Here is a 447,721-nt window from a genome sequence, read left to right as displayed (position 1 = left end):
GGCGTCCCAGCGCTTCGATTTCGCGGATTACCGGTATGGCAGAAAACGCCGCACCGTTTTGAGAGTTATCTCCAGTCAACGGGCTACGACCGTACCCGGGAAGATCAACAGCGTGAACACTAAAGCGACCTTCCAGATCCGCCGCCAGTTGGTTCCATTGCCCACTATTGGACGCCGAAGAATGCAACGCAAAAATAGGTGCGTTAATCATTTCAGTAGTTCTAAAAGAAATAGTCATCGTTCTTACCCAATCGCACTTAAGATGGGCAATAACTGACCTTTCTATGTTTCATTGTGATGTCTGGAAGCGGTGCCAAGTGTTTCAGTTGTTGCTCTGTGAAGCAGGTCACACAACTTGCTATCTGGCTCAAAAACAAACAGGTTTATCGGCCTGTACTTGGCTGAGTTGGCACCTATTGAAACAATTGAAACACGCGATGCTGATTTTGAAATGGCATTGAAACAATGGTATCCTAAAAATTCAGGATGACGATGGGCATGGCGAACGAATTTGAAGAAATCGAGAAGGCGCGGGACCTTCTTCGTGATGCGATCGAATCTCTCAAAGAAGGGTTCGCCCTCTATGATGATGATCGCCGCCTTGTCCTGTTCAATCAACGATATGCCGAGATGAACAAGGGGGTTGCCGACCTGCTGCAACCCGGACTGGACTGGGAAATCCTGATGCGCGAGACGGCGCGCCGGGGAATTTACGCCGAAGCCATCGGCAATGAACAGCAGTGGGTTTCGGACCGGTTGGCTAATGGGGTCGAGTTCATCCAAGACTTTGAGCTGATGGAAACGGATGGGCGCACCTATCTGGTTTCTGTTCATCCCACCAAGTTCGGCGGATTTGTCGTCACGCGTGAGGATATCACCGAACGCAAACAAGCCGAGGTCGAAGAGCGCGACGGGGATCTATTGATCCGAAAGGTGCTGGATGCCAGTTCGGCAATCGTAACTATGGCGCGGATTGGTGATGGACAGATCTTGTATCGCACGCCTGCTGCGCTGCAGATGTTCGGACCTTCCAAATCTGCAAAACAGCATTATCAAAAGCCGGAAGAGCGCGCGGATTTTGTAACCCAGCTTTTGGCCGATGGTCGTGTCGATGACTACAAGCTCGACTTGATTAATGCGGCTGGCAAAACCTTCCCTGCGTCGATTTCGTCTCAATTGATCGATTACAAAGGCGAAGAAGTCATCGTGACCAGCGTGATCGATCTAACCGTCCAGAAAGAGGCTGATGCCTTGATCCGTCAGGTCATGGAGGCTTATCCAGCAGCCATCAACATGACGCATGCCGACACCGGCGAGGTGCTGTTTGCTACGCCCGAGATAAAGGCGCTGTTTGGTGATGCAGAAAGTTCGAAATCCTACTATGCGGATCCGAATGAGCGCGAACGGTACCTGAAAGACCTCCGGCAAGCGGGGGCGCTTAAGGATCGGCGTATGGAGTTCGTCGATGCAAGCGGACGAAAGTTCTGGGGGGCGGATTCTTCACGGCTGATCGAGTTCAATGGTGAAGAAGTAATCGTTTCCAATACCCGCGATCTGACCGATGAATTGGCCATTGAGGCTGAGCTTGAAAAGCAACGAGAGCTGCTGTTCCAGAACGAAAAGATGTCTGCGCTTGGCGAACTACTCGCCGGTGTGGCGCATGAGCTTAACAATCCATTGTCGGTTGTTGTGGGTCATTCGTTGATGTTGAAGGAAGAAATTTCCGACCCCGATCTCGGTGTCAGGATTGAAAAAATCGGCAATGCTGCAGAACGCTGCGCGAAGATTGTAAAGACCTTTCTGGCGATGGCGCGTCAGCAGCCCAGCAAGATCGAGCAGGTTGATGTTCCCAGCCTGATCGAAACAGCTGCGGATGTCGCCGGGTACGGTAGCTCATCAGGCGAAATTCGCATTGAGCAAAGTGTGCCAGCAGACCTGCCTGCAGTTGCCGGGGATGCGGACCAGCTTACGCAAGTCGTCTTGAATCTTATCATCAATGCCGAGCAGGCCATGACCGCATCCGGCATCGGCGACCACATCATGCTGTCTGCCGAGGTCAAGCCTGACACGGGAATGGTTGAGATCACGGTTCAGGACAATGGCCCCGGTATCCCTAAAGCCATACGCGCACGTATCTTCGAGCCGTTCTTCACCACAAAAGAAGTGGGTGACGGCACCGGGATTGGGCTTGCTTTCTGTCACCGGATCATTCTGTCCCATGGCGGTCAGATCAGGCTTGATCAGGCCGCAGTGTCCGGCACCTGCTTCCGGATAACTCTGCCCGTCGCAAAGATGCAAAATGATGTGGCTGAAGAAAAACCCGAACCCGCCGCGAATTTTGCCAAGCACCGTGCATTGGTCGTGGATGATGAGGTCGAAGTGGGTGAGATCAATGCCGAGATACTGCGGAAGGACGGCTTTCACGTTGATTTCGTTACCTCAGGAGAAGAGGCGCTCAGGCAACTGCAGTCCGCCAACTACGATGTATTCCTAAGTGATATGAACATGCCCGGTGTTGACGGACGCAAGATTTATGAGGCGCTGGTGGCGCGTTTTCCGAAAATGCTGACCCGGACAGCATACATCACCGGGGACACCATGGGTGAAAGCTCATTGGGACTGCTGAAGGAATCCGGTCTGCCCTATCTGGAAAAACCCGTCTCGCCTTCGGAACTGAGAAGACTTGTCGGAAAGCTGCTCGCCGATCAGAAGGATCAAACGGATGAATGACCAGAAAACCCATATCCTGGTTTGCGATGACGAGATCGACGTGCGCGAGATGCTTCAGGAATATCTGAGCAAACGCGGGTACGAGGTTTCTGCAGCCGCTGGCGGAGAAGAGCTCCGGTCTGTCATCTCCTCTCGTGCTGTTGATGTCATGATCATGGATATCAATATGCCAAAGGAAGACGGTCTTTCGATCCTCAGATCGCTTCGTCCTGAAAACACGACGCCCGTGATCATGTTGACTGCAGCAGGCGATGTAGTGGACCGGATCATCGGGCTTGAGATGGGGGCAGATGACTATCTTGGAAAGCCGGTTGATCTTCGGGAACTGGAAGCGCGGATCAAGGCCCTATTGCGCCGAGGGGCCATCAACGAAAGTCTGCCTGCAGATGCCTCCGAAGGCAATTTGGCCCTTTTTGGCGACTACACGCTGGATAAAGAGGCAGCCAAACTTCTTGCGCCGGATGGATCCGAGGTCCCGCTAACGGCGATGGAGTATAGTCTGCTCAAGGTGTTTGCTGAAAACAAAGGGCGTGTTTTGAACCGTGATCAGTTGCTAGAACAAGCGCATGACCGGTCCTGGGACCCGTTCGATCGCAGCATTGATATCAGAATATCCAGACTGCGCCGGAAGCTTGAAACCAACCCGGAAAAGCCGGAAATCATCAGAACCGTGCGGGGTATAGGTTATGTTTATGATCCCAAATAGGGTTTGCCGTTCCGGACAAGCAAATTGCGAGTAGCACCGTGGAAACCAAGCTCGTCACGACCATAATTGCTGACATTTCTGACAGCACTCCGTTCTACGAAGAAATGGGGGACGATCAGGCGCAGCAGTTGATTCAGTTTGAAATCGATCGATTGCGTGAGGTTCTACTTGGGTTTGGCGGAGTTCCTGTGGGGCAGAAAGGCGATGACGTCTTGTCCTATTTCAAGGAACCCGAGGCCGCCGTAAACGCGGTTGTAGAGATGATTCAGAAACCGCCCGGAACATTACTGTCGGTCCACGCGGGTGTTCATCAAGGTCCCGTTGTTATTGGCGATAATGGGATATTTGGCGAAACAGTAAATCTGACCGCACGTTTGGCGGCCGCGGCCAATCCGGGTGAAGCTTGTGTCAGCGAAAGCGTCGCCAAGGATCTAAGCCCCGAGAGTCTCCAGATGCTCACCCCAATCGGATCGCTTCGCCTGAAAGGTGTGAGTGACCCGGTCAAAGCCTATTCAATCGTGGCCTCAACGGACGGGTTAAGCACCGTGATGCATCTGCCGACGCAGACGGCCAGCGGATCTGAGGGCATGCACCAGAATGAAAGCTTTGCGCTCATTCTTTATCACGACGATCATACCTGGCGGTGTCGGGAAGGCGGGGAGCTAACGATCGGCAGATCCAGTCAATGCGATGTCATCCTGCCTGAGCCGTGGGTTTCGCGACTGCATGCGGTACTCAGCATGAAAGGCGGGAAGCTGATGCTGGCGGATCGCAGTTCGTCGGGAACTTACGTACAATTCGAGAATGCGCGTGAAATCCAGCTTAAGCGCGAGAACATAATGCTGGCCGATAGCGGGCTGATATCGCCTGCACTATCAATTTTGCACTCTGATGCGCGCCCATTAGAGTTTGAGGTCGTCCGCCGATAAACGACGTGGCACGCCTGAATTCTGGCTTCTGTGGTGAAAGTCTCAGAAAGAAACTCGCGATTGTGCTAGAATCGGCGCCAATTGCGTATTTCAACCAAGATTGGGAGGGAATGATGTCATTGAATACTTCAGGAAACCAGCTTCGTCAGGGCGCTCTGATCCTGGGTGCAGCTACACTCTTGTTTGGTGCTGATGCAACTGCCCAGTCAGCGATGCCCAATGCCTGCCCTGTGGATGGGTGTGAGGTGCAGATCGTATCGGTCGCCAAAGAGGGCGACGAACTGCTTGTAAACTATGACGCGAATTTCACTCCGGACGTATCGAAGAACCATTTCCATACATGGTGGGGCGAAAGCTATTCCGTTGAGCAAGTCGGCAGAAATGCCCAAAGCGAATTCAATGCCGTTCAGGGCAGGTGGCATCGGCACGATGACTACCCAAGCTATGTGACGAAGGAGGCGGCCTCGACATCGGCGCGAGAGGGAGGGACGACACTGTGCGTTACTGCTGCCGATAGGGACCACAACATATTGGATGCGACCAAGTATCATTGCGTGGATGTGCAAGAGCATCTCTGAAGCGCCAAGAATATCATGACTTTTCCCGCGTTCATCGGCCGTTACGCTGTTGACCGTGAAATCGCGAGCGGTGGGTTCGCGGCGGTTGTCCTTGCGCGGGATGACGAGTTGGAGGTTCCGGTAACCCTCAAGATTCTGCACGCCAACCTTGCGACAAATGACAAAGTCATCACCCATTTTCTCGAAGAAGCCCGTCTGTTGCGGCGCATTCGATCTCCGCGCGTTGTCTCCGTGCATGACGTTGGGCGTTTGGAGGACGGGCGGCCCTATTTTGTCATGGACTACGCGGATCGCGGCACATTGGCCGACCGACTAAAGCGTCTAAGCCCCGCTGCTTTGGCCAAACGCGAAGGTGTGGAAATACTGATTGATGCAATGGCAGATGGCTTGTCTGCGGTTCACGACGCGAATGTCGTGCATCGGGACGTCAAACCCGCAAATGTCCTTCTGCAACGAGTGAAGCGGTCCAAAGACGATAACAGCACGACGGTTTCTGATGCTTTGGTCGGCCTAGACGAGAGGGTTTTCCTGGCGGATCTCGGTATTGCGAAGGATTTAGCGATCGGTGTGACCGGCGCGACCATGATGGCTGGGACACCGCTCTACCAAGCGCCAGAACAAGCTGAGCACGGGCAACCCGTGACGCCGATGACCGACATCTATTCGGCTAGCGCGCTGATGTGGCATGTCCTGACGGGAAAGGCGCCGCCGCCATTCCATCGCGTTACCGAGTATCTTTCCAGCCTGCCGGAAATGTGGCGCGATTGCATTGAGCACGGGATGGCAATGGACCCGCAGGCGCGTTTTCTGGATATGGTGTCCTGGCGCAGTGCAATGAATGAGGCGTTGGATCGTGACCGGCGAGAGGCCGCATCCGAAGCGGTGACGCAGATATCGGAAAGTAGGGTGGAATGCCCCTACAAAGGGCTCGCCGCGTTCCAGCCAGAGGATTCCGACTATTTCTTTGGACGCGAGGATCTTGTTGAGGAACTTGTGACCCGGCTTCAACAGAGCCGGATATTGGTTCTGGGTGGCTCATCCGGCAGTGGTAAATCATCCGTTCTGCGAGCAGGGCTGCTGCCAGCGATCGCTGCCAACGCGATATCCGGTAGCGAAAACTGGCGCGTTTGTGTTTTTACCCCCGGGCGCGATCCAATGACCGATTTGTACTTTCAACTCATCGGCGACAATTCTCACCTTACGGCTCAGGTCTCGCTCAACGACTTCATCGCCTATCCGAGTGCGGCGCGCCGTTTGGCCACCGCGAATGAAGGAGAGTTGTTGATCTGCATTGATCAGTTCGAAGAACTGTTCACGCTGGTCAAACATGAACGCAGAAGCAAGTTCATCGAAGCCTTGTCAGCTATGACAGACCCCGCAGATAGCCGTGTTCGTATCGTGCTGACAATCCGTGCGGACTTTTATGCATCCTGTGCAGAGATACCGTGGCTTGCGGATCGAATCTCGGAAAACCAGTTTTTGGTTGGGCCGATGACACGGCCCGAGCTGCGCCGCGCAATCAGCGAACCGGCACATGCAGCTGGTTTGCACATGGACAGGTCCCTTATTGATGCGATCGTTGATGAGGCCGGGCGCGAAGCGGGTTCGCTCCCGCTGGTGGCGCATTCTCTGTATGAAACATGGAGCCGACGTAAAGGTGCGGTCATGTCTCTGGACGGCTACCGTCAGTCCGGTGGTGTCACAGGGGCAATCAGCCAGACAGCAGAGACACTTTTTACAGACGTTTTTGACAAAGTTCAGCAAGAGGCAACCCGGCGGCTATTCTTGCGTCTGGTTACGCCCGGCGAGGGGACACCGGACACACGGCGGTTGTTGCCGATCGATGAGATCGAGCGCGACTCGGACCCGGACACAACGCGGCGGGTCGTTGAAGCTTTGACAGATGCGCGGTTGCTGACGCTGGATGACAAAAATGTTCAGATTGCGCATGAGGCGCTGCTGCGTACATGGCCGCGACTTAATTCATGGATCGAAGAAAGCCGCGATGATCTGCGCATGCGTCAGCGTATTCAGCATGATGCTGCAGAGTGGGATGTTGAAAATCGCGAGCCCGATTTACTTTATCGCGGCACAAGGTTGTTGTCGGCTGAAGAATGGTCGGTGAAGAACCAGAATATCCTCGGTGCGTTAGAGCGGGAATTTCTGGGCGCTGCACGAGACGCGCGTGACCAAGCGCAGGCTGCATCCAAGATGCGCCGGCGTCGGCGTCGACGTATCAATCAAGTTGCCGTTGCTGCCCTTGCCTTGCTGGCCATTGGCGCAACGGTTTCGTCTTTCTTGGCTATCCGCGCGTCCAACCTTGCCGAAAGCAACAGACAGATGGCAGTTGCCGCAACAGCTGAAGCCAATGAAAGGTTCGCAAGGGCGCTAGGCGCTGCGGCGAACGGGTTATCGGATACAGATCCCTTGCTTGCCCTGTCACTCAGCGCCGAAGCGATTGTCCGAGCCGAAACTGCCGGTTCGACATCAGAAGCGCGGGCGGCGATGCTGATGGCTCGGCAAAATTTGGGTGAGGGTGGGCTTGTCCCATTGGGCAGCCCGTTTACGGTTGGTGACGCGCAGACGATGGCTATTGATGCATCCGGTACGCGTGTTGCGGTTGGATTGCGTGATGGGCGCATCGTGGTTCATAGGGCTGAATCCGGCGGAGCGGTTATTGCTGAACTGGTGGGGCATTCCGGCGGGATAAGGGATGTTGCATTCTCTCCCGATGGAGAGTTGCTGGTTTCAGCGGCAACGGATGGGGATGTCCGCCTTTGGAATGTTGGTTCGGCCAGATACGGCCCGATCACGACACTGTTTTCTGGCAATGACGTCGCATTTGGCGTGGCCTTTGATTCCACCGGCAAGCGTATCGCGTCGGCGACCGGTGACGGGACCGTTCGCCTCTGGAACGTTTCCAATGGAATGCAAATTGGAGAGCCATTGGCGAAAATGCCGCTGGGCTTCAAAAAGGTCGCGTTTTCGCCCGTTTCAGAAGGACTTGTTGCCGGAAATGTCGATGGTGGCATATTCGGCTGGGTCGACGCAAAGGCTACGCCTGCATTTCCGCCGATACCGGGCGGTCCGCTGGGGCCTGACCCCGATCACCTGTCCTTCAGCCGCGACGGGAGAACATTCGCGGTAGCCCATACGAACGGGAAGGTCACGACGATTGGTTTTCCGGATGGTTCTCCGATTGTTGATCGTTTTTCAGATAGTACCGACATCGTAGCAGCAGCATTTACCGCGCCGGACAATCTGCTGGTAGGGGCAGGGGCAGACGGAACGCTGCGATTGGAAAATTCAAACATGGAACGTGTTGGCGACGTGGTGCAAGCGCACAGTCAGAGGGTTGTGGACCTTGAAGTCGCCCAAAATGCCCCGTTGCTGGCGACTTTGGGCCGGGATCAGCAGGTACGTCTCTGGCGGATTGGAACCGACCCCGGCAGCAAAGACACGCTTGTTTTGCAGAACGGGGCAAAGGCGCTGGGCATCGCTTATACGCCGGATGCAAAGTCTATAGCCATCGGTGACAGTGAGGGGAACATCTGGGTCTGGAAGATGGAGGCTTCCATGAAACCCATGCAGCTGAAGGGGCATGAAAGCCAGGTGTGGGCGATCTCTTTCTCGCTGGATGGCAAAACCATGGTGACTGGTGATCGCGAAGGCGGCTTGAAAATCTGGGACACGGCTGCCATGCGGCTGAAAAATCAACTCGATCTGGGGCAGGCTCCCGTCTGGTCGATCATGCCGGGGTCAGGTCCCGAGGTCTTTGTGGCGACAGGAGATGGAGTGCTGCAAATCGATATCTCAGAGGCTGATTTGGTCAAGAGCTTTGCGCCAGCTGACATTCAGGCAAATCGTGTCGCCGTCTCTGAAGATGGCAGCATGCTGGCAGCGGCCTCGGTGGATGGTAAGGTCTATATTTGGTCGATTGGCGACGGTCAGTTGATCAGAGTGATTGAAGCTGATGACAACACGCTTTGGAGTGTTGCTTTCAGTCGTGATGGCACACAGGCTGCAACTGCTTCCAGCGATGAGGTGGTCAAGGTGTGGGATGTTGAAACCGGCGAAGAGCTTGCCGCTTATGGTGGCCATAAGGGTGGGGCGACAGATGTTGCCTTTTTGGCGGATGAGGCAACCTTGGTGGCAATCGACCGATCTGGGGAACTGCATTGGTGGGATACCGCGACGCACCGTCGGCTCATGCCTGTCGAAAAGATTCATGCAGGCCCGACCTGGCGTATCGCGCTTGCACCTGACGGACATTCTTTTGCGACAACCAGCGAAGCCGGTGATGTTCGGGTTTGGGACAGGTTGAGCTTAGAGATCGCATGTGCGTTGGGCAGTCCAACCTTTGATGAAGGGCGCAGGGTTCAGTATTTGGGAAGCGATGAGCCAACAACGACCTGTGATGCCTTCGCGAATTGATCACATGGCGAGTATTGAAAAGCACGGACGGGCGCTTGGATTTGAAGCGGAACTAAGCAGGCGTGATCAGATTATGGTCGGTTCACAACGAAATCCGGCATGATTTGCGCCTGTGTGATTGCGTCAACGACGTCATGCCCTGCGAAAAAACCGTACCCCGAAATCAAGGCCGAGGCGATTCCGGCAGCATGGGCCCCCAATATGTCGGTATGCAAGCTGTCGCCAACCATAAGCACGCGAGTTTTATCGACCCGGCCAAGTCGCTTGAAAGCCAAGTCAAAAATATTCTCAAATGGTTTGCCGAAGAATTCGGGTACAACGCCGGTTCGGTCGGCAAGACGGTGCGCGAACAGACCGGGTTCGTTTGAAAATCCGTGCTCGCGTGGTGCGACTATGTCCGGATTTCCAACCAATACCGGACGCGGGCGTTTTAGCAGGGCTGCTTCCAAATGGGCCTGACGTGCCTCGGACCAGACGGCTGAGCCGATCATCAGAAACCCCTCAACCGAGTCATAGGGCTCGGGATCGTCATCGAGATAAGTCAGGTTCAAATCTTCCAGGTCGCGAAGGCCGGTGCTGGGTGTTGCCATCAAACCCCAATGCAGCGCGCGTTGACCGCCTAGCTCAGCCAGCAGTGTTGCGCGGCTTGTGATGATATCCTCTGACGCAAAATCATATCCCAGCCGGGCGTATTTCTCGACGAGCGCCGCATGAGGGTGACCAGCTGCATTCGAGACGACCAGAACACGTTTACCCATGGCTTTGAGCTGATCAATCCGCACGGCTGTACCGGGAATCGCAGTCTCGCCGATATTGAGGACACCGAACGCATCCAGAAGGAATACATCGAAGCCTTCAGCAATATCCATCAAAGTGTTCGCATGCTGATAGGATTGAACAGCCGGTTCAGCAGCCGGAAGTCGATGCCGAACGGCCTCGTAGGCGTCGAAAGCCTCTTGGGTCGTGAAGCGGCTCAAATAATTGCCCCTCGTACTTTGGCAGACACCCATTCGCTGATCATGACGGCAATCAGAATGACGATCAGGATAAGGCTGACCTGCGGCCATGCCAGAACGTTCAGCGACGCCGACAACTGCAGCCCGATGCCGCCTGCGCCTACGAGGCCAAGAACCGTAGACTCGCGAATATTGATGTCCCAGCGGAATACGGCGATCCCGGCAAAGGCGGGCAATATTTGCGGGACGATACCATATGCCATGACCTGCCAGCGGGATGCGCCGGTGGCGGTGATGGCTTCGACTTGGGTGTGATCAATTTCCTCGATGGCTTCATAGAGAAGCTTGGCGCAGAAGCCGATCGAACGAATGGCTATGGCGATAACACCTGCGAATACTCCGGGTCCAATGATTGCGATTAACAAAAGCGCCCAGATCAACGAGTTGATCGAGCGGGTTGAGACGATGATCAGTAACGCGATGGGGCGGATGAACACGGCCGATGGCGTGGTGTTGCGGGCGGCCAGAAAGGCGACCGGTACGGCAAGGAACAGCGCAATGATCGTACCAAGTGTGGCGATGTTCAGCGTGTCCCAGATCGGGCGGCCTAACTGCGTGATGTAGTCCCACTTTGGTGGTGTCGCGCGGGTCCAGATATCGTTCGCGATCCGGGGTGCGTCCCACACAAAGAACCATGTCGTCGAGGCCGAGATGATCTGCCAGCAGTAGACAAAGACCGCCACACCCAACAGCCAGCAAAACCAACGCACAAGGCTTTGACCGGTCGTGCGTCTGCGCCAGATTTGCGTACCTTCATGTTCAAGCACTGGCATTACTGGACCCTCGCGCGGATGATACCCGAGAGGTATTCGAGCGCCATGACGATCCCGATGATCAGGATCAGAATGGCTGCCGCAGTGTCATACTCATAGCGGTCAAACGCCGTATTCAGCGTTGCCCCAATGCCGCCGGCCCCCACAAGCCCAAGAATTGCACTTTCGCGAAAGTTGATATCGATCCTGTACATCGACAGCCCGACCAGTCGCGGCATGACCTGTGGCTGCACGCCGTAGTTGATCCATTGCATCCATCGCGCGCCCGAGGCTTTGATCGCCTCGGCCTGCACTTTGTCCATGGCCTCGATGTCTTCAGCCAAGAGCTTGGACAGGAAACCGATAGTGGCGAAGGACAGTGTCAGGAAGCCGGCCAAAGGTCCGAACCCAAAGATGGCAACCAGAAGAATGGCGACGATGATCTCTTGCAGGGCGCGGCTGATCGCAACAATGCCTCGGCAGATCACATAGACCGGGAGAGGCGCAATATTGCGTGCAGCGCCCAGTCCGATCGGGATCGATATCAGGATGCCCACCACCGACGCTGCAACCGTCATCACGATGCTCTCAAGAAGACCGCTCCAGATATCACTCCAGCGCGATATGAAATCCGGGCTTGTGAAAGCAAGGACAAAAGCCCAACCGCGATCCAAGCCTTCATAAACCCGGCCCCAATCCACCTCGATGGTCATAAATGCCGCAATCAGATAGGCGACGAATCCAACGATCAAGGTCCAGCGCAGTAAGGCGTTTTTGACGAAGGCCGGTTTCCGCCAGCCTTTGCCCAGCAGGTCATCAAGTTCGGGATGGCTCATTCCGCGGCCTCGATCTCTTCGTCGTCTTCAACTTTCTCTATGGTCGCTTCCCAGTCTTCTTCGCCATAGATTTCGGTCAACTTGTCAGGCGTAAGCCCAGAGGGGAGGCCGTCAAATACGATTTCACCAAAGCGTAGGCCAACGACGCGCGGTACGAACATTTGCGCAAGGGCCACGTCATGAATGTTGATTATCGCGGCTAATCCGCGTTCCTGACACAGCTCGGTAATCAAGCGCATGATCTGACGGCTGGTTTTTGGGTCCAGTGAGGCGGTCGGTTCATCGACCAGCAGAAGCTTGGGATTTTGGATTAGCGCCCGGCATATTCCAACCCGCTGACGCTGACCACCTGACAGTTCGTCCGCGCGTTTGTCGGCCATATGCAACAGACCCACGCGATCCAGCAGGCGGAATGCTTCATCCACGTCAGACTGGGGGTAACGTCGCAGGAAGCTCCGCCAAAACCCAACATATCCCAGCCGTCCCGACAGTACATTTTCCATGACGGTCAGGCGTTCAACCAGTGCGTATTCCTGAAAGATCATCCCCATTTCACGACGTGCTTTCCGCAGCGCGCCCGAGCCGAGTTTGACCAGGTCCATGTCGTCCAGCAGAACCTCGCCACTTGTGGGTTCAACCAAACGGTTAATGCAGCGGATCATGGTGGATTTGCCAGCACCAGAAGGCCCGATCAGCGCCAGAACCTGGCCCTTTGGCACATCTAGATCGATCGCCTTCAGGGCCTGATCGCCGGTTTTATAAGTTTTTGTAAGCTTTTGAAGCCGCAGCATTTATGCCCCCGGTTCGGGTGGTAACGGGCCCCGCAGGGCCCGTTGGATGTAGTATCGACTACTGGCAGGCGTAGGAAACGCCGTTGGCCGCGTCGATCTTGCGGATGACGTCCCAGAACTCCTGATAGGTCATCTCAAGGAACTGACCTTCATTCGATTTCGAGAACTCAGCCTCAAGCGTCGTTCCCTCCCAGTCGAAGCTGAAGAAGGCATTGCGGATTTTCTCCTGTAGCTCCGGCGTCAGGTTGTACACGGTTCCAAAGCCTGTCGTCGGGAAGGTCTGCGACTTGTAGATCGTGATGACGTCGTCTTCGTTGATAACATCGCGCGAGATCATCCGCGATTTGACCGAATTAGCGATCGAGGCAGCCAGATAGTCCTTGTTTGCGACACCCAGGATCGAGTTGTCGTGTTTGCCCGAATAAACCGGCTCAAAATCGCGTTCGGGAAGCAGATCAAAATCGCTTTTCAGGATCGCCGAGGGCGCTTTGAAGCCCGAGTTCGAAGTAGGAGAAGTAAAGGCCAATTGCTTGCCCTTGATATCCTCAACCTTTTCGATGCCTGAACCGGGATAGGTGATGATCTCCATCTCGTATCCGAAGTTTCCGTCTTTCGACGCCATGATCGTGAAGGGCCTGAATCCGGCGCAGTTCACGGCCAACGGGTTTGAACCGGTATTGAAGCCCGCAATATGCAGACGCCCCGAACGCATGGCCTCAATCTGGGCCGCGTTGTTCTGAACTGGAAAGAAAACAACGTCTTTGCCAGTTTCCGCTTTCAGATGATCAAGAAAGTCTGACCAAGCAGTTTTGTATACGGCAGGGTCTTCAACCGGGGTGTAGGCAAAGATCAGAGTATCAGGATCAATCTGATCGGCAGGATCAGCGGGGATATCCGCGATCAGATCGCCATCGGCATCACAGAACCGCGCATCCAGATCACCGCGCGGGCAGTCTTGCGCCGAAGCCGTGCCCGACAGTGACAAGAGCGCGATTGCGGAAGCTCCGATCAGTAGTTTGATATCAAATTTCATTTCTTCCTCCCAGTCATGCGTGGCTTTTCTGTCCACGGTTTGTCGTTCTTTGTAAGGACTGCTCAGCGACAAGAATCTTCACCCCGGCGTCGTTGATCGCGCCAAGCAAATCCCCTGTTGGTTGGGTATCAGTTACGATTGAATTCAGCCCGTCAAGGTCGCCCACACGGGTCAAACCTTTGCGGTCGAATTTCTCGGACCCGATCAGAAGATGTCGCGTCGCGGCGCGTGCCAGCATCATCCGTTTGACGGTTGCGAAACCGCGCACGGTCTCTGACGGCCCTTCTTCTGACAGGCCGGACGCGCCAATCATGCAGCGATCGACGTTGAAACGAGACAGGAAATCCAGTGTATCTGTCCCGATCGTGGCGGACTCGGCGGTCAGATATTCGCCTGGGCATAGAATGACTTCAACGGGTGCGTGACCAAGGGTCATGGCCACCGGTATCGAATTCGTAATTGCCGTGCAGTGAATGCCCCGATACGCCAACATACGGGCCATCTCGATCGTGGTTGAGCCGGAATCGATCATCACCGTCTCGCCTTCCTGAATCAGGTCAGCTGCGCATTTGCCGATCTTTTCACGCTCATCAAGGCGGGCGTGGGTGCGCTCATCCAGACTTGGATAACGTCCTTGTATCGGGGCAGAGGCACCGCCATGCGCCCGCGAGATCAGCCCATCATCAGCTAGGGCATCAAAATCCCTGCGCACCGTTTCCGCCGAAACATTGAAACGCTGCGCCAATTCGCTGATCCGGACGTGCGGGCGAAGCTTCAATTCCAACAATATCTCACGGCGGCGGTCGGATTTCTTGAACCGACTCTGGCCCTTGTTGGTTTTCTTATCGCGCGTTTCCGCTTTGGGCATCTGGCAATCCGACTCGGTTTCAATCTCACTTTTGTGGCGTTTCAGTCGTTTTGCAACAATTTCTGTTGCAAAGCCCACGATTCATTGTGAGACTTCAAAGAACTGTTTCTATTTCGAGGCGTAGCAATCGAAGTGCACCGGCGTTCTGGATGTAGCCACCTTGTTCAACAGCACGTATGTGTTGCCATTGCCCTTTGCGTAGTGCCAGAGCCAAGAGCGCGCGCATGAGCAAGACCGAATTCACAGATCAGATCGGTGCGCTTCCAGTGCGATGGGACAAGTCCGACAAGCTGCGGGTTCTCATGGTCACTTCGCGTGACCGGGGGCGGTGGGTCATCCCCAAAGGTTGGATGATGGATGGTAAGAAGCCTTGGCATGCCGCTGAAATCGAAGCTTTGGAAGAGGCCGGAGCGGTTGGCTTTATCTCCAAGAAATCGATCGGGTGCTTTCACTATGACAAGCGATACGAGGGTAAAAGCAGCGTGCCTTGCCGCGTAACGCTTTATCCGTTGATTGTGGAACGGCTCAAACGCCGTTGGAAGGAACGCGACGAACGCAAGCGCCACTGGTTCTCACCTGCCAAGGCCGCAAAGCTTGTCGAAGAGAAAGAACTGGCGCGTTTGTTAAAGAGCCTGTCAGATAATCAAGAGACGTTGGCTGTTATCGAAAAATTGCGAAAGGCCGCATGAGGAAGGGCATATAAGAGCCGGGAAATCCGGACGCAGTGAACTTAAAGGGAGAGAAATCAATGAAGAAATTTACATCCACAACGTTGGGATCGCTTATTGCCCTTGCCGCATCGATGTCAGCGGCACAGGCTGACAAGTTGACACTTTATTGTTCTGCGCAAGAGGATTGGTGCCAGCTTATGGCGCGCAGTTTTGAGGACGCGACCGGCATCGACGTTAATATGACCCGTAAATCCTCGGGTGAGACATTTGCTCAGATCCGTGCAGAAAGCTCCAACCCAAAGGGTGACGTTTGGTGGGGCGGAACGGGGGATCCGCATCTGCAGGCCGCAGAAGAGGGCCTGACGATGGAATACATGTCGCCGATGCGTGACCAGCTTCATGATTGGGCGATTTCTCAGGCGGAAAGCGCGGGTAACAAGACCATCGGCATCTATTCAGGTGCGCTTGGTTACGGCTACAATGCCGATCTTGTCGCCGCGAACAACCTTCCCGAACCTGCTTGCTGGAAGGACCTTCTGAAGCCCGAGTACAAGGGGCACGTTCAGATGGCGAACCCGAACTCATCAGGTACGGCCTACACGACCCTGGCCTCGATGGTGCAAATCTTCGGCGAGGACGAAGGATTTGAGTTCATGAAGGGGCTGCATTCGAACATCAACCAATACACCAAGTCGGGCTCGGCACCGATCAAGGCTGCTGGTCGAGGCGAGAATACAATTGGTATCGTTTTCATGCATGACGCAGTAAAGCAGGCGGTATCGGGTTTCCCGATCAAAGTCGTCGCGCCATGTGAAGGTACTGGTTACGAGATCGGTTCGATGTCGATCATCGAAGGCGCGCGCAACGAAGATGAGGCCAAAAAGTTCTATGACTGGGCATTGTCGCCCGAGGCGCAGAACCTCGCCCTTCAGGTAAATGCCTTCCAAGTGCCGTCAAACAAAGGTGCTGAAACTTCGGAAAGCGCGCCTGACATGAGCCAGATCAAGCTGATCGACTATGACTTCAAGAAATACGGCTCGTCGGATGAGCGCAAGCGCTTGCTGCAGAAATGGGACGAAGAGGTTTCGGTACTGCCGCAGTAAATGACTGACGACACGACAAAAACGACCCATCCGGTTCTGATCTTCTGGGTCATCGCCGGGTGGGTCGGATTCTGCCTGCTGCCGTGGTACATGGTTGACGGTGGCCTGTGGTCGTTCGATTGGCTGCTGGACGGCTACCCTTTCGACGAAGATTATGCGCCTGCTGCCTTTCTAATCGGGCAGGGTGAAAAGCTGTGGCTTGCTCCGCTTCTTATTGCACTCCTGCTGCCACTTCTGGTGTTAAGACGCGCCAAATCAGATCCGCTTCATGCGCGCATTCTGATCCTGTCAGGGGCACTGGGCTTCGGCTGGCTGATCGCACAAGGGTTCAGCATCGGAATCCGAGGCTACAATTTCGATTGGCTGGAAGCCTTGTTCGGAGAGCTCGGTGATCGGCAATTCGGCATGGGCTATGGCGCGATGATCTGCGCGTCGAGTTTTCTGTTCCTTCTGACCCAGGGTGTCGCCGCACGTGGGGCGATTAACGGAGACGTCTTCGTGGTCAGCGCCATCGGTGGTGTGATCACCATCGTCACCGCGTTTGTATTCTTTCCTATCGCCAAGATGCTGTTCGCTGCCTTTGTGACGGAAGAGGGCGCGTACTCCATCGCAGTGTTCTTCTCGAAATTCTTTGACGACCGGCTTTGGGGGCTGGGATGTTTCTGGGGCGCACGATGCGGGGCGGCATGGAACTCACTGTTTCTGGCCATCCTCGTCGGCTTCATCACCACTGCGCTCGGCTTGTGCTTTGCGCTTGTCGTGACCCGCTCGGGCTTTCGGTACAAGCGCGCGTTGCGCGCACTGACGGTTCTGCCGATTATCACGCCACCGTTCGTGATCGGCCTAGCGCTGATCCTGCTGTTTGGATTGTCGGGTTCAGTAACGCAGTTCTTTGCCGAATTAATCGGCACCCAACCCACTCGCTGGCTGTATGGCATGCCGGGTGTTCTGATTGCTCAGACTTTGGCATTTACACCCATCGCCTTCCTTGTGCTGATTGGCGTCGTTGAAGGGGTGTCTCCCTCGATGGAAGAAGCGGCCCAGACATTGCGCGCGAATAGATGGCAGACGTTCAAAACCGTGTCCCTACCGTTAATGCGCCCTGGCCTTGCCAATGCTTTCCTTCTGGGCTTCATCGAAAGCATGGCCGATTTCGGCAACCCACTTGTGTTAGGTGGCAATTTCGATGTGCTGTCGACCGAGATTTTCTTTGCAATTGTTGGTGCGCAATATGATCAGGGTCGCGCTGCGGTTCTGGCCATGGTGTTGTTGTTCTTCACGCTTTCTGCCTTTTACGCGCAGCGAGCCTGGCTGGGTAAGAAAAGCTACACCACAGTCACGGGCAAAGGTGACGCTGGCGTACATCCATTGATGCCAACCGGCCTTTCCATCCCGGTGCTAACCGTCGCCCTTGGCTGGGCCGTGTTTACCATCGTCGTCTACGCCATGATCGTCTACGGCAGTGTGGTCGAGCTGTGGGGGGTCAACAATTCCCTGACGTTCAAGCACTACGTAACTGCCTTCTCGGTTCGGTTCGAGGCGGAAGGAATTCGCTGGACAGGGGCCGCATGGGACAGTTTCTGGACCACCATAACAATCGCCGCAATCGCCGCGCCGCTTACGGCTGCAGTTGGGCTCGTGACGGCCTATCTACTAACCCGGCAGAGTTTCGCAGGCAAAGATGCTTTTGAGTTCGGCACCATGCTGTCCTTTGCCATCCCTGGCACGGTGATCGGCGTCAGCTACATTCTCGCCTTCAACGTGCCACCGATCGAGATCACGGGAACCGGTGTCATCCTTGTTGTCAGCTTCATCTTCCGCAATATGCCGGTCGGTGTCCGAGCCGGCATCGCCAGCATGTCGCAACTGGATCGCAGTCTTGACGAGTCATCTCTGACCCTCGGGGCAAATTCGTGGCAGACTTTCCGGCGGATCATCCTACCACTACTGCGCCCGGCAATTCTTGCGGCGCTTGTGTACAGCTTCGTGCGGGCCATGACGGCGATTTCGGCCGTGATCTTTCTGGTCAGCGCGGAATATGACATGGCGACCAGCTATATCATCGGGCGGGTCGAGAATAACGACTATGGTCTCGCCATCGCCTATTCCACCACACTGATCTTTGTGATGCTGTCAGTGGTTGCCCTGATGCAGCTGATCGTGGGTCGGACCAAGATCGGGCGACGAATGACGCAGTCGCGGACCAATGTTTAGGAGAGTTTGACATGAGCCTGCAGTCCAAAGCCGCGCCGGTTCGGTTCGAGTCCGTGACAAAGATGTTCGGCAAGGATGTCGTTGCCGTCGACAATATTGACCTGAATGTCGAAGCAGGAAAACTGGTCACGCTGTTGGGCCCGTCAGGCTGCGGCAAGACGACGACGCTGAGGATGATCGCAGGGCTCGAAATGGCCACCTCAGGAAAGATCACCATCGGGGATCGCGATGTGACCAAACTGCCCGCGACGGACCGCGACGTATCCATGGTGTTCCAGTCTTATGCGCTGTTTCCTCATATGAGCGTGCTTGAGAACGTGATGTATGGCCTCACGTTCTCGGGCTTTGCTAAAGACGAGGCCCGCCGCCGCGCGCTGGACGGTTTGGAGCTGGTTGGCCTGAAAGGTTTTGACAGCCGCCTCCCGTCAGAACTGTCTGGCGGACAGCAGCAGCGCGTCGCTGTAGCGCGGGCCTTGGTGTTGGAACCGCAGGTGTTGCTGTTCGATGAACCGCTATCCAACCTTGATGCGAAGTTGCGCCGTCAGGTGCGCGAGGACATTCGGGCCATTCAGCAAGACCTTGGCCTGACCGTCGTCTACGTGACACACGATCAGGAAGAGGCTCTGGCAGTATCGGACGAAATCGTCGTGATGCGGAATGCCGCGATCGCCCAGATTGGCACGCCACGTCAGCTTTATGATGCACCGAACGATCGCTTCGTTGCGGATTTTATTGGCGAGGCCAACCTGTTGGCTTGCCAGATCATCTCTGTCGACGGCGACATGGCCACCATTGAGATCGAAGGCTATCGCCATACCTTGCCTTCCCGCGGCTTGCCTAAAGGGTCTGCGACCGTTGCCATCCGACCCTCCCGGCTTGTGATCGGTGCCGCGCAGGGGGTTGCGGCGACCGTCTCAAAGGCCACCTATGTGGGCGTCCGCATGGAGTACACTCTGACCGGAGCGTTCGGGCAGGTCTTTGCGGTTCATGACGATGTCGATGCTCCGCTTGAGCCGGGTACAGAAGTACGGATGGCCTTCGCCGAGAAAGGTCCGGTCCTTTTGCCCGAATAGATGCCCAATCTTCTGATCATCACGCACCCTGAGGTCATCATCGACCCGAACATCCCTATTCAGGACTGGGGGCTTAGCGCGATAGGTCGCCATCGGGCTGCGGCCTTTGCAGCCAGCGAGATTTTTGCACATGTCACTCACCTATGGGCTAGCACCGAGCAAAAGGCCCGCGAGACTGCCGACATCCTTGCCGCGCCACGAAACCTGCCGACAAAACAAGATGCCGCACTTGGCGAGAATGATCGAAGCGCCACCGGTTTTCTGCCGCGTGACCGGTTCGAAGCTGCCGCTGACGCATTTTTTGCCCACCCCAACACCAGTTTTCGCGGCTGGGAAACTGCCGTTGCCGCCCAGCGGCGGATAAACCAAGCAGTAACTTCAATTATCGAAACGCATGATGGCAGTGACCTCGCCATCGTTACCCATGGGGCCGTCGGGACCCTTCTGTGGTGCTCCTTGTCGGGCCACCCCATTGATCGGAGGTATGATCAGCCCGGGCAAGGCCATTATTGGCAAGCCGATCTAACGGACCTCAAACCGCTGAGCGGATGGCGCTCAATCGACTAGATTGTCAGGCCTGCCATGCGTTCTCAGAGATTTCACGCAAAGTATCAAACACATCCGGAGTACCAGCGATCACCCGACCGCCGTTGCGGATCATTGCGCCTGCGTCCTGATCTTCGACCACGCCGCCTGCTTCCGCAATCATCAATTGACCAGCCAGACAATCCCAGGCGTTCATATGTTCTTCGACATAGCCAAGCAGCCGGCCCGCTGCGACATAGGCCAGTGACAGCGCGCCACTGGCGTTTCTGTGAAACATGGCCCCACGCTCGATCAGGTTCGCGACGATTGGAACAATGTTACGGTTATCCACCCGGTTCGAATAACCCACTGCCACCGTTCCTTGATGCAGCGCAACACCCGAAGCGACCCTCATTGGCGCATCATTCAGTGTTGCCCCGCCTCCGCGCGAGGCTACGAAGGTCTCATTGATATTTGGGTCATGGATTACACCGATCTCGGTATTTTCCTCAGCGACGCCCGCCAGAACGATGGTCCAGGCCGGAATGCCATTGACGAAATTCGTGGTGCCATCGATTGGATCGATCACCCAGTCAAATCCGCTTGAACCTTGTGTTTCACCATGCTCTTCGCCAAATATGCCATCGTTGGGCCAAGCCTCGGCGATCCTCTGGCGGATGAAGGTTTCGACATTCCGGTCTGCCTCGCTGACCCAATCCTGTGCGCCTTTTTGATCGACGATCAAACCGCCCCGGTCGGAGAAATATCTGAAGGCGATTGTGCCAGCTTCCTTGCAGATCGCGATCGCGAAGTCTTTGCGTTCTTTGAGGTAATCCATTGGGAATCCAAATCATATCTGTTGTTGGCCAAAACTGTGCAGGCTTGGTGATGGAATGGCAAATACCAAATGCTGGTGAACTCGGTCCGGGGCAGCCATTGACAGGCGTGCCTTCAACCGCATTTCGCGTCTTCAAAACGGGGCGTGCAGGTTTCGTGCTAAACACGATGCTGTAAGAATACGTCGCCGGGAACGATTTTAGCATTGAAGAAAATGGTAGCCCGTAGGGGAATCGAACCCCTCTTTCCAGGTTGAAAACCTGGCGTCCTAACCGATAGACGAACGGGCCATTTAGACCAGACAAGCACAAGTGGTAGCCCGTAGGGGAATCGAACCCCTCTTTCCAGGTTGAAAACCTGGCGTCCTAACCGATAGACGAACGGGCCACGCTGGCTTGTGGAGGGCCTTTTACGGTTTACCTTCCCCCCCCGCAAGACGAAAAACGCAAGGCTGTGAAACTTTTTTGGCCGTTCCTGAGCGGCGTTGAAACGGTTGTCAGACAGCTTCTGCCGCGTCTTCCAGCCGCAGCTGCACGCTCTGTCGTCCGCCCCAGGTATTCACCTCAAGCCGACCCGCGAAATGGAACCGCGCACCGCCGTGATTAGACAGGCGATCCCCCAACGGGCCGTCGAATGCGCCAAAGGCGATGGCATCCAGTCCGCCAGACATTCCATCCGAAAGTGACAGCTTCAAATGTGTTTCGCCCACGCGTTTAGCAAAGCGCACTTGCAGATCAGGCAGAGCATAGCGCGGGGCAGGGGCACCGGCCCCGAAAGGACCCGCTTTCTCTACCTGTTCGATCAGATCGACTGTCGCGGCCCCGGGCATCAGCGCCCCGTCCAGTTTCAAGTCGGCGGGACCGCCTTGGCCTGCACCCTGTTTGGCCAGAAGCTCGGACAGGCGCGACATTGCAGGCTCCAACTGATCACGCATCACCGTGAGACCGGCCGCCATCTTGTGGCCACCACCCTTGACCAGCAGCCCTTCGGCAGCCAGTCGCTGGATCGACGCGCCCAGATCAACGCCCGAGATCGACCTGCCTGAACCTTTGCCCTCATCCCCGTCGAACCCGATCACGATAGCGGGCCGGTTTGCCGACTCTTTCAGCCGCGAAGCAACGATACCTACCACCCCGGGATGCCAACCGTCGCCTGCGGCCCAGACCAGCGGCGCATCCAACCCACGGTCCTCGGCTTGCGCCAAAGCCGCCGCGCGGACCGCGTTTTCGATCTCGCGCCGTTCCGAATTCAGGGCATCCAGCCGCTCGGATAAGGCTTCGGCCTCAGTGATCGAGTCCGTGCTCAGCAGCCGCGCGCCAAGATCAGCCTGACCAATGCGACCGCCAGCATTGACGCGCGGCCCCAGCAGAAACCCCAGATGATAGCTGTTGGGCGCGGTATCCATGCGCGCCACGTCTGACAACGCGACCAAACCAGGCCTTTGCCTTTGGGTCATCACTTTCAGGCCCTGTCGAACCAGCGCCCGGTTGGCGTCGATCAACGGCGCAACGTCCGCGACCGTGGCCAGCGCCACCAGATCGAGCATTGCCATCAGATCCGGCCCCTTGGCCCCGGCCTCACGCAACTGACGACCCGCCTCGACCAGCATCAGGAACACCACCGCAGCAGCGCAGAGATAGCCTAGATCGCCGCTTTCGTCCTGTCGGTTCGGGTTCACCACGGCGACGCAATCCGGCAGGGTTTCTGCACCCAAATGGTGATCCAAAACGATCACATCCGCACCCTTCGCCGCCGCGATAGGTTCGTGGCTCAGCGTTCCGCAATCCACGCAGATGATCAGGTCATGGCTAGCCGCCAGTTCCTGCATTGCAGGTACATTTGGCCCATAGCCTTCATCAATCCGGTCGGGCACATAAAGCGTCGCGGCAAGCCCCATCTGGCGCAGCCACACCAACAACAACGCAGCCGAACTGCCCCCGTCCACATCATAGTCAGCAAACACTGCGATCTTTTGGCGCTTGCGCACAGCCTGTAGAAACCGGGCTGCAGCGACGTCCATATCTTTCATCGATCGCGGGTCGGGCAGCAGTTCCTTCAACTTGGGTTCCAGGAAACCGGCGGCCTCCATCACCGGTACACCGCGCCGTGCCAAAACCTGACAGACGGCGCGAGGCAGATCTGTCTGCTGCGCCATCATTTCTGCTGACCGCTCGACCTCAATCCCCGGTCCGATCCAGCGTCGCCCCGTCAGAGATTGCTCTACGCCCAGAAATGCCACATCTCACCTCATGCACTAAGGCCGGACCCCTGGGGATCCGGCCTCTTGGTCTTTTATGAATACTCTTGCTGAAGGCGCTGGCGCAAGCCGCTATGCTTCGTTGTGTGGCCACATCGGCGTGCGGTAGGACATCCGCCGCACCGAGCCCGTTTTTGATCGCATGAGCAGCGTCGTTGTTTCAACCCAACCCGGTTCCCGCTTGATGCGCGGCAGCAGTGAACCTCCGGTGACCCCAGTAGCAGCAAAGATTACATCCGCCGTTACCATCTCGTCGCGCGCATAAACACGGTCCAGATCTGTGATGCCCGCCTTGGCCGCCCGGCCACGTTCGTCGTCATTACGGAACAACAGGCGGCCAAAGATCTGACCGCCCATGCATTTCAGCGCGGCTGCGGCAAGCACACCCTCGGGCGCGCCACCTTGACCCATATACATGTCGATGCCGGTCACTTCGCTTTCGGCGCAATGCATCACACCTGCGACGTCGCCATCTGTGATCAGGCGGATCGACGCACCGGTATCGCGGACTTCAGCAATCATCGCTTCGTGGCGAGGACGCTCCAATATGCATACGGTAATATCCGCAGGCTCGCAGCCTTTGGCCTTGGCCAGCGCTTCAACTCGCTCGCGCGGGCTCATGTCCAAGCTTACGACACCTTCGGGAAAGCCCGGACCAATGGCCAGTTTGTCCATGTATACGTCCGGAGCGTGTAGCATTGAGCCGCGCGGGCCCATGGCAATGACGGTCAGCGCGTTGGGCATGTCCTTGGCGGTCAGGGTTGTGCCTTCAAGCGGGTCCAGCGCAATGTCTACGCCCGGGCCGTTACCAGTGCCAACCTCTTCGCCGATATAGAGCATCGGTGCTTCATCACGCTCGCCCTCACCAATGACAACGACACCCTCAATGTCCAGAAGGTTCAGTTGTTCACGCATAGCGTTGACGGCAGCCTGATCGGCAGCTTTCTCATCACCCCGGCCAACCAGAGAGGCGGACGCCAGCGCGGCCTGTTCTGCCACCCGTGCAAGGCCCAGAGACAGCAGGCGGTCGTTGAAATCGATCTTGGCAGCGTTCATCTTCGCATATCCTTTGGTCAGCTAAGGCGTTTTATCCGGCATAGCCTGCGCGCAGCATAGGCCGCAAGGGGTCAGACTTGTTCGATACGCAGGGCGACGGGTTCTCCGGCCACCACATCGGTGGCGCGCAGGCCATCCAGTGCATGGTCCAGCGTCGCCCGCGTGGTTTTGTGGGTCACGATCAGCACGGGCGCTGTGCTTTCTGTGTGCCCATACTGCCGCATCCGGTCGATCGAGACTCCAGCATCGCCCAGAATCGCCGCGACCTTTGCCAGAGCGCCGGGCTTGTCCAGAAGGCCGAGCCGCAGATAGTAGGGTGCAGGTAAGCCAGTAACGGCGGAGGCTGCGTCTTGCAGGGTCGTCGCGGGGCGGCCAAATGTCGGTATATGCAGGCCTCGCGCCAGATCGCAGACGTCGCCCATCACTGCGCTGGCGGTGGGGCCTTCGCCAGCACCGGGGCCACGCAGAACGATTTGTTCAACTGCGTCCCCATCCAGCACAACCATGTTTGTTCCGCCTTCCAACTGACCTAGCGGAGAATTGCTCGGCACTAGACAGGGTTGCATCCGCTGTTCCAGTCCGCGCGCCGTTCGCTGTGCTACACCCAACAGCTTGATGCGATACCCCATGTCGTGGGCCTGATGGATGTCATCGAGGCTAATATGCTGAATGCCCTCGATCTCGATCCCATCGAAATTCGGCTTGGTGCCAAAGGCAATCGAAGACAGCAGCGCCAGTTTGTGCGCCGCGTCGATGCCGCCAACATCCAGATTGGGATCAGCTTCAAGATAGCCAAGCTGCGCGCATTCCTCGAACAGGGCGTTATAGCCCAACTCCTGCGATTGCATCCGGGTCAGAATATAGTTGCAGGTACCGTTCATGACGCCCATGACACGCGTGATCTCGTTACCCGCCAGTCCTTCGGTCAGAGATTTGATTACCGGGATACCACCCGCGACAGCCGCTTCGAAGCGAATTACACGCCCTGCGGCCTCAGCCAATTCCGCCAATTCCTGCCCGTGAATCGCCAGCAGCGCCTTGTTTGCGGTGACGACATCCTTGCCACTGGTCAGCGCCGCCTCGACCGAAGCTTTCGCGGGGCCGTTCTCGCCGCCCATCAGTTCGACAAAAACATCGATGTCTTCGCGTTTGGCCAATGCAACGGGATCGGTTTCCCATGCATAATCCGACAGGTTTACGCCACGGTCCTTGCTGGCATCACGGGCCGAAACTGCGGTGATCTCGATGCGACGCCCGGTGCGGGCGTGCAACAAATCGGCATGACGACGCACAATTTTGACCACACCCACGCCAACGGTTCCCAATCCGGCAATTCCAAGCCTCAGCGCCTGTGTCATTCCCTTGGGTCCTTTCTGCTCGCAATACCGCCCGCGATGGCGAAGTGTCCTTTGCGGGCTGCCTTAGCGGGTTCGAGGCAGGGGTGCAATCCGTCTAATCTTTTGGAGCTAGTGGCGTGGCCGAAATCCTAGTTAATCTCGGCATTCTGCAGCGCTTCGGCCTTTTCCGCCAACGCTTCGCTGCGTGCTGTCAGGTCTTCTTCTACCTCTTCCGCTTCGCTGATTGGATCGGTCGGAGGACCGAGGGCGGGATCTAAAGCAACAAGCTTGGGGTAGGGTGCCTTGCGCAATGCGGCGGTTTCGCTGCCTTCCAACTCAGGGATATTTGCGCAGCCGGCGGTGGCCAGCACAAAGAGAATGGGCAGCAAAAGCTTCATCGCAGTCCTTCGGGTCGCAGCGTGTATCCCGTGATGCACGTTTTGTCGGAATGGTTCAAGCGGGGTTCTATCTGAACGTCTGTTCAGATACGATCGAAGCATGGCGCGTACACAAGGTTCTCATTCCGATATCACCGGCCCCCGTATTCGCGAGGCCGCACTGGGGCTGTTTGCCCGTCATGGCTATGCTGCGGTTTCAATGCGGCAGATCGCAGGCGAGGTGGGGGTGCAGGCTGGGGCACTCTATAATTACACGCCCGACAAGCAGAGCCTGCTGTTTCGGCTGATGCGCGATCACATGCAGGATCTGATGGCCGCCTATGACGATCTCGACCGGTTTGATAATCCACAAGATGCGTTGCGTCAGTTTGTCGGGTTCCACATCCGTTTTCACCTGCAGCGTCCCGACGAGGTGTTCATCGCTTATATGGAGCTGCGCAATCTGAACCCCGAAAATTTTGCCGAAATCGAGGCCCTGCGCCGCCGCTACGAGGACTCGTTAGAGCATATTCTGCGTAACGGGCAGCAATCGGGTCAATTTTCGGTCTCCGATACCAAGATCGCCACATTAGCGGTGATTGCCATGCTGAATGGTGTGATCACTTGGTATCGCAGCGGTGGCCGCCTGTCGCTGGATGAGGTCGAGCAGGTGTACTGGGACATGGTCCGCAAAGCGGTTACCGCCTGACCAGCCCTTAGTGGGCCGGGCGGATGAACGTTCCGTTCCGCAACTCCCGAAACGCTTGCTGTAATTCTGCCTGCGTATTCATCACGATCGGGCCATGCCACGCCACGGGTTCATCGATCGGAGCGCCCGAGATCAAAAGAAACCGTACACCCTCGGGCCCGGCCTGAACCGTGATTTCGTCTCCGGTCCCGAACCGAACCAACGTCCTGTCTCCTGACATGTCGCGGATGTTGACCTCTTGCCCGGCGACCTCTTTCTCTAGAAGAATTCCAGTTGGCCGAGACGCATCCGCAAAGGCAGCGCTGCCTTCAAAGATATAGGCGAAGGCCCGGCGGTATGTGTCGATCGGAATGGTTTTTTTCACCCCTGCCGGTATGCTGATATCCAGGTATTGCGGATCGGCAGCGATACCGTCCACTGGGCCCGTACGTCCCCAGAATGTACCGACAATCACACGGACCTTTGTCCCATCATCATCGATGATTTCTGGAATATCAGTGCTTTGAACGTCCTGATAGCGCGGGGCGGCCATTTTCTGATCTGATGGCAGATTGCCCCACAGCTGGAACCCATGCATCTGACCGCTGGCCGACCCCTTGGGCATTTCCTGATGTAGGATACCCGACCCGGCGGTCATCCACTGGACATCTCCGGCACCCAGCGTGCCGCTATTGCCCAACGAGTCGCTGTGTTCGACTGTACCGGACAGGACATAAGTGATCGTTTCGATGCCCCGATGCGGATGCCACGGAAAACCGGCCATATAGTCCAATGGGTTGTCATTCCGGAAATCATCGAACAGCAGAAACGGGTCCAGTTCCGACGGGTCCTGAAACCCGAACGCCCGGTGCAGTTTGACGCCCGCGCCTTCCATCGTCGGGACCGCCTTGCGGAATTCCAAAGTTGGTCTGAGTGACATGAAAGCCTCCTGATCCTTTGACCGGAACTTATGCGTCGGCCTGAGGTAGTCAATTTGCGCTGGAACACTGAAGCTGTGCGAAGATGCTCAGACAGGTGACGCGGCGCTGTCCTTTGCGTATCAAAGCGGTTAAAGCGGGCGGACAATCAGGAGAACAATATGCAAGAAGAAGTGCTGGCTACGGTCGCGGCCTCGGCACCGCGGCGCTGGACTGGGGTAGGGATGCTGGTCACGGTCGGGGCGTTGGTCATTTACGTCGCGTTGGCATCGCCGCCTGAGTTAGGCTGGCAGGTCTTCTTACTGGTTTCCGGGGCAGCCGCGTTCTGGTTAGCCCGTCGCATGTGGTACGCGACCGAAGACAGGATCGAGCTGACCCAATCCCAATTGCGCACAGGCTCGGGGCAGGTGATCTGCAATATCGAGGATGTCGAAGGCGTAGACCGGGGCGTGTTCGCATTTAAGCCATCAAATGGCTTCTTGGTAATCACTCATGCACGAAGCTCAAACCAGTGGGCGCCCGGTCTTTGGTGGCGTGTCGGACGAAGGATTGGCATAGGCGGCATGACAGCCGCCGCCGAGACCAAATACATGTCGGAAATGCTGTCGGCGATGCTTGCTGAAAAGAGTTAGACACCCAAGCAAGCAGGGTCGGTATTGACGATCTGGTCGAAAACACGCGGGTGTGTGAAGACCAGATTATCCATTTCAAAGTCAGCAAATTTGAATGCCATCTGGAATGGCGCTTTGTATGTATTGTTGGTTTCGACCAAGATCATTGAGCCGTTATCAGGCATTACCGGAAGCCGTTGTTTGATTTTCACGATCTCTGCGTCGGTCCATTTCTGATATCCGGTGCCCCGCACGCAGGACCATAGAACATCGTGGAGATCGTTATCACCATCATAGGTCAGATAGGTCACACGCATCGAGACCGGTGCTCTGGTATCAACCATGTTTTCCAGAAGGTCGTACATGGTGTTGATATACGCGGCGTTAACATCTTCAGCTTCGCGTGAGAGCACATCCGCAACTGCGTAGGCTCCTTTGATGTTGATCGCGCTTTGGCGATAGCTGTCATAATAGGTGTAAGACGCAAACATTGACCAGAACAGCAGCGGCAATATCAGCATTGCCTCGACCGATAAGGCGCCGTCTTCTCGTTTGAGAAAGCGGTTCAGCAGTGCCTTGGGAAGGTTGCGATTCTCTTTGTTAATTCGAGGCATCGGCCACATCCACTGTTGTGTCAGATGAATCGTCAGGATCAGCTGATGAACCACCAAATGGTTCATGAACAAATACGGTCGTCGCCTGCAGTTCCCATTGGCCGTCGTTGTCCTGCTTCGCAATGCCGCTCAGCATCGAAAGCCCAAAAACAGGTGAAACCTCAAGACAGGCGCGGATAATCATAAGCTCATTTGAAGTCCCTTGTTCAAAAACAACTTCGTCCGGCTTACGAATTGTCTCCGGAGTGTCGACGCAATAGGGGGTTGGATCCAACTGATTGCCGACACGCGGATCAATGGACTTCATCTCGAGCGCAAGGTTTTCCGAGCAATTGGTTATCAGCGCTTCGTCACAGATCATTTTCTTCAGCAGCGCGTGATCCCATTCATCTTCCCCTTCAGGAAGGCGATTAAGCCGAACCTCCCGAATTGTCATATCCAGAGATCGTTCAAGATCGGCATGGTGGAAGGATTGCAATCCCAGATCCATGCCTGAATAAGCGACATACAGGAAGAATGGAAACCAGAAGATAAACTCGATAGACGAGTTTCCATCCTCATTCTTTCGAAATCTCCGAAGCCGATTCCGCAGTGTCTTTGTCATTGGGTCAGCCTCAGGTTTTGAATGGAGGTGCTGATTGAATCGAAGACGCGTTCAATCTGATTGCCGGTCGCTTCATAGTAACGGGCAGGTTTGATCGCGCAGTCTTTCAGCATCTGCTTAACACCGTAGGGTGCCTCAAAAGCGATCGAGAAGATGATGACATTATCTTCTTCAGCTTCTTCGCAGAGATCTACAACATTTGGATTTTTGGTCGAAGGACCAATTTCGGTCGTGGAGTCAGCTGCAAATTCTTCGCCGCGATCCCAGCCATAAGCGTGACGCAACATATTCCGAATTGCGTATTTTTCAGTATGCGCCCAGACATCAGGCCATTCCAGTTCTACTGGATCGGAATCTGTTGAAAGCCCTTCGGAGTCTTCGCGTGTTTGCGATCGATCCATCGAATAGCAGGTGCCGTTGTAGTAATCCGTACAGCGGTAGCGCATATAAGTCCCATTGCCATGGGCATGATCTTGGTATTTGTCGCGGGTCCAGCGCCTGTACGAACTGTCCCGCACAGTTGTGGCGACATTAGGCCAAGCCCAGCGGTCATACTCTTCATCGTAGATAGAATACGTTTCGGCATCTTCATTCCAATAGATGTCCGAGGGGCCGTCATTATAAGGCGGATTCACTTTGTGCTGATAAGTGTTTTCGCCATCCGTCATCAGCACCAGAACCTTGAGGGTGTCCGTGGTCTTGTTAGGGGCTGGCCGAATTGCGAACGAGTCCGGAATTTCTGAACTGTCTGCAATCTGAGCGATCAGCGGTTGGATACTATCGTCAAGCAAAGTTAGACCCCACTTGAGGCCCACATCGATCGAAGTCCAGCCGCTTGCCACAAGATTCTGGATCTGACCTTTCAGAATGTCAGGATCATTCTGGATTACCGTCATCTCTCGCCGATCTGTGGTGGTTTCAAGACGGCACGTATTGCTGGTTACCAACGTGTCGCTGAACCTTTTGTCGCTGGAGCCATTATCCTTGAAATGAAGAGTTTGCGGGACATAATCCCCTTTTGTGATGATGTTTCCTTCGTCGTCCACGATGTCGTAATAGTTGAAATCGGTCGTTGTGTAGTCCGAAGCCTGGAAATCGATGCAATTGGCCCTTTCGTTAGCCCCGATCGTGTTCAAAGCATTCATAAGGTAGTCAGGCACCGACACCTGTTCCGAGTAGGGCACGATTGAGATCGACAATCTACCATCTTCAGATTTCAGGATCATCTCATCGATAAAGTCCTCAGCGGCACTTTTGAGGTTGGTCAGCTTTGTCCCGCGCATCGAACCCGAGACGTCCAGAACCAATGAAATTTCGACGTTACCAATCGATTCTTCGGCGATGCTGGTGGCGGTTGTATCAATGTAATCGACGCCACTCCATTTCATGAAGTGTGTCTCAATGCTCATGTCGGCGCTGGCTTCGACTTTCCGCTTTCCTTCAAGTTCTGCAACCTGAGTCACGGTTCCGTCGTCGTTTGTCGTGCATGTCTCGGGCTCGACCTTGATATTTTTGATGATATTCGTATCGAAACCTTCTTTGCGAATGTAATCATTCACCACGACCCGTGGGCAAAGCTCTTGGTCCAGGTCAGCTGCGGCAAGGACCGCGCGGTCCAGTGCGTATTGTAGCCTTACCCTTTCGCGATCATACCGCATGACGTCGACCGCGAACCCGGCCACGGTGAAGACTATCACGATCAGGAAAAGGGCAAGGATCGTCATCGTGCCTTCTGTCGAAGAAACAAAGTGCCGCAAGTGCCGCGAACAACTGTTTTCGCGGCAGAGACGGTTGAATTGGGCCTTCAAATCAAACTTGCGCATAATTGGTTCCTCGGTCGATCAGACACACTGATGCCAGCACTTCGCAACTTTAATAATTTACCCACGGATCGTGGCGAGATTTGGGCGCAGTGGACACTATGCTGCTCGTTTTTAACGAGATTCAGCTTTATTCCCGGTGTTATTGGTGGTTTTGTTTCGCGCCTTTGGACAATCGCGCGGCTTTCGTTAACGCCCGACTCACCAATGGAGCTGAAAAGTAAAGTTCACAAACTGATGAAAATACGTGCAGTTACTGATTGCGGTATTTGGCAAGCAGTGCGACAAAAAGTCATGACGTATCTCGTCTACCGGCACGGAGGATTTTATGACCGGCATTAAAGAACCCAGCTTTCGTGAGAGTGTTGATTTGATGTTCAACAGAGCGGCGTCTCTGATGGATTTGCCGCCCGGGCTAGAAGAGAAGATACGGGTTTGTAATGCCACCTACACCGTTCGGTTCGGGGTGCGTCTGCGGGGGCAGATCCACACCTTTACCGGATATCGTTCGGTTCATTCGGAACATATGGAGCCGGTAAAGGGTGGCATTCGCTATGCCTTGGCGGTGAACCAGGATGAGGTCGAAGCGCTCGCTGCGCTCATGACTTACAAGTGTGCACTGGTCGAAGCGCCCTTTGGTGGCTCGAAAGGGGGCCTTTGCATTGATCCTCGCCAGTATGAAGAACATGAGATGGAACAGATCACGCGTCGTTTTGCCTATGAGCTGGCAAAGCGCGATCTGATCAACCCCTCACAGAACGTGCCTGCGCCCGATATGGGAACAGGCGAGCGCGAAATGGCGTGGATGGCTGACCAATATGCGCGGATGAATACGACCGATATCAACGCGCGAGCCTGTGTGACAGGTAAACCGCTGAACGCGGGAGGCATCGCGGGCAGGGTCGAAGCAACCGGGCGCGGCATCCAATACGCGTTGCGCGAATTCTTCCGAAACCCGGAAGACGTCAAGAAGGCGAACTTGTCAGGCACGCTGGACGGAAAGCGCGTCGTCGTGCAGGGATTGGGTAACGTGGGCTATCACGCAGCCAAGTTCCTCAGCGAGGAAGACGGGTCGCGTGTGGTCGGCATCATCGAATGGGATGGCGCACTGTACAATCCCGATGGCATCGACGTAGAAGCCGTGCGGCAGTGGATCGTCAAGCATGGCGGCGTGAAGGACTATCCCGACGCCACGCATTCCGCCGAGGGCGGCGCGGTACTTGAAGCCGAGTGTGACATCCTGATTCCGGCGGCGCTGGAGGGGGTAATAAACCTATCCAACGCCGAACGTATTAAGGCACCACTGATCATCGAGGCCGCCAACGGGCCTGTCACGGCGGGTGCTGATGAGATCATGCGCAAGAAAGGCACGGTGATCATTCCTGACATGTATGCAAACGCCGGTGGTGTGACCGTGTCCTATTTTGAATGGGTCAAAAACCTCAGCCACATCCGTTTTGGCCGGATGCAGCGGCGTCAGGAAGAAGCTCGGCATGAGTTGATCGTCAGCGAACTGGAACGGTTGGATCGGTATCTGGGTGACGCTTGGTCGATGTCTCCGGATTTCAAGGCCAAGTACCTAAAGGGCGCTGGCGAGTTGGAGCTGGTGCGTTCTGGTCTCGATGACACGATGCGCATTGCCTATCAGTCGATGAGCGAAGTCTGGCATGATCGCGCAGATGTCGACGATCTGCGCACGGCGGCCTATATCGTTGCGATCGACCGCGTCTCAAAAAGCTATCGCGCCAAGGGCCTCTGAGCGCCCAGACAACAGAAGATTCTTGAGTGGCCAACCATCGGGTTGGCCATTTTTCATTTAGGTCGAAGTCGTCAGAGTGAATGGATTAGTCGCCCAGCGACAAGTTTTCGTCGAAAACAGGAGTGGAACCGGATTCCGGCGTTGTTACTGCTGGGTGAAGTTGGTTTGATGCCGACACACCTGTAGGGAGTTCTGAATGCGTTTCTCCGGCTTACGTGTCCTGAAAGAGGGCCTGACCGGCAACAAAGGCTGGACGCCGCACTGGCGCGAGCCTGAACCGAAATCCGAATATGACGTCGTCATTATCGGCGGCGGAGGTCATGGGTTGAGCACGGCCTATTATCTGGCCAAGGAACATGGTCTGACCAATATCGCTGTTCTGGAAAAGGGCTATATCGGTGGGGGCAATATCGGGCGCAACACCACCATTGTGCGCGCGAACTATTTTTTGCAGGGCAATTCCGAGTTCTACTCGCACTCATTGAAGCTGTGGGAAGGCCTTGAGCAGGATCTGAACTACAATGTCATGCATTCGCAACGCGGGATCATCAACCTGTTCCATTCGGACGGGCAGCGTGATGCCGCTGCGCGCCGGGGCAACATGATGATCAGTCAGGGTGACGATGCTATCCTGCTCAATCGCGATGAATTGAGGCGGATGGTGCCCTATCTGAATTTCGATGACCTTAGGTTCCCTCTGTATGGCGGTCTCTACCACCCGCGCGGAGGTACAGCGCGACACGATGCCGTGGCCTGGGGCTATGCGCGCGGAGCGGACCAGCGCGGCGTGGATCTGATCCAGAACTGCGAAGTGACCGGTATTGATATCGAGAATGGCGTGGTTCGCGGTGTTCAGACCTCGCGCGGGCCGATCCGGGCCAAGAAGGTGGCGATGGTTGCTGCCGGGCGTTCAGGTCAGGTGGCGGCGATGGCTGGAATGAGGCTGCCGATTGAAAGCCATGTCTTGCAGGCCTTCGTGACCGAAGGTCTGAAGCCCTGCATCGATCATGTGGTGACGTTTGGCATGGGGCATTTCTATATCAGCCAGTCAGATAAGGGCGGGCTGGTTTTTGGCGGTGATCTGGATTTTTACGCCTCCTATGCGGCGCGAGGTAACTTGCCCACCGTCGAAAGCGTGATGGAGGCCGGGATGGCGCTGATGCCGATGATCGGCAAGGCGCGGGTGCTGCGATCCTGGGGCGGGATCATGGATATGTCGCCCGATGGCTCTCCGATCATAGACCGAACGGATATTGATGGGCTCTATCTCAATTGCGGCTGGAACTATGGTGGCTTCAAGGCGGTTCCGGGTTCGGGGAATGTGTTTGCGCATCTGATTGCGACGGATCGGTATCACGAGAATGCCACCGGCTTCCGACTGGATCGTTTCCGCACCGGGCGCGGGATTATCGATGAAGAGGGCAAGGGCTCTCAGCACAATCTGCATTGAGGGGCGCGATGTTGGATTTGGGTATTATTGAAAAGATCAAGAAGGGCGCGCGGCTATGAGGATCACCTGTCCATATTGCGGCGAGCGGGATCGGCGCGAATTCTACTATCGCGGGGCGGCAGTGGATCTGGACCGACCGGCCCCGGATGCCGGTGAGGCGGCTTGGGATGATTTTGTCTACCAACGGGAAAACCCGGCAGGGCCGATACGAGAGCTTTGGTATCACGAAGGCGGGTGCGGTGCATGGATCGTGGTCACACGAAACACGGTCACGCATGAGATGATCGACGCGCAGCCGGCATCGGAGGAGCGGGCATGAGGATCGATGGAAAGGGTCTTATCGATCGTACGCAGTCGATTCCGTTTGTTTTCGATGGTGCCAGCTATAGCGGCTATGCAGGCGACACCCTGACCTCAGCGCTTTTGGCGAATGGCGTGCGACTGATGGGGCGTTCGTTCAAGTACCACCGGCCTAGGGGTGTGCTGAGCGCAGGCAGCGAAGAGCCGAATGCGCTGATGACCTTGGGGGCAGGCGCAGGTCAAGAACCAAATATTCGCGCCACGATGCAAGAGATCTATCCGGGACTTGAAGCGCGCAGCCAGAATCGCTGGCCCAGCCTGAGTGTCGATTTGATGGGGATCAACGATCTGGCTTCCCCGTTCTTGGGCGCGGGTTTTTACTACAAAACCTTCATGTGGCCGAAAAGCTTCTGGGAAAAGCTATACGAGCCGATCATTCGACGTGCCGCCGGATTGGGAGCACTGTCGGGCGAAGACAATGCCGACAAGTACGAAAGCGCTTATGCCTTTTGCGATCTGCTGATTATCGGGGCAGGGCCTGCGGGGCTGATGGCCGCTCTGGTCGCGGGTCGTGCCGGCGCGGACGTCATTCTGGCCGACGAAAACAGTCGCGCGGGTGGGCGTCTGCTGGCCGAGACCTATGAGATCGACGGAAAACCGGGTCCCGATTGGGTTGACGAGGTGCTGGCCGAGTTAGCCGCGATGGACAATGTCCGCATCATGACCCGGACCACTATCGCAGGCGCCTATGACCAAGGTACCTTTGCGGCGTTGGAACGCGTTTTTCACCATACGGATCACCGCCCCAACGGGGCGCCGTTGGAAACCTATTGGCGGATCGTGGCCAAGCGGTCAGTTCTGGCGGCAGGCGCGCTGGAGCGCCCGGTCGCATTCCGCAACAATGATCGCCCGGGGATCATGACCGCTGGCGCGGTGCGGGCGTATCTAAACCGATGGGGTGTCAGCCCGGGCCGCAATGTGACGATCTTCGGAAATACTGACGATATCCATCGCACTGCTCGTGATTTGTTGGATGCTGGTGTCCATGTGGCGGCTGTGATCGATAGCCGCCATGACGCGCCCTTGTCTGACGACTACGAGGTTCTACGCGGGGCGCAAGTTTGTAACAGTTCGGGCCGTAAAGGGCTGGAGGCGATTACGGTGCGCCGCGCCAGTGGAGAAGAACGGATACACACGGATTGCCTTGCCATGACAGGGGGCTGGAATCCTTCGGTTCATCTAACGTGTCACATGAATAGCCGCCCGATCTGGAAGCGTGAGATCGAGGCCTTTGTGCCAACGCCGGGGGCCGTGCCGGGCATGGTGACAGCGGGTGCGTGCAACGGATCTTTCTCAACTACAGCCTGCCTTCGTGAAGGGATTGAGGCAGCCAAAGGCGTACTTGGCGATCTTGGCTACAAGGCCACGAAGACTGTGCCACCGCAGGCCGAGGATACGCCATACGAGATCACGCAGCTTTGGGCCGTTCCCGGCAAAGGGCGCGCGTGGCTGGATTTCCAGAACGATGTTACAGTGAAAGACGTCAAACAAGCCGCGACTGAGAATTTCCGGTCAGTCGAGCACATGAAGCGCTATACGACGCAAGGTATGGCGACGGATCAGGGCAAGAATTCGAACGTGGCGGCGTTGGCCATTCTAGCGGACGTCACCGGGCGCGCGATACCCGAAACCGGAACCACGACGTTCCGCCCTCCGTATTCTCCTATCGCCATTGCCGCGCTGGGCGCTGGGGCTGAAGGCAAGGGTTTCAAACCGCAACGCTTTATCACTTCGCACAAAGCGACCGTAGCGCGGAAAGCTCCGTTGGTTGAGGCCGGGCTGTGGTATCGCCCCAGCTATTTCCCAAAGGATGAAGAAACCACGTGGCGGCAATCCTGTGACCGTGAGGTCAACATGGTGCGTCAGGCCGTCGGGGTGTGCGATGTCTCGACGCTTGGCAAGATTGACATACAGGGGCCGGATGCGGGGGCGTTTCTGGACTTCGTTTATACGAACATGTTCTCGACCCTCAAAGTTGGCCGAACGCGATATGGCCTGATGTTGCGTGAGGATGGATTCGTCATGGATGATGGCACCACCGCGCGGCTGGGAGAGACGCATTACCTGATGACCACCACCACAGCAGGTGCTGGCGACGTAATGAAGCATCTGGAGTTCGTTCATCAGGGACTGCGCCCTGATCTGGATGTCTCGTTCATCTCGGTCACCGAACAGTGGGCACAGTTTGCCGTTGCTGGGCCAAAATCGCGTGAATTGTTGAATGGTTTGCTGGGCACACCTCTTGATGAAGAAAGCTGGCCCTTCATGGCTTGTGGGTCGATCTCGGTGCTGGGTGTGCAGGGGCGTTTGTTCCGGATCTCGTTCTCGGGCGAGCATGCATATGAAATCGCCGTGCCTGCGCGCTATGGCGCGACCCTTTTCGATATTTTGACCGAGCGGGCTGAAGCGCTGGGCGGAGGTCTTTATGGGATGGAAGCGCTGAACGTTCTTCGGATCGAAAAGGGCTTTATTACGCATTCCGAGATCCACGGACGGACAACTGCCTATGATATCGGCATGGGCCGAATGGTGTCGCAGAAGAAGGATTGCATCGGCAAAACCATGTCGCAACGTCCGGGGCTTGAAGAGCCGGGGCGCGAGCGGTTGGTCGGGCTCAAACCCATTGGCGAAAGCAAGGAATTGCTGGCGGGCGCGCATCTGTATCGGGAAGAGGCCGAGCCGGTGCGCACCAATGATCAGGGCTATCTGACCTCCGTGTGTTATTCCCCGACGCTGGAAACGATGTTGGGCTTGGGCTTCCTGGCGGACGGGCCTGAGAGGTATGGAGAAATCGTGAAAATGGTCGATCATCTGCGCGGCGTGACAACCCTGTGTGAAGTGGTGAACCCGGTTTTCTTTGACCCCGAAGGAGGGCGCGTCCGTGGATAATCTGACCGCCAAAACACCCTGCGACGGGTTGCTGCCTTTGACCTTCGGCTCTGTAACGCTCAGCGAAGAGGATGCGGGGGCGATCCATTCGATCTCTCCCCTCATGGGTAAGCAAAAGACGCTATCCGAAGCTTTGAAAGCAGCGCATGGGATGGCTTATCCGTCGGCTAACCGCGCGACGGGCAAAGCGGGCGCACGGGCAATCTGGTTCGGCCCGGCGCATGCGATGCTGGTCGGGCCTCTACCAAATGTGGCGCTGGTCGAGAATGCAGCCATCGTGGACCAGTCAGATGCCTGGACTGTGGTCCGGTTAGAGGGCGCCGACGTCGAGGACGTGTTGGCGCGTGTGGTGCCAGTTGATCTGCGTAAGGTGCATTTCAAGCGCGGCCATACCGCCCGTACCCTGCTGTTCCACATGACCGCTTCGATCACGCGCGTTGGTGAGAACGCGTTTCAGATCATGGTCTTCCGTTCCATGGCTGAGACATTGGTTCACGATTTGAAAAGGGCGATGGAAGGCACCGCCGCGCGCGGGTAAGCTGCGCTGAAAGAAACGAATCTTCGGAGATCCCCATGTTGCGTATCGCCATCGTTGCGGCCGTGCTGGCCACGCCAGTGGTTGCACAGGAAACCAAGGAACAGAGCTGCAAGTATCAGGCCGACGTTGTTGCAGCGATACAGAAAGCGCGACTTGACCGGGTCAAGGAACGCGATGTGGCGCAGGCGGTGGCCGACAGTGGTCCTACCTGGCCCGAGAACTACAATGCCGCTGTTCCACTGATCACGCCTTGGGTATATGAGCAAAAGATGCGCGACGTGCGTAAGAAGGATCTCGGAGCTGCGTGGCTGGAGTTGTGTTTACAACAATAATCCACAGTCAGATCATTTCTCTGTGGACAACCGCGCGCCATCCCCTTGGCGCGCGTTTTCATTTCTGGCAGGTTTAACCCATGTCTTTGCCCCCCGGATTTCTGGATGAACTGCGCACGCGCCTCAGCCTGTCTCAGGTTGTTGGGCGTAAGGTCATGTGGGACCAGCGCAAATCCAATCAGGGCAAGGGCGATATGTGGGCGCCTTGCCCCTTTCATCACGAAAAGACCGCCTCGTTCCACGTCGATGACCAAAAGGGATTCTATTATTGCTTTGGCTGCCACGCCAAAGGGGACGCGATCAGTTTTGTGAAAGAGACCGAGAATGTCTCTTTCATAGAAGCCGTGGAAATTCTGGCGCGCGAGGCCGGGATGCCGATGCCCGCACGCGATCCCAGGGCGCAGGAGAAACAGGACCGCCGCTCGCAACTGGCCGAGGTGATGGAGCAGGCGGTGCAGTTTTTCCGCCTGCAACTCAAGACCGGCGCAGGGGCGGGGGCGCGCGACTATCTGGGGCGCCGAGGACTGGATGCGCAGGCAGTGGATCGGTGGGAGATCGGGTTCGCGCCGGACGGCTGGCAGGCGTTGTGGGATCATCTGACCGGTAAGAGTGTCTCCGAGGACCTGATCCTTGGGGCCGGGCTGGCGAAACCTTCGAATAAGGGCAAAAAGCCCTATGACACATTCCGCAACCGCATCATGTACCCGATCCGCGACCCGCGCGGGCGGTGCATTGCGTTTGGTGGCCGGGCGATGGATCCCAATGACAACGCCAAATACCTGAACTCGCCCGAGACCGATCTGTTCGACAAAGGCCGCAGCCTCTACAACCATGGCCCCGCACGACAGGCGGCAGGCAAGGGGCAGCCTTTGGTTGTGGCCGAGGGCTATATGGACGTGATCGCTTTGGCAGAGGCCGGGTTTGGCGCGTCGGTTGCGCCATTGGGGACGGCGATCACCGAGCATCAGTTGCAACTACTTTGGCGCATCTCTGACGAGCCGATCATCGCTTTGGATGGCGATACGGCAGGGCTGCGCGCGGCGATGCGGGCGGTCGACTTGGCATTGCCGTTGCTGGAGGCGGGTAAGTCACTGCGCTTTGCGCTAATGCCTGAAGGCAAGGACCCTGACGATTTGCTGCGCGCCGAAGGCGCAGGGGCAGTTCGGTCAGTTCTGGACGGTGCCATTCCGATGGTGAAGCTGCTGTGGCAGCGCGAGACTGAGGGCAAGGTTTTTGATAGCCCAGAACGCAGATCTGCATTGGACAAAGCGCTTTGGGAGAAGATCAAGTTAATCCGAGATAAGTCGATACGAAATCACTATCGGCAGGAGATCCGGGATCTACTTTTTCATTTTTACCGCTCTCAGAAAAAGTTCCCTGCAAAAAATTGGAAATCCAATCGGGATAGGGATCGCAAAACTGCCGGACCTACACAGGGTGCACGCACTTCTTTCTTGGCTGCTAACGACAACAGCGCTGCTATTCGGCTCCGTGAAAGTGTCATTCTTGCAGTTGCTATATTGACGCCTGCTTTGGTGGTGCAGTTCGAAATTCAGATCGACGAAATGACATGCTTGGATCCCGAACTAAATGCCATGAGAGATGTCTTGTTGCGACATGCGGTTGATGATCCGGACAACATTAAAGATCATATTGTCGCAGCTTTGGGACCGGAACCCCTTGAAAACCTGCTGGCCCTTCGCCATGTCGCAGTGATCCCCTGTGTGTACAAACCGGGCGACGTTGAAAAGGCCGAGATGACGCTGGCCGAGGAACTCGCAAAGATCAAAGCGCTCCGGGGGTTGGATGCTGAGATTGCCGAAGCGGCGGAGGAATTGTCTGATCTGGCCGATGAGGCGCTGACATATCGGCTGGCGCAAGCCGCCGAAGAGCGCAACCGTACAAGCCGCAGCCAGAACGAAGACAGGGCCGTTTTCGACATCGCCGACAATGGTGCGCGAATCAACCGCGATGAGAAAGACGCGTTTGAGGCCATCACGTCTGGCATCAAATTCGAACGGAAACATCGATGAAGTGGTGTTTTCGTAAGGCACTGGAAAAGAAAAACGGGTAAACGGGTGGCCGAATCACTTCTACGCGCTAATGATTCGGTTCAAACGAATCACCCATCCCTGCAGGAGCATTGAATGGCCGCCAAGGATACGAACGAAGACCGCAAATCCGACGAGCAGGAACAGGAAATCTCGCTGGACATGAGCCAGGCCCAGGTCAAGAAGATGATCGCCGAGGCTCGCGAGAAAGGTTACATCACCTACGACCAGCTCAATCAGGTTCTGCCGCCTGATCAGGTCAGCTCGGAACAGATCGAAGATGTTATGTCGATGCTGTCCGAGATGGGCATCAACATCATCGAAGATGAAGAAGCCGAAGAAGAAGAAAACAAAGGTTCGACCGAACTGGTCACCACCGAAGGCCCGCGCGAGGTCGCGCTGGCTGGTGCTGCAACCGAAAAGCTGGATCGCACCGATGACCCCGTACGCATGTATCTGCGCGAGATGGGCTCGGTCGAACTGCTGAGCCGCGAGGGCGAGATTGCCATCGCCAAGCGGATTGAAGCCGGCCGGAACACCATGATCGCTGGTCTGTGCGAAAGCCCGCTGACCTTCCAGGCGATCACCATCTGGCATGACGAACTTTTGTCCGAAGACATTCTGCTGCGGGACGTCATCGATCTGGAAACCACTTTCGGCAACCAGATGGATGAAGACGGCGAGGTTGAAGAGCCGGTTGTCGATACCTCATCGGTGCAGGCGGCCAAGCCTGCCAAGGATGAGGGGCCGGAGCTTGACGCTGACGGCAACCCGATTGCCAATGATGATGACGATGATGACGACGATCAGGCCAACATGTCCCTGGCCGCGATGGAAGCAGCGCTGAAGGATCAGGTGCTGACCACGCTGGAACGCATCTCGACCGACTTCGCTATGCTGTCCGAAATGCAGGACAGCCGGATTTCTGCGACGCTGAATGAGGATGGTACTTTCAGCGCGAAGGACGAAGAAACCTATCAGAAGCTGCGCGCTGAGATTGTTGAACTGGTGAATGGTCTTCACCTGCACAACAACCGGATCGAAGCTCTGATCGACCAGCTTTATGGCATCAATCGCCGGATTATGTCACTGGACAGCTCGATGGTGAAGCTGGCTGACCAGGCTCGCATCAACCGTCGCGAGTTCATTGATGCTTATCGTGGGCGCGAGCTGGATCCGAACTGGTTGGCTGAAATGGCTGAAAAGCCGGGTCGGGGTTGGCAGATGTTCATCGAACGCTCGACCGAGAAGGTCGAGGAACTGCGCAACGACATGGCCCAAGTCGGGCAATATGTCGGTCTGGACATCCCTGAATTCCGCCGCATCGTGCAGCAGGTTCAGAAGGGTGAGAAAGAGGCGCGGCAAGCCAAGAAGGAAATGGTCGAGGCCAACCTGCGTCTGGTGATCTCGATTGCCAAAAAGTACACGAACCGCGGCCTGCAATTCCTTGATCTTATTCAGGAAGGTAACATCGGCCTGATGAAGGCGGTGGACAAGTTCGAATACCGCCGGGGCTATAAGTTCTCGACCTATGCAACCTGGTGGATCCGTCAGGCGATCACGCGTTCGATCGCGGATCAGGCGCGCACGATCCGTATCCCGGTGCATATGATCGAAACGATCAACAAGCTGGTCCGGACAGGTCGTCAGATGCTGCACGAAATCGGCCGCGAGCCAACGCCGGAAGAACTGGCCGAAAAGCTGCAAATGCCGCTTGAGAAGGTGCGCAAGGTGATGAAAATCGCCAAAGAGCCGATCAGCCTTGAGACACCAATCGGTGACGAGGAAGACAGCCAGCTGGGCGATTTCATCGAAGACAAGAATGCCGTGCTGCCACTGGACAGCGCCATTCAGGAAAACCTCAAGGAAACCACCACACGGGTTCTGGCCTCTCTCACCCCGCGTGAAGAGCGGGTTCTGCGGATGCGCTTTGGCATCGGCATGAACACCGACCACACGCTGGAAGAGGTCGGTCAGCAGTTCAGCGTGACGCGCGAACGTATCCGCCAGATCGAGGCGAAGGCGCTGCGTAAGCTGAAACACCCGAGTAGGTCGCGTAAATTGCGGTCCTTCCTAGATCAGTAAATCGAAGGGCGCCTCATCCCGAGGCGCTTTTTTCTTTCGCCCGCTCACAATGACTGAACTTCAAATCAAATTGGCGGGAATTCGCAAGGAGTCCGGCGATGCCATCTTTATATCGCCGCTGTCCACTCATGGACAGGCCGGGGCGAGGTGATTGGGCTGATGACCCCCGGCCACTTTTTAGCTTCATGAAAGCGGATGAGAGACACGTTTGCGAAAAGCAGTCGGGGCCTGACCCGTCCAACGTTTGAAGGCGGTGGAAAACGCAGCCTGATCGGAATAACCGAGCGAATACGAGATTTCGGACAGATGCATACCGTTCTTGATGAAGGTCTGCGCCAGGTCACATCGTAAATCTTCAACAATCTCGCGATATGAAGTGCCTTCGTCAGCCAGGCGGCGAGCCAATGTTCGAGGGCTTAGGCCGAGCTGGGAGGCGGCGTCGTCCACCTGTACGATTCCCCCCGGCATCGCATCTGTGATCAACCCTTCGATCTGTGCTCGGGTTTTCTGTCTTGGCGACTGTCTTTCGGCCAGCAGGCGTTCGCCAAATTCAACCAAATGCGCGCGCAGGCTAGGGTCGTAAGTTGGGATCGGTGTTTCCAGCGAGGGCAGCGACAGGATGATTTCCAAGCGTTCGGCCCCGAAGGTAACTGGGAAACCTCCGATTTTCTGGTAGGTGGCTTGGTGTTGCCCAACTGTGTGCTGAAACCGTATCTCAATCGGATTCAGATTCAACTGAGTCAACGCCCGCATCCGGGCGATCGCGCCAAACAGCAGGAACTCGGTCCGCCGATGATAGCGGGAAAAGCTCGGGTCTTTCCAATCGGCCTCAAGCGAGGCAGCGTTACCTGAAAGGCGCAGATTGAAGGCCAGGGCCGGGTCGATAATGCCATGAAACCGCGCCGTATTCTCGATCACCTGCTTCAGATCACGAGAGTACTTGCTGATATAGGCCGTAATGCTGGAAGAAGAACTGAATTCCAGACCCGCCCGTGCGCCAAAGGTGATATCGCCAAGTGCATCGCAGGCGTGTCGGACAAACAGCGCTTCTTTGTGGGCGCTGTACCTTTTGGCAGGCGGTTCAATATCGCTGCGGGTCAATGCGCAGTCACTCAGGACCTGTTCCACCACGGTCGCGCTTGCGTGATCCTCAAGGGTCCGTGTCAGCAATTGAATGCGTGAAATGTCGACGTCCATCACCCAGCCCAAAAAACGCGTTACTGTAATACCGTTACCCTAGCGGCAAACCGTGGCAATGCGCCAGCCTCGGTGCTGATACCCAGGAATTGACCGCAACTCACAAAGATATGGCAGAAATGGCCATGTCCGTAGCCTTGGCCAATAGCTACATGACCGGTGTTGTCGGGTCAGCGCCTTTTGGGGAAAAGGTCAGAGCCTGAGCGAGCGGTCCACCAAGCCGTTTCAACGGGTTCCCCGGCACGCCCCTCTCATTCTTCTGGTCAGTCATGTCGCATTGCTGCGGCGCATTCGACGTGACAGCATCACGGGGAACCTTTTGTTATTTCTTGATCTCTCGTGGCTGATGATCTTTCCATCGATACAGATTTGATCGTCTTCGACGGTGAATGCGTGCTGTGTTCAGGGTTTTTTCACTTCATGTTGCGCCATGATCGAGATCAGAAATTTCTATTTGCAACTGCGCAGTCACCGCTTGGGCAGCAGCTTTATGCTTTCCTGAACCTGCCGACAGACGAATTTGAAACCAATTTGGTGATCGTCAAAGGAAAGGTGCACCAAAATCTCGACGCATTTGCCGCTGCGGTGCGTGCACTAAATGGTCCGTGGCGGGTATTGTCCTTGTGTCGATACCTGCCGAGGTTTCTGAAGAACCCGCTGTACCGGATGATTGCCCGTAACCGATATGCGCTATTTGGGCGGCGGGATGGGTGCCTGGTTCCTGATCCTTCTCTCAGATCGCGGTTTGCCCAAGATGGATTCTGATCGTGATCCATTCCTGCAGGCGCTGGGTATAGATGAAGCTGTGCCTGGATTGGTCAGGGATTTGCACAGCGGGGAAGGTCGCTACTCTGGTCGATGCAGCATTCAGCGTGGCCGAGGCGTTTTGGTCGCTCTGGCACTTCGCATCGGGCGATTTCCACCTGCGGGCGAAGATTTGCCGGTCACCCTTACGATCCGAAAGTCCGGCGCATATTGGCAATGGGAACGGGATTTCGCAGGCCACAAAACGCGTTCACGGATCACTTTTGATCCGCTGTGTGGCATGGTGCGGGAACAGATCGGCGGGCTGACAATATGGTTGCAGCCGGTGAGAACTGATAAGGGGTTTACCATCGAGATCCGCCGCCTCGCTTTGTTTGGCATTCCGTGTCCGGGGTTTCTTTTGCCACGTTCCGGATCGACCGAGGCTGAGGACGTACAATTGAGGTTTCGCTTTGACATTTCGGCGACAGCACCGGGATTGGGACACCTGATCCGCTATCAGGGATGGTTAGAGCCTGTTCACGAACCACGTGGGTCAAGCTGACATGATCGTTAGTTCGCTGTGCTGACGATGGCGACGCACTAGTCTATATTTCACATGGAAACAGGAAGATGGTCACGATGAAACAGACAATACTTTGCGCATTTGCAGCACTGCTTATGACCAGCTCTGCGGGCGTTGTCGATGCAGCGCCGAACGGTTATCGAACGGAACCGATGAGCGGCACAGACTTCGAGGTCATTCCAAGGACACGTCAGGATACTGATGGATATTGGTGCGCCGCTGCTGATTTTGCCCGCCGGAAATTGGGTGCTGGGTGGCAGCAACAAATCTACGTTCTGCGCGGCTACGGCCCCAGCGTGACAACGGGACGCCGGACGGCGGTACAGTTCACACTGAAACAACCCGCCAATGTCCCGCAGAAAGGCAGCTTTTCGGTCACAGCCGGGTTCCAGCCGGGTGACAGCATGTCGGTACAGGGCGCAAATGCGCGGTGCGGCGTCCGTCCGTTTATCAATTGACCTGCGATGCAGACAGAATTCTCGATCCAGACACAGGGCGTGGGGCTCTATGAGATTACCGCCCCTGTGCGCAGTTGGCTGAGGCCGGTTTCGGACGGTTTGCTGACGCTCTTTGTGCGCCACACTTCTTGTTCGCTGCTTATTCAGGAAAACGCCGACCCCGAGGTGCAGACTGATCTGCGCGCATTCTTTGATCGGCTGGTGCCGCAATCGGATCATCCGTCGATGGCTTATCTGCGCCACACCTATGAGGGGCCGGACGACATGCCAGCCCATATCAAGGCCGCGATGATGCCTGTTTCGCTGTCGATACCGGTATCAGGTGGGGTGCCTGCGCTGGGCACATGGCAGGGGATATATCTGTTTGAGCACCGCAACGTGCCGCATGAAAGAAAGGTCGCTGCGCATTTTGGGTGACGCTTTATATTGGGGTGGAAAATTCCGACTACCCAAACTCTAGAGGCTGTCCTATAGTTGTGGATAAGTAAGCCGCAGCGCTTACAAAAAGTGGCCAGCTAGGGACGAGGAGACGGCGGATGCGCTGCCCGTTTTGCGGAAATATCGATACTCAGGTCAAAGATTCACGCCCGGCAGAGGATCACGTCGCGATCCGCAGACGGCGGTTCTGCCCGGCCTGCGGCGGACGGTTCACCACCTATGAACGCGTGCAACTGCGTGATCTGGTCGTCATCAAAACCAACGGTAAGCGCGAAGACTTCGACCGCGACAAGCTGGAACGCTCGATCCGTATTTCGATGCAGAAGCGGCCCATTGATCCCGATCGGATTGATCAGATGATCTCCGGTATCGTGCGCCGTCTTGAAAGCATGGGGGAAACCGATATCCCTTCGAACAAAATCGGTGAAATTGTAATGGAAGCGCTGGCCCGGATTGATACGGTCGCATATGTTCGCTTTGCGAGTGTGTACAAGAATTTCCAGGCGGCCGATGATTTCGAGGAGTTTGTCCACGAGTTGCGCCCGCCTCAACCTTCGACGGATGAGTGAGCGATACAGATAAGCGATATATGGCGCTGGCCCTATCATTGGGGCGGCGCGGCCAAGGCACCTGCTGGCCGAATCCGTCCGTCGGGTGTGTCGTCGTACGCGATGAACGCATCGTTGGTCGCGGCTGGACGCAGCCCGGGGGTCGTCCGCATGCAGAACCTATGGCTCTGACGCAGGCGGGTAAGGCCGCGCGAGGTGCCACCGCTTATGTCTCGCTTGAACCCTGTTCACACTACGGAAAGACGCCGCCCTGTGCCGAAGCGCTGATTGCGGCCGGTGTTACCCGTGTGGTTTCGGCGATCGAAGACAGCGATCCTCGGGTCGCTGGGCAAGGGTTTGCCATGTTGCGCGAGGCCGGGATTGAGGTCACCACCGGCGTTCTGGCGGAACAGGCAGTACGCGACCACGCAGGGTTTTTCCTGAAAACCGAGCAGGGCCGCCCGTTTGTGACTTTGAAACTGGCCAGTAGCTTTGATGGACGGATTGCAACGGAAACCGGGCACAGTCAGTGGATCACAGGTCCAAATGCTCGCCGCGCGGTGCATGCGATGCGTGCGCGCCACGATGCGGTGATGGTTGGGGCAGGGACAGCGCGCGCCGATGACCCGTCGCTGACGGTTCGTGATCTGGGCGTGCAGCATCAGCCGGTGCGCGTGGTGGTCTCGCGACATCTGGATTTGCCCTTGATGGGGCAACTTGCGCGAACCGCGTCCGATATCCCTGTCTGGCTCTGTCACGGCCCCCATCCAGACCCCGAGCGTGCGCGTGCGTGGGAGGGGTTGGGTGCCCGTCTGATTCCTTGTGCGCTGGATGGTCATCACGTGGATGCGGCTGATCTGTTGCAGCAGCTTGGGCAGGCCGGATTGACGCGTGTCTTTTGCGAAGGCGGATCAGCATTGGCCGCATCTTTGCTAAAGGGCGATCTGGTCGATGAGTTGGTCGGTTTTACAGCGGGGCTGACCATCGGGGCCGAAGGTCTGTCCGCGATCGGCGCACTGAGGCTTGATACTCTGGATACTGCCCCCCGATTTGATCTGATCGAAACACAGGTCGTTGGCGGCGATATCCTACATCGCTGGGCGCGCGTGACGCACTAGCCTTCAGCGCCACCAATGCGCATGCGTCGCCAGTGCGCCCTGAAATTTGGACAAGATGCGATTTACGGGTCCGGTAGGGGATGGCGTACCTTGCGCAAGCCGTTCAACCGCGATTTCTACAGGGCAGGCCTGCCCCGTCTGTGGGTCGAAATAGCGCGGGTAGTCGATCAGGGTTGCGTGCACCAATCCCATCAACGAAGGCCGCGCGCCACGTCGCGCAGGCACTGCCCCCAGATCCGTTGTCAGCCCCCAACCGGCGTAGAACGGTGCGCCGAGTGTGGTGACCCGGACGCCGCGCAGCAAAGCCTCGAACCCCAGCAGAGAGGTCATAGTCCAGACTTCATCCACCTGTCCAAGCAGGGTGGCAGGATCGGTGCCTTCTACAATGACATCGGCCAGATCAGTTTCGATTTTGCCGTCGCGCAGACCAGCTTCGACATCCGGATGAGGTTTATAGATCAACACAGCGTCGGGATTGGCCTCGCGCGCCGCGCGCAGCAGATCGAGATTGGTGCGGATATTGCTTGTTCCCAGCCGGATCGAGGCGTCATCTTCAACCTGACCTGGCACTAGAACGCGACGCCCCTTCGGTAGGTCCGGGGCGGGGTGGCCGATGTTGTACTTGCTTAGGCCCTCGGTCAGCAGCCGGGCTGTCAGCCGCTCGGCGCGGAGCCTCTGATCAGGGCGCAAGGTTTCGCGCGTGGTGATCCATTCCTCCAGGCGGCTGGGATGCGTTGGATCGTAGTAGATGCCGATATCATCGGTCACCAGCGACAGCGGTGGAACCAGCTCCGCGCCCAACCCGCGGGATCGTAAAAAGCCATCCTCAATCCGGGTTGCATTCAGCGTCTCACCGGCTCGGCTGGCCCAGACCATATGGGGTTGTTTGGTGTTCTCTGGCTGCTCGGCCACGAAACGCACCTTATGGTGCTGGCCGAAAATGCGTTGCAGGTGGCGGCGTTTCCATACCCGCATCCCGGAGGCGGTCCAGCCTTTGTGGTCCTGCCGCCAAGCTCGGGTTTGCGCCTCAAGCGTATCGAGCACGCATTCCAATTCGCACAGGCGATCATGGTAGGGATCATACCAACGCGGATACAAGATCATCGCAGCTGCAAAAAGCTGCGCCCGTGTAAGATTCCGTTGGCGACGGAGCAGGGGGGCATCATCCTGCGTTAGCCCCCACCCAGCGTAGAATGGTTGCCCGAACACGCGTGGTTTGTGCCCGGCCAATATCGCCTCAAATCCCATCTGCGAGGACAGCGTGTAAACCCCGATGGCCCCTTCAAGCAGCGACCATGGACTTATGGGGCTGTCGAGGATCGATATTCTGTCACTCAGATCCTGATCGGAAAAGTATCCCTTGCGGTGGCCTGCCGTGGTTTCGGGGTGGCTTTTGATGAGGATGCGTGCGCCGGGGTTTTCCTCTTGCGCGATTACCAGCATCTCGCGGAACCGTGCATAGTCGCCGTTGCTTGCGGTGACGGCAGCATCTCCCTGCGTCTGGTCGATCACTAGAACGTAGCCAGGATCGGGAGGCGTCAGATCAAGGTCAATGGCCGAGTATTTGCTCAGATGCAGCTCTCGGATGCGCGCGATTGCGCCTCGCGCGCGATCCAGCAGGGCGGTGTCATCCAGCGGATGCGTGGCTAACAGAGTTTCCAGATCCGAAGGCACACTCGGATCAAAATGCAGACCCGATCGATCCAACAACAGACCCATGGGTGCCTCACCGCTTCGTCCAGGGTGCAGAGACCGCAGGAACGCGTCTTCGACCCTCAGGACGGGCACATCGCGTTTCTGCGCGATACCCATGCCTCGATGGGCTGTCGGGCTGTTGCCCCAGACCCCGACCAGATCGTCTGGCTGTGGCAGACCAAGCCGGATGTCATACCCGGCCAGAGACAATATACGACGCAGCCGCGACTGTGACAGGAACCCACCGTTGTAAACAAAAAGCCGGGAGCGTTCGCCCCCGGCCGTGTTCTCCGATTCAGAGAGCATTCATCAGTTACCCGTAAGCGTCGCCACATTCGCAAATGGCGTCAGACCTCCAGCAATCAGCGAGACAGATTTGCTCCACTGTGCATATGGGGCCTCGGTGACGTATATCGTGTCATCGTCTCGGATCACGAAATCGCGGGCGATGAACAGGCCATTGGGCGCGGTCAGGTTCAGCAAATAGATCATGCGCTGATCACCCTGTAGCTCGGGACGTCCCATGACATTGCGCGCCACATCCTGCCGTTCCTCACGCAGAACAAAAATACCGGTCGGGTCTGAAGATAGCGGCTGTAGGCCTCCGACCTGTGCCAGCGCCTCAAGGGCAGATAAGTCCTGACTTTCAAAGGCCACGCGGGATTGTCCGCCGGTCGAACCCAGCGCGATGTATGAGCGACTGTCCTGTTCGACCAGAATGCGATCGCCGCCGCGCAGGGCGATATCGGTTTCCGGGTTGCGGAACAGATCGTCGTACCAGATGGTTCCACTTTGCTTGCCCCTGATCACAGTGACCAATGCGATATCGGATGCAACTGCCACCCCGCCTGCTTGCGCGAGCATGGTCGATAACGAGCCAGTTGGTCGCTCAATCGGATAGATTCCCGGCGCGCCGATAGTTCCGGTCAGAGAAACGGTCGACCCATCGCCCGGAGTGCGCGACACTTGGACTTGCGGATCCGGAGTCTGTTCTTCCAGCTTCGAGGAAATCAACGTGCGGAGCTGCTCGGGCGTATTGCCCGCCGCACGCAGCCGCCCGGCATAAGGGACAAATATGTAACCTTCGCTGTCGACCTGCACCTGATCCAGAACGGTTGCGCCACCGGCTGCGGAACTTAGCAACCCATCCTCGACATTTTCCCAGATGCTGAGACTCAGAATATCGCCGGGGCGTACGGTATCGGATGCGACGCTTTGCGCGCTGCGGAAAGATTTCGAAAACCCGTATTGCGGAATCACCGATGTGGCCCGCGCAACACGGTCGTCGACCTCAACTACAAAGGCGTTACCCCCGTTTTCGACCGACCCGGCTAGAATTTCGTTTTTGTTCGGTCCGGATTTGGGAAGCTGGCATGCTGCCAGCAGGCCAAGGGTCGCCACAAGGGAAACCCCCCGGATCCATCGGGTAGGAAAGCGCTGCACTGCCGATTTACCTCAATCGTCTTTGTTTTGGGAAGGTTACCCGCATCGCTTCGAAACATCCAGCAGCAGGTTGCCCGCGATCATTCAACAACGCGCAACTGTGGCGTTGTGGCCTCTTTATCGGAGAGCAACCCTTGATAGGGGTCCTGAGCCGATAGCATCATATCAGCCGCTCGCCGCAGCAATTGACGACGCCCTCGGCGAGAATAGAACCCCCCGGGGACTTGGCAGGTTTCCAGAAGAAATTGGCGATAAGCCCGATAGGCCTTGCCGCCCGGGGCATCTGGCTGGGCAAAGAATGCCTCAATCGATTGCCGAGATACGAATTCGGGCTTGTCATAAACCGACTGCCCAAAAATCCGCAAAGGTATGCCACGCCACAGAACCTGCTGGCCTGCCGTGGAATTCACCGTCACGGCGGATTTTGCATCGTCTAGCAACCTGGCCAGCTTACCACCGGGCACATAGTGAATTCGGTTTGTGATGCCGTGCTGTGCTGCAAGCTGGCGCGCCCGCAGCCGCAGCGGTTCACGGTGGTTCTCAAGCGGGTGTTCCTTGATGACAAGGTGGTGATGCGCAGGGGCGCCTTTGGCGAATCCGGCGATCACTTGTTCGAGAAAATCGGACATACAGGAAAAATCCGAGTGGTATTGGACCGAGCTGTCATGCCCCAATTGAAGCAACACAAGATGGTATGGAAAACCGCTCCACCTGACCTGTGCTGTGGCCCAACCCCGCTGTAGCCTGTGAATGGGCATCAGACTCAGACGTTTGAAGTACAAACGAAACTCTTTCGAAACCGGCAGCTCTCGATGTGGTCGGAATTTCTGATATCTGCGGTTCAGAAACAGCACAAACCAGTGATAGAGCGCACCGTAAAAGATGTGCTGGCGCATATCCCCCCAATGGGAAGGCGGTGGGGGCGCATGCCCTTCGGACTGTTCCAGCGCCGTCTGCATCTGCGCCACATCCAGTTCCATCAGGCGTGAGTTTCCGTTCGACCCGTTTCGTTCATAGGTCACCCACCAAGGGCGCAGGTAGCCTTCTTCAAACACATGAACAGTGGTCCCGCGTGCTTTGGCAATCTCAACTGCGCGTGCATGCACGGGCCGGGTGTCGCCATAGAGCACGATATCGGTCACACCATGGTGGGCGAGCAAATCGCTGAAGGTTTCTGGCCAGTCGTCGGGCGCACCGCGATACGGAATATAGCTGGATTTTTCGCCCCAGAAGGCCTGATCACCCGCGTTGAAGCCAACCCGCCAGACCTGGGCACCCGCAGCACGCAGCATCCGACCAAGCGCGTTAAAGAACGGGCCATGCGGTCCTTGTAGAAACAGGAACACACGCCGGTCGGGGCAAGCGGTCAAGGGTGCCATGCTATCTGCTCGTCTAGTGGCCTTGTGGTGCGTTTGTATAAAATTATGCCTCTTTGTCGTTTTCACGGCAAGGCAGGGCTTGCCGGTGGGGCTGTGTGCCTTTACCTCGGCTGTTGAAGCTAGGTTCAGAGGGTTAATGATATGTTCACAGGGATCGTCACCGATATTGGCACCGTTACCGAACTGGACCAGCAGGGAGACCTGCGGGCACGGATCAAGACAAGCTATGAAACGGCGGGCATTGATATTGGCGCTTCCATCGCAAGCGATGGCGTCTGCCTAACCGTCATCGCGTTGGGCGATGATTGGTATGATGTGCAGATCAGCGCTGAGACGGTTTCGAAAACCAATCTGGACAGTTGGCAGGTGGGCAAACGCGTCAACCTGGAACGTGCCTTGAAAGTCGGGGATGAATTGGGAGGGCACATCGTCTCGGGCCACGTGGATGGCGTGGCAGAGGTGGTCTCTGTGATAGACGAGGGTGACAGCACGCGGGTGACATTGCGGGCGCCTGCCAATCTGGCGCGGTTTATCGCTCCGAAAGGGTCCGTTGCACTGAACGGCACATCGCTGACGGTTAATGATGTGGACGGGTGTGACTTTGGTATCAACTTCATCCCTCACACCAAAGAGGTCACCACATGGGGTGACGTCTCGGTTGGTGATCGCGTGAACCTTGAGATCGATACCCTGGCCCGATACGTCGCGCGACTGGCCGAGATGTCCTGACCTTCAGGTGGAAGGTCCAAATTTGGCCGTCAGCCTCTTGGACAGCCACCAGAAGCATGAAGCCAGCAGGATTGAGACATACCCGTCGATGGCGTAGTGCCAGGCGAGGTGAACCGAGCCTAGTAAGATGATGAAGGCAAACACCGACAGCGCCCAGCCGAGCCAACGCGAATAGGTGAAGCCGTAGAACGCCAGCAGCACGGTAGAGGCTACATGCATGCTGGGCATCGCCGAGATTCCGCCTGCTAGCCCATTATTCCGATAACCATCCAACAGCATTTCATGCACATTCAGCGCCCAGACCGGGCTGATTTCGTGTGATTTGCGTAACAACTCCATCTGCGGAACGAAGTCAGAGCCAAGATTGAAGGGTTCGTAGTAAACGGGACCGACCGAGGCAAAGATGGTTGCAATCACATTGCCGCCTATAAACCAGCACAGTGCAAACGCTACCAGAAAAACGGTGCTGCGGTTCGGGTCACTGCGGTCCAGACAGGCGACGCAAACCGCGACGTAAATCATGGGAAACCAGATGTGATAGGCGCCATTCACCGCTGTGGTTACGATCGGGGATCCCAAAATGGGCCATAGCAAGGTCCACGGATCGACGCCGCCGTGCAGAAACCGGTCCCATTGCACGAATTGCTCATCCCAGAGTGTCGGATTCACAGCATGTATTTCGTTCTTCAGGAAGGTATAGGTCAGGATAAGAGCGACGATGCTGAGAAAGCAGATAACCGCATCGGTCGCTTTTTCAACATCTGCCATATTGGATCGCAGATCTTGCAACATCCATTGAATTGGCTTTTTGGGTCGCACGATGAACATGGCAACGCCAAGTCGCCAAAGAACGAAATTTGCGAACATGAAACCAAGCAGACGAACTGAGATGACAATCAGGGAAGAGGTCGAAAAATCCCAATATGACCGTCCTACATAGATGCTAACGGCAATGGCATAGACCATCTGCAGTGCAATGAGTGATAGCAGCAGCCTGTTTCGCCGAAGGGCGCTTACACGCACGAAATTTGCAGCGGGCAGATCAGCGGTCTTAGACACTGGGCTCAAATTCTCGTCTAGCTAGGACATTATACAATGACTGGTGCCTAGGATATCAGGCGATCCAAGGGCCCAATTGGGGCAATTTGTGGACAAAGTTCACGCAACCGGCCTAAAGGTTCAGCTATTGGCAACAATGCTCAGAAAAGGCCTAAGTCAAAACTGGCGCATAGGATTGGTAAACTGAGTTGGCACCAGATTTCATCGCTGTCCCTATAGCGCTGGGCATTTCAATCTGTCTCGCAGTGCTTACAGGCTGGTCTTTGCGTCCACTCTGGTCTATCCCGCCATTCAAACCCGTTGTGCGAAAGGCTGCCCTATGAGTTTTGAAACCCCCGGACCGGTAGAGGCCCAATTGCGCGAGGCGATCAGTCCGATCGAGGAAATCATCGACGAGGCCCGAAAGGGCCGGATGTACATTCTTGTGGATCATGAGGACCGCGAGAATGAGGGTGATCTGGTGATCGCGGCTGAGTTCGCTGACGCAGAGGCGATCAATTTCATGGCGACCCATGGGCGCGGGTTGATCTGCCTGCCGATGACAGCGGAACGGATCGATAGCCTGGGCCTGCCGATGATGGCGGTGAACAACTCGTCGCGTCATGAGACAGCCTTCACCGTGTCGATAGAAGCCCGCGAGGGAGTTTCGACGGGAATATCGGCCGCTGATCGCGCGCTGACTGTGGCGACGGCAATCAATGAGCAAAACACTATGGCTCACATAGCGACCCCAGGCCATGTCTTCCCCCTGCGCGCCAAAAGGGGCGGTGTATTGGTGCGTGCAGGGCACACCGAGGCCGCCGTTGATATCTCGCGTCTGGCCGGGCTGAACCCCTCGGGCGTGATCTGCGAGATCATGAAGCCCGATGGCACAATGGCGCGCCTGCCTGATCTGGTCGCCTTCGCCAAAGAGCATGAAATGAAGATCGGCACGATCAGTGATCTGATCGCCTATCGCTCGCGTAACGACAATCTGGTGGTTGAAACTTCGCGCGAGACAGTGAATTCCGAATACGGTGGCGAATGGGAGATGCGGATTTTCACCGACCAGACCCACGGTATCGAACACGTTGTCATGATCAAGGGCGACATCACAACGCCCGAGCCGGTCCTGACCAGGACCCACGCCCTGCATGAAGCGCCCGATATTCTGGGTCTTGGCCCGAAATCGTCACGAGAGCTGCCCCGCGCGATGGAAAAGATCGCCGAAGAGGGGCGCGGCGTCGTTTGCCTTTTCCGTCAGCCGCGAAATTCGCTGTATGCCGCAGACGACGAAGGCCCGCGCACGATCAAGCAAACCGGTCTGGGTGCGCAGATCCTGTCCAAGATGGGTATTCAGGAACTGGTGTTGCTGACAGACTCGCCTGAAACCGTGTATCTGGGGCTCGACGCGTTTGGACTGTCAATCGTCGGCACCCGCTCGATCCTCAAGGAAGACTGATAATGGCTGAAAAAGACAAACATGGCATTCTGCCGACTCCCAGCTTCGACAAGCCGGTGAAACTGCTGCTGGTGGTGGCTCCGTTCTACCGTGCCATCGCCGACAACATGGTCGCTGGTGCCAAGGCCGAGATCGAGGCCGCAGGCGGCACCTGCGACGTGGTCGAAGTGCCCGGTGCGCTGGAAATCCCGACCACAATCGCCATGGCCGACCGTCAGTGCAACTACGACGGCTATGTCGCGTTGGGCTGTGTCATTCGGGGCGAGACGACGCATTATGAAACCGTCTGCAACGACTCTAGCCGTGCAATCCAGTTGATGGGCCTGCAGGGCCTGCTGATCGGCAATGGCATCCTGACTGTCGAAAACGACGAACAGGCCGAGGTACGTGCAAACCCCGAAAAGATGAATAAAGGCGGTGGAGCGGCGGCTGCGGCCTTGCATCTGATCGCGCTCAGCCGTAAGTGGGGCTCTTCCAAAAAGGGCGTGGGCTTCAAGCCACCGTCCGAGTCCATCCTTGTGGCGGGCGACAGCAACGGACCCACGACAGTATGACCCAGACAGACGCGCCGAAACCGGCCAACCAGAAACGCCTTATGAAATCCGCCGCCCGGCTTTATGCCGTGCAGGCGCTGTTCCAGATGGAGCAGTCGGGCCAGACGACTGAACAGGTTGTGAATGAGTTTCTGGATCATCGGTTTGGCGCGGTCTACGAGGGGGATGAGATGCTGGATGGCGATATTAGTGTCTTCCGTAAGTTGGTGGATGACGCCGTGAACTATCAGGCCACCATCGACCAGATGACCGATCGTGCATTGGTCGCCAAATGGCCCATTGCGCGCATCGATCCGACCCTGCGCGCTGTGTTTCGCGCGGCCGGGGCTGAGTTGACCCAGAGCGACACGCCGCCAAAGGTCGTGATCACCGAATTCGTCGATGTCGCACGTGCGTTCTTCCCGGAAGGCAAAGAGCCCAAATTCGTGAACGCTGTGTTGGATCACATGGCGCGCGAAGCCCAGCCCGAGGCGTTCTGACGCCTTTACCGCGACCCTGCATGCGCTAGACTCACCATCACAGCGCAAGGAGGTTCGCCATGCCCAAACTGGTCCGTCTCTACATTACGCAAGTCATCTGGGGCTTTGTGATCTCGGCCGTCTTTGTCGGGGTGCTGCTGGCGCTCAACGTGGCCAATCTACGGCATCTGATCACCAGTTCGGAAATTGGTCTGATCGCGTTGGCCATGATCTGGTTCATGAACGGGATCGTCTTTGCGGGTGTGCAGTTCGCCTATGCGATCATGAGCATGGCTGAGAAGCCGAACAAACCACGTGGTGGAACACCGATTGCTCATGGTTTGAAGCCTGCGCCGATCAAACAGGAAGTGCGCGCAGGGCGCTGATTTATTAGGTAAATATGTGGCGGGACCACCAGTCAACCGTGCGGTTTGATTCCCGAGGACCTGTATGTACAGGTGGGCGCCAGGTAATCAGGCCAGGACCTGAACAGAGCCAGCCCCCTCGGAATTGCTTAAGGCCACCAGAATGCTACCAGTCACAAGAAGGGCAGAACCCGCCACGGGCCTAAGTAGGGCCTGAAGTAGGTTCGCACAAGGGGTTAAGCATCAACAGTTTCGTGCAAAGCGGTGCGCATCTTGCCGAAATGTTCATCCCATCCGTCATCCAGCGAAAGGATCAAGCCAAAGGCGTCAGCCCCTTGAGGTAGGCCCTCGTGCAGCAGTCCAAGGCGTGTGCCGCCAGCAACGGGGTCCAGCGTCCACTTGACCACGCTTTCGGCGCCGCCCATCGGTTTGATGGTGAATGTATATTCAAGATACTCAGGACGCCTCGCTTCACGCACTTCACCCCAAATCAGAAGGTCGCCACTGGTCGTCCCGAACATCTCAAGCTTTTGTCCTGCGGCCAGGGGGCGTTCGGGTTTATGAAACCACTCGGCCAGCCGGTCGGGATCGGTCAAATAGTCCCAAACGACCTCCGGTGTGGCGCGGAGAAAGATTGTTTTCTGCAAAACTGCGTCTGTCATTTCTTGTTCCCTTCGATAGCTTTCTTAAGATTGGCGAGGCGATCATCCCAGAACCGGTCAAAGTAGCTGAGCCAGTCCAGAACCGGAGCCATCCCCTGTGGTTCAAGGCGATTGATGCGTTCGCGACCTCTGGCCTCGACCGTGATCAGACCGCCATCTGACAGGACCGTCAGGTGTTTCTTGACCGCCGCGCGGGTCATGTCGAAACGCTCGGTCAGTTGGGCAATCGTCATGTCTTGGGCGGCGAGCATTTGAACAATGTCCCGCCGGGTCGGGTCGGCGAGCGCCCGGAATGCGTTTTGAGTTTGTGAGTTCATGATAAATTTCACCAGATACCATTTGGTATCATATGTATGAGATACCAAATGGTATCATGTCAAGTTGCTTGATTTTTGTTCATGAATTGTTCACATTCTCGGAATGACACTAATTATGCAGCCCGGACAGAAGCTGGCCCGTGGTGTTTCGCGTCACCTGTTGACCCACGGCTATGTTTCGATTGAAGAATTTGTTCCGTCCCGCGGGCTGCGGGTCGATGTGATGGGGCTGGGCCCAAAGGGTGAGATTTGGGTGGTCGAGTGTAAATCCAGCCGCGCCGATTATCAGTCGGATTCCAAATGGCAGGGCTATCTTGACTGGTGTGACCGATTCTTTTGGGCGGTTGATACGGATTTCCCGACCGAGCTGCTGCCTGCGGAAACGGGCCTGATCATCGCCGATGCCTATGACGCCGAAATCATCCGCATGGGGCCAGAAAGCAAGCTGGCCCCGGCGCGGCGCAAAAAGATGGTTCAGAAATTCGCGATGGATTCTGCCCGGCGTCTGCAGGCCTTGCGTGACCCCCGGATTTAACTTTGGACGGCGCGCGCGGCTTGGGCTGCGGCACGAATTTCCTCGGCGATTTCTTCGGCCTCTTCGGGGTCGAAATCCATCGGAATCTCAATGCCGTTACCCTCGATGAACAGGCGCACCATACCGTGATCGGTGGGGCCGATCTGCAGGTTTGCTTCGATGTCGCGTTCGGTGTTAATGCCCATGTTCGCCTCCGGGAAATGCGCCTTGGTGCTAACGTGCGATGGGTTGAGAATCAAGCCGACTATGAGGTCAGATAGGGCATGGGGACGACGACGCTCAGACCTTTCCGCGCCGAGGATGCGCCGTGGCTGGTTGAACAGCATGACGTGCTTTATTCCCGTGACGAAGGGTTTGATGACAGTTTCGGCCCGCTGGTTGCACGTATTCTGGCGGATTTCATCGCGGATCACGATCCAACCTGCGAACAGGGCTGGATCGCCGAGAGCGACGGGGACCGGTTGGGCAGTATTTTCTGCGTCAAATTGGATGATCAAACCGCCAAGCTACGATTGTTTTTGCTGCTGCCCGAGGCGCGCGGGCAGGGGCTGGGCAAGCGGCTACTGACCACGTGCATGGGCTTTGCCCGCGACGCGGGATATCGCCGGATGGCGTTGTGGACCCACGAAAGCCACGCGGCGGCCTGTGGGCTTTATCGCGCCTTTGGGTGGGAGCTGACCGACAGTAAGCCGGTGCATTCTTTCGGATGTGATCTGGTCGAACAAAGCTGGCGAATTCAGCTTTAATCCCCTTGCAATCCCCGCACGCCTTCGCTAAATCGCCCCTCACAAGTGCCGCCTTAGCTCAGTTGGTTAGAGCGCTGGATTGTGGATCCAGAGGTCCCCTGTTCAAGCCAGGGAGGCGGTACCATCTCCCAACACCCAAGAACGGTTTGCCGGTTGCAGGTCTTTCGGTATACCCGGTACGTGGCGAAAACTGCGTCCTGATGACATGAGCAAGATATGCCGAACAAGAAACCCATAGATATCCGCAGAAGTGCACGGCTTTCCGTTGCACCCATGATGGATTGGACCGACAAAAACTGCCGGTTTCTGCATCGTCTGCTCAGCACTGAGACCTTGCTTTACACCGAAATGGTCACAGCGCCTGCTTTGGTGCGCGGCGGCGCACTGCATCTGCTGGACTTTAATCCTCAGGAGCACCCGGTTGCGTTGCAGCTAGGGGGTTCTGACCCGCAGGAATTGGCGCAGGCGGCCAAGCTGGGCGCGGAAGCCGGATATGACGAGATCAACTTGAATTGTGGGTGTCCGTCTGACCGTGTGCAATCAGGGACATTCGGTGCGGTATTGATGCGCGCACCAGAAAAGGTCGCGGAATGCGTTGCGGCGATGCGCGAGGCGGTGAAGCTCGAAGTCACGGTGAAATGCCGTATCGGTGTTGACGAACAGGAACCTTCAGAAGTGCTACCTGCTTTCCTCGACCAGATTCGCAAGGCCGGTTGTCAGCGGGTGACGATCCATGCGCGCAAAGCTTGGTTGCAGGGGTTAAGCCCCAAAGAAAACAGGGATATTCCACCGTTGGACTATGGTCTTGTGCACCGGATGAAGGCTGATTTTTCGGACATGCACATCTCGATCAATGGTGGCATTACGTCGCTTGCTCAGGCGCAACAGCATCTGGAGGATGGGCTTGATGGTGTCATGATCGGTCGTGCCGCCTATCACCAACCGACAGATATTTTGGCGGCTGCGGACCCGTTGATCTTTGGAACGGGCAGCGTCGCGGATCCCATTGAAGTGGTGCAAAATATGCTGCCCTATGTCGAGGCGCATCTTGTCGACGGTGGTCGATTGCACCAGATCACGCGGCATATGCTGGGCCTGTTCGCGGGGCGTCCCGGTGCGCGGGGATGGCGGCGGATGCTCTCCGAAGGTGCTGTGCGCGAGAATGCCGGCCCAGAAGTGATCCTGCAGGCTCTGGACTCTGTTGCTGCGCTATCGCAGGTGGAACAGGTAGGCTAAGACGGCTTCGAGCCGCTATGGGGGAATGATGCCCGAGACGATGTTGCTGGCCCAGATGCTGGGCCTTTTGCTTGTGATCGGCGCTTTGGCCGGGGTGTTGGCTGGACTTTTGGGCGTTGGCGGTGGAATCGTTCTGGTGCCCGCGTTTTTCTATGCGTTTCAGACACTTGGATATGGCGGGCCTCAGCTGATGCAGCTATGCCTCGCAACTTCGCTGGCGACGATCATTGTAACGTCGATCCGATCGGTTCTTAGCCATAACAAGAAAGGCGCGGTGGATTGGGGCATCCTGCGCGGCTGGGGGCCAGGCATAGCGGTGGGTGCGGTGATCGGTGTTCTGGTGGCTTCAGCTCTGAGGACAGAGTTTTTGCAGGCGCTGTTCGGCATGCTTGGTATGGTTATCGGCATCTATCTTGGATTGGGTAAATCCGAGTGGCGGTTGGGGGATGCGATGCCCAAAGGATTGCGCCGCGCCGCGCTTTCCCCTTCGGTAGGGTTTCTGTCGGTACTGATGGGAATTGGCGGGGGCAGTTTCGGCGTTCCATTGATGAGCCTTTATAACACTCCGATCCACCGGGCGGTTGCGACCGCAGCGGGCTTTGGCGTGATCATCGCTGTACCGTCGGTGCTTGGTTTTTTGTTTCTCAACATCGCTCCGGAGCATCGCCCGCCGCTGACCATTGGCGCGGTCAATCTGGTGGCTTTCGGTATCGTCGTTGCGATGACTATGATCACCGCCCCGTGGGGCGTTAAGCTGGCGCATGCGATGGATCCGAAGCCGCTCAGGCGGGTCTTCGCGGTATTCCTTACCCTGGTTGCTCTGAATATGCTGAGAAAGGCGTTGGGGTGGTAGCGTCGTTTTACGAGCTAGGTTGGGTAAAGTTTCCTTATGATGGAGCGTTGGCGGATTGGGTGGCGCACGCTCTTCCCACTGCGCGTGCGTCCGTCAGCGATCCGGCTCATGCAGCTTGGCACGATTGCGATGGCACGTGGTTCATTGGCGTTGATGCACTGGACAATGATGCGCAGGGCAGGGTCGCGGGTTCGCCTGCACTGGCGGGCGCGGCCATCGAACTGGCACACCAGCAGTTTGGATCGATTGATCTGCACAAAGGGCAGGTGTCGGTAATATATCCGGGCTACCCTCAACCCCGGCGTGGCGAAAGCGAGGCTGCGGCGCGGTATCGTGCGCGGCGAGATGCGGCGCATGTGGACGGGCTCAAGCCAGCTGGCCCTGATCGACGACGGCGGGTGGATGAACCTCATGCCTGGATATTGGGTATCCCACTTACCGAGGCCAGTGTGGACGCAGCACCAATGGTGCTGTGGGAGGGAAGCCACAAAATCCTCGGCGATGCTTTTCGGGCCGCGATGAAGAAGGTGCCGCGGCATGAATTGAGCGAGGCCGATATCACAGATGTCTATCAGGCTGCGCGTCGCGAAGTGTTCGAGACCTGTCCGCGCCTCGAGCTACCGGCGCGCCCGGGCGAAGCCTATCTGTTGCACCGCCACTGTCTGCATGGTGTTGCACCATGGGGTCCGAATGCCAGCGCTGGACCGGATGGACGGATGATCGCCTATTTCCGCCCTCAGTTGCCTGGTGGTGTAGCGCAATGGCTCGAATCCCCGTAACCTCCTGCCATTGTTTGGCTTTGGAGAGTTGGTTCGATGATTACGGTTCACACGAATGCAGATGGTGCCCTTATTGAGGTCGAGCTTTCGGGCGAGGTCACTAGCGCAGATTACGCGAGCACGCTTGTTCCCGCTATTGAGGCCGCATTGGAAGAGCACGACGCCATACGTCTGCTGGCGATCGTTGGGTCCGAGTTCAAGGGATATGATCTGGGTGCCGCATGGTCCGATACCAAGTTGGGGCTCAGCCATTGGCGCGGATTCGACCGGATTGGCGTTGTGGCGGACCAGGGATGGGTGCAAACAAGCGTCCGCCTGGCTGCCCCGATCCTGCCTTGCCCGGTGCACGTTTTTGGAATGGATGAGGTGGAGGAAGCGCGTCGCTGGATGCGCGAATCTCTCGGGGCGATCCACGTGACGGATCTGGGCGGACCTTGCGTGCAGATCCGCCTGATGGGCAAACTGGATTCACAGGAATACGGTCAGGCTCAAACCGATCTTGATGCGCTGTTGCGCGAACGTGACGGGTTTCGCCTGTTGATCGATCTGCGCGAGTTCGATGGTTGGCAGGGTCTGACTGCAATGGCAGCCCATTTCAGACTGGCGGCTGGTCATATTGGGATGCTGGATCGTGCAGCGATTGTCGGTGACAAGACATGGCAAAAAATGGCGCAACGCATGGCCAGTCATGTTCTGGGAACGCGGACCCAGTATTTCCCGGCGGAGGAATACGAGAATGCAATAACCTGGCTTGCGACTGGCTAAATGCTCTAAAAACGGTTCAGAAACAATGCCTTGTAATCATAGGCATTGTTCTTTTTTGCGTTGACGTTACGGAATGCAACTTTAAGTTAGCGCTATTATTGACTGGTTGGTCAAATAACTTAAAAAGTCCTTACCTGTCCCGGATTTAGAGGGAGAGGCAACAAGCTGTTTCGCGTCGCTGTGGGCCACCACTCACTCAAACACAGCTTCCGGACTCTTCCCCCCTCGGTGTTCGGAACGGTCCCGCAGTGGCGCGTCGTTTATTACATATTGGAAGAGCAATGATTTTTCGCTCAGTACTAAAACGCATTCTTTCGAAGGACACTCCCGAACAGGTTGAAAGCTACGAGTTGGAAGTTGAGTTGCGCCCGCGACCTGCCAAGACGACAACCCAGAACGAGCTGGTTAAACTGTTCGGTTCTGAATTGCGGGATCACGAATCTCTGAGTGATCTTAAGCCTACGCGGAGACCAAAATACTAGGCTTGCGGATCAGGACCCTTGCAGCCGGGCGGCACGGCCACCACGGCGCTTTGCCAGACGGGGTTTGCGTTCCGGCAGATCCTGCATGATTTCGGCCCGTTCGGTGCTGTCCATCTTTGACCAGCGCGTGATCTCGTCAATGGTGCGGTAGCAGCCGGTGCAGATACGTTCGGTCGGGTGAACGACGCAGATTTGGATGCAAGGGCTTTCGACCTCGTCCCGTTTCCAAACCATATTCGTCATGGGCGTTTTCCGATCCGTCAAAGAAAGCGCAGTCTGTCCAGCGCGCCTTGCAGAATATAGCCTGCTGCGACGTGATCAATAACCTGTCCGCGACGTTTTCGTGTCGTATCCGCCTCAAGCAGTGCTTTTTCTGCCGCAACGGTGCTTAGTCGTTCGTCCCAGAAACCGATGGGCAGATCGGTCAAACGGGTCATGTTTCGTGCGAAGGCGCGGGTTGACTGGCAGCGCGGCCCTTCGCTGCCATCCATGTTGCGCGGCAGTCCGAGGATAATGCCGCCGATCTCACGCTCGGTCACAATCTCGATCAAACGCGCGGAATCCAGTGTGAATTTCTTGCGTCGTACCGTCTCAAGCGGGGTGGCCACGCCGCGCATCCGGTCCGAGACGGAAACGCCGATGGTCTTTTCTCCCAGATCCAGCCCCATCAGGGCTGACATTGGGGGCAGGGATGCTGCGAAGTCTTCGAACGCGTCGTGGATCATTGAGCGATTCCGGCCTGCAGCGCGGCAGCGTCGATCATCTCCAACGCTTCGGCGTTACCCGCAAATACTTCCTTGGCTTCGTTCCTGATTTTGATGGCGCGTTGGCCTTCGCCCAGCACGCCCAAGGCGGCAATCAGGCGAGCCCACTCCTCGGGTGTCCCGCCCTCGGTCGCAAGGCGGTCCGAAAGGCCATCGACCATGCCGCGGATCATTTCTTGTCGTTCCTCTGGCGACATCTCGGCGGCAGCATTTACATCGTCCTGGCTGGGGCCGGATGCAGCAGAAAAGTCGGGTGTGTTAAACACGCCTGCGCGGAATGCCAATTCATCGATCTGTGACCGGATGGCATTCGCCCATGGCGCGCCGGCGGGGGCGTCATTCAGAGTTTCGACCCAAACGCGATAAGCCATATCAGGCCGCCCGGTCTGTGCCAGCATCTGCCCCCAATAATACCGGGCAGGACCCAAGCGCTGATTGCGCTCAAGCGCCTGTCGCAAGGCGGCTTCCGCTTCCGGTGAGACGTAGCCGCCAGCGGCCAAAATCATCATCTCTGCCTGATCCGAATAGGCCTGAGCCGACGCGTTGTCACCCGACAGTTCGATCACACGGGTTTGTGCCTCATACGCTGCTTTGAAGTTCCCCGCGTTGGTTTCATGCTGTGCCAGCAGGGTATGGCCTTGCAGATCATCGGGGCGTTCGGCCACAGTTTCGCGCAGCCGGTTCAGCAAAGTTGCATAGCTTTCGTCCAGCGGAGGCGTCTGGAGCGGTGTGGCAATGCCCTCGGCCTCAGCCTGGCTGGGTCGATTTTCGCGCAGGTCTTCTGCCATTTCCAGACGAACTGAAAGGGGCATGTCAGGGAAACCGGCAGCACCCAACTGACGATACATCGCCAACCCGCCACCAACCAGAACGGCGGCCATGGCGAGGAACGCTATTATGGTAACCAAGCGTGATGGCCCGGTGCCTTTGTCTTCATTGCGCATCTGCGCGTCTGCGGCCAGGATACGGCGCGAGATTTCCGTGCGTACACGCTCGGCATCAGCTTTCGCGATCACGCCGCGCGCCAAGTCTTTGTCAACGCCTGCTAGCTGTTCACGATAGACTCGTAGATCATAAGCAGCTGTCGGGCCGGTGCCGCGACGACCGCGCAGCATCGTGTAACCCAGGAAAACCGCGATCAGCAGCGCGATCAAGAAGATGAGAACCCAGAACGGCATGGTCCCTCCAAAATGGTTGCCCTGACTTAGACCTGTCGGCGCATGGAAAAAAGGGACAAATAGCCGCGAAGGGCGCTCATGTCGCAATAGTGCATTATTGCGGCGTTGCGCGGCAGGGTTAAAATGTATGGGCACGGCATACCTGCGCCCAATCATCGAAGACCGGACGGATTCGCACATGAAACACTACTCAGCCTTTGCTGTAGCGCGCGAAGCGCTGCGCTATCACACCGGATGGGAGCGCGCATGGCGTTCGCCGGAGCCTAAGAAGCGCTATGACGTCATTATCGTCGGGGCCGGCGGTCACGGCCTGGCAACAGCCTACTATCTTGGCAAGAACTACGGCATCCAGAACGTTGCCGTAATAGAAAAAGGCTGGTTGGGCGGTGGCAACACCGGTCGGAACACGACCATCATCCGATCGAACTATCTGCAGGATCCGTCAGCGGCGATTTACGAAAAGGCGCGCGGTCTCTACGAAGATCTGAGCCAGGAACTGAACTATAACATCATGTTCAGCCCGCGTGGCGTAATCATGCTGGCGCAGACCCAGCACGAGATTCGCGGCTATCAGCGTACTGCGCATGCGAATGCGCTGCAGGGTGTTCAGACCGAATGGATTGGGCCCGAACGCGTGAAAGAGCTGGTGCCGATCATTAATCTGGAAGGCCCGCGCTATCCGGTTCTGGGCGGGCTTTGGCAGGAACGTGGTGGGACCGCGCGCCATGATGCGGTGGCATGGGGCTATGCCCGTGCATGCTCGGCCATGGGTATGGACATTATCCAGAGATGCGAAGTCACCGGCGTCCGGTCCGAAAACGGTCGTGTTGTCGGGGTCGATACCACAAAAGGGGCCATCGATTGTGACAAGCTGGGGATCGTGGTTGCGGGGCATTCCGGCCAGTTGGCTGAGATGGCGGGTTTCCGACTGCCACTGGAAGCCGTCGCGCTGCAGGCGCTGGTATCCGAGCCGATCAAACCCTGCATGGATGTCGTTGTGATGGCGAACACCGTACACGGCTACATGTCTCAGTCCGACAAGGGCGAGATGGTGATTGGTGGTGGCACGGACGGGTTCAACAACTATACCCAGCGCGGCAGCTTCCACCATATCGAGGAAACGGTACGCGCATTGGTCGAAACTTTCCCGATGATCTCGCGCCTGAAAATGCTGCGCCAGTGGGGCGGTATTGTGGATATGACCGGCGACCGTTCACCCATCCTGTCGAAAACACCGCTTAATGGCTGCTTTATCAACGCAGGCTGGGGCACCGGCGGCTTCAAGGCCATTCCGGGATCAGGCTGGGGCATGGCACAGCTGATGGCCACGGGGCATTCACCACTGACCGAAGCCTTCTCGCTGGATCGTTTCAAAGAAGGCCGCTTCATCGACGAAAGCGTCGCGGCCGGGGTGGCGCACTGATGAAGATTTTTCGTCGAAAAATCTCGCACGCCCGTCACGCAGAATCTGCAGGCAGATACGTCTCGCCTGCTGCCAAGAGGATGATCACATGCTGATCTTGAAATGCCCCTATTGCGGCGTCGAAGCCGAAGAAACTGAACTGGCTGCAGGTGGCGAGGCGCATTTGAAGCGTTATGGCCCGGGCTCGTCAGATGATGAGTTCCACGACTACCTGTTCATGCGCGAAAACCCCAAGGGCGTTCATTTCGAACGCTGGCGCCATGCCAATGGGTGCGGCAAGTGGTTCCACGCCGCGCGCTGTACGAACACGCTTGAGGTCTTTGGCACCTATCCGGCGCAGACAACCGAGCCGCCGCAAGAGATCAAGGATGCCATCACCGCCAAGCGTCCCGGCTGGACGTGGAGAGAGTACAAATGATCCGTACAGCCATCCAAAATACCGCCTGCGAAAGGTCCGCATCATGAGCACCCGTCTCGCAAAACATGGCCGTTTGATTGATCGGTCGAAAAAGGTCAACTTCACCTTCAACGGCACCTCGATGCAGGGCTACGAGGGCGATACGCTCGCGTCTGCCTTGCTGGCAAATGATCAGATGATGATGGGCCGGTCGTTCAAGTATCACCGCCCGCGCGGCGTGGTCGCCAGTGGCGCGGAAGAGCCAAACGCTCTGGTCGGTCTGGGTGAGGGCAACCGGTTTGAGCCGAACCAGCGCGCCACCACGACAGAGCTGTTCAATGGTCTGACATCCGCGTCACAGAACCACTGGCCGAACCTCGAGTTCGACATCGGCGCGATCAATACGCATCTGTCGCGGTTTCTGCCAGCCGGATTCTATTACAAGATGTTCATCCATCCGAAACCGTTCTGGAAACATGTTTACGAGCCGTTTATTCGCCAGTCGGCGGGTTTGGGCAAAGCGCCCGACAAGGACAACCGTGACGCGGACACATACGAGCATTTTTACGCCTTCACTGATGTCTTGGTGATTGGTGGTGGTATCGCGGGTTTGCAGGCCGCCAAGGTGGCAGCCCAAACCGGTGCCAAGGTGATGCTGATCGAGCAGACTGCGCACTGGGGTGGTCGTGCTCCGGTTGATGGCGGAACCATCAATGGTGAGCCTGTGGATAAGTTCGTGGAACAATTGGTTTCCGAAATCGAAACAATGGACAACGTCACCATGCGCAATCGCTGCATGGGTGCGGGGGTCTATGACCATGGTTATGTACTGGGTTATGAGCGTCTGACAGACCACAAACCGGGTGTTCAGGGGCCGCGTCACCGCCTGTGGCGCATTCGTGCGAAGCAGGTCGTGACCGCGACCGGTGCCATCGAGCGTCCGCTGTCATTCGCAGGCAATGATGTGCCTGGCGTTATGCTGGCCTCTGCCATGCGCGACTATGTGGTCAACTGGGGCGTGACGCCGGGCGAGCGTGTGATTGTCGCCACCAACAATGATGACGCCTACCGGACTGCAATTACCTTGAAACAGGCCGGTGTCGATGTCCTGCGCGTGGTTGATGCGCGCGACACCGCCGGACCTCTGGCCGAAGAGGCGCGTCAGCTGGGTATCCGCGTCGATCCGGGCAAGGCGATCGCAAAGGTCAAAGGCGGCAAGCGGGTCAAGAAAGTTGCGATCTGCAATCAAGAGGGGATCGGAGGCGCCCGGGAAGAGGTCGAATGCGATGCGATTGCCATGTCAGGTGGCTGGTCTCCGGTCGTGCATATGTGGTCGCATTGCGGCGGTAAGCTGATCTGGGACGAGGCGAACGCGCATTTCCGCCCCGATCCTTCACGTCCTCCGCTGGGGGCAGACGGTGAAGGTTTTGTTCTGGCGGCAGGGGCTTCGAACGGCCCGCTGGCCCTGGGGGATGTCCTGAAGGATGCAGATACTGCCGGCAAAGCGGCAGCGAAGGCGGCCGGGTTCTCCGCGAAGCGCACCAAAGCGCCAGTTGGTGAGACTACGGCCGAGGCCCCAATGGCCGCTGTCTGGCTCATGCCTTCTAATGCCGAGATTGATCTGCGCATGAAATCGTGGCTGGACTTCCAGAACGACGTCAAGGTCTCGGACGTGCAACTGGCTGCGCGCGAGGGCTATGAAAGTGTCGAGCATACCAAGCGTTACACCACGCTGGGCATGGCAACGGATCAGGGTAAGTTGAGTAATATCAACGGTCTGGCAATCCTTGCTGATGCGCTGGATTCGGAGATCCCGAAGGTCGGTACCACCACCTTCCGCCCGCCATATACTCCAATCTCGATGGCTTCGATTGGTGGTGAAGCGCGTGGTGAGGTGTTCCAGCCGATCCGTCAAACGCCGATGCATAACTGGCACGATAAGAACGGGGCCGATTGGGAGCCGGTCGGCCATTGGCGTCGAACCTATGCCTATGTGCGACCCGGAGAATCCGTGCATGATGCGGTGAATCGCGAGGTTAAAAACACCCGCGAAAACCTCGGGCTGTTGGACGCTTCGACGCTCGGCAAGCTGATCGTCAAAGGTCCCGACGCAGGCAAGTTCCTGGACATGATGTACACCAACATGATGTCCACGCTGAAGGTCGGCAAATGCCGCTATGGCCTGATGTGTTCCGAGAATGGCTTCCTGATCGACGACGGCGTTGTTGCCCGCATCGATGAGGACACGTGGCTGTGCCACACCACCACCGGCGGGGCCGAGCGTATCCATGGCCACATGGAAGAATGGCTGCAGACCGAATGGTGGGACTGGAAAGTCTACGTCGCGAACGTCACCGAGCAATATGCGCAGGTCGCCGTGGTAGGTCCGAACGCCCGCAAGGTACTTGAGAAGCTGGGCGGCATGGATCTGTCGAAAGAGGCGCTGCCCTTCATGGAATGGCGCGATGGCAAGATCGGCGCGTTCGACGCGCGGGCCTACCGTATCTCGTTCTCGGGTGAGCTGTCCTATGAGATCGCGGTCCCTGCAAGCCAAGGTCAGGCGTTCTGGGACGCTCTGATCGAGGCAGGGCAGGAGTTCGGAGTGATGCCATACGGCACCGAATGTCTGCATATTCTGCGTGCCGAGAAAGGCTTTATCATGATCGGCGATGAGACCGACGGCACCGTGATCCCGCAGGATCTGGGGCTGCACTGGGCGCTGTCCAAAAAGAAAGAGGATTACCTCGGAAAACGCGCCCATTCGCGGACCCATATGGCCGATCCTGAGCGCTGGAAACTGGTTGGTCTTGAGACTGTGGATGGATCGGTTCTGCCGGACGGTGCCTATGCGGTGGGCGAGGGCGTGAATGCGAACGGTCAGCGCAACATGATCGGTCGCGTAACTTCGACCTACTACTCGGCCAATCTGGGCAAAGGCATCGCCATGGGCCTGATCAAACACGGCCCCGACCGGATGGGCGAAGTGGTCGAGTTCCCGGGCACTGACGGCAAAACCTACAAGGCCAAGATCGTGGACCCGATCTTCTATGACAAGGACGGGGAGAAGCAGAATGTCTGAACCCATCAGCGCACTGAACCACGCCTCATATGATGGCATCGCCAAGATCGAGGAATGCGGCCTACAGGGCATGATCACACTGCGCGGTGATCTGTCGGATAAGGTACTGGCTAAGGCTGTCAAAGACGCCACCGGGCAGAAAGTGCCCGGTCAGCGTGAAGCGTTTGTGAATGGCGACACCGGTGTTTGCTGGATGTCCACCGACGAATTGCTGGTGCTTGTGCCTTATGCCGAGGTCGAGGCCAAACTGGCCGCGATGACCAACGCGCTAAGTGGTACGCACGCACTGGCGGTCAACCTCTCCGACGCGCGGGCCGTATTCCGCGTTTCGGGCGCGAACGCGCGCGAGGTATTGGGCAAGCTGGCTCCGGTTGAGCTGTCGGCCGAGGCATTCCAACCCGGCCAGATCCGCCGTTCGCGTTTGGCGCAGGTGGCAGGTGCCTTCTGGATGGACGACGCTGAGACTTTCCGCATCGTCTGCTTCCGCTCTGCGGCGGACTATGCGTTCAAATTGCTGAAGGTTGCGGCGCAGCCCGGCAGCGAGGTCGGGGTTTATTAAGCCCTGATCGCCTGATGATATGTGGGTGAGGGGGCTTTGCCCCCTCGGCCTGCGGCCTCACTCCCAAGGTATTTCTGTCGAGATGAAGGCCGGATCTCTGGTTCGGGTGTCAGGGGTTCGCGCTGAACAGGAATGTCGGGAATTGAGTGAGTGCACGCTTGCCCGTGAGGGCTGACTTGCCGGTTTCGCCTGTGTGTGGGTCGTGGCAATGGCTATAGAAAGCCAGGTCTTCTGATAGTTTTTTCATGGCCGCGCTGCGGTTGTCTGCGCTCAGATAAGGTGCGTGCGTTGAGAGAAACAGCGCAGGGTTATCTTTTTCTAACCAAGGCAGCATAGAAGGCAGGACCGAAAATTCAGCGCCTTCGATATCCATTTTGACCAAAGAGACATCAGTCAGGTCGACGGATTCAGAAAATTGATCCCAACCGATGGTAAGTGCGTCGGTGCCATGGCTTCCTTCGTGGAGCAATGATGACGTTGAATCGCCTGCCTCTCCGTGCGCTGAAGCCATTCGTGTCACTCCAAATCCATCTGACAAGGCGATGCTGAAGGCTGATACGTTTCGGATGTCGTTCAGCTCTAGGTTCCAGACCAAATGGCGGTAAGCCACTGGGTCAGGCTCAAAACACCACACATGGCGAGCGCGGCGCGCGGCATAGAGGACCGTGGGGCCGATCCATGCACCGATATCAAGATAGTCCTTTTCGGGCGACAGATAGTGGTCCAGCACCGAAAATGTCTCAGGTTCCCACTCCCCGGCTGATACCTTGCGCCAGAATTTCGAGTGGTAGGGGTCCAGGCGAAAGGGTTCACCGTTCAAGGTGCCCGCATAGTATCCGCGGGCGCGATAGAACATTTTGCGCACCTGTGTCAGCATCGCGGACCTCCGGGTTTTTGTGTTGCGGCCCTTGACCTGCGGCGGCTGTCAAAGCATTTAACCTTTGGAACCGCAACATTCATTTTCAACAGGGGGCCGAGATGGCTTTTGAACTTCCTGATCTTCCTTATGCACATGACGCGCTGGCAGCCAAGGGTATGTCCGCGGAAACGCTGGAATATCACCATGACCTGCACCACAAGGCCTATGTCGACAACGGCAACAAGCTGATCGCCGGCACCGAGTGGGACGGCAAGTCACTGGAAGAGATCATCGTTGGCACATACGACGCAAATGCTGTCGCGCAGAACGGTATCTTCAACAACATCAGCCAGCTGTGGAACCACAACCAGTTCTGGGAGATGATGGGCCCCGGTGGCAACGCGATGCCCGGTGAGCTGGAGAAGGCTCTGACCGAGAGCTTTGGTTCGGTTGACGAATTCAAGTCGCAGTTCAGCGCTGCCGGTGCCGGTCAGTTTGGTTCCGGCTGGGCGTGGCTGGTCAAGAATGCCGACGGTTCGTTGGCAGTGACGAAAACTGAAAACGGCGTGAACCCGCTGTGCTTCGGTCAAACCGCACTGCTTGGTTGTGATGTGTGGGAGCACTCGTATTACATCGATTTCCGCAACAAGCGTCCGGCCTACCTGTCGAACTTCCTCGACAACCTGGTGAACTGGGAAAACGTTGCCTCGCGGATGTGATTTCCACTTGGTAGAACTTAATGAATGGCCCGCTGGCAGTGATGCTGGCGGGCTTTTTGTTATGAATTGATGGGTGGCCGGTAAAAACCTGCCGGTACGTCAACTTTCATTATCCCACCTATTGTGCACGGCCTTTCAGCACCTACGTAAAGTAGGCGGAGGGAGAGTACCGCCAATCAACCATAAACCTATCAAAATGCGAGCGAAACACCAACGCCGCATCGTTAAACAGGTGTGTCTAAGGGACAGGCGAAGGCCAACCTAAGCGATACAGGAGATCACGAATGGCTGCACTTGAACAGGGAACATGGGTTATCATCGCCGATGGGGAAAAAGCGCTGGTGATGGAGAATATCACGGACGCACAGGACCCCAACTTGGTCGTCGTGTCGGTCGAAGAACAGGACGCAGCACCGACAAAGCCAAGTGACAGGGCAGGGCGGCGACCCGATACGGGACCGAACCAGAAATCTGCAGTTGAAGAGGAGACATGGAAGTCCCACGCAAAATCTCTGTTCGTTCAGGATGTGGCGAACCTTCTGAATCGCAAGGGGCTGAAAGGGGCCTATAAACGATTGGTGTTGGTTGCCAGTCCGCATGTTCTGGGCCTGTTGCGCCGTCGGCTGCACAGTGAAGTGTTGGCAAAGGTGGTGGCCGAGGTTGACAAAACACTCACAAACCACCCTTTGCACAAGGTCGAACGGATACTGAAGACCCGATTGGCAAAACCTGCCTAAACGAATGCCGACAATCGGGCGGCTTGCGCCGCCCGATTGCCAGTTTTTTAGTTCAGTAATTTGCGAAGCGCGGACATGGTCGCATCCGGTGTGTCGACCCAGGTGATGAATTCTGCCAGAGAACCATCTGCAAACCCCTGACCGATCAGTTGATCCAGCAGCGTGTGCAGCGTGTCCCAGTACCCGTCAACATTCATCACCAGAATGGGTTTGTCATGAAGCCCCAGTTGCCGCCATGTCAGTGCTTCGAAAAGTTCGTCCAATGATCCGGGGCCGCCGGGCAGGACAACTACGGCATCCGCGTTCATGATCATCACTTTTTTACGCTCGTGCATCGTCTCGGTCACGATGAACCGGGTAAGGTCGGTCTTGCCGACCTCGCGCTGAAGCAAGTGCACCGGGATCACCCCAAATGTATCGCCGCCGGACGATTGCGCTGCACGCGCGACCTCGCCCATAAGACCCACATCTCCGGCCCCGTAGACCAGCCGCCAGCCTTCGTTGGCCAACAAAGTTCCAAAGCTGTGGGCAGCGGCGGAGTAGGCAGGATTCATACCATTGCGTGACCCGCAATACACACAGACGGATTTCTGGGACATAGGTAGGGCTTTCTGCTCTTGTGTTAGGGGTTTTGACCCCTGATAGCGGGATTGATAGGTTGGCTCAACCGCTCCATGAAATGCGCGCCAAACTGAGCATTTCCTGGGCGGAGTGAAAGGAAAAGAATGAACGCCAAATCGGGAAGCGGAGGTTCTGGTACCTTCATATGGGGGCTGGTTGCCGGGATCGTTGTGGTGCTCGTTGCGGGCGGGTTGTACCTGTCCGGTCTGTTCGGCGGGCCGGAACAGCAGGCTGAGCAGGAAGCGACCGAAACATCCGAGCCGATTGCGGAGGTCGCCGAGCCGGAAACCCAGCCAGCGGAGGCGCAGCCCGAAAGCCAGGCGGCGGAAGCCGGCGAATCTGTTGCTGAAGACACACCGCCCGAGATTTCCGATCAAACTCCGGATAGCGAAGAAGCGGATGTTCCGGTTGTGGCCGCGCCGGTTCTGGATCAGATATTCGTTGAGTCCGATGGAAACGCGGTACTGTCCGGCAATGCCGAACCGGGGTCCGAGGTCAGTGTTCTGCTGGACGGTGAGACCGTTCACAGCTTTACCGTCGATGACAGCGGCCAGTTCGCCGAATTTGTATCGATCCCGTTTGCAGACGACGCTCGCGGGCTTGTTCTTGAGACCCGGAAAGGCGAAGACACCAGCCGTTCAGATGATTATCTGATCGCGGCGCTGCCTGAACCGGTCCTGCCGACCGTGTCAGAGCCCGCTGCCGATGAGCCGGTCGAAGAGGTTGCCGAGGCACAGACGACCGAATCTGAATCAAGCGATCAGCAAGCAGCCAACCAAGCTGAAACCGAAGAGAATGAACCAGAAGTTGCAGGTGCCGCTACGCCACCTGTAAATGAGACCGCGCCCGCGACTGAAACTCAGCCGGAATCAGGCGACGCGCCTGACCAGCAGGTTGCGATCCTGCGCTCGGGCGAAGAAGGGGTTGAACTTTTGCAGGCACCCACTGTTCAGGATACGCCGCCAGAGCAGATTGCCCTGGACACGATTGGCTATTCGGACGCGGGTGATGTGGAATTGACCGGGCGGGCACAGGATGGATCGGCCGTACGCTTGTATCTGGACAACCAGCTTGTGGCCGACATTGCGCCAGCGACTGACGGGCAATGGCGCGGCGAGGTCGAGGGCATTGACCCCGGAGTGTACACTCTGAGGGTGGATGAGGTTGCCCCTGATGGCACTGTGGTCAGCAGGCTTGAGACACCGTTCAAACGCGAACCTGTTGAGGTCCTGCGCGCGACCGAAGCCACGGAACCGGGTGAGAATTCAACCGATGCCCCGGCCATCCGCTCGGTCACGGTTCAAAAAGGCGATACGCTTTGGGCGATCTCGCGCGACCGGTTTGGTGACGGTGTGCTGTATGTCAAACTTTTCGAGGCTAACAAAGATTCGATCCGTGATCCTGACCTGATCTATCCAGGGCAGATTTTCACCATTCCTGAATAAACATGACCACTGGCCCAACCCGGGCCAGGGCTTTTCTCTGACCGCAGTTAAGGTACGTGATGAGACAACCATCCGCGATCAAAACCGACACGGACGAGCATCGTTCGGGCTGGCGAACCATCCGCAAGGTTTCGCCCTATCTTTGGCCCGAGGACGAGCCATGGGTGAAACGGCGTGTCATTTTGGCGATGGCGATGCTGGTGCTGGCCAAGTTGATCGCTGTGTATACTCCCATCCTGTACAAAGGTGCCGTGGATGGTTTGGCGGGCGAAGGTGTACCGCCGCTTGCGTTGGGTGCAATCGGATTGACCGTTGCCTATGGTGTGGCCCGCATGATGACTGTTGGCTTCCAGCAATTGCGGGATGCGTTCTTTGCGCCGGTTGGGCAACGCGCGCTGCGCGCGCTGGCGCTTGAGACGTTCCAGCACATTCACCAGCTCTCGATGCGCTATCACGTGACCCGGCGCACGGGTGGTCTCAGCCGGATAATCGAGCGGGGCGTGAAAGGCGTAGAGTTTCTGTTGCGGTTTCTGCTGTTTTCAATCGGGCCGCTGATCCTGGAATTGCTTCTGGTGTCGATCATCCTGCTATGGTTATTCGACGTCTGGTATCTGGTCGTCGTTGCGGTGACGATTGCGCTTTATATATGGTTCACCTTTGCGGTGACCGAGTGGCGCGTGAAGCTGCGGCGCGAGATGAACGATCAGGATACCGAGGCCAACCAGCGCGCCATCGACAGCCTGCTGAACTTCGAAACAGTCAAGTATTTCAATGCCGAAACCCGCGAAGCCGAACGGTATGATGTTTCGATGAAAGGTTACGCCAAGGCCGCGCTGAAGACGGCCTATTCGCTGGCATTCCTGAATTTTGGCCAGTCGTTCCTGATCACATGCGGCCTGATTGGCGTGATGGTTCTGGCTGCAATGGGCGTGCAGAAGGGCGCGCTGACCGTCGGCGATTTCGTGATGGTTAATGCTTATATGATCCAGATAACCGTACCGCTGAATTTTCTTGGCACGGTGTACCGCGAAATTCGTCAGTCACTGGTGGATATGGGGCAGATGTTTGATCTGTTGGAACAGCCAGCAGAAGTGATGGACAAACCCTGCGCCCCGAACCTGAAGGTAAATGGTGGGGAGGTCACGCTTGAAGATGTCCGCTTTGGATACGAGCCTGATCGCGAAATCCTCAAGGGCGTTTCCTTGGCCGTACCAGCCGGTCAGACCGTTGCGATTGTCGGCGCCACCGGGTCTGGGAAATCCACAATCGGGCGGCTCCTGTTTCGGTTCTACGATGTCACCGGCGGGTCGCTGAAAATCGACGGGCAGGATGTGCGCGATGTTAGCCAGTCAAGCCTGCATGCCTCGATCGGCGTCGTTCCGCAGGATACGGTCCTGTTCAATGACACGATCCGATACAATATCGCTTATGGGCGTGAAGGCGCGACCCAGCAGGATGTAGAGGCCGCCGCCAAATCCGCGCAGATTCATGATTTCATCGTCAGCCTGCCAGAAGGGTACGATACCAAGGTCGGCGAACGCGGCCTGAAACTATCAGGCGGTGAAAAGCAACGTGTCGGCATCGCCCGAACCTTGCTAAAAAACCCGCCGATCCTGTTGTTGGACGAGGCGACCTCGGCCTTGGATACGGATACCGAGCAGGACATCAAAGATGCTTTGGCCCGAGCGGGTGAGGGGCGGACGGTGATCACCATCGCACACCGCCTTAGCACCATTGCCGAGGCCGATCGGATCGTCGTTCTGGAACGTGGTGAGATCATTGAGCAGGGCACGCATGATGAGCTGCTCAGCCGCGAAGGGCGATATGCCCAGCTATGGAACCGTCAACAGGCCGACAGCGAAGCGGCCTAGGCCCGACAGCCTTGACTGCCAATGTTTGTGCGAATCGGTTTGAAAAGAAAATCGGCTGCTGTGGTACGGTTTCCGTTTGACGCGGACCCGCCACCGCGACACTTTGCAGACCGAAACACAGACAAGGAAAAACTTCATGAAAATGCGAGCAGCAGCAGCGTTGACTGCAACACTGTTGATGGCCACTTCGGCGGCAGCCGAGGATCTGGAATTCTTGATTATCAACGAAACCAGCTATGACCTGGTTGAGTTCAACGTGTCTCCGGCCTCGTCCGGTAGCTGGGAAGGCAACCTGCTTGAGAGTGGTTATCTGGGCGCGGATTACGAAGTAGACGTCCTTATTGCGGACGGGCTGACCACCTGTGTCTATGACATCCGTGGTATTTTCAGCGACGGAGAATCGATTGAAGATTATGGTCTGAACCTGTGCGATCTGGGCGAATACGCGTTCGTCGAGTAACGGCCATGCCAGAAACGAAAAGGCGAGCCCGAAGGCTCGCCTTTTTTTATTCCGCCGCCTTCAACGGTGTTGTTGGAGGATGATCAGGGCGGTCGTCCTGAGCGCTCTGATCAGGGGCAGCTTTGTCCTGTTCATCGGTCCAGATCATTTCGGCTGCTTGCACATCTCTCGCGCTTTGGCCGATTGCCATGTCCTGCGCGATTTGGCTGGATCGGCCCGCCGTGGCGCGTGCCAGCGCCTTACCCAGCCATACCGCGTAAGTTGTGACCCACACCCGTAGCGCCAGGAATGAAGGCGTGACGATCAGCGTCAACACCGTGGCGGTACCCAAGCCAAAGACCACCGCCGTGGCCAGCTGTTTCCACCACAGTGCCGTGGGGCTGTCGATCGAATACCCTCCGCCGATGAAATCCAGCGACAGGCCGAACATCATCGGGGTCAGACCCGCCATTGTTGTCAGCGTAGTCAGCAGAACCGGACGGATGCGCGCCTCAGCCGTGCGGACAATTGCATCAATGCGAGACATGTAGCCGCTATATTCCTGATAGGTGTCGATCAGAACAATGTTGTTGTTCACCACGATACCGGCCAACGCCACGATCCCGGTCCCGGTCATGATGATTGAGAACGGTTGTTGCATTACCATCATGCCCAGCAACACGCCGGTCGTAGACAGAACCACGGCCAGCAGCACCAGCACCGAATTGTAGAACGAGTTGAACTGCGCCAGCAGGATCACAAACATCAGACCCAGTGCTGCCAGGAATGCGCTGGACAGGAACGCCTGGCTTTCAGCCTGATCCTCCTGATCGCCGGTCCATTCCCAAGTGATGGTGCGACCAAAAGGATCGGTTTCCAGCCACTCGGTCAGCACGGCAATTCGTTCGTTCGGATTGATCAGGGCAAACCGAGCGTCACCGCTTTCGATGGCGGACCGCACTTCACCCACGTTCTCGGCACCCGTTAGTTGAACGAGTTCGAACTCTGCCCCGTCCGCGCTGGTAATCGTGCTGCCAGTTGGTGTGGCACCTTCACCAATCGCGCGCACGGTTGCCAAACGCAGCTCTGCACCGTCAGGACCGGTGGTCACGATCTTGCTCAGCCCAGGCTCGACATCCGCTTTAACGTCATAGTAGCGCTGTTGATCCGCGCGATTGATCTCGGCGAGCTTAGCCACGGGTTTGCGGGTGACGAAGTTCGACAGGGGGACCAACCCGTCCGGTGTGCGAACTTTCAGCGTATCCAGCGTTGACAGGACGCGATCCTGATCAGGTAGGCGGACGCGGATTTCTACCTCTTCATCGGTTGAATCCGGTCGCATTTCACCCAGCAAGATGCCACGCGTCACAAGCTGTACCATCGCGCCAACGGTTGCGACGTCCGCGCCGAATCGACCCGCCTTGGCCACGTCCACGTCGATCTGCCAGTCGATGCCGGGCAGGGGCAGGGTGTCCTCGATCTTGATCAAGCCGGGTGTGGTGTCAAAGGCTTCTCGTGCTGTGACGGTCGCGGCCGTCAGATCCTCCCAGCTATCGCCTTTTATGCGCAGATGAACGGGCTTGGCGGAAGCGGGACCTTGTTCCAGCGCCTGAAGATCAACGATAAAGCCAGGAAGGGTTGCCAGCTCTGCGGTTAGTTCGTCCAGAACAAAATTGCCGTCATATTCCGCCGCGACTTCTTCCTTTGCAAAGCCAAGTAGACCTGCAATCGGTCCCCAGAACCAACCGGTAATCTGTTCAGAGCTGATTGGGCGATCTTCCCAAGGAATGAGCTCGAACTGGACGCGACCAATTGTGTCGGCGGGGGCTTCTGCACCGCCATTGTTCTGATTGAGCCCGCCTTCGCCCGCAAAGGCAAATACGTTGATCACCGCCGGGTGTTCGCTGATCACGCGCTCGGCCTCAAGAACCATTTCGTCCTTTTCAGCCAGAGACAGGTTGCCGCGTGCCCGGACATAGGCCGTGGCCTGTTCCGGTTCGCTTTCCACGAAGAATTCAACACCGCGAGAGTTTTGCGGGAATATGATGAATGCGACCCAGAACACCGCCGCAAAGACGACTGCGATGGACACCACCGGCATGACCGGATTGCCGACCAAGAACTTGATCACATAACCGAAGGGCGTGTGCTCTTTAGCGGTATGAACATGTTCATCCGGGGCGCGTTCGATCTTGGCAGCACTCAGCGTGACCGACCCAGCAAAGGCGCCGAACAGAAACAGCAGCACGCCAGCAATTGAACCGCCGGGCAGCAGATAGTTGGGGTTCAAAACCTGCATCGCGCCGAGGAAGATCATATATAGTGAAGGCGGTACCAGAAGCACTCGCAGCCACCAAGGCGTGCGGGCTCGCAGCCAGTTCGAGCTGCGCTCGAAACTGCGGCTCATACGGCCCGAGACACCGCCCACGACCGGCAGGTAGATCAGTGCCACAATCAGCGAGGCCGACAGAACGAAGATCAGCGTGATGGGCAGCATCTTCATGAACTCGCCGGGGATACCGGGCCAGAACAACATCGGAAGAAATGCACACAGTGTAGTGGCCGTCGATGAAACAATCGGCCAGAACATCCGTTGCGCCGCCTCGACATAGGCGTGCATCGGACCAACGCCTTCTTTAATGCGCTTGTCGGCATATTCCACAACAACGATGGCGCCATCGACCAGCATGCCCACGGCAAGGATCAGGCCAAACATCACCATATTCGAGATGGTGACCCCGATCATCGCGAGGAAGGCGAAGCACAACAGAAACGAGGTTGGAATGGCAAAACCCACCAACAACGCGGCGCGTGTTCCCAACGAAGCCAGCACCACGATCATCACGAGCGCGACGGCGGTCAGAACCGATCCTTCAAGCTGGCGCACCATTGAATCGACGATGCGGCTTTGGTCGTTCGAGGTGCCCACATCAACAGCGGCCTGCAGCTCGGCTGGCCACTTGATCTGTTCTTCGGCGACAGTGGCTTTGATCAGCGCAACGGTGTCGATCAGATTGAAGCCTTTGCGCTTGACCACCTGCAGCGCGACGGTGGGTTCGCCGTTGAACCGGGCCGTGCCCGCGCGGTCTTCAAACGTATAGTTGATTTCGGCCAGTTCGCCTAAGGTGACTACGCGGTCTCCGTTGACCTTTACGGGCAGGCCATAGACGTCCTGAGCAGTCTTAAATGACGACGGGATCTTGACCGAGAACGTGCCCTGTTCGGTCTCGACCTCACCTGCAGCGATCAGTTGGTTGTTGTTTTGCACAACGTTGATCAGTTCGGCGGCCGTGACGTTGTAGGCCTCAAGCCGCAGCGGGTCGATCACGACCTCAAGCATTTCATCGCGGTTTCCGGCAATGCCAGCTTCCAGCACTGCGTCCAACGCCTCAAGTTCGTCCTGCAGATCTTTGGCAACGCGCGCCATTGTACGCTCTGGTACCGGGCCGGTCAGGTTAACGATGACGATGGGAAACTCAGAGAAGTTGACCTCGGTAATCGTGTATTGCTCAGCCCCATCAGGGAAATCAGCTTGCGCGGTGTTCATGGCATCGCGAACATCCGCGATGGTGGCGGATTTGTCCCAACCGAACTCGAACTCCAGCAGAATACCTGCGTAGCCCTCGGCGGCGGTGGCCGTCATCGTGTCCAACCCGTCGAGATCGGCCATCTCGGTTTCCATCGGCCTGATCAGCAGGCTTTCGCTGTCCTCGGCTGAAATCCCTGGAAACTGCACCGACACGAAGAGCATCGGGATATCGATGTCGGGTTCACCCTCTTTTGGGAGCCCGACATAAGCATACCCGCCGATAACCAGCGAAATCGCGATGAAAGCCAGCACCATTCTGGCACGGCTTGCGGCCCAACTGACGATACCCGTCATTGCGATACTTCCCTGTATGTCGGCGCGACCGTCACACCACGTGTGACGAATTCCTGCCCGATCACGATGATATCAGCAGTTTCCGGCAGGCCACCAACCCATACACCATCAGCGGTGTCACGCAGAAGGCGGATCGGAACAAAATCAACGACATTGTCGGCTACCACGGTGCGAACACCAAGCTCACCTTCATTGTTCAAGGTCAGTGCGGATTGGGGCAGCAGATGTGCCTTGACCCCTTCGGCCGCGATCTGAATGTTGGCGGTTTGGCCGTCACGGATCAGCAGTTCCGGGTTTGGCACTGTGATCTCGACCTCGAATGTCCGCGTGGTTTCATCGGCCGAACGGCTGAGGAAGGTCACGCGCCCCTCGACCTGCAGACCCGTAACCAACTGCGCAGTTGCCATCGATCCGACAATGATCCGATTCACTTCTGATTCAGGCACAAAACCCACCAGCTTGATCGGGTCGAGCTGGATGACGGTTGCGCAGAGCGAGCCGGGCTGCATCAGGCTGCCCAATTCCGCAGTATCACTTTCAAGCAGACCCTTGAACGGTGCGCTGATGGTCAGGCGATCAATCTCGCGCTGGGCGGCTGCTACTGCTGCGGTGGCGGCTTCAATCCCGGCTTGCGTAGCTTCCAGACCGGCCTCGGCGGATTTGATTCCGGCCTCGGCAGTGCTCATTTCGGCTTCGCTTGAGATACGGCGCGTTTCTGATCCAAACCCGGTTTCCGACAGCTTGCGGGCTGCTTTCAGATTGATTTCGGCTTCAGCCAAACGGGCGTGAGCTTCTTCCAGGCGCGCTTCGGCCTCGGGAACGCGGCTTTCGGCCTCAAGCTTGGCTGCCATGGCTTCGGCCAGGCTCGCGGGCCGGGTTCCGGGGTCAAGCTCGCACAGCAGATCTCCTGCTTCGACAAAAGCTCCTTTGCGCTTGGGCTCGGACAGGACTGTCGAAATGGTTTCGGCAAGGACCTCGACCTGGCGGTTTGCCTTGGTCTGACCCCGTAATTGAACGGCGCTGCCGATCTCGCGCGCAGTCGAGCGCAGCACGACAACGCCGATCGAGTCCGGTGATTGCACCGATTCCGAGGCCTCGGTCGCGGTCTCGGATGGCTCGTCTCCGCGACCTGCAAACGCAAACAGCGCGTCGCGCTCGAAAACAAGAAAATACAACGCAACAATAACCAAAATGGCGTTAACGAATGAAATCAATCGCATGCGGTAGAATCTCCAGATCTGTTCGCGCGGTCGGCTTTAGCCGCTATCCCTTAAAATGGGGCTGTGGCCATGTCTTTTCCATACTGAACTGAATAGTTCGGTTTAGTTTTTTACGCAAGGGTCACCCACATGGTGGCAAATGTATGAATTCGGGCACTTGGCTTGGCCTGATCGCCGGGGTATGACATGGCGCTAGAAAACCGGACACTTAAGCCTGGGGGCAGGGATGAGCGACGCCGACAGTTTTATTGAAGAGGTCACCGAAGAGGTGCGCCGCGATCGCATGTACCTTCTTTTGCGCCGTTGGGGCTGGGTCGGTGTGCTGGCTGTCGTGGCCATTGTCGGGGGCGCTGCGTTCAACGAATACCGAAAAGCACGTGATACCAACCAGGCCGAGGCTCTGGGTGATGCGATTCTGTCGGCGCTGGCTGAAAACGGATCGGCCGAACGGGCACAAAGCCTGCAGGCGATCGATGCTGCGTCTGTCGGCGGTGACGCGGTTTTGAACATGTTGCTGTCCGCCTCTCAGGCCGAGGCCGGATCGGCGCAAGATGCGGTGAACAGTCTGAACGCGATCGCCACGCAGGGGGATTTGCCTGAAATCTATCGCGCGATTGCAAGTTTCAAGGCATTGCTACTGCAAACTGACACGATGCCAGTGGCGGATCGTCGTCAACAGTTCGAAGCGCTGGCCATACCTGGTGCTCCTTTGCGTCTGCTCGCCGAAGAACAATTGGCCCTGATCGATGTGGCCGAGGGCAATACGCAAGCCGCTTTGGACCGTTTGCAGGCGTTGCGCCAGGACGCCGAGGCCAGCGTCGATCTGCAACAGCGCGCGGCTCAACTGATCGTCGCGCTTGGGGGCGAACCCGAGCCCGTGGCGAACCAGCAGGGTTAACCGGCAGCGAAACGGAACATCACAGGCGAGTTTGTAGATTATGCTATCACGTTATTTCTCAGGCTTCGGATTGCCGGTTGCGGCAGCCGCGCTCACCGTTCTCAGCGCCTGTCAGGAACCCGAAGTCATTCTGCCGGGTGAGCGTGAGGATATTCGTGCCTCCATCGACAACGAAACCGTTGAAACCCGTGGCGCCAAACCGATCAGTATTCCGGCTCAAAGCCGCAACGCCAACTGGTCGCAAAGCGCGGGAACACCCGCCTTCCGCACTACAAACGCAGCGCTGAGTGCCACACCGCAGCGTATTTGGTCTGCTAACATTGGGTCCGGCGATAGCCGAAAACAGCGGATCACCGCAGACCCTGTTGTTGCTGGTGGCCTGATATATACGCTCGATTCCGGGGCAATTGTCTCGGCTGTTACGCCCCAAGGGCAGGTCGCCTGGAGCACAAACCTTATCCCGCCGAATGAAAAGGACGGGGATGCCACAGGCGGAGGGCTCGCCTATGCCGACGGTGTGCTTTATGTCTCGTCGGGTTTCGGTAGGTTGACCGCGCTCGATGCGAAATCCGGGGCGCAAAGGTGGCAGAAACGTCTGAATGCAACTGGCAGCGGTGCTCCTTTGGTTAGCGGCGGCATACTCTATCTGGTGGCCGGGGACGAAACCGGTTGGGCGGTGAATACCAAGGATGGGCGGATCATCTGGCAAATCGAAGGCACGCCGAGCGTCGGCAACGTTCTGGGTGCACCTGCTCCCGTGATTGCCTCGGACCTGTCAGTCTTTGCCTTTGGATCGGGTGATGTCGCGGCAACATTCCGCCGGGGCGGTATTTTACGCTGGAACGCGTCCGTTGCAGGCGGGCGTCGGGGCCGAGCGGCAGCTCAGATCGTGGATGTGACCGCCGGGCCCATGGTGTCGGGTAGTTCGGTCATAATCGGCAACCATTCGGGGCGCACGGTCTCGTTCGACGGGAATTCGGGTGAGCGGAACTGGACAGCACCGGAGGGGGCCGTTGACACAGTCTGGCCGGCGGGGAACAGTGTTTTCCTGATCAGTGATCGCAGCCAGTTGGTACGGTTGGATGCAGCCGATGGCTCGACTGTCTGGGCCATCGATCTGCCGGGCTTTGTCAAGAACAAGCCGGGCCGCCGGGGTCCGATCTTTGCCCATTACGGCCCGATCATGGCCGGTGGACGCCTTGTCGTGGCTTCGAACGACGGCTATCTGCGCTTCTTCAATCCCGTCGACGGAGCGCTGGTGCATCAGGTCGAAGTGCCGGGTGGCGCGACCACGGCACCGGTTGTGGCGGGTCAGACGCTGTATGTTGTGTCGACCAAGGGCGAACTGCACGCTTTCCGTTGACGACAAGATGCGTTAAAGGGCGCATCTTGAGTCTTGAAAGTTGAATATCATGTCGCTGACCCTCGCCATCGTGGGGCGCCCGAATGTGGGCAAATCCACTCTGTTCAATCGCCTTGTGGGCAAACGCCTGGCTTTGGTCGACGACCAGCCCGGCGTGACGCGTGACCTGCGCGAAGGTGAAGGGCGGCTGGGCGATCTGCGTTTTACCGTGATCGACACGGCGGGTCTTGAGGACGCAACCGATGACAGCTTGCAAGGTCGGATGCGCCGCCTTACCGAGCGTGCAGTGGACATGGCCGATGTCTGCCTGTTCATGATTGACGCGCGGGTGGGCTTGACGCCCACGGACGAAATGTTCGCCGAGATTCTGCGTAAGCGCTCCAAACACGTGATCTTGGCAGCGAACAAGGCCGAAGGGAACGCGGCTGATGCGGGCGTGCTTGAAGCATACAACCTAGGCCTTGGCGAGCCGGTGCGTCTGTCGGGCGAACATGGCGAGGGGATGACGGACCTCTATGCGCAATTGATGCCACTGGCTGACGCGGCTGAAGAGGCGCGCATAGAAGAGACGCCGCAAACCGATATCGAGCTGGACGAAGACGGGGAAGGCGAAGCCCCGCTGATCACCGCTGACAAACCCCTGCAAGTCGCTGTAGTTGGTCGTCCGAATGCCGGTAAATCCACCCTGATCAACAAGATCATCGGCGAGGATCGACTGCTGACCGGCCCCGAGGCCGGGATCACGCGCGACGCGATCAGCTTGCGGATCGACTGGGCCGACCCTGATGGGGACAGCACCCCGATGCGGATTTTTGATACCGCCGGGATGCGGAAGAAGGCCAAGGTGCAGGAGAAGCTTGAGAAACTCTCGGTTTCCGACGGGCTGCGCGCAGTCAAGTTTGCCGAGGTCGTCGTCGTGTTGCTGGATGCGGCTATCCCATTCGAGCAACAGGACCTGCGCATTGCCGATCTGGCCGAACGTGAGGGTCGTGCTGTGGTCGTCGCCGTCAACAAATGGGACATCGAAGAAGACAAACAGGAAAAGCTGCGCGATCTGAAAGAATCCTTCGAACGTCTGCTGCCGCAGTTGCGTGGAGCGCCGCTGATCACAGTCTCCGCTAAAACAGGCCGCGGTTTGGAACGTTTGCGCGCCGCGATATTGCGTGCCCATGACGTGTGGAACCGCCGCGTGCCGACCGCTGCGCTGAACCGTTGGCTGACCGCCATGCTGGAACAGCACCCGCCGCCAGCCCCGCAGGGGCGCCGGATCAAGCTGCGGTATATGACGCAGGCCAAGACCCGCCCGCCCGGGTTTGTGGTCATGTGCTCGCACCCTGACAAGATGCCTGACAGCTATTCGCGTTATCTGGTCAACGGCCTGCGCGAGGATTTTGATATGCCGGGCACCCCTATCCGCCTGACTTTGCGCGGGCAAGGGGACAAGAACCCCTACAAAGGGCGGCGCAAGAAAAACGCAGGCGCACTGGCCAAGCATCTCAAGGGACGGGCGTAACTGCGCTAATTTCCAGCATTTTCAGAGAGGGGGCGTGACAGCCCCGTTTCTGCGCGCTAGCATTCAAGCGCGTGCATTTGTTTTGCACGTGCTGCTTGTTTGCGGGATTTCCGCACTTAATTTCGAATTTGTGATTGGTCGACCTCCGTGGGGAGCGGGCGTGATGGATCTGAGAGAATATACAAGACAATACGCGGTGCAGGACAACAAGCTTGCCGCGCTCAGTTATTTCGGAACATTCGCGGTGTATTTCGCATCGCTTACATTGGCGATCACCTATGTCGACCGCTGGTACATCATGATCCCGGCGGGGATCGTTTTTGCCTTCTCTGCCGTGCGTCTCTATGTCCTGCAGCATGATTGCGGGCACCATTCGTTGTTCGAGACGCGCGAGCAGAACGAATGGGCTGGCCATGGGTTATCGCCCTTCACATTTGCCCCGTTCGAGGTGATGAAGCAGAACCACAATCTGCATCACGCCGGAATCGGCAACCTCGAGCATCGCGAGACCGGTGAAATCCACACCATGACGCTGCGCGAATGGAACGAGGCGGATTGGAAAAAGCGTTTGTTTTACCGACTGTATCGGAATCCCTTCATTCTAGTGCCGGTTGGCGCGCTGTTCACATACTTCATCCGCTATCGCTGGCCAAAGAACACCGTGCGGTTCGGTGTGATGGGCGTGGTGCTGCACAACCTCTCGATTGTTGTGTTTTTGGGACTGCTGTATTTGATCGCCGGTGCCACCGGCATTCTGGTCTGGCTGGTGTTTTCGCTGCTGGGCGGGATGCTTGGGGTGTTCCTGGTGTATTTGCAGCACAATTTCGAAGATACCTACTGGGATCGCCGCCCCGAGCTGGATCCAAAGCTGGCTGCGTTGGAGGGGTCCTCGGCGCTGGATTTCGGCTGGTGGTTCGATAATGCGGTGGCCTGCATCACATTGCATGACATCCACCATTTCAATGCCCGCATCCCATCTTACCGGCTGCGCGCGTGCCACTATAACCTGCCGCCAGAATATACACCGCGACGGATCAAGTTTCCCGAGGCAGTGGCAGCGCTGAATCTGAAACTATGGGATGAAGACGCCAAAAGACTTGTCCCATTTCCCAGCCGAACTGCAGGCCATCGCCTGGCCGAAAGCGGGTAACCTCCTATCTAATTCTTGAATTGGCGCTCTCTCAGGAACGTATGTGCTGTGCATTTACAATCTGGGGGAGTTAACGAAAGGAAACGAAATGACCGCAGTTACTGAGGTGCGTGGCGTAGGGCCAGCGCTTGCTAAGGCATTGAATGCAAAGGGCTACAAAACAGCAGAAGCCATTGCCAAGGCCAAACCGGAAGATCTGTCCGGCACCCCGCGCGTCGGTTCCACCCGCGCAGCTAAGCTGATCGCGGCTGCGAAAGAAGTCGTCGGTGCCAAGCCCAAGCCCGCGCGTCGCGCTGCTACCCGCAAGCCTGCAGAGCGGAAATCGGCTGTGCAGCGCGCGACAGCCAAAAGCAATGCGGCTGCGAACAAGGCCGAGGCCGAGCGTAAGGCGGCAAAGGAGCGCGCGGCGGCAGAACAGGCCGCTGCCGAGGCCAAGGCAAAGAAAAAGGCGAAAGCCAAGGCCAAGGCTGAAAAGGCGGCCAAGAAGAAGTCTGAAATGGAGGCGGTGTTTTCCAAAGCCAAGGAAAAGGTCAAGGAAAAGGCCAAGAAGGGTAAGAAAAACAAGAAGCCCAAAAAAGACGTTAAGAAAAAGGACGCCAAAAAGAAGGACGATAAGAAGAAGTCCGACAAGAAGCCCGGAAAGAAGAAAGATAAGAAAAAGGCGAAGAAGTGATACTTCTCCGCCTTATCCGATCGGGAACCGGCGCCTGAATGCGCCGGTTTTTTTTAAGTCAGCGTGCCGTTGGTTTGAAGGGTTAGCTTGCCGCCCAGATAGGGTGCCAGAACCTCGGGCAGGGTGACCGTCCCATCCGTGTTCTGACCATTTTCCAACACAGCTATCAGGCAGCGCCCCACGGCCAGGCCCGAACCATTCAGGGTATGGACATATTCTGGCTTTCCCCCGGCCTCGGGCCGGAAGCGCGCATTCATGCGGCGCGCCTGAAAATCCCCGCATGTCGAGACCGAGCTGATCTCGCGATAAGTGTTCTGGCCCGGCAGCCACGCCTCGATGTCGTAAGTGCGTCGTGCACCAAAGCCCATGTCGCCGGTGCACAAGATCACGGTGCGATAGGGGATGCCCAGCTTTTCGAGAATGCCTTCGGCGCAGCGCAGCATACGTTTCTGTTCATCATCCGACTTGTCCGGATGGGTGACCGAGACCATCTCGACCTTTTCGAACTGGTGCTGCCGCAGCATCCCGCGTGTGTCCTTGCCCGCCGATCCAGCCTCGGACCGGAAGCACAGGGAATGGGCGGTATAGCGGCGGGGAAGATAGCTTTCCTCGATCATCGTGTCGTTGACGATGTTGGTCAGTGAAACCTCGGAAGTCGGGATCAGCCACCAGCCTTCGCGGGTTTGATAGCTGTCCTCGCCAAACTTCGGCAACTGGCCGGTGCCCTGCATCATTTCCGAGAGAACCAGAACCGGGCCGTTGACCTCGGTCAGCCCGTTCTCATTGATATGCGTGTCCAGCATGAACTGCGCCAAAGCGCGGTGGATGCGAGCGACGCCGCCCGACAGCAGCACAAAGCGCGAGCCGGAGAGTTTGGCAGCCGTCTCAAAATCCATGCCATTCTGAACGGCATCGATTTCAAAATGCTCTTTCGGCGCGAAATCCAATTCGCGTGGTGTGCCCCAGCGGTTGATTTCGACATTGTCGTTCTCATCCGCGCCTTCGGGCACATCCTCGGCGGGCAGGTTCGCGATGCGGATCAGCTGGTCGGCCAGCAGAGCGTCCAGATCCTTGGCCTCGGTCTGCATCCGGGCCACTTCGGCCTTTTTCTCGGCGACCAGAGCGCGCAGGCGTTCGAATTCAGCTTCATCCCCGCGCCCTTTGGCAGCGCCAACCTCTTTGGAGGCCTTGTTCTGCTCGGCCTGCGCTGTCTCAGCAGCCAGAATCTTGGCGCGGCGGCTTTCGTCCAGCCTCAGCAAGTCTGACGACACCGGCGCGTCCCCACGGCGCGCAAGGGCGGCGTCGAAGGCGGCTGGGTTTTCGCGTATGGCGCGGATGTCGTGCATGGTTCAGATCCTTAACTGCGTGAATCACTGAATCCGCTTATGCACCATCTGAATGGCAGGGTGTAGCACCGGTTACGACTTATCCGCGTCCTCATGTGTTTCATGTGCCAGATGGCCATCCCACTCTTCGGCTGGGATCTTCGGCTCGGGCGGGTCGGCCATGTACGAAGGTGTCATGATCTGCACGTTATTCTCATTGAACACGGCCACGATGTTGCGATGTAAGTCCGAGCGGATTTTCGGGATGATACTGCCCCGAGTGGTATAACCATTGATCTGATAGTTGATCGCGTAATCGGCCAATGCGGTCCATAAAACAAAGGGTTCGGGCTTGGCCTTGATTCCCTTGGTGCGATGGGCTGCCTCGATCAGCATCGCTTCGATCTTTTCGGGCGGCTCTTCATAGCCAATCCCGACGGTCGTATGCAGCAGCAACCCGCTACCGTCTGTTCTTTTTGAGAAATTCACCACGTCCGAATTCATCAATTGGGCGTTCGGGATCGAGATCAGTTCATTCTTGATGGACTTCAGATGCGTCTCCATCAACTTGATCTGCACCACATCGCCAATATGGTCCCCGATCTGGATCCGATCCCCAATCGAGGTTGAGCGGCGATAGATCACGAAGAGCCCCGCCAGCATGTTCGACACGACCGAGTTTGCGCCCAGCGACAGCATGGCACCAACCAGAATCGTCAGCCCCTGAAACGCCGCCGAATCTGATCCGGGGATGTAAGGGACAGCAAAGACCAGAGCGATCAGGATAACGACGACGCGGGCGATGTTGAAGGTCGGGTTCACCCAGTGGCTTTCAAAATCGCCCATGTCAAAGGTTCCCGCCTCGACGGCGTCAAAGAACACACGCATGCCCCGGATAATATACAGCGTTATCCATGCGATCAGTATCAACATGATCAGGTTTGGGATGTAGCTGAGGATTCCTTTGAAGATCAGCAGGACCGGCTCGGTCAAGTAGGTCAGCAGGAGTTGCGCGAAATAGCGCGTCTCGGCAAAGGCAAGCAGAACGAAGGAGAGGTAGTAGTAGAAGCCGAGGAAAAAGATCACCAGCAGGACAAAATTCAGAGCATACCGGATCAACGCGGCGATGGCCTCGGCCTGAACACTTTTGGCGGTCGCGGTTTCGACATCCTTGAGGTAACGCTTGACCAGTTTCAGCGTACGGCGGCGAATGCGCCGGTGCAGCCACAGGATAACGACGACAAAAAGCGCGAATCCAGCTGTCCATGCTAAGGCTTCGATGGCACCCGAAACACGCGCCTGTTCGGTGCGGTTTGCGCGATAGCTTTCAATGGATTGTTTAATAGCGTCGCCGTGCAACAAACTGAGAACGTTCAAGTCCATCTGCTCAAGCTCGGAATCGGCATCGGTCACGATCGAAACTTGAACACCATCGGCAAAGATTCGAATGCCGAACTCTGAGTCCTCGAAGGTTATAGAGACCTGCTCGGCGTCTGAGGCCTCGGCGATTTCGATTATCTTGTTCTGTACACCCGCGGCCCGTTCCGGTGCGGGCAGTGCGCTGGAGCCGCGCAGGTGAAACAAGGTGTCGCCGTCAACGATAACCGGAGCCTGAAAAATCTCTGACTCAGTGTCTTCTATAGCAGGCTCTTCGCTAGTGGCGTTCTGTGCCCATACGGGCGACGCCAGAAGACCTAAACAGGCTGTCACGAGCATCAGGCGAACAAACGCGCCAAGGGTCTGGATTGATTGAATCATTAGGCCTCCTGCCACAGGACTATATCTGACTGGAAGGGTCTGCCTAGAACATATCTGCAACGTCCGGCAGCAAACCTTTGAACCCGATGGTCGAAATGGGGCCAGGTTTGCTTGCAAACCCATGTTTCAAAGCATAGGTTCCCGCAAACTTTGCAGAGAGCTCTCTGCATCATCAGAACAAAGGAATATCCCATGGAAGGTGGCGCAATCGCCCAGTTTCTCCCGCTGATCCTGATCTTCGCGATTATGTATTTTCTGCTGATCCGTCCGCAGCAGAAAAAGATGAAGGAACATCAGGCCATGGTCGAAGCCGTGCGCCGGGGCGATCAGGTTGTCACCCAAGGCGGGCTGATCGGCAAGGTGTCGAAGGTCAAGGAAGGCGATAACGAGATCGAAGTCGAGATCGCCGAGGGCGTTAAGGTTCGCGTGGTGAAATCGACCATCGCTCAGGTTCTGAACAAGACCGAACCTGCGAAGTAACTTCGCGCGACAATTCCTTGAAAAGGCAGGGTAATGCTGCAAATTGATTCCTGGAAGCGGGTTCTGATCTGGTCGGTCTGTGTGATCGGTCTGTTCCTTGCCCTGCCGAATGCGTTTTATACGCGCGTAGAACAATCTAACGATGCCAAGGCTGCGATTGAGCTGGGCATTGATACACCTGAAATGCAGGCCGAGGCCGCGCAATGGCCGAACTGGCTGCCGTCGTCTCTGGTCAATCTCGGGCTCGACTTGCGCGGCGGCGCGCATTTGCTTGCCGAGGTCAAGGTTGATGATGTCTACGAATCCCGGATGGAGGCGATGTGGCCCGAAATCCGCGACGCGCTGCGTGATGAACGCGCGACGGTCGGCACGATCCGCCGTCAGGATTCGGCGCCTGACGAGATTCGCGTGCGCATCAGCCAACCCGAGGGCATGTCCCGCGCATTAGAGGTTGTGCGCGGTCTAGCCCGACAGGTGCAGACGCTGACCGGGGCAGGGGCAACAGATATAGAGGCCCGCGCTGAGGGGGACACTATCGTTGTCCAACTGTCCGAGGCCGAAAAGCTTGCTTCGGATGACCGCACCGTGCGCCAGTCCCTTGAGATCATCCGCCGTCGGATCGACGAGGTTGGCACACGCGAACCAACGATCCAGCGTCAGGGCGCTGATCGTATCCTGATACAGGTGCCCGGCATCGGCAGCGCCGGGGAGCTCAAAGAGATTATCGGCACGACGGCACAGTTGACGTTCAATCCTGTCGTTGGGCGCGGGACTGACCCGGATGCCATTCCGGGCGTTGGTGAGAAGCTTGTGCCATCGATCGATGAAGATGGTGTGTACTACACTCTGGACGCCGCACCCGTCGTGACCGGTGAAGAATTGGTCGACGCGCAGCCATCCTTCGACCAGAACGGCCGCCCTGCGGTCAGCTTCCGGTTCAACACCTCTGGCGCGCGCAAATTCGGCGATTACACGCTAGAAAACATTGGCGCACCCTTTGCTATCGTCCTGGATGACGAGGTGATCTCGGCCCCTGTAATCCAAAGCCATATCCCAGGTGGTTCGGGCATCATCACTGGCAACTTCACAGTTGAAGAAAGCACCAATTTGGCCGTTCTGCTGCGCGCAGGTGCCTTGCCTGCAGGTCTGGACTTCCTCGAAGAGCGCACCATCGGCCCTGAGCTGGGTCAGGACAGTATCGACGCAGGCAAAGTCGCGACAATCGTGGCCTTTGTCGCCGTGTTGGTATTCATGGCTCTAAGCTACGGCCTGTTCGGCATCTTCGCCAATATTGCGCTGATCCTGAACGTGGGGCTTTTGTTTGGCCTGCTCTCACTGATCGGCGCCACGCTGACCTTGCCCGGGATCGCGGGTATCGTGCTGACCGTCGGCATGGCAGTTGACGCCAACGTGCTGATCTTCGAGCGTATCCGCGAGGAACTGAAATCTGCCAAAGGTCCGGCGCGTGCCATCGAGCTGGGATACGAAAAAGCGCTTTCGGCCATTCTGGACGCAAACGTGACCACATTCATTACCGCAACCATCCTGTTTGCCATGGGCAGTGGTCCCGTGCGCGGCTTCTCCATTACGCTTGGTCTGGGTATTCTGACCTCGGTCTTCACCGCGATCTTTGTGACGCGTCTGATGATCGTGATGTGGTTCGAACGCCGCCGTCCGAAAACGATCGAGGTTTGACATGAGACTGAAACTCGTACCCCAAAACACCTCGTTCGATTTCTTTAGCCGTTGGAAGGTCTGGCTGGGCATCTCGGGTTTGATGATGGTGATCGCATTCACGTCATTCCTGCTGCAAGGGCTGAACTTCGGCATCGACTTTCGCGGCGGCACCACGATCCGGACCCAAAGCGCGCAAGAGATCGACGTCGGCGCCTATCGCGACGCCATCGCGCCGCTAGAGCTTGGCGATGTGACTATCACCGAGATTTTTGATCCCACCTTTGGCGAGGATGAAAACGTCGCGATGATCCGCATTCAGGCACAGGACGGGGCCGAAGCGGTGGCGGCCGCAACCGTCACAGCCGTCGAAGAAGCGCTGACCGTTGCCGCGCCGGATATCCAGTTCGTCTCGGTAGAATCGGTTGGCCCCAAGGTTTCGGGTGAGTTGATCCAGACCGCGGTCATTGCGGTCGCCTTGGCGATTGGCGCAGTGCTTGTCTATATCTGGCTCAGGTTCGAATGGCAGTTCGCACTCGGGGCGGTCGCCGCGTTGGTGCATGACGTGATCCTGACAATCGGCATCTTCTCGGAACTACAAATCCGTTTTGACCTGGCGATCATCGCCGCTCTACTGACTATCGTCGGCTATTCGCTGAACGACACCGTGGTCGTCTTCGACCGGGTTCGCGAAAACCTGCGGAAGTACAAGAAGAAAGACCTCAAAGAGGTGCTGAACATCTCGATCAACGAAACGCTCAGCCGGACGGTGATGACCTCTGTGACCACGCTGCTGGCGCTGATCTCGCTCTATGTACTGGGCGGAGACGTGATCCGAGGCTTTGTCTTCGCGATGATCTGGGGCGTGATCGTCGGGACCTATTCGTCGGTCTTCGTGGCCTCGACCATCCTGCTGTGGCTGGGGGTCAAGCGCGACTGGTCGAAGCCGTCGAATACGGCGGGCAACCAGTTTGCCAACATTGATGCCTGAGTATTTCGGCCAGACCCCAACCGGTCTGGCCGTTATTATTTTCGCCGCCTTTGTTGGGGGCATCGTGCGCGGGTTCTCCGGCTTTGGGACTGCCCTGATCTTCCTGCCCATCGCCAGCCCGTATCTTGGCCCCTTCGGTGCCATCATCGCGCTGACGGTCATGGACATATTTGGCCCGATCCCGAACCTGCGCCGCGCAGGGACGGTTGTTGACAAGGCAGATCTGATGCGCCTTTTGGTCGGGTGCGCGCTACTTCTACCGGTTGGCTTATGGCTGCTAACCCGGACCGATCCCGAAGTGTTTCGCTATATCGTCAGCCTGATTTCATTGTCGATGCTGGCCGTTCTGGTTTTTGGTCTGCGCTACCGGGGAGCGGTATCGCGTGGCATGGTTGCTGCGATCGGCGGGGCTGCAGGGCTACTGGGCGGGGTAGCCGGGATACCGGGGCCTGCTGTCATCCTGTTTTATATGTCACGGCCCTTACCGGTTGAGATCATCCGCGCGACGATCCTACTGTTCCTGTTTGCTTTCGATTTGCTGATCCTTGGATATCTCGGTGGGATGGGGCGTCTTTCGATCGCGAGCATCGGATTGGGCCTTGCGCTTGCGGTTCCCAACATCGCGGGCAACTGGCTGGGGGGCTGGATGTTCCGACCCGAGTACGAGAACCTCTACCGCGCCGCAGCCTATCTGGTGATTGCAACAGCGGCCTTGTCCGGCCTGCCGCTTTGGGGCTAGAACCCTGCACATGCGCCTGAACGAGATCACATATACAAATGCTCAGCCGGTTGATGGCTATGGCCCCGGGTTCTTTCGGATAGGCGGGGAGGTTCATGATGGGGCAGTCCTGACCGGCCCCACCGGTACATCGGCTTGGGCGGGTTACCCCGACGCCCAGACCCTGCTGGCCTTGTCCGAACATGTCGATGTTCTGTTCATCGGTACGGGCAAAGAACTGACCCACATCCCAGCCGACTTGCGCACCACATTGGAAGAGGCAGGTCTGGGTGTCGAAATCATGAACTCTCCGGCGGCCTGCCGCACCTACAACGTGCTGCTTTCCGAAGGCCGCCGCGTTGCGCTTGCGCTGATCCCGGTCTGAGGATCTGTTCTTGCTCTGGCTAAAAATATCCTGGGGAGTGTGAGGGGCTGGCCCCTCACTGCGACCCGACCAGCCGCTCTGCGGCAATTCCGACCTTTTGCCCACACGCACAATCCGCTAAGCGGGCTTCATGACTTTAAAGGTAACCGATCTGGCCATCGCACGCGGCGGAGTTCCCGTGCTCGAAGGGCTGAGCTTCTCGCTTGAGGCAGGAAGGGCGCTGATCCTGCGGGGGCCGAATGGAATCGGAAAGACAACATTACTGCGTACGCTTGCGGGCCTGCAACCGCCGCTGGCAGGGCAAATCGACGGGGCAGAAGAACAGATCGCATACGCGTCCCATTCCGACGGGTTAAAACCGACCCTGACCGTTGTCGAAAACCTCAACTTCTGGGCGTCGGTCTTTGGCACCCGTGATATCCAGCACGCCCTTGATGCGTTTGAGCTGAACGAGTTGGCTGACCGCCATGCGGGCAACCTTTCGGCGGGGCAGAAACGGCGTCTGGGATTGGCGCGTATGTTGGTTACTGGCCGCCCGATCTGGATGCTGGACGAGCCGACGGTCTCGCTGGATCGTCACGCCGTGCAGATGTTTGCGGATGCGGTGCGCGCGCATCTGGGGCAGGGTGGTTCGGCCCTGATCGCGACCCATATTGATCTTGGCTTGGACGGAGAGGTTCTGGACGTTGGCCCCAACAAGGCCAAGCCCAAGCCCATCGACGATTTCGACGGAGGTTTCTTGTGATCGCCTTATTGCTGCGTGATCTGAAATTGGCCTTCCGTGCGGGGGGTGGCTTTGGTCTCGGTCTTGCTTTCTTCCTGATCGTCACCGTTCTGGTGCCATTCTCGGTTGGCCCGCAATCTTCGCTGCTTTCGACCATCGCTCCGGGCGTTCTTTGGCTTGGCGCGCTTTTGGCGTGTCTGCTGTCACTTGATCGCCTTCTGGCGCTGGATTGGGAAGACGGCTCGCTTGATCTGCTCGCGACCGCGCCGCTTCCGTTGGAATCGGTTGTTACCGTCAAAGCGCTAGCCCATTGGCTAACCACCGGATTGCCGCTGGTTCTGGCCGCGCCGTTCCTAGGCGTGTTGCTAAACCTGCCTGTACCCGGGTTTTCGTGGCTAGTGATCTCACTGCTCCTCGGTACTCCGGCGATGAGCGTTATCGGCACCTTTGGCGCGGCCCTTACTGTTGGTCTAAAACGGGGCGGTCTGCTACTGTCGCTTCTGGTTTTGCCGCTCTACGTGCCGACTTTGATCTTCGGAGCCGAGGTCGCCCGACGCGGTGCGACAGGCATGGAGACGCAAACGCCCCTGCTAATGCTGGCAGGGATTACCGCCGCAACGGTCGCACTTTTACCCTTTGCCAGCGCAGCGGTACTGCGCATCAATCTTAGGTGATGGCCACAAAGCTTGACTGAGGTCAATTGAGAACCACGCCGACTCGGACTAGATAGAGCCCATGACAATCGCAGCCAAAGCCAATGCCCTTTGGGAATACGCCAACCCGCGTAAGTTCCTCGCGACCAGCGAACGGGTCCTTCCGTTCTTCTGGATCAGCTCAGGTCTTTGTCTGGTCGTCGGATTGATCTGGGGCTTTTTCTTCACCCCGGATGACTACAAGCAAGGCTCGACCGTAAAGATCATCTATTTGCATGTGCCCGCCGCGTTGATGGCGATCAATTGCTGGCTGATGATGCTGGCAACTTCGCTGGTCTGGTTGGTGCGTCGCCACCATGTCAGTGCGCTGGCTGCCCGTGCCGCTGCGCCCATTGGCATCGTGATGACGCTGATCGCATTGGCCACCGGAGCGATCTGGGGGCAGCCCATGTGGGGGACATGGTGGGCCTGGGACCCGCGCCTGACATCGTTCCTGATCCTGTTCCTGTTCTATCTAGGTTATGTCGCGCTTTGGGAAGCGATCGAAGATCCGGATACAGCGGCGGACCTGACCTCGGTCCTTTGCCTTGTGGGTTCTGTCTTTGCGTTCCTCAGCCGGTATGCGGTGAACTTCTGGAATCAGGGGCTGCATCAGGGGGCTTCGGTGATGCGCGCCGGGGCGATCACAGGCACGGATACTGAGGAGAAGGTAAGCAATATCTACTTCTATCCACTGCTGCTCTGCATCATCGGCTTTGTACTGCTGTTCATTGCGCTGGTCTTCTATCGTACGGGCACAGAAATTCGCGCCCGCCGGACCAAGGCGCTTATGGCGCGTGAAAGGGTGAGCGGATGATCCCTGATCTTGGAAAATATGCCGATACCGTCTTGTGGTCCTATGTCGTATCAATCGGACTTCTGATCGCATTGGTGGGTTTCAGCGTGATCCGGGGCCGTAAGGTACGGGCCGAGATGGAGAAGGTTGAACAAAGGATGTCACGCAATGGCTAAGATTTCGCCCCTGATGATCGCGCCTCCGCTGATTTTCGGCGCCTTCGCTGTGCTCGCGGGCATCGGCATGTTCCGTGACGACCCCAACGCCTTGCCCTCAGCGCGCGAGGGTCAGCCAGCGCCGCCGGTTGTACTGACCGAGTTCGCGGGCAAACCGGGCTTCGATGATGCCACATTGCGTGATGGCGAGGTCAAGCTGGTCAACTACTGGGCCAGTTGGTGTGCACCATGCCGCGTCGAACACCCCAATCTGCAGGCTCTGTCTGACGAGGGTATCCCCGTCTATGGTATCAACTACAAAGATCAACTGGACAACGCCGAAGGATTTCTTGCTGAACTGGGCGATCCCTATGCCGGTATCGGTCGGGATGAACAGGGCCGAATGGGGCTGGACTGGGGCGTCTACGGTGTGCCCGAAACCTATGTGATCGACGGTGAGGGCACGATCATCCTGCGCTGGGCTGGTCCGGTCACTCAGCGGGTGATCGAAAGCACGATCCGCCCAGCGCTTGAGAAAGCCGCAGGTGGCTCATAAGCGATAGCCACCGGTGACGCCCAGAACCTCACCAGTGATGAAGGATGCGGCATCGGACGCCAGAAACCTGACGACTTTGGCGATATCCTCGGGCTTTCCCGCGCGACCTAAAGCGGTTTCTTTGATAAACAGCGCGGTCAACTCCTCAGACCGGGGCGCTTCGGGGATGTTGATCGCACCCGGCGCGACTGCATTAACGCGTATCCCCTTTGGCCCAAGCTCCTTTGCCATGGCATGGGTCCATAGATTCAGGGCGGCCTTGCTTGCCCCATAGGTCACCGCATCTCGAGGCGGTAAGACCGCGTTCATGGATGAGATACTGACGATTGAGGCGTCGCGTTTCAGATGTGGTAGCGCAGCAGCCAACAATGCGGCGGGGGCCAGCAGGTTCAAATCCAGAATGGCGCGGTGGTCCTCGGCCCGAAATTCCTCTTTGGGGGTAGATTTCACAAGGCCGGCATTGTTGACGATCACATCCAGCCGTCCAAACCTCTCGATCACCTGCGAAATCACGCTAGCCGGCTGGTCGGGCGCAGATAGATCAGAGCGTATGGCCAGAACATCCCCACCCAGTAGCTCGGGCGTGGGTTTACTCGACAACCAAGTAAACGCGACGCGGTGATCACGGCTGAGGTCTTCGACGATTGCACGCCCAATTCCGCGTGCACCGCCGGTTATCAATGCGACTTTGTCCATAATCGTAGGAAATCGGTAAAACGGCTGGGATTCAAGCCGTTACTTACGGACCAAAATCCAGATCAGCGCGCCGATGAATGCAAAAGTGGTCAGATTCATAAGCGTATCCGTCAGATCACCGATCAGCATGGCTCAGCCCCTCTTCTCGTAGCCCTCGGAACAGGCAGACCATCAGCAGAACCGAGATGAACACAAAGGGCAGCGCCCCGAGTGAGATCAGGACTTTGACCGATTCCACCGAACCCGACAGGATCATCGCGACACTCAACAAGCCCAGCAATGCACCCCAGATCAGCCGCACGCGCGGGGGCGGGTTTTCATCCCCCTGGGACGAGAATGTACCCAGCACAAAGGCCGCGCTTACAACGCTGGTTACGATGAACAGAAACGCCGCCGCTACGGTTGCAAGTATTGTGATCTGCGATAAGGGCAAACGGTCGAGCAGGGCGAAGGTCACACGCTCGATGTTTGTTTGCGTATAGGCCAGCAGTTCTCCGGCACCGTTGAGCGCCTCGAACAGACCGATGCCGCCGAAGGCACCGAACCAAAGGATCGAGAACAGTGTGGGCGCAAAGAGTACTCCGATCACGAATTCCCGGATCGTGCGACCGCGAGAGATACGCGCGACAAACACACCAACAAAAGGTCCCCAGGCGATCCACCAGACCATATAGGTGAGGGTCCAGTCGCTGAACCATTTGGTGACGTCATCGCCGAAGAAGGTGAAGGTCTGAAAGCCCCGAGGGATGACATTGGTGACGTAATCGCCGAACCCTTGAACCACGGTATTCAATAGATACTCGGTGGGGCCGAGGACCACTGTATAGGCCACAAGGCAGATCGCGATCAGCATTGCCGCATTTGACAAGCGCGCCATGCCTTGGCCAAGGTCGATCAACAGAGCAGGGATGTAGGCTGCGACCATCGCCAGGAAAACAACGCCGATCAGAAGGGCACCAACCGTTTCCCGGCCACCCAGAACCGCAATCCCGTCCGCAACCTGGAACACGCCCATGGCCATTGAACCGCCAACACCGATAGAGATTGCAACAATGGCCATGAAATCCGACAGCCACCCGACCCGCTCGGCCCAGCGTTCTCCTGGGAATAGGCTTTTGATCGGTGCACTGACCATCATGCCTGTCCCGCGCCGAAAGCTGAAATAAGCAATGGTCAGCGCGGTCGAACCGTAAATCGCCCATGCGTGCAGGCCCCAATGGAAGTTTGTTGCCAGCATGGCCTGCTGCGCGGCGACATAGTCGGGTGCCATGCCCGAGATGAAGTTGAAATGGGTCAAGGGCTCGGCGACCGCCCAGAACAGCAGTCCAACGCCCATTCCTGCGGAGAACAGCATTGAGATCCAGGTGGCGGTCGAGAACTCGGGCTCTTCATCATCCCGGCCCAGACGGATTTTGCCATATGGCGAAAAGGCCAGAACTAAACACCCGATCAACATGCCTGAGGCCGCGAGCATCACGAACCAACCGCGACTGTGGAAGGTTTGTTGCACGATGATATTGGCCCAAGTCACCAAGCTTTCGATATCGACGACGCCCCAGATCCCGATCACGGCGATGACGCTAAGCGAGCAAACCAATAGGGCGTTGGGCTTTTTCATGGTGATGAAATTCCGAAGACTGTCTTGCTCAACAGTTTCAGATTTTTGAATAAATGGCCAGAAAACAAAACCCCCGGCGCAGGGCCGGGGGCTGAGGTTGGATATCAACCTGCTGATTTATGACGCTTTTGCGAGATTGCGCAGCACGTATTGCAGCACACCGCCGTTTTCGATGTATTCGATCTCGGGCGCGGTATCGATGCGGCACTTCAGGGTGATCGTCTTTTCGGTACCATCTCCGTAAATGATGGTGCAGGGCACTTCCTGCAAGGGCTCAACTGAATCCAACCCGTGGATCGATACGGTCTCATCACCTTTCAGACCCAGTGTCTTGCGGGTATCACCATCGGTGAATTCGAACGGTATGACGCCCATGCCCACCAAGTTTGAACGGTGGATGCGCTCAAAACTCTCGGCGATCACTGCCTTGACGCCAAGCAGAGCTGTGCCCTTGGCCGCCCAGTCACGTGACGAACCTGCACCGTACTGTTCGCCGCCAAAGACGACCAGCGGGGTGCCTTGCTCCTGATAGGCCATCGATGCTTCGTAGACCGAGGTTTGTTCACCATCCGGGCCTTTTGTATAACCGCCTTCGACGCCATCCAGCATCTCGTTCTTGACGCGGATATTGGCGAAGGTGCCGCGCATCATGATCTCGTGGTTGCCACGGCGTGAGCCATACGAGTTGAATTCGCGCGGCTGAACCTGACGATCGGTCAGATACTTCCCGGCAGGTGTCGTTGTCGCAAACGAACCGGCGGGCGAGATATGGTCGGTGGTGATCATGTCACCCAGGATCAGCAGAACCTTTGCACCATCGATATTCGAGATTGTGCCCGGCTCAGGCCCCATGCCTTGGAAATAGGGAGGGTTTTGAATGTAGGTTGACGTCGGTGGCCAATCATAGGTTTCCTGTTGTGGAACCTCGACCTCCTGCCATTTCTCGTCGCCTTTGAAGACATCGGCATATTTCGACTGGAACGCCTCGCGGGTCACGGTTGCCTCAACCAATTCGGCGATTTCGCTTTGGGTCGGCCAGATGTCTTTCATGTAGACATCGTTGCCGGCCTGATCCTGTCCAATCGGTTCCGAGGTCAGGTCGATGTCCAACGTACCAGCCAAAGCATAAACCACCACCAGCGGCGGTGAAGCCAGATAGTTGGCGCGCACGTCGGGCGAGATGCGGCCTTCAAAGTTGCGGTTGCCTGACAGCACCGAAGTGGCAACAAGATCGCCTTCGGCAATCGCTTCGCTGATTTCCCTTTGGATCGGACCCGAGTTGCCAATACAGGTGGTGCAGCCATAGCCAACTAGGTTGAAGCCGATCTTGTCCAGATCTTCCTGCAGACCCGCAGCCTCCAAGTAGGCGGACACAACCTGCGAGCCGGGCGCCAATGAGGTCTTTACCCACGGTTTGCGATCCAATCCCAGCGCGGCGGCTTTACGTGCAACGAGGCCCGCGCCGATCATCACATACGGGTTCGACGTGTTGGTGCAGGAGGTGATCGAAGCGATCACGACTTTGCCCGATTCCATGCCGTAGTTTTCGCCTTTGACCTCTATTTGTTTGCCCATCGGGCGTTTGAAGGTCTCGGCCATTTCCTTGGTGAATGCGGCCTTGGCGTCGGTTAGTGCGACATAATCCTGCGGCCGTTTCGGGCCCGAGATCGCAGGAACAATTGTGCCCATATCCAGCGACAGAGTGTCGGTGTAGATCGGCGCGTAATCGGCATCGCGCCAGAAGCCGTTTTCCTTGGCGTAGGCCTCGACCAATGCGATGCGGTCTTCGTCGCGTCCAGTATTGCGCATATAGCGCAAGGTCTCGCCGTCAATCGGGAAGAAACCACAGGTCGCGCCGTATTCGGGGGCCATGTTGGCGATGGTTGCGCGATCGGCCAAGGGCAAGCGGTCCAGACCTTCGCCGAAGAACTCAACGAATTTACCAACCACGCCTTTCTCGCGCAGCATCTCGACGACTTTCAGGACAAGGTCAGTTCCCGTTGTGCCTTCGACCATCGAACCGGTCAGTTCAAAACCCACAACCTCGGGGATCAGCATCGAGATCGGTTGACCCAGCATCGCGGCTTCGGCCTCGATTCCGCCAACGCCCCAACCCAGAACGGCCATGCCGTTGACCATGGTGGTGTGGCTGTCAGTACCAACAAGTGTATCGGGATAAGCGACTTCTTCGCCGCTTTGGTCCGTGTCTGTCCAGACGGTCTGCGCCAGGTATTCCAGGTTTACTTGGTGGCAGATTCCGGTGCCGGGAGGCACGACGCGGAAATTGTTGAACGCGTTCTGACCCCATTTCAGGAACTGATAGCGTTCCATGTTGCGCTCATATTCGCGGTCCACGTTCATCTGAAACGCGCGTGGGTTGCCGAACTCATCAATCATGACCGAGTGGTCGATGACCAGATCGACCGGGTTCAGCGGGTTGATCTTTTGCGCGTCCCCACCAAGGCCCTTGATGCCGTCGCGCATCGCTGCCAGATCCACCACGGCCGGAACTCCGGTAAAGTCTTGCATCAGAACCCGGGCAGGGCGATAGGCAATCTCACGTGGGTTCTTGCCACCGTTGGCACCCCATTCGGCAAAGGCTTTGATGTCATCGACGGAAACCGAGAACCCGTCATCTTCGAACCGCAGCATGTTTTCCAGAACCACTTTCAACGCGGCAGGCAGATTCGAAAAATCGCCTAAGCCTGCTTCTTGCGCGGCTGGAATCGAATAATAGGAAATGGATTTGCCATTCACGTTCAGGCTGCGGCGTGTCTTGGCGGTGTCCTGTCCGACCTTGATGGGCATCTGTGGCCTCCCTCTCAAATGACTTGGAATACGGGCTTCGCTAAGGGTTATCTGCATTACCACACCAGTTGTTTCAAGGTGAAACGGGCAGTTTGGGTGGTTTTTTGTATACCATTGCACACATTTTGTCGAAAGCTTGTGTCTGAGGTCTCAAGAAACCTTGATTGGCAGTTTATTCGGTTCCGACTTAAACCTTTCAGGCAATCATCCTCTATCGAGAGAAAACATGCTCAGATCAGTCGCTGCGACCGCGTTTGTTTCACTCTTTCTTGCTGCCCCGGCTCAGGCGCAGGATGACCCGGTGGTGGTCGAACTGTTCACCTCGCAGGGGTGCTCGTCCTGCCCGCCAGCAGACCGGATCATGCATGAATTGGCCAAGCGGGATGATGTAATCGGTCTGGCGTTGCATGTGGATTATTGGGACTACATTGGCTGGAAAGATGAATACGCCAATCCCGACCACACCGATCGTCAGCGCGCCTATGCACGTGAAGGCGGGAGGACGATGATCTACACGCCGCAGATGGTTGTGAATGGGCAGCAGGATGTGGTTGGGGCCAAGTCAATTGAACTGAACCGGCTAGTCGATGCACACCTGACTGCGCCGCCGGAGGCCGAGGTCAGTGCCACGCGTACCGCGAACGAAGTATCCATGAATGTCGTTCCGATCGAGTTACCAGACGACGAAACCTATGATGTTCGGATTGTGCAGTATTCGCCGATGCGTCGCACCTCGATCCGGCGTGGCGAATTGGCCGGACATGATCTGGATTATGCAAACGTGGTCGAGAATTGGCAGATTGCCGGTCGCTGGGATGGCCAAACACCGCAGAGTTTCACCGCAACATTGTCATCGGAATTGCCTGCCGTTGTTCTGATCCAGCGCAGTGGCCATGGTCCGATCGTGGCCGCAGCGCGGGTTAAGTGATCAGGGCATATCCTTTGGCTGGACCCCCAGTCCCCTCCAGGACTTCCAGCGCCGATGAATCCAGAACCATTGTCCCATGTGCTGACGCACCATCGCTTCCAGGTCGTCATTGGTGAACTGGGTCATGGTTTTGGCATCAGTATGCGGGACCGGGTCGTGCAGGACGATCTCAAAATCGATCCCGTTGGGTTGGCGCACTGCATAGCAGGGGATCAGCACAGCCTTGTATTTGATCGCAAGTTCCGCGTTCAGCACCGAGGTGACGGCGGGTTTGCCGAAAAAGGTCAGCTCCTCACCACCATGCGCATGCAGGTCGGATACAATGGCAATGATGCCTCCGCTTTTCAGTGAACGGACCATTTCGACCATACCTCGGCGGCCCTGTTCGAACATGGGCGACCCGGTCTGATAGAATGCCTCGACATACATGTCGTTGAAATATGGATTTGCCATGCGGCGATAGAGGCTGCCGATGGGTTTACCGCTACGCGCCTGCAGCGCGACCCGCGCGGCCAGATAGTGCCCGAAATGCGCAGTGATCATCATCACTGGACGCCCTTCCGCCACGGCGGCATCAAATGCTTCGACACCCGAGCCCGATACTTTGGCCTTGCTTTGTCGCTCGATGAAACCGTCGGCTGAAAAATGCTCCATGATCGCGCGCCCGGCATTGTCAGGCACGGCGCGGCAGATGCGTTTGACCTCGGCCTCGGGCAGGTCTGGGCAGGTGAGTTTCAGGTTGCGGCGCACGCGGGTTCGAAAGCCGACAATGGGGGCAAGCCAGCGCACAATCGCGCCCATCGCTCCGATGCGGCGCTCATATGGCAGCAGGCGCATGCCGCGGATTACGCCGGTCAGAAACAGGTTGGCGACGTAGTATTTTCCAAGCTCAAATCGGCTTAGTTCCGACTTTTCGACGGGCATGGGGAGAGACACCTGAGCGTTGTGAACTGCGCGACGAGACATACAGGCCCCATCGTGCGATCACAAGTGGTCGCGCCTTGCCGGACTATTCTGCATTCTCCTCAGCCTCGACCAGTGCGATCGCGCCCTCGTCCAAAAGCGCGCGGATGGCTGCAACGATCTGCGACATCGCTTCTTCACTGTCGGATTGTTTGACCTTGCCACGTTCGGCCATTTCTTCCCGTAAGTTGTCCGCCATGCGAGAGGACATGTTGGCTAGGAAGAACTCGACCGTGGCAAGGTCTTCGTCGCTATTGGCTCCGGCCAACGCCGTGATGAGAACGGGTTGATCCACACCGCGCAGAATCGCTGGAACATCGCGGGGTTGGATGCGCGAGGGCACATGCGAAAAGATGAAGATCGATTGCCGGACGGTATCCGCAAAATCGGCGTCTTCTTCGTCCAACGCAGTCAGCAAACCATTACGCGTCGCCGCGGCTGACTGGTTGAGGATCGCGCCCACACGCTCACCCGGCCCATCCCGAAAGGCGGGCTCGGGGCGTTGATCCAGCTGAGCGGCCAAGGACCATCCGATCCGCTCAACCGCCTCGGGCGTCACGTTGGCCGTTTTCGAGACTGCATAAGTTATCCGTCGCGCTGTGGGGCCGGGCAGGTGGCCCAACAACTGGGCAGCCTTGGCGGTTTCGAGTTTCGAAAGCATAACGGCGGCGACTTCTGTGCTTTCAGCTTTGGCCATTTCGGCCAGATCTTCTGAGGGTACTTCGCGCAAACGCTGCCATGGGTCACCGATCTGCCTCACGCCAGCTACCTTGCGCAGCCGGGCGGCGGTGGCTGGGGCGATCTTGCCGTTCACCGCGTCCAGAGCACCGGCTAGCCCATGGGGAAATGCAAGCCCTACGCCATCCAGCGCATCGGCAAATTCCTGTGCGACGGCGGCCAACGTTACCCGGTCAACCAACCCCATCTGTCCAAGTTGGTGGGTAAGTTGTTCCTGCAGTGAATCGGGAAGCTCTTCCAACGGGATATCCGCCCCCTCGTTCAGCAGCAGCCGAACCACAACCGCGGCTTTCTCTCGGTTGCTGAGGGCGCGCGGCACAACACGTGGCGCATCATCGTCTTGTTCAACGACCGGGGTTTGCGTGCCCGGCGTCATCTGCACCATTAGGTTCGTGTCCTGCATCTGCCTGCAATGCCTCATTCGCGTTGCAGGCAGAATATAGAGAGTCGGGTAAAGAAACCCTGAAACTCAGTAGCTATATGTCAGCCCTGTTCTGATCGCTTCGCGCAGCGATGTCTCAGCCCATGTGCCTTCGCCACCACGCGCCTTGATCTCGCGCCATTGTGCGATGGCCAACTCGGTCTTGCCCTGGGTAACAAATCCCTGACCCATGTAGCTGCGGGCGAGGATGTTGTCGGGGTTGGATTCAATTGCTTTCTGGTAAAATGCGTCAGCCAGTTTCAGCTCACCCATCTTGCGATAGGTGAACCCCCAATAGGTCTGCACCCGATCATCATCTTGATCCATGATACGCAGAATGCCCTGAGCATTTTCGTACTGCCCGTTGTAAGCCAACTCGCGCACGGCATCATACAGTTGGTCTTCGGTGAAATTTGTCTTGTTGGGTTTGACGCAGCGCCCGGCTGCCTCGTCATAAACGCGGCCAAACAGGCATTTCTTGGTGGTGTTGGTGGGCTTGGGCGGGCTGCTGTCCCCACCACCCGCAGCAATGGCCATGGGCGCGAAGGTAAAGGCCTGAAGAGCGATGGCCGAGGCTAGTACAAGACGCATTTTCCTACTCCGTTGTCAAAGAGACTTGTTACAATCATAGCTTGATCTTCAAAAAAGCTAACGATTGACTGATCGCTTTTATTCACAAGCAGGAAATAAAAATGTCAGCTATTGACGATTTTCATGCAGCTTTGGCTTTCGCTGTCCCAAATTGTGCCTTCAGCACAGGATTGGGTTTGCTTGGTGTTACCGTTACAGGCAAATCCGGCGGTGCCCGCACAGATAAGAGCAATTGCGCATAGAGCAGTTCGTAGCATCGAGTTTTCCTTTCGCGGAAACTGTGCCAACAGATTAACCGATTTTTGCCAATCTGGCAAAGACACAAGGCCCGGCTGCATTGAGCAAGCCGGGCCAAGTTTTTAGCACTGTTTGAGTTTGAATTATTCGCCGAATACGCGGGCGAAAATCGTATCTACATGTTTGGTATGGTAGCCGAGATCGAATTTCTCTTCGATTTCTTTCGGGCTCAGCGCGGCGGTGACATCGGCGTCGGCCAACAGTTCCTCTTTGAAGTCGGTGCGATGCTCCCAGACTTTCAGCGCGTTGCGCTGAACCATGGCATAGGCATCCTCGCGGCTTACACCGGCTTGGGTCAACGCCAACAGCACTCGTTGGCTCATGACAAGACCAGGGAACTTGTTCATGTTCTCGATCATGTTCTCGGGGAAGATCAGCATCTTGTCGATTACACCGGTCAATCGCGCGAGTGCAAAGTCCAGCGTGATAGTGGCATCCGGCCCGATCATGCGTTCGACCGAGGAATGCGAGATATCGCGCTCGTGCCACAGCGCCACGTTCTCCATCGCCGGGATCACGGCAGCACGCACCATGCGCGCAAGACCGGTCAGGTTCTCGGTCAGCACCGGGTTCTTCTTGTGCGGCATCGCGGATGAGCCTTTCTGCCCCATCGAGAAGAACTCGGCCCCCTCCAGCACTTCGGTACGCTGCATGTGGCGGATTTCGATAGCGATGTTTTCGATGCTGCTGGCGATAACACCCAGTGTGGCGAAGAATGCTGCGTGACGGTCGCGGGGAATGACCTGTGTGCTGATCGGTTCAGGCACCAGACCCAGCTTGTCGCAGACATGCTCTTCAACCTGCGGGTCGATATTCGCAAACGTCCCGACCGCGCCGCTGATCGCTCCGGTGGCGATTTCCGCGCGGGCATCGCGCATCCGGGACAAGTTGCGGTCCATCTCGGCATAGAAGCGGGCAAAGGTCAGGCCCATCGTGGTGGGTTCGGCATGGATACCGTGGCTGCGACCGATGCGAACGGTGTCTTTGTGCTCGATCGCGCGGCGTTTCAGGGCAGCCAACAGACCTTCGAGGTCTGCAATCAGCAGGTCGGCGGCGCGGGTCAGTTGCACATTGAAGCAAGTGTCCAGCACGTCCGAGGAGGTCATGCCCTGATGCACGAAGCGGGCTTCCTCGCTACCCACATGTTCGGCCAGATGGGTCAGGAAGGCGATGACGTCGTGTTTGGTGACGGCTTCGATCTCGTCGATACGGGCGACATCAAACTCCACATCCTTGGCTTTCCACACGGCCTCGGCGTTTTCACGCGGGATCACGCCTAGATCGGCCATGGCGTCGCAGGCGTGCGCCTCGATCTCGTACCAAATGCGGAACTTGCTCTCGGGTGACCAGATGGCGACCATGTCGGGGCGTGAATAGCGGGGAATCATTGGCGGCAGCACCTTTTTATGATTGGGATGAGGCGTTGGCGCGGGGTTTAGCCGCGCATTGACCAAGGAACAAGGCGCGAGTGCTGGGATGAGACGGTTTGCCCTGATTTTATTGCTTTGGCCCGGATTTGTGGCCGCCGACGAGTTTCAGCAACTGACGAGTGATGAGATTCTGATGGCGCTTGCTGGCAAGAAGCTCGACTATGGCGAGGGGATCACCCAGACCTTCGATAGCAATATGCAAACGCAGTACTTTTCAGGCCGCCCAAGTTCGGGACGATGGGCCGTTCGTGATGATCGCTATTGCTCGGTCTGGCCGCCTTCGGATTTCTGGGCTTGTTATGATGTTGAGCAAAGCGGTGAAACCATCCGGTTTGTGGATGATTCAGGTAATACAACTGACGGAATCTATTTGAAGTGAGCCTGCCCAGAAATATTTATGATTTCCAGGGGGTTTGGGACCTGAGCCGCCTCATCCGGGACGAGCGTGCAGGCCAGATCATTCAGGCCGAGGGTAAGGCAGAGCTACGGCAAGATACCCAAGGGTTGGTCTATGATGAGACGGTCACGCTGCGTGTTCCGGGGCAGCCTGCAATGACGGGAACGCGTCGATACCTTTGGCGCGACGCCGGTGATCGGATCGCCATTCACTTTGATGATGATCGGTTTTTTCACGCACTTAAACTTGGCCAAACCCGCGTCAAGGATCATCACGATTGCCCGCCGGACAGCTATGATGCAGACTATGATTTCTCGGGATGGCCGCGCTGGACAGTCCGCTGGACTGTATCAGGACCGCGAAAATCCTATGAAATGGAGACCAAATACGCGCTGCGATAGCGTAATCATCTTGCAGCAACGGCCCGGAACGGGCATTGCTGCATGTGCAAATAAGTCCGAATGTGGAGAAATGAGATGAACGCAAACGTACTGGCCAATGCTTTTGGCCCGCGTGAGGGGACGGCGCTGCGCGTCAAGCAGGTGGCTCTGGTTGCCCTGGGTATCGTTGCTCTGGCTGTTGCAGCCAAAATCAAAGTGCCGATGTGGCCGGTTCCGATCACCATGGGCACATTCGCCGTTCTGACCATCGGCACCGCCTATGGCGCGCGCCTTGGCCTGATCACGATGCTGGGTTACCTGCTGGTTGGTGCTCTGGGCTTTGACGTGTTTGCGGGTTCCTCGGCCGAAAAATTCGGCCTGACCTACATGATGGGTGGCACCGGTGGCTATCTGGTCGGTTACCTGATGGCGACCATTCTGCTGGGCGCACTAGCCGCGCGCGGCTGGGATCGTTCGGTCGGCAAGCTGGCGCTGGCGCTGGTGCTGGCCAATGTCCTGATCTATGTGCCGGGCCTGCTGTGGCTGGGTCAGCTGTATGGCTGGGACAAGCCGATCCTGGAATGGGGTCTGACACCGTTCCTGCTGGGTGACGCAATCAAGCTGGCGCTGGCCGCTCTGCTGATCCCTGGCCTGTGGAAGCTGCTGGGCGACGCACGCACCTGATAGCGCGCTCTTGCGCAAGACACACCCGCGTTCGGAGCTTTCCGGACGCGGGTTTTTTATTGTCTGCAGAACAGGATACTGGACAAAGTCAAACTGCATGGGCAACCTGACATCAGAAAACTGATCAGGTTATTGAGATATGCGTATTTTGTTAAGCTTGGCGCTTGCTGCAAGTGCCGTGACTTGGTTGGCTGTAACGCCTGTGCAAGCTGACACACCGGTGACCTACACCGATGAAGGGCGCGCCCTGTTCCGCTTTGAGGTTCCCGACTTTTGGGCATTGCGTACCGGTGGCCCGCGTGAAATCGAGGATACCAATCTGGGCGATGCCCGTGCGGTTTCGCGCGTCATGGGGATCAGACCGGTGACCGACGATAATGTCTGGATGGGCTTCGTCTCACCATCACGGGTTTCCAGCATTCAGGGCGGGCTGAGCTATCTTGAGGATATCGACAAATTCCTCGTCAAAGACCCGACCGTGACCAGCACCAGCAATACAAGGATTGGTGGGCGGCCAGCCCACGTTATTCGAGGCACCGGCAATCGGGATGGGCGAGGCGTAAACTTTACCGCCACTGTGATCGACCTGCCGCGAGACCGTGTTGCGATTGGGGTTGCGATCCTGCGTGACGGGGCCGACCCGTCTTATGTTGATGCCTTGAACGCCGTTTTCGCGTCGTTCCGGTCTTTGCAGTAAGGAGGCTCGGATGACTCGCAAACTGTTAAAACGGTCTGTTCTGGCGCTGGGGTTGGGTACTGCAACGTTTACATTGTCCGCCTGCGATGGCGTGTCCGTCGGGGTAGGGTATGGCGTTGGGTATGACCCGTTCTACGACTCGATGCTGTGGAATGATTACTACCACGACCGTAACGTGAATGTAGATGTTGACATAAACCGCCCAGACCGGCCCGACCGCCCCGATCGACCGGTTCGTCCAAACCCTCCACCGCGGCCAAAGCCACCGATCGCCAAACCGCCGTCGCGTCCGCATCCCCCGGTGGCGCGTCCTCCGACGGCACGGCCACCAATTCACCGACCCTCACCGAGGCGCCGCTAGAAAAAGGGGGCAAAAGCCCCCTTCAATCATTATCATAAGCTGACAAAGGTGGTTTTCAGTCCAGCAGCTCAGTCGTGATATGGGCCGAGCCTTCAAGGGTTCGGTGCACGGGGCATTTATCTGCGATCTCCAATAGCTTAGCACGTTGCGCGGCATCCAGCGGCCCTTGTAGCCGTATCTTGCGGCGGAACTGATCGACCTTGCCATCGCTGGCCAGTCCGGCGTCCTGCGCGTGTACCTTGTCGTGGCAGACATCGACGGTGATACCCGTCAGAGGCCATTTCTTGCGCCGCGCATACATGCGAATGGTCATCGAGGTACAGGCGCCCAATCCCGAGGACACAAATCCATAAGGGGACATGCCTCGGTCCGTTCCTCCGTACGAAGCGGGCTCGTCAGCGACCGCATGGTGGCGCGGGCCGGACTGGATGTCTTGCAGGAACCCTGCCGGGTCTGCCTCGGTCACGCGAACAACACCTTCCGGGGCACCGGGTGGTGGGGCGGGCGGGCACAGTTTGACGTATCTCGACACCCAAGCCGCAATGACATCCGCCGCGTAATCCGCATCAGCGGCGCGCGTGATCAGATGGTCGGCATCGTCCAGCGTGACAAAACTTTTTGGATGCTTCGCAGCCAGAAAGATGGTGCTGGCGTTGTCAATGCTGACCGTGTCATCGCGCGGTGCGTGCAGGATCAGAAGCGCTGCTTTCAAATCTGAAACGGCAGGGTTAAGCGCGGCCTCTGAAATGTCATCGACAAAAGCTTTGCCAATGCGGAACGGGCGACCGCCAAGCGAAACCTCTGCGCTGCCTTGCGCCTGAATCTCGGGCAGGGCGGCCTCGAAATGGTGTGATACGTGGCCCGGGTCAGCAGGCGCACCCAATGTGACGACCGCCTTGACCGACGGTATGCCAGCGCGTGCGCGCAGTACCGCAGCGCCGCCAAGTGAATGGCCAATAAGCAGGGCGGGGGCCATGTTGCGGCCGGACAGGAAGTGCGCTGCAGCGATCAGATCTTCGACATTTGAGGTGAATGTGGTATTCGCAAACTCTCCATCCGAGTGGCCAAGGCCTGTAAAATCAAACCTGAGCACGGCGATGCCCATCGCCGCCAAACGCGCCGAAATGCGCCGTGCGGCAGGTATGTCCTTAGAGCAGGTAAAGCAATGCGCAAACAAAGCCGTTGCCAGTACCGGCCCGTCCGGCAGATCAAGGCGCGCGGCCAATTGGCTGCCGTCGTGACCGGCGAAAGTAATGCGTTCGGTGGGCATGATGAATCCTTGGTGGTCCGGGTTTCGACAATACTGTGTGCTGTGTGCGGTTCTCTCAACCCCTGTGTCAGTGGCGTAACAGGAAGGTGAGGGGGTGGGACCACGTAGCCCTTGGCGCGTCGCATCAATGCATTGTTGGGGTTGGTATTTGAACAATCAAAAAATGTGATGATAATTCGGATAAACATTCATTTTACTTATTTATACTTGGACCCCAACTTGCAATCATCCTTCTTATCCAAAGCAGAGGTCAAAATGGCACATACAACATCTGCACCGCTAAGCCCGACACTCCACGCCGGAGTTCTGTTGGCAATTCTCGTGACTGGCGCAATTGGTTTTGCACTGGGACAAAGCTGGCCGCTGACCAATACGTCTGAGGACACGCCAACTCTCACCGCGCCTGAAGATTGGCACGGTAATGTCAGACGGTCCCACTGGTCGAACTAGGCCATAGCGCTTAGCCAGACCCCATCAACTGTGCGTCGAACGGATACTTCGTGAGGTTTTCATAGCCGTCTTCGGTGATCAGTACCTGATCTTCCAGCTTGATCGAGAAATCGCCGCCAACCTCGCCAACTGCCGCTTCGACGCACAACACCATTCCGGGTTCAAGTGGATAATCATAGGATCCCTCGACCGCCTTGTCGGGATAGGCCACCAAGGGCCATTCATCGCACAATCCAACTCCATGCATCAGGCAGCCGTATTTCTGTGCCTGAAACTTGTCATCCAGCCGATGGGCATTCGCGGTTAGTTCCGGGATCATGACGCCTGGTTTCAGCATTTCCATGTTGGTCATGATGTGCTCATGCGCGTGCTGCATGGCATAAATCATATCCGCACGTGGCTTTTGATCGCCGATCCACCAGGTTCGTGAGATGTCGACGCAAATGCCGTAAGACCCGATCAGGTCGGTATCGAACGCGATGATTTCATTTTGCCGCGTGATGCGCGGGCCGCATTCCTGAAACCAGGGATTGGTGCGCTGGCCCGAGGCAAGCAAGCGGGTCTCGATCCATTCACCACCGCGCCGGATGTTTTCAGCATGTAGCACTGCCCAAATGTCATCCTCGGATGTCTTCCCGTCTCCGACATTGACACGTGCGAAGCGCTCCATTTCGGCCACAGCGGTCTCGCAGGCGTGGCTGGCGCAGCGCATGGCGAGGATTTCGTCTGGGCCTTTGATAGCACGGGTTTTCTCGGTAAGCTCTTCGCCCTCCATCACCTCGAACCCCTGAGCCTCAAGCGCGCGCAGGCCGTGCAGCATGATCTTGTCGACACCCAGCCGCATGTTGCCGCCGCCGTGTTCTTCGATCAGGGCGCGCACCTCGTTTGAAAACACATCTGCGGCAACGTCAATCTTGTCGCCCCGGTCGAAATAGAACAGATCGGCGCCCGAGCGCTGCTCGCGCACCAGCGGGTTGAATTTCGACAAGAACGGAGAGTTCTTGTAGTCCCAGATCACCATATATCCGTCAGCGCAAACTAGAACGGCCCGGAACGGGTTATGGGTATTCCAGAGCTGCATGTTGGTGCTGTCAGTCGCATAGCGGATATTCAGGGGGTCAAACAGCAGGATCCCGCCCCAATCGCGCTGCACGATGGCCTGAGTGAGGCGTTTCCAGCGGTATTTACGCATCTGTTCTAGATTGGGCAGGCTAAGCCCGGCAGCGGCCCATTCGTCGAAGGCAAGCTGTGTCGGTCCGATCTCGATCCTTTCATTGTCGTTCGGTGTCCCGTCCCCGAGGGTGGCGCCCCGGGTCGGGTCAATCTTACGGGTGTCACGATATGGTGTGTTCACGGTTGGACCTTTCTGCTTGCCTGCCCAACCTGCAAATCCAGATGCGCTGCGTCTTCTAGGTTTGCGACCGTCTTCTGGTCGCTTTTTGACCGACAGCACCAGAGCAGGGTGCTATGCCTCGACTATGACCGTGATATTACAGCAAGCCATTCCCTATGATCCACTCGCCCAAAACCCGCTGCCTGGCATTAAGCCTGCGGACCCCAGGGCCTGGTTGCATCGCGACGATGCGTTTTCTGCCCAGATGCAACGACGCGCCGCGCTGTTGGCGCAGCAAAAACCGGACGTCTTGGCGCAAAGCCCCGAGGCGTTGGCACCCGCGCAGGAGTTGCTGGAACTGGTCATTCAGCAAGTTTATCCGAATGTCTCCGATAACGTTGTGCGGCCCGACGGTGTACGGGTTGAGGTTGACCGGGAACGCCCGTTGGAAACGCTATGCCATTTGGTGCAAGAGGATTTCTGCATTCTGCAGAAACACGATGACGAGCATGTTTTGACTGGCGCGATCCTGTGCTTTCCCGCAAGCTGGATGCTGTCAGAAAAGTTCATGCGCCCTTTGATTGGGATCCATGAACCGGTTGATGCCTACGACGCCAATATTGCCCGCAGAGTTCAACGTTTGTTTGACGGCATTCAGCCCAACCGGCCACTTTGGCGGTTCAATGCGCTTTGGTACAATGATGCCGAATTGTTCCAACCGCGTAGTCTCATGCAGCGACGCACGCCGCAGGACGAAAATTCGGCCCGATATCTGCGTAGTGAACGTCAGACTCTCTTGCGTTTACCTGAGACAAACGCAGTGGTGTTCGCGATCCACACTTATGTAATGGCCGCTGATCAGGTCCTTAAAATGGAAAACCCCGCCTGACGGCGGGGCCTCCAAGGAGGGTCTTGGGTAATTTGATTACATGCCAATCGCGCTGGCGACCTCGGCAAAAGCATTCGTAGCGTTCAGGCCAAAAATCGCTGTGGTAAAAGCCAGAACCTGAGTGTTGAGGCGGAAATCCTCACCCCGGATCAGATTGACTGCTGCCAGGGATATGGCAATCGGTGTCGATATGCTTGCCACAGCACCAGTCATGCCCCAGCTGGTCAGTCGCAGAATATCGCTTGGGCGTTCCGTTTCGTCCTCGGACTGGTGAATGTTGCCGGCGGGCAGGGGAGCATCAGCCTCGGTCCGGAAGGCGATACTGAGCAGTTGGTCGTCACTTAGCTTGATCGGACGCGGCTTGGCGTGTTTGGTCTGTGCATCTTCCGCATCAGGATCAGGCAGATCGAGCCCCGCAAATGGGCCGCTGACTGCTTCGAATATCTGCTTTCGGTTCCGGGCGTTGCGCGGCGCAATTGAATCAAAGGCACTCATGAATTGTTCGATGGTCAGAACGGTTTTGGGCGACAACCATTCGACACGACGGGTCGTGCAGATGTCGACCATTCGGTACAGGATCACCACAAGCATCAACTCGGATATTTCACTGTCATCGAGCAGTTTTGACACCGGACAAATCGAGATCGTCAGCCGGTTTCCCGGCAGGGTTACCGCAGCACGCGGCATAGTTTTGAGACCAGCGGTTCGATCCATCCGCTCATGGTGGTTGTGATCTACTTGGGTTGGTTCCGAGTCCAATGTCAGACGCACGAGATATTGGCTGCTGACGATACTGGCCTCTGATGCGCTAAGAAGCGTCTTGCGCTCGACCAGATGGCCATAGTCACCCAGCGTCGTCGAGACGACCTCGCACAGACGCTCAAGCGCGCCATCTGCCGACCCGTCAAACTGGAGGCCACCGTGGTAACTATGCTTTGCAGTCACAGCATGTTCCTTTGCTGTCATAATCTTCACAACAAATTAACAGGCGAAATGGCGCAAATTTTGACCAAAATGGAAAAAAGTCGAAATATTCCAAGATTGATTACGCTTTGGAAACCAAGAAAATCGGGGTTTCCTTAAATCTATGTGGCAACAATGTGGCCGAATTCAGGTGCTCTGACGTCAAGCCTATGACCGCCCTAGTTGTCGATTCGCGCCGCCATGATTGCAATGGATTGCTGGTAGACCGAGGCCGCATTCCATTGCTGTATGACCGCAAAATTCGGCTCTCCGGGTTGATAGCCGCGACCGGGCTTCCACCCTTTCTTACGTAGAAAATTCGCGGTCGAGGCGAGCGCGTCGGTCATGTTATAAAAATCGACCCGACCGTCACCGGTGGCGTCCACACCATAGGTCAGGGCGTTGCCGGGCAGGAACTGTGTATGCCCCAGCTCGCCATGTTTTGCCCCTTTTGTCGCCATCGTAAGGGTACCTTGGTCAACCAGTTTTAAGGCGCCGATAGCGTGCGGGATGAAGAATTCGGATCGGCGACAATCATAGGCTAATGTCGTGATTGCGGAAACAACCTGACTATCTCCCATGAAACCTCCAAAGCCGGTTTCCATGCCGTGAATGGCAATTAGCACACCCGCCGGTACGCCATATTGACGCTCGAGCGCGGCGTAAAACTGCGGATTGCGAGCTTTGCGCTTGCGCCCTTGCGCAACGATGGTGTTTGCCCCGCGCACCTGCATGAATTTGTCTAATGAGTATTTAAAGCTCTTCTGATTGCGATCCGCGGCAATCGTACGTGTTGCATATTGCGTTTGTGCGAGCGCTTGCAGACCCTTCTTTTTCACACCCGCCCGTTTGGCGGTTTTGGCAAAGTCGGCTTTCCAGGCCTCAAACCCGCTGCTGGTATTCCCACAAGGGGCGGACAGTGCCACTGAGGGCAGAAGGAACGCGAGTGCAGCGTAAAGGCGAAGACGAGGCATAGAGGAAATCCGAGTGCAAAAAAAACCATGCTCAGCCTAAGCCGAGTTCGACCTACCGCAAAGTGGTTTAATAGAGATCAAGCTCGTCTGTGCCTTTCAGGGATTCGAACCATTCATCCGGGGTTTTGTCGATCTTGGCATGTTTGACCATCATCGCGTTCATATTTGGCAGACTGGATGAGTCCGGCCATTCATCGGGTTGCCACAGGTTTGATCGAATGATGCATTTGGGACAGTGCGCAAAGACGGTTTCGACATGGATCAACAGGGCCAGCTTGGGCACGCGTCCACCAACGGCCATGTTTGAAAGAAGTTCGGGATCTGCGCTAATTCTCGCGGATCCCCGCAGGCGCAGAGTTTCCAATTTTCCGGGGACAAAGAATATCACGCTGACGCGCTGATCTTTCAGCACATTATGAAACGTATCCACGCGCTTGTTCCCAGGCCGGTCCGGGATCGCAATCATCGAGTTCGAGAGCACCTGCACAAACCCCGCAGGATCGCCACGAGGCGAAATATCGAGATGCCCATCGGGATTGGCCGAAGCGATCAGGCAGAACGAGGACATGCCAATGAAGTCTCGACACATCTCATCAAGTGCAGGCAATTCCTTTGCAATGATCTGCGGCAAGGGTTGCCCGCAAATGCGTTCCAGATCTTTTTCCGAGGTTACAAGTCCTGAATACTCAGAAAAGGGTTTGTCGCTTGCGGGCATGTGCTCTCTCCGCCTGATGTTGAGCTTAAATTTTGAAAGATCATCATCGATCCGTCAAATCTCGCGGAGATACAGAAAAAGGGGCGCCCGATGGGCGCCCCCTGAGAATTTTCGTCGAAAATTCTTAATCAGCAGCTGTAGTACATGCCGTACTCAACCGGGTGAGGTGTGTGCTCGTAGGTTTCTACCTCTTCCATCTTCAGCGCGATGTAGCCGTCGATCTGGTCTTTGGTGAACACATCGCCTTGCAGCAGGAAGTCGTGATCAGATGCCAGCGCTTCCAGAGCTTCGCGCAGCGAGCCGCATACGGTCGGGATGTCGGCCAGTTCTTCGGCAGGAAGATCGTACAGGTTCTTGTCCATGGCTTCGCCCGGATCGATCTTGTTCTTGATGCCGTCCAGACCGGCCATCAGCAGCGCGGCGAACGCCAGATAGGGGTTTGCGGCCGGATCGGGGAAGCGGGCCTCGACGCGCTTGGCTTTCGGGCTTTCGGTCCACGGAATACGCACGCAGCCTGAACGGTTGCGGGCCGAATAGGCGCGCAAGACGGGGGCTTCGAAACCTGGGATCAGACGCTTGTAGCTGTTGGTCGCCGGGTTGGTGAAGGCGTTCAGCGTTTTGGCGTGCTTCAGGATGCCGCCGATGAAGTACAGCGCCTCATCAGACAGGTCGGCGTATTTGTCGCCCGCGAACAGCGGCTTGCCGTCTTTCCAGATCGACATGTTCACGTGCATGCCGGTGCCGTTGTCACCTGCGATTGGCTTCGGCATAAAGGTCGCCGATTTGCCATAGGCATGTGCAACGTTGTGGATCACGTACTTGTATTTCTGAAGCTCGTCGGCCTGCTTGGTCAGGCTGTCGAAGATCAGGCCCAGTTCGTGCTGACACGATGCAACCTCATGGTGGTGCTTGTCGACCTTCATGCCCAGACGCTTCATGGTCGACAGCATTTCCGAGCGCAGGTCCTGCGCTTCGTCAACGGGGTTTACGGGGAAGTAACCACCTTTGACGCCCGGACGATGGCCCATGTTGCCCATCTCGTATTCGGTGTCGGTGTTCCACGATGCATCAGTCGCATCAACTTCGTAGGATACCTTGTTGATACTGTTCGAGAAACGAACGTCATCAAAGAGGAAAAATTCGGCCTCAGGACCCATGTAGGCCACATCACCAATACCGGAAGCCTTCAGGTACGCTTCGGCTTTCTGAGCGGTGCCTCGCGGGTCACGTTCATAGGCTTCACCAGTGTCAGGCTCCACAACCGAGCAGTGCAGGCAGATGGTCTTTTCCGCATAGAACGGATCGACATAGGCGCTGTCGGTGTCGGGCATCAGTTTCATGTCGGAAGCTTCAATCGACTTCCAGCCCGCGATGGACGAACCGTCGAACATAAAGCCCTCTTCCAGGAAGTCCTCATCGACCTGATCGGACATGATGGTGACGTGCTGAAGTTTGCCACGCGGGTCGGTAAAGCGGATGTCGACGTATTCGGCGTCTTCATCACGGATCAGCTGAAGAACTGCGTCCTTGCTCATACTATTTGTTCCTCTGATTTGAAGATTGCTGTGTTACAGGGCTTCCGAACCGGTTTCGCCGGTGCGGATACGAATGGCTTGTTCGATAGGTGAGACAAAGATTTTTCCGTCCCCGATCTTGTCGGTCTTAGCGGCGCTAACGATGGCTTCGATCGCTGCGTCAACCTGATCATCATCCAGCACGACCTCGACCTTTACCTTGGGTAGAAAGTCGACAACATATTCTGCGCCGCGATAAAGTTCGGTGTGACCTTTCTGGCGACCAAAGCCTTTTACCTCGACCACGCTGAGGCCCTGGACTCCCACGTCTTGCAGCGCCTCTTTCACTTCGTCCAGTTTGAACGGCTTGATGATCGCTTCGATCTTTTTCATTCCGGCTCACCTTGTATGGTTGTCTTGATGGCAATGATCACGTCTAAGATCGGGCAGCAATGGAACTGCGAATTTGGTCGCCTTGTGGTGCTGCGAAATCGTGCAACGGGTTAAATTTTGATCGATATGCACAAAATGTAATCAGAATTGAATCGCGTGAGGGCGCAATATGGCAGAGTTGCTGACAGCGGCACAGATGCGGGCGATCGAAAAGTCCGCGATTGAGTCCGGTGACGTGAGCGGACTGGAGCTGATGGAGCGGGCGGGGCGCGGTGTTCTTCAAGCCGTATTTGAAGAATGGCCAGAGCTGCAGCGGGGGCCAGCCCCCGCACCCTCGAGGTATTTGGGGCCAGATGAAGAGGATCCGCTGCGTGCGGTAATTCTTTGCGGGCCAGGAAATAACGGGGGGGATGGATTTGTTGTTGCACGCTTGCTGCGGGAGCGCGGCTGGGAGGTGGCGGCATTTCTTCTTGGTGATCCGGCGAAGCTGCCACCAGATGCGCGTGTGAATCATGACAGGTGGGGCGAATTGGGGGAGGTTCACCCATTTTCCGAAGTGTTTGCCGCGCATCAAGGGGCTGACCTTTATGTCGATGCGTTATTCGGGACGGGCTTACAGCGACCGCTTGAGGGTGATGTTCTAAAATGGGCAGAAATGCCTGCCTCGGATCCAGCCATCGCCGAAAAGACAGTATCCGTTGATATGCCATCTGGCCTGTGTTCCGATAGTGGGCGTGAGCTGGCCCCAGGGACCGCGACGGTTCAGGCCAGGCTCACGGTATCGTTTCATACTGCAAAGCTGGGGCATTATCTGGGGCTGGGGCCGGTCAGAAGTGGCCGATTGGTCGTCAAGGACATTGGTTTGGAGGAGGGAGTTCAGGGTGCGGTCAAACTGGTGACCACCCCGGATGCTGATTTTTCGAAGGCAACTGCCTTACACAAATATGCGCATGGGCATGCCTTGATTATTAGCGGAGGTGCGGGGGCAACCGGCGCAGCAAGGCTGGCGGCACGTGGTGCATTACGCATCGGGGCCGGATTGGTGACGCTGGGTGTTCCACCCTCGGCTCAGATGGAGGTTGCCAGTCACATCACTGCGCTGATGCTGCAGCGGGTCCAGAGCGGCGATGATCTGTTGGAAGTCCTGATGGATGCGCGGTTGAATGCACTATGCCTCGGTCCTGGTTTGGGGCTGGCGCGTGCGCAGGAGCTGGTTCCTGTGGCGCTGGCCTCGGGGCGTCCCGCGTTGCTGGACGCGGATGCTTTGACGGCTTTTGCTGATGCGCCAGAGGTGCTGTTGGACATGCTCCATGACAGATGTGTTCTGACACCGCACGGGGGCGAGTTTGCGCGATTGTTCCCGGAGATCTCCGAAAAGCTTTCGATCAAGCCGGGCAGAGGGCCGGCTTATTCCAAAGTGGATGCCGTGCGTGAGGCGGCCAAGCAGGCTGGCTGTGTGGTACTATACAAGGGCCCTGACACGGTGATTGCTGCACCGGATGGGCAATGTGCGATCAATGCGGCGCTGTTTGACCGGGCGGCGCCCTGGCTGGCGACAGCAGGGTCGGGCGATGTGCTTGCCGGGTTCATAACGGGACTACTGGCGCGGAGCTTCAACCCGATGGCTGCAGCCAAGACCGCAGCTTGGTTACATGTGGAATGCGCCAGGCAATTTGGGCCGGGGTTGATTGCTGAAGATCTGCCGGAACAAGTGCCAGCGGTATTCGCGCGGCTCGAAATCAATGGGTCATAGGCAAATATTGGCCGATCGCGGGTCAAAGCGGCAATGTTTCGCCTTATGATTTACCTGTGCGCATAACGGGTGTTTGCAAGCTGCAACACGCAGCGCAAGAATTGTCTTGCAGGTTAGCTGGGTGCTGCTTTCGAACTAGGTCAAAATATTGATTATAAAACGCTTTCCCTGAAGTTCCCCGCCTCCGCCTGTGGCAGAAATGCAATGCCGGGCTAATAAGCTTTAGCAATCATTGGAACCGTTAATCCAGGTGCGCATATCGGCAATATCAAAAAAACTGACCCATCTATGGTGAATGACATGACAGTGAATTTTAAGCTGACTTCGATAGCAGCGGCGCTTGTCGCAACAACGGCAATCCCCGCCGCCGCCGAACTGAAATACGAAAACAACACGGGCGGTTATGTCCTGCTTTATGGTCAGTTGCACCCGGCCTTAATCTCGGTTGACGACGGTGAAGAGACCGAAACGCGCGTTCTGGACAATGACCTGTCAAACAGCCGCGTCGGTTTGGAACTGTTGCAGCCCTTCGGCAACAACGATTTCACCTTCCGTTTTGAAACCGGGCTTGGTCTGCCGAGCTCGAGCGAGTGGAACCAGCTGGGCACAGATTTCAGCGGCTGGACGCGTGAAGATATCCGTCACGTGGATTTCGCACTTGCCGGTGACTGGGGTAAATTCTCGGCCGGTCAGGGCAGCATGGTGGCCGATGGCGCTGCCGAAGTGGATCTGTCTTACGTCGGAACCGCGCTGTATTCCTTTACCAACGATGAAAATGGCGGGTTCTTCTATCGCGGTACTGACGGTTTTCTGAGCGACATCACCGTTGGCGATTCCAGCAGCAACTTTGACGGTGCGCGCCGTGGCCGCGTTCGGTATGACACGCCGGAGTTCAGCGGTTTTAAGGCCGGCATCGCCTATGGTCAGAACATTCTGTCCAGCAGCGATGACGATGACTATTACGATATCGGCCTTCGCTATAACAACACCTTCGGCGGCGGGGTTGAATTTGCAGCGGCGGTTGCATACTCGGTGCGTTCGGCTGACGATGGATCGGGGGACCGCAAGGATACGATCGGGTCGGCCTCGGTTATGCTGCAAAACGGCCTGAGTTTCACCGTAGCCGCCGGTACGCGGGACAATGACGCGGATGGTGCGTCTGACCCGAACTACTTCTACGGCAAGATTGCCTATGAGGATCAGTGGGTATCCTGGGGTAAAACCGGTATCGGGATCGACTATTACTCGGGTTCGGACTTCGTAAATGACGGCTCCAGCACTGATGCTTGGGGCATCGCTGTTGTTCAGCGTATCGACAGCATCAATACAGATGCATATCTGAAATACCGCAATCACGATTTCGAAGATGGCGCTTCGTTCGACAACAACGAGGCGTGGGTGCTGGGGGCCCGCTGGAGGTTCTGATTTCTCAGCTTTCGATGATCGAACGCTCCGGCCTGTGCCGGGGCGTTTTTTCGTCTGTAATAGGGGTAAAACCAGCCTGAAAGGGCCTTTGCCTCTTGCACGCAGGCGGCTGTGCAAATAGAAGGCGTCAAATTTGCCCGGCGCGCCCGTTTTGCGCGCCCCGAATCCTATGGGGACTACCAAAATGCAGGTTACCGAGACGCTGAACGAAGGTCTGAAGCGCGGCTACAACATCGTTGTGACCGCAGCCGAGCTGGACGACAAGGTCAACGAGAAACTGACCGAAGCGCAGCCCGAGGTTGAAATGAAGGGTTTCCGCAAAGGCAAGGTGCCGATGGCTCTGCTGAAAAAGCAGTTCGGCCAGCGCCTGCTTGGCGAAGCGATGCAAGAAACCATCGACGGTGCGATGAACAAGCACTTTGAGGACAGCGGCGAACGTCCTGCTTTGCAGCCCGAGGTCAAGATGACCAACGAGGACTGGAAAGAAGGCGACGACGTAGAAGTTGCGATGTCCTACGAAGCGCTGCCCGAGATTCCAGAAGTTGACCTGAAATCGGTTGAACTGGAGAAGCTGGTTGTCAAAGCGGACGACGCAGCCGTGGAAGAAGCGCTGAACAACCTGGCCGAGACCGCGCAGAACTTCAAAGCGCGTCGTAAGGGTTCGAAAGCCAAGGACGGTGACCAGATCGTGTTCGACTTTGTTGGTAAAGTTGACGGCGAAGAGTTCGAAGGCGGTTCGGCTGAAGATTACCCGCTGGTTCTGGGCTCGAACAGCTTCATCCCCGGCTTTGAAGAGCAGTTGGTCGGTGTGAAGGCCGAGGAAGAAAAAGACGTCAACGTCACCTTCCCCGAAGAATACGGTGCTGAGCATCTGGCCGGCAAAGACGCCGTTTTCACCTGCACCATCAAAGAGGTGAAAGAGCCGGTCGCGGCTGAGGTCGACGACGAGTTGGCCAAGAAATTTGGTGCCGAAGATCTGGCTGGGTTGAAGGCACAGATCGCCGAGCGTCTGGAAGCCGAATATGCTGGTGCGTCCCGTGCAGTAATGAAGCGCGCTTTGTTGGACGTGCTGGACGAGAAAGTCTCGTTCGACCTGCCGCCGTCACTGGTAGAAGCCGAAGCCAAGCAGATCGCGCATCAGCTGTGGCACGAGGAAAACCCTGACGTCGAAGGTCACGATCACGATCCGATCGAACCAACCGACGAGCATAACAAGCTTGCCGAACGCCGAGTGCGTCTGGGCCTGCTGCTTGCCGAACTGGGCCAGAAGGCCGAGGTTGAAGTGACCGACTCGGAAATGACACAAGCGATCATGAACCAGGCGCGTCAGTACCCGGGCCAGGAGCGCCAGTTCTTTGAATTTGTGCAGCAGAACGCCCAAATGCAGCAGCAGCTGCGTGCGCCTATCTTTGAAGACAAGGTTGTCGACTACGTCTTCGAACTGGCTCAGGTTGCGGACAAAGAAGTCAGCAAGGACGATCTGCAAAAAGCCGTTGAGGCACTGGAAGAGGAATAATCCTCTTCCTTCCCCCATTAGGGGTCAAAAAAAAGCGGAGCCGTCTCGAATTAGACGGCTCCGCATGGGTGGCTTTGTACTATGAGGTGAGGGGGTCAGGCCTCATGAGCAAAAGCACGGGGGGTCTGTAACAGAGCGGTCTTCTGCTCTGGGGTGAATGTGTCGGACAGCGCTTCGATCAGTTTCAGCACTGCCTGCCTTTCTTCTTCCGTCTTGGCCGCACTCATCTGTTCGACAAAGTACTTCTCAAGATCGGTGAGCGGCTTGTGGTCACGATTTGCCGGGCTGAGTTTGGCGGCCTTTTTGGCCTCGAAGAACTCCAACGCCTTTTCTTCTTCGATAAAGACATCGTGGTGAATGTCTGCGAATTCGCGAAGACCCGAAATCCTTTCTTCTGTGCAATCCAGCAACGCCGCCATTGCCGGTACCTTGCCCATCGGAACGGTTTCGCCCACATAGTCGTAAGGCGCACAGTTCGAGCGTTTGAGAACGCGGTTCATAACCGGGTCAATCACGGTGATGATGTCCTGGATACCCGCACTACGGCAGTATTCCAGAGATCCGATCATCAGCTCACAGGTCGCGTAAGAAACCGAGTTCTTCTCTTTTCCTCGGGTCAGTCGCTGCGTGTCGACGCAGAAGCGGGTGGATTCCCACATGGTCGCGCTGCGCATTGGCGCTTCGCCGCATAAGATATCCGAGAACACATCTGAAAGCATGTGCGGGCCGGTTGTCTGGAGTGCACGTACTGCGGCTACGACGTTCCCCTCATCGTCGAGACCAATTACGTATGCAGGATCCAGGTGATCGAACTGATCGATTTCTTTGCCGTCTTCGATGTGGACATCCCATCCAAGTCGTCCACCAAAAACCCGAGCGCGCAGTTCGAACATATCGTCAAGAACTTCGGTGAACAGATGTCTGTTCAGCCCATCAACTACCAAAATCATGTTAACCCCCTTCGAGTGATCTGTCTGTGGATAAGACGTTACCCGGTTTCCACAGCGAATCTATTGGGGGTTTCCCGTAATATTGGCTTTTTTTGGCCCAATTTCGGCAAAATTTGGCTTTATCCTGGGTAGATTAAGCCGATTCCGATGGCCCGACCGACAGCCTGCGGAGTCGTCAGTGCATTAAGCTTTTCGCGAGAAGAGCGCAAGTGCACCTCAACCGTGCGGTGCGAAATCGACAGGATATCGCCGATATCTTGTTGCGATTTACCCGCTGCGGCCCATTGCAAAATCTCCAATTCTCGGCTGGAGAGGGTCGGGTGGTACAGCATCCGGCTGATCGTATCCGATGTCATGACATTGTCATGGATGTGTACGGCCAATGATTGCAGGTCACTTATCACGTTGGGCACCAGTTTCTTCCACTCATCCCGGCTGCACTCGCGCACTGCGCTAAGCAAGCCGATATCTCCGTACGGCCCGCGAACCGGAATCGTAATGCCTTGATCTGGAATGCCAAAATCATGTGCATCGCGAAAAACGCGCTGGAAATCTTTACCGCGTTCCAGACGGCTCCAGTCGACCGGAGCGATACTGCGCTGGCTCATGTGCAGCGTCGGATCGATCAGGTGCAGGCCTTGCTCTTGATAGTGGGTTTTCCAGTCGTCCCCATAAGTCACATGGCCGTGAATCGTACCTGCAGCAGGATTCATACCCGCATAGGCTGCGTGGTCCATTTCATATTTGTCACAGACCTGACGCAGGAACTCGTCATACCGAGTATCCTGTTCGGGAAGAGTGCTGAGATCAACAATATCCATACGGTAACGACCAGTTAGACCCGAGTGAGCGGGCGGATCCCCTTGGCCAGGAAAATGATACTGTCTTCCCTGACGTCAAGCAGGACACCACATTTCGCTTGTCAAGACAAGAAGATGTGGGAAATGTCTGCCTTTTATAGGTAAATGTGCCTTTCGGGCACACAATTACGCACCTTTAAAAGATTTAACGTCAGAGTTGTGCAGTAGGTCATGGGATTCGCCGTGGCATTTCGAAGGTTATGTATGTGCATTACAATCGAAATGCGAATAAAACATGCCTATTCTGTGGCAGAAACCAGACCCGTCTCGACGAGCATGCCCCTGGCCTTTGCTTCGGGCCAATATCCTTTGGCATAAAGAAAGATGGCACGTTGTTGATCTCCATCAGACAAAAGCCAGGCGCCTCGCAGGTATTTTCCGGCAAACTCCAGATTGGTATCGGCGTCCAGCAGGCCTTTGGCATTTCCAGTGTAACCCATTGATCGCGCAGTGGCCGGGAGGATTTGCAGAAGCCCATAATAGGGCCGGTTCACCGCCCACGGTCGATGTGTGCTTTCACGGATGGCCAGCTTGTGCACCAGCTCCCGCGGGAGCTCGTAGTGGTCAGCCCATTTATTGATCGAGGCGCGAAGCTCGGGTGTTTCATTGGGGTAGAGGGGGGGATCGAAGGTATCGCCGGAACCCGAGCTGCCAGGACTGCCACAAGCTGCAAGCGGCGCCATAAGCAACAAGGTTAAGACGCGGCGACGAAGGAGGGGGGTCATCAAAATACTCCTGATTGCGAATGGCGATGATATGAAACCTTCGCCGGTCTGCAAGGCCAGGCGAACAATCGGGCTGAATTTTGCTTGCGATGTAACAAAAAGAAAAAGGGCCGCGTAAAAGCGCGGCCCTTTGAAATTGGATATGCAGCCAGATCAGGCTTTTGCTTCGTCTTCTTCGACCGGAGCTTCTTCGGCAACCAGATCTTCGTCTTCCGAAGCGGCAGAGCCTATGTCGTCGAAAAGTTCGGCGATTTCGAATTCGGCAGCGGCTTCTTCTTCAGCAGCCAGTTCCTGGATCGATTTGCCCGATGCCTGCAGTTCGGCTTCTTCTTCCGAACGTGCGACGTTCATCTTGATCTCGACTTCTACCTCGGGGTGCAGGTTGACTGCGACCGAGTGCAGACCCAGTTCCTTAATCGGAGCGATCAGGGCAATCTGTTTCTTGTCGACGGTGAAGCCAGCTTCGGTTGCGGCGTCTGCGGCATCACGCGGGGTGACCGAACCGTACAGTGCGCCGGCATCCGATGCCGAACGAATCACGATGAACTGCTGACCGTCCAGCTTTTCAGCCAGCGCTTCAGCTTCTTTCTTGGTTTCCAGGTTGCGTGCCTCAAGCTGGGCTTTCTGGGCTTCGAACGACGCGATGTTGGCGTTCGATGCGCTCAGCGCTTTGCCTTGGGGCAGCAGGAAGTTGCGGGCGTAGCCGGGCTTGACGTCAACGACGTCGCCCATCTGACCCAGTTTCGCAACGCGTTCCAGAAGGATAACTTGCATGTCAGTCTCTCCTTACTTCACGGCGTAGGGCAGCAGGGCGAGGAAGCGGGCGCGCTTGATAGCACGGGCCAGTTCACGCTGCTTTTTCGCCGAAACGGCGGTGATGCGCGAAGGTACGATCTTGCCACGCTCAGAGATGTAGCGCTGCAGCAGACGGGTGTCTTTATAGTCGATTTTCGGCGCGTTCTCACCCGAGAACGGGCAGACCTTGCGGCGGCGGAAAAATGGTTTTGCGGCCATGGTTTATGTCCTTTCGTCAGGCGTTGATCAGCGGCGCTCGCGGCGGCCTTCGCGCTCATCGCGCTTCTGCATCTGGACCGAAGGGCCCTCGGCATGCTCGTCGACCTTGATGGTCAGAACTCGCATCACGTCATCATGCAGGCGCATCAGGCGTTCCATTTCCTGAACCGCACCCGAAGGGGCATCGGTTTTCAGGAAGGCATAGTGGCCTTTGCGGTTCTTGTTGATCTTGTAAGCCATCGTCTTGACGCCCCAGTACTCGCTTTCGACGACGTTGCCGCCGTTGTCAGCCAGAACGGTGCCGAAATGTTCGACAAGGCTTTCTGCCTGCGCGTTGGACAAATCCTGACGCGCGATCATTACATGCTCATACAGTGGCATGTGCACTCCTGTTTATATCAAGGCGCATTTCAAAGGCGGGGCCATATGGTCCTTCGCGACCCTGCCACGAGAGGCTGCGCGATTCATAACTCCTGCGAAGGATGGCCCCGTATACACGTTTGAGCGGGCGGGGCAAGCCCTGCCACATATGCCTTTGTGAAGTCGCCCTATTTCCACTGGTGCGCCCAATTCCTGACGCTTTTCGCCCCGAGGTTGTTCATGAAGCCGGGAGAACCCGGTAGATTGGAAAACATAGACAGGGCAAGACAATGGCCGTCATGAACACAAACACTTTTGAACAATCGGCACCTGCCGCGGTATTTGATAAATCCGTCCCCGTGCTGATTACGTTTGCGCCGAATTGGCGGGCTCGGATGTTTCTTCTGCGTGCCGTTGGTGTCTTTCTGATTGTGTCGGCCTTTTCGATGTGGTTGATGCCGGGTTCGGTTATGGGGGCCGAGGTTTGGCCTATCAAGTTAGTCGCTTCGCTGATGTTCTTGATTGTTGGCGTCAGCCTGCTGACCATCGAGGTGATGGATGCGCGCCCAGACGCCTACTTTGACCCAATCCGCCGCGAGGTTCGCATTCTTCAGAAAAACGAAAACGGTCGGCCGCAAACGGTATTGCGCCGCAGCTACGACTCGCTGGGTGGCGCGCGTTTCGCTGACGACCAGGTCGAACTGTACGATGTAGACGGAAGCCTGCTGATGAAGCTGCCACTGGAATCGGCGGATGTTGGCTCAGCGCTCAAAGGTCAACTCAGCCAAAACGTAACAATTTTCGCCTGACTTTTATTCTGTTCAAAAAGGAACAGAAGTTGTGAATCAAAAAAACTTGTGTGCTGCCCTTGGGCAGCACATTTTTGTTATCGAGCAACCCATTCGGTTTGCATTCACAAATTTGCGGAGATTGTCATGAAATCCACCCTTCTTGCTGCTGCTTTGGCCGTATCAGCGACCTCGGCGTTTGCCAGCGCCGAGAAATACGTTCTGGACCCCAGCCACAGCCAGGTCATCTTCAGCTATAACCACCTTGGCTTTTCGACCACCACGGGCATGTTTTCGGGCTTTGAGGGCGAAATCATGTTTGATCAGGAAGACCCGGCAGCATCGAGCGTGACTGTTTCGATGCCGGTCGTTGAGATGATCACCGGTTGGAAACCGCGCGAAGATCACTTCATGACCGAAGATTTCTTTGGCGCAGCCGAAGGTGATCTGGTGACCTTCACTTCAACTGGTATTGAGGTCACTGGCGAAAACACAGCCAACATCACCGGTGATCTGACCATGAATGGTGTCACCAAATCCGTGGTTCTGGATGCCAAGCTTAACCAGGTGGGTGAGCACCCGATGGCGGGCAAGCCATGGGCCGGATTTGACGCCACCACAACGCTGGTGCGCAGCGATTTTGATTTGGGCCAATTCGCTCCATTCGTGGGTGACGAGGTCGAGGTCAATATTTCGATCGAGGCGCAGAAGGCCGACTAATCCCTTCATGATCCCAAAAAAAGAAACCGTCGGGGTTATGCGCCCCGGCGGTTTTTCATTTGTCGTCGCGTTCTGCCGTCAATTCAACTGCAACGATAACCGTGAACCCCAACGAATCTTCGGTGGGTTGCGATGTTCCAACGTCGAAATCCATTCGGTTGAGTTCCAGATTCCCCGACATCGTCGCTGCATCGTCGGCCAGTTCCAACGTAAATGGCAGGACGACATCGATAGATTTGTCCCGGATTGTCAGAGGTCCTCGCGCCTCATAACCCGCATCCGTTTTGAACAGGTCGGCCTTAAATTGAGCCGTAGGAAACTGCGCACTGTCAAAAAAATCCGCACCCATCGCTTGGTCGGTGACTGTGCCGATGCTGAGTGAACCAATGGCAATCGTTACATCGACGGAACCGGCCAACCCCGGCTCGGCGGGATCCTCAAACGCTATCGCTGCAGTCCAGTCTGCAAACTCGCCGCTTACGGGACTGCCCAGTTGCGAGATAGTAATCGACAGGGATCCGTCTTCGACCTCCCATTCCGATTGAACTTGCGCAAGTTCGGCCGTGTCTTCGGATGCTTTGGACTGGTCGTCAAAGACACCGTTGGACCAACCTCCAACCAGCACCGCGCCCCAGATTGCCAAGGCGGCGAAGGCGGGAACAATGGAATGGTGCTGTGCCGGGGGTTCCGGCGCGTCCGATTGGCCGGGCAGCATACGGCGCAGGGTGCTGTCTTTGTCCACGACATGGTGTTTCAGCGCGCCCGCTATGTGCAGCACGAGTGCCACACCCAGGGCCCAGACGAAAAGCCAATGCAGGCTGGCGCTGATGTCGGCAAGGAAAGCTGACTTCGGAATAAGCGGCAGGTTCTGACCAAGGGGCCATAGGATCGGCGCGAAGCCGTCGGTGGCGGCGTGGTGGATCCAGCCGCTGAGTGGAGCCAGTACAAGCGAGCCGTACAGCAGCCAGTGCACAGTTTCGGCGGCGAAGGCCTCGGGTTTGTTTTCAGCGTTCAGCAAGCCCGGCTTCGTCTGGGTAACAGCCCAAAGGATTCGGGCCAGTGCGACGAAGAACACGGTAACACCAATGGTTTTGTGCAGTGAAAACAGCTGGGCGGCGCGGGCGATGTCATCCTCGGTCGTGGGAATGCTCGGATCGTAAATCGCATGGGCCAATTGGTTCGCGAACCAGCCCAGCGGCAGAGCCGTCAGGATCAGTAGCGCGGTCAGCCAGTGAAATGCTTTGGTTACACCACCATAGCTGGACCGGGTGTTGGTAAGGGGCATCGATTGGCTCTCCGAGTTTCTGAATTGAGGGTAAGTTAAATGGATGCCGTGTGGACACAAGACAGAGAAATGCACAGTAAAGGTGTCCTGATGCAGAACGCAGGCAATGCTTGTGCCGCGCCGATTGTCAGTTTAAACCCCGCCGAAATCTGACGTCACGCAAGAGGCACCAATGACACGCGCGTTTGTTTTCCCCGGGCAGGGCGCCCAGACCATCGGAATGGGCAAGGCCTTGGCTGAGGCATATCCAGCCGCCCGCGCCGTTTTCGATGAGGTCGATGAGGCCTTGGGCGAAAAACTGAGCGATCTGATCTGGGACGGCGATATCGCAGAGCTGACCCTGACTCAGAATGCACAGCCCGCGCTGATGGCAACCTCGATGGCCGCAATGCGCGCACTTGAGGCCGAAGGCGTTTCGATTTCAATGGCATCTTATGTGGCGGGTCACTCGCTGGGTGAATACTCGGCGCTGGCTGCGGCCGGAGCCTTGACGGTTGCCGATACTGCCCGCCTGCTGCGGACGCGCGGGCAGGCGATGCAAAGTGCAGTGCCGGTGGGCGAGGGCGCAATGGCCGCCATTCTGGGGCTCGATCTTGAAGCGGTGCGCGCCGTTGCGGAAGAGGCCGCGCAAGATGAGGTCTGTCAGGCTGCCAATGACAATGACCCAACCCAGGTAGTCGTTTCTGGTTCAAAAGCCGCTGTTGAGCGCGCAGCCGAGATCGCCAAGGAAAAAGGTGCCAAGCGTGCAATTATGTTGCCGGTAAGTGCTCCATTTCACTGTGCGCTGATGCAGCCTGCGGCAGATGTAATGGCAGAGGCTTTGGCCTCGGTTGAAATCAAAGCGCCTGCCGTGCCTTTGGTTGCGAATGTTCGCGCCGAAGCTGTGGCTGATCCAGATATGATCCGTCAGTTGCTGGTGGAACAGGTCACCGGCTCGGTTCGGTGGCGAGAGAGCGTACAGTACATGGTCGCGCAGGGTGTGACCGAAGCGTGGGAGATCGGCGCGGGCAAAGCTTTGTCGGGCATGATCCGCAAGATCGATCGAGCATTGGCGTGCACAGCGGTCGGGACGCCTGAAGATGTACAAAAAGCCGTTAACCCCGGCGCATGAACAAGGGACAGCCGCCGGATTCGGCGGCCAGAGAGGAAACATAGATGTTTGATTTGACAGGTAAGAATGCGCTAATCACCGGTGCTTCGGGTGGTATTGGCGGCGATATCGCCCGCGCGCTTTACGACGCTGGTGCAACTGTTGGCCTTTCCGGAACGCGCGTGGAGCCTCTGCAAGCTCTGGCCGACAGCCTTGGCGATCGTGCGCATGTCTTGCCGTGTAACCTGAGCGATCCCGAAGCCGTCGAGGCCCTGCCGAAACAAGCGGCTGAGGCGATGGGCTCGGTTGATATTCTGGTGAACAACGCAGGCATCACACGCGACAACCTGTTCATGCGCATGTCGGATGAAGAATGGCAGAGCGTGATCGACGTGAACATGACCGCAACGATGAAGCTGTGCAAAGGCGTGATCCGGGGCATGATGAAGGCGCGCTGGGGTCGGATCGTCAATGTCTCGTCCGTTGTGGCTGCGATCGGAAACCCAGGGCAGGCGAACTATGCTGCTTCCAAAGCGGGTATGATCGGCTTTTCCAAGGCGCTGGCGCATGAGGTTGCGACCCGTGGCATTACCGTTAATGCGGTTGCGCCGGGCTTTATCACAACCGCGATGACCGAGAAGCTGACGGTTGAGCAAAAGAAGGGTCTGATGCTCAAGGTTCCGGCCGGTCGTATGGGTGATCCGCAGGAAATCGCAGCCGCTGTGCTGTATCTGGCAAGCCCTGAAGCAGGTTATGTTACCGGAAGCACCTTGCATGTGAATGGCGGTATGGCCATGTTGTAATCGCAATTCAGGGTGGGCGCGAAAGCGTTTGCCTTGTGCGTTGTCTGTGCTATAGGCGGCGCATATGCGCAGGAACCGGTCCAAGGGCCGGTTCTCTGATTTCCCGGGGACCCGGGACCCAAACCGCCCGGAAAGGGCAAAACCAGTCCATCCCGAACGGGCAAGGGCAGAACCGGGCGGACAGCCCTGAAATGAAATGAGGAATAGACATGAGCGACGTCGCAGATCGCGTAAAGAAGATCGTTGTTGAGCACCTGGGTGTTGAAGAGGACAAGGTTGCTGAAAACGCCTCGTTCATCGACGATCTGGGCGCAGACAGCCTGGACACCGTTGAGCTGGTAATGGCGTTCGAAGAAGAGTTCGGCATCGAGATTCCGGACGACGCAGCCGAGACCATCCAGACCTTTGGCGACGCGGTCAAATTCATCAGCGAAGCTTCCTAAGCTGACCTGACTGAGACAAAAACGGCGCTTCCGGGCAACGGAAGCGCCGTTTTTTTATGCTCTGCCACATTTCGCGCTTGCTTTGAGGCGTTGAGGCTCCGCACTCTGACACCTGAGGCAAGTTTCTGAGCGGGCAAGGGCATGATAAGATCCACCCCGATGATCAATACGGCGCGTCTGACCTTGTGTGCTATGCGCCCCGAGGATTTCAACCGGTTCGCCGAAATCTGGCGCGACCCCGAAGTTGTACGCCATATCGGAGGCACCCCGAAAACGCGCGGCGAGGCGTGGGATTCTTTCCTGCGCAACGCTGGACATTGGCAGATGACCGGGTTCGGTCAATGGGGTGTGATGCTGCAGTCGAATCGTACTCTGATCGGGCAAGCCGGGTTCTTCTATGGCAACCGGTCTCTGGGCGATGATTTCGATGGTTTTCCCGAAGCCGGCTGGGTTCTGGCCCCGGACATGCAGGGGCAAGGATACGGGTGTGAGGCCGCGCAGGCGGCGCACGACTGGTTCGACCGGATCATTCCGGGCCCGTTGGTTGCGCTGATCGACGCGGACCATGCAGCCTCACAGCGATTGGCTGAAAAGCTGGGCTACAAGCTGTTGCGCGAAGCTGAATACCGCGACACCCCCGTTCATCTGTTTCGCCGTGACGGACCTCCTACACGGGTGTGAAACGCATTAGGCAGTGCGATGCCGCAAAATGGACGAGCTTTGCCGATCTTGTGAAACAAAGCGGCAAACTGAGACTCTATGCTATCGTGGAATTACGGAATGATTCAGCGGAGGATATGAATCATGATGATTTACCCCACGATGGAGTTGCAGAACGGTCGGTGCGTTACGCTGGACAAGGGGCGTCTGAATGAAGCGATGATCTGGCATGTCGATCCGGTCGAGACCGCGCGCGGCTGGTCTGCGGCTGGAGCGGAATGGATGCAGCTTACGGATTTTGACGCGATCGAAGGCCGGGATACCAATTCAGTACTGATCGAAGAAATTATTCGCTCCTCTGAAATGTCAGTGCAGTTGGCAGGGGGGATGCGGACCCGCGAGCATGTTGAACATTGGATCAACAAAGGGGCTGGCCGAATCGTGATTGGCACACTTGCGGCTTGGGACCCACAGTTGGTTAAGGAATTGGCTAAGCTTTATCCCGATCAGATCGTGTTGGCGGTCGATGTTTGGCAAGGGCAAGTGATGACCGAAGGTTGGCGTAGCCAAAGTGCGTTTACCCCGGAAGCCTTCATCGAAGCTTTCGCGGATACGCCTCTTGCAGCAATTTTGGTGACCGATATCGATAGTGATATGGAAGATGTCGAGGCGCAGCTGGGTCTGATTTCAGGACTGGCCGAAAAATCGCGTACACCGATCATAGCCAGCGGTGTCGTGCGTACCAGCGACGATATCTCTCGTCTCGCCTATATCTCGAATATTTCGGGTGCGATCGTTGGCCGGGCACTGTTCCGCAAGTCCGTCGATCTGTCCGAAGCACTGGAAGTCGCCCAATCGGCACACGAGCCAGTCGCCGAGTTCCAGTAAACTTCAGTACCAGACGACCCGCCTTTCCCGTTGAAGGAAGGGCGGGCTTTTGCTTTTCAGGCATCGTTCAACTCAATTGACAGAGGATTTGAACAGGTTACGGCACAAGGATGCCGGTTCAGAATATGCCGTTGCTCTTGCCCCCGCACCCCGGGCCGGGGTATGAGCGGTTCTCATAACAGGAAGCAGGCAAGAGGCACTTCATGCGCAGAGTCGTTGTAACCGGTCTTGGATTGGTCACTCCTTTGGCCAGTGGGGTTGAGGAAACATGGTCACGGCTGCTGGATGGAGAATCCGGCGCAGGACCAATCACGCAGTTTGATGCCGAGGCAAGCGGGGTCACCACGACCTATGCCTGCGAAGTGCCGCGCGGAGATGGCACCAACGGGACGTTTAATCCTGACGATTGGATGCCGCCGAAAGAACAGCGCAAGATTGAAGATTTCATCCTATATTCCATCGCTGCAGCCGAGATGGCTTGCAAGGATGCCAATTGGCTGCCCGAAGACGAAGAAGACCGCCTGCGCACGGGCGTTCTGATTGGGTCCGGTATCGGTGGGCTGGGATCAATTGCCAACACGGCCAACCTGATCCGCGACAAAGGTCCGCGCAGGGTTTCTCCGTTCTTTATCCCGGGCGCGCTGATCAATCTGGCCTCGGGGCAGGTTTCGATCCGTCATGGGTTCAAGGGGCCGAACCACTCGGTCGTGACTGCTTGCTCGACCGGTGCTCATGCGATCGGTGATGCCAGCCGCATCATCCGCGCCGGGGATGCAGACGTGATGATCGCAGGTGGAGGCGAGGGCTGTATTTGCGAAATCGGTATCGCCGGCTTCAACGCCTGCAAGGCGCTGTCGACCAAATACGCCGATGATCCAAAGAAAGCGAGCCGCCCCTATGACATCGACCGCGACGGTTTCGTCATGGGCGAAGGTGCAGGCATTGTAGTTCTTGAGGATTACGAACACGCCAAAGCGCGCGGTGCCAAGATTTATGCCGAGGTTCTGGGCTATGGGATGTCGGGTGACGCTTATCACATAACCGCGCCGTCCGAGGATGGCGACGGGGCCGAACGCTCGATGAAAGCAGCGCTGCGTAGTGCGGGGCTTGAGCCGAAGGATCTGGATTATATTAACGCGCATGGGACCTCGACCATGGCGGATACGATTGAGCTGGGCGCGGTAGAACGCCTGCTGGGGGATCACGCCAGCAACGCGACGATGACTTCGACCAAATCAGCCACTGGTCACCTGCTGGGCGCCGCTGGCGCGATTGAGGCGATCTTTTCGATCCTTGCGATCCGCGATCAGGTTGCACCGCCGACCATCAACCTGGACAACCCTGCGGTGGAGACTCCGATCGACTTGGCACCGAATGCAAAACGAGAGCGTGAGATCAACGTGGCTTTGTCGAACTCGTTCGGGTTTGGCGGCACCAATGCAAGTGTGATCTTCGGAAAGGTCAGCTAAATGTGGCGAGCGCTCGCTTCGAACGCGTTGACAATACTGATCGTTGGGCTGTTCCTGATGGGCGGTGTCGTCCTGTGGGGGCAGTCGCAATACAAGTCCGAAGGACCGCTGGAAACCGCGATCTGCCTGCAGGTAAAGCCAGGCTCCAACATGACACGGGTCAGCCGTGACCTCGAGGACCAAGGTGCGATCAGCAGCGGGTTGATTTTCCGCTTAGCTGCTGATTACACAGACAAATCTCAGCAGCTGAAAGCGGGTAGCTTTCTGGTTCGCGAAGGCGCGTCGATGGAGCAAATCGTCGACGACATAACTCATAGCGGCGCCAGCACTTGCGGTACCGAGATCGAATACCGCATTGGCGTGACCCGTATGCAGACCCGCGTGCGGGAACTGAACCCGGCGACTCTGGATTTTGATGAGGTGGCTTCCTTTGTGATCGGCGAAGAGGACGCCCCGGAAGTTTATGCAGAAAAACGCGGTGAGGCGGATACGCGTTATCGCATCTCGTTAGCTGAAGGCGTCACCAGTTGGCAGATTGTCGAGTCGCTGAAGGCGATGGATTTGCTAACCGGCGAAGTAGCCGAATTGCCCGCTGAAGGGATGTTGGCCCCTGACAGTTATGAGGTCAGACCCGGTGAAGATCGGAATGCAATTCTTGCTGAAATGCAGGAAAAACAGCAGCTTAGAATCAACGCGGCGTGGGAGGGGCGTCAGGATGATTTACCTCTGAACAGCCCCGAAGAGATGCTGATTTTGGCTTCGATCATCGAAAAAGAAACAGGTCAGCCGGAAGAGCGTGGCCAGGTAGCCAGCGTTTTCGTTAACCGTCTGAACCAAGGTATGAGGCTGCAGACAGACCCGACGGTGATCTATGGTGTAACCAAAGGGCAGGGTACTTTGGGTCGCGGTTTGCGGCAAAGCGAACTGCGCCGTGCGACGCCTTGGAACACCTATGTCATCGAAGGGCTGCCACCCACCCCGATTGCCAATCCGGGTCTTGCGAGCCTTGAGGCTGCGGTGGCACCTGACAACACGGATTTCATCTTCTTTGTTGCGGACGGAACCGGTGGTCATGCCTTTGCCGAGACCCTGCAAGAGCACAATCGCAACGTCGCAAAGTGGCGTGAGATCGAGGCTGAGCGGAATTCCGGGAACTGATTCAATCGTCCGTGTTGTACAGGTTTGAAACGGCACTTTGTCCGACTTGTACAACACGAATCTCTGACCCCGATAAAGCAACGGCTCGGTCAATCGACCGGGCCGTTTCTTATTCAGGCCGCTTTCGCGCGACGCGTTCGGCGGCGTTTCTGACCGCCCGGTTTGGGCGCACCAGAGTGCTGAGGTTTCGGGCTGCGACGGCGGTTGCTTGGGCGGCGCGGGGTTTTCTTTGGTGAGATTGCTTCAGGCATCTCACCGCTGGCGACCGGGATTTCGATCTTCATCAGTTTCTGAATCTGACGCAGCAGGTCGACCTCTTCCGCCGAGCAGAAGGCAATGGCCTCGCCCTCGCGGCCTGCACGAGCGGTGCGGCCGATGCGGTGGACATAGTTGTCCGGTACCTCGGGCAGGTCGTAGTTGATCACATAGGCCACGCCCGGAATATCGATGCCGCGCGCGGCGACGTCGGTAGCGACCAGAACATTGACCTCACCGGCGCGGAACGCCTTGATGGCGCGGTCGCGTTGGCCCTGACTTTTGTTGCCGTGGATCGAGGCTGCATTGTAGCCATCGGCGACAAGCCCCTTCATCAGCTTTTCGGCCCCGTGTTTGGTGCGGGAGAAGACCAACGTCAGCGCGTCCATGTCAGCCGAGAGGATCTCGCGCAGTTTGGCGGGTTTTGCAGGCTTTTCAACAAAGTGGATCGACTGCATGATCTTGTCGGCTGCTTTGCCGGGGGGCGAGACCTGCACCCGTTGCGGGTTGGTCAGGTAAGCGCGGCTGAGCTCTTCCATTTGCTTCGGCATGGTGGCTGAGAACAGCATGGTTTGGCGCGGCGTGCCCAGTTCCGGCGCGATCCGACGCAGGGCATGGATGAAGCCCATATCGAGCATCTGGTCAGCCTCGTCCAGTACGAGGCGCTTGACTGAACCCAGATTAACCGCACCGCGATCCATCAGGTCGATCAGGCGACCGGGGGTGGCGACAAGAATGTCGGTGCCGCGCGCCAGAAACATGATCTGCTTGTTGATCGACTGACCGCCAACCACGGTCGCGACGCGGATCTTGGTTTTCTTGGTCAAGTTGCGAAGGCTGTCGGCGATCTGGTTGACCAACTCGCGGGTGGGCGCAAGGATCAGCGCCTTGGCGGTTTTGGGATCGGGCTTGCCGGGCTGGGCCAGCAGATGGTCGATCAGCGGCAGGCCAAAGGCCAATGTCTTGCCTGTACCGGTCTGGGCGAGGCCAAGGATATCGTGACCATTCAGGGCCAGCGGGATCGCCTGGTTCTGGATCGGGGTCGGTTGAGTGAAGTTGGCGCGCTTGAGCGCATCATTTAGAGCGGGCGCAAGGCCCAGCATATCGAAGTCGAACAAATAACTATCCTTTGCAGCCCGAGGCAATGGCCCACGGGCAAGTCGTGATGGGCCGCATCCGCGACCGGCAGGGGTTGTGCGAAACCTCAGGACGTGCAGGCGTTCCCTGCAGCATCTGGTTGTCGCGTCAAGAACCCTGCGTGATGGGGAACTATGGGTGAATCGGGCGCTGTTGGGGGCGGTGTCGCCCACGTGCTCACGCGGTAGCGCTGTTTGAGGGGCACATGCGCCTTGCGGTCGCGATTGTCAAGCGCCGTGTCGGCCATAAGCTTGCGCGGGTTGCGCGTTTGCCAGATACGGTTCGGAAGGTTTTATGAGTCGGGTCATGACATTCAGAGCTTTACACGGAGCGGATTTGAGGACCGCCAGCGTCGCCCTTGTCATCGGCGGGATGATGTGGGGGCTGTACTGGATTCCGGTTCGCTACTTTGTCGACCAAGGACTGGATGGCCCATGGCCCGGTATTGTGATGTACACCTCGGCGTTGATCGTACTGACGCCTTTCCTGATGCGCGAACGGCAAGCGCTTTTGAAAGATTGGCGCGGGCTGATCTTCAGCGGGATGTTCACCGGTGCTGCGTTCAGCTTGTTTACCATCAGTCTGGTTTACACAGATGTCGTCCGGTCAATCCTGCTGTTCTATCTGACACCGGTCTGGGGAACGATCCTTGGAATGGTGTTTCTGGGTGAGCGTCTTGGCCCGGCGCGCGTGCTGGGCTTACTCTGCGGTCTGGGTGGCATGTTCATCGTGCTTGGCGGAGAACAGGGGTTTCCCTGGCCGCGCAATGCTGGAGACTGGCTGGCCCTGATCTCGGGGATCACTTGGGCGATGGGATCGCTGGGGCTTTATCGGACGTCCGGTATCTCTGTTCCGGGGCAGGTTTTTGCCTTTGTTTCAGGCGCTTTGGTGTTGTCTCTGCTGAGCGTTCCATTCGGCGGCGGTTTGGCGTCATCAGAGGCAGTCGGCGAGATGGTTATACGTATCGGCCCGGTCGCGTTGCTGTCGGTCCTGTACACCTTGCCGATGTTTTTTCTGACGATTTGGCCCGCAACCAAGCTGACCCCGGCACGCGTTGGTCTACTGCTGATGAGCGAAGTTGTGGTGGGCCTGATCTCGGCGGCGGTCTTCTCGGGCGAGCCGTTTGGGATGAGAGAAGCATTGGGTGCGGCTTTGATCGTAAGCGCTGCGTTTCTTGAGGTCATGCGGGGCTGATCGTTAATGGATCGGACGCCGGGTGTTGCGTCCGCGTTGCGTAACGCATTGACTTTGCGCACTTTTCTTGGTAGGAATTATGTCATGCTAGAAGAGGTGGGCAACGGCCCCGGGGCGACCCGGCGGTCGTTTTTCGTTTCTCTCGTGCGGAAAAACTCACGCATGAGGTCACAGGCAAACATGACTTTGATTACCCCGGAAGAGCGGATTTCTCAGACGGCTGATTTGTTGCAGTCGCTCGAAAGATCCATTCGCGATCTGCGCCAAGCAGCGGAAGAACTGCGAAAACAGATCGGTGCCGGGGAGGATGCAAACCTTGCCGGAACAGGCAAGCAACTGGGTCAGCTAGAGGGGCTGATCCGCAGTTGCCAGAAAGTGGAGACAAGCTTTGTCGAACAACATCACAGACAAGCCGGAATTGCCCAAGGGGGCTATGCGCTCGACCTTGATCGGGCACGATCTGAGATCGGGTGCAGGCTGGCTCGCCTCCGCGCCTGCTGCGGTGCAGGACAGATTTCTGAGTGAGATCGGGGAGGGGGGGCTGTGTGCCCTCCCTTTCCTATTCGAGTTCTGGGCGCTGCCGCATCAGTTGCCGCCCGAGGGCGACTGGCGGTCGTGGGTGATCATGGGCGGGCGCGGGGCCGGTAAGACGCGGGCGGGGGCCGAGTGGGTGCGGTCGGTGGTCGAGGGGTCATTGCCTCTGGATCGGGGGCAGGCGTGTCGTGTGGCTCTGGTCGGTGAGACATTTGATCAGGTGCGCGATGTGATGATCTTTGGGGATAGCGGGATATTGCAGTGTTCACCGCCGGATCGGCGGCCTGTTTGGAAGGCGTCTGAACGCAAGCTGGTTTGGCCTAACGGGTCCGAGGCGCAGGCGTTTTCGGCGCATGATCCCGAGGGGCTGCGGGGGCCGCAGTTTGATGCGGCCTGGGTGGATGAGCTGGCCAAGTGGAAGAAGGCGGGCGAGACCTGGGATATGTTGCAATTTGCGCTGCGGCTGGGGGAACGGCCGCGGGTCTGTGTGACCACGACGCCGCGCAATGTGAAGGTTTTGAAGGATTTGCTGGCGTCTCCGTCCACGGTACAGACCCACGCGCCGACCGAGGCGAACCGGGCCAATCTGGCGGGTTCCTTTTTGGAAGAGGTACGCGCGCGCTATGCCGGCACGCGGCTGGGGCGGCAGGAATTAGACGGGGTGTTGCTGTCGGATGTTGAGGGCGCGTTGTGGACGGGTTCGATGCTGGAGGCGGCGCGCTGTGCGCAGGTGCCCGCATTGGACCGGGTTGTCGTGGCGCTGGACCCGGCGGTGACGGCGGGGTCGGATGCGGATGCTTGCGGGATCGTGGTCGTGGGTGCTCAGTTGCAGGGGCCGCCCGAGGACTGGCGGGCCTATGTGCTGGCTGACCGGACGGTGCAGGGCGTTGGCCCGGCGGGCTGGGCGCAGGCGGCGATTGACGCGATGGATGAGTTCGGGGCCGAACGGTTGGTGGCCGAGGTCAATCAGGGCGGGCAACTGGTGGAAGAGGTCGTGCGGCAGGTGGACCCTCTGGTGCCTTATCGCGCAGTGCGAGCGTCTCGCGGCAAGGTCGCGCGGGCCGAGCCTGTAGCGGCGCTATACGATCAGGGGCGTGTGGCCCATTTGGCCGGGTTGGACTCGCTGGAGGAGCAGATGTGCCAGATGACCGCGCGCGGGTTCGAAGGGCAGGGCTCACCCGACCGGGTCGACGCGCTGGTCTGGGCGCTGCATGAGTTAGTTGTGGGGCCTGCGGGGGCGTTTAGAAGGCCGAGGGTGCGGAGTTTGTGAGCACTCTGAGGGGTGCTCTACAAACAATCATATTTCTCCTAAAGGGCTGATCTTTCGCTGGGCGCATTCAGGTTCAGGGCGTTGGGTATTCTTGATTCCAACTGTCCTCGTATTCGCCGAGCAACCGGGACAACGTCAGCAGCGAAGAAAACAGCCTTGCGTGGACATCCGGCGACATCATTGTTTTGTAGTCATCAAGTAGCTGCACAAGAACGACTACGTTGGAGGCAAACACCTCATAGACGTGTTTGTCGGCAGCAGTAGGTTCATTGGTCCAGTATTTGTGCGTATCGGAGTGTCCAGACGGCACAGGTTCGTTTTCAGTCATCGGGTGGCCTCTTCAATTTGAAGCACACGTGGGGGCATGTGAAACGCAGACAATTGCCGTGGCATGAAATCACAAAAACTTGGCGGTGATTGCAAAGGATTTAGGCTATCGGTTGAACAAACTTCTGAATCTTGCAATCAGCCAAGCTAGAGTCTGGGTCAGGGCTCGCCCGACCCGGTCGACCCGTTAGTCTCTGCGTTGCATGAGTTGGTTGTGGAGCCTGCGGGGGTCTATCGGCGGCCTTGGGTGCGGGCGCTATAGCAGTTTCACTGCCCAGTTTAAGTGCTGTTAAGTAGCAAAATGTGGCACTAGCGAGCAGGTACAGACAGTATTGTCCAGTGTCGCGCGTGAGCTATCACTTGCGCGCCTTCGCTTTGCCTGTCGCTGATTGCGCCGCGTTCGTGCTTTGGGCAAGCAATCAAAAAAGATCCATCGTTGACGGGTTCGCGGATCTCTCGATTTTCACTGATGATTTGGCAAACGTCTTCGGGTGTCGGGTAGGGTCTGACTGGATTTAAGCCTGAGGTTCCGGCTTCGGTATACTTGAAGGTCGTTGGTTCTGCGCTGTAATCCAAATTTGGTCCGAAACATCCCGACACTGCTAAAAGCAAGACCGGTACGATTGCTTTGGTTAAATTCATGAAACCTCACTACATTCTTGAAAACCATAAAGTTATATTTCAGGAGTATTCGAACAGAATCTTCGCGTCTAGATTGAATGCGTGCGAGCAGTGGTTTTACTGTGAACTCTCTGAATTCGCTCTAGTTCTATTTCACGTCATGTATCCGTTGCCCAACCCCCGTACGCCCCATTCCCGAGACTTAAACTTCTTTCCGTCATAACTCCTTTCAACAAGCCGGGCAGAGCGGCGGCAGAAAGGAGCACAGATGGTATTCGATTTCTTGCGTCGTGGATCGGCTGGGGAAGCGCCCGAGGCGAAGGCGAGCGCAGCGGGGCCTGTGGTGGCGTGGCAGACGGGCGGGCGCGTGGCGTGGAGCCCTCGGGACGCGGTGTCGCTGACGCGGACGGGGTTTTCGGGGAACCCGGTGGGGTTTCGCTCGGTAAAGCTGATTGCCGAGGCGGCGGCGGCTTTGCCTCTGGTGCTGCAGGATCAGGCGCAGCGGTTTGATGTGCATCCGATCCTGAGCCTCATGCGCCGTCCGAATGCGGCGCAGGGGCGGGCGGAATTGATGGAAGCGCTGTTTGGACAGTTGCTGCTGTCGGGCAATGCTTATGTTGAGGCGGTTCAGGCCGATGAAGGTTTGCCGATAGAGCTGCATGTCTTGCGCTCGGACCGGATGAGCGTGGTGCCGGGGGCGGATGGGTGGCCCAAGGCGTATGACTACGCTGTGGGCGGCAAGAAGCACCGGTTTGCGGCGGAAAACATCTGTCATATCAAGTCATTCCATCCGCAGGATGATCATTACGGGTTCTCGCCGATGCAGGCGGCCGCGATGGCGATAGATGTGCATAACAGCGCGTCTCGGTGGTCGAAATCGCTGCTGGATAATGCGGCGCGGCCTTCGGGGGCGCTGGTGTGGAAGGGTGATGGCCACGGGGTGATGGCCGAAGATCAGTTTCGGCGTCTGTCGGACGAGATCGAGCAGAACTATCGCGGGGCGCGGAATGCTGGGCGTCCGATGGTTCTGGAAGGGGGGCTGGATTGGAAGCCGATGGGCTTCTCGCCCTCGGACATGGAGTTTCAAAAGACCAAGGAAGCCGCCGCCCGTGAGATCGCGCTGGCCTTTGGGGTCCCGCCGATGCTGCTGGGGATCCAAGGCGATGCGACCTATTCGAACTATCAGGAGGCCAACCGGGCGTTTTATCGCCTGACCGTGCTGCCCCTGGTGACGCGGGTGGCGGCGGCGGTGTCGGAGTGGCTGGCGGGGATCTCGGGTGAGGATTTGGTGCTGAAGCCGGATCTGGATCAGGTGCCCGCGCTGTCTGCGGAACGCGATGCGCAATGGGCGCGGGTTAGCGGGGCCGAATTCCTGAGCGATGCCGAGAAACGCGCGTTGCTGGGGCTGCCGGAGCGTGGGGATGGGTGATGGGTATCCTCCGTTCGACTGCGCGCCGGGCCTGCGCCTGGCCGCGCATGAACGGGTGGCCGAGATCCAGCACGCCCACCTGTGTCGGCGGTTGGATCAGATCGAAGAGATGATGGAGCGGCTGGAGAAGCGGTTGTGGCTGACGGTTTACGGCGTGGCGGCGGTGATTTTGGCGCAGGCGTTTCAGTCATTCCTTGTGGTAACGCCATAATGTCAGTGGGTTACATGGAGAAGTTCATGGATTTGGAGCATAAATTCGCACAGTTCGGAGACAGCTTGTCGGTGACCGACGATGCGGTGATCGAAGGGTATGCCAGCCTGTTTGGGCAGGTCGATCAGGGCAGCGATGTGGTGCAGCGCGGGGCGTATAGGGGCTCGCTTGACGGGCTGTCCAAGGCGGGTCAGCGGGTCAAGATGCTGTGGCAACACGATCCCGCGCAGCCTATCGGTGTCTGGGATGAGGTACGCGAGGATGACAAGGGCCTGTGGGTCAAGGGACGTCTGCTGGAGTCCACACAAAAGGGCCGTGAGGCGGCCGAATTGATCCGGGCGGGGGCAATGGACGGCCTGTCGATTGGCTATCGCACTAAACGGGCCGTGAAAAATGACAAGGGCCAGCGGGTCCTGACCGAACTGGAGCTGTGGGAGGTGTCTTTGGTGACGTTCCCGATGCTGCCCAGTGCGCGGGTGGCGGCGAAAGGCGTGGAGCCTGACGTTGAAAACACCTGGCGCAGTATTGCTGAGGTGTTCAACGACGCCCGGCAGGAGCTGGCGCGAATCTAGCGCCTCTAACCCCCCAATAAGGAAGTGCTGATGAGCAAGACCGAGACCCCGGCCTTGACCGGAGAGGGTGCGCCCCTGGTTCAGGAGGTGAAGCAGGCGATGGCTGGCTTCGTGAATGAATTCAACGGCCTCAAGGCCGAAGTTAAAACCCAACTGCAACAGACAGAAGAGCGACTGACCATGCTGGATCGTAAATCAACCATCGCGGCGCGTCCGCACCTTGCGGCATCGATCGAAGAAGGCGCCCCGCATCAGAAGGCTTTTGACGCCTATGTGCGTTCGGGCGAGGATGACGGGCTGCGCGGGCTGGAGATTGAGGCCAAGTCGCTTTCGACGGCGGTGAACAGCGACGGTGGCTATCTGGTCGATCCGCAGACGGCTGAGATGATCAAGTCGGTGTTGAATTCAACCGCTTCGATCCGTTCGATTGCGTCAGTTGTGAATGTCGAGGCGAACTCGTTCGACGTGCTGATCGACCACACCGATGTGGGCGCGGGTTGGGCGGATGAAAACTCGGCTACGGCTGAGACCTCGACCCCATCGATTGATCGGATTTCGATCCCGCTGCACGAGCTGAGCGCGCTGCCCAAAGCGTCGCAGCGTCTGTTGGATGACAGTGCGTTTGATGTCGAAGGCTGGCTGGCCGGTCGCATCGCCGACAAGTTTGCACGGGCCGAGGCGGCGGCGTTCATCAATGGTGATGGTGTGGATAAGCCCAAGGGTATCCTGACCCACCGCACGATGGAAAACGGCAGCTGGGGCTGGGACAGCCTGGGTTATGTCGCGTCGGGCATTGATGGCGGCGTTGATGCGGATGCCATTGTGGACGTGGTCTACGCGCTGGGCGCGCAGTACCGGGTGAACGGCACATTCGTGATGAACTCGAAAACCGCGGGTCTGATCCGCAAGCTGAAGGACAGCGATGGCCGCTTCCTGTGGTCGGATGGTCTGGCGGCGGGTGAGCCTGCGCGTCTGATGGGCTATCCGGTGCTGATTGCCGAGGACATGCCGGATGCGGCGACAGACAGCTACTCGATCGCCTTTGGTGACTTCCAGTCGGGCTACACCATAGCCGAACGTCCCGATCTGCGCGTGCTGCGCGACCCGTTCAGCGCTAAGCCGCATGTCCTGTTCTACGCGACCAAGCGCGTGGGCGGCGACATAAGCGATTTTGCTGCAATCAAACTGCTGAAATTCGGCATCGCCTAAGCGGTGACGGATCCGGGGGGCTGCAAGCCCCTCGGGCGGCGGGCGCGGGCCGGGGTGAGATCCCCCGCGTTGTCTAGCTGCTCCCCTCCGTCCGAGCAACGTGGGGCGGCGCGTGCCCGTCATTTTCCAAGGATACGGCCCCGGAGGGGTCCGAGATTGCGGAGTAAATGGATGATGTTGATCGAAGAAACCGCCATCGCGGATGCGGCGCTGCCGGTGGATCAGTTCAAGGCGCATCTGCGGCTGGGCACGGGGTTTGCCGAGGGCAATGTGCAGGACGAGGTGTTGAATGGCTTTCTGCGTGCGGCCATTGCGGCGATTGAGGCGCGCACCGGTAAGGTGCTGATCGAACGGGATTTCTCGTGGAGCCTGAACGGTTGGCGCGATCCAGCAGGTGAAGTGCTGCCGGTGGCCCCGGTGGTCTCGGTTGCTGCGATCACGCTGACGGATGCGGCGGGGACCGACATGGTTGTGGATGCCGAAGCTTACCGTTTGGAGCGCGACATGCAGCGCCCTCGGTTGCGTCCGGTTGGCACTTGCTTGCCAAGGGTGCAGACCGGCGGCTCGGTGAAGATTGCCTTCACTGTCGGGATGGCCACGGATTGGGGCGGGCTGCCCGCTGACCTTGGGCAGGCGGTGCTGCTGCTGGCGGCGCATTACTACGAATACCGCGATGAGACGGCGCTGGGCGCGGGGTGCATGCCCTTTGGCGTGACAAGTTTGATCCAGCGCTATCGCACGGTGCGCTTCAGTGCAGGGGTGACTCAATGAGCGCGCCGCGATTGAACCGCAAGCTGGTGCTGGAGGCTCCGGTGCGCAGCGCGGACGGCGCGGGGGGGTATACCGAGACCTGGACTGCGCTGGGTTCGCTTTGGGCCGAGGTGACGGCACGTAGCGGGGCGGAACGCGCGGTCGGTGGCGCCTCGGTGTCGCGGGTTGGCTATCGGATCGTAGTCCGGGGCGCACCTGAGGGGTCCTCGATGCGGCCTACGCCTGATCAGCGATTTGTTGAGGGGGCGCGCCGGTTTGTCATTCGTGCAGTGGCCGAGCGCGATCCACGCGGCCAGTACCTGACTTGTTTCGCGGATGAAGAGGTGGCCGCATGAGCTATGGCGTTGCAGCCGCTTTGCAGGCGGCGGTGTTTCAACAATTGGCGGGGGATGCGCAGGTCAGCACCCTTTCGGGTGGTGCGATCTATGACGCGGTGCCGTCGGGAGTGTTGCCGCAAACTTACGTGACACTTGGCCCGGAAGAGGTGCGCGACGCGTCGGACCGGACGGGCGCAGGCGCGGTGCATCGGTTCACGGTCTCAGTGGTGTCCGAAGCGGCGGGCTTTGGCGCGGCCAAGACATTGGCGGGCGCAGTGTGTGACGCACTGGAAGGCGCGGCGTTGACATTCGACCGGGGCCATCTGGTGGGGCTGTGGTTCGAACGCGCTAGCGCCCGACGCACGGGAACTGGCGGCGCGATCCGCCAGATCGATCTGAGATTCCGCGCCCGCGTGGAAGACGACTAAGCAATCAACGGAGTGAGCATATGGCTGCCCAGAACGGAAAAGACCTGTTGGTCAAAGTGGATATGAACGGCACCGGCCTGTTCGAGACCATCGCGGGGCTGCGCGCCACGCGGATCAGTTTCAACGCGGAAAGTGTGGATGTGACCAGTCTGGAAAGCCAAGGCGGGTGGCGCGAGCTGCTGTCGGGGGCCGGGGTCAAATCGGCCGCGATCTCGGGCTCGGGCGTGTTCAAGGATGCGGGCACAGATGAGCGTGCGCGCCAGCTGTTCTTTGACGGTGAGACGCCCGGCTTTCAGGTGATCATCCCCGATTTCGGTATTGTCGAAGGCCCGTTTCAGGTCAGCAGCATCGAATATGCGGGCTCGCACAACGGTGAGGCGACCTATGAGATGAGCATGGCAAGCGCCGGTGCGCTGAGCTTTACGGCGCTCTGATGGCCAATCCGTGGACGGGCGAGGTGGCGCTGACCATCGATGGGGAGCAGCGGGTACTCAAGCTGACATTGGGTGCTTTGGCGGAATTGGAACAAGAGCTGCAGGCCGGGTCTCTGGTCGAACTGGTGCAGCGGTTTGAAGGCGGGGCTTACTCCAGCGGTGATGTGCTGGCGCTGCTAGTTGCCGGGTTGCGGGGCGGCGGAGCGCAGGTCACGCGCGATGATCTGCTGCATGCCGAGATTGCGGGTGGGCCGATGGCGGGGGCCAAGGCGGCGGCCGAGCTGCTGGCGCACGCCTTCATGGTGCCCGAGTGAGCGGGTTCGACTGGCCCGTCCTGATGCGGGCCGGATTTCTCGGCCTGCGTCTGACGCCGGATCAGTTCTGGTGTCTGACCCCGGCCGAGCTGCGGCTGATGCTGGGGCAGTGCGCGGGGATGCCGGCGATGAACCGGTCAGGGCTGGATGCGCTGCTCGCGGCCTATCCGGACAAGACACAAGGAGAGCGTGATGACGGATCGTGATGGTTTTGACGACCTGCAGGAGCGGGGAGATGCGCTGGGTGATGCGTTGGGCGACGCCGCGACAATGGCATCAGCGTTTGATGGTCAGATGCGGCGGATCAAGGCTGCGTTTGAAGAGACTGGAAAAGATGTGGCCACGCTGGAGCGTGGCATGTCGGGCGGGTTGCGCAAGGCTTTTGATGGCGTGGTGCTGGATGGGATGAACCTGTCGGGGGCGCTGGATGTGCTGAAGAACTCGATGATCCGCACGGCCTATTCGGCGGCCATCAAACCTGTGACGGATCATTTTGGCGGCATGCTGGCCAACGGGGTTGGTGGCTTGGTGCAGGGGATACTGCCCTTTGCGGATGGAGGCAGTTTTTCTCAGGGCCGTGTGATGCCGTTTGCCAATGGTGGGGTCGTTAGCAGCCCGACGATGTTTCCGATGCGAGGCGGCACCGGGTTGATGGGTGAGGCGGGTCCCGAGGCGATCATGCCACTGGCGCGCGGGGCCGATGGCAAGCTGGGTGTGCGGTCACAGGGTGGCGGGCGAGCGGTCAACGTGGTGATGAATATCTCAACACCGGACGTGCAGGGGTTCCGCCGCTCTCAGGGGCAGATTGCGGCGCAGATGAGCCGCGCATTGGGCCGCGGCAATCGCAACAGATAAGGGGAGCAGGCGATGAATTTCCACGAGGTGAGATTTCCCGCCAGCCTGAGCTTTGGCTCGGTCGGTGGGCCGGAACGGCGCACGGATATCGTGACGCTGGCCAACGGGTTCGAAGAACGCAACACGCCCTGGGCGCATTCGCGCAGGCGCTATGATGCCGGGCTGGGGATGCGGTCGCTAGACGATATCGAGACATTGATTTCCTTCTTCGAGGCGCGGCAAGGCCAGATGTTTGGATTCCGCTGGAAGGACTGGTCGGATTTCAAATCGGGCGCGGCGACGGCTGAGGTCGACAAGGGCGATCAGGTGATTGCGCGCGGAGATGGCGAGACGGTTTCGTTTCAACTGGTCAAGACTTACAGCTCGGGCGGGTTCAGCTATGTGCGGCCAATCCTGAAGCCGGTACTGGGGACCGTGACGCTGGGGCTGGATCAGGACGCGCAACGCGAAGGCGTGGACTTTGAGGTCGATCTGGCGACCGGGCGCGTGATGTTCTCGGCCCCGCCGCCTGAGCAGGTCGAGATTACAGCCGGGTTTGAGTTCGACGTTCCGGTACGGTTCGACACCGACAAGATCCAGACCAGCGTTGCCAGCTTTCAGGCCGGTGACGTCCCGAACGTACCGGTGGTCGAGGTGCGGGTCTGATGAGCGGGGACAAACAGGCGCTGCAGGCGCATTTGCAAAGCGGGCTGACCACCACCTGTCGTTGCTGGGCAATCACGCGCAGCGACGGGCAGGTCTATGGTTTCACGGATCACGATATGGAGTTGCGCTTTGACGGGCTGGTGTTCAAAGCCAGCACCGGTCTGACCGCTGCGGCGATCGAGCAGGCAACCGGCCTGTCGATCGATAATACCGAGGCGATGGGCGCGCTGTCTGATGCCTCGGTCCGGGAAGAGGATATCGAGGCGGGGCGCTTTGATGGGGCCGAGGTGCGGGCCTGGCTGGTCAATTGGGCCGATCCTGAGCAGCGGATGCTGCAGTTTCGTGGTTCGATTGGTGAGTTGCGTCGCGCTGGCGGGGCGTTTCATGCGGAATTGCGCGGGTTGACCGATCTGCTGAACCGGCCTTTAGGGCGGATTTATCAGAAGCCCTGTACGGCAGTGTTGGGGGATAAGGCGTGCCGCTTTGCCCTGGAGACGCCGGGTTATCGCGCTGAGGCTGAAATTGTCGCGCTGGACGGCGCGGCTTTGCGTTTGCAGGGCGCGGAGAGTTCTGATGCGGGTTGGTTTGAACGCGGCAGGCTGGATGTGCTGGACGGGGCTGCGCAGGGCCTGTGGGCCTCGATCAAGCTGGATGAACAGGTCAGAGATGGCCGCGATGTCACGCTGTGGTCGGCGATTGGCGGCGGACTGGCGGTTGGGGACCGGGTCCAGCTGATCGCCGGGTGTGACAAGCGCACGACCACTTGCCGACTGAAGTTCAACAACATGCTGAATTTTCAGGGCTTCCCTGACCTGCCGCACGAGGATTGGGTCATGGCCGTACCCAAGCGCAGTAGTCAACACAAAGGGGGAAGCAGGCGATGATGCGGACAAAACAAGATATCGTGGACGAAGCGCGCGGATGGCTGGGCACACCTTATGTTCATCAGGCCTCTGTTCGGGGTGCAGGCGCCGATTGTCTGGGCTTACTGCGGGGCGTTTGGCGGGCGGTGATGGGGCATGAGCCTGAGGCGGTGCCGGTCTACAGCATGGATTGGTCCGAGCCACAGGGTGAGGAGCGCATGTGGGCCGCAGCCCGTCGCCATCTAGTCGAGAAATCGGCCGATGATTTGGCCCCCGGGGATGTATTGCTGTTTCGGATGCGGGATGCGGCAGTGGCAAAGCATCTGGGCATCGTCAGCGCCCAAGACCCGATGCGATTCATCCACGCCTATACCGGGCATGGGGTTGTTGAAAACACGCTGAGCGAGCCTTGGCGTCGCCGCGTGGTCGCTTGTTTCGAGTTCCCGCTGGAGGATTTCTGATGGCCACAATAGTTCTGTCTGCTGCAGGTGCGGCAATAGGTGGTTCGATCGGGGGCTCGGTTGCGGGTCTGTCCACGGCGGTGATTGGCCGCGCGGTCGGAGCGACGCTGGGGCGGGTGATCGACAACCGGTTGATGGCCAGCCAATCCGTAATGGGCGGCGGCAGCGAGGTGGTCGAGACCGGGCGTCTGGATCGTTTCCGTCTCACCGAAACCGGCGAGGGTGCGACCGTCGCGACGGTCTACGGCCGGATGCGGGTTGGAGGGCAGGTCATCTGGGCCTCGGACTTTCTGGAAACCCGATCGACCTCGACAACGACCCAAACCTCGGGCGGTGGCGGTGGCGGCAAAGGCAAGCCGAAGCCCGTCGAAGTGACGACGACCACGACGACGCATAGCTATAGCTATTCGGTATCTCTGGCGATTGCCGTGGGCGCAGGCAAAGTTGCGGATATCACACGCATCTGGGCCGATGGTGAAGAGGTCGAGCGCCGAACGCTGAACATGCGGATATATCGTGGCGATCACGAGCAACTGCCCGATCCTCTGATGGAAGCGGTTGAAGGCACAGGTACGGTGCCTGCTTATCGCGGCACGGCTTATGTGGTGATCGAAGATCTGGCGCTGGGCCCCTTTGGCAACCGCGTGCCGCAATTCTCGTTCGAGGTGGTGCGGCAGGAACAAGAAGAGATGCCGGATGCGGCGGACGCGCTGTCACGGATCATCAAGGGGGTGGCCTTGATGCCGGGTACGGGTGAATACGCGCTGGCTTCATCTCAGGTTAATTACACCAAGGGCCGGGGGCGCAGTTGGGCGGCGAATGTCAATTCACCATCGGGCAAGTCCGATCTGGTGACCTCGACGCGGGCGCTCGACCAGGAATTGCCGGGCTGCGAGGCGGCTTCGTTGATCGTGTCGTGGTTCGGCGATGATTTGCGCTGCGGAGAATGCCAGATCCGCCCCAAGGTTGAACGCAAGAATATCGAGGGCGCAAACATGCCCTGGAGTGTTTCAGGTCTGTCCCGAACTGCGGCGGGGCAGGTGAAATGGCAGGATGGGCGTCCGGTTTATGGCGGCACACCGGCTGATGCGGCCGTAGTGCAGGCGATCCGGCACCTGAAGAACTCGGGCAAACGGGTTATGTTTTATCCGTTTATTTTGATGGAGCAATCAGAGGGCAACGGCCTGCCTGATCCGTGGTCCGATGCGCCGGATCAGCCACATTTGCCTTGGCGTGGGCGGATCACTTTGGATGTTGCTCCGGGGCGGCCAGGCTCGCCGGATCAAACTGCCGATGCGGATGCGCAGGTGGCGGCGTTCTTTGGTACGGCGCGCGCGTCACATTTCTCGACCAGCGGCAGCAAAGTGACCTATCGCGGCCCTAGCGAATGGGGATTACGGCGGTTCATTCTGCACTATGCGGCCCTTTGCAAGGCGGCGGGCGGCGTGGAGTCCTTCTGCATCGGGTCCGAGATGCGCGGGCTAACGCAAATCCGCGGCGCGTCTGGCTTCACTGCAGTTGCGGAGCTGCGGTCTCTGGCCGCGGAAGTGCGCGCGATATTGGGGCCGGAAACTAAGGTCGGCTATGCCGCAGACTGGACCGAGTATTTCGGGTATCAGCCGCAAGACGGCACCGGAGACCGGTATTTCCACCTCGACCCGCTTTGGGCCGATGAGAACATAGATTTTGTCGGCATCGACAACTATATGCCGCTGTCCGACTGGCGGGATAGGGCCTCGCATCTGGACGCTGAGGTGTCGAATGGGTCGATCTACGATCTGGACTATCTGCGCGGCAATATCGAAGGCGGCGAGGGGTATGATTGGTACTATGCGTCACCCGAGGAAGCCGAAGCGCAGATCCGAAGCCCGATCACTGATGACGATCATGGCGAGCCGTGGGTCTGGCGGTACAAGGACCTGCGCAACTGGTGGGCGAACCGACATCATGAGCGGATCGGGGGCGTGCGGCATCAAACACCCACGGGTTGGGTTCCGGGGTCCAAGCCAATCTGGTTCACCGAACTGGGCTGCGCGGCCATCGACAAGGGCACGAACCAGCCGAACAAATTCTTGGACCCAAAGTCGTCTGAATCGAATTTGCCGCGCTATTCCAACGGGGTACGGGATGATTTTATCATGGTTCAGTACCTTCGGGCCGTCCTTGGCTATTGGGGTGATGCTGAGATCAACCCGGTTTCAGATATCTATGACGGTCCGATGGTGGACCTGTCGAACGCCTTTGTCTGGGCTTGGGATGCGCGTCCGTTCCCGACTTTCCCGAACCTGCGGTCGCAGTGGTCGGACGGCGATAACTATGCACGTGGGCATTGGCTGAACGGGCGATCCGGGTCGCGGACTCTGGCCTCGGTCGTGACAGAAATCTGCCTTGAGGCAGGGGTGACGGCGATTGATGTGTCCGAGCTCTACGGCGTGGTACGCGGTTACGCGGTTGAGGACGTAATGAATGCTCGGCAGGCCTTGCAGCCGCTGATGCTGCGCTATGGGTTCGACGCGATCGAGCGGGACGGGGTGCTGAAGTTCAGAACCCGCGACGGGCGTCGGGCCGTTGACATTGACCCCGAGCAGATCGCCATCAGCGCGGATATCGACGGGCCAGTGGAACATCGCCGCGAGGCAGACGCCGAGATGACCGGGCGTGTGCGTCTGCGGTTTGTCCAATCGGATGCGGACTATGATGTTGTCGCGGAAGAGGCCGTCTTGCCTGATGACAGAACCCATTCGGTCGCCGTCAACGAAATGCCATTGTCGATGACTCGCGCCGAAGGGCGTCAGACGGTCGAGCGCTGGCTAAGCGAATCCCGCATCTCGCGCGAGACTGTACGATTTGCTCTGCCGCCCTCGCTGCTGCATGTCGGAGCCGGCGATGTGGTGCGTTTGCCGGATGGCGGGGACGGAACGCTATATCGGATCGACCGGCTGGAACAGGCCGAGATGCAATTGGCGGATGCAGTGCGGATTGAACCCGGAGTTTATACCCCGTCCGATGTTTTGGATGATGTAGCGACAGCCAAGCCATTCATTGCTCCGGTGCCAGTTCTGCCGGTGTTCATGGATCTGCCGCTGATCACTGGATCCGAAGCGCCCCATGCGCCGTATCTGGCGATATCGGCCGAGCCCTGGCCCGGTAACGTGGCTGTCTATTCGGCTGCACAGGATGAGGACTATACCTTGCATCAAGTGATCGCGGGGCAGGCGGTGATTGGCTTCACCGAAACACCCCTGCGACGCGCAGGCGCTGGGATCTGGGACGAAGGGGCCGCGTTGCGTGTCAACCTGATCGATGGCGTTTTGGAGTCGCGTCCACGCTCGGCGTTGCTGAGTGGTGCCAATCTGGCTGCCATCGGTGACGGAACACCGGGCAATTGGGAAGTGTTTCAGTTCTCGGATGCGGTCTTGCAGGAGACTGGCGTTTACAATTTGTCAGGCCGCTTGCGTGGTCAGTTGGGTACGGATGCCCTGATGCCGGATGTATGGCCTGAAGCGTCTACCTTTGTCCTACTGGATGAACGTGTTTATCAGACCGGGTTGCTGCGCACCGAACGCCGCGTGGCCAAGCATTACCGTATCGGCCCTGCAACGCGCGGCTACGAGGACCCGGCATATGTGCATCTGGTTGAAGCGTTCGATGGCAATGGGCTGAGACCTTATGCGCCAGTGCATTTGCAGGCTTCTGCGTCGGCTACCGGGGACAAGATCTCGTGGGTGCGCCGCACCCGGATTGATGGCGATGACTGGAGCGCATTGGATGTGCCTCTGGGCGAAGAAAGCGAATCCTATCTGATCCGCGTCTTCATTGAGGGTGCTTTGTTGCGCGAAACTGTCACCAGTGATCCGGTTTGGCAGTATTCTGCCGCGATGAAAGCCGATGACGGGCTGGCCGGACCCTACGATATCGCAGTCGCGCAGGTTTCGGCTACCTACGGACCCGGGGCGTTTGCGCGCCTTTCGGTCGGCTAGCCGTGCGGCCAGTCCTGCACGGAGATCTCAGCGCGGCGGCGCGGGCTTTGCTGGCCGCGCCGCGAACCGACCGCGATAGGATAAGCACCCTCCTGATTGCTGAGGCCGAACTGGCGGATCGACATGTCGCCAGAACAGGGCGGTTGCATCCTGTTTATGGAAATGGCTCGTTGATGGCAGCCGCGCGCTGCCGGCCCTTGGCAGACGAGCCAAATTTCGACGATCTGCAATATTGCCAATGTTTCGAGATGGTTCTGCGAAAACTGATCCGGTTCCAAATCAGCCAGATGCGCAGCTGACACATTTTGAGGCGGCAAGGTCCAGCTCTAGCCTTCCGTGCGCTATTTCCTCGCCGCAATCTTCGCAATAGCCGAATTCGTCTTCGTCCATCCGGTTCAGCGCGGCCCGAAGCCGATGCGTTTCGGTGTCGCGCCGGGCCTGTTGCGCCTTGGCCATTGCTTGATTTTGCAACGCATCCATCCGGCTGAGCCGACCCACTGCCTGTTGATCCAGCTCCACAACTGATTGCGCATCCTGACCGGCGGCGGATTGCGCGGCGAGATCGCGAAGGCGCTGGTGAATAAGCTTCCGAAAATGGTCCAGATCGGCTGAGTTCATTTTTTGTTGTAGTGCATATCAAGGGTTTGCGTTTGGTAATTTTACGACTAGATGGCTATTCTAAGCGCAGCAAAGGATGAAAAGCCATGTTCGAAACGCGCAGCCAAGTGACACCCGTGGACCCGGTTTGGGACCGCATCACCTCGGAAGCCCATGCAGCCGTCGAGAAAGAGCCGCTGATGGGCGGGTTGGTACACGCCTGTATCTTACATCACCGCAGTCTTGAGAGGGCATTGTCCTATCGCATCTCGGCCAAGCTATGCTCGAATGAGATGTCGATGATGGTACTGCGTGAGATCGTGGATGAGGCCTATGCTGACGACAAAGCGTTGATTGAAGCCGCGCGCGCGGACCTGATGGCTGTTTATGAACGCGATCCGGCCTGCCACCGCCTGCTGCAACCGATCCTTTATTTCAAGGGGTATCAGGCGACGCAGGCTTATCGCGTAGCCCACTGGCTTTGGAACAAGGGGCGCCATGATCTGGCGTATTTCTTCCAGATGCGATCTTCCGAGATATTCGGCATTGATATCCATCCAGCTGCCCGCATCGGTAAAGGCATCATGATCGACCATGCCCATTCTATCGTGATCGGTGAAACCGCTGTGGTTGGGGACAATGTTTCGATGCTGCATTCGGTGACGCTGGGCGGAACCGGTAAGGAAGAAGAACAGCGCCATCCAACCATCGGTGACGGCGTTCTGATCGGCGCGGGTGCCAAGGTTCTGGGCAATATTGAGGTTGGCCATTGCAGCCGTATCGCCGCCGGATCAGTGGTGCTGCAGGAAGTGCCACCGTGCACGACGGTCGCTGGCATTCCCGCCAAGATCGTGGGCGAGGCCGGGTGCGATCAGCCGTCAATCTCGATGGATCATATGCTGGGGAAAGACCAGTAATTCGGAGTGAATAGACGAAAAAGGCCGCCTCGGGGTTCGAGGCGGCCTTTTTTGTGCATGATCTTCTGGGCTTAGGCCAACATGACCATCGGATTTTCCAGGTTGTCGACGATGGCTTGCAGCAGCTGAGCGCCAAGCGCGCCGTCGATGACCCGGTGATCGACCGACATGGTGACGGACATGACGGTTGCGACCGTCAGTTCTCCGTCATCGCCCACGATGGGTTTCTTGAGGCCGGTACCAACTGCGAGGATACCTGCATGCGGCGGGTTCACGATGGCATCGAAATTGTCGATGCCGAACATGCCGAGGTTCGAGACTGCGAAAGTACCGCCTTGGTACTCGTGCGGGGCCAGCTTGCGCTCGCGGGCGCGTCCGGCGAGGTCTTTCATCTCGGTCGACAGCGCCGACAGCGATTTGGTGTCGGCATCTTGCAGGACCGGAGTGAACAGACCGCCCTCGATGGCGACGGCAACAGCTACATCCGAAGGTTTCAGTTGCAGAACCCGGTCACCCGCCCAGACTGCATTGCACTCGGGCACCTGCTGCAGCGCGTTGGCGACGGCCTTGATGATGAAGTCGTTGACGCTGAGCTTCACACCCCGGCCTTCGAGCTGCTTGTTCAACTGGCTGCGGAACTTGAGTAGCGCATCCAGCTTAATGTCGCGACGCAGGTAGAAATGCGGGATGGTCTGTTTGGCCTCAGACAGACGCGCGGCGATGGTCTTGCGCATGCCATCGAGTTTGATCTCTTCGTATTCGCGGCCTCCGTACATCTTGGCCACGGCGTCCGCCGATGGACCTGCGGGAGCGGCGGCGGTTGGGGCGGCTGCAGCAGCAGGCGCAGGTGCCGCTGCAGGTGTGGCTGTGGCGCTTTCCACATCGGCTTTGACGATACGGCCATGAGGGCCAGAACCTGAGATTTGAGCCAGATCTAGACCCTTTTGCGCGGCAATCCGACGAGCAAGGGGGGAGGCAAAAATACGACCGCCATCCGCTTTGGCCGGTGCCGCTGGGGCAGGGGCGGGCGCCTCGGGTGCCGCCGGTGCGGCAGCCTCGTTGCCCGCTGCGGCAGCTGGCGCAGCCGCGGGAGCAGCGGTTGGCGTTGCACCGATATCATCAGCGCTTTCCCCATCTTCCAGCAGGACTGCGATGGCGGTGTTGACTTTAACGCCTTCGGTTCCCTCAGCAATAAGGATCTTGCCGACGGTGCCTTCGTCAACGGCCTCGAACTCCATTGTTGCCTTGTCGGTTTCAATTTCGGCCAGCAGATCGCCCGAGGAGACGGTGTCGCCTTCCTTGACGAGCCATTTTGCAAGTGTGCCTTCCTCCATCGTCGGGGACAGGGCAGGCATCAGGATTTCGGTGGGCATTTCAGCGCTCCTCAATCAGAGTAATTTGGTCAAAGGGCGCCTTGGGGCGCCCGGTGCCGCGTGCGAGTGTCGCAATCGCAGCCTCGATTTTGTCTTTGTTCTCCGCCATCCAGAGATAGGCGGTCTGGTGTGAGGGGCGCGCGCCGATCAACCGCATATCCGCCGCCAATCGCTCGGGTACAAGCGCCCGCACGATGCGGTTGTCGATGTCAATCTCGACACGGTAGCATTCGGTTGCTGGATCGCGGCCCCTGATCTCCATTACCGGTAGGTCACCTGTTTCACCGCAGCGATCACCTCATCAGTGGTGATCAGCGCCAGCTTTTCGAGGTTCGCCGCATATGGCATCGGAACATCTTTGCCGGTGAGGGTGATGACCGGGGCGTCGAGATAATCGAACGCTTCCTGCATGACGACCGAGCTGATGTAGCTACCAACGGAACCTTGCGGCCAGCCTTCTTCGACGGTCACAAGACGGTTGGTTTTCATCACCGAGTTGATGATCGCGCCAGTATCCATCGGACGGATAGTACGCAGGTCGATCACTTCGGCGCTGATGCCGTCTTCGGCCAGTTTGTCTGCGGCTTCCAGCGCATATTGCATGCCGATGCCGAAGCTGACGACGGTCACATCCGAGCCTTCGCGCCAGATGCGGGCCTTGCCCAGCGGGATGGTCAGGTCATCCACTTGCGGCACGTCGAAGGACCGGCCGTAGAGGATTTCGTTTTCCAGGAAGACCACCGGGTTCGGGTCGCGGATGGCTGATTTCAGCAGACCTTTGGCATCGGCTGCGGAATAGGGCATCACCACTTTGAGACCGGGCACCTGCATGTACCATGCGGCGTAGTCCTGCGAGTGTTGCGCGGCCACGCGGGCAGCGGCACCGTTAGGGCCACGGAATACGATCGGACAGCCCATCTGACCGCCAGACATATAAAGCGTTTTGGCGGCAGAGTTGATGATCTGGTCAATCGCCTGCATGGCGAAGTTGAAGGTCATGAACTCGACAATCGGTTTCAGCCCGCCAAAGGCCGAGCCGACGGCAATGCCGGTGAAGCCGTGTTCAGTGATCGGGGTGTCGATGACACGTTTGGCACCGAATTCATCGAGCAGGCCTTGAGAGATTTTATAGGCGCCCTGATATTCAGCGACTTCTTCGCCCATCAGATAGACATCTTCGTCGCCGCGCATTTCTTCGGCCATCGCGTCGCGCAAGGCTTCGCGGACGGTTTGCTGCGCCATCTCGGCGTCGGCAGGCCAATCGGGCGACAGGTCCACAACCGGAGCAGCGGGGGCTGCTGCGGCAGGAGCGGGGGCCTCAACCGCCGCAGGGGCGGCTTCGGCCTCCGCTGCGGCTGCGGGCGCAGCCACGGGCAGGGCGGAGGCGTCTTCACCATCTTCGACCAGGATCGCGATAGGGGTGTTTACTTTGACCCCTTCGGTGCCCTCGCTGATCAGAATCTTACCGACGATGCCTTCATCGACGGCTTCGAACTCCATCGTCGCCTTGTCGGTTTCGATCTCGGCCATGATGTCGCCCGAGGATACGGTGTCGCCTTCCTTGACCAGCCACTTGGCCAATGTGCCCTCTTCCATCGTGGGCGAAAGGGCGGGCATGAGAATTTCGGTTGCCATGTCTTATTCGTCCTCTCAGGCGTAGATATCAGTCCAGAGCTCGTCCAGCGACGGCTCGGGGCTTTCTTTCGAGAATTCGGCGGCCTGATTGACGACCTCTTTGATCTCTTTGTCGATCGCCTTCAGGTCATCCTCGGTCGCGTGTTTGCCGGTCAGCAGCAGCTCGCGCACGTGCTCGATCGGGTCGCTTTGTTCGCGGACCTTTTGAACCTCTTCGCGTGTACGGTACTTGGCCGGGTCAGACATCGAGTGGCCGCGATAGCGGTAGGTTTTTACCTCGAGGATGTAGGGACCTTTGCCCGCACGGCAGTGGGCGACCGCTTTTTCACCTGCGGCTTTGACGGCCAGAACGTCCATGCCGTTCACCATTTCGCCCGGTATTCCGAAGGCTTGACCGCGGTGGTAGATGTCGGCCGAAGAGGTCGAGCGTGCTTGCGCGGTGCCCATGGCATACTGGTTGTTTTCGATCACGAATACCACCGGAAGCTCCCAAAGAGCAGCCATATTGAAGGTCTCGTAGACCTGACCCTGATTGGCCGCGCCATCACCGAAATAGGTGAAGGTGACGCCGCCGTTTTCTTTGTACTTGTCAGCAAAGGCCAGACCCGCACCCAGCGGAACCTGTGCGCCAACGATGCCATGGCCGCCATAGAAATTCTTCTCTTTCGAGAACATGTGCATCGAGCCGCCTTTGCCTTTGGACAGCCCGCCTTCGCGACCGGTCAATTCAGCCATTACGCCGCCCGGGTCCATACCACAGGCCAGCATGTGGCCGTGATCGCGATAGGACGTGATGCGCTTGTCGCCTTCCTTGGCCGCGGCCTCAAGGCCGACAACAACCGCTTCCTGACCGATGTAGAGGTGGCAGAAACCCCCGATCAGACCCATGCCGTAGAGTTGACCTGCCTTTTCCTCGAATCGGCGGATCAGCAGCATCTCGCGGTAATATGTGGTCAGTTCTTCCGCAGAAACATTTGGTTTCTTTGTGGTTTTTCGCGCAGCCATAGTGGCGATCTCCCCCTTTCGGCAAGATAGTTTAGCGTTAAACTATCTCATAGAGCATTTCACACGTTCTGGCGAGTACTAATGTTACGCGAGGGCAGGATACGCGAGTTGCGGCCTGCCACAGCTTATCTTCCGGGCGTTAAGGTGCAGAGATTCTTAGTCAAAAATTTCGTTAGCGGATGACGATCTCATCCGCGCGGATCATGCCGAGCACTGAGCGGGCCTGTTGATCCAGCAGATCGAGATCCAGATAGGTGTCTGACAGTCGGCGAGTCAGGTTCTCCATCTGCTCGATCTCGGCGTTCAGCTGCGCCAGATCGCGAGACAAAACATCGCGCTCGGCGGCAATCTCGACCCGGCGAAACAGACCGTAATCCCCTTGAACGGCGGCAAAGGTGAAATACACCCCCAGCATGAAGGCGATCGTGAAGAAAATGAAGGCCCCTAAACCGGGCCGATTGGAACGGGACACTGTGTTAACCGCCGTGTGAAATACTGCCTCAGAAACGCACCCTTTTTGGATGTCTCGACGCACTATGTCACAGGTGATTCGGCTTGTGAATCCCCTGAGTAGAAAAAGCTGAGACCTGAGGTTTGAGCGCTTACGGGTCCAGCGCGGCCACACCCGGCAAGGTCTTGCCTTCCATCCATTCAAGGAAGGCACCACCAGCAGTAGAGATATATGAGAAATCCGTTGCCGCGCCCGAGGCGTTCAGCGCGGCCACCGTGTCGCCCCCGCCCGCGACCGAGGTCAGCTTGCCATCGCGGGTTAGTGCTGCGGCCTTCAGCGCCGCCGCATTGGTTGCGGCATCGAACGGGGTCAGCTCAAACGCCCCCAGTGGGCCGTTCCAAATCAGGGTCTGGCTTTTTTCCAGCACTTCGGACACGGCTGCGACGCTTTCGGGACCGGCGTCTAGGATCATCGAGTCAGAAGGGCACTGATCAGCGGGCAGCACCTGATGCGGCGCGTTGGCCTCGAACACTTCGGCCACGACGATGTCGCGCGGCAGGACGATCGTACAGCCAGCGGCTTCGGCCTTGCCGAGGATTTCGGCGGCGGTATCGGTCATGGCGTGCTCGGCCAGTGATTTGCCGACATCGATCCCCTGCGCCAGTAGGAATGTATTCGCCATGCCGCCACCGATGACCAGATAGTCAACCTTCTCGATCAGGTTGCCCAGCAGGTCCAGCTTGGTCGACACTTTGGCGCCCCCGACAACCGCTGTGACAGGCCGCTTGGGCGCGCCCAGGGCGGCCTCAAGTGCGCTCAGTTCCTGCTGCATCAGGCGTCCGGCACAGGCGGGCAGCAGACGGGCCAGCGCCTCGGTCGAGCTGTGGGCGCGGTGCGCTGCCGAGAAGGCATCGTTGCAATAGATGTCGCCCAGCTTTGCCATGCCTTGGGCAAGTGGGACGCTGTTCTTGGTCTCCTCGGCATGGAAGCGGGTGTTTTCCAGCAGCAGAACCTCACCTTCCGTCAGGGCGGAGGCGGCGGTTTCAGCCTCATAGCCCACGCAATCATCGGCAAAGCGCACGGGAGCCCCAAAAGCGGATTCAAGTGCTGGCACAAGCTGCTTCAATGACAGCTCGGGTACATGCTGACCACCGGGGCGTCCGAAATGGGCCAGCAGGATGGGTTTACCGCCTGCGGCGAGGATATCGCGCACGGTTGGCACGATCCGTTGAATGCGGGTGTCGTCGGTCACCACGCCATCCGCGACCGGTACGTTGATATCCACGCGCACCAGAACCCGCTTACCGCCAAGATCCATATCGTCCAGAGATTTCCAGCCCATCGCGCTCATCCTTGCCCATTGCATCCAGTTTCAGCGGTTCTTTTCCTGCATTTTGCGTTCAGGTCAATGCGTCACTTGGCATTCGCGCGCCCGCGTCATAGGTATTTGCGCAAGTTTCAAAGACAGGAGGGCCAGATGGCCGAGATCAAAGACCCCGAAAACACGATCATCATTGAGCTGAAAGACGGCAATGTCGTTATCGAACTGCTGCCCGACGTGGCCCCTCAGCACTCGGCCCGCATGAAAGAGCTGGCGCGTGGTGGTGAATATGACAACGTCGCCTTCCACCGTGTGATCGACGGGTTCATGGCGCAAACCGGCGATGTGCAGCATGGCGACATGGAAGACGGGTTCAACATTCGTATGGCGGGCACCGGTGGATCGTCGCTGCCGAACGTTCCGGCAGAGTTTTCGAAACTGCCCCATGATCGCGGAACATTGGGTGCGGCACGCTCGGCCAACCCGGATTCGGCCAACTCTCAGTTCTTCATCAACTTCAAGGACAACCATTTCCTGAACGGCCAGTACACCGTGTATGGCCGCGTCATCGACGGGATGGAGCATGTAGACGCGATTGTGCGTGGTGAGCCGCCAGCGAGCCCCGACCGCATGATCAGCGTTAAGGTGGCTGCTGATGCATAAGCTGGCCGCAGTTTTTACCTTGCTGGCCAGCCCTGCGCTGGCAACCGGGCTTGAGATTGAGATCGAGGGCGAGGGCGCCAATGGCACCGTCACCGTCGACCTGTTCGAAGATATTGCGCCCAAGCATGTGGAGCAGATCACCGCTCTGGCCGCTGCTGGTCAGTACGATGGGGTTGTGTTCCATCGTGTGATCGATGGGTTCATGGCGCAGACCGGCGATGTTGAGTTTGGCCGTGTCGGTGGCGACATGCGTCGTGCGGGTACGGGTGGATCGGATCGCCCTGATCTGCCTGCTGAATTCTCGGATTTCAATTATGACCGGGGCGTCGTGGGTATGGCGCGGGCGCAGGACCCAGACAGCGCGAACTCGCAATTCTTCATTATGTTCGAGCCCGGCCCGTTCCTGAATGGTCAGTACACGGTTGTCGGTCAGGTGACAGAAGGGATGGACGTGGTCGATGCGATCAAGCGGGGCGATGGCCCTAATGGCGCAGTGATCGGACAACCGGATGCGATGAAAAAGGTCACTGTGACCGAATAAAAGAAAGCCCCGGCGCGCTTCTGCGGGCCGGGGGTTCTTGATGCGGCCGGGTCAATCGTCGTCCGACATCGCCCGCCAGATCAGTGCGCCAATCGCACCGCCGATCAAAGGTGCCACCCAGAACAGCCACAGCTGCGCCAGTGCCGGACCATCAGCAAACAACGCCACGCCGGTTGACCGGGCAGGATTTACGGAGGTGTTCGTCACCGGGATCGAAATCAGGTGGATCAGCGTCAATCCCAAACCAATCGCGATCGGGGCGAACCCGGCAGGCGCGCCGCTGGAGGTCGCACCGAGAATGATCACGATGAAGAACGCCGTCATGACGATTTCGATCACCAAGGCCGACATCATCGAATAGCCTTCGGGTGACGCCTCGCCATACCCGTTCGAAGCAAATCCTCCGACACCTTCGAATCCGGGCGCGCCACTGACGATCAGGTACAGCACCGCTGCTGCGGCGATCGCTCCGATCACCTGCGCGATCCAGTAGGGGATCAGATCCTTGGCATCGAACCGCCCGCCGATCATCAGCCCAAGGCTGACCGCCGGGTTGAAATGCCCGCCCGAGATATGACCGACCGCGTAGGCCATGGTCAGTACCGTTAGGCCGAAAGCGAACGAAACGCCCAGCCAGCCGATACCCACATCGGCCACACCTGCAGCCAGTACCGCGCTGCCGCAGCCGCCGAGTACCAGCCAGAATGTACCGAAGAATTCGGCCATGAGTTTTGATGACATGAAAAGCCCTCCAGAAATCAATGACTTTAAGGTTAATTCAAAAAACGCTTTTTGTGAAACTGTGAGAATGCGGGGAATTTTCCTTCAAGACACGTCAGATAGGGGGGCTGTTAGGGAATATGCTTATTCCGGTGTGTTGGCGATTAAGAACGACACACTCGGCCCAACTTGCGTTTTTCTCCTTTGCGCCCCAATGTCCGGTATCGGTTTTGGGCTTGTGATGTGGCGGGGGTATCAAAGTGAAGTTCAAAAAACTGTATTCGGATGCTCAAGGCGAAAGCCATTGGAAAGACATCGAAGTCGAACTTGAAGAGCAAAGCTTTGCACCACCTGCGAAAGCAATCGAGATTTCAAAGCCAGAAGCTGTCAAGCAAACCATGTTCTTGAGACTCAAGAAGGGTTGGGATGAGCCAATTCATCCCACACCTGTCGCTCAAAAGCTCATTTGTCTTTCTGGCTCAGTGCGCGTGACCGCGAGCGACGGGGAATTCAGAGATATTGGTCCGGGTGACGTCTGGCATATGGAAGACAAACACGGCAAAGGCCACCACACAGTTGTAACAAGCGATGATGATTTTCTTTCGATGATCGTGCAGTACGAGTAGCGGGGGCAACGCAGACCAAGCCCTCCTGATCAACCAAGCGCATTGCGGCACTTGCGCGGTGTAAGGCCGCTTCGTCCCGCATTGAGGTCATTGTTAGATTTAGACGAACACCCCAAAACAAAAAAAACGCCGCAGGGTATCCTGCGGCGTTGCTGATTTGTCTTGCCGATAAGTGTTTACTGCTTCACTTCCGCCGCCGGGTTGGCACCCGATTTGCCGCTGCGGCCCGGGTTCAGCGGGTCGTCCTGACGCTGCACCGAACCTTCGAAATGCGCACCGCTTTCAATGGCGATGGTCTTGTGGATGATGTCACCTTCGACGCGGGCGGTCGAGGTCAGGCGGACCTTCAGGCCGCGGACGCGGCCCACGATACGGCCGTTGACCACTACGTCATCTGCAGTGACTTCGCCCTTGATGGTGGCAGTCTCGCCGATGGTCAGCAGATGGGCGCGGATGTCTCCTTCGACGGTGCCCTCGACCTGGATATCGCCCGAGGTCTTGATGTTACCGGTGATGTGCAAATCCGAGGACAGCACCGATGCGGGTGGCTTGGGCTTGGGAGGGGTGCTGGCCTTTGTTTCAGCCGGTGCAGGTGTTGCCGGAGTGGCCGGAGCGGCTGGTTTTGCTGCCTCAGTCTCTTTCGATCCGGGTTCGTTGATTTTGCTCTTAGAAAACATTTCTCGCAGCCTTGATGTAAGTCATTGGGTTAACAGGTTTTCCGTTCACACGGACCTCGTAGTGCAGGTGTGTGCCGGTCGACCGTCCGGTGCTACCCATATCAGCTATATGATCCCCGCGCGAGACCCTTTGACCAACCTTTACGCGTACCTTGGTGTTATGAGCGTAAAGTGTCTCAATCCCAAAGGCGTGCTTGATCTTTACCAGCCGTCCGAAACCCGATTGCCAGCCTGCATGAGTGACAACACCATCAGCAGTCGCGAAGATATCGGTGCCCGAGGGGCCGGCGAAATCGGCGCCATTATGCATGCGGCGCCCGCCGGTTTTAGGGTCGCGGCGGGTTCCGTAGCCACTGGTATAACGGACAGCGGCGCGCACCGGGCTGGCGAAGGGGGCCTTTTCCGCAGCGATGCGATAGAGGTTCAGCTGGTCCATCTGTTCCAGCAGGATATTGGCGCGGATCTGGTCGGGGCTCAGCTCCTCACCGCGGGTGCTGAAGGATAAAGGGGTCAGCGGACCGCCCATACCGCTATATCCGCGCCGAACTTCGTCGAGGATACGATCTGTTGGCATGCCCGCGCTGCGGAACATCTTGTCGAGAGGTTCGACTGAGATCAGCATCGCCTCTTCCAACTGGCGGAAAATCTCGTCGCTGCGCTCCTGCATCAGGCGGATTTCAAGCTCGAGCTCGTCACGCTGGTCCAACGCGCCTTGCGCATCGGCGGCGATCTGGTCGCGCTGCGCCGCGGTCCGGGCCAGGGCATCGGTCATAAATGCCATATGTTCCGGGTTTGCCGATGCCATCGCATAAGCCGCGTCCGCATCATTGCTGGGTTGCAGTTCGGCCAGTTTGGTCCGCGCGTCTTCGCGTTGCTTCATAGTGGCACGCAGCGTGGTTTGGATCACCTCGATGCCGGTTTCCAACTCGCGCCGGCGGTTTTCGGATTCCAGCAATTCGGACTGCATGACCGAAATCTGTTCCAGAGCTGCGTTAAACCTGTCATGTGCAGCCAGCGCTTCGGCCGCACGCGCATCGCGCTCTTCCGACAGGATGTTCAGACGTTCTTGATACGTAGCCTGATCGCGCTTGGCCTGTTCCCGGAAATTGCCCGATCCGATGCTGTCCATCAACAGAACTGACGTGGCAATCGCGGTCCAGGCGACCATCACCGACACACCGGCGACTGCAGCGATCTGAGTTTCAGAACTCAGTCGGATGAACCGTGTGTCGTTGTCAGATTTCAGAAAAACACGGCGCTCTGGAAAGTGCCGCTCGAGCAGTGAGTGTAGTTTAATTGCCAGACGTGTCCGCACGCGTCCTACCTCAATTGTCCCCATATCTCGGAGCCGGTCGTGAGTGAGTAGCCGCTCCTTGACGCGATTGCATAAAGCGGTCGAGGCATTCGGGCAAGTTTGTTAACCAATCAAGAGCTATGAACGGAGAATTACCGCACGTGATCGGCGAGAACTTGCCGATAGCGAGCATTTGCTGTCAGTCCGACACAACTCCGGGTGGTGGCAGGTCTTCGGTCAGGGGCCAATAGAAATCTGGCGGCAGTCCGGCCTCGGCCCGTTTCTCTTCGTTAAATGGTGGTTTCAGCGCGCCGTGGAAATAGCGGCGGACGAGGGCGTGGAATACATCCTTGGGGTCGGCATTCTCGCGCCCGCACAAGAAGTGGAACCATTTCGAGCCATAGGCGACGTGACCAACTTCCTCGGCATAAATCACTTCCAGTGCAGCGACTGCGTCGTCAGCCTTGGCCTTGCGGAAAATGTCGACCATTCCGGGGGTCACGTCCAACCCACGTGCCTCAAGCACCATTGGGACGACGGCAAGACGACCCATAAGATCCTGTGCGGTGTCCTCGGCGGCGCGCCACATGCCTGCATGGGCGGGCAGGGCGCCATAGTGGCTGCCCATCTGTTCGAGGCAGTCGCAGACCATCTCAAAATGGCGCGATTCTTCTTCGGCGCATTTCACCCAATCGTCATAGAAGCCGATGGGCATGGGCACATGGCCAAAGCGCGCGATGATATCCCAATGCAGATCAACGGCGTTCAACTCTATATGAGCGACAGCGTGCAACAGTGCGATGCGGCCGGCCTCGGACCCAGCCCTTCGGCGCGGTACATCACGAGGCGACAACAGTTCGGGCTTTTCAGGTCGCGCAGGGTATAGCGGTGGCTTTGCGGTGCCCACTTCGATCTTGGGCGCGTCGCCCTGCCGGGCTGCGAACCAGGCAGCGGCGTATCGTTTGGACAGGGCGGTTTTCTCGCGACCGACTGATGTGGTCAAAACCTCGGTCGCCATTTCGGTCAGTGTTTTTGACACGCTTGCCCCCTTACGCTGCACTCCGCGCGGGTCATACCCTTGATGCCCGCGCGGGTCGAGAGGGCTAGAGCGCGCGTGCGGCCTCCAACACTTCGTCCACATGACCCGGCACTTTCACCTTGCGCCAGACACGGGCGATTTTTCCATCCGCATCAATCAGAAAGGTCGAGCGTTCGATCCCCATGGATTTGCGTCCGTACATGTTCTTTTCGACCCAGACGCCATAATCTTCGCACACGCTCTGACCCTCATCGGACAAAAGCGGCGTCGTAAGGCCGTGCTTGGCGACAAATTTGTCATGCTTTGCCACGGTATCGCGCGAGATGCCGAAAACGTTAGCACCCGCATCCGCAAAGGCTTGTAGTTGTTCCGAGAAACCGATGGATTCCTTGGTGCAGCCCGGCGTATCATCGCGGGGATAGAAAAACAGAACGACCGCGCGGCCACGCTGTTCCGACAGGGTCACCTCGCCGCCGCCGTCGCGAGGCAGTGTAAAGTCGGGTGCGATGTCTGAGACTTCGGGCATATTCAAACTCCGGCTGAGAAATTAACGGTTGCCGCATATCATAGGGCTCCGTTGACAGGTTGAAAGGCGTGAGACGCAAATTGGTCCAGCAAGAACAGCAGGATGACACGAAGGCGGATAAGAAACCCCGCCGTCGGTCGCGGCGTCGGACCGCAGGGCTGTGGACATTGCGCGGTGTCTTCATCCTTGGATTTCTGGCACTGGTCACCGGCTTTATGGTTGTCGGCCAGCGCATGCACGCGCCGGATTGGTTGCGCGACCGGGTCGAGGCGCGCCTTGATCAGACATTGGGTGGCGTCAAAGTTCGGTTCGGCGATGTCAGTTTCATCATTCATGAAGGCTGGCGTCCGCGATTGCGACTGACCGATGTTCGTATCAGCGATGCGGACGGACGGCAGATTGCCGAAGTGTCCGACCTGCGGGCCAGCCTGTCGATGCGCCCGCTGTTGCGCGGGCATTTGCGCCCGAAGCGGATCATATTGCAAGGCGCGCAGATTGCACTGACACGGGGTGTCGATGGAGCGCTGTCGCTGACGGTCGGTGCCGGAAGTGCGCCGGTCGGTCAGGCCCGGAACCTGGCGCAGCTGATTGAATCATCGGACGAGGTGTTCCAGGCACCTATTTTGTCAGCCCTGACCTCGGTCGAACTGGATGCAATTACGCTGGACTATCAGGACCTGCGGTTGGGCCGGTCCTGGGTGCTGGACGGCGGGCGTATTCAGGCCAACCGCAGCGCGGGTGAGGTTCGTCTGGCCACCAATTTCTCGGTGCTGGCCGGTCGCGATTATGTCAGCACGATCGAGGCCAACTATACCAGTTTGCTGGGCAGTCCCGCTGCGCAGTTCGGCATCTCGATCACCGATCTTCCCGCCGAGGATATCGCAGGCCACAGCCCGGCGCTGGCATGGATGCAGGTACTTCGCACACCGATCTCAGGTGCTTTGAGGGGTGGCATTGATACTGAGGGCGCGCTGGGGCCGGTCTTTGCCACGTTGAATCTGGGTGCAGGCGCCGTGCAGCCCACGCCTGAAACAACACCGATCAAATTCGACGCGGCGCGGACGTATTTTACCTACGACCCAAAACAACAGGCGCTGGATTTCAATGAAGTCTCGATCCAGTCTGCCTGGGGTACGGTGCAGGCAGATGGCAAGGCCTTTCTACATGGGGTCAAAGCTGGCGGGTTGGACAGTATGTCGGGGCAGTTCCGCCTCAGCGGGATTGAGATCAACCCGGCCAATCTGTTCCCCGAAGCACTGAATCTGACGCGGGCCGATGTTGATTTCCAGATGAAACTTGCGCCGTTCCGTATACAGCTGGGGCAAATGACGGTTGAAGACGGTGCACATCGCGCACGGCTCAGCGGGTCTCTGGCTGGTTTGACCGACGGCTGGGTCGCAGCCATTGATGCACAGATTGATCGGATGAGCTCTGATCAGCTGTTGAACTACTGGCCCGAACGACTTGCCCCGAAACCGCGCCTTTGGGTCACCGATAACCTCTATCACGGAGAAATGTCCGATCTGGATTTCGCCCTGCGTTTGCGGCCCGGAGAAAAGCCGGACATCTATGCGGATTTCGAATTCGACAAGACCGAGATACGGTTCGCCAAGACGTTGCCAACCATCCAAGACGCGCAGGGACAGGCCAGCCTGCTCAACCGGCGCTTTACCGTCTCGGCGCAAAAGGGGATTGTGATCGCGGATGAAGGAGGTACCGTTGATGCCTCGGGCACCTCGTTCATCATCCCCGATACCGGCATCAAAAAAACCACCCCGGCCATTGCGCGGATTAAGGCCAGCGGCAGTGTAACCGCAGCCATGTCATTGCTGGACCGCCCGCCGCTGCAACTGTTGACCAAGGCCAATCTGCCGGTGGATCTGGCCGACGGTCAGGTCAGTCTGAGTGGAACGCTTTCCTTGCCGCTGATCAAGGGCCTGAAGCTGGAAGATACCAGGTTCCATTTCATTGGCGAGTTGTCGAATTTGGACAGCAGCAAGCTGGTACCCGGATTTGAAGTCAGCGCAGACCGATTGGACCTGAACGGCGACCAGACGCAAGTGGCCATCCAGGGCGAGGGGCTGTTTGGTGTCGTACCGGTTGAAGCGCTTTGGCGGCAGCCGATCGGAGGCGAAACCCCGCAGCAAAGCGAACTGACAGGTCAAATCGAACTCTCCCCGCGTCTGATGGAACAAATCAATGCCGGACTGCCGCGCGGCATGTTGACCGGAGAGGGGATCGCCGATTTCAGCCTGAGTCTTGGTGCGGGTGAGCCCCCGCGCTTATCGGCACAGTCCGATTTGGTTGGCGTCGCGTTGGCGATCCCTGAGCTTGGATGGCGCAAATCAGCCAGCACTGGCGGCTCTCTGACTGCCGAGGCCACGCTGGGCGCTCAGCTAAGTGTCGATTCCCTTCGGATCAACGCTGCTGGTCTACGGACAACTGCAGCGATCTCGTTCCGGGATGGCGGGTTCGAAAGGGTACGGTTCAGCACGTTCGAACTGGGCGACTGGCTTGCAGTTCCGGCGGAATTGATTGGGCGTGGCGCCGCGCTGCCGGATATCCGTGTGTTGGGCGGCGTCCTTGATCTGGGAAAATCCACCATCGGCGAGGGAGGCAGCAGCAGTGGTGCTGCCGGGCCCGGGCCAAAGCTGGATGTGAAGCTGGACCGACTACAAGTCACTGAATCCGTTGCGTTGACCGGGTTGACTGGCTCGTTTCAAACCACTGGCGGACTGACCGGCAACTTTGCGTCGCAAGTCAATGGCGGTGCAGCGATCCGCGGACAGGTCACCCCGCGCGCGTCCCGATCTGCGGTTGGTCTAACCTCGGACGATGCGGGGGCAGTTCTGCGATCAGCGGGGGTTCTGACGCAGGCACGCGGTGGAACAATGCAATTGCAGCTGGATCCGATCGCGGAGCCTGGAAACTATGACGTCGACCTGAAAATCAAAAATACGCGGATCACGGACGCCCCGGCCATGGCAGCGATATTGAACGCGATCAGTCTGGTGGGGTTGCTGGATGAAATGGCGGGGCAAGGTATTTTCTTCGCAGCCATCGACAGCAAAATGCGTATCACTCCGACCGAGGTGAAGGTGCTGAGCGGTAGTGCCGTGGGGCCATCAATGGGGCTGTCCTTTGATGGTACGGTCGACACTGTAGCCGGGATGCTGAACCTGCGCGGCGCGATTTCACCGATCTATCTGGTCAATGCAATTGGCAGCGTTCTGACCAAAAAGGGGGAAGGTATCTTTGCCTTCAACTACACTTTATCCGGACCGCTGTCCGACCCGCAAGTTTCGGTCAATCCTCTGTCTGGTCTCGCACCTCTGTTTCTGCGCAACCTGTTGCGCGAGCCTGCGCCAACGGTCTCGGATGGCCCGAATGCCACACCGGATCGATCTGGCGAACCCAATCCCGCCTTCCAGACACGTGGCGAGGATCGCTGATCTGAGCTGTGGCCGAATCTGTCGGGCCGATGTATGGCGCGGCCATGAAACTCAGCGACTTTGACTTCCACCTGCCCGAACACCTGATTGCCATGCGTCCCGCCAGCCCGCGCTCGTCCGCGCGACTGCTGCTTGCGCAGGGTGATGCTGTTCAGGACCGGCGCGTGTTCGATCTGCCGGACATATTGCAGCCCGGGGACCGTCTGGTGCTGAACGACACCCGCGTCATTCCCGCTCGCCTCAGCGGTCGCCGCCACCGTGACAGCGCGCAAGGGCCGGTATCTGCCGCGATTGAGGCGACATTGCTGGACCCGCAATCTGATGGTTGTTGGGCCGCGCTGATCAAGCCGCTTAAGAAGATCAAACCGGGCGAAGAGATCGTATTCTCAGACGATCTGAGCGCAACCCTGGACCGAGTTGCCGATGGCCAAGCCTATCTGCGCTTTAACCTGACCGGAGAGGATTTCGATCAAGCGTTGGAGCAGGCCGGCGCGATGCCGTTGCCTCCCTACATCGCAGCGAAACGTGCAGCGGATGAACAGGACAAGACCGACTACCAAACTGTGTGGGCGCGAAACTCCGGAGCCGTAGCGGCCCCAACCGCGTCCTTGCATTTTGATGATGCGCTTTTGCAGGCGCTATCGGAGCGCGGTGTCGAGTTCACGCATGTCACGCTGCATGTGGGGGCAGGCACATTTCTGCCGGTCAAAGTGGAAGACGTGACCTCCCACAAGATGCACGCCGAATGGGGACGGGTCAGCGCGCAGGCCGCTGCCGAGATTGCGGCGACCAAAGAAGCGGGCGGGCGCGTTATCCCGGTGGGCACAACCGCCCTTCGACTGATCGAAAGCGCGGCACGCTGCGGCCGGATCGCGCCGTGGGAAGGCGAGACCGATATCTTCATATACCCAGGTTTTGAATTTCACGTCACTGATGCGCTGATGACCAACTTCCACCTGCCGAAATCCACATTGCTGATGCTGGTTTCGGCGTTGATTGGGCAGGATCGGATCAAGTCGGTCTATGACCACGCTATCGCAGAAGAATATCGCTTTTTCTCATACGGCGACGCGTCTCTGCTGATACCATAGTCGTATCTTGGCCATCTGCGCCCTTACAATGTCGTAGACAAGCGCGACGTGCTTCGTCATTGACGGCAAAGCGGACAAAACACACCGGCAATTTTGGATAGGCAGAATGCTTCAGGTTCTTTCCAGCGCTTGGGCGCTTCTTCTGGGAATGGGGTTGCTGATGGTCGGCAACGGCCTGCAGGGCACGTTGCTGGGGGTGCGTGGAGAAATCGAGGGATTCTCGACTCTAGAGATGTCCTTTGTGATGTCGGCCTATTTCCTTGGGTTCCTTGGCGGCTCGCGTCTGGCACCTGAAATGATCCGCCGCGTCGGGCACGTGCGCGTGTTTGCGGCGCTGGCCTCGTTTATCTCGGCGGTCATGATCATGTATCCGATGCTGACCGATCCAATTGCATGGTCGATTGGCCGCGTGATTATCGGGTTCTGTTTTTCGGGCGTGTATGTGACCGCGGAAAGCTGGCTGAACAATGCCGCAAACAACGAGAACCGAGGGCAGGCGCTGTCGCTTTATATGATGGTGCAGATGACAGGTGTGGTGAGTGCCCAGGCCTTGTTGCTGGTCGGCGACCCGGCAGGATATGAGACCTTTGTCATCGCTTCTATACTGGTTTCGATCTCATTTGCGCCTATCCTGCTGTCCATTTCTCCGACCCCGGCGTTCGATACCACCAAACCGATGACATTGCGCCAGCTGATGGAAACATCGCCGCTGGGCTGCGTCGGCATGTTCTTGCTTGGCGGGATATTTTCAGCGCAATTCGGGATGAGCGCCGTTTATGGCGCCCAGGTTGGATTGAGTCTGGTCGAGATTTCGACCTTCGTAGCGGTGTTTTATATCGGCGCCGTAGTCCTGCAATATCCGTTGGGCTGGATGTCCGACAGAATGGACCGCCGTCTGCTGATCATGCTGGTGGCCGCTGTTGGTGGGGTAGGCGCCGTGATAGGCATGATACTGGGCGTCACTTTCACCATGCTTCTCGTAGCTGCCTTTATCATCGGCGGCATGACAAGCCCGCTCTATTCTCTGTTGATCGCGTATACCAATGACTACTTGGAGTATGACGATATGTCGGCGGCTTCGGGCGGCCTGGTTTTTATTAACGGCTTGGGCGCTATCGCAGGTCCAATTATCACCGGTTGGCTAATGGGGGCTGGCGTGCTCGGCCCACAAGGCTTTTTCCTGTTCATCGCGGCGCTGATGTTCATCATGGCCGCCTATGCGGCCTATCGTATGACCCAGCGCGTCTACAAACCCGTGGATGAAACCGGATCGATTGCCCCGATTTACCCGACATCTTCGCCCGTTGCTCTGGAAGTTGCGCAAGAGGTCGCCATTGAGGCAGCCCAGGACGAGCAGGATACGCAAGAACCCGCCTGAGCGCCGGAAATGTGACTTTTGTGTTGCAATATGTTACTGTCACAAATCTGTAAAAGTGATTTTAATGACGTTACGTCCTGGGGAGGGCAATTACGGAGTCTAGGGCAATGGTAGGTCCTGAAGAAGTATTGAGTTTTTGGTTAGATGAGGTTGGCCCCGAGGGGTGGTACCTGCAGGATGAAGCGCTGGATGCGCGGATCCGGGATAAATTTCTTTCAACATGGGAAGCCGCGTGTGAGGGTAAATTCTCGCTTTGGCTGACCTATCCTAGCGGTTCGCTGGCCTATATTATTCTTATGGATCAGTTGCCTCGCAACATGTTCCGAGGAAGCAAACAGGCCTTTGCATCGGATCGGGCAGCACTGGCTGCAGCGAAATGCGCGGTCGACAAAGGCTGGGATCTTAAGATCGACGAACCGGCGCGGCAGTTCTTTTATTTGCCGATGATGCATTCGGAAAATCTGTGCGATCAGGAGCGCTGTGTGCGCCTTATGATCGAACGGATGCCGGAAGGCGGCGAGAGCAATCTGCTTCATGCGCGCGCTCATCGTGAAGTGATCCGCAAGTTCGGTCGTTTCCCGTATCGAAACGATGCGCTGGAACGCGCGACCACTGAACACGAAGCCGCATATGTCAGTAATGGCGGATATGGTTCGACTGTGCGCGAGTTGCAGGCCGCGACCTAGGTCGTGGGCTCACAGCCTTTTAGGATCAGAAGGCGGTCGGTGACAGTGTCGGCGGATGTCGTGATGGCATACTCGATCAAGTCTTCTGGTTTTTCGACCAGGCCCGCCAATCGGGTCTGAGTGTCTTCCAGCTTCCCCTCCAGATCACCCAAACGTCGCAATGCCGCATTCAGCTGTTGGCGCGTGACCGCATCGAGTTGCGTGCCCTGACTGCTAAGGGTTGCAAGATCGCTGCGCAACGCGGCCAGTTCCCCACGAATTCCCTGCGCCTGATCTCGTAGCGGCGCCACGACCTGCAGGTTCTCAGCAAACCCGACCCGGATCTGATCGACAGACTGCGCAAGTTTCCACCCCAGAAACAGGCATAAAGCCAACAATATCAATGTCGCGTTCAAAAGAGCGAGCAGTAAATCTTTGAGCGTTTTAGCCATGATACGCCTTTCGAAAATCGGGAAGGTCAAAAACTGGTAGTGCATATTCGTCAGTTCTAGCCTTTGCGGTAACGTGGGTATAGGCTGAATTCAGCCCCAAATACCTGATTTGACCCCGCGTCACATATGTCGCGGGCTCTGATGTTGATGCGTTGTAAAAAATAGTTTAACGGTAAACTAGTTTTTGAACTGACCTGTGCCGAGAGGGAAACATGGCTGCACAATCTTATGATCTGATCGTAATCGGGGCTGGCCCCGGTGGCTATGTAGCCGCTATTCGCGCGGCGCAACTGGGCCTGAAGACCGCTGTTGTCGAGCGCGAGCATCTGGGTGGTATCTGCCTGAACTGGGGTTGTATCCCGACAAAGGCACTACTGCGGTCATCGGAAGTGTTTCACCTGATGGAGCGTGCCAAGGATTTTGGCTTGAAAGCCGACAAGGTCGGCTACGATCTGGATGCGGTTGTGAAGCGCTCGCGCGGTGTTGCCGCGCAGTTGTCCGGCGGTATAGGTCATCTGCTGAAAAAGAACAAAGTCGCTGTTGTCATGGGCGAGGCATCGATCCCCGCCAAGGGCAAGGTCAGCGTCAAAACAGACAAAGGCACGGAAGACCTAACCGCGAAGAATATCGTTCTGGCCACCGGTGCCCGGGCGCGCGAACTGCCGGGCCTTGAAGCGGATGGCGATCTGGTCTGGACGTACAAACACGCGCTGCAACCGCCGCGGATGCCCAAGAAACTGCTGGTCATCGGCTCGGGTGCGATCGGGATCGAATTCGCCAGCTTCTATAACACGTTGGGCGCGGACACGACCGTGGTCGAGGTGATGGATCGAGTGCTGCCTGTAGAAGATGCCGAGATCAGTGCATTTGCCAAGAAAGCTTTCACCAAGCAGGGCATGACCATCATGGAAAAGGCGATGGTTAAACAATTGGACCGCGCCAAGGGCAAGGTGACTGCGCATATCGAGGTGAAAGGCAAGGTTGAGAAACACGATTTTGACACGGTGATCTCGGCCGTGGGCATCGTCGGCAATGTGGAAAACCTCGGGCTTGAAGCCTTGGGTGTGAAGATCGACCGCACGCACGTGGTCACCGATGAATACTGCCGCACTGGGGTAGACGGGCTTTACGCAATAGGTGATATCGCCGGGGCGCCCTGGCTGGCACACAAAGCCAGCCACGAAGGCGTGATGGTAGCTGAGCTGATCGCGGGCAAACACGCACATCCGGTCAAGCCTGAAAGCATCGCGGGCTGCACTTATTGCCAGCCTCAGGTCGCTTCGGTTGGGTATAGCGAAGCCAAGGCCAAAGAGCTGGGCTATGAGATCAAGGTCGGACGCTTCCCGTTCATCGGCAACGGCAAGGCCATCGCGCTTGGTGAGCCCGAGGGACTGATCAAGACCGTCTTCGATGCCAAGACTGGGGAACTGCTAGGTGCACACATGATCGGTGCCGAAGTCACAGAGCTTATTCAGGGCTATGTGGTCGGTCGCCAGTTGGAAACCACTGAAGAAGACCTGATGAACACCGTCTTCCCGCATCCGACGCTGTCTGAAATGATGCATGAAAGCGTGCTGGATGCCTATGGACGCGTGATCCACATGTAAGGACAGGGGGCTCTGCCCCCGCCGCGGCAAGCCGCGACTCCCCCGAGATATTTATAGCCAGATGAAGCAGGGGATCCGTACTTCATCTGGCCGAAAATACCTCGGAGCGCGAGGCAGAGCCTCGCAAAGGATCCTCATTTATTTATTGCTTCCAATATACGGGCCCACGAGCGGATGCCTTTGTGGAAGCTTTTGACGTCGTATTTCTCGTTCGGCGAGTGGATGGCATCATCGTCATTGGCATACCCAACCAGCATCGAATCCAGCCCCAACACTGTATTGAAATATCCAACCACCGGGATTGATCCGCCCATCCCGGTGAAAACGGCCTCGCGATTCCACTCGTCCGAAAGTGCTCTGCGGGCCGCTTCGAATTCTGGGCGGCTAAGGTTCATCACCGAAGCAGGAGAGCCTTCGAGATCACTGTCCCAGACCACTTTTGCATCCGTAGACAGGCGCTCTTCGACATGTTTGCGGATCCTTTTGCGGAGCGCGTCCGGGTCCATGTCGCCGACCAGGCGGCAGGTGATCTTGCAATGTGCCTCGGACGGGATAACGGTTTTGGATCCCGCGCCGTTGTAACCTCCCCAAAGGCCATTCACTTCGAGCGTGGGTCGCGCCCATTGTTGTTCCAGCGTGGAATAGCCTGTTTCACCGTGCGGCTCGGTATAGCCAACCGAATTCAGGTATTCCGCTTCATCGAACCCGCAATTCTCCCATTGGCGCAACTGCTCGGCCGGGACTTCGTGTACGCCTTCGTAAAAACCTTCGACTGCGACGCGGCCGGTTTCTTCATCATAGAAGGATGCGACGATGCGCGACAGTTCCCGCAGCGGGTTCAGACCCGGCCCGCCATAGTGGCCCGAATGCAGGTCGATGCGGGGACCGATGATTGTGAATTCATCCTTGAGCATGCCGCGCAATTGCGACGCTATCGAAGGCACCCCCCGCGACACCATCGAAGTATCACAGACCAGCGCGAGATCCGCCTGAAGCTCGGATTTGTTTGCTTTGAGAAATGGCACGAGCGAGGGCGACCCGGATTCTTCCTCACCTTCGAAGAAAAACGTGATGCGGCAGGGCAGGGTGCCATGCACTGCTTTCCAGGCGCGGCAGGCCTCGACGAAGGTCATCAGTTGGCCTTTGTCGTCAGAAGCGCCGCGCCCGCGTATCACCTGTCCGTGTGGAGTGTCTTCCAAAGCCGGATCGAAAGGATCGCGTGTCCACAGCTCCAGCGGATCGACAGGTTGCACATCATAGTGCCCATAGAACAGAACATGCGGCCCACCGCTGTCCTCACCGACATGGCCAACGACCATGGGATGTCCCGGAGTTTCGCGCTTTTCGGCTGCAATACCGATACTTTTCAGATCCGCCACCAGCCAATCGGCAGCCAGGTCGACTTGGTCCTTGAAGGCCGGGTCAGTCGAGATGGAGGGAATGCGCAGAAACTCCATCAGGCGGTCGATGGAGGTGGTCAGATCGGCGTCGATCCGGCTCAGTACAGCGTCAAGCGACATAGGGGTCTCCTGGGAAGGTCTTGAAATTGGGCAGAGCCTATCAGCATGGGCGGTACCGTCCAGCAGGTTTCTGTGCTGGATCTGGGGGAAAGGCCTGCGGCGTTTCCTCGCGTCTTGTGGTCGTAACTTTGCTTGTCGGTTTAGGCGTTTGGCGTTATTTGATGCAAATCAAAGTTGGGTTCGGCTGTTCGGCTGTAGGCCAGTTGGACAGATGAACGCGACGCCATACTTCCAGCCCGGCTTGTGAAGTGGCGAAAAAAGTCGCCCGGGGCTACAATAACCGGGCATCCAAGGAGGGTCCGTTGGACTATACTGCTCAGCTCGATACAGCGATTGCCAGGCTGCATGACGAAGGACGTTATCGAACCTTTATCGATATTGAACGTCGGAACGGTCATTTTCCGTATGCGGTACGGACTTGTCCCGATGGTTCGCAGCAGAACATCACCGTGTGGTGTGGCAATGATTATTTGGGCATGGGTCAGAATCCTGTTGTTTTGGAGGCCATGCACGAGGCGGTGGAGGCCGCAGGCGCAGGCTCGGGCGGGACGCGCAACATTTCAGGCACGACAGTCTATCACAAACGGCTGGAAGCTGAATTGGCGGACTTGCACGGCAAAGAAGCCGCACTGCTATTCACGAGTGCCTATATCGCCAATGACGCGACACTCAGCACTCTGCCAAAACTGTTCCCCGGCCTGATTATATATTCCGATGCACTGAACCATGCGTCGATGATCGAAGGCGTGCGCCGCAACGGGGGTGCCAAACGCATCTTCCGCCACAATGACGTGGCACATCTGCGTGAGTTGCTGGAGGCTGATGACCCTGCAGCCCCCAAGCTGATCGCGTTTGAGTCGGTCTATTCGATGGATGGCGATTTCGGACCCATTGAAGAGATTTGCGATCTGGCCGATGAATTCGGTGCTTTGACCTATATTGATGAGGTTCACGCGGTTGGCATGTACGGCCCCCGCGGCGGGGGTGTAACCGAGCGTGATCGGTTGGCGCATCGCATTGACATCATCAACGGAACGCTTGCCAAAGCCTATGGTGTCATGGGCGGCTACATCGCGGCTAGTGCCAAGATGTGTGACGCCATCCGGTCCTATGCGCCGGGCTTCATCTTCACTACCTCGCTGCCACCTGCGGTTGCGGCAGGGGCGGCAGCCTCGGTGGCCTATCTCAAGCGCGCGCCTGAACTGCGCGAGCAGCACCAGACCCAGGCCAGCATTCTTAAGCTGAGGCTGAAAGGGCTTGGCATGCCTCTGATTGATCACGGCAGCCACATTGTGCCGGTGATCGTTGGCAACCCAGTCCACACCAAGAAGTTGAGCGATATGCTGCTGGATGACTATGGTATCTATGTGCAGCCAATCAATTTCCCGACCGTTCCGCGCGGCACCGAACGTCTGCGGTTTACGCCATCTCCGGTGCATGGACCCGACGAAATGAACCGTCTGGTGCAGGCGATGGACGAACTTTGGTCACATTGTGCGCTAAATCGCGCCGAACTTGCTGGATAACCTCACGCTAAAGTGTGCAACGAGTTTGCTGCGTGTTAAGCTTACGCTAACAAAAGAAGCGGACGAATCGTTATAGGGGCGATTCGACGTTTGCGCGTAACACGCGACAGGCAAAGATGGGGCAGCAGGAATGATTGGGCGCAGATCACAGCGCGATTCCGAAGAAGACATGGACGTCAGACCCAAGGGTTTTGATGACTATGAGGTACGGCTTGGCGATGTCATGCGCGGCGAACGTGCAACGATGGGCAAGTCGCTTCTGGATGTGCAGCGTGAACTGCGAATCAAAGCCAACTACATCGCCGCCATCGAAAATGCAGATCCCGATGCCTTTGACACACCCGGCTTCATCGCCGGGTATGTGCGTTCATATGCCCGCTATCTGGGCATGAACCCCGATGAGACTTTTGCGACCTTCTGTCAGGAAAGCGGTTTCGAGGTTGCGCATGGCATGTCGGCTGAGGCGTCGGTGGTCAAAAAGGCGCAAGGTGGAGTGCCCTCACGCGGGCCGATGGGACGTGATCCGTTTGTCTCGCCCAGTACGCCTTATATACCGGGCCGCGAATCCGTAGTCAGCCAGATTGAACCGCGTGCTATTGGATCGACGCTGGTGCTGTTGGCCGTCATTGGCGGCATCGGTTATGGGGGCTGGTCGGTTTTGAACCGCATTCAGCAGGTGCAGGTCAGCCCGGTTGAGCAGGCCCCCGTCGTGCTTACAGACCTTGACCCGCTGGATGCCGCACAGGCCCGGCCCGAGGGAACCGAACTGGCCAGCGCCGAGGTGCCAAGCTCTGAAGCGCTGGATCGTCTGTATCGTCCGCAGGCGCTTGATGTGCCGGTGCTGGTGGCGCGGGATGCGCCGATTTCCACCCTTGATCCGCGCAATGTCGGAACGTTCCGCGCGCCTGAACCTCCGCAAATCAAAGTGACCGAAGTTCATACGGTTGAACGCCCGGCCTTGCCTCAAGTGGTTGAAAAGCTGGAAACGACGCTGAAGATCGTGGCCGTGAACCCTGCTTGGATGCGTGTCACGGCAGCCGATGGCAGCGTGATTTTCGAAGGAACTCTGGGCACCGTTGAGCAGGGCAGCACGTTTGAAGTGCCGCTCACCGAGGAACCCCCGCAACTGCGAGCAGGAGCTGCGGGGTCGGTCTATTTCTCGATGAATGGCGAACATTTTGGTCCTGTGGGCGCGCCGGGTACGGTGGCCAAAGGTGTTGTTCTGTCAAAAGATGCCGTTGCAGAAACCTTCGCAGTTGCCGATCTTGAGGCCGATCAGAACAGCGCACTCAAGCAACTGGTGGCCGAGTTGCAGACCGAGGCGGCAGAAGCGCCCGCCGAGTGATCTTGGCATTGCTCCCCAAGGGATGGCGAACTATCTAAGGGTCAATTCAGGCTGATCCGGATCGATCCTCATGTCGCTCAATCACGTGCGCCCCTGGCGCAATATCTATCGCCGCAAATCCCGCCAGATCATGGTTGGCAATGTGCCCGTCGGAGGTGACGCACCGATTGCCGTGCAGACCATGACCAACACGCTGACCACCGACGTGGCTGCGACCGTGGCACAGGTGCAGGCGGCAGCAGAGGCGGGGGCGGATATCGTGCGGGTCTCGGTCCCGGATGAGGCCTCGTCAAAAGCGCTGAAAGAGATCGTGCGCGAAAGCCCTGTTCCTATCGTGGCTGATATTCATTTCCACTACCGTCGCGGAATCGAATCCGCCGAGGCCGGTGCGGCCTGTCTACGGATCAATCCGGGCAATATCGGCGATGAAAAACGGGTGAAAGAGGTCATCAAAGCCGCGCGAGACCACAATTGCTCGATCCGGATCGGGGTGAACGCAGGGAGCCTGGAAAAGCACCTGCTTGAGAAATACGGCGAGCCGTGCCCCGAAGCGATGGTCGAGAGCGGGTTGGAGCATATCCGTATTCTCGAAGACAACGACTTTCACAATTTCAAGATCAGTGTGAAGGCCAGCGACGTATTCCTGTCAGCGGCGGCTTATCAGGGCATTGCCGAGGCGACGGATGCGCCCATCCATCTGGGCATCACCGAGGCCGGAGGGCTGGTCAGCGGCACCATCAAATCGGCCATCGGTCTGGGCAATCTGCTGTGGATGGGCATTGGCGACACGATCCGCGTCAGCCTGTCTGCTGATCCGGTGGAAGAGGTCAAGGTCGGCTATGAGATCCTGAAATCTCTGGGCCTGCGCCATCGCGGCGTGAACATCATCTCATGCCCCTCCTGCGCGCGACAGGGTTTTGACGTAATTAAAACGGTTGAGGCGTTGGAGCATCGCTTGGAACACATCAAGACACCCATGAGCCTGTCGATCATCGGCTGTGTCGTGAACGGTCCGGGTGAGGCGCTGATGACCGATGTCGGTTTCACCGGTGGCGGGGCAGGCTCGGGCATGGTCTATCTGGCAGGCAAAGCCAGCCACAAGATGTCAAACGACCAGATGATTGATCACATCGTTGAAGAGGTCGAAAAGAAGGCAGCAGAGCTGGATGCGGCAGCTGAAGCTGCTGAGTAACAAGGCCTATGCAACAGGCATTTGCTGTGTTGCGCAGTGAATGCCGCCGCCCAGCTCGCCTAATACGTCGACATTCAATGCAATGATCTCGCGCCCGGGGTAGTGACGAGCTAGGGCCATCTGTGCAATCTCATCGGTTTCGCGGTCTCCGAACTGGGCCATCACGATGCCGCCATTACAAACATAGTAATTAGCATAAGACGCCACGAATTCGGGATCGTTAACTCGGCGCCTATTGGGTTCAGAGATCACCACAACCTGCAATCCTTCGGCGACGAGACGGTCATGAGTATCAAGGGCCGCGACATGAAACGGATCATCCATATCCGGCTCGTCTGGCAGGTTGATCAAAACGCGCCCAGGGCCGGTGAAGCGCGCCAGACTGTCGATGTGGTAATCGGTGATATCCTCGCCCCAGACCCCATCAGACCAGACCATGCGGTCAGCCCCATAGGCTGCCAGTAATCGGGATTCAATTTCGTTGCGTGACAGGTCTGGATTGCGGTTCTCATTCACCCACGAGCTTTCATGGGCCATGATCAACCCATGCCCGTCTTGTTCTACACCACCGGCCTCGCCCCTCAAGCCGGACGGAAGCAGGGGTAGGCCGAGGTGATCGGCAACCTTACTGGCGATTTGCGCATCGTGTTTGTGCACCTGTTTCCGGCCCCAGCCGTTGAACTGGATATGACTGACCGCAATCCCGCCTCGATTGTCGATCACGAAGATTGGACCTGCGTCGCGGCACCACAAATCTTCGGTTGGAACATCCCAGAGCTCGACTGATGAGGAGAGTTTTTGACGCGCATCCGCATGGTGCTTTCCCGCCGCAAGCATCGTCACGGGTTCAAAGGCGGAAATGGCGTTCGCGATTTCCGCGATGGTTTGTTGCACCATATCCAGAAAGATCTGGTCACGGTAAACTTTGCGGCTGACCGGCCATTGCATAAATGTGCGTTCGTGGGGCGCTTCTTCCGCCGGTACAAAGAAGTTTGAGGTGCGCTGAGCGAGGGTTTGCTTAGACAGGCCCATAAAACTCAGCGCACCTCCAGTGAGTAAGAGGTTCCGTCGATCCATGCTGGAAACCCACAGTGATGACTTAACCCTGTTCTGCCCGAACACCATTTGCGATCTGGAGCATTTGGTCTGCGGGCAGGTACCCGCGCATCATTTCGGTGCCCAGAACAAAGGACGGTGTGCCTGAAATCCGCAGCTTTTGCGCCAGATCGCGGGTTTTTGCGATTTCTTCGGTGACCTCATCGCTGTTCATTGCTGCGATGATCGCGTCGCTGTCCAGACCCAGCCCATCTGAAATCCGGCGCAGGGTCACCTCGGAGGGCTCGCCGCTGAATTCCAGCAGAGCGTCATGGACCTGCTTATAGGCATCGTCTCCCGCCACCTGTTTTGTTGCGATGGCAAAGCGGGATGACGCGACAGAGGCATCGCCCAGGATCGGCAGTTCCTTAATCACAAGACGGATATTGCCGTCCTCGGCCAGCAGGGTGGCCACTTCGGGCACGGCGCGCCGGCAGTAACCGCAACGGTAGTCCATGAACTCGACCAGAGTAATATCGCCGTCCGGATTGCCACCGACCCAGCTGTAACCGTCATTAAAAAGCTCGTCAGCGTTGGCCGCGACAAGCTCCTTGTCAGCCTGAGCCTCGGCAACGGCATTGCGTTCCTCAAGGATGTTGATCGCCTCGAGGATCACTTCGGGGTTTTCCAGAAGGTATTCGCGCACTTGTGCGCCAAACTCGGCCTTCTCGGCGTCGCTCATCGCGTTCAGTTCCAGCGCCTGCGCAGGACCAGTGATCAGGGAAAGACCCAATAGGGCCGGTGCAGCATGTCTCAGGATCATTTCCGTTTCCTCTTTTTCTTCTTCTTTGCGCGCTCCGAGGCAATCAACACATCCTGTGCCCTTTGCCAACCCGGAGAGCCTTCGGGGAGCTGTGCAACAGCCCGTTTAGCATGTATGCCCGCATCATCAAGTCGGCCCTGCAGCGCATAGCGTTCTGCAGTCACCGCAGACGCCATTCCGTTGTTGCCCACCTGCGAATAGGCAGAACCCAGATCCCGCATCAGCCGGGCATTGCGGTAGTCGCGTGCGCGCGCCTTTTCAAGCACTTGCAGGGCTTTCTTCGTCTTGCCATCCGCCAGCAAAGCACGTCCGTAACCGGCGAGGATCAGGGCATTGTTGGGCGCCATATCAACGGCTGCACCGTAGGCATCCACAGCTTCGGGCACGCGCCGGTTCTCCAATAGAATCTGGCCCTTCAATTCATAAAAAAACGGATCGTCAGGGCGAATCTCCAGCGCACCATCGATTGCGGCGCGGGCACGGGCGAGATCGCGATTTTGATGATGGGCCGATGCCTCGCGCATCAGGCGTATGTCACGATCTTTTTCTTCGCCCGCGCGACGCATGGTCCAGGTCGGGGATCGAAGAAAGGCTGACAACTTACCTTTGATCCGCGCGAACCAGTAATCGGCATTTGCGTTTTGCTCTGCCTTGTCGCCGAATTCGTTCAGAAAGGCCTCGGCGGCGCGCAAACGTTCGCGGCTGGTAGGGTGTGAGCGCATGTAGGGGTCTTGATTGACGGGGTTCAACAGCTCTTGCCCCGCGAACTTACGGTGCAGGTTGACCATCCCGCGCGGAGATACTCCCGCCCAACGCAAATAGCTGGCAGCACTTCGATCCGCCGAGGCTTCTTCAGCCCGCGTATGGCCCAGAAAGCTGCGCAGCGCCGAGGCTTGTGTGCCCGCTGCAATTCCTGCTGCAGCTTCTCCGCCACCTGCGGCCGCGGCTGCAAGTGCTAAAAGCGTCCCAAGCTGCGCGTTACGTTGCGCCGCGCGCAGGTTCTCTGAGCGTCTGGCCAAGTGGCCGTTGGCGATGTGCGCGGCCTCGTGTGCGATCACCGCTTGCAGCATCTCGGGCGTATCGACGCTTAGGATCAAGCCATAGTTGATATAGATCGTGTTGTAATCGATCACGAAGGCATTGAACGTACCATCATTGACGATCAGTACGCGCACCCGGTTGGTGTTCAGGCCAGCGGCCCGCAGGATCGGAAAGGCGAGCTCTTGCAGCCCGTGTTCAATGTCGGGATCGCGGATAAGGCTTTGCGCGCTGGCCTGCATGGCGCTGATCGACCATGTCACTGCCAGCAGCAACACGGCCGGGATTGACGCCAGCCGGGATAAGCGTTCAAAAGCCATGGCTGCAACATGGGAGATGGCCATGAGAAACTCAACCCGTTCCGGGGTCGATCCCTTCATCGTGATGGACGTGATGGAGGCCGCGCGCAAGGCGGAAGAAGCCGGGCGGCATGTCGTTCACATGGAAGTAGGTCAACCGGGGACCGGCGCACCCAAAGGGGCAACCGAAGCATTGGCGAAGGCCATGGAACAAGGGCCGCTTGGGTATACGGTGGCTTTGGGTTTGCCCGCTCTTCGTCAGCGGATCGCGCAGATGTATGGTGAATGGTATGGCGTTGATCTCAATCCAGAACGGGTGGTCATCACACCGGGATCATCGGGCGGGTTTTTGCTCGCCTTTACCGCTCTGTTCGACAGCGGTGATCGGGTGGGGATTGGTGCCCCGGGATATCCCTCATATAGGCAAATCCTGAAAGCATTGGGTTTGGTGCCGGTAGACTTGCCGACAGCACCGGAAAACCGGCTGCAGCCCATGCCCGCCGATTTCACGGGGCTTGATTTGCAGGGATTGATGGTTGCCTCGCCTGCCAACCCGACTGGGACAATGCTGGATCATGCGGCGATGCAGGCGCTGATCGATGCGGCGCACGCGCAGGGTGCATCGTTCATCAGTGACGAGATTTATCACGGGCTGGAATACGAGGCCAAAGCCGTCACTGCGCTCGAGCTGACGGATGAGTGCTATGTGATAAACTCATTCTCCAAATATTTTTCGATGACCGGCTGGCGCGTTGGCTGGATGGTTGTGCCCGAGGATCAGGTACGGGTGGTTGAGCGGATTGCCCAGAACATGTTCATCTGCGCGCCTCACGCCAGTCAGGTGGCCGCATTGGCAGCTATGGATTGTGACGACGAATTGCAGGCAAATCTGGATGTATACCGCCGCAATCGTCTGTTGATGTTGGACGGGTTGCCCAAGGCCGGTTTTACCAGTATCGCACCGCCGGATGGGGCGTTTTATGTTTACGCGGATGTCTCAGACTTGACCGATGACAGCCGGGCATTTGCAGCCGAGATTCTCGACAAAGCCGGGGTTGCCGTGACGCCGGGGCTGGATTTCGATCCGGTGCGCGGGCATACGACGCTGCGATTTTCCTATGCGCGATCGACCGAAGACATTCAGGATGGGCTGGATCGGCTACAACTTTTTATGGCCAAGCGGGGTGCGATCCCGCAATCGGCCTAAAGCGTTCACAAAGGCGGCGTCATGCGATAGGCTCTGCCTCAAACGATCTCGGGATAACTTGAGGCCATGAGCAGGATTTTCTACGCAATCGCCCTGATTTGGGCGCTGACTGGTGCTGCTGTCGCGCAGGACTTCAGCGCGCTTGCACGCGTCCTTCCGGACCAGAGCGGAATCGTCGATGATGGCAATACCGGCGTAAGGGTCGAACTTGGGCTGACTCAAGGCGTGCCATACCGCGTGTTCACACTGCGCGATCCATACCGCGTGGTGCTGGATTTTCAAGAGGTCGACTGGTCTGGCCTGAACCGCGAGACCTTCCTGCAAACCAGCCGGATCAGCGGTGTACAATTCGGGGCGTACGTGCCCGGTTGGTCGCGTCTGGTGTTGGAGCTGGGCGCTCCGCTGGCGGTGGAAACAGCTGATCTGCGGGTTGATCAGGCGACGGGCACTGCTCAACTATCGCTGCACCTGAAAGGCACTGATTTTGACAGTTTTGCAGCCAGCGCAGGTGCCCCCCGTCAGCCCGGCTGGGATTTGCCGGAACCCGCAGTGACACCGGCACTGCCGCGGCGCGACGGTGTGCGGGCGGTTCGGGTCATGCTGGATCCCGGGCATGGCGGCATTGATCCCGGGGCAGAATTCGCTGATACCAATGAGAAAACACTGATGCTGACCTTCGCGCGAGAGCTGCGAGAGGCGCTGCTGCGTACCGGCGGTTTCGAAGTGGTGATGACGCGTGTTGACGATCAATTCGTCTCGCTCGAACGCCGTATCTCGCTGGCACATCAGGCCGGGGCCGACGTGTTTATCTCACTGCACGCGGATTCGCTTTCCGAAGGGCTGGCGCATGGGTCGGTCGTCTACACTCTTTCAGAGGAAGCTTCAGACGTTGCCAGTCAAAAGCTGGCCGAACGGCATGACCGGAGTGATTTGATCGCAGGTATTGATCTCAGCGGTGCAGACGATCAGGTCGCTGATGTGTTGCTGGATCTGGCTCGGCAAGAGACTGTGCCACGCAGTAGCGCACTGGCGCGCTCGCTGGTGGATGGAATGACGCAGCAGGGAGGCCCGATGAATCGTCGCCCGCTACGTTCTTCGTCGTTTTCGGTGTTGAAGGCAGCAGATATCCCGTCGGTTCTGGTTGAGCTGGGTTTTTTGTCCAGCCCGCGCGATTTCAAGAACATCTCTGATCCAAACTGGCGCGCCTCCATGGCGCATGGGCTTGTGCAGGGGCTTGAGAACTGGCGTCGGGACGATCTGGTGAAGCGATCTCTGATCGGACAATGACGCAGCGGCGCAAAACAGCCATTGTAGCCTTTCGTGTTTTGACCCTGCGCGGGGGCGACACTATATAGGCGTCATCGCGAGTAAAAGGCAGTAACGTGATCCGGTTCATTCTTTCGTTCTTCGGGGCAATTTTCAGTCTCGTGACATTAGGTATTTTTATGGCCGCGCTGGTCGTTGGCGCGGTGTTCTGGATGTATGGCCGAGACCTGCCCAGTCATGAATCATTGGCACAATACAAACCACCGACGATCAGCCGGATTTACTCGGGTGAGGGCCAGCTGATCGACGAATTTGCGCAGGAGCGCCGCCTGTTCACGCCGTCCGAGGAAATTCCCGATCTGGTGAAACAGGCGTTTATCTCGGCGGAAGACAAGAATTTCTATACCCATCAGGGCTATGACCCGCGGGGTATCATTGCTGCCGGGGTCGAGGCCGTGCGCACCAAGGGCGAAACCGTACGTGGTGCATCAACGATTACACAGCAGGTGATGAAGAACTTCCTGCTGTCCGGTGACCGCCGGGCCGAGCGCAAGATTAAGGAAATCATCCTCGCCACCCGGCTTGAGGATACGCTCGACAAAGAACAGATCCTCGAACTCTATATGAACGAGATATTTCTGGGCCAGAACTCTTATGGTGTGACCGCTGCTGCGCAGACCTATTTCAACAAAACTCTGCAGGAACTGGCCCCGCATGAAGCCGCGATGCTGGCGGCGATGCCCAAGGCACCATCGGACTACCATCCTGTGCGGCAGAAAGAACGTTTGCTGAACCGCCGCAACTATGTGCTGCGCGAGATGCAGCAGAACGGCTATATCGATCAGGCCACCTATGAGACCGAAGTCGAGATGCCTTTGCGTTCGGTTCAGAACGGCGATTTTGAAAGCTTCCGCACTGCACTGCCGCCGCGTGACTATTTCACCGACGAAATCCGTCGCCAGTTGAGTGAGGATTTTGGCGAGGGTGAGTTCTTCACTGGCGGTTTCACCGTACGCGCCTCGGTGGATGAGGAAATGCAGGTCGAAGCGGCGAAAGCCCTGCGCACGGCGCTGCAGAAATACGACCGCTCTCGTGGGCGGTGGCGCGGCACAGGCGAGGTCATCGCCGAGGAGAAGCTGGCGGATGAAGCACAGTGGCGCGAGGCGCTGGCGATCATGGAAATCCCCCGCGACGTGGTGCTGCCGACGCAGTGGTATCCTGCCGTTGTTCTGAACGTGGCCGACCAATCCCTGACCGTCGGGATCGAAGATGGTCCAGCAGATGGCACCATCCCGCGCGAAGACATCAAGTGGATGCAGGGCAATTTCCAGGACAATTTCAAACGCGGCGATGTCATTCTGGTAATGGCTGGCGAAGAGGGGCAGTGGTCTGCCCGTCAGGTGCCAGAAGTGCAGGGCGGCTTTGTCGCGATGGACGTGAATTCGGGCCGTGTTCTGGCGATGCAGGGCGGGTTCTCGTATCAGGATACCGTGTTTAACCGCGCCACTCAGGCACAGCGCCAACCCGGGTCGAGCTTCAAACCGTTCGTTTATGCAGCGGCGCTAGACAGCGGATACAGCCCCGCAACGATCGTTGTGGATGCGCCGATTGAAGTGAATACACCGCAGGGACTGTGGCGACCCAAGAACTCGACGAACAAGTTTTACGGTCCAACGCCCTTGCGTACCGGGATCGAACAGTCGCGGAACCTGATGACCATCCGTCTGGCGCAAGAAGTCACAATGCCCGTGGTCGCAGGCTATGCCGAGCGGTTTGGCGTTTATGACCGGATGGGTGCGTTCCTTGCGAACTCGCTAGGGTCTGAAGAGACTACGCTGTACAAAATGGTCGCTGCCTATGCGATGTTCGCCAATGGTGGCGAGCGGGTTGAACCCACACTGGTTGACCGTATTCAGGACCGGTTTGGCAAGACCATCTATCGCCATGACGATCGCCAGTGCGTCGATTGTAACTCTAGCTGGCTAGAGCCTGATGAGTCGCCCACGATCCTCACCGATCGCAGCCAGGTCATGGATGCCATCACCGCCTACCAGTTGACGTCGATGATGAAGGGCGTGGTTGATCGCGGCACTGCATCACGTGTTGTGAACCTGCCCGTGCCCACAGCGGGCAAGACCGGCACCACGAACGAATCCAAGGATGCGTGGTTCATCGGTTTCACCTCAAATATCGTGGCCGGTTGCTACATCGGTTATGACCGCCCGCGCCCGATGGGCCGGGGGGCCTACGGCGGCACCTTGTGCGGTCCTGTGTTCCAAAGCTTTATGGAAAAAGCAGTCGAGAAATACGGCGGTGGCCCGTTCGAGGTGCCTCCGGGTGGCCATTTCATCAAGATTGACCGTTTCAGCGGCGCGCGCCTGCCAGAAGACGCGAGTGGAGAATATGTGGTCGCCGAGTATTTCCGTGATGGCGTGGATGGTTTTATCGATCGCGTATATGACGGTGGCTTCGCGATGGGATCTGACCTGCCGTTGTTTGAAGAGGCAAGTTCGGGCCGTCAGGTGACCACCTCAACCGGGGATACGATCACGGTTGGCCCCAATGCCAGCCAGGGCGATCTGCAGGGCGGCGGGCTTTACTGATCCGTCCAAGTTTCCCGGCTCAGTCGTCTTGTGGTGCCTCGCACCTCTTGCTATCACGCACACCTGATTGAGCAAGTTGGGACCTGACCATGCGCGCCGAAACCCAGAATATTGTGGCGGAAATCGAAAAGTCGCTGGAGCTGCTGGCGCAGCGCATGGACTATGAAACAGCGCCGCACCGGTTGGAGGAATTCAACGCGCGTGTTGAAGATCCGAACCTGTGGGACAATCCTGAGAACGCGCAGAAATTGATGCGCGAACGGCAGTTGCTGGTCGATGCCATCGAGACCTACGAATCCATCAAGACCGATCTCAGCGACAATATCGAGCTGATCGAACTGGGCGAGATGGAAGAGGACGAAGAGGTCGTAACCGACGCCGAAGAAGCGATCAAAAAGCTGCAGACCAAGGCCGCAAAGAAAGAGCTTGAGGCGCTGCTTGATGGCGAAGCGGACGGCAATGATACCTTCCTTGAGATCAACTCGGGCGCGGGCGGTACGGAAAGCTGCGACTGGGCCTCGATGCTGGCGCGGATGTATGTCCGCTGGGCCGAGAAAAAGGGCTATACGGTCGAACTGCAATCCGAGACAGCGGGGGAAGAGGCGGGGATCAAGTCCGCCGCCTACAAGATCACTGGCCACAACGCCTATGGCTGGTTGAAATCGGAAAGTGGCGTGCACCGTCTGGTGCGTATCTCTCCGTTCGACTCGGCGGCCAAGCGTCATACCTCGTTCAGTTCGGTCTGGGTTTATCCTGTGGTGGATGACAATATTGAGATTGAGGTGAACCCGGCCGATATCCGCGTAGATACCTATCGGTCGTCCGGTGCCGGTGGTCAGCACGTGAACACCACCGACTCGGCGGTTCGGATTACGCATATTCCAACCGGAATTGTGGTGACCAGTTCCGAGAAATCGCAGCACCAGAACCGAGATATTGCCATGAAGGCGCTCAAGTCCCGGCTGTACCAGCAAGAGCTGGATCGCAGAAACGCCGAGATCAACGCCGCCCACGAAGCCAAGGGCGATGCGGGTTGGGGCAACCAGATCCGGTCTTACGTGCTGCAGCCCTATCAGATGGTCAAAGACTTGCGGACCAATCATGAAACATCCGACACCAAAGGTGTGCTGGATGGCGATCTGGATGGTTTCATGGCGGCGACACTGGCCCTGAATGTCTCGGGCAAAAGCCGGTCCGAGGCGCAGGGCGAGGGCTAATTGCGGCAGTCCCTGACCTCGGCTGTGAACCTGATCAAGGGCCACTGGCAATTGATCGCAATTGTCGCGTTGGTGTTTGTGTTCTGGAACACGATGCTGGTGCTTCCGTTGAAAATCCTGGTTGTGTTCCTGCATGAGCTTTCACATGCCGGTGCCATTATCCTGACCGGTGGTTCGGTTGAAAGTTTCTCGGTCTCTCCACAACAAGGTGGTCTGGTTATTGGCCGAGGAGGCAATCGGTTTGTCAGTCTGTCAGCGGGATATCTTGGGTCCTTGATGCTTGGGATGGGCCTGCTGATGATCGCCCTGCGCACCAATGCCGATCGGGCTGCGCTTGGTCTCTTTGGGGGAGTCATGCTGATTATTGCGCTCCTGTATATCCGGGAACCGTTTGCCATGGCGTTCAGCGCGGGCTGTGGAGCGGTGATGCTGGCCACCGCGTGGTTCCTGAACCGCAACCTGTGTGATCTGATTCTACGGGTCATCGGGCTGACCAGCATGATCTACGTTCCGTTTGACATTTTCGATGACACGATCCGACGCGCGGGATTGCGATCAGATGCATATATGCTGGCTGAAGAATTCGGCGGAACCACCATGATGTGGGGCGGGTTGTGGCTGGTGCTTAGTCTGGTGATGATCGTCTTTGGTCTGAAGAATGTGCTGGGCCGCGATAGCAATGTGCGGATCGACCTCAGTATCAGATGATGCGCGCTCTTGCGCCGCTCTTCTTCGCGAAATTCTAAAAAGATACATTTAAACAGTGGCTTTAAATGGTCCGAGCACGTCGCTAGGCTGATGACGAGCAGCCAAAGGACCAACCCGCATGGATTTGACCAGAGCATCCGCGACGGACATCCTTGACGCCTTGTCCCGCCGACAGCTTTCAGCTGCAGAACTGATGCGCGCGACGCTGGATCGGATCGCCCAGGTGAACGGTGAGGTAAACGCGATTGTCGCGCTGCGGGATGAAGACGCTTTGATGGCCGAGGCGCGGGCGGCGGATGCCGCGTCATCTCGCGGCGCGCTGCACGGGTTGCCGATAGCGGTGAAAGATCTGGTAAATGTGGCAGGGATCACTTCGACACAGGGTTCGCCATTGTTCAAGGATCATGTGCCGCAAACTGACGATCTGCTGGCCGCCCGGCTAAGGGCTGCTGGGGCAATTCTGATCGGTAAGACCAACACGCCGGAATTCGGACTGGGTTCGCATACGTTCAATCCTGTCTATGGTGCAACCCGCAACCCTTATGATCCCACGAAAACCTGTGGAGGTTCGTCGGGCGGTGCAGCAGTGGCGTTGGCGACTGGAATGCTGGCGCTGGCAGACGGCTCGGACATGATGGGCAGCCTGCGCAACCCGGCCGCATGGAACAACGTCTACGGGTTCAGGCCAAGTTGGGGGCGCGTTCCGTCTGAGCCAGTTGGGGACAGTTATCTGCATCAGCTTTCAACACTGGGGCCCATGGCGCGCAGCCCCGAAGACATCGGGCTATTGCTTGACGTCATATCCGGCCCCGATCCAAGGATGCCATTAAGCACAGAGGTCGAGCGCGTGTCGCCCGTTCAAGCGGCTGATCTGACAGGGATGCGCATAGGCTGGTTGGGCGACTGGGGCGGGGCGTTTCCATGCGAAGAGGGTATCCTCGCGCTATGCCGCGATGCGTTGCACGTTTTCGAAGAACGCGGTGCGCGAGTTGAGGCGCTTGCACCCCCGTTTGACGCGGACCTGATCTGGGACAGTTGGATTACTCTGCGCTCCTGGTCAGTGGCCGCAGGGTTGGAGCCTTTGGCGAAGAAGAAATCATCACTCAAAGACACCGCTCAATGGGAATTGGAGCGAGGCCTGGCGCTCAGCGCGATGGATGTGCACCGGGCCAGTGTGAACCGGTCTGACTGGCACAAGCGGGCGGTGGAGCTTTTCGAAGACTATGACGCTTTGGTGTTGCCCGCAGCGCAGGTCTGGCCGTTCGAGCTTGAAACGCCGTACCCAACCGAAATCAAGGGGCAGGGGATGGATACCTACCATCGCTGGATGCAGGTCGTGACACCCGTCAGCCTTTTAGGGTTGCCCTGTCTGGGTGCGCCTGTCGGTTTCGGACCACAAGGGCTGCCGATGGGAATGCAGCTGTTCGGTCCGCGTGGTGCAGATGCGCGGATCTTGTCGATTGGGGCGGCATATCATTCTGCAACGCTTTGGCCTCAGAAACGACCCGCCATTTAGAACAACCGCCCGGGAGGAGAAAACAAGAATGGATAAACCCTTTGGTGTGCCGACGCTGAAACCCGTCGATTCCGCGATACTGAAAGAGGCACTGCGCCGAGCGTGGCAGGATTATCGCCGCGCGCCGCTTTTTGGGCTTCTGTTTGCGGGCTTCTACGTGCTGGCCGGGTGGCTGATGGCGTGGGTCACGCTGCAGACGGGAACGTCGTTCTGGCTGGTTTTGGCCGCGATCGGCTTTCCCCTGATCGGGCCGTTTGCTGCCGTGGGATTGTATGAGGTCTCGCACCGGCTGGAACAGGGCGAGCCGTTGAATCCCGGTGCGATATTCGGCGTGGTCATACAGCAAAGCCGAAGGCAACTGCCGTCGATCTGCGCCATTATCGTGGTGATCTTTCTGTTCTGGTTCTTTCTGGGCCACATGATCTTTGCGCTGTTCATGGGGCTGTCGACGATGACCAATATTTCAACATCATTTGAGGTGTTCCTGACTCCCAATGGGCTGAGCATGTTGGTACTGGGCACACTGGTCGGGGCCGTATTTGCAATCATTCTGTACATGATCACCGTGCTGTCGATTCCTATGCTGCTGGATCGTGAGCTGGATTTTGTGACCGCGATGATCACCAGCTTTGCCTATGTAAAAGCGAACATGGGTGTGATGCTGGCGTGGGGGGCCTTCATCGCGATCATCACTTTTTTGGCGATGATCCCTTGGTTCCTGGGCCTGTTTATCGTCCTGCCTTTGCTGGGGCATGCCAGCTGGCATCTTTATCGCTTGATCTTGGAAAACGATGCGTCCGGGGCTGCTCAGCCGAAACCCTCTTAAATCTGTCCGTTTAAGTCAGGCCCTGATGAATTGTGCGCCTTTCGGGCCGATTGAAGTGCTGCGGACAAATCATGCCCAAGGTGATGCAGCGTAAGCCGTCTTATATCGGATCCACTGCCAACGGCCAACCGATACACATAACCCGACCATTCCTGAGGTGCCCATTCAGGCGGAACGTTTAGAACCATCATTCTGCAATCCTGTGCGCCGGGCCGGGACATCAATGCGCAGACTTGTCTGCCGATGTGAGAAACGATGCCCTGAACCTCACGCGTGGGGGCGGAGCATCCGGGCATCTGCGACAAGGGCTCATAGCTGCGTAACAAGGTGCAATGCCGAATGCGGCGGATAAACAGCAGCCGGTGCAGTGTTGGTTCGCGTCGGTTTGGCGGGGCCTCAGCGGCGTGATAAAATCCGGTCGCCATAGTTTTTTCTGACCCGGTGACGAGAAATCGATCGATGATTTCTGATGCGGGATGAGCGGCGACCGGTTCTATTTCATCCAAAGGTTTCAGCAGGATACGCGCGTCGATATCGAAGAATCGACACATCCGGTCCAGCACATCCGGCCTGGGAAAACTTTCACCTGACAGATAGCGATTAAACTGAGTTCGATTGATACCCAATTGGCGGCAAAGCTCTGAAACCGACCGATAACTGTTTGCGAGCTGCCTGAGGTTGGCTCCGAACATGCTGCGCAATTCTGCGGGGCTGCGATTGATGTCGGTCACTTCTGTCCCAGATTTCCGTTTGTATCTTCAGCAAAAACAGGTTTGCGGCGGCACAGCGGCCGCGCAGTATTCAGAAATCGTAAAGTTGACCCCAACGGGCGCTGCAAAGCGCCTCGCTACGCGTCACAGGCTAGTCTGATGATAAGCAAAATCAATAGGCTTTCAGCCTATTTGCATGATCTTTTTCATGCTGTTGCTCATATTTGATGAACGCATAAAGCCTTTTTGAGGTTAGCAGGGCACCATGGCCAAGCAGGCCGCCGCCCCGAGAATGAATTCAGTCCCGGGGCGGAAATGGGGGCTTAGTCACCGCGCAACAGGGCTGCAACTCCGGTACGGGCGATTTCAATCAAGCCAAGAGGGCGCATCAGATCGGCAAAGGCATCGATCTTGTCCGGTGCACCGGTGATCTCGAAGATGAACGAATTCAGCGTACTATCGACGACATTGGCCCGGAAAATGTCGGCCAGTCGCAGGGCTTCGACCCGTTTATCGCCTTCACCCACAACCTTTATGATCGCCAGCTCGCGCTCGACCGAAGCACCTTCGACGGTCAGATCATGCACGTCACGGACTGACACGATGCGTCCAAGCTGCGCCTTGATCTGCTCGATCACTTGCGGGGTGCCGGTGGTGACGATGGTAATTCGGCTGAGATGCCCGGTATGGTCAACCTCAGCAACCGTTAGACTTTCAATATTATAGCCACGACCCGAGAACAGACCAATTACGCGCGCCAGAACCCCCGGTTCGTTTTCAACCAGCACCGCGATCGTGTGTTGTTCCTGCACGTCCGAGAATGTCGGGCGTAGGTTATATGCAGAATGGCGGGTGGAGCCTTTGACGATGTTTAGCGGAGTCATTGATAGACCTCATCTTGGACATAAGTTTCTTCGGGCTTTCGTAGCGCAGAGATCAGCGCTTGGAGGCAAACTACGCAAGCCAGTATTAGGATCGGGGCAAACACGAGGCGCAAAGACAATATCTCGGTCATCTTGAAAAGCACCATATGTGTTGCTGGTCCGATACCGATCCACATTGCGGCGGCCAGTACCAGACGCCATGGAGAAGTTGTCAGGACGCCAGCTCGAAGCAGGAACAGTGCAACGATTGCAAGCAGCCCAGATTCATAGAACCAGAAGTACGGTGTAGACATGGAAATACCTAGAAAGAGCACCGCTACCCGCAAGTCAAAACCTACTCTTGGGCTGCGCCATGCAACGAAGACTGCAATTCCAGACAACACTGTCAGAGTCCATTGCATCGCAAGCGCGAGCGTTTCTGGCACACCGATGCTGGCCAACAAGGAATAAGGGCTAAGCATCAGTGTATTGAGATGGATGGATTCTCGTATCTCTTCAAAGTGGACGCCCATCATGTTGCGCATTTCGGTCCAATATTCGACGCCAACGACCAGGGTGGCCAGAACGGACAAGACCACCGTCGTGACCGTTGCTGATATGATCGTTTTCCACGCACCGCTTGCCAAAAGCGCAAGCGGTATGAGCAGGCCGAGTTGGGGTTTAAGCGTCAGCAATCCAATAAAGAACCCTGCCAGCACGAAGCGGTCGTTCTTTAGCGCCGCTAGTGCGGCCAGAAGGCCTGCTGCCCAAAGGGTTGTGGTCTGCCCCATATACAAGTTTGGCAACATGGCGGGGGAGAGTGCAAAAGCAAACCAAACCGGTACAATTCCGCAGGAAAACGGTCGCACAGCAAGAAGCATTGCGACAATTGAGATCGCCGTGAAAATTGCCCAAGCCGGAGAAAACGACAATGCCCCGAGTGGTTGGAGTGCGACAAGGAACGAGGGAGGATAAGACCAAGGCATCCAATCGTCTTCCTTGGACGCTTCGTGTATTTCCGACAATCTGTCGATATCAAATGCCGCAAGCGGTTCGCCTAAATGCGCGAGGTGACCTGCAGCCCAGAACACCTTGAAATCAACGGATAACGCCATTTTTCCTTGATCAACAACGGCATACCAGCCTGTGCCGACCCAGAACAATATCAACGCTAGAACGAAGAGTGGAACCATGAGCCCCACTTGCCAACCGCGACGGCCGGCGAATATCGACAAATTCTCTTCCGGGCTCGAAGCTCTGGCTGAGAACTGACTGCTGAGATCACGCATGATCTAACCCTTTTTCATGTCACGTGCGGTGACCTTAGCTCCGGCATTTGACCTAGATGTGGCAAAGCGGTGCTCAAACAAGCACAGCTCCACCAGCTTGGATAACACCTTGCGTTTCGGCTTCGCCCAGCAGCATCTCATTGTGGGCCTTGCCCGATGGGATCATCGGGAAGCAATTCTCGTGCTTTTCGACCACGCAGTCGAAGATGACCGGACCGTCGTAATTGATCATCTCCATGATCGCGTCGTCCAGATCAGCTGGGTCGGAACAAAGAATACCCTTTGCGCCGAAAGCTTCTGCGAGTTTAACGAAATCGGGCAGGGCCTCTGACCACGAATGCGAATAGCGTTCGCCGTGCAGCAGCTCTTGCCATTGGCGCACCATTCCCAGCCGCTCGTTATTTAGGATGAACTGCTTCACGGGCAGGCGGTACTGCGCGGCCGTGCCCATTTCCTGCATGTTCATCAGCCACGAGGCCTCACCGGCCACGTTGATGACCAGCGCATCGGGATGTGCCATTTGCACACCGATCGAGGCGGGGAAACCATAGCCCATGGTGCCCAGACCGCCCGAGGTCATCCAGCGGTTGGGGTCTTCAAAACCCAGGTATTGCGCCGCCCACATCTGGTGCTGTCCAACCTCGGTTGTGACATAGCGGTCGTATTTCTTCGTCAGCTCTTCAAGCCGTTGCAGCGCGTATTGCGGCTTGATGGTCTTCTCGCTGTTTGTGAAGGCAAGGCAGTTGACCTTACGCCATTCATTGATCTGGTCCTGCCACTGTTTGATGTTAGCTGCGTCGGTCTTGCGGCCACGGGCTTTCCAGACTTTCAGAATATCCTCAAGCACATGGGCAACGTCGCCAACGATAGGGATATCTACGCGGATGACCTTGTTGATCGACGACGGGTCGATATCCACATGGGCCTTGATCGAATTTGGCGAGAACGCATCGATACGGCCGGTGATACGGTCGTCAAATCGCGCGCCGATGTTGATCATCAGGTCGCAATCATGCATCGCCATGTTGGCCTCGTAGAGTCCATGCATCCCCAGCATACCGATCCAGTTTTCACCCGAGGCCGGATAAGCCCCAAGCCCCATCAGGGTCGAGGTGATCGGGAAGCCGGTTGCGTCCACAAGCTCGCGCAACAGCTGGCTGGCAGCTGGGCCGGAGTTGATGACGCCGCCGCCGGTGTAGAACACTGGCTTTTTCGCGGTCTCGATTGCCGCGACGAGTTCCGTGATTTCTTCCAGATCGCCCTTCAATACCGGCTGATAGTGAGAGGTCGACGGTTTTGGCGTCGTATACTCACCCGAAGCGAACTGAACGTCCTTCGGAATGTCGACCAGCACGGGGCCGGGGCGGCCGGAAGTGGCCACGTGGAAGGCTTCGTGCATCGTTGCGGCCAACGAGTCCGTATCCTTCACCAGCCAGTTGTGCTTGGTGCAGGGGCGGGTGATGCCTACGGTGTCGGCTTCCTGAAAGGCGTCAGATCCAATCATGAAGGTCGGAACCTGCCCGGTCAGAACGACAATCGGGATCGAGTCCAACAACGCATCGGTCAAGCCGGTCACGGCATTGGTCGCGCCAGGACCGGATGTGACCAAAGCAACGCCCGGCTTGCCGGTCGAGCGGGCATAGCCTTCGGCAGCATGTACCGCACCTTGCTCATGCCGTACCAGAATGTGACGGATGTCATTTTGCAGAAAGATCTCGTCATAGATCGGTAGGACGGCGCCACCTGGGTATCCGAATACCGTGTCCACGCCCTGATCCTTGAGGGCCTGAACAACCATCTTTGCGCCGGTCATCTCACGTGTCATCTGCTTTGCTCCGTTCGCGACATGTGTCTTGCGTGTTGCCAAAAAAAAGCCCCCGAGATTTTCGGAGGCGCATGGGTTCGATTATGGTTTACCGTTACCGGCCCATGCGCGTGTTTCCTACGATTACGACTAGCGCTTTCATCGCCAGAGGCTCCTTCTTTGCGTGCAGGGACATTATGGTTGAGGGGAAGGGGCGTCAACAGGCAAATACAAAAATATTGTAAGTCTGGGCTTGTGGGATTTGATATTTTGTTGCGCAAAATGACGCAGGTCGAGAAATATCCGCGAAAATTCGCCGTAAATTGGTGGGCAATCGGGTGATCAACAGTGGTCTGATTGCGTCAGGCCCATGTCTGAAACAGACCAGAGCAGAGCCCGATGCTGAGGCAGGCTGGTGAAAACAGCGCTAAATCGGGAGGTCAGACATGCTGCACGATCTTGTGGATCTGGGGCGCTATCCGATCGATCGGCCTGATTCATACGGGTACAGGCAGCTGATCGCGGACCTGAGGCGGGACCTGGAAGCTGATGGATGCGCGGTCCTCCCCGGCTTTGTGCACGAAGATGGCCTTGGGAAACTGATCGCTGAGGCCGATCACGTCGCTCCCAAAGCCCATCGATCGTTCAATCGCACGAATGCCTATTTTACGCAGGATGATCCCAGTTACGGGATCGGTCATCCAATCCGACGGTTTTATGACCGATCCAACGCCTTTGTTCCGGCTGACAACTTCCCTGTCACAAGCCCGCTGCGGCGTATTTATGAGTATGAAGGTTTCATGCCTTTCATCCGCACGGCTTTGAACGAGCCGGAGGATCGGTTCTTCCGATATGATGACCCGTTGGCGGATGTGATCATCAATGTGGTCGAGAAGGGAGGCGGCTTTCCGTGGCATTTTGACACCAATAATTACACCGTGACGCTGGCAATCCAGAATGGCGAGGAGGGCGGTGCATTCGAATACGCACCCAATCTGCGGACCAGTGAAGACGAGAATTTCAAAGGCGTCGCTGCGATTTTGGATGGCAGCAGGAGGGGCGTACACCAACTGGAACTGCAACCGGGCGACCTGCAGATTTTCAAGGGGCGCTATGCCTTGCACCGGGTAGCGCCGGTCGAAGGACAACGGAAACGCTATGTTGGTATCTTTTCGTTTGTCGAAACCGAAGGCATGTGTGGTGGGGTGGAGCGGACCCGTCAACTCTATGGCCGTGTGCTGCCGCATCATTATGAGCGTGAAGGGTTGCGGGGTGATCAACTGCTTGACTGATATGTGCTAGTCTCGGACCCGAGGTTGGAAGAGGGCTGTTTTGATGCAGATATTACAACTTACACCATTTGTCCTTTGTTCTTCTTTGGACGCGCAGATTGAGTTCTACACTCAGCGGCTTGGGTTTTCCTGCACATTCAGGCAGAACAATTATGCCTTCTTGCGCCGTGATCCTGTGGCGATCCGATTATTGGAATGTCCACCGCGTCAGGATGGGCGCGCATTGGGGGATGAGCAGTCGTTTTATGTTGACGTCAAAGGAATCGACAGCCTGTTCGAAAGCCTGCGCCCCGGGTTGGAGGAGCTGCCTGAAGGGCGGGTGCGCCCGCCATTCGATCAGCCGTATCAGCAGCGCGAATTTCATGTCCTCGATGAAGACGGGACTTTGGTGTTCTTTGGTGAAGATATCAGTGAACGCGGCAGCGGGTAGTGCTCCCGCCCGACTTCAATGTGCCGTTGGCACATCTCCTTCGGTTGGGCCGGGCAGCGCGTTTCGCGCTGCGGTCATAGCCCGGGGCTGGTGCCCTGCAGGACGCCATGCTCCAGGGCATAGCGGGTCAAGCCGGCGGTGGAGGAGATGCCAAGTTTGCGCTTGATGTTCTTGCGATGCGTCTCAACCGTGCGCACCGAAATGTCCAGCGCCAGTGCCACCTCTTTGTTGGATTTACCCTGCGCCAATTCCAGCAGGATTGTCTGTTCCCGGCCGGTCAGCGCCTCGCGCGTGTTGCCGTCCTTGGGCTCCAGCGAGCCGCTGGCCCCGGTACAAAGATACCGCTCGCCCCGCATCACGGCATCGATGGCTTGCTTGATCTCTTCGGTGGGAACGTCCTTGAGGATATAGCCTTTGGCGCCGTGGCTGAGCGCGGTTGAGATGTATTCGGGACTGTCATGCATCGACAGGATCAGAACGCGGGTTTTGGGCAGGCGCTCTAAAATGATCTCGGTGGCGTTCAACCCGCTCAGGCCGGGCATGTTGAGATCCATCAGGATCACGTCCGGCTGCAGGTGGGTTGCTCGATCGACAGCTTCTTGTCCGTTGGAAAGTGTGCCGACAACTTCGATCTCATCATAGCTTTCCAGCAGAGACTGAATGCCTTCGGCGACCATGGGATGATCGTCGACAATAAGGACCCGGATGATTGAGTCGGACATCAGATACCGGCCTTTCGTTTTGGCGTTGGGTCTTCCTGTGGTGGCAGCATATGACTGAGCGGCAAGCTGACCTCAATCACGGTGCCGCTACGCCCGCCGCGCGATGAGAGGATGCGTAAAGTGCCGTCAAGCTGTTCGATCCGTTCCTGCATGTTGCGTAGCCCGATTCCGGTGCTGACATGGCCTGGTTCGTTCCGCAACCCGCGACCATTGTCCGTAATCCGCATCGTGGCGCCTTTCTTATGACCCCGCAGGTCAATGGTAACACGGGTTGCTCCCGAGTGGCGCTCGATATTGGTCAGGGCTTCCTGCGCAATACGGTAGAGGGCAATCTTGCTGTCTTGATCCAATCGGTTTCGGAACACCACGGTTGAGAAATCGGTTTCAATACCCGTGCGTTCACTGAAATCGTCGGTCAAAGCCTTGAGCGCTGGCCCAAGCCCCAGATCATCCAGAACACCCGGACGCAGGTCGCGGCTGATGCGGCGAACCTCGGTGATGGCGGTTGCCAGATTGTCGATACCTGTTTGCAATGGTTCCTGCGCCGACACGTCGTCCCCGCGGATCAGACGTCGTCGGGCGTTGTCCAGTGCATAGCGTACGCCAACCAGAATCTGGCTGATGCCGTCATGCAATTCGCGGGCGACGCGCCCGCGCTCTTCTTCCTGAGCGTCCAGTACCCGCTGTGTCAGTTCCTTAAGCTTGGCATCAGCCAGCCGCCGTTCGCGGAAGTTCAGCAACATGCCCGAGGCAAAGACGATCAGAACAGCGGCCAGAACAATGCCTCCGATATAAAGGAAGGTTCGCTGCACGCGCGCCTCAACCTCAGCCCGGGCATTGGCGACGGTGGCGACGATGTCATCGATGAACACACCCGTGCCCACCACCCAGCGCCAGTCCTGCAGGCCAACAACATAGGCGATCATCTGAGCCTCTTCACCGGTCGATGGTTTTTGCCACATAAAGCTGTGCCAGCCTGCACCCTGTCGGGCGAGCGTGATAAACTCATCCACAATCGGGGTGCCATCGCTGTCGGTCAGATCGGCCCAGTTGCGATTGATGAATTCGGTCTGGCGCGGGCTGACGAGGTTGTTGCCGTCATAGTCATAGACAAAGAAGAACCCGTCCTTGCCGTAAATCATCGCCGACAGAATCTGGGTCACGAGGTTTTTTGCGATTTCGTCATCCGGGGAGGCGCGACCGTAAATATAGGCAAACCCGTTCCGCGCCTGGGTCACGTAATTACGCAGCTCTTCTTTTTTGGCTTCGATCAGGCGGCGCTCGAGGGCCTGTATCTCACTCTCGGCGGTCGCGCGCGATTCATAAGCGACCACCATTGCAATGGCCGCAACCGCTGCGATCAGCGGGATTGCGGCAACCAGCGACAGTTTTTGCGCATAGGTTAGCGAGATTAGGTTCCGGATTCCTCCCATGTTCGAATCGATACGCAAGCTGCCGGGAAATTGCAAAAAATTTGGAAGAACACAGCGTTCGGCCACAGCGATTTGGGCGTGAGCGGGTAAAATCAACCGGATTTGTGCTTTTGAATGTGGAAAAACCCGACTGGCTACGTAGTAGTAGGTATTCACATTCATGTGTGTGGAACTAGGCTAACGCGCACTAGAAACGATCGACCCGGCATCACCCGGGGAATGAATATGAAGGGGAGGATCACTCATATGGATCGTCGTAAGTTTCTGAAAACATCAGCACTGGGCGGCTCGGCCGCTGCAGCCACCACGCTGGCAGCGCCCGCCTATGCGCAAGGCAAGCGCACGCTGACTATGGTCACCTCGTGGGGCCGTGGCCTTGCGGGTGTGTTCGACAGCGCGCAGCGCTGCGCCGACAGCATCACCACCATGTCGGATGGCGACCTGAACGTTGAAATCAAAGCAGCTGGTGAACTGGTTGGTGCCTTTGAGGTGTTTGACGCGGTATCGTCCGGACAGGCCGATATGTACCACGCGGCAGACTACTACTTTGTGGGTCAGCACCCGGGCTATGCGTTCTTCACCGCTGTTCCGTTCGGCATGACCGCGCAGGAACTGGTGAACTGGTACTACCATGCCGGCGGCATGGAGCTGCATGATGAGCTGGGCGAAATCTTCGGCCTGAAATCCTTCCTGGCCGGTAACACTGGCGCGCAGGCAGGTGGCTGGTACTCGAAAGAGATCAACAGCCCCGAAGACTTTAACGGCCTGAAATTCCGCATGCCGGGTCTGGGTGGCAAGGCGCTGGGCAAACTGGGCGCATCCGTTCAGAACATTCCGGGTTCGGAAGTGTATCAGGCGCTGTCGTCCGGTGCTATTGACGGAACCGAGTGGATCGGTCCCTGGGCTGATGAAAAAGCGGGCTTCCAGGAAATCACCAAAACCTACTACACCGCGGGCTTCCATGAGCCGGGTGCGGGTCTGTCGCTGGCCACCAACCGCGAGGTTTATGACAGCCTGTCCGCCGCGCAGCAGAAGATCATCGAGATCGCAGCTGCCGAGTGCCACCAGTGGAACCTGGCACAATTCCTGGCCAACAACGGTGCAGCGCTGCAGCGTCTGCAGGCCGGTGGTGTCAAGGTCATGGAATTCCCGGACAGCGTTTGGGACGCGTTTGGCGCAGCCAGCCAAGAAGTTCTGGATGAAAACATGGGTGATGAGCTGTTCAAGCGCATTCACGACAGCGCCATGGAGTCGATGGCAGCATCGTCGGCATGGAACAACCTGTCGTCGGGTGTCTACACCTCGCAGCGTGACCGCGTACGCGGCTAAGCAATCCGCTCAATGCAATCGGTTCCCCCGTCAGCGGGGGAGCCTTTCCTGTTGCACATAAGCGGCCCGGACATGCCGTCATAACCAAACGTGCAACCGATGCGACCTGGGGACAACATGCAGGACGAAAACGGTATCTCGTTCTTCGGCGCCCTGTGGAATGGACTGGTCTGGTTCATTCAGAACATTGCCGAAGCCTTCTATAATTTCGGATACGCCATCACGCATCCGCAGCTCTGGCTGGACTGGTCGAACAAAGAAGCAATCATGCGCTTTGTTTATTATGGCGGGTCTGTCGAGTTCTTCTTCGTGATCTTCGCGCTGTTTCTGGTGCTGACGGCCATTGGTCTTTACTATCGGAACTTCATGTGGGGAATGGTACGCGGGCTCGAAGGCTTCGCCAATACCACTGGCCGCTTCTTTGCGTGGGCGGGATTGCTGATGGTAATTCAGCAGATCGTTATAGTATTCATGCAGCGGGTGTTCACACGGCCGGATATGTCCTTTGGGCTGGGTATCCCTTTTCAAATGGATATCAGTTGGTTCGCCGAAGAACTTAAACTCTACAACGCCATGGTTGTGTGCCTTTGCTGCACCTACACATTCGTGCAGGGCGGCCATGTGCGCGTTGACCTGATTTATGCGGGCATCAGTCACAAGGCCAAACGCGTCGTTGATATGTGCGGGGCGGTTCTGTTCATGATGCCCATGGCCGTTCTGACCTGGATGTATGGATGGTACTTCATGTGGCGGCACCTGATCGTGCCGAAACCCTCGGCCAGTGACACGCTGGATAGGCTTGTGGCCAAGTCCCGAGCGCTGCGTTGGAACGTGGAAACCATCGGATTTAGTCCTAACGGGTTCAACGCCTACTTCCTGTTCAAAATCCTGCTGGTGGCCTTTGCCGCCATGGTGTTCCTGCACGCGATTGCGTTCCTGTATCGCTCGTATCTGGAATACGTGGAAGGGCCGGAAAGTGAAGGAAAATACCTCGACAAGGACAGCCTTGGCGAGGGTGAAGAAGCCTACGAAGGCGCGCATTAGGGACGGAGAACCAGACAATGCTATTCGGACTTGATGGCGTCGAGATAGGCCTCATTATCGTATTTTTCTGCCTCTTCGGAGGCATTCTTTCGGGTTTCCCCGTGGCCTTTGCCATCGGTGGGGCCGGGGTGATTTCGTTCGGGATTATCGCTGCATTGGATAGTGCCGGACTGTTGATCCACCAGGCGATCGACACCGGCTCGCAAGCCTACCGCGACGTGGTGAATTCTGGCGTCAAACCTGACGTGATATCCGTGTTCCGACACCCGGATTTGCCAAGGATCGCCGAGCCGGTCTTTGTACAAGGCTGGGAAACAGCGCTGGACCGGAATGTTTCCTTCATCGTGAACCGCATGAACGAACGTGTTCTGGCCGGGCAGTCGATCGAGACGCTGCTGGCGGTGCTGATGTTCGTTCTGATGGGCATCACGCTGGAGCGTTCAAAAATTGCAAACGACCTGCTGACCACGATGGCGCGCGTCTTTGGCCCGCTGCCCGGTGGCCTTGCGGTCTCGATTGTGGTCGTGGGCGCGTTCCTTGCTGCTTCGACCGGAATCGTCGGCGCGACCGTTGTTACCATGGGATTGTTGGCCCTGCCGACCATGCTGCGGAACAACTATTCGCCGGAATTGGCGACAGGCGTGATCGCGGCCTCGGGTACGTTGGGGCAGATCATTCCACCCTCCATCGTGATCGTTCTGCTGGGTACACTGGCTGGTGACCTCTATTCGACCGCGCAGGAAACGCGCGCGGTTGAGGCCGGGTGCACCGACGCGCTGACCTATCTGGGCGAGCCTGCAGTTGTTTCGGTGGGTACACTGTTCCAGGCAGCGCTGCTGCCAGGGATCATGTTGGCGCTGCTCTATGCGCTCTATGCCTTTGGCTATGCGCTGTTGAACCCGGAAAAGGCCCCGGCTGTTGAATTGTCGGGAGGCTCGGGTGAAGCCATCACGCGCTCGGAAGGGCTGACCTGGCTGCTGGGCGCTCCGGTTGCTCTGATTGTTGGCGCGGTGCTTCTGGGAAGCGCGGGAGTGATTGGCAGCCAGAACATCTCGGTCTCGGCATTTACGGATATCGGGCAGGGCGCCTCGCTGCGCACGAACGTGTCCGAAGAGTGTAAGGCTTCGATGATCGAACTGCATGGGCAATCAGCCTGGGATCAGGCCGTGGCCGAGCAGGAAGCGATTGACGAAGCAGGTGGTTCGTCCGAAGCGCAGCGTCTGAGCGAAGAGGAACTGGCTGCTGCGCAAGAGGCCAAGATCGCCGCTGCAGCGCCAATTGGCAACGGTGTCGCCGTGATTGTGGTACTGCTGGGTCTGACACTGGTACTGGGTCGCGGAATCGCACCGTCGCAAGCGCCGCAGCCTCTGATCGTCGGAGCGATTGGCCTGTTGCTGATGCTGTTGGTCGACGTGTTGCTGATCGCGCCAACGACTTCGTCCGGGGCTACGTTCCTGATACTCGCCATACCTTTTGCGCTCGCAATGCATGGGTGCAAAGAAGCTGCCGCCCGTTGCGCGACCAATGATCTGATCCGTGTGGTCTTCCCACCGCTGGTGCTGATCATCGCGGTGTTGGGTTCGATCCTTGGCGGTGTCACCAACCCTACGCCGGCTGCGGCACTGGGGGCGGGTGGAGCGATCATGCTAGCGGCCTATCGGAAACTTCAGGATCAGAACCGGTCGGGCAAAGTGATCATCTGGTCAACCTTCGCAGTGATCATCGCACTGGTGATGGGAGTGAACTTTGATCTGCGCATCAATCAGGGCAATGTTTCGGTTGAAAGCTGGATCGCGTTCATCATCGCCTATTCGGCCTACCTCTATGCGCTGTTCGGCTTGATCTACGGCTGCTGGGTGCTGTTCTCAAGCGGGGTTCTGACACCGGTGGTGCGTGAGACAGCGAAGGTGACGTCGATGGTCTTCACCATCCTGATCGGATCGCAACTGCTGAACCTGGTGGTGATTTCCTTTGGTGGAGAGCACTATATACAGCAGTTCCTGCGCAGCTTTGATAATGAATTCACGGTCTTCCTGATCGTGATGCTGGTGCTGTTCATTCTTGGCTTTGTGCTGGATTTCCTTGAGATCATCTACATCGTGATCCCGATCGTTGGGCCGGTGATCTATGGCGGATCGTTTGATCCGAAATGGGTGACGATCATGGTGGCGGTGAACCTGCAGACCTCGTTCCTGACGCCGCCGTTCGGGTTTGCGCTGTTCTACCTCAGGGGCGTTGCACCGAAAGAGGTCACCACTGGCCACATCTATCGCGGCATCATACCGTTCGTGATCATTCAGGTTGTGGGCATCGCAATCCTGTGGTTCTTCCCGTCGATTGTAACCATCGTTCCTGACCTGATCCCGAACTGATCTGTCGCTTAGACTGACGAATACGGAGGCCCATTAGGGCCTCCGTTTGTTTTTCAGGAATTCGGCTGTGGGTGTGTCAGCCTTTCGAACTCCGCTTCAGTGGCATGATCGATTGCAAGGTCTGTGGTCTCGACAAGTCCGGCATTGGGATTGTCGAACGTGGCCTTGTCCAGCTTGCCGACCTTTTGCCCGACAATGGTGGTCACCACCGCATCGCCAGTGACATTCACAACCGTCCGCATCATATCGAGGATCCGGTCGACGGCCAGAATGATGCCGATGCCTTCCAGCGGCATACCCAACTGGTTCAGAACCATCGCCAGCATCACTATCCCCACACCGGGCACACCTGCCGTGCCGATTGAGGCCAGAACCGAGATTGAAATCACGGTCAGATAACCGCTTAGCCCCAGATCAATGCCATAGGCATTAGCCAGAAAAACGGTCGCCACTCCATGCATGATTGCGGTGCCATCCATGTTGATCGTCGCCCCTAGGGGAATACCGAATGACGCCACGGAACGGTCAACGCCGACTCTCTGAGTCACGCATTGTAAGCTGGCCGGAATTGTCGCGTTCGAGCTTGAGGTCGAGAACGCAAACACCTGCGCCGAGCGCATCTTGCGCAGGAATACCCGAGGGCTCAGCCCGGTCGTAAAATACAGCAGCGCCATCAACGTGACACACAGATGGAATACCAGCGTCAGGCTGATCGTGGTCAGATAGCCGATCACCGGTCCGAACAGGCCAAAGCCCTCCATCGCAAAGGTTTTGGCAATCAGGCTGAAGACGCCGATGGGGGCGAAGGCCATGACGATATTGACGATCTTCATCGCCAGTTCATTCATGAACTCGCAGCCTTCCACAAAGGCCTTGGCGCGGCTGCCCATCATTAGCACTGCAATACCAACGACCATCACGTAGAAGATGATCTGCAGCATCTCACCATTGGCCAGAGCGTTGATCGGGTTCTTTGGGATGATGTTCGCCAGTATTTCCCAAGTGGTCTGTGGGTCGGCGACGCTTACGCTATCACCGGCCAGATGCAGGCTCGTGAATCCGGTGCCCGGCCCAATGAGGCCCGCAAAGATCAAGGCAGTTGTCACGGCCAAGGCGGTGGTGGCCAGATAGGTAACGAAGGTCAGCCCTCCGACACGGCCCAGCAATTTGACATCGCCAATGCCGACAACGCCGCACAGCAGTGAGAACACAACCAGCGGCACAACAAGCATCTGAAGTGCATTAAGGAACATTTGCCCAAACATGGACAGCACACCCTGCACAAGTGTTGCGTCGAGCGCAGCGATATCGAGATAGTTCAAGACCAGACCAAAGATCGAGCCCAAGGCGAGCGCGACCAGAATCTGGGTCGTCAGCGTGGCCGAAACCAGTCGGCGTGCGGCATATGTCATTTTCCCCCTCCTTCAGAACCTCTGCGACAGGGTGGGAGGCCTGCCGTAGCGACAATAAAGCCAGCCCGGTCAGCGTCTGATTGAGCTGCGGGTTTCAGGTTTGGGCTGGACGTTTAGAAGTGCGGCTAATTTGGTGACCTCGCGTCAACTTTCAATCGCACGGGCGGGGGAAGGTCGATTAAGATTGCTTAACAATTGGGCGCAGCATGGCGGAAGGTAGTTTAAAGCGATGAAAAAAATGTATTTATTTTGTCGATACAGGTGCTGAAAATTCGATCAAATCCCAACGATTTCCGAAAGGATCCCGCCAGACGGCGACAATTCCATAGGGTTCATGGCGCGGGCGCTCTTCAAACCCTACGCCTGCTTCCAGCATCGCTGCGTGATCGCGGTAGAAATCATTTGTTTCGAGGAAAAAGCCAACGCGCCCACCGGTTTGATTGCCGACCGATGCGATCTGTTCCGCGCCCACCGCCTTGGCCAGCAACAACGAAGCACCATCCGAGCCCGGAGGCGTGATCCGCACCCAGCGTTTACCATCGCCCAGATCAATATCCTGCGTCAGAGTAAAGCACAGCACTTTGGTGTAGAACGCGATCGCTGCGTCATAATCCGGGACGACCAGCGTCACCGCATGAAGGCTCTGACGCATGATAGATTAACCTTTGGTGGGGTGGCGGTCAGGCAGTTGGATGTTGGCCACCTGCTCGGCAATCGGGGCCGACGAAAGGGGGTGGTGGGCCGTATGGTCACACTGCTCGGGATTTTTAATTCGCTGCCATTCACCCTGCATATAGACCTGCAAGCCCGCGAATTTGGCCTTGTATCCCATCTTGGGGCTGCCGGGCACCCAATAGCCCAGATAAATATAGGGCAACCCAGCCTCGCGCGCGATCTCGATATGGTCGAGAATCATGTAAGTGCCCAGCGAGCTTTGCTGGAACTCTGGATCGTAGAATGAGTAAACCATGCTCAGCCCGTCATCCAGTACATCGGTCAAACTGACGGCGATCAGCTCGCCGGTTTCGGGATCGGCATATTCTACGACTCGGCTGCGGATCGGGGTTTCCTCGATCATCGCGGCGAATTCGAAGACATCCATATCGGCCATGCCGCCATCCGCATGGCGCGCGTCCAGATACCGACGGAACAGGTCGAACTGTTCATCCGTTGCCCAGGGCGATGTTGCACGTCGGATCAAGTAGGAATTGCGCTTGTGGGCCCGTTTTTGGCTTTTGCTTGGCTGAAAGGCTGACACATCGATACGGGCAGACAGACAGGCGGCGCAGTCGGTGCAGGACGGGCGATACAGAACGTTCTGCGAGCGGCGAAATCCTTGTTGCGAAAGGCAATTGTTCAATTGATCCGCACCTTCCCCCTGTAGGGCGGTGAACAGTTTGCGCTCCATCCTGCCCTCAAGGTAAGGGCAGGGCTGGGGTGCCGTCACATAGAATTGTGGCGCAATTGGCAGCGTGTGTCGCATGAAGGTCCCGCATTTCCTCGGAACCGATGATAGCAACGGTTTTTGGCGCAGCCAAGTGTTTCACTCAGGTGTTTTTAGGCGCGCTGGTTGATCATCACGGTGCCGAGGAAGGCATCGGTCAGGCCCTGACAGCGGGCGCTGGTCATCATCATGATGACCGAAATGATCTGCAGTACCGGGATCGCCATGCTGACAAAGTAACCTGCCGTATGTGCAATGGCTTTGCCCGTATCCATCCGGGCGCCAAACGCGTCACGCAGCTCAATCCCCATGAACCGCATCCCCAGTGTGGCCGAGCCGTTGGCGATGGTGACGACGCGATAGACAAAGCTGATGACGGCGTAGATCAGCGCCAGAATGAAGAAGCCCATGCCAAAGGTCAGCAGGATCGCAACCGTGCAGAGCAATGAGATAAAGGCGATATCGAACAGCCACGCAAAAAAGCGCTTGGTCGCTACGGACTGATAGAATTCGGGTTGGCTGTCAGGGTCAGGCAGATGAGACATATACTGTGGTCCGGGTCTTGTACGGTAACACCCTGTCCCGATGGCCGGGACAGGGCAAGTTGCGATCAGGCAGTTTGTTCGCCATTTTCGCTGTCGTCACGGTTGTCGCGGGCGCGTTCATCCATGAACTCGTCGAATTCGGCCTTGTCCTTGGCTTCGCGCAGGCGGTGCAAGAAGGCCTCAAAGTCTTTCTGTTCGCGCTCCAACCGGGCCAGAGTGTCGGCCTTGTAGGCGTCAAACGCGCTGTTGCCCGAAGGTTTCATGGCGCTCATGTGGCTGTTCCACGACGAACGGCGGCTGCAGGATTTGCTGAACATGCGTTTGCTCCAGATCATATAGGCAAGAAAGGCCAGGCCGATGGGCCAGAAGAAGATAAAGCCAAGGACCATTGCGGCGATCCAGGCGCCTTTTCCCTTGCTATCAAGCCAGGCTTCGCTTCGGTGCAGCCATCCCGGATTTTGGGGAACGGCGTGGTCGGACAATGCGGTCATGTGCTCTCTCCAGTTAGGATGTAAATGCTTTTCACATTACCAAGATGGGAGGGGGGATAGGTGGTTGCAAGGGGGTATGTGAAAAAGATTTACATTTTTCCGAATCCAGCGTCTGACCGGGCGGATCAATCAGCGGGGTAAGGCGGATTTGCGTCTCAGTAATTCAGGCCAAGCGACGCAGCCCATCGGTTAAACGTTTCATTAAGAACGCTTAATAATCAAACCCTTCCATAGGGTTTGCGCAATGGCTGCATACATAGTTTTCCGAGGAGCAATCAAGGGAGGTCGCTGAAATGAATGTTGTGAACACAACTCATTGGCCGTTCGGGTCAGAGGAGAGTTTCATCTTGTCGACCGAACCAGGCCTAGCTTCGCAAGGCGGCGTATCTAGTTCGATTGATCAAGTCGATTTGCCTTTTTTGAACCTCGATCCCCATGATCTCGAAGGGAAAGAAGATCTGCCGGATATCGAATTGCGCGGGTTTTGGGACGGGGTGATCGACAGCACGGTCAGCGCGTATCAAGGTGCTGGGTCTCACGAGGTTGAGTTCAATCTTTCGATGGTGAACCACGAGATCGCGACACGCGGAAGCGCCACGCTCATTTCCGAGCTGTACCATACACAGCAAGTCGCGCTTGAAACCATAAGCATGCATGGAACGGACATACCTGTTTCTTATGAGGCCCGGTCCGCCTTTGGATTTGAGGGCGTTCACATTGGTCAGGCAGCACAGTTTCAGCATCTGTCTATAGCCAGCGAACAGGGGGAGATGTTCGATGTGCATGGGTTCGATACAAATGGCGATCTGGTTTTGGCGTCATACGGCTATTACGAGGTCGTCGAGATCGCAGGCAAGCTTCACCAAAACGGAATTTCTGATTTTGCACTTAGTTTCGAGGTGTCGTTCGAGCTCGAAATGAATGAGACCGGTCTTTATGAAGTATTTGCTGCGGTCTCGTTCGATGGCCAAATTGACTTTAACGACGGAATGTCGCGCTACTTTGAGTTTGAAGAGGATATGTATTTCCCAGCTCGCGATCTGGGGAGTGTGGAATTTGGCCCTTTGCCAGATGGTTTGTTCCAACAACTGGCGATGTTTCAGGCTCATATGGGTGACGCCTGGGACGAGTTGGTGAGTTTGAACGATCAGCTTGAGGCGGTGTTTCTGCGGCTTCGTGAAGACGAGCACTATGATGAGTGGGATTTGGCCGGGCAGGGGATTGAAAATCCGTTCACTTTCGATTTGCCGCCAGTGGATCAGTGGCTATAACGATTTGGACATTCGGCCCTTTCTGCTGTTCAATCGGACAGGGCTAAGCCAACTCTGTCCGATCATGTGCGCTGGCCGCATCTGATTTTCGGCCGTCACAAGTCATAGGCAAATGGAAGATATTGAAAACACCAGCCCACCGTCACTGGATCAGATCCTCTCGCTGGAAAAACAGGTATGGACTGCGCTGGTCGAAGGCAATGCACAGGCCGACCGGGCGCTGCTGAGCCCCGATTTTCTGGGCGTGTATCCAACGGGTTTTGCCAATCGCGACGATCATGTTGGCCAGTTCGCCGATGCGCCTACGATGGCGCAATATGAACTCAGCGATACCAGGTTGCGCGTTTTATCGGCGGATTTGGTTTTACTCTCATACAGGGCAGATTATCTGCGACCCGAAGCACAGGAATGGGAGGCGATGCTGATCTCATCCCTGTGGGAGCGGCGTCACGATGTCTGGATCAACAGTTTCAGCCAGGACACACCACTGGAACGGTCATGAGCCAGTCTCTTGTTATCAACCGCTTGCCGCGCGCTTTTCATACCGATCTGGGTGACGAAACACGCGCGGCGCTGCCCGATTTGACTGCCGAGCAGGGGGAGTTGATCGCGGGAACTGCGGGCTCTAGCCCCTACCTGAAAGGGTTGATTGACCAAGAAAGGGACTGGTTGCCACAAGCGTTGCAGCAACCGGACCAGGCATTGTCGGAAGTGATGGACGCGGCGCGCGCGCTGCCGTCGGATCAGTTGAAACCCGGTTTGCGGCAAGCGAAGAGGCGCATGGCCTTGCTGACGGCGCTGGCCGATCTGGCAGGTGCGTGGCCGTTGGAAAAGGTAACCGCCGCGCTGACCGACTTTGGCGCTTTGGCCGCAGATGTGGCAGCGAAGGCCGAAATTGCTGCGCTGATCCGGCGCGGCAAGCTGCCGGGTATGACCGAAGATGATGTCGATACCGCTGCCGGAATGGTCATTCTGGCGATGGGCAAAATGGGCGCGTATGAGCTGAATTATAGCTCAGATATCGATCTGATCGTGCTGTTCGACGAAACCCGCTTTGATCCCGATGATTTCTACGAAGCGCGACAGGGCATGGTGCGCGCCACGCGGAATTTCTGTGCCACGCTTAGCGACAAGACGGCGGATGGCTATGTGTTCCGCACCGATCTGCGATTGCGCCCCGACCCGGCGGTGACGCCTGTGTGTCTGGCGATGGAAGCGGCTGAGCGCTACTATGAAAGCCTTGGGCGCACGTGGGAACGCGCGGCCTATATCAAGGCACGCCCCTGCGCCGGGGACATCGCGGCAGGTCAAAGATTCCTCGATGCATTGCGCCCGTTCGTCTGGCGGCGGCATCTGGATTTTGCCGCCATTCAAGACGCCCATGACATGCGCTTGCGCATTCGCGAGAACAAGGGAACGGGCGGAAGTCTCTCGATTCCCGGCCACGATATGAAGCTGGGGCAGGGCGGTATTCGAGAGATCGAGTTTTTTACTCAGACCCGTCAATTGATCGCGGGCGGACGTGATCCAGACCTTCGCGTCCGGGGCACCGTTCCCGGTCTGGCGGCGCTGGCCTCAAAAGGCTGGGTGCCCGAAGATGTCGCCGAGAAGCTGACCGATCATTACCGTGCCCACCGCGAGGTCGAGCATCGAATCCAGATGGTGCATGACGCGCAGACCCATAAGGTGCCAAATTCAGAGGACGGTTTCGAACGGGTCGCGTGCTTGATGGGGATCAGCAGCGCCGAATTGACCGCCGAACTGACCCGCCGCCTGACCGAAGTGCACGAACTGACCGAAGGGTTCTTCGCCCCTGGACCAGGCGCGGCACCCGTGCCGCTTCAGGAGGTTGAGTTTGACAAGGGTGTGCTGGCCCGTTGGCCGACTTACCCGGCGCTTCGATCGCAGCGTGGTGCACGGATATTCGAGCGGCTCAGACCGGAACTTTTAGCGCGATTGGCGAAAACTGCGAAACCCGACGAAGCATTGCTGGCGCTGGATGGGTTTTTGGCAGGATTACCCGCTGGGGTGCAGCTGTTTTCCCTGTTCGAAGCGAACCCGCATCTGATTGATCTGCTGGTCGATATCGTTGGGACGTCACATGCGCTCGCCACCCATCTGTCGCGCAACGCCTCGGTTTTTGATGCGGTGATTGGTGGCAGTTTCTTCAGCGATTGGCCCGGGCAGGCGACCTTGCAGTTGGACTTGACGCAGGCCTTGGCAGAGGAAAGCGACTATGAAACACAGCTCGATTTCGCACGTCGCTGGTGCAAGGAGTGGCACTTTCGCATCGGTGTGCATCATCTGCGCGGACTGATCGATGGGGCGCAGGCCGGGCAGCAATATGCCGAACTGGCGCAGGCCGTGATTGCGGCGGTTCTGCCCTGCGTTGTCGACCAGTTCTCCAAAAAGCATGGACCGGTGCCGGGGCGCGGCGCTGCGGTTTTGGGCATGGGGTCACTTGGGGCAGGGCGCATCAACTCGCAATCCGATCTGGACATGATTGTCATCTACGATCCTCAGGATCAGGACATGTCCGATGGCCCTCGCCCGCTGGCAACGCGGACATACTACGCTCGTTTCACCCAGGCTCTGATCACGGCGCTCAGCGCGCCAATGTCGCAGGGACGGCTTTATGAGGTCGACATGCGTCTGCGCCCGTCGGGCAATCAGGGGCCGGTGGCTACAAGCTGGGTCAGCTTCACCAACTATCAGCAGAATGAGGCCTGGGTGTGGGAACACCTTGCTTTGACCCGCGCCCATGTGGTCGCAGGCGACGCCGGTCTGGCCGAGGATATCGAAAGCTTCCGCGCCGATTTCCTGTCGCAAACGCGCGACCGCCAGAAGGTGCTGAAAGAAGTCGCCGAGATGCGCGAAAGACTGGCCGCAGCCAAAGCACCAGCGGGCGTTTGGGACGCAAAGAATGGGCCGGGCCGCATGATGGATATCGAGCTGATGGCAGAGACGGGCGCATTGCTGGCCGGATTCCCCCAGCGCGATGTCCATTCGGGTCTGGACGGGGCGGTCGCTGTCGGGCTGCTGGATGTCGCACAGGCGCAAACCCTGAAGGGTTGTTACGATTTATGCTGGTCGGTGCAATGTGCGGCGCGTCTGCTGTCGGGAAAGGTGATCGAGGCCGACAAGATCGGTGAAGGCGGTACGGCCTTTCTGTGTCGGGCGACCGGGTTCGATCAGGTCGAACAGCTGCAATCCGCGTTGCAAGACAATTACAGCACTGCGGCCTCGTTGATTGGCGCAGTTGTCGGAAGGGTTGAAGATGGCACGCAGTGATGATCCGAATGACCACAAAGGCCTGATCCGCGAGGCGTATCGCATTGAAGGCATCACCTTGCCCGAGTGTCGCAGCATCTTTCTGGATTGGGCGCTGAGCCTGCCCGGAGAGCTTGATCAAAATCAGGCCTTGACCAACCTGCACGCAGTCTATTCGGAACAGGCTGCTGATCATCCGATGACGCAGGTCCTGACCGAGGGTTTGCAGGCGGCCCAAGCCCCCAAGCGTCGTGGCGGCTGGCGCAAGCGCAATCGTTAACGGGGCTTTCACCCCCGTGCATTCACGATTATGAGGGCGCCATGACACCCGTAGCTGACCGCCCCCGTATCCGTTTGAAACCCAAGGCCAATGCGCGTGGCCTGCGCCACGGGTTTCCCTGGGTCTATGCCAATGACATCGTCACCGACCGCCGGACCCGCAAAATCGGGCCGGGGTCCTTGGCTGTGCTGGAAGACGAGAAGCGCGCGCCAATCGCTCTGGTCGCGGTGAATCCGGTCTCGAAGATCATGTGCCGGGTACTTGATCGCGATATCGGCGCGCAGTTGGATGCGGACTGGTTTGAAACCCGTCTGCGCCGCGCGCTTGAGATGCGCGAGCGACTGTTCGATGCGCCGTACTACCGCCTGATCCATGCCGAGGCGGATGGGTTTCCTGGGGTGATCATCGACCGGTTCGGCGACGCCTGCGTGATCCAACCCAACGCAGTCTGGGCTGAGGCACATCTTGAATCTCTGACCGACGCGCTAGTCAAGGTGACCGGGGTCGACACAGTGCTGAAGAACGCCTCAGGGCGCACGCGTGTGCTCGAGGGGTTGGACGACACCAATCTGACCTTGCGCGGCACCGCGCCCGATAAGCCTCTGCCGGTGCCAATGAATGGCGCAACCTACATGGCCGACCTGACCGGGGGACAGAAAACTGGCCTGTTCTATGACCAACGCCCCAACCACGCCTTTGCCGCCAAGTTGGTTCACCCCGAGGCGCAGGTGCTGGATGTATTCAGCCACGTCGGAGGCTTTGGTCTGGCCATGCTGGCGGGCGGCGCAGCACAGGCATTGTCCGTTGACGGCTCGGCAGCGGCGCTCGAACTGGCGGCGAAGGGCGCAGAAGTCTCAGGATTTTCTGCCCGTTTCCAGACCCGACAAGGCGACGCCTTTGATGTACTGACCAAACTCGGCGAAGAGGGCGCGTTGTTCGACGTCGTCATCTGTGATCCCCCGGCTTTTGCACCTTCGAAACAGGCGTTGGATGCAGGTTTGCGTGCCTATGAGAGTACCGCACGTCTGGCGGCTCCGCTGGTCAAACCGGGCGGGTATCTTGGCCTCTGCTCCTGTTCTCATGCCGCTGATCTGGGCCGCTTCCGCGATGCCTCATCCCGTGGGATCGGACGGGCAGGACGACAGGCCCAACTGATCCGAACTGGCTTTGCCGGGCCGGACCATCCACAACTGCCGCAGCTGGCAGAAAGCGGCTACCTCAAAGCCGTGTTTTACCGTCTGTGAAGGCCGTTCTGGATACCTGCGTCATCTATCCCACGGTGATGCGAGAGATGCTGTTGGGCGCTGCGAGGCTTGGTTATTTCACGCCCGTCTGGTCTGCACGTATCCTCGAAGAATGGGCCCGTGCCGCCCGCAAACTCGGCCCCGAGGGCGAGGCGCAGGCGCGCGCCGAAATCGCGCTGGTTCAGGCCCATTGGCCAAATGCCGTGCAACCCGCCAACCTCGGTGTTGAACAGCGCCTATGGTTGCCGGATGCCGCCGACATCCACGTTCTCGCAACGGCGGTCACAAGCTCGGCAGATGTCATTGTCACCGTCAATGCCAAGGATTTTCCCAAGAATATGTTGGCCGACGAAGGGCTTGAGCGGCGCGATCCGGACGGACTGCTACATGAACTCTGGCTGTCCGACCCCGAAGGCATGACGCAGGTTTCCAAAGCGGTCCTTGCTGAAGCCAACCGGCTATCCGGTGCTCAATGGACCTTGCGCAGCTTAATGAAAAAAGCCCGCCTGCCGCGCCTTGGCAAAGCCCTGAGTACTTAATTCGGGATCCCATTCATCTGGCCAAAAATATCTCGGGGAGCGCGAGGGGCTGGCCCCTCGCTCCTATCCTAAACTCCCACGCCCCACTTTTGTTCAAGTACTTCCAGAGCTGCGATCCGCTCATCCGTCTTTGGATGACTCATCAACCAAGCGGGCACAACGCCCGCACGCTGCTGTGTCAGATCCTCAAGCTTGTGGAACAAAGACTTCTGTGGACCAATCCCGATCCCGGCTTTTGTCAAAAGCGCAGCCGCATATTCATCCGCCTCATATTCATCACTCCGCGACAGGCGGGAGGCCAGCAAATGAGTCAGCATATTTGCAATCCAGGCTCCAATGAACGGGATGAAGCGGTTCAATAGCATCATCAGCGCAGCACGCAGGGCGTTTTGACCCGAGAAATCAATCATCCGCCGCCGGGCGTGGCCAAGGGCGACATGGCCCAATTCATGCGCGATTACGCTTGCCATTTCTTCCGCTGATACTTCGCCGTTGCCAAATTTGCGATAAAAACCGCGAGTGATGAAAATACGCCCATCCGGCGCTGCCAGCCCGTTCACCGGATCGATCTCGTAGATGTAGACTGGGACCCGATCAATCTCCAAGGCTGCAGCCAGCCGGTCCGTCATGCGTTTTAGCGCAGGATCGGCCAGTTCGGTGGACCTCGCATCCAACTCACGATGCGTGCGCCAGACGGATATCCGGTACATCACAACGGCATAGGCTATGGCCAGCAGGATGGGTGTTAAGCGAAGCATGAGTTAGATATGGGCGGCCCACCCCGAGGAGGCAAGCGGTAACTCGCCCTTCACGCCCGATCAGTTATGCGGCTCAATCCAGCCTTACCTGCCTGGCGAGGGCAGGTGCAGGTTCGAATGAAACTCGGCAAGGGACTGCTTGGTTAAGACCTCGCCCTTCGAAGCCTCAAAAAATGCGCGTTCAGCTTCCTTTTCTGCGACCAGAGCATCAACTCTCAGGTCCCTCACATCCGCGCGCAGAGCGTCGCGCGCCTCCTCGTAGGTTTCAGCATCGCGCAGCTCATCCTCAAGCGCACTCAGCTTGTCATCATAGTCCGGGTCCGCAGGATCAAGTGCGGCGATATCATCGGCGATGTCTTCGCTGCTGCGGCCATCGTAGTCTTCGTTCAGATCACGCAGTTCACGGCGCGCCTCATAGAGGTCACCGCGTAAGTCGTAATAGGTTTCCGCCGCCGCTTGGTAGGTCGCGATTTTGCCGACATTGCTGTTGGGTGAAGCATTGCGGAACGCCGGGGCCGCTGCCTTAGACGCATTCAGGTTACGCAGCTTGTCCGAGCCATAGGGATCGGTGATCGCTGCAACAAGCGGGTCGCGGTAATAGCGGTAGCGGTCCTTCTTGCGATCGGAATATGGCTTGTCGTATCGCAGTCGATAGTCGGTTTCATCATAGAACTTCTTATCATCCGAATAGCGGTAGCCGTCAGGATCGTAAGGCACCGGCTGGATCGTTGCCCAGTCCTTGTGCCGGTGGTTTGGCTGTGGCAGATCGAGATTGCCGTGGAACTCGCCCAGCGTCGCCTTGGTCAATGTACGCCCTCTCGAAGCGTCATAAAAGGCAGCCTCCGCATCTTGCAACGCGTCGCGGGTTTCGTATTTCAGATCCCTCAGATCCGCGCGCAGATCGTCGCGCGCCTCCTCGTAGGTTTCAGCGTCTCGCAGCTCATCCTCAAGCGCACTCAGCTTGTCATCATAGTTCGGGTCTGCAGGATCAAGCGCGGCGATATCATCGGCGATATCTTCGCTGCTGCGGCCATCGTAGTCTTCGTTCAGATCACGCAGTTCACGGCGCGCCTCATAGAGGTCACCGCGTAGATCGTAATAGGTTTCCGCCGCCGCCTGATAGGTCGCGATCTTGCCGACATTGCTGTTGGGTGAAGCATTGCGGAACGCCGGGGCCGCTGCCTTAGACGCATTCAGGTTACGCAGCTTGTCCGAGCCATCGGGATCGGTGATTGCTGCAACAAGCGGGTCGCGATAGCGACGCTTGCCGGGCTTCTTATTGTCATAGTGCTTGGATTTATAATCTGTGCGAGCAACAGGTCGCGGGGAATACTCAACAGGAGCAACCGAGGCCTTGCGGTACGATTTCTTTACCCGGTTCGCGCTTGACTTGGTTTTTACCGGCGAACGCTTGCCAAATAGTTGCTCGACATCGCGTTTAAACTCTCTTCCAAAGCCCGCCAGTGTGGTCTTTTGTACCTTGCCGTTCCGTCCCTTAGCTTTAGCAGAGGTTTTGGCTGACCGGTGGTGTTTTGCCTTTTGCTTCTTGTTGAACCCGAAAGCCTTTTTAACGCGGTGCGTTTTGGACTTGGCCTTGCCGGGATCTTTACCCGCGCTTTTGGCACCCTTAGTCTTGCCGGATTTTCCCTTTTCGCCACCTTTGTTGCCGTCGTTGCCTTTTCCGGACTTTCCCTTGCCTTTGTTGCCGTCGTTGCTTTTTCCAGAACTACCTTTGCCGCCGCCGCGGCCCTTTCCCTTGCCATTATCATTCTTGGCATAAGCGGCGTCAGGGGAAAGTACCAATGTCGCGGTCGCACCCGATGCAATTGCGAACGCTGTAATGGTCAAAACAGATGTCAGGATATTTCGTAGTTTTGAAATGGTCATCTCAGCCCCCCAGCTTCAATCCCTTTGTCGTATATCACGAATTCGAGAGAGGCAGGGAATTTTGCCGAGATTGTTTCTTTGGTGGTGCTTTTGACGCGAATATCTCTGAAAACTAGGCCTATTGTTTCCGGTTTCTGAGTCAACCAGGACTCCGACGGTGACTAGCGCGTCAGTTCCCGCATACCTTGTTCCAAACCCGCCAGCGTCATGGGTGCCATGCGATCTTCGAATATCTCACGGATCATGCCGATCGAATGGGTATATTCCCAATACTTCTCTGGCACTGGATTGATCCACAGGTTCGATGTCCACTGTTCGCGTGCACGGCCCAGCCAGACTTGGCCAGATTCCTGATTCCAATGCTCATTTGCACCACCGGGATAAGCGATCTCGTAAGGACTCATCGAGGCATCGCCGACAAAGATGCATTTGTAGTCCGGCCCGTATGTACGCAAGACCTCGTGCGTCGGAGTTTGCTGATCCCAGCGGCGGCGATTGTCGCGCCAGACGCCTTCATAGAGGCAATTGTGGAAGTAGTAGTATTCCAGATGTTTGAACTCGGTCCGGGCCGCCGAGAACAGTTCTTCCACAACCTTGATATGCGGGTCCATCGATCCGCCCACGTCCAGAAACAAAAGCACTTTGACGGCGTTGTGACGTTCGGGTCGGGTTTTGACATCCAGATATCCGTGTTCAGCCGTAGCCCTGATCGTTCCATCCAGATCAAGCTCTTCCGCTGCACCTTCACGCGCCCAGCGGCGCAGGCGTTTCAAGGCAACCTTGATGTTCCGGGTGCCAAGTTCAACAGTGTCATCTAAGTTCTTGAATTCGCGCTTGTCCCAGACCTTTACGGCACGCTGATGGCGGCTTTCTTTCTGGCCGATGCGCACGCCTTCGGGGTTGTAGCCATAGGCGCCGAAAGGTGAGGTGCCCGCGGTGCCGATCCACTTGTTACCGCCCTGATGGCGACCCTGTTGGTCCTTGAGGCGCTCGCGTAGCGTCTCCATCAGTTTATCAAAGCCACCAAGCGCCTCGATCTCGGCTTTTTCTTCATCCGACAGGTGCTTTTCGGCCATCTTTGCAAGCCACTCGGCAGGAATATCGACCGCCTCGAGTACTTGATCGAAACTGATTTCACCCAACCCTTCGAAACTGGCGGCAAAGGCACGGTCGAACTTGTCGATGTTGCGCTCGTCTTTCACCATCGAAACGCGGGCGAGATAGTAAAACGCCTCGACATCGTATGTCGCCAAGCCCTTTTTCATCCCTTCCAGAAACGTCAGGTACTCGCGCAGAGATACGGGAATGCCAGCGTTTCGGAGGTTTTCGAAGAAGGGCAGGAACATCGTTCTATACCAGGCGGACAATGACCAGTGAAATCACCAGCCCGACCAACGCAAAGGCAATGCCGTAACCTGCGGCGTATTGAACCATATCAGCACCGCTTCCGTTACGTTTGCGTGCTGTCAACGCGCCCAGAATCGCGCCCAGAATAGCCATGCCCAGAACCACTATCATGTGACGTTATCCACCCGTGCTTGTGGCGGCTGACTGCGCGATGTCTTGTGTGACCGAGCGCACCACCAAATCCGAGCCGAAGCCGTAACGTGCCCATCCGATACTGTCCAGCCGAACACGACGTGCCTGATCTAGTTGACCGGACTGCCGCAGTGCCTCGGATTTGAGCAGCAGCAGGGTGGCCAGAAGGGCGGCGTTCTCGGCCTTGGTCATGACATTGATTGCTTTGTTCAATTCGGGCAGGGCCTCGGTGCCCTGACCCTGTGCCAAAGCAAATGCTGCGGTTTGTGCCGTGATATGAGCGCGCTGAATTTCCGTTCCCGGGGTGGCGTTCAGGTATTTCAGGGCAATTTCATATTGCTGCTGCGCCGCCTCGGGGTCGTCGAATTGCCCCATGCGCCCCAGCAGATAATGCGGATAGGCGCGGCGGTGGTCGGTCCAGCCTTGCTGTTGACCAATTCGCGCTGCCTCGTTCGCAGCGTTGACGCGTTTGGCCGTACCAGCGCCAGCCCCCAAAGCGCGTTGAACTGCGTTAATCCACGCCCGAGGCGTCTCAGTAACCTGTTGTGGCGCAACCCGATCCCCTCTGGGGTTCAGCCGGCTGAGTACGCCGGGCAGAACCGCCGCCGCCTGTTCGCGTGTCATGCCATTTTGCAACTCAGGCGCATAGGCTGCGCGCAGGATCAACATGTCGAATCCGGTCAGAACCGTGTGGAAATTGTCGTCGTTGAATACTGAATCGGTTAGGCGATAGAGGTCGTTCAGAGGTCCAAGTGCCTGAGCCAATTCTTCATGCAGGCAGTCCCGAATTTCCTGTGGGCTGGCATCGTAGGGGATGAATATCCCGATCCGTTCACGTTTTCGCAGTTCGGTCCAGTTGCTTTTGCTTTTGCGCCTGTCACGGCGGTATTCTTCCAGACTTGAAGAGTTGGGCACGACGAAACAGGCGGCCTGCGGCAGGATGCGGCGGATCTGTTTCTGGCTTACAGCCTCGATCGTGATGTTCGCCTGACCCTCTGGAATCTGCCGGATGTCGATCTTCGCCTCACGTTGCAACCGGGTCAGTAGCCGGCTCAGGTCGGTCTGCATCGTTGGTGGCGGTGTCCCAGTCAGACGCACCGTGATGGGTCCATCAAACCGGGTGAAAACGGGCAACTCTGCGCCGCTCTCAAGTGCGAAATGCAGCGATAGGAAATCTGCGGCGATGTTCTTGTTTGAACGGGCAGGCGGGCTTGGACGAGCAGCGCCGAAGGATTTAGACGGCGGCAGCGAAGCTTCAATCACCTGGGTACGAGTCGGCGTCTCGATCCGGTCGACCGTGGTGCAGGCAGACAGCGCCGCCAGAAGGAGGGTTGCGCCCAAAAGCCTCATGGTCGCTGATACTTCAGGAACGGCGACAACTTGCCGATGCGGTCATAGAGTTTGCGTGCGGTATGGTTGTTTTCCTGCGTCAGCCAATAGACTGAGGGGGCTTTCTGCCTGTCCGCTTCTTCATAGACGGCCTCAATCAGGGCGCGTCCAACTCCGGTGCCTCGCGCTTCTGGGCGGGCATAGAGATCCTGCAGATAGCAGACACTTTCTTCCTTCCAGGCGTGGCGATGAAACAGGTAGTGGGTCAGTCCAAGCAATTGCCCATCCAAATCCGCGACAAAACAGGAAAAGTCATTCGGATCATCACCTAAGAGCCGTGCAAAGGTGCTTTGGAAAGTCGAATCCGGCACTTCGGTTTCATAAAATGCCAGGTAGTCACGCCACATTTCGGCCCATTGATCCCGGTCTTCTGGTCGCAAGGGGCGAATTGTGAGGGCGTTAGACATTTTATTATTTCCTGCTCTGGAGGCCCGATTGGCGCGGGGTCTTTCGTTGATGTAATGCTGACACCCGACCGTACCGATGACAAGCTGTGATCACCGCTTGCTACGCGCCATAAAGGCCAGCCGTTCAAACAGGTGTACGTCCTGCTCATTTTTTAGAAGCGCACCATGTAGCTTGGGCAGTGCATTCACACCGTCGCGTTTAAGGTCCTCAGCGCTCAAGTCCTCAGCCAAGAGCAGTTTCAGCCAGTCCAGCACTTCCGAGGTCGAGGGCTTTTTCTTCAAACCTTGCGTTTCGCGGATTTCGTAGAACTGGGTCAGCGCGGTGGTCAGCAGCGCATCTTTGATGCCGGGGTGATGGACTTCGACGATACGGCGCATCGTGGCTTCGTCTGGAAAGCGGATGTAGTGAAAGAAGCAGCGGCGCAGGAATGCGTCAGGTAGTTCCTTTTCGTTGTTCGACGTGATTATGACGATAGGGCGGTTCTTGGCACGGATCGTCTCGCCAGTCTCGTAGACGTGGAACTCCATCTTATCGAGTTCTTGCAATAGATCGTTGGGGAATTCGATATCAGCCTTGTCGATCTCGTCGATCAGTAGCACGACCTTTTCATCCGCATCGAATGCCTGCCACAGCTTGCCCTTGCGAATATAGTTCGAGACATCATGCACGCGCTCTTCGCCAAGCTGGCTATCGCGCAAACGGCTGACCGCATCGTATTCATACAACCCCTGTTGCGCTCGGGTGGTGGATTTCACGTTCCACTCAATCATCGTCAGCCCCAGCGCGCCTGCGACCTGTTTCGCCAGCTCGGTCTTGCCAGTTCCGGGCTCGCCCTTGACCAACAAGGGGCGTTCCAGCGTGACGGCAGCGTTCACGGCAATGTTCAGATCGTCGGTGGCAACATATTCTGCGGTGCCTTGAAAACGTGCGGTCATGGGACCCCTCATGTGGTTTCCGCGGAATGCGGGCTGGGTTTGCTCTGCTCGGGTTACAGAGAGGCAAGGTTATTTACAAGCCGGGCCGCAGCGTCGCGAGAGGATGGGATGGGCTGTAAGTCCAATCTGTTTTGGGCGATTCGTTCGGGGCGGGGTATCGCAGGGGTTGAAGCTGCCTGAAAAACGCCTTGCGAGAACCACAGAAAAACAAGGTTTTGTTGTTACAAGTCTCAATATTAGAGCAGTCGGAGTGACGCGGCGGCGAGGCATACGTTTGTGTAGTGACAATCTCTGCCCCGTCGGTTACACGCTCCGCAGAAGGGGGTGCCGAATGTCAGGTAATACAATCGCAACCGACGTTTCAGGCCATACCGAGGGAGCAAATATGAAGCAGGAAGTTTTTCTGCCGGAAGATTATCGTCCGGCCGAAGATGAGCCTTTCATGAATGACCGCCAGCTTGAGTATTTTCGCCGCAAGCTGATGGATTGGAAGACAGAACTACTCGCAGGCAGCCGTGATACGATCGAAGGTCTGCAGGACAACACCCGAAACATACCCGATGTCGCTGACCGCGCAAGCGAAGAGACCGACCGTGCGCTGGAACTGCGCACCCGGGATCGTCAGCGTAAGCTGGTGGCCAAAATCGACTCGGCCCTGCGTCGGATCGAAGAAGGGGAGTATGGATATTGCGAGAAGACCGGTGATCCGATCTCGCTCAAGCGCCTGGATGCGCGTCCTATCGCGACTATGACGCTTGAGGCGCAAGAGCGTCACGAGCGCCGCGAAAAGGTCCACCGCGACGATTGATCGCTGGGAAATTGCAACAAAACAACTGCGCCGGGGCCTGTCGCCTCGGCGTTTTTGCGTTATGGCAGGTCCATGAATATCAATGGTCTGAATTTCTGCGTCATTGGCGGCGGCATTGGGGGCATGGCGGCGGCACTCGCACTGCGAAGTCAGGGTGCTCAGGTGACGGTTCTGGAGCAGGCCCCAGAACTGACCGAAGTTGGTGCTGGATTGCAAATCAGTGCGAACGGGATGGCGGTACTGCGTGCGCTAGGCGTTGCTGGTAAGGTCCCGGAAGCTGGACAAATCTCGGGTGGGACCGTTCTGCGCGATTACCGTAATGGGCGCGTGATCAGTCGGGTCCCGGTCCCTGCCGCTGGGTCGACTTACTATTATCACCGGGCAGATCTGCTGGACCTGTTACACAAAGCCGCCTTGCGCTCTGGGGTGGATATTCGGCTGGATGCACCTGTCGCGACGGTTCATAAACACCCAAGCGAAGCCGAGATCGTTCTGGAAAGCGGCGAAAGGCTGCGTGCGGAATGCGCGATCGCCGCAGACGGTGGGCGCAGCGCTATCCGCCCGATCTTGAATGGCCCCGAGGTCCCGGTGTTCACCCATCAGGTTGCCTGGCGAGCAACGATCCCCTGGACCCAGCCAGAAGAACTGCCATGCGCGTCCTTGACGATGGGGCCAGGCCGGCACGTGGTAACCTACCCGCTGCGCGATCAACGCCTCGTGAACATCGTGGCCATAGAAGAGCGTTCCGACTGGCAAGAGGAAGGCTGGCGACGTCAGGGTGATCCCGACGACCTGCGAACCCGGTTCGCCGATTTTGGCGGACCGGTTGGTGACATATTGTCAAAGATTGACGAGGTTCACCTTTGGGCGCTGTTTCTGCGCCCCGTGGCGCAAATCTGGCAGAATGGGCGATTGGCCTTACTTGGGGATGCGGCGCACCCGACGTTGCCTTTTATGGCCCAAGGAGCTTGCCTGGCACTGGAAGATGCCTGGGTCCTGACACGCGCGTTCCAGGACAACTCAGGCGTCGCCCGCGCATTGGCTACCTATGAAGCCACTCGACGACCGCGTGCCAGGCAAGTGGTTGGCGCTGCAGGCGCAAATGCGCGTAATTTCCACCTTCGTGGGCCAATGAGGCTGGCCGCGCAGGCCGCCTTAATGGCGGTTGGTCCACGCTTGGCACGGCGCTACGAGTGGATCTATAGCTACGACGCGACCGCGTAAGCGTTCACAGGTCGAGATCAACCCAGACCGGCACATGGTCCGAAGGTTTTTCGTGCCCCCTCACTTCGGCATCGATCCTGCAATCACGCATCAAATCTGCAGCTTGCGGCGTCAGAAGAAAGTGATCGATGCGAATCCCGTCGTTTCTGTTCCACGCGCCGGCTTGATAATCCCAGAATGAGTAATGACCGGGGCCTTGCGTTCGTGCGCGAAAGGCTTCGGTGAAGCCCAGATTCAATACCTTACGGAATGCAGCGCGACTTTCGGGTCGAAATAGCGCATCCTCGCGCCAGGCGTCGGGGCGCTTGGCATCTTCGGCCTGCGGGATGATATTGTAATCCCCGGCCATCAACGCGGGTTCCTCTGATGCCATCAAATCGCGGGCACGATCATAGAGGCGCTCCATCCACTCAAGCTTGTAGTCATATTTCGGCCCCGGCACCGGATTGCCATTTGGCAGATACAATCCGCAGATGCGCAGTGCTCTCTTTCCTGTGACAGTAGCTTCGATCCAGCGCGCCTGCTCATCACTTTCATCACCGGGCAACCCACGGGAGACATCCTCAAGCGGCAATTTCGAAAGGATTGCAACGCCGTTGAAGCTCTTTTGACCGTGGGTTTCAACGTTATATCCGCGCTCCTCGAAAATCTCGCGGGGGAAATTCTCATCAATAGATTTGATTTCCTGCAGCAACACGACATCGGGCTGCGCCTCATCCAACCAGCGAGGTAACGCCTCGGCCCTTGCCTTGATACCGTTGATGTTGAATGTGGCGATTTTCATGCGTGATCCTCCGGTGCCATTGGCAACCTATCGCGCAGAATACACGCAACGGCAAGTTGCCGAATAAGTAAGCGAGGCTCTGCCTCGCGCTCCGAGGTATTTTGGGCCAGATGAAGAAACGGATTCTTAACCATATTCGTCAAAACTGAGTATGCGGTACAGGCGGAGGCGCCGATGACCGCGCCAGGTGAAGCTCTCTGACTTTGACTATCAGAGAGTGGATCTCTCTTCATCTGGCTAAAAATACCTTGGGGGTGTGGGGGCAAAGCCCCCACTGACGCTACATCGAGAACGATGTGCCGCAGCCGCAGGAAGACGTGGCGTTGGGGTTCTCAATCACGAAGCGCGCGCCGATGAGTTCCTGTGTGAAATCAATTACCGCGTTCTCCAGAAACGGCAGAGAGATCGAGTCGACGATGACCTTTTGGCCTTTGCCCTCTAGCACCAAATCGTCCTCTTTCGGCACATCCAGGGCGATCTCGTATTGAAAACCGGAACATCCGCCACCCTCCACAGCGACACGCAGGGCCTGGCCCTGATCTGCGGCACCGATTTCGGCCAGGCGTTCAAAGGCGCGTTCTGTGACTGTTGGGGGCAGATTCATGCCGGTCTCCAAAGGTTTATTTCCTTAGCATCGTACAATATATGGAACCTGACGACAGGCGACAAGGACAAGACCTTTGGACAGAGCGGGTTTTGCCTCGGACCCAGGCCGCGCGAGGGGGCGGCTTGTACCTGAGGAGGAAAGCAGTTTTCGGTCATGCTTTCAGCGCGACCGTGACAGGATTATTCATGCCAGCGCGTTTAGGCGCCTCAAACACAAAACTCAGGTGTTTGTTGAGCATGAGGGCGACAGTTATCGAACCCGCCTGACGCATTCCATAGAAGTGGCTCAGGTGGCTCGAACGATTGCCGGGGCCTTAGGCTTGAACGGCGAATTGACCGAAGCGGTCGCGTTGGCGCACGACCTCGGGCATACGCCGTTTGGCCACACGGGCGAGGATGCTCTGCATGCGTTGATGGAGCCATATGGTGGCTTTGACCACAACGCACAGGCCATTCGGATCGTGACCAAACTCGAGCGTCACTACGCCGAGTTCGATGGGTGCAACCTGACCTGGGAATGTCTGGAAGGGATAGCCAAGCACAACGGGCCGGTCACTGGTGCATTGCCTTGGGCATTGGCCGAATGCAACCAGGGCTTTGACCTCGAACTCCATACTCATGCGAGCGCTGAGGCGCAGGTCGCGGCGTTGTCGGACGACATTGCCTACAACAACCACGATCTGTTTGACGGATTACGGGCGGGATTGTTCAGAGATGAAGACATTCAGCAGCTTCCCATAATTGATGCCTGTTTCGCCGAAGTGGATGCCAAATTTCCGGGTCTTGACCCTTATCGCCGTCGGCACGAGGCGCTCAGACGGGTATTTGGCGTCATGGTTTCGGATGTTATCGACACCTCACGCGCGTTGATAGCGGCCTCGGGGGCGCGGTCGGTCGAGGATATCCGCCATCTGGGTTATCCGGTCATTCAATTCTCGGATGATCTTTGGGCGAAGCTCAAACAGATCCGCGCCTTCCTGTTTTCGCGCATGTATCGCGCACCGAGCGTGATGGAAGTGCGCGCCAGTGTCAGCAAGGTGGTTGAGGAACTGTTTCCGATTTACCTGTCCGACCCGAAACAGATGCCCAGGCACTGGCATGTCGATATCGAGACGGCAAAGGATGAGACCGCGCTGGCCCGCATCGTCTCGGATTATATCGCGGGTATGACCGACAGGTTTGCGCTGCAAGACCATGCCCGGCTGACCGGAGATCACTCGATCGCAATATAGGCGATGGCCCAGACCTGTTGGCTGGCTTGTGTTTGAGCCAGTTCAGCATCATTCGTGGGCGGGAAAACGATCATCGTGGGGCCGTAACTACCAATGCCCATCGGCACGCCATCCGCGTGGGTGGCCACGATGGGTTGATGTGTCTCGATGCTTTCCCATGGGATTTCAGCCTGATAGCCATCCATAGCCATGGGCAGGGCGGATTTGCCCCTGGCACCTGCCATCGTCATCACGTCGGATAACAGTGGGCCGGAAAAGGTATAGTCGCGCTGGTTCTCTGGCGGGCCGTAGGGGATGGTGATCTCGACCTGATCCAACCCGTCCAGCATGGCAGCGTCAAAGCCTGCTGCACCGTCATGTGTGACTTCGAGAAAACCCAACAGCCCACCGTCGTTCTCAGCGCGCGCGGGCAGATTGGTTTCGGTGATGGCGCCACCGAGCGTCAGCAGTACGTGGCCTTGAGGTGAGGGCATCTCGGCCCATGTGGGCAGGGCGGTGGTCAGCAACAGGGCAAAGGGCAAGGTAAGGCGCATTCAGGGGCTCCGGTCACGGTTTTCCCCGACCTTAGCCCTGATAGCGGTTAATCCAAGCGCAAAATTTAGGCGTCCATTGACCTTGGCGCTTTGCGTGGTAAACCCCGCGGCAAGCAAAAGGACATCCGAAATGAACCTGTTTTCCGAGATCCGCGGCCTGGTACTGGACGCGCTGGCGCAGATGCAGTCCGAAGGCGCGCTGCCTGAGGGGCTGAGCTTTGACAACGTGGCGGTTGAGCCTCCGCGCGATGCGGCGCATGGCGATATGGCGACCAATGCGGCGATGGTACTGGCGAAACCGGCGAAGATGAAGCCGCGGGACATTGCGGATGTGCTTGCGGGCAAGCTGTCTGCAGACGGCCGGATCACCAGCGCCGAGGTGGCGGGCCCGGGCTTTCTAAACCTGCGGCTTGCGTCTTCGGTTTGGCAGGGAGTGTTGGCTGCGGTGCTGGAAAAGGGCACCGATTATGGCCGTTCGACCATGGGACATGGTCAGAAGGTGAACGTGGAATATGTCTCGGCCAACCCGACCGGCCCGCTGCATGTGGGCCACACGCGGGGGGCTGTGTTCGGTGATGCGCTGGCAAGCTTGCTAGCCTATTCGGGCCATGAGGTGACCCGCGAATACTACATCAACGATGGCGGCGCGCAGGTGGATGTGCTGGCGCGGTCGGCATATGAACGGTATCGCGAGGCCAACGGGCTCAGTCCCGAGATCGCCGAAGGTCTCTATCCCGGCGATTACCTGATCCCGATCGGTCAGGCGCTGAAAGAGAAATACGGCGACAGCCTGATCGACAAGCCAGAAAGCGTATGGCTGGAAGAGCTGCGCGAATTCTCAACCGACGCTATGATGGACCTGATCCGCGCCGACCTGAAGGCGCTGGGTGTTGAGATGGATGTGTTCTTCTCAGAGAAGTCGCTCTACGGCACAGGGCGGATCGAGGCTGCGCTTCAGTCGCTAACCGACAAGGGCCTGATCTACGAAGGCGTTCTTGAGCCGCCCAAGGGTAAGAAACCCGAGGATTGGGAACCGCGCGAGCAGACCTTGTTCAAGTCGACCGAACACGGGGATGACGTCGACCGCCCGGTCAAGAAATCGGACGGCAGCTGGACCTATTTCGCCCCGGATATCGCTTATCATTATGACAAGGTGAGCCGTGGGTTTGACGCGCTAATCGATGTGTTCGGTGCGGACCATGGCGGCTATGTCAAACGGATGAAGGCGGCCGTTTCGGCCCTTTCCGATGGTAAGGTGCCGCTGGATATCAAGCTTACCCAATTGGTGAAGCTGTGGAAGAATGGCGAGCCATTCAAGATGTCCAAGCGGGCAGGGAACTTTGTCACGTTGCGCGATGTAGTCGATCAGGTCGGGCCTGATGTAACCCGTTTCGTGATGCTGACCCGCAAGAACGACGCACCGCTGGATTTCGATTTCGACAAGGTGTTGGAACAAAGCCGCGAAAACCCGGTGTTCTACGTCCAATACGCCCATGCCCGCGTCATGAGTGTGCTGCGCCGCGCCGCTGAGGCCGGGATTTCTGCCGATGATGCTACGCTATCTGGGGCAGATCTGGGAAAGATCGACCACGCCCCTGAGCTGACCGTTGCCAAGAAGCTGGCAGAATGGCCACGTCTGGTTGAAATCGCCGCTCGCACAAATGAACCGCACCGGGTTGCCTTCTATCTCTATGAATTAGCAGGAGATTTTCACGCGCTGTGGAACAAGGGCAATGACGAAACCCAGTTGCGCTTCATTCAGGATGGCGATGTTGCCACAAGCCAATCGAAAATCGCACTGGCCCGGGCTGTTTCTGTTGTGATTTCAGCGGGCTTGGGTATTCTTGGCGTTACCCCGGCGCAGGAGATGCGATAACAAATATCGCCCGAACCGCCGGTCTGAAGCAGACAAGAAATGACCCGCGCGCCACTTTTTACGGCGCAATCGGGCGGTGAGGCGGAAATGGCACGTTACGATTACTCGGGGCAGCATAGCCCCGAGCAGATGCATTACTCGAATCAATCGCATCCTGAAGATGCGTATGATTATCCTGATGAAAGCTATAGCTATGATGACGCCCCGCGCGCAGGCGCTGGGCTGGGCCGTATTGTCAACGTGCTTGGGGCGGTTGCGTCTTTGGCGCTGGTCGCCGGAGTCGGCGTTTGGGGCTACCAACTGATCATGCGCGACGTCAGCGGGGTACCGGTCGTGCGCGCCGCCGAAGGACCCATGCGCGTGCAGCCCGAAAATCCCGGCGGGACGCCTGCTGATAATCAGGGCCTAGCGGTGAATGCAGTTGCCGCTGTCGGGACTGCTGCACCGCCGGCAGATCGTCTGATCCTCGCACCGCGCCCCGTGTCTCTGACTGATGAAGACACGCCCATGACCGCGCTTGAGGCCACAAATGCAGTGCAAGTGATTGAGGAACCCGCCACTGATCAGGCGATCGTGAACGCTCTGGCCGAAGGGCTCGCCGCCGAACCTCTGCCTGAACAGACGCCTGAGCAGGGCGTGCAATTGGCTTCCCTGGTCACGCCCGAAGACGAGCCCGCGATTGATCCGGCTGATTACGCCGCGCAACAGCCCGACCCTAAGATTGCTGCACTGCCTGGTGTGCGCCGGTCGCTGCGTCCGCATGTGCGTCCAGCCCGCGCTACGCCAAGTTCTATTTCGTCCAACAGCGCTACGGAAGCTGCGATCAATGCTGCAGTAAAGGCTGCTGTTGGTCTGGATGTTGATCCCGATACATTGACCAAAGGCACGCGATTGGCTCAGCTTGGGGCATACGAAAGCGCCGATGTGGCGCAGGCCGAATGGGCACGTTTGAATGGCCGATTTGGAGAATATATGGATGGAAAACAGCGTGTTATTCAGAAGACCTCAAGCGGAGGGCGAACCTTCTATCGCCTGCGTGTCATGGGGTTTGATGATCTGAGCGACTCGCGCCAGTTTTGCGCGGCCCTAGTCGCGCAGGGTGCAGACTGTATCCCGGTCGCCGTCCGGTGAGATTTGGCGCGGTTATCACCGATGCCGAAGGGCTGCGCCTGACGCCGGATGAAAAAGCTTTGTTCAAAGAGATGAATCCGTTCGGGTTCATTCTGTTTGCCCGCAACATCGAATCCGCTGACCAGACCCGCGCCTTGTGCGAGGACTTCCGCGAGGCGGTTGGCCGAAATTGCCTAATCACAGTCGATCAGGAAGGTGGCCGCGTACAACGTCTGCGCGCACCTTTAGCCCGTGAATGGTTGCCCCCTTTGGATCATGTCGCGCATGCCGGAGATCAGGCCGAGCGCGCGATGTATCTGCGCTATCGTCTGATCGCGCATGAACTGCTGGGATTGGGCATCGACAGCAATTGTGCGCCGATGGTCGATCTGGCCCGCGAGGGTACTCATGCGTTCCTGAAGAACCGCTGCTATGGGTCTGATCCCGAAAAGGTTTCCGCGATTGGTCGAGCCGTTGCCAACGGACACTTTGATGGCGGAGTGTTGCCGGTAGTAAAGCACATGCCCGGCCACGGTCTGTCGACGCTCGACAGTCATCACGAGTTGCCGCATGTGGATCTTTCTCTAAGTGCACTGGAAGCGGCAGATTTTGCACCATTCCGCGCGCTGAACGACTTGCCGATGGGGATGACGGCGCATTTGGTTTATGACCAGATCGATCCAAGGCCCGCAACGATTTCTGCTGGAATGATGACGATGATTAGGGAGCGCATCGGTTTCGACGGTCTGATTATGACCGACGATATCACGATGAAAGCCCTGAACGGCGCGCCCGCCGACTTGGCCCGACAGGCACTGGACGCCGGATGCGATGCGGCCTTGCACTGCAACGGGGCCTTTGAAGAACGCGCGCAGGTGCTCGAAGCCGCTGGTGAGATGTCGGATGCGGCACAAGCCCGCGCAGATCGGGCGCTGGCCCGGAGACAACCGCCACAGGAACTTGACATCCAAGCCGCCGAGGCGGAACTATCTGCCCTAATGGGCGGGCAGGTATATGCAGGATAACCTTTTCAGCGAAGACCCGGTCTCGGTTGCCGATCGGCTGGCCGCCGAGGCTTTGATTGTGGACGTCGACGGGTTTGAGGGTCCGCTCGATGTGCTTTTGACACTTTCGCGTACGCAAAAAGTGGACTTGCGCAAAATCTCGGTTCTTGCGCTGGCTCAACAGTATCTGACATTTGTCGAAAAAGCGCGTCAGTTGAGGATCGAACTGGCCGCCGACTATCTGGTGATGGCCGCTTGGCTAGCTTTCCTCAAATCCCGCTTGCTGCTGCCCCCGGACCCGGATGATGAAGGCCCCTCGGGCGAGGAACTCGCCGCGCACCTCGCATTCCAATTGGAGCGTCTGCAGGCCATGCGCGATGCCGCTGCGCGCCTGATGGCGCGTGATCAATTGGGCCGCGATTTTTTCAAACGCGGGCAGGGTGAGGATGTTACGCGAATCCGCACCGTGACCTATTCCGCCACATTGCTGGACCTGATGCAGGGCTATGCGCGTATCCGCACGCGCGACGAGTTCCGCCCCTTCGTCATGGACCGCGACGCCGTTTTCACCATGGAACAAGCGCTTGAGCGGATGCGACCCCTGATAGGCTTTGCCGGTGCGTGGACGGATATGGAGACCTACCTGCCCGAAGGCTGGGATGCTGATCCGGTGCGGCGACGCTCGGCCACGGCTGCAACCTTCGCAGCCTCGCTTGAGCTGGTGAAAGAAGGACATATGGAGATCAAGCAAAGCGAGACCTTTGCGCCGATCCATCTGCGTAAGAGGACTGAGACACGTGACTGACGCCAACGAAGAGACAGGCACACTGTTCGAAGCGCCGCCCTTGGCGGAACAGGAACGTATGGTCGAGGCCGTGCTGTTTGCCAGCGCCGAGCCAGTGACGATTGGTGATCTTGAAGCGCGGATGCCCCATGGAAGCAATGCCGCGCAAGCTGTTGAATCGCTTCAGAAACGATACGAAGGGCGCGGGGTGCGTGTGGTGCGCGTTGGTGAGGCTTGGGCGATCCGCACAGCCCCCGATCTTGGCTTCCTGATGCAGAAGGAAACGGTTGAGACCCGCAAGCTTAGCCGGGCGGCCATCGAAACGCTGGCGATCGTGGCTTATCACCAGCCCTGCACGCGTGCGGAGATCGAGGAAATCCGGGGCGTGTCCGTTTCGCGCGGCACCATTGACCAACTGCTTGAGATGGAGTGGATCCGACTGGGCCGCCGTCGCATGACACCAGGCCGTCCGGTGACATTCGTCGTAACGCCTGAGTTTCTGGATCATTTCGGGCTGGAAAACGCCCGTGACCTGCCGGGCCTGAAGGAGTTGCGCGCAGCCGGATTGTTGGAGAATCGCCCACCCCCTGGTGCTGTGCCGCTGGGCGAAGGGCAGGGTGATGACGAGGACGAAGATCAAACCGAACTGTTCGAAGAAGAGTGATCGGACAGCCCTTTTATTGCCGCAGATCCCGCCTATCATAGGGTGCAGGAAACGGAGTTGAGCCAATGAATGCCAATCGGATCATCGATATGATCGTGCGCCGGGTGATGCGTCGCCTGGTGAACCACGGTGTGGACAAGGGTATTGATATGGCCAGCAAGGTGGGCCGCAAACCGGGTCAGTCTGATGTTGAGAATGGCCCCGAGGCGGATCGCCAGATGCGCGATGCGACCAAGCGCCAAAATCAAAGCGCAAAGCAGATGCGGCAGGTGTCGCGTCAGATGCGTCGGTTCATGAAGTTCTGAAACTCAGCCCACAGCTTTGAAATGCTTGGACAGTTTCAGGCCTTGACCCTGATAGTTCGAGGCAATCCCAGCACCATATAGCTGTGTCGGCATTTCTGCCATCTTCTCATAAACCAGGCGCCCGACGACTTGTCCGTGTTCCAACACAAATGGCGCTTCGTGGCAGCGCACTTCCAGCACCCCGCGTGATCCAGCGCCGCCTGCTTCGGCATGTCCAAAGCCCGGGTCAAAGAATCCGGCGTAATGTACCCGGAACTCGCCGACCATAGCCAGATAAGGGGCCATTTCAGCAGCATACATTGGCGGGATATGCACCGCTTCGCGGCTGACGAGAATGTAGAACGCGCCGGGGTCGAGGATGATGCGACCATCCTTGGTATGCACCTCTTCCCAGTATTCCTGCGGGTCGTATTCGCCGATCCGATCCAGATCGATCACCCCGGTATGGGGCTTGGCACGATAGCCGACCAGATCGGTATCGGGCAGTTGCAGATCGACCGAAAACCCCAACCCGTCCTGAATGACGGCTGGCCCATCAACCAACGGCGTTTGACCATGCAACGCGGTCAGCTCGGCGTCGCTGAGTACCGCCTGACCTTTGCGGAAACGGATCTGATTCAGACGCATTCCGGGGCGCACCAGAACCGAGAACGATCGCGGGCAGATCTCGGCATAAAGCGGACCTGTGTAGCCTGCGGGAACCCGATCAAACTCGGTTCCGCCATCGGTGATCGTGCGCGTGAGCAAGTCGAGCCGCCCGGTCGAGCTTTTGGCATTGGCCACCGCACTGACGTCATCGGGCAGGGCGAGTGATTCCATCAGCGGCACCAGATAGACACAGCCCTTTTCCAGAACAGCGCCTTCAGTGATGTCGATGCGGTGCATCTCAAACTCGGCCAGCCGGTCTGCGACAGACCGTCCTTCGCCTGCCAGAAACGACGCGCGCACCCGGTAAGCCACTGTTCCCAAACGTAGATCAAGGCTTGCCGGCTGCACCTGTGCAGGGATGATGTCTGGGCTTGCGGCGATCTCACCGCGTGCAATCATCGCCTCAAGCTGTTGATTTGGGCAAACACCTGTCATCTCGATCCCCTCTGCTGCCAGAGCGGGATCTGGCCTATGTGCCATAAACGTCGGTGTGATTTGGTCGGGCTAGCAGGACTCGAACCTGCGACCTTCCGTCCCCCAGACGGACGCGCTACCAGGCTGCGCCATAGCCCGACGTTGAGGTGTTCATAAAGACTTTCCCGGCGGGGGCAAGAGGAAATCATCGCCTTTTTTGCTATCCCGCCGTGTGGTGTTCGACGCGATCCAGCCACCTGCGCAGGTCCTTGGCGATGGGTGCAATCTGGTGCAACAGCTCATCGTCATACTCGTCACGATTCCATGCCAGCGAGGCAATACCACCCATCAGCGGCGCTGCATCCAGCTCAGCCGGTATCGGTTTGGGTTCGGGGGTTGCGACGGGTTTCGGAGCCTCTGGGGCAGGGGAATGGGCGGTTTCGCCCAAATCCATGTCGATCTGGTTTGCGGATGGTTCCGGCGCTGAAGCGAACGGAACCACAGTATCGTCGATGCTGGGTGCGGGCGCGTTTTCATCCAAATTGGGCGAAAGCGATGCAACATGCGCAACGCCCTGTTCCCGAAGGATACGCTGAACACCTTTGATGGTAATCCCGTCCTCGTGCAGCAGTTTCTTGATACCGCCCAGCAGACGCATATCATTGGGGCGATAATATCGCCGCCCACCGGCGCGTTTGACGGGTTTGACTTGGGTAAACCGGCTTTCCCAGAAACGCAGCACATGAGCCTGAACTCCGAGCCAGTCCGCAACTTCACTTATGGTGCGAAAGGCATCGGGGGACTTACTCATAACCTGGATGTCCTGAACTTACTTGCGGTTCCCTGCGGCGACGCGATCCTTCATCAGGTGCGACGGACGGAATGTCAGTACACGACGGGGCTGGATCGGAACCTCTTCACCGGTTTTAGGGTTGCGACCGATACGGGCGGTTTTGTCCCGAACGCTGAAGGTGCCGAATGACGAAATCTTAACCTGTTCGCCACGCACCAGCGCGTCAGACATGTGGTTCAGAACGCTTTCGACCAGCTGTGCGCTTTCATTGCGTGACAAGCCAACCTCACGAAAGACGGCCTCGCTCAGATCCATTCGGGTCAGTGTTTTGTCGCCCATGCTTTTTCCCCTGTTGATGTCTGAGCATATGGCTATGCAAAATTCGCTGTCAATATCAATGAATTGCAGGAGGCTCTGTAAGCCGGATTGTGCCGGTTACCAACGCAGTGCGACCGCCCCCCAGGCCAGACCGCCACCAATCGCCTCTGTAACGATCAGATCGCCGGTTTTGATCTGGCCGTTTTGCTTGCCCACCGACAGGGCCAGAGGGATGGAGGCTGCCGATGTGTTGCCATGGTCCTGAACGGTGACGACGACGTTATCCATCGGCAGGCCCATCTTCTTGGCGGTGCCCTGAATAATGCGGATATTGGCCTGATGCGGCACGATCCAGTCGACATCATCGCTGGACAAACCGGCTCGTTCCAGCGCGACTTCGGCAGTTCGGGCCAGTTTCTCGACCGCATGACGGAAGACCTGATTGCCCTGCATCCGCAAGTGGCCGGTGGATTGGGTCGAAACCCCGCCATCAACATAGAGAAGGTCTTTGTAGCGTCCGTCCGAATTCAAGTCGGTCGCAAGAATACCGCGATCATCCGAAGTGCCCTGACCCTCTTGCTCTTCCAGAACCAGTGCGCCCGCGCCATCGCCAAACAGCACGCAGGTCGACCGGTCGGTCCAGTCCATGATTCGTGAAAAGGTCTCGGCGCCGATCACCAGTACGCGCTTGGCCTGACCGGACAGGATCAGGGCGTTGGCGTTGCTGAGCGCAAAGACAAACCCTGCGCAGACCGCCTGTACATCGAAGGCAAAACCTTTGGTCATGCCCAACCGGGCCTGTACCATGGTTGCCGCCGAAGGAAAGGTCAGATCAGCTGTGGAGGTTGCCAGTACAATCGCGTCGATATCATCCGCCGTCAGTCCGGCATCAGCCAGTGCGGCTTCGGCCGCTTTGGTGGCCAGATCGGAAGTGGTTTCTTCCTCGGCCGCGAAGTGTCGCCGCTCGATCCCGGACCGGGTGCGAATCCATTCGTCCGTCGTATCCAGCGTTTTCTCGAACTCAGAGTTCGGTACAACGCGCTCTGGCAAATAATGCCCGACACCTACAACAACTGAGCGGCCTGCCATGCTGGGGTACTGCCTTTTTTGTTATTATTCCGATTGAGTCACGGAATGGGCCGCATCTTGTGCAAGTGCGGCTGTTGATGCAACCCGTGCCGCCAATTTTTCGGCGAAACCGGATTCAGCCAGAGTGAAGGCCAGCTTAACCGCTGCGGAAACGCCGGTTGCGTCCGCTCCGCCGTGGGATTTCACCACGGTTCCGTTGAGTCCCAAGAACACGCCGCCATTGACGCGGCGCGGGTCTATCCGCTTTTTCAGACGATTCAACGAGGTGATTGCCAGGATCGAGGCCAGCCGGGATAGGGGCGAGTATTTGAACGCTTCACGAAGCAAATCACCGATAAGGTTCGCGGTGCCTTCGCCGGTTTTAATGGCGACATTTCCAGTGAAGCCGTCGGTCACGATCACGTCAGCTTTGTCGCCGGGGATATCGCTGCCTTCGACAAAGCCCACGAATTCGAAATTCGCCTGATCGGCAAAGTCCGAGATCATCGCGTGGGCTTCTTTCAGTTCGGCGCGGCCCTTGTGTTCTTCGGTGCCGACATTCAGCAACCCGATCCGAGGGCGGCTGAGCGCCATACCGTTGCGCGCGTATGAAGCCCCCATCAGCGCGTATTGCAACAGGTCCTTGGCATCAGCGCGCACATCTGCGCCGACGTCCAGCATCACGTTGAACCCATGCGGATTGCGCGAGGGCCACAGGATCGCGATGGCAGGGCGGTTCACGCCGGGCAGCTTGCGCAGCCGCAACATGGACATGGCCATCAGCGCTCCCGTGTTGCCGCAGGACACCGCGCCGTGCGCTTCACCTGCACGCACCGCTTCCAGAGCGGACCACATCGACGTGCTCTTGCCGCTGCGGACAACCTGGCTTGGTTTGTCTTCCATCGTGACCACGTCCGGGCAATCACGAAAAACGACGCGCCCATCAAGGACACGCCGTTTGGCAACCAGCTTGCGTAGTTCCTGTTCCTGACCGTGCAGGATGAACCCGATCTTCGGGTTCTTGTCCGCAGATTTTGCAATGCCCGCCACAACGACGGCAGGGCCCGAATCTCCGCCCATAGCGTCAACCGAGATGATGATCCGTCCGGTCTGCGTGGGCTGATCCGTCATGCCTTGGCCTGCGTCCAATCAGGCTTAGGCCGCGTCTTCGTCCAGGTCGATTTCGTCGGCCTGAGCGACGACTTCACGATCGTCATAGTGGCCGCAAGATGCGCAAACGTGGTGCGGGCGCTTCAGCTCGCCGCAGTTCGGGCATTCGTTCGGGTTTGCAGCAACCAGAGCGTCGTGTGCGCGGCGGTTGTTGCGACGCGACTTGGAAACTTTGTTCTGTTGGACGGCCATGGTCTCAACCTTTGTCTGATATGGGCTGACAGATTCGCTGTCAGCCGGGTTACGTACTTTGTTTTCTCGTGGTTTGACGCGCGTTTAAGGGGCTTGCCCCGCAATGTCCAACCCAAATTCCAATGAGCGCGCGAAAATACTGCGATTCTCGTCATGTTCAAGCGGTTTTTCTGACGGCCTGCTATGACAGGAAATCCCTCGCCTGTCACTCGTCTTTTTTCATCGCATCCCGCAGCCCCGCCAAACCAGCGAAGGGTTTTACATCCTCATCTGTGAGGGCCTGTTTGCCCGGTTCGGTATAGCCTATCTGGCCCAGCTCGACTCCATCCTTCCGTGGATATTGGGGCAGGGCCAGCGACAGCGCTTCAACCATGATCAGCGCAGGATCGATCTCGGGCCCAAGCGGTTCGGTCTCGTCATCCTCGGGGATTTCGAACTCGGGCTCTTCCGGATCGCTCCAATCGGCCAGAAAGACGCGACTCACCGGGGTGTCGATGCGTGTGGTCACTGGTTCCAACGTCACGACACAAGGTTGGATCACCGTTGCGCCCAGCTTGCCAGAAAGCATCCAATCCCGTTTGCCCTGCGCGCGCAATTCGCCGACAAAGCTGAGCTTGCGCAGGCCAAGCAGGCCGAGCTCTTGTTTTATGACCTCCAGCGCGTCGCCGGTCGGGCGCAACTCAAACGGGGTCGGAGCGTTTTGCGGCAGGTCTGCGACGCGTAAAGATGTCTGGTTGCTCATTCGTGAGGTTTTCCTGTGTTGAACCGGAGCCTTGGTTTCTGTAATCGGATAGGGTCCGCAAGGGGCCATGGCAAGAGGATGTGCATGTTGAAGGGTTTGAACAGGTTGAAACCAGCGTCGAAAACGCTTGTCTTTGCGGCCTGTCTGGCGGTCGCGGGCGCATGTTCACCAATCTTCAAGAATCACGGCTACGTGCCTCCGCCAGAGGATCTGGCCAAAATCAAGGTCGGCGTCGATACCCGCGATAGTGTTGAAGAAACCATCGGCGCGCCCAGCTCGGCGGGCGTGGTGCGGGATTCGGGCTATTACTATGTCGCCTCGCGCGTCCGTCATTATGGGCCCAAACGACCCGAGGTCGTTTCACGTGAACTGGTCGCGATCAGCTTTGATCAGCGCGGCGTCGTTCGCAATATCGAGCGGTTCGGCCTGGAAGACGGCTATGTCATCGTGCTGGATCGTCGCGTGACCGATTCCAACGTGGAAGACAAAGGCTTCCTGCGTCAGCTTCTGGGTAACATCGGCAACTTCAACCCGGCAAATATTCCTGGCGCAAACAACTAAAGCGACCAATTCTCTTGCAGTGGTCACAGGACAGTCACACATTCTGTAGTAAGGACCAGACAGATGTGACCGGTCAGCAACCGCAGGAGGATGCGACCATGGCGGTTTTGTTGGACAAGGGCCGATATCGCGCCCGCTTGGCGCAAACCGAGCAAGACGTGGCGGCGGCGCAGACGCTGAGGATGCTGACCTTTGCTACTGATGGTCAGGATTGTGATGCTTTTGACGAACGCTGCGCCCATGTTCTGGTCGAAGATCTGCAGGCCGGTGGGGCGTTGGTGTGCTGTTTCCGTATGCTGACAATGCAGGGCGGCTTTGAAGTCGGACTCAGCTACTCGGCACAGTTCTATGATCTGTCGGCGCTACGCGATTTTACGGGACCGATGGTTGAGATGGGCCGGTTCTGTATCCACCCGGACTACAATGATCCGGATATCTTGCGTGTCGCGTGGGGCGCAATGACGGCGTATGTCGATCAGAACGGGATCGAAATGCTGTTTGGTTGTTCGTCATTCGCTGGAACCGAAACAGCCGAATATCTTGACGCTTTTGCGATGCTCAAACACCGGCATCTGGCACCAAGGCGTTGGTTGCCACGAGTCAAGGCGCCGGATGTGTTTCGCTTTGCGGCGCGTTTGCGCCGACGCCCCGATGTAAAACAGGCGATGCTTCGGATGCCGCCCTTGTTGCGCACCTATCTGATGATGGGGGGGTGGGTCAGCGATCATGCGGTGGTAGACAGGCACATGAACACCCTGCATGTGTTCACCGGCCTTGAAATCGGAGCAATTCCCCCAGCTCGTAAACGGTTGCTGCGCGCGGTGGCTGGGTGATTTGAGTATCTGGGAAAAGGTGAAGTTGGGGCGTTGACGCCTTGCTTTGGCCGGTTTAGCTGGCGGGTATGGCGAGAATTCCTTTATTGCAGATGTCCGGTATCTCTCTGACGTTCGGGGGTGATCCGGTGTTTTCCGATCTGGACCTTGTGGTTCAACCCGGTGATCGCGTGGCGCTGGTCGGGCGGAACGGGTCTGGCAAATCCACTTTGATGAAAGTGATGGCCGGGCTGGTCGAGGCCGATCAGGGTGAAATCGTCATCCCTCCTGGTAAATCAGTGGGTTACATGGAGCAGGATCCCGGAATGCAGGGATTCGCGACGCTTGGAGACTACGCCTCAAGCGGGTTGGAGCCGGGTGAGCTGTATAAGGTCGAACGCGCGGGCGAAGGGCTGAAATTCGACCCTGAGCGTGCGGTCGAAACCGCTTCGGGTGGGGAAAGGCGACGCGCGGCTTTGGCCAAGCTGATGGCCGAGGCGCCGGACCTGATGTTGCTGGACGAACCGACGAACCACCTGGATATCGAGGCGATTGCGTGGTTGGAGCGTGAGTTGGGCTCGACCCGCGCCGCCTATGTTTTGATCTCGCATGATCGCGCATTCCTGCGTGCGTTGACCCGTGCGACGCTGTGGATCGATCGCGGAGTTGTACGGCGGCAGGAACAGGGCTTTGCGGCCTTTGAAAGCTGGAGGGACAAGGTCTGGGAAGAGGAGGATCAGCAGCGCCACAAGCTGAACCGCTTGATCAAGTCCGAGGCGCGATGGGCCGTCGAGGGTATCAGCGCCCGCCGCAAGCGCAATCAGGGTCGTGTTCGGGCGCTACAAGCCTTGCGCGCCGAGCGTGCAGCGCAGATCAAACGTCAGGGATCGGCTGCCATGACGTTGGAATCCGGTCCGAAATCAGGCCGCAAGGTCATCGAGGCCAATGGCGTTTCAAAGGCATTTGACTCTCAGCAGATCGTGCGCAATTTCGATCTTCTGGTTCAGCGCGGTGACCGTGTGGCCTTTGTTGGGCCGAACGGTGTGGGCAAGACCACGTTGCTGAAAATGCTGCTAGGTCAGGTCGAACCGGACAAGGGTTCGGTGGTGCTGGGTACTAACCTTGAGATCGCCGTGTTCGATCAGGCGAGGGCACAGCTGGACCCGGAAATGAGCCTGTGGGACAGCTTGACCGGCGATCCCGAGATGCGGGTCTCGGGCAAGGCCGATCAGGTGATGGTCGGCGGGCAGCCCAAGCATGTGGTGGGCTATCTCAAAGAGTTTCTGTTTGATGATGCGCAGGCAAGAGCGGCTGTTAAGTCATTGTCCGGAGGGGAAAAAGCCCGGTTACTGTTGGCGAAACTGATGGCAAAAACCTCTAACCTGCTGGTGCTGGACGAACCGACCAACGATCTGGATGTCGAAACGCTGGATCTGCTGCAGGAATTGCTGGACGACTATGATGGCACGGTGCTGCTCGTTAGCCACGATCGGGATTTTCTGGATCGTGTTGCGACCACAACCATCGCCATGGAGGGCAACGGGCGCGCGACCGTCTATGCTGGTGGTTGGTCCGATTACATCGCTCAGCGAGGTGATGTAGTTGCGAAAAAGGAAGAAAAAGCAAGGCCTTTAAAACCGAAAGTGAAGCAAGAAGCGAAGGCAAAAGCAGGGCTGTCGTTCTCGGAGAAACACCGACTTGAGAAGCTACCAGCAGAGATCGCGCGCCTTGAAGCCGAGATCGCCAAGCTCGAAGAACTGATGTCTGATCCTGAGCTGTTCACACGCGAACCGATCAAGTTCCAGAAGGCAACCGATGCCCTGGTCGAACGGCAGGAAAAACTGTCAGCGGCTGAGGAAGAGTGGCTGATGCTTGAAGAGAAGGCCGAAGCCGGTTGAGTCCGAGTTGTACAACCTCAATCGACTAGATTGTCTGAGTTGTACAAACCTATGCACCGGTTTGCGCGTGCTCAAATGGGGCGGGCGGGGTTACCGACAACAGTTGCTCGGGCGGGGACGTCCTTCGTGACGACGCTGCCTGCACCGACGATGGCGCGGTCTCCGATAGTAACGCCGGGCATGATGATCGCGCCACCGCCGATCCAGACGTTTTCGCCGATTGTCACCGGGTGGTCGATTTCCAGACCCTGTGCGCGCAGGGCTGGGTCTTTGGCGTGTTGGGCGCAATAGATCTGCACCGTGGGGCCGAGCATCGAGTCACTGCCGATGCGAACAGGCGCGGTGTCGAGAATGACACAGCCCGCATTCAGATAAACCCGGTCGCCCAGCGACAGGTTCATTCCATAAGCGCAGTGGAACGGAGCCTCAAAATAGCAATCTTGCCCGATCCCCGCAAAGAGCGCCGCCAATTCGGGAGCTATAGCCCCTCGGTCATCGGGCGGGCAGGTGTTGTGGGCATGGACCGCGCGGCGTGCTTTCATACGAAGCACTTCCAGTTCGGGGTCGAGGCAGCAATACCACTCGCCTGCCGCCATTTTCTGCCGCTCGGTCATGAAACCCGTCTTAGCGCATCCGCAGGGCACCGTCGATGCGGATGACCTCTCCGTTCAGGTAGCCCATCTCGACGATGAACCCGGCCAGACGACCGTATTCGCGCGGGTCGCCGAGGCGAGCAGGGTTGGGGACGTCCGCCGCAAGCTGTTGCTGCACCTCTTCAGGCAGGCCGGCCAGCATCGGGGTCATGAAGATGCCCGGTGCGATGGCCATCACACGGATACCAGTCGAGGCCAGATCGCGCGCCATGGGTAGCGTCATGCCGACCACGCCGCCTTTCGAGGCTGCATAGGCCGCCTGACCCTTTTGCCCGTCAAAGGCCGCGATCGAGGCGGTGTTGATAATCACGCCGCGCGCGCCATCCGGTTCGGGGTCATTCTTTGCCATCTCTGCGGCAGCAAGACGCGAGACGTTGAAGGAACCGACCAGATTGATGTCGATGGTACGCTGGAACGCCCCCAGAGGGTGGGGGCCGTCTTTGCCCACAGTCTTAGCTCCAATCGCGATTCCGGCGCAGTTCACTGCGGCGGTGATGCGACCCATCTTGTCCATCGCATGTGCAATCGCTGAAGCGACCGAGGCCTCATCCGTCACATCGGTTTGTGCGAAATGTCCGCCGATTTCAGCCGCGACTTGCGGGCCACGCTCGGCGTCGCGGTCAAGGATTGTGACCTGCGCGCCGTTCTCGGCAAAGTGACGGGCTGTGGCCTCACCCAGGCCGGAGGCTCCGCCGGTGATCACCGCAGCTGTGGTTGAGAGTTGCATGGCGGGTTCCTTCCTGATCTGAACACTTGTTCAGATAATCCCAACCATGGCCCTCTGTCCAGTCACAGCTTTGATCAATCAAGCCTGCTGCGCTGCTGCATCGGCGTGACGCCAAACGCAGCCCGGTACACACGCGAGAAATGGCCGGCGCTTTCGAAACCGCAGGCAAAGGCGACCTCGGTCACCGAAGATTCGGTCTGCAACAGCAGATTGCGGGCGCGGTCCAGCCGCAATTCCATGAAGTATTTCTTAGGCGAGGTGTTCAGGAATTTCCCAAACAGGCGCTCCAGTTGCCGGGTTGAGATGCCGATGTTGCTGGCGATGACCGAGGGGGACAACGGGCTTTGGATATTGTCGGTCATGATGTGGATTGCCTTGGCCAGATGCGCGTTCCGCATCCCGTTGCGCGATTGCAGCGAGACGCGCTGATCGGCGGTGGCGTTGCGCACGGCGTTATAGACCATCTGATCGGCCACTGCGACTGATAGATCGTGACTGTGGTCGCGTTCGATCAGGTGCAGCATCAGATCGGCGGTCGCGGTGCCGCCCGAGGCGGTCATGTGTTTTTCGTCGGCGACAAAGACGCTGCGAACAAGGTTTATCTCGGGGAAGGCCTCCATGAAAGCATCATGGTATTCCCAATGGATCGCCGCCTGCATCCCATCCAAAAATCCGGCCTCGGCCAGCAGCCATGCACCGGAACACAAGGCGCTGATATTGGTGCCCCGTGCCCTCTCTCGGCGCAGGGTTGCGAGCAGCGGGCGCGAGACGTGATTGCGCATGTTTATTCCTGACAGAACAAACAGTTGGTCACATTTTGGGATAGATCCCAATCCGCCATGCACCAAAGTGACCGATCCGTTTGAACAGACCGCATGCTCAGCGTGTTCGGACAGGAAGGACCATCGATAAAGATCTTCCTCGGCCAGCAAATTTGCGATCCGCAATGGCTCGACCGCGCAGGAGAAGGCGAGATGCGAGAATTCCTCGACCAGTATGAAGGCGTAGTGCTGTGTTTGGCTCATCGATAGGACCGGAATCAGGGCGTTCTGACAGTTTTCTGCATGCTGCACGAAAACTAACTGTATACAACATGTATTTTTATACGATACCAGAGGGCAAGCTATCGATTCGCGGGATCGTGATGAAGGGGATCGGATGAGGGACGAAGGGAAATCACCGAAAGAGGCGTTGGCTGAGCATCTGAAGATGTCGGTTCTGACCCTGCGTTTGCGTCCCGGAGAAGATTTGGACGAGGCGCAGCTGTCGCAGGCCTTTGGCCTGTCGCGCACGCCTTTGCGCGAAGTGTTCCGGCAGTTGGCCGGTGAGGGGTATCTGGACCTGCGCACCCATCGCGGGGCGCGGGTGTCAGAGATGTCTCATACCACGCTACGCGATTTCTTTCTGGTTGCGCCGATGGTCTATGGCGCGGTGCTGCGTCTGGCCGCGGCGAATGCGACGCACGATCAGATCGATCAGTTGAAAGAGGCGCAAGAGACGTTTCGGCAAGCCTTGCGTACAGGCTCGGCTGAGGAGCGGACGCTGGCCAATACCCGGTTTCACGAGGTGACCGGAGAGATGGCGGGGAATGTCTATTTATCCCCTTCGTTCAACCGGTTGCTGATCGATCACGCGCGGATCGGGATGACATTTTATCGCCCGCAGACCGCACGAATGGCTGAGAACCTTTCAGAGGCGAGCGACCAGCATGACGCCATCATCGCCGCCATCGAGGCGGGCGATGAGGCGGCTGCTGCGCAGCTGGCCGACGACCACTGGACCCTGTCACGCGATCAGATCGAGCTGTTCGTGATGCCCGAGGGGTTGGATTTTCCGCTGGGGCAGGTCCCCGGCATGACATCTGCATGAGGGACACATGACTCCGATCTTCAGATTTGAGGGTATTTATACGCCGGTGGTGACACCCTACGCGGCGGATGGTGGCGTGAACTGGGACGCGTTGGCCGAGGTGATCGAGTACCTGATCGAGAATGGTGTGCACGGGCTGATCTCGGGCGGGTCCACCGGCGAAAACTATGCGCAGACCGTCGATGAGCGGCTGGAACTGGCGCGCTTTACGCATGAACAACTGAAGGGGCGTGTGCCTCTGGTTGTGGGAACGGGGGCGATGCTGACCGGGGACTCCGTCGCTTTGGCCTCAGGTGCGCGAGACCTAGGCGCAGATGCGATCTTGTTGGCCAGCCCGCCCTATTCGGTGCCCACCGACCGCGAGAATGCGCTGAACGCGCTGGCAATCGACAAGGCGGCTGACCTGCCGGTGATGCTGTACAACTATCCGCACCGGACCGGCACGATGATGGGGGAAGAGTTCCTGGACCGCGTAGGCCGCAGCCGGAACTTCTGTGGCATCAAGGAAAGCTCGGGCGATATCAACCGGGTTCATCTGCTGGCGCGGGATTATCCGCATATTCAGCTGGGCTGCGGCATGGATGATCAGGCGCTGGAGTTCTTCGCCTGGGGAGCGCCGTTCTGGGTCTGTGGCGGGTCGAACTTTCTGCCTGCCGAACACGTGGCGCTGTATCAGGCTTGTGTGATCGAGGGCAACTTTGCCAAGGGCCGTCGCATCATGAGCGCGCTGATGCCGCTGATGCGGGTGCTGGAGCAGGGCGGCAAATTCATCCAGACGATCAAGTATGGGGTGACCATGAACGGGATCGATGCTGGGATGGTGAGACCTCCGCTCAAAGGGCTGAACAAGGATGACAAACGCGCGCTGGAGCAGGTGACGCGCGTTCTGAAACGCAAAATCGCAGATATCGTGGCGGAGGGTTAAGGCATGGGCTTGCTGACGAAAGACGAATACGAATCCATCGCTGCGCATCTGGATCTGCCGACGGGCGCTTTCATCGACGGCGGTTATCGCCCGGCGACCTCAGGGCAGGTGTTCGACACTATCAATCCAGCCACCGGGGCTGTGCTGACCAGCATTGCTGCCTGCGGATCGGAGGATGTGGATTTTGCGGTCGAAAAGGCGCGAGAAGCCTTTGACGACGGGCGTTGGTCAAAGATGCACCCCTCGGATCGCAAGGACATTCTGATCCGCCTGTGCAAGCTGCTTACCCGCAACGCGCGGGAACTGGCGGTGATGGAGAGCATCGATAGCGGCAAGACCATCTTTGATTGCGAAACCGTTGATGTTCCCGAGACGATCCACTGCCTGAAATGGCATGCCGAGGCGATCGACAAGATCTATGATCAGGTCAGCCCGGCCAGTGATGACCACATCGCCATGGTCGTGCGTGAGCCCATCGGCGTGGTTGGGCTGGTCCTGCCGTGGAACTTCCCCTTGCTGATGCTGGCGTGGAAGATCGGGCCGGCGCTGGCGGCGGGCTGTTCGGTGGTGGTGAAACCGGCGGCCGAGACTTCTCTGACTGCATTAAAGGTGGCGGAGCTGGCGTCTGAGGCCGGGTTGCCGCGCGGTGTGCTGAATGTGGTGCCCGGCGGTGGCGCCGAGGTGGGCGAACCCATCGGGCGGCATTTGGATATCGACATGGTGTCCTTCACGGGCTCGACCGTGACGGGAAAGAAGTTCCTGAGCTATTCCGCTGAAAGCAATGCCAAGGAGGTGGTGCTTGAGATGGGTGGTAAGAACCCGGCCATCGTCTTGGACGATGCGGAAAATCTGGACCGGGTGGCAGCGCATGTCGTCAATGGTGCGTTCTGGAACATGGGCGAGAATTGCTCGGCCTCGTCGCGGTTGATCGTGCATAAGGACGTGAAGGCAGAACTGCTGGAACGGATCGCGCATCATGCCAAGCACTGGAATGTCGGCGACCCGTTGGACCCAGAGACCCGCATGGGCGCGCTTGTCAGCGAGGGGCATTATTCCAAGGTGTGCGGCTATCTGGAACAGGCCGAAAACGTGCTGATAGGCGGCAAGGCCGACAAGGGTTTTGTTGAAGCCACGGTGGTCGAAGTGCCCGGAAACGATGCCACGCTGGCGCGCGAGGAAATCTTTGGCCCGGTTCTGTCGGTGATCGAAGTCTCTGGCTTTGACGAGGCGATCAGCATTGCCAATGACACCGAGTATGGGCTGTGCGCCTCGATCTTCACGGCCAACGCCAAACGCGCGATCCGTGGCGCGCGGGCGATCCGGGCGGGGACTGTCACGATCAACAGCTTTGGCGAAGGGGATATCACCACACCCTTTGGTGGCTACAAGCAGTCAGGGTTTGGTGGCCGGGACAACTCGGTTCACGCCCATGATCAGTATACCCAGCTGAAAACCATCTGGATTGATCTGGCCGATGACGAAGATGAGGCGGTAGATTGACGATCTACACCGCCAAACGTTTACCCCGGCAAACCGGCGTGGCAGGATGGAATGCCATCCTGCCTCTGCAGCAAGACCTGCCTCGGCTTGAGCAAGACCAGACCGCAGATGTGACCATCATCGGCGGTGGTTTTGCCGGGCTGTCCGCAGCGCTGAGGCTGCATCAGCTTGATCCGACGCTGAAGGTTGTGGTGCTTGAGGCTGGGCGCTTTGCGGAAGGCTCTGCCGGGCGCAACTCAGGGTTCATGATCGATCTGCCGCATGACTTGGCCTCGGACAATTACGCCAGCGATGGGCTGGAGGCAGATCGGGCCACAATCGCGCTGAATCGTCAGGCGATTTCCTTTGCGACCCGGGTAGCCGCTGAGTGCGACCTGTCGCCGGAGATGTTCGACCCGTGCGGCAAGATCAACGCTGCTGCGACCGCAGCGGGTGATCGGCACAACGCAGACTACGCAGTGCATCTGGCGCGATTGGGAGAGCCCCACGAGCTTTATGATGCACAGCAGATGCAGGCGCTGACAGGCAGCCCGCATTACACATCTGGTCTGTTTGCGCCCGGGACGGTGATGATCCAGCCTGCAGCCTATGTGCGGGCTCTCTCAACGCATCTGGCTGGGCGGATCGGTGTTTATGAAAACTCTGCCGTGACCGGGTTTCGCAAACAAGGCGGTGGCTGGGCGGTCGAGACCGAACAGGCGCGGGTTTCGACGGGGCGGATCGTGATGGCAACGAATGGTCACCTGGAGAGCTTTGGGTTTTACCAGCGGCGTCTGATGCACATCTGCCTCTACGCGTCGATAACGGAACCGCTGACGCCAGATCAGATCGCCACGCTGGGCGGACAGCCACGCTGGTCAGTAACGCCAGCGGATCCGATGGGCACTTCGGTCCGGCGGGTTTCGGGCAGTTATGGGGATCGCATTCTGATCCGGACCTGTTCAAGCTTTCATCCTGAAATCCACAGCAGCGATAGCCAGTTGAATCGGGCAGGCGCGGTGCACGATCGTAAGTTTCAGGAGCGATTTCCCAACTTGCCGAATGTACAGATGCAGCACCGTTGGGCTGGGATGCTGTGCCTCAGCCGCAATGGTTCGGCCGCGTTCGGTGAGATCGAGCAGGGTGTATATGCCGCCTGCTGTCAAAACGGATTGGGTATAGCGCGAGGAACACTGCAGGGAATGGGCGTGGCAGAGCTTGTACTGGGGAAAGACTCCCAGATTGCAGATCATTTTCTGGCGCAACCGATGCCACCGCGTTTGCCACCCGAGCCCTTCGCATCGGTTGGGGCCAATACGTATCTGCGCTGGAAAGAGTGGCGATCAGGGTCGGAATAGCCTGCAGGCTGGTCAGGGCAGGCTGAGCTTTGCCATCCGTCCGCCATCGATCGTGTAAATTTGACCGGTGACAAAACCCGCTTCCTCGGCTGCCAAGAACGCGACCAGTGCGGCGACTTCTTTCGGGTCGCCGGTGCGGCCAACGGGATGAATGCGGGCGATATCCCGGCGGAATGCGCCGGGGTCGTTCATGCTCTCGATGAAATCGATGTTGAGGTTTGTGTCGATCCAGCCCGGTGCCACTGCATTGCAGCGAATGCCTTCTGCTCCGTGGTCCACGGCAACCGCGCGGGTCAGCCCATGCAGCCCGGCCTTAGAGGCGCAGTAGGCGGCGTGGCCGGGGTTGCTGCCCAACCCCTCGACCGAGCCGATATTGACGATGCTGCCTTTGGATTTGCGCAGATGTGGCAGTGCAGCCTGGATCAGCAGGAACGGGGCGGTCAGGTTGACCATGAGGTTGCGTTGCCAATCTTCAAGCGGCATGTCGTTGACGGAGGCCTCCTGCATCATGCCTGCATTGTTGATCAGTACGTCCAGCTGGCCCGCGCTGTCCACAACCTGCTTGATGATCTGCGCCGGGCTTTCCGGGTTGGCAAAATCCGCCGGGATAGAGGGGAACTCATCATCCTTACCGCGCTGCGCAGTGTAGACATTAGCCCCTTCTTCGCGCAGCCGCCGGGCGATGGCTTGTCCGATGCCACTGCGGCCACCGGTCACGAGCGCTGTTTTTCCTGCAAATCTTTTCATTGCACCGGCTTGCCCCCATTCACTTCGACCAGAGCACCACACATGTAGCGCGCCGAATCCGAGGCGAGAAAAAGGATCACTTCGGCTATATCTTCGGGTTCGGCGATACGCCCTAAAGGCACCGACTTCCCAAGCTCGGCAATCGCCGTATCAGGATCGAACCCACGTTTGGCAAAGCCCGAACGCAGCATCGGTGTGTTCACCTCGTTCGGGCAAACGGCGTTGATGCGGATGCCCTGATGGGCGTGATCGTGCCCCATGCATTGGGTGAGGCTGGCAATGGCCGCTTTGGTCATGCAGTACACCGCATGATCCGGGCCAGGTCGAAGGCCCCAGCACGAGGCAGTGTTCACAATAGCACCGCCACCCGCCGCCGCCATGATTGGAATCGCAGCGCGGCAGATACGGAAAGGGGCCTCGACATTCACTCCGACGGACAGGGCCCAGTCCTCATCGGATGTTTCAGTCACCGGGCCGCGGGTGATCACGCCTGCATTGTTGATCACGATATCAAGACCACCCAGCGCCTGATGCGCGGCCAAGGCCAGCCCGTCGCAATAGTCGGGATCGCGCAGATCGCCGGGCAGATGCGCCTCGGCTTCAAGGCTGCTCACATCGCGGTCAGCAACAGCCACACGCGCGCCTTCGGCCCGCAGCTGGCTGACGATGGCGGCCCCGATCCCGCCCGACGCCCCTGTGACGAGTGCGGTTTTTTCAGCGAACCTCATTCGTGTACCTCCCCGGGATTTAGTAGGACTGGTTCAGCTCATCCGCAGCCGGTATTTCACGCTCGCGCCGGGCGATGTAATCCAGCAGCTCTTCGTTCTTGGCGATATCGAGCGTTGGTTCCTGATACTCGGCCAGCAGCTTGCGGGCGTGTTTGAGCGCGCGTTCGGTGATTTCAACACAACCCTCAGCCTGCCATTGTTCGATCGAGTTGTTGTCGAACATATCCGGCATGAAGAATGCGCTCTGGAAATTGTCCTGCGTATGCGGATGCCCAAGGTAATGCCCGCCCGGACCGATATCACCGACTGCCGAAACGGCCTGATCGAAATCGCCCCATTTCGGGCCCTCGGCCATGCGATAGGCCATGGCGCATTGTTCCGCGTCAACGATAAACTTGGCGGTCGAGCAGTGCATCCCGGCCTCGTTCCAGCCCGCCGAGTGCCAGATGTAGTTCGCACCAGCATGGATGACCGCCTGCAAGGTGGTGGCAGATTCATAGCCTGCCTGCGCGTCGAACGTCTTGGCTCCGCCCAGAGTGTTTGAGGTACGCCAAGGCACTTCGTAGTGCCGCGCCATCTGGCCGATCATAAAATTCATCAGGCTGATCTCGGGCGTGCCTGCCATCGGCGCGCCGGATTTCATCGAGACGGTCGACAGGTAGTGCCCGTAGATCGCGGGCGCGCCCTTGCGGATCACCTGCGTATAGGCCAGCGCGCTGAGCGCCTCGGCATTCAGTTGCGCCACGGTCGCCGGAACGCTGGCGGGCGTATTGGCCCCGCCCAGAACGAAGGGCGAGCACAACACCGGCTGCTTTCGGCGACAGAAGGCACGCATCGCGCCCAGCATGGTTTCATCCCAAACCAGCGGCGAATTGCCGTTGCAATTACCAGTGGTGACCGGGTGATCTTCAAGGAAATCCTCGCCGAACAGGATGGCACACATCTCCATGACATCTTCGGCATTCTTGGGGCTGGTGGTCATGCCCATGAAGGTTTTGTCAGAGTGCTTCATTGACGAATAGGTAATCCGCAGATGCCGCTGACTGATCGGGTGATCATAGGGCTCCACGATGTGATGGGCCGAGGAATGCAGCGCGGGCAACATATGGCTGAGCTTGTGGAACATCGCCAGATCGTCCAGCGTAGGGTTGCGGCGCACATCTTCCAGATCGCGCAGGAACGGCGCGCCGGTCATTGGCACGAAGATCGAGTGTTTGCCGCCCAGCCGCACGTTCTTTTTCGGATCGCGCGCGTGGTAGGCGAAATCTGACGGAATGGTCGCGATCAGCTCACGCACCAGACCGCGATCCAGATAGACGAGCTCGCCTTCTACCTTGGCACCAGCCTTCTTCCAGTCTTCCAGAGCGATGGGGTCACGGAACTGAACGCCTACGTTTTCCAGAATATCCATCGAGGCCGCATCAATGCGTTCTACCTGGGCGCCGTCCATAACCTCGCATAACGGAATGCCGCGGGTCAGGCCCGGCAGCATCTCGAAGTTTGGAGCGGTGCGCATGGCGCGCCGGGCAGAGCGCCCTCCGGTACGTGTGGCTGTGGCAGTTCTGGTCATATGGTGCCTCCTTCCGGTTCAGAGTGGAACGGAAAGGGTGAGGTCCACATGCAGGAATGCGAAAGACTGTTGCGAAATGCGACGTTGAGTTGGCACACGGAAAAACCGCCACAGGAGGGCGCCCCTTGAGAGAAGTACTATTGATCTCTCAGCCACTTGGGCTTTGGTACGTCCAGACAAAGACAATACGGAAAACGCCTCGGTGAGGGTTTTTGCGTTTGATTTTGTTCAATGGCAGGTAAGCGGGGCGAAAGTGAACTTTCGCTGCATCTGCGCCAAGGTCTGTTTTCAAGAGCGCCGTAAATCGGTTAGCTAAGACTAGCATCAACAAGAGCAATGGAGATTGAGGCCGTTGAAGTACAAAGCAGCTCGAAGGGCAAAATTGGTTGACCTCGAGCCGGTGTTGCGACTGCCTAAAAAGCCGGGGCACAATTCTGTAGGCAAGAGAAGCTTGGCTTTCTGCCATCCAAATCACAGTAGAGAAACGCTAGAGACTTATTTTGGAACTTTCCTACAAGCGATGTTTGTGAGCGAGGAGGAAGACCAAATCATCAGTTTTGCATGTGCGATCCGAACATCTGGCAAGCCAATACAAGAGCCAATAGTTTGGTCGGATGCAACAGGTGATGGAGCGACTTTAAATCACGACAAAAATGGAGCGTGGTTATATGTCAGTCGCCTTGCATATACAGCAGGACCTGGACATGCTCACGTATCGAAGGAAATAGGTCCGCTCCTTGTGTCCCTGCAAGAATTAGCCGTGAGGCTAAAATTACAAGGCGTTGCTTTCCCTACACGCTTCTCTGGGTTCCGCGAACGGTCGGGGACGACCGAGTTTCAAAGGACGACAATTGACGACAAGGGTTCGTTGGAGCGGTCGGGGCTACGGCCTCTCGGCATCGCCTTCCAAGCGGGCTTTGAACATGTAATAGCCTTGCCGAACTACCTGGGTGACGGGAAGCACTTCGCAATGATGGTTTGGCGAAACGAGCAGTGACAAAAAACGCGAACCTGAAAGCTGACGTTCTTTTCAATCACAACATTCAACACTTTGGGCTCAAGGCAGACCTTCGCCAGGTTCGCCAAGTATGCACCAAAAAAGTGTTGCAGTTCGAGTTACTCGATCTGCAAGATTTACCATGGAGCGCGGCCACCCGAAGGCAGCCCTTTGATTGGCTCAGCCCAACTGAACCAGCGCGTGGCGTTTCTTGCCCGCGCTGAGTTTGATGGGCGAGGACAGTGCGCCTGCGTCGATCATCAGGCCCGCGTCGGTCAGCGGAGCATCGTCTAGCTTGGCACCGTTTTCGGCGATCAGGCGTTTGGCCTCTTTGCCGGATTTGGCGAGGCCGGATTTGACGATCAGCTGGACGATGGACATGCCGTCACCCAGCTCTGATGCGCTGAGGGTCAGGGTCGGGAGGTCTCCGCCAACGCCGCCCTTTTCGAACACCTCGCGCGCGGTCGCCTCGGCGGTTGCAGCGGCTTCTGCACCGTGCAGCAGAGTTGTGACTTCGTTGGCGAGGCGGATTTTGGCCTCGTTGATTTCGGACCCTTGCAGCGCGGCCATGCGATCGCATTCGTCTACCGGAAGCTCGGTGAAGATTTTCAGGAACCGTCCCACATCGGCGTCGGTCGTGTTGCGCCAGAACTGCCAGAACTCATAGGCGCTCAGCATGTCGCCGTTCAGCCAGACGGCTCCACCTTGCGATTTGCCCATTTTGCGACCATCGCTGGTGGTCAGCAGGGGTGTGGTCAGACCGTAGATTTCGTGATCCAGTACGCGGCGGGTCAGGTCGATGCCGTTGACGATGTTGCCCCACTGGTCCGAGCCGCCCATCTGCAGAACGCAGTTATACCGGCGGTTCAGTTCGAGGAAGTCATAGGCCTGCAGGATCATGTAGTTGAATTCGAGGAACGACAGCGATTGCTCGCGGTCCAGCCGCGATTTCACCGATTCAAAGCTCAGCATCCGGTTAACCGAGAAATGCCGCCCAATATCGCGCAGGAAATCGAGGTAGTTCAGGCTATCCAGCCATTCGGCATTGTTCAGCATCAGCGCGCCGGTGTCGCTGTCATCGTAAGACAGGTATTTCGAGAACACCTGTTTCATGCCTGCGATATTGGCGTCGATCTGTTCAGGGCCCAGCAGGGGGCGTTCGTCTGAACGGAACGAGGGGTCGCCTACCTTGGTGGTGCCGCCGCCCATCAGGGTAATTGGCTTGTGGCCGGTTTTCTGCAACCAGCGCAGCACCATAATGTTCATCAGGTGACCTACATGCAGCGACTGTGCGGTGGCGTCATAGCCGATATAAGCCGTCTGCACCCCAGAGATCAGCGCGTCGTCAAGGCCCTGATAATCGGTGCAGTCGGCGAGAAAGCCGCGCTCGATCATCGTGGCGATGAAATCCGATTTGGGGTGGTAGGTCATGACGCTCAACAGGCCTTGTGTTCTGGCCCTCTCTGCAAGGGCTGGTGTAAGTCATAGGTCAGTAATTTCAAAACCAGACCCGCTTGGTCGCACGGCGGAAGGTACATTCATGCGACTGGCCTTCTAATTCCCTAAGTCTCGCGGAATGTCCAGACATTGGCGAGCAAGTGCAGTCCGCACTGAAAGAATCTTGCGGATAAGCTTTCTGAGGGAAACGCGAAGAAATAACGCATAGCGAAACACAGAATATCGCGTCAGTCTTTGAAGCGTACCAAGTCCTGCCGGATAACCTCTGGTTCTAGCGTGCAGTGTGTCTGGACAGAAGCGGCTTTTCATTCTTGATGTGGCGTTCAATCAGTTGCTTTTGCAGCTTCCCGGATGGGATCGGGCAGGCGGGCTTGGGGGCAAATTCCAGTTCTGCTATCTCGGGGAATATGCTCAGGATTTCTGTTCGTGCTTCTGGACTGATGGCCTTGAGCACTTCCGGTCCGGTAAACAGGCTTTCCGATGGTGCGCCTTCGGCATAGACTACCTCGTGCTGTCCAAAAAGAAGGTGAAAATACTCGACGCTCTGGGCATCCTGGTCGATGAAAATACCGGGCAGCGAAGTCAGATTGACGGCGGGTACCAGAACTTCGGAAGTCCTGAACATCCGCTCGACAATCTTCGAAGACACCAGCATCCGGTGCTGCCGGGACACCACAAGATCACGCTGAGGCAAGCCCAGACCTAACGCTCCGGCGCTGATACGAACCGGGCGCAGTTTGGGGTTTGCGGCCAGTTCCGGGGCAGATATCGTACGGCGAAACACCCGCAGCAGGGTGGCAAATCCGGGCCCATCACCTGTGGGATCAAACACTTCGATCTCATCGCTGGCTTTCAGATCCTCGACCGCCTTATGACCACCCCTTACCCGAATATTCGTGCCACTGGTGAAACAGGGAACAAAGTCGTCAACGGGCAGATTTACGACTGGACTGGCGAAGGCACCGTCACCCAGCGCCGTGATCGTCAGTGTTGTGTTGAGCGGGGGGACATCCCCCAAAAAGCCGATGAAGAATCCTTGCTCGGCTCCGCCGCCAAACGCGCCGTTGCCGCTGGAATCATAGTCGAAAACGCCAATCGTATAGGTATTGGTGCCATCCGTGACTATGTAATTGTAATCCCAGGCAATTGCATTCCCCAGATAGGTTTGCGTGGGGTCGTCTGGGAATTCGTTGTTTACACCGTCTCCCTCGATGGTGTTGGGGTCAACACCATCAGTAATTTCGATCGTATTGTACGCGGAGATCTGAAATGTCGTTCCAACGCCGCCGAATTGGGCCTGGTTCGTAGTCAGAGTCGTGTCCGTCCGAAATGCACCGTATATGTTTGGCATAAACCCTGTTCAGGCCAATTCACTGCCGCTTTTTACTAAGCGGTATGAACCTACTCACCCGTCCTCAATTTGTTGTCTGTGCTTCGCTGCATATTAATATCTCATCTATAAGCATTGGCGCAACATTTGCGAATATCCTGGGTTTTGAGCCTGCGCTTTTATTGCACTCAACATCCCAAAATACCTGCCATTATTCAGTCGCCTTGTTTCAATGCAAATCTGACGAAGCTGAGCTATATGGAATGATCGTAGGTGCTTCAGATCAAGTGGAACACTGAAACCGGCGATGGGCATTCTTGGGAGAGCTTGGCACCTGCTGTAGCGATCTGCGAACATGTGGTAATGGACTTTGTACAGCTCTTTCATGAGCACTCGGAACTGCGCTGCGTTTGAGAACGCCCTGTTGCCTTCATTCGCGGTCTCATGCCTTTCGGTACACTGTATAGGCGGGGGCAGGGGCAAGAAAAAGGCACATTTCCAAGAAAAGTGCCGCTCACGCCTGATGTGCCTTGCCTTGGCTTCTCATTACCGTGCAGGTTGTGCCCAGAACCCGGCGAAACGGGTGGAGAGACGCAATACGAGGTCGGCGTGGGCAGGGTCATCAGCAAATCGGGGGCTATCAGAGCGTTGGGGGCCATGTCGGGCACATCGCTGGACGGTGTGGACGCTGCGGTCGTTGAAACTGATGGGCAGCAGTTATTCGGCTTTGGTCCCAGCGGGTATCGCGCTTATTCCGAGGAAGAGCGTGCCACACTGCGCGCGGCGCTGGGGCTTTGGCATGGACCAAAGGTTGATATCTCGGCTGAATTGGTGACCCGGGCACATGCCGAGGTTCTTTCAGAGTTCGAAGAGGTCGACCTGATCGGCTTCCACGGTCAAACATTGGCACATGAGCCGCGTGGGCGTGGCACGTTGCAGGTGGGTGACGGGCTGGGTCTGTCGCAGGCTTTGGGGCTGCCGGTGGTCTGGGATTTTCGCAGCGATGATGTGGCGCTGGGCGGAGAGGGTGCGCCTCTGGCCCCGTTCTTTCATTTCGCCTGCGCCAAATGGATCGGGGCGGAAGAGCCGCTGTGTTTCCTCAATCTGGGCGGTGTTGGGAACCTGACCTATGTTGACCCGTCTTTTGACGGGCCTGAAGCGCCAGGGGCGTTGCTGGCTTTCGACACCGGACCTGCCAACGCGCCGGTTGACGATCTGATGCAGGCGCGGTTGGGGTTGCCGATGGATCGGGACGGCGCGCTGGCCCGAGAGGGTACGGTCGAGACCGGCGCACTGGAGCTGTTTCTGGCCGAGCCCTATTTCAACCGAATGCCGCCCAAATCGCTGGACCGGAATGATTTCTCGGAAATGATCGGTCTGGTGACGGAGCTGAGCGATGCGGATGCGGTGGCTACGTTGACAGGGATGAGCGCTGCGGGTGTGCTGCAGGGGATGGAGCATTGTCCCAAGCCGCCTGTGCGCATGCTGGTTACCGGTGGCGGACGTCACAACCCAGTGCTGATGGAAATGCTGCGCGTGTCGCTGGATTGCCCGGTCGAGCCGGTTGAGGCGGTTGGGCTGGACGGAGACATGCTGGAAGCGCAGGCCTTTGCCTACCTTGCCGTGCGTGTGGCGCGGGGATTGCCGACCTCTTGCCCGGGTACCACCGGGGTAAGTGCGCTAGTCGGGGGCGGTGTCGTGTCGTCTCCGGCGAGGGGTGTCGCGGTGAGCGGGTAGGGGGCTCTGCCCCCGTCGCTGCGCGACTCCCCCGAGGTATTTTTGGCCAGATGAAGAGGCGGATCTAGCGATTTAGGGCGCGGGCGTAATCTAGAGTGAATTCGGTGTAGCCGTCCGAGTTGGATTGCAGGTGTGCTTGGGTCCAGCGGTGGAAGGCTGGAAGGTGGTGGAAAGGCACGTTTGGAAAGGCGTGGTGTTCCGCGTGGTAGGGCATGTTCCAGGCCAGAAATCGGATCATTCGATTGGTAAAGGTGGTACGGGAGTTTTCGAGCATATTTGCCACCGGCGGGCAGAGGCCGTGTTCGGCGAGCAGGTATAGGCGCAGGAAAGGCTGGCCGATAAGGGCGGGCAGAAGCCAGAGCCAGAACAACAAGGGGCTGAAGAACAGGCTGAGTGCGCCCAGGGCATATAGTGTGGACAATATTCGGGCTTCGGTTCGTATGGCGCGGTGCTGGCGGGTTGGCAGGTAAGCGGCGTCAATCCTGCCGCGCGCGTTGTCGGTCAACACACGGGCCATACCCGTCCAATATGGCCAGCCGCTGAGATAGATCGCAAGGCTGCGCCAGTTTTCGGGGCGGGGTTTGCCGCCAAGTTCCGGGTCTTTGGTTGGGTGGTTTGTCCATTTGTGATGGGCAAGGTGAAAGTAGCGAAACCATGTGAACGGCAGGCAGATAGGAATTGAGACAAGGTGCCCAACCGCTTCGTTGATCCAAGGGGTTTTGAACGGCGTCTTGTGGGTGCATTCGTGGCTGAGCGTAAAGAGGAAAACCAGCAATAGGCCTTGCGGCAGGAGCAGTAGTGGCCAGAGGGGAACCTGTAGGATGATACCGGTGCTGGTTGCTGTCAAAGCGCCGAAATAGATCGCTAGATGTCTGAGACCTGCCATGTCCGACCGCTGTTGCAGCCTGTCCTTGGTCTCGGGCGGGATCGCGGCGATCAGGGCGCGGTGGTCCATGGAATTACACTCCTGGAATATCAAAGCCGGGTGGCGCGAGTTCAAACCCGTCAAATTCAAATCCCGGTGAAACAGTGCAACTGACCAGCGTGTAGTCTCCACTGCTGCGCGCCGCCTGCCAATGGCCCTTGGGTACAATAAGCTGCGGTGCGCCTTGAGTCAGATCAGGTGTCAGGATGTGGTCTTTGGCAGGGCCTGTATCGGAGGCGCTGAGCGAGAGGATCAGCGGAGCGCCGGAATGGTAGAGCCAGATCTCGGTCGCATCTACCTTGTGCCAGTGGCTGCGCTCACCCTCTGCCAGTAGGAAGTAGATGCAAGTGCCGGTGGCACGTCCGGGATTGTCGGCGCGCCAGGTCTCTTTGAACCAGCCGCCTTCGGGGTGCTGCTGCAGGTTCAGGTGTTGGATGATGTCTTGCGCGGTCATGGGAGCCTCGGGTCTGTTTGTGGGATTATGCACGCACGCGCACGATCTGCTATGGCAATTGTGTATGCAGAGCATATGTTTGCCGCATGACTTTGACGATCCCGTTTGACAACAGCTATGTTCGCCTGCCGGACACCTTCTTTGCGCGGCAGGGGCCTGTGCCTGTGCGTGCACCGAAGCTTGTTGCCTTCAACAGTGATCTGGCGCGACTGTTGCGGATTGCGCCGGGCGACGTTGAAGAGATGGCGCAGGCTTTTGCGGGCAATACTGTGCCCGAGGGGGCCGAGCCGCTGGCGCAGTTATATTCCGGGCATCAGTTTGGCACCTATAACCCTCAGCTAGGAGATGGGCGCGCGGTTTTGTTAGGTGAGACGGTCGGAGTCGACGGGATTCGGCGGGATATTCAATTGAAGGGCTCAGGGCAGACACCTTTCTCGCGCCAGGGAGATGGACGTGCCTGGCTGGGGCCGGTTTTGCGCGAATATGTGGTTTCCGAGGCGATGCATGCGCTGGGCGTTCCCACCACGCGCGCCTTGGCAGCGGTTGAAACCGGAGAGATCGTGCTGCGCGAGGGTCCGATGCCCGGGGCGGTATTGACACGTGTGGCGCAAAGCCATTTGCGGGTGGGTACGTTTCAGGTGTTTGCAGCGCGAGGGCAGATAGAGAGCCTGCAACGGCTGACTGAATATGCCATTCAGCGCCACTATCCTGAGGCGGACGGGGCTATGGGTTTGTTGCGCGCGGTTCGGGATGCGCAGGCCGGGTTGATCGCCCGATGGATGAGCGTGGGTTTCATTCACGGGGTCATGAATACTGACAACAGCTCGATCGCCGGTGAGACGATCGACTATGGCCCATGTGCGTTCATGGACAGCTATCACCCGAATACAGTCTATAGCTCGATCGACCGGATGGGGCGGTATGCCTACTCGAACCAGCCTGAGATTGCGGTTTGGAATCTGGCGCAGCTGGCAACGGCCCTAATTCAGCAGTTTGAGGACAAGGACGCAGCTGTCGAAGAGGCCACCGAAATTGTCCATGCCATGCCTGCGTTGATGCAGGCACATTGGCTGGAACGTTTCAGGGCCAAGATCGGATTGGTTCGGGCAGAGGAGAGGGATCTTGAAATGATCTCGGACCTGTTGACGCGGATGGCGCAGAATCTGGCGGATTTCACAAACACGTTCCGCGCGCTGGGCAGCGACCGCGCGCGAGACCAGTTTGCCGACCCGGCGGCTTTTGACGAATGGGCAAAGGGGTGGCAGGAACGCTTGGCGCGTGAGGATGCGCCTTCGGACGTGATGGCTGCGGCCAATCCGGCCTTCATTCCACGCAATCATCGGGTGGAGCAGATGATTCAGGCTGCGGTGCAGGGCGATTACGCACCGTTCAATCGACTGAATGAAGTGCTGTCAAGGCCGTATGAGGATCAACCAGAATCAGCTGACCTGATGCGCCCTCCGGCGAAGAACGAGGTCGTACACGCGACATTCTGCGGTACGTAACAAAGAGACGGTTTCTTATGAAGAAACTGAGCCTGAAACTTTTGAAGTTTCAGGTTTCGAGGCTATCGGGGCGTGTCTGCAAAGGGCTCGGCGATCACCTGACACGCATCTTCATAGACAATGTAGCCGATCCGGTCTGATCGCAGAGTATCGATCTGGTATCCGTTTTCTTTGAGCAGTGCGACCATCTCATACGACTTGCCCAAAACCTCATTGGCTTCGGGTTTGAACCAGCTGAGGCCTTTGGTATTGCGCTGAAAGGCGCCTTTAGATTTTGTCCTGTTGAAACGATAGGGGATTTCAAGGTTTTCCCGGAACCAAGCCAGCAGCGCCTCAATTCGATCGAATGTGTATTTATCCAGCGCGGCAGTGTCGCGCAGGTGGTAGGCCGCGCAGAAGAACCCCTGACGCGCGTCCATATCTTCCATCTTGATCGGATGGACAAACCTTATGAACATGATCGTGAAGGTGGCCGAGGGGCTGCGCGGGCTCAAGGCCGTTTTGCACAAATGTTAGCGGAGCAAGCGGCGCGTTGCCATTCAGCGCTGGGTTCGGCTTGCACTTGTCCGACCAGTTGGCGATCTTGGGTTAAATCAGTTTAAGTGTGCCGATGACCTACCGCTCGACCTTGCGCCTTGCCAGTTACAACATTCAGAAATGCGTGGGACTCGATTTCCGGCGGCAGCCGCAGCGGATATTGCAGGTCATCGAAAGCATGCAGGCCGATATCGTTGTTCTGCAGGAGGCGGACAAACGATTGCCGCCCCGTCCTGCCGCTTTGCCACATTTCATGTTGGATGAGGCCGGGTGGCAGATCGTGGACCTGGGCGGTGCCGGTAGTCTTGGTTGGCATGGCAACGCGGTGATCTGGCGTGGGGACGCCATTCAGGTGCGTCAGGCAGGTCATCATGATTTGCCGGGTCTGGAGCCCCGCGGCGCCGTGCGGGTCGAGTTTGATACGCAGATCGGGCCTTTGCGGGTGATGGGGATGCATCTTGGGCTTTTGCCGGCGTCGCGACGCCAACAGATCAGTCATATCCGTCGATGTGATTCTGATCTGGAACACATGCCCACCGTCTGGGCCGGGGATTTCAACGAATGGTCACGCCAGCCGGTTCTTGATCATTTGGCCCCGGACATGCGGTTTCTTCCTCCGGTTCCAAGCTTCCCGGCCGCGCAGCCATTGGGGGCGCTGGACAGAATCGCGGTGGGTCAGGGGCTTGAGGCTGCACTGCACGGGGTGCATGATGCGCGGCCCGCGCATATCGCCTCGGATCATTTGCCGGTCTGGGCCGATCTGCGGCGCATCGCCTGACCGCAAAATCGTCTGTGGCGCAGGGCGCGTAGACATATTAAGACAGAACACCGAACAGTCCCGGGGGTCACCATGTCCGACACGATTATCGCCCGTTGCGAAGCCAAGGGCCTGCGCATGACCGGCCAGCGGCGGACCATTGCACAGGTCTTGCAGCAAAGCGAAGATCACCCGGATGTAGAAGAGCTTTATGCCCGTGCTTCAGCCGAAGATGCGGGAATTTCGATCGCGACAGTCTATCGTACCGTGAAGTTGTTCGAAGAGGCCGGGATACTTGAGCGGCTGGAGTTCGGCGACGGGCGCGCGCGATACGAAGATGCAGAGCGTGATCACCACGACCACCTGATCGACATGCAGTCAGGCGAGGTGATCGAGTTTGTCGACCCTGAGATAGAAGCGCTGCAAGAAAAGATTGCGGCCAAGCTTGGCTACAGGCTGAAAGGCCATCGCCTTGAATTGTACGGCGTACCGTTAGAAAAAGACTGACACATCACGAAAATCGATCGGTCGGTGAACGCGATTTCATCGAACATGTCGTAATACTGCTTGCGACGTCGCAAAGGTTGCGGTTTTGCTGCCGGAAAGGTCCGCCTGTCAGCGGCCTGTTCCAATGGAAACGCGCATGAACAACGTAAACGGCATTTTGCTGATCATCGGCTCGATGGCGGCCTTCGCGCTTGAGGACATGTTCATCAAGCATCTCTCGGTCAGTGTGTCGACCGGGCAGATCATGATCGCATTGGGTCTGATCTGCGGGGCTGTGTTCACGCTTATGTCTATGGCAACACGCAAACGCATCTTCGACCCGGTCGCGTGGCAACCTTTGCCGCTGATCCGTGCCGGGACCGAAGCCTTTGGTGCACTCAGCTTCGTGACCGCGCTGTCACTTGTTGATCTGTCGACTGTGGCGGCGGTTTTTCAGGCGATGCCACTATTCGTCACGATGGGGGCAGCACTGTTTCTGGGTGAGCAGGTCGGTTGGCGCCGTTGGAGCGCCATCGGGATCGGCTTTGTCGGCGTCTTGATGATCATCCGCCCCGGGTTCGAGGGATTCCAGCCGGAATCATTGTTTGTTTTGGTATCGGTCGTTGCAATTGCCGCGCGCGATCTGATCACACGCAGGTTGGATGTTCGTGTGGCCTCGTCGGTCGTCGCATTGCAGGCCTATATCGGAGTGGCGCTGGCTGGTGCGGCCCTTATGGTGTTCACAGCACAGCCCGTTGTGCCGCTGCAAGCTGCGCAGATCGGGCCTTATCTGGGTGCCATCGGGTTCGGCGTATTGGGCTATTACGGCATCGTAACCGCGATGCGGATTGGCGAAGCTTCAGCGCTGACGCCATTTCGGTATACCCGGTTGGTGTTCTCGATCACGGCCGGAATGCTGATGTTTGGCGAACGCCCCGACAGCATGACGTTGGCTGGTGCCGGTCTGATTATCGGATCAGGTCTGTATACTTTCATTCGAGAACGCCAGCTGGCGCGGGCATTGGCAGTGGCCTAAGCGCCCGCGACCTGTTGGCGCAAACAGCAAACTGTTAGCCCTAAAGGCTGAAAAATATAAGTGTTAGCGATAACGGAAACGGTTTACTTTTCGCCGCGTGCTGGTATGAGGCATGCAACCGTTGGCATCATTGGGACCCGTATCATGAGCACGATCATCGACATCCACGCACGCGAAATACTGGACAGCCGGGGCAACCCGACGGTCGAAGTAGACGTGATTCTGGAAGACGGCACCATGGGCCGCGCCGCTGTGCCTTCAGGGGCGTCGACCGGCGCCTACGAGGCGGTGGAAAAGCGCGATGGTGACAAATCTCGTTACATGGGCAAGGGCGTGCTGGAAGCGGTTGCTGCCGTTAACGGTGAGATCGCCGAAGAACTGGTGGGCTTTGACGCGACCGAGCAGGTGGCCATCGATCAGGCGATGATCGAACTCGACGGGACCGAGAACAAGAGCCGTCTGGGCGCGAACGCTATCCTGGGTGTCTCGCTGGCGACGGCCAAGGCGGCGGCGGATTTCACCACGCAGCCTCTGTATCGCTATGTTGGCGGTACTTCGGCGCGCGTTCTTCCGGTTCCGATGATGAACATCATCAACGGGGGTGAGCACGCCGATAATCCGATCGACATTCAGGAATTCATGATCATGCCGACCTCGGCCGCGAATATCCGCGAAGCCGTGCGCATGGGGTCGGAGGTGTTCCATACGCTCAAGCGCGAACTGTCGGCTGCCGGACTGGCCACCGGAGTGGGGGACGAAGGTGGTTTTGCACCTAACATCGCTTCGACCCGTGAGGCACTGGATTTCATCCTGCAGGCGGTGGAAAAAGCGGGCTACAAACCCGGCGAGGAGATCCATCTGGCGCTGGACTGCGCCGCCACGGAATACTACCGCGACGGAAAATATGTTCTTTCGGGTGAAAACATCTCGCTGACCTCAGAGGAAAACGCTGAGTATCTGGCGACCTTGGTCAAAGATTACCCAATTATCTCGATCGAAGACGGTATGTCCGAGGACGATTGGGATGGCTGGAAAGCGCTGACTGATGCCATCGGCAACGAAGTACAACTGGTCGGCGACGACCTGTTCGTAACCAACCCAGAGCGTTTGGCCGAGGGGATCGATCGTGGCTGTGCCAACTCGATGCTGGTCAAGGTGAACCAGATTGGATCACTGACCGAAACTCTGCGCGCCGTCGATATGGCCCACCGTGCACGGTATACCAACGTGATGTCGCATCGCTCGGGCGAGACCGAAGATGCCACCATTGCCGATTTGGCTGTGGCGACCAACTGCGGGCAGATCAAAACCGGCTCGTTGGCGCGGTCGGACCGGTTGGCCAAATACAACCAGCTGATCCGCATCGAGGAATCGCTGGGTGAGGTCGCAGAATACGCCGGCGCGTCGATCCTGAAGCGCTGAGTTTGGCGTACTTGGTAAAACCAGATCAGGCCCCGGCAGAACGCCGGGGCCATTTTTTTCTTTGCGTCATTACCGATCCGTCTAAGCTGGGCATCGAAGGCCAACATGGGAGAGGGCGATTTATGACAACATTCAAACGCATCGTTGGCGCTGGGGCGCTATTGATCCTGCCTCAGCTTGCAGGGGCTGATCGTCCGCCTCAGGCAGTGTGCCAGAAAATGGTGGAAGGCGATCCCAGCGGGCAGGTCACGATGGAGGAATGCCTGTGCACCTATAACGTCGCCAACACGGTTTTGGACGATGACATCAAAGAACTATTGTTCGAGTCCTGGTACACCGGTGAGAACATAACTGAACAGTTGAATGTGCTGCCCAAACCCAAACGCGTGCCCCGGCAGTTCAAGACCATGGAGCAGACGTTCAATAAGAACTGCCGCTGATCGTTAAGCTAAACAAACTTAAATGTCGTTATGTGTGAACTTGTTCCTATTGCGGCGCTGTGACTCCCGATAGTCTGCAAGCATTGCAGAAAGGGGGACGATATGTCTGCTTCAAAGGTCTTTCTCGTAATTTCAATGCTTTGCGCGGGGATGCTGGCCGCATGTTCAGAGCCTGGGACCTATCCGATCACAGGGATGCAGGTTTCGCAGGATGATCCGGTGCAGGAAATGGCAAATCCGGCGGTAATCTTCCGGGGGGAATCGCGCTAAAGCGATTTGCTCATCAGCATGTAGCGATCGCGCGGTTTAAAACCTGACCGCAGGTATAGTTTCTGCGCGGTTTCGTTGGTTCGGTCGACCTCAAGATGCAGGGCGGTCAGACCGGCCTCGGCCAGCGCCTTGGGGAGATCATGCAGCACTTCGGTGGCGATACCGCGTCCGCGAACGGCGGGGCGGATGTAAATCTCATCTACAAAGGCATCCATGCCACCAAACTCGACCGACCAGCCGAAGGTGAGGATGACATAGCCCAGCGGCGCGCGGCCCGGACCGATCAGATATATGCACCCATGGGGTATTCCATCCAGCAGAGGGGCCAGCGCGTTGCGACGTTTCTCGTCATCCTGCGCGATGCCGGATTCCGAGTGAAACGCTGCGACCAGCGCCATCAGTCGGTCCAGATCGTCGGGGCGGGCAAGGCGGAGTGCGGCGGTCATAGGCGGGCAAGTCTTTCTGTGAGCAGGTCGAAGAAACCTTGGGCATCCACGTCACCCATGAACATGGCGTTTGGTGCGCGATCAGTGACCCGCCACCAGTCGGCCACTGTCATGCCCAACGTCAATTCTGATTGGGTTTCGATCTCAACATTGATGTGGCGGCCCGAGAACAACTCGGGTCGGATCAGATAGGCGGTGACGCAGGGGTCGTGCAGCGGTGCGCCCTCCGATCCGTATTTTTCCTTGTCGAAACGTTCGAAGAAATCGGTCATCTCTGCCACTGCATGGCCCACCTTGCTGTCCAATGCCCGGAATGCATCATTGCGATGGGGTGTGACCAGCGCATCATGTGTGACATCCAATGGCATTACGACGACATGAATGCCGGATTTAAACACAATATCAGCAGCTTCCGGGTCGACATAAATGTTGAATTCAGCTGCTGGTGTGATGTTTCCAACCTCAAAATACGCACCACCCATCAGAACGATTTCCTGCACCCGGTCGATGATGTCGGGCGCTTTTTGGAAGGCAGTGGCGATGTTCGTCAGCGGCCCCAGAGGGCAGAGCGTCACTGTACCGGGCTCATGCGCGCGTAGGGTATCAATGATAAAATCGACCGCGTGACCCTCGGCCAAAGTCATTTCAGGATCTGGCAAAACAGGGCCGTCGAGCCCTGTTTTACCATGCACATGCTCGGCGGTGATGAGCGGGCGTTTCAGGGGGCGATCGCATCCGGCGTAGACGGGGATTTCGGTGTGCCCCGCCAACTCGCACACGATGCGGGCGTTTTTGGCGGTCAGCTCCAAAGGCACGTTTCCAGCGACGGCGGTGATGCCCAGAACCTCGATCTCTTCGGGGCTGGCAAGCGCCAGAAGAATGGCGACGGCGTCGTCCTGTCCGGGATCGGTGTCGATTATGATCTTGCGGGGCATGGGGGTCTCCGGGGGCGGTGAAGGTCGGACACTCGCAAGTGTCGCGGGACTTGTCTAGCCGAATTACGTGCCTGCCGGAGCATCCACCGGCGGGAGTTTGCCGTTGGCGCGGTGTTCCTCGATTTTCACCTGGTCCCACAGTGCGTCCATTTCGGCCAGATCACTTTGGGTGGGCGTTTTTCCGCGTTCGGCCAGCCGGGCTTCGACCTTCTCAAAACGACGAGTAAACTTGGCGTTTGTGCGGCGCAGGGCGGCCTCGGGTTCGATGCCTAAGTGGCGGCCGAGGTTGACAATCACGAACAGCAGATCGCCGAATTCATCCTCAAGCGCGTCGGCATCCATGCTGTCGCACGCCTCTTCCAGCTCAGCGGCTTCCTCGGTGATCTTGGCGAGCACATGGCTGGCGTCAGGCCAGTCGAACCCTACGCGCGCGGCACGTTTCTGCAGCTTATGTGCGCGTAGCAGGGCGGGCAGGTTGGCGGCGACACCGTCTAGTGCACCTTTTTGTTCTTTGCCCGCACGTTCGGCGGCTTTGATGGTTTCCCAGTCCTTTGTCTGTTGATCCGCCGACTTGTCTCGGGACTCATCACCGAAAACATGTGGGTGACGGGTAACCATCTTGTCCGACATGGTGCGCACCACGTCCTGAAAGGTAAAATGCCCAGCCTCTTCAGCCATTTGCGCGTGGAAGACGGATTGGAACAGCAGGTCGCCCAGCTCTCCCTTCAATTCGTCATAAGCCTCGCGTTCGATGGCATCGGCGACTTCATAGGCTTCTTCGATCGTATAGGGCGCGATGGTCGAAAAATCCTGTTCGATATCCCACGGGCAACCGGATTGAGGGTCGCGCAGGCGGCGCATGATTTCCAGCAAACGCTCGATACCTGCGTCCGTGTTGTGGATCAGAGGATTTTCGGCCATTGCGAACCCTTTCGTTCCGGTGTCAGATGCATCCATCCCGCAGTCAGGATCAGGAGTCCACCCCAGATGCCCGTCGTCAACCGAATTGCCGATTACGCCGCTGATATGACCAAGTGGCGCCAGCACCTTCACACCATCCCCGAATTGGAGTTCGAATGCTATGAGACCGCCGCCTTTGTGGCCGAGCGTCTGCGCGAGTTTGGGGTGGATGAACTGCATGAGGGAATCGCCAAAACCGGCATGGTCGCGATCATCAACGGGCAGGGCGAGGGACCGACTATTGGTCTGCGCGCTGACATGGATGCATTGCCGATTACCGAGGAAACGGGCGTGGATTACGCCTCGAAGAACCCCGGTAAGATGCATGCCTGCGGTCATGACGGGCACACAACCATGCTGCTGGGTGCTGCGCGCTATCTGGCCGAAACGCGGAATTTCGCGGGCCGCGTTGCGCTGATCTTTCAGCCTGCCGAGGAAGAGGGCGGCGGCGCGGGCGTGATGGTTGAAGAAGGCATCATGGATCGGTTCAATATCTCTGAGGTTTACGGCATCCATAACACTCCGGGTCGGCCCGAGGGGCTGTTCGAAACCACGCCGGGGCCGCTGATGGCCGCAGTAGATACGTTTGAGATCCATATTCAGGGCGTGGGCGGCCACGGGGCCATGCCGCATGAGACGCGCGACCCGGTGATGGCGGCTTGCGGAATGGCGCAGGCGATCCAAACCATCGTCAGCCGCAACCACTATGCGCTGGACGATCTGGTGGTGTCGGTGACGCAGATACACACCGGAACAGTGAATAACGTGATCCCTGACACCGCTTATCTGAACGGCACCGTTCGCACCTTTGATCCGGCCGTGCAAAGGATGGTCAAAGAGAGAATGGCGCAGATCGTGGCAGGGCAGGCGGCCTCGTACGGTGTTGAGGCCAAGCTGGACTATCAGGAGGGTTATCCTGCCACCATCAATGACGCCGACAAGGCGGCATTCGCGGCTGAAGTGGCGCGGGATGTATCCGGCACGGAACGCGTGAAAGATGATGCTGGGCGTGAGATGGGGGCAGAAGATTTTTCCTACATGCTGCAGGCCCGACCTGGTGCTTACTTGTTCATGGGGCAAGGAGATGGCGCGGGGCTGCACCATCCGAAATACAACTTCAATGACGACGTCGCGCCGATCGGAGCGTCCTTCTTCGCACGGATCGTCGAAAAGGCACAGCCGTTGGGCTGACAGGGAAAAGACATGGCACTGGAAGATGCAAAGAACCAGGTGGATGAGGCATTCACCAACCCCGATCTTAAGGGGCTGTCCTATGAAAACACCTTTGGCGGCGCGACTTCATTCCTGCGGCGGCTTTATACCAAAGACCTGACGGGTGCGGATATCGCGGTAACCGGCGTGCCTTTCGATCAGGCGGTGACAAATCGCCCCGGAACCCGTCTGGGGCCGCGCGCAATCCGTGAGGCGAGCGCGTTGCAATCCCCGGATGCACCCTATGGCTGGCCCTTTGACGCGCTCAGCGAGTTGGCGATCGTGGATTATGGAGATATGGCCTATGACTATGCCAATATCCCGGCCTTTCCCGACACGCTGACCGATCATATCCGTACCATTTTGGCGGCGGATGTGGCTTCGGTCACGCTGGGAGGGGATCACTATATCAGCTTCCCGATCCTTAAGGCCTATGCCGAGAAATATGGGCCAATGTCACTGCTGCAATTCGATGCGCATACCGACACCTGGGCAGATGACGACATGTCCCGCGTGGACCACGGAACGATGTTCTACAAGGCGGTAAAATCGGGGTTGGTTGATCCGAAACGCTCGGTTCAGGTGGGCATTCGCACCACCAACGAAGACACGTTGGGCGTCAACATCATCGACGCGCGCGAGGTTTACGAATCCGGCCCAGCCGCGGTGGCGCAGAAGATCAGGGGTATTCTGGGCGACAGCCCCGTGTACCTGAGCTTCGACATCGACGGTCTGGACCCTGCTTTTGCGCCCGGTACTGGTACGCCGGTCTGGGGTGGGCTGAGCTCCATCCAGGCGCAAATCATCCTGCGCGACATTGCCGGGATCAACATCAAGGGCGGCGATGTGGTTGAGGTATCTCCGCCATACGATACCTCTGGTGCGACGGCGATTGCGGGGGCTCATGTGGCAACACAGATCATTTGCCTTTTGGGGTGGAACAAGCTGGTGAAGCCTTAACCTTTGGTTAGGCATAATCCCGGTATCTGCTTGGTTAAGGCACCGGATCGGAGACATCACATGACCCAATACAACCAACCGATTGGCGGCAATGATCTGGCACGGTTTTCGGGGCCGAACACGTTTATGCGGTTGCCACAGGCGTCGTCGCTGGACGGGCTGGATGTGGCGATCCTCGGGGTTCCGATGGATATCGGCACTTCGTGGCGGTCGGGCACACGGTTCGGACCCAAGCAGATTCGCAGTGAAAGTGCGATGATCCGGCCCTATAACATGTCCAATGGCGCGGCACCGTTCGACCATTTGCAGATCGCAGATATCGGCGATCTGGCGATCAACACTTTCTCGCTCGCCGATAGTCTTAGGATCATCAAGGAAAGCTATGACGGCATTTTGGCGCAAGGTGTTGTACCAGTGGCGATAGGTGGGGATCACTCGATCACTTTGCCGATCCTGCGGGCGATGGCAGCCAAGCACGGGCCTGTGGCTCTGGTGCACGTGGACGCTCATGCTGACGTGAATGATGAGATGTTCGGTGAAATGGAAACCCACGGCACTGTCTTCCGGCGCGCCTATGAGGAAGGGCTGATTGTCCCTGACAAGACCTTTCAGATCGGCATTCGAGGCTCGGGTTACGCCGCCAGCGACTTTACCGAGGCACAGGGTTGGGGGTTCCGTCAGTACCCGGCGTGGGAGCTGTGGCAACAGAACCTGACCGAAATCGGCTCTTTGATCCGTAAAACTGTTGACGATCACCCGGTCTATATCACCTACGATATCGACAGCCTCGATCCGGCCTATGCACCCGGAACAGGCACGCCCGAGATCGCAGGTCTGACCACTCCGCAGGCGCTGCAGTTGATCCATGCGCTGGCGGGCATGAACGTGGTGGGCTGCGATCTGGTCGAAGTATCTCCACCCTATGATCCGTCGGGCAATACGGCACTGACCGCAGCCAATCTACTGTTCGAGATGCTGTGCATTCTGCCCGGAGTGACGTCACGATAGGGGTGCGACGCCATCCTCTGACCGAGTAAGCAGGGCATAGCGGGAATGAATGGGCAGATGAAAATGGTGCTGTGGCTGTTGATTGCGGTGGGCCTTGCAATGGGTGCCTATATCAGACTTGCGCCTTCAGATCCTGTGCGCTGGCATGTGGCCCCTGAAGACGCGGAACGAGACCTGAAGGGTGGTGTCGTTCGAGTCGTCGAAACCGGTCCTGATGGGCTGGCGCGTCTCGATAAAATTGCGCGCGCAACACCACGCACCAGTGTTCTGGCCGGATCTCTAGAAGAGGGCATGATCACCTATATCACCCGTACCAAGGTATTCGGGTTTCCCGACTACACCACCGTGCAGCAAGACGGTGATACGCTGCGTATCTATGCCAGATTAAGATTTGGCCGGAAAGATTTCGGCGTTAATCGGGACCGGGTCACCCAATGGCTTGCTTTGCTGCAACCCTGACGACAAACAGCCCTCTTGCACCTCGCGCCACATGGGCACGTTCAGCGACATCTGGCATTGGGCCATGAACATGCGGCCGTCGACCTGCAGGCATATCATCTCTCCCAACTCGATGCGGGTGCCGGATTTGTCGGTGCAATAGCAATCTTGCACCTTGCCTCCGGGGCCAACAACATCGGCCATTCCGGGCGTCGCAATGAGTGTCAGGGCTAAGATCAGTCGCTTCATGGCCCAAGCCTAGCACAAGGCAGGGCCTTGACCAAAGCCTCTGGATGATAGACACCGCGCGGATGATCCCCGAAGAACGCCTTGAACAGATAACTCAGCGATTCCAATACCTCGAAGCGGCCATGGCGGATGGTGCCTCGGGCGGGGATATTGCAGTTTTGGCAAAGGAATATTCCGACCTCAAGCCGGTGGTCGATCAGATCATGGCGTGGCGTCAGCTGGTTTCAGATCTGGCCGAGGCCGAGGCAATGCTGTCCGACCCGGACATGAAAGAGCTAGCCGAAGAGGAAATTCCAGAACTGCAGGCGCGTATCCCCGAGGCGGAGCATGCCTTGCAGCTGGCGCTGTTGCCCAAAGATGCGGCTGATGCGCGCCCGGCAATGCTGGAAATTCGCCCCGGCACCGGCGGGGATGAGGCCGCGCTGTTCGCCGGAGACCTGTTGCGCATGTATCAACGCTATGCCGAAGCGCGGGGCTGGCAGTTCGAGATCATCGAGGAACAAGCGTCTGATCTTGGTGGGGTCAAAGAGGTGGTGGCACATATCAAGGGCGACAATGTCTTTGCGCGGATGAAGTACGAATCCGGCGTGCATCGCGTGCAACGCGTGCCCGAAACCGAAAGCGGTGGGCGCATTCATACCTCGGCGGCGACGGTGGCGGTTTTGCCAGAGGCCGAGGATGTGGACATTCAGATCGATGCCAATGACATCCGTATTGACACGATGCGCAGCTCGGGCGCTGGGGGGCAGCACGTGAACACGACGGATTCTGCTGTGCGGATTACCCACTTGCCCAGCGGTATCGTGGTGACCAGTTCCGAGAAATCCCAGCACCGAAACCGTGAGATAGCGATGCAGGTGCTGAAAACGCGCCTTTATGATCTTGAACGGCAGCGGATCGACAGCGAACGCTCGGCGGATCGCGCCAGTCAGGTCGGTTCAGGTGACCGGTCGGAACGGATTAGGACGTATAACTTCCCGCAAGGCCGCATGACGGATCACCGCATCAACCTGACGCTTTATAAGCTGGATCAGGTGATGCAGGGCGATCTTGATGAGGTGATCGACGCGCTGACCGCAGATGATCAGGCTCGGCTTCTGGCCGAAATGGCGCAATGATTGCGGCGCTGACAGCCGCGCAGGCCATGGTCGCTGCAACCGCACGTTTGCGCGCAGCCGGTGTGCCTGATCCAGCGCGGGATGCGCGGGTGCTGCTGGCGCATGCGGCGCGGATCGAGGCCAGCCGGGTGACTCTGATCGCGCCCGAAGAACTGCCTGTCGATATTGCGGAACGCTATGACCAGCTAATTTCGCTGCGGGCCATCCGTGTGCCGGTGTCGCATCTGTTGGGCGAGCGGGAATTCTATGGCCGCCGGTTCCGGGTCAGCCGCGATGTGCTTGATCCACGCCCCGAAACCGAGGCTTTGATCGAGGCGGCGCTGAGTGAGCCGTTTGACCATGTACTCGATTTGGGTGTGGGCTCGGGCTGTATCCTGATCACCTTGCTGGCCGAGCGGGCGAGTGCCTCGGGCGTCGGCGCCGACCTCAGCGAAGCTGCCTGTCTGCAGGCCAGCGCCAATGCGGTTCAGCATAAGGTACAGGCGCGCGCCGAGATTCGGCAATCTGACTGGTTCGAAAACATTGAGGGTCAGTTCGATCTGATTGTTTCGAATCCGCCCTATATTTCAGCGGACGAGATGCATGCGCTTTCCCCTGAAGTGCGCGAACATGAGCCGCGCATGGCGCTGACGGATGAGGGCGACGGTTTGGATGCCTATCGCCGTATTGCGGCGTCGGCCCCGGATTATCTGATGCCCGGCGGGCGTATCCTGGTTGAAATTGGCCCGACACAGGGCGCTTATGTTTCTGCCCTTTTTGATGCCGCTGGTTTGACCGGCGTAAAGGTGATCCCAGATCTGGACGGGCGTGATCGTGTTGTGGGGGCCAGAATGCCGCCTTCTAAGCGAAACTGAGGCCGAAAAATGCCGATTGATGTAAAAAAGCTGCGACATTTTCGAGAATCCCCTTGTCTGAACGCTCAGGACATGTTTACTCAGGATTAGTCGGCGAGGTTGACGCTGTTTCAGCGCACCCCTGACGCCAAGCCCAAAAAGTCGATAGCGCGTAACGGCACAAGCCACTGAGCAGCGTTAGATACGGGTTGATCGACAGTGAATTGATAAGGCTGACGTAAAGTAAGATGAGATCTTCCAAATCCCGCTCGCGGGCCAAGAACAACCGCAATCGTCCTTCTGGCGGAAACGTCGTAAACCGGGTTTTTGACAGCTCGGGCCCCGAAGGCAAGGTGCGTGGCACACCGCAGCAGATCATTGACAAATACAACCAATTGGCGCGCGACGCCCAGTTGTCGAATGACCGCGTGGCGGCTGAGAACTTTCAGCAACACGCCGAGCACTATCTGCGCATGCTAAGCGAAGCGCAGCGCGAGATCGAAGCGCGCCGCGAAGAACAAGAGCGCCAGAACCGCGAACGACAGGCTGAGCGTGATCGTGAACGCGCCGAGCGTCAGGAACGCGAAGCAGCCCGTCAGGCCGATCCGGCCGAGGCTCCGCAGCCGGACGTTGTGGATTTCGGGAATGAGGCGGCTGCGCCCGATACAGGGCTGGTCGAGACGCCGGAAAGCAAGGATGCCGAGCAACCCGAAGCGACCGAGCGTAAGGAAAAGCCGCGCCGCCCGCGCACCCGGAAGCCAAAGGCTGCCACCCCTGCGGCTGAGGATGCACCCGCTGACAAGGGCGACGCACCCGAGGCAGCTGAATAAGCGCTTTTTGATCATGAATTGAATGAAAACCCCGGGCAAAGGCCTGGGGTTTTTTCGTTCAGGGTTTGCGAATTTCGCGCGCGAGCGCGCAGAAGGCTTCGAGCGGGATCTGCTCGGCACGGTCGGTGGGTTTGATACCGGCTGCGATCAGGCGGTCCTCGATATCTGGCGCTGCCCCTTTCAGTGAGGCCCGCAGCATTTTGCGGCGCTGATTGAAGGCTGTGGCAACCACGCGCGACAGGGTTGCGGCGTCAGCGGGATAGCGGGGTTCGGGCAGGGCAGTCAGGTGAACCACGGCGCTTGAGACCTTGGGCGGTGGAGTGAAGGCTCCGGGTGGCAGGGACATTGCAATGCGCGCTTCGGCCCGCCATTGGGCAAGGATGGCGAGGCGGCCATAGGCCTTGCTGCCGGGTTGGGCGACGATCCGCTCGGCCACTTCACGTTGAAACATAAGGGTCAGGCTCTGCCAGAAGGGCGGCCATTCGGGCGGGGTGAGCCAGCGGACCAGAAGCTCGGTCCCGACATTGTAGGGCAGGTTGGCGGCCACCCGGATCGGAGGCGTCAGATGGGCCAGCGGGTCGATTTCCAGCGCGTCGCCGTTGATCACTTCCAGCTGGCCCGGATAGGCGGTGGCGATGTCGTTCAGGGCGGCGATGCAGCGGGTGTCCTTTTCCACGGCCACGACCTTGCGCGCGCCTTCGGACAGAAGCCCGCGAGTCAGACCTCCGGGGCCTGGGCCGATTTCAAGGACATCGCATTGAGTCAGGTCACCCGCCTGCCGCGCGATCTTGGCTGTCAGGTTGAGGTCGAGCAGGAAGTTTTGGCCCAGCGACTTGCGGGCCGAAAGCTGGTGAGTTGCGATAACCTCGCGCAGCGGGGGAAGGGAGTCGATGGCGCTCATGACTTTACCGTCGCGCGGGTTGCGGGGAGAGCGCCAGAGATTTTTTTGCCTCCGGCGGAGGTATTTGGGGCCAGATGAAGCATTAGCGGGACTGCGCCATTCGCTGGGCGAGTTTCAGGGCCTCGATCAGGCTGGTGGCGGTCGCGCGGCTTTGGCCCGCGATGTCCAGAGCGGTGCCGTGATCCGGCGAGGTCCGGACGAAGGGCAGGCCCAAGGTTACGTTCACACCGCGGTCGAAATCCAGTGTCTTGATCGGGATCAGGGCCTGGTCGTGATACATCGCGATCGCGGCATCATATCGCGTGCGCGCCGCGGCGTGGAACATAGTGTCTGCCGGGTGGGGTCCGGTCACGGTGCAATCGACTGGATTGAGGTCTGCGATCAGTGGCGCGATCCAGTCAAGCTCTTCCGTACCCATTTTCCCGCCTTCGCCAGCATGGGGGTTCAGCCCCGCGATGGCGATGCGAGGGTGGGGGATGCCGAATTGGGTGCGCAGGCCTTGGGCGGTGATCTCGATGGTTTCTTGCAGCACTTCTGGGGTGAGTGCGCTTGGGACCTGGGAGAGCGGGATGTGGATGGTGGCCGGAACCACGCGGAGCTGTTCGCTGGCAAGCATCATTACCACGCGCGACCGGCCTGCCAACGCCGCAAGAAATTCGGTATGGCCAGGGAAGGCAAAGCCCGCACCGTCGATCAGCGCCTTTTTGTGGATCGGCGCGGTACAAAGTGCAGAAGCTGCACCGGAACTCACCAACTCAACACCCTTTTCAATAGAATCGATGACCGAAAGTGCGTTAGCCGGATCAGGGTGGCCGGGCGTGTTCGGGGCGGGGAAGTCGAAATGCAGAACCGGGAGGGCCGAGGCGCTGGCCGATATTGCCTCAGACGGGTCGGCGATCCGGGTAATGGGTGTTCCATCGGGCAAATGTGATGCGTCGCCGATGTAGAAGAACGGACAGGTATCGCGCAGGGCTGCCCAAGCTTTGGCTGCGATTTCGGGTCCGATCCCGGCGGGCTCACCACAGCTTAGCGCGATTGGGGCGATCATTGTTCGATGATGACAGCGTCGGCCCTCAGCTGTTCCAGCAGGCTGTTTGCAAGGGCCTGTAACCGTTGCTGGGTCAGTGCGTTTGCCACGTCCACACGGGTGGTATCTTCGCCCAGGTTGCGGGTGCGATTGCACAGCATCAGGAACATCAGCGTCTGCCCGTTGTTGCGCGTCAGCGTGGCCGATGCCTCATTTGGATCAAGCTTGGCCAGCTCAAACACTACGTCGCGTGGAATCGCCGAGGGGCTTTGGGTAAGGCGTTCCAGCACGTCGGGCGATTGATCTTTGGCGATGCCGTAGAGGTCATCGCAGGTGTCGATCTCTTCCTTGAGCTTTTCGGCTTTTGCAAGCGTTTCGGCGCTGCGGCCGCCGGGAAGGTAGTAGATCGCGTAGTCGATCTCGGAATAGGTTGGGGCACCTGCGGCAACTTCGCGGATGCCGCGCATCTGGAACAGAGCCACGGCGTTCGGGAGCGAAAGTGGGTCAGTGATCTCACCGTTTTTCAAGCCCAGAATGACGGGTTGCAGGGCCGGAGGCAGGTTGTTGAGCGACAGCCAATCCAGTCGCCCGCCATTCTCGCGTGTGGCAGCGGCAGAGTATTGCGTAGCAGCCGAAGAAAAGCTGTCTTGATCGGGAAGCTGTGAGATTTCATCGGCCAGGGCTTCAGCCTGCGCCAGGGTCTGCGGTGTTACCGGAATGATAATTTCGGACAACAGAACCTGCAGGCCGCCGCCGCCACCCTGACCCAAAGCACGGTTGATCTCATCTTCCGAGGGGCGAGCCTGCGACAGAAAGCGGGTACTGACAAAGTCGCGCCAGGACAATTGATCGGCGACAAAATCCCGTACGGTTTCCTTTGATACGCCCGCATCGTTGAGCAGTTGCAGAAACTCTTCGCTGCTGAGGTTGCCACGCGAGGCGAATTCATCAATCCCGGTCTGGATATCTTCGGGCGCGGCTTCGATGCCGGCATCGCGCATCGCCTGTTTGCGCAAACGATCCTCGATCAAGGCTTCGCGGACTTCGCGCTCGGAACTGCCCGGAACGCCGAGCAGTTCGAGAAACTGCTGACGTTGTTGAAGCTCATACCAGGTGACAATGTCCTGATTGACCCGGATTGCAGGCGAGAACAGGCTTTGAGCCTGGACCTGTGGTGTGGCCATTGCAACAAGCGCGGCAGCCAGCACCGGCAGCACCGATCTACGGCAGCCAGAGCGGAGAGATTTTGTGAAACCTGAGATCAACTGCATCTTCTCTTAAACTTCTGTCCATCGCCTTCGACGGAATACCCTGTCAGGGCAACGGTAAAGCCGAATTCTGTCGAAGGCTCAATACTTGATGTGGAGGTAAAGCGTCTGTTGACGTTCACATTTACCTGCACACACTCATTTTCGTAGGTCACGCCGAACCCAAGGCGGAGTGGTTCAGATTCGCTGAAATCATAGCGTGCGTTGGCTCGGGTCAACCAATTCTGATCTACGCGGTAGCGACCGCTCACCCGTAATTCCGAGATTTCATCATTATTCGCTTCAGCAGGATCAGGTTCGAGCCAGATGTAACCGCCGGAGATTGCCGTATCTCCACTAGACCAGCCTGCACGAATTTCAGCTTTGGTAAAACTGAAATCGCTGTTTAAAAGCCCACGCGCGGCCAATGTCAGCCCCTTGCCGTTATTCAATTGCCCGGCAAGCAGAATGTCGGACTTGGTACCCTGCAGCCCCGATGTGAGCGTGAAATCCGGATCCGCATCGGACCGGAAGACCTGTCCGATTGTCGCCAGCGCCCGCCAGCCGTCAGCGTTGTACCGAGACCAGTTCAGGCCCACAACGGCTGTTGCACCGTCTTCGCGGCGGTCGGGGGCCGGAAAGCGCGAAAGGGACAAAAGATTGCCCTGATCGAGTTCCTGAAAGGTACTTTCATCGTTGGGAACGTCATTGTTCGAAACATGCGTCCAACCAATTTGCGCGATTGGCTCAAGGATTTGTGTTGCACCGGACTGCTCGCGGCGCAGCATGGGGTAGCGCAGGGTAAAAGCTGCACGCGGGGTCGAGCGGGTTACATTGTTCGGAAACTCGCTGTCATTGCGGATATTGAACGTATCCACTGACGCGCCCACCAATGCTTCTGCACGTAATCCGGTCGCAAAGGTCCAGTTGCGCAGCCATTCCGCATCGAATGTTGCCCTGGCGACGTCGCGACCAATAATATCTTCGTCACTGGTTCGCGTGTGGGTGTGACCATCGAGGCTTAGTTCAACTTCACCTCCTAAGGTGCTGGGGAAGAGTCGCTTTCGATAGTTGATGTCGAAGACACGCGATGGGATTTCATCCTGATTTTCGCTATCCCGAAGGGACTTGTAGTGGATGAAGCTGGTTCTGAACGCCGTATCACGCTTGATCCGCTCAAGTGCAATTTCGCTACGAAGGCGGTCAAAATCGGGCAAGCCGTAATCTGCCAGATACGAGTCATCCGAAGTTGTTTTGATGTCGAATGTCAGCCGGTAGTCATTTCCAAGACCGAACCGGCCATCGGCGAAGAAATACCCCCGATCCTGACCGGGCTGCAGGTCGTCGCGTGTATAAGAGCCCCGCAGCCGAATGCGCCCGCGTTTGAATGCCTGTCGGTAACGAAACCCAAGTGTGCGGGTCTTGGACGACAGATACGGCGTCAGAGTCAGGTCCTTGTGATCTCCGATCTTGAAGAAATACGGCACCTGAACGCCAGTGCCCAGTTGCGAAGTGGTGCGGATCGACGGCACGAGAAAGCCGGTCGCCCGCTCAAGTGTCGGGTCGGGTAGGCGCAGCGTGGGAAAGTAGAAGACCGGGACATCAAGTATTCGGAACTGTGCGCCTTCGAAATAGAGCTGCCGTTCAAGCTGGTCATGGGTCACTTTACGGGCGCGAATTTGCCAGATCGGGGGTCTGCCATTCGCGCAGACATGACATGAGGTTGCGGCGACCTTGCTGAATTGCGTGTAGCGACCTGCCGCACGGGTGGCCTGGACTGAGGCGATCTGCACTTGCTGGTCAAAGACCATGCGCGCACCCATCAAAAGGCCATTTTGTATCCCGCTGTCCAACTGCGCGGAATCGGCCAGCAATGTGCTGTTTCCGCCCTGATCGATCCGGATTGGGCCGGTCAGGGTCAACTCGCCGGTTTCGCGATCATAGGTGACGCTTTGCGCTGTCAGTTTGACGTCGCCTTGGAAGGCCTCGACATTCCCCTCTGCGACCAGTTTGCGATCCGGGGTAATGAATATCTCATCGGCCACCAGTAGGGCGGGTTGATTCTGTTCAGTCGCGTCAGCCTCGCTGGCGGCACCTTCTGGTTCGGACTGTGCGGCAACTGCTGCTGGCAGCGAGAGGATCAGTGCGCTCGACAGCAACAAAGACAGGACGGAGCGCATCAGCCATCCTCCGCATGGAGCAACAGGCCCAGAGACAGTAGAATGCCCGCAAAGGGTGGGGCCCAGGCCGAGACCAGAATAGGTAATTGCCCGTTTTCGCCAAGAATTTGGGCGAAATTCCGGATGAAGTAGATACCGAACCCCAGCAATACAGCGGTCAGCACGGCAACTCCGGTGCCGCCGAACCGGACATGGCGCATTGTGAAGGCGGCCCCGATCAGAACCATCGAAACCAGAAACAGGGGTCGCGCAAGTTGTACTTGCAGCCAGACCTCATATTGCTTGGTTGAAAATCCCGCCTCGCCCAGATCACGAATCAACTGCGGCAGATCATAGACCGAAACTGAATCCTTTTGCCCGAGAGTGTCCAGAATCCGGTCTCTGGTCAGCGTTGTGGGTAGGTTCAGGATCTCATGGCTGGTGGCATTTGCTTCGGGATTGAGGTCGTCCTGAATGGGCCAGATTTTGGCCTGATGCAAGGTCCAGAATCCATCCTCCAGATCAGCTTTCTGGGCCGAGATTTGCTGGTTCGGCTTGCCGTCGGATGAGAACGTTGTGATGGTCACGTTCCGCAGGGCGAACCGGTCGCCATTGACAGTGCCGGTTGCGTGAATCACCGACTGACCGTTGGCTGAGCTCTGGCGCAACCACAACCCCTCGCGGCTGATGGACAGGGCTGAACCACCCTGGTTGCGATAGCCATCGGACAAACGTTGGAACTCTTCCGACGTCGCGGCCGCGATGGGATTCAGCAAAGTCACAGCAAGTGCGCCGATGGTCAGCGCAAGCAACACGGGCGCTAGCAGGGCTCGGATACCGGATCGCCCGATTGCGCGGGTCACCACCAGTTCGGAGCTGCGGGCGAGGCCGACAAACAGCGCGATGGTGGCCAGGATCATCAGCAGGGGTAACATCTCGCTGATCGCGGCCGGTGTGTTCAGCAACGTCAGTTGCAGCAACTGGCCAAAGGATAGGTCAACACCATCGAACCGCCGCACCTGTTCGATCAGATCGATCAGGATCATCAAGGTCAGAAAAATACCGCCGATAACAAGAAAGCTTTGAATAAAGCGGCGGGCAAAATAGCGGTCGAGGATCACGTGGGCATCCCCGTCAGACCCCGGCATCCAAGAATCACGATCGGGCATGGAATCATGCGCGACGGCCTGTAACTGCCGATTGGTGTCACGTTCTCTCCCCCGAGCCTGCCGTTATTTTCGCGAGACCATAATGCAATTGCCCGGCGGGGAAAACTGCTATCTGGTCAACGGTGGCTGCGCGGGCTAGGTCTTGGGCAACGCATTTTTCAGGAGAATGATATGAGCAGTCTTGTGCCCGTCCGATTCACCCCCTTTGACCTAGATGCGATAGCGCAGACCGAAGGGCGCGTGGCCATTCTCATTCCCGCCGACGGCAAGATGAGCCCCGCCGCGCGTCGGGCCAATCGCCTGACCAAGGGCGCCGTTGCACGGCTGGTTGAAAGCGAGCGGTTCGGCAAGGTCAAATCGGGTGATGTGATCTCGCTGGCCTGGCCTGCCGGGATGGTGGCCGAGGCGCTGGATATTCTGGTGCTGCCGCGCCGCCCCGATTCTGACGAGGCGCGCAAAGCCGGGGCCAATCTGGCGAAAGCTGCAGCGGGCAAACCCATTCTGGTCATGGCCGCCAATCACGCGCGGATCGAAGAACTGGCCTTGGGCATGGTGCTGCGGGCCTATGATTTCGATGTCCACAAGACCAAGGATTCCGATCCGGCGGGTGAGATTGTCATCGGTCATTCCAAGCCGGAAGAGGCCGAGGCCGAATTTGCGCCGCTCTATGCCGTCGCAGATGGCGTGCGCATGACACGGGATCTGACAAATGAACCCGCGAATGTGCTGACGACAACCGAGTTTGCGGACCGGTTGGTCGAGATGGAATCGCTGGGCCTGAAGGTTGAGGTTCTGGAAGAGGACAAGCTGGCCGAACTGGGCATGCGCACGTTGCTGAGCGTCGGGCAGGGCTCGGTCAGCCCCTCGAAAGTTGTGGTGATGCAATGGGACGGCGGCGACAAGGGTGACGCGCCGCTGGCCTTGGTCGGCAAGGGCGTCGTGTTCGATACCGGCGGTATCTCGCTGAAGCCGGCCGGAGGCATGGAAGACATGACCATGGACATGGGCGGCGCGGGTGTTGTTGCCGGAAGCATGCGAGCGTTGGCCAAGCGCAACGCCAAAGCCAATGTCGTGGGGCTGGTCGGGTTGGTCGAGAACATGCCGTCGGGCAATGCGACCCGTCCGGGCGATGTCGTCACCTCGATGAAAGGCGACACTGTCGAGATCATCAACACCGATGCCGAGGGTCGTTTGGTTCTGTGTGACGTCATGTGGTACGCGCAGGATCGGTTCCAGCCAGTGGGCATGATCGATCTGGCCACACTGACGGGCGCGGTGATCATTGGTCTTGGGCATGAGAATGCGGGTGTGTTTTCGAACAATGACACCTTCTGCGACGCCTTCCTGAAGTCGGCCAAAGCCGAGGACGAGGGCGCATGGCGGCTACCCTTGGGGGACGGCTACGACAAACAACTTAAATCGCGCATTGCGGATATGAAGAACGTGGGCGGGCGGCCCGCAGGTTCGATCACCGCAGCGCAGTTCCTGCAGCGTTTCGTCAAGGAAGAGACGCCGTGGATTCACTTGGATATCGCAGGTGTGGCCTCTGTCTCTTCCGAGACCTCTTATGCGCCGAAAGGGGCCACGGGCTGGGGCGTCCGCGCGCTAAGCCGGTTCGTGCAGGACAATTTCGAGTAAGCGCATGGGTGCCGTCTATTTCTACCACCTGACCCGTCAGCCGTTGGAGCACACATTGCCTGTGCTGCTCGACAAGGCACGGCAGGCCGGATGGCGGATTGCCGTGCGGGGTGTCGACCCTGCGCGGATGGACTGGCTGGATGAGAAGTTGTGGCTGGGACCTGAGGACGGGTTCCTGCCGCATGGCCGCGAAGGTGGCCCGCACGACGCGGCACAGCCCGTTCTGCTGACGACCGGCCAAGGGGCAGCAAATGGCGCGACCTGTGTAATGGCTGTCGATGGGGCAACGGTTGAGGCGGAGGAAGTTTCGACCATGGAGCGTGTCTGCATTCTGTTCGACGGGAATGATCCGGAGGCGGTTCAACATGCGCGCGGGCAGTGGAAGGCTCTGACCGGGGCAGGGTGTTCGGCACAGTATTGGTCCGAGGAATCCGGACGATGGGAGAAAAAGGCCGAGGCTTGATCGGCCACAAATATATTTTAGGAGATTTCAAATGGATATGAAGCCTTTGGGCCGCACCGGGATCATGGTGTCGGATTTATGTCTTGGGACAATGACCTTTGGTACTCAGACCTCGGAAACTGAGGCGCACCGCCAGATGGACATGGCGCTTGCGGGTGGGATCAACTTTGTCGACGCGGCTGAGATGTATCCGGTGAACCCGATCTCGGCAGAGACGGTCGGGCGGACCGAAGAGATTCTTGGCAATTGGAATGCCGCCAATCCTTCGCGGCGCGGGGACTATGTGCTGGCCACGAAACACTCTGGTGAAGGGTTCGTGCATGCGCGCAATGGCGCCCCAATCTCGAAAGAGACCATACCTGAGGCGATAGAGGGTTCACTGCGTCGTCTACAGACTGACTGTATAGATCTCTATCAGTTCCACTGGCCAAATCGTGGCAGCTACATGTTCCGACAGAACTGGGACTATGCACCCTCGGGTCACAACCGGGACGAGATTATGGACGAGATGCGCGAAAGCCTGATCGCTCTGCAGGCGCAGGTGGACAAGGGCAATATCCGCGCCTTTGGTCTGTCGAATGAAAGCGCTTGGGGTACCGCTCAGTGGTTGCGGGCATCGGATGAGGTTAGTGGACCTCGGGTCGCGTCGATCCAGAACGAATATTCTTTGCTCTGCCGGTTATTCGATACCGACCTGGCTGAATTGTGTCTTCTGGAAGATGTCGGGTTACTATCATTCTCACCGTTGGCGGCAGGTTTCCTGACTGGGAAATATCAAGGTGGTGCTGTTCCAGAAGGATCACGCATGGCGCTGGTGCCGAATATGGGCGGGCGCAAAACAGATCGCGTTTTTGATGCAGTGGCGGCTTATCTGGATGTCGCCGCGCGGCATGGGCTGGACCCGATCCACATGTCACTGGCGTGGTGTTGCAGCCGTCCGTTCATGGCCTCAACCATCTTTGGCGCGACAAATGTAGCGCAGCTAGAACATATTCTGGCGGGTAAGGATTTGAAGCTGTCGTCCGAAGTGATGGCCGAGATCAGTGCGGCGCATCGGGCGTTTCCGATGCCATATTGAAGGGATGGGGGCTCTGCCCCCGTCGCCTTTGGCGACTCCCCCGAGGTATTTTATGCCAGATGAAGTTGGATCGTGTCAGTGATGGGTTGGTTGCGTACGGTCTTGCCTGAGGTCGCGAGCCGTGAGGCCGTGGGCGGTTCGGAACGCGCGGGCGAAGCTGGATTGCGAGGCGAAGCCGGTGGCCAGCGCCACGTCCATCAGCGGCAGGTCGGTATCGGTAACCAGACGGCGGGCCTCGGCCAGTCTGAGTTGCAGGTAATGATCCTGTGGAGTTGTATTCAGGCGCAGGCGGAACTGCTGCTGCAGGGTGCGCGTACTAGTGCCGAGTCTATCGGCGATGTGCGCAAGGGACAGGGGGTCGTCCAGTGAGGATTCCATCAATGAGTTGGCTTTGGCAGTGAGCGCGGTGTGACGGTGCGGCGCACCGGTGCGGCTTTGTGGTTTTGAGGGCTGAGACGTACCTTCATAGAGGAATAGCCCGGACACGCGGGCGGCAAAGCCCGCGCCATGACGTGCAGCAATAATATGGAGCATCATATCGATCGCCGGGACGGCGCCGCCGGAGGTTAGGCGTGTATCGGAGACGGTAAATCGGTCAGGGCGCACATCGACATTGGGAAAGCGCGCAGCGAAGTTCTCCAAATCCTCCCAATGGGTCGTCGCCGCGTGACCGTCGAGCAATCCAGCCTCAGCCAGTAACCAGGGGCCGCCATCTATCCCGGCGATTGTTGCACCGGTGGCCGCGATCCTGCGGAGCCCGGCGAGCAGGCTGGGCGTCGCATGACGGGCCAATTGGAATCCGGCAACTACGATCAAGAGATCGCAGCCCTGCAACCGGGCCAGGGGAATGCCCTGCACATTCAGAGCGCTGGTCAGCAACGCGGGTTCTGCGGTTGCCGTGACGTAGTCCCAATCAAAAGCGGGCCGATCCGCCAGTCGGTTGGCAGCACGCATCGGATCGACGGCGGCCGCGAAGCTGAGTGTGTTGCATTCGTCCAGCACCAGCACCGCCGTTTTCAGGGCGCGATGTTCGGGCTGCAGTATGTTTTTTGCGGATTTCATCAAGTCTGATTCGCATTTTGCTAAGTGGTTCCCTCAAGGCTGCGTCAGAGTTGGCGTTGACGCAAATCGGAATCCGGGGAGAAGCCTGGGGAAAACCCACGGTAAAACCGGGTATAAGCTGGGGATAACGCCATGCCTTTGGAAATGAACCGCGAAGTCTTTATCACCTGTGCCGTCACCGGCTCGGGCGGGACACAGGATCGCAGCCCACATGTGCCGCGTTCGCCGAAGCAGATTGCCGATAGTGCAATTGCTGCAGCGAAAGCCGGTGCGGCCGTGGTGCACTGCCATGTGCGCGACCCCGAGAGCGGTGCGCCTTCACGTGATCTGGCGCTGTACCGTGAAGTCACGGACCGCATTCGCGACGCCGAAGTAGACGCGGTTCTGAACCTGACGGCGGGCATGGGCGGAGACATGGTGTTCGGCGGGATCGAAAATCCGCTGCCTTTGGCAGAGGCCGGAACAGATTTGGTCGGCGCGACTGAACGTGTTGCACATGTAGCGGAGTGCTTGCCTGAAATCTGTACTCTGGATTGTGGCACGATGAACTTTGCCGAGGCCGATTATGTGATGACCAATACGCCCGGCGCCTTACGGGCGATGGGGCAGATGATGACCGATCTGGGCGTGAAGCCCGAGATCGAGGCCTTCGACACCGGCCATCTGTGGTTCGCCAAGCAGCTGGTGAAAGAGGGGGTTCTGGAACCGAACGCTCTGGTCCAGCTATGTATGGGGGTGCCGTGGGGGGCTCCGGATGATCTCAACACCTTTATGGCGATGGTGAACAATGTGCCGGAGGACTGGACGTTCAGCGCGTTTTCGCTGGGGCGCAATGAGATGGCGTATGTCGCGGCCTCGGTTCTGGCGGGCGGTAATGTGCGCGTCGGGCTGGAGGACAACCTGTGGCTGGAAAAGGGTGTTCTGGCCGAAAACTGGCAGTTGGTCGAGCGTGCAGGCAGCATCATCGAAAACATGGGCGCGCGGGTGATCGGGCCGCAGGAAGTACGTGAAAAGCTGGGGCTTACTAAGCGGGCTCCGGTTGCGAAGTAGTCGCGGATTGGGGGCCAGCCCCCAAACCCCCGAGATATTTTTGGCCAGATGAAGAGGCGGATCGTGGGCAAAGAACAGCAAGCAAAAGCAGCAGCAATCATCGGAGGCGGAGTGATCGGTGGCGGGTGGGCTGCCCGGTTCCTGCTGAACGGATGGGATGTTCGGGTATACGATCCCGACCCTGAAGCCGAGAGGAAGATCGGTGAGGTGTTAGATAACGCGCGTCGTTCTTTGCCGGGGTTGAGCGATGTACCTCTGCCTCTCGAAGGGACGCTGAGCTTTCATGACGATCTCAGTGAGGCAGTTCAGGGTGCGATCTGGATTCAGGAGAGCGTACCGGAAAGGCTCGATCTGAAGCTGAAGGTTTACAAGAGCTTGCAGGGGGCTTGTGATCCAGATGCGATCATCGGGTCCTCGACCAGCGGGTTCAAGCCCTCGGAGTTACAGGAAGGCGCGTTGCGACCCGAGCAGATCGTGGTGACCCACCCGTTCAACCCGGTCTACCTGCTACCACTGATCGAACTGGTTCCGACCGACAAGAATTCACCTGACTTGATCGCGCGGGCCAAAGATCTTTTGACTTCGGTGGGGTTCTTCCCGCTGCACATCAAGAAGGAAATCGACGCGCATATTGCTGACCGGTTCCTCGAGGCGGTGTGGCGCGAGGCGCTTTGGCTGGTGAAAGACGGCATCGCAACGACCGAAGAGATCGATGAATCCATCCGCATGGGTTTTGGTATCCGTTGGGCCCAGATGGGACTGTTCGAAACCTATCGCGTGGCCGGTGGAGAGGCCGGGATGCGGCATTTCATGGCTCAGTTCGGCCCGGCGCTGAAATGGCCCTGGACCAAGCTCATGGACGTGCCTGAGTTCACCGACGAACTGGTCGACTTGATTGCGGATCAGTCGGATGCGCAGTCTGGCAAGCACTCGATCCGCGAGTTGGAGCGTATCCGGGACAATAACCTCGTTGGTATGATGCGGGCGCTGAAGGCCCAGAACTATGGTGCAGGGGCAGTATTGAACCAGCATGATGCGGCCTTGAAGCCAGGAGCGCTGCCGACGCTGGACGAGGCGGATCTGAGCCAGCCGATCCTCACGCTGTCGCGCGCCGTTCCGCTGGATTGGACCGACTACAATGGCCACATGAATGAAGCTAAATATCTGGAGGCCTTTGCAGCAGCCACGGATCGTTTCATGGAAATCATTGGCTGCGATATGGAGTATATCGCGACAGGCGGCAGCTATTTCACTGCCGAAAATCACATCCGTTACATGCAGGAGTCCCATGCGGGGTCGCGGATCGAATGCCGTACGCAGATGCTGTTAGGGCAGGGCAAGAAGCTGCATGTCTTCCACAGCATGTACGAGGGTGAAACGCTGTTGGCCACAGGCGAAAGCTTTCTTTTGCATGTCAGCCTTGAGACCCGACGCCCCAGCCCACCTTCACCAGAGATCGAGGCCGCGATGGCACGGGTTGCCGAGGCGCAGGCCGGGTTGCCTTATCCCGAAGGCGCGGGCGCGGCGATCCGCAAGCCCGCATGAGCAGCCGGGTCTTGATTACCGCAGGCGCCTCTGGCGTCGGCAGGGCCATGGCTGAAGCGTTTGATGCTGCCGGGGCTCAGGTCTGGGTTGCGGATGTTGATGCGGATGCGTTGGCGGATTGCCCGGCGCATTGGAAGCAAAGCCAGCTTGATGTGTCGGATGAGGATGCTGTCGCGGCTGCGTTTACTGACCTTGAGACCGAATGGGACGGGCTTGATGTGCTCTGTGCGAATGCAGGGATAGCGGGTCCCACCGCAGCGGTTGAGGACGTTTCCCTGACGGATTGGAGGTCATGCCTTTCCATCAATCTAGAGGGGTCATTTTTGTGCTCTAAATACGCCGCACCTCTGATGAAACAGCAACGCAGCGGCGCGATCTTGATCACTTCATCGACTGCAGGCCAGTACGGATACCCCAACCGCGCGCCGTATGCGGCGGCCAAGTGGGGCATGGTGGGATTAGGCAAAACGCTGGCGATGGAGCTTGGGCCGCACGGTATCCGCTGCAATGTGATCTGCCCGGGTTCGGTTGAAGGACCACGCATGGAGGGCGTGTTGCAGCGCGAGGCCGATGCCAAGGGCATGACTCGGGATCAGGTTTACGACGGCTATGCCTCGGGCACGTCCATGGGCCGCTTTGTAGAGGCGCAGGACATTGCGAACATGGCTGTATTCCTGGCTTCAGATGCAGCGAGGCTGGTGTCGGGTCAGGTAATCGCGGTGGATGGTCATACGGTCAATCCTGACCCGAAACTGTGAATCAGCCCTGATTTGGCCCCCGAATCTGGCGGATGGCGCTGCGGACGGCTTGCCAGTCCTGCGCCTCCTGCTGGTTTCCGGCGGCTTCACATTCGCGCATTTTCTGCGCAGCTTCGGCTTCGGCCCGATCGCCATGGGCCGTATAAAGGGCACGTGCGTATTCAGCGGTTTTGAGTGCGTCCATTCCCGTCATCCTCCATCTCAGATCGGAATGTCTGTAGTTTCGCGCCAAGTGACTATACTACAGCTTTCAGCCCAGGTCATGTCTGAGAGATTTCTGAGCGCAATTGCTGCAGATGGTCCGGAAAATCACGCGCGGTCATATCCGCCTCTCGAACCAGCCGGTCGAAATGGAGCGTAAAGACCTCAATCCGGTCGCGGTCTCGGAAAGCCATGTAGTGGCTTCCGGCATAGAACACGCAAAGAAGTGGGCCGAATATCGTGACGGGGGCAGAGTAAAGACGTTTTGCATCAAATAGATAGATGCGCAGACGTGGATAAAGCTGCTCGCACACCGACAGCAGGTGATCGATCTGATCCAATCGGACCTGAAGCGGTAGTCCCTCGTAGTAACCGGTGGCATAGGCAAAGCTGTGAAGCTCGTACAACGGCATGGCAATCTCATAATCGGACTGGGCGCTGCGCATCCATGCCAGCCGGTCTGCCGAGGCGCCAATGGCTTGATCTGCAGTACGGCCGAGATGCGGAGCGTATTCCCATTCAAGCACGGCGCGGGTCTTGAGCATGTCGGGCAGGGTAGCCGGAACGTAGCGTATCTTGTAGCCGGCGGCCTCTTGATGCCATTCAAAAATGCGCTCATCAACCAATGCCCGGGCGGCCTCGGTTAGGGTGAGGGAACTGGCCAATAGTTCTGCCGCGCTTTCGGGTCGGTTGGAAAGCCCAAGAAGCCAATCGGCGGAAACCCCAAGCGCCGAGGCGCAGCTGCCGACGACATGAGCATTCGGAAGGCGTGCCCCCGCCCCGGTCAGCAATTGCGAAACGGTAGATCGGTCAACCCCGATGCTGCGTGCCAGGGCGCTTTGGCTGACATTGCGCTCTTGCATCGCTCGGGCCAGGCGCTGGCGAAAATGCAGGGCGCGATCCCGTTTGTCGATTTTATCAATCATGTGATGATTAATATCACCTTTGGTGAGAATTGTTAATCATATTCAGAATTCACGACCCTTGGCTCTGTCTGTAACGCTGGTGTTACAAAAATAAGAATGGGGTCTGGAATGGAAACGCGACGCAGGTCGGTCGTGAAGGCGCTGGTGTGGAATGCGATGGGGCTGGCGATGATGACGCTGGTTGGTTTGATCGCCACGGGTTCAGCAGCACTTGGAGGGATGGTTGCACTGGTCAATACGGCCATTGGTTTGACCATGTATGTGATTTACGAGCGTATCTGGGCCGGAATTTCGTGGGGCCGCAATGGCTGAGCCGGTCACACCCAAATCGCCCGAATGGGCGACATTTGCCCTAATTATCGCGTGTTATTCCGCTTGGCTTGCTGCGATTTTCTGGCTGGCAGGCATATTATTGTGGCTGGCGATCCTCTTCATGGGGCTGGTAGCCGCTCTGCATTCCTCGCTGACGCATGAGGCGCTGCACGGGCACCCCTTTCGCCAGAAATGGCTGAATGAGGCACTGATGGCGCTGCCGCTGACTTTGTTCATTCCTTACAATCGGTTTCGGGACCTGCATCTGGCGCATCACTGTGACGCGAACCTAACCGATCCCTATGATGACCCTGAGACCAACTATCTCGACCCGCAGGTCTGGGCGTCTCTGGCTCGATGGCAAAGACGGATGTATCAAGTGAACAATACTTTGCTGGGGCGGATGGTTCTGGGGCCTGCGATCGGGCAGGTTGCGTTCTTGCGGGATGAACTGCGTGGTGCACTTCGCGGAGATCGGGCGATTTTGTTGGCATGGGCGCTTCATATGCCAGGCGTTGTCGCGACTCTTTGGATCGTCGCGCTTTCGCAAATGCCGATCTGGGCCTTCGCCCTTTCAGCATATATCGGGCTGGGACTGGTCAAGATCCGCACATTCCTGGAACACCGCGCGCATGAGAAATCGCGCGCGCGCACAGTGATCGTAGAAGACCGTGGCATCCTTGCATTTCTGTTTTTGAACAATAACTTGCACGTCGTTCATCATATGAACCCATCAGCACCTTGGTACCGATTGCCTGCACTCTACCGCACGGGCAAGGAAAGATACTTGGCCTGTAACGAGGCTTATGTCTACCGTTCGTACGGGCAGATATTCCGAGAGTACTTCTGGCGCGCCAAGGATCCGGTGGCGCATCCGCTCTGGCCAAAGCCTTGATTTAACGACAGAAGGGAAGCCATGAGTTTATGGATTCCCGTCACCATCGCGGCCGCATCGTTCCAGACGGTGCGGTTCATGCTGCAGAAATCCCTGAGCAGCGTGAAGCTTTCGGCTGCCGGGGCGACATTTGCACGATTCGCCTATTCCATGCCATTGGCCTTGCTGGGGCTTTTCATTGCTTTGGCCGCGACGGGGTACGAACTGCCAGCGCTGACGGCGAAGTTCTGGATATTTGCTGTCATCGGCGGGACCACACAGATATTGGCCACGATCTGCGTTGTGGCATTGTTCAAGCAGCGCAACTTTGCGGTAGGGATTACGTTTAAGAAAACTGAGGTGATTCAAACCGCTATTGTGGGGTTCCTTGTCCTCGGCGATCAGGTCTCTACCGGGGCGCTGGGGGCAATACTGCTTGGGTTGCTGGCCGTCCTGTTGTTGTCAAAAACGCCCGGAGGCAGCGGCGCTTGGTGGCAACATCTGACAAACAAAGCCTCGCGTCTTGGACTGGGGTCAGGCGTGTTATTCGCATTCTCCTCGGTCAGCTATCGCGGTGCCTCTTTGCAATTGGGCGACATCGATGCGTGGTTCCGAGCACTTGTGACGCTGGCCGTCGTGGTAACGTTCCAATTTCTCAGTATGTGGCTGTGGCTGCTTTGGCGAGACAGGGCCGAGCTGCGCGCGGTGTGGGAGACTCGCCGGACCGGTGTTTTTGTCGGCCTGACCAGCCTCTGTGGTTCGTTTTGCTGGTTCTTCGCCTTCACGTTGCAGAACGCAGCCTATGTAAAGGCCTTGGGTCAGATCGAACTGATCCTCAGCCTGATCGCATCGCTGCTGTTTTTCCGTGAAACCATCACCCGTCGCGAGATCGCCGGGATGACGTTGCTTGGCTTGTCGATATTGGCGCTTGTGCTGACAATCTAGCCAGCGCGACGCTCATCAAAGCTGAGAGCGATAAAGCTGGGGAGGTGATCCCCCATGCCTACAACTGCTGGCCCGCCATCGTCGCGACGCCCACGACCACGGGTTTTGGGCTCTCGCTCTTTGCGGCTCTCGCTCTTTTTGTTGTCCGACGCTTTGGCCTTCTTCTCTGGCTTTGGCGCCTCGGGCTTGGGCTCATCGGCCTTGACCGGATTGTCGATGCGCGGAATGTCCTTCTGGATCAGGCTCTCGATCGCGGCCAGCGCCTTTTCATCGCGGCCCGAGCAGATCGTGATTGCCTTGCCTTCGCGCCCGGCACGGCCCGTGCGGCCGATGCGGTGGACATAATCTTCGGCATGGCCGGGAACATCGAAGTTGAACACGTGGCTGACCGAGGGGATATCCAGACCCCGCGCAGCAACGTCCGAAGCCACCAGCAGCCGCAGTGATCCATCGCGGAATCCGTCCAGTGTTTTCATCCGCTGCGACTGATCCAGATCGCCATGGATCGCGGCGGCGTTATAGCCGTATTTCTTCAGCGACTTGGCGCAGATATCTACATCGGTCTTGCGGTTGCAGAAGATGATCGCGTTGGTGCATTTGTCGCCCTCGGCATCGATCAATGCGCGCAGGGTCTTGCGTTTCTGGCTGGCCTCACGATCCCGGCGACCACCTTTGAACATCACTACGCCTTGTTCGATGGTTTCCGAAGCGGTGGCCTGACGCGCAACTTCGACCCGGGTGGGGGCCGACAGGAAAGTATCGGTGATCCGTTCGATCTCGGGCGCCATGGTGGCTGAGAAGAACAGCGTCTGGCGGGTGAATGGCGTCAGCGAGAAGATGCGCTCGATATCAGGAATGAAGCCCATGTCGAGCATCCGGTCAGCTTCGTCCACCACCATGATCTGAACGCCTGTCAGAAGAAGCTTCCCGCGTTCGAAATGATCCAGCAGACGGCCCGGAGTGGCAATCAGCACGTCAACACCGCGGTCAATCAGAGCATCCTGTTCCTTGAAGGAAACGCCGCCGATCAACAGTGCTTTGGTCAGCTTGAGGTGCTTGGCGTAGGTGTCGAAATTCTCGGCCACCTGCGCTGCCAGTTCCCGCGTCGGGCACAAGACCAGCGAGCGTGGCATGCGTGCGCGGGCGCGCCCACGGGCCAGCAATGTGATCATCGGCAGGGTGAAGCTGGCAGTTTTGCCGGTGCCGGTTTGGGCGATCCCCAGAACATCGCGCCCTTCCAGCGCGGCTGGAATTGCGCCTTCCTGGATCGGGGTCGGAGTTTCGTATCCGGCTTCCTCAACTGCTTTGAGGACCTTCGGGTTCAGGTTCAGTTCGTTAAACTTTGTCATGTATGTCCGGTTCAAGCGGACACTAGACCTGGCCCGCGCGTCTGAAAATGCCGGGCCCGGATGGCCATGCGCCCCATGCGCGTTTCGGCTGTGGCGCGGGCATAACAAAAACGTGGGGCAGGGTCAAATGAAGTCGGTTTAATCCGTGGCAAATCTGCCGGTAACAAGGATTTCCGCAACAATTCAGATGGTTCCGGGAAAGTGTTTCGCGACTTTTTGGTCCAGATCAAGCGGCCGGTGACGGATCATGTCGTTATCCTCAAGCCGTTCCAGCACTTCCGGGTCAGCAGCGCTGATTTCATCGTAAAATTCCCGCAGGCCATCGAGCCCGTATTCGGTTTCCAGAAGGGTGATCAATTCGTACCTGTCTAGCGCACCGATCTTTCGCGGGCGATCCGGGCTGGCCTGGTACGAGCCGCGTTCGAGGCGGAAACGATAATGCGCCAGCCAATGCTCCCAATCCGGGGCGTGGCGATGACACAGATCGATCTGAGGAAGCTCGGTTCTGACTGGCAGAAACTCACCGTGCTGATAGAGGTTGTGGATACGGTCGCTCAGTTTTTTCAAACCGCCGCGTACGAACAGTTTGCCCTGAATGTGGCTCATGAAACCGGCCAGAACGTAAGTGCCGAAATTGGGATAGAGCGCTTCGACCTGCGCTTGTCGATTCTGACCTTCGGGAATGAAAGCTTTGTAGAGGTCCTGGCCACCCGCCAGCGCCTCAATCGGGCGGACGCGCACGGCGGGGATGTCATCGGGAATGTCGCGCAGCAGGTCGGGGATCGGGGACATTGGCCACAAAAACTCATCGACATCGATATGTGCGACCCAGTCCAGATCAGTCCTGTTGTAGATCAAATTCGCATTCGAGGATTGTCGAACCTGATGTTTGTCCGGCCTCTCACGCCTGCGGCGCTTCCAGAACGCCGCATCGCAGGTACGCACCCGGATCCGGGGATGGTCGCGCAGGGCTGAGATGTCCCCCTGGACCGGCTCGTCCAGAAAGATGTGAATCCGGTCCGCGCCGATATCGAGGTGGTGGGCGGCAAAGCGTAAAATATCCTCACGCGGGGCGCGGATCGTGGACACAATCCCCCATGTGGTCACTTCTGGATTGCCCGCAGAGTCCGTCAGGTCATCATTTCCTTCGTCGCGGTCAGGCTCAGCTCGGGATAATCGCGGACGACCCGGTCGATGTCCCATTGCAGCCGCGTCAGATAGACGATATCTCCATCGTGATCATGGGCAATATGCTGCTTGTTGGCGTTGACGAATTTGTCGATCTCAACCTTGTTGCCACTGACCCAACGGGCCGAGGTGAACTGAGACGCCTCAAACCGCACAGGCAGGCCGTATTCCATCTCAATCCGGCTGGCGAGCACCTCGAATTGCAGCGCACCGACGACTCCGACGATGAAGCCCGACCCAATCGAAGGTTTGAATACCTTCGCGGCACCTTCCTCGGCAAACTGCATCAGCGCTTTTTCCAGATGTTTGGCTTTCATCGGATCGCCTGCACGCACGGTTTGCAGCAGTTCCGGCGCGAAGGACGGGATGCCGGTCACCCGGATCGCCTCACCTTCGGTCAGCGTGTCGCCGATGCGCAGCTGACCGTGGTTGGGAATGCCGATGATGTCTCCGGCCCAGGCTTCCTCGGCCAGTTCCCGGTCAGAGGCGAGGAACAGCACGGGGTTCGATATTGCCATCGGTTTCTTCGATCGCACATGCGTTAGCTTCATGCCACGTTTGAAATGGCCCGAGGCCATGCGGACAAACGCCACCCGGTCGCGGTGTTTGGGATCCATATTGGCCTGCACCTTGAACACGAAACCGGCGACCTTCTTTTCATCGGGCGCGATCTGACGGGGCTCAGCCGACTGAACCTGCGGCTGCGGGCCATAGGCACCGATGCCTTCCATCAGTTCCTTGACGCCAAATGAGTTGATGGCCGAACCAAACCAGATCGGCGTCATGTGGCCTTCCAACACCGCCTGCGGGTCGAGCTTGGGCAGCAATTCGCGCGCCATCTCAACCTCTTCCAGCAGCTTATCCAGCAGTTCGGCAGGCACGTGCTCGGCCAGTTTGGGGTCGTCCAGCCCGTCGATCTGAATGCTCTCGGCCACCTTGTTGCGGTCGGCGCGGTCCATCAGTTCCAGTCGGTCGCGCAGCATGTCGTAGCAGCCGATGAAATCGCGACCCACGCCGATAGGCCACGCGGCAGGTGTGACGTCGATCGCCAGCATTTCCTGAATTTCGTCGATGATCTCGAACGTATCCCGGCTTTCGCGGTCCATCTTGTTACAGAAGGTCAGGATCGGCAGATCGCGCAGGCGGCAGACCTCGAACAGTTTCTGCGTCTGGCTTTCCACACCTTTCGCACCGTCAATGACCATGACGGCGGCGTCAACGGCCGTCAGGGTGCGATAGGTGTCTTCGGAGAAATCCGAGTGGCCGGGTGTGTCCACAAGATTGAACCGGAAGTTCCCGTAGTCGAATGACATGGCCGAGGCTGAGACCGAGATACCGCGATCTTTCTCCATCTGCATGAAGTCCGACCGCGTCCGCCGTGCCTCACCCTTGGCGCGTACCTGTCCAGCCATCTGGATCGCGCCGCCGTATAGCAGAAACTTTTCCGTCAGCGTCGTCTTGCCCGCATCCGGGTGCGAGATGATAGCGAATGTCCGGCGACGAGCGATCTCGGGCGGCAGGGTGGGTTGGTTCGAAGTATCAAGCATAAGCGCGCGTATAGGCGGGGAATCCAACTGAGGCAAGACAAAGGGGGTGGTTCGAATCATGTGGCTGTGGCAATAAGAACATATAGTGAACAAAATATGGAGTGGACCAATGAATTTGAAAGAAATCGCAGACGAACTGGTTGCTGGATGCCGCGAGAACCGGGCCAAGGAAAACCTCGAGAAGCTTTATGCCTCGGATGCTGTTTCTGTTGAGGGACAGGATTTTGCGGGCATGGGGCGCGAGACGCACGGATTGGAAGCCATTCGTGGCAAGCACGAATGGTGGGAAGGCGCACATGAAGTATCGGGCGCGTCCGTCAGTGGCCCGTACCCGCATGGTGACGACCGCTTTGCCGTGATCTTTGAAGTGCAGGGCAAGGTGAAAGAAACCGGTGAGAGCTTTGATATGCGTGAGGTCGGTGTCTATCACGTCGCCGATGGCAAGATCGTGCGTGAAGAGTTCTTTTATTAATCCGCAAGATCCCATTCTGGTCTTCATTGCCGGGCCGATGTTAGATGTGTGCCGAAGATAGGGAGGGTCAGAATGGACTTGGGAATTCGCGGAAAACGCGCGCTGGTTTGTGCCAGCAGCAAAGGCTTGGGATTGGGCTGTGCCGAGGCGTTGGCCGAAGCCGGCGTCGATCTTGTGATGAACGCGCGCGGAGCCGAAACGTTGGAGGCCGAAGCCACGCGTTTGCGATCATCATATGGCATTGCCGTGCAGACAGTGGCTTGTGATGTTACCACACCAGAGGGTCAGGCCGAGGTGATAAGTGCTGCGCAGGGTGCTGATATCCTTGTCACAAACGCGGGTGGCCCTCCGCCCGGCATGTGGTCGGACTGGGAGCGTGATGATTTCATCAAAGCACTGGATGCCAATATGCTGACACCCATAGCTTTCATGAAGGCTCTGCTGCCGGGCATGATGGATAAGGGCTGGGGTCGCGTGGTGAATATCACCTCGCAGTCGGTACGCGCGCCGATTGCGGTGCTGGGCCTGTCAAATGCGGCGCGAACTGGATTAACCGGCTATGTTGCGGGCACATCGCGCCAGGTGGCACCACATGGCGTGACGATCAATAATCTGCTGCCAGGTATCCACGCCACCGACCGCGCGAACGCGCTGGATGGCGGGGTGTCAGAGCAGAAAGGTATTTCGATGGCCGAGGCACGGGCTGAACGCGCTGCAACCATCCCAGCGAGACGCTATGGCACGAGGGAAGAGTTTGGGGCGACCTGCGCGTTTCTATGCTCGCAACACGCCGGGTTCATTGTCGGGCAGAACATTTTGCTGGACGGTGGTGGCACCAATCTGACGATGTAGGTATGGCACAGAACTTTTCTCTGAAAGATCAGTTGTTCAACGCGGAAAAGGTGAGCTTTCTTGCGGGCTTGTTCGCCAATGCTGTTTCCGATTTCAAAGAAGAAGCATTCGCGGCGAAAGTGATGTCGCGTTTGCCCGAGCTTGAACTGAAAGAGCGTATGGCGTGGATTGCAGAGTGTCTGCAAGAATCGGTGCCTGGCGATTTGCCGGCAGTGGCACCGATCATTCTGCGGGCGCTGCCGCCTCCGCTGGACCCCGCCAAAAGTGATGATGACTTCGGAGACTTTATCTTTGCGCCCTTGGGCGATTGGGTTTGTGCAATCGGCCTGGATCATCCCGCTTTGGCGCTGGATGTATTCGAAGAGCTGACCCAGAGATTTTCGATGGAATGGGCGATCCGCCCGTTCCTTAATCACCACTCCGAACTGGTCATGGCGCGGATGCAGGGCTGGTGCACCCATCCCAGCTATCACGTGCGTCGTCTGGTCAGCGAGGGCACGCGGCCGCGTTTACCGTGGGGGCAGGCCGTTGGCTTGGCAATGTCAGACCCATTGCCGTTATTGGACCGGTTGCACGGGGATCGGACGCGCTATGTGACGCGCTCGGTCGCCAATCATCTGAATGATATCACCAAGAAAGACCCCGATCTGGTGCTGGAACGTCTGCGGGATTGGGGCAAGGCAGCGCGGCAGGACAAGGACGAACTGAACTGGATGACATCTCATGCATTACGAGGCCTTGTGAAATCTGGGCATCCCAAGGCGATGAAGATGCTTGGATACGATCCCGATGCAGATATTGCGGTTGAGATTCAGGTAAACGGTCCGGCCCGGATTGGTGAAGCGCTGGAGTTTGAAACCCGCCTAAGCGGCGCAGAAGATCAGCCAGTCTTGGTCGACTATATCGTTCATTTCCAACGGCCTGGCGGAAAGATCTCACCCAAGGTTCACAAGTTGAAACAGGCCGAGCTTACAGGTGGTCAGTTGACACTTAGAAAGCGGCACAAGCTGAAGGGCAATGCAACAACATTCAAGTTGGTTCCTGGGCCGCATCGGTTGGAGATTCAAGTGAACGGCCGCGTGCACGCAGGCGTCGATTTCGACCTGCTCGCCTGAGCCCAGTCACGGTTTCGTCAGATCGGGCGCTGGTGGATTGCGTGGTGTGGATTGCTGCACTAGCTGCAAAAGACCAGTGACAAAAGGATTGCCCCGATGAAGCACGAGGCTGTGCAGAACTACTATGGTGAGGTGTTGCAAGGCAGCGCGGATTTGCAAACAAATGCCTGCTGTACTCCGGATGATATGCCGGATCACTTCAAGAAAATTCTGTCGCAAATTCATGATGATGTGCTGACACGTTACTATGGATGCGGGCTGATTGCTCCGTTGGATCTGGAGGGAATGCGTATCCTGGATCTGGGCTGTGGTGCGGGGCGCGATGTGTATGCTTTATCCGCGATGGTCGGTGAAAAGGGCCGTGTCGTCGGCGTTGACATGACGCCTGAGCAGCTCGACGTGGCGCGTGCGCATAAGGACTATCACGCGATGGCATTCGGACATTCGGCCAGCAATGTCGAGTTTCACCACGGCTATATCGAAAAGCTGGATGAGCTGGACCTCGAACCGGGATCGTTCGATATCATCGTCTCAAACTGCGTGATCAATCTGGCGACCGACAAGGCTGCTGTGCTGCGCGGTGCGCATCGGCTGCTGAAAGAGGGTGGCGAGATGTATTTCTCGGACGTCTATGCCGACCGCCGGGTGCCCAAGGCGATGGCCGAGGATGAGATCCTGTATGGCGAATGCCTGTCGGGTGCGCTCTATTGGAACGATTTTCTGTCGATGTCGCGTGCTGCCGGATTTGGCGATCCCCGTCGGGTGACGCATCGGCCTTTGACCATCGAGAACCCAATTCTGGAAGAACGGATCGCACCGCTGAGCTTTATTTCGGCCACCTACCGTCTGTTCAAGCTGCCGGAGTTGGAACCTGCATGCGAGGATTACGGTCAGGCTGTGATCTACAAGGGCACAGTGCCGCATGCGCCGCATGAATTTGTGCTGGATGACCACCATACGATCGAGGCCGGCAAAGTATTCCCGGTCTGTGGCAACACGTGGATGATGCTGCAAGACACCCGTTTTGAACGACATTTCGAGTTTATCGGCGATTTCTCGACACATTACGGGATTTTCGAAGGCTGCGGCGGGGATAGCCCGTTTGTTGTACAGGGCGAAGCTGCCTCGACCGGGTGCTGCTGATCCCTTGCGCCTGATGGGCGGGGTTGTTATCCCCGCCTAAGCCCGATGGATTTGATCGGGAAAGGCAATGGGGTCCATCGGTGACAGTGACGACAACTCCTCCTCGATTGGAAATCCGCAATCTGATTGCGCGCTTTGGCGGGCGGACGGTCGTGGATGATGTATCGTTGACCGTACACGCGGGGCAGGTGACTTGCCTGCTGGGGCCTTCGGGCTGCGGAAAGTCGACCACATTGCGGATGATCGCGGGGGTCGAAATGCAGACCTCGGGCGAGATTTACGTCGATGGCAAGCTGATCTGTGACACGGTATTCCGCGTACCGCCCGAACGGCGCGAGATTGGGCTGATGTTTCAGGATTTTGCGCTGTTTCCACATCTCAGCGTAGCGGATAACGTCGCGTTCGGCCTGAAAGGCAGCAAAGAGCAGAAACGCGCGCGGGTCGAGGAACTGCTGACCAAGGTCGATCTGATGCGGTTCATCGATGGATTTCCGCATCAGTTATCTGGGGGTGAGCAGCAGCGGGTTGCTCTGGCCCGTGCTTTGGCCCCACGTCCGCGGATCATGCTGATGGATGAGCCGTTCTCGGGCCTCGATAACCGTCTGCGCGACGGCATTCGGGACGAAACGCTCGCAGTCCTCAAAGAAGAGGACGCTGCTGTTCTGTTGGTCACGCATGAGCCGGACGAGGCGATGCGAATGGCTGATGAAATCGCGCTGATGCGGCGCGGCAAGATTGTGCAGCAGGGGGCGCCATACAATGTCTATACCCGGCCTGCAGACAAGGCAGCAGTTTCGTTTTTTAGTGATATCAATGTGTTGAAGGCTCAAGTTAATGGTGCGTTGGCGCATACTCCGTTTGGCCGTTTTCTTGCGCCCGGTGTGCCGGACGCGACCGATGTTGAAATCGTGTTTCGACCCCAGCACGTCAAGCTGGACTTCGACCGCAATGGCAAAGGGCCTGCGCCGACGCCGACAGACGGCATTGCCGCCCGAGGCGTGGTTGAGCGTGCTCGGTTTTTGGGAAATGAAAGCCTTGTCGAGTTTCGCATGGACTATGATGGCTCGATCCTGAAGGCGACGGTCCCGAACGTCTTTGTGCCCAAAGAGGGCCGTGTCATGTGGCTGACCATTCGCCGCGACCGGTGTTTTGTATTCCCGGCCTGACGCTCAAATCCTGCATTTTCATCCAAGTGGTGCGTGAAAGCCTCAGATTGCGCATGTGCATTGCTTGTCGCAGCGCTGAGGCGGGTCTATCAAGGGCAAAACGAGGGGTGGACCGGGCATGCGAATTCTTCTGACCAATGATGACGGCATCAATGCGCCGGGACTGATTGTACTTGAAGCGATCGCGGCTGAACTGGCCGGTCCCGATGGCGAGGTCTGGGTCGTCGCGCCTGCATTTGAACAGTCGGGCGTGGGCCATTGCATCAGCTATACCCACCCGATGATGGTCGCCAAACTGGGCGAGCGTCGCTATGCCGCCGAAGGGTCTCCGGCGGATTGCGTGTTGGCCGGTTTGCACGACGTTATGAAGGACGCGCCGCCCGATCTGGTGTTGTCAGGGGTGAACCGGGGCAACAATTCGGCTGAGAACACGCTGTATTCGGGTACTATCGGCGGCGCGATGGAGGCGGCGTTGCAGGGTGTGCCCGCGATTGCCTTGTCTCAGTATTTCGGGCCGCGCAATCTGGGGCTGGACGATCCGTTTGAGGCGGCTGCCAAATTTGGGGCCGATCTGGTGCGCCGCATTCTTGATGCGACACCCGAGCAGCAGGGCGACTATCGTCTGTTCTATAATGTGAATTTCCCTCCGGTTCCCGCAGGTGAGGTGCTGGGTACGCGCGTGGCCCCGCAGGGGTACCGACGCGATACACATTTCTCTGTCGAGCCGCACAGCTCGCCCTCGGGTCGCCGGTTCCTTTGGATTAAGGGCGGGTATCAACATAACCCGACTGCTCCGGGCACGGATGCGGCGGTCAATCTGGAAGGATATATCTCGGTCACTCCGATGCGCGCTGATCTGACAGCATATGACACGCTCGAGGCGCTAAAGGTCATCGAATGACTGGACCAAGCGCAGAAACCATAATGCAGTTCCTGTTTGCCTTGCGCTCGCGCGGGGTGACGGATGCACGTGTGCTGGCGGCGATGGAACAGGTTGACCGGGGGCAGTTTGTCAAAGGCCTGTTCGCGGACCGGGCCTATGAGGACACTCCACTGCCTATTGCCTGTGGCCAGACCATCAGCCAGCCTTCGGTTGTGGGGCTGATGACGCAGGCGCTGCAGGTGCGTCCGCGTGATACGGTTCTAGAGGTCGGCACCGGCTCGGGCTATCAGGCGGCGATCCTGTCCAAGCTGGCGCGCCGGGTCTACACGGTTGAGCGGCACAAGAGGCTGGTGCGCGAAACGGGAGAACTGTTCCGTGAGCTGGGGCTGACGAATGTGACCGCGATGCTGTCGGATGGATCGTTTGGCCTGTCCGAACAGGCCCCGTTTGACCGTATCATTGTGACCGCGGCCGCCGAAGATCCTCCGGGGCCGCTCTTGGCGCAGTTGAAAATCGGCGGTATCATGGTGTTACCCGTGGGCCAGTCGGACGCGGTGCAGACCCTAATCCGGGTCACGCGCACTGAAACCGGTCTGGACTATGACGAATTGTTGCCGGTCCGTTTTGTGCCCTTGCTTGAGGGGCTGGGAAAAGACGGAGCGTAAAGGTATATTAGAGGCGCCAGAACCCCGGAGAACAGGGGCAGGTGTTGAGGACAGTAAAATGAGAGCAGTTTCCAAATCAGCAATGCGCCGCTATGCGACAGGTGTTGCCGCGCTGGCAATTCTGGCCGGGTGTGAAGGGCCATATGACTATGACCTTCGCGGCAATGTCGGCGGGTTCTCCACTGCAGATGCCGCCCTTGCAGCGACCGCCAACCGCCCGACGCCGGATGCGCGTGGCGTGATCACCTATCCGAACTATCAGGTCGCGGTAGCCCGCCGTGGGGATACAGTTGGCGATGTCGCCACCCGGATCGGCATGCCGGTGGCCGAATTGGCCCGGTTTAACGGATTGCAGCCAAATGACAGCCTGCGTGACGGTGAAGTTCTGGCCTTGCCGCGCTCGGTCGGTGGGACGAGCAATGTTGATATTGCGACCATTGCCGGAACCGCGATTGACGAGGCACCGGACACAGGATCTGTACAGACATCGACATTGGAGCCCGCGCAACCTGCTGCGGCTCCGGCACCGGTTGCTACGGGGCCTGAGCCGATCCGGCACAAGGTCAAGCGGGGTGAGACAGCCTATACAATTTCGCGCCTCTATCAGGTGCCTGTGGAGTCTCTGGCAGAATGGAACGGTTTGGGACCAGACTTTATGGTGCGCGAAGACCAGTACCTGTTGATCCCGGTCAAGAATCAACCGGCACCTCGGGCAGCAGCGCCGGCCGCCACGGTAACTGCGGTAACCCAACCGGGGGAAGGCTCACCAACTCCTACGCCGCCGAGCGCGACGCAGCCATTGCCGGATGAGAAAGTTGCCGCGGCAACGCCTGCGCCGGATATCACAGCCGAGGCCCCGACCAATTCGGGAAGCTCGGCGCTGGCAAGCCCGGTGAGCGGCACCATCATTCGGACCTACAAGAAGGGTAAGAATGAGGGGATAGATATCGCCGCAGCGCCAGGCGCGTCGGTCAGTGCGGCCGAGGCAGGCACGGTCGCCGCGATCACCGCGGATGCGGATCAGGTTCCGATCATCGTTGTGAAACACAACAATGACTTGCTGACTGTTTATGCCAATGTCGACAATATCACCATCAAGAAAGGTGATCGGGTGCGACGGGGACAAAAGATCGCCTCGCTTCGCGGGGGCGACAATGCATATGTGCACTTCGAAGTGCGCAAAGGGTTCGAGTCGGTTGATCCCGAGCCTTACCTGAAGTGACCGAAATGGCCCGTTCCGGGCCATGCCTCCGGCGGAGGTATTTGGGGCCAGATGAAGGACGGATCACGCATTGGGATCGTAGTCGCTGAGCCGTTTACCTGGTTCGTCGATAAAGAGTTCCGGCAGAGGCGTGACGTTTTCTATCAGGTCGATGCGGAAGACCCGGAAGTCATCGCGCAGTTCGCACCAGGCGGTCAGTGTCCAGACACGGCCCCAGTATTCCATATGTAGCGGTCGGATGGTGCGTTCGGTCAGCGCGCCGTCAATGCGACGGTAGCTGAGCTGCAATTTCTGGCGCGATTTGATCGCGGCGCGGATCGGGGCCATATGTGCCATTCCGCGTACGACATCAGCGAAGGGATAGACCGCGAATTTCCAGCTGTCGGCCTCGGCAATGACCTGCGTGGGCAAGACGGCGTCGATTTTCTCGGCCAGAGATTCCGCGGCGGATTTAAGATCGGGATCGGCGGCCTCGGCAACGATCGCCATGCCGAGGTTCAGAGCCTCAAGCTCGGCGGGTGTCAGGTTTAGCGGGGGCAGCGTGATCTGTTCACGCACCATGTAACCTACGCCGCGTTCGCCTTCTACAGGAACGCCCGAGGCCACCAACGTGTCCATATCGCGATAGATCGTACGGACCGACACCTCAAGTCGGTCCGCGATGTCCTGCGCGCGGTGCAAGTTACCATCGCGCAGGATCTGTATGATGTCGAACAGGCGGTCAGTGCGGCGCATGACACGCCGTCTGAGCCGCCCTTAGGCGGTCATGTTCCATAGCACGGTCTCGTGACGCATCTGGGCGCTGTCGGGGTTGATTGCCGCCATCAGAGCGGGTGCAAAATCCTGTTGCATGAATGCAGCAGCGGCGTCCTTTGCGGATTTCATATCGGTCCAGACGACATAGTCGGTCCAGCGGCCATCTTCGCCATGGCTTAGCTGGCGGTGGGTAAAGCCGGGAGCCGCGCGGACGAAGGCTTCGGAGGCTTGGCTTAGCCTGACGAACTGTTCGGGCTTTGTGCCGTCGGCAAGGGTAAAGGTGACGATTTCTGCGACATGGGTCATGTGGTTCTCCGTAGACCAGGTTTCGATATCGTCCTTCTAGGTGATATCAACTGACATAAACCTGTCAGTTGAGAAATGCGAGTCCGCAAAAAACGCATGATCCGTTCAATTTTGCGCGCGGATTTGATCTGTCGCACTTTTGCTGATGCCCGTACGGGCGTAGACACGGGGCCAGACATATTCACGGCGCGCTGCGCCGACGTAGAAGGAGACAAGTCATGCTCAACAATATTGGCCTTCCGGGTATCCTGTTGATTGCTGTTGTGGTTCTCGTCCTGTTTGGACGCGGCAAGATCAGCTCGCTGATGGGTGAAGTGGGTAAAGGCATTACCTCGTTCAAAAAAGGCATCAAGGAAGGTTCGGAAGAGCTGGAACAAGACGCGTCCGAGCTGGCCAAAGACGTCACGCCTGAGACTGACAAAGACAAGGTCTGAGCCTAGATGTTTGATCTGGGCTGGACCGAGCTTCTGGTCATCGGCATCGTCGCGTTGATCGTGGTGGGGCCAAAGGACCTGCCTGTGCTGTTCCGCAATGTCGGACGGTTCGTCGGAAAGGCGCGCGGCATGGCGCGCGAATTCAGCACTGCAATGAACGAGGCTGCGGACGAAGCAGGCGTCAATGAGATCAAGAAGGGCCTGAACGCGGCGACCAACCCGGTTAGTACAGCGATGGACGGGATCAACGAAGCCGCGCGCGACGTGGCCAAATCCATCGACCCAACCAAGTTCGACCCTGACAGCGAGACCGGCAAGCTGGCCACCGAGCGAGCAGAGCAAGCCAAGAAGATCCAAGCCACAACGGCGCGCGCTGCCGCTGAACGCAAGGCCAAGGAAGCCGCGGATGCGCTGGCCAAGGCGGAAGAGGCCGAAGCAGCGCTGAAAACCGAAAGCAAGACATGACCAAGACCGACGAGATCGAGGACAGCTCGGCACCCCTGATCGAGCACCTGGCCGAGCTACGTACGCGGCTGATCCACTGCGTTGTGGCGTTTCTGATCGGTATGATCATCTGTTTCACCGTGGCCACGCCACTGTTCAATTTCCTCACGCAACCGCTATGTGAGGTGCTGACCGAGCGTGGACAGGATTGCGGGCTGATCTTCATCTCGCCGCAGGAAGGGTTCTTTGTAGCGATCAAGGTTTCGCTGCTGGGCGGGTTCATTCTGGCCTTTCCCTATATCGGGATGCAGATGTGGAGGTTCGTGGCGCCGGGCCTGTATAAATCGGAAAAGAACGCGTTTCTGCCGTTCATGCTGGCCTCTCCCTTCATGTTCCTGCTGGGCGCAAGCTTCGCTTTTTATGTGGTCACGCCACTGGCCTATGACTTCTTCCTCGGTTTCCAGCAGTTTGGAGCGGAAGGGGAAGCTGTAGCAGAAGGCGCAACCGCACCTTTGAGCGTGGTGTTTCAGGGTTCGGCGCAGGAATATCTCAACCTGACCATCAAGTTCATCGTTGCCTTTGGCCTGTGCTTTCAATTGCCCGTATTACTGACACTGATGGGTAAGGCCGGACTTGTCAGTGCCGAAGGTCTGGGGGCAGTGCGTAAATATGCGGTGGTAGGCATTCTGGTGTTGGCTGCGATTGTCACACCGCCGGACGTGATCACCCAGATCATCCTCTTTGTCGTAGTTTACGGGCTCTATGAAATTTCAATATTCCTGGTCGCCCGTGTCGAGAAGAAGCGCGAAGAACAGTTGCGCGCCGATGGATACTACGACGATGAAGAGGCCGAAGCCGACGCAGACGTGATGCAGGATTACGAAGAGAACAAGTAACCTGTTCCAATAGCTTTAAAGGCGCGCCTAAGGTAGGCGCGCCTTTTTCAATTGCTACTCTTGTTGTGTTGATCGGAACATGGTTGAACTCCGCCAGAACATCCCGGAGGAGCCGATGGACGACCAAGCCCTGAATCGCATTGCGGACGCGTTGGAACGCATGGCGCCCGCGCCGCTGGCGACACCTGATTTCAACGCGGCCCCGGCTTTCGTCTGGCATGTCGAGCCTGACCGGCTGGAACCCGTCACACAGGTCAATCGGGTCGACCTTGATCTATTGGTGGGGATCAACCGCTCCCGCGATACGTTGCTGGACAACACGCGCCGCTTTGCTGCGGGTTACAAGGCTAATAACGCGCTCTTGTGGGGCGCGCGCGGAATGGGGAAATCCAGCCTCGTCAAAGCGGTGCACGGTACGTTGCAGGATGAGCATCCTGACCTGAAACTGGTCGAATTGCAGCGCGAGGATATGGGCTCGGTCGCGCGTTTGCTGAACCACCTGCGTGCCGCGCCGCACAGGTTCATCCTGTTTTGCGATGATTTGTCGTTCAGCCACGATGACCAGCATTACAAATCGCTCAAGGCCGTGCTGGATGGCGGTATCGAAGGTCGCCCGGAAAACGTTGTGTTCTACGCCACATCAAACCGCCGCCACCTGATGCCGCGCGACATGATCGAAAACGAACGCTCCAGCGCCATTAATCCGTCCGAGGCGGTCGAGGAGAAGGTCTCACTCTCTGACCGTTTCGGCCTGTGGCTGGGGTTCCACCCCTGCGATCAGGACGAATACCTAGCGATGATCGATCGTTACTGCGCCGCTCATGGCGTCAAGGTTGATCCAAAAACTCTGCGCGCGGAAGCCATCGAGTGGCAAGCCACCCGGGGGGCACGCTCGGGCCGCGTCGCCTGGCAATTCTTCGTCGACCTCGCCGGGCGAAACGGCGTCCATATCGGTTAGTCCGCCCGCTTCATCTGGCCAGAAATACCTCCGCCGGAGGCATGGCCCGTCAGGGCCATTCTCACAACAGTGCTATAATCCGCGCCGCCTCATCCGCAGTGCTGGTTAATACATCCCGATCCTCACCGGGATGGAAACGTGCACGGACAGCGGTCGGCATCGGTGCAGGCTCAACAATCGATACGCGCGGTCCCGTCCGTGCGGTCTCGGTCGCCCAACTGCGAGCCAGCGCCATCTGTGCCGCTTTGGTGGCGCCGTAGATGCCATAGAACTTCTCGCCTGCCTTCGGGTCATCGAAGAACACGGCATGGCCAGTTTCGCCCAACAAAGGCGAGACATACGGGATCAGAACCGAGGTGGCGTTTGCATTGATGCTGACTGCCTTGTTCCATTCCTTCGGATCAACGAAATGCATTGGCGTCAGGGCTGAGGTATGGATTGCAGTATGCAACCACAAATCGATCTTGCCCCAGCGATCGTGAATGCCCCGGCACAGGGTCGCCATCGCATTGGGATCGGTGATGTCCATGGGGGCCAGAGTGGCCGAGCCACCCTTTGCCTGGATGCGGTCATCCAGCTCTTCCAGCCCGCCCTGAGTGCGAGCGACAGCGACGATGTGATAGTCGGGGGCCAGCGCTTCGGCCAGCGCCGCGCCCAACCCGCGAGAAGCCCCGGTGATAAGGGCGATTTTGGTCTGATCGGTCATGAGGGGGGTTTGAACCTGCACGCGCAGGGCGTCAAGTCAGGATCAGCTGCCGGGGATGTCGATCCGGCGGTTCTGGCCGCTTTGTCGCAGCACAACGCCATTTTCATCAATGGCGACCACCTTACCCGGGCCGACACGACTGCCGGGTTTCACTTTCTTAATGCGCCCCGACGACATGCGGACTAGGGCTTGTAGGTCCGCCTTGGGTCCAAAAATGCCCAATACCGAGACCGCGTTCTTCTTGAGCGCCCCCGCCTGTGTGGCGGCGCTTTTCACCGTTGCGTTTGCCATGATCTGTGGCCGAGCTGCGCGCCCGGACCCCGTTTTGTGAGTGGTTTTCGGCATTCGGGTAACACGGGATTTGCCGGACCAAAAGGCCGGCAGCACTCGGTTCGGAGCGGTTCGTATGCCGCATACCGAACCCTTTGCAAATGCAGCCTGTTCAGCAATAGGTTGTCGGCGGATTCTGACCTATGGCGGCTAGCGCAAGTCTCTAGGCCGACGCCTCAGGACAAAGCGATTCGCCCGATCACCCCGAGGCAAGTTTCGCCGCGTTCCACGAACTGCCGACCACCTGCATATCTTCACGCTTCTTGCTGACCCGACTGCTGTTTTCCAGACTGCCCAGATATTCCTCGTCGACGCCGGTGACGTAGTTGCCGTCAAAGCAGGAACAGTCAAAAGCTTCGATCTCGGGGTTGCCTTCCTTGGCAGCCCAGATCAGATCGTCGAGATGTTGGTAGAACAGCGCATCCGCACCCAGTTCTTCGCGAATCTCCTCGATCTCTTTGCCATTCGCGACAAGCTCGTGTCGGGTGGGCATATCGATGCCATAGACATTGGGGTATTTCACCGGGGGCGAGGCGCTGGCGATATAGACCTTTTTTGCCCCGGCCTCACGGCACATCTGGACGATCTTTTTGATTGTATTGCCGCGCACGATCGAATCGTCGATCAGCAGTACGTTATGACCGTCAAACTCCAAAGGCACCGCGTTCAGTTTGCGACGCACGGATTTCTGCCGTTCTTCCTGGCCTGGCATGATGAAGGTGCGGCCAACATAACGGTTCTTAACAAGCCCCTCGCGATAGGGAATGCCTGTGATCTTTGCGGCCTCAAGCGCGACAGGGCGGGCGCTATCTGGCACAGGGATGATCCGGTCGATCTCAAGTCCCGAGTCCTGAATTTGTTTGGCCAGCGTCTGCCCCATTCGCATCTGGGTTTTGTAAACCGACACCCCATCCAGCAGCGAATCCGGTCGGGCTAGATAGACATACTCGAAGATGCAGGGTGTCAGTTTACCTTCAACGGCCTGGAACTCGTGCATATTGCCGTCGAGGTCGATAAGGATCGCCTCGCCGGGACCTAGGTCGCGCAGCTTGTCAAAACCGTTGATGCCAAATGCCACATCTTCGGAAGCAAAGGCATAATCATCGCCGTCACCAGTTGCAGCACGCTTGGCAACAGACAAAGGTCGGATGCCGTAAGGATCGCGGAAGGCCAGCATCCCGACGCCCGCGACGAGGCAGATCACCGAATACGCCCCCTGAACCCGCTCCATCGTCATTTTGACACCGGCAAACAGGTTGCGGATCGGATCAGCATTACCATTGACCTTGATCGCATCCGCAACCTTGTCGGCCAGTACGTTCAGAAGGACCTCGGAATCCGAGGTGGTGCGCAGGTGACGGCTGTATTTCGCGGTAACCTTTTCGCGCTGTTCTTCGGTATTGGTGATGTTGCCGTTATGGACCAGATAGATGCCATAAGGCGCGTTCACGAAAAATGGTTGCGCCTCGGCCGCGCTGAGCGAGCCAGCGGTTGGATAGCGGACATGGCCCATGCCGACCTTTCCCAACAGGGTTTCGGCGTCACTGGCATTGAACACGTCTTTGACGAGACCATTTGCTTTCTTCTCACGGAAGAACTCGCCGTTATAGGTGACGATCCCCGAGGCGTCCTGACCTCGGTGCTGAAGCATCAGCAAGCCGTCATAGATTTCCGCAAAGACATCATGTGTCCGGCTTGCGATCCCCAAAATCCCACACATACACGGGCTCCAATTTCTATGACTTGCTTAGGATGGCGTTCAGGTCGGATCGGGTGCGCACGGGTATCTGAATGGTGTGTTTTGCTCCGTTTGCACGGGACTGAGGCACAAGCACGAAAGCGGCTAGCGCATAAGAAAACAGATACAGCAAGGTCGGCAGCTCCGATTCCATGTCGGTATGGCCACCACATAATGCCAAACGATGCGTGTGTCATCAAAGGATCACATTCGCGATTTGACGCAGGTGCGAATTGTACACGCCGCGGGTTTAGGATGACAAATGTACAGACCTATGCTGTCATATCATTACGAAGGTTTTTTGCATGCAGTCCGGCAATACCTGGTGGAGCAGACGCCATGTGGCAACACAAGCAAAACACACCGAAGGACAAACCTGTCAAGCGGCGTTGCCACCGATGTCGTGGGGCAGGGCGCGCACCCTGCGAGATCTGCAAGGGAACCGGTGAAGTGATCAAGAGCCGAGACCAGTATGGCAAGCCGATCTCAAGCCGATGTGACGGATGCTTTGGCCTGAAGACCATCCGGTGCAATATTTGTGGTGGCGAAGGGTTTATCTGATTTTTCCGAACTAAACGCAAAAAAGCCCGGCTGAAACCGGGCTTTTCTTTGGAATTTGGTTTGATTAACCCTCAGAGGCGTTGTCGGCGGTGCAGCTTGCGACCAGCTCTTCGTACTGGGCGGTAACCCAACCCAGCGCCGCCTCGGGGTTTTGTTCCTCGATCTTGCTGCTGAACTGTTCGAACACCTTGGCCGAGCGGCTTTCATCGACCATCGTGTAGGATTGACCGGTAATCACGGTGTCGTAGACGAAGAACGCAATCGCAACCAGCAATATGCCGCGTGCGATTCCAAAGAAGAAGCCAAGCGCCTGATCCAGGCCGCCAAGCGCAGAACGCTGCACCAGTGAAGAGAATAGCGGCGTGAAGATGCTGACCACGATCAGTGCAATGGCGAAGACGGCGGCAAAGCCGGTAATCACCGAAAGCTCACAACTGTCGCGCAGGAATTCACCGACCACTGGCACTTCTTTGACCAGCGGCACAGCCTGCGGCGCAAAGATGAATGCTAGAACTGCCGCGGCGACCCAACCTGCGATGGCCAAAACCTCGCGCATGAAACCGCGCGAATAGGCCAGCAAGCCCGACAGCACGATGATCAGGGCCACAACCCCGTCAATTATTGTAAAACCTTCCATGGCCCTCGCCTGTTCGTTTTCTGCCCCTCAAGGCGCGACTTTACCCTGCTCCGAAGGTTTCGCCAACAAACCCCACCAAATCAGAGGGTCGGGTGAGTGTCAGACCTGCCACAGTGCCAGTTTTGCCACCTGCGGGAGCAATTGCCGCTGTGAAACCAAGTTTTTGCGCTTCTTTCAACCTGTTTTCGGTCTGCGGGGCTGGTCTAAGTGCCCCGGATAGCGAGATTTCTCCGAAAACGACCGTATCGGCAGGCAGGGCGGTGTCTTCACGAGCGCTGAGCAGTGCAGCAGCAACGGCAAGGTCGGCAGCAGGTTCGCTGACTTTCAGCCCTCCGGCGACGTTCAGGTAGACATCGAGCCCGGCAAAGGGGATGCCGCAGCGTGCTTCGAGCACTGCAAGGATCATGGCGAGCCGCCCGCTGTCCCAGCCAACGACCGTGCGTCGGGGCTGCGAATGGGGCGAGGGCGCAACCAGTGCCTGCAGTTCGACCAACACGGGGCGGGTGCCTTCGATACCTGCGAATACGGCGGAACCTGGGCTGGGCTTACCGCGTTCCGATAGGAACAGGGCCGAGGGGTTGGTGACTTGCGCCAGCCCTTTGCCGGTCATTTCGAAGACGCCAATCTCATCCGCTGGGCCAAAGCGGTTCTTAACGGCGCGCAGGATGCGGAACTGGTGCCCGCGTTCGCCTTCGAAGTAAAGCACGGTGTCGACCATATGTTCGACTACACGGGGGCCAGCGATCTGGCCTTCTTTGGTGACGTGGCCAACCATGATGATCGATACGCCGTGGCGTTTTGCAAATGTCGTCAGCTCATGCGCTGCGGCGCGCACCTGCGACACCGAGCCCGGCGCGCTGTCAACATTATCGGCCCACATCGTCTGGATCGAGTCGATGATGGCGAGGCCGGGTTTTTCTGCCTCTAGCGTCGTGAGGATGTCCCGAAGGTTGGTTTCAGCGGCCAATTGCACCGGCGACTCTTCCAGACCTAACCGGCGCGCGCGCATCCTAACCTGCGCGCTGGCCTCTTCGCCCGAGACGTAGATGGTTTTGATTCCATTGCGCGCGAAACGTGCGGCAGCCTGAAGCAGAAGGGTCGATTTGCCGATGCCGGGGTCACCGCCCACCAGCAGCGCCGATGCAGGGACAAGGCCGCCGCCGAGGACACGGTCCAATTCTTCAACACCGCAGAGGGTGCGGGGCGGGGGTGTTTCTTCGGTCGAGAGGTCGGTGAGCGCGATTGACTGGCCGCGTTTGCCGCCGAGGGATTTCTTGGCTGGTCCAGCCGAGAGCGGGGCTTCCTGAACGATGGTGTTCCACTCGCCGCAGCCGTCGCAGCGGCCTGACCATCGTGTATGTGAGGCACCGCAGGCGGAGCAGGTGAAGGATTGTGTCTTTGCCATGTCGCCCTTGGTGCCCGAGGAAAGGCGGTTCTTCAAGCCCTTGCGGGCTTTCCTCACCGCCGGTGGCGCGCCGCGTCGTCAGGCCCTGTGGGCCATCCTTCAAGGCGGGCGCTAACCGCGCCTATTCTGCAGCCCGCGGCGGGGTCATGGCGACCACGCTGGCAGCTGTTTTGTCATCCGGGGAAGACTGCAGTTGCGCCGAGAGTTCGGGCAGTAGATCGAAAAGCTCATCCCTTAGGCGCGCGAGTTGGGATTTGGCGATCGATTCCTCGATCTCGATATCGCGGGTCCATTGGCGCAGCTCGTGCTGGATGATCTGGGCTTCTTCGATGCGCTGCTGGAATTGTTCGATCTCTTCCTGCCGTTGCTGCAGGAAGGTGCGGGCGCGGGCGACCTTTGTGTCCCCATAGGTCTCGGCCAGTTCCTGGCTGATCTGGCTCATCTGAGCAGCCAGTTCCAGCACCTGCGGTTCGAGCCCCTGCAAATCGGGGTGATCGCGCAGGAAGGCCATGCGCTCTTTCACCGCGTCGAATTCGGAGGCCAGCGCAAAGGCTCCGCTGCGGTCGGCGGCATGGGCGACCTGATAGGCCCCGGCCACGTCCTGCATATTCATTGTGAACTTACGATGGGTGTTTTCAAGCGCCATCATGCGGGCGTTCGATGGCAGATAGAAGACCAGCATCAGGATCAGGGCAGTCAATCCGGCCTGAACATATAGACCTGCGTCAATCGTTGCACCGTTGCTGAGACCAGCCTGCAATGAGAGCCAGGGCAGGATGCCAAACGCGGATAGAATGGTGGTCGTCACCGCGAACAATGCTGCGGCGCAGATCAGGAAAAAAGTGAACCTTAATAAGGTATTCTGAAATTGCAATGTTATTGTGTGGAGGGCGGCCATGATCGTCGTTCTCCTTCTTCAACCGGTACAAAAACCGGGCCGAAGCGGAAGGTTAAACAGACGCGAAGTGATCCGCTACGGACCCATAAACTACAAAATTTACTGCTCGAAATATAAAGATGATACTCAGAAATCTGTTTTCAATCAATTAGGTCTGAGGTTTTCGTGATCCAAATGTCATCTCTGTAATATGGCCCAGTGCAAGTGAGGCCAGAATGCAGCCGGTAAACAGGTAGAGACCCCATGCGGTTTCGATGGTGGCGTATGAGATGCCTTTGGCCAGCGTGATGTAGAGCGCGATGAGGAAGATATCGGCCATCGCCAGCTTGCCGAGGATGTTGAGCGCGGGCTGGACGCGCGGGTCCAGCAGGTTCCATTGGATCAGCGCGGTGCCGATGGTTTTGACGTAGGGCGCGAAGAGGGCGAAGACGGTAACGATCAACGCGAGGAAGATGTCGGACTTCCACAAGGACTGGATCCCGGTGATGACGCTGATTTCACTGAGGCCGAAGATCGGGAGGAGACCGGCGCGCATCAGCGGGGCGAACCACGCGATGGGGTAGAGGATCAGGAGGGATAGGGTGGCGAGGCGGAGGGTCATGAACAAGAATTTTGATAAGGCAGTTGAATACTTAATGAGTGGAGGTATCTGCGGCAAGTTCTGAGTTGCGGTCGCTTGAGTTGAGTGTAAGTTTAAGTAAGTCCTAAATTAATCAGCTTTAGATTGCAGTGCCTGACCCAATAATAAAGATCGTAAACGGCCCATCCGCATTTAGTAAAGGAACCGTTGCTGCGGGAACTGACGGCTTAAATGCTGTCTTTTCAGCTGCGAGTGCGGCAGCAGACAGGTTGCCGTTTGACCGAGAGCAGCTCTTTGGTGTTTTGCATTTCCGACTTTACGAAACGGATCGCGCACGAAGAAGAGCGGTATGGTTTGGTGGCCGTCTATTCAACAGGTTTTCTGGTGAAGATCCCAGCTACATCCCGGTTTCCGGAACACATCTTCGCCAAGTGTTTGATGCAATACGCATTCAAACCCCCGACTTTGTGATAAGCGCAGGGCAATATCTATTGCGCTATGACTACGCTAAGCGCGCGTATGATCAGTTAAAGCAGGAACGTGAGGCGGAGAGAGCTTAACGCACCGCCTCAATCGGCCCCTCGGCACTCCCGCTGATGAACTGCTCCACATAGGGATCACCTGAGGCGTCCATCTGGCTGACCGGGCCGGTCCACTGGATCACGCCTCCGTGCAGCATGGCGACGTTGTCGGCAATCGCGCGGACCGAGCTCATGTCGTGGGTGATGGTCATCGCGGTGGCGCCCATCTCGGTCACGATTTCGCGGATCAGGTCGTTGATGACGCCGGACATGATGGGGTCGAGGCCGGTGGTAGGCTCATCGAAAAAGATGATCTCGGGCTCGGCGGCGATGGCGCGGGCGAGGCCGACGCGTTTTTGCATGCCGCCCGACAGCTCGGCCGGGAACCGGTCAGCAACGTTGGATTTCAGGCCCACGCGGCGCAGTTTCTCGATGGCGATTTCGCGGGCTTCATCAGCGGGGCGTTTCAACGAGCCGCGCAGCAGGCGGAAGGCGACGTTTTGCCAGACGGGCAGCGAGTCGAACAGCGCCGCGCCCTGAAACAGCATTCCAAAGCGGGCCAGAAACGCATCGCGGTCGCCTTTCGCGGCGTCTTTGCCGTCGACGTAGATCATGCCGCCGTCGGGTTTGATCAGGCCGAGGATACATTTCAACGCCACGGATTTGCCAGTTCCAGAACCGCCGATGATGACCATCGAGGTGCCCTTGGGGATCTCAAGGTTCATGCCTTGCAGGACGTGGTTGTCGTCAAAGGCCTTATGTACGTTCTCCATCCGGATCATAGCGAGAAGAAAACCCCTGTAAGAACGAAATTGGCGGCGAGGATCAGCACAGCAGCAGCCTCGACCGAGCCCTTGGTGGCGCGGCCCACGCCCTGCGCGCCGCGGCCCGATGACATGCCGTAATAGCAGCCCATGATGGCGGCGATCACACCGAAGGCGGCACCTTTGACGAGTGACGAAACGATATCCCGCGCTTCAAGGAAATCGACGGTGTTTTTCAGATAGGCTGCCGGGTTGAAGCCCAGATTTTGCGTCGCGACGGTGTAGCCGCCTGCAATGCCGATGATATCTCCGACCCCGACCAGCGCTGGAACCGTGATCAGGGCGGCCAGCACGCGTGGGGCGGTGAGGTATTTCATCGGATGGGTGGACAATGTGACCAGAGCGTCGATCTGCTCGGTCACTTTCATCGTCGCAATCTCGGCGGCGATCGAAGACGTCACGCGGGCGGCGATCATCAGGCCGACCAGCACCGGGCCAAGCTCTCGCACCATGCCTATGGCGACGATCTGGGGCACAACGGCTTCGGCGTTGAAACGCGCGCCGCCTGCGTAGATCTGCAGCGCCAACGCGCCGCCGGTGAAGATGGCGGTCAGGCCGACCACGGGCAGGGACAACCAGCCGATATTCAGCAGGGCGATGCCGAACTCGCGCGGATAAAACGGTGGTCGAAAAATGTGCGAAACCGCGTCGAGCGCGAACAGCGCGACGCGGCCAAACGCGGCGAGCATGGTCAGGATAGAACGCCCCAGCTCACCCAGCAATGAAACGGGATTCATTCCACGTAGCCCCGCGAAAAGCGACTGCCGAGCGAGGTCAGAATTTCATAGCCGATGGTGCCAGCGGCTTCGGCCAGATCATCGACGGTTTGGTGCCCGTTCAGGATACGCAGGCGATCAGGTTTATACGGCAAGTCAGTCACATCCACGGTGATCAGGTCCATCGAGATACGTCCTACCACCGGGCAGGGCTGATCACCAGCGAATGTATCGATGCCGCCCCCAATGGCGCGATGCAGCCCATCGGCATAACCGGCCGCAACGGTCGCAATCTTCGACGGGCGGCGCGCGCTCCAGCTGTTGCCGTAGCCGACGGTCTCGCCCACGGCGACGTCGCGCACTTGAATCACCGGCATATCGACGGTGACGACCGGCTTGGCCCCGGCAAAGGGCATCCCGCCGTACAGGCCAATCCCTGGGCGGCAAAAGTCAAAGTGGAATTCCGGCCCCATCAGAGTACCACCCGTCGCCGCAAGCGAGCGCGGCGCGTCGACGCCATCGGTCATCTGTTTGAACGTGTTCAACTGTTGGCGGTTCATAGGGTGTTCAGGCTCATCCCCGCAGGCCAAATGCGACATCACGACCAGCGGGTCCAGGGCAAGAGCTTCGTGCCGCAGTTCGGCCCAGTCCGCAGGCTCAAGCCCAAGGCGATTCATACCGCTGTCGAGCTGGATACCAAAGCCATGATCGGGCAGGGCCTGACGATGACGCTTGAATTGTTCGGGCGAGTTGATCAACGGCGTCAGATCATGCTGGCGCAGCAGATCCGTGTCACCCTCCATATGTCCGGAAAACACCGCAACCAGCGGGCCGGGGCCCACAGCCTCACGCACGGCCACGCCTTCCTCGGCAACGGCGACGAAGAATTTTGCAACGCCTTCCTCAGCCAGCGCAGAGGCGACTGGACCGGCACCTAACCCGTAAGCGTCAGCTTTGACCACTGCGCCGGTCTCAACCTGGGTCTTTGCGTCAAGCGCCTGCCAGTTCTGGGCGAGCGCGTGCAGATTTATCGTCAGATGTGCGGTACTCATAAACGCCGTTCATCACATAGGATTGGCTCAGGTCAAGGGGGAGCACCTTAATTCTTGGCGGGTTTATGCGCCTCATAGGCCGCTTCCAGCTCGGAACGCAGGAAATCCGCAAATAATAAGGGGCTAAACTGAGGTTGGCCGGTCCCGGGTAGAGGTTCGATGATTGTGCTGACATGAGGATCAAAGAAGAACGGAACGCTATATCGTTCACGGCCAGAATGGTTGATGACCCGATGCGGCGTCGAAAGCAGGCGGCCGTTCGACATCCGGTGCAGCATATCCCCGACATTGACGACAAAGGCGTCGGGACGGGACGGAACGTCAACCCAATGCCCTGACGATGTTTTGACCTGCAAGCCGCCCACCTGATCTTGAGCAAGCAGCGTTAGGCATCCGAAATCAGTGTGCGGGGCCGAGCCGAACAGATCATCGGGGCTGGTCTTTGCTTGCGGAGGATAGTGAAGCAGACGCAGCCAGAATGTAGGCTCGTCAAACGCGGAAAGGACCGAGAAATCCTGCGCCTCGCAAGCGATCAGAGCGATATGCATCAATCTACGTCCAAGGGCCGACATAGCCTTAACGTAGGTTTCCAGGGTGTCGCGAAAATCCGGTAGATCAGGCCATCGGTTTGGACCCGAGAGGTAGATATCGGGATCAACGCCAGCATCCTCGCGCATCATCATGAAGCTGGCGGATTGGTTGGGTTTTTTTACATCGGCCAGTGTTGAGTTCACATCTGTCGATGTGTTGATGGCGATGTATCCGCGATGCGTGTGGTCGACTGCGATTGCCAGCTTTTGATCCAGCGGCAGCGCGTGAAACTGTTTTGAGGCTTCGAACACATCGCGCATCAGCTGCGGGTCTATTCCGTGATCTTCGATATAGCCGAAACCAGTCGTGCCGTAGGCCGAACGAAACTCGGCCGCGATTTCCTCATCAGGGCGTGCACCCAGACGAATAACGGGGATCTCTGTGAATTCAGTCATGTCTCTCTCGCTTATATTGGGAAGATTGCAGGGGCAAAAATGCCCCCGGTCTATCCCGCAAAGCGTTTGCGGCGATGCCCGAAATGACGCGCCAGAATCACGCGCCGGGGTAGGGGATTGAGACAAGCTTGCATAGCCCGATCCGTACACATCGGACCGGGCTGGTCAAGGGATCAATAGCCCTCGATCTGGCTGTCCTGTTGCCAAGGTTTGACCAGATTGCCAAATCGGGTGAACTGAGCTTCGAACGACAGCTCGACCGTGCCGATGGGGCCGTGGCGCTGCTTGCCGACGATGACCTCGGCCTTGCCATGCAGGCGCTCCATGGCCTGTTTCCACTCTTCCATCTTTTCCAACTCGTGATCGCCGGGTTTTTCGCGTTCCTTATAGTATTCCTCGCGGAACACGAACATCACAACGTCGGCATCCTGTTCGATCGAGCCCGATTCCCGCAGGTCAGACAGCTGCGGGCGTTTGTCGTCACGGCTTTCTACCTGTCGGCTGAGCTGTGACAGTGCGATGACCGGGATGTTGAGTTCCTTGGCGATGGCTTTCATGCCCATCGAAATCTCGGCGATTTCGTTGACGCGGTTGTCGGCCATTCCGCGGCAGAGCTGAAGGTAGTCGATCACCAGCAAATCCAGCCCGTGCGTCCGCTTCAGCCGCCGTGCACGGGCAGCGAGTTGCGAGATCGGCAGGGCGGGGGTGTCATCGATGAATAGCGGGCAGGCTTCCAGTTCTTTCGCGGCGTCAACGAAGCGGCGGAACTCGGACTCGGTCATGTCGCCCTGGCGGATTTTGTGACTGGAGATCTCGGAAGCCTCGGCCAGAACCCGGCCCGCAAGCTGTTCGGCGCTCATTTCGAGTGAAAAGAACCCAACCACACCGCCGTCGATCGCACCTTCAGAGCCGTCCGGCTTGGTGCCGCGCTTGTAGGCCTTGGCCACGTTAAATGCGACGTTTGTTGCCAGCGATGTCTTACCCATCGACGGACGCCCGGCCAAAATGATCAGGTCGGACGGGTGCAGGCCACCCAATTGCTTGTCGAGATCGGCCAGACCGGTGGAAATCCCCGCCATGCCGCCACCGCGTTGGTACGCCTCGTTGGTGACGTTGACGGCTTCTGTGACCGCCTTGAGGAAGGATTGAAAACCCTGTTCGGTCTGGCCCTGCTCGGATAACTGATAAAGCTGTTGCTCGGCCTCGACGATTTGTTCTTTGGGCTCGCTGCTGACATCGACCCTCGCAGCCTTGTCTGAAATGTCCCGGCCCAGCCGGATCAGCTCGCGCCGAATGGCGAGGTCATAGATCATTTGGGCGTAGTCATGCACCGCAAAGGCACTGATCGATGCACCGGCAAGCTTGACCAGATAGGCCGGACCACCCAGTTCCTTCAGGCCCTCATCCTCGGCCATGAAAGACTTCAGCGTGACGGGTGAAGCCAGCGCATTTTTAGCGATACGGGTCGACGCGACTTCGTAGATGCGCGCATGAACCGGATCATAGAAATGCTCGGCCCCAATAATCGATGCGACCCGATCATACAGATCGTTATTCGTCAGAATAGCACCCAGAAGCTGCTGCTCGGCCTCGATGGAGTGCGGCATTGTTTCTGGGTTCTGAATCTGTGCGGCGGCCTGCTCGATACTGCTGATCTCGTTCATTGCTGTTCTCTTTGTCCCCTGGACAGAGGCCATAGCGCGGCCCTGTGAGTCGGCGCAAATTGTATGTTTTCTGGGGATATGCTGTGCATATCTCTCTGCCCCATCATATTGAAGGATGAGGCAGGGTTGCGTCAACATCTTGTGGATGAAGCGATCGACGCAGCGGTCAGTGTTTCCATTCTGAAAACAGTTTGCGCAACGTCAGCTTTTATGTGCGTCCTGCCAACCGCGCGGGTCGTTCAGGAAGGCCTCGACGCCATCAAGCGTCTCTTCGTCAAAGGCCTTTTGCGCTTTGGCTTCCGCCAAAACATCCCACCAAGTACAAAGCGAGTGCAATTTTACGCCGTGATCGCCCAGCGTTTTCTCGGTTTCGGGGAAAATACCATAATAGAAGATCACAGCCGTATGCCCACAGGTCGCACCGGTTTCGCGGATCGCGTCGACAAAGGACAGTTTTGAGCCTCCATCGGTGGTCAGGTCTTCAACCAGCAGTACCCGCTCACCCTCGCTCATCGCGCCTTCGATGCGGGCGTTCCGGCCGTAGCCTTTGGGTTTCTTCCGCACATAGGTCATTGGCAGTGCCATGCGCTCGGCGACCATTGCAGCGAAGGGAATACCCGCTGTTTCGCCACCGGCGATATTGTCAAACGCTTCGAACCCCGCGTCGCGCATCACGGTAACCGTCAGGAAGTCCATCAGAGTTGAGCGGATGCGCGGGTACGAGATCAGCTTGCGGCAATCGATATAGGTCGGGCTTGGTAGACCGCTGGCCAGCGTGAAAGGTTCGCGGGAATTAAAGTGTACGGCTTTGATCTCCAGCAGCATCCGCGCGGTCAGGCGGGCGATTTCGGTGCTGTCGGGGAAGGAACTGGGGATCATGGCGCAAACCTCTGGGCTGAAAGGGTGTCGCAGGCTGATAGCCTGACCCCCGGCCCAGAGTCGAGAGGGCACGCCAAAAGAAAAGCGGACCCCCAAGAGGTCCGCTTGATGCCCTTGCGGGCAGAGCAGCCAAGGTGGGCTTGACTGCTCATTTCTCGGGCTCGCTTTCCGCAATCGGCAAGACCGTGCCTTCAATCTCGGTTTCGACGTGTATGCGAGGCGAGGTAAGAAGCGCAACCACCATTGCCGTCACAAATGTGTAGGCTGCCGCGCAGTAACTGTATTCAGCGCCCAGTATTCGAATTGATGCGCTGTAGGTTGCACGTTTTCTTAGGTCTGAGCCAGATCAGCAAGAGCGTCGCTCAAAAGGGTCAAAGCGTGGTCCCGTGCAGCGCGACGTACGTTATCCCGTCCCTGGGCTCCGAATTCCACGGTCTCGGTTCGGGTCGGTTGACCCTGTGCAGCGAGGCCAAAGCAAACGCGGCCTTCGGGTTTGTGTTCGGACCCGCCGGGGCCCGCGATGCCGGTGATCGAGACCGCCAGCTGCGCCCGCGAATTCAGCAGGGCGCCATTGGCCATTTCTTGGGCGACTTCTTCTGAAACTGCGCCATACGTCTCAAGCGTATCGGCGCGCACGCCCAGCATCTCTTGCTTTGCGGTGTTGGTGTAGGTGACAAAGCCGCGCTCAACCACGGCAGAGCTGCCGGGGATGTCAGTCAGTGCAGCGGCGACCATACCACCGGTACAGCTTTCAGCAGTGGCGATCATCATGCCCTGCGCCTTGGCGCGATCCAGCAGGTCGACAACGATCATTGACCCATGACTCCATGTGAGATACCGGCGAGGACGACCACACCGATGGCCGCAAAGACGCCAGCGATCACATCATCCAGCATGACACCCATCGGATCTCCACGCCGGTCGGCCCAGCCAATGGGACCGGGTTTGGTAATGTCGAAGAGGCGGAACAAGAGAAAACCCGCGATCCAGCCGGGCCAGAGCGCTGTGATGTCGATCCCATGCGCCCAAGACGGGTAGGAAATCGCCCATATCGCGATGAATTGGCCCGCGACTTCATCAATGACAATTTCGGACGGGTCGTGGTCATCTTGTCCAGCTGTCATCACTTGCGTAGCCCACAGGCCCCCGAAGAAAACCGCGAGTGTTGAGATGACCAGCAAGGGGAAGCCACCCAGCGTATGCAGAACCCACGCCAGCGGCAAAGCAGCCAGCGATCCCCAGGTGCCGGGGGCAGGGCGGAGGTAACCGACGCCGCAGACGGTTCCGATTAGACGAGCCGCTGTCATGACTTCACCAGACAGGCAGTTGCGAGCGAGGCAATGCCTTCGCTGCGACCGGTAAAGCCCAGCCGTTCGGATGTGGTGGCCTTGACCGAGACCTGATCGGTGCGCAAGCCCATGATCCGTGCCATTTCGGCACGCATGGTATCGGCATGAGGGCCGATCTTGGGAAATTCGCAGACCAGTGTGCAGTCGACATTCGAGATCTCATAGCCCAACTGCCCAGCCAATTCGACTGCGTGGCGCAGGAAAATTTCACTTGCTGCACCTTTCCACTGCGGATCGGAGGGCGGAAAATGCTGTCCGATATCACCCCGCGCCAGGGCGCCATAGATCGCGTCGGTGACCGCGTGCATCCCCACATCTGCATCGGAGTGACCTTGGAGCCCACGATTGTGCGGCACCTTCACACCGCAGAGGATCACGTGATCTCCGTCACCAAAGCGGTGCACGTCGTAGCCGTTGCCCAGCCTTACATCCATATTCATACCCATTGTACGTTCGGCCCGTGCGAAATCCTCGGGCCGTGTGATTTTCAGGTTATCCGCATCGCCCGGAATAATCGCGACTTCGATTCCCGCAGCGCGCGCGACTTCTACATCATCCGCTGCACCTCCGGGATGGGCTGAATGGGCGGCGGTGATTGTGCCATAATGAAATCCCTGCGGTGTCTGCGCAGCGTAAAGGCCGGATCGATCCTGCGTTCCTGTGACCACTGAACCGTCGCCTGTCCAGAGCGCATCCGTGACGGCCAAGCCCGGAGCAGCTGCCGCATGCGTGTCGAGTGCTTTCAGAACATCGCCGATTATCCGAGCGCTGACGCAGGGTCGGGCGACATCATGTATCAAAACCTTTTCAACGCTGTACGCTTCCAAAGCCTGCAACCCGTTGCGCACTGATCTGGCGCGGTCTGCACCGCCGGGTGCAAGGATCAGGTTTGTCGCGCTGAATTCTTCCCAAACGGCTGTGTCCTCTTCGGCCAGCACCAAAACGACGTGATCAACCAACCCTTCGAAGCGGTCAATCGCCCAATCGGCCACGCGCCGCCCAGCCAAGGCACGCCACTGTTTGGGCACTCCGCCTCCGGCGCGCTGGCCGCGCCCGGCGGCGACGATGATGGCGGCTGTGGTCATCTGAAAGGTCTCCTGATTGGGGCATTGTTTAGGGGGCGGTGAATGCAGAGGCAATCACCCGCGTCAATTTGCTTAAAAAATAAGCATATGATGATTTTGCGGGCTTGAACGCTCCCGTTTTATTGTTCATATGCCGCAATTTCGATATCAAATGCGCAACTGCTCAAGGATTAAGCACATTGGCCCTGCGTCTTGCTGAAAAGGATCTGACCCCTCCGGTGCTGTTGGCGCCAATGGCCGGAATCACCGACCGGCCTTTTAGGGACCTTGTGATGCGCTTCGGCGCGGGGATGGTTGTCAGCGAAATGGTCGCCAGCCAAGAGATGGTACAGGCCAAACCAGGCGTACGTGAACGGGCCGAGCTGTCGGCGGATGTGGAAAACACCGCTGTGCAACTGGCCGGACGCGAGGCGCATTGGATGGCCGAGGCCGCCCGGCAAGTCGCTGACCGGGGCGCGCGCGTGATCGATATCAATATGGGTTGCCCAGCAAAGAAGGTAACCAATGGCTATTCCGGTTCGGCTTTGTTGAAAACTCCGGACCATGCACTGACGCTGATCGAGGCCGTTGTGGGTGCAGTTGATGTGCCTGTTACGCTGAAAACGCGGCTAGGCTGGGATGACAATCTGTTGAACGCACCGGATGTGGCGCGGCGGGCGCAGGACGCAGGCATCCGGATGGTGACCATCCATGGGCGTACGCGCTGTCAATTCTATAAAGGCCGGGCAGATTGGCGGGCGATCCGGGCGGTGAAAGAAGCCGTCTCGATCCCTGTCATCGCAAACGGTGACATCGTCGATACCGAGGCCGCGCAAATCGCGCTGAATCAGTCCGGGGCCGATGGCGTCATGATAGGTCGTGGGGCGCAGGGCAAGCCCTGGCTGCTGGCGCAGATTTGCCATGATCTCTATGGCGCTGCTTCGCCAACCATTCCCACGGGCACTGAACTGATCGAGATGGTGCGTGGCCACTATCTGGCGATGCTGGAGTTCTACGGTACCGATCTGGGCCTGCGCGTCGCACGCAAACATCTCGGTTGGTACATGGATGAGGCCGGAACACCCGCCACCTTGCGGCGGGCTGTCCTGACATCCCGCGACACCAATGAGGTGTTACGGCTTTTGGCAGATGCGCTTAGTGGCACGGCGGAGGCAGCAGCATGACCTCTGACCAGAGCATCTGGACCTCGCTTCCGGTTCCGGCGTTCATTATCGATGCCGAAGATCGGATATCGGACGTCAACTCCTCGGGTGAGGGGTTTCTGAACGCCTCCCGCAAGGCAGTGATTGGACTCCCGGTCTGGGATCAACTCGCGGTTGACGCGCCGTTGGAAGAGGCGTTTCTGCGCGCGCGTCAACAAGGTACACCGCTGTTCGTGAACGATGTGGACGTTGGGTCGGGAAATCGCGCGCCGCTACAATGTGCGCTGCAAATCGCACCGCTGATGGGGCATCCCGGTTCAATGATCATGATCATCTCGCCGCGCGAACTGGCCGGTCGGATGACCCGTGGCAACACTGTGAAATCGGCAGCGCAGTCTGCGATTGGTATGGCCGAGATGCTGGCGCATGAGATCAAGAACCCTTTGGCAGGGATCACCGGTGCGGCGCAATTGCTCAGCATGAATATTTCGCAGCAAGATCTTGAGCTCACTGACCTTATCGTTGAGGAAAGCCGCCGCATTGTGAAGTTGTTGGAGCAAGTAGAACAGTTCGGCAACCTGTCTCAACCCGATTTCAAACCGGTCAATATCCACGATGTACTGGATCGCGCGCGCCGGTCAGCGCTGTTGGGTTTTGGCGCGCATATGACGATTATCGAGGATTACGACCCCTCGCTGCCCTTGGCCTACGGGGACCCGGATCAGTTCCTGCAGGTGGTTCTGAACTTGCTCAAAAACGCTTCGGAAGCTGCTGATGGCAACGGTACAATCCGGCTGCGTACCTATTTTGAGCATTCATTCCGACTGCGGCGCAGTGACGGTTCGGGTCATTCGCTGCCTCTGCAGATCGAGATTATTGATGATGGGCCGGGCCTGCCGGAAAATATTCGCAGTGATATTTTCGACCCCTTCGTGTCGGGCAAGGAGAACGGCACCGGGCTTGGGCTGGCGCTGGTCAGCAAGATCGTTTCCGACCACGACGGCTGGATTTCGGCTGAATCTGTGCCCGGTCGCACTAGTTTTCGACTGTCCCTGCGGCGTGCACCGAACGACGCGTATGAAAAGGAGAGCATCTGATGGATGGCACAGTACTGGTTGCCGATGACGACCGCACGATCCGCACGGTTCTGACACAGGCCCTGACGCGGGCGGGGTGCAAGGTTCACGCGACATCTTCGCTGACCACGCTGATGCGCTGGGTAGCCGAAGGCAAGGGCGACGTTGTGATCTCGGATGTGGTAATGCCGGATGGAAACGGGTTGGAGATGCTGCCAAAGATCGCGCAGGACCGTCCCGGTTTGCCGGTCATCGTGATCTCGGCCCAGAACACCATCATGACAGCCATTCAGGCGGCTGAGGCGGAAGCTTACGATTATCTGCCAAAGCCTTTCGATTTGCCCGATCTGATGAAGCGCACCGCGAGGGCGCTGGATCAAAAGCAGCGGGTACAGGCTGAGCCGGTGATGGCCAGCGAAGACCGACCTGATGAACTGCCGCTTGTCGGGCGCACCCCGGTGATGCAGGCGCTTTATCGTCTGGTCGCTCGGGTGATGAACACGGATCTGTCTGTGATGATTTCTGGTGAAAGTGGGACGGGTAAATCTCTGATAGCACGCGCTATTCACGATTTCTCTGACCGAAGGACACTGCCCTTTGTCACCGTGACAGCTGCCGATCTGAGCGATTTGGAAGGCCCGGCACGGGTTATGGCGCGCGTACGTGGTGGTACGCTGCTGATCGATGAAATTGCCGATATTGATGATGAGATCCAGGCCCGTATCGTGCGCATGATGGACACGCCGGGCGATCACGTGCCGCGTTTCATGGCCACAAGTCAATCAGATCTGACCGACGCGATGGAAAACGGTCGCGTGCGGCAAGATCTCTATTACCGTCTCTGCGGTGCGACGATCCACGTGCCTGCGTTGCGCGAACGGGTTGATGATATCACCTTGCTGACCGATCACTTTCTGGCGCGGGAGGAGCGGGAAAGCGGCGCGCAGCGTCGCCTCAGCCCCGAAGCGGTCGAGTTGGTGCGCCGGTATTCCTGGCCCGGCAATGTCCGACAGCTTGAAAATGCGATCCGGCGTCTTGGTCTAACCAGCCGTTCTGATGAAATCTCGCGCACCGAAGTTGAGATGGTGCTGGGTAGCCAGCCCGAGGCCGAACCAGTTCTGGGTGATGGCGAGCGTGAGAAGCTGTCATCTTCTGTTGGTCGTCACCTGCGCCGGTATTTTGATCTGCACGGAAACATCCTGCCGCCTCCCGGCCTCTATCAACGTATTCTACGCGAGGTCGAGGCACCGTTGATCGAAATCGCGCTGGATGCGACTGGTGGAAATCAGGCAAAATGTGCTGATCTCCTGGGGATTAACCGGAATACGCTGCGGAAAAAGATTACTGACCTCGATATTCAGGTGACACGCCGTCGCAAACTGATGTAATATCGCCACACAAACAGTGGCATTCGGGTTCGACCCCGGGAACGACCACGATATATGGCGGTAAGCCGCGCAAGCGGCACATCAGAATGAGGGCAGACGGTGGCAACCCGGGCACAGAACGGGCCGATCCTATCGATCAACCGGTGGCGCAAGTCCCGGAGGATGCGCAATTTCAGTACCTTGGGATTGGTTATGCTGGGCCCGGTTCTGGCGCTTGCAACCTATCTCGTCATTGGCCCTTTTGATCTTGGCGCGGCGGCACCGACACTGCGGCTGATTTTGTTGGCTGATCTGGTCTACGTGCTGGTCGTAGCTGCGCTGGTGTTGGGCCAATTGTTCAGTCTGATCGCCGCACGTCGCGCGAAATCTGCGGGCTCCCGTCTTCACCTGCGCCTGATCGGCGCTTTCACGCTGTTGGCTCTGGTGCCGACGGTCACCGTGGCGATTTTCGCCGGGCTGACGGTGAATATCGGCCTTGAAGGTTGGTTCTCGGACCGTGTGCGGCAGGTGGTTGGGTCGTCACTAACTGCAGCCGAAGCTTACGAACAGGAACACCGCGAGGGCCTGACGCAGGATGCGGTTGTTCTGGCGCGTTTCCTCGATAACGCGCGATCGTTGGATTATTTTGTCTCAGACGCCGAATTGCGAGAGGTTCTGGCCCAGGGTCAGGCCCAGATACAACGCGGCTTGCGCGAGGCCTATGTGATCGATGGCAGCGCCGAAATCCGATCGCGCGGTGATCGGTCCTACCTGTTCGACTACGAGGCACCAACTCCCGAAGAGATGATCGAGGCCAATGATCAGGGCGTGGCCATCATTGCCGATTGGGAGAACAGCGAATTCCGCGCGCTTGTTCCTTTGCATGCCTATCTTGACCGGTATCTTTATGTCAGTCGCGAGGTTGATGGGCAGCTTCTGACCCTGCTTGATGAAACCAAAGAGACAGCACAGTTCTACAGCCAACTGGAAAGCGAGCGGGGCAGGGTCCTGTTCGAATTCGGCCTTCTGTATCTCGGCTTTGCTGTGATCCTGATTCTGGCCGCGATGTCGCTGGGCATGTGGTTCGCCGAACGCCTTTCTCGCCCTGTCGGACGGCTGACAACGGCGGCGCAACGCGTTGGTGCTGGTGATCTTAGTGTTCAGGTCATCGAAGAGGCCAGCGACGACGAAATCGCGATGCTGGGCCGCTACTTCAACCAGATGACTCGTCAGTTGAAGGGGCAGCGCGACACGCTGTTGGAAAACACGCGCCATATCGAACGTCGAAGGCGGCTATTTGATTCAGTTCTAAGCTCGGTGACATCCGGTGTCGTTGGCGTTGATTCAGAGGGCTGTGTGACCTTCGTGAATCGGTCCGCCGAACGTCTTCTGGGCTGGTCTGGTGGAGAGCAGAACCTGGCAATCGGCATCGCTGTTCCCGAATTTTTGCCTTTGTTCGAAGCCCTTAAGGACAGCGGGCAAGAGGCGGTCCAGGGGGAGATCAAGGTAACCCGCAAAGGCCGGTTGGAGAACTTACTGGTACGCATGGCGACACGGCGTGGCGAGGATGGAAGGCTGGAAGGCTACGTTGTAGCCTTTGATGACGTGACCGATCTGGTAAGCGCGCAGCGCATGGCGGCGTGGGGTGATGTGGCCCGTCGCATTGCGCATGAGATCAAGAATCCGCTGACACCGATCCAACTGAGCGCCGAGCGGATCAAACGCAAATTCTCGCGCAAGCTGGATGAGGACGATTGCGATAGCCTGGAATCGATGACCGACGTGATCGTGCGGCAGACCAATGATCTGCGGCGGATTGTTGACGAGTTCTCGAAATTCGCACGCATGCCCGAACCGGAACGGCGCGAAGAGAATATCGTGACGCTAGTGCGTGAGGCGGTTCTGTTGCAGCAGGCGGGTCAGCCTGATGTTCAGATCGATGCGGACTTACCTGAACAGCCCATTTTGGCGGATGTGGATTCGACCATGTTGAGCCAAGCGTTGACGAACCTGATCAAGAACGCGGGCGAGGCTATTGAAACGCTGAAAGAAAAAGGCGCACCGGACAATCTGAAACCTCAGATCAAAGTCGTAGTCTCCACTGACGATGCAGGAACGCAGATCACCATTGCGGACAATGGCATCGGTCTGCCCGAGGACAGGGCACGGCTGTTCGAACCTTATGTGACCACGCGTGACGAAGGCACCGGCCTTGGCCTGCCCATCGTAAAGAAGATCATCGAAGAACATGGCGGAGCGCTGACATTGGAAGACGCGCCCACATTCGACGGACAGGACCATTTCGGCGCAATGGCTGTCATTCGTCTACCCGGGGCCTCAGGCGGCCCGACAAATGCGCCGGAAAAACAGGCGATTAAAACAAACAAACTGAAAGCAGGCCAAAGATGAGCGACATTCTGATCGTAGATGACGAACGCGATATTCGCGAATTGGTGTCCGACATTCTGGAGGACGAAGGCTATTCCACCCGGCTGGCTGCAAACTCGGATGAGTGCATGTCGTCGATCAATGCCGAACCTCCGGGGCTGTTGATCTTGGATATCTGGCTGAAAGATAGCCGGATGGACGGGATCGACATCCTGAAAGCTGTAAAACGGGACAACCCGGATGTTCCGGTGGTGATCATTTCCGGACATGGCAATATCGAGATTGCGGTGGCGGCTATCAAGCAGGGGGCTTACGACTTTATCGAAAAGCCCTTTAACATTGACCAGTTGATGGTGGTGATCCGCCGTGCGATGGAAACCTCGCGCCTGCGTCGCGAGAATGCCTCGCTGAAGCGGCAGGAAGTCAGCTGTTCAGACATGATTGGCAATTCTGCGTCGTTCCGAGCGATGCAGGGGCAGTTGGACAAGGTAACAAAGTCGAATGGCCGGGTTATGCTCAGCGGGCCGGCTGGGTCGGGCAAGGAAATTGCCGCGCGCTATATCCATGCCCATTCCAACCGGGCGAATGCCCCATTTGTGACGGTCAATTGTGCGGGGATTGAACCTGAGAGGGTTGAAGAGGTTCTGTTCGGACGAGAATCGTCTGAGCGCGGAATCGAGTCAGGCCTGTTGGAAGAGGCGCATGGCGGCGTTGTCTACTTCGACGAAGTCGCTGACATGCCGCTGGGGACGCAGTCCAAGATTCTTCGCGTGTTGGTTGATCAGCAATTCCAGCGTGTTGGTGGCTCTGACAAGGTGCGGGTTGATCTGCGGGTCATCTCCTCGACCAACCGCGATCTGGAAGAAGAGATCGCCGCCGAACGATTCCGCGAAGAACTGTATCACCGGCTGAATGTGGTGCCGATTGCGGTTCCCTCGCTGGAGGAACGGCGAGAGGACATCCCGGTTCTGGCGCAACATTTCATCGAGATGTGCAACGATACACAGGGTCTGCCGATGCGCGAGCTGTCGGATGAGGCTATTGCTTTGCTACAAACGATGACATGGCCGGGCAATGTGCGTCAGCTGAAGAACCTGATCGAGCGGGTGCTGATCCTAGGCGACAGCACTGGCCCGATCGAGGCCCGCGAGTTGCCCAACGAAGAAGAGAAATCCGACGAGTCCGGGCGCGTGGTACTGTCTGGCGCACTGGCGACGCTGCCGCTGCGTGAGGCGCGCGAAGCGTTCGAGCGTGAATATTTGCTGACCCAGATCAATCGGTTTGGTGGCAACATAAGCCGCACGGCCAGTTTTGTCGGCATGGAGCGCAGCGCCTTGCACCGCAAGCTCAAGTCGCTGGGCGTCGTGACCTCGAACAAATCCGGTGCGCGGGTGGCTCAAATTGACGAGCCCGAACCAGCCGAGTGATTGCCGCGCCGAATAAGAAGACCGCAGCCGTTTCCATCGGTTTTCCCGCCTTTGGTAAACGGTTGAAGCGGTTGCGGCGGTCGGTTGGACTTAAGCAATCCGCCCTCGCAGATCTGATTGAAGTCGACCAAACCACGATTTCCCGGTGGGAAAACGGGGGTCAAACGCCATCGCCGCATATTCAACAGTCCGTTTTTGCAGCGTTGGGGCCGGTTCGGGTGCAGGATTCTGCGCTGAAACGTCTGGTCGTTCATTCGGCAGAGTGCTTGCACCTTGTCGAAGAGGCCAGCCATATCTGCCTTGCTTATTCGGGCAGCCGGGCGCGGGATTGGAAGACCTCACAGCGCGCCTTGCTGGGCGTGTCGCTTTGGCAATTTGCAACGGATGAGATCCGACAAGCCGAAGCAGAACTGCAGAAAGATGGCTGGTGGGATTTGCATTCGCCTTCACCCAAAGCGTTTCTGACTTCCGAGGCTGTGCATGATCAAATCAGGATCAGCGCCGGGCAAATCGTGTGGGAGCGGTTGTATCTGGGTGATGGCACTCCGGTCCGTCTGGTCAGCGGGCGGCGCGAAGTCACCGCATAATTTATGCGTTCCGCTGTCAGGTTAGGCGCGATAGACCGGCTGCATGAGTGACTCTTTTCGCACATTCTTGCAGGTCATGCTGATCTGGTTTGCTGGCCTCGGTGCGGCAACCCAATTTGCAAAGATTGCCGTACCATTTTCTGATGTGGGGCTGTTGTACCCGGACAATGCTGCCGTGATCGGCTGGTTGCTGTCCATTATCAGTCTAATGGGGGCTGCTTTGGGCGCGATATCCGGAGCGATCACAGCGCGTATTGGGCCAAATCGTCTATTGCTATCAGGGCTTGTGCTCGGCGGCGCGTTATCTTTGCTGCAAGCAAGCTTGCCGGTTTTTCAACTGATGCTGCTCAGCCGGGTGATCGAGGGGCTGTCCCATCTTGCGATTGTGGTGGCGGCACCGACGCTGATTGCTCAGATCACATCCGGTCGGGCGCGGTATAATTCCATGGTGCTGTGGAGTACATTCTTTGGCGTTGCATTCGCATTAAACGCTTGGGTTGGGCTGCCCATCGTCGATCGTTTCGGACTGCCCACATACTTTGCCATGCACGGGGGTCTGATGCTGCTGATCGCCGCGCTGATCGCGCTTAGCAATCTGAAAACCGACATGGGCCAGACGGAGGGTACCGGGTGGGGGCTCTCCGCCTTCCTTGATGTGCATATCAGGACCTACCGCTCACCCTTTATTTCGGCCCCGGCAATTGGCTGGTTCTTTTACACGCTGACATTTGTTTCTCTGTTAGCGATCCTGCCGGGTCGTTTACCCGAAGGGCAGGGTGCATCGATTGCAGCACTTATGCCCTTGGCAGGGATTGTACTGTCATGGCTGCTGGTGCCCTTGCTGTTGACCGTCCTGTCCTGCGTCAGCGTCGTCAATCTGGGCTTTGTGCTGGGGATCGCGACGATCATCGCATTGTTTCTGGGGGCGCCCCTTACGTTCGGATGTATCGCCTTGTTTGCCGTGCTCGGGCTTGTACAGGGCGGCAGCTTCGCCGCAGTGCCAGAGTTAAACGATACCACCGAAGCCCAAGCCCTGAGTTATGGTGCGATGGCGCAGATGGGCAATGCCGGAAACCTGCTTGGAACCCCGGTATTGCTGGCGATATTGCTGGGCGTCGATGAGGCTGGCATGTTTGTAGCCGTCGCCGCGTTCTATAGCATCGCGATCATAGCGCATCTGCTGCTGGCGCGGCGTCGCAAATCAGCTGGCTTGTCCCGGAGTGATGATCTGAAATGACCCGTCGTCGAATTTCACGAAACAGGACGCGCTGTTCAGCGGCGGGAGCGTCGTGGTGCGCGTGGGCGTGACCCGCGATTTGACACCTTGTTTGCAAGGCGGAAGGCTGACCGGGCGATAGCCCTTTTGGGCCATGCACTGCGCCTCGACCTTGTTTCTCAGCCCCTGATTCACGTCGACGGTATAGACCCGCCCAGGCTCCCACCATCCGGGGTTGCGATAACAGCGTCCTCGGCCATCGCAATAGGTGCGCCCGGGCCAATAGACTGGCGGGCTCTGCCGGACCTGATTGGCGACAGGGGCGTCCTTGAGCGCCTGCACCTGGCAGTTCGTGGTCTCGGTCTGCATCCGCGAGACGCTCTCACCTTCGCGATAATACAAAGAAAGCGGACCACAGGCGGACAGCGTCAGCAGGCAAATCAGAGCAGGCAGAATGGTTTTCATATGCTTACTTTGGCGCAGCTTAGGAGGCATGACAATTCAATTGACCGCTTTGGGGGCATCTGTCATTCAAAGATTTCAGGCAGAAAGGCCAAGAGCATGAAGGTCATCATATGCGGTGCCGGTCAAGTCGGCTGGCAGATTGCGCGTCACCTTTCGGGCGAACTGAACGATGTGACGGTGGTCGACAACAATCCCGATCTGGTACGTCGCGCGACCGAGACGCTGGACGTGCAGGGGATCGCGGGGTTCGCCAGTTATCCGGATGTGCTGGATCGTGCAGGGGCCCGCGACGCCGATATGATCATCGCCGCGACCCATTCGGATGAGGTGAATATGGTCACCTGCCAGATGGCGCATTCGGTTTTTTCGATCCAGCGCAAGATCGCGCGTTTGCGGTCGAAATCCTATCTTGAAGCAATCCATTCCGATCTCTACCGCCGCGATCATCTGCCCATTGATGTAGTGATCAGCCCGGAACGCGAAGTTGCCGCCGCAGCGATGCGCCGTCTTTCGGCACCTTCTGCTTTCGATACCGAGATATTCATGGATGGAAAGGCGCAGCTGCTGGGCATTCGGGTCGAGGAAGACTGCCCAATCGTCAACACACCGCTGCGACAATTGACCGACCTGTTTTCCACGCTCAGCTCGATTGTGGTTGGTGTGCGCCGCGAAGGGACGCTGTTTGCGCCGGAATCCGAGGATCAGCTGTTTGTAGGCGACGAATGCTACGTCTTCACTAGCGTAAAAGACGTTGAACGTACGATGGAGGTGTTCGGCAAGGCTCAGCGTAAGCAAGATCGTGTGGTGATCGTCGGCGGCGGTAATGTCGGGTTGGAAGTGGCCCGCACACTGGAAGAGCGCGAAAGCCGGGTGCGTGCCAAGATTATCGAGCGTGACCGCAAATGCGCCGAAATCGCTGCCGAAGCATTGGAGCGGACGATTGTTCTGAACGGCGACGGCCTAGATTCATCTTTGCTGAGCGAAGCAGGGATTGAGCGCGCCGACGCGATGTTGGCGGTCACGGATGACGATCGCACCAACATGCTGGCCGCGGTACGCGCCAAGGGAGAGGGTTGTCCACTGGCCATCGCCCTGATCAACGATCCCAGCATGGTCGCTTTGATGGGACCGCTGGGGATTGACGCATATATCAACCCGCGCGCCACCACTGTCAGTTCGATCCTGCGTCACATTCGGCACGGGCGCGTGCGTCAGGTGTATTCCATTGGTGATGCCGAGGCCGAGGTAATCGAGGCCGAAGTGCTATCAACCTCGCCCATGGCCGGACAAAAGCTGCGCGACATCGATTTCCCAGAAGGCGTTCTGGTCGGCGCAGTACGCAAAGGTGACGAGGTTCTGCGCCCGACCGGCAGCCTGCGCATCGACGAGAAAGACGTGGTGGCGATCTTTGCAATGGCCAAAGACGTGCCCGAGGTTGAGCGTCTGATGCAGGTTTCAATCGATTTCTTCTGATGTTGCAGGCACGCGGACAGCAACGGATCGGAGTATTGCGGCGATTGCCGCTGCTGCTGATGATCTGGGGTATCGTGTCGCTGGCAATGTGGATACCCGCAGTTTATGCGCTGGCGCTGGATGATCACGCCACCTCACGGTCATTCTTCTATTCCGGATTGCTGGGTGTTTTTGCGGTGTCGATCATAGCTCTGGCCATGTCGAACCGACGACCACGGCGGGGAACGCTTGGCCAATTGGCGGTTCTGCTGGCCGCCTTTACCGTACTGCCGATATTTCTTGCTATTCCGTTTCATGATGCGCTGGGGACAACCAGCTTCCTGAACGCCTATTTCGATATGGTCAGCGCGCTGACCACAACCGGCGCTGATCTGTTCCCCGATCCTGCACGCCTTTCGGCGCCGTTGCACTTATGGCGCGCGTTGGTCGGTTGGATGGGCGGATTGCTGATGTGGATCTCGGCGGCCGCGATTCTGGCACCCTTGTCGTTGGGCGGTTTCGAAGTCACAGCCCGGGGGCAACCAGGGCGTCCCGTCTCGGGCGTGGCACAGAGCGAGAAGTCCGATCCACGCGGCCATCTGATCCGCGTGTCGCGCACATTGGCACCCGTTTATGCGGGTTTGACAGCTGTGATCTGGATCCTGCTGTTGATCGCAGGTGAGCAAGGGCTTACTGCCGTGAGCCACGCGATGTCAGTGATTGCGACTTCCGGCATATCACCCGTCGGTGGATTGGAAGGATCGACCGCAGGAATCACTGGCGAGGCGATCCTGTTCCTGTTCCTGTTCTTTGCCCTGTCGCGGCTGACCTTTTCGACCGATACAGCGACCTCAGGGTATTCGCGGCTGGACAAAGACCCAGAATTTAGGATTGGCATCTTCATCGTGCTGGCGGTCGCTGTGCTGCTGTTCATCCGGTTTTTGGCTGGAACGGCCGAACTGAACATTGCCGTCGAAGTGCGGCAAGCACTTGGCGTTTTTTGGGGGTTCATGTTTACGGCGATGTCGTTTCTGACCACGGCCGGATTTGAAAGCGCCAACTGGAACGACGCGCAGCAATTGTCGGGCTTGAGCACACCGGGCCTGATTCTGATGGGGCTAGCCCTGGTCGGAGGAGGCGTGGCGACGACTGCGGGTGGGGTAAAGCTGTTGCGGGTTTTTGCGCTCTATCTGAATGGCAAGCGCGAGATTGACCGACTGATCTATCCTTCTTCGGTCAGCGGAGAGGGTGGCGGCAACCGCCGCATTCAAAGCGACGGTGCCTTCATCGCCTGGATCTTCCTGATGATGTTCGCCCTGACGTTGGCCTTGTTCGATTTGTTGCTGGCCGTCATGGGCGTAGGTTTTGAACAGGCCATGTTGCTCAGCGTTGCCGCTCTCAGCACCACGGGGCCGTTGATAGAATTGGCAACGGATGTGCCCATACGTCTGATTGATCTTTCCAGCGGGGCCAAGTTGACGGTCTGCGCGGCGATGGTGATCGGGCGGTTGGAAACTCTGGCGATCGTGGCACTGATTACGCCAACGCTGTGGCGCGATTGACCCTGCGTCAGGCACCTGGTGTTACTGCCTGATTTTTCATCTGGAATATCTGTGCGCGGCACTCCATACTCTGCCGGAGGGAGCGCGTTGGTCCGCAGCGCGTAGCAAGAACAATGGCGAGATAACAAAATATGGCTTCGGACAGACAGAATCTGCAGGACGCGTTCCTGAACAATGTACGGAAAGCAAAGGTCCCGGTCACAATATTCCTGATCAACGGTGTGAAATTGCAGGGTGTAATCACCTGGTTCGATAACTTCTGCGTGCTGCTGCGCCGCGACGGACAGTCGCAGTTGGTGTACAAGCATGCGATTTCGACCATCATGCCGTCACAGCCGATCAACCTTTATGAGGGCGAAGACGCCTCTTGATGGAACATGAGAGGGCGCGCACCCGGGCTTGGGTGCTGCATCCCGAAATCAAATCAGATGAACAGCGCCGCGTCCCCGAACCGGCGCTGGAAGAGGCGGTGGCATTGGCTGCCGCTTTGCCCGATCTGGATGTGGTCGGGTCTGAAATCGTGCGCCTGCCGCGCGCGCAGGCTGGTTTTCTGTTCGGCAGCGGCAAGATCGAGGAACTGGCCGAACGCCTCCACGACAATGAGATCGAGCTGGTTCTGATCGACGGGCCAGTGACTCCGGTTCAGCAGCGCAATCTGGAAAAAGCGTGGAAGGTCAAAATCCTCGACCGGACCGGTTTGATTCTGGAAATATTCAGCGACCGTGCGCGTACCCGTGAAGGTGTGCTGCAAGTTGAGATGGCCGCGCTTAGCTATCAGCGTACGCGACTGGTTCGGGCCTGGACCCACCTGGAACGTCAGCGCGGTGGCCTTGGGTTTGTGGGTGGTCCCGGTGAAACTCAGATCGAGGCCGACCGGCGTGCCATTGATGAACAACTGGTCCGCCTGCGCCGCCAATTGCAAAAAGTGGTGAAGACCCGCACCTTACACCGCGCAGCACGCGCGAAGGTTCCATACCCGATTGTTGCACTTGTTGGCTATACAAACGCCGGGAAATCCACGCTGTTCAACAGCCTAACCGGGGCCGAGGTGATGGCAAAAGACATGCTGTTCGCCACGTTGGACCCAACCATGCGACGGGTTGAGCTGCCGGATGGCCCCGAGGTGATCCTGTCCGATACCGTGGGTTTCATCTCGAACCTGCCCACGGAACTGGTTGCGGCCTTCCGCGCCACGCTGGAAGAGGTTCTGGGGGCTGATCTGGTCGTGCATGTCCGCGATATCAGCCACGAAGAAACCGAGGCACAGGCACGGGATGTTGAGGCGATCCTGAACTCTTTGGGTGTTGAGGACAGTCGCCCCCGGTTGGAGGTTTGGAACAAGATCGATCTGCTGAGCCCGGAAGACCGCGAAGCCGCGCTTGCCCGGGCCGAGCGTGATCCGGCGATCTTTGCCATATCGGCCGTAACGGGCGAAGGTGTTGATCCGCTGCTGTCTGAAATCGCCACGATCCTGCAGAGCGCGCGGCATGAGACTATCCTGAAACTGGGCTTTGCCGATGGTGACAAACGCGCGTGGCTCTATCGTCAGGATGTGGTCAGGTCTGAAGATCAGACCGAAGAGGGGTTCGAGATCACGGTGCTCTGGACTGACAAGCAGGCGTCCCGCTTCGCGGCGTTCTAGGTACCGTCTATCTGGCGCTGGTAATCCTCTGCATCGAACCACCCAAGCGACGATAGCACCTTGTTGTCCTTTGAAAGCTCCCACTCTTCCCAGCCGCGTGTAACGACACGGTTGCCGGTCTCGGCGTGATGGCCTTCGAGGGTCCAGACAAAAATGGCATGCCCTCCGGCCCAACGCATCATATCGCAACGCACCTCAAGATCGGGGAATTCTGCATAGAACCCGCGGGCCATTTCAGCGATTTCGGCATGGCCGCGCAGGGGCTCACCGCGATTAATGCTGATCTGACCTTCGGGGGCGAAAAAACTGGCGACCAAGTCGGGATCGCCCGAGCTCCAGGCGATCGCATAATCGCGTGCGAGATTGTTTAAGGTGTCTCGAAAGCTGCCCATGCATTTTCCCCCTTCGTGCAATGCGACGGCCAGACGAGTTTAGGCGATAACGAAGGGGTGCGCCACGCGAGGTTCAAAAAGGGGCGGGGATTTGCCGATCAGATCAGCGCGGGTTCAGGACGGTGACACCAACCGCCGCTGCACGGGCAAGCCCGATATCCAGCGACATGGGGATGTATTCTCCGCGCCGCCATAGTTGGGCCTGATCGTCATAATAGCGGGATAGGAAATGGCCTGACTGGCCAGTCGCGGTGATGAAAACCGAACTATCGGGGTCCGCAAAATCGTAGACGCCACGATAACCTGCGCCATGCACATTCTGGAACGGGTCTGGTCCTTCGCCTGACGTGCGCCCGCGCAGCAGGGTGTTATCGCCGCCGCTGGTGGATTGGCGGATGTTGACGAAAAACCGCAGCACCGGAACCTGGCCCAGCGCAGGGTGGTCCTGGGTGGCCTGATGCGCATCGCCCCAGCGTAAAGATTCGAGTGCGGGGCCATAGCGCTCGGAAATCCAAATGATCGCGTCATCCAGGGCCAGTCGTGCCATGTCGGTGCAGTTTTCAACGGGCGCGCTCTGAAGAACGTCGCACCAGACCGAGGCACCGTCGATATCGCGATACACCCGTTCGATAAACAGCGGCTCGACATGCTTGTATTCGGCAGCCAGCGGGCCAAGTTCGTCCGAGATCAGGCGGATTTGCAGCGCGCGCAACCATGCGGCGTAGATCAGGGGTTCCGGCAGATGCTCGTTCATCTCACCGTTCCAGTTGGCCAGCAGATCCAGCGCGATCTGACGCTGCCGTTCGGGCGTGCCATCGGGTGCCGACTCACCGGTAAACCAGAGGTCGGCGCCGATCAGAGGAAGCAGTGATCGCGCTGTAAAGCTAACCGTGTCCAACTGCGCTTCGATAAAACTGTCACGCGTATGTACCTCGCGCGATTGCATCAGGCGTTCCCAGCGATTGACCCGCTGGGTGTCGCCCCACTCGTACGACACATGGCGCGGGAAGGGCCGGTCGATAATCTTGTTGTTGGTGTTACCCAGAACTCCGCCGACCGGGGCCACGAATTCAGGATTGTCTGAATAGGGCAGGCGGCCCTGCCAACGGTTCCGTTCCAGCCAGCCGGGGGTGGGAATGCGGCCTCGGCTTTGATTGTTCAGATCGCGCCGGGGCATTGCGCCGACCAGTTTCATGCCGATCGTGTCTTTATCGACAAGCGACAAGTTTTGCGAAGGGGCAATATAGTCCTCGGCCGCGTCGATGGCGTCTCGAACTGAATCGGCATTCATCAGCGCCAAAGAGGCGCTCATGGATGTATCGCGGGGGCTTAGCGCGCTCCACGACAGAGACGCGACATGGCCCGGTGGTGTGATGGTTTCCAGATCATAATGCGTGCCCGGCAGAACCGGGCCATTCTCGGTCCAGCGCAGGGTCAGGGTAATTGGGGCGGCGTCTTTGATCTCGATAATCGAAGGGCGGGTCTGAAAGCGTTTGTAGCCGTCTGGGGTAAGGTATTCTTCGGGATTGTCGGGGTTCAGTTGTTCGATGTGAACGTCCTGATCGTCCAGATAGGAGGAGGTAAGGCCCCAGCCCAGGCGCTCACTCCGTCCGGCTGAGATTGCCGGTACGCCTGGAATCGTTGCACCGATAACGCCGCCTTTGGCCAGTTCCAGCCGCGCCAGATACCAGATACCCGGGGCGGTGAGGCCCAGATGCGGATCGTTTGCCAGCAACGTGCCACCGCTGGCCGAGCGGGACGGCGCGGCGGTCCACGCGTTTGACGCACCTGCCAGCCCGCGCTGCGGGAAAGGCGACAGCGGCGTGTCGGGCATCGGGGTGCCTTGGGCATAGCGCGGAAGGTCTGGAAACAGATCAGCATACTCGGGCAGCGCGGCAATACCGGGACCGGGGACGTCGGGCAGAATGTCGGCCAGCCGTGCGGGATTATCCAGCATCAGCGATGTGCGTGCGCGCAACACTTCATCAGCAAGATGGCCGGAAAGCTGCAGGCTCATCAGCTTGATAATCGCTACGCTGTCGCCCGGCTGCCATGGGGGAACGGGGGCGTTGAACAGGAACATCTCGGGGGCGCCACGTCCAAGCGCCTGTTCGTTGATCTCGGTAAGCCGGGCGTTGATCCCTGCGGAATAAGCGCGAAGCGCGGCCTTGGTATAGTCGTCCTGAAACTCGACTGAGCGATGGGCGAGTCCGTAAAGATCGAAACGACGCAGTAATTTGTCGATGGCTACCGTGCGCTGGCCGAACACTTCGGACAAGCGGCCCTGTGCGGTCCGACGCAGAATGGTCATCTGCCACAGCCTGTCTTGTGCATGGGCATAGCCCAGACCAAAGAACACGTCCGGGTCGGACTGGCCCAGTATATGCGGCACATTTGCAGTGTCGCGAACGATCTCGACAGGGGCAGTTATTCCTTCAACTTCAAGCGTTTGATTGTATTCAGGCAGGGATTGGCTGGCCAGAAAGTAGACCAACCCCACAGCAGCGATTGCCAGCAGGATCAGGCCTGTCGTAAGTCTCACCAGCCAGCGAAAAACCAGACCCATCTGTCCCCCGAGAATTCTATGCGGTCATTTGCGCCAAGGTTACTGGAACCTCCGCCCGACCGAAAGAGGAATGCCACTGGAATTTGTGGAAATCCGCGAAAACTCGGAGCCCCGCCACAAGATGTAGCGGGGCTCGTCAGAGGGGGGAGGGTGGTATCTTGGGTCTTAGGGGATGATGCGCGTATATTTGGTGCCTTCGACCGTCGCGCCGAACTTCAGACCCGCTTGTCCAAAGACTGCGGCCAGCACGGGTTTGCGCAACTGAGTGGTGTCGGTCGACAAGGATTCTCCGGTCGCGTCGACGACGTATCCGATATCTGCACCGGCCGTCCAACCGCTGGAGCGGCGGAAATCGTTCAAGGCCTCTTCGGTCATAAAGAACAGAACATGCGCATATTGCTGTGCGCCGATCTGCAGGCCCGCAGTACCGGAGATGGCGGAATAATAGTCGACCGTCGCGCCCTGAATACGCAGTGCACCCTGACCATAGGCGCCACCAAAGATAAATCCGGCATCTGTAATCAGTGGCATGACCAACATTCCGTTGGCCTTGTTGGCAATCTCAACGGTGTTGGGATACTTGCTGTACATCTCGTTCAGCGTCGCGTCGACGCGCGCGTCGAGTGTGACTGCGTTGGAGTTGCCAACGCCGTTGCCGCAGGCGGCGGTCAGCGTCAGTCCGGCCATGCCAAAAGCAAAACCGCGACGGCTAAGTCGGGGGGAGTTTGAACTGCTCATGTTTCTCTGTCTCTGTGTATGTGCCTGAAATGTCGGGTGTTCCCGATCTTGTCTGCAAGAATACGCCGATTGCACCGGCCTGTCACGGGAAAGCTGTGCTGCGCACGCAGCAAATCGGCGAAAAATTGCGACAATCTGAGGTGTTAGCCCTGCAGGATGCGCGCGGCTTCGGGTGCAAAATAGGTCAGGATGCCGTCACACCCTGCGCGCTTGAAGGCCAGTAGGCTTTCCAGCATCACCCTTTCGCCGTCGATCCAACCGTTTTGTGCAGCGGCTTGGATCATCGCATATTCGCCAGACACCTGATAGGCATAGGTCGGCGCACCGAAGCTGTCTTTGACCCGTCGGCAGATGTCCAAGTATGGCATCCCCGGTTTGATCATGACCATATCTGCACCCTCGGTCAGATCGCGCTCGATCAGACGCAGGGCCTCGTCCGAGTTGGCAGGATCCATCTGATAGGTCTTCTTGTCACCGGTCAGCGCGCCTGATGCCCCAACGGCGTCGCGGAAAGGGCCGTAGAAAGCGCTGGCATATTTGGCGGCATAACTCAGGATCATGACATTGTGGTGACCCGCCGACTCAAGTGCGCTGCGCATGGCGCCGATACGGCCATCCATCATGTCGGACGGGCCGATGATGTCAGCTCCGGCTTCGGCCTGCGCCAGCGTCATTTTCACCAGCGCCTCAACAGTCTGGTCATTCACAATCTCGCCATCGACCACATAGCCGTCATGGCCGTTGATGTTGTAGGGGTCCAGGGCCACATCCGTCATCACCGCGATTTCGGGCGCAGCAGTCTTAATTGCACGAATGGCGCGGTTGGACAGGTTGTCGGGGTTCCAGGCCTCGGCACAATCTTCGGTTTTCAGGCTCGGATCGGTGTACGGGAAAATACATATTGCAGGAATACCAAGGGCTTGCGCTTCCACCGCGGCTTTGGTGATCAGGTCGACCGAGCGTCGCACGACCCCGGGCATCGACGGCACGGGTTCTTCGATATTTTCACCGTCGCGAACAAAAACAGGCCAGATAAAGTCATTCACGGTCAAGGTGTTCTCGCGCACCAGACCCCGGATCGCCTCGGATTGGCGGGCCCGGCGGAAACGGGTCCGGGGATATGGGGCGATGGTCGGTTTCATGGCGCACTCTCCTTGAACAATTGCGCATTGGGTGGCATGAATTCCCGGTGGTCTCAAGGGTAACAATGGACGCATCGCTGCGATGACGGTCCCTGCGGACGTTGAACAAAGGGCAGACGCTTGGACATATACTCTTCGATTTTCGAACTCATCGACATGCGGAGCTTTTCGAATCTGTGGTACTGGATCGGTCTGGCCGTTCTTTGGTCATCTGCCAGCCACTGGACGATGGGGGTGCCCTATGATCTGGTGATGCGCGCCCGTCGTGTGGGTGGTCAATCAGAACAAGACCTTCTGGATGTCGCGCGGATCAACTCGAACAGAGTGTTGTACATCGTCGAAACCTCGGGTCTGGTATTGATGGCAATTTGCTGTTTTGTTTTGACTGGCCTTGCGACGTTGGGGTTCTTCTACGACGTGGAATTTGCACAGGCCGTATTCCTTCTTCTGCTCCCGATGTGTTTTGTCATGATGATCAGTATTGCGGCAGCGCGTCGATTGCAGACTCAAGAAGCGACCGTAGAAAATGTTTCCAAAACGCTGACGCGCAGTCGGACCTTTACTCAGATTATCGGTATGTTCTCGATCTTGATCACTGCGTTCTGGGGAATGTATCAGAACATTTCGATTGGTGTCCTGGGTTAGTAGTCCCTGAAAGGCAAGGTAATGACGGCTCCGAACCACGTAACAGTCGGCGGCGGCCCCGAGGGGTTTGATGCACAGCTTGTGCTGAAAGAGATCGCGCGCTCGGGCGGTCCAGTCTGTCATATCGCCCGCGATGACAAACGGATGGAGGCGATGCGGGCAGCGTTGGCATTCTTTGCCCCGGACATGCCCGTATTTGTATTCCCCGGATGGGACTGCTTGCCCTATGATCGGGTGTCGCCCAACGCCGACATTTCTGCTGCCCGCGTGGCAACATTGGCTGCTTTGGTGCATCAGATGCCGCAGCGGTTCGTGCTGCTTACCACGCTCAATGCCGCGACCCAACGGGTACCCGCGCGTGCAGTGTTGCGAGAGGCCGCATTCACCGCTCGCGTAGATCAGCGCATCGACGAAGATGCCCTACGCAACTTTCTGGTGCGCATGGGCTTTACCCAAAGCCCCACGGTGATGGAGCCCGGAGACTACGCTATCCGAGGCGGTATCATCGACATCTTCCCACCCGGTGAGAGCGGTCCCGTGCGGCTGGACTTGTTCGGGGATGTTCTGGATGGTGCACGCCGGTTTGATCCTGTCTCGCAGCGAACGACTGAAAAACTTGATGTGGTCGAGCTTGCCCCGGTGTCCGAGGTCATACTGGACGAAGCCGCCATCACCCGATTCCGTCAGAACTATCGCATCGAATTCGGCGCGGCGGGTACGGATGATCCCTTATACGAAGCTGTCAGCGCAGGTCGCAAGCACCAGGGGATTGAGCATTGGCTGCCGTTTTTCCATGAAAAACTGGAAACGCTGTTCGATTATCTTCCAGGGGCCTCAATCTCGCTTGACGATCAGGTCACGCCTGCTCGGCTGGCGCGCTGGGATACGATTGCGGATCAGTATGAGACGCGAAAGCTCGCTTTGGAAAACCGCTCGCGCATGGATACGGTTTATAAACCGACGCCTCCCGGTCTGCTCTATATGGACGATGCTGCATGGGAAGATGCAGTGGGCGATCGTCGCGTTTTGCAGTTCAGCCCGCTGCCGCAGGCGAGTGGTCCGGGCGTGATCGATGCAGGCGGACGGATCGGGCGCAACTTTGCACCCGAACGTCAGCAGGAAAGCATCAGCCTGTTTGGCGCTCTGGCGGCGCATATCACCGAAAAGATGGACAAGGGGCCGGTCCTCATTGCCTCTTACTCCGAAGGCGCTCGTGAACGACTGACCGGCTTAATCGAAGATGAAGGCCTGGCCGAGGCAATCCCGGTGACCGACGGAACCCGGGTTGGAAAGCGCGGCCTGCATCTTGCGGTTTGGGCGTTGGAACACGGGTTTGAAGCGCCCAATCTGACCGTGATCTCGGAACAGGACGTTCTGGGCGACCGTCTGATCCGCCAACCCAAAAAACGCCGCAAGGCCGAGAACTTCCTGACTGAAACGCAGTCGCTGTCGCCCGGTGATCTGGTGGTGCATGTTGACCACGGGATCGGGCGGTATCAGGGGATGGAGGTCGTTACGGCTGCGGGGGCCGCGCATGAATGCCTGCTGCTGGAATATGCTGAACAGTCCAAACTCTACTTGCCGGTCGAAAACATCGAACTGCTTTCGAAATATGGCCATGACGAAGGGCTGCTTGATCGCTTGGGTGGTGGCGCTTGGCAGGCAAAGAAGGCCAAGCTGAAAGAGCGCATCCGCGAAATGGCGGACAAGCTGATCCGCATCGCCGCCGAACGAGCCCTGCGGAAAGCTCCTGTCATGGACCCACCGCCACATGCATGGGAAGAGTTCAGCGCGCGTTTCCCATATCAGGAGACCGACGATCAGTTGCGTGCCATCTCTGAGGTGATGGAGGATATGCATTCCGGTGCGCCGATGGATCGTCTGATCTGTGGCGATGTAGGCTTTGGCAAGACCGAGGTCGCCATGCGCGCAGCCTTTGTCGCCGCGATGTCGGGCGTACAGGTTGCCATTGTGGCACCGACCACGTTGCTCGCGCGGCAACACGCGGCGTCCTTCAAGGATCGCTTCCGGGGTTTCCCACTTGAAGTCCGACAACTGTCGCGCTTTGTCTCGGCCAAAGAGGCGCAGCAAACCCGCGATGGGTTGGCGCGAGGCACGGTGGATATCGTGATCGGCACCCATGCGCTGTTGGCCAAAGGGATACGGTTCAATAATCTGGGTCTGCTGATCATCGACGAGGAACAGCATTTCGGCGTGGGCCACAAGGAACGGCTGAAACAGCTGCGCTCGGACGTGCACGTCCTGACCCTGACAGCGACACCGATCCCACGAACTCTGCAACTGTCCCTAACAGGCGTGCGTGATCTGTCGATCATAGGCACGCCCCCCATCGACCGGCTTGCGATCCGCACCTATGTTAGCGAATTCGACGCGGTAACAATCCGTGAGGCGCTGCTGCGCGAGCATTATCGTGGCGGGCAGAGCTTCTATGTGGTGCCGCGCATCTCTGACCTGCCTGAGATCGAGGAATTCCTGAAAGAGCAGTTGCCTGAATTATCCTACGTGGTCGCACACGGGCAGATGGCTGCGGGTGAGCTTGATGACCGGATGAACGCGTTCTACGACGGTAAATACGACGTTCTGCTGGCCACGACGATCGTAGAAAGCGGGCTGGATATCCCGACTGCCAACACGATGGTCGTGCATCGGGCGGATATGTTTGGCCTAGCGCAGCTCTATCAGATCCGGGGGCGGGTGGGGCGCTCAAAAACCCGCGCCTATGCCTATCTGACCACCAAACCGCGCCAGCGCCTGACGGCGACGGCTGAGAAACGGCTGCGGGTTCTGGGCTCGCTGGATACGCTCGGGGCCGGGTTCACACTGGCATCGCAAGATCTCGACATTCGTGGTGCGGGCAACCTGCTGGGTGAGGAACAGTCCGGCCAGATGCGTGATGTGGGCTACGAACTCTACCAATCGATGCTGGAAGAGGCGATTGCCAAGATCAAAGCCGGCGAGATGGAGGGGCTATCGGATGCCGATGACCAATGGGCGCCACAGATCAATCTGGGTGTCCCGGTTCTGATCCCCGAGGATTATGTGCCTGATCTGGACGTGCGTCTGGGCCTCTACCGCCGCCTGTCGTCACTGTCGACGAAAGTGGAACTGGAAGGATTCGCTGCCGAGTTGATCGACCGCTTCGGCAGCCTGCCGAAAGAGGTGAATACCCTGATGCTTGTCGTGCGCATCAAGGCGATGTGCAAACGCGCCGGGATCGCCAAGCTGGACGGCGGGCCAAAGGGCGCAACGATACAGTTCCACAATGACAAGTTCGCCTCACCCGAGGGGTTGGTCGAGTTCATCCAGAACCAACGCGGGCTGGCCAAGGTCAAGGACAACAAGATCGTTGTGCGGCGCGACTGGAAGAAGGACAGCGACAAGATCAAAGGTGCGTTTGCCATCGCCCGTGATCTGGCCGAAAAGGTCGTGGCTGTGAAGAAAAAGGCGAAAGCCTAGTCCCCTGTCACAAAAGTGCAGAGCTGCCAGTCACCCGCTTCGGATCTTACAAGCGCAGCGCGGTAACCGACCATTGATGCCAGAAAATCGCTGAGTAAGTAGCCCGATGTCCCATCGGTCAGTCTGATTTTCTGGTACTCCTCATCAGGTTGATAGTCAGGGACGATCACGATTTCATGACTGATCAGCGCAAGGATGGGCGCGCCACGAGACGGTGCCTGACGCAGTGTGATGCTTTCGCCCGAAACATAGAAGGCGGTGAAAGGGTCTACTGTAGCGGGAAGAATGATCCGCCAATAGTGCGGCATCCAGAATTCACCCTGATCGTCAAAATATCCCGGTTGGGAAACCGTTTGCTGCAATTGCGACCAGTAAAAATCACGTAGCTCCGCAGCCTCGTCCTTAAACTCTTCACCAAGCGTTTCCGGAGGCACAGTCAAGTTGGTGCGAAACTCTTCCGGTCCACCTGCTGTGCCGTGACTGAGATAGATGTCGGGACAAGCGGCGGCGACAACTGCATTGGTATCGCGTGCCTCGATTTTCGCCAGCAAGTCAGCTCGGAATGCGACCAGTGATGGATTTTGACCTGCCTCGTCGATAGGTGGAAAGGTCTGGCGCTGTGCCAGCGCTGGACTGGCAAGCAGCAGGCCTGCCACCAAAAGGAATAGCTTCATTCCGCAGCCCTCATGGCGGCTTGGGCACAGAAGCACGACGCGCCGACGGTGCGGTCCGCGCGCGCCAAGGCAAGATCAAGGCGTTGCTTGATTTGGCGGATTTCTACTGTCTCGCCGCGTGCTTTCAGGCAATCATGCAAACCCTTCAAACTCCAGACATTGTCAGGGTGGATCGAGGCGCGGCTGAGCATGCCACCCAAGCCTAGATCTTCACGATAGACTGCCTCGGCCTCGTTCACATGCCCTTGTTCGAACAACAACGCACCAAGCGCATGGCGTGTTGGTTGCATCCAACCCCATGGCTCGTCATAGGGCAGCGTGTCATCCAACTCGACCGAGCGGCGTAGATGTGCATAGGCAATCTCGTAGTTGCCTTTGCGATACTCGATTTCTCCGCGCAGCATTTCCGCTGCGATCTCCAGAAGGTCGATGACCCGATTGTTGTGCAGGCGGCGCGTCTCGGGCACGCAGGTTTTTGCGGCAAGGAACAACTGCTCTTCGGCCTCGGCCTGCGCCACCTCATCAGTGGCTGCATGGGCGATGGCGCGAGCATAATGTGTTGTTGCTGTCAAAGTGCGATAGAGGTCAGGGTCGTCTGGCAAATTCAGTGCCTTGGCCTCTTCCCAGCGGCCAAAGCGGATCAGTATATGCGGGCCCATGGACATGTAGCTTTCAAAGTAATCCGCCATCGGCGGGCTTTCGATCCGAAGCATATCTTCGGGGGTGGTATCCCATAGGCCCTGATTGGCACGCAGGGCTGGTTCCATCTGACCGAGAAACAGAGCGCCATAGATGGTGAAGTGATAGTTGTGCTGACGATAGCCGGTATAAATGTTGAACGCGCCTTCACGCTCATAATATTTCAGATCGGCCTCGGTAGCCTTTTCGTTCCAGTAGGCAACATTGTGGTAATGGCCGCACAGCACATCGATATGGGTTGGCATATGCACCAGATGCCCGGCATCGGGCACAAGTGTGCGCAGGATGTCTCCGGCCTGCAGCGCCTTTTCTGGCGTCGGCGACATCTCCATCAGGTGCACATATAGGTGAAGTAGACCGGGATGAGACATCGACGCCGGGTCATTGACCATAGCGCTCTCCAAAGCGTCTTGCGCTTCAAGGGTCGCGGCACCCTCGGCCGGTTGACCCGTTTTCAGGTCCCACATCTGCCACGGGGTGAGGTTCATCAGCGCCTCAACATGGATCGTGCGCAGGTCCAGATCATCAGGCTGTTCGGCAAATGCGGCGCGCATCGCATCCGCATAGTCATAGTCCCACTGGTGCATGTTTTCGATGGGGTCACGCTGAGGGTATCGGGAGGGTAGGGCGCGGATCAACGCTTGCTCAACCGCTGTGCACCCGTTGAGCAGCGACAGCGCCTTCTGTGTTGCATCATAGGCGATGGCCAGTGATTTGGCCTGGCCCTGATCGTCCCGCAATTCCCACGGCAGGTTATAGTTTGGGCCTGCTGCATAGGCGACGCCCCAATGGGCCATGGCGCAATCCGGGTCAATTTCGGCAGCTTTCTGAAAGCACGTGACCGCTTCGTCGTGGTTGTAGCCATACGTCCAGACCAATCCGCGATCGAACCAAAGCTGTGCTTCGGGAGATGCTGTGGTGACGGCACAGGAATACGTGCCCAGATCATAATAGTCGCTCATGGCGCCCCCTCCCCACGATTTGCGGGAAGGTTAGCGTGTTTCAGCGGCTCTGCACAGATCAGGCGGGCAGTCTGTTTTCAATCCGGCCCATATGTAGCATCAGGCCGAAGCCAAGGATGCACATCGTCAGCACGCCGGTCGTCAGCGGTGTGATCGACCCGTCAAATAACAGCCCAATAGGGGCCGCGATGGCAGCCGCCAGAATTGTGGCGATCGAGCCGATGACCGAGGCAGCCATTCCCGCGATATGACCCATAGGTTCCATGGCAATGGCGTTCAGGTTGCCCATGGTTACACCGGCCATAAAGAAGATCGAGGTCTGCCATGCCACGAACACAGCAAAGGATGCGCCCGGTGAAAGCGGTGTCATGTTCAGGATGATGACGGCGCTTGTGATCAGAATCTGCGCGCCCAAGGCCCAGGTCACCATACGGCGCATGCCGACGCGTACGACCACGGCGGCGTTCAAAAGGCTGGCCGAACCCGAGATCAGCGCCACGAAGGCGAACCAGAAGGGAAAGCTGTCTGCCCGATCATGGATGACGTCAAAAACCGGCTGAACCATCGTTAGCATGGTGAACAGCAACCCCATGCAAAGGGTCTGCACCAGGATCGAGAGGCGCACAGTGGGGTGTGCGAACATCTCATGCACTGCCGCAATCATCAGGGGCAGGCGGAAGGGGCGTCGGTTTTCGGGCGCCAGAGATTCAGGCAGGCGCGTGGCCATCCAGATCACGATGATCGTGGCGAATATGATGAAGGACACAAAGATGCCGCGCCAGCCGACCAGTGCAATAACGCCTGCGCCTAGCAGCGGTGCCACGGCGGGGACCAGAGTAAAGATCATCATCGCAATCGAGATGATGCGCGCCATCTCGCGCCCTGAAAACAAGTCGCGAATGATCGCCATAGCCACAACGCGCGGCCCGGCCGCCCCGAGGCCCTGCGCGATGCGCGCAGCCAGCACCAGTTCAAGCGATGAGCTGGACCACGCAACAGCGCAGGCCAGTATATAGAGAGCGGCACCACCATAAATCACCGGCTTGCGCCCGACCGCATCGGAAATTGGCCCAGTAAAGAATGTGCCGATCCCCATGCCCAGCACAAAAGAGGTCAGGATCAACTGTGCTTTGTTCAGATCGTAGGGGCTGAGCTCTGCGCCGATCTCGGGCAGGGCTGGCAGCATTGAATCGATCGAAAAGGCTATCGTGGCGAACATCATCGCGATCAACGCAATGAATTCGCCCCGGGACATGCGGTCGGCCATGGGGAACTCCTTCCCGAATGCGCTATCACGGCGTTTCGGGTTGGACTAGATCAGAAATGCACAGGGGTATGTGCTATTCTGCAGGGGAAGCCTCAATCTGAGACATGATCTCAGCGATCACTTTTGCCCACAATTCAGGAGGTTGCGCGCCCGGAACAGCGTGCTGGTTTGCAACGATATATGTGGGAACCGAATTTACGCCCATTTCGCGTGAATGGCTGTCGCGGTTACGGATATCCTCGCGGTCGGCGTCTGACTGCAGCAGTTTCAGTACGACCGCTGCGTCCATGCCGACGCTGTCGGCGACATCAGCCAACACCTCATGATCACCAATATCACGCGCCTCGACGAAGTAAGCATTAAAGAGTGCATCGACCACGGATTCCTGCTTGCCCTCAATCCCCGCCCAGTGGATCAGGCGGTGGGCATCCAGCGTGTTGGGCGTGCGTTTCATGCCTTCGAAATCGATATTCAAACCTGCGTTTTCGGCATGTTCGACAACGGGAGCGTATGCGCGAACTGCTCCGTCCTTGCCGCCGAACTTCCGTTCAAGGTATTCGCGCCGATCCATGCCCTCGTCGGGCATATCGGGGTTCAGCTGAAAGGGGTGCCACTCGATCACAAAGGGGTGGTCTGGCACTTCGGCCAGCGCCTTGTCCAGATGGGTCTTGCCGATATAGCACCAGGGGCAAATCGGATCGGACATGATGTCGAGCTTTACAGTGTGTGTCATTCGGACGTCGCCTTGAAATAGGCCGGCAGGGCGCGGCGCAGAAGTTTGCCGTTGCCTCCGGTGGGTAAGGCGGGCAGATGGACAAAGGCACGCGGCTGTTTGTAGCGCGCCAACTTGTCAGACACATAGGCGTGCAGGTCCGCCGCGTCCAGTTCTTCGGGGCCAGTGTAGAAGGCAACGATGATCGAACTGTCCTGTTTTACCTCAACCGTAGCCGCCCCGACCTGGGTGATCTCGGGATGGGTGGATAAGGCCGCCTCGACTTCGACCGGGGAAACGCGATATCCGCCCGCATTCATCATGTCGTCATCTCGACCCAGATAGGTGATTTGCCCATCAACCGCCATCGCGCCTTGATCACCGGTCAGGAACCAATCCCCCTGCATCCGAGCAGCGGCCTCGTCGGGGGCATTCAGATAGGTCAGCATCAGGCCCGGATCTTCGCGATGTACGGCTATTGTACCTTCCTGACCTTGTGGCACAGGGCCATCCGGCCCGAGGATGGCAATCCGACGCCCGGGCTGCGGCTGCCCCAACGCTGTGCCGCGTGCCGGGTGGCTTGGGCTGGATGAGATGAAGGTCGAGCATTCGGACATGCCGTAAGCCTCATAAAGCTCGGTGCCGGTGAACTGCACCCATTTTTCATGCAGGTGTCGCGACAGCTTTTCCCCGGCGCAAAGGCCGTGGCGCAGATCGGGAAGGCCGGGCTGCGTGTCACTTTGCATCATCTTCCGAAAGACCCCCGGTGCGGCTGCAAAGATGGTGGCACGATGTTGTTTCAACAGGGCAGGCAGATCGCGTATGTCTGTCCCGGGTTCAGGGATCAGAGCCGTTGCACCAATGGCCCAAGGGTCCATCAAGCCGGTGCCCAGCGTGTAGGTCCAATTGAATGCCCCCGCATGGCACAGCCGGTCCGAGGATTTCAGGCCATACCAGCCGTCGACCATCATCTGCCGAGCCCAGATGGCGCGGTGTGCATGCGCAACCGCACGGGGTTTGCCCGAAGTACCCGAAGTGTAGACCACGTAGGCAAGCCGCTCGGGATCACCCATGGCAAAACTTGCAGGCGGCAGTGATCGCATCCGGGCCAGTTCAGGCAGCATGATCTGATCCGGGTGCGCCGCGCAGGCGACCTGGGGATCTCGCAAAATGGCGGCGGGTTTCAGATCGTCGACGATCTTTGCGGTCTCTTGCTCGGTCAGTTGTGATGAGGTGGGCACGGGGACCAGCCCCACGGCGATTGCGCCCAGATAGGCGATCGGAAAATCGACGGTATTGCCCAATCGCATGAGAACAATGTCTTGGGCGCGAAGGCCGCTCTGCAGCAATCCTGAACCGGTGCCCATTATCGCCGAATGCAGATCGCCATAGGTCCAGTCTGTTGCACCATCCGATCCCAGCACCGAAAGTGCGGTCTTCTCAGCTGAACTTTTCGCATGGCGCAGCACATGCGCGGCAAGATTGAATGGGCGCGGGCAGGGCGTAGGCGGCCCCTGATCAAAGATCGACAACATGAGAACTGGCTATCCCCGTGCGAGGCGCGTTGCAAGCAGGGCATGCTCGCCCTATAGAAAGACCCATGGCCACCAATGATCATAAATCTATCGTCAGAATTGCCCGCGACAATGGTGTCAACACCGAGTTGGAGCCGGTCGATCTGGGCGCGCGCGTGCGCGAACTGCGTAAAGCCCGCAACTGGACGCTGGAACAGGCGGCGAGTCAGGCGGGTCTGGCTCGGTCGACACTCAGCAAGATCGAAAATGGTCAGATGTCTCCGACCTATGATGCTTTGAAAAAGCTGGCGACCGGATTGGAGATTTCGGTGCCTCAGCTTTTTACGCCGCCACAACGCGATCAGGTGATCGGTCGAATGGCAGTGACCAAGATGGGCGGGGGTGCGGCCCATGCGACCACCACCTACGAACATGAGTTGCTGGCAGAAACGCTGACCAAAAAGCAGATGCTGCCCTATCGCGCCCGTGTACGTGCACGCTCGATGGAAGAATTTGACGGCTGGGTGCGTCACGATGGTGAGGAATTTCTGTATGTTCTGACCGGAGTGGTGCGGTTGTTTACCGAGTTCTATGAGCCGGTCGAAATGCGCCGCGGCGACAGCGCTTATTACGACGGCAGCATGGGGCATAACGTCATTTCGGTCAGTGATGAGGATGCGACGATCCTGTGGGTGACGTCACTTGCTTAGGGCTTGGGCCGCTTCGCGGTTCAATGCTTCGGTGAACAGGAAATCCTCAAGCTCTTCGCGCGCCTCGTTTACGGTCAGGTGGTGACGCTCGGCCAGGTAAGCTTCGAACTGTTTGCGATCTTCGCCAACGCGCGCCATATCCCTATCGCGCAGGTTCGGAAACCTACGTTTTGCACGCGCATATGACGCGTCCCAGTCTTGCGTCAGATCAGCCCAGTTTAGCATCTGCGAGCCTTCCTTAGTTGGTGTTTCAGGATTGCTCTCCCCCAAGACAGCCTACGGAGCGCCGTGCGTTGCTGCAGACATGACAAAATGTCGCAGCCGGAGTCGGGAGATAAGATGCAAAAAACCCGCTGCGGAGATACCGCAACGGGCCCACGGACCTGCTGTAAAGTGAGTGGCGGCCGGTCCGTTATTCTGCTGGTTCGAATAACCAGTTCAGTATTTTGTGTCCGATAAATACAGCAATTAACTGCATAATTATGAACATCGGAATGTGCGCAGGGTATATCCCTGCAAAGGTATCCGTAAAGCCCCTTGCGATTGTAACGGCCGGATTAGCAAAACTTGTGGAAGACGTATACCAGTAGGCGCCGGTAATATAGAGGCCCACAAGGGCTGGTACCGTGTCCGGCTTGTGCCGAATTCCGCCGAAAATCACAAACAGCAAACCCAAAGTGGCGACAATTTCCGAAAACCACTGATGTGCCCCGGTACGATGCATCGTTTCCGAAGTTTGCAGAATCGGCAGGTCAAACATGTAATGGCTGGCCCAGACCCCCGCGATACCTCCGGCAATCTGAACAAGCATGTAAGGGGTGACCGCACGCCAGGGATGTTCACCGCGCAGCGCAAAGGCCAATGTCACTGCAGGGTTGAAGTGAGCGCCCGAGACAGGGCCGAGCGTAGTGATGATAGCGTAAAGGATGCAGCCGGTCGCAATTGCATTGGCCAGCAACGCCAGCGCGATGTTCCCCTCGGACAAGGTTTGCGCCATGATGCCTGATCCGACAACGCCGATCAGCAGGAAGGCGGTTCCGAGGAATTCGGCAAAGTATTGGCGGGCGCTCACAGCAGGGCTCCTATACGTTTGAGATGGGCCGAGAGTTCAACGCTGTCCATGGTTTCAATGGGCAGCTCCAGAAGTGCTTCGGCGCGGCGCCCAAGAATGTCATATGCGGTCCTAAAGGCGGTTTCCCAGTCTGACTGAGACGCGGCGGCTGGGTCCTCGACACCCCAATGCGCGCGTACGGGCGCGCCGGGCCAGACGGGGCATGTCTCTTCGGCGGCTGAGCCGCAAACCGTGATCACTATGTCCATTTCAGGAGCATCTTCTGCTGCAAACTCATCCCAGCTTTTAGAGCGGGCATCGCGGACGTCATGGCCTTCGGCACCAAGCAGCGTCAAGGATTGCGGATGCACCTTCCCGGTCGGGTTGGAGCCTGCTGAATAGGCGCGTACACGCCCTTCGCCGGTGTGATTGAAGAGCGACTCCAGCAGAATCGACCGAGCCGAGTTGCCGGTGCATAGAACCAGTATGTTCATGGGGGTATCCTTGGATTGATCGAGGACTATTCGGCCATTCGACCGATATCATCCACCTTGTGCTGTAGTGAGATGCGGTCGAGCGTTTCGAACGGGAGGCTTGCAAAGGCGGTGATACGGTTGCGCAGCAATCCGTAGGCCTGCTGGAATGCCAGCTGCTTTTGCGCGTCGGTTCCTTCAACTTTGACCGGATCGGGCAGACCCCAATGCGCGCTTATCGGTTGTCCTGGCCAAGCGGGGCAGGCCTCGTTCGCTGCGTGGTCGCAGACGGTAAAGACAAAATCCATCTTTGGGGCATCAGCAGCGGCAAATTCTTCCAGTGATTTTGAGCGGAGTGAGGTCGTGTCGTAGTCTTTTTGCTTCAAGAGTTCCAAAACGATTGAATTTGGTCCGTCCGATGGTGCCGTTCCTGCCGAATAAGCACGAAACAAGCCGTTACCTTCATTGTTCAGGATGGCTTCCGCCATGATCGAACGGGCCGAGTTTCCGGTGCAGAGGAAAAGCGCATTCATAACGCGGCCAGGGGACGCCATAACGGGGTCATCCGAGGGTTGCATGCACAGATCAGGACGATTTTGACAGCAACCGCCCAGCAACTCATCAAACAGCCCGCGCACCGCTGGTAAGTTGGCGGCATATTGCAATGATGTCCCGCTGCGCGACTGCTGGATCAGCCCGGCGGATTTCAATGCATTCAGGTAGGTTGACGCAGTATTGGATTTCAGCGCTAAAGCCTCGGCAATCTGACCCGCAGCTACGGAATCTGGATAGCGACGCATCAACAGCCGGAACAGATCCAGCCGCTTGGGATGTGCGAGTGCGTTCAGCCTGTCATGAATCTCTATTTCCATAATTCATGAAATATGGAAATAGAAAGGACTCGTCAATCCTGAAACCACCAGACCTGTGGCATATATTCTGGCCCATCGCCATAAATTGGCAGAGTGTCGGGTTGTTTCAGCTCTTTGACATGGGCGATACGGCCGACATCAAAGCTCCAGATAGGAATAACATAGCGACCCGCTGTCAGAACACGATCCAGCGCGCGCGTTGCCGCAACAAAATCCTCGTGGCTTTCCGAGGCCAGCATCGCGTCGATCAGCCCGTCCACGGCGGGCGAGGTCAGACCCATGACATTCCGCGTCCCGGGAGCGTTGGCGTTTTCGCTGCCCCAATACAGGCGTTGTTCGTTGCCTGGCGAGAGCGACAGCGCACGACGGAACGGGGTCATGTCAAAATCTTGCGCATCGATGCGTGAAGTATATTGCGCGTCATCTACTTTCTCGACTGTCAACTGGATACCCAGGCGTTCGAGGGCGCGGGCGTAGATTTCCGCGATCACGCCGACATCCTGGACCACGTTCAGGCTGCCCTGGCTGATGACCAGATCAATCACAAACGGCTCACCGCTGGCGTTGCGAAGCTGGCCGTCCTGAATGATCCATCCGGCCTCTTCCAGCAGTTTAAGCGCTTTGCGGATATTTCGGCGGTTGCGTTCGGTTCCATCGCTTTGAGGCAATTCATATCCATCCAGTGTGCCCGGTGCCAACTCGGCGGCATAAGGTTGAAGCAATTCCTCGACACGACCAGTGGCCGGTCCGGGTTGCATCCCCAATTCCGAACCCGAGAAATATGAGATGATCCTGGGCTGCGCCCCGCCTGTAATGGTGTCGTTGATGAACTCGAAGTTGAAGGCCAGCGTTAGTGCCTCGCGTACGCGCCAGTCATCGAATGGGGCCTTGCGTGTGTTCATGACAAAGCCGGTCATGCCTGACGGCTTTTGATGGGGAATTTCCGTCTTCACAACATCACCGCGCTGAACCGCTGGGAAGTTGTACTGCGTGTTCCATTTATCCGCGTTGAATTCACGAACGGCCGAAAGCTCGCCAGCTTTGAACGCTTCAAACGCGACTGTGCCGTCTCCGTAGAACTCAATCCGCATGTCATCCAGATTCATCGTGCCCTTGCGGTAGGGGATGTCGGCACCCCAATAGTCAGGATTGCGACGCAGGTTCACATAGCGGCCAGCCTCATAGTCATCGATTACGTATGGTCCGGAACCGATGGGTATATCGTGTAGTTGAGCGTCAGCGAACGACTTTCCCTCCCACTGCGCTCTTTGCAGGATCGGGCGCATTCCGGCGATCAGGGCCAGTTCGCGATCCGGTTCGTTAAAGGTGATCCGAACGCTGCGCGGTCCAGTCTGTTCAATGCTATCAATCTTGCCCCACAGCCCGCGATATCGCAGGTGGCCTTCGGTGCCCAGTGTCTCATACGACCAGATCACGTCATCGACAGTGACCGGCGATCCATCCGAGAATTCAGCATTTTCGCGCAGCGTGAATTCGACCCAAGTTCGGTCCGAATCTGTCTCAACTGATTCGGCTAACAACCCGTAAAGAGTGAAAGGTTCGTCCCAGGAGCGGCCCATCAGGCTTTCATGAGTCCAAAATCGCAACTGCCACGGCGCGGTGCCTTTTTGCACAAACGGGTTCAGACTGTTATAGCCGCCGGTATTGCCAAATACGACCTTGCCGCCCTTGGGCGCGTCAGGATTTGCGTAGGGTAGCGACACAAAATCCGGTGGTAGGGCCGGGTCACCATACATAGCTATGCCATGGGCCGATTCTGCTGACGCCATTGAGGCGGCGAAAATACAGGTGATTCCCACAATCGCGGGACGAAGGGGGCGGAGATAATCGGGGCTCATTTTGGAAACAATCCTGCTCTGGCCTTATTTTGTTTGGGATTCACCGTAGCCATGATTTTTCTTATTATCAAACTTTTAGCTTGGACGAGGGCGTGGAATTGCTTATAAAGGTTCTACTGCTCGATAGGTTTCTTGCCTGTATGAAACCTGCCTCAATAACTTAACGCCCGCTTCGTGCGGGCGTTTTTTTTTGGCAAAACTCGTGCGGGCGCGCGGATCAGATCATTCCCCGTTTTCTTTGCAGGTGCAGCATGGCACTGTGTTTGAGAAACAAAAACTCATAAGGAGAGTGCCATGAGTCTGTCGGGCAAAACAGCCGTCGTCACGGGGTCGAATTCGGGGATTGGGCTGGGCATCGCGCGTGAGCTGGCGAAGGCCGGGGCGGATGTGGTGCTGAATTCGTTCACCGACCGGGATGAAGATCATGCGCTGGCCACCGAGATTGGCAAAGAGACGGGAACCAACGCGCGCTACATCAAGGCAGATATGTCCAAGGGCGATGAATGCCGTGCACTGATCGAACAGGCAGGTGCTTGTGACATTCTGGTGAACAACGCCGGCATTCAGCATGTGGCTCCGATCGATCAGTTTCCGTCGGACAAATGGGATGCGATCATCGCGATCAACATGAATTCGGTCTTTCATACGATGGCGGCAGCGCTTCCGAAGATGCGCGCGGCGGGTTGGGGGCGGATCGTGAATATTGCCTCGGCTCACGGTCTGACGGCCTCGCCCTACAAGGCGGCTTACATCGCGGCAAAGCATGGTGTCGTCGGGATGAGCAAGACCGTGGCGCTGGAGACTGCGCAGGAGCCGATCACCTGCAATGCTATTTGTCCGGGATACGTACTGACTCCATTGGTTGAGGCGCAAATTCCCAACACGATGAAAGAGTACAATATGAGCCGCGAGGATGTGGTGAAGAACATCCTGCTGGAGCGGCAGCCATCGAAGGAGTTTGCCACGGTCGAGCAGCTGGGCGGAACTACGATCTTCTTGTGCTCGGATGCAGCGGCACAGATCACAGGAACGACGATATCCGTGGATGGGGGATGGACGGCATTGTGAGGGACCATGGGGGCTCTGCCCCCATACCCCCGAGGTATTTCTGGCCAGATGAAGAGGCGGAACCATGAAACGGATCAATCTGGCATTGCAGGGCGGTGGGGCGCATGGCGCGTTTACCTGGGGTGTACTGGATCGATTGCTGGATGAAGAGGATATCGAGGTTGCCGCGATCACTGGGACTTCGGCCGGCGCTTTGAACGGGGCAGCGTTCAAATCAGGGATGGTGCATGCAGGGCGCGACGGGGCGCGGGCGTGTCTGGATGGGCTTTGGAAACGCATGGGTGCCGTCGGCGATATGCGAATTGCCCATTGGATGCGGGGCATTGAGCCTGCTCATGTTGCACAAGCGTTAGAGTACTCCGTTCCGTTCTCGATGGCCGAAGCATGGTCGCGGCTGGTATCGCCTTACGCCTATGGGCCGTTTTATCGCAATCCGCTCACCCCGGTTGTGGATCGGTTCAACTTTGATGAGATTTGTGCAGACGAAGGGCCCGCGCTGTTTGTCTGCGCCACCTGTGTGCGCAGCGGCAAGATTCGCGTTTTCACAGGCGAGGAGATTTCGACCGATGCGATTCTGGCCTCGGCCTGCTTGCCGAACCTGTTTCAGGCGGTTGACATCTATGACCCGAAATCCGAGCGGACCGAAGCGTATTGGGATGGCGGCTATACCGGAAACCCGGCGCTTTATCCGTTGTTCGGTGGGGATTTGCCAGATGATGTGGTGATTGTGAACATCAACCCGCTGGAACGCGATGAGGTGCCTAAAACGCCGCAGCAGATTCAGAACCGGATCAATGAGATCAGCTTTAACTCATCGTTGTTTCGCGAGCTGCGTGCGATCAATTTCGTTCAACGGCTTCTGGCCGAAGGCAAGCTGAAGGCTGGTGAGATGAGCCGGGTGCTGGTGCATATGATCGCTGATGACGCCTTGATGAACGACCTTTCAGCGGCCACCAAGATCGTGCCAAACCCGGTTGTGCTGAACCGGCTGAAACAGTCCGGGCGCGATGCGGCGGATCAGTTTCTGAGCGTGCATAAGGACGATCTGGGTCAGCGGAGCACGGTCGATTTGCCCGCAATGTTTGGTTGATTATTCAGGCGGCTGGGTTGGGTCTTTGTCATTCGGGTAAACCAGACCTGCTGAGATCACCAGCTTGGCTGCATCCTCGATGGACATATCCAGCAGGATCACATCCTCTGCGGGGAAAAACAACAGGAACCCGGATGTGGGGTTTGGGGTTGTCGGGACAAACACGCTTAGCAACTCGCCCCCGGTTTCGGCGCGATCGCTCACTTCACCGCGCGCTGTTGTCGAGACGAAGCCGATTGCCCAGATGCCCCGGCGCGGATATTGGATCAGGCAGGCTTTTTCGAAAGACCGCTCGGTCTGGGCGAACACAGTTTCCGAGATTTGCTTGATCCCGGAATAAACCGAACGGACCACGGGCATGCGGTCGACGACACTTTCGGCGAAATGGATCAGCGAACGGCCCAGGATGCCCTTTGCGATCCAGCCGACGATAATCGTGAACAGCAGGAATATGACCACGCCAACGCCGCGCAGGTTGATGCCGACATATTCCGAGGGTTGGAACCGTTGCGGGATCAGTGGCAGGACGGCACTGTCGATCCAGCCAACCACAGACCAGATCAACCAGATGGTCAGCCACACCGGAGCAATGACGACGATACCAGTCAGAAAGGACGCGCGTAGCCGGGAGAACAGGCCGGGGCGTCGGTGGGGTTCTTCGTCAAACGGAGTGTTCATTGCGGTCCTGAGTGGTTTGCGGAATTAGGTAAGCAGTCCGGGCGCTTGGTGCAATAGCTGGGGTCAGTGGGCTGATTCCGTTAGCGCACGCGCGATGACCGCTGCCAGTCGGGCGTTGTTGCGTACCAAAGCGATGTTGGCGGTAAGCGAACGGCCTTCGGTCTGTTCATAGATACGCTGTAGCAGATAAGGTGTGACGCCTTTGCCAGTGATCCGGTGAGTTTCTGCATCGGCCTGTGCGGACGCGATGATCGGGGCCAGCTCCTCGGACGGGATCTGGTCGGCTTGCGGGATCGGGTTAGCGACCAACTGACCACCCGGCAGCCCCAACGCACGCCGTGCTGCGTGGGCTTTTGCTATGTCAGCGGCATCATCCATGCGCAGCGGGGCTGCCAAGGGTGATTTTGCGGACCAGAAGGCTGGGAACTCGTCCTGTCCGTGGGCGATGACGGGGACGCCGAGCGTTTCCAGAACTTCAAGCGTTTTGGCGAGGTCGAGGATGGCTTTGGCCCCGGCCGCGACCACAGTCACCGGGGTCTGCGCGAGCTCGTGCAGGTCAGCGGAGATGTCGAAGGAGGTTTCGGCCCCCTGATGCACCCCACCGATGCCTCCGGTGGCGAAGACCTCAATGCCTGCATAATGTGCGGCGATCATTGTTGCGGCGACGGTGGTGGCCCCGGTGCCGCCTGTAGCGAGGCAGGCGGCCATGTCAGCGCGTGACAGTTTGGCGACGCCTTGCGCCTGACCCAGTGCGCTCAGCTGGTCGGCTTCGAGGCCGACGTGCAAAACTCCGTCAATAACGGCAATCGTTGCTGGAACGGCGCCCGCATCGCGGATGTCTTGTTCAACCTGTGCCGCGACCTCGATGTTCTGGGGGTAGGGCATGCCATGGGTGATGATGGTGCTTTCCAATGCCACGATTGGTTGGCCCGCATCCTTGGCGGCGCGGACCTCTGCGGAATAGTGAATGGTGATCACAGTGGGGTTTCTCCGGAAACATAGGTTGCAGCGGCGCGCAGCGCGCGGCTGAGTGCCGCGTCGCTGTCGGCACCATTCGCCTCGGCGGCGATATGGGCGGCCATGAAAGTGTCACCCGCGCCGGTCACGCGGGTGACCAGAACGGACGGGGGTGTTTGGGTCAAGACAGCATCAGCATCCCCGACGGTGGCCGAGTTGCCGCCATCGGTCACAAGAACCCGCAACGCGCCACGGTCCAGCAGGCCTTTGGCGGCGCTCTCGGAATCGGTGAACTCGCGTTGGCAAAGCAGTCCGGCCTCTTCGAGATTCACATAGAGCGTTGCACGGGCGTGTTTGAGGAAGGGCAGCAGCCGTTCTGCCTTGCCGGGCGACGCCGGGGCGACGCGCAGGTCGGCTTTGGCGAAGGCGGGGCTTTGGGCGATCTCTTCAAGCAAGGTAAGCGTCAGGTTACCGTCCAGCGCGATGGGCCCTTCGAATGGCGTATTTTCATAGCCCAGCGGACCATGCATCAAGGGACGCAGGATTTTGGCTCCGGCAGCTTCAAGCGAATGGGCGTCGGCAATGGCGGCGATCAGCCCGTTGGCTCCTTCAACCGCCATATATCTGTCGGTTGGCAGGTCTTGCGAGCGATAGATGTGATCGGTGACCATCCCCAAACGCGCGCAGGACCGGACCAATTCGTCGCCTTCAGCGTCGCGGCCAATTGCGGTCAGCAAAGTCGGGGTCATTCCGAACCGCACCAGCGTCATGGCGATGTTCATGGCGACGCCACCCGGCAGGCGAGTAATGCGGCCGGGTACATCCGAGCCCTGTCGCATGGCGCTGGCCGAGCGTCCGATCACGTCCCAAAGGACCGAGCCGATGCACAAAATTTCGCTGTTCTTGTTCATGCCTTGTGTCATGCCGCAGCCCCGACGCGGGTGCAAGGATTAACGCTCGCATCCCTCAGCGCATTGCGGCAATAAGAGAGTTCAGCGCCTCCAACGGGTTATCTTGCGACCAGATTTCCTCTCCGATGCCGAAGAAATCGGTGCAGGGGGTGAGGTCTCGGATCAGATCGGACGTCAGGCCGCCCTCGGCCACGACGGGAACCTCGATCATTTCGGACCACCATTGGAACAGGTCCTTTTCGGCCTGAGTACCATCGCCCAGCGTGGCTGAACCAACCGGGCCAAAGGCCACGTAATCCGCGCCACTTTCACCAGCAGTCATCCCGTCATGACTGGAAGACCCGCAAAAACTGCCGACAATCGCATCCGTGCCCAGCTCCTTGCGGGCTGCCCTGACAGACCGCGCGCCGTCATCCAGATGCACCCCGTCCAGACCCAACCGCTGCGCCAGCAATACATGGTTGGAAATCACGATGGCTACATCGCGCGCATGCGCAACTTCGCGGCAAGCATCGGCGGCGCGCGCGATGGTATCTTCGTCGCTTCCAGCCAAGGCGAGGCGGATACATGCAATTTCAGACCCGTCCAATACGTGGCCCAATTGATCAGGGAATGTACTCAGCGCGATGGTAGGAGGCGTGATCAGGTAAATCTGCGGCTGCTCGGGGGTGTCCATGGCGCGTCCTTCGGGTTTGTCATCTTTCGCGCGGTTTAGCGGATTGCGCGGGGGAAGCAAACTTTTATGCCGGCTACGTACCCTTTTGCGAACAGAAGACGCCGGGCCGACTTGCCCTCGACCCATGCGGCCATTAGAGCAAGCGGAGTTTTTCGGAGTTAGCCATGCCCAGCGATATATCACAGCCGTCTTTTGTTCTGGTGCGCCCTCAGATGGGTGAGAACATCGGTGCTGCCGCACGGGCGATGTGGAACTTTGGGCTGGATCGGATGCGGATCGTGGCACCGCGCGACGGCTGGCCCAACCCCAAGGCGGTGGCGATGTCCAGCGGGGCCGGGCGGCTTTTGGATGAGGCGCAGTTATTTGACGATCTGGCGGGCGCGCTGGCGGACACCACCTTTGTCTTTGCCACCACAGCGCGGCAACGTGGGTTGACCAAGCCTGTCTATAGCCCGGAGCGCGCAATGCAGCTTGCATCGCAGAAAGTGGCGGCGGGCGAAAAGGTCGCTGTTCTGTTTGGCCCGGAACGGGCAGGGCTTGAGAATGAGGATATCGCCAAGGCCAATGCGATTATCTCGGTGCCAGTGAATCCGGAATATGCGTCGTTGAACCTCGGGCAGTGCGTTCTGCTGACCGCCTATGAATGGATGCGCCAGACCGGGGATGTCGTGCATGAGGCAACTGATCTGGGCAAGGGCGATTGGGCGACCGGGATCGAAGTTGAAAAGTTGGTCGAGCATTATGAGGACCGTCTGGAACAGGCCGGGTTCTTCTATCCGCCGGAAAAAGCTGAAGGAATGAAGGTGAACCTGCGCAATCTGTGGTCGCGGATGCGGATGACACGGGCCGATGTGCAGATGCTTCACGGGATCATGCGGCAGATGGTCCGCTGGAAAGACAAAAGCTGAGGCTGGACCTATCTTCCGCCAAACCATAGCTTGCGACGAAAACAGGACATGAGGACAGCATGAGCGGTAAGCGCAGCATCTTCGAAGAGGTCTCGGACAGCGAAAAACAACAGGCCGTCCAACCCGGTATGATCGACCGGGGGCGTGGCGGTGCGCGGGCCGCGATCCGGGTTTGGCTGATGATCCTGTTCGCGCTGGTCGTGATCATGATTGCCGTGGGCGGGCTCACGCGGCTGACCGACAGTGGTCTATCGATCACCGAATGGCGACCTATTACGGGTGCGATCCCGCCGATGAACGCTGCCGACTGGCAAGCCGAATTCGATAAATACAAGCAGATTGACCAGTGGCGCATTCAGAACCAATGGATGAAGCTGGATGATTTCAAAACCATCTATTGGTGGGAATGGGGCCATCGCCAGTTGGGCCGCGTGATAGGATTGGTTTGGGCCGTTGGATTTATCGGTTTCCTTGTGGCTCGCAAAATTCCGACAGGATGGGCTGGTAAGCTGCTGATCCCCGGCCTGCTTGGCGGTGTTCAGGGTGCTGTAGGCTGGTGGATGGTCGCCTCGGGCGTCACACAGGGTGAAGGCATGACCGCCGTTGCCAGCTATCGTCTGGCAACGCATCTTGGCTTGGCCTTCGTGATCCTCGGCTTTCTTGCCTGGTACATCTTAGAACTTGGCCGTGACGAACGTGACCTGATGCAGGCCCGCCGCGCGAAAGAGGCTAAGCTTTTCTCGATATCGACCGGACTGCTGCACTTCACCTTCCTGCAAATCCTCATCGGTGCGCTGGTGGCCGGGATCGACGCGGGGAGGTCCTACACTGACTGGCCCCTGATTGGCGGTCAGTTGCTGCCGCCCGATGCGGCCATGCTGGAACCGATGTGGCGTAACTTCTTTGAAAGTCCCGGTCTGGTGCAGTTTATCCACCGTTGCGTCGGCTATCTGCTGTTTATTTTCGCCATCATAGTCTGGCGGCGCGGTGGCAGCAGCGCGCACCCACAGACCCGCTTTGCCTTCAACGCCATGTTCGCGGCTTTGTCACTGCAAGTGGTCGTGGGCATCATCACAGTCGTCTATGCGGCACCTTGGCAGATTGCCATTTTCCACCAGTTCATGGCCGTGGTCGTCTGGACACTGATCCTGCGCGCCCGCTTCCTGACAGCTTACCCTATCGCAACATCTGTGCGCGGAGCATGATCCCATGACAGCATACAATGACCTGATGTCCTTTCAGCGCGAAACCTCGGCCCTGGGCCAGATTGCCGGTAGGCTCGGCTGGGACCAGGAAACGGTGATGCCGCGCGGTGCCGCGCCGCAACGGGCCGAGGAAATGGCAGCGATCGAGGCTGTATTGCATGCTCGCCGCTCTGACCCTCGCGTTGCCGAATGGTTGGAGCAGGCCGCACCGCAAGATGAGATCGGCAAGGCACAACTGCGTGAGATACGCCGCGCCTATGACCGCGCGGTGAAGGTGCCCGCCGATCTGGCGACGGCGATTGCCCGCGTGACATCCGCCGCGCAGGGCACATGGGCCCAGGCGCGAGCGGACGAAGATGTCTCAGCCTTCCTGCCGGTGCTGGAAGAAGTTGTCTCGCTGAAACGGCAAGAAGGTGAAGCGCTGGCACAGGGTGGCGACGTTTATGACGCGATGGTCGAGGATTACGAGCCCTACACAACCGGCACTCAGATCGCTGCGATCTTTGACGAAATGCGCCCACGTCTGGTGGCTCTTCGCGCCGCCGTTCTGGATCGCCCGGAACCTGTCGCGCTGACCGGCAGCTTTGACGAACTGACCCAGATGCGCCTGACGCAGAAACTGGCCACGACATTCGGCTATGACCTCAACAATGGCCGCGTCGACAAAGCGGTGCATCCGTTCAGCTCGGGCAGTGGGCTGGACGTTCGGATCACCACCCGCACCAGCGAGACCGATCCGTTCAACTGCTTTTACTCGACCATTCACGAGGTTGGACACGCCGCCTATGAGCAGGGCATCGACCGCGATTACCTGCTGACCCCGCTGGGACGTGGTGTGTCGATGGGTGTGCATGAAAGCCAAAGCCGGATTTACGAAAACCAGCTGGGCCGCTCGCGCGCCTTTACCGGATGGCTGTTTGACCAGATGAAAGAGGCGTTCGGTGATTTTGGCATCGCCGATGCAGATGCGTTCTATGCCACCGTCAACCGCGTCCACAACGGCTATATCCGGACCGAGGCGGATGAGGTGCAGTACAATCTGCACATCATGCTGCGGTTTGATTTGGAACGCGCACTGATGGCCGGTGACTTGCAGGTCGGCGACCTTGAAGCCGCCTGGAACAACCGCTTCAAAGCAGATTTTGGTTATGCGGTCGACAAGCCCTCGAATGGATGCTTGCAGGACGTACACTGGTCGGTTGGCCTGTTTGGCTATTTCCCGACCTATTCGCTGGGTAATGTCTATGCGGGATGCCTGTATCAAACACTGCGCGCGGCAATTCCCGGACTTGAGGGGCAGTTGGCAGCTGGTGATACTTCCGGGGCGACCGGTTGGCTTCGAGAGCATGTGCAGCAGCATGGCGGCCTGTACGCGCCCCGCGAAATCATTCAGCGCGCCAGTGGGGTGGAACCAGGGCCGGAGCCGCTGTTGGCTTATCTGGAGCAGAAGTTCAGGGCGTTGTACGGGCTTTGAGGCGTGTTCGTGGCGCTCCGGCGTTACACTGGCCCTGACGGTACCATTTCGATACGCAAGGCAACAGCGGCGAAGAAAAGGCCGCTTCCTGCCAATACAAATACGTGCCAGATGGTGTTGTGGTAGGGCAGCCAGTCCAGAAGGTAGAATACCACGCCTGCGGTATAGATGAGGCCTCCGGCGATCATCAAAGTAAGGGTAAGGGGTGAAAGTTCGGCCAACATGGATTGTCCGGCCCAAACCGCGGCCCATCCCATCAGAAGATACAGCGCCAGCCCGAACCAGCGGAAGCGGTTCGGGTCGATCATCTTCAGAACAGAGCCCAGCGTCGCAGAAGACCACAGCCCCAGCAAAAGCCCCGGAGGTTGCGAAGCCGAGAGCAGCAGGAACGGCGTATAAGTTCCTGCGATCTTCACGTAGATACCCGAGTGATCAAGGCGGCGCAGAAACTCTGCCCACTCATCATGCTCGATCATGTTGTAGAGCGCCGAGAACGTCAGCATCAAAACCAGAGTTATTCCATAGATCGAGGCGCCCAAAACCGCCGCCGGGTCTGACCGATAGAAGACTGTCATGATGATCAGCATAGGCGCTGCGATCACCGCCGAAGAAACACCCAGCACATGAACAACACCGTCACTTATTCGCTCAGCACGGCTATAGGCAGGTCGGATATGGGCGAATGACCACATATCGAAATGCTAGGCGCGCCGGGTCTGCTGGGGCAAGCCCACCCTCGTGCCGTTGGCAGGAACGTGACCCTGAGTAACAAAAACGCCCGCAATACGAGCGTTTTGTTACACTTCTGTAGTGCTTTGTTATTCCTCGGCTTCTTCGTCACCCTGGTCGGCGATCCAGGCCACACTAACGACTTCTTCGCCTTTACCGGTGTTGAATACCCGCACACCACCCGCGCTGCGGGAGCGGAACGAGATGCCCTCGACCGGCACCCGGATTGATTGGCCTTTCGAGGTAGCCAGCATGATCTGATCGTCGATTTCTACGGGGAAGGAGGCAACCAGCTCGCCGCCGCGCATGGCTTTGTCCATCGCCGCCACACCCATGCCGCCGCGACCGCGGACCGGGTAATCATGACTGGAGCTCAGCTTGCCCGCACCGCCCGACGTGATGGTCAAGATCAGGTTCTCGGCTGCCGACATCTCGGCATAGCGTTCCTGCGTGATACTGCCAGGCGCGGCTTCGTCCTCGTCCATTTCGCCGTCATCCGCAATGCCCGCGACTGCGCGGCGCATCTTGAGGTAGGCGGCGCGCTCGTCCGGGTCGGCCTCGAAATGGCGAATTACGGACATCGAGACGACACGGTCGCCATTGCTCAGCCTGATGCCGCGCACACCGGTAGATTCGCGTGAGTTGAAGACACGTACATCAGTGGTGCGGAATCGGATCGCACGGCCCGAATTGGTGACCAGCATCACGTCTTCATCTTCTGAACAGATGCGGGCGTTTACCAGTTCCACATCCTCGGGCAGTTTCATCGCGATCTTGCCATTGCGGCGGACGTTCGTGAAATCTGACAGACGATTGCGACGCACGTCACCCGCGCTGGTGGCGAAGACGATTTGCAGGTTCTCCCACTCTTCATCCGGCACATCCACGGGCATGATCGCCGCGATCGAGACACCGGTCGGGATCGGCAGGATGTTGACGATCGCCTTGCCCTTACCGGTCCGGCTGGATTGCGGCAGACGCCAGGTCTTGAGCTTGTACACCATGCCTTCGGTGGTGAAGAACAGCAGTTGCGTATGCGTGTTCGCCACGAAGAGATTGGTGACAACATCCTCTTCCTTGGTCTGCATACCCGACAGGCCTTTGCCGCCACGCTTTTGCGCCCGGAAATCGGCCAGCGGGGTGCGTTTGATGTAGCCGCCTGAGGTGACAGTCACGACCATATCTTCGCGTTCGATCAGGTCTTCGTCTTCCATATCACCGGACCAGTCAACGATCTCGGTGCGGCGGTCGACGGCGAACTGCTCGCGCACGCTGCGTAGCTCATCGGCGATGATGCCCATGATGCGCTCACGCGAAGACAGAATATCCAAGTATTCCTTGATCTTGTCGGCCAGTTCTTCCAGTTCGTCCGTGACTTCCTTGACACCCAGTTGGGTCAGACGCTGCAGCCGCAGCTCGAGAATGGCACGGGCCTGTACCTCGGTCAGGTTATAGGTGCCGTCGTCATTCATCTTGGACAGCGGATCGTCGATCAGGCGCAGATAGCCTTCGATCTCGGATGCAGGCCAGCGGCGGGTCATTAGTTTCTCGCGCGCTTCAGCAGCGTCTGCCGACGAGCGGATCGTGGCAACCACTTCGTCAACATTCGAAACGGCCACGGCCAGACCACACAGGATGTGACTGCGCTCACGCGCCTTGCGCAAGTCATAGGCTGTGCGGCGGGCAACAACATCTTCGCGGAAGTCGATGAACGAGGTTAGGAAGCGGCGCAGGGTCAGCTGTTCAGGCCGACCGCCGTTCAACGCCAGCATGTTGCAACCAAATGAGGTCTGCATCGGCGAGAAGCGGTAGAGCTGGTTCAGCACCACTTCGGGCGTTGCATCGCGTTTCAGTTCGACCACGACACGCACACCATTGCGGTCGGATTCGTCCTGTACGTGGCTGACGCCTTCGATGCGTTTTTCACGCACGGCTTCGGCGATCTTTTCGATCATCGAGGCTTTGTTCACCTGATAGGGGATCTCGTCGACAACGATCGCGTACCGATCCTTGCGCAGCTCTTCTACGCGGGTCTTGGCGCGGATGATGACGCTGCCACGGCCTTCAAGGTAGGCTTTGCGCGCACCTGAGCGGCCCAGCATCACACCGCCAGTCGGGAAGTCGGGGCCGGGCACATACTCGATCAGTTGTTCTGATGTCAGATCCGGGTCGTCAATCAGCGCCAGCGTGGCATCGACCACTTCGCCTAAGTTATGCGGTGGGATGTTGGTTGCCATACCCACGGCGATTCCACCGGCACCGTTAACCAGCATGTTCGGGAAACGGGCGGGCAGGACGGTCGGCTCTTTGTCTTTGCCGTCATAGTTGTCCTGAAAATCGACAGTCTCTTTTTCGATATCGGCCAGCAGGGACGCGGCGGGTTTGTCCATCCGTACTTCGGTGTAACGCATCGCCGCCGGGTTATCGCCGTCCATCGAGCCAAAGTTGCCCTGACCATCAAGCAGCGGCAGCGACATCGAGAAATCCTGCGCCATCCGCACCAGCGCGTCATAGATCGCACTATCACCATGCGGGTGGTACTTACCCATCACGTCGCCAACCGGACGGGCCGACTTGCGATAAGACTTGTCATGAGTGTTCCCGGTCTCATGCATCGCGTAGAGAATACGCCGATGCACCGGTTTCAGCCCATCGCGCAGATCGGGGATCGCACGGCTGACAATGACCGACATCGCATAGTCCAGATAGGACGTGCGCATTTCGGATTCGATGGATACCGTCGGGCCGTCATAAACGGGGCGCTCGGGCGGGGTTTCGTCCATGTTTTCAGGGATTTCTGGCGTATCGCTCACGTAGGCTGCCCGTGTCTTGTTCTTGATCTATATCTTGTGGATACACTTTATCAGACCCGGCATATAAGGTGCAAGCAAGCAACCGTTCCCCGGCCAAATTAGGTCGGTAACACCTGAGTAACATATTGTTATCTAAGTATTAGGACAGTTCCGTGTTACTCTGAGTAGACCTTGTAACAAGATTGGAGGTCTGCATGGCGCAAAGTGAAACTGAACTCATGCTTAAGGGGTACGGGCTGACCACTGCGGAATTTTTCTACCACATGCCCGACTATATTCACGTACTGAACACGTTTATTTGGCAGGATTACGACCTTGCTCCGGACCATCCGAAGCTGTTCGAATTCGTAGAATTCTGGCAGAAAGAGATTGAAGGTCCGCTGCACTCGGTCAGGTTCACGCACCGTAAAATGATCGCGCCTGGGGAATGGCGCAACATGGTGGGTGAGTTTCGGGTGAACTAGCCCTCAGGCCGAACAACTCGCGCCGCCCAATACACAGAATTTGGCGCAGTGCGGGTGGTTCAGATGCACGTCGGCCTCGGCCTCTTCAAGGGTTTCGCCCAATTCAAACTCCGGTGAATAAGGCAGCAGCGTACAGGCCAGCACTACCGGGCGCTCGGCGCCTTTGCGTTTGACGACCATACGCGAGCTGGCGCACATCACCGCATCGGGGGATTTGTCCAGGATGCCCCAGCAAGCGGCTGTAATTTCAGGAACTTCAACTGTTTCGTCCATCTCGGGAAACAAAACTGTTTGGCCCGGATTTTGCGCATCAATGTCAAAGCCGTGCTTGGCAAAGAATGCTGCATACCCCGCGCGGCTTTCTGCGTCGCTATCTCCCCAGACTGTGCGCCCGGCAATGGCCATCCTAAAGCCGTTATCCCGCAACCACTCCATCCCCGTCAGAGTTTTGGCAAAACTGCCTTTGCCGCGTTCTTCGTCATGCAGATCGGGGCAGTAGTGGTCGACGGAGACACGCAACGTCAGTTTTTCTGCGTAGTCGTGCTGTAATTCCAGCAAACCCTCGCGCATTTTGCGGCGCATCATCGGCCGCATTGCATTGGTCAGGATCAAAACTTCGTACCCGCGCTCTAGCGCGACGCGCGTCATCTCGATCATCTCGGGGTTCATGAAGGGCTCACCACCTGTAAAGCCTATCTCGCGGACCGGCCATTGGCGCTGTTCGATCTGATCCAGATAGTCGCGGACTTCGTCGGCGGTGATGTAAACCAGAGCATCGTTGGTTGGGCTGCTGGCGATATAGCAGTTTACGCACTCGATGTTGCACAGCGTTCCGGTGTTGAACCAAAGGGTTTCGGGATGAGTCAGCGCGACGGACGCGCGCGTTTGCCCGTCTGCTGTCACTAAACTGTTCTGAAACTTCCCGATATTCGCAGCCTGTAGGGCGTTGTCTTTCATTCCGGCATCCGGTTCTGTGCTTGTGCCAAACCGACTTAACCGTTTGTGCCGGTTTAGTTAAGAGTATCTACCCCTCGCTGACAGAGTTTTGATGTGGGAAGAAAGTTGCTGATTGGTTGCGCTAACATTGGACATGCCCCAAGCGGCAAGGTAAGGAAAAGCCATGGTTTCTCGTGTCATACCTGTTGACCCATTTGATCTGGTCATATTCGGCGGAACCGGCGATCTGGCACAGCGCAAGATCGTTCCGGCCCTGTTTCGGCGTTACTGCGCCGGGCAGTGGCCCGAGGCCACCCGGATCATCGGCGCAGCGCGGGGCGCTCTGACCGTTGATGGCTTTCGCGAGATGGTGGCCGAATCGTTGCGCCAGCACGCACCGAAGCGGGCAAAAGATCAGGAGGCTGTGAACGGTTTTCTTCAGCGCGTGGAGTATGTCCCGCTTGACGCTTTGTCCGAAGATGGTTGGGCCCAGTTGGCCGAAATGCTGAATGCGGATCGTATCAGGGCCTTCTATTTCTCGGTAGGCCCCCGTTTGTTTGGCCCGCTGGCAGAACAAATCAGGACGCACAATCTCGCCACCCCGCAAACCCGTATCGTCGTCGAAAAGCCTTTTGGGCACGATCTGGAAAGTGCACGCGCGTTGAATGCGACACTGGCGGCGCATTTTGACGAAGGGCAAATCTATCGGATCGATCATTATCTGGGTAAGGAAACCGTTCAGAATCTGATGGCCGTTCGGTTCGGCAACATGCTGTTCGAACCGCTTTGGAACAGCCAGTATGTCGATCACATTCAGATCACTGTGGCCGAGACCGTCGGCATTGACGGTCGTGAAGAGTATTACGAGCGCGCCGGCGCCATGCGCGACATGATGCAGAACCATCTGATGCAGCTTTTGTGTCTGATCGCGATGGAACCACCCGCAAAATTTGATCCGGACGCGGTGCGCGATGAGAAACTCAAGGTCATACGCGCGTTGGATTCGGTTGAGCCGCACCATATCGTACGAGGTCAGTTTGCAGGCGGTGCCGATGGCCGGGGGTATCGTGAAGTTGTCGGCAATCAAAGGTCGACGACGGAAAGCTACATCGCATTGCGCGCGCATATCAGCAATTGGCGTTGGGCGGGCACACCGTTCTATCTGCGCACGGGCAAAGAGCTGGTGGCGCGGTCCTCGGTCATCAATGTGATGTTCAAGGATGCTCCGCATTCGATTTTTGGCGAAGAGGCCGGGCGTCATGCGAATGCCCTGTCGATCCGGTTGCAACCCAATGAAGGCATCACTTTGAAAGTGACAATTAAAGAGCCGGGGCAGGGAGGCATGCGTCTGGTTGACGTTCCGCTGGACATGAGCTTTGCCGAAGCGCTTGGGCCTGAAAACCAGGATCCACCCGACGCTTATGAGCGGCTGGTGATGGATGTCATTCGCGGCAACCAAACCCTGTTCATGCGCGGCGATGAAGTAGAAGCCGCATGGGCCTGGACCGATCCGATTATCGCGGGCTGGGAGGCACGCGGTGATGTTCCCAAACCCTATGAAAACGGCAGCACCGGCCCGGGCGACGCCGAGCTGCTGATGAAACGAGACCACCGCCGCTGGCAAGGAATAAATCCATGAATATCAAAGAATACGCCGATCGCGACATGCTGGCGATTGATGTCGCGAATGCATTGGCCGGAGACCTTGAGGCTTCATTGCTGCATCATGATACTGTCTCGTTGGCCGTTCCGGGCGGAACCACACCGGGGCCGATCTTTGATGGATTGTGCGCTGCTGATCTGGAATGGGATCGTGTGCACATACTGCCGACCGATGAAAGATGCGTGCCGGGTGATCACGAGCGTTCGAACGAGAGGTTGATCCGGGAACGGTTGCTGACCAGTCGCGCATCCATTGCACAATACATGCCGCTCTATGTTGCGGAACATGAGCCTGAGGCGGTTTTGCCCGAGATCGAAAGCCTGATTAACCCGCATCTGCCGCTATCGGTTCTGGTGCTAGGTATGGGTGAGGACATGCATACCGCCTCGCTCTTTCCGGGGATGCAGGGCTTGTCTGCTGCTCTGAACAACAACGCCCCGACACTGGCGGTAGCGCGGACCGACGTGCAGCCCGAAGCGCGTATCACGCTGACGGGTCCGGTTCTGGACGGCGCTCTGTCCAAGCATCTCGTCATATTCGGAGAAACTAAACGGAATGCCCTGGATCGTGCCATGTCACTGCCACCCGAGGAAGCTCCGATCGCGGCCGTGCTCAGCGGCATGACCGTACATTGGGCGGAGTAATCACGATGCAGCTGGATCAATTGAACTCACTCGCAGCCACACAGATGGGCCGTCGGATACTCGATCTGTTTGACGCCGATCCAAACCGGGCGCAGGGTTTCTCTGCTTCGGCCGGAGATCTGCTGTTTGACTATTCGAAGACACAAATCGACGAAGATATCCGCGCGGCACTGATCCAGCTTTGCGATCAAGTCGAATTGGCAGAGCGTCGGGCCGCGATGTTCTCCGGAGAAAAGATCAACGAAACCGAAGGCCGGGCTGTATTGCATACCGCGCTACGCAATCTCGACGGAGGCCCGGTCGAGGTCGATGGTCAGGATGTAATGCCGGACGTACTGGGCACTTTGCAGCGAATGCGCGTCTTTGCAGAAGAAGTGCGTGGCGGGGCGATCAAAGGGGCAGGGGGCGGCTTTACGGATGTGGTCAATATTGGCATCGGCGGCTCGGACCTTGGGCCGGTGATGGCGACGCATGCCTTGGCACCTTATCACGACGGGCCAAGGCTGCATTATGTCTCAAACGTGGATGGTGCGCATATTGCGGATACGCTGCGCCCGCTTGATCCGACACGGACTCTGGTGATTGTCGCTTCGAAGACCTTTACGACCATCGAGACGATGACCAATGCACGCACGGCGCGGGCTTGGATGGTCGATGGTGGTGGTGATCCGGCGCGGCAATTCGCAGCGGTCTCCAGCGCTGTTGACAAAACTCAGGCCTTCGGGATTCCCGAGTCGCGGGTGTTTGGCTTCGCGGATTGGGTCGGCGGGCGGTACTCGGTCTGGGGGCCGGTCGGACTGCCGGTAATGATCGCCGTTGGCTCGAACGCGTTTGACGCGTTTCTACGGGGCGGTCAGGCGATGGATCTGCACTTTCAATCCGCCGAATGGGCAGAAAACCTGCCAGCTATGCTGGCGCTTGTGGGGGTCTGGCATCGTCAGGTGCTTGGGCATGCCAGCCGCGCAGTTCTGCCATATGATCAGCGTCTGCTGCGCCTGCCTGCCTATTTCCAACAGCTTGAGATGGAATCGAACGGTAAATCCGTCGCGATGGATGGCAGCGCGCTGACCATACCTTCAGGTCCGGTTGTCTGGGGCGAACCCGGCACAAATGGGCAGCATGCGTTTTATCAGTTGATCCATCAGGGCACCGATGTGATTCCTTGCGAATTCATGGTTGCAGCAAACGGGCATGAGCCGGAACTGGCCCATCATCATCGCCTTCTATTGGCTAATTGCTTGGCCCAGTCCGAAGCGCTAATGCGGGGTCGGTCGCTGGATGTTGCACGCGCACGCATGGCCGAAAAGGGCCTGACAGGCGACGAGTTGGAGCGTCAGGCACGCCATCGTGTGTTTTCGGGCGACCGCCCGTCAACCACGCTGATCTATCCGCAGCTTACCCCGTTTGTGCTGGGTCAAATCATTGCGCTTTATGAACACCGTGTGTTTGTCGAAGGCGTGCTGCTTGGAATCAACTCGTTCGATCAGTGGGGTGTTGAGCTGGGCAAGGAATTGGCAACGTCACTTGGGCCGATCGTGGACGGTGAGGTCAGCGCCGAAGGCAAAGATGGCTCGACCTCGGCGCTGGTTGGATACGCCTTGCGACATCGCGGTTGACGCGGCACCCTGCCGCACTCTCTTATTGTCAGACAATTGAATTCTTGGCAGGGTTGTTGCCAAGACATAACGGCGCGGCCAAGCGCTGACGATGGGAGGAATGTCCATGCTGGGACAGATGATGACGCAGCCTTTGCTGATTTCGTCGCTTATTGAACATGCTGAACGTTATCACGGGCAGACCGAGATTATCTCGGTCGAGACGGACGGAACCGTTACCGAGACCAATTGGTCCGGGATCGCGCAGAACGCCCGACGGATGGCTTCGGCGTTGGAAAAGCTGGGGCTGCAACCGCAGGATCGCGTGGGCACGCTGGCCTGGAATAACCGCCGCCACCTTGAGATCTACTATGCGGTGTCCGGCGCGGGCTTTGTCTGCCACACGATCAACCCGCGTCTGTTTCCCGAACAACTAACCTATATCATCAACCACGCGCAGGACCGGGTCCTGTTTTTCGATGCGACCTTCCTGCCTTTGGTCGCCGCGCTGCAAGAGCATCTGACTGAGGTGCAGTACTATGTGCTGATGGGTGCGCGGGACGAGGCTGCGCTGTCTCAGGTGCCGGGGTTGGTTTTTTATGACGAGATGATTGAAACCGGTGATACAGACTACGCGTGGCCCAGCTTTGATGAAAACACTGCCTCCAGCCTCTGTTATACTTCGGGTACCACTGGGAACCCCAAAGGCGTTCTCTATTCCCACCGCTCTACAGTTCTGCATAGCTTCGCGTCGAACACGCGCGACGTAATCGGCTATTCCGCCATGGATGTGGTGATGCCGGTGGTGCCAATGTTCCACGTCAACGCTTGGGGCTCGCCCTATGCCAGCGCTATGTCTGGTTCGCGAATGGTGATGCCGGGGCCGGGATTGCATGGCGAGGCATTGGTCAATCTGATCGACACATATGGTGTCACGCTGGCGATGGGCGTACCGACCATTTGGCAAGGTCTGCTGGCCCATGCCGCGACATGCGGGACCAAGTTGAAAAGCCTCAATCGTACTGTAATCGGTGGTGCGGCATGCCCGCCCTCAATGATTGAAACGTTCCGCGAAACTTATGGCGTCGATACCGTCCACGCCTGGGGCATGAGCGAAATGAGCCCGCTGGGCACGACGAACTATCCGATGGCCAAACATCTGGACATGCCCATGGAGGCACAGCACAAGCTGCGCGAAAACCAAGGCCGCCCGCCCTTTGGGGTTGAACTAAAAATCGTCGATGATGATGGCAGAGATCTTCCCCATGACGGTGAAACGCAGGGCGATCTGATGGTGCGCGGCCATTGGGTGCTGGACAGCTACTTCCACATGCAGGATGAGGCCTTGTTGCAGGATGGCTGGTTCGCGACTGGCGACGTTGCCACACTGGACCCGGATGGGTACATGACCATCCGCGACCGATCGAAGGACATCATCAAATCGGGGGGTGAATGGATCAGCTCTGTCGAGTTGGAGAATATCGCGGTCGCACACCCTCAACTAGCGACGGCTGCCGTTGTGGGCGTGCCGCATCCGAAATGGGACGAACGCCCGCTTTTGGTAGCAGTGAAGGCCGAGGGCGAAGAACCGACCGAGCAGGATTTGTTGGCATTCTTCGACGGCAAAATCGCAAAATGGCAGGTACCCGACAAGGTCGTGTTCGTTGATGCCTTGCCCCTTAACGCGACCGGAAAGGTCCTGAAACGCACGTTGCGCTCGGATTTCAGTGATGCGCTGATGGGATAAGTGCCAGTCTGGGAAGAATGGCTCCGGCGGTAGGGATCGAACCTACGACCAATTGATTAACAGTCAACTGCTCTACCGCTGAGCTACGCCGGAACGGTCCGCGCCGTATAGCAACCTCAAATTGCGGCGTCCAGTGGGGTAGTGGAGTTTTTTCTGCGAAAAAACTTCGCCGTGGCTCACGTAGCTAATTATGAAGAATTTGGTGTGATTTGGCTCCGGCGGTAGGGATCGAACCTACGACCAATTGATTAACAGTCAACTGCTCTACCGCTGAGCTACGCCGGAACTGAGGGGCGTATAACAACCCGTATTTTCGGCGTCCAGAGGGGAAGCGCACGGGCCGTCAATTTTTTCCGATTCACGCGATGCGCTTGAAACGAGACGCAACTGACAGATCCCCCAAGGGCGCTACACGGGATCTGCCGGTCAGATCAACCAGATGGGCGAAGACATTACGCTCGGCCGCGGGAAGCAGCGCGGCGGGGGTTTCGATATAGATTCGCTGGGCAAGCTGTTGGGCCGTTTCTGGGCCATTTTCCAGGGCGTCGAGTATCTGTGATTCCCGCTGCAATCGGTGGTCTATCAGCCAATCCAGGTGCTTGGCAGGATTCGTGATAGGGGCACCATGGCCCGGATGAAAAACCGACCACTCGCGCGCACGCAGGCGGCGACAGGCTGCCATGAAATCCGTCAGGTCTCCGTCCGGGGGCGAGACCAGAGAGCTGGCCCAGCCCATGACGTGATCAGCCGTAAAGCAGACATCCCCCCAGGCCAACGCGATATGGTTGCCCAGATGGCCGGGTGTGTGGATCACTTCGAGTTGCCAGCCTTCTGCCGCGACGCGTTCACCGTCTTCAAGCTCGATATCAGGGCGGAAATCGGCATCGATTCCCTCACCACCTCCGGCAAGCCCGTTCTGGGCCAACTCGGTCATGACTTCGCTGCGTCCAGCTTGCGGACCACCAAAAGCCAGAACCGGAGCGCCGGTGCGGGATGCGAGCGGGGCGGCCAAAGGCGAGTGATCCAGATGGGTGTGCGTAACAAATATGTGGCTGATCCGCTGCCCGGGTTCCAGCGCATCAACTATGGCTTGCATATGGGTATCACTCAATGGCCCAGGGTCGATGACAGCAATGTCCTCATCGCCCAGAAGGTAGGTATTCGTACCACGATAAGTCATTGGCGAGGGATTGGGCGCAAGAATGCGCCTAAGTCCCGGGGTGAGCACGGCAACCTGTCCAGGGAGAGGGTTGAAATCGTCGGGGGCTTGCATTCTGACCTCTTCCTCTTGCCCGGGCAGCCCGCTAGGTTTAGCGCATGTCGACCCAATGGCTCAAACCCTATATGCCGCGTAGCCTATATGCGCGTGCCGCACTCATTCTGGTACTGCCGGTCATTGTCGTGCTTTTGGTGGTGGCGATTGCCTTTTTGCAAAAACATCTTGAAGAAGTGACCGCCCAGATGACCCGCACGGCGGCGCGCGAGGTGACACTGGTGCTGGACGTGATGGAGGGTGCGGAAACCCAGCAGCAGGCATTGGCAGCTGCGCGGCAGGACTTGTCGGTCTTGAACATGACCGCCCGCTTTCTGCCGCCGAATGAAGAGCCGAAAAACAGTCCGCGTCGATGGTACGATTTCATTGCCCCGCAGGTGGATGCGGAAATGCGCAGCTTGTTGCCTGAAACCCAGTATGTGGCTCTGCCAAATGGACAGGAAGTGAGTCTTTTTCTGGCAACCAATCTGGGCATGCTTGAGCTAGAGTTTGATCGCCGACGCCTGTCGCCGACTGCACCGCATCAGCTGATTGTGACGATGGTGTTCTTTGCGGCTCTGATGACAACGATCTCGTTTCTCTACATGCGCAATCAGTTGCGCCCGATCACGCGCCTTGCGGACGCGGCGCAGGCCTTTGGTCGCGGGCGGGTCGTGCCTTATTCACCCGGTGGTGCAATTGAGGTACGCGCTGCGGGCAATGCCTTCGTTGACATGCGCGCCCGAATCGAGCGGCAGATTGAGCAGCGCACGCTCATGTTGTCGGGGGTCAGCCACGATCTGCGCACACCTCTGACGCGTCTGAAACTTGGATTAGCTATGTTGCCCGAGGACGAGGCCGCACCGTTGTTGCAAGACGTGGACGAGATGCAATCGCTGCTGGATGCATTCTTGGACTTCTCGCGTGGCGCTGCAGAGAGCGCACCCGAAGAGATTGAACCCGAAAACTGGCTGAGCCAAATCGTTGACGATGCACAGCGCGCGGGCCAGCACGTTGAACTAATCTCGGTCGAGGGGCGTGGAACGGCAATGCTGCGCCCATCGGCCATGCGCAGGGCAGTAGAGAATCTGATTGGAAACGCGAATCGCTATGGTTCACGCGCCGAGGTCAGCCTTTCGATGACGCCAAAGTCACTACGCATTCGGGTTGAAGATGACGGCCCCGGTATCCCGATCGAACAACGCACCGAGGCCGTCAAACCCTTCACGCGACTTGATCCGGCGCGAAACCAGAATCAGGGCACCGGCGTGGGTTTGGGCCTTGCGATTGTTGCCGATATCGCCCGCGTACATGGTGGTATTCTGCGACTGGGCAGCAGCGAAAGGCTGGGCGGATTATGCGCGGATATCGTGATTGGACGGTGAATTGGTAGGCCCGGAGGGACTCGAACCCCCAACCAAAGCGTTATGAGCGCTCTGCTCTAACCAATTGAGCTACAGGCCCACCGTGCCGCCTTGGGTATCACGATGGCAGCCCGCGTCAAGCCTGACCGTTGCAACATGGCCCACAATCGAATAACCCGCGCGCAAAGCACTCATGAGGGATTGGCCATGACAGCGGGCAAGAACGGAATCACCTACGCAGACGCAGGTGTGGATATCGATGCAGGCAACGCTCTGGTCGATCGGATCAAGCCTGCGGCCAAGCGCACCAACCGTTCGGGCGTGATGAGTGGGCTAGGCGGATTTGGCGCTCTGTTCGACCTGAAAGCGGCTGGCTATCAAGACCCGGTTCTGGTGGGCGCAACCGATGGTGTGGGCACCAAGCTGCGGATCGCAATTGATACCGGCGTTGTCGATGGCGTGGGAATCGATCTGGTGGCGATGTGCGTCAACGATCTGATCTGCCAAGGTGCTGAGCCGCTGTTTTTCCTGGATTATTTTGCCACCGGTAAGCTGGACACCGATACTGCCGCGCGGATTATCGAAGGAATTGCCGAGGGGTGTGTCCAATCTGGCTGCGCCCTGATTGGTGGTGAAACCGCCGAGATGCCGGGTATGTACCCTGACGGCGATTTCGATCTGGCCGGTTTCTCGGTTGGCGCCATGGAACGCGGGACCGCATTGCCCGAGGGCGTTGAACAGGGTGATGTCCTGCTGGGGCTGGCTTCGAACGGGGTGCATTCCAACGGCTATTCGCTGGTGCGCAAGCTGGTCGAGATCTCGGGCTTGGGCTGGGAGGAAGAGTCGCCTTTCGGTGGCGGAACCTTGGGTGAGGCTCTACTGACCCCCACGCGGCTGTATGTGAAACCAGCGCTGCAGGCGATCCGGGCTGGCGGCGTTCGCGCGCTTGCCCATATAACCGGCGGCGGCCTCACCGAAAATCTGCCGCGCGTATTGCCCGAAGGGCTCGGGGCCGAGATTGATTTGAGTGCTTGGGACTTGCCGCCTGTGTTCAAATGGATGGCCGAGACCGGTGGCATCGCCGAGTCCGAGATGTTGAAGACCTTCAACTGCGGCATCGGCATGATTGTTGTCTGCGCTGCAGATCAGGCAGATGATCTTACAACACTGCTTGCAGAGGCAGGCGAATCCGTTGCGCGCATCGGAACGGTCACCGCAGCGCCGGGTGTGGCCTATTCAGGCAAATTGCTGTGAGCCACAAGCGCGTCGCGATCCTGATCTCTGGGGGCGGATCGAACATGCTGTCGCTGGTCGACAGCATGAATGGCGATCATCCCGGTCGGCCATGTCTGGTATTGTCGAACGATGCAAATGCCGGAGGGCTGAAGAAAGCTGCACAGCGCGGAATTCCGACCGCAGCCGTCGACCACAAGCCCTTTGGCAAAGATCGCGCTGCGTTTGAGGCAGAACTGCTTAAACCGCTTATGGCAGCCCAGCCGGATGTTGTCTGTCTGGCCGGTTTCATGCGTGTATTGACGGGTGAATTTGTATCGCGTTTCCAGGGCCGGATGCTGAACATCCACCCATCGCTTTTGCCTAAGTACAAGGGTTTGAACACCCATGCCCGCGCCATTGAAGCAGGCGACGCCGAACATGGCTGCACCGTTCACGAAGTTACTGCCGCGTTGGATGACGGACCGATTCTGGGTCAGGCGCGCGTGGGTGTACGGGTAGGGGACACGCCTGAGGAGCTCGCCGCCCGCGTGTTGACCTGGGAGCACAAACTCTACCCTGCCGTGCTTCGCCGTTATTGTATGGGCAACAAAGACCCAGTTCTTCTGCCCTAACGCGGCGGGGTGATTTACACGCAAAGGTTATTCGTCTTATGGTCGCATATCGCTCGGGACGAGGACGGCACGGGCAGTCACAATAACCAAAAGCAAGAACAGCACCGCGCATGAAAACCCTGACGACGACGCAAGAGCTGGCCGCATTCTGCTCGGCTGCTGCACAATATCCTTATGTCACTGTAGATACCGAATTTCTGCGCGAACGGACCTATTATTCGAAACTCTGTCTGGTGCAGCTTGCGGTGCCATCGGAAGATGAAGACAGCGCCGTTCTGGTTGATCCATTGGCTGACGGCATGTCGCTGGAGCCTTTGTACCAGCTGTTCAGCGACGAAAGCGTGGTCAAGGTTTTCCACGCCGCGCGGCAGGATCTTGAAATTTTTTGGGTCGACGCGGGCGTCTTTCCGACTCCGTTGTTTGATACTCAGGTCGCTGCGATGGTCTGCGGTTTTGGTGAACAGGTTGGCTATGAGACTCTGGTCCGGAAGATTTGCAAGGAAGGGGTCGATAAAACTTCTCGCTTCACCGATTGGTCACGGCGCCCTCTGACGGATGCGCAGAAAACATACGCACTGGCAGATGTAACCCATCTTCGGAAAATCTATGAGCAACTGGCTGCAGAACTTAAGAAGTCGCGCCGGGATCACTGGGTCGCAGAAGAGCTTCGCATACTGACCCGACCCGAGACATATGACATTCGCCCGGAAGAGGCGTGGCGGCGGGTCAAAACGCGGACCAACTCTGCCAAGTTTCTGGCCGTGGTTCGAGAGCTGGCGCAGTTCCGTGAGGCCTATGCGCAAGAGAACAATGTGCCACGAAGCCGTGTGTTCAAAGACGATGCGTTGATCGAGATGGCCTCGACCAAGCCCAAGACGCCCTCTGATCTGGGCGGATCGCGCTTGTTGCTGCGCGAAGCGCGCAAAGGGGCGATCGCAGAAGGCATTCTGGAGGCGGTAAAACGGGGCGTAGGTTGCCCGCAAGACCGATTGCCGAAAATTGACAACAGCCGCGACAAGCTGAAGGTCAACCCTGCACTTGCAGATTTGCTGCGCGTTCTTTTGAAATCAAAGACCGAAAGCGCAGGCGTTGCCGCAAAATTGATCGCCTCCAGCGCGGAATTGGATCAGATCGCTGCAGGCGAACGAGAAGTTCCCGCCATGTCCGGTTGGCGGTTCGAGGTTTTTGGCGAGGACGCGCTGAAGCTTTGCGAAGGCAAGATTGCTTTGGCCGCCAAGGGACAGGCAGTGCAGGTTGTCTCGCTTTAACGGCGACGAGATTCCAACGCGTTCTGCTGACCTTTGACCCGAACTAAACGAATACCTTCCAGTTCTTTTCGGCTTACATTGACGGCTTCTGAAACCATCCGCGACCGTTCGGTGCCCTGCGCAGTGGCGTAGTCCGGGTAATCCACGCGGAAGGTGAACTCCATAACGCCATTTTTGCTGAGTTCTTCAGATCTTACGCGCGCGAGCTGTGCGTTGAACGCACCCTGTCGAATGGCTGTGCCAGCCGCATAGATGATTGCGCCCGTCGAGGTTGGGTCGATCCGCAATTCGTTGATCACGGCGATTGGAACGCTGTTATCCTCGGCGTCCGGACGCTCGAACAGGCCTTTTTTGTCGGCATTTTCGGGAACCAAGGCATTAGCGTCATCGGCTGATACTTCGGATGGGCTGGGTGTGCTGCTGCCAAACCAGTTCGATGGATTCGCGCTTGAGTTGCTCCAGTTGCTACAAGCGGACAGAGCCATTGTGGAGATCATCAGAACAGGCAGAGTTTTGTGCATGGACCCAGTACTTTGTGCAACTTTACCTGCATCGGGTTAACGCAAATTCGATCGTTTGAAAAGCCACGCTGGGGACTGGACAGTTGGTAGCGCTGAGCATAGTTCACAATTGTGAATGCGTAATGCAAGGACGGACCCGATATGGCAACGCCAGCCTTCGAAGAGATAGTCGAGGATTTCGAGTTCCTGGAGGACTGGGAAGACCGCTATCGCCATGTGATCGAGCAGGGCAAAGCGATGGAGCCTCTGGATGATGCATTCAAAGTCCCTGCGACCAAGGTGAATGGTTGCGCCAGTCAGGTCTGGCTGCATCCAACCATTGAGGGCGGTCAATTCCGCTTTGACGGTGACAGCGATGCCCTGATTGTTCGGGGCCTGATTGCGGTTCTTCGTAGCCTGTATAACGGCTTGCCGGTGGCCGAGGTGCCCAGTGTTGATGCCGGTGGAGAACTCGCGCGACTGGGGTTGCAGGATCATTTGTCTGCCCAACGTTCGAACGGGTTGCGCGCAATGATAGAACGTATTCGCGAAGTGGCATTGGCCAGCGCCTGACTTTTAGGTGGATTTGCGCGCTGCCCAATCTGTAAGCGTGGTTTCCAAATCGCCATAGCCGGTTTGCCGACGTTCGAATTCCAGCCCCATCCGTTCGGCACACTCCTGCGCGCGGCGAGTGAGGTTGGGATCATCAGTTTGTGCTTGATAGACGAGCTTGGTGTAATTGCCGAAATACATCTCTCGCAATTCAGGATGCCGGTCCAGACCCAGCGGTTTCCAGACAAACGCATCAAATTGCCGCGCAAGGAAATCTGTCAGATAAAAAGCGGTGGTTTCATCGTCGCCATGCGCGGCAAAGGCCAAATTGCCCTCGAAGAAAGAATAGCAATGGGGCCCTTGGATCATCTCGACCCCCAGTCGCTCGCACGCTGCTTGTAGCAACCCACCGGTTCCGCAATCAGCATAGACAACGTAGATGCGATGGTAGGAGTCCCGATGCTTGGCAACCGCATCCTCGACCGCCTGTGTAATCTTTTCCGGGTGCACATGCAAAATGGCGGGCAGGCAAGTCAGGGCCATGTGATCCCAGCCGTTCCGTTCTTTCAGGTCCAGAATCTCGCGGGCCAGTGCACCGCATGCGATCAGAAGAATCGACTCGGTGCTGTGCGCTGCGACGTAGCCCTGACGGGTCAGGCTGTCATCATCTGGCATGTTTGAGTCGGTCATCTGATCTCTCTGACTGGTCTTTAGCTAAATATGTGCCCGAGGTTCTGACAAAAAAGGCCGCCCCAAAAAGGACGGCCTGTCTCACGATATGATCTCGCGTCTTAGCCGGCCAGTTGGTTGTGCTTGCGCGACATAAAGTCCTTTGCCATTTCCACCGCCACGGCTGCGTCGCGGCAATAGCCGTCAGCGCCGATCGCCTTGCCGAACTCTTCGTTCAGCGGAGCGCCGCCAACCAGAACGGTGTACTCATCACGCAGGCCTTGTTCGACCAACGTGTCGATTACGACCTTCATATAAGGCATCGTCGTCGTCAGCAGGGCGGACATGCCCAGAATGTCGGGCTGTTCGTTTTCCAGCGCTTCGAGGTAGTTCTCGACCGGGTTGTTGATGCCGATATCAACAACTTCGAAACCGGCGCCTTCCATCATCATCGCAACAAGGTTCTTGCCGATGTCATGGATGTCGCCCTTTACGGTGCCGATCACCATCTTGCCAACGCGCGGAGCACCAGTTTCAGCCAGCAGAGGCTTCAGGATCGCCATACCGCCTTTCATGGCGTTGGCCGCCAGCAGCACCTCAGGCACGAACAGGATGCCGTCGCGGAAGTCATGGCCGACAATTGTCATGCCGCCAACCAGCGCTTTGGTTAGGATGTCATAGGGTTGCCATCCGCGCTCGAGCAGGATGTTCACACCTTCTTCGATCTCTTCCTTCAGGCCGTCATAAAGGTCATCGAACATCTGTTCGACGAGTTCGTCGTCATTCAGTTCGGACAGGACGATGTCTTCTTCATCAGACATGGGTATTTCCCTGAGCTGTGCGGGCCTGCGGCCCGTGGTGGCATTTTCACCGTTTTGGCCATTTCGTCGCAGGTCTACTGTGACGATTGCGACCTAGGTCGTTCTGAGACCGACCTATAGGCCGAATATTCGCACTCAGCGACATCGAATTTTGCAAGATCATCCTGCATTGGTTTCATTAGCCACGGTAAATTCACCTGCAGTCTAATGCGTCGCCTGTTTCGAGCATCTGATGATTTTTGGGAAACGAAACATGAATATTGCCAGTGAAACTGGTTTTAATTACATCTAGTGATAGGAACAAAAGGCGAACAAATGACTACTGCTATCAAAAGCCCTGGGCGCGGAGCAACCTCAAACGAAGCAGGTCGATTCGAGAGGTTTACAACCGAGTTGACCGAAGATGGCTGGGATTTGCCAGACGAACTGCCCCCGTTTCGGACCGAAGTTCGGGAAGAAATGGCGCGCAATCTGATTACCTATAACAAGTCGCCGGACCTACCTTTTGACAGATCCATAAACCCATATCGGGGCTGCGAGCATGGATGCGTGTATTGCTTTGCTCGGCCAACGCATGCGTATCTGGGGCTGTCTCCGGGTTTGGATTTCGAAACCCGCCTTGTTGCGCGACCCAATGCGGCTGAGCTATTGCGTCGCGAACTCTCGGCACGTTCTTACAAGGTGGCCACGATTGCACTGGGCACCAACACCGATCCTTATCAACCGATCGAAAAAAACCGCAAGATAACAAGAAGCTGTCTAAAGGTTCTGAGAGATTTTCAGCATCCGGTCGGTATTGTGACCAAGGGGGCTCTGATCGAGCGTGATCTTGATATTCTGGCTCCGTTGGCCCGCAATGGCCTTGTCCGGGTTGGCATTTCGCTGACCACATTGGACCGGGATCTTTCCCGGCGGATGGAACCCCGGGCGCCTTCACCACAGCGCAGGCTCGGAATGATCCGCAACCTGACCGAGGCTGGCGTGCCAGTGCGCGTTATGACGTCTCCGGTGCTTCCCGGTTTAACCGATCATGAATTGGAAAACCTGTTGGAGGCCGGAAAGCAGGCTGGCGCCGATGCTGCAAGCTGGATCATGCTGCGGCTTCCCCGTGAAGTATCCGCGCTCTGGCGCGAGTGGTTGATCGAACATCAGCCGGGCAGGGCTGAGAAGGTGATGGCACGGCTGCGCGAAATGCATGGGGGTAGGGAATATGACCCCCGGTGGGGCCACCGCATGCGGGGCGAGGGGACCTATGCCGAGATGATTGCGCAACGGTTCAAGGCCGCAGTCAAACGTCTCGGGCTGTCGACAGACATGCCGCCTCTGAACTGTGCGGCGTTTGCACCTCCACCCCAGCCCGGTGATCAACTGGCTTTGTTTTGAAGCCTTGGTTCAGAAACTAATGCCAATACCGGCCGAGAAGCCGTTGACGGTATCGCTGCCGTAGTAGCGGACCATAAACCGTGTCGTTGATACCCAAGGCACCCATGTGTCAGACAGATCGACCTCGATCCCACCACCTACGCGGGCCAGCCAGTCGGTGCCCAATACAAGTGACTGATCCCCGATCAGATAGGACAGGGACAGATCGCCCACCCAGCGGACCGGGCGACCGAACATGCGTTTTCCAGTTGGAAAGCGGTAGCGTGACCACAGAACTGCATTTGCGGCAGTTGATTCAACCAACAAGTCCTCGTTGTCTCCGATAGGCCAGTATTCGATATGGGTATAGCGCAGGCTCGCCTCGAATTCCCGATCGTTGGACAGAGCTTTTTCGTACGAGACCGTCATCGATCCGCCTGCGCCACCAGCCCAGATGCCGCCGCTTTCGAGAAAGTCTCGATCAAGCCCCAGGCGGTTGGCGATGGCTTGCGCACCGACAGATGCGTCGGATTGCGTACGTCCGACCGAGATATGGGCCATCGGGGTCATTTTCCAATACTCGCCGATGTCGAACTGATAGCCGACACCGCCGGTCAGGGCGAGGCTGGTCCATTTCAGTGGAATACGCGTGGTATCTCCGGTGCCGCTGAAGGTCAGAACGGGGTCATAGCGCGCGTAGCCTATATACCCCTCAAGATAGATCGGCACGCCCTCAGCAAGGCGAAACCCGCCGCCCAGCTGGGCGGATTTGAAATCGTAATCGCGATTGTCAGTATTTGATTGCAGTGAGATTGCGCTGGCAGAATCGTCCGGGATGCCTGCCAACCCCAAGATTGCCAACGACCCGGCGGCGTTTTCCTGCTGCTGCTTCTCAAAAGCACGCTCCAGCACGCTTTGAGCGGATGCCGATTGCGCAAGTAGCAACATAATGAACAAGAAGATGAAACGCATGAGAACCAAACACTATTCGCCGGACGCGGCAACATTAGGCGGACTAACGCAGTGCGGAAAGATGCATCGAAACAGTCATTTACGTTTGGTTTCGAACGGTCTCATTTTGGTGACGCTACGGAAAAAAGACCCCGGATAACTGGGGTCTTAACATCGATATTGTGTGTGGATCAGCGGTTTTCGATGTCCACGTAATCGCGGTTGGTCGCGCCCAGATATAGCTGACGTGGGCGTCCGATCTTATTCTGTGGATCGGCAATCATTTCTTTCCACTGGCTAACCCAGCCAACGGTACGTGACAACGCGAAGATTGGCGTGAACATCGAGGTCGGGAAGCCCATCGCTTCCATCACGATGCCCGAATAGAAGTCGACATTCGGGAACAGTTTCTTCTCGATGAAATACGGATCTTCCAGAGCCTGTTTTTCCAGCGCCTTCGCGACCTGTAGTTTGGGATTGTTTTCCACGCCCAGCAGGTCAAGCACTTCGTCTGCCGATTGCTTCATCACTTTCGCGCGTGGATCGAAGTTCTTGTAGACGCGGTGGCCAAAGCCCATCAGACGGAACGGGTCATCTTTGTCTTTGGCGCGCTCGATAAACTCGGGGATGCGGTCGACGCTGCCGATCTCTTCCAGCATTTCAAGGCAAGCCTGGTTCGCACCACCATGGGCCGGACCCCATAGACAGGCGATACCGGCCGCGATACAGGCGAATGGGTTTGCACCCGAAGAAGATGCCAGACGCACCGTCGAAGTCGAGGCGTTCTGTTCGTGATCCGCCTGCAGCATGAAGATACGATCCATGGCGCGTGCCAGAATCGGGTTCACCTCGTAATCTTCGGCAGGAACGGCAAAACACATGCGCAGGAAGTTTGACGCATAGTCCAGGTCGTTGCGCGGATACACGAAGGGCTGACCAATATGGTATTTGTAGGCCCAGGCCGCGATGGTCGGCATTTTTGCGATCAAACGGTGCGAAGCTACTTCACGCTGACGCGGGTCCGCGATGTCGGTCGAATCGTGATAGAACGCGGACATGGCACCAACCACACCCACCATGATGGCCATCGGATGCGCATCCCGGCGGAATCCGCGATAGAAATACTGCATCTGCTCGTGCAGCATCGTGTGGCGGGTGATTGTGGTCTCGAAGTTCTCCAGATCCTTCGCCGAAGGCAGCTCGCCATACAGCAGCAGATAGCTGAGTTCGAGGAAATGCGACTTCGAGGCGATCTGTTCGATCGGATAACCGCGATGCAGCAACTCGCCCTTGTCACCGTCGATGAATGTAATGGTGCTGTCACAGCTTGCGGTGGACGTGAAACCCGGATCATAAGTAAAGACGCCAGCCTGACCATAGAGCTTGCGGATATCGATCACATCGGGCCCAGCGGTCGGAGAAAACACCGGCAGATCATAGCTTTCGCCGTGGACAGTCAGTTTGGCTGATTTTTTGCTCTCGGTCATGTTTGTCCCTTCTTCATTCGTGCGCATGCCGGATCGCTGTCCGACAAAGCAGGCAACGACTGCGTTCCGTCGCGCAGTCCGTTCTTAACGGAGCAGCGTTACCCTTATGTGAAATCAGGCCGGGTTCGCTGCATCAGAAAGCCGCGCCAGGGTTTCATCGCGCCCAAGCACAAGCATCATGTCAAATACCGAAGGTGTAACTGCCCGGCCCGCTAGTGCCGCCCGCAGCGGACCAGCCAATTTGCCGAACTTAACCCCATTCGCCTCTGCGAACGAATTCAGGGTCTCCTCCAGTTCGTTCCGGGACCAGCTAGCATTTTGCAGCTGCGGCGTCAATTCTTTCAGTATACCGTCGGATACAGATGCCAGCGCCTTTGCGGCCTTTTCATCTGGCTGGATAGGTCGTGACGTAAGCACAAAATGAGCTTTTTCAATGAGTTCCGGGAACGTGCGTGCGCGGTCCTTGAGGCAATACATCGCACGGACCAAATCACTTGATTGTGTTTCGGAAAGCGGCGGCAAACCAGCTGACTTCAGATATCCCTGAATTTCATGCTGCAGCGCGGCATCTTCCCCGACGGCAATATGTTGTCCACAAAGGTTTTCAAGCTTCTTCACATCAAACCGCGCCGGGCTTTTGCCGATGCCATCCAGATCGAACCACTCTTTAGCTTGGGCATCGGTAAAGAACTCATCATCCCCATGGCTCCAGCCCAGCCGAGCCAGATAGTTGCGCATTCCGGATGCCGGATATCCCATGGCCTGATATTCTTGCGCCCCCAACGCACCGTGACGTTTGCTGAGCTTTTTCCCATCGGGTCCATGGATCAAAGGGATATGCGCCCAGACTGGTACATCCCAACCCATCGCCTCGTAGATCATCATCTGACGGGCGGCGTTGTTGAGGTGATCGTCGCCCCGGATCACATGAGTCACGCCCATATCATGATCGTCAACCACAACGGCCAGCATATAGACCGGAGTCCCATCCGAACGCAGCAGGATCATGTCATCCAACTGATCGTTGCGAATGGTGACATCGCCCTGCACCTGATCGCGGATCACAGTGGCACCGTCTTGCGGAGCCTTGATGCGGATCACGTAAGGTGCGTCCGGATGGGTGGCCGGGTCGGCCTCGCGCCATGCGCTGCGAAACAGGGTCGACTGCCCCTCGGCCCGCGCCTGTTCACGGAATGCAGCGATTTCTTCCTGCGTCGAAAAGCACTTGTATGCCTTGCCGTCGGACAGCAATTGATGCGCGACCTCTGCATGTCGAGGGGCACCCTCGAATTGGCTGACGACCTCACCGTCATGATCAAGCCCTAGCCAGTCCATGCCTTGCAGTATGGCCGCTGTTGCTTCCGGCGTGGAACGTTCCCGATCGGTATCCTCGATCCGCAACAGGAACTTGCCGCCGCGACCCCGCGCATAAAGCCAGTTGAACAGAGCAGTGCGGGCGCCACCGATATGCAGAAATCCGGTGGGAGAGGGGGCAAAACGGGTGACGACCTGATCGGACATGGTGTGGATTAACCTTTTGGTAACCTTAGCGGGCATAGTTTGGCGACTATCTACCCAGCCCGAAGGACGGGGGCAACCATGCGTGTTCTGACACGGGTCGAGACCGCGCTGCTGACCCAGCGGGGACACTTGTTTCCGTGGTCCCCGATCTGCCTAGCGGTCGGGATTGGTTGGTATTTCAGCCTCAGGTTCGAACCCGAGGTTGAGCTCTATGTCGGCGTTCTGGCGCTTGCCTTGCTGGCGCTTGCCTCCACCCGTTGGATGGGGGCCGCGTGGTCACCGCTGGCCACTGGCTTAGCCCTGATCGCGATGGGGTTCGCTCTGGCCGGGACGCGGGCACATATGGTTGCGGAGCCGGTCCTGCAATGGCGTTACTATGGCCCGGTCGAGGGGAGGGTCGTAGCGCTGGACCGCTCTGCGTCGGATGCGCTGAGGGTGACATTGGATCAGGTGCGGATCGGGGACGTTCCTGCTGATCAAAGACCCCGGCGCATCCGGCTTTCTATTCACGGGGAGTCAGTTGCGCTGTCCCCGGGTCAGCGGATTATGACCACAGCACATCTTTCGCCGCCGCAAGGGCCAGTTGAACCCGGAGGTTTTGATTTTCGCCGCCACGCCTGGTTCCAGCAACTCGGCGCTGTTGGATATACTCGGGTTCCGATCCTGACGTCGGCTGCGGCGCAAGATGGTTTGGACGGAGTGCGTATCACGGCCTTGCGCATGGAGATCTCGGATTGGGTGCGCACGATCCTGCCGGGCGAAGTCGGGGGCTTTGCCGCCGCCGTAACTACCGGTGATCGCAGCGGGATGGGGCAGGCCTCGTTAGAGGCGTTGCGCGCGTCCAACCTTGCTCATCTTCTGGCGATTTCGGGCCTTCACATGGGTTTGTTGACCGGTTTCGTTTTTGTGGCGTGCCGCATGGGGTTCTCAATGGTACCTGTCATCGCGCTTCGCATGCCCGTACGCAAGGTGGCCGCGCTCTGCGCGTTATTCGCGTCGACAATCTATCTGCTTCTGTCTGGTGGGAACGTCGCGACTGAGCGCGCCTTTGTGATGGTCTGCGTTATGCTGGGGGCCGTATTGCTGGACCGGCGCGCGATTTCATTGCGGGCGGTGGCCGTGGCTGCGCTGATTGTTCTTACCTTTCGTCCAGAAACTCTTTTGAGCCCCGGATTTCAGATGTCTTTTGCAGCCACAACCGCCTTGGTCGCAGGGTTTGGCGCGTTGCGGGACTATGGCCCAATGCCAGGCCCAAAATGGCTGCGGCCTGTGCTGGCCTTGTTGACATCCTCGGCGATCGCGGGGATCGCGACAGCTCCGATCGGGGCGGCGCATTTTAACGCTATTTCGCACTATGGGTTGTTGGCAAATCTCGTCTCCGTGCCCGTCATGGGAACGCTGGTCGTTCCAAGTGCGGTGGTCGCCGCCCTTCTTGCACCTTTTGGGCTTGAAGCGATTGCATTGCACGTAATGGGTCTTGGGCTGAGATGGATCCTTACCGTTGCCAATTGGATCGCGGGACTGGAGGGCGCGCGCGGATACGTAGTAAGCCCAGAGTATTTCGTATTGCCTGTTCTGGCTCTGTCTCTTCTGTGGCTAATGCTGTGGCAAGGGCACGCACGGTGGCTCGGCATCGCCCCGGCAGCATTGGCGATAGCGCTGTGGGGCCAGGGAAGCCGCCCAGACGTGCTGATCGCCGATACCGGCGGGCTGGTCGGAGTGATGACTGAACACGGGCGCGCGCTGAGCAAACCGAAAGGCAGCGGATTTGTCGCGTCGGTGTGGCTGGAAAATGACGGGGACGGGGCAGATCAACCAAAGGCCGCTTTGCGATGGCCAGAGGCATCAGCGGGAATTCAACGTTTTCTTCTGGGAGACAAAGAGCTTGTCCACTTGACTGGCAAGCGGGCTGCGAGCGCCTTTCAGGAATGCAGGAAAGATCAGATCATTGTCGCCCCGGTGTCGTTGACTTTGACCGGTGAATGCAGCGTTTACGATACGGAATTTCTGCGGAAGACAGGCAGTCTTGCGTTATCCAAGGGGCGTTTGTTCGCGAGTTCTGGTATCTCAGGCCGCCGCCTATGGTCCCCCAAGTTGCCTCAGTAGCTTCGGATCAAGCCTACCAGGCGGCCCTGAACTTTCACCTTGTCCTCTGGCAGCACGCGGGTCTCATAGGCCGGATTTGCCGCTTCCAGCGCAATGGCCTGACCTCGGCGGAAAAACCGTTTCAGCGTGGCTTCCTGATCTTCCACCAATGCCACCACGATGTCACCGTTGTCAGCGGCCGTTGTTTCGCGGATCACCACGACATCGCCATCGTTGATACCGGCGTCGATCATCGAGTCGCCACGAACCTCAAGCGCATAATGCTCGCCACGACCTGACACCATCGAGCCCGGTACAGCGACACGGTGCGAAACATGGCTGATCGCTTCGATCGGTACACCGGCAGCAATCCGGCCCATAACAGGCAATTCCATCGCATCAACTGTGACGGGTTCAAAGTTCGCGGGGCGTGGACCTTCAGGGCGATCGCCTTCAATCACACGGGGTTTGAAACCTGCCGTGGGCTCTCCCCCAAGGCTTTCTGGCAGCTTGACAATTTCGATGGCACGAGCCCGATGGGCAAGGCGGCGGATAAAGCCACGTTCTTCCAGCGCGGTGATCAGTCGATGAATCCCGGATTTTGACCGTAGATCCAACGCGGCCTTCATCTCATCAAAACTGGGCGGAACACCGTCCGCTTGCACGCGTTTGTGGATGAATTCCAGCAAATCCAATTGCTTCTTGGTCAGCATTGCTCATACCTCGTCGCTCATGCGTTTTCTTTTGTTCTACGCATGTTCACGTTTTGTGTCAACGGATTTGCTAGATCGGCAGGTAAAGGACCTCATCCCCGGCCTCGCGCGCGGGATCGTGGGGTTGGCGTACCAATAGTGCATTGGCTTGCGCCAAAACACTTAGCAGCGAGCTGTCCTGATCATCACAGGCGCGGATGCCGCCGTTGTCCAACACCGCCCGCATATAATGCTCACGCGGGCCATTTTTTCCGAGCGGGGCAGAAAGGCGGGCGCGTTGGAATGGCTGTAGGGCCTGTTCAATCCCCAACATGCGGCGCACCATTGGGATGAGGAACAGGTAACCGCACACCATGGCACTGACCGGGTTTCCGGGTAGACCGACCATCGCAGCATCCCCAAGCCGCCCGGCCATCAGTGGTTTACCCGGTCGCATGCGAATCTTGTAGAACGATTGCTTCAGCCCAAGACCTTCCGAGACATCCGCAACCAGGTCGTACTCGCCAACCGACGCCCCTCCGATGGTCACCACGAGGTCAGCGCCCTGTGCCAAGCCAAAAGCTGTTTCTAATGACGCTAAGGTATCTTGTGCGATAGGAAGTACACGAACTTGTGCGCCAGCATCTTCCAGTAACGCCTTAAGACCAAAGGTATTTGAGGCGATGATCTGATCGGGGCCGGGTGTTTCTCCGGGCATCACCAGTTCGTCACCGGTTGAGATTAGTGCAACCACGGGTTTGCGGGTCACAGGGACCGAAGCGATGTTCATCGCTGCCATTAATGCGACATCTTCGGGTCTGAGCTGGCGCGGGGCCGTGATCTGCGTACCGATGCTGAAATCGATCCCCGCAGGGCGGATATTGGTCTTTTCACCGGGGGCGTCGATTATGGTGATCAGATCACCGCGTCGGTCGACATCTTCCTGTATGACGACGAAATCTGCACCATCCGGCACAGGCGCACCAGTGAATATCCGCACAGCTTGGCCGGGTCCGACGCTTCCAGCAAAGCGACGTCCGGCCGCTGCTTCGCCAACCACTTTGAACATTGCATGCAGTTCGACTTCGGCCGCCTTGACGGCGTACCCATCCATCGATGACGCAGCAAAGGGCGGCTGATCACGCGTTGCTGCAACGTTTTCTGCCAGGATACGACCGGCAGCCTCGGCAAGGGCAACCGTTTCTGCGGGCAGCGGTGAGACCAGATCGAACAGCAGAGCCCGCGCTTCTTCAACCGAGATCATGATGCCTCGTAACGCCCTGATTTTCCGCCGTCTTTCAGTAGAACACGAATGCCGCCGATCTCCATCGTTTTGTCCACGGCCTTCGCCATATCGTAAACCGTCAGTGCGGCTGTCGAGACTGCTGTCAGCGCTTCCATCTCTACGCCGGTCTGGCCGGAAGTCTTTACAGTCGCTTCAATCTGAACGCCGGGAAGGTCCGTGTCTAAGCTCAGTTCAATGGCGACTTTGGTCACGGGTAGCGGATGACACAGAGGTATCAGGTCAGGCGTTTTCTTGGCGCCCATTATGCCCGCAAGTCGGGCAACACCAAGAACATCGCCTTTCTTAGCGCGTCCTTCTGAAATGATATCAAAGGTTTCCTTCGCCATCTTGATGTATCCAGATGCAACCGCAACCCGGTCGGTGACAGCCTTGTCGGACACGTCCACCATATGGGCCTCACCTTTGGCATCAAAATGGGTCAGCGGCATCACATCACTCCGGGAATGAGCGGGTTGGCGAGCAGTGCTCGAGTTGCCGAAGCTACATCATCCTGACGCATCAGGCTTTCACCAATAAGGAAACAGCGCGCACCGTAGCGGGCGATATCTGCGAGGTCCGCCGGAGTGCTAAGGCCGCTCTCGCAGACGATCGTGCGATCCGCTGGAACCAGCTTTGACAGATGACGAGTTGTATCAAGAGTCGTCTCGAAGGTCTTGAGATTGCGGTTGTTTATCCCGATCAGCGGGCTTTTCAGCTGCGATGCGCGCGCAAGCTCGTCTGCGTCGTGAACTTCGATCAGAACATCCATGCCCCAGTCAAACGCGGTTTGCTCAAGCTCGGCGGCCTGCGCATCGCTGACCGAGGCCATGATGATGAGGATACAATCTGCGCCCAATGCGCGGGCTTCGACCACCTGATAGGGGTCATACATGAAGTCCTTCCGCAAAGCGGGCAACGAACAGGCCGCGCGCGCTTCGGTCAGAAAGGATTTGTCACCCTGAAAGCTGGGCGTGTCCGTCAGAACAGACAAGCAAGCCGCGCCGCCCTCTTCATACGCTTGGGCAAGCGCGGGCGGATCGAAATCAGCGCGGATCAGGCCCTTGGACGGGCTTGCCTTCTTGACCTCGGCGATCAAGCCATACCCTTTGCGCATCGCTGTATGCAGCGCCTCGGCAAAGCCCCGGACCTCGGGCGCGTTCCGAGCCTCGGATTCCAGTGTTTCCAGAGATTTATGCTCTTTGTCCGAAGCGATCTCTTCCAGCTTGTACGCTTTGATCTTGTCCAGAACGGTCTCGGTCATGCGGCTTCCTGTGTAATGCGCGCCAGCGCGGTGATCTTTTCACGGGCCTTGCCGCTGTCGATGCTTTCTGTGGCCATTGCTACGCCTTCACGCAAATCGCTTGCCGCATCTGCAACGACCAGCGCCGCGGCAGAGTTCAGCAGCACCGCGTCGCGGTAGGCTGAAGGTGCCCCATCCAGCAGGGCGCGGAAGGCAACCGCGTTCTCTTCGGGGGTGCCGCCGATGATATCTTCGAACGGATGCACCGGAAGGCCCGCGTCTTCAGGGTGAAGCTCGACCTCTTTGACAACGCCGTCCTCAACCGACGCGACCCAGCTGACCCCGGTGATCGTAAGCTCATCCGTACCGTCTGAGCCGTGGACTAGCCAGGCATGTTCAGCCCCAAGCAGACCCAGAGTTTCGGCCATCGGGCGAATCAGGTCGCGGCTGAACGCACCGGTCAGTTGGCGCTTCACTCCGGCGGGGTTGGTCAGGGGGCCCAGAATGTTGAAAATCGTGCGCGTCCCCAGTTCTTGCCGCGAAGGCATGACATGAGCGATCGCCGGGTGGTGCATTGGGGCCATCATAAAGCCGATACCGACCTCTTTCAGCGCTTTTTCAACGACTTCCGGGCCGACCATTACGTTGATACCTAGCTGCCCAAGAGCATCTGCTGCGCCGGATTTCGAGCTCAGATTCCGATTACCGTGTTTTGCAACGGTGACACCGGCGCCAGCCGTCACAAAAGCCGTGGCTGTCGAGATATTGAGTGTTCCTTTGCCGTCGCCCCCCGTGCCAACGATGTCCATCGCGCCAGCGGGAGCTTTCACTGCATTGCATTTCGCGCGCATTACGGCAGCGGCGGCGGCGTATTCCTCGACCGTCTCGCCGCGCGTGCGCATTGCCATCAGCAACCCGCCGATCTGGCTGGGCGTGGCGGCCCCATCAAAGAGTATGCCAAAGGCCTGTTCAGCCTCGGCACGGGTCAAAGGTCGATCGGCCGCAGCACCGATCAGCGGTTTCAGAGCGTCGCTCATGCGGGGACTTTCATTTCGTTCAGGAAGTTCTTGAGCAGGGCGTGACCATGCTCGGACGCGATGGATTCCGGGTGAAACTGGACGCCGTGGATCGGCAGTTCTTTGTGCTGCAGACCCATAATCGTGCCATCCTCAAGCTCGGCCGTGATCTCAAGGCAATCGGGCAGGCTTTCGCGTTCTACGACAAGCGAATGATACCGGGTGGCCTCGAAGGGCGAGGGCAGGCCAGCGAATACACCTTTGCCGGTGTGTTTCATCGTGCCCATTTTCCCGTGCACGATCTCATGACAGCGCACAACCTTGCCGCCAAATGCCTGACCGATGGTTTGATGCCCCAGACAGACCCCCATCAGCGGTGTTTGCGTCTCGGCCGCGGCTTCGGTCAAGGCCAGACAGATGCCCGCCTGATCGGGATCACAAGGGCCGGGGCTGAGCAGAATACCAGCCGGGTTCATCGCCATTGCTTCCTGCACATCCAGCGCGTCATTCCGGCGCACGACCATCTCAGCCCCGAGCTCACCCAGATAATGAACGAGGTTGTAGGTAAACGAGTCATAGTTGTCGATCAGCAGCAGCATTTGGGCACTTATCTTCCTATGGGCATTTCGGGCTGGCGATGCAGTCCCTGAGCGCGGTATAATGTCGGGACATACATGCTCAGGCTTGTGCGGCAGCGTCAAGAGGACATACCCAACTTGACACCGTACAGGTGAGCGTCGCGGAAGATGGCGTCTGGGCAGATGAGGCACGAAACAACGCGAGAGGCGAGATTTCGATGAGCGGATTTTACGGTGGAGTGATCGCCGGGGCGGTCTCGGTATTGGCACTGGGCGCGGTTCTTTCGCTGACAACTCCTTTGTCACGTAAACCAGATGTGACGGCAACAGCGCCCGAAGTGGCTGATACTCCGCAGCCCCTGGAGGCTGCGAAAGTTGAAGAAAGCAATGCAGATGCTGATCTGGTTGAGTTGCCACCATCCGGCCCTGAAACCCCCGATCTATCATCAGATTCGCTGGATGGCTTGGCAGGTATCGAGCTTGAGCCCGGTGCCCGTCCTGAGGCGGGTGGAGCACCGACCGTAGCCGAGGCACCTGCAGCGATCTCATCTTCTGACGTGACCGTTCAAACCGAAGCGCCCGCGGCACCGCCAAATCCACTTGCCGAACCAACCTCGCCACAACAGGAAGCCGAACCGGCAGCGCTCGCGGATGCTCCAGCAGCGCCTGCGCCCGAGGAAGCCCCGGAACCGCAGGTTGCGGAAGAAACGCCCAAGGAGGCCCCTCAGGTCGCTGCCTTGCAGCCTGAGATCGCGGATGTGCCGGATGCAGCTCCAGAGGCTCAGGAAGCGGAACCCGTGCCTGATGAAAATCCAATCGCGGTTGAGGGTGAAGAAGATACCCGCCCTGTACGTCAGCCGCGCGTATTGACCCTGCCGCAAATTGGCGGAGAGGGGGCCACAGGTTCCGGTTCGTTGATCGGCAAGCGTGTCGTGCCCCTAACCGAAAGGGATGACCCGCCCGTCGAACAAGCCGTGATTACTCCAGAAGTGGTGGCTAAGCCCATCGAAGCACATGCTGCCACCTTCGAAAATCCAGAATCCAAGCCATTGATGTCGATCATTCTGATCGATGATGAAGGGGCTTTTGGGGCCGAGGCGTTGCAGGATTTCCCATACCCGCTAAGTTTTGCCGTCAGCCCGTCTGACCCGAATGCAGCGGAAAAAATGGCCCGTCATCGCGAGGCTGGATTTGAAGTATTGGCCTTGGTTGACATGCACGAAGCCGCCAGTGCTCAGGACGCTGAGGTGTCGTTGTCGGTGTGGTTGGATCAATTGCCTCAAACCGTTGGCATTCTGGAAGGTGTCGGAAGCGGCATTCAGGGCAATCGAAAGCTGGCTGATCAGGTTGCGGCGATTGCCGGAGATACCGGGCGCGGGCTGGTGACGCAGGACAATGGTCTAAACACTGCGCAAAAGCTTGCAGCGCGCAACGGCATTCCATCCAGCGTAGTGTTCCGCGATTTCGATGGTGCCAAACAGGACCCCAAGATCATGCGGCGTTTTCTGGATCAGGCAGCCTTCCGCGCCGGACAGGAAGGTGCTGTGGTGATGCTGGGTCGTCTGCGTCCCGAGACGATCTCAGCCCTGTTGCTGTGGGGGCTTGAGGATCGCGGCAGCCGCGTGGCGATGGCCCCAATTTCTGCCGTGATGATGAAAGAAGTCCAGCAGGACGTTGCGGGATCGCTGACGGACGGGTGACGGCAGCGACCATCCGCCGCCCTACTAGATGTTTCCGCTGCCTGTAAACCGCGCCGCATCCGCAGCCGCGCGGCGAATGGCGTTCGATTTATGGACGGTCTCCATGTATTCCGCTTCGGGGTCGCTGTCATAGACAACGCCGCCTCCAGCTTGGATATACAGTTTGTGGTCCTTCACAATGGCCGTCCGCAGCGCGATGCACATATCCATGTCGCCGCCTGCGCTGAAATACCCGACACCGCCACCGTAGATGCCGCGCTTTTCAGGCTCCAACTCGTCGATGATCTCCATCGCGCGCACTTTGGGCGCGCCTGATACCGTGCCTGCAGGCATCCCGGCAAAGAACGCGTCCAATGCGTCCTTGTCTTCGGCCAGTTCACCGACCACGTTTGATACGATGTGCATCACGTGGCTGTAGCGCTCGATGATGAACTCTTCGGTAGGACGCACGGTTCCAATCTTAGAAACACGCCCGGTGTCATTGCGGCCCAGGTCCAGCAACATGAGGTGCTCGGCGAGTTCTTTTTTGTCGGCCAGCAGGTCGATTTCGTTGGCCTTGTCTTCTTCGGGCGTCGCGCCACGCGGGCGGGTACCCGCGATAGGGCGGATCGTGACCTCATTGCCGAAGACACGCACCAGAATTTCTGGGCTTGCACCTACGACCTGAAAGCCGCCGAAGTTGAAATAGAACATGAATGGCGACGGGTTGGTGCGCCGCAGCGAGCGGTAGAGGGCAAATGGCGGTTGCGGAAAATCCTGTGTCCAGCGTTGGGCCGGGACGACCTGAAAGATATCACCCGCACGGATATATTCCTTGGCCTTTTCAACGGCTTCCATATAGCCCGATTTGGTGAAGTTAGAGACAGGAGCCCCAACTTCAATTGCGTCACCCAGATCGCGCGTCTCGGCCGGCATGGCACGCTCAAGATCACGCACGGCATCCATCACACGCTCAGCGGCCTGCGCATAGGCGGCTTTGGCGCTTTGGCCCTCGCTGGCCCATGCGGGCGACACTACGGTAACCTCGCCTTTGACGCCGTCCAACACAGCAATGACCGAGGGGCGCAGCATGATCGCATCGGGCAGGCCCAACGGGTCAGGGTTCACATCCGGCAGGTATTCCACCAACCGGACCATGTCGTAGCCCAGATAGCCAAACAGGCCAGCGGCGGCCTGCGGCAGGTCATCGGGAAGCGCGATGCGGCTTTCAGCCAACAAGGCGCGCAAGTTGTCCATCGGGTTGCCATCCTGTGGCTCGAACGCCTCGGCATCGAAGCGGGCTGATCGGTTCAAGGCCGATGTCTCGCCCTGACAGCGCCAAATCAGATCGGGCTTCATTCCGATGATCGAATAGCGCCCACGCACTTCACCCCCGGTTACCGACTCGAGCATGAAGGCGTCTTTCTGAGCGCCTGTCAGTTTCAGCATCAGTGAAACCGGCGTATCCAGATCAGCGGCGAGGCGGGTATAGACGACCTGATTTTCGCCCGCATCATAAGCGAGCGCGAAACTTTCGAAATCCGGGGTCAGGGCCATGTTCTGTCTCTTTTAGTAACTGGCCCGTACCGCGTTCAGCGCTTGCTGATCCAGCACAGGGCGTGCGCGTGTCTGGGCATTGCGCACATAGATGTCAAAGATGTTCTGCGCCAGCGCCTGGCTCAATTGCGCAGCCAGTGCATCCTGCATCTGGCGTTGCTCATCGGTTTCCGCCGGAGGCAGCTCTTCATCCAGACGCACGATCAGGGCGTTACCGTTTCCGGGAATGACACGCAGCTCGCCAGGGTCCATTTCAAACACCTGAGTCATGAAGTCCACGGGAACATCCTCGAGGAATGCGGTACGTGTCAGCGCATTTTCGACGCGGAAGGGCAGGCCTGTGGCGGTAAAGTCGCCATCTGTTGCCAGTTGGGTCAGAACCGTGTTGCCCTGATTTTGCAGCGCTTTCGCAGTTTCTACCTGCAGCCATGCCTCGGCGACACGGTCACGGGCGCTTTCCAGAGGTTCCGGGCGCGGTTCCAGCACTTCATTCAAACGCAACGCAAAGATCGAACCATCTTCAAGGAACGCGACCTCTGGGAAATCACCTTCTTGCACAGCCTCAGCGACTGAGCGGAAGCCGTCATACGCGGCAACGCCATCGTCGCTTTGCTGGGTCCAGTCGATCTGACCCAGTTCCATCTCGGTCTCACCGGCCAGTTCTTCCAGTGTTGCGCCGCCTGCAAGCAGATCGTTGATGTCTTCGGCCTGTGCTTCGATCTGACGGCGCGCTCGGTCGGCGGCGAGTTCTGCACGAAGTTCGGGTTCGGCGTCTTCGAAACTGACATTGTTCTCGGCCAGCGATCCATTGATCCGGAACAGGGCAGGGCCGAACACCGTGGGAAGCGGGCCGACCACATCGTCGATCTCGGCGGCAAACACGGCGTCGGCTGCATCGCCCAGATCTTCACGGGTGACATCGCCCAGATCAACATCGCTCAGCTCAAGCTGACGTTCGCGGACCAACTGTTCGAAATCGGCCCCGCCAACTTCAAGTTGTGCCAGCGCCTCGGTTGCGGATTCTTCGCTGGGATAGGGCAGACGCTCGACCAAGCGGCGCTCGGGTTGGAAATATTCGTCAGCGCGTTGGTCGTATAGACGGCGCAGAGAATCTTCGTCCACTTCGATCGTATCGAGCAGCATGTCGGGCGACAGAATGGCGTAGGTCAGTTGCTTGGTGCGGGGCAGGGTGAACTGATCGGTATTCTCGTCGTAATATGTCTGAATCTGCGCGTCTGTGGGTTGGGCCACGGGCGTTTCGAGAAGGTCGGCAGACAGCGTCGCCACGGTAAAGCTGCGGCGGGCCAGCACATAGTTCGACAAAGCCTCGGTCAGCGTACGGGGCATTTCAACACCGCTCATGACCGCGCCCTGAACGATGGTGCGTGAAGATTCTTTGCGCAGATCCGATTCGAATTCGGAATCGGTCATTCCGACCTGTTCCAGCTGAAAGCGATAGGCTTCGCGGTCGAATGTACCGTTTACACCTTGGAACGCCGGTATCTGTACAATCTCGTCCTGCAGGTTCTCGTCACCGATCGAAATGCCAAGCTGTCCGACCTCGTTATCGATTGCGGCCAGTGCGATCAGGCGCGAAAGGGCAAGTTGATCGAGGCCAAGATCATGTGCCTGCGAAATCTGCATTGCCTGTCCGGTTTGCGCTTCGACGGCCCGGATCTCGCGCTGAAGCTCACGAAAATACGCGTCGACCGAAACGCTTTCATCACCGACCTGCGCAACCGTACGAACGGTTCCGGTCAGGCTGGTGGCGCCAAAGCCAGCAAGGCCCAGCATCAAAAGACCCATGAGAATCCAGACAAAGGTTTTGGATAGGTTTTTCATGCCTGCGGCCATGGTGCCCTCTTGGTTTTGTCGGCAAATGTCTGCCCAGTCGGTTGCGGCCCTGAATACGATGCGTGCAGCCGGGGGGCAAGCTTAGAAGGACAAGCCCTGCAATCGGTCGAACAATTGCGCGATACCGGCGCGGTCGAGGTTGGCAAATGCTACGCGAACCTGCCGCTTTCCCGCGGAATTGCCCTCTGGCATGAACATGGTACCCGGCAACAGCAGTATACCTGCCTCGGGTACCAGCCGTCGGGCCAATTCGTCGGAAGCGATGCCAAAGGGATGTTCGAGGTAGGCAAAGTAAGCGCCAAGTCCCAAAAGACGCCAGCCTTTGTCTTCAAGGCGTGGCATTCCTTCCGCGATGGCCGCTCTTCGGTCGAGAATTTCATCTCGTTCACCTGCAACCCATTGGGTCAAGTTCCGCATGCCCCAAAGCGCGGCAAACTGGCCGATCTGGCCGGGGCAGATTGCGACCGTGTCCAGAAATTTCTCGATCTCCGCCAACAGGGCGGGGCTGGTTGAAATCGCGCCGACACGGTGACCGGTCAGGCGGTAGACTTTTGAGAACGAGTAGAGATGGACAAACGTATCGTCCCAACCCGATTGCTGGAACAGGTCATGAGGCGCGCCTGATCGACTGTCGAAATCGCGATAGGTTTCGTCAACCAAAAGACGAAGCCCCGTTTCCCGCGCAAGATCATAGAAGCGGCGCACCAAGTCCGCAGGGTATTCGACACCACCGGGATTGTTCGGCGTCACCAACGAAATCGCCCGTGTCTTTTCGGTGATAAGGGCGCGGGCGCGTTCCGGATCGGGAAGCAAATCATCGTCTGTGGGCAAATCAACGGTTTTTACCCCAGCCATATCCAGCCACATCTTGTGATTGAAATACCAAGGAGTCGGAAGGATCACCTCATCCCCCTGATCGGTAATTGCCGAAATCACGGCTGAAAAGGCCTGATTGCAGCCCGAGGTGATTGCGATCTGATTCGCCGTTACCTCAGCCACATAATGTACGCTGATCTGAGCCGCGAGCTCGGACCGCAGGTCATCGTTGCCCAGAACCGGGCCGTAAAGATGTGCGCTGTCCTGCTCGACTGCGAATTCGGCCATTGCTTGCCGCAGCGCTAACGGGGGCGGATCGACCGGGGCCGCCTGACTGACATTGATCAACGGACGGTCAACCGCGAACTCGACCCCGTCCAGCCAACGGCGTGCCTCCATCACCGGAGGGGCAAAGGTGGCGGCAGTGCGGGTCATTGTCATGGTGAGTCCGTGATTTCAGCGCTTATGAAAAACGCTTGATTAATCGGTGCCCCGATAGGGTTCGACATATTGCAGCGCCATGTCCCATGGGAAGAAAATCCATGTGTCCTGACTGACCTCGGTAATGAAGGTGTCTACCATCGGACGGCCCTTGGGCTTGGCGTATACGGTCGCGAAATGCGCTTTGGGGAACATCTCGCGCACCAGTTCCAGCGTTTTGCCGCTATCGACCAGATCGTCGATGATCAGAATACCGGTGCCATCCCCCATCAGATCAGCATTGGGCGCTTTGAGAATTTCTGCTTCGCCCTGCGCCTGATGATGATAGGATTTCACGCTGACAGTATCGACCGTACGGATATCCAGTTCGCGGCTGACGATCATCGCGGGGGCCATGCCGCCACGTGTAATTGCCACGACTGCACGCCAAGCGCCGTCATCTGGTCCTTGCCCATCCAGACGCCACGCAAGAGCGCGCGAGTCGCGATGAATTTGATCCCAGCTGATGTGGAAGCCTTTTTCGTGTGGCAGGCGGTCCTTGGCGCTCATGGTCTGTTATCCTTTTTCAACGTCCGGCGCGTCGACGGCCTTCATGCCGACGATGTGATAGCCTGAATCCACGTGCAGATTCTCACCTGTCACTCCGCTGCTGAGATCAGACAGCAGATACAGGGCCGATTTACCAACATCATCGATGGTCACATTCCGGCGCAGGGGCGAGTTATACTCGTTCCACTTCATGATGTAACGGAAATCGCCGATGCCGCTGGCCGCGAGCGTTTTGATCGGGCCTGCCGAGATTGAATTCACGCGAATGCCGTCTTTGCCCAAATCCTCGGCCAGATACTTTACGGACGCCTCAAGGGCGGCTTTGGCAACACCCATTACATTGTAGTGTGGCATGACCTGTTCAGCGCCGTAATAGGTGAGGGTGATCGCACTGCCGCCTTCGTTCATCATTTTCTCCGCGCGCTGCATAACGGCGGTGAAAGAGTAGACCGAAACATCCATCGTCAGGTTAAAGTTCGCGCGCGATGTGTCGACGTAGCGCCCGCGCAATTCGTTCTTGTCAGAAAAGCCAATGGCGTGGACGACGAAATCCAGTTTACCCCATTTCTTTTCCAGCGCGCTGAAGAGTTCATTAATTGATTCTTCGTCGCTGACGTCACAGGGCAAAACGATCTCGCTGCCCAACTGCGCCGCCAATGGATCGACGCGTTTTTTCAGGGCGTCCCCCTGATAGGAAAAGGCCAGCTCGGCCCCGGCGTCGGACAAGGCGCGGGCGATACCCCATGCGATTGATTTGTCATTGGCCAGTCCCATGATGAGGCCGCGTTTTCCGGCCATCAACTGATTTGACATCTTCGGTTCTCCGCCTGTCGTCGCATTGTGTTCGGTTGGTTTATGCCATTGATTGTCCTGCTTCAAGGCCATGCGCTCTTGCCCGCAGCGGGTTCTCGCCTTAGGGTCATGTTAATTGTTTCCTGGGGATGGAAATGAACGAGCATAATGGCATCTTCGCCGGGGCTGATCCGTTTGAAATCGCGGATCGGTGGCTGGCCGAGGCAGAAAAGACCGAACCGAATGATCCTAATGCGATTGCTTTGGCAACCGTGGACCCGGAAGGTTTGCCGAATGCCCGTATGGTTCTGCTGAAGGAAATCGAGAAGGACGCGTTTGTTTTCTATACGAACTATCACAGCGCCAAGGCTCAGGAGTTGGACAGCGCCCACAAAGCGGCTTTTGTGATGCATTGGAAATCTTTGCGGCGACAAATCCGTGTTCGTGGTACAATCACCAAGGAAGATGGGCCGCAGGCGGACGCGTACTACGCCTCGCGCTCGCTCAAAAGCCGCTTGGGTGCTTGGGCGTCACACCAGTCGCAACCGCTGGAAAGTCGTGCATCCCTGATGGCCGAAGTGGCTAAAGTGACCGCAAAGTTGGGTACCAACCCGCCTCGCCCTGAATTTTGGGGGGGATACCGTGTAACACCTGTCGAAGTCGAGTTCTGGGCCGATGGTGCCTTCAGGTTGCATGACAGGTTTCAGTGGAAGCGACAAAATGTCGATTCCGACTGGCAAGTGCTGAGGTTAAATCCATGACGTTCGCGTTGCGTGAAATGCAACTGTTTGCAGACAATAGCTTTTTTCAGCTTGAATTTGCGAGCCAAAACATAAACAAGAAACCCTTAACGACTTGCCTATCGTAATGGGAAAACAGTGCCAGAAGATCTGAACAGCATGTACCGCGTCCGTGGACACGTAAAATGGTTCGATCCCGCCAAGGGATACGGATTTGTTGTGTCTGACGAAGGCGGCCCGGACATTCTGTTGCACGTCAACGTGCTGCGAAACTTCGGGCAAAGCTCGGTCGCGGATGGCGCCGGCATCGAGATCATGACCCACAAAACTGATCGCGGTGTTCAAGCGGTCGAAGTGATCAGTGTTGACCCGCCTGTTCGCGCGGAAACCATGATGTTGGCCGATTTTGCCGAGCTTGATCCAACCGTGATCGGCAGCGCTCCGCTTGAGGCTGCGCGCGTCAAATGGTTCGACAAGGGCAAAGGGTTTGGCTTTGCCAATGTTTTCGGCAGCAGTGAAGACGTATTCCTGCATATCGAGGTGCTACGTCGTTCTGGGTTGGCAGATCTGCAACCGGGCGAAGCGCTGGCCATGCGGGTCATTGATGGCAAGCGCGGAAGAATGGCCGCGCAGGTTCTGGCCTGGGAAGCGGCCCTGAACGACTAGGTTCTGAATGATGAGAACGGCTTTCGTACTGGCGCTCCTGAGTTTTTTGATTGGCGGGATCGCGCGGGCTGAATGCCGTCCGGATCGTGTCGAGCTTCGAAATGATCTGGCAGAGGTTCGCTTCGACGTTGAGCTGGCCATCACACCGAAAGAGCGATCGCGCGGATTGATGTTTCGCGAAAGCATGCCGAACAGATCTGGAATGTTGTTTGTTTTTGATCCGCCGCAACCTGTTGCGTTCTGGATGAAGAATACCCTGATTCCGCTTGATATGATCTTTGTTGATCGCGCGGGCACGGTGACGCGTGTGCACGAAGGTGCAATTCCGGGGGATCTGAGCCCAATCGAAGGCGGCGATTCGGTTTATGCGGTCCTGGAAATCAACGCTGGCCTAGCCGAGCGTTACGCCATTCGGCCTGGATCGCAGATGCGCCACGAAGTTTTTTCGCAAGGTCCTGCAATTTGGCCCTGTTAGGGCTTTTCAAATCAGATCGGCACGTTTAGGAAGGCGCACGGTCCGGGGCGTGGCGCAGTCTGGTAGCGCACCTGTTTTGGGTACAGGGGGTCGTAGGTTCGAATCCTGCCGCCCCGACCATTTTTCCTCTACACTGGCGTTCCGCCATAATCGGTGTAGAGCTTGGAAAAATCCCTGTCCAAATCTTTGCTTTCAATAGGTATTCTAAGAGTTGAACCATCTTTCTGCGGAACCAGAAAGTACAACTCTGCGTCCACGCGATACCCGGCCTGATTCTTGGTCGAGCTCAGCCGCGTTACGATCTGCGGCAAGTTCTGCGGATAACCGTTGAAGCTGAGAATCAAATACGCCGTTGCCTCGGGCGGCAAGGTCTCGCGGCATTCAAAGATGCTTGCGGTGGTCTTGATATACTTGTCGCCCGGCCCCGCGCAGTCGGTCCTGAAGGAATTGAAAAGGTTCTGCGGATAACCGTCGAATTGCGCGCTGCGAGATGCAGGTGGTGCTTCCTGTGATGTGCAGGACACGATTAGCGCCACAATAGTTAACAATGAAATCAAACGCATGTAGAGTAGATTTCCCATCCAGAAATGTCGTGTGATTTCAAGTATGGCACGCGCTGCGATGTCGTGACGATGATTCTCTGAACATGTCCTTAACGCGGGATCGGTTGATCAATGACCTCTAACTGTGGCGGAAAACACGAGAAATCACTCTGACACATCAAGGCGGAATGGGCTGGTCGTCCGGGACATGTCTGTGGAGGAATCGCGATGCGGCGAAATTCCGCCGGTTCAGCAAAACAGGTCAAGCTAAAAGATTCCAAAAATGACCGAAAAAGCCCGTTGACCAACTATGGGAATATACGTCAGATTGTATGGGCCGAAAGACGAGCCACTAAATCTGGTAGGCAATGACCAGAAAAGGCATCGGGCGAGGGACGGAAAGCAAACCACTATGACGTAGACCGGATTCGCGGTTCTGCGCTGTTCTAGGCAGCGTCCGGTCCCTTGCGTCTCAAATTCGTCGGTAGTGCGGGCGGCACCCCGCAGCATCAAGATTTAGTGCCGGGACTTGAAATTTGGACAGATCGAAGCTGGGGCAGCGGACATGAAGATTGAAAGAAAATTCACCAAACCGGGACAGGATGCATATGCCGATCTGGATTTTGTGTCCGCAACATCCGAGATTCGCAATCCGGATGGCACAATCGTGTTCCGTCTGGACGAGATTGAAGTGCCTGCAAAATGGAGCCAGGTGGCCAGCGATGTCATCGCACAGAAGTACTTCCGCAAGGCCGGCGTTCCTTCCAAGCTGAAGAAGGTTAAGGAAAAGGACGTTCCCGAATTCCTGTGGCGATCGGTTGCTGCGGAAGATGCTGAATTTGATGGCGAAACCTCATCGAAACAGGTTTTTGATCGTCTGGCCGGCGCGTGGGCTTATTGGGGCTGGAAGGGCGGCTATTTCTCGACTGAAGAGGACGCGAGCGCCTATTTTGACGAGATGCGCTATATGCTGGCGACCCAGCGTGCAGCTCCGAACTCGCCGCAGTGGTTCAACACCGGTCTGCACTGGGCATATGGGATCGATGGCCCGGCGCAGGGGCACCACTATGTTGACTACAAAACCGGCAAGCTAACCAAATCGAAATCCGCTTATGAGCATCCGCAACCGCATGCGTGCTTCATCCAGTCGGTCGACGATGATCTGGTCAACGAAGGCGGCATCATGGACTTGTGGGTGCGTGAGGCGCGCCTGTTTAAGTATGGCTCGGGCACCGGAACCAACTTCAGCCATCTGCGTGCAGAGGGTGAAGCGCTTTCGGGTGGCGGCAAGTCTTCGGGCCTCATGGGATTTCTCAAGATCGGCGACCGCGCCGCTGGCGCGATCAAATCAGGCGGTACAACCCGTCGAGCAGCAAAGATGGTAATCGTCGATGCAGATCACCCGGACATCGAGCAATTCATCGAATGGAAAGTGATCGAAGAGCAGAAGGTGGCCTCGATCGTTGCCGGATCGAAGATGCACGAGAAGATGCTGAACGGCATTTTCGAGGCCATCCGGTCTTGGGACGGCTCTGCCGATGATGCCTATAATCCAAACGCAAACGACGCCCTGAAAAATGCGGTTCGCGAAGCGAAAAAGGTCGCGATCCCAGAAACTTACATCAAGCGCGTTCTGGACTACGCCAAGCAGGGCCACGACAGCATTGAATTCCCGACCTACGATACGGACTGGGATTCAGAGGCTTATAGCTCGGTCTCGGGCCAAAACTCGAACAACTCGATCCGGGTGACCAATGCGTTCCTGACCGCAGTTGAAAAAGACGCGGATTGGGAACTGATCAACCGCACCGACGGCAAGGTTGCTCGTACAGTCAAAGCTCGTGATTTGTGGGAAAAGGTCGGCCACGCCGCATGGGCCTGTGCCGATCCTGGCATCCAGTTCCATGATACTGTCAACGAATGGCACACTTGCCCCGAAGACGGTGAAATCCGCGGTTCGAACCCGTGTTCGGAATACATGTTCCTCGATGACACTGCCTGTAACCTGGCGTCGATGAACTTGCTGACCTTTTTCAAGGACGGTGAGTTCCAGGCGGCGGACTATATGCACGCCTCGCGGCTTTGGACGCTGACGCTGGAAATCTCGGTGACCATGGCGCAGTTCCCGTCTAAGGAAATTGCGAAACTCTCTTACGACTTCCGCACCTTGGGTCTGGGATACGCCAACATCGGCGGCCTGTTGATGAACATGGGTTACAGCTACGACTCGGATGAGGGACGTTCGATCTGTGGCGCGCTGACCGCGATCATGACCGGTGTGGCTTATGCGACCTCGGCAGAGATTGCAGGCGAGCTTGGCCCGTTCAAAGGATATGAGCGCAACGCAGACCATATGCTGCGCGTCATCCGCAACCACCGTCGTGCGTCGCAAGGAGTGACCGAAGGGTATGAAAAACTGGCTGTTAAGCCGGTGCCTCTGGATCACGACAATTGCCCGGACAAACGTCTGATCGATCTGGCCATGTCAGCCTGGGATGAAGCGCTGAGCCTCGGCGAAAAGAACGGTTATCGCAACGCGCAGGCCACAGTTATCGCACCAACCGGCACCATCGGTCTGGTGATGGATTGCGACACGACCGGGATCGAACCGGATTTTGCGCTGGTTAAGTTCAAGAAGCTTGCGGGAGGTGGTTACTTCAAGATCATCAACCGCTCGGTGCCCTCGGCGCTGGAGAAGCTGGGCTATTCCTCGGCTCAGATCGAAGAGATCGTGGGTTATGCGGTTGGTCATGGCACCATCGGCAACGCGCCGGGGATCAACCACACCTCGCTGACCGGTCATGGTTTTGGCCCGAACGAGTTGGCAAAAGTAGATGCCGCACTGGAAAGCGCGTTCGACATCCGGTTCGTCTTCAACCAGTGGACGCTGGGCGAGGACTTCTGCACCGGTGTTCTGGGCATCCCGGCGACCAAGCTGAATGACCCGACCTTCGATCTGCTGCGCCATCTGGGCTTTACCAAGGCGGATATCGACGCGGCAAACGACCATGTTTGCGGAACCATGACGCTGGAAGGTGCGCCGCATCTGAAGGAAGAGCACTATTCGATCTTCGACTGCGCCAACCCGTGCGGCAAGAAAGGCAAGCGTTTCCTTGGGGTTGATAGCCACATTACCATGATGGCTGCAGCGCAAAGCTTTATCTCGGGCGCGATCTCAAAGACGATCAACATGCCCAATGACGCGACCATCGAGGACTGCCAGAAGGCATACGAACTCAGCTGGTCGCTGGGTGTGAAGGCGAACGCGCTGTACCGCGACGGCTCGAAACTGTCGCAGCCTTTGGCGGCGGCGCTGGTCGAAGATGACGATGAGGCAGCCGAAGTGCTGGAAAGCGGTTCGACGCAAGAAAAAGCCGTCGTTCTGGCCGAGAAGGTGATCGAGAAGGTTGTGGTCAAGGAAATGATCCGCAGCCATCGCGAGAAACTGCCGCATCGCCGCAAAGGTTATACCCAAAAGGCAATCGTGGGCGGCCACAAGGTTTACCTGCGGACCGGTGAGTTCGAAGACGGCAAGCTGGGCGAGATTTTCATCGACATGCACAAGGAAGGCGCTGGCTTCCGAGCGATGATGAACAACTTTGCCATCGCCGTGTCGGTTGGTCTGCAATATGGCGTGCCGCTGGAAGAGTTCGTCGACGCCTTCACCTTCACCAAGTTTGAACCAGCCGGGATGGTTCAGGGCAACGACTCGATCAAGAACGCGACGTCGATCCTGGATTATATCTTCCGTGAACTGGCCGTGTCTTATCTGGACCGCACCGATCTGGCTCATGTGAAGCCCGAAGGCGCAACCTTCGACGATCTGGGTCGCGGCGAAGAGGATGGTCTGTCCAACGTATCGGAAATCAGTGAAAGCGCGGCAACCAAATCTCTGGAAGTGCTGAAACAAATCAGCTCGACTGGGTATCTGCGCAAGCGGCTACCGCAGGATCTGATGGTCTTCAATGGTGGTCAAGCCGACGTGTCCGGTATGGCCGAAACCGCAGCGACATTCGAAGCACCCGCTGAGACGGCGGTTGCGACCGGAATGGACGCCCGTACCAAAGCCAAGATGCAAGGGTACGAGGGCGATCCATGCGGCGAATGCGGAAACTACACGCTGGTGCGCAACGGCACCTGCATGAAATGCAACACCTGCGGCGCAACTAGCGGGTGTAGCTGAGTTTAGCGCCCCGGCAACCCGGGGTGCAGGGGTCGGATGCTGCCACAGTAACCGGCCCCGACGAATACGAAGCAAGGCGCTGAGACTTACCATCGATGCCTTGTTTCACTCGGCCGACATGCCCGTGTCGGCCGGGAACAGGGTGGGGCGGAATATTTGCTCCCTCCCACTCTCTCACGGGACGGGTGCGCTCGTCCCATGCGCAGTCCAGGCCGCAGGCAAAAAAACACCGGGCGGTCAACGAAATGAGCCTGGAAGGCGAAACTGACAGGGGGCTTCGGCCCCCTTTCTTTTTTCAACCCCGAGTCGCGGATCTGAGCAGGGCTTCGCCGGATCATCCTGTTTGGATCGGGCAAGAGTTGCCGAAGCCACGACTGGCCATTTCGTCCGGCAATCGTCCGCAAATGCGACTCAGTCAAACACGCAGAGATTGGCTTGAATGCGACCATATCAATCTGAGCGGGTGACATGCCTTCAGGATGGGCTTTTTTTGGCGCTTGTCCGGACGCAAACACTCAAGAAAACGCAATCAGGAGGCATAACATGAAACCGCAAATTCTGGCCCTTATCTCAACCTTCGCACTTGGCCTGCCGACATTGGCCGTCGGCCAAAGCGCCGCCGATACCAACGGCGACGGAGTACTGACGATCGATGAAGTTCAGGCCGTCGTGCCTGATGTTGATGCCGAAGGCTTTGCGCAGATGGACGCAAACGGCGACGGTGCGCTAGATCAGGATGAGATCACCATCGCTGAACAAGCGGGCCTGCTGCCGCCGTCCAACGGCTGATAAAGCAGGAGTACTGGCGGCCCGGAAGCTCCGGGCCGCTTATTTTTCAGTGTCTTACGCGGGTAAGTAAATGTTGAATTTGCCGCGAATTTCCGCGTCCAGAAGCCGGTCGAATCTGGCCGGGGAAGGCACGGCAAGGATTTCTTCCTTCCGCTTCACTGCCTTTTCGATCAGATCTGGTTTGCCAAGCTCAACCCATTCCTTCGGAGATGATCGGTCACCAAAGGTAGGATAGACGTAATCTGCCTGCATACGGCCTAGCGTCGCATCGGTGCCAAGATAATGCCCAGGACCACCCATGCAGACTTCGGCCATCTGATCCAGTGCCAGTGTCTCGTCCGTCACCTCGATCCCGCGCACACAGCGCTGTGCCTGTCCGATCAGGTCATCGCTCAGGATCAGGCTCTCGTGGCAGAAGCCCAGCAACGAGGCATGCATGCCTGCCGCTTCATACACCATGTTCAGGCCCGACAGCCCAGCCATGACGTTCGAACACATTTGTTCCCAACCGGCCTGCATGTCGGGCAATTTCGCGTCCGATGCACCAGCTGCGGCACCACCGGGCAGATCGTAGAACTGGTGCATTTGCGCGCAGCCAGCGGTTAGCAGAGCTTGTTCACCCGAGCCGATGGACATTGCACCCGTGCGCAGGTCCAGACCAAAAGGCCAAGTGCCAAAAATCGCGGGTGCACCGGGCTTTACGGCGTTTACATAAACCAAACCCGCCAGACATTCGGCGGTGGCTTGTGTGATCGCTCCGGCAACGGTCGAGGGTGCGGTAGCTCCTGCCATGCCCGCAGAAAGCAACAAAACCGGCATTCCGGCCTTGATGCATTCTTCCATCACCTCGCAGCTTTCGGTGGCGAATTTCATCGGGGGCACAACGAAGCAGTTGGAGTTGGACATGAAGGGCCGCTCGCGCCACTTGTCCTCTCCGCCCGCGATCATGTGCAGCATCTCGATGGCGGGGGCCACATGGCTGGGCTCCGTGAACGACGTACCGATATGTTTGAACGTGCCTGAGGTGGTGGCGTAGACCGTGTTCAGATCCATCTCAAGGTTGTCGGCGATATCTCGGCACACCATGGGGCGTTGAACAAAGTGAATGTTTTCAAGCTGTTCACAGATGCGAGTCGCGTCATGCAGGTCCTGCAGGGTCGAGTCGCGATATTCCTGTCCATGCACGTCGACCATGCTGACCGCTGCGCCTGCGGTGCCATAATGGACACGCGTTCCCGACAGCTCCAGATCCGATTTGCCGTCCCGGCTGTGCAGAGTGATCGAGCGATTGGCCTTGGCGATTGTGTCCTCGACCAATGCGCGCGGAAAGCGGATGCGGCCATCGTCGCCCAAGGTGCATCCCGCAGCCACGAGATAGTCGATCCCACTTTGTGGCGCATCAGCAAGGCCGATGGTTTCCAGTGCGGTCAGAGCGGCCTCGTGGATGCGTTCGATCTGTGCTTGGGTCAGAACCTTCAGGGTTCCGCCCTCCATACCAGGCCGAATCGGGCGAAGATGTTCCGGAAGAGCTGACGCACGGGCGGCACGACGCGCGGCGCGGCCACCGCTGCGGGATGAGTTTCGGGTTTGTTCGTTCATGTGTGTGTCCGGTCAAAAAAGTACGATGTGGGTGAGTGTACCTAGACCAGTGCTGGCCGTCCTCGTGCCGCACGACCGCGATCCGCACCAATGGTGCGGCTGACCAGCTGAATTTTCCAAACTTCGTTATGCATCAACTTCCTCAGTCTGATGCGCCCATTGTTTCAATGCACTTTTGGACAATCTGTTCTGTTTGCGACTTTGGACTAATTTTATTGGGCCATCAGTCAAAATGAACTGGGCGCAAATCCTCGTGACTAAATGTTTTTTTCCAATTGCGGTAAGAATCTGTTAATCTGCACGTAGTTATTTGGATTTGTACCTTAGGTTTAAGTAAATACTGGGGTTGGCTGATCAGCAGATCACTGCCTCGGGGATGCGCCCAAACCGGCAACGGATGTTTGGAGGTCTGCATGAAGTCATTACTGGCCGCACTCGCCGCAGCACTGATAACAGGTGCAGGGCAGGTTGTGGCAGAAGACTGGACAGGCGCGTACGCTGGTTTCAGCTTTGGTTATGCAGATGTTGATGGGTCCGGAGGGGCAGGCGGAAGCGGGGGCAGTTTTGGCCCGCTGATCGGATACGACTATGATTTTGGAAATTTCGTGCTTGGCGGTGAGCTGGAATATAACCGCCTGAATCTTGATCTGGGACAATCCGAAGGAAGCCTTGATAGTATGTCGCGATTGAAGTTGCGCGGCGGCTACGATTTTGGATCAGCCCTTGGCTATGTTGTCTTGGGAACCGCGCGGGCCAGTACGTCGGGTGACAGTGATACGGCAGCCGTTTACGGGATCGGTGTTGCCTATCCGCTTGGCGAACGGTTTGTAATCAGTGGCGAAGCGCTGCGGCAGAACTTCGATGATATACCGGAGTCTGGTCGAAGCCTCGACGCAAATGTGTTCAACTTGCGCACCACATTCCGCTTCTGAAACTCGGTGGTCGATTGTCATCCATCTGCCAATTGAGCGGCAAATTCGCATAGGGTCTGTAGCGATGTGACGAATTTCTCGTCATCGATTGTCATGGCCACGCGGATGTGACCTGCGGCGGCAGAACCAAAGCTCTCACCGGGCATCACAGCGATGGCATGCGTGTCCAGCAGCGCATTTGCGAACACATCGCCGCTAAGACCCGTAGCCCGGATATCCAGCATCAGATACATCGCGCCTTGCGCCGGTATTAAGGTGACGACCTGCTGCGCAGCCAGCACTTCAATCGCCAGAGCGCGGCGGCGGCGAAACGGCGCGGCGATTTTGTCTTCGAGAGGTTGTCCCACGCTCAGCGCATAGTTGGCCGCATCCTGTATAAAGCCGGGCACACCATAGGTTGTATGTGTTGCCAAGTTGATCAGGTGGTCGATCACGCCTTCCGGAGCAACGATCCACCCACAACGCGAGCCAGTCATGGCATGAGATTTCGACATTGAACCCACGACCAGAGTGCGCTCAGCCATGCCGGGTAGGGCGCGCGGTGACAGGTGTTCACCCTCCCAAACCTGCGTATCGTAGACTTCATCGGAAATCAGCCATAGATCGCGGCGCTGACAAACCTCGGCGATGGCAGAAAGTGTTTCGGCGGAATAGACCACACCAGTTGGATTGTTTGGGGAGTTTATCAGCAGCGACACCGCCCCGCCTGCCGCGCCATCGATATCGGAAGCGCGAGGTTGGAACAAATCTTCGGCGCGTGTTTCTATGCGTTTGGCTACCGCTCCAACGCCACGGATCGTGCCGGGGTAGGTGGCATAATACGGATCCAGGTAGAGCGCGATATCGCCCGGATCGCAAAGCGCGGTGTGCGCCGCAAACAACGCGGCCTGACCGCCGGGGGTTATGATGACATTGTTGCGAGTGGTCGCTACACCTGTTCGCATTTGGACACGGGCGGCCACAGTATCACGCAGCAGATCAGTGCCCGGAACCATCGCGTATCCTGTGTGCCCGCTGCGGGCCGAACTTTCCATGGCCGACAATATTGACTGATCGGTCCGAATGTCATGCTCGCCGATCGTCAACTCGGTAACGGCATGGCCTTCGGCAATCATCCGACGCGCGCGGATGAACACCTCCCAGCCGTCTGATCCACCCTCGGTCAGATGCGTAATGCGATGCGATAGTTTCAAGGGATTCTCCCGACCGGCTATGACGCCGAATGGGGCAAAGCACAGCAATTTTGTCAATCAGCTTCGCGGCGGCAAACTCGCCTGTATCTTCTTGGTCAGCGATGCACGGACGATATCGTATGAGGTGATCAGGCGATGTTGCATCTCGTCGGCGGCGGTTTCCCACGGCAGTCGAACCCAGCTGCGTTGAAAATACGGGGCCTTGGTGCCAATCCCTGCGTCGATCAACATCTGCGCGGTCTCAATGTCGGGTGTCTTGACCGATACACCATCCCCGACCGAACCGACGCAGGCGAACATCTTGCCGCCAACTTTCCATGCGTCGTGGCCGCCACCCCAAGGGTCCGAAAGTTCGGCACCGGGCAGGTCTGCGCATACGGAATTGACGTAATCACGGGTCATGGTGGGCAGACTGCCTCTGTGGAGGTTGAAACTCAAGGCTTGGCTCAGCATCAATCCCGTGCTAGGCAAAGCGCATGAACCGGAAAACTTGCATCATTATCTGCTGCATTACCTGCTGATTTCTCAAGCGGGCCGGTTTCTTTCGTTTTCATCTCTGAGACAAGTTGCTAAGCCCGCGCCAACGCGTGACGTATATGCTGTTTCAGGAGCACGACCCGATGACGACGATCAAACTGCACAATACAAGGACTCGGACGAAAGAGGATTTCGTGCCGATCGATCCCGATAATGTGCGGATGTATGTCTGTGGTCCGACGGTCTATGATCGGGCGCATCTGGGGAACGCACGGCCTGTGGTTGTGTTCGACGTGCTCTATCGTTTGTTGCGGCATGTATACGGTGCTGATCACGTGACCTATGTGCGCAATTTCACCGACGTGGATGACAAGATCAACGCCACCGCACTGTCGCGCAAGAAGGCTGGGGCTGACGGGTCTTTGGAACAGTTGGTGCAGGAACGTTCGGACGAAACCATCGGCTGGTATCTGCACGACATGGGCGCGCTGGGGGCGTTGGAACCCAACGCGATGCCGCGCGCCACAGAGTATATCGCGCAGATGATTGCGATGATCGAAGACCTGATGGCCAAGGGGCACGCTTATGCTGCCGAGGGTCACGTGTTGTTCGCGGTGGACAGCTGGAAGGAACACTATGGTGCGCTGTCGGGGCGGTCGGTTGATGACATGATCGCCGGGGCGCGGGTCGAGGTCGCGCCTTACAAGAAGAACCCGATGGATTTTGTGCTGTGGAAGCCGTCGACCGATGAGTTGCCCGGCTGGGACAGCCCATGGGGCCGGGGGCGTCCGGGGTGGCATATCGAATGCTCGGCCATGAGCTATGAATTGCTGGGCGAGAGCTTTGATATTCACGGTGGCGGCAACGATCTGATGTTCCCGCACCACGAGAACGAGATTGCTCAGAGCAAATGTGCCCACCCGCATGGCGAATTCGCGCGTGTCTGGATGCATAATGAAATGCTACAGGTCGAGGGCAAGAAAATGTCCAAATCGCTGGGCAATTTCTTCACCGTTCATGATCTGCTTGAGCAGGGTGTGCCGGGTGAAGTGATCCGGTTTGTGTTCTTGCAGACCCATTATCGCAAGCCGATGGACTGGACCGAGAAGAAGGCGCGCGAAGCCGAGGCAACGTTGCGCAAGTGGCGGGCGCTGACAGCGGGCATCGAGCCCGCTGCCGCCGCGGCACCTGCGGTCATTGATGCGCTTGCCGATGACATGAACACGGCAGGTGCCATCGCTGAACTTCATCGTTTGGCTGCTGACGGCAACGCTGCTTTATTGCTGGCGAGTTCACAGGTGGTCGGGCTGTTGACGGATGAAATGGCAGCTTGGGCGCAAACCGCCGTGGCTGATCTGTCATCCCACGCAGAAAAACTGGCCGATGCCCGCGCTCTTGCGATGCAGAACAAGGATTTCTCTGAGGTCGATCGCCTGAAGGCGGCCTATGTCGCCGCAGGGCTGGAGGTTCGGATGAGCAAGGACGGTGTGGAGTTGGTGCCAGGTGCTGGCTTTGATGCCGCGAAGTTGGAGGCGGTCGAATGACCAAAGAGCGCCTTTACCTCTATGACACCACCCTGCGCGACGGGCAGCAAACTCAGGGTGTGCAGTTCTCGACAGCCGAGAAGGTGCAGATCGCGCAGGCGTTGGATTCGCTGGGGATTGATTACATCGAAGGGGGTTGGCCCGGAGCGAACCCGACCGACAGTGCGTTTTTTGAGAGCGCGCCTGAGACGTCGGCCTGTATGACGGCGTTTGGAATGACCAAACGCTCGGGCAGGTCGGCTGAGAATGATGACGTTCTGGCGGCTGTAATGAACGCGGGAACACCAGCCGTTTGTCTGGTTGGGAAATCGCACGATTACCACGTGACCCACGCACTTGGTATCACGCTGGAGGAAAACACCGAGAACGTTCGCGCCTCGGTCGCGCATATCGTGGCGCAGGGGCAGGAGGCTCTGTTTGATGCCGAGCATTTTTTTGATGGCTACAAGGACAACCCGGAATATGCGGTTGAAGTCTGCCGCGCTGCGCTCGATGCAGGGGCACGGTGGGTGGTTCTGTGTGACACCAATGGCGGAGCATTGCCGGCAGAGGTCGGGCGGATCGTATCCGAGGTGATTGCGGCCGGTCTGCCGGGGGATCGGCTGGGCATTCATACGCATAACGACACCGAGAACGCAGTGGCGTGCTCGCTGGCTGCAGTCGATGCGGGGGCGCGGCAGATTCAAGGTACGTTGAATGGGTTGGGAGAGCGCTGTGGCAATGCCAACCTGACCGCTTTGATCCCAACGCTGATGCTGAAAGAACCCTATGCCTCGCGCTATGAGATCGGAGTGATGCCCGAGGCGCTGGCCGGGCTGACGCGCATCAGTCGGATGCTGGATGATATCCTGAACCGAGTGCCCAGCAAGCAGAGCGCCTATGTGGGCGCGTCGGCTTTTGCGCATAAGGCCGGGCTGCATGCCAGCGCGATCCTCAAGGACCCGACAACCTATGAGCATATCAATCCGGCAAGTGTTGGAAATGCGCGCATCATTCCGATGTCGAACCAGGCTGGGCAATCGAACCTGCGTAAACGTCTGACCGATGCGGGATTGGCCGTAGAAGCGGGCGATCCGGCGTTGGGACGTATCCTTGAGCGGATAAAACTGCGCGAGGCCGAGGGGTATTCCTACGACACCGCGCAGGCTAGTTTTGAGCTGCTGGCGCGGGATGAATTGGGGCAGTTACCCGAGTTCTTTGAGGTCAAGCGCTATAAGGTGACCGTTGAACGCCGGAAAAATAAATACAACAAGATGGTCAGCCTGTCCGAAGCGGTTGTTGTTGTGAAAGTGGATGGCGAGAAGAAGCTGTCGGTAAGTGAGTCGCTGGATGAAAGCGGTAGCGATCGCGGTCCGGTGAACGCGCTCGCCAAAGCTCTGGCCAAGGATTTGGGGCAGTATTCGCAGATACTGTCGGATATGCGGCTGGTCGACTTCAAGGTGCGCATCACTCAGGGCGGGACCGAGGCGGTCACGCGCGTGATCATCGACAGCGAAGACGGGCAAGGGCGGCGCTGGTCTACGGTTGGGGTGAGTGCGAACATAATTGATGCCTCGTTCGAAGCGCTGCTGGATGCGATTCAGTGGAAACTGGTGAGCGATTGCGCCCCGCAGTCAGCGGCCGCCGAATAAGGTGGAGTTCGACGACGACATCAAGGCTTGTGCTGCGCTGGTTCATCGGGCCGATCCCGATCGCTTTATGGCTGCCATGGCCGCGCCAGTTGAGGCACGGGCAGTTTTGTTCCCGATTTATGCGCTGAACGTCGAGGTGGCCCGTGCCCCGTGGGTGACGCAAGAGAGCATGATCGCCGAGATGCGGCTGCAATGGTGGCGCGATGCCTTGCAAGAGATTGCCGAAGGTCCATCTGTTCGTCGGCACGAGGTTGTTACGCCATTGTCGCGCGTGATTTATCCGCATCTGGCAGCGCTGTTGGATGAATATGTGGCCGTAAGGCTTTGGGATATCTATCGTGATCCGTTCGAGGATGAGGCGCATTTTGACGCCTATATTGCCCATAGCGCTGGAACATTAATGGTGGTGTCGGCGCAGGCTTTGGGTTCGGCGGATGAAACTGTTCTGCGTGATTTCGGATATGCAGCGGGGATCGCGAATTGGCTGCGCGCAATTCCCGAGCTTGAGGCACGTGGGCGCATTCCTTTGCTGGACGGAACCCATGACGGGGTTCGGGCGCTGGCGCAGAAGGCTTTGGACCGATTGGCGCAGGCGCGGTCCGCCCGCAACGAGGTCTCGGCACAAGCACGGCCTGCGCTCAATGCGGGGTGGCAGACGGAATGGGTGTTGCGGACTGCATTGGCCAGACCGGACCGGGTGGCCGCAGGTGCGTTGGCTCAGGGTGAAATCCGACGTCGGTTTACCCTGATGAAAACCGCAGCGACCGGGCGCTGGTAACGTCAGACGGTTTGTGGGTCCGAAGGCCTCAGAACCAGCCACAGCAGCGCGCCACCTGCAAGGGTCAGCAGCGGGATCATGGCGAGGTTTACGGCCGTCCAACCCTCGACCGCTGAACCGCCCGAGCAGTTCATCAATCCGCCAGAGGCAAGCGAAGCAAAGGTCACGCCGCCAAACACCAGCAAGTCATTCAGGCCCTGCATTCGCCCGCGTTCGTGCACTTCATGCGAGTCTGCCAACATGCTGGTGGCGCCAATGAAGCCAAAGTTCCATCCGATGCCAAGCAGGATCAGGGCGACGAAAAAGTTACCTAGATCAATACCTTGCAAGGCGACAATGCCTGCGCCGCCAAGGATTGCCAAACCGAGAGCTACGATCTTTTCGACCCCAAACCGCGCGATCAGGTGGCCGGTGAAGAAGCTGGGAATGTACATCGCCAGTACGTGGCTGGTGACGATATCCGCGGCATCACCTTCGGTATATCCGCACCCGACGACGGCCAAAGGTGTAGACGTCATTACAAGGTTCATCAGCGCATAGGAAACCATTGCGCAGATGATCGCTACTGCGATGCGTGGGGTTTTCAGCAACTCCAGCCGTGTGCGACCTTTGGGTTCATCTTCGGTCGGTTTCGGCGGAGTAGGGATGTCGAGAAAGAAGAACAGGGCTGAGCCGATTACGTTGATCGCGATCACCGCCAGATAAGTGCCCAAAAACGGGACCACATACGCCTGCGAGGTCAGCTTGACGATCTGAGGGCCGATGATCGCCGCCGCAAGCCCTCCGGCCATGACGTATGAGATCGCCTTGGGCCGAAATGCATCGGAGGCGGTGTCGGCAGCAGCAAAGCGATAAAAGCCATGTGCGCTCATGTATATGCCGGTCAGGAAGCTGCCGATCAGGAAGATCGGGAACGAGCCGAGATAAAGGCCGTAAGCCCCGATAACGCCCCCTGCGGCACCTGCGGTTGATCCCACAAGAAACCCGGCACGGCGTCCCCAGCGTTGCATGATGGCTGAAATCGGCGTGGCCGCCAGCATTGAACCCAGAACGATTAGTGAAATCGGCAGCGTCGCAAGGCAAGCGTTGCTGGCCAGCGATTGGCCTGCCAGCCCGCCGACGATGAACATCATCGGCATCTGTGCACCCAGGATTGCCTGTGCTGCCACCAAAACGGCGACGTTGCGTTTGGCCTGACTGTCGTCAGGGGTGGCAGCGATCATTGTCATGGGCGAATGGTTATCTACGATTGAGACTTGGCACAAGCGGGTTGCATATGCGGCACATCCGCCTAACGTGCGGACAAGGATCACTTATTGGAGAGCGCATGTCCGTCGGACGCATCATCGAAACATCGGACTGCGTTACCGAAGGGGCCGAGTGGCTGGCTGAGGCCTGCCCCCGGATGGCTTATGCGATAGAGCAAACCGGACCCCTGCCACTCAGGCGCAAGCCTGACGGGTTCGCCCAGTTGCTCAGCGCGATTGTCAGTCAGCAGGTCAGCGTGGCCTCGGCAAACGCAATCTGGAAGAGGCTGCAGGACGCAAAACTGACCGGTCCGCGCAAGATTATGTGGGCCACTGATGATGATCTGCGCGCTGTGGGTCTCAGCCGTCAGAAAATTCGCTATGCCCGCGCCTTGGCCGAGGCGCGGATCGATTACAAAGCACTGCGCGATGCCCCGGATGACGAGGTGGTCGCGATTCTGACCGAGGTGCCGGGAATCGGTGTCTGGACCGCCGAGATTTATGCGATGTTTTCGCTGGGTCGCGCCGATGTGATTGCACCGGGCGATCTGGCCTTACAGGAAGCTGCACGCATCCTCTATGAATTGCCAGAACGACCAAAAGACAAAGAGTTACGCCAGATGGCTGAAGCATGGTCGCCGTGGCGATCGGTTGCGGCGCGGGTGCTGTGGGCCTATTACCGGGTCGCAAAAGACAGAGAAGGGATCAGATGACACGGGTTTTGAACGCGCTCAGGAAAGAGCCGGTTTCAGGCGACACACGCTCGGTCGTGGTGTTTGTGCATGGTTATGGTGCAAACGGGGCCGATCTTTTGGGGCTGGCTGATCCGTTGGGCGAGCATCTCCCGGATACGTTGTTTGTAGCTCCGGACGCGCCTGAACAGATCATCGGTATGCCCAACGGTTTCCAGTGGTTCCCGATCCCGTGGATTGATGGCTCATCCGAGGAGGAAGCCCGACGGGGTATGGAAATGGCGGTTGAGGATTTCAACGCGTTCCTTGATGCGCTGATGGTGGATGAGGATGTCCTGCCAGAGCAGGTAGTGCTGTTCGGTTTCAGCCAGGGCACGATGATGAGCTTACATGTAGCCCCGCGCCGCGAGGACCCAGTGGCCGGGATCGTAGCGTTCTCGGGCCGTTTGCTGGAACCTGATTTGCTGCCAGACGAAACCGTAAGTCGCATGCCGATCCTGCTGGTGCATGGCGATGCTGATGACGTTGTACCGCCGCAATCGTTGCCAGAAGCAGCTGAGGCACTTCAGGCGGCCGGGTTCAAAGAGGTTTATGCCCATATAATGAAGGGCACTGGCCACGGGATTGCTCCGGATGGCTTGAGTGTTGCGCTGGCCTTCATGCGGGATAAGCTGAGCCTCTGACTTGCGGGACGATCTAAGGAGAGCATGATGCTGATCGTGACAGGAGTGGTCGAAGTTTCAGATGCAGCGGTCGAGAAAGCCATTGCTGCTGCGCAGGAAATGGTTGCGGAAACTCTGAAAGAACCCGGATGCCTGATCTATGAATTCAGTCAAATCCTGGGTCAGGCGACCCGCTTTCGGGTCTATGAGGAATGGCAGGATCAGGCCGCGCTTGAGGCCCATTTCGCGACCCCTCATATGGCTGCTTTTCAGGCGGCGCTTGGCGAGGTCGGCGTTGTCTCTAGCGAAATCTACCGTGTGATCGGGGGCGAGAAGCAGCCGCTTCGCTGATCGATCACTCCCAAAGCTTTCCTTCCGAGAATTCGACCGAATTGCCTGCAGGGTCTCGTACATAGAGCGACCGGGCTCCGTTGGGCCAGTCGAACTCGGCATCGACAGGGATGTTCCAGTCCAACAGATGCTTGCGCATCACGGTGATTTCATCGCGGCTCAGGACAAGGCAAACATGGCTGGGACCGCGCGCCCCATGCGGTGGGACCGGCAGATCGGGGTTTCCTGGCGGTTTCTCGGTTTCGCTGGCATTGAACAGCAACAGGACGGACCCGCCGATCCGATAGAACACATGGCGATCGGTGACACGCTGGATTTTATCTAGTCCCAATATCTGACCATAGAAATCCTCGGCCGCATCCAGGTCGTCGACATACAGCGCGGCTTCCAGGATGGCAGACGGGGCAGGGATATCCGGTGTGACCTTCATGCCCTAAGCCTATCACATCACGCAGTTTTTGTCACCGGCGCGGGCGGCGGTCCCGCTTGCGCGACGGTGCTGAGTCAACAGCTGGCATCGGCAGGCTTTCCCACTGACCGGGGTCAAGGCCGTCCAAAGACCAATCTCCAACACGGGCTCGGATCAGGCGCAGAGTTGGGTGCCCGACTGCGGCTGTCATCCGGCGAACCTGACGGTTGCGGCCCTCTTTAATCGTCAGTTCAACCCAACTGTCGGGCACCGTTTGGCGAACCCGGATCGGCGGGGTGCGTGGCCACAGCCATTCGGGTTCGTCAATCAGACGCGCCTTGGCGAGGCGCGTCAAACCATCCTTAAGTTCAACACCTTCCCGCAACGCCTTTAGTGCCGCTGTATCGGGAATGCCTTCGACCTGAACCCAGTATGTCTTAGGCATCTTGTGCTTGGGGTCTGATATCTGCGCCTGCAATCGCCCATTATCAGTCAGCAGCATCAAACCCTCGCTATCCCGGTCCAAGCGTCCCGCAGGATAGACACCGGGCAGGTCGATGAATTCCGAGAGCGTGCTGCGGGGCGAGTCAGAATTGGCGCGGTCGGTGAACTGCGGCAATACATCGTAAGGTTTGTTGAAACGGATGAACCAGGACATGCCCCGCCATAGCTTGCAGACCACATCTGCGCAACCTGTGGATAAGTGTCACTTATCTGTTACGTATTCGGCCTAACCAATACCCGAGATGTTGTGTGAACTCGGCACTTGTCAGAGATTTAACACGATATATAGTTAACTTAAGGCCGGGGCGGGTGTTCCCCGCTCTGATGTCACAAACGGGCAGTACAGAGCGAGGAGCGATTCTGTTATGGACGGAGACTTCAGGACCGAATTTGTCAGGGAAACCGGTGCTCTCAAGCATCATCCGGCATTGGTTTTGAACGCCGATTACAGACCTCTTTCCTACTACCCGTTGTCTTTATGGCCGTGGCAGGAGGCGATCAAAGCTGCCTGGCTGGACAGGGTGGATATTGTTGCGGAATATGACGAGGTTGTCCGCAGTCCCAGTACCGAGATCCGAATACCCTCGGTCGTTGTCCTGAAAGACTATGTAAAACCCAGAAAGCGCGTGGCCTTCACGCGCTTTAATTTATTCTTGCGGGATGAATTCAAATGCCAGTACTGCGGCAGCCGTGAAAACCTGACCTTTGATCATGTTGTACCGCGCGCTGCGGGCGGGGTCACAAGTTGGCAGAATGTCGTTGCAGCGTGCAGCCCGTGCAATCTGCGCAAAGGCTCAAAATCCCTGCGACAAGCCAGAATGTCTCTGAATAAACCGCCGCGTCAGCCGGATGCTGAGGCTTTGCGCAATATCGGTCGGAAGTTCCCCCCGAACCATCTGCACGAAAGCTGGATCGACTTCCTCTACTGGGATGCCGAACTGGATCAGCTATAAACCCTAGCGCGCGTGCCAGGCTGCGATCCAGATCAGGACCAGACCCGTCGAAATCAATCCATTCCAGCCCGCCATGGAAATCCCGAACATCTCCCACGGGATGTCATCGCAACGCACGAGCGGGGCGGACATGATCTGATCCATTAACTCTTCTGCACTCAGGCCGCCGATATCACCAGATGTGCAGGTCGATGGGCCCTCCCACCAGCCTTGCTCGACCCCAGCATGGTAAAACCCTATTCCCGCCGTTGTGGCCGCGGCCAGAGCGCCTAGTAGGGGCAGGGGGCGGACGCCCGGGAAGGCAAAGGCTAGAGCACCAAGAATCACTGCGACACCATGAGGATACCGCTGCCAGATGCACATTTTGCACGGCGCGAGCCCACCGATGTACTGAAAGCCCCAAGCCCCAAGTAGCAACGCGGCCGAGCCGGATGCGGCAACCAGAACCAGAAGTCTTTTGCGCGTCATAAGTATTTCACCACAAGAAAGCCGCCAAACAGCAGGATTATGAATAGGGTAAACATCAAACCCAACCGTTTTTCGATGAAGTCACGGATTGGTTCCCCAAATTTCCACAGCAGCCCGGCCACAAGAAAGAAGCGCAAGGCGCGCGCCAGGATCGAGGTGGCTATGAACGTCCCAATCGGCATCCCGGTCCAGCCCGACATGATGGTGATGACCTTATAGGGGAAAGGCGTCACACCAGCCGCCAGCACGGCCCAGAAGCCGAAATCATTGAAGCGGGTATTGAATTCTTCCATTGCGTGGGCTTTGCCCATGGCTTCCAGAACAGGCTGCCCAAGGCTTTCGTAAAAGAATGCCCCAATTGCATAACCCAATATCCCACCCAGCACCGAGGCAACCAAGGCGACTGTCGCGATCAGCCAGGCCCTCGACGGACGTGCAAGGATCATGGGAATCATCAAAACATCGGGTGGGATCGGAAAAAACGAACTTTCAACAAAAGCCACAACAGCCAGCGCCCAGAGCGCATGAGGATGTTCGGCCAGACGAATGGTCCAGTCATAAAGGGATCGCAACATGAAGAATAAGTATCCTGGTAACCGCTGCGGCAAGCCAAACCATGCACCCGACTGACCGTCAACCTCCTTCGATGAAACATTCAGAGCAGTGGTTGTTTTTTGCCTCTGGACCTTCTCTCGGTAGGGCGCTAATCCAGTGTTCGTGGCCCAAGTGGCGGAATGGTAGACGCAGGGGATTCAAAATCCCCCGCCTTCACGGGCGTGAGAGTTCGAGTCTCTCCTTGGGCACCACAGCGACTCTGAATATATTGCTGAAGTTCGGCTTCAATACCCCGTCATCTCAAGATATCCGCGCCCTGTGTGGCTGCCTGTGATGGTGATTGGGCCTTCCCAGTATTCGAACCGGGTTCCCATCCAGGCTTTCGGGCTTATGGCATCGACTTCAACATCGATCCCGCGATCCGGCAACGACACCTGCCATTTGATCGGAACGTCACGTTGTGCCACGCGGGCGGTTTCAAGGGGTTCTAGCAGGACTGAGCCGTCAGGTAGGGGGGTCGTTTGCCCATCGGCCTCAATCCACGTAGCGGCCGTGAAATCCCCTCGATCCCCGCGCAGGCGGAAGGCCATCAGCTTGTCACCGTCGTCAAAGCTGAGCGAGAACCAGTCCCAGCCGCTTTGATCTTCGGCCAAGGGTTGCGAAGACCATTCGCGATCCAGCCAACCCTGGCCGGCGACTTCGACATCTTCGTTGGGCAGGTGGAGCGTGCCCTCGACCGAGTAGAAGGGTTGTGAATAGTAGTAGCTTGCCTGACCATCGGCGGATTTCACCGAATACCCCTCGGCCCCGTGAAACACCAATGGGCCTTGGGCCTTCAGAGTCAGATCATACCCAAAGTCTGATCCGTTTGCTGTCAGGCTGAGGGTTTCCAAATCATCGCCGCGCATGTGCCATTCATCGATCCATGCCTCAAACGGATGGGCCGTTACGCCAGCCTGTCCGACACCGCCGCGAGAGAGTCGTTCGGCGAAATAGTGTGTTTCTGGCGTTGTGAGCGCGGCATGGCCCATCCAGATCTGCGGGCTTTGCCAGCCGTCAGCCTCGGACGGTTTCAGGGCCGATCGGAACAGGGTCCATTGTATGCCATAGTCGCGACCCTCTGCGTCTTTGAGGTTTGCCGTCAGATACCACCATTCAATCCGATAATCCGGATGGGCGCCGTGATCTTGCGGAAACTGAAAGCTGTAGCCCGGTTCAGGACGCGTAAAGCCATCCGCATTGCCGCCCAACCCGGCATAACCCTGCGCCCAACCGGGAATTGGAAGGAGGATGAACAGAATGAAGGCTTTAACGTTCATTGGCAAAAACCCTCAACAGCGCAGCAGGTGGTAGGCGGAGCAATCGTAATGCGGGTAGGGCCGCTGCGAGCACGGCGGCAACCAGAGTCAGCAGGAATAAGCTCAGCCAATCAGTTGGGAACAAATACATGGGCAAGCGCCATCCGAAGGCCTGCACGTTGATCACGGCCAGCAGCACCCATGCCAAAACAAGGCCCAATGGAAGGGCAAGACAAGCGGTCATCACCGCAAGCAGGACACTGCGCAGAAGCTCTAGCTTGGCCAGTTGCGCGCGCGTAAGGCCCAGCGCCCAGACCGGTGCGACCTGAGGCAGGCGCTGGGTCCACAATGTCAGCAAGCTGGTGAGGATCGCGAACCCCGCAACGCCCAGTGTCAGCACATTCAGCGCTGAGGTGACGACGAAAGTTTTCTCAAAAACAGCCATCGATTGCGCTTTCATAGCGGCCTGCTGCACAACTGCCGATGGGGGTAGGTCAAATTGGTCACGCAACGCCTGTGCCAGCTCCGAGGCTTGATCCGGTGCGATGCGAATGCCGAAGCGGCGTGTATCCGTATCCGGGGCAATCTGATCTAGCATCGGCGTAGCGACTATGGCCTGACCTGTCGGGTTCCCGTAATCGGAATAGACACCTGCAATCGGCAAGCTGTGCTCGGGTGTGATCGAGATGGTATCTCCAGGCCATAGATCCGCGCGTCGTGCGAGTTGCTCGTTGATGAGTACGGCGCCGCGATACAGGACGTTGTCCCAGACGTCGGGATCCTTGGCGATCAGTGGCCAGTTGTTGCGATAGCTATCGTGATCAACAATCCCGTACAGAAACAACGGCCCGGTCTCGTGCGGCAATTCGGTGCTGCGAATGGGTAGGACAGCTGACGCCCTTGGGGCGAGCCAATCGATAAGGGCTGCGCCTTGTGCATTGTCGGCTGCGGTCACGTAGAGTTCGGAGGTCAACCGTTGATCGAGCCAGCCAGTAAAGGTGAGGCGGAAGCTTGAAACCATTGTGCCCACGCCGATATTCGCGGCGAGCGCTAGCAGCAAGGCCATCAGCGCAAGTGACAGACCGGGCAATTGCGCCCGCATGTCCGCGAGCACCCATTGACCAACAGGCGTGCGGGCCCGGCGCAGGCACAAGGTCAATATCCCTGACAGTGCGAGCGGCAGCAACAAGGCCGCTCCGGTCAGCATCCCGGCAAGCAAGGCAAATCCTGCGATAAGTCCGCCGATTGTGAAATATGCGATAAAGCCCACTGCTAGCAGGGCTAGGCCACATGCGCCTGTAATCTGGGCCGAGGCTTTACTGCCACGCCAAGCTTGTAAGCCCGGCCCTGCGAGGATGGGCATGCGCGAAAGTCGCCAAAGAGCGTGGCCACTGGCCGCCAACGTGCCGCCTATTGCCATCGCAAGACCTGCGGCGACCCATTGGGGGCGTAATGACATCTGCCCGTCGATTGTTGCCCCGTAGAGGCCGCGCAACGTGGCGGCGACATCAGGCAACAAGGCTCCAGCCAGAAAATACCCCAGGATTAACCCGAACAGGCCACCGATCAGGGCCAAGAGAAGCAATTCACCCAGAACGATCCAGATCAGGTCCCGCATGGGAAGGCCCAACGCCCTTAATGTACGGATAGTGCCACGCCTCTGCGCGAAGGCGAGGCCGACCGTTCCGTGAACGATGAACAGGCCGACGGCGAAAGACAGCAAGCCGAAGGCTGAGAGGTTCAGGTGAAAGCTGTCGGTAAGCTGCGCGGTATCCAACTGGGCCGAGGGGCTAATGCGTTGAAGTTCAGGCGCAAGTTCTGACAGAGATGGGACCCCACGGGGCTGATTGGGCAAGATCACCAGACGGGAAATCTGACCGGGACGGTTCAGAAGACGCTCGGCCACTCCAATATCGGTGAGCACCAGATCAGCTGGCAGCGCGGTGCTGAAAAGTACCGGTGGGAAGTCGTCACTAGATTGAAACAGCGGGGCCAGGGCGGGTGACATCAGCAGCCGCCCCGGAGCTGTCAGCATATCAGCTGGGTCGGGGGCATCCGCGCCTTGCTCGATCTGGGTGATCGCGGGCAGGACAGGGTAGGCCACCAAATCCACCCCCATCAGACGTACGGAACGGCCCTTGATGCGCAGCGTGCCTTCTAAGACGGCCGCCACTTGCCAACCTGCGCGCCTGAGCTCGGCGTAGCGGGAAAGAGGGATCGTGGAACCGGAGGCGCGCAATTCGTCGAATTGTCCGATGGCAAGCTGGGTGCTGGCGCGTTCATAGCTCGCGCGCGCTTCGGCATTAATGGCTTGCACGGCCGACCACAGACAAGTTGCCAGCGCGATACCCGTCAGAAGCGTCATCAATTGCAATGGGTGCATCCGCCAATGGGACACCAGCGCCAGGACCGCAGCGCGTGTCATGCGATATGCCCGCCCGTCAGGTGGGCACGTCGGTCGAGACGGCTGGCGATGTCATTCGAGTGAGTGACCAGCAGGAGCGCAGCGCCGGTATCGGCAACCAATGAAAGCATCAGGTCCAGCACCACCGCACTTGCTGTTTCGTCCAGATTGCCCGTCGGCTCATCCGCTAGCAGCAATCGTGGTCGGATCGCCATGGCGCGTCCGATGGCAACCCGCTGCTGCTGTCCGCCCGAAAGGTTCTCGGGGTAGCGGTCTTGCAGTTCTCTCAGGCCAAGGCGTTCGGTCAGGTGGACAACCCAATCCGGGTCGTTCCGACCCGCAAGTCGCGCATGGATCGAGAGGTTCTGGGCAACGGTCAGCGACGGGATCAGGTTGAACTGCTGAAAGACCAGAGACAGGGTGCCGCGACGCAATTCGGCGCGTTCCGCATCATTCAGGGCCGACATGGCGCGCCCGTCCAGAGTAATCTCTCCGCCATCAAACCCATCCAGCGCCGCCACCAGATGCAACAATGTGCTTTTGCCACTGCCACTTTCTCCGGTCAGCGCCAAGGTCTGTCCCTGTTCCAGCGTCAATGAAACATCAGTCAGGACAGGTCTCCCACCGGGATAGGATTTTCGAACGTGATTAATTGATAGCAACATGCAAACTCTCATCTGGTCCCGTCACAATGTGCAACGCGGCGCGCCAGTGTCCAGAGCCGAGATCGGTTCTATTCGCCGCAGCCTTACGCATCGCATGGGGTTGTCGGCAACGCGCGAAACCCCCATGCTTGCACAGTTTTCAGCGATCAGAACAAAGGCCGTTTACATGACATTGTCGCAACAAATCATTTGGGGCAGCTTCTATCTGGGTATTTGTTTTCTGATCGAAATCATGCTGCTGACATGGTGCGTTCTGGTCATCCGAAAACTGGTTGCGAAATGGGAGACGCGCAGCACTATCCTCGCAACCGCAGGCCCGATCAGCGTGGCGCTGGTGTTTATCGTGCTGACCCATACGGTTCAGGTCTGGATCTGGGCGATTGTCTGGGTGTGGGGTGATGTGCTGCCGGATTGGAATTCGGCCCTCTATTTCTCATTGGTGACGTTCACAACGCTGGGTTACGGCGACATCGTCTTGGGCGAAGGGCTGCGCATCTTCGGAGCATTTGCATCGGTCACGGGCCTACTGGCCTTTGGGCTGTCGACCGCGTTCCTGGTGGCCCTCATGACGCGGGTGTTTGAAGAACGGTTCCTGAACTAGAGGATCGGTGCAAACAACCGAGCAAGCGGCGCACCAAAACGGATGTGGAACGGTTGCTGGGGCAAATTGCGGGTCAATTCGTAACTTGCTTCAAAATCGGTTTCCAGCATCGCAGCCACTGCGTTTGCTGCGCGACGATCAAAGAACAGGGCCATCGCCTCAAAGTTCAGACGGAAAGATCGGTTGTCCAGATTGGTGGTGCCAACGGCGGCCAAGGTATCGTCTACAACAAACGCTTTTTGATGCATGAAGCCGTCGGTATAGCGAAACACCCGGGCGCCACAGTCTCGGATTTCGTCGAAATAGGCAAAAGCGGCCAGCCAGGGCAGACGATGGTCGATGACATCCGGCACGAGTATTCGTACATCCACACCACGCAACGCCGCGTGCTGTAGCGCGGTCATGATGTCGATGTCGGGCACAAAATAGGGCGAGGCGATCCAAAGCCGTTCTTTCGCCTCAGAAATGGCCGCAAAGAACATCATTGCGCCGGTTTCTGTTTCGTCGCCCGGGCCCGTTGCCACCAGCAGCGCATTCATGTCCTGATCAGATTCATTTCCAGCCCAATCGAGTTGGTCGATCAGATCTTCGTTGCGCGCCCAGTGCCAATCCTCGGTAAAAATCAATTGCAGTTGCCGTACAACGTGGCCGGTCATCTTGATATGTGTGTCCCGCCAGCGACCGAACCGAGGGCTTTGCCCCAAGTATTCAACGCCGATGTTGTGACCACCGATAAAGCCGACATTGCCGTCCACGATCACAGTTTTTCGGTGGTTGCGATAGTTCAGTTGAAACCGGAAATTGGGCCCGCGTTGTTCGCGGGGATCTGCAACATCCACACCGGCCTGGCGCAGCGTCTCAAAATAGCTGGACGGCAAGCCATAGCTACCCACTGCATCGGTCATGAACCGAACATGTACGCCACGCTTGACCGCGGCGATCAGCCGGTCCCGCACCCTTCGCCCAAGATCATCATCCCGGACGATGTAGAACTGGATCAGAACGTAATTCTCGGCCTTATCTATGGCGTCGAGAATGGCATCAAACGTAGCTTTGCCGTCGATCAGCAGCTCGGCTCCATTCCCACGTGAGACGGGCAAATGGGCCAGCGCTTCAAACGCGCGAGGATTGACTCGCATCGTCTGAGGGTCGGGTTTCGAGAAATCGGCAAAGGTCTTGATCCCTTCGACGACGCGCTCACTTTCTTGCCGAGCGATCCGGTATCCTCTGAACCGATGGTGACCGAGGAATAGATACAGCGGCACGCCAAACATCGGGGCCGACAGCAGGAACACAACCCAGCCAACCGCTCCTTGTGGTGTGCGTGCAGTCTGCGCAGCGCGAACTGCAAAGACGACCGCTACGCAATAGAGTGAAAACAGAAAAAACGAGACGAGTAATGTCCACATCGGGGCGCAGCGATCCGGGTTGCTTAGTTTGCCCCAGTGTAGATGCGGGACCAGTCGTTGGCCATATCAACAATGACCCATCCCATATCCGGGCCTTTGTCCAACCCATCGACCAGCCGTCCAATCGGGCTTTCGCGGTCGTAGGCCCATTCACGATCCGCATCAGTGTGATGGATCAAAACGCCCAGCCGTGGCCCGTCGCCTGCGGTGGTCCATTCAAGCATGGCAAAATCCCCGTCCGAGTTTCCCCCGGCAAATATGGGGCGCTTGCCGATGGTGCGCTCGATATTGATAGGTTTGCCTTCTTTATCATCGATGAAGGCGATGCCGGGGGCCTTGTTGATTACAGGCGTGCCGTCCACATTGTCATACGTGGTCTCACCATAGGTGCCCAGAATCTGTTCGGGCGGGATGCCATAGGCCTGTTCGGCGAAGACACGCATGAAATGCAGGCCTCCGCCTGAAACGATATAAGTTTTGAAATCCTCATCCCGCAGATAGCGCAACAGCTCGACCATCGGCTGATAGGTCATCTGGTCGTAGGGCAGATCGGTCTCGGGATGTCGTGCAGTGTCCAGCCAATCGGCCACCGACGCCTGAAATACTTCAACGCTGCTGCCGGAATGCGATGCGTTGACCACTTCGATCAGAGCGTCGTGCCCGCCTTCCAGAATGGTTTTCAGATCACCTTCAGCAGCCGCTTTCAACGCTGGGGTCGATAAGATCGATGGGTCTTGTTTAGCAAGCTCTGCCAGTTGGTCCATGGCAAATATGAACTGAAAATAGACCGGTTGTTCGGCCCAGAGCGTGCCGTCATTGTCAAACACCGCAATCCGGTCGACGGGAGTGACATAGAGTTCATTCGCCGGGTCGTTGACCGCGTCAACAAAGTCGATGATCTGCTGTTTTGATGCCGAGTCGGTCCAGCTGGGCAGGGGGTCTGCGAACGCCACTAAGGGGACGGTGGCTATAAACGCCGTGAGTTTGAGAAATCTCATTTAATAGCCTCTGATACTGGAAAAAGGGGCCGCGCTTTACGGCGGCCCCTGTCTTGTTTTCTAGTTCGAAGTCGGTGTGGCCAATTTCTGCATTACCTGATCCAGACTGAAGCTTGCCGCCTTCTGACGTGGTGGGAATTCTTGGAAAGTACTCAGGAAACTCGCCACATATTGCTGCGCCGGTACTAGGAAATACACCCGGTCGATCATCCAGTCGTAGTATGTGTTGGATGTCCGGTATCCACGCTCATAAGGGTCGCGGCGCAAATTCACGATGATCGGCACGCGCAGTTCCGTGAATGGTTCCATCCATGCGCGCAGGGTGGCCCATGCTTTTTGCTCCAAAAAGATCAGCTTCCAGTCGTCAAAACGCAAAGCGGACAGGTCGCCGTCATCCGTGAAATAAAAGATTTCACGGCGGGGGCTTTCAGTGGTCTCACCGGTCAGCAACGGCAAGATGTTGTAGCCATCCAGATGCACTTTGTAGTCGCGACCCATGGCAGGTGAGGAATAGCCGGCTTTCAGCTTTTCCTTGATTTCGGGGTCGCCAGCGACCGCCAGATAGGTGGGCAGCCAATCCATGTGATGCACGATTTCGTTCGAGATCGAACCCGCTTCGATCTTACCGGGCCAACGCACCATGGATGGTACGCGCCAACCGCCTTCCCAGTTGGTATTCTTTTCGCCCCAGAACGGTGTCGAAGCGGCATCCGGCCATGTGTTGTAATGCGGGCCGTTATCGGTGGAATAATGAACGATCGTGTTGTCGGCGATGCCGAGTTCGTCCAGCAGATCAAGCAGTTGGCCGACCTGAATGTCATGTTCGATCATGCCCGCCGTGTATTCATCGGCCGGACTACCTAGGATTTCGTTGGCTGTTTCGCGCATTTCTTCCCCGACATGAGTGCGGAAATGCATCCGTGTGCCATTCCACCAGACATAGAATGGTGTGCCGTTCTGGTTGGCCTCACGAATGAACTCAACGGCAGCTTCCAGGGTTTCCTGATCCACCGTTTCCATGCGTTTGCGTGTCAGTGGACCGGTGTCTTCGATGGGGCCGCCTGCGCTGGACTTGATCACACCGCGCGGACCATAGGCCTCGCGGAACGTGCGCCCGTCGGGCAGAACCGCGTCCCCGGGATAATCTTCATGCTCGGGTTCTTCTTCGGCATTGAGGTGATAGAGATTCCCAAAAAACTCATCAAATCCGTGATTTGTCGGTAGATGCTCATCCCTGTCGCCCAGGTGGTTCTTGCCAAACTGGCCGGTCACGTACCCATGATCCTTAAGCAACCCTGCAATCGTGGGGTCTTCGATCTGCATCCCTTCTTTAGCGCCAGGCAAGCCAACCTTGGACAGTCCAGTCCGGAACACCGATTGGCCCATGATGTAAGATGAGCGGCCAGCTGTGCAGGATTGCTCGCCATAATAATCGGTGAAGATCATGCCTTCATCGGCGACCCTGTCGATATTGGGGGTCTGGTATCCCATAAGGCCCATTGTGTAGGCCGAAATGTTGGATTGGCCGATGTCATCGCCCCAAATGACCAGAATGTTGGGTTTTTGATCCTGCGCCCATGCGGGCAGTGCGACCAGAACGGCAATCGACGCTGCTGCGGTACGGCGCAGTCCGATACGCCAGCTTTCCAAGAACCGGGTTGTAGTTAACATGTTTTACTCCTGAACTTGTGGACAATTTGTCCCTGTGAACTATCTGAGACTTGTGTCCAGAATAGGATTAGTTGCAGTCGTTAAGCATTGGATATCCCGCGAAAATAGCCAGATTGCGGGATTCGTGTGTAAGTAATGTAGGCCAGTGAGCCTGATTGAAATTTATCATATGATGAAGTTTAAATATATAGATGGCATTAATTGAAACTGATCTAGACGCGCTGCAGGAAAGTTCCTGGTTCAAAACCAGATCTCCCGCCTTTCAGGATGCTCTGATGCGCAGCGCCGTGCGCCGAACTTACGGTGCTGACGAAGCTTTGTTTGTCCAGGGTGATCCCGCCAACGGGATCCACGCTGTATTGGATGGTAGTGTTAAGATCACCGTCCCCGCAGATGACGGTCAGGAATTTGTCATACACCAAGAGGGACGTGGCTTTTGGATCGGCGATCTCGCGTTGTTTGCGACTGCGCATCGGCTGATCAGCGTGGTAGCGACTCGTCCAACCGAGACGCTTTTCTTTCCGGCCCCGCGGTTAGAACGCTTGGTGCAGGATTCTCCTGACTTTGTTCGGGATTTCTACGCCTTAAGTCATGAAAACATGCAAAAAGCCCTGCGTATCGTTGCCAATCTTGCGGTGACCGGCACCGAGAAACGGCTGGTTTTGAGGCTGCTGCATCTGGATGAGGTGACATCCGATGCAGAGGGTTGGATACCGGTTTCGCAGGAAGAGCTGGCGGCTATGATTGCAGTCTCTGCGCCAACGCTTCACCGAGCATTACACAGGCTTATCGAATTGGACTTGATCGAAGGCGGGTATGGTCGGCTGAGGTTGAAAGATCGACGCGCCCTCGTCGCTAGCTGTCAAAGTTGACGGACGTTCAAGCCGAATGTTCGGTTGACGACCGATCATCCTCGCCAAGCCTTCCATCCAAAGACATCAAGATCGCGACAGGGCGCAGCGCGGGGATGTGGCTGAAGATGATCAGGATGCAGACGGTCAAAGGCACACTCAGGAACGCTCCGATCAGACCCCAGACCGTAGTCCAGAAGGTCAACGCCAAAATCACTAGGAAGGTCGACATGTTCAGCGATCGGCCAAGCATAGCCGGATCCAGAAAGTTGCCGATTAGAAACTGTAGTGTGCCGCACCCCAGAACGATCACGAGAAATGGCCCGATCGTCTCAAACTGAACCAGAGCGATCATTGCGGGAAAGATGACGGCGATGATCGAACCGATTGACGGGATGAAATTCAGGGCGAAAGTCAGCACGGCCCAGGTCTCGGCATATTCCAGACCCAGCGCTTTGAATACAGCGTAGCTGATGGTGGCGGTGATCAGACTGATAAAGGTTTTCACGCCGACATATCGCTGCAGGCTGTACGAAATCGCATCCAGAACCAAGGCCAGGTCAGCCCCCAGCCGCGGGTTGCCGGCGGCAAGCTGGATTTTCTTGCGAAAGGCCAACCGCTCGGCCATCAGAAAGGCGACATAAAGGCTGATAAGGAAGAACTGGTTAAGCAGTGATGTGGCGCTGCCCAGCAATATCCGAGCGACATAGGACATATCGATGCTGACCAGATTGTCTCGGATGAAACTTGTGACATCGTTGCCGACCAACCCGGTAATTCTATGAACAGCCCCGTCAAACTGGCTTTCGTAGGTGTTGATCGAGCGTGCAAACTGCGTGGCCTGACTGCCCAGAATGTACATGATCATGAACAAACCGGCCAATACAACCGTTACTCCCGCGACATTCGCCAACCATATTGGCACCCGCGTCACTGCAATGACCCGGTCGCTAAGGGCCAGGATCAGCACGTTGACCAGTAACGCCATGGTCAACGGCACCAGAAAGTTTGCCCCTGCATAGAGGCCAAGCACCATTAGCGTGGCCACGATCGCAACATCCCGCAATACGCTCAGTTGCGGACGCGCACGGGATGGGCTGTTTTCTGGGTCAGAGGTCATAAGATGGCCTTGGTCTGAGTGCTGCCTGGATGCGTTTTGATTGATCCTGCACAGCCTGGCGGGTTTATGCAATCCATACAGAAGGTTATACGCATGAAATCGGTGGTCTGATCCGATTGGCGGTTCTGCCAAAGGAAAAGGCAGGCTAGGCTAGCGCAATGCCAACTGTTTTGATTCCCTCGTTCGGCCAATTCCTGCGTGCGCTCTGGCTTGCTGTGCGCCGATTTAATGACAAAAACGGCTTCGTCATGAGCAGCCACGTCGCCATGTCGTTGATGATGGCCCTTTTTCCATTCGTTCTATTCACGGTCGCGTTGGCAGGGGCCTTGTCACAGGGCTATGTGACCGATGAACTGATCGAACTGATATTTGGTGCCTGGCCCAAAGACGTGGCCGATCCCATCGTTTCAGAACTGCGTGCTGTTCTGGCCGGTGCGGGCTCGGGCGTGATCACTTTGGGTGGCTTGTTGGCGATCTACTTTGCCTCGAACGGAGTCGCCGCTGTGCGAAAGGCGATGGCGCAGGCCTATCACGACACGGACAATTGGCCGTTCTGGAAGACCCGACTGCTGTGCTTTGTGCTGGTCATAATCGGCGGTGCTGCCATTCTGGCCATCGCGGCGGTCGAAGTCGTTCTGCCGGTCTATACCCGTTTGGTTTCGGAAAAGACGGCAGTGGATGTGGACAACTGGCTGTCGGTGGATCGTCTGCGATGGACCTTTACCGTGGCTGTCCCCGCTGGCACCGTTCTTTTGGCCCATCTGATCTTGCCCACCCGACGGCACAGCCTACTACAAATCTTGCCGGGCGTAATCCTGACATTGGCTTTGTGGGCTGCAGGTGGATGGGGCTTTTCAATCTACATCGCCAAGTTTGCGACCTATAGCGCGACGTATGCCGGGCTTGCAGGGGCAATGGCAGCGCTGATTTTCCTGTACTTATGCTCGGCCATGCTGATCCTCGGGGCCGAATACAACGGTGCGCTGATCGATTTGCAAAACGAAGAGGGGCAATGATGTATCTCCGCGCTATCGTGATGACCGCGATCCTTTGGGCGACCGCGCAGCAGTCGCAGGCGCAGGACTATGTTGGATCAGACGCGTGCTCGGATTGTCATAAGGAAGAAACCGAAGCCTGGGAAGGCTCATACCATGCGCTTGCCTGGACCGAGGTGGAGGACGGCCATGTTCAGGCTGATTTCGATGGAACACGATTCTCGCATGATGGAATGAGCGTGGCCTTTGCGGATCAAGATGGAGCTCTTACGGCGCAGGTCACCGAAAAAGACGGCGTTACAACGACCTATCCGGTACATTCAGTGGTTGGTATCGCGCCGCTACAGCAATATCTTTTCGAAACCGAACCCGGCCGGTTGCAGAGTTTCGACGTTGTTTGGGACGTCGAAAAGGGCCGTTGGTTTCACCTTTATCCAGATCAGGATCTGCCTCCGAATGATGGGCTGCACTGGACCGGTCCGTACAAAAGCTGGAACGCCCGCTGTGCCGAGTGTCACGCGACCGGTTATGTGAAGAACTACGACTCTGAGGAAAGGCGCTATGCCTCGACACAGGTCGAAATTGGTGTCGGGTGCGAGGCTTGCCACGGGCCGGGTTCTGCGCATTTGGAGTGGACGACCGGAAAAGTGTTGCAAGACGGTTTGAGCGAGTTCGGATTCTCTACGACATGGGGCAGGGGGCAGACAGAAGCGGAAATTCAGCAATGCGCCGGCTGTCATTCCCGGCGCGAGGCGTTGGAAGATGGTAATCCGCTTCCCGGCAAGCCGTATCACGACGCCTATAACCTGGCGTTGCTGCGACCGGGTTTGTATCACCCAGATGGCCAGATTTTGGACGAGGTCTATGTTTATGGCTCATTCCTGCAGTCGCGCATGTATGCAGAAGGGGTGGGTTGTATGAATTGCCATGATCCGCACCGGGCTGAGGTAAAAGCCGAGGGTAATGGGTTGTGTACCCAATGCCACTCCCCCGCTGGCAACCCGGATTTCCCGACCCTTCGGAAAGCCGACTATGACACGCCCGCGCATCACCAACATGCTGAAAATTCTGCGGGTGCCCAATGCAAGAATTGCCACATGATCGAGCGTGTCTATATGGGGGTAGATGGCAGGCGCGATCACAGCTTCCGCATTCCCCGCCCTGATCTGGGGCTCGGAACTGATGCCTGCACCGATTGCCATGCGGATGAAGATCAGTCTTGGGCGGCGCAGCAGATTGAACTCTGGTTCCCGGAATCATCCTATAGAGTGGCGCATTATGGCACGACATTTGCAGCAGCAGGCAGTGGTCAATTGGACGACCCTGAAACGCTGGTCGCGATCGCTCTGGATGAAGGGCAGGCAGGTATCGTTCGCGCAACCGCTCTGTATTTGTTGCAACCTTTTGCAACGCCTGATCTTGCCGAGCGTCTAGCACCGTTGTTGGCCGATCCGGACCCACTGATACGGGCCAATGGACCGGTACTGCAGCGTCAGGTTCCTGCCCAGTTGCGCGCTTCGCGGTTAGAGCCGTTGTTATCCGACCCCATGCGCAATGTACGCATCTCGGCTGCGAAAGAGTTCTTATCGATCCCAGCGCAGGCCATGACGCAAGACCAACGCGCAAGCGCGCAGCAGGGCATGGCGGATTGGCAACGTAGCATTTCCAATCGTTTGGACTTTCCTGAGACCCATTTGGTGTTGGGTGGTTGGGCGCTTACGCTCAGAAACGCGCCGGCTGCAGAACGTGCATTCCGCGAGGTTGTAACGCTCGACCCGCAGCGCGTTGAGGCTTGGCCGATGCTGGTTCAACTTGCCCACATCAATCGCGGTGTTCAGGCTGCGTTGGCGACATTGGACGAGGCCTTGTTAGTTCTTCCCGATGATCCAAACTTAATGCAACTGGCGCAGGAACTCGGGAGATAACTGGCATGGAACTGGCAGATTTGCGCCATCTTCACGGCGCATTCTGCGGTTAGCCAACCGGTATAAGCACTCGGATTGCTACAGGTGATGTATGCCGGATCGCACCGCAACCCTCGCAAAGCCGCTGACGGCGGCCCGTAAAACGACGCTTGACCAGCGTATTGAAGAGCTGCGCGCGCGCAAGCCTGTCGATATCAATCATGGCGAAGCACTATTGCTGCAAGGCATAGCTGCAGCGTCTCTGCGGAAACAGAGTATAGCGCCGGGAAAGATCGATCTGGATTAACGCCGCTTAACCCCGGAAGCCGGTGGCGACAACAAACTTCTCGGAACTATCAGAACGTGAGGCCGGAGGCTTCACATTGGCAACCTTGTTGAATTTCTGCTTGAGCAGTTTCTGAAGGTCCCCCTCAGCCCCGCCAGCAAGCACCTTGGCAACGAAGGTGCCGCCCTCTTCCAGCACGTCGAACGCGAAATAAGCCGCCGTTTCGCACAGGGCCATGATCCGCAGGTGGTCAGTCTGTTTGTGGCCCGAGGATGCAGCCGCCATATCAGACATGACCACGTCCGCTTTGCCACCCAGCCAGTCCTTGACCTTCTGATCGGCGTCATCTTCCATGAAATCAAGGACATGCGCGGTGGCACCGGCGACGGGCTCAACCTCTTGAAGGTCAACCCCCAGAACGGTGCCGATGCGCTTGCCGCTTTTCTCGCCGAGTGCATTTACACGTTTCACGGCGACTTGCAGCCAGCCACCGGGCGCACAACCCAGATCGACCACGCGCGCGCCGGGTACGAGAAACCGGAACTTGTCGTCCAACTCAAGTATCTTGAATGCCGCGCGTCCGCGATAGCCTTCGACCTGCGCGCGTTTGACATAGGGGTCGTTCAACTGCCGTTCTAACCAGCGGGTCGAGCTGAGCTTGCGCCCGCGCGCTGTCTTGACCTTCACCTTCAGGTCGCGTTGCCCGCGACCCGAGTTGCTTTTGCCAGTTGGTGTCTTCGCCATCAGAACGGTCCGTCTTCCAATACACCGTCCGCACTCATTTGCGCATAAAGCAAACCCTCGCGCAGCCCACGGTCCGCCACAGAAAGGCGATCGGTGGGCCAGCAGCGCAACAGCGCCTGCAAGATGGCCGAGCCGGACATGATCAGGGCCTGCCGATCTTCTCCGATCCGGGGATCACGGCGGCGCCCACGAGGGCCGAGTTCTAGATAGCCTCGTATCACCTTGTCAATCTGATCGCTGGTCATCCGCAATCCGTCCACCTTCGTCCGGTCATAGCGCTTGAGGCCAAGGTGTGAGGCGGCGACAGTGGTCACCGTTCCGCTGGTGCCCACAATCTGAAACCCTTCGCGGGCCTGTTCATCCTTGTAAGGTGCGAAATCGGCCAGATTTTCTTCGAAAAACCAGCTCATTAGCGCAAAACGCGCGGCATCGTCTTCGACGTCGTTGAACTGATCACGCAATGTTGCCACGCCCAGCGGGACGCTGATCCAATCGACCACCTTGGCCGCAGGGAAAGGGCTTTCAGGCGTGTGGAACCCGTTATGCAATCTCATAATCGCGGCAGGCCGATCCCGACGAGGAACAGAGGAGATGTCGATCCAGACCAATTCGGTTGAGCCGCCGCCGATATCGACGACCAACAATTGCTCGGTCTTGGTCGACACCAGCGGTGCACAGGAAATCACAGCCAGACGTGCTTCTTCCTCGGGCTGGATGATGTCGAGCGTCAGGCCGGTTTCGCGTTTAACTTGCCGGATGAAATCGCGTGAATTCTTGGCGCGACGGCAAGCCTCGGTTGCGATCAAGCGCATGCGCTTGACCTTGTTACGCTTGAGTTTTTGCTGACAAATCCGCAACGCCTGTACGGTACGTGCCATGGACGCCCGCGACAATCGCCCGGTGCGTTCCAGACCGGCACCCAACTGCACCGATTTGGAGAAGCTGTCCACCACATGAAATCCACTGCCCTTGGGCTGGGCGATCAACATGCGGCAGCTATTTGTCCCCAAATCCAGTGCCGCATATAACGCATCTGGATCGGGTCTTGCCGGCGCGGGGCTTTCGACCGCTTTCGGGAACGCGCCCGCACCTCTGGGACGCTTGGGCGCCATCTTAAACGCCCTCCGATTTTCGAGTTACCCCGACCATAGGTCGCGCAATTGGATCACGCAAGACGCTCATTAAAGTCATTAGGATTTTGATGTTCGGTTTTGGCCACCAAGGCTTTAAAAGCTGCGGTACGCAGCCGTGGGCAAAAAGGTCGCTGCAAATACGCCGTATGTCGAAAATCGACCGACTTGGACCCACATTGAAGTTTAGAACCGGTCCATCTGGTTAGGAGGAATCACGGTAATGCCTGACGTCACCATCGTATATTGGCGCGATATTCCCGCCCAAGTCATCGTCGGCAAGGGCCGTCGTGGCGCTAAGCGGCAGTTGGAAGAGCGGTTTGAACAAGCCATCGACCGGGCCGCAATGAAGGTGAACGCCAAAGATAGTGATGCCTATCTGGCCGAGTGGCGCAAAGCCGAGCCTTTCGCAGTTGAGGGCGACCCGTCCGAAATTGCCGAAGCCGAGGCCGCGCGTTTGGAAACAGAGTACGATCAGGACCGTATCAAGACCCTGATCGCCAATGACGGTTGGGCATGAGCCCCAGATCTTTATGGGAGGCCGCTATGGCTTTGCTGAACTTCAAGAAACGTGATGCGGTCGAAAACGGCCCTGTGAACCCGACCGTCGAAGCCTTTTTGCAGGGCTACTCGATCGAGGTGATGCCGCGCACTGCGGAAAAGGTCGAAGATTTCCGCGCGCTGCTGCCAGAAGGCACCCGTGTCTACATCGCCCATATCGAGGGCACGCCAATCGAAGACATGGTCAAAACTGCCAAGCGCATCGCGGCCGAAGGTTACCCTGTCATGCCGCATTTCCCGGCACGGATCATCAAGGATGCCGCAACGCTGGAAAACTGGATTTCCATGTATCAGGGTGAAGCGGGTGTCGAGCAGGCGCTTCTGCTGGCCGGTGGGGTCGCCAAACCGCATGGTGATTTCGACAGCTCGATGCAGCTGCTGGAAACCGGACTGTTCGACAAGGCGGGGTTCAAGCGACTGCACGTAGCCGGTCACCCCGAAGGCAACAAGGATATCGATCCCGACGGCTCGACCAAGAATGTCGATGACGCGCTGCGCTGGAAGCAGAAGTTTTCGGAAACCACCGACGCCGAAATGGCGCTGGCCACTCAGTTTGCGTTCGACGCCAAGCCGATCATCGCTTGGGCGAACGGTCTGAAAGAAGCGGGTATTGATCTGCCGATCCATATCGGTATCGCGGGCCCGGCGAAGCTGCAGACGCTGAT

At 57.8% G+C, this 447,721-nt stretch carries 441 protein-coding genes and 9 tRNA genes (2 of these 450 only partly in view); 239 read left to right on the top strand and 211 right to left on the bottom strand.

Annotation, left to right across the window (positions count from 1 at the left end; all coding sequences use genetic code 11):
• Window positions 1-211, bottom strand: the beginning of a protein-coding gene (locus ACR0I1_RS05100) for an alpha/beta fold hydrolase (RefSeq protein WP_480705253.1). Its footprint begins 602 nt before the window's first position; 211 of the gene's 813 nt are visible here — the first part of the coding sequence; the start codon lies at window positions 209-211; its stop codon lies off the left edge, out of view.
• Window positions 212-498: 287 nt separating this feature from the next.
• Between ACR0I1_RS05100 and ACR0I1_RS05095 the strand changes: the two genes are divergently transcribed.
• The 5 genes from ACR0I1_RS05095 (at window position 499) to ACR0I1_RS05075 (ending at window position 9,377) form a co-directional block, all read left to right on the top strand.
• Window positions 499-2,730, top strand: coding sequence for a hybrid sensor histidine kinase/response regulator (locus tag ACR0I1_RS05095; protein WP_480705251.1), 2,232 nt, complete (start codon window positions 499-501; stop codon window positions 2,728-2,730).
• Window positions 2,723-3,436 (top strand): response regulator, encoded by a 714-nt coding sequence (locus tag ACR0I1_RS05090; protein WP_170396223.1) that lies wholly within the window; start codon window positions 2,723-2,725, stop codon window positions 3,434-3,436. Before ACR0I1_RS05095 ends, ACR0I1_RS05090 begins: the two co-directional genes overlap by 8 nt.
• A gap of 38 nt (window positions 3,437-3,474) precedes the next feature.
• A complete protein-coding gene (locus ACR0I1_RS05085) occupies window positions 3,475-4,365 on the top strand; it encodes an adenylate/guanylate cyclase domain-containing protein (RefSeq protein ID WP_170646452.1) in 891 nt (296 codons plus the stop codon).
• Window positions 4,366-4,478: 113 nt separating this feature from the next.
• Complete coding sequence (locus ACR0I1_RS05080) at window positions 4,479-4,943, top strand: hypothetical protein (protein WP_170396227.1); 465 nt, start codon at window positions 4,479-4,481, stop codon at window positions 4,941-4,943.
• A 15-nt stretch (window positions 4,944-4,958) separates the two neighbouring features.
• On the top strand, window positions 4,959-9,377 hold the full coding sequence (locus tag ACR0I1_RS05075) for a WD40 repeat domain-containing serine/threonine protein kinase (RefSeq protein ID WP_480705249.1): 4,419 nt from the start codon (window positions 4,959-4,961) through the stop codon (window positions 9,375-9,377).
• Between the two features lie 71 nt (window positions 9,378-9,448).
• Here the strand turns inward: ACR0I1_RS05075 and ACR0I1_RS05070 are convergent, their stop codons facing one another.
• From ACR0I1_RS05070 to ACR0I1_RS05045, 6 genes are read right to left on the bottom strand one after another with little or no spacing between them, the layout of a single operon-like run.
• Window positions 9,449-10,387: an HAD-IIA family hydrolase gene (locus ACR0I1_RS05070; RefSeq protein ID WP_480705247.1), complete on the bottom strand. Its 939-nt coding sequence runs from the start codon at window positions 10,385-10,387 to the stop codon at window positions 9,449-9,451.
• Window positions 10,351-11,166 (bottom strand): phosphonate ABC transporter, permease protein PhnE, encoded by an 816-nt coding sequence (gene phnE, locus ACR0I1_RS05065; RefSeq protein WP_170396234.1) that lies wholly within the window; start codon window positions 11,164-11,166, stop codon window positions 10,351-10,353. Before phnE (ACR0I1_RS05065) ends, ACR0I1_RS05070 begins: the two co-directional genes overlap by 37 nt.
• Complete coding sequence (phnE, locus tag ACR0I1_RS05060) at window positions 11,166-11,981, bottom strand: phosphonate ABC transporter, permease protein PhnE (protein WP_170403405.1); 816 nt, start codon at window positions 11,979-11,981, stop codon at window positions 11,166-11,168. The genes phnE (ACR0I1_RS05065) and phnE (ACR0I1_RS05060) overlap by 1 nt, the downstream gene beginning before the upstream one ends.
• Complete coding sequence (phnC, locus tag ACR0I1_RS05055) at window positions 11,978-12,772, bottom strand: phosphonate ABC transporter ATP-binding protein (protein ID WP_480705245.1); 795 nt, start codon at window positions 12,770-12,772, stop codon at window positions 11,978-11,980. The genes phnE (ACR0I1_RS05060) and phnC overlap by 4 nt, the downstream gene beginning before the upstream one ends.
• A gap of 58 nt (window positions 12,773-12,830) precedes the next feature.
• Window positions 12,831-13,805 (bottom strand): phosphate/phosphite/phosphonate ABC transporter substrate-binding protein, encoded by a 975-nt coding sequence (gene phnD / locus ACR0I1_RS05050; protein WP_170396240.1) that lies wholly within the window; start codon window positions 13,803-13,805, stop codon window positions 12,831-12,833.
• 13 nt (window positions 13,806-13,818) lie between these two features.
• Entirely contained in the window at window positions 13,819-14,673 is an 855-nt protein-coding gene (locus tag ACR0I1_RS05045) for a DeoR/GlpR family DNA-binding transcription regulator (protein ID WP_170422365.1), read from the bottom strand.
• A 224-nt stretch (window positions 14,674-14,897) separates the two neighbouring features.
• On the opposite strand from ACR0I1_RS05045, the gene ACR0I1_RS05040 reads away from it, so the two are divergent.
• Genes ACR0I1_RS05040 through ACR0I1_RS05020 form a run of 5 tightly spaced genes read left to right on the top strand, consistent with a single transcriptional unit; the run spans window position 14,898 to window position 20,301 of the window.
• Complete coding sequence (locus ACR0I1_RS05040; protein ID WP_170396245.1) at window positions 14,898-15,362, top strand: NUDIX hydrolase; 465 nt, start codon at window positions 14,898-14,900, stop codon at window positions 15,360-15,362.
• Between the two features lie 59 nt (window positions 15,363-15,421).
• Complete coding sequence (locus tag ACR0I1_RS05035; protein ID WP_170422361.1) at window positions 15,422-16,447, top strand: ABC transporter substrate-binding protein; 1,026 nt, start codon at window positions 15,422-15,424, stop codon at window positions 16,445-16,447.
• Window positions 16,448-18,661 carry an ABC transporter permease gene (locus ACR0I1_RS05030; protein WP_480705243.1) on the top strand — a complete coding sequence of 738 codons (2,214 nt, stop codon included), beginning with the start codon at window positions 16,448-16,450 and terminating at the stop codon, window positions 18,659-18,661.
• A gap of 11 nt (window positions 18,662-18,672) precedes the next feature.
• Entirely contained in the window at window positions 18,673-19,734 is a 1,062-nt protein-coding gene (locus ACR0I1_RS05025; RefSeq protein WP_480705241.1) for an ABC transporter ATP-binding protein, read from the top strand.
• Entirely contained in the window at window positions 19,735-20,301 is a 567-nt protein-coding gene (locus ACR0I1_RS05020; RefSeq protein WP_170403387.1) for a histidine phosphatase family protein, read from the top strand.
• Window positions 20,302-20,305: 4 nt separating this feature from the next.
• Here ACR0I1_RS05020 and ACR0I1_RS05015 read toward each other — a convergent pair whose 3' ends face one another.
• The 7 genes from ACR0I1_RS05015 to ACR0I1_RS04985 form a co-directional block, all read right to left on the bottom strand.
• Entirely contained in the window at window positions 20,306-21,097 is a 792-nt protein-coding gene (locus ACR0I1_RS05015) for an inositol monophosphatase family protein (RefSeq protein WP_480705239.1), read from the bottom strand.
• Between the two features lie 214 nt (window positions 21,098-21,311).
• Window positions 21,312-21,386, bottom strand: a tRNA-Glu gene (locus tag ACR0I1_RS05010).
• 22 nt (window positions 21,387-21,408) lie between these two features.
• Window positions 21,409-21,483: transfer RNA gene (locus ACR0I1_RS05005), tRNA-Glu, on the bottom strand.
• A gap of 109 nt (window positions 21,484-21,592) precedes the next feature.
• Window positions 21,593-23,335: a single-stranded-DNA-specific exonuclease RecJ gene (gene recJ, locus ACR0I1_RS05000; protein ID WP_223117848.1), complete on the bottom strand. Its 1,743-nt coding sequence runs from the start codon at window positions 23,333-23,335 to the stop codon at window positions 21,593-21,595.
• 90 nt (window positions 23,336-23,425) lie between these two features.
• Window positions 23,426-24,409: a class II fructose-bisphosphatase gene (glpX, locus tag ACR0I1_RS04995; protein ID WP_170422349.1), complete on the bottom strand. Its 984-nt coding sequence runs from the start codon at window positions 24,407-24,409 to the stop codon at window positions 23,426-23,428.
• Window positions 24,410-24,480: 71 nt separating this feature from the next.
• Window positions 24,481-25,767, bottom strand: a complete 1,287-nt coding sequence (locus ACR0I1_RS04990; protein ID WP_170734741.1) for a homoserine dehydrogenase — start codon at window positions 25,765-25,767, stop codon at window positions 24,481-24,483.
• Window positions 25,768-25,895: 128 nt separating this feature from the next.
• Window positions 25,896-26,144 (bottom strand): hypothetical protein, encoded by a 249-nt coding sequence (locus ACR0I1_RS04985; RefSeq protein WP_170422347.1) that lies wholly within the window; start codon window positions 26,142-26,144, stop codon window positions 25,896-25,898.
• Between the two features lie 100 nt (window positions 26,145-26,244).
• Here ACR0I1_RS04985 and ACR0I1_RS04980 point away from each other — a divergent pair, with 100 nt between their 5' ends.
• Complete coding sequence (locus tag ACR0I1_RS04980) at window positions 26,245-26,832, top strand: TetR/AcrR family transcriptional regulator (protein ID WP_170512799.1); 588 nt, start codon at window positions 26,245-26,247, stop codon at window positions 26,830-26,832.
• A 7-nt stretch (window positions 26,833-26,839) separates the two neighbouring features.
• Here the strand turns inward: ACR0I1_RS04980 and ACR0I1_RS04975 are convergent, their stop codons facing one another.
• Complete coding sequence (locus ACR0I1_RS04975) at window positions 26,840-27,751, bottom strand: pirin family protein (protein ID WP_170734763.1); 912 nt, start codon at window positions 27,749-27,751, stop codon at window positions 26,840-26,842.
• 159 nt (window positions 27,752-27,910) lie between these two features.
• On the opposite strand from ACR0I1_RS04975, the gene ACR0I1_RS04970 reads away from it, so the two are divergent.
• Entirely contained in the window at window positions 27,911-28,381 is a 471-nt protein-coding gene (locus tag ACR0I1_RS04970; RefSeq protein WP_170565779.1) for a hypothetical protein, read from the top strand.
• On the opposite strand, the gene ACR0I1_RS04965 is transcribed toward ACR0I1_RS04970, so the two are convergent.
• The 3 genes from ACR0I1_RS04965 to ACR0I1_RS04955 are packed head-to-tail and all read right to left on the bottom strand — an operon-like array spanning window position 28,378 to window position 31,302.
• Complete coding sequence (locus ACR0I1_RS04965) at window positions 28,378-28,974, bottom strand: hypothetical protein (protein WP_170396270.1); 597 nt, start codon at window positions 28,972-28,974, stop codon at window positions 28,378-28,380. The genes ACR0I1_RS04970 and ACR0I1_RS04965 overlap by 4 nt on opposite strands.
• The gene (locus ACR0I1_RS04960; RefSeq protein ID WP_170396272.1) at window positions 28,961-29,578 is read right to left on the bottom strand and encodes a TadE/TadG family type IV pilus assembly protein; all 618 of its coding nucleotides are present in this window, start codon (window positions 29,576-29,578) and stop codon (window positions 28,961-28,963) included. The genes ACR0I1_RS04965 and ACR0I1_RS04960 overlap by 14 nt, the downstream gene beginning before the upstream one ends.
• Entirely contained in the window at window positions 29,575-31,302 is a 1,728-nt protein-coding gene (locus ACR0I1_RS04955) for a pilus assembly protein TadG-related protein (RefSeq protein WP_255612046.1), read from the bottom strand. Before ACR0I1_RS04955 ends, ACR0I1_RS04960 begins: the two co-directional genes overlap by 4 nt.
• Before the next feature lie 129 nt (window positions 31,303-31,431).
• On the opposite strand from ACR0I1_RS04955, the gene ACR0I1_RS04950 reads away from it, so the two are divergent.
• The 9 genes from ACR0I1_RS04950 (at window position 31,432) to rpoD (ending at window position 42,862) form a co-directional block, all read left to right on the top strand.
• Window positions 31,432-31,740, top strand: a complete 309-nt coding sequence (locus ACR0I1_RS04950) for a hypothetical protein (RefSeq protein WP_170396276.1) — start codon at window positions 31,432-31,434, stop codon at window positions 31,738-31,740.
• The gene (locus ACR0I1_RS04945) at window positions 31,727-33,157 is read left to right on the top strand and encodes a Glu/Leu/Phe/Val family dehydrogenase (RefSeq protein WP_170396277.1); all 1,431 of its coding nucleotides are present in this window, start codon (window positions 31,727-31,729) and stop codon (window positions 33,155-33,157) included. Before ACR0I1_RS04950 ends, ACR0I1_RS04945 begins: the two co-directional genes overlap by 14 nt.
• Before the next feature lie 196 nt (window positions 33,158-33,353).
• A complete protein-coding gene (locus ACR0I1_RS04940; protein ID WP_480705235.1) occupies window positions 33,354-34,607 on the top strand; it encodes a sarcosine oxidase subunit beta family protein in 1,254 nt (417 codons plus the stop codon).
• Window positions 34,608-34,662: 55 nt separating this feature from the next.
• Entirely contained in the window at window positions 34,663-34,926 is a 264-nt protein-coding gene (locus tag ACR0I1_RS04935) for a sarcosine oxidase subunit delta (protein WP_480705233.1), read from the top strand.
• Window positions 34,923-37,856 (top strand): sarcosine oxidase subunit alpha family protein, encoded by a 2,934-nt coding sequence (locus ACR0I1_RS04930; RefSeq protein WP_480705231.1) that lies wholly within the window; start codon window positions 34,923-34,925, stop codon window positions 37,854-37,856. Before ACR0I1_RS04935 ends, ACR0I1_RS04930 begins: the two co-directional genes overlap by 4 nt.
• Window positions 37,849-38,394, top strand: coding sequence for a sarcosine oxidase subunit gamma family protein (locus tag ACR0I1_RS04925; RefSeq protein ID WP_170800246.1), 546 nt, complete (start codon window positions 37,849-37,851; stop codon window positions 38,392-38,394). The genes ACR0I1_RS04930 and ACR0I1_RS04925 overlap by 8 nt, the downstream gene beginning before the upstream one ends.
• Window positions 38,395-38,429: 35 nt before the next feature.
• On the top strand, window positions 38,430-38,726 hold the full coding sequence (locus ACR0I1_RS04920; RefSeq protein ID WP_170396287.1) for a hypothetical protein: 297 nt from the start codon (window positions 38,430-38,432) through the stop codon (window positions 38,724-38,726).
• An 80-nt stretch (window positions 38,727-38,806) separates the two neighbouring features.
• Complete coding sequence (gene dnaG / locus ACR0I1_RS04915; RefSeq protein ID WP_480589934.1) at window positions 38,807-40,759, top strand: DNA primase; 1,953 nt, start codon at window positions 38,807-38,809, stop codon at window positions 40,757-40,759.
• Between the two features lie 114 nt (window positions 40,760-40,873).
• Window positions 40,874-42,862 (top strand): RNA polymerase sigma factor RpoD, encoded by a 1,989-nt coding sequence (gene rpoD, locus ACR0I1_RS04910; protein WP_170396291.1) that lies wholly within the window; start codon window positions 40,874-40,876, stop codon window positions 42,860-42,862.
• A gap of 183 nt (window positions 42,863-43,045) precedes the next feature.
• Here rpoD and ACR0I1_RS04905 read toward each other — a convergent pair whose 3' ends face one another.
• Both ACR0I1_RS04905 and ACR0I1_RS04900 read right to left on the bottom strand, forming a co-directional pair.
• Complete coding sequence (locus ACR0I1_RS04905; protein ID WP_170396293.1) at window positions 43,046-44,059, bottom strand: helix-turn-helix domain-containing protein; 1,014 nt, start codon at window positions 44,057-44,059, stop codon at window positions 43,046-43,048.
• Window positions 44,060-44,207: 148 nt separating this feature from the next.
• A complete protein-coding gene (locus ACR0I1_RS04900; protein WP_255612047.1) occupies window positions 44,208-44,330 on the bottom strand; it encodes a hypothetical protein in 123 nt (40 codons plus the stop codon).
• Between the two features lie 68 nt (window positions 44,331-44,398).
• Here ACR0I1_RS04900 and ACR0I1_RS04895 point away from each other — a divergent pair, with 68 nt between their 5' ends.
• The 6 genes from ACR0I1_RS04895 (at window position 44,399) to ribD (ending at window position 47,951) form a co-directional block, all read left to right on the top strand.
• A complete protein-coding gene (locus tag ACR0I1_RS04895) occupies window positions 44,399-44,824 on the top strand; it encodes a thiol-disulfide oxidoreductase DCC family protein (protein WP_480705229.1) in 426 nt (141 codons plus the stop codon).
• On the top strand, window positions 44,814-45,368 hold the full coding sequence (locus ACR0I1_RS04890) for a DUF4166 domain-containing protein (RefSeq protein ID WP_480705227.1): 555 nt from the start codon (window positions 44,814-44,816) through the stop codon (window positions 45,366-45,368). The genes ACR0I1_RS04895 and ACR0I1_RS04890 overlap by 11 nt, the downstream gene beginning before the upstream one ends.
• Window positions 45,369-45,445: 77 nt before the next feature.
• Window positions 45,446-45,847: a hypothetical protein gene (locus ACR0I1_RS04885; protein ID WP_255612048.1), complete on the top strand. Its 402-nt coding sequence runs from the start codon at window positions 45,446-45,448 to the stop codon at window positions 45,845-45,847.
• A gap of 6 nt (window positions 45,848-45,853) precedes the next feature.
• A complete protein-coding gene (locus tag ACR0I1_RS04880; protein WP_480705225.1) occupies window positions 45,854-46,264 on the top strand; it encodes a secondary thiamine-phosphate synthase enzyme YjbQ in 411 nt (136 codons plus the stop codon).
• Window positions 46,265-46,383: 119 nt separating this feature from the next.
• Window positions 46,384-46,854 (top strand): transcriptional regulator NrdR, encoded by a 471-nt coding sequence (gene nrdR, locus ACR0I1_RS04875; protein ID WP_039534475.1) that lies wholly within the window; start codon window positions 46,384-46,386, stop codon window positions 46,852-46,854.
• Window positions 46,851-47,951: a bifunctional diaminohydroxyphosphoribosylaminopyrimidine deaminase/5-amino-6-(5-phosphoribosylamino)uracil reductase RibD gene (gene ribD, locus ACR0I1_RS04870; protein WP_480705223.1), complete on the top strand. Its 1,101-nt coding sequence runs from the start codon at window positions 46,851-46,853 to the stop codon at window positions 47,949-47,951. The genes nrdR and ribD overlap by 4 nt, the downstream gene beginning before the upstream one ends.
• Before the next feature lie 3 nt (window positions 47,952-47,954).
• On the opposite strand, the gene ACR0I1_RS04865 is transcribed toward ribD, so the two are convergent.
• The 3 genes from ACR0I1_RS04865 to ACR0I1_RS04855 all read right to left on the bottom strand — a co-directional run bounded on the left by ACR0I1_RS04865 (window position 47,955) and on the right by ACR0I1_RS04855 (window position 52,468).
• The gene (locus ACR0I1_RS04865; RefSeq protein ID WP_480705221.1) at window positions 47,955-49,952 is read right to left on the bottom strand and encodes a capsular polysaccharide biosynthesis protein; all 1,998 of its coding nucleotides are present in this window, start codon (window positions 49,950-49,952) and stop codon (window positions 47,955-47,957) included.
• A gap of 3 nt (window positions 49,953-49,955) precedes the next feature.
• Entirely contained in the window at window positions 49,956-51,089 is a 1,134-nt protein-coding gene (locus ACR0I1_RS04860; protein WP_170565801.1) for a polysaccharide biosynthesis/export family protein, read from the bottom strand.
• A gap of 80 nt (window positions 51,090-51,169) precedes the next feature.
• Window positions 51,170-52,468, bottom strand: a complete 1,299-nt coding sequence (locus ACR0I1_RS04855) for a capsule biosynthesis protein (protein ID WP_480705219.1) — start codon at window positions 52,466-52,468, stop codon at window positions 51,170-51,172.
• Window positions 52,469-52,609: 141 nt separating this feature from the next.
• Between ACR0I1_RS04855 and ACR0I1_RS04850 the strand changes: the two genes are divergently transcribed.
• Complete coding sequence (locus ACR0I1_RS04850) at window positions 52,610-53,197, top strand: riboflavin synthase (RefSeq protein ID WP_170396310.1); 588 nt, start codon at window positions 52,610-52,612, stop codon at window positions 53,195-53,197.
• Window positions 53,198-53,200: 3 nt separating this feature from the next.
• Here the strand turns inward: ACR0I1_RS04850 and ACR0I1_RS04845 are convergent, their stop codons facing one another.
• Window positions 53,201-54,256 carry a phosphatase PAP2 family protein gene (locus ACR0I1_RS04845; protein ID WP_480705217.1) on the bottom strand — a complete coding sequence of 352 codons (1,056 nt, stop codon included), beginning with the start codon at window positions 54,254-54,256 and terminating at the stop codon, window positions 53,201-53,203.
• Between the two features lie 319 nt (window positions 54,257-54,575).
• Between ACR0I1_RS04845 and ribB the strand changes: the two genes are divergently transcribed.
• From ribB to ACR0I1_RS04825, 4 genes are read left to right on the top strand one after another with little or no spacing between them, the layout of a single operon-like run.
• Window positions 54,576-55,697 carry a 3,4-dihydroxy-2-butanone-4-phosphate synthase gene (gene ribB / locus ACR0I1_RS04840; protein ID WP_480705215.1) on the top strand — a complete coding sequence of 374 codons (1,122 nt, stop codon included), beginning with the start codon at window positions 54,576-54,578 and terminating at the stop codon, window positions 55,695-55,697.
• Between the two features lie 2 nt (window positions 55,698-55,699).
• A complete protein-coding gene (locus ACR0I1_RS04835) occupies window positions 55,700-56,251 on the top strand; it encodes a 6,7-dimethyl-8-ribityllumazine synthase (protein WP_480705213.1) in 552 nt (183 codons plus the stop codon).
• The gene (nusB, locus tag ACR0I1_RS04830; protein WP_170396315.1) at window positions 56,248-56,730 is read left to right on the top strand and encodes a transcription antitermination factor NusB; all 483 of its coding nucleotides are present in this window, start codon (window positions 56,248-56,250) and stop codon (window positions 56,728-56,730) included. Before ACR0I1_RS04835 ends, nusB begins: the two co-directional genes overlap by 4 nt.
• A gap of 59 nt (window positions 56,731-56,789) precedes the next feature.
• A complete protein-coding gene (locus ACR0I1_RS04825) occupies window positions 56,790-57,095 on the top strand; it encodes a hypothetical protein (RefSeq protein WP_170403312.1) in 306 nt (101 codons plus the stop codon).
• A 215-nt stretch (window positions 57,096-57,310) separates the two neighbouring features.
• Here the strand turns inward: ACR0I1_RS04825 and ACR0I1_RS04820 are convergent, their stop codons facing one another.
• A complete protein-coding gene (locus ACR0I1_RS04820; RefSeq protein WP_170585376.1) occupies window positions 57,311-57,736 on the bottom strand; it encodes an SRPBCC family protein in 426 nt (141 codons plus the stop codon).
• The gene (locus ACR0I1_RS04815) at window positions 57,733-58,053 is read right to left on the bottom strand and encodes a metalloregulator ArsR/SmtB family transcription factor (protein ID WP_170693695.1); all 321 of its coding nucleotides are present in this window, start codon (window positions 58,051-58,053) and stop codon (window positions 57,733-57,735) included. The genes ACR0I1_RS04820 and ACR0I1_RS04815 overlap by 4 nt, the downstream gene beginning before the upstream one ends.
• 103 nt (window positions 58,054-58,156) lie before the next feature.
• On the opposite strand from ACR0I1_RS04815, the gene ACR0I1_RS04810 reads away from it, so the two are divergent.
• Window positions 58,157-58,588 (top strand): MmcB family DNA repair protein, encoded by a 432-nt coding sequence (locus tag ACR0I1_RS04810; protein ID WP_170585370.1) that lies wholly within the window; start codon window positions 58,157-58,159, stop codon window positions 58,586-58,588.
• Here ACR0I1_RS04810 and ACR0I1_RS04805 read toward each other — a convergent pair.
• Window positions 58,585-58,773: a DUF6324 family protein gene (locus tag ACR0I1_RS04805; protein WP_480705210.1), complete on the bottom strand. Its 189-nt coding sequence runs from the start codon at window positions 58,771-58,773 to the stop codon at window positions 58,585-58,587. The genes ACR0I1_RS04810 and ACR0I1_RS04805 overlap by 4 nt on opposite strands.
• A 78-nt stretch (window positions 58,774-58,851) precedes the next feature.
• Between ACR0I1_RS04805 and ACR0I1_RS04800 the strand changes: the two genes are divergently transcribed.
• The 7 genes from ACR0I1_RS04800 (at window position 58,852) to ACR0I1_RS04770 (ending at window position 63,449) form a co-directional block, all read left to right on the top strand.
• Window positions 58,852-59,334: an N-acetyltransferase family protein gene (locus ACR0I1_RS04800; RefSeq protein ID WP_480705208.1), complete on the top strand. Its 483-nt coding sequence runs from the start codon at window positions 58,852-58,854 to the stop codon at window positions 59,332-59,334.
• Window positions 59,335-59,381: 47 nt separating this feature from the next.
• Window positions 59,382-59,458, top strand: a tRNA-His gene (locus ACR0I1_RS04795).
• A gap of 92 nt (window positions 59,459-59,550) precedes the next feature.
• Window positions 59,551-60,570 (top strand): tRNA dihydrouridine(20/20a) synthase DusA, encoded by a 1,020-nt coding sequence (dusA, locus tag ACR0I1_RS04790; protein WP_480705206.1) that lies wholly within the window; start codon window positions 59,551-59,553, stop codon window positions 60,568-60,570.
• Window positions 60,571-60,598: 28 nt separating this feature from the next.
• Window positions 60,599-61,423 (top strand): sulfite exporter TauE/SafE family protein, encoded by an 825-nt coding sequence (locus ACR0I1_RS04785; RefSeq protein WP_170511906.1) that lies wholly within the window; start codon window positions 60,599-60,601, stop codon window positions 61,421-61,423.
• Window positions 61,417-62,202 carry a hypothetical protein gene (locus ACR0I1_RS04780; RefSeq protein ID WP_170612435.1) on the top strand — a complete coding sequence of 262 codons (786 nt, stop codon included), beginning with the start codon at window positions 61,417-61,419 and terminating at the stop codon, window positions 62,200-62,202. The genes ACR0I1_RS04785 and ACR0I1_RS04780 overlap by 7 nt, the downstream gene beginning before the upstream one ends.
• A 36-nt stretch (window positions 62,203-62,238) precedes the next feature.
• Window positions 62,239-62,967 carry a SpoIIAA family protein gene (locus ACR0I1_RS04775; RefSeq protein WP_170466341.1) on the top strand — a complete coding sequence of 243 codons (729 nt, stop codon included), beginning with the start codon at window positions 62,239-62,241 and terminating at the stop codon, window positions 62,965-62,967.
• Window positions 62,968-63,248: 281 nt separating this feature from the next.
• Window positions 63,249-63,449 carry a hypothetical protein gene (locus tag ACR0I1_RS04770; protein WP_480705204.1) on the top strand — a complete coding sequence of 67 codons (201 nt, stop codon included), beginning with the start codon at window positions 63,249-63,251 and terminating at the stop codon, window positions 63,447-63,449.
• Between the two features lie 9 nt (window positions 63,450-63,458).
• Here ACR0I1_RS04770 and ACR0I1_RS04765 read toward each other — a convergent pair whose 3' ends face one another.
• Genes ACR0I1_RS04765 through ccmI form a run of 3 tightly spaced genes read right to left on the bottom strand, consistent with a single transcriptional unit; the run spans window position 63,459 to window position 65,391 of the window.
• On the bottom strand, window positions 63,459-63,692 hold the full coding sequence (locus tag ACR0I1_RS04765) for a DUF1289 domain-containing protein (RefSeq protein WP_170396339.1): 234 nt from the start codon (window positions 63,690-63,692) through the stop codon (window positions 63,459-63,461).
• 17 nt (window positions 63,693-63,709) lie between these two features.
• A complete protein-coding gene (ruvX, locus tag ACR0I1_RS04760; protein WP_170403288.1) occupies window positions 63,710-64,174 on the bottom strand; it encodes a Holliday junction resolvase RuvX in 465 nt (154 codons plus the stop codon).
• Window positions 64,171-65,391, bottom strand: coding sequence for a c-type cytochrome biogenesis protein CcmI (gene ccmI / locus ACR0I1_RS04755; RefSeq protein WP_480705202.1), 1,221 nt, complete (start codon window positions 65,389-65,391; stop codon window positions 64,171-64,173). The genes ruvX and ccmI overlap by 4 nt, the downstream gene beginning before the upstream one ends.
• A 178-nt stretch (window positions 65,392-65,569) precedes the next feature.
• Here ccmI and ACR0I1_RS04750 point away from each other — a divergent pair, with 178 nt between their 5' ends.
• The 4 genes from ACR0I1_RS04750 to ACR0I1_RS04735 all read left to right on the top strand — a co-directional run bounded on the left by ACR0I1_RS04750 (window position 65,570) and on the right by ACR0I1_RS04735 (window position 70,849).
• Window positions 65,570-66,814 carry a sarcosine oxidase subunit beta family protein gene (locus ACR0I1_RS04750; protein WP_170396345.1) on the top strand — a complete coding sequence of 415 codons (1,245 nt, stop codon included), beginning with the start codon at window positions 65,570-65,572 and terminating at the stop codon, window positions 66,812-66,814.
• Between the two features lie 88 nt (window positions 66,815-66,902).
• Window positions 66,903-67,232: a sarcosine oxidase subunit delta gene (locus ACR0I1_RS04745; RefSeq protein ID WP_170396347.1), complete on the top strand. Its 330-nt coding sequence runs from the start codon at window positions 66,903-66,905 to the stop codon at window positions 67,230-67,232.
• 43 nt (window positions 67,233-67,275) lie between these two features.
• Complete coding sequence (locus ACR0I1_RS04740) at window positions 67,276-70,290, top strand: sarcosine oxidase subunit alpha family protein (RefSeq protein ID WP_170612431.1); 3,015 nt, start codon at window positions 67,276-67,278, stop codon at window positions 70,288-70,290.
• On the top strand, window positions 70,283-70,849 hold the full coding sequence (locus tag ACR0I1_RS04735) for a sarcosine oxidase subunit gamma (RefSeq protein ID WP_480705200.1): 567 nt from the start codon (window positions 70,283-70,285) through the stop codon (window positions 70,847-70,849). The genes ACR0I1_RS04740 and ACR0I1_RS04735 overlap by 8 nt, the downstream gene beginning before the upstream one ends.
• A 109-nt stretch (window positions 70,850-70,958) precedes the next feature.
• On the opposite strand, the gene ACR0I1_RS04730 is transcribed toward ACR0I1_RS04735, so the two are convergent.
• On the bottom strand, window positions 70,959-71,726 hold the full coding sequence (locus ACR0I1_RS04730; RefSeq protein WP_480705198.1) for an FkbM family methyltransferase: 768 nt from the start codon (window positions 71,724-71,726) through the stop codon (window positions 70,959-70,961).
• Window positions 71,727-71,827: 101 nt separating this feature from the next.
• On the opposite strand from ACR0I1_RS04730, the gene ACR0I1_RS04725 reads away from it, so the two are divergent.
• Window positions 71,828-72,427, top strand: a complete 600-nt coding sequence (locus tag ACR0I1_RS04725) for a superoxide dismutase (protein ID WP_113789565.1) — start codon at window positions 71,828-71,830, stop codon at window positions 72,425-72,427.
• Window positions 72,428-72,711: 284 nt separating this feature from the next.
• Window positions 72,712-73,164: a baeRF12 domain-containing protein gene (locus ACR0I1_RS04720; RefSeq protein WP_170396355.1), complete on the top strand. Its 453-nt coding sequence runs from the start codon at window positions 72,712-72,714 to the stop codon at window positions 73,162-73,164.
• Window positions 73,165-73,211: 47 nt separating this feature from the next.
• Here ACR0I1_RS04720 and ACR0I1_RS04715 read toward each other — a convergent pair whose 3' ends face one another.
• Window positions 73,212-73,763 carry an LOG family protein gene (locus ACR0I1_RS04715; protein WP_480705195.1) on the bottom strand — a complete coding sequence of 184 codons (552 nt, stop codon included), beginning with the start codon at window positions 73,761-73,763 and terminating at the stop codon, window positions 73,212-73,214.
• A gap of 126 nt (window positions 73,764-73,889) precedes the next feature.
• Between ACR0I1_RS04715 and ACR0I1_RS04710 the strand changes: the two genes are divergently transcribed.
• From ACR0I1_RS04710 to ACR0I1_RS04700, 3 genes are all read left to right on the top strand, one after another.
• Window positions 73,890-75,230 (top strand): LysM peptidoglycan-binding domain-containing protein, encoded by a 1,341-nt coding sequence (locus ACR0I1_RS04710; RefSeq protein WP_480705193.1) that lies wholly within the window; start codon window positions 73,890-73,892, stop codon window positions 75,228-75,230.
• Window positions 75,231-75,289: 59 nt separating this feature from the next.
• Entirely contained in the window at window positions 75,290-77,101 is a 1,812-nt protein-coding gene (locus tag ACR0I1_RS04705) for an ABCB family ABC transporter ATP-binding protein/permease (RefSeq protein ID WP_480705191.1), read from the top strand.
• A 136-nt stretch (window positions 77,102-77,237) separates the two neighbouring features.
• Complete coding sequence (locus ACR0I1_RS04700; protein ID WP_480705189.1) at window positions 77,238-77,561, top strand: hypothetical protein; 324 nt, start codon at window positions 77,238-77,240, stop codon at window positions 77,559-77,561.
• A 46-nt stretch (window positions 77,562-77,607) separates the two neighbouring features.
• Here ACR0I1_RS04700 and ACR0I1_RS04695 read toward each other — a convergent pair whose 3' ends face one another.
• Both ACR0I1_RS04695 and ACR0I1_RS04690 read right to left on the bottom strand, forming a co-directional pair.
• Complete coding sequence (locus ACR0I1_RS04695; RefSeq protein WP_480705187.1) at window positions 77,608-81,423, bottom strand: efflux RND transporter permease subunit; 3,816 nt, start codon at window positions 81,421-81,423, stop codon at window positions 77,608-77,610.
• Entirely contained in the window at window positions 81,420-82,643 is a 1,224-nt protein-coding gene (locus tag ACR0I1_RS04690; RefSeq protein WP_170403249.1) for an efflux RND transporter periplasmic adaptor subunit, read from the bottom strand. The genes ACR0I1_RS04695 and ACR0I1_RS04690 overlap by 4 nt, the downstream gene beginning before the upstream one ends.
• A gap of 226 nt (window positions 82,644-82,869) precedes the next feature.
• Between ACR0I1_RS04690 and ACR0I1_RS04685 the strand changes: the two genes are divergently transcribed.
• The 5 genes from ACR0I1_RS04685 (at window position 82,870) to ACR0I1_RS04665 (ending at window position 88,240) form a co-directional block, all read left to right on the top strand.
• Window positions 82,870-83,541: a hypothetical protein gene (locus tag ACR0I1_RS04685; protein WP_170396370.1), complete on the top strand. Its 672-nt coding sequence runs from the start codon at window positions 82,870-82,872 to the stop codon at window positions 83,539-83,541.
• Between the two features lie 40 nt (window positions 83,542-83,581).
• Window positions 83,582-84,904: a PQQ-like beta-propeller repeat protein gene (locus tag ACR0I1_RS04680; protein ID WP_480561334.1), complete on the top strand. Its 1,323-nt coding sequence runs from the start codon at window positions 83,582-83,584 to the stop codon at window positions 84,902-84,904.
• Window positions 84,905-84,953: 49 nt separating this feature from the next.
• Window positions 84,954-86,417, top strand: a complete 1,464-nt coding sequence (der, locus tag ACR0I1_RS04675) for a ribosome biogenesis GTPase Der (RefSeq protein WP_480438684.1) — start codon at window positions 84,954-84,956, stop codon at window positions 86,415-86,417.
• A gap of 163 nt (window positions 86,418-86,580) precedes the next feature.
• Window positions 86,581-87,567 carry a fatty acid desaturase gene (locus tag ACR0I1_RS04670; RefSeq protein WP_170396376.1) on the top strand — a complete coding sequence of 329 codons (987 nt, stop codon included), beginning with the start codon at window positions 86,581-86,583 and terminating at the stop codon, window positions 87,565-87,567.
• Between the two features lie 88 nt (window positions 87,568-87,655).
• The gene (locus ACR0I1_RS04665) at window positions 87,656-88,240 is read left to right on the top strand and encodes a helix-hairpin-helix domain-containing protein (protein WP_480705185.1); all 585 of its coding nucleotides are present in this window, start codon (window positions 87,656-87,658) and stop codon (window positions 88,238-88,240) included.
• A gap of 53 nt (window positions 88,241-88,293) precedes the next feature.
• Here ACR0I1_RS04665 and serS read toward each other — a convergent pair whose 3' ends face one another.
• Complete coding sequence (gene serS, locus ACR0I1_RS04660; protein ID WP_170422274.1) at window positions 88,294-89,586, bottom strand: serine--tRNA ligase; 1,293 nt, start codon at window positions 89,584-89,586, stop codon at window positions 88,294-88,296.
• A gap of 72 nt (window positions 89,587-89,658) precedes the next feature.
• Entirely contained in the window at window positions 89,659-91,323 is a 1,665-nt protein-coding gene (locus ACR0I1_RS04655; protein ID WP_170512878.1) for a mechanosensitive ion channel domain-containing protein, read from the bottom strand.
• Between the two features lie 192 nt (window positions 91,324-91,515).
• On the opposite strand from ACR0I1_RS04655, the gene yajC reads away from it, so the two are divergent.
• The 10 genes from yajC to ACR0I1_RS04605 all read left to right on the top strand — a co-directional run bounded on the left by yajC (window position 91,516) and on the right by ACR0I1_RS04605 (window position 98,494).
• Window positions 91,516-91,803, top strand: a complete 288-nt coding sequence (gene yajC, locus ACR0I1_RS04650; protein WP_155151194.1) for a preprotein translocase subunit YajC — start codon at window positions 91,516-91,518, stop codon at window positions 91,801-91,803.
• A 33-nt stretch (window positions 91,804-91,836) separates the two neighbouring features.
• A complete protein-coding gene (gene secD, locus ACR0I1_RS04645) occupies window positions 91,837-93,498 on the top strand; it encodes a protein translocase subunit SecD (RefSeq protein WP_170403231.1) in 1,662 nt (553 codons plus the stop codon).
• Between the two features lies 1 nt (window position 93,499).
• Window positions 93,500-94,468, top strand: coding sequence for a protein translocase subunit SecF (gene secF / locus ACR0I1_RS04640; protein ID WP_170396385.1), 969 nt, complete (start codon window positions 93,500-93,502; stop codon window positions 94,466-94,468).
• Complete coding sequence (locus tag ACR0I1_RS04635) at window positions 94,461-95,207, top strand: TSUP family transporter (RefSeq protein WP_480705183.1); 747 nt, start codon at window positions 94,461-94,463, stop codon at window positions 95,205-95,207. Before secF ends, ACR0I1_RS04635 begins: the two co-directional genes overlap by 8 nt.
• Before the next feature lie 10 nt (window positions 95,208-95,217).
• Entirely contained in the window at window positions 95,218-95,571 is a 354-nt protein-coding gene (locus tag ACR0I1_RS04630; protein WP_480705181.1) for an Mth938-like domain-containing protein, read from the top strand.
• Between the two features lie 130 nt (window positions 95,572-95,701).
• Window positions 95,702-96,316 carry a heme ABC exporter ATP-binding protein CcmA gene (gene ccmA / locus ACR0I1_RS04625; protein ID WP_480705179.1) on the top strand — a complete coding sequence of 205 codons (615 nt, stop codon included), beginning with the start codon at window positions 95,702-95,704 and terminating at the stop codon, window positions 96,314-96,316.
• Complete coding sequence (gene ccmB, locus ACR0I1_RS04620) at window positions 96,313-96,969, top strand: heme exporter protein CcmB (protein WP_170396393.1); 657 nt, start codon at window positions 96,313-96,315, stop codon at window positions 96,967-96,969. The genes ccmA and ccmB overlap by 4 nt, the downstream gene beginning before the upstream one ends.
• Window positions 96,970-97,030: 61 nt before the next feature.
• The gene (locus tag ACR0I1_RS04615; protein WP_170396395.1) at window positions 97,031-97,804 is read left to right on the top strand and encodes a heme ABC transporter permease; all 774 of its coding nucleotides are present in this window, start codon (window positions 97,031-97,033) and stop codon (window positions 97,802-97,804) included.
• Window positions 97,801-97,959 (top strand): heme exporter protein CcmD, encoded by a 159-nt coding sequence (gene ccmD, locus ACR0I1_RS04610; RefSeq protein WP_010442050.1) that lies wholly within the window; start codon window positions 97,801-97,803, stop codon window positions 97,957-97,959. The genes ACR0I1_RS04615 and ccmD overlap by 4 nt, the downstream gene beginning before the upstream one ends.
• Window positions 97,952-98,494, top strand: a complete 543-nt coding sequence (locus tag ACR0I1_RS04605; RefSeq protein WP_170396396.1) for a DsbE family thiol:disulfide interchange protein — start codon at window positions 97,952-97,954, stop codon at window positions 98,492-98,494. Before ccmD ends, ACR0I1_RS04605 begins: the two co-directional genes overlap by 8 nt.
• On the opposite strand, the gene ACR0I1_RS04600 is transcribed toward ACR0I1_RS04605, so the two are convergent.
• The 3 genes from ACR0I1_RS04600 to acnA form a co-directional block, all read right to left on the bottom strand.
• Entirely contained in the window at window positions 98,489-99,190 is a 702-nt protein-coding gene (locus tag ACR0I1_RS04600; protein WP_480705177.1) for an SDR family NAD(P)-dependent oxidoreductase, read from the bottom strand. The genes ACR0I1_RS04605 and ACR0I1_RS04600 overlap by 6 nt on opposite strands.
• 115 nt (window positions 99,191-99,305) lie before the next feature.
• Window positions 99,306-100,808: a BCCT family transporter gene (locus tag ACR0I1_RS04595; RefSeq protein ID WP_480705175.1), complete on the bottom strand. Its 1,503-nt coding sequence runs from the start codon at window positions 100,806-100,808 to the stop codon at window positions 99,306-99,308.
• Between the two features lie 117 nt (window positions 100,809-100,925).
• Complete coding sequence (acnA, locus tag ACR0I1_RS04590; protein WP_170396402.1) at window positions 100,926-103,616, bottom strand: aconitate hydratase AcnA; 2,691 nt, start codon at window positions 103,614-103,616, stop codon at window positions 100,926-100,928.
• A 226-nt stretch (window positions 103,617-103,842) separates the two neighbouring features.
• On the opposite strand from acnA, the gene ACR0I1_RS04585 reads away from it, so the two are divergent.
• Entirely contained in the window at window positions 103,843-104,544 is a 702-nt protein-coding gene (locus tag ACR0I1_RS04585; protein WP_170663707.1) for a DUF1223 domain-containing protein, read from the top strand.
• Here the strand turns inward: ACR0I1_RS04585 and ACR0I1_RS04580 are convergent, their stop codons facing one another.
• The 4 genes from ACR0I1_RS04580 to purB all read right to left on the bottom strand — a co-directional run bounded on the left by ACR0I1_RS04580 (window position 104,545) and on the right by purB (window position 108,942).
• Window positions 104,545-105,468, bottom strand: a complete 924-nt coding sequence (locus tag ACR0I1_RS04580; RefSeq protein ID WP_170396406.1) for a lysophospholipid acyltransferase family protein — start codon at window positions 105,466-105,468, stop codon at window positions 104,545-104,547.
• Between the two features lie 85 nt (window positions 105,469-105,553).
• Window positions 105,554-106,630 carry a FliG C-terminal domain-containing protein gene (locus tag ACR0I1_RS04575; protein ID WP_170396958.1) on the bottom strand — a complete coding sequence of 359 codons (1,077 nt, stop codon included), beginning with the start codon at window positions 106,628-106,630 and terminating at the stop codon, window positions 105,554-105,556.
• A gap of 84 nt (window positions 106,631-106,714) precedes the next feature.
• On the bottom strand, window positions 106,715-107,257 hold the full coding sequence (locus ACR0I1_RS04570) for a tetratricopeptide repeat protein (protein WP_170396408.1): 543 nt from the start codon (window positions 107,255-107,257) through the stop codon (window positions 106,715-106,717).
• A 380-nt stretch (window positions 107,258-107,637) separates the two neighbouring features.
• Window positions 107,638-108,942, bottom strand: a complete 1,305-nt coding sequence (gene purB, locus ACR0I1_RS04565; protein WP_170396410.1) for an adenylosuccinate lyase — start codon at window positions 108,940-108,942, stop codon at window positions 107,638-107,640.
• A gap of 88 nt (window positions 108,943-109,030) precedes the next feature.
• Here purB and ACR0I1_RS04560 point away from each other — a divergent pair, with 88 nt between their 5' ends.
• From ACR0I1_RS04560 to ACR0I1_RS04540, 5 genes are all read left to right on the top strand, one after another.
• Window positions 109,031-109,363, top strand: coding sequence for a hypothetical protein (locus ACR0I1_RS04560; RefSeq protein ID WP_480705171.1), 333 nt, complete (start codon window positions 109,031-109,033; stop codon window positions 109,361-109,363).
• Window positions 109,360-109,782 carry a DUF6314 family protein gene (locus tag ACR0I1_RS04555; protein ID WP_170422260.1) on the top strand — a complete coding sequence of 141 codons (423 nt, stop codon included), beginning with the start codon at window positions 109,360-109,362 and terminating at the stop codon, window positions 109,780-109,782. The genes ACR0I1_RS04560 and ACR0I1_RS04555 overlap by 4 nt, the downstream gene beginning before the upstream one ends.
• 75 nt (window positions 109,783-109,857) lie before the next feature.
• Complete coding sequence (locus tag ACR0I1_RS04550) at window positions 109,858-110,445, top strand: biotin transporter BioY (protein ID WP_010442062.1); 588 nt, start codon at window positions 109,858-109,860, stop codon at window positions 110,443-110,445.
• 139 nt (window positions 110,446-110,584) lie between these two features.
• Window positions 110,585-111,142, top strand: a complete 558-nt coding sequence (locus tag ACR0I1_RS04545; protein ID WP_170512898.1) for a hypothetical protein — start codon at window positions 110,585-110,587, stop codon at window positions 111,140-111,142.
• A 10-nt stretch (window positions 111,143-111,152) separates the two neighbouring features.
• On the top strand, window positions 111,153-111,503 hold the full coding sequence (locus ACR0I1_RS04540; protein ID WP_170403183.1) for a hypothetical protein: 351 nt from the start codon (window positions 111,153-111,155) through the stop codon (window positions 111,501-111,503).
• A 55-nt stretch (window positions 111,504-111,558) separates the two neighbouring features.
• On the opposite strand, the gene ACR0I1_RS04535 is transcribed toward ACR0I1_RS04540, so the two are convergent.
• On the bottom strand, window positions 111,559-112,773 hold the full coding sequence (locus tag ACR0I1_RS04535; RefSeq protein WP_480705169.1) for a bifunctional alpha/beta hydrolase/OsmC family protein: 1,215 nt from the start codon (window positions 112,771-112,773) through the stop codon (window positions 111,559-111,561).
• Between the two features lie 255 nt (window positions 112,774-113,028).
• Here ACR0I1_RS04535 and ACR0I1_RS04530 point away from each other — a divergent pair, with 255 nt between their 5' ends.
• Window positions 113,029-113,223, top strand: coding sequence for a hypothetical protein (locus ACR0I1_RS04530; RefSeq protein WP_170396424.1), 195 nt, complete (start codon window positions 113,029-113,031; stop codon window positions 113,221-113,223).
• A gap of 10 nt (window positions 113,224-113,233) precedes the next feature.
• Here ACR0I1_RS04530 and dddP read toward each other — a convergent pair whose 3' ends face one another.
• Complete coding sequence (dddP, locus tag ACR0I1_RS04525; protein ID WP_480705167.1) at window positions 113,234-114,577, bottom strand: dimethylsulfonioproprionate lyase DddP; 1,344 nt, start codon at window positions 114,575-114,577, stop codon at window positions 113,234-113,236.
• A gap of 124 nt (window positions 114,578-114,701) precedes the next feature.
• On the opposite strand from dddP, the gene ACR0I1_RS04520 reads away from it, so the two are divergent.
• Entirely contained in the window at window positions 114,702-115,445 is a 744-nt protein-coding gene (locus ACR0I1_RS04520; protein ID WP_480705165.1) for a heme-dependent oxidative N-demethylase family protein, read from the top strand.
• A 36-nt stretch (window positions 115,446-115,481) separates the two neighbouring features.
• On the opposite strand, the gene ACR0I1_RS04515 is transcribed toward ACR0I1_RS04520, so the two are convergent.
• The 5 genes from ACR0I1_RS04515 to ACR0I1_RS04495 all read right to left on the bottom strand — a co-directional run bounded on the left by ACR0I1_RS04515 (window position 115,482) and on the right by ACR0I1_RS04495 (window position 120,004).
• Window positions 115,482-116,411: a hypothetical protein gene (locus ACR0I1_RS04515; RefSeq protein WP_480705163.1), complete on the bottom strand. Its 930-nt coding sequence runs from the start codon at window positions 116,409-116,411 to the stop codon at window positions 115,482-115,484.
• Between the two features lie 176 nt (window positions 116,412-116,587).
• Entirely contained in the window at window positions 116,588-117,382 is a 795-nt protein-coding gene (locus tag ACR0I1_RS04510) for a lytic murein transglycosylase (protein ID WP_170396432.1), read from the bottom strand.
• 67 nt (window positions 117,383-117,449) lie between these two features.
• Window positions 117,450-118,097: an MSMEG_1061 family FMN-dependent PPOX-type flavoprotein gene (locus ACR0I1_RS04505; RefSeq protein WP_170565886.1), complete on the bottom strand. Its 648-nt coding sequence runs from the start codon at window positions 118,095-118,097 to the stop codon at window positions 117,450-117,452.
• A gap of 128 nt (window positions 118,098-118,225) precedes the next feature.
• Window positions 118,226-119,632, bottom strand: a complete 1,407-nt coding sequence (gene glnA, locus ACR0I1_RS04500) for a type I glutamate--ammonia ligase (protein WP_170396436.1) — start codon at window positions 119,630-119,632, stop codon at window positions 118,226-118,228.
• A 33-nt stretch (window positions 119,633-119,665) separates the two neighbouring features.
• Complete coding sequence (locus ACR0I1_RS04495; protein ID WP_170396438.1) at window positions 119,666-120,004, bottom strand: P-II family nitrogen regulator; 339 nt, start codon at window positions 120,002-120,004, stop codon at window positions 119,666-119,668.
• A gap of 169 nt (window positions 120,005-120,173) precedes the next feature.
• On the opposite strand from ACR0I1_RS04495, the gene ACR0I1_RS04490 reads away from it, so the two are divergent.
• The 3 genes from ACR0I1_RS04490 (at window position 120,174) to tig (ending at window position 124,698) form a co-directional block, all read left to right on the top strand.
• Window positions 120,174-121,757: an NAD(P)H-hydrate dehydratase gene (locus ACR0I1_RS04490; RefSeq protein ID WP_480705161.1), complete on the top strand. Its 1,584-nt coding sequence runs from the start codon at window positions 120,174-120,176 to the stop codon at window positions 121,755-121,757.
• Window positions 121,758-122,057: 300 nt separating this feature from the next.
• Window positions 122,058-123,182 (top strand): porin, encoded by a 1,125-nt coding sequence (locus ACR0I1_RS04485; RefSeq protein WP_480705159.1) that lies wholly within the window; start codon window positions 122,058-122,060, stop codon window positions 123,180-123,182.
• 184 nt (window positions 123,183-123,366) lie between these two features.
• Window positions 123,367-124,698, top strand: coding sequence for a trigger factor (gene tig / locus ACR0I1_RS04480; RefSeq protein ID WP_170396960.1), 1,332 nt, complete (start codon window positions 123,367-123,369; stop codon window positions 124,696-124,698).
• Between the two features lie 95 nt (window positions 124,699-124,793).
• Here the strand turns inward: tig and ACR0I1_RS04475 are convergent, their stop codons facing one another.
• From ACR0I1_RS04475 to rpsF, 6 genes are all read right to left on the bottom strand, one after another.
• Window positions 124,794-125,648: an acyl-homoserine-lactone synthase gene (locus ACR0I1_RS04475; protein ID WP_170396444.1), complete on the bottom strand. Its 855-nt coding sequence runs from the start codon at window positions 125,646-125,648 to the stop codon at window positions 124,794-124,796.
• 119 nt (window positions 125,649-125,767) lie between these two features.
• Entirely contained in the window at window positions 125,768-126,469 is a 702-nt protein-coding gene (locus tag ACR0I1_RS04470; RefSeq protein ID WP_170396446.1) for an autoinducer binding domain-containing protein, read from the bottom strand.
• Window positions 126,470-126,747: 278 nt separating this feature from the next.
• Window positions 126,748-127,233, bottom strand: coding sequence for a lytic transglycosylase domain-containing protein (locus ACR0I1_RS04465; protein ID WP_170396448.1), 486 nt, complete (start codon window positions 127,231-127,233; stop codon window positions 126,748-126,750).
• Window positions 127,234-127,386: 153 nt separating this feature from the next.
• Window positions 127,387-128,007 carry a 50S ribosomal protein L9 gene (rplI, locus tag ACR0I1_RS04460; protein ID WP_170396450.1) on the bottom strand — a complete coding sequence of 207 codons (621 nt, stop codon included), beginning with the start codon at window positions 128,005-128,007 and terminating at the stop codon, window positions 127,387-127,389.
• 12 nt (window positions 128,008-128,019) lie between these two features.
• A complete protein-coding gene (gene rpsR / locus ACR0I1_RS04455) occupies window positions 128,020-128,247 on the bottom strand; it encodes a 30S ribosomal protein S18 (protein WP_005608650.1) in 228 nt (75 codons plus the stop codon).
• 27 nt (window positions 128,248-128,274) lie between these two features.
• Entirely contained in the window at window positions 128,275-128,628 is a 354-nt protein-coding gene (gene rpsF, locus ACR0I1_RS04450; protein ID WP_068332653.1) for a 30S ribosomal protein S6, read from the bottom strand.
• A gap of 278 nt (window positions 128,629-128,906) precedes the next feature.
• On the opposite strand from rpsF, the gene ACR0I1_RS04445 reads away from it, so the two are divergent.
• Entirely contained in the window at window positions 128,907-129,416 is a 510-nt protein-coding gene (locus ACR0I1_RS04445) for a hypothetical protein (RefSeq protein ID WP_255612061.1), read from the top strand.
• A gap of 126 nt (window positions 129,417-129,542) precedes the next feature.
• Window positions 129,543-130,115, top strand: coding sequence for a YceI family protein (locus tag ACR0I1_RS04440; RefSeq protein ID WP_170646377.1), 573 nt, complete (start codon window positions 129,543-129,545; stop codon window positions 130,113-130,115).
• A 55-nt stretch (window positions 130,116-130,170) separates the two neighbouring features.
• Here ACR0I1_RS04440 and ACR0I1_RS04435 read toward each other — a convergent pair whose 3' ends face one another.
• Window positions 130,171-131,400, bottom strand: coding sequence for a cytochrome b/b6 domain-containing protein (locus tag ACR0I1_RS04435; protein WP_480705155.1), 1,230 nt, complete (start codon window positions 131,398-131,400; stop codon window positions 130,171-130,173).
• Window positions 131,401-131,572: 172 nt separating this feature from the next.
• Between ACR0I1_RS04435 and fabD the strand changes: the two genes are divergently transcribed.
• The 7 genes from fabD (at window position 131,573) to mltG (ending at window position 137,911) form a co-directional block, all read left to right on the top strand.
• Window positions 131,573-132,511: an ACP S-malonyltransferase gene (gene fabD / locus ACR0I1_RS04430; protein WP_170403147.1), complete on the top strand. Its 939-nt coding sequence runs from the start codon at window positions 131,573-131,575 to the stop codon at window positions 132,509-132,511.
• Window positions 132,512-132,555: 44 nt separating this feature from the next.
• A complete protein-coding gene (fabG, locus tag ACR0I1_RS04425; RefSeq protein ID WP_480705153.1) occupies window positions 132,556-133,293 on the top strand; it encodes a 3-oxoacyl-[acyl-carrier-protein] reductase in 738 nt (245 codons plus the stop codon).
• Window positions 133,294-133,502: 209 nt separating this feature from the next.
• The gene (locus ACR0I1_RS04420; protein ID WP_008756330.1) at window positions 133,503-133,736 is read left to right on the top strand and encodes an acyl carrier protein; all 234 of its coding nucleotides are present in this window, start codon (window positions 133,503-133,505) and stop codon (window positions 133,734-133,736) included.
• A 141-nt stretch (window positions 133,737-133,877) separates the two neighbouring features.
• Window positions 133,878-134,417: a GNAT family N-acetyltransferase gene (locus ACR0I1_RS04415; RefSeq protein WP_170403143.1), complete on the top strand. Its 540-nt coding sequence runs from the start codon at window positions 133,878-133,880 to the stop codon at window positions 134,415-134,417.
• A 123-nt stretch (window positions 134,418-134,540) separates the two neighbouring features.
• Window positions 134,541-135,284: a 1-(5-phosphoribosyl)-5-[(5-phosphoribosylamino)methylideneamino]imidazole-4-carboxamide isomerase gene (locus ACR0I1_RS04410; RefSeq protein WP_480705151.1), complete on the top strand. Its 744-nt coding sequence runs from the start codon at window positions 134,541-134,543 to the stop codon at window positions 135,282-135,284.
• Window positions 135,285-135,487: 203 nt separating this feature from the next.
• Window positions 135,488-136,753, top strand: coding sequence for a beta-ketoacyl-ACP synthase II (gene fabF, locus ACR0I1_RS04405; RefSeq protein ID WP_170396465.1), 1,266 nt, complete (start codon window positions 135,488-135,490; stop codon window positions 136,751-136,753).
• Window positions 136,754-137,911 carry an endolytic transglycosylase MltG gene (gene mltG / locus ACR0I1_RS04400; RefSeq protein WP_170817924.1) on the top strand — a complete coding sequence of 386 codons (1,158 nt, stop codon included), beginning with the start codon at window positions 136,754-136,756 and terminating at the stop codon, window positions 137,909-137,911.
• Window positions 137,912-138,024: 113 nt separating this feature from the next.
• On the opposite strand, the gene ACR0I1_RS04395 is transcribed toward mltG, so the two are convergent.
• A complete protein-coding gene (locus ACR0I1_RS04395; protein WP_480705149.1) occupies window positions 138,025-139,284 on the bottom strand; it encodes a DEAD/DEAH box helicase in 1,260 nt (419 codons plus the stop codon).
• 325 nt (window positions 139,285-139,609) lie between these two features.
• Between ACR0I1_RS04395 and ACR0I1_RS04390 the strand changes: the two genes are divergently transcribed.
• The 3 genes from ACR0I1_RS04390 (at window position 139,610) to ACR0I1_RS04380 (ending at window position 142,301) form a co-directional block, all read left to right on the top strand.
• Window positions 139,610-140,497: a DMT family transporter gene (locus ACR0I1_RS04390; RefSeq protein WP_480705147.1), complete on the top strand. Its 888-nt coding sequence runs from the start codon at window positions 139,610-139,612 to the stop codon at window positions 140,495-140,497.
• Window positions 140,498-140,581: 84 nt separating this feature from the next.
• Window positions 140,582-141,022, top strand: a complete 441-nt coding sequence (locus tag ACR0I1_RS04385) for a hypothetical protein (protein WP_480705145.1) — start codon at window positions 140,582-140,584, stop codon at window positions 141,020-141,022.
• Window positions 140,931-142,301 (top strand): DNA-packaging protein, encoded by a 1,371-nt coding sequence (locus tag ACR0I1_RS04380; protein WP_480705143.1) that lies wholly within the window; start codon window positions 140,931-140,933, stop codon window positions 142,299-142,301. Before ACR0I1_RS04385 ends, ACR0I1_RS04380 begins: the two co-directional genes overlap by 92 nt.
• 73 nt (window positions 142,302-142,374) lie before the next feature.
• Here ACR0I1_RS04380 and ACR0I1_RS04375 read toward each other — a convergent pair whose 3' ends face one another.
• On the bottom strand, window positions 142,375-142,629 hold the full coding sequence (locus ACR0I1_RS04375; RefSeq protein ID WP_480705141.1) for a hypothetical protein: 255 nt from the start codon (window positions 142,627-142,629) through the stop codon (window positions 142,375-142,377).
• Between the two features lie 888 nt (window positions 142,630-143,517).
• Between ACR0I1_RS04375 and ACR0I1_RS04370 the strand changes: the two genes are divergently transcribed.
• The 16 genes from ACR0I1_RS04370 (at window position 143,518) to ACR0I1_RS04295 (ending at window position 156,037) form a co-directional block, all read left to right on the top strand.
• Complete coding sequence (locus tag ACR0I1_RS04370; RefSeq protein WP_480705139.1) at window positions 143,518-144,678, top strand: phage portal protein; 1,161 nt, start codon at window positions 143,518-143,520, stop codon at window positions 144,676-144,678.
• Window positions 144,671-144,889 carry a GTA head formation protein, RCAP_rcc01685 family gene (locus ACR0I1_RS04365; protein ID WP_010442100.1) on the top strand — a complete coding sequence of 73 codons (219 nt, stop codon included), beginning with the start codon at window positions 144,671-144,673 and terminating at the stop codon, window positions 144,887-144,889. The genes ACR0I1_RS04370 and ACR0I1_RS04365 overlap by 8 nt, the downstream gene beginning before the upstream one ends.
• A 26-nt stretch (window positions 144,890-144,915) precedes the next feature.
• Complete coding sequence (locus tag ACR0I1_RS04360; RefSeq protein ID WP_480705137.1) at window positions 144,916-145,461, top strand: HK97 family phage prohead protease; 546 nt, start codon at window positions 144,916-144,918, stop codon at window positions 145,459-145,461.
• A gap of 30 nt (window positions 145,462-145,491) precedes the next feature.
• Window positions 145,492-146,670, top strand: coding sequence for a phage major capsid protein (locus tag ACR0I1_RS04355; protein WP_480705135.1), 1,179 nt, complete (start codon window positions 145,492-145,494; stop codon window positions 146,668-146,670).
• Between the two features lie 171 nt (window positions 146,671-146,841).
• A complete protein-coding gene (locus ACR0I1_RS04350) occupies window positions 146,842-147,441 on the top strand; it encodes a head-tail connector protein (protein ID WP_480561352.1) in 600 nt (199 codons plus the stop codon).
• Window positions 147,438-147,776: a phage head closure protein gene (locus ACR0I1_RS04345; protein ID WP_480705133.1), complete on the top strand. Its 339-nt coding sequence runs from the start codon at window positions 147,438-147,440 to the stop codon at window positions 147,774-147,776. The genes ACR0I1_RS04350 and ACR0I1_RS04345 overlap by 4 nt, the downstream gene beginning before the upstream one ends.
• Window positions 147,773-148,186 carry a DUF3168 domain-containing protein gene (locus tag ACR0I1_RS04340; RefSeq protein ID WP_480705131.1) on the top strand — a complete coding sequence of 138 codons (414 nt, stop codon included), beginning with the start codon at window positions 147,773-147,775 and terminating at the stop codon, window positions 148,184-148,186. The genes ACR0I1_RS04345 and ACR0I1_RS04340 overlap by 4 nt, the downstream gene beginning before the upstream one ends.
• A gap of 20 nt (window positions 148,187-148,206) precedes the next feature.
• Window positions 148,207-148,620 carry a phage major tail protein, TP901-1 family gene (locus tag ACR0I1_RS04335; protein WP_170396490.1) on the top strand — a complete coding sequence of 138 codons (414 nt, stop codon included), beginning with the start codon at window positions 148,207-148,209 and terminating at the stop codon, window positions 148,618-148,620.
• Window positions 148,620-148,934: a gene transfer agent family protein gene (locus ACR0I1_RS04330; RefSeq protein ID WP_170817916.1), complete on the top strand. Its 315-nt coding sequence runs from the start codon at window positions 148,620-148,622 to the stop codon at window positions 148,932-148,934. The genes ACR0I1_RS04335 and ACR0I1_RS04330 overlap by 1 nt, the downstream gene beginning before the upstream one ends.
• Window positions 148,931-149,140 (top strand): rcc01693 family protein, encoded by a 210-nt coding sequence (locus ACR0I1_RS04325; protein WP_170817915.1) that lies wholly within the window; start codon window positions 148,931-148,933, stop codon window positions 149,138-149,140. The genes ACR0I1_RS04330 and ACR0I1_RS04325 overlap by 4 nt, the downstream gene beginning before the upstream one ends.
• Window positions 149,127-149,789: a phage tail tape measure protein gene (locus ACR0I1_RS04320; RefSeq protein ID WP_480705129.1), complete on the top strand. Its 663-nt coding sequence runs from the start codon at window positions 149,127-149,129 to the stop codon at window positions 149,787-149,789. The genes ACR0I1_RS04325 and ACR0I1_RS04320 overlap by 14 nt, the downstream gene beginning before the upstream one ends.
• Before the next feature lie 12 nt (window positions 149,790-149,801).
• Window positions 149,802-150,434, top strand: a complete 633-nt coding sequence (locus ACR0I1_RS04315; RefSeq protein ID WP_170565943.1) for a DUF2460 domain-containing protein — start codon at window positions 149,802-149,804, stop codon at window positions 150,432-150,434.
• Complete coding sequence (locus ACR0I1_RS04310) at window positions 150,434-151,318, top strand: DUF2163 domain-containing protein (protein ID WP_480705127.1); 885 nt, start codon at window positions 150,434-150,436, stop codon at window positions 151,316-151,318. The genes ACR0I1_RS04315 and ACR0I1_RS04310 overlap by 1 nt, the downstream gene beginning before the upstream one ends.
• A complete protein-coding gene (locus tag ACR0I1_RS04305; RefSeq protein ID WP_170513050.1) occupies window positions 151,318-151,758 on the top strand; it encodes an NlpC/P60 family protein in 441 nt (146 codons plus the stop codon). Before ACR0I1_RS04310 ends, ACR0I1_RS04305 begins: the two co-directional genes overlap by 1 nt.
• Window positions 151,758-155,738, top strand: a complete 3,981-nt coding sequence (locus tag ACR0I1_RS04300) for a baseplate multidomain protein megatron (protein WP_480705125.1) — start codon at window positions 151,758-151,760, stop codon at window positions 155,736-155,738. The genes ACR0I1_RS04305 and ACR0I1_RS04300 overlap by 1 nt, the downstream gene beginning before the upstream one ends.
• 2 nt (window positions 155,739-155,740) lie before the next feature.
• On the top strand, window positions 155,741-156,037 hold the full coding sequence (locus ACR0I1_RS04295) for a DUF7742 family protein (protein WP_170403088.1): 297 nt from the start codon (window positions 155,741-155,743) through the stop codon (window positions 156,035-156,037).
• On the opposite strand, the gene ACR0I1_RS04290 is transcribed toward ACR0I1_RS04295, so the two are convergent.
• A complete protein-coding gene (locus tag ACR0I1_RS04290; RefSeq protein WP_170396506.1) occupies window positions 156,018-156,356 on the bottom strand; it encodes a TraR/DksA C4-type zinc finger protein in 339 nt (112 codons plus the stop codon). The genes ACR0I1_RS04295 and ACR0I1_RS04290 overlap by 20 nt on opposite strands.
• Before the next feature lie 86 nt (window positions 156,357-156,442).
• On the opposite strand from ACR0I1_RS04290, the gene cysE reads away from it, so the two are divergent.
• Window positions 156,443-157,252: a serine O-acetyltransferase gene (gene cysE, locus ACR0I1_RS04285; RefSeq protein ID WP_480705123.1), complete on the top strand. Its 810-nt coding sequence runs from the start codon at window positions 156,443-156,445 to the stop codon at window positions 157,250-157,252.
• Window positions 157,253-157,323: 71 nt separating this feature from the next.
• Here the strand turns inward: cysE and ACR0I1_RS04280 are convergent, their stop codons facing one another.
• The 6 genes from ACR0I1_RS04280 to ACR0I1_RS04255 form a co-directional block, all read right to left on the bottom strand.
• Complete coding sequence (locus ACR0I1_RS04280; protein ID WP_480705121.1) at window positions 157,324-158,625, bottom strand: pyruvate dehydrogenase complex dihydrolipoamide acetyltransferase; 1,302 nt, start codon at window positions 158,623-158,625, stop codon at window positions 157,324-157,326.
• Window position 158,626: 1 nt separating this feature from the next.
• The gene (locus ACR0I1_RS04275; RefSeq protein ID WP_480705119.1) at window positions 158,627-158,887 is read right to left on the bottom strand and encodes a hypothetical protein; all 261 of its coding nucleotides are present in this window, start codon (window positions 158,885-158,887) and stop codon (window positions 158,627-158,629) included.
• Complete coding sequence (locus ACR0I1_RS04270; protein ID WP_480705117.1) at window positions 158,887-160,260, bottom strand: pyruvate dehydrogenase complex E1 component subunit beta; 1,374 nt, start codon at window positions 160,258-160,260, stop codon at window positions 158,887-158,889. Before ACR0I1_RS04270 ends, ACR0I1_RS04275 begins: the two co-directional genes overlap by 1 nt.
• A gap of 15 nt (window positions 160,261-160,275) precedes the next feature.
• The gene (gene pdhA, locus ACR0I1_RS04265) at window positions 160,276-161,265 is read right to left on the bottom strand and encodes a pyruvate dehydrogenase (acetyl-transferring) E1 component subunit alpha (RefSeq protein ID WP_170396516.1); all 990 of its coding nucleotides are present in this window, start codon (window positions 161,263-161,265) and stop codon (window positions 160,276-160,278) included.
• Window positions 161,266-161,437: 172 nt separating this feature from the next.
• Window positions 161,438-161,737, bottom strand: coding sequence for an FtsB family cell division protein (locus ACR0I1_RS04260; RefSeq protein ID WP_170626672.1), 300 nt, complete (start codon window positions 161,735-161,737; stop codon window positions 161,438-161,440).
• A gap of 130 nt (window positions 161,738-161,867) precedes the next feature.
• Entirely contained in the window at window positions 161,868-163,058 is a 1,191-nt protein-coding gene (locus ACR0I1_RS04255) for a phosphoglycerate kinase (RefSeq protein ID WP_480705115.1), read from the bottom strand.
• A 135-nt stretch (window positions 163,059-163,193) separates the two neighbouring features.
• Here ACR0I1_RS04255 and ACR0I1_RS04250 point away from each other — a divergent pair, with 135 nt between their 5' ends.
• Window positions 163,194-163,700 carry a peptidylprolyl isomerase gene (locus tag ACR0I1_RS04250; protein ID WP_170396522.1) on the top strand — a complete coding sequence of 169 codons (507 nt, stop codon included), beginning with the start codon at window positions 163,194-163,196 and terminating at the stop codon, window positions 163,698-163,700.
• Complete coding sequence (locus ACR0I1_RS04245) at window positions 163,693-164,241, top strand: peptidylprolyl isomerase (RefSeq protein ID WP_170565963.1); 549 nt, start codon at window positions 163,693-163,695, stop codon at window positions 164,239-164,241. Before ACR0I1_RS04250 ends, ACR0I1_RS04245 begins: the two co-directional genes overlap by 8 nt.
• A 51-nt stretch (window positions 164,242-164,292) precedes the next feature.
• Here the strand turns inward: ACR0I1_RS04245 and aqpZ are convergent, their stop codons facing one another.
• A complete protein-coding gene (gene aqpZ, locus ACR0I1_RS04240) occupies window positions 164,293-164,982 on the bottom strand; it encodes an aquaporin Z (RefSeq protein WP_170396526.1) in 690 nt (229 codons plus the stop codon).
• Between the two features lie 239 nt (window positions 164,983-165,221).
• Between aqpZ and ACR0I1_RS04235 the strand changes: the two genes are divergently transcribed.
• Window positions 165,222-165,587 carry a cupin domain-containing protein gene (locus tag ACR0I1_RS04235; RefSeq protein ID WP_008758336.1) on the top strand — a complete coding sequence of 122 codons (366 nt, stop codon included), beginning with the start codon at window positions 165,222-165,224 and terminating at the stop codon, window positions 165,585-165,587.
• Window positions 165,588-165,763: 176 nt separating this feature from the next.
• Here ACR0I1_RS04235 and ACR0I1_RS04230 read toward each other — a convergent pair whose 3' ends face one another.
• The 4 genes from ACR0I1_RS04230 to ACR0I1_RS04215 all read right to left on the bottom strand — a co-directional run bounded on the left by ACR0I1_RS04230 (window position 165,764) and on the right by ACR0I1_RS04215 (window position 169,123).
• The gene (locus tag ACR0I1_RS04230) at window positions 165,764-166,264 is read right to left on the bottom strand and encodes a bactofilin family protein (RefSeq protein WP_170396528.1); all 501 of its coding nucleotides are present in this window, start codon (window positions 166,262-166,264) and stop codon (window positions 165,764-165,766) included.
• A complete protein-coding gene (locus ACR0I1_RS04225) occupies window positions 166,254-167,579 on the bottom strand; it encodes a DUF5930 domain-containing protein (protein ID WP_480705111.1) in 1,326 nt (441 codons plus the stop codon). Before ACR0I1_RS04225 ends, ACR0I1_RS04230 begins: the two co-directional genes overlap by 11 nt.
• 178 nt (window positions 167,580-167,757) lie before the next feature.
• Window positions 167,758-168,576, bottom strand: a complete 819-nt coding sequence (locus tag ACR0I1_RS04220) for a ferritin-like domain-containing protein (protein ID WP_480585689.1) — start codon at window positions 168,574-168,576, stop codon at window positions 167,758-167,760.
• Window positions 168,577-168,661: 85 nt separating this feature from the next.
• A complete protein-coding gene (locus ACR0I1_RS04215) occupies window positions 168,662-169,123 on the bottom strand; it encodes a peroxiredoxin family protein (protein ID WP_170396533.1) in 462 nt (153 codons plus the stop codon).
• Window positions 169,124-169,191: 68 nt separating this feature from the next.
• Here ACR0I1_RS04215 and ACR0I1_RS04210 point away from each other — a divergent pair, with 68 nt between their 5' ends.
• From ACR0I1_RS04210 to ACR0I1_RS04195, 4 genes are all read left to right on the top strand, one after another.
• On the top strand, window positions 169,192-172,575 hold the full coding sequence (locus ACR0I1_RS04210; protein ID WP_480705109.1) for a YhdP family protein: 3,384 nt from the start codon (window positions 169,192-169,194) through the stop codon (window positions 172,573-172,575).
• A gap of 44 nt (window positions 172,576-172,619) precedes the next feature.
• Window positions 172,620-173,666, top strand: a complete 1,047-nt coding sequence (gene queA, locus ACR0I1_RS04205; RefSeq protein WP_480705740.1) for a tRNA preQ1(34) S-adenosylmethionine ribosyltransferase-isomerase QueA — start codon at window positions 172,620-172,622, stop codon at window positions 173,664-173,666.
• A 106-nt stretch (window positions 173,667-173,772) separates the two neighbouring features.
• Complete coding sequence (locus ACR0I1_RS04200; RefSeq protein WP_170422201.1) at window positions 173,773-175,044, top strand: MFS transporter; 1,272 nt, start codon at window positions 173,773-173,775, stop codon at window positions 175,042-175,044.
• Between the two features lie 107 nt (window positions 175,045-175,151).
• Window positions 175,152-175,730, top strand: coding sequence for a DUF924 family protein (locus ACR0I1_RS04195; RefSeq protein WP_170396541.1), 579 nt, complete (start codon window positions 175,152-175,154; stop codon window positions 175,728-175,730).
• On the opposite strand, the gene ACR0I1_RS04190 is transcribed toward ACR0I1_RS04195, so the two are convergent.
• The gene (locus tag ACR0I1_RS04190; protein WP_480705108.1) at window positions 175,727-176,161 is read right to left on the bottom strand and encodes a hypothetical protein; all 435 of its coding nucleotides are present in this window, start codon (window positions 176,159-176,161) and stop codon (window positions 175,727-175,729) included. The genes ACR0I1_RS04195 and ACR0I1_RS04190 overlap by 4 nt on opposite strands.
• 212 nt (window positions 176,162-176,373) lie before the next feature.
• Here ACR0I1_RS04190 and lpdA point away from each other — a divergent pair, with 212 nt between their 5' ends.
• Window positions 176,374-177,768 (top strand): dihydrolipoyl dehydrogenase, encoded by a 1,395-nt coding sequence (gene lpdA / locus ACR0I1_RS04185; protein WP_170663673.1) that lies wholly within the window; start codon window positions 176,374-176,376, stop codon window positions 177,766-177,768.
• A 134-nt stretch (window positions 177,769-177,902) separates the two neighbouring features.
• Here the strand turns inward: lpdA and ACR0I1_RS04180 are convergent, their stop codons facing one another.
• Window positions 177,903-179,288, bottom strand: coding sequence for a dipeptidase (locus ACR0I1_RS04180; protein ID WP_480705106.1), 1,386 nt, complete (start codon window positions 179,286-179,288; stop codon window positions 177,903-177,905).
• A 302-nt stretch (window positions 179,289-179,590) separates the two neighbouring features.
• On the opposite strand from ACR0I1_RS04180, the gene hemA reads away from it, so the two are divergent.
• The 3 genes from hemA to ispG all read left to right on the top strand — a co-directional run bounded on the left by hemA (window position 179,591) and on the right by ispG (window position 183,351).
• Window positions 179,591-180,814, top strand: a complete 1,224-nt coding sequence (gene hemA / locus ACR0I1_RS04175) for a 5-aminolevulinate synthase (RefSeq protein ID WP_480705104.1) — start codon at window positions 179,591-179,593, stop codon at window positions 180,812-180,814.
• A 130-nt stretch (window positions 180,815-180,944) separates the two neighbouring features.
• The gene (locus ACR0I1_RS04170; RefSeq protein ID WP_480561364.1) at window positions 180,945-182,159 is read left to right on the top strand and encodes a helix-turn-helix domain-containing protein; all 1,215 of its coding nucleotides are present in this window, start codon (window positions 180,945-180,947) and stop codon (window positions 182,157-182,159) included.
• Between the two features lie 70 nt (window positions 182,160-182,229).
• The gene (gene ispG, locus ACR0I1_RS04165; protein WP_170396552.1) at window positions 182,230-183,351 is read left to right on the top strand and encodes a flavodoxin-dependent (E)-4-hydroxy-3-methylbut-2-enyl-diphosphate synthase; all 1,122 of its coding nucleotides are present in this window, start codon (window positions 182,230-182,232) and stop codon (window positions 183,349-183,351) included.
• A gap of 6 nt (window positions 183,352-183,357) precedes the next feature.
• Here the strand turns inward: ispG and ACR0I1_RS04160 are convergent, their stop codons facing one another.
• Genes ACR0I1_RS04160 through ACR0I1_RS04150 form a run of 3 tightly spaced genes read right to left on the bottom strand, consistent with a single transcriptional unit; the run spans window position 183,358 to window position 186,591 of the window.
• Window positions 183,358-184,428 carry an agmatine deiminase family protein gene (locus ACR0I1_RS04160; RefSeq protein WP_480705102.1) on the bottom strand — a complete coding sequence of 357 codons (1,071 nt, stop codon included), beginning with the start codon at window positions 184,426-184,428 and terminating at the stop codon, window positions 183,358-183,360.
• A 22-nt stretch (window positions 184,429-184,450) separates the two neighbouring features.
• Entirely contained in the window at window positions 184,451-185,209 is a 759-nt protein-coding gene (locus tag ACR0I1_RS04155; protein ID WP_170396556.1) for a DsbA family protein, read from the bottom strand.
• A complete protein-coding gene (locus ACR0I1_RS04150) occupies window positions 185,206-186,591 on the bottom strand; it encodes a M48 family metalloprotease (RefSeq protein ID WP_480705100.1) in 1,386 nt (461 codons plus the stop codon). The genes ACR0I1_RS04155 and ACR0I1_RS04150 overlap by 4 nt, the downstream gene beginning before the upstream one ends.
• On the opposite strand from ACR0I1_RS04150, the gene ACR0I1_RS04145 reads away from it, so the two are divergent.
• From ACR0I1_RS04145 to ACR0I1_RS04115, 7 genes are all read left to right on the top strand, one after another.
• Window positions 186,590-187,753 (top strand): pyridoxal phosphate-dependent aminotransferase, encoded by a 1,164-nt coding sequence (locus ACR0I1_RS04145; protein ID WP_480705098.1) that lies wholly within the window; start codon window positions 186,590-186,592, stop codon window positions 187,751-187,753. The genes ACR0I1_RS04150 and ACR0I1_RS04145 overlap by 2 nt on opposite strands.
• Before the next feature lie 66 nt (window positions 187,754-187,819).
• Entirely contained in the window at window positions 187,820-189,040 is a 1,221-nt protein-coding gene (locus tag ACR0I1_RS04140) for an N-acetylmuramoyl-L-alanine amidase (protein ID WP_170512067.1), read from the top strand.
• 95 nt (window positions 189,041-189,135) lie between these two features.
• Window positions 189,136-191,622, top strand: a complete 2,487-nt coding sequence (locus tag ACR0I1_RS04135; protein ID WP_480585332.1) for a penicillin-binding protein 1A — start codon at window positions 189,136-189,138, stop codon at window positions 191,620-191,622.
• Between the two features lie 89 nt (window positions 191,623-191,711).
• Window positions 191,712-192,839, top strand: coding sequence for a peptide chain release factor 2 (prfB, locus tag ACR0I1_RS04130; protein ID WP_170403025.1), 1,128 nt, complete (start codon window positions 191,712-191,714; stop codon window positions 192,837-192,839).
• Entirely contained in the window at window positions 192,840-193,547 is a 708-nt protein-coding gene (locus ACR0I1_RS04125; RefSeq protein ID WP_480705095.1) for a M50 family metallopeptidase, read from the top strand. It abuts the gene before it with no gap.
• A gap of 118 nt (window positions 193,548-193,665) precedes the next feature.
• The gene (locus ACR0I1_RS04120) at window positions 193,666-195,063 is read left to right on the top strand and encodes an amidase (RefSeq protein WP_480705093.1); all 1,398 of its coding nucleotides are present in this window, start codon (window positions 193,666-193,668) and stop codon (window positions 195,061-195,063) included.
• A 28-nt stretch (window positions 195,064-195,091) separates the two neighbouring features.
• Window positions 195,092-195,889, top strand: coding sequence for a DUF2189 domain-containing protein (locus ACR0I1_RS04115; RefSeq protein ID WP_480705091.1), 798 nt, complete (start codon window positions 195,092-195,094; stop codon window positions 195,887-195,889).
• Here ACR0I1_RS04115 and ACR0I1_RS04110 read toward each other — a convergent pair.
• The 4 genes from ACR0I1_RS04110 to ACR0I1_RS04095 all read right to left on the bottom strand — a co-directional run bounded on the left by ACR0I1_RS04110 (window position 195,886) and on the right by ACR0I1_RS04095 (window position 200,576).
• Window positions 195,886-196,581, bottom strand: coding sequence for a helix-turn-helix domain-containing protein (locus ACR0I1_RS04110; protein WP_480705738.1), 696 nt, complete (start codon window positions 196,579-196,581; stop codon window positions 195,886-195,888). The genes ACR0I1_RS04115 and ACR0I1_RS04110 overlap by 4 nt on opposite strands.
• A 341-nt stretch (window positions 196,582-196,922) precedes the next feature.
• The gene (ilvN, locus tag ACR0I1_RS04105; protein WP_170396580.1) at window positions 196,923-197,483 is read right to left on the bottom strand and encodes an acetolactate synthase small subunit; all 561 of its coding nucleotides are present in this window, start codon (window positions 197,481-197,483) and stop codon (window positions 196,923-196,925) included.
• Window positions 197,480-198,751, bottom strand: a complete 1,272-nt coding sequence (locus ACR0I1_RS04100) for a glycosyltransferase family 87 protein (protein WP_480705089.1) — start codon at window positions 198,749-198,751, stop codon at window positions 197,480-197,482. The genes ilvN and ACR0I1_RS04100 overlap by 4 nt, the downstream gene beginning before the upstream one ends.
• Before the next feature lie 73 nt (window positions 198,752-198,824).
• Window positions 198,825-200,576, bottom strand: coding sequence for an acetolactate synthase 3 large subunit (locus ACR0I1_RS04095; RefSeq protein ID WP_170396584.1), 1,752 nt, complete (start codon window positions 200,574-200,576; stop codon window positions 198,825-198,827).
• A gap of 425 nt (window positions 200,577-201,001) precedes the next feature.
• On the opposite strand from ACR0I1_RS04095, the gene ACR0I1_RS04090 reads away from it, so the two are divergent.
• Together ACR0I1_RS04090 and ACR0I1_RS04085 are read left to right on the top strand one after the other, a co-directional pair.
• Window positions 201,002-201,847: a HalD/BesD family halogenase gene (locus ACR0I1_RS04090; protein ID WP_170512087.1), complete on the top strand. Its 846-nt coding sequence runs from the start codon at window positions 201,002-201,004 to the stop codon at window positions 201,845-201,847.
• 43 nt (window positions 201,848-201,890) lie between these two features.
• On the top strand, window positions 201,891-202,277 hold the full coding sequence (locus ACR0I1_RS04085; RefSeq protein WP_480705087.1) for a bleomycin resistance protein: 387 nt from the start codon (window positions 201,891-201,893) through the stop codon (window positions 202,275-202,277).
• 74 nt (window positions 202,278-202,351) lie between these two features.
• Here the strand turns inward: ACR0I1_RS04085 and ACR0I1_RS04080 are convergent, their stop codons facing one another.
• A complete protein-coding gene (locus ACR0I1_RS04080; RefSeq protein ID WP_170396590.1) occupies window positions 202,352-202,999 on the bottom strand; it encodes a response regulator transcription factor in 648 nt (215 codons plus the stop codon).
• On the bottom strand, window positions 202,999-204,432 hold the full coding sequence (locus tag ACR0I1_RS04075) for a cache domain-containing protein (RefSeq protein ID WP_170646315.1): 1,434 nt from the start codon (window positions 204,430-204,432) through the stop codon (window positions 202,999-203,001). Before ACR0I1_RS04075 ends, ACR0I1_RS04080 begins: the two co-directional genes overlap by 1 nt.
• 246 nt (window positions 204,433-204,678) lie before the next feature.
• Here ACR0I1_RS04075 and ACR0I1_RS04070 point away from each other — a divergent pair, with 246 nt between their 5' ends.
• The 3 genes from ACR0I1_RS04070 (at window position 204,679) to ACR0I1_RS04060 (ending at window position 209,177) form a co-directional block, all read left to right on the top strand.
• The gene (locus ACR0I1_RS04070; protein ID WP_170396967.1) at window positions 204,679-205,761 is read left to right on the top strand and encodes a TRAP transporter substrate-binding protein; all 1,083 of its coding nucleotides are present in this window, start codon (window positions 204,679-204,681) and stop codon (window positions 205,759-205,761) included.
• A 117-nt stretch (window positions 205,762-205,878) separates the two neighbouring features.
• A complete protein-coding gene (locus ACR0I1_RS04065; RefSeq protein ID WP_170396594.1) occupies window positions 205,879-206,805 on the top strand; it encodes a TRAP transporter small permease subunit in 927 nt (308 codons plus the stop codon).
• Between the two features lie 17 nt (window positions 206,806-206,822).
• Window positions 206,823-209,177 (top strand): TRAP transporter large permease, encoded by a 2,355-nt coding sequence (locus ACR0I1_RS04060; protein ID WP_480705085.1) that lies wholly within the window; start codon window positions 206,823-206,825, stop codon window positions 209,175-209,177.
• A gap of 53 nt (window positions 209,178-209,230) precedes the next feature.
• Here the strand turns inward: ACR0I1_RS04060 and ACR0I1_RS04055 are convergent, their stop codons facing one another.
• The 5 genes from ACR0I1_RS04055 to ACR0I1_RS04035 all read right to left on the bottom strand — a co-directional run bounded on the left by ACR0I1_RS04055 (window position 209,231) and on the right by ACR0I1_RS04035 (window position 213,069).
• A complete protein-coding gene (locus tag ACR0I1_RS04055; RefSeq protein ID WP_480705083.1) occupies window positions 209,231-210,589 on the bottom strand; it encodes a dicarboxylate/amino acid:cation symporter in 1,359 nt (452 codons plus the stop codon).
• 244 nt (window positions 210,590-210,833) lie between these two features.
• Entirely contained in the window at window positions 210,834-211,241 is a 408-nt protein-coding gene (locus tag ACR0I1_RS04050) for a VOC family protein (RefSeq protein ID WP_480705081.1), read from the bottom strand.
• 6 nt (window positions 211,242-211,247) lie between these two features.
• Window positions 211,248-212,072, bottom strand: coding sequence for an arginyltransferase (locus tag ACR0I1_RS04045; protein WP_170396602.1), 825 nt, complete (start codon window positions 212,070-212,072; stop codon window positions 211,248-211,250).
• A 74-nt stretch (window positions 212,073-212,146) separates the two neighbouring features.
• Window positions 212,147-212,578, bottom strand: a complete 432-nt coding sequence (locus tag ACR0I1_RS04040) for an RDD family protein (RefSeq protein WP_170396604.1) — start codon at window positions 212,576-212,578, stop codon at window positions 212,147-212,149.
• 65 nt (window positions 212,579-212,643) lie between these two features.
• A complete protein-coding gene (locus ACR0I1_RS04035; RefSeq protein ID WP_170598123.1) occupies window positions 212,644-213,069 on the bottom strand; it encodes a DUF2852 domain-containing protein in 426 nt (141 codons plus the stop codon).
• Between the two features lie 347 nt (window positions 213,070-213,416).
• Here ACR0I1_RS04035 and ACR0I1_RS04030 point away from each other — a divergent pair, with 347 nt between their 5' ends.
• From ACR0I1_RS04030 to ACR0I1_RS04005, 6 genes are all read left to right on the top strand, one after another.
• Window positions 213,417-214,340, top strand: coding sequence for a hypothetical protein (locus tag ACR0I1_RS04030; RefSeq protein ID WP_480705079.1), 924 nt, complete (start codon window positions 213,417-213,419; stop codon window positions 214,338-214,340).
• A 112-nt stretch (window positions 214,341-214,452) separates the two neighbouring features.
• Window positions 214,453-214,842: a DUF4440 domain-containing protein gene (locus tag ACR0I1_RS04025; RefSeq protein WP_480705077.1), complete on the top strand. Its 390-nt coding sequence runs from the start codon at window positions 214,453-214,455 to the stop codon at window positions 214,840-214,842.
• Window positions 214,839-217,631 (top strand): [protein-PII] uridylyltransferase family protein, encoded by a 2,793-nt coding sequence (locus ACR0I1_RS04020; RefSeq protein ID WP_480705075.1) that lies wholly within the window; start codon window positions 214,839-214,841, stop codon window positions 217,629-217,631. Before ACR0I1_RS04025 ends, ACR0I1_RS04020 begins: the two co-directional genes overlap by 4 nt.
• Window positions 217,618-217,890, top strand: a complete 273-nt coding sequence (locus ACR0I1_RS04015) for a hypothetical protein (RefSeq protein WP_170396636.1) — start codon at window positions 217,618-217,620, stop codon at window positions 217,888-217,890. The genes ACR0I1_RS04020 and ACR0I1_RS04015 overlap by 14 nt, the downstream gene beginning before the upstream one ends.
• Before the next feature lie 41 nt (window positions 217,891-217,931).
• Entirely contained in the window at window positions 217,932-219,134 is a 1,203-nt protein-coding gene (locus tag ACR0I1_RS04010) for an RSP_2647 family RNA methyltransferase (RefSeq protein WP_480705073.1), read from the top strand.
• A complete protein-coding gene (locus ACR0I1_RS04005; RefSeq protein WP_170612309.1) occupies window positions 219,131-219,673 on the top strand; it encodes an RSP_2648 family PIN domain-containing protein in 543 nt (180 codons plus the stop codon). Before ACR0I1_RS04010 ends, ACR0I1_RS04005 begins: the two co-directional genes overlap by 4 nt.
• A 68-nt stretch (window positions 219,674-219,741) precedes the next feature.
• Here the strand turns inward: ACR0I1_RS04005 and ACR0I1_RS04000 are convergent, their stop codons facing one another.
• The 7 genes from ACR0I1_RS04000 to ACR0I1_RS03970 form a co-directional block, all read right to left on the bottom strand.
• Window positions 219,742-220,431, bottom strand: a complete 690-nt coding sequence (locus ACR0I1_RS04000; protein ID WP_480705071.1) for a M48 family metallopeptidase — start codon at window positions 220,429-220,431, stop codon at window positions 219,742-219,744.
• 84 nt (window positions 220,432-220,515) lie between these two features.
• On the bottom strand, window positions 220,516-222,318 hold the full coding sequence (locus tag ACR0I1_RS03995) for a hypothetical protein (RefSeq protein WP_480705069.1): 1,803 nt from the start codon (window positions 222,316-222,318) through the stop codon (window positions 220,516-220,518).
• Between the two features lie 161 nt (window positions 222,319-222,479).
• Window positions 222,480-223,664, bottom strand: coding sequence for a vWA domain-containing protein (locus ACR0I1_RS03990; RefSeq protein ID WP_480705067.1), 1,185 nt, complete (start codon window positions 223,662-223,664; stop codon window positions 222,480-222,482).
• Window positions 223,665-223,668: 4 nt separating this feature from the next.
• The gene (locus tag ACR0I1_RS03985) at window positions 223,669-223,836 is read right to left on the bottom strand and encodes a hypothetical protein (protein ID WP_480705065.1); all 168 of its coding nucleotides are present in this window, start codon (window positions 223,834-223,836) and stop codon (window positions 223,669-223,671) included.
• 6 nt (window positions 223,837-223,842) lie between these two features.
• Window positions 223,843-225,207, bottom strand: a complete 1,365-nt coding sequence (locus ACR0I1_RS03980) for a DUF2927 domain-containing protein (RefSeq protein WP_480705063.1) — start codon at window positions 225,205-225,207, stop codon at window positions 223,843-223,845.
• Entirely contained in the window at window positions 225,204-225,653 is a 450-nt protein-coding gene (locus ACR0I1_RS03975; RefSeq protein ID WP_170422139.1) for a GNAT family N-acetyltransferase, read from the bottom strand. Before ACR0I1_RS03975 ends, ACR0I1_RS03980 begins: the two co-directional genes overlap by 4 nt.
• A 90-nt stretch (window positions 225,654-225,743) precedes the next feature.
• A complete protein-coding gene (locus ACR0I1_RS03970; RefSeq protein WP_170396653.1) occupies window positions 225,744-226,589 on the bottom strand; it encodes an AAA family ATPase in 846 nt (281 codons plus the stop codon).
• A gap of 385 nt (window positions 226,590-226,974) precedes the next feature.
• Here ACR0I1_RS03970 and dksA point away from each other — a divergent pair, with 385 nt between their 5' ends.
• Window positions 226,975-227,397, top strand: a complete 423-nt coding sequence (dksA, locus tag ACR0I1_RS03965) for an RNA polymerase-binding protein DksA (RefSeq protein ID WP_074736317.1) — start codon at window positions 226,975-226,977, stop codon at window positions 227,395-227,397.
• 72 nt (window positions 227,398-227,469) lie between these two features.
• Complete coding sequence (locus ACR0I1_RS03960) at window positions 227,470-228,621, top strand: FAD-dependent monooxygenase (RefSeq protein WP_480705061.1); 1,152 nt, start codon at window positions 227,470-227,472, stop codon at window positions 228,619-228,621.
• Between the two features lie 4 nt (window positions 228,622-228,625).
• On the opposite strand, the gene xth is transcribed toward ACR0I1_RS03960, so the two are convergent.
• A complete protein-coding gene (gene xth, locus ACR0I1_RS03955; protein ID WP_480705059.1) occupies window positions 228,626-229,405 on the bottom strand; it encodes an exodeoxyribonuclease III in 780 nt (259 codons plus the stop codon).
• A gap of 280 nt (window positions 229,406-229,685) precedes the next feature.
• Window positions 229,686-230,009 (bottom strand): HesB/IscA family protein, encoded by a 324-nt coding sequence (locus tag ACR0I1_RS03950; RefSeq protein WP_170396659.1) that lies wholly within the window; start codon window positions 230,007-230,009, stop codon window positions 229,686-229,688.
• A 76-nt stretch (window positions 230,010-230,085) separates the two neighbouring features.
• On the opposite strand from ACR0I1_RS03950, the gene ACR0I1_RS03945 reads away from it, so the two are divergent.
• A complete protein-coding gene (locus tag ACR0I1_RS03945; protein ID WP_480705057.1) occupies window positions 230,086-231,243 on the top strand; it encodes a deoxyguanosinetriphosphate triphosphohydrolase in 1,158 nt (385 codons plus the stop codon).
• Here ACR0I1_RS03945 and ACR0I1_RS03940 read toward each other — a convergent pair.
• Entirely contained in the window at window positions 231,225-231,776 is a 552-nt protein-coding gene (locus ACR0I1_RS03940; protein ID WP_480705055.1) for a putative pterin-binding protein, read from the bottom strand. The two genes, ACR0I1_RS03945 and ACR0I1_RS03940, sit on opposite strands and share 19 nt — an antisense overlap.
• 130 nt (window positions 231,777-231,906) lie before the next feature.
• Between ACR0I1_RS03940 and argS the strand changes: the two genes are divergently transcribed.
• From argS to ACR0I1_RS03910, 6 genes are all read left to right on the top strand, one after another.
• Entirely contained in the window at window positions 231,907-233,652 is a 1,746-nt protein-coding gene (gene argS / locus ACR0I1_RS03935; protein WP_480705053.1) for an arginine--tRNA ligase, read from the top strand.
• A 39-nt stretch (window positions 233,653-233,691) separates the two neighbouring features.
• A complete protein-coding gene (locus ACR0I1_RS03930) occupies window positions 233,692-234,783 on the top strand; it encodes an SPOR domain-containing protein (protein ID WP_480705051.1) in 1,092 nt (363 codons plus the stop codon).
• On the top strand, window positions 234,780-235,787 hold the full coding sequence (nagZ, locus tag ACR0I1_RS03925) for a beta-N-acetylhexosaminidase (protein ID WP_170636220.1): 1,008 nt from the start codon (window positions 234,780-234,782) through the stop codon (window positions 235,785-235,787). The genes ACR0I1_RS03930 and nagZ overlap by 4 nt, the downstream gene beginning before the upstream one ends.
• On the top strand, window positions 235,777-236,571 hold the full coding sequence (locus ACR0I1_RS03920; protein ID WP_170509855.1) for a segregation and condensation protein A: 795 nt from the start codon (window positions 235,777-235,779) through the stop codon (window positions 236,569-236,571). The genes nagZ and ACR0I1_RS03920 overlap by 11 nt, the downstream gene beginning before the upstream one ends.
• A complete protein-coding gene (gene scpB, locus ACR0I1_RS03915; RefSeq protein WP_170396671.1) occupies window positions 236,564-237,214 on the top strand; it encodes an SMC-Scp complex subunit ScpB in 651 nt (216 codons plus the stop codon). Before ACR0I1_RS03920 ends, scpB begins: the two co-directional genes overlap by 8 nt.
• A gap of 65 nt (window positions 237,215-237,279) precedes the next feature.
• Window positions 237,280-237,519, top strand: coding sequence for a hypothetical protein (locus ACR0I1_RS03910; protein WP_170396673.1), 240 nt, complete (start codon window positions 237,280-237,282; stop codon window positions 237,517-237,519).
• 3 nt (window positions 237,520-237,522) lie between these two features.
• On the opposite strand, the gene ACR0I1_RS03905 is transcribed toward ACR0I1_RS03910, so the two are convergent.
• The 8 genes from ACR0I1_RS03905 to ACR0I1_RS03870 form a co-directional block, all read right to left on the bottom strand.
• Entirely contained in the window at window positions 237,523-238,602 is a 1,080-nt protein-coding gene (locus tag ACR0I1_RS03905) for a 2'-deoxycytidine 5'-triphosphate deaminase (protein ID WP_170509858.1), read from the bottom strand.
• Window positions 238,603-238,663: 61 nt separating this feature from the next.
• Window positions 238,664-238,740: transfer RNA gene (locus ACR0I1_RS03900), tRNA-Pro, on the bottom strand.
• A gap of 61 nt (window positions 238,741-238,801) precedes the next feature.
• Window positions 238,802-239,392 carry a MerR family transcriptional regulator gene (locus ACR0I1_RS03895; protein ID WP_480705049.1) on the bottom strand — a complete coding sequence of 197 codons (591 nt, stop codon included), beginning with the start codon at window positions 239,390-239,392 and terminating at the stop codon, window positions 238,802-238,804.
• Between the two features lie 18 nt (window positions 239,393-239,410).
• Window positions 239,411-239,713, bottom strand: coding sequence for an integration host factor subunit alpha (gene ihfA, locus ACR0I1_RS03890; RefSeq protein ID WP_008755922.1), 303 nt, complete (start codon window positions 239,711-239,713; stop codon window positions 239,411-239,413).
• Window positions 239,714-239,809: 96 nt separating this feature from the next.
• A complete protein-coding gene (locus tag ACR0I1_RS03885) occupies window positions 239,810-240,781 on the bottom strand; it encodes a beta-ketoacyl-ACP synthase III (protein WP_480705047.1) in 972 nt (323 codons plus the stop codon).
• 24 nt (window positions 240,782-240,805) lie between these two features.
• Window positions 240,806-241,891, bottom strand: coding sequence for a phosphate acyltransferase PlsX (plsX, locus tag ACR0I1_RS03880; RefSeq protein WP_480705045.1), 1,086 nt, complete (start codon window positions 241,889-241,891; stop codon window positions 240,806-240,808).
• 24 nt (window positions 241,892-241,915) lie between these two features.
• The gene (gene rpmF / locus ACR0I1_RS03875) at window positions 241,916-242,122 is read right to left on the bottom strand and encodes a 50S ribosomal protein L32 (RefSeq protein ID WP_008756996.1); all 207 of its coding nucleotides are present in this window, start codon (window positions 242,120-242,122) and stop codon (window positions 241,916-241,918) included.
• A gap of 205 nt (window positions 242,123-242,327) precedes the next feature.
• Window positions 242,328-242,864, bottom strand: a complete 537-nt coding sequence (locus tag ACR0I1_RS03870; RefSeq protein WP_480705043.1) for a YceD family protein — start codon at window positions 242,862-242,864, stop codon at window positions 242,328-242,330.
• An 84-nt stretch (window positions 242,865-242,948) separates the two neighbouring features.
• Here ACR0I1_RS03870 and ACR0I1_RS03865 point away from each other — a divergent pair, with 84 nt between their 5' ends.
• The 3 genes from ACR0I1_RS03865 (at window position 242,949) to ACR0I1_RS03855 (ending at window position 246,135) form a co-directional block, all read left to right on the top strand.
• A complete protein-coding gene (locus tag ACR0I1_RS03865; RefSeq protein WP_170396685.1) occupies window positions 242,949-243,425 on the top strand; it encodes an outer membrane protein assembly factor BamE in 477 nt (158 codons plus the stop codon).
• 98 nt (window positions 243,426-243,523) lie between these two features.
• Window positions 243,524-244,258 (top strand): GNAT family N-acetyltransferase, encoded by a 735-nt coding sequence (locus ACR0I1_RS03860; protein ID WP_480705736.1) that lies wholly within the window; start codon window positions 243,524-243,526, stop codon window positions 244,256-244,258.
• A 68-nt stretch (window positions 244,259-244,326) separates the two neighbouring features.
• Entirely contained in the window at window positions 244,327-246,135 is a 1,809-nt protein-coding gene (locus ACR0I1_RS03855) for an ABC-F family ATP-binding cassette domain-containing protein (RefSeq protein WP_480705041.1), read from the top strand.
• 71 nt (window positions 246,136-246,206) lie between these two features.
• Here ACR0I1_RS03855 and ACR0I1_RS03850 read toward each other — a convergent pair whose 3' ends face one another.
• From ACR0I1_RS03850 to ACR0I1_RS03840, 3 genes are all read right to left on the bottom strand, one after another.
• Window positions 246,207-246,749: a sugar O-acetyltransferase gene (locus ACR0I1_RS03850; protein WP_170509866.1), complete on the bottom strand. Its 543-nt coding sequence runs from the start codon at window positions 246,747-246,749 to the stop codon at window positions 246,207-246,209.
• A gap of 10 nt (window positions 246,750-246,759) precedes the next feature.
• Complete coding sequence (locus tag ACR0I1_RS03845) at window positions 246,760-247,515, bottom strand: 3-hydroxyacyl-CoA dehydrogenase (RefSeq protein WP_480570069.1); 756 nt, start codon at window positions 247,513-247,515, stop codon at window positions 246,760-246,762.
• A gap of 74 nt (window positions 247,516-247,589) precedes the next feature.
• Window positions 247,590-248,540: a GlxA family transcriptional regulator gene (locus ACR0I1_RS03840; protein WP_480705039.1), complete on the bottom strand. Its 951-nt coding sequence runs from the start codon at window positions 248,538-248,540 to the stop codon at window positions 247,590-247,592.
• Between the two features lie 133 nt (window positions 248,541-248,673).
• Between ACR0I1_RS03840 and ACR0I1_RS03835 the strand changes: the two genes are divergently transcribed.
• From ACR0I1_RS03835 to ACR0I1_RS03820, 4 genes are read left to right on the top strand one after another with little or no spacing between them, the layout of a single operon-like run.
• Entirely contained in the window at window positions 248,674-249,384 is a 711-nt protein-coding gene (locus ACR0I1_RS03835) for a GntR family transcriptional regulator (protein WP_170406329.1), read from the top strand.
• Between the two features lie 7 nt (window positions 249,385-249,391).
• Window positions 249,392-250,309, top strand: coding sequence for a dihydrodipicolinate synthase family protein (locus ACR0I1_RS03830; protein WP_170422094.1), 918 nt, complete (start codon window positions 249,392-249,394; stop codon window positions 250,307-250,309).
• Window positions 250,310-250,312: 3 nt separating this feature from the next.
• Window positions 250,313-251,809: an aldehyde dehydrogenase gene (locus tag ACR0I1_RS03825; RefSeq protein WP_480705037.1), complete on the top strand. Its 1,497-nt coding sequence runs from the start codon at window positions 250,313-250,315 to the stop codon at window positions 251,807-251,809.
• Window positions 251,806-253,146, top strand: a complete 1,341-nt coding sequence (locus ACR0I1_RS03820) for an NAD(P)/FAD-dependent oxidoreductase (protein ID WP_480705035.1) — start codon at window positions 251,806-251,808, stop codon at window positions 253,144-253,146. Before ACR0I1_RS03825 ends, ACR0I1_RS03820 begins: the two co-directional genes overlap by 4 nt.
• Window positions 253,147-253,158: 12 nt before the next feature.
• Here the strand turns inward: ACR0I1_RS03820 and ACR0I1_RS03815 are convergent, their stop codons facing one another.
• From ACR0I1_RS03815 to ACR0I1_RS03795, 5 genes are all read right to left on the bottom strand, one after another.
• Window positions 253,159-253,893: an SDR family NAD(P)-dependent oxidoreductase gene (locus tag ACR0I1_RS03815; RefSeq protein ID WP_480705033.1), complete on the bottom strand. Its 735-nt coding sequence runs from the start codon at window positions 253,891-253,893 to the stop codon at window positions 253,159-253,161.
• Window positions 253,890-254,621 carry an SDR family NAD(P)-dependent oxidoreductase gene (locus ACR0I1_RS03810; protein WP_480705031.1) on the bottom strand — a complete coding sequence of 244 codons (732 nt, stop codon included), beginning with the start codon at window positions 254,619-254,621 and terminating at the stop codon, window positions 253,890-253,892. The genes ACR0I1_RS03815 and ACR0I1_RS03810 overlap by 4 nt, the downstream gene beginning before the upstream one ends.
• Before the next feature lie 19 nt (window positions 254,622-254,640).
• Window positions 254,641-256,191: a trimethylamine methyltransferase family protein gene (locus ACR0I1_RS03805; RefSeq protein WP_170422080.1), complete on the bottom strand. Its 1,551-nt coding sequence runs from the start codon at window positions 256,189-256,191 to the stop codon at window positions 254,641-254,643.
• Between the two features lie 1,177 nt (window positions 256,192-257,368).
• Entirely contained in the window at window positions 257,369-258,619 is a 1,251-nt protein-coding gene (gene tyrS / locus ACR0I1_RS03800) for a tyrosine--tRNA ligase (RefSeq protein WP_480585254.1), read from the bottom strand.
• A gap of 298 nt (window positions 258,620-258,917) precedes the next feature.
• The gene (locus ACR0I1_RS03795) at window positions 258,918-259,997 is read right to left on the bottom strand and encodes a Hint domain-containing protein (RefSeq protein WP_170396711.1); all 1,080 of its coding nucleotides are present in this window, start codon (window positions 259,995-259,997) and stop codon (window positions 258,918-258,920) included.
• Between the two features lie 636 nt (window positions 259,998-260,633).
• Here ACR0I1_RS03795 and ACR0I1_RS03790 point away from each other — a divergent pair.
• Entirely contained in the window at window positions 260,634-261,713 is a 1,080-nt protein-coding gene (locus tag ACR0I1_RS03790; protein WP_480705734.1) for an anhydro-N-acetylmuramic acid kinase, read from the top strand.
• A 64-nt stretch (window positions 261,714-261,777) separates the two neighbouring features.
• On the opposite strand, the gene ACR0I1_RS03785 is transcribed toward ACR0I1_RS03790, so the two are convergent.
• Both ACR0I1_RS03785 and ACR0I1_RS03780 read right to left on the bottom strand, forming a co-directional pair.
• A complete protein-coding gene (locus ACR0I1_RS03785; RefSeq protein WP_480705028.1) occupies window positions 261,778-262,668 on the bottom strand; it encodes a fatty acid desaturase in 891 nt (296 codons plus the stop codon).
• A 4-nt stretch (window positions 262,669-262,672) separates the two neighbouring features.
• Window positions 262,673-263,092, bottom strand: a complete 420-nt coding sequence (locus ACR0I1_RS03780) for a cupin domain-containing protein (protein ID WP_170595389.1) — start codon at window positions 263,090-263,092, stop codon at window positions 262,673-262,675.
• Between the two features lie 86 nt (window positions 263,093-263,178).
• Between ACR0I1_RS03780 and ACR0I1_RS03775 the strand changes: the two genes are divergently transcribed.
• A complete protein-coding gene (locus ACR0I1_RS03775; RefSeq protein WP_480705025.1) occupies window positions 263,179-264,597 on the top strand; it encodes a protein adenylyltransferase SelO in 1,419 nt (472 codons plus the stop codon).
• A 62-nt stretch (window positions 264,598-264,659) separates the two neighbouring features.
• Here the strand turns inward: ACR0I1_RS03775 and ACR0I1_RS03770 are convergent, their stop codons facing one another.
• A complete protein-coding gene (locus ACR0I1_RS03770; RefSeq protein ID WP_480705023.1) occupies window positions 264,660-265,091 on the bottom strand; it encodes a hypothetical protein in 432 nt (143 codons plus the stop codon).
• 116 nt (window positions 265,092-265,207) lie between these two features.
• On the opposite strand from ACR0I1_RS03770, the gene ACR0I1_RS03765 reads away from it, so the two are divergent.
• The 6 genes from ACR0I1_RS03765 (at window position 265,208) to ACR0I1_RS03740 (ending at window position 269,545) form a co-directional block, all read left to right on the top strand.
• Window positions 265,208-265,912: an endonuclease/exonuclease/phosphatase family protein gene (locus ACR0I1_RS03765; protein WP_170396721.1), complete on the top strand. Its 705-nt coding sequence runs from the start codon at window positions 265,208-265,210 to the stop codon at window positions 265,910-265,912.
• Window positions 265,913-265,984: 72 nt separating this feature from the next.
• Window positions 265,985-266,398: a Fur family transcriptional regulator gene (locus tag ACR0I1_RS03760; protein ID WP_170396723.1), complete on the top strand. Its 414-nt coding sequence runs from the start codon at window positions 265,985-265,987 to the stop codon at window positions 266,396-266,398.
• A gap of 136 nt (window positions 266,399-266,534) precedes the next feature.
• A complete protein-coding gene (locus ACR0I1_RS03755) occupies window positions 266,535-267,413 on the top strand; it encodes a DMT family transporter (protein ID WP_170422062.1) in 879 nt (292 codons plus the stop codon).
• 144 nt (window positions 267,414-267,557) lie between these two features.
• The gene (gene eno / locus ACR0I1_RS03750) at window positions 267,558-268,835 is read left to right on the top strand and encodes a phosphopyruvate hydratase (RefSeq protein WP_170608891.1); all 1,278 of its coding nucleotides are present in this window, start codon (window positions 267,558-267,560) and stop codon (window positions 268,833-268,835) included.
• A 122-nt stretch (window positions 268,836-268,957) separates the two neighbouring features.
• Window positions 268,958-269,275 (top strand): hypothetical protein, encoded by a 318-nt coding sequence (locus ACR0I1_RS03745; protein WP_170608889.1) that lies wholly within the window; start codon window positions 268,958-268,960, stop codon window positions 269,273-269,275.
• A 102-nt stretch (window positions 269,276-269,377) separates the two neighbouring features.
• Window positions 269,378-269,545 (top strand): hypothetical protein, encoded by a 168-nt coding sequence (locus tag ACR0I1_RS03740; RefSeq protein ID WP_170396730.1) that lies wholly within the window; start codon window positions 269,378-269,380, stop codon window positions 269,543-269,545.
• On the opposite strand, the gene ACR0I1_RS03735 is transcribed toward ACR0I1_RS03740, so the two are convergent.
• The 3 genes from ACR0I1_RS03735 to mazG all read right to left on the bottom strand — a co-directional run bounded on the left by ACR0I1_RS03735 (window position 269,542) and on the right by mazG (window position 271,847).
• Entirely contained in the window at window positions 269,542-269,991 is a 450-nt protein-coding gene (locus ACR0I1_RS03735) for a GNAT family N-acetyltransferase (protein WP_170422057.1), read from the bottom strand. The two genes, ACR0I1_RS03740 and ACR0I1_RS03735, sit on opposite strands and share 4 nt — an antisense overlap.
• Window positions 269,988-270,926 carry a nucleoside hydrolase gene (locus tag ACR0I1_RS03730; RefSeq protein WP_480705020.1) on the bottom strand — a complete coding sequence of 313 codons (939 nt, stop codon included), beginning with the start codon at window positions 270,924-270,926 and terminating at the stop codon, window positions 269,988-269,990. Before ACR0I1_RS03730 ends, ACR0I1_RS03735 begins: the two co-directional genes overlap by 4 nt.
• A gap of 63 nt (window positions 270,927-270,989) precedes the next feature.
• Window positions 270,990-271,847: a nucleoside triphosphate pyrophosphohydrolase gene (gene mazG, locus ACR0I1_RS03725; RefSeq protein WP_480705018.1), complete on the bottom strand. Its 858-nt coding sequence runs from the start codon at window positions 271,845-271,847 to the stop codon at window positions 270,990-270,992.
• A gap of 66 nt (window positions 271,848-271,913) precedes the next feature.
• Here mazG and ACR0I1_RS03720 point away from each other — a divergent pair, with 66 nt between their 5' ends.
• From ACR0I1_RS03720 to ACR0I1_RS03705, 4 genes are read left to right on the top strand one after another with little or no spacing between them, the layout of a single operon-like run.
• Window positions 271,914-273,077 (top strand): M20 aminoacylase family protein, encoded by a 1,164-nt coding sequence (locus ACR0I1_RS03720; protein WP_480705016.1) that lies wholly within the window; start codon window positions 271,914-271,916, stop codon window positions 273,075-273,077.
• 12 nt (window positions 273,078-273,089) lie between these two features.
• Complete coding sequence (gene speB / locus ACR0I1_RS03715; RefSeq protein WP_170509509.1) at window positions 273,090-274,058, top strand: agmatinase; 969 nt, start codon at window positions 273,090-273,092, stop codon at window positions 274,056-274,058.
• Between the two features lie 60 nt (window positions 274,059-274,118).
• On the top strand, window positions 274,119-275,066 hold the full coding sequence (speB, locus tag ACR0I1_RS03710) for an agmatinase (RefSeq protein WP_480705014.1): 948 nt from the start codon (window positions 274,119-274,121) through the stop codon (window positions 275,064-275,066).
• Window positions 275,067-275,111: 45 nt separating this feature from the next.
• A complete protein-coding gene (locus ACR0I1_RS03705; RefSeq protein WP_480438606.1) occupies window positions 275,112-275,525 on the top strand; it encodes a DUF1499 domain-containing protein in 414 nt (137 codons plus the stop codon).
• Here ACR0I1_RS03705 and ACR0I1_RS03700 read toward each other — a convergent pair.
• Window positions 275,451-275,753 (bottom strand): hypothetical protein, encoded by a 303-nt coding sequence (locus ACR0I1_RS03700; protein WP_170406248.1) that lies wholly within the window; start codon window positions 275,751-275,753, stop codon window positions 275,451-275,453. The genes ACR0I1_RS03705 and ACR0I1_RS03700 overlap by 75 nt on opposite strands.
• Before the next feature lie 62 nt (window positions 275,754-275,815).
• Between ACR0I1_RS03700 and prfA the strand changes: the two genes are divergently transcribed.
• The 3 genes from prfA (at window position 275,816) to ACR0I1_RS03685 (ending at window position 278,534) form a co-directional block, all read left to right on the top strand.
• Window positions 275,816-276,871 (top strand): peptide chain release factor 1, encoded by a 1,056-nt coding sequence (gene prfA, locus ACR0I1_RS03695; protein ID WP_170646597.1) that lies wholly within the window; start codon window positions 275,816-275,818, stop codon window positions 276,869-276,871.
• Window positions 276,868-277,725, top strand: coding sequence for a peptide chain release factor N(5)-glutamine methyltransferase (prmC, locus tag ACR0I1_RS03690; RefSeq protein ID WP_480705012.1), 858 nt, complete (start codon window positions 276,868-276,870; stop codon window positions 277,723-277,725). The genes prfA and prmC overlap by 4 nt, the downstream gene beginning before the upstream one ends.
• 227 nt (window positions 277,726-277,952) lie before the next feature.
• Entirely contained in the window at window positions 277,953-278,534 is a 582-nt protein-coding gene (locus ACR0I1_RS03685) for a DUF4167 domain-containing protein (RefSeq protein ID WP_170396747.1), read from the top strand.
• 58 nt (window positions 278,535-278,592) lie between these two features.
• On the opposite strand, the gene rsmA is transcribed toward ACR0I1_RS03685, so the two are convergent.
• From rsmA to lptG, 5 genes are all read right to left on the bottom strand, one after another.
• Window positions 278,593-279,435 carry a 16S rRNA (adenine(1518)-N(6)/adenine(1519)-N(6))-dimethyltransferase RsmA gene (gene rsmA, locus ACR0I1_RS03680; RefSeq protein ID WP_170734905.1) on the bottom strand — a complete coding sequence of 281 codons (843 nt, stop codon included), beginning with the start codon at window positions 279,433-279,435 and terminating at the stop codon, window positions 278,593-278,595.
• A gap of 82 nt (window positions 279,436-279,517) precedes the next feature.
• Window positions 279,518-280,483 carry a 4-hydroxythreonine-4-phosphate dehydrogenase PdxA gene (pdxA, locus tag ACR0I1_RS03675; protein ID WP_480705010.1) on the bottom strand — a complete coding sequence of 322 codons (966 nt, stop codon included), beginning with the start codon at window positions 280,481-280,483 and terminating at the stop codon, window positions 279,518-279,520.
• Complete coding sequence (locus tag ACR0I1_RS03670) at window positions 280,480-281,733, bottom strand: peptidylprolyl isomerase (RefSeq protein ID WP_480705008.1); 1,254 nt, start codon at window positions 281,731-281,733, stop codon at window positions 280,480-280,482. The genes pdxA and ACR0I1_RS03670 overlap by 4 nt, the downstream gene beginning before the upstream one ends.
• The gene (locus ACR0I1_RS03665) at window positions 281,724-283,889 is read right to left on the bottom strand and encodes an LPS assembly protein LptD (RefSeq protein ID WP_170422029.1); all 2,166 of its coding nucleotides are present in this window, start codon (window positions 283,887-283,889) and stop codon (window positions 281,724-281,726) included. The genes ACR0I1_RS03670 and ACR0I1_RS03665 overlap by 10 nt, the downstream gene beginning before the upstream one ends.
• Window positions 283,889-284,989, bottom strand: a complete 1,101-nt coding sequence (gene lptG, locus ACR0I1_RS03660) for an LPS export ABC transporter permease LptG (RefSeq protein WP_170646596.1) — start codon at window positions 284,987-284,989, stop codon at window positions 283,889-283,891. The genes ACR0I1_RS03665 and lptG overlap by 1 nt, the downstream gene beginning before the upstream one ends.
• A gap of 219 nt (window positions 284,990-285,208) precedes the next feature.
• Here lptG and ACR0I1_RS03655 point away from each other — a divergent pair, with 219 nt between their 5' ends.
• Genes ACR0I1_RS03655 through ACR0I1_RS03645 form a run of 3 tightly spaced genes read left to right on the top strand, consistent with a single transcriptional unit; the run spans window position 285,209 to window position 288,216 of the window.
• A complete protein-coding gene (locus ACR0I1_RS03655; protein WP_480705006.1) occupies window positions 285,209-286,675 on the top strand; it encodes a leucyl aminopeptidase in 1,467 nt (488 codons plus the stop codon).
• Between the two features lie 4 nt (window positions 286,676-286,679).
• The gene (locus tag ACR0I1_RS03650; protein ID WP_170567077.1) at window positions 286,680-287,138 is read left to right on the top strand and encodes a DNA polymerase III subunit chi; all 459 of its coding nucleotides are present in this window, start codon (window positions 286,680-286,682) and stop codon (window positions 287,136-287,138) included.
• A gap of 31 nt (window positions 287,139-287,169) precedes the next feature.
• Window positions 287,170-288,216 carry an aldo/keto reductase gene (locus tag ACR0I1_RS03645; protein WP_480436753.1) on the top strand — a complete coding sequence of 349 codons (1,047 nt, stop codon included), beginning with the start codon at window positions 287,170-287,172 and terminating at the stop codon, window positions 288,214-288,216.
• A 75-nt stretch (window positions 288,217-288,291) separates the two neighbouring features.
• Here ACR0I1_RS03645 and ACR0I1_RS03640 read toward each other — a convergent pair whose 3' ends face one another.
• Entirely contained in the window at window positions 288,292-289,278 is a 987-nt protein-coding gene (locus ACR0I1_RS03640) for a GlxA family transcriptional regulator (RefSeq protein ID WP_480705003.1), read from the bottom strand.
• A 132-nt stretch (window positions 289,279-289,410) separates the two neighbouring features.
• On the opposite strand from ACR0I1_RS03640, the gene bcoG reads away from it, so the two are divergent.
• From bcoG to ACR0I1_RS03625, 3 genes are all read left to right on the top strand, one after another.
• Window positions 289,411-290,328, top strand: a complete 918-nt coding sequence (bcoG, locus tag ACR0I1_RS03635; RefSeq protein WP_480705001.1) for a 3-dehydrocarnitine:acetyl-CoA trimethylamine transferase BcoG — start codon at window positions 289,411-289,413, stop codon at window positions 290,326-290,328.
• Between the two features lie 63 nt (window positions 290,329-290,391).
• On the top strand, window positions 290,392-291,873 hold the full coding sequence (locus tag ACR0I1_RS03630; protein ID WP_480704999.1) for a carnitine 3-dehydrogenase: 1,482 nt from the start codon (window positions 290,392-290,394) through the stop codon (window positions 291,871-291,873).
• Window positions 291,870-292,631, top strand: coding sequence for an SDR family oxidoreductase (locus ACR0I1_RS03625; protein ID WP_170396769.1), 762 nt, complete (start codon window positions 291,870-291,872; stop codon window positions 292,629-292,631). Before ACR0I1_RS03630 ends, ACR0I1_RS03625 begins: the two co-directional genes overlap by 4 nt.
• Window position 292,632: 1 nt before the next feature.
• On the opposite strand, the gene ACR0I1_RS03620 is transcribed toward ACR0I1_RS03625, so the two are convergent.
• Together ACR0I1_RS03620 and ACR0I1_RS03615 are read right to left on the bottom strand one after the other, a co-directional pair.
• On the bottom strand, window positions 292,633-292,815 hold the full coding sequence (locus ACR0I1_RS03620; RefSeq protein ID WP_170396771.1) for a hypothetical protein: 183 nt from the start codon (window positions 292,813-292,815) through the stop codon (window positions 292,633-292,635).
• 76 nt (window positions 292,816-292,891) lie between these two features.
• Window positions 292,892-293,758, bottom strand: coding sequence for a helix-turn-helix domain-containing protein (locus tag ACR0I1_RS03615; protein ID WP_170396773.1), 867 nt, complete (start codon window positions 293,756-293,758; stop codon window positions 292,892-292,894).
• 108 nt (window positions 293,759-293,866) lie between these two features.
• Between ACR0I1_RS03615 and ACR0I1_RS03610 the strand changes: the two genes are divergently transcribed.
• The 3 genes from ACR0I1_RS03610 to ACR0I1_RS03600 are packed head-to-tail and all read left to right on the top strand — an operon-like array spanning window position 293,867 to window position 295,889.
• On the top strand, window positions 293,867-294,070 hold the full coding sequence (locus ACR0I1_RS03610; protein WP_039535902.1) for a DUF2061 domain-containing protein: 204 nt from the start codon (window positions 293,867-293,869) through the stop codon (window positions 294,068-294,070).
• A complete protein-coding gene (locus ACR0I1_RS03605; protein ID WP_480704997.1) occupies window positions 294,063-294,965 on the top strand; it encodes a fatty acid desaturase in 903 nt (300 codons plus the stop codon). The genes ACR0I1_RS03610 and ACR0I1_RS03605 overlap by 8 nt, the downstream gene beginning before the upstream one ends.
• 21 nt (window positions 294,966-294,986) lie before the next feature.
• Window positions 294,987-295,889, top strand: coding sequence for an EamA family transporter (locus ACR0I1_RS03600; RefSeq protein ID WP_480704995.1), 903 nt, complete (start codon window positions 294,987-294,989; stop codon window positions 295,887-295,889).
• On the opposite strand, the gene ACR0I1_RS03595 is transcribed toward ACR0I1_RS03600, so the two are convergent.
• The 3 genes from ACR0I1_RS03595 to ACR0I1_RS03585 form a co-directional block, all read right to left on the bottom strand.
• On the bottom strand, window positions 295,886-297,238 hold the full coding sequence (locus ACR0I1_RS03595; protein ID WP_170732369.1) for a DEAD/DEAH box helicase: 1,353 nt from the start codon (window positions 297,236-297,238) through the stop codon (window positions 295,886-295,888). The genes ACR0I1_RS03600 and ACR0I1_RS03595 overlap by 4 nt on opposite strands.
• A 183-nt stretch (window positions 297,239-297,421) precedes the next feature.
• On the bottom strand, window positions 297,422-298,441 hold the full coding sequence (locus ACR0I1_RS03590; RefSeq protein ID WP_480704993.1) for a glycosyltransferase family 2 protein: 1,020 nt from the start codon (window positions 298,439-298,441) through the stop codon (window positions 297,422-297,424).
• Complete coding sequence (locus ACR0I1_RS03585; protein ID WP_480705732.1) at window positions 298,369-299,973, bottom strand: peptide chain release factor 3; 1,605 nt, start codon at window positions 299,971-299,973, stop codon at window positions 298,369-298,371. The genes ACR0I1_RS03590 and ACR0I1_RS03585 overlap by 73 nt, the downstream gene beginning before the upstream one ends.
• 109 nt (window positions 299,974-300,082) lie before the next feature.
• Between ACR0I1_RS03585 and ACR0I1_RS03580 the strand changes: the two genes are divergently transcribed.
• The 8 genes from ACR0I1_RS03580 (at window position 300,083) to ACR0I1_RS03545 (ending at window position 307,491) form a co-directional block, all read left to right on the top strand.
• Window positions 300,083-300,445 (top strand): SnoaL-like domain-containing protein, encoded by a 363-nt coding sequence (locus tag ACR0I1_RS03580; protein ID WP_170396787.1) that lies wholly within the window; start codon window positions 300,083-300,085, stop codon window positions 300,443-300,445.
• A gap of 72 nt (window positions 300,446-300,517) precedes the next feature.
• Complete coding sequence (locus tag ACR0I1_RS03575) at window positions 300,518-301,297, top strand: SDR family oxidoreductase (RefSeq protein ID WP_170509566.1); 780 nt, start codon at window positions 300,518-300,520, stop codon at window positions 301,295-301,297.
• Between the two features lie 2 nt (window positions 301,298-301,299).
• On the top strand, window positions 301,300-302,412 hold the full coding sequence (locus ACR0I1_RS03570; RefSeq protein WP_480704991.1) for a hypothetical protein: 1,113 nt from the start codon (window positions 301,300-301,302) through the stop codon (window positions 302,410-302,412).
• A 96-nt stretch (window positions 302,413-302,508) separates the two neighbouring features.
• Window positions 302,509-303,555, top strand: a complete 1,047-nt coding sequence (locus ACR0I1_RS03565) for a methyltransferase domain-containing protein (protein WP_480704990.1) — start codon at window positions 302,509-302,511, stop codon at window positions 303,553-303,555.
• An 80-nt stretch (window positions 303,556-303,635) separates the two neighbouring features.
• Window positions 303,636-304,721: an ABC transporter ATP-binding protein gene (locus tag ACR0I1_RS03560; RefSeq protein WP_170396795.1), complete on the top strand. Its 1,086-nt coding sequence runs from the start codon at window positions 303,636-303,638 to the stop codon at window positions 304,719-304,721.
• Window positions 304,722-304,839: 118 nt separating this feature from the next.
• A complete protein-coding gene (surE, locus tag ACR0I1_RS03555) occupies window positions 304,840-305,622 on the top strand; it encodes a 5'/3'-nucleotidase SurE (RefSeq protein WP_170610958.1) in 783 nt (260 codons plus the stop codon).
• A complete protein-coding gene (locus tag ACR0I1_RS03550) occupies window positions 305,619-306,269 on the top strand; it encodes a protein-L-isoaspartate(D-aspartate) O-methyltransferase (protein WP_170509978.1) in 651 nt (216 codons plus the stop codon). Before surE ends, ACR0I1_RS03550 begins: the two co-directional genes overlap by 4 nt.
• A gap of 58 nt (window positions 306,270-306,327) precedes the next feature.
• Window positions 306,328-307,491 carry a peptidoglycan DD-metalloendopeptidase family protein gene (locus tag ACR0I1_RS03545; RefSeq protein ID WP_480704987.1) on the top strand — a complete coding sequence of 388 codons (1,164 nt, stop codon included), beginning with the start codon at window positions 306,328-306,330 and terminating at the stop codon, window positions 307,489-307,491.
• Between the two features lie 63 nt (window positions 307,492-307,554).
• Here ACR0I1_RS03545 and ACR0I1_RS03540 read toward each other — a convergent pair whose 3' ends face one another.
• Window positions 307,555-308,226, bottom strand: a complete 672-nt coding sequence (locus tag ACR0I1_RS03540) for a helix-turn-helix transcriptional regulator (protein WP_170509576.1) — start codon at window positions 308,224-308,226, stop codon at window positions 307,555-307,557.
• A gap of 21 nt (window positions 308,227-308,247) precedes the next feature.
• The gene (locus tag ACR0I1_RS03535) at window positions 308,248-308,553 is read right to left on the bottom strand and encodes a hypothetical protein (protein ID WP_170406158.1); all 306 of its coding nucleotides are present in this window, start codon (window positions 308,551-308,553) and stop codon (window positions 308,248-308,250) included.
• Window positions 308,554-308,771: 218 nt separating this feature from the next.
• On the opposite strand from ACR0I1_RS03535, the gene ACR0I1_RS03530 reads away from it, so the two are divergent.
• From ACR0I1_RS03530 to ACR0I1_RS03515, 4 genes are all read left to right on the top strand, one after another.
• Complete coding sequence (locus tag ACR0I1_RS03530; RefSeq protein WP_010440381.1) at window positions 308,772-308,987, top strand: twin-arginine translocase TatA/TatE family subunit; 216 nt, start codon at window positions 308,772-308,774, stop codon at window positions 308,985-308,987.
• A 6-nt stretch (window positions 308,988-308,993) separates the two neighbouring features.
• Window positions 308,994-309,452, top strand: a complete 459-nt coding sequence (gene tatB, locus ACR0I1_RS03525) for a Sec-independent protein translocase protein TatB (RefSeq protein ID WP_170396807.1) — start codon at window positions 308,994-308,996, stop codon at window positions 309,450-309,452.
• Window positions 309,449-310,327 carry a twin-arginine translocase subunit TatC gene (gene tatC, locus ACR0I1_RS03520; RefSeq protein WP_170396809.1) on the top strand — a complete coding sequence of 293 codons (879 nt, stop codon included), beginning with the start codon at window positions 309,449-309,451 and terminating at the stop codon, window positions 310,325-310,327. Before tatB ends, tatC begins: the two co-directional genes overlap by 4 nt.
• A 115-nt stretch (window positions 310,328-310,442) precedes the next feature.
• Complete coding sequence (locus ACR0I1_RS03515; protein WP_170422448.1) at window positions 310,443-311,285, top strand: ATP-binding protein; 843 nt, start codon at window positions 310,443-310,445, stop codon at window positions 311,283-311,285.
• 61 nt (window positions 311,286-311,346) lie between these two features.
• Here ACR0I1_RS03515 and ACR0I1_RS03510 read toward each other — a convergent pair whose 3' ends face one another.
• The 17 genes from ACR0I1_RS03510 to ACR0I1_RS03430 form a co-directional block, all read right to left on the bottom strand.
• Window positions 311,347-311,991 carry an SDR family NAD(P)-dependent oxidoreductase gene (locus tag ACR0I1_RS03510; RefSeq protein ID WP_480704984.1) on the bottom strand — a complete coding sequence of 215 codons (645 nt, stop codon included), beginning with the start codon at window positions 311,989-311,991 and terminating at the stop codon, window positions 311,347-311,349.
• A 42-nt stretch (window positions 311,992-312,033) separates the two neighbouring features.
• Window positions 312,034-312,336: a type IV pilus biogenesis protein PilP gene (gene pilP, locus ACR0I1_RS03505; protein ID WP_170406150.1), complete on the bottom strand. Its 303-nt coding sequence runs from the start codon at window positions 312,334-312,336 to the stop codon at window positions 312,034-312,036.
• A gap of 184 nt (window positions 312,337-312,520) precedes the next feature.
• Entirely contained in the window at window positions 312,521-314,041 is a 1,521-nt protein-coding gene (gene purF, locus ACR0I1_RS03500; RefSeq protein ID WP_170396815.1) for an amidophosphoribosyltransferase, read from the bottom strand.
• A 16-nt stretch (window positions 314,042-314,057) separates the two neighbouring features.
• Window positions 314,058-314,213 carry a hypothetical protein gene (locus tag ACR0I1_RS03495; RefSeq protein ID WP_480704983.1) on the bottom strand — a complete coding sequence of 52 codons (156 nt, stop codon included), beginning with the start codon at window positions 314,211-314,213 and terminating at the stop codon, window positions 314,058-314,060.
• Window positions 314,214-314,684: 471 nt separating this feature from the next.
• The gene (locus ACR0I1_RS03490) at window positions 314,685-315,257 is read right to left on the bottom strand and encodes a CvpA family protein (protein ID WP_480704981.1); all 573 of its coding nucleotides are present in this window, start codon (window positions 315,255-315,257) and stop codon (window positions 314,685-314,687) included.
• A 40-nt stretch (window positions 315,258-315,297) separates the two neighbouring features.
• The gene (gene radA / locus ACR0I1_RS03485) at window positions 315,298-316,662 is read right to left on the bottom strand and encodes a DNA repair protein RadA (protein WP_480704979.1); all 1,365 of its coding nucleotides are present in this window, start codon (window positions 316,660-316,662) and stop codon (window positions 315,298-315,300) included.
• A 121-nt stretch (window positions 316,663-316,783) separates the two neighbouring features.
• On the bottom strand, window positions 316,784-317,560 hold the full coding sequence (locus tag ACR0I1_RS03480) for a DNA repair protein (protein WP_480704977.1): 777 nt from the start codon (window positions 317,558-317,560) through the stop codon (window positions 316,784-316,786).
• Between the two features lie 148 nt (window positions 317,561-317,708).
• Window positions 317,709-318,161, bottom strand: a complete 453-nt coding sequence (locus ACR0I1_RS03475) for a paraquat-inducible protein A (RefSeq protein WP_170406138.1) — start codon at window positions 318,159-318,161, stop codon at window positions 317,709-317,711.
• A 535-nt stretch (window positions 318,162-318,696) separates the two neighbouring features.
• Entirely contained in the window at window positions 318,697-319,443 is a 747-nt protein-coding gene (locus ACR0I1_RS03470) for an ATP-binding cassette domain-containing protein (RefSeq protein WP_170406135.1), read from the bottom strand.
• Complete coding sequence (locus ACR0I1_RS03465) at window positions 319,440-320,222, bottom strand: MlaE family ABC transporter permease (protein ID WP_170396831.1); 783 nt, start codon at window positions 320,220-320,222, stop codon at window positions 319,440-319,442. Before ACR0I1_RS03465 ends, ACR0I1_RS03470 begins: the two co-directional genes overlap by 4 nt.
• Window positions 320,219-321,253 (bottom strand): alanine racemase, encoded by a 1,035-nt coding sequence (gene alr / locus ACR0I1_RS03460; RefSeq protein ID WP_170800638.1) that lies wholly within the window; start codon window positions 321,251-321,253, stop codon window positions 320,219-320,221. The genes ACR0I1_RS03465 and alr overlap by 4 nt, the downstream gene beginning before the upstream one ends.
• 47 nt (window positions 321,254-321,300) lie before the next feature.
• Window positions 321,301-322,239 (bottom strand): isopenicillin N synthase family dioxygenase, encoded by a 939-nt coding sequence (locus ACR0I1_RS03455; RefSeq protein ID WP_480704974.1) that lies wholly within the window; start codon window positions 322,237-322,239, stop codon window positions 321,301-321,303.
• Window positions 322,240-322,412: 173 nt separating this feature from the next.
• Window positions 322,413-323,903 (bottom strand): replicative DNA helicase, encoded by a 1,491-nt coding sequence (locus tag ACR0I1_RS03450; RefSeq protein WP_170421945.1) that lies wholly within the window; start codon window positions 323,901-323,903, stop codon window positions 322,413-322,415.
• Window positions 323,904-324,104: 201 nt separating this feature from the next.
• Window positions 324,105-324,782 carry an orotate phosphoribosyltransferase gene (locus ACR0I1_RS03445; protein WP_170406124.1) on the bottom strand — a complete coding sequence of 226 codons (678 nt, stop codon included), beginning with the start codon at window positions 324,780-324,782 and terminating at the stop codon, window positions 324,105-324,107.
• 330 nt (window positions 324,783-325,112) lie between these two features.
• The gene (locus ACR0I1_RS03440; RefSeq protein WP_170662710.1) at window positions 325,113-325,595 is read right to left on the bottom strand and encodes a CinA family protein; all 483 of its coding nucleotides are present in this window, start codon (window positions 325,593-325,595) and stop codon (window positions 325,113-325,115) included.
• Entirely contained in the window at window positions 325,592-326,089 is a 498-nt protein-coding gene (locus ACR0I1_RS03435; RefSeq protein WP_170406118.1) for a phosphatidylglycerophosphatase A family protein, read from the bottom strand. The genes ACR0I1_RS03440 and ACR0I1_RS03435 overlap by 4 nt, the downstream gene beginning before the upstream one ends.
• On the bottom strand, window positions 326,086-327,216 hold the full coding sequence (locus tag ACR0I1_RS03430; protein WP_170662706.1) for a bifunctional 2-C-methyl-D-erythritol 4-phosphate cytidylyltransferase/2-C-methyl-D-erythritol 2,4-cyclodiphosphate synthase: 1,131 nt from the start codon (window positions 327,214-327,216) through the stop codon (window positions 326,086-326,088). Before ACR0I1_RS03430 ends, ACR0I1_RS03435 begins: the two co-directional genes overlap by 4 nt.
• Window positions 327,217-327,395: 179 nt before the next feature.
• Between ACR0I1_RS03430 and dusB the strand changes: the two genes are divergently transcribed.
• The 7 genes from dusB to ACR0I1_RS03395 all read left to right on the top strand — a co-directional run bounded on the left by dusB (window position 327,396) and on the right by ACR0I1_RS03395 (window position 336,440).
• Entirely contained in the window at window positions 327,396-328,379 is a 984-nt protein-coding gene (gene dusB, locus ACR0I1_RS03425; protein ID WP_480704971.1) for a tRNA dihydrouridine synthase DusB, read from the top strand.
• Window positions 328,376-329,455 carry a two-component system sensor histidine kinase NtrB gene (locus ACR0I1_RS03420; protein WP_480704969.1) on the top strand — a complete coding sequence of 360 codons (1,080 nt, stop codon included), beginning with the start codon at window positions 328,376-328,378 and terminating at the stop codon, window positions 329,453-329,455. Before dusB ends, ACR0I1_RS03420 begins: the two co-directional genes overlap by 4 nt.
• Window positions 329,455-330,822 (top strand): sigma-54-dependent transcriptional regulator, encoded by a 1,368-nt coding sequence (locus tag ACR0I1_RS03415; protein WP_170465303.1) that lies wholly within the window; start codon window positions 329,455-329,457, stop codon window positions 330,820-330,822. Before ACR0I1_RS03420 ends, ACR0I1_RS03415 begins: the two co-directional genes overlap by 1 nt.
• Window positions 330,823-330,984: 162 nt before the next feature.
• A complete protein-coding gene (locus ACR0I1_RS03410; protein ID WP_480453723.1) occupies window positions 330,985-333,210 on the top strand; it encodes a sensor histidine kinase NtrY-like in 2,226 nt (741 codons plus the stop codon).
• Window positions 333,207-334,616: a nitrogen assimilation response regulator NtrX gene (gene ntrX / locus ACR0I1_RS03405; RefSeq protein WP_170396856.1), complete on the top strand. Its 1,410-nt coding sequence runs from the start codon at window positions 333,207-333,209 to the stop codon at window positions 334,614-334,616. Before ACR0I1_RS03410 ends, ntrX begins: the two co-directional genes overlap by 4 nt.
• On the top strand, window positions 334,613-335,203 hold the full coding sequence (locus ACR0I1_RS03400; RefSeq protein WP_255612092.1) for a helix-turn-helix transcriptional regulator: 591 nt from the start codon (window positions 334,613-334,615) through the stop codon (window positions 335,201-335,203). The genes ntrX and ACR0I1_RS03400 overlap by 4 nt, the downstream gene beginning before the upstream one ends.
• Before the next feature lie 43 nt (window positions 335,204-335,246).
• On the top strand, window positions 335,247-336,440 hold the full coding sequence (locus ACR0I1_RS03395; RefSeq protein ID WP_170567132.1) for an MFS transporter: 1,194 nt from the start codon (window positions 335,247-335,249) through the stop codon (window positions 336,438-336,440).
• Here the strand turns inward: ACR0I1_RS03395 and ACR0I1_RS03390 are convergent.
• Window positions 336,405-336,884 carry a hypothetical protein gene (locus ACR0I1_RS03390; RefSeq protein WP_170396863.1) on the bottom strand — a complete coding sequence of 160 codons (480 nt, stop codon included), beginning with the start codon at window positions 336,882-336,884 and terminating at the stop codon, window positions 336,405-336,407. The genes ACR0I1_RS03395 and ACR0I1_RS03390 overlap by 36 nt on opposite strands.
• A gap of 96 nt (window positions 336,885-336,980) precedes the next feature.
• Here ACR0I1_RS03390 and trkA point away from each other — a divergent pair, with 96 nt between their 5' ends.
• The 4 genes from trkA to hflX all read left to right on the top strand — a co-directional run bounded on the left by trkA (window position 336,981) and on the right by hflX (window position 341,540).
• Window positions 336,981-338,357, top strand: a complete 1,377-nt coding sequence (trkA, locus tag ACR0I1_RS03385) for a Trk system potassium transporter TrkA (protein ID WP_170396865.1) — start codon at window positions 336,981-336,983, stop codon at window positions 338,355-338,357.
• Complete coding sequence (locus tag ACR0I1_RS03380; RefSeq protein ID WP_170396867.1) at window positions 338,357-339,898, top strand: TrkH family potassium uptake protein; 1,542 nt, start codon at window positions 338,357-338,359, stop codon at window positions 339,896-339,898. The genes trkA and ACR0I1_RS03380 overlap by 1 nt, the downstream gene beginning before the upstream one ends.
• Window positions 339,899-340,029: 131 nt before the next feature.
• Entirely contained in the window at window positions 340,030-340,269 is a 240-nt protein-coding gene (gene hfq, locus ACR0I1_RS03375; RefSeq protein WP_005982826.1) for an RNA chaperone Hfq, read from the top strand.
• The gene (gene hflX / locus ACR0I1_RS03370) at window positions 340,269-341,540 is read left to right on the top strand and encodes a GTPase HflX (RefSeq protein ID WP_480704966.1); all 1,272 of its coding nucleotides are present in this window, start codon (window positions 340,269-340,271) and stop codon (window positions 341,538-341,540) included. The genes hfq and hflX overlap by 1 nt, the downstream gene beginning before the upstream one ends.
• On the opposite strand, the gene ACR0I1_RS03365 is transcribed toward hflX, so the two are convergent.
• From ACR0I1_RS03365 to hemB, 4 genes are all read right to left on the bottom strand, one after another.
• Window positions 341,537-341,932: a nuclear transport factor 2 family protein gene (locus tag ACR0I1_RS03365; RefSeq protein ID WP_170396870.1), complete on the bottom strand. Its 396-nt coding sequence runs from the start codon at window positions 341,930-341,932 to the stop codon at window positions 341,537-341,539. The two genes, hflX and ACR0I1_RS03365, sit on opposite strands and share 4 nt — an antisense overlap.
• Before the next feature lie 103 nt (window positions 341,933-342,035).
• The gene (locus ACR0I1_RS03360) at window positions 342,036-344,498 is read right to left on the bottom strand and encodes a penicillin acylase family protein (RefSeq protein ID WP_480704965.1); all 2,463 of its coding nucleotides are present in this window, start codon (window positions 344,496-344,498) and stop codon (window positions 342,036-342,038) included.
• Between the two features lie 165 nt (window positions 344,499-344,663).
• A complete protein-coding gene (locus ACR0I1_RS03355; RefSeq protein WP_170396874.1) occupies window positions 344,664-345,236 on the bottom strand; it encodes a lipid-binding SYLF domain-containing protein in 573 nt (190 codons plus the stop codon).
• Between the two features lie 143 nt (window positions 345,237-345,379).
• The gene (gene hemB / locus ACR0I1_RS03350; protein ID WP_480704964.1) at window positions 345,380-346,378 is read right to left on the bottom strand and encodes a porphobilinogen synthase; all 999 of its coding nucleotides are present in this window, start codon (window positions 346,376-346,378) and stop codon (window positions 345,380-345,382) included.
• Between the two features lie 120 nt (window positions 346,379-346,498).
• Here hemB and ACR0I1_RS03345 point away from each other — a divergent pair, with 120 nt between their 5' ends.
• A complete protein-coding gene (locus ACR0I1_RS03345; protein WP_170396878.1) occupies window positions 346,499-347,023 on the top strand; it encodes a component of SufBCD complex in 525 nt (174 codons plus the stop codon).
• A gap of 21 nt (window positions 347,024-347,044) precedes the next feature.
• The gene (gene mfd, locus ACR0I1_RS03340) at window positions 347,045-350,500 is read left to right on the top strand and encodes a transcription-repair coupling factor (RefSeq protein ID WP_480704963.1); all 3,456 of its coding nucleotides are present in this window, start codon (window positions 347,045-347,047) and stop codon (window positions 350,498-350,500) included.
• Here mfd and ACR0I1_RS03335 read toward each other — a convergent pair.
• From ACR0I1_RS03335 to ACR0I1_RS03315, 5 genes are all read right to left on the bottom strand, one after another.
• Window positions 350,497-351,174: an SH3 domain-containing protein gene (locus ACR0I1_RS03335; RefSeq protein WP_480704962.1), complete on the bottom strand. Its 678-nt coding sequence runs from the start codon at window positions 351,172-351,174 to the stop codon at window positions 350,497-350,499. The two genes, mfd and ACR0I1_RS03335, sit on opposite strands and share 4 nt — an antisense overlap.
• Window positions 351,171-352,835 carry a hypothetical protein gene (locus ACR0I1_RS03330; RefSeq protein ID WP_480704960.1) on the bottom strand — a complete coding sequence of 555 codons (1,665 nt, stop codon included), beginning with the start codon at window positions 352,833-352,835 and terminating at the stop codon, window positions 351,171-351,173. The genes ACR0I1_RS03335 and ACR0I1_RS03330 overlap by 4 nt, the downstream gene beginning before the upstream one ends.
• A gap of 58 nt (window positions 352,836-352,893) precedes the next feature.
• Window positions 352,894-354,102 (bottom strand): multidrug effflux MFS transporter, encoded by a 1,209-nt coding sequence (locus ACR0I1_RS03325; RefSeq protein ID WP_170406074.1) that lies wholly within the window; start codon window positions 354,100-354,102, stop codon window positions 352,894-352,896.
• Window positions 354,103-354,175: 73 nt separating this feature from the next.
• On the bottom strand, window positions 354,176-354,835 hold the full coding sequence (locus ACR0I1_RS03320) for a DsbA family oxidoreductase (protein ID WP_170406071.1): 660 nt from the start codon (window positions 354,833-354,835) through the stop codon (window positions 354,176-354,178).
• A complete protein-coding gene (locus ACR0I1_RS03315) occupies window positions 354,832-356,349 on the bottom strand; it encodes a class I adenylate-forming enzyme family protein (RefSeq protein WP_170406068.1) in 1,518 nt (505 codons plus the stop codon). The genes ACR0I1_RS03320 and ACR0I1_RS03315 overlap by 4 nt, the downstream gene beginning before the upstream one ends.
• A 65-nt stretch (window positions 356,350-356,414) precedes the next feature.
• Here ACR0I1_RS03315 and ACR0I1_RS03310 point away from each other — a divergent pair, with 65 nt between their 5' ends.
• The gene (locus ACR0I1_RS03310) at window positions 356,415-357,038 is read left to right on the top strand and encodes an XRE family transcriptional regulator (protein WP_170396891.1); all 624 of its coding nucleotides are present in this window, start codon (window positions 356,415-356,417) and stop codon (window positions 357,036-357,038) included.
• Here ACR0I1_RS03310 and ACR0I1_RS03305 read toward each other — a convergent pair.
• The 5 genes from ACR0I1_RS03305 to ACR0I1_RS03285 form a co-directional block, all read right to left on the bottom strand.
• Window positions 357,027-357,263: a hypothetical protein gene (locus ACR0I1_RS03305; protein WP_170396893.1), complete on the bottom strand. Its 237-nt coding sequence runs from the start codon at window positions 357,261-357,263 to the stop codon at window positions 357,027-357,029. The genes ACR0I1_RS03310 and ACR0I1_RS03305 overlap by 12 nt on opposite strands.
• Before the next feature lie 187 nt (window positions 357,264-357,450).
• A complete protein-coding gene (locus tag ACR0I1_RS03300; RefSeq protein ID WP_170406065.1) occupies window positions 357,451-358,110 on the bottom strand; it encodes an MIP/aquaporin family protein in 660 nt (219 codons plus the stop codon).
• Window positions 358,107-358,583, bottom strand: a complete 477-nt coding sequence (locus tag ACR0I1_RS03295; RefSeq protein ID WP_170800676.1) for an arsenate reductase ArsC — start codon at window positions 358,581-358,583, stop codon at window positions 358,107-358,109. Before ACR0I1_RS03295 ends, ACR0I1_RS03300 begins: the two co-directional genes overlap by 4 nt.
• Window positions 358,584-358,609: 26 nt before the next feature.
• Complete coding sequence (locus tag ACR0I1_RS03290) at window positions 358,610-359,434, bottom strand: arsenate reductase/protein-tyrosine-phosphatase family protein (RefSeq protein WP_480704956.1); 825 nt, start codon at window positions 359,432-359,434, stop codon at window positions 358,610-358,612.
• Window positions 359,435-359,466: 32 nt separating this feature from the next.
• Window positions 359,467-361,293 (bottom strand): extracellular solute-binding protein, encoded by a 1,827-nt coding sequence (locus ACR0I1_RS03285; RefSeq protein ID WP_480536932.1) that lies wholly within the window; start codon window positions 361,291-361,293, stop codon window positions 359,467-359,469.
• A gap of 294 nt (window positions 361,294-361,587) precedes the next feature.
• On the opposite strand from ACR0I1_RS03285, the gene ACR0I1_RS03280 reads away from it, so the two are divergent.
• Window positions 361,588-362,361 (top strand): 3-hydroxybutyrate dehydrogenase, encoded by a 774-nt coding sequence (locus ACR0I1_RS03280; RefSeq protein WP_170396905.1) that lies wholly within the window; start codon window positions 361,588-361,590, stop codon window positions 362,359-362,361.
• 64 nt (window positions 362,362-362,425) lie between these two features.
• Entirely contained in the window at window positions 362,426-363,451 is a 1,026-nt protein-coding gene (locus tag ACR0I1_RS03275; protein ID WP_480704954.1) for a patatin-like phospholipase family protein, read from the top strand.
• On the opposite strand, the gene ACR0I1_RS03270 is transcribed toward ACR0I1_RS03275, so the two are convergent.
• The 4 genes from ACR0I1_RS03270 to ACR0I1_RS03255 form a co-directional block, all read right to left on the bottom strand.
• Window positions 363,452-364,129 (bottom strand): DUF502 domain-containing protein, encoded by a 678-nt coding sequence (locus tag ACR0I1_RS03270; protein WP_170396909.1) that lies wholly within the window; start codon window positions 364,127-364,129, stop codon window positions 363,452-363,454. It lies immediately after the preceding gene.
• A 63-nt stretch (window positions 364,130-364,192) separates the two neighbouring features.
• On the bottom strand, window positions 364,193-365,107 hold the full coding sequence (locus ACR0I1_RS03265) for a pseudouridine-5'-phosphate glycosidase (protein ID WP_170406047.1): 915 nt from the start codon (window positions 365,105-365,107) through the stop codon (window positions 364,193-364,195).
• Window positions 365,104-365,997, bottom strand: coding sequence for a PfkB family carbohydrate kinase (locus ACR0I1_RS03260; RefSeq protein ID WP_170509655.1), 894 nt, complete (start codon window positions 365,995-365,997; stop codon window positions 365,104-365,106). Before ACR0I1_RS03260 ends, ACR0I1_RS03265 begins: the two co-directional genes overlap by 4 nt.
• A 55-nt stretch (window positions 365,998-366,052) precedes the next feature.
• Entirely contained in the window at window positions 366,053-366,673 is a 621-nt protein-coding gene (locus ACR0I1_RS03255; protein ID WP_480704952.1) for a thiamine phosphate synthase, read from the bottom strand.
• A 164-nt stretch (window positions 366,674-366,837) separates the two neighbouring features.
• Between ACR0I1_RS03255 and ACR0I1_RS03250 the strand changes: the two genes are divergently transcribed.
• Genes ACR0I1_RS03250 through ACR0I1_RS03240 form a run of 3 tightly spaced genes read left to right on the top strand, consistent with a single transcriptional unit; the run spans window position 366,838 to window position 370,260 of the window.
• Window positions 366,838-367,581 (top strand): RNA methyltransferase, encoded by a 744-nt coding sequence (locus ACR0I1_RS03250; RefSeq protein WP_480704950.1) that lies wholly within the window; start codon window positions 366,838-366,840, stop codon window positions 367,579-367,581.
• A 59-nt stretch (window positions 367,582-367,640) separates the two neighbouring features.
• Window positions 367,641-368,786, top strand: coding sequence for a heme A synthase (gene ctaA / locus ACR0I1_RS03245; RefSeq protein WP_480704948.1), 1,146 nt, complete (start codon window positions 367,641-367,643; stop codon window positions 368,784-368,786).
• Between the two features lie 4 nt (window positions 368,787-368,790).
• The gene (locus ACR0I1_RS03240; RefSeq protein WP_480704946.1) at window positions 368,791-370,260 is read left to right on the top strand and encodes a carboxypeptidase M32; all 1,470 of its coding nucleotides are present in this window, start codon (window positions 368,791-368,793) and stop codon (window positions 370,258-370,260) included.
• Window positions 370,261-370,283: 23 nt separating this feature from the next.
• Here ACR0I1_RS03240 and trhA read toward each other — a convergent pair whose 3' ends face one another.
• Together trhA and gyrA are read right to left on the bottom strand one after the other, a co-directional pair.
• Entirely contained in the window at window positions 370,284-370,952 is a 669-nt protein-coding gene (gene trhA, locus ACR0I1_RS03235; RefSeq protein WP_170406032.1) for a PAQR family membrane homeostasis protein TrhA, read from the bottom strand.
• A gap of 126 nt (window positions 370,953-371,078) precedes the next feature.
• Window positions 371,079-373,802, bottom strand: coding sequence for a DNA gyrase subunit A (gyrA, locus tag ACR0I1_RS03230; RefSeq protein ID WP_170509667.1), 2,724 nt, complete (start codon window positions 373,800-373,802; stop codon window positions 371,079-371,081).
• A 194-nt stretch (window positions 373,803-373,996) separates the two neighbouring features.
• On the opposite strand from gyrA, the gene ACR0I1_RS03225 reads away from it, so the two are divergent.
• The gene (locus ACR0I1_RS03225; RefSeq protein WP_039535770.1) at window positions 373,997-374,266 is read left to right on the top strand and encodes an usg protein; all 270 of its coding nucleotides are present in this window, start codon (window positions 373,997-373,999) and stop codon (window positions 374,264-374,266) included.
• Window positions 374,267-374,269: 3 nt separating this feature from the next.
• On the opposite strand, the gene ACR0I1_RS03220 is transcribed toward ACR0I1_RS03225, so the two are convergent.
• Window positions 374,270-375,223: a radical SAM protein gene (locus ACR0I1_RS03220; RefSeq protein WP_480704943.1), complete on the bottom strand. Its 954-nt coding sequence runs from the start codon at window positions 375,221-375,223 to the stop codon at window positions 374,270-374,272.
• A 163-nt stretch (window positions 375,224-375,386) separates the two neighbouring features.
• Here ACR0I1_RS03220 and zwf point away from each other — a divergent pair, with 163 nt between their 5' ends.
• The 4 genes from zwf (at window position 375,387) to ACR0I1_RS03200 (ending at window position 380,851) form a co-directional block, all read left to right on the top strand.
• Window positions 375,387-376,841, top strand: a complete 1,455-nt coding sequence (gene zwf / locus ACR0I1_RS03215; RefSeq protein WP_170817818.1) for a glucose-6-phosphate dehydrogenase — start codon at window positions 375,387-375,389, stop codon at window positions 376,839-376,841.
• Complete coding sequence (gene pgl, locus ACR0I1_RS03210; protein ID WP_480704941.1) at window positions 376,838-377,509, top strand: 6-phosphogluconolactonase; 672 nt, start codon at window positions 376,838-376,840, stop codon at window positions 377,507-377,509. The genes zwf and pgl overlap by 4 nt, the downstream gene beginning before the upstream one ends.
• A 5-nt stretch (window positions 377,510-377,514) precedes the next feature.
• The gene (gene pgi / locus ACR0I1_RS03205; protein ID WP_480704939.1) at window positions 377,515-379,125 is read left to right on the top strand and encodes a glucose-6-phosphate isomerase; all 1,611 of its coding nucleotides are present in this window, start codon (window positions 377,515-377,517) and stop codon (window positions 379,123-379,125) included.
• Between the two features lie 106 nt (window positions 379,126-379,231).
• Window positions 379,232-380,851, top strand: coding sequence for a long-chain-fatty-acid--CoA ligase (locus ACR0I1_RS03200; RefSeq protein ID WP_480704937.1), 1,620 nt, complete (start codon window positions 379,232-379,234; stop codon window positions 380,849-380,851).
• A gap of 18 nt (window positions 380,852-380,869) precedes the next feature.
• On the opposite strand, the gene ACR0I1_RS03195 is transcribed toward ACR0I1_RS03200, so the two are convergent.
• The 3 genes from ACR0I1_RS03195 to ACR0I1_RS03185 form a co-directional block, all read right to left on the bottom strand.
• Window positions 380,870-380,944, bottom strand: a tRNA-Asn gene (locus ACR0I1_RS03195).
• 117 nt (window positions 380,945-381,061) lie between these two features.
• Window positions 381,062-381,136 (bottom strand) — tRNA-Asn (locus tag ACR0I1_RS03190).
• Window positions 381,137-381,209: 73 nt separating this feature from the next.
• Complete coding sequence (locus ACR0I1_RS03185; RefSeq protein WP_480704935.1) at window positions 381,210-382,124, bottom strand: MBL fold metallo-hydrolase; 915 nt, start codon at window positions 382,122-382,124, stop codon at window positions 381,210-381,212.
• A 44-nt stretch (window positions 382,125-382,168) separates the two neighbouring features.
• On the opposite strand from ACR0I1_RS03185, the gene ACR0I1_RS03180 reads away from it, so the two are divergent.
• Window positions 382,169-383,488, top strand: coding sequence for an ATP-binding protein (locus ACR0I1_RS03180; protein ID WP_170421844.1), 1,320 nt, complete (start codon window positions 382,169-382,171; stop codon window positions 383,486-383,488).
• Between the two features lie 2 nt (window positions 383,489-383,490).
• Here ACR0I1_RS03180 and ACR0I1_RS03175 read toward each other — a convergent pair.
• Window positions 383,491-383,567, bottom strand: a tRNA-Ile gene (locus ACR0I1_RS03175).
• A 107-nt stretch (window positions 383,568-383,674) separates the two neighbouring features.
• Here ACR0I1_RS03175 and purM point away from each other — a divergent pair.
• The 3 genes from purM (at window position 383,675) to rnd (ending at window position 386,582) form a co-directional block, all read left to right on the top strand.
• Window positions 383,675-384,721 (top strand): phosphoribosylformylglycinamidine cyclo-ligase, encoded by a 1,047-nt coding sequence (purM, locus tag ACR0I1_RS03170; RefSeq protein WP_480705730.1) that lies wholly within the window; start codon window positions 383,675-383,677, stop codon window positions 384,719-384,721.
• Entirely contained in the window at window positions 384,718-385,314 is a 597-nt protein-coding gene (gene purN / locus ACR0I1_RS03165) for a phosphoribosylglycinamide formyltransferase (RefSeq protein ID WP_170817811.1), read from the top strand. Before purM ends, purN begins: the two co-directional genes overlap by 4 nt.
• 110 nt (window positions 385,315-385,424) lie before the next feature.
• Window positions 385,425-386,582, top strand: coding sequence for a ribonuclease D (gene rnd, locus ACR0I1_RS03160; RefSeq protein WP_170646165.1), 1,158 nt, complete (start codon window positions 385,425-385,427; stop codon window positions 386,580-386,582).
• Here the strand turns inward: rnd and ACR0I1_RS03155 are convergent.
• A complete protein-coding gene (locus tag ACR0I1_RS03155) occupies window positions 386,579-387,103 on the bottom strand; it encodes a hypothetical protein (protein WP_170405998.1) in 525 nt (174 codons plus the stop codon). The genes rnd and ACR0I1_RS03155 overlap by 4 nt on opposite strands.
• 141 nt (window positions 387,104-387,244) lie before the next feature.
• Here ACR0I1_RS03155 and ACR0I1_RS03150 point away from each other — a divergent pair, with 141 nt between their 5' ends.
• Window positions 387,245-387,655, top strand: a complete 411-nt coding sequence (locus ACR0I1_RS03150; protein ID WP_170392962.1) for a SufE family protein — start codon at window positions 387,245-387,247, stop codon at window positions 387,653-387,655.
• 3 nt (window positions 387,656-387,658) lie between these two features.
• On the opposite strand, the gene ACR0I1_RS03145 is transcribed toward ACR0I1_RS03150, so the two are convergent.
• Window positions 387,659-388,324: a DUF1638 domain-containing protein gene (locus ACR0I1_RS03145; protein ID WP_480704932.1), complete on the bottom strand. Its 666-nt coding sequence runs from the start codon at window positions 388,322-388,324 to the stop codon at window positions 387,659-387,661.
• Between the two features lie 101 nt (window positions 388,325-388,425).
• Window positions 388,426-389,124 carry a corrinoid protein gene (locus tag ACR0I1_RS03140; protein WP_170392964.1) on the bottom strand — a complete coding sequence of 233 codons (699 nt, stop codon included), beginning with the start codon at window positions 389,122-389,124 and terminating at the stop codon, window positions 388,426-388,428.
• Window positions 389,125-389,439: 315 nt separating this feature from the next.
• On the opposite strand from ACR0I1_RS03140, the gene ACR0I1_RS03135 reads away from it, so the two are divergent.
• Entirely contained in the window at window positions 389,440-390,507 is a 1,068-nt protein-coding gene (locus ACR0I1_RS03135; RefSeq protein WP_480704930.1) for a PA0069 family radical SAM protein, read from the top strand.
• A 9-nt stretch (window positions 390,508-390,516) separates the two neighbouring features.
• On the opposite strand, the gene ACR0I1_RS03130 is transcribed toward ACR0I1_RS03135, so the two are convergent.
• The 3 genes from ACR0I1_RS03130 to gltX all read right to left on the bottom strand — a co-directional run bounded on the left by ACR0I1_RS03130 (window position 390,517) and on the right by gltX (window position 394,445).
• Window positions 390,517-391,458: an autotransporter domain-containing protein gene (locus ACR0I1_RS03130; protein ID WP_170392966.1), complete on the bottom strand. Its 942-nt coding sequence runs from the start codon at window positions 391,456-391,458 to the stop codon at window positions 390,517-390,519.
• Between the two features lie 170 nt (window positions 391,459-391,628).
• Window positions 391,629-392,924, bottom strand: a complete 1,296-nt coding sequence (gene gltA / locus ACR0I1_RS03125) for a citrate synthase (RefSeq protein ID WP_170392967.1) — start codon at window positions 392,922-392,924, stop codon at window positions 391,629-391,631.
• A gap of 114 nt (window positions 392,925-393,038) precedes the next feature.
• Window positions 393,039-394,445 carry a glutamate--tRNA ligase gene (gltX, locus tag ACR0I1_RS03120; protein ID WP_480704929.1) on the bottom strand — a complete coding sequence of 469 codons (1,407 nt, stop codon included), beginning with the start codon at window positions 394,443-394,445 and terminating at the stop codon, window positions 393,039-393,041.
• Window positions 394,446-394,523: 78 nt separating this feature from the next.
• Here gltX and ACR0I1_RS03115 point away from each other — a divergent pair, with 78 nt between their 5' ends.
• Window positions 394,524-396,551 (top strand): ComEC/Rec2 family competence protein, encoded by a 2,028-nt coding sequence (locus ACR0I1_RS03115; RefSeq protein WP_480704927.1) that lies wholly within the window; start codon window positions 394,524-394,526, stop codon window positions 396,549-396,551.
• Here the strand turns inward: ACR0I1_RS03115 and lexA are convergent.
• From lexA to ACR0I1_RS03085, 6 genes are all read right to left on the bottom strand, one after another.
• Window positions 396,545-397,243: a transcriptional repressor LexA gene (gene lexA / locus ACR0I1_RS03110; RefSeq protein WP_170392970.1), complete on the bottom strand. Its 699-nt coding sequence runs from the start codon at window positions 397,241-397,243 to the stop codon at window positions 396,545-396,547. The genes ACR0I1_RS03115 and lexA overlap by 7 nt on opposite strands.
• A 70-nt stretch (window positions 397,244-397,313) precedes the next feature.
• Window positions 397,314-398,486, bottom strand: coding sequence for a molybdopterin molybdotransferase MoeA (locus ACR0I1_RS03105; protein WP_170392971.1), 1,173 nt, complete (start codon window positions 398,484-398,486; stop codon window positions 397,314-397,316).
• The gene (moaC, locus tag ACR0I1_RS03100) at window positions 398,483-398,956 is read right to left on the bottom strand and encodes a cyclic pyranopterin monophosphate synthase MoaC (protein WP_480704925.1); all 474 of its coding nucleotides are present in this window, start codon (window positions 398,954-398,956) and stop codon (window positions 398,483-398,485) included. Before moaC ends, ACR0I1_RS03105 begins: the two co-directional genes overlap by 4 nt.
• On the bottom strand, window positions 398,956-399,768 hold the full coding sequence (gene trpC, locus ACR0I1_RS03095) for an indole-3-glycerol phosphate synthase TrpC (protein ID WP_480704923.1): 813 nt from the start codon (window positions 399,766-399,768) through the stop codon (window positions 398,956-398,958). The genes moaC and trpC overlap by 1 nt, the downstream gene beginning before the upstream one ends.
• On the bottom strand, window positions 399,765-400,784 hold the full coding sequence (trpD, locus tag ACR0I1_RS03090; RefSeq protein ID WP_170465332.1) for an anthranilate phosphoribosyltransferase: 1,020 nt from the start codon (window positions 400,782-400,784) through the stop codon (window positions 399,765-399,767). Before trpD ends, trpC begins: the two co-directional genes overlap by 4 nt.
• The gene (locus tag ACR0I1_RS03085; RefSeq protein WP_170392975.1) at window positions 400,781-401,362 is read right to left on the bottom strand and encodes an anthranilate synthase component II; all 582 of its coding nucleotides are present in this window, start codon (window positions 401,360-401,362) and stop codon (window positions 400,781-400,783) included. The genes trpD and ACR0I1_RS03085 overlap by 4 nt, the downstream gene beginning before the upstream one ends.
• 131 nt (window positions 401,363-401,493) lie before the next feature.
• On the opposite strand from ACR0I1_RS03085, the gene ACR0I1_RS03080 reads away from it, so the two are divergent.
• Window positions 401,494-403,041, top strand: a complete 1,548-nt coding sequence (locus tag ACR0I1_RS03080) for a divergent polysaccharide deacetylase family protein (RefSeq protein WP_480704921.1) — start codon at window positions 401,494-401,496, stop codon at window positions 403,039-403,041.
• A gap of 24 nt (window positions 403,042-403,065) precedes the next feature.
• Here the strand turns inward: ACR0I1_RS03080 and trpE are convergent, their stop codons facing one another.
• The 5 genes from trpE to fabI all read right to left on the bottom strand — a co-directional run bounded on the left by trpE (window position 403,066) and on the right by fabI (window position 409,050).
• Window positions 403,066-404,577 carry an anthranilate synthase component I gene (gene trpE, locus ACR0I1_RS03075; protein WP_480704919.1) on the bottom strand — a complete coding sequence of 504 codons (1,512 nt, stop codon included), beginning with the start codon at window positions 404,575-404,577 and terminating at the stop codon, window positions 403,066-403,068.
• Between the two features lie 12 nt (window positions 404,578-404,589).
• Window positions 404,590-406,431: a peptidyl-prolyl cis-trans isomerase gene (locus ACR0I1_RS03070; RefSeq protein ID WP_480704917.1), complete on the bottom strand. Its 1,842-nt coding sequence runs from the start codon at window positions 406,429-406,431 to the stop codon at window positions 404,590-404,592.
• Window positions 406,432-406,512: 81 nt separating this feature from the next.
• Entirely contained in the window at window positions 406,513-407,688 is a 1,176-nt protein-coding gene (locus ACR0I1_RS03065) for an aminotransferase (RefSeq protein ID WP_480704915.1), read from the bottom strand.
• A 39-nt stretch (window positions 407,689-407,727) separates the two neighbouring features.
• A complete protein-coding gene (gene gpt / locus ACR0I1_RS03060; protein ID WP_170392980.1) occupies window positions 407,728-408,237 on the bottom strand; it encodes a xanthine phosphoribosyltransferase in 510 nt (169 codons plus the stop codon).
• A 6-nt stretch (window positions 408,238-408,243) separates the two neighbouring features.
• On the bottom strand, window positions 408,244-409,050 hold the full coding sequence (gene fabI, locus ACR0I1_RS03055) for an enoyl-ACP reductase FabI (protein ID WP_170405951.1): 807 nt from the start codon (window positions 409,048-409,050) through the stop codon (window positions 408,244-408,246).
• Window positions 409,051-409,184: 134 nt separating this feature from the next.
• Here fabI and pdxH point away from each other — a divergent pair, with 134 nt between their 5' ends.
• The 4 genes from pdxH to ACR0I1_RS03035 all read left to right on the top strand — a co-directional run bounded on the left by pdxH (window position 409,185) and on the right by ACR0I1_RS03035 (window position 411,030).
• Window positions 409,185-409,790 carry a pyridoxamine 5'-phosphate oxidase gene (pdxH, locus tag ACR0I1_RS03050; protein ID WP_170405948.1) on the top strand — a complete coding sequence of 202 codons (606 nt, stop codon included), beginning with the start codon at window positions 409,185-409,187 and terminating at the stop codon, window positions 409,788-409,790.
• Between the two features lie 117 nt (window positions 409,791-409,907).
• Entirely contained in the window at window positions 409,908-410,435 is a 528-nt protein-coding gene (locus ACR0I1_RS03045) for a cold-shock protein (protein WP_170392983.1), read from the top strand.
• A gap of 7 nt (window positions 410,436-410,442) precedes the next feature.
• A complete protein-coding gene (locus tag ACR0I1_RS03040; RefSeq protein ID WP_170392984.1) occupies window positions 410,443-410,910 on the top strand; it encodes a DUF192 domain-containing protein in 468 nt (155 codons plus the stop codon).
• Between the two features lie 43 nt (window positions 410,911-410,953).
• Window positions 410,954-411,030: transfer RNA gene (locus ACR0I1_RS03035), tRNA-Pro, on the top strand.
• A gap of 8 nt (window positions 411,031-411,038) precedes the next feature.
• Here the strand turns inward: ACR0I1_RS03035 and ACR0I1_RS03030 are convergent.
• On the bottom strand, window positions 411,039-411,473 hold the full coding sequence (locus ACR0I1_RS03030) for a hypothetical protein (protein ID WP_170392985.1): 435 nt from the start codon (window positions 411,471-411,473) through the stop codon (window positions 411,039-411,041).
• 544 nt (window positions 411,474-412,017) lie between these two features.
• On the opposite strand from ACR0I1_RS03030, the gene ACR0I1_RS03025 reads away from it, so the two are divergent.
• The gene (locus ACR0I1_RS03025; protein ID WP_480704912.1) at window positions 412,018-415,635 is read left to right on the top strand and encodes a vitamin B12-dependent ribonucleotide reductase; all 3,618 of its coding nucleotides are present in this window, start codon (window positions 412,018-412,020) and stop codon (window positions 415,633-415,635) included.
• Between the two features lie 543 nt (window positions 415,636-416,178).
• Window positions 416,179-416,424: an EF-hand domain-containing protein gene (locus tag ACR0I1_RS03020; protein WP_170405941.1), complete on the top strand. Its 246-nt coding sequence runs from the start codon at window positions 416,179-416,181 to the stop codon at window positions 416,422-416,424.
• Between the two features lie 54 nt (window positions 416,425-416,478).
• Here ACR0I1_RS03020 and ACR0I1_RS03015 read toward each other — a convergent pair whose 3' ends face one another.
• Window positions 416,479-418,023: a trimethylamine methyltransferase family protein gene (locus ACR0I1_RS03015; RefSeq protein ID WP_480704910.1), complete on the bottom strand. Its 1,545-nt coding sequence runs from the start codon at window positions 418,021-418,023 to the stop codon at window positions 416,479-416,481.
• A gap of 413 nt (window positions 418,024-418,436) precedes the next feature.
• On the opposite strand from ACR0I1_RS03015, the gene ACR0I1_RS03010 reads away from it, so the two are divergent.
• Entirely contained in the window at window positions 418,437-418,955 is a 519-nt protein-coding gene (locus ACR0I1_RS03010) for an outer membrane beta-barrel protein (protein WP_170510161.1), read from the top strand.
• Between the two features lie 17 nt (window positions 418,956-418,972).
• Here the strand turns inward: ACR0I1_RS03010 and ACR0I1_RS03005 are convergent, their stop codons facing one another.
• Together ACR0I1_RS03005 and ACR0I1_RS03000 are read right to left on the bottom strand one after the other, a co-directional pair.
• The gene (locus ACR0I1_RS03005) at window positions 418,973-420,148 is read right to left on the bottom strand and encodes a pyridoxal phosphate-dependent aminotransferase (protein ID WP_480561451.1); all 1,176 of its coding nucleotides are present in this window, start codon (window positions 420,146-420,148) and stop codon (window positions 418,973-418,975) included.
• Between the two features lie 57 nt (window positions 420,149-420,205).
• A complete protein-coding gene (locus ACR0I1_RS03000) occupies window positions 420,206-420,550 on the bottom strand; it encodes an MmcQ/YjbR family DNA-binding protein (RefSeq protein WP_480704908.1) in 345 nt (114 codons plus the stop codon).
• Between the two features lie 218 nt (window positions 420,551-420,768).
• Here ACR0I1_RS03000 and cysS point away from each other — a divergent pair, with 218 nt between their 5' ends.
• From cysS to ACR0I1_RS02985, 3 genes are read left to right on the top strand one after another with little or no spacing between them, the layout of a single operon-like run.
• Complete coding sequence (gene cysS, locus ACR0I1_RS02995) at window positions 420,769-422,169, top strand: cysteine--tRNA ligase (protein ID WP_480704907.1); 1,401 nt, start codon at window positions 420,769-420,771, stop codon at window positions 422,167-422,169.
• Window positions 422,166-423,800 (top strand): citramalate synthase, encoded by a 1,635-nt coding sequence (gene cimA / locus ACR0I1_RS02990; RefSeq protein ID WP_480704905.1) that lies wholly within the window; start codon window positions 422,166-422,168, stop codon window positions 423,798-423,800. The genes cysS and cimA overlap by 4 nt, the downstream gene beginning before the upstream one ends.
• Window position 423,801: 1 nt before the next feature.
• On the top strand, window positions 423,802-424,578 hold the full coding sequence (locus ACR0I1_RS02985) for a squalene/phytoene synthase family protein (protein WP_480704903.1): 777 nt from the start codon (window positions 423,802-423,804) through the stop codon (window positions 424,576-424,578).
• Window positions 424,579-424,580: 2 nt separating this feature from the next.
• Here the strand turns inward: ACR0I1_RS02985 and ACR0I1_RS02980 are convergent, their stop codons facing one another.
• Window positions 424,581-425,807, bottom strand: coding sequence for an MFS transporter (locus ACR0I1_RS02980; RefSeq protein ID WP_480704901.1), 1,227 nt, complete (start codon window positions 425,805-425,807; stop codon window positions 424,581-424,583).
• Between the two features lie 98 nt (window positions 425,808-425,905).
• Here ACR0I1_RS02980 and ACR0I1_RS02975 point away from each other — a divergent pair, with 98 nt between their 5' ends.
• Genes ACR0I1_RS02975 through ACR0I1_RS02965 form a run of 3 tightly spaced genes read left to right on the top strand, consistent with a single transcriptional unit; the run spans window position 425,906 to window position 427,530 of the window.
• On the top strand, window positions 425,906-426,538 hold the full coding sequence (locus ACR0I1_RS02975; RefSeq protein ID WP_480569806.1) for a DNA-3-methyladenine glycosylase family protein: 633 nt from the start codon (window positions 425,906-425,908) through the stop codon (window positions 426,536-426,538).
• Entirely contained in the window at window positions 426,535-427,200 is a 666-nt protein-coding gene (locus ACR0I1_RS02970; protein WP_170392997.1) for an alpha/beta fold hydrolase, read from the top strand. The genes ACR0I1_RS02975 and ACR0I1_RS02970 overlap by 4 nt, the downstream gene beginning before the upstream one ends.
• Window positions 427,201-427,227: 27 nt before the next feature.
• Window positions 427,228-427,530 (top strand): putative quinol monooxygenase, encoded by a 303-nt coding sequence (locus ACR0I1_RS02965; protein ID WP_170421777.1) that lies wholly within the window; start codon window positions 427,228-427,230, stop codon window positions 427,528-427,530.
• A 4-nt stretch (window positions 427,531-427,534) separates the two neighbouring features.
• Here ACR0I1_RS02965 and ACR0I1_RS02960 read toward each other — a convergent pair whose 3' ends face one another.
• Together ACR0I1_RS02960 and ACR0I1_RS02955 are read right to left on the bottom strand one after the other, a co-directional pair.
• Window positions 427,535-427,960, bottom strand: a complete 426-nt coding sequence (locus ACR0I1_RS02960; RefSeq protein ID WP_480704899.1) for a VOC family protein — start codon at window positions 427,958-427,960, stop codon at window positions 427,535-427,537.
• Window positions 427,961-427,991: 31 nt separating this feature from the next.
• Window positions 427,992-428,597, bottom strand: a complete 606-nt coding sequence (locus ACR0I1_RS02955; protein WP_480704897.1) for an rRNA large subunit pseudouridine synthase E — start codon at window positions 428,595-428,597, stop codon at window positions 427,992-427,994.
• Window positions 428,598-428,808: 211 nt separating this feature from the next.
• Here ACR0I1_RS02955 and ACR0I1_RS02950 point away from each other — a divergent pair, with 211 nt between their 5' ends.
• Entirely contained in the window at window positions 428,809-429,396 is a 588-nt protein-coding gene (locus tag ACR0I1_RS02950) for an HNH endonuclease (protein ID WP_170405905.1), read from the top strand.
• A gap of 3 nt (window positions 429,397-429,399) precedes the next feature.
• On the opposite strand, the gene ACR0I1_RS02945 is transcribed toward ACR0I1_RS02950, so the two are convergent.
• Entirely contained in the window at window positions 429,400-429,864 is a 465-nt protein-coding gene (locus ACR0I1_RS02945) for a disulfide bond formation protein B (RefSeq protein ID WP_480704895.1), read from the bottom strand.
• Complete coding sequence (locus ACR0I1_RS02940) at window positions 429,861-430,439, bottom strand: YqaA family protein (protein WP_170393003.1); 579 nt, start codon at window positions 430,437-430,439, stop codon at window positions 429,861-429,863. The genes ACR0I1_RS02945 and ACR0I1_RS02940 overlap by 4 nt, the downstream gene beginning before the upstream one ends.
• 145 nt (window positions 430,440-430,584) lie before the next feature.
• Here ACR0I1_RS02940 and ACR0I1_RS02935 point away from each other — a divergent pair.
• Window positions 430,585-430,670: transfer RNA gene (locus ACR0I1_RS02935), tRNA-Leu, on the top strand.
• A 33-nt stretch (window positions 430,671-430,703) separates the two neighbouring features.
• On the opposite strand, the gene ACR0I1_RS02930 is transcribed toward ACR0I1_RS02935, so the two are convergent.
• The 3 genes from ACR0I1_RS02930 to ACR0I1_RS02920 are packed head-to-tail and all read right to left on the bottom strand — an operon-like array spanning window position 430,704 to window position 434,786.
• On the bottom strand, window positions 430,704-431,738 hold the full coding sequence (locus ACR0I1_RS02930; RefSeq protein ID WP_480704893.1) for a lipocalin-like domain-containing protein: 1,035 nt from the start codon (window positions 431,736-431,738) through the stop codon (window positions 430,704-430,706).
• Complete coding sequence (locus ACR0I1_RS02925) at window positions 431,728-434,142, bottom strand: FtsX-like permease family protein (protein WP_170421764.1); 2,415 nt, start codon at window positions 434,140-434,142, stop codon at window positions 431,728-431,730. Before ACR0I1_RS02925 ends, ACR0I1_RS02930 begins: the two co-directional genes overlap by 11 nt.
• A complete protein-coding gene (locus ACR0I1_RS02920; protein ID WP_480704891.1) occupies window positions 434,139-434,786 on the bottom strand; it encodes an ABC transporter ATP-binding protein in 648 nt (215 codons plus the stop codon). The genes ACR0I1_RS02925 and ACR0I1_RS02920 overlap by 4 nt, the downstream gene beginning before the upstream one ends.
• On the opposite strand from ACR0I1_RS02920, the gene ACR0I1_RS02915 reads away from it, so the two are divergent.
• Window positions 434,785-435,387: a potassium channel family protein gene (locus ACR0I1_RS02915; protein WP_370644421.1), complete on the top strand. Its 603-nt coding sequence runs from the start codon at window positions 434,785-434,787 to the stop codon at window positions 435,385-435,387. The two genes, ACR0I1_RS02920 and ACR0I1_RS02915, sit on opposite strands and share 2 nt — an antisense overlap.
• Here ACR0I1_RS02915 and cls read toward each other — a convergent pair.
• The 3 genes from cls to ACR0I1_RS02900 are packed head-to-tail and all read right to left on the bottom strand — an operon-like array spanning window position 435,384 to window position 439,465.
• Window positions 435,384-436,796, bottom strand: coding sequence for a cardiolipin synthase (gene cls / locus ACR0I1_RS02910; protein ID WP_170405886.1), 1,413 nt, complete (start codon window positions 436,794-436,796; stop codon window positions 435,384-435,386). The two genes, ACR0I1_RS02915 and cls, sit on opposite strands and share 4 nt — an antisense overlap.
• Before the next feature lie 23 nt (window positions 436,797-436,819).
• The gene (locus ACR0I1_RS02905) at window positions 436,820-437,794 is read right to left on the bottom strand and encodes an HAD family hydrolase (protein ID WP_480704888.1); all 975 of its coding nucleotides are present in this window, start codon (window positions 437,792-437,794) and stop codon (window positions 436,820-436,822) included.
• A 60-nt stretch (window positions 437,795-437,854) separates the two neighbouring features.
• Complete coding sequence (locus ACR0I1_RS02900) at window positions 437,855-439,465, bottom strand: arylsulfatase (RefSeq protein ID WP_255612093.1); 1,611 nt, start codon at window positions 439,463-439,465, stop codon at window positions 437,855-437,857.
• Between the two features lie 191 nt (window positions 439,466-439,656).
• Between ACR0I1_RS02900 and ACR0I1_RS02895 the strand changes: the two genes are divergently transcribed.
• Window positions 439,657-440,337: a Crp/Fnr family transcriptional regulator gene (locus ACR0I1_RS02895; RefSeq protein ID WP_170510220.1), complete on the top strand. Its 681-nt coding sequence runs from the start codon at window positions 439,657-439,659 to the stop codon at window positions 440,335-440,337.
• A gap of 7 nt (window positions 440,338-440,344) precedes the next feature.
• On the opposite strand, the gene ACR0I1_RS02890 is transcribed toward ACR0I1_RS02895, so the two are convergent.
• Window positions 440,345-441,436: an AI-2E family transporter gene (locus tag ACR0I1_RS02890; RefSeq protein WP_170393011.1), complete on the bottom strand. Its 1,092-nt coding sequence runs from the start codon at window positions 441,434-441,436 to the stop codon at window positions 440,345-440,347.
• Window positions 441,437-441,594: 158 nt separating this feature from the next.
• On the opposite strand from ACR0I1_RS02890, the gene ACR0I1_RS02885 reads away from it, so the two are divergent.
• From ACR0I1_RS02885 to ACR0I1_RS02875, 3 genes are all read left to right on the top strand, one after another.
• Window positions 441,595-442,452 carry a YihY/virulence factor BrkB family protein gene (locus ACR0I1_RS02885; RefSeq protein WP_170393012.1) on the top strand — a complete coding sequence of 286 codons (858 nt, stop codon included), beginning with the start codon at window positions 441,595-441,597 and terminating at the stop codon, window positions 442,450-442,452.
• The gene (locus ACR0I1_RS02880) at window positions 442,452-444,356 is read left to right on the top strand and encodes a cytochrome c3 family protein (protein WP_480705728.1); all 1,905 of its coding nucleotides are present in this window, start codon (window positions 442,452-442,454) and stop codon (window positions 444,354-444,356) included. The genes ACR0I1_RS02885 and ACR0I1_RS02880 overlap by 1 nt, the downstream gene beginning before the upstream one ends.
• 91 nt (window positions 444,357-444,447) lie before the next feature.
• Window positions 444,448-444,642, top strand: coding sequence for a hypothetical protein (locus tag ACR0I1_RS02875; protein ID WP_170393013.1), 195 nt, complete (start codon window positions 444,448-444,450; stop codon window positions 444,640-444,642).
• A gap of 6 nt (window positions 444,643-444,648) precedes the next feature.
• On the opposite strand, the gene ACR0I1_RS02870 is transcribed toward ACR0I1_RS02875, so the two are convergent.
• Both ACR0I1_RS02870 and ACR0I1_RS02865 read right to left on the bottom strand, forming a co-directional pair.
• Window positions 444,649-445,365: an RlmE family RNA methyltransferase gene (locus ACR0I1_RS02870; protein ID WP_170393014.1), complete on the bottom strand. Its 717-nt coding sequence runs from the start codon at window positions 445,363-445,365 to the stop codon at window positions 444,649-444,651.
• A complete protein-coding gene (locus ACR0I1_RS02865) occupies window positions 445,365-446,477 on the bottom strand; it encodes a Ppx/GppA phosphatase family protein (RefSeq protein ID WP_170393015.1) in 1,113 nt (370 codons plus the stop codon). The genes ACR0I1_RS02870 and ACR0I1_RS02865 overlap by 1 nt, the downstream gene beginning before the upstream one ends.
• A gap of 241 nt (window positions 446,478-446,718) precedes the next feature.
• Between ACR0I1_RS02865 and ACR0I1_RS02860 the strand changes: the two genes are divergently transcribed.
• Both ACR0I1_RS02860 and ACR0I1_RS02855 read left to right on the top strand, forming a co-directional pair.
• Entirely contained in the window at window positions 446,719-447,015 is a 297-nt protein-coding gene (locus ACR0I1_RS02860; RefSeq protein WP_170393016.1) for a virulence factor, read from the top strand.
• Window positions 447,016-447,041: 26 nt separating this feature from the next.
• Window positions 447,042-447,721 carry the 5' portion of a methylenetetrahydrofolate reductase gene (locus ACR0I1_RS02855; RefSeq protein ID WP_170509779.1) on the top strand. Its footprint extends 247 nt past the window's final position, so 680 of the gene's 927 nt are visible here — the first part of the coding sequence; the start codon lies at window positions 447,042-447,044; its stop codon lies off the right edge, out of view.

It is taken from the genome of Ruegeria sp. B11, from assembly GCF_056539785.1.
This window is presented reverse-complemented; position numbering and strand designations above follow the sequence as displayed.

What these genes read in the sequence shown, in the direction of transcription:
- ACR0I1_RS05095 (WP_480705251.1), top strand. Translation starts at nt 499, where the DNA reads ATGGCGAACGAATTTGAAGAAATCGAGAAGGCGCGGGACCTTCTTCGT.
- ACR0I1_RS05090 (WP_170396223.1), top strand. Translation starts at nt 2,723, where the DNA reads ATGAATGACCAGAAAACCCATATCCTGGTTTGCGATGACGAGATCGAC.
- ACR0I1_RS05080 (WP_170396227.1), top strand. Translation starts at nt 4,479, where the DNA reads ATGTCATTGAATACTTCAGGAAACCAGCTTCGTCAGGGCGCTCTGATC.
- ACR0I1_RS05075 (WP_480705249.1), top strand. Translation starts at nt 4,959, where the DNA reads ATGACTTTTCCCGCGTTCATCGGCCGTTACGCTGTTGACCGTGAAATC.
- ACR0I1_RS05070 (WP_480705247.1), bottom strand. Translation starts at nt 10,387, where the DNA reads ATGGGTGTCTGCCAAAGTACGAGGGGCAATTATTTGAGCCGCTTCACG.
- phnE (WP_170396234.1), bottom strand. Translation starts at nt 11,166, where the DNA reads ATGCCAGTGCTTGAACATGAAGGTACGCAAATCTGGCGCAGACGCACG.
- phnE (WP_170403405.1), bottom strand. Translation starts at nt 11,981, where the DNA reads ATGAGCCATCCCGAACTTGATGACCTGCTGGGCAAAGGCTGGCGGAAA.
- phnC (WP_480705245.1), bottom strand. Translation starts at nt 12,772, where the DNA reads ATGCTGCGGCTTCAAAAGCTTACAAAAACTTATAAAACCGGCGATCAG.
- phnD (WP_170396240.1), bottom strand. Translation starts at nt 13,805, where the DNA reads ATGAAATTTGATATCAAACTACTGATCGGAGCTTCCGCAATCGCGCTC.
- ACR0I1_RS05045 (WP_170422365.1), bottom strand. Translation starts at nt 14,673, where the DNA reads ATGCCCAAAGCGGAAACGCGCGATAAGAAAACCAACAAGGGCCAGAGT.
- ACR0I1_RS05040 (WP_170396245.1), top strand. Translation starts at nt 14,898, where the DNA reads ATGAGCAAGACCGAATTCACAGATCAGATCGGTGCGCTTCCAGTGCGA.
- ACR0I1_RS05035 (WP_170422361.1), top strand. Translation starts at nt 15,422, where the DNA reads ATGAAGAAATTTACATCCACAACGTTGGGATCGCTTATTGCCCTTGCC.
- ACR0I1_RS05030 (WP_480705243.1), top strand. Translation starts at nt 16,448, where the DNA reads ATGACTGACGACACGACAAAAACGACCCATCCGGTTCTGATCTTCTGG.
- ACR0I1_RS05025 (WP_480705241.1), top strand. Translation starts at nt 18,673, where the DNA reads ATGAGCCTGCAGTCCAAAGCCGCGCCGGTTCGGTTCGAGTCCGTGACA.
- ACR0I1_RS05020 (WP_170403387.1), top strand. Translation starts at nt 19,735, where the DNA reads ATGCCCAATCTTCTGATCATCACGCACCCTGAGGTCATCATCGACCCG.
- ACR0I1_RS05015 (WP_480705239.1), bottom strand. Translation starts at nt 21,097, where the DNA reads ATGGATTACCTCAAAGAACGCAAAGACTTCGCGATCGCGATCTGCAAG.
- glpX (WP_170422349.1), bottom strand. Translation starts at nt 24,409, where the DNA reads ATGAACGCTGCCAAGATCGATTTCAACGACCGCCTGCTGTCTCTGGGC.
- ACR0I1_RS04990 (WP_170734741.1), bottom strand. Translation starts at nt 25,767, where the DNA reads ATGACACAGGCGCTGAGGCTTGGAATTGCCGGATTGGGAACCGTTGGC.
- ACR0I1_RS04985 (WP_170422347.1), bottom strand. Translation starts at nt 26,144, where the DNA reads ATGAAGCTTTTGCTGCCCATTCTCTTTGTGCTGGCCACCGCCGGCTGC.
- ACR0I1_RS04980 (WP_170512799.1), top strand. Translation starts at nt 26,245, where the DNA reads ATGGCGCGTACACAAGGTTCTCATTCCGATATCACCGGCCCCCGTATT.
- ACR0I1_RS04975 (WP_170734763.1), bottom strand. Translation starts at nt 27,751, where the DNA reads ATGTCACTCAGACCAACTTTGGAATTCCGCAAGGCGGTCCCGACGATG.
- ACR0I1_RS04970 (WP_170565779.1), top strand. Translation starts at nt 27,911, where the DNA reads ATGCAAGAAGAAGTGCTGGCTACGGTCGCGGCCTCGGCACCGCGGCGC.
- ACR0I1_RS04965 (WP_170396270.1), bottom strand. Translation starts at nt 28,974, where the DNA reads ATGCCTCGAATTAACAAAGAGAATCGCAACCTTCCCAAGGCACTGCTG.
- ACR0I1_RS04960 (WP_170396272.1), bottom strand. Translation starts at nt 29,578, where the DNA reads ATGACAAAGACACTGCGGAATCGGCTTCGGAGATTTCGAAAGAATGAG.
- ACR0I1_RS04955 (WP_255612046.1), bottom strand. Translation starts at nt 31,302, where the DNA reads ATGACGATCCTTGCCCTTTTCCTGATCGTGATAGTCTTCACCGTGGCC.
- ACR0I1_RS04950 (WP_170396276.1), top strand. Translation starts at nt 31,432, where the DNA reads ATGCCAGCACTTCGCAACTTTAATAATTTACCCACGGATCGTGGCGAG.
- ACR0I1_RS04945 (WP_170396277.1), top strand. Translation starts at nt 31,727, where the DNA reads ATGACCGGCATTAAAGAACCCAGCTTTCGTGAGAGTGTTGATTTGATG.
- ACR0I1_RS04940 (WP_480705235.1), top strand. Translation starts at nt 33,354, where the DNA reads ATGCGTTTCTCCGGCTTACGTGTCCTGAAAGAGGGCCTGACCGGCAAC.
- ACR0I1_RS04935 (WP_480705233.1), top strand. Translation starts at nt 34,663, where the DNA reads ATGAGGATCACCTGTCCATATTGCGGCGAGCGGGATCGGCGCGAATTC.
- ACR0I1_RS04930 (WP_480705231.1), top strand. Translation starts at nt 34,923, where the DNA reads ATGAGGATCGATGGAAAGGGTCTTATCGATCGTACGCAGTCGATTCCG.
- ACR0I1_RS04920 (WP_170396287.1), top strand. Translation starts at nt 38,430, where the DNA reads ATGTTGCGTATCGCCATCGTTGCGGCCGTGCTGGCCACGCCAGTGGTT.
- dnaG (WP_480589934.1), top strand. Translation starts at nt 38,807, where the DNA reads ATGTCTTTGCCCCCCGGATTTCTGGATGAACTGCGCACGCGCCTCAGC.
- rpoD (WP_170396291.1), top strand. Translation starts at nt 40,874, where the DNA reads ATGGCCGCCAAGGATACGAACGAAGACCGCAAATCCGACGAGCAGGAA.
- ACR0I1_RS04905 (WP_170396293.1), bottom strand. Translation starts at nt 44,059, where the DNA reads ATGGACGTCGACATTTCACGCATTCAATTGCTGACACGGACCCTTGAG.
- ACR0I1_RS04900 (WP_255612047.1), bottom strand. Translation starts at nt 44,330, where the DNA reads ATGACTGACCAGAAGAATGAGAGGGGCGTGCCGGGGAACCCGTTGAAA.
- ACR0I1_RS04890 (WP_480705227.1), top strand. Translation starts at nt 44,814, where the DNA reads ATGGATTCTGATCGTGATCCATTCCTGCAGGCGCTGGGTATAGATGAA.
- ACR0I1_RS04885 (WP_255612048.1), top strand. Translation starts at nt 45,446, where the DNA reads ATGAAACAGACAATACTTTGCGCATTTGCAGCACTGCTTATGACCAGC.
- ACR0I1_RS04880 (WP_480705225.1), top strand. Translation starts at nt 45,854, where the DNA reads ATGCAGACAGAATTCTCGATCCAGACACAGGGCGTGGGGCTCTATGAG.
- nrdR (WP_039534475.1), top strand. Translation starts at nt 46,384, where the DNA reads ATGCGCTGCCCGTTTTGCGGAAATATCGATACTCAGGTCAAAGATTCA.
- ACR0I1_RS04865 (WP_480705221.1), bottom strand. Translation starts at nt 49,952, where the DNA reads ATGCTCTCTGAATCGGAGAACACGGCCGGGGGCGAACGCTCCCGGCTT.
- ACR0I1_RS04855 (WP_480705219.1), bottom strand. Translation starts at nt 52,468, where the DNA reads ATGGCACCCTTGACCGCTTGCCCCGACCGGCGTGTGTTCCTGTTTCTA.
- ACR0I1_RS04850 (WP_170396310.1), top strand. Translation starts at nt 52,610, where the DNA reads ATGTTCACAGGGATCGTCACCGATATTGGCACCGTTACCGAACTGGAC.
- ribB (WP_480705215.1), top strand. Translation starts at nt 54,576, where the DNA reads ATGAGTTTTGAAACCCCCGGACCGGTAGAGGCCCAATTGCGCGAGGCG.
- ACR0I1_RS04835 (WP_480705213.1), top strand. Translation starts at nt 55,700, where the DNA reads ATGGCTGAAAAAGACAAACATGGCATTCTGCCGACTCCCAGCTTCGAC.
- nusB (WP_170396315.1), top strand. Translation starts at nt 56,248, where the DNA reads ATGACCCAGACAGACGCGCCGAAACCGGCCAACCAGAAACGCCTTATG.
- ACR0I1_RS04825 (WP_170403312.1), top strand. Translation starts at nt 56,790, where the DNA reads ATGCCCAAACTGGTCCGTCTCTACATTACGCAAGTCATCTGGGGCTTT.
- ACR0I1_RS04820 (WP_170585376.1), bottom strand. Translation starts at nt 57,736, where the DNA reads ATGACAGACGCAGTTTTGCAGAAAACAATCTTTCTCCGCGCCACACCG.
- ACR0I1_RS04815 (WP_170693695.1), bottom strand. Translation starts at nt 58,053, where the DNA reads ATGAACTCACAAACTCAAAACGCATTCCGGGCGCTCGCCGACCCGACC.
- ACR0I1_RS04810 (WP_170585370.1), top strand. Translation starts at nt 58,157, where the DNA reads ATGACACTAATTATGCAGCCCGGACAGAAGCTGGCCCGTGGTGTTTCG.
- ACR0I1_RS04805 (WP_480705210.1), bottom strand. Translation starts at nt 58,773, where the DNA reads ATGGGCATTAACACCGAACGCGACATCGAAGCAAACCTGCAGATCGGC.
- ACR0I1_RS04800 (WP_480705208.1), top strand. Translation starts at nt 58,852, where the DNA reads ATGGGGACGACGACGCTCAGACCTTTCCGCGCCGAGGATGCGCCGTGG.
- dusA (WP_480705206.1), top strand. Translation starts at nt 59,551, where the DNA reads ATGCCGAACAAGAAACCCATAGATATCCGCAGAAGTGCACGGCTTTCC.
- ACR0I1_RS04785 (WP_170511906.1), top strand. Translation starts at nt 60,599, where the DNA reads ATGCCCGAGACGATGTTGCTGGCCCAGATGCTGGGCCTTTTGCTTGTG.
- ACR0I1_RS04775 (WP_170466341.1), top strand. Translation starts at nt 62,239, where the DNA reads ATGATTACGGTTCACACGAATGCAGATGGTGCCCTTATTGAGGTCGAG.
- ACR0I1_RS04770 (WP_480705204.1), top strand. Translation starts at nt 63,249, where the DNA reads ATGATTTTTCGCTCAGTACTAAAACGCATTCTTTCGAAGGACACTCCC.
- ACR0I1_RS04765 (WP_170396339.1), bottom strand. Translation starts at nt 63,692, where the DNA reads ATGACGAATATGGTTTGGAAACGGGACGAGGTCGAAAGCCCTTGCATC.
- ruvX (WP_170403288.1), bottom strand. Translation starts at nt 64,174, where the DNA reads ATGATCCACGACGCGTTCGAAGACTTCGCAGCATCCCTGCCCCCAATG.
- ccmI (WP_480705202.1), bottom strand. Translation starts at nt 65,391, where the DNA reads ATGCCGTTCTGGGTTCTCATCTTCTTGATCGCGCTGCTGATCGCGGTT.
- ACR0I1_RS04750 (WP_170396345.1), top strand. Translation starts at nt 65,570, where the DNA reads ATGAAACACTACTCAGCCTTTGCTGTAGCGCGCGAAGCGCTGCGCTAT.
- ACR0I1_RS04745 (WP_170396347.1), top strand. Translation starts at nt 66,903, where the DNA reads ATGCTGATCTTGAAATGCCCCTATTGCGGCGTCGAAGCCGAAGAAACT.
- ACR0I1_RS04740 (WP_170612431.1), top strand. Translation starts at nt 67,276, where the DNA reads ATGAGCACCCGTCTCGCAAAACATGGCCGTTTGATTGATCGGTCGAAA.
- ACR0I1_RS04735 (WP_480705200.1), top strand. Translation starts at nt 70,283, where the DNA reads ATGTCTGAACCCATCAGCGCACTGAACCACGCCTCATATGATGGCATC.
- ACR0I1_RS04730 (WP_480705198.1), bottom strand. Translation starts at nt 71,726, where the DNA reads ATGCTGACACAGGTGCGCAAAATGTTCTATCGCGCCCGCGGATACTAT.
- ACR0I1_RS04725 (WP_113789565.1), top strand. Translation starts at nt 71,828, where the DNA reads ATGGCTTTTGAACTTCCTGATCTTCCTTATGCACATGACGCGCTGGCA.
- ACR0I1_RS04720 (WP_170396355.1), top strand. Translation starts at nt 72,712, where the DNA reads ATGGCTGCACTTGAACAGGGAACATGGGTTATCATCGCCGATGGGGAA.
- ACR0I1_RS04715 (WP_480705195.1), bottom strand. Translation starts at nt 73,763, where the DNA reads ATGTCCCAGAAATCCGTCTGTGTGTATTGCGGGTCACGCAATGGTATG.
- ACR0I1_RS04710 (WP_480705193.1), top strand. Translation starts at nt 73,890, where the DNA reads ATGAACGCCAAATCGGGAAGCGGAGGTTCTGGTACCTTCATATGGGGG.
- ACR0I1_RS04705 (WP_480705191.1), top strand. Translation starts at nt 75,290, where the DNA reads ATGAGACAACCATCCGCGATCAAAACCGACACGGACGAGCATCGTTCG.
- ACR0I1_RS04700 (WP_480705189.1), top strand. Translation starts at nt 77,238, where the DNA reads ATGAAAATGCGAGCAGCAGCAGCGTTGACTGCAACACTGTTGATGGCC.
- ACR0I1_RS04695 (WP_480705187.1), bottom strand. Translation starts at nt 81,423, where the DNA reads ATGACGGGTATCGTCAGTTGGGCCGCAAGCCGTGCCAGAATGGTGCTG.
- ACR0I1_RS04690 (WP_170403249.1), bottom strand. Translation starts at nt 82,643, where the DNA reads ATGCGATTGATTTCATTCGTTAACGCCATTTTGGTTATTGTTGCGTTG.
- ACR0I1_RS04685 (WP_170396370.1), top strand. Translation starts at nt 82,870, where the DNA reads ATGAGCGACGCCGACAGTTTTATTGAAGAGGTCACCGAAGAGGTGCGC.
- ACR0I1_RS04680 (WP_480561334.1), top strand. Translation starts at nt 83,582, where the DNA reads ATGCTATCACGTTATTTCTCAGGCTTCGGATTGCCGGTTGCGGCAGCC.
- der (WP_480438684.1), top strand. Translation starts at nt 84,954, where the DNA reads ATGTCGCTGACCCTCGCCATCGTGGGGCGCCCGAATGTGGGCAAATCC.
- ACR0I1_RS04670 (WP_170396376.1), top strand. Translation starts at nt 86,581, where the DNA reads ATGGATCTGAGAGAATATACAAGACAATACGCGGTGCAGGACAACAAG.
- ACR0I1_RS04665 (WP_480705185.1), top strand. Translation starts at nt 87,656, where the DNA reads ATGACCGCAGTTACTGAGGTGCGTGGCGTAGGGCCAGCGCTTGCTAAG.
- serS (WP_170422274.1), bottom strand. Translation starts at nt 89,586, where the DNA reads ATGCACGACATCCGCGCCATACGCGAAAACCCAGCCGCCTTCGACGCC.
- ACR0I1_RS04655 (WP_170512878.1), bottom strand. Translation starts at nt 91,323, where the DNA reads ATGATTCAATCAATCCAGACCCTTGGCGCGTTTGTTCGCCTGATGCTC.
- yajC (WP_155151194.1), top strand. Translation starts at nt 91,516, where the DNA reads ATGGAAGGTGGCGCAATCGCCCAGTTTCTCCCGCTGATCCTGATCTTC.
- secD (WP_170403231.1), top strand. Translation starts at nt 91,837, where the DNA reads ATGCTGCAAATTGATTCCTGGAAGCGGGTTCTGATCTGGTCGGTCTGT.
- secF (WP_170396385.1), top strand. Translation starts at nt 93,500, where the DNA reads ATGAGACTGAAACTCGTACCCCAAAACACCTCGTTCGATTTCTTTAGC.
- ACR0I1_RS04635 (WP_480705183.1), top strand. Translation starts at nt 94,461, where the DNA reads ATGCCTGAGTATTTCGGCCAGACCCCAACCGGTCTGGCCGTTATTATT.
- ACR0I1_RS04630 (WP_480705181.1), top strand. Translation starts at nt 95,218, where the DNA reads ATGCGCCTGAACGAGATCACATATACAAATGCTCAGCCGGTTGATGGC.
- ccmA (WP_480705179.1), top strand. Translation starts at nt 95,702, where the DNA reads ATGACTTTAAAGGTAACCGATCTGGCCATCGCACGCGGCGGAGTTCCC.
- ACR0I1_RS04615 (WP_170396395.1), top strand. Translation starts at nt 97,031, where the DNA reads ATGACAATCGCAGCCAAAGCCAATGCCCTTTGGGAATACGCCAACCCG.
- ccmD (WP_010442050.1), top strand. Translation starts at nt 97,801, where the DNA reads ATGATCCCTGATCTTGGAAAATATGCCGATACCGTCTTGTGGTCCTAT.
- ACR0I1_RS04605 (WP_170396396.1), top strand. Translation starts at nt 97,952, where the DNA reads ATGGCTAAGATTTCGCCCCTGATGATCGCGCCTCCGCTGATTTTCGGC.
- ACR0I1_RS04600 (WP_480705177.1), bottom strand. Translation starts at nt 99,190, where the DNA reads ATGGACAAAGTCGCATTGATAACCGGCGGTGCACGCGGAATTGGGCGT.
- ACR0I1_RS04595 (WP_480705175.1), bottom strand. Translation starts at nt 100,808, where the DNA reads ATGAAAAAGCCCAACGCCCTATTGGTTTGCTCGCTTAGCGTCATCGCC.
- acnA (WP_170396402.1), bottom strand. Translation starts at nt 103,616, where the DNA reads ATGCCCATCAAGGTCGGACAGGACACCGCCAAGACACGCCGCAGCCTG.
- ACR0I1_RS04585 (WP_170663707.1), top strand. Translation starts at nt 103,843, where the DNA reads ATGCTCAGATCAGTCGCTGCGACCGCGTTTGTTTCACTCTTTCTTGCT.
- ACR0I1_RS04580 (WP_170396406.1), bottom strand. Translation starts at nt 105,468, where the DNA reads ATGCCCGTCGAAAAGTCGGAACTAAGCCGATTTGAGCTTGGAAAATAC.
- ACR0I1_RS04575 (WP_170396958.1), bottom strand. Translation starts at nt 106,630, where the DNA reads ATGGTGCAGATGACGCCGGGCACGCAAACCCCGGTCGTTGAACAAGAC.
- ACR0I1_RS04570 (WP_170396408.1), bottom strand. Translation starts at nt 107,257, where the DNA reads ATGCGTCTTGTACTAGCCTCGGCCATCGCTCTTCAGGCCTTTACCTTC.
- purB (WP_170396410.1), bottom strand. Translation starts at nt 108,942, where the DNA reads ATGATTCCCCGCTATTCACGCCCCGACATGGTCGCCATCTGGTCACCC.
- ACR0I1_RS04560 (WP_480705171.1), top strand. Translation starts at nt 109,031, where the DNA reads ATGAGACGGTTTGCCCTGATTTTATTGCTTTGGCCCGGATTTGTGGCC.
- ACR0I1_RS04550 (WP_010442062.1), top strand. Translation starts at nt 109,858, where the DNA reads ATGAACGCAAACGTACTGGCCAATGCTTTTGGCCCGCGTGAGGGGACG.
- ACR0I1_RS04545 (WP_170512898.1), top strand. Translation starts at nt 110,585, where the DNA reads ATGCGTATTTTGTTAAGCTTGGCGCTTGCTGCAAGTGCCGTGACTTGG.
- ACR0I1_RS04540 (WP_170403183.1), top strand. Translation starts at nt 111,153, where the DNA reads ATGACTCGCAAACTGTTAAAACGGTCTGTTCTGGCGCTGGGGTTGGGT.
- ACR0I1_RS04535 (WP_480705169.1), bottom strand. Translation starts at nt 112,773, where the DNA reads ATGCCCACCGAACGCATTACTTTCGCCGGTCACGACGGCAGCCAATTG.
- ACR0I1_RS04530 (WP_170396424.1), top strand. Translation starts at nt 113,029, where the DNA reads ATGGCACATACAACATCTGCACCGCTAAGCCCGACACTCCACGCCGGA.
- ACR0I1_RS04520 (WP_480705165.1), top strand. Translation starts at nt 114,702, where the DNA reads ATGACCGTGATATTACAGCAAGCCATTCCCTATGATCCACTCGCCCAA.
- ACR0I1_RS04515 (WP_480705163.1), bottom strand. Translation starts at nt 116,411, where the DNA reads ATGACAGCAAAGGAACATGCTGTGACTGCAAAGCATAGTTACCACGGT.
- ACR0I1_RS04510 (WP_170396432.1), bottom strand. Translation starts at nt 117,382, where the DNA reads ATGCCTCGTCTTCGCCTTTACGCTGCACTCGCGTTCCTTCTGCCCTCA.
- ACR0I1_RS04505 (WP_170565886.1), bottom strand. Translation starts at nt 118,097, where the DNA reads ATGCCCGCAAGCGACAAACCCTTTTCTGAGTATTCAGGACTTGTAACC.
- glnA (WP_170396436.1), bottom strand. Translation starts at nt 119,632, where the DNA reads ATGAGCAAGGACGCAGTTCTTCAGCTGATCCGTGATGAAGACGCCGAA.
- ACR0I1_RS04495 (WP_170396438.1), bottom strand. Translation starts at nt 120,004, where the DNA reads ATGAAAAAGATCGAAGCGATCATCAAGCCGTTCAAACTGGACGAAGTG.
- ACR0I1_RS04490 (WP_480705161.1), top strand. Translation starts at nt 120,174, where the DNA reads ATGGCAGAGTTGCTGACAGCGGCACAGATGCGGGCGATCGAAAAGTCC.
- ACR0I1_RS04485 (WP_480705159.1), top strand. Translation starts at nt 122,058, where the DNA reads ATGACAGTGAATTTTAAGCTGACTTCGATAGCAGCGGCGCTTGTCGCA.
- tig (WP_170396960.1), top strand. Translation starts at nt 123,367, where the DNA reads ATGCAGGTTACCGAGACGCTGAACGAAGGTCTGAAGCGCGGCTACAAC.
- ACR0I1_RS04475 (WP_170396444.1), bottom strand. Translation starts at nt 125,648, where the DNA reads ATGATTTTGGTAGTTGATGGGCTGAACAGACATCTGTTCACCGAAGTT.
- ACR0I1_RS04470 (WP_170396446.1), bottom strand. Translation starts at nt 126,469, where the DNA reads ATGGATATTGTTGATCTCAGCACTCTTCCCGAACAGGATACTCGGTAT.
- ACR0I1_RS04465 (WP_170396448.1), bottom strand. Translation starts at nt 127,233, where the DNA reads ATGACCCCCCTCCTTCGTCGCCGCGTCTTAACCTTGTTGCTTATGGCG.
- rplI (WP_170396450.1), bottom strand. Translation starts at nt 128,007, where the DNA reads ATGCAAGTTATCCTTCTGGAACGCGTTGCGAAACTGGGTCAGATGGGC.
- rpsR (WP_005608650.1), bottom strand. Translation starts at nt 128,247, where the DNA reads ATGGCCGCAAAACCATTTTTCCGCCGCCGCAAGGTCTGCCCGTTCTCG.
- rpsF (WP_068332653.1), bottom strand. Translation starts at nt 128,628, where the DNA reads ATGCCACTGTATGAGCATGTAATGATCGCGCGTCAGGATTTGTCCAAC.
- ACR0I1_RS04445 (WP_255612061.1), top strand. Translation starts at nt 128,907, where the DNA reads ATGAACACAAACACTTTTGAACAATCGGCACCTGCCGCGGTATTTGAT.
- ACR0I1_RS04440 (WP_170646377.1), top strand. Translation starts at nt 129,543, where the DNA reads ATGAAATCCACCCTTCTTGCTGCTGCTTTGGCCGTATCAGCGACCTCG.
- ACR0I1_RS04435 (WP_480705155.1), bottom strand. Translation starts at nt 131,400, where the DNA reads ATGCCCCTTACCAACACCCGGTCCAGCTATGGTGGTGTAACCAAAGCA.
- fabD (WP_170403147.1), top strand. Translation starts at nt 131,573, where the DNA reads ATGACACGCGCGTTTGTTTTCCCCGGGCAGGGCGCCCAGACCATCGGA.
- fabG (WP_480705153.1), top strand. Translation starts at nt 132,556, where the DNA reads ATGTTTGATTTGACAGGTAAGAATGCGCTAATCACCGGTGCTTCGGGT.
- ACR0I1_RS04420 (WP_008756330.1), top strand. Translation starts at nt 133,503, where the DNA reads ATGAGCGACGTCGCAGATCGCGTAAAGAAGATCGTTGTTGAGCACCTG.
- ACR0I1_RS04415 (WP_170403143.1), top strand. Translation starts at nt 133,878, where the DNA reads ATGATAAGATCCACCCCGATGATCAATACGGCGCGTCTGACCTTGTGT.
- ACR0I1_RS04410 (WP_480705151.1), top strand. Translation starts at nt 134,541, where the DNA reads ATGATGATTTACCCCACGATGGAGTTGCAGAACGGTCGGTGCGTTACG.
- fabF (WP_170396465.1), top strand. Translation starts at nt 135,488, where the DNA reads ATGCGCAGAGTCGTTGTAACCGGTCTTGGATTGGTCACTCCTTTGGCC.
- mltG (WP_170817924.1), top strand. Translation starts at nt 136,754, where the DNA reads ATGTGGCGAGCGCTCGCTTCGAACGCGTTGACAATACTGATCGTTGGG.
- ACR0I1_RS04390 (WP_480705147.1), top strand. Translation starts at nt 139,610, where the DNA reads ATGACATTCAGAGCTTTACACGGAGCGGATTTGAGGACCGCCAGCGTC.
- ACR0I1_RS04385 (WP_480705145.1), top strand. Translation starts at nt 140,582, where the DNA reads ATGCTAGAAGAGGTGGGCAACGGCCCCGGGGCGACCCGGCGGTCGTTT.
- ACR0I1_RS04380 (WP_480705143.1), top strand. Translation starts at nt 140,931, where the DNA reads ATGCGCTCGACCTTGATCGGGCACGATCTGAGATCGGGTGCAGGCTGG.
- ACR0I1_RS04375 (WP_480705141.1), bottom strand. Translation starts at nt 142,629, where the DNA reads ATGACTGAAAACGAACCTGTGCCGTCTGGACACTCCGATACGCACAAA.
- ACR0I1_RS04370 (WP_480705139.1), top strand. Translation starts at nt 143,518, where the DNA reads ATGGTATTCGATTTCTTGCGTCGTGGATCGGCTGGGGAAGCGCCCGAG.
- ACR0I1_RS04365 (WP_010442100.1), top strand. Translation starts at nt 144,671, where the DNA reads ATGGGTGATGGGTATCCTCCGTTCGACTGCGCGCCGGGCCTGCGCCTG.
- ACR0I1_RS04360 (WP_480705137.1), top strand. Translation starts at nt 144,916, where the DNA reads ATGGATTTGGAGCATAAATTCGCACAGTTCGGAGACAGCTTGTCGGTG.
- ACR0I1_RS04355 (WP_480705135.1), top strand. Translation starts at nt 145,492, where the DNA reads ATGAGCAAGACCGAGACCCCGGCCTTGACCGGAGAGGGTGCGCCCCTG.
- ACR0I1_RS04350 (WP_480561352.1), top strand. Translation starts at nt 146,842, where the DNA reads ATGATGTTGATCGAAGAAACCGCCATCGCGGATGCGGCGCTGCCGGTG.
- ACR0I1_RS04345 (WP_480705133.1), top strand. Translation starts at nt 147,438, where the DNA reads ATGAGCGCGCCGCGATTGAACCGCAAGCTGGTGCTGGAGGCTCCGGTG.
- ACR0I1_RS04340 (WP_480705131.1), top strand. Translation starts at nt 147,773, where the DNA reads ATGAGCTATGGCGTTGCAGCCGCTTTGCAGGCGGCGGTGTTTCAACAA.
- ACR0I1_RS04335 (WP_170396490.1), top strand. Translation starts at nt 148,207, where the DNA reads ATGGCTGCCCAGAACGGAAAAGACCTGTTGGTCAAAGTGGATATGAAC.
- ACR0I1_RS04330 (WP_170817916.1), top strand. Translation starts at nt 148,620, where the DNA reads ATGGCCAATCCGTGGACGGGCGAGGTGGCGCTGACCATCGATGGGGAG.
- ACR0I1_RS04320 (WP_480705129.1), top strand. Translation starts at nt 149,127, where the DNA reads ATGACGGATCGTGATGGTTTTGACGACCTGCAGGAGCGGGGAGATGCG.
- ACR0I1_RS04315 (WP_170565943.1), top strand. Translation starts at nt 149,802, where the DNA reads ATGAATTTCCACGAGGTGAGATTTCCCGCCAGCCTGAGCTTTGGCTCG.
- ACR0I1_RS04310 (WP_480705127.1), top strand. Translation starts at nt 150,434, where the DNA reads ATGAGCGGGGACAAACAGGCGCTGCAGGCGCATTTGCAAAGCGGGCTG.
- ACR0I1_RS04305 (WP_170513050.1), top strand. Translation starts at nt 151,318, where the DNA reads ATGCGGACAAAACAAGATATCGTGGACGAAGCGCGCGGATGGCTGGGC.
- ACR0I1_RS04300 (WP_480705125.1), top strand. Translation starts at nt 151,758, where the DNA reads ATGGCCACAATAGTTCTGTCTGCTGCAGGTGCGGCAATAGGTGGTTCG.
- ACR0I1_RS04290 (WP_170396506.1), bottom strand. Translation starts at nt 156,356, where the DNA reads ATGAACTCAGCCGATCTGGACCATTTTCGGAAGCTTATTCACCAGCGC.
- cysE (WP_480705123.1), top strand. Translation starts at nt 156,443, where the DNA reads ATGTTCGAAACGCGCAGCCAAGTGACACCCGTGGACCCGGTTTGGGAC.
- ACR0I1_RS04280 (WP_480705121.1), bottom strand. Translation starts at nt 158,625, where the DNA reads ATGCCCACCGAAATCCTGATGCCTGCCCTGTCCCCGACGATGGAGGAA.
- ACR0I1_RS04275 (WP_480705119.1), bottom strand. Translation starts at nt 158,887, where the DNA reads ATGGAGATCAGGGGCCGCGATCCAGCAACCGAATGCTACCGTGTCGAG.
- ACR0I1_RS04270 (WP_480705117.1), bottom strand. Translation starts at nt 160,260, where the DNA reads ATGGCAACCGAAATTCTCATGCCCGCCCTTTCGCCCACGATGGAAGAG.
- pdhA (WP_170396516.1), bottom strand. Translation starts at nt 161,265, where the DNA reads ATGGCTGCGCGAAAAACCACAAAGAAACCAAATGTTTCTGCGGAAGAA.
- ACR0I1_RS04255 (WP_480705115.1), bottom strand. Translation starts at nt 163,058, where the DNA reads ATGGGCTGGAAATCTCTGGACGATATGGATCTTGGCGGTAAGCGGGTT.
- ACR0I1_RS04250 (WP_170396522.1), top strand. Translation starts at nt 163,194, where the DNA reads ATGGCCGAGATCAAAGACCCCGAAAACACGATCATCATTGAGCTGAAA.
- ACR0I1_RS04245 (WP_170565963.1), top strand. Translation starts at nt 163,693, where the DNA reads ATGCATAAGCTGGCCGCAGTTTTTACCTTGCTGGCCAGCCCTGCGCTG.
- aqpZ (WP_170396526.1), bottom strand. Translation starts at nt 164,982, where the DNA reads ATGTCATCAAAACTCATGGCCGAATTCTTCGGTACATTCTGGCTGGTA.
- ACR0I1_RS04230 (WP_170396528.1), bottom strand. Translation starts at nt 166,264, where the DNA reads ATGTTTTCTAAGAGCAAAATCAACGAACCCGGATCGAAAGAGACTGAG.
- ACR0I1_RS04220 (WP_480585689.1), bottom strand. Translation starts at nt 168,576, where the DNA reads ATGGCGACCGAGGTTTTGACCACATCAGTCGGTCGCGAGAAAACCGCC.
- ACR0I1_RS04215 (WP_170396533.1), bottom strand. Translation starts at nt 169,123, where the DNA reads ATGCCCGAAGTCTCAGACATCGCACCCGACTTTACACTGCCTCGCGAC.
- queA (WP_480705740.1), top strand. Translation starts at nt 172,620, where the DNA reads ATGAAACTCAGCGACTTTGACTTCCACCTGCCCGAACACCTGATTGCC.
- ACR0I1_RS04200 (WP_170422201.1), top strand. Translation starts at nt 173,773, where the DNA reads ATGCTTCAGGTTCTTTCCAGCGCTTGGGCGCTTCTTCTGGGAATGGGG.
- ACR0I1_RS04195 (WP_170396541.1), top strand. Translation starts at nt 175,152, where the DNA reads ATGGTAGGTCCTGAAGAAGTATTGAGTTTTTGGTTAGATGAGGTTGGC.
- ACR0I1_RS04190 (WP_480705108.1), bottom strand. Translation starts at nt 176,161, where the DNA reads ATGGCTAAAACGCTCAAAGATTTACTGCTCGCTCTTTTGAACGCGACA.
- lpdA (WP_170663673.1), top strand. Translation starts at nt 176,374, where the DNA reads ATGGCTGCACAATCTTATGATCTGATCGTAATCGGGGCTGGCCCCGGT.
- ACR0I1_RS04180 (WP_480705106.1), bottom strand. Translation starts at nt 179,288, where the DNA reads ATGTCGCTTGACGCTGTACTGAGCCGGATCGACGCCGATCTGACCACC.
- ACR0I1_RS04170 (WP_480561364.1), top strand. Translation starts at nt 180,945, where the DNA reads ATGATTGGGCGCAGATCACAGCGCGATTCCGAAGAAGACATGGACGTC.
- ispG (WP_170396552.1), top strand. Translation starts at nt 182,230, where the DNA reads ATGTCGCTCAATCACGTGCGCCCCTGGCGCAATATCTATCGCCGCAAA.
- ACR0I1_RS04160 (WP_480705102.1), bottom strand. Translation starts at nt 184,428, where the DNA reads ATGGATCGACGGAACCTCTTACTCACTGGAGGTGCGCTGAGTTTTATG.
- ACR0I1_RS04155 (WP_170396556.1), bottom strand. Translation starts at nt 185,209, where the DNA reads ATGATCCTGAGACATGCTGCACCGGCCCTATTGGGTCTTTCCCTGATC.
- ACR0I1_RS04145 (WP_480705098.1), top strand. Translation starts at nt 186,590, where the DNA reads ATGAGAAACTCAACCCGTTCCGGGGTCGATCCCTTCATCGTGATGGAC.
- ACR0I1_RS04150 (WP_480705100.1), bottom strand. Translation starts at nt 186,591, where the DNA reads ATGGCCATCTCCCATGTTGCAGCCATGGCTTTTGAACGCTTATCCCGG.
- ACR0I1_RS04140 (WP_170512067.1), top strand. Translation starts at nt 187,820, where the DNA reads ATGAGCAGGATTTTCTACGCAATCGCCCTGATTTGGGCGCTGACTGGT.
- prfB (WP_170403025.1), top strand. Translation starts at nt 191,712, where the DNA reads ATGCGCGCCGAAACCCAGAATATTGTGGCGGAAATCGAAAAGTCGCTG.
- ACR0I1_RS04120 (WP_480705093.1), top strand. Translation starts at nt 193,666, where the DNA reads ATGGATTTGACCAGAGCATCCGCGACGGACATCCTTGACGCCTTGTCC.
- ACR0I1_RS04115 (WP_480705091.1), top strand. Translation starts at nt 195,092, where the DNA reads ATGGATAAACCCTTTGGTGTGCCGACGCTGAAACCCGTCGATTCCGCG.
- ACR0I1_RS04110 (WP_480705738.1), bottom strand. Translation starts at nt 196,581, where the DNA reads ATGTTCGGAGCCAACCTCAGGCAGCTCGCAAACAGTTATCGGTCGGTT.
- ilvN (WP_170396580.1), bottom strand. Translation starts at nt 197,483, where the DNA reads ATGACTCCGCTAAACATCGTCAAAGGCTCCACCCGCCATTCTGCATAT.
- ACR0I1_RS04100 (WP_480705089.1), bottom strand. Translation starts at nt 198,751, where the DNA reads ATGCGTGATCTCAGCAGTCAGTTCTCAGCCAGAGCTTCGAGCCCGGAA.
- ACR0I1_RS04095 (WP_170396584.1), bottom strand. Translation starts at nt 200,576, where the DNA reads ATGACACGTGAGATGACCGGCGCAAAGATGGTTGTTCAGGCCCTCAAG.
- ACR0I1_RS04090 (WP_170512087.1), top strand. Translation starts at nt 201,002, where the DNA reads ATGCTGCACGATCTTGTGGATCTGGGGCGCTATCCGATCGATCGGCCT.
- ACR0I1_RS04085 (WP_480705087.1), top strand. Translation starts at nt 201,891, where the DNA reads ATGCAGATATTACAACTTACACCATTTGTCCTTTGTTCTTCTTTGGAC.
- ACR0I1_RS04080 (WP_170396590.1), bottom strand. Translation starts at nt 202,999, where the DNA reads ATGTCCGACTCAATCATCCGGGTCCTTATTGTCGACGATCATCCCATG.
- ACR0I1_RS04075 (WP_170646315.1), bottom strand. Translation starts at nt 204,432, where the DNA reads ATGGGAGGAATCCGGAACCTAATCTCGCTAACCTATGCGCAAAAACTG.
- ACR0I1_RS04070 (WP_170396967.1), top strand. Translation starts at nt 204,679, where the DNA reads ATGGATCGTCGTAAGTTTCTGAAAACATCAGCACTGGGCGGCTCGGCC.
- ACR0I1_RS04065 (WP_170396594.1), top strand. Translation starts at nt 205,879, where the DNA reads ATGCAGGACGAAAACGGTATCTCGTTCTTCGGCGCCCTGTGGAATGGA.
- ACR0I1_RS04060 (WP_480705085.1), top strand. Translation starts at nt 206,823, where the DNA reads ATGCTATTCGGACTTGATGGCGTCGAGATAGGCCTCATTATCGTATTT.
- ACR0I1_RS04055 (WP_480705083.1), bottom strand. Translation starts at nt 210,589, where the DNA reads ATGACATATGCCGCACGCCGACTGGTTTCGGCCACGCTGACGACCCAG.
- ACR0I1_RS04050 (WP_480705081.1), bottom strand. Translation starts at nt 211,241, where the DNA reads ATGCGTCAGAGCCTTCATGCGGTGACGCTGGTCGTCCCGGATTATGAC.
- ACR0I1_RS04045 (WP_170396602.1), bottom strand. Translation starts at nt 212,072, where the DNA reads ATGCGACACACGCTGCCAATTGCGCCACAATTCTATGTGACGGCACCC.
- ACR0I1_RS04040 (WP_170396604.1), bottom strand. Translation starts at nt 212,578, where the DNA reads ATGTCTCATCTGCCTGACCCTGACAGCCAACCCGAATTCTATCAGTCC.
- ACR0I1_RS04035 (WP_170598123.1), bottom strand. Translation starts at nt 213,069, where the DNA reads ATGACCGCATTGTCCGACCACGCCGTTCCCCAAAATCCGGGATGGCTG.
- ACR0I1_RS04025 (WP_480705077.1), top strand. Translation starts at nt 214,453, where the DNA reads ATGGAAGATATTGAAAACACCAGCCCACCGTCACTGGATCAGATCCTC.
- ACR0I1_RS04020 (WP_480705075.1), top strand. Translation starts at nt 214,839, where the DNA reads ATGAGCCAGTCTCTTGTTATCAACCGCTTGCCGCGCGCTTTTCATACC.
- ACR0I1_RS04015 (WP_170396636.1), top strand. Translation starts at nt 217,618, where the DNA reads ATGGCACGCAGTGATGATCCGAATGACCACAAAGGCCTGATCCGCGAG.
- ACR0I1_RS04010 (WP_480705073.1), top strand. Translation starts at nt 217,932, where the DNA reads ATGACACCCGTAGCTGACCGCCCCCGTATCCGTTTGAAACCCAAGGCC.
- ACR0I1_RS04000 (WP_480705071.1), bottom strand. Translation starts at nt 220,431, where the DNA reads ATGCTTCGCTTAACACCCATCCTGCTGGCCATAGCCTATGCCGTTGTG.
- ACR0I1_RS03995 (WP_480705069.1), bottom strand. Translation starts at nt 222,318, where the DNA reads ATGACCATTTCAAAACTACGAAATATCCTGACATCTGTTTTGACCATT.
- ACR0I1_RS03990 (WP_480705067.1), bottom strand. Translation starts at nt 223,664, where the DNA reads ATGTTCCTGCCCTTCTTCGAAAACCTCCGAAACGCTGGCATTCCCGTA.
- ACR0I1_RS03985 (WP_480705065.1), bottom strand. Translation starts at nt 223,836, where the DNA reads ATGATAGTGGTTCTGGGCATGGCTATTCTGGGCGCGATTCTGGGCGCG.
- ACR0I1_RS03980 (WP_480705063.1), bottom strand. Translation starts at nt 225,207, where the DNA reads ATGAGGCTTTTGGGCGCAACCCTCCTTCTGGCGGCGCTGTCTGCCTGC.
- ACR0I1_RS03975 (WP_170422139.1), bottom strand. Translation starts at nt 225,653, where the DNA reads ATGTCTAACGCCCTCACAATTCGCCCCTTGCGACCAGAAGACCGGGAT.
- ACR0I1_RS03970 (WP_170396653.1), bottom strand. Translation starts at nt 226,589, where the DNA reads ATGACCGCACGTTTTCAAGGCACCGCAGAATATGTTGCCACCGACGAT.
- dksA (WP_074736317.1), top strand. Translation starts at nt 226,975, where the DNA reads ATGAAGCAGGAAGTTTTTCTGCCGGAAGATTATCGTCCGGCCGAAGAT.
- ACR0I1_RS03960 (WP_480705061.1), top strand. Translation starts at nt 227,470, where the DNA reads ATGAATATCAATGGTCTGAATTTCTGCGTCATTGGCGGCGGCATTGGG.
- xth (WP_480705059.1), bottom strand. Translation starts at nt 229,405, where the DNA reads ATGAAAATCGCCACATTCAACATCAACGGTATCAAGGCAAGGGCCGAG.
- ACR0I1_RS03950 (WP_170396659.1), bottom strand. Translation starts at nt 230,009, where the DNA reads ATGAATCTGCCCCCAACAGTCACAGAACGCGCCTTTGAACGCCTGGCC.
- ACR0I1_RS03940 (WP_480705055.1), bottom strand. Translation starts at nt 231,776, where the DNA reads ATGCGCCTTACCTTGCCCTTTGCCCTGTTGCTGACCACCGCCCTGCCC.
- argS (WP_480705053.1), top strand. Translation starts at nt 231,907, where the DNA reads ATGAACCTGTTTTCCGAGATCCGCGGCCTGGTACTGGACGCGCTGGCG.
- ACR0I1_RS03930 (WP_480705051.1), top strand. Translation starts at nt 233,692, where the DNA reads ATGACCCGCGCGCCACTTTTTACGGCGCAATCGGGCGGTGAGGCGGAA.
- ACR0I1_RS03920 (WP_170509855.1), top strand. Translation starts at nt 235,777, where the DNA reads ATGCAGGATAACCTTTTCAGCGAAGACCCGGTCTCGGTTGCCGATCGG.
- ACR0I1_RS03910 (WP_170396673.1), top strand. Translation starts at nt 237,280, where the DNA reads ATGAATGCCAATCGGATCATCGATATGATCGTGCGCCGGGTGATGCGT.
- ACR0I1_RS03905 (WP_170509858.1), bottom strand. Translation starts at nt 238,602, where the DNA reads ATGACAGGTGTTTGCCCAAATCAACAGCTTGAGGCGATGATTGCACGC.
- ACR0I1_RS03895 (WP_480705049.1), bottom strand. Translation starts at nt 239,392, where the DNA reads ATGAGTAAGTCCCCCGATGCCTTTCGCACCATAAGTGAAGTTGCGGAC.
- ihfA (WP_008755922.1), bottom strand. Translation starts at nt 239,713, where the DNA reads ATGGGCGACAAAACACTGACCCGAATGGATCTGAGCGAGGCCGTCTTT.
- ACR0I1_RS03885 (WP_480705047.1), bottom strand. Translation starts at nt 240,781, where the DNA reads ATGGCAGGCCGCTCAGTTGTTGTAGGTGTCGGGCATTATTTGCCAGAG.
- plsX (WP_480705045.1), bottom strand. Translation starts at nt 241,891, where the DNA reads ATGACGGATCAGCCCACGCAGACCGGACGGATCATCATCTCGGTTGAC.
- rpmF (WP_008756996.1), bottom strand. Translation starts at nt 242,122, where the DNA reads ATGGCCGTCCAACAGAACAAAGTTTCCAAGTCGCGTCGCAACAACCGC.
- ACR0I1_RS03870 (WP_480705043.1), bottom strand. Translation starts at nt 242,864, where the DNA reads ATGAGCAACCAGACATCTTTACGCGTCGCAGACCTGCCGCAAAACGCT.
- ACR0I1_RS03865 (WP_170396685.1), top strand. Translation starts at nt 242,949, where the DNA reads ATGTTGAAGGGTTTGAACAGGTTGAAACCAGCGTCGAAAACGCTTGTC.
- ACR0I1_RS03860 (WP_480705736.1), top strand. Translation starts at nt 243,524, where the DNA reads ATGGCGGTTTTGTTGGACAAGGGCCGATATCGCGCCCGCTTGGCGCAA.
- ACR0I1_RS03855 (WP_480705041.1), top strand. Translation starts at nt 244,327, where the DNA reads ATGGCGAGAATTCCTTTATTGCAGATGTCCGGTATCTCTCTGACGTTC.
- ACR0I1_RS03850 (WP_170509866.1), bottom strand. Translation starts at nt 246,749, where the DNA reads ATGACCGAGCGGCAGAAAATGGCGGCAGGCGAGTGGTATTGCTGCCTC.
- ACR0I1_RS03845 (WP_480570069.1), bottom strand. Translation starts at nt 247,515, where the DNA reads ATGCAACTCTCAACCACAGCTGCGGTGATCACCGGCGGAGCCTCCGGC.
- ACR0I1_RS03840 (WP_480705039.1), bottom strand. Translation starts at nt 248,540, where the DNA reads ATGAGCCAAACACAGCACTACGCCTTCATACTGGTCGAGGAATTCTCG.
- ACR0I1_RS03835 (WP_170406329.1), top strand. Translation starts at nt 248,674, where the DNA reads ATGAGGGACGAAGGGAAATCACCGAAAGAGGCGTTGGCTGAGCATCTG.
- ACR0I1_RS03830 (WP_170422094.1), top strand. Translation starts at nt 249,392, where the DNA reads ATGACTCCGATCTTCAGATTTGAGGGTATTTATACGCCGGTGGTGACA.
- ACR0I1_RS03825 (WP_480705037.1), top strand. Translation starts at nt 250,313, where the DNA reads ATGGGCTTGCTGACGAAAGACGAATACGAATCCATCGCTGCGCATCTG.
- ACR0I1_RS03815 (WP_480705033.1), bottom strand. Translation starts at nt 253,893, where the DNA reads ATGAAAAGATTTGCAGGAAAAACAGCGCTCGTGACCGGTGGCCGCAGT.
- ACR0I1_RS03810 (WP_480705031.1), bottom strand. Translation starts at nt 254,621, where the DNA reads ATGAGGTTCGCTGAAAAAACCGCACTCGTCACAGGGGCGTCGGGCGGG.
- ACR0I1_RS03805 (WP_170422080.1), bottom strand. Translation starts at nt 256,191, where the DNA reads ATGACCAGAACTGCCACAGCCACACGTACCGGAGGGCGCTCTGCCCGG.
- tyrS (WP_480585254.1), bottom strand. Translation starts at nt 258,619, where the DNA reads ATGACCTACCACCCCAAATCGGATTTCATCGCCACGATGATCGAGCGC.
- ACR0I1_RS03795 (WP_170396711.1), bottom strand. Translation starts at nt 259,997, where the DNA reads ATGCCAAACATATACGGTGCATTTCGGACGGACACGACTCTGACTACG.
- ACR0I1_RS03790 (WP_480705734.1), top strand. Translation starts at nt 260,634, where the DNA reads ATGTCGGGCACATCGCTGGACGGTGTGGACGCTGCGGTCGTTGAAACT.
- ACR0I1_RS03785 (WP_480705028.1), bottom strand. Translation starts at nt 262,668, where the DNA reads ATGGACCACCGCGCCCTGATCGCCGCGATCCCGCCCGAGACCAAGGAC.
- ACR0I1_RS03780 (WP_170595389.1), bottom strand. Translation starts at nt 263,092, where the DNA reads ATGACCGCGCAAGACATCATCCAACACCTGAACCTGCAGCAGCACCCC.
- ACR0I1_RS03775 (WP_480705025.1), top strand. Translation starts at nt 263,179, where the DNA reads ATGACTTTGACGATCCCGTTTGACAACAGCTATGTTCGCCTGCCGGAC.
- ACR0I1_RS03765 (WP_170396721.1), top strand. Translation starts at nt 265,208, where the DNA reads ATGACCTACCGCTCGACCTTGCGCCTTGCCAGTTACAACATTCAGAAA.
- ACR0I1_RS03760 (WP_170396723.1), top strand. Translation starts at nt 265,985, where the DNA reads ATGTCCGACACGATTATCGCCCGTTGCGAAGCCAAGGGCCTGCGCATG.
- ACR0I1_RS03755 (WP_170422062.1), top strand. Translation starts at nt 266,535, where the DNA reads ATGAACAACGTAAACGGCATTTTGCTGATCATCGGCTCGATGGCGGCC.
- eno (WP_170608891.1), top strand. Translation starts at nt 267,558, where the DNA reads ATGAGCACGATCATCGACATCCACGCACGCGAAATACTGGACAGCCGG.
- ACR0I1_RS03745 (WP_170608889.1), top strand. Translation starts at nt 268,958, where the DNA reads ATGACAACATTCAAACGCATCGTTGGCGCTGGGGCGCTATTGATCCTG.
- ACR0I1_RS03740 (WP_170396730.1), top strand. Translation starts at nt 269,378, where the DNA reads ATGTCTGCTTCAAAGGTCTTTCTCGTAATTTCAATGCTTTGCGCGGGG.
- ACR0I1_RS03735 (WP_170422057.1), bottom strand. Translation starts at nt 269,991, where the DNA reads ATGACCGCCGCACTCCGCCTTGCCCGCCCCGACGATCTGGACCGACTG.
- ACR0I1_RS03730 (WP_480705020.1), bottom strand. Translation starts at nt 270,926, where the DNA reads ATGCCCCGCAAGATCATAATCGACACCGATCCCGGACAGGACGACGCC.
- mazG (WP_480705018.1), bottom strand. Translation starts at nt 271,847, where the DNA reads ATGGCCGAAAATCCTCTGATCCACAACACGGACGCAGGTATCGAGCGT.
- ACR0I1_RS03720 (WP_480705016.1), top strand. Translation starts at nt 271,914, where the DNA reads ATGCCCGTCGTCAACCGAATTGCCGATTACGCCGCTGATATGACCAAG.
- speB (WP_170509509.1), top strand. Translation starts at nt 273,090, where the DNA reads ATGGCACTGGAAGATGCAAAGAACCAGGTGGATGAGGCATTCACCAAC.
- speB (WP_480705014.1), top strand. Translation starts at nt 274,119, where the DNA reads ATGACCCAATACAACCAACCGATTGGCGGCAATGATCTGGCACGGTTT.
- ACR0I1_RS03705 (WP_480438606.1), top strand. Translation starts at nt 275,112, where the DNA reads ATGAATGGGCAGATGAAAATGGTGCTGTGGCTGTTGATTGCGGTGGGC.
- ACR0I1_RS03700 (WP_170406248.1), bottom strand. Translation starts at nt 275,753, where the DNA reads ATGAAGCGACTGATCTTAGCCCTGACACTCATTGCGACGCCCGGAATG.
- prfA (WP_170646597.1), top strand. Translation starts at nt 275,816, where the DNA reads ATGATCCCCGAAGAACGCCTTGAACAGATAACTCAGCGATTCCAATAC.
- prmC (WP_480705012.1), top strand. Translation starts at nt 276,868, where the DNA reads ATGATTGCGGCGCTGACAGCCGCGCAGGCCATGGTCGCTGCAACCGCA.
- ACR0I1_RS03685 (WP_170396747.1), top strand. Translation starts at nt 277,953, where the DNA reads ATGAGATCTTCCAAATCCCGCTCGCGGGCCAAGAACAACCGCAATCGT.
- rsmA (WP_170734905.1), bottom strand. Translation starts at nt 279,435, where the DNA reads ATGAGCGCCATCGACTCCCTTCCCCCGCTGCGCGAGGTTATCGCAACT.
- pdxA (WP_480705010.1), bottom strand. Translation starts at nt 280,483, where the DNA reads ATGATCGCCCCAATCGCGCTAAGCTGTGGTGAGCCCGCCGGGATCGGA.
- ACR0I1_RS03670 (WP_480705008.1), bottom strand. Translation starts at nt 281,733, where the DNA reads ATGCAGTTGATCTCAGGTTTCACAAAATCTCTCCGCTCTGGCTGCCGT.
- ACR0I1_RS03665 (WP_170422029.1), bottom strand. Translation starts at nt 283,889, where the DNA reads ATGCGCTCCGTCCTGTCTTTGTTGCTGTCGAGCGCACTGATCCTCTCG.
- ACR0I1_RS03655 (WP_480705006.1), top strand. Translation starts at nt 285,209, where the DNA reads ATGAGCAGTCTTGTGCCCGTCCGATTCACCCCCTTTGACCTAGATGCG.
- ACR0I1_RS03650 (WP_170567077.1), top strand. Translation starts at nt 286,680, where the DNA reads ATGGGTGCCGTCTATTTCTACCACCTGACCCGTCAGCCGTTGGAGCAC.
- ACR0I1_RS03645 (WP_480436753.1), top strand. Translation starts at nt 287,170, where the DNA reads ATGGATATGAAGCCTTTGGGCCGCACCGGGATCATGGTGTCGGATTTA.
- ACR0I1_RS03640 (WP_480705003.1), bottom strand. Translation starts at nt 289,278, where the DNA reads ATGAAATCCGCAAAAAACATACTGCAGCCCGAACATCGCGCCCTGAAA.
- bcoG (WP_480705001.1), top strand. Translation starts at nt 289,411, where the DNA reads ATGCCTTTGGAAATGAACCGCGAAGTCTTTATCACCTGTGCCGTCACC.
- ACR0I1_RS03625 (WP_170396769.1), top strand. Translation starts at nt 291,870, where the DNA reads ATGAGCAGCCGGGTCTTGATTACCGCAGGCGCCTCTGGCGTCGGCAGG.
- ACR0I1_RS03620 (WP_170396771.1), bottom strand. Translation starts at nt 292,815, where the DNA reads ATGGACGCACTCAAAACCGCTGAATACGCACGTGCCCTTTATACGGCC.
- ACR0I1_RS03615 (WP_170396773.1), bottom strand. Translation starts at nt 293,758, where the DNA reads ATGATTGATAAAATCGACAAACGGGATCGCGCCCTGCATTTTCGCCAG.
- ACR0I1_RS03610 (WP_039535902.1), top strand. Translation starts at nt 293,867, where the DNA reads ATGGAAACGCGACGCAGGTCGGTCGTGAAGGCGCTGGTGTGGAATGCG.
- ACR0I1_RS03605 (WP_480704997.1), top strand. Translation starts at nt 294,063, where the DNA reads ATGGCTGAGCCGGTCACACCCAAATCGCCCGAATGGGCGACATTTGCC.
- ACR0I1_RS03600 (WP_480704995.1), top strand. Translation starts at nt 294,987, where the DNA reads ATGAGTTTATGGATTCCCGTCACCATCGCGGCCGCATCGTTCCAGACG.
- ACR0I1_RS03595 (WP_170732369.1), bottom strand. Translation starts at nt 297,238, where the DNA reads ATGACAAAGTTTAACGAACTGAACCTGAACCCGAAGGTCCTCAAAGCA.
- ACR0I1_RS03590 (WP_480704993.1), bottom strand. Translation starts at nt 298,441, where the DNA reads ATGGGACATCGACCGGGTCGTCCGCGATTATCCCGAGCTGAGCCTGAC.
- ACR0I1_RS03585 (WP_480705732.1), bottom strand. Translation starts at nt 299,973, where the DNA reads ATGCTTGATACTTCGAACCAACCCACCCTGCCGCCCGAGATCGCTCGT.
- ACR0I1_RS03580 (WP_170396787.1), top strand. Translation starts at nt 300,083, where the DNA reads ATGAATTTGAAAGAAATCGCAGACGAACTGGTTGCTGGATGCCGCGAG.
- ACR0I1_RS03575 (WP_170509566.1), top strand. Translation starts at nt 300,518, where the DNA reads ATGGACTTGGGAATTCGCGGAAAACGCGCGCTGGTTTGTGCCAGCAGC.
- ACR0I1_RS03570 (WP_480704991.1), top strand. Translation starts at nt 301,300, where the DNA reads ATGGCACAGAACTTTTCTCTGAAAGATCAGTTGTTCAACGCGGAAAAG.
- ACR0I1_RS03565 (WP_480704990.1), top strand. Translation starts at nt 302,509, where the DNA reads ATGAAGCACGAGGCTGTGCAGAACTACTATGGTGAGGTGTTGCAAGGC.
- surE (WP_170610958.1), top strand. Translation starts at nt 304,840, where the DNA reads ATGCGAATTCTTCTGACCAATGATGACGGCATCAATGCGCCGGGACTG.
- ACR0I1_RS03550 (WP_170509978.1), top strand. Translation starts at nt 305,619, where the DNA reads ATGACTGGACCAAGCGCAGAAACCATAATGCAGTTCCTGTTTGCCTTG.
- ACR0I1_RS03545 (WP_480704987.1), top strand. Translation starts at nt 306,328, where the DNA reads ATGAGAGCAGTTTCCAAATCAGCAATGCGCCGCTATGCGACAGGTGTT.
- ACR0I1_RS03540 (WP_170509576.1), bottom strand. Translation starts at nt 308,226, where the DNA reads ATGCGCCGCACTGACCGCCTGTTCGACATCATACAGATCCTGCGCGAT.
- ACR0I1_RS03535 (WP_170406158.1), bottom strand. Translation starts at nt 308,553, where the DNA reads ATGACCCATGTCGCAGAAATCGTCACCTTTACCCTTGCCGACGGCACA.
- ACR0I1_RS03530 (WP_010440381.1), top strand. Translation starts at nt 308,772, where the DNA reads ATGCTCAACAATATTGGCCTTCCGGGTATCCTGTTGATTGCTGTTGTG.
- tatB (WP_170396807.1), top strand. Translation starts at nt 308,994, where the DNA reads ATGTTTGATCTGGGCTGGACCGAGCTTCTGGTCATCGGCATCGTCGCG.
- tatC (WP_170396809.1), top strand. Translation starts at nt 309,449, where the DNA reads ATGACCAAGACCGACGAGATCGAGGACAGCTCGGCACCCCTGATCGAG.
- ACR0I1_RS03515 (WP_170422448.1), top strand. Translation starts at nt 310,443, where the DNA reads ATGGACGACCAAGCCCTGAATCGCATTGCGGACGCGTTGGAACGCATG.
- ACR0I1_RS03510 (WP_480704984.1), bottom strand. Translation starts at nt 311,991, where the DNA reads ATGACCGATCAGACCAAAATCGCCCTTATCACCGGGGCTTCTCGCGGG.
- pilP (WP_170406150.1), bottom strand. Translation starts at nt 312,336, where the DNA reads ATGCCGAAAACCACTCACAAAACGGGGTCCGGGCGCGCAGCTCGGCCA.
- purF (WP_170396815.1), bottom strand. Translation starts at nt 314,041, where the DNA reads ATGTGTGGGATTTTGGGGATCGCAAGCCGGACACATGATGTCTTTGCG.
- ACR0I1_RS03495 (WP_480704983.1), bottom strand. Translation starts at nt 314,213, where the DNA reads ATGGAATCGGAGCTGCCGACCTTGCTGTATCTGTTTTCTTATGCGCTA.
- ACR0I1_RS03490 (WP_480704981.1), bottom strand. Translation starts at nt 315,257, where the DNA reads ATGGAAGGTTTTACAATAATTGACGGGGTTGTGGCCCTGATCATCGTG.
- radA (WP_480704979.1), bottom strand. Translation starts at nt 316,662, where the DNA reads ATGGCAAAGACACAATCCTTCACCTGCTCCGCCTGCGGTGCCTCACAT.
- ACR0I1_RS03480 (WP_480704977.1), bottom strand. Translation starts at nt 317,560, where the DNA reads ATGGCCGCCCTCCACACAATAACATTGCAATTTCAGAATACCTTATTA.
- ACR0I1_RS03475 (WP_170406138.1), bottom strand. Translation starts at nt 318,161, where the DNA reads ATGACCCTCCGCCTCGCCACCCTATCCCTCCTGATCCTCTACCCCATC.
- ACR0I1_RS03470 (WP_170406135.1), bottom strand. Translation starts at nt 319,443, where the DNA reads ATGATCCGGATGGAGAACGTACATAAGGCCTTTGACGACAACCACGTC.
- ACR0I1_RS03465 (WP_170396831.1), bottom strand. Translation starts at nt 320,222, where the DNA reads ATGAATCCCGTTTCATTGCTGGGTGAGCTGGGGCGTTCTATCCTGACC.
- alr (WP_170800638.1), bottom strand. Translation starts at nt 321,253, where the DNA reads ATGAGTACCGCACATCTGACGATAAATCTGCACGCGCTCGCCCAGAAC.
- ACR0I1_RS03455 (WP_480704974.1), bottom strand. Translation starts at nt 322,239, where the DNA reads ATGACTGAATTCACAGAGATCCCCGTTATTCGTCTGGGTGCACGCCCT.
- ACR0I1_RS03450 (WP_170421945.1), bottom strand. Translation starts at nt 323,903, where the DNA reads ATGAACGAGATCAGCAGTATCGAGCAGGCCGCCGCACAGATTCAGAAC.
- ACR0I1_RS03445 (WP_170406124.1), bottom strand. Translation starts at nt 324,782, where the DNA reads ATGATCCCCAGTTCCTTCCCCGACAGCACCGAAATCGCCCGCCTGACC.
- ACR0I1_RS03440 (WP_170662710.1), bottom strand. Translation starts at nt 325,595, where the DNA reads ATGATCGTTGTCGACCTGCTGGATCGCGCCAAGGCGCAGGGCATGATG.
- ACR0I1_RS03435 (WP_170406118.1), bottom strand. Translation starts at nt 326,089, where the DNA reads ATGACAGCGGCTCGTCTAATCGGAACCGTCTGCGGCGTCGGTTACCTC.
- ACR0I1_RS03430 (WP_170662706.1), bottom strand. Translation starts at nt 327,216, where the DNA reads ATGACCACAGCCGCCATCATCGTCGCCGCCGGGCGCGGCCAGCGCGCC.
- ACR0I1_RS03420 (WP_480704969.1), top strand. Translation starts at nt 328,376, where the DNA reads ATGACCTCTGACCAGAGCATCTGGACCTCGCTTCCGGTTCCGGCGTTC.
- ACR0I1_RS03415 (WP_170465303.1), top strand. Translation starts at nt 329,455, where the DNA reads ATGGATGGCACAGTACTGGTTGCCGATGACGACCGCACGATCCGCACG.
- ACR0I1_RS03410 (WP_480453723.1), top strand. Translation starts at nt 330,985, where the DNA reads ATGCGCAATTTCAGTACCTTGGGATTGGTTATGCTGGGCCCGGTTCTG.
- ntrX (WP_170396856.1), top strand. Translation starts at nt 333,207, where the DNA reads ATGAGCGACATTCTGATCGTAGATGACGAACGCGATATTCGCGAATTG.
- ACR0I1_RS03395 (WP_170567132.1), top strand. Translation starts at nt 335,247, where the DNA reads ATGAGTGACTCTTTTCGCACATTCTTGCAGGTCATGCTGATCTGGTTT.
- ACR0I1_RS03390 (WP_170396863.1), bottom strand. Translation starts at nt 336,884, where the DNA reads ATGAAAACCATTCTGCCTGCTCTGATTTGCCTGCTGACGCTGTCCGCC.
- trkA (WP_170396865.1), top strand. Translation starts at nt 336,981, where the DNA reads ATGAAGGTCATCATATGCGGTGCCGGTCAAGTCGGCTGGCAGATTGCG.
- ACR0I1_RS03380 (WP_170396867.1), top strand. Translation starts at nt 338,357, where the DNA reads ATGTTGCAGGCACGCGGACAGCAACGGATCGGAGTATTGCGGCGATTG.
- hfq (WP_005982826.1), top strand. Translation starts at nt 340,030, where the DNA reads ATGGCTTCGGACAGACAGAATCTGCAGGACGCGTTCCTGAACAATGTA.
- hflX (WP_480704966.1), top strand. Translation starts at nt 340,269, where the DNA reads ATGGAACATGAGAGGGCGCGCACCCGGGCTTGGGTGCTGCATCCCGAA.
- ACR0I1_RS03365 (WP_170396870.1), bottom strand. Translation starts at nt 341,932, where the DNA reads ATGGGCAGCTTTCGAGACACCTTAAACAATCTCGCACGCGATTATGCG.
- ACR0I1_RS03360 (WP_480704965.1), bottom strand. Translation starts at nt 344,498, where the DNA reads ATGGGTCTGGTTTTTCGCTGGCTGGTGAGACTTACGACAGGCCTGATC.
- ACR0I1_RS03355 (WP_170396874.1), bottom strand. Translation starts at nt 345,236, where the DNA reads ATGAGCAGTTCAAACTCCCCCCGACTTAGCCGTCGCGGTTTTGCTTTT.
- hemB (WP_480704964.1), bottom strand. Translation starts at nt 346,378, where the DNA reads ATGAAACCGACCATCGCCCCATATCCCCGGACCCGTTTCCGCCGGGCC.
- mfd (WP_480704963.1), top strand. Translation starts at nt 347,045, where the DNA reads ATGACGGCTCCGAACCACGTAACAGTCGGCGGCGGCCCCGAGGGGTTT.
- ACR0I1_RS03335 (WP_480704962.1), bottom strand. Translation starts at nt 351,174, where the DNA reads ATGAAGCTATTCCTTTTGGTGGCAGGCCTGCTGCTTGCCAGTCCAGCG.
- ACR0I1_RS03330 (WP_480704960.1), bottom strand. Translation starts at nt 352,835, where the DNA reads ATGAGCGACTATTATGATCTGGGCACGTATTCCTGTGCCGTCACCACA.
- ACR0I1_RS03325 (WP_170406074.1), bottom strand. Translation starts at nt 354,102, where the DNA reads ATGGCCGACCGCATGTCCCGGGGCGAATTCATTGCGTTGATCGCGATG.
- ACR0I1_RS03320 (WP_170406071.1), bottom strand. Translation starts at nt 354,835, where the DNA reads ATGACACACACTGTAAAGCTCGACATCATGTCCGATCCGATTTGCCCC.
- ACR0I1_RS03315 (WP_170406068.1), bottom strand. Translation starts at nt 356,349, where the DNA reads ATGTTGTCGATCTTTGATCAGGGGCCGCCTACGCCCTGCCCGCGCCCA.
- ACR0I1_RS03310 (WP_170396891.1), top strand. Translation starts at nt 356,415, where the DNA reads ATGGCCACCAATGATCATAAATCTATCGTCAGAATTGCCCGCGACAAT.
- ACR0I1_RS03305 (WP_170396893.1), bottom strand. Translation starts at nt 357,263, where the DNA reads ATGCTAAACTGGGCTGATCTGACGCAAGACTGGGACGCGTCATATGCG.
- ACR0I1_RS03295 (WP_170800676.1), bottom strand. Translation starts at nt 358,583, where the DNA reads ATGAACATACTGGTTCTATGCACCGGCAACTCGGCTCGGTCGATTCTG.
- ACR0I1_RS03290 (WP_480704956.1), bottom strand. Translation starts at nt 359,434, where the DNA reads ATGGAAATAGAGATTCATGACAGGCTGAACGCACTCGCACATCCCAAG.
- ACR0I1_RS03285 (WP_480536932.1), bottom strand. Translation starts at nt 361,293, where the DNA reads ATGAGCCCCGATTATCTCCGCCCCCTTCGTCCCGCGATTGTGGGAATC.
- ACR0I1_RS03280 (WP_170396905.1), top strand. Translation starts at nt 361,588, where the DNA reads ATGAGTCTGTCGGGCAAAACAGCCGTCGTCACGGGGTCGAATTCGGGG.
- ACR0I1_RS03275 (WP_480704954.1), top strand. Translation starts at nt 362,426, where the DNA reads ATGAAACGGATCAATCTGGCATTGCAGGGCGGTGGGGCGCATGGCGCG.
- ACR0I1_RS03270 (WP_170396909.1), bottom strand. Translation starts at nt 364,129, where the DNA reads ATGAACACTCCGTTTGACGAAGAACCCCACCGACGCCCCGGCCTGTTC.
- ACR0I1_RS03260 (WP_170509655.1), bottom strand. Translation starts at nt 365,997, where the DNA reads ATGAACAAGAACAGCGAAATTTTGTGCATCGGCTCGGTCCTTTGGGAC.
- ACR0I1_RS03255 (WP_480704952.1), bottom strand. Translation starts at nt 366,673, where the DNA reads ATGGACACCCCCGAGCAGCCGCAGATTTACCTGATCACGCCTCCTACC.
- ACR0I1_RS03250 (WP_480704950.1), top strand. Translation starts at nt 366,838, where the DNA reads ATGCCCAGCGATATATCACAGCCGTCTTTTGTTCTGGTGCGCCCTCAG.
- ctaA (WP_480704948.1), top strand. Translation starts at nt 367,641, where the DNA reads ATGAGCGGTAAGCGCAGCATCTTCGAAGAGGTCTCGGACAGCGAAAAA.
- ACR0I1_RS03240 (WP_480704946.1), top strand. Translation starts at nt 368,791, where the DNA reads ATGACAGCATACAATGACCTGATGTCCTTTCAGCGCGAAACCTCGGCC.
- trhA (WP_170406032.1), bottom strand. Translation starts at nt 370,952, where the DNA reads ATGTGGTCATTCGCCCATATCCGACCTGCCTATAGCCGTGCTGAGCGA.
- ACR0I1_RS03225 (WP_039535770.1), top strand. Translation starts at nt 373,997, where the DNA reads ATGGCGCAAAGTGAAACTGAACTCATGCTTAAGGGGTACGGGCTGACC.
- ACR0I1_RS03220 (WP_480704943.1), bottom strand. Translation starts at nt 375,223, where the DNA reads ATGAAAGACAACGCCCTACAGGCTGCGAATATCGGGAAGTTTCAGAAC.
- zwf (WP_170817818.1), top strand. Translation starts at nt 375,387, where the DNA reads ATGGTTTCTCGTGTCATACCTGTTGACCCATTTGATCTGGTCATATTC.
- pgl (WP_480704941.1), top strand. Translation starts at nt 376,838, where the DNA reads ATGAATATCAAAGAATACGCCGATCGCGACATGCTGGCGATTGATGTC.
- pgi (WP_480704939.1), top strand. Translation starts at nt 377,515, where the DNA reads ATGCAGCTGGATCAATTGAACTCACTCGCAGCCACACAGATGGGCCGT.
- ACR0I1_RS03200 (WP_480704937.1), top strand. Translation starts at nt 379,232, where the DNA reads ATGCTGGGACAGATGATGACGCAGCCTTTGCTGATTTCGTCGCTTATT.
- ACR0I1_RS03185 (WP_480704935.1), bottom strand. Translation starts at nt 382,124, where the DNA reads ATGCAAGCCCCCGACGATTTCAACCCTCTCCCTGGACAGGTTGCCGTG.
- ACR0I1_RS03180 (WP_170421844.1), top strand. Translation starts at nt 382,169, where the DNA reads ATGTCGACCCAATGGCTCAAACCCTATATGCCGCGTAGCCTATATGCG.
- purM (WP_480705730.1), top strand. Translation starts at nt 383,675, where the DNA reads ATGACAGCGGGCAAGAACGGAATCACCTACGCAGACGCAGGTGTGGAT.
- rnd (WP_170646165.1), top strand. Translation starts at nt 385,425, where the DNA reads ATGAAAACCCTGACGACGACGCAAGAGCTGGCCGCATTCTGCTCGGCT.
- ACR0I1_RS03155 (WP_170405998.1), bottom strand. Translation starts at nt 387,103, where the DNA reads ATGCACAAAACTCTGCCTGTTCTGATGATCTCCACAATGGCTCTGTCC.
- ACR0I1_RS03150 (WP_170392962.1), top strand. Translation starts at nt 387,245, where the DNA reads ATGGCAACGCCAGCCTTCGAAGAGATAGTCGAGGATTTCGAGTTCCTG.
- ACR0I1_RS03145 (WP_480704932.1), bottom strand. Translation starts at nt 388,324, where the DNA reads ATGACCGACTCAAACATGCCAGATGATGACAGCCTGACCCGTCAGGGC.
- ACR0I1_RS03140 (WP_170392964.1), bottom strand. Translation starts at nt 389,124, where the DNA reads ATGTCTGATGAAGAAGACATCGTCCTGTCCGAACTGAATGACGACGAA.
- ACR0I1_RS03135 (WP_480704930.1), top strand. Translation starts at nt 389,440, where the DNA reads ATGACTACTGCTATCAAAAGCCCTGGGCGCGGAGCAACCTCAAACGAA.
- ACR0I1_RS03130 (WP_170392966.1), bottom strand. Translation starts at nt 391,458, where the DNA reads ATGCGTTTCATCTTCTTGTTCATTATGTTGCTACTTGCGCAATCGGCA.
- gltA (WP_170392967.1), bottom strand. Translation starts at nt 392,924, where the DNA reads ATGACCGAGAGCAAAAAATCAGCCAAACTGACTGTCCACGGCGAAAGC.
- gltX (WP_480704929.1), bottom strand. Translation starts at nt 394,445, where the DNA reads ATGTCCGATCAGGTCGTCACCCGTTTTGCCCCCTCTCCCACCGGATTT.
- ACR0I1_RS03115 (WP_480704927.1), top strand. Translation starts at nt 394,524, where the DNA reads ATGCGTGTTCTGACACGGGTCGAGACCGCGCTGCTGACCCAGCGGGGA.
- lexA (WP_170392970.1), bottom strand. Translation starts at nt 397,243, where the DNA reads ATGCTGACCAAGAAGCAATTGGATTTGCTGGAATTCATCCACAAACGC.
- ACR0I1_RS03105 (WP_170392971.1), bottom strand. Translation starts at nt 398,486, where the DNA reads ATGATCTCGGTTGAAGAAGCGCGGGCTCTGCTGTTCGATCTGGTCTCA.
- moaC (WP_480704925.1), bottom strand. Translation starts at nt 398,956, where the DNA reads ATGCCGCTGACCCATTTTGATGCCAAAGGTGAGGCCCATATGGTGGAC.
- trpC (WP_480704923.1), bottom strand. Translation starts at nt 399,768, where the DNA reads ATGACCGAGACCGTTCTGGACAAGATCAAAGCGTACAAGCTGGAAGAG.
- trpD (WP_170465332.1), bottom strand. Translation starts at nt 400,784, where the DNA reads ATGAGCGACGCTCTGAAACCGCTGATCGGTGCTGCGGCCGATCGACCT.
- ACR0I1_RS03085 (WP_170392975.1), bottom strand. Translation starts at nt 401,362, where the DNA reads ATGCTGCTGCTGATCGACAACTATGACTCGTTTACCTACAACCTCGTT.
- trpE (WP_480704919.1), bottom strand. Translation starts at nt 404,577, where the DNA reads ATGGCCCTGACCCCGGATTTCGAAAGTTTCGCGCTCGCTTATGATGCG.
- ACR0I1_RS03070 (WP_480704917.1), bottom strand. Translation starts at nt 406,431, where the DNA reads ATGGCCGCAGGCATGAAAAACCTATCCAAAACCTTTGTCTGGATTCTC.
- ACR0I1_RS03065 (WP_480704915.1), bottom strand. Translation starts at nt 407,688, where the DNA reads ATGACAATGACCCGCACTGCCGCCACCTTTGCCCCTCCGGTGATGGAG.
- gpt (WP_170392980.1), bottom strand. Translation starts at nt 408,237, where the DNA reads ATGAGCGCCAAGGACCGCCTGCCACACGAAAAAGGCTTCCACATCAGC.
- fabI (WP_170405951.1), bottom strand. Translation starts at nt 409,050, where the DNA reads ATGTCAAATCAGTTGATGGCCGGAAAACGCGGCCTCATCATGGGACTG.
- pdxH (WP_170405948.1), top strand. Translation starts at nt 409,185, where the DNA reads ATGAACGAGCATAATGGCATCTTCGCCGGGGCTGATCCGTTTGAAATC.
- ACR0I1_RS03040 (WP_170392984.1), top strand. Translation starts at nt 410,443, where the DNA reads ATGATGAGAACGGCTTTCGTACTGGCGCTCCTGAGTTTTTTGATTGGC.
- ACR0I1_RS03030 (WP_170392985.1), bottom strand. Translation starts at nt 411,473, where the DNA reads ATGCGTTTGATTTCATTGTTAACTATTGTGGCGCTAATCGTGTCCTGC.
- ACR0I1_RS03025 (WP_480704912.1), top strand. Translation starts at nt 412,018, where the DNA reads ATGAAGATTGAAAGAAAATTCACCAAACCGGGACAGGATGCATATGCC.
- ACR0I1_RS03020 (WP_170405941.1), top strand. Translation starts at nt 416,179, where the DNA reads ATGAAACCGCAAATTCTGGCCCTTATCTCAACCTTCGCACTTGGCCTG.
- ACR0I1_RS03015 (WP_480704910.1), bottom strand. Translation starts at nt 418,023, where the DNA reads ATGAACGAACAAACCCGAAACTCATCCCGCAGCGGTGGCCGCGCCGCG.
- ACR0I1_RS03010 (WP_170510161.1), top strand. Translation starts at nt 418,437, where the DNA reads ATGAAGTCATTACTGGCCGCACTCGCCGCAGCACTGATAACAGGTGCA.
- ACR0I1_RS03000 (WP_480704908.1), bottom strand. Translation starts at nt 420,550, where the DNA reads ATGACCCGTGATTACGTCAATTCCGTATGCGCAGACCTGCCCGGTGCC.
- cysS (WP_480704907.1), top strand. Translation starts at nt 420,769, where the DNA reads ATGACGACGATCAAACTGCACAATACAAGGACTCGGACGAAAGAGGAT.
- cimA (WP_480704905.1), top strand. Translation starts at nt 422,166, where the DNA reads ATGACCAAAGAGCGCCTTTACCTCTATGACACCACCCTGCGCGACGGG.
- ACR0I1_RS02980 (WP_480704901.1), bottom strand. Translation starts at nt 425,807, where the DNA reads ATGACAATGATCGCTGCCACCCCTGACGACAGTCAGGCCAAACGCAAC.
- ACR0I1_RS02975 (WP_480569806.1), top strand. Translation starts at nt 425,906, where the DNA reads ATGTCCGTCGGACGCATCATCGAAACATCGGACTGCGTTACCGAAGGG.
- ACR0I1_RS02970 (WP_170392997.1), top strand. Translation starts at nt 426,535, where the DNA reads ATGACACGGGTTTTGAACGCGCTCAGGAAAGAGCCGGTTTCAGGCGAC.
- ACR0I1_RS02965 (WP_170421777.1), top strand. Translation starts at nt 427,228, where the DNA reads ATGCTGATCGTGACAGGAGTGGTCGAAGTTTCAGATGCAGCGGTCGAG.
- ACR0I1_RS02960 (WP_480704899.1), bottom strand. Translation starts at nt 427,960, where the DNA reads ATGAAGGTCACACCGGATATCCCTGCCCCGTCTGCCATCCTGGAAGCC.
- ACR0I1_RS02955 (WP_480704897.1), bottom strand. Translation starts at nt 428,597, where the DNA reads ATGTCCTGGTTCATCCGTTTCAACAAACCTTACGATGTATTGCCGCAG.
- ACR0I1_RS02950 (WP_170405905.1), top strand. Translation starts at nt 428,809, where the DNA reads ATGGACGGAGACTTCAGGACCGAATTTGTCAGGGAAACCGGTGCTCTC.
- ACR0I1_RS02945 (WP_480704895.1), bottom strand. Translation starts at nt 429,864, where the DNA reads ATGACGCGCAAAAGACTTCTGGTTCTGGTTGCCGCATCCGGCTCGGCC.
- ACR0I1_RS02940 (WP_170393003.1), bottom strand. Translation starts at nt 430,439, where the DNA reads ATGTTGCGATCCCTTTATGACTGGACCATTCGTCTGGCCGAACATCCT.
- ACR0I1_RS02930 (WP_480704893.1), bottom strand. Translation starts at nt 431,738, where the DNA reads ATGAACGTTAAAGCCTTCATTCTGTTCATCCTCCTTCCAATTCCCGGT.
- ACR0I1_RS02925 (WP_170421764.1), bottom strand. Translation starts at nt 434,142, where the DNA reads ATGACACGCGCTGCGGTCCTGGCGCTGGTGTCCCATTGGCGGATGCAC.
- ACR0I1_RS02915 (WP_370644421.1), top strand. Translation starts at nt 434,785, where the DNA reads ATGCAAACTCTCATCTGGTCCCGTCACAATGTGCAACGCGGCGCGCCA.
- ACR0I1_RS02920 (WP_480704891.1), bottom strand. Translation starts at nt 434,786, where the DNA reads ATGTTGCTATCAATTAATCACGTTCGAAAATCCTATCCCGGTGGGAGA.
- cls (WP_170405886.1), bottom strand. Translation starts at nt 436,796, where the DNA reads ATGTGGACATTACTCGTCTCGTTTTTTCTGTTTTCACTCTATTGCGTA.
- ACR0I1_RS02905 (WP_480704888.1), bottom strand. Translation starts at nt 437,794, where the DNA reads ATGAGATTTCTCAAACTCACGGCGTTTATAGCCACCGTCCCCTTAGTG.
- ACR0I1_RS02900 (WP_255612093.1), bottom strand. Translation starts at nt 439,465, where the DNA reads ATGTTAACTACAACCCGGTTCTTGGAAAGCTGGCGTATCGGACTGCGC.
- ACR0I1_RS02895 (WP_170510220.1), top strand. Translation starts at nt 439,657, where the DNA reads ATGGCATTAATTGAAACTGATCTAGACGCGCTGCAGGAAAGTTCCTGG.
- ACR0I1_RS02890 (WP_170393011.1), bottom strand. Translation starts at nt 441,436, where the DNA reads ATGACCTCTGACCCAGAAAACAGCCCATCCCGTGCGCGTCCGCAACTG.
- ACR0I1_RS02885 (WP_170393012.1), top strand. Translation starts at nt 441,595, where the DNA reads ATGCCAACTGTTTTGATTCCCTCGTTCGGCCAATTCCTGCGTGCGCTC.
- ACR0I1_RS02880 (WP_480705728.1), top strand. Translation starts at nt 442,452, where the DNA reads ATGTATCTCCGCGCTATCGTGATGACCGCGATCCTTTGGGCGACCGCG.
- ACR0I1_RS02875 (WP_170393013.1), top strand. Translation starts at nt 444,448, where the DNA reads ATGCCGGATCGCACCGCAACCCTCGCAAAGCCGCTGACGGCGGCCCGT.
- ACR0I1_RS02870 (WP_170393014.1), bottom strand. Translation starts at nt 445,365, where the DNA reads ATGGCGAAGACACCAACTGGCAAAAGCAACTCGGGTCGCGGGCAACGC.
- ACR0I1_RS02865 (WP_170393015.1), bottom strand. Translation starts at nt 446,477, where the DNA reads ATGGCGCCCAAGCGTCCCAGAGGTGCGGGCGCGTTCCCGAAAGCGGTC.
- ACR0I1_RS02860 (WP_170393016.1), top strand. Translation starts at nt 446,719, where the DNA reads ATGCCTGACGTCACCATCGTATATTGGCGCGATATTCCCGCCCAAGTC.